Below are 461,373 nucleotides of genomic sequence, written 5' to 3' on the forward strand. Positions count from 1 at the left end.
TGATCAAAAGACGAGAACTCCCCTTCATTGTAGGCCGCGAGCCTCAAAATGCCGATGGTAAGATCAGCTTTTAGGGAAGTTTCCCGCTTTGGCTCTTCTTCCCGCCCCCTTTTCTTCATGGACAGCAAGTACATTCGCAACTTTGCGATCATCGCGCATATCGACCACGGCAAATCCACGCTCTCTGACCGGCTGCTGGAGATGACCGGCTCGCTCACCGCCCGCGAAATGCAGGCCCAGGTACTTGACGCCATGGACCTGGAGCGGGAACGCGGCATCACCATCAAGGCCCATGCCGTGCGCATGCTCTACAAGGCCAAAGACGGCGAAACCTATCAGCTCAATCTGATCGATACGCCCGGCCACGTGGACTTCTCCTACGAGGTCTCGCGCTCGCTCGCCTCGTGCGAGGGCGCGCTGCTCATCGTCGATGCCTCGCAGGGTGTTGAAGCGCAGACGCTCGCCAACGCCTATCTCGCCATCAACAACGGGCTTGAGATCATTCCCGTCATCAACAAGATTGACCTGCCCAGCGCCGACATCACCCGCACGCAGGAGATGATTGAGCAGGCCGTCGGCCTCGATGCCACCGATGCCATCCCCGTCAGCGCCAAAACCGGCGTCGGCGTGCCCGACGTACTTGAGGCCATCGTCAAGCGGCTGCCGCCGCCCACCGGCGACCCCAATGCGCCATTGCAGGCGCTCATCTTTGATTCCTGGTTCGACGCCTATCGCGGCGTCATCGTGCTCGCTCGCGTCATGAACGGCACGCTCCGCAAGGGCATGCGCATCCGGCTCATGTCCAACGGCAAGGTCTTTGATGTGGAGTCGATGGGCGTGCTCACGCCCAAGCCGATGGAGATCGGTGAACTCTCCGCCGGCGAAGTCGGATTTTTTGTCGCGACCATCAAGACTGTCTCCGACACCAAGATCGGCGACACCGTCACCGAGGACGCTCGCCCGGCCGCCGAGCCGCTCGCCGGTTTTGAAGACATCAAGTCGATGGTCTTCGCCGGCATCTACACCGTTGATTCGCACGAGCATACGCTCTTGCGCGACGCGCTCGAAAAGCTGCGCCTCAATGATTCGTCGTTCTTCTTTGAGCCGGAGAGTTCCGTGGCGCTCGGCTTCGGCTTCCGCTGCGGCTTTCTCGGCCTGCTGCACATGGAGATCATCCAGGAGCGTCTGGAGCGCGAATTCGACCTCGACCTGATCACCACTGCGCCCGGCGTGCGCTACAAGATCACCATGACCGATGGCAGCACGCTTGAGGTCGACAATCCCTCCCGCTGGCCCGACCCCAGCGAAATCGAGCAGGTCGAAGAGCCCGTGATTCGGGCTACCATCCTCACCAATGAGGAGTACGTCGGTGGCATCCTCAAGCTGGTCGAAGAGAAGCGCGGCCGCCAGCAAAACTTTGAATACGTGACGCCGACCCGCGTCATGCTCACTTACGAGCTGCCGCTCAATGAGATCGTGCTCGACTTCTATGACCGCCTCAAGTCGGTGTCGCGCGGCTATGCCTCGCTCGACTACCAGCTTGCCGGCACCTGGGTCTCGCCCATGGTCAAGATGGATATTCTCGTCTCCGGCGAGCCCGTCGATGCGCTCTCGATCATCGTGCATCGCGACTTCGCCTATGAGCGTGGCCGCGCGCTGGTCTCAAAGATGCGCGAGCTGATCCCGCGCCAGCAGTTCGAGGTGGCCATCCAGGCCGCCATCGGGTCCAAGATCATCGCGCGCGAAACCGTCGCGGCCCTGCGCAAAAACGTCATCGCCAAGTGCTATGGCGGCGACATCTCGCGCAAGCGCAAGCTGCTCGAGAAGCAGAAGGAAGGCAAGAAGCGCATGAAGCGTATCGGCAAGGTCGATATCCCGCAGGAAGCCTTCCTCGCTGTGCTGAAGGTCGGCGAAGACAGCGCCTCAAAGAACTAGCCAGAGAGCGCACGAAGCTCCCGTCTTTGCCGGGCTACTGCGCAGTCTGCCGCACCCATTCCGCCATCTCCCGGCGCGCTTCAAACGACTGCGGCAATGCGGCCACCGTCAGCGGCCACACGGCAAAGTTGTGATGCATTCTGCCGTAATGAATATGCGTCACCGCCACGCCCGCCTCGGTGAGCCGCTCTGCATAGCGAATGCCCTCGTCGCGCAGCACGTCATACTCGCCCGTCATCACCAGCGCAGGTGGCAATCCGCTCAGGTCGCTCGCCCGCACCGGCGCAAAGCGTGGATCGCCGCGCTGCTCCTCCCCGGCAAGATACTGGCCGATGTACCAGCGCATGCTCTCCGCTTCCAGCCCGTAGCCGGTCGCATTGCTCTGGTAGGAGGCATATTCTTCCGGCGCGCCATCGGTCGCAGGAAACAGCAGCAGTTGCCCGCGCAACGTGGCCTTGCCGCTCAGCAGCAGCGCAACGGCCGCCGCCAGATTGCCTCCCGCGCTGTCCCCGCTCACAAAAACGCGCTTCGCATCGCCGCCCAGCTCCGCCGCATGCTCCAGCACCCACAGAGTGGCCGCTTCGGCATCTTCCACGGCTGCCGGAAACTTATGCTCCGGCGCAAGCCGGTAATCGACCGAAACAATCACAGCCTGCGTGAGGCCGCACAGATAGCGGCAAAAGGGATCGTGTGTCTCCAGCGAACCCACCACCCAGCCGCCGCCGTGAAAGTGAACGATCACGGGCGCGGGCTCCGCTGCTCCTGCCGAATAAACGCGCGCGGGTATCGCCCCGGCGGGGCCCGCAATCTCCACATCCTGCGTGCGTACCTGCGGCAGGTCGGGAAACTTCATCCCGGCGGCCATTTTCTGAACGTTGGCGCGAAGCTGATCGGGCGTCACCTGGTCGAGTGGCGGCGCGGGCGGAAGGCTATCCAGAAGAGCGCGAAGCTTGGCATCGATAGGCATAACGGCTTAGATGAAGCGGCTCCGGTGGGGATGCAATTCTGACGCCGCACGCACAACTCAGCCCGCCGCATGCACCGTCTGCGCCAGCAGAATCACGCCAATCACCATCAGGCCCACATAAACATACTTGAGAAATCTCTCCGGATGCATGCGGCGATTCACCCATCGCCCCAGCGGAATCACAGGCAGCAGCACCGGCAGCGAAATCAGGTAGTAGTGCGTGACCGTGTGCGTCCACAGCCCGGCGCGCCAGTAGCCCAGCATGCAGAGTGCGCTGGCCGGCAAAAAATATCCCTGCAGCGTGGCGCGAAATTGCGGCGCGGGCCACCGCCGCAGCGCCCCATAAATCACCAGCGGCGGACTGTTCATGCCATAAGCGCCGCCCAGCACGCCGGCCAGCAGTCCGCAGCCCAGCAGCAGGGGGCGATGATCGCGGCGAATCTGCCAGCGCTGCAGGCCCGTCAGCGAGAACAGTGCAAACCCCATCAGTAGCAGCGCCAGCGCAATCTTGACCGCGCCCTCATGCCCGCTGGTAAGCAGCATCAATCCCAGCGGAATACCAAAACACGTCGCCACCAGCCACGACAGCGCGCTGCCGAAGTGAATCTTCTTCCAGTCCTGAATCAGAATGACCGTTGCCACCGTGATGGAGAGCAGAACCGCGAGCGGAGCGGCCGTTTGCACCGGCATGCAGAAGGCCAGCAGCGGCACTGCCAGCAGCGACTCTCCAAACCCGAAGGTCGAGCGCACGCCGGTCGCCAGCAACACAATGAGGATCACAAACAGAGAAGTGGAGAGCATGAGAGTGCGTAATCCTGCGCCGAAGCGCTCAAGAGGTGCGAGCCAGTTTCATTTGGTGTCAGGGCATGCGAAGCAGAGCGAATCAGCCCTGCCGCATCACCGGCTTGCTCTTTTCATTCAGCTTCACATGCCCAAACGGCACGTGGTGGTCATGCGTGAAGAGCACCAGCCACTGCTCCGGAATCGCCCTCTTGTAAAACCGCTTGCGCTGCTCAATGCACGTGAGCGGATCAAGGTCATACCCCATCACCCACGTGATATCCAGGTGTGCGCTCGTCGGAATCAAATCCGAGATGTAGCATCCCCGCTGCCCCGCTGAATCAATGTTCACCGCGAGCAGTTGCGAGGTGTGTCCCGGATAACACTCCACCGAAATCCCGGGCACAATCTCCGTCACTTCATTGGGCCGCGTGTCCAGCAGCGTCATCTGCCCGCTCTCCACCAGCGGATCGTAATTCGGGCTGTTGTAGCTGACCGCGTCGCGCTCCAGTTGCAGGTGCCCGTGGGCTACTTCCCCTCGGTGCGCAAAGTAGCGCGCATTCGGGAAGGTCGGCACAATGCGTCCATCCGGCAGCTTCGTCGTGTTCCAGCCGCAGTGGTCAAAGTGCAGATGCGTGTTGATCACCACATCCACTTCTTCCGGCCGCACGCCCGCGGCCTCCAGCGCGCGCGGCAACTGCTCCTTGGCTTCAAAAATGGCGCGCATCTTCTCGCTCATTTTGTTGCCGAGGCCCGTCTCAATCGCCACGGTGTGCTGGCCCGTGCGCACAATCACCGTGTTGGTGCCCAGCAGAATGCGGTTCTGCGCATCCGCGGGCGCGCGCTTCTCCCACATCGGCTTGGGGACGACTCCGAACATCGCCCCTCCGTCGAGAAAGTAGTGCCCGTCGCTCACCACCGTCAGCTCAAAGTCGCCAACGGTGGTGCGGCCGCGCACCGGCTCGTGAGTATTCGCCCGCTCTGCAGGATGGCTCAGGGCTGCAGGATGCGCCATCGGTTATTCTCCTGCTCCGCCCGGCACAGGATGTTCAGGCATCAGGTACAGCTCAAACTCCTGCAGAATGCGGTTGTAGAGTTCGGTCTGGTCCAGCGCTCCGGCAATCGAGTGCGTCTTGCGCGGGAAGACGTTGTAGTCATATGGCACACCCGCTTCAATCAGCTTCTGAATGTACTGAATCGTGTTGGCAAAGTGTACGTTGTCATCGCCCGTGCCGTGCATCAGCAGCAGATGCCCATGCAGATGCGCCACGCTGTTCTGCACGGAGTCCACCTCGTACGCATGCGCATCTTCGCTCGGCAGGCCCATGTAGCGCTCCGTATAGATGGAGTCATAATTGCGCCAGCTCGTCACCGGAGCCACGGCCACACCCACGCGGAAGCGATCCGAGTGCGACAGTGCATACAGCGTGAAGGTTCCGCCCCAGCTCCAGCCCCACCAGCCCAGCCGGTGCGGGTCAAGTTGCGGATACTTCTTCAGCACCTGATCGACCGACGCAAGCTGATCGGCCAGCTCCGGCGGACCGAAGTTGTGATAGCACGCCTGCTCAAAGGCGCGGCCACGTGCGCCCATGCCGCGGTTGTCCATCGTGAGCACGGCAAAGCCATGCTGCGCCAGCAGCTCGTTCCAGAACAGATGCCGCCCGCCCCAGCGGTCTGTGGCCTCGCCCACATCCGGGCCGCCATAAGGATTCACGATCAGCGGCACGCTATGCGCGGCCGTCTTGCCCTCGGGCAGCATCAGCGTGCCGTAGAGCGTCGTCTTGCCGTCGGCGGCCTTCAGCGTCAAAAGCACCGACTGTTGCAGATCGTGGCCGGTCACCGGCGTCGAGGTCCAGAAAGAATGGCACGCACCCTGCGGATTGCAAAAGGCCACCGCTGGCGGAGTGGTCATGTCAGAGTACTCGTCAATGTAGGACGAGCCATGCGGCGGAAACTTCGGCTCATGCACGCCGCCCGTCTGCGAAACACGGCGCTTGCCGCTGCCATCCAGATTCACGGCCCACACCTGGTGCGCGCGCGGATTGCCCTCGTTCGAAACGTAGTAGATCGTGCCCGTAGCTTTGTCCACGGAGCCGATCGACATCACCTCGTAATCGCCGTGCTCCACTTCGTTCTCCAGCTTCGCGGGCGCGGCCATCGGGTCGGCCGCGTCAAAGCTGTAGCGGTAGATGTGCGTGTGCCCATCGCGCCAGCTCAGCAGCAGAAACTGGTGATCGCCCACAAACGTTACGCCATACGTCGTGTTGAAATACTTCGGCTCGGTCTGCGCCAGCGCCAGCTTCACCTGGCCCGTGTGGGTGTCGGCAAAGTAGATGTTTTCGTGCTTCTGTGCGCGGTCCAGCGTCTCCACCCACACAATGTGGTCATTCACCCAGCCAAAGCGCGGAATATACCCATTGCCCGTATCGAGTGGAATCTTCAGCCAGCTCACCGGCCCGCCCGCGGCCTTCACCACGCCCACGCGCACGCCGGGGTTCGGGTCGCCCGGCTGCGGATACCGCTGCCACCACTGAATGCGCGCATGCACCGGCAGCCAGTCTTCAATCGGGTAGAGCGGCACGCGGTCCTCATTCATCTGCAAAAAGGCAATCTGCTTCGAGTCCGGCGACCAGAAGTAGTTGCTGCGCACATCCAGCTCTTCGAGGTACACCCAGTCAATGCCGCCATTCAGCACTGTCTTTGAGCCGGAGTTGGTCAGCGCCCGCGCCTGCGAGGCATCCTGCTCCGGCTGTACGTAAACGTTGTTGTTACGAATGTAGGAGATGTACTGCCCGTTGGGTGAAAACTTCGGGTCGTCGCCGCTCTGCATGCCGGTGTTGCCCACCTTGCGGCCCTTGCCTTTTGCCGTGCTGAAGAGCCACAGCTCGCCATTCGTATCAAACAGCAGGTGCTTTGAGTCCGGAGCCCAGATGTAGTCCGGCTCGTCATAGCGGTTGCGGTGATCGCGGTCCTGCTCGCTGATCGGCGCGTTCAGCAGCGGCTCCAGCTCTTTGCTCGCGATAATCTTGCGCGCGCTCGCGCCGCCCACCACAAACTCCCGCAGGTTGCCGCTGCCATCCAGATAGGTGACCTGCTTCGAGTCCGGAGCCCAGTAGATCTGGTCCGGCGCGTAACCGGTCAGGCTGGGTCCGCCAAAGACTTCCTTCACCGTCCAAGGCTGAGCAGCCTGCGCGTGCAGCGCGGGGGCAGGGCAAAAGGCCAGGGCAAGCGGCAGCACGGCAGATTGCAGTGCGAGGGCAAAGCTCTTTCGAGTCAAAAGGGTGTACTCCCTGAAGATGATCTTTCGCGCCCGGCGCATCTCGAACGGCGCAGCGCGAAAGAGCATTCTAGTGCATCCAAAGGCAACATGGCGCAACAGAGATGTGTCCCTGTGCTCATCAGCCTGCCCGGAACGCAGTCAAAGGGTGCCACAGGCATCCCACAAAAGCCTTGTATGTGTGTTCGAACGATAGAAGGGAGATACGGGAAATCTGTATCAGGGCACGGCTTTAGCCGTGCCAAAAGCCCTGCAAAAAAAACGGGGCTTTAGCCCCTGCAGCCCGGCTGTGTCTGCGTGACCATCGAAGACCCTCGCAGTCAGCCTACTCGTACTTGAGCGACTCGACCGGGTCCATCTGCGCGGCGCGGTTCGCCGGCAGCGTGCCAAAAACCACGCCCACCGCGACCGAGGTGCCCAGCGCCACCAGAATCGATATGCCCGAAATAGGCAGCTTATAGCTGGTAAACAGGCGCACTGAGAGCGGCAGCGAGATGCCGATCAGCGTGCCCACCAGTCCGCCGGCGAGCGAAATGAAGATGGCCTCAATCAAAAACTGCAGTTTGATCTCCCGGGCCGTCGCGCCCAGCGCCTTGCGAATGCCGATCTCGCGAATGCGCGAGCGCACCGTCGCCAGCATGATGTTCATGATGCCCACGCCGCCCACGGCCAGCGTCACGGCGGCCACCAGCAGCAGGATGATCGTTAGCGCATTGGCAATGATGCCGGCCGTCGTGATCAGTGAGGTGAGGGTTGTCGCGGTATAAACAGAGTTCGGCTGGTGCCGCGACTTCACAATCTTCACAATCTGCTGCGCGGTCTGCTCAATGTCGCTCTGGTCGCGGGTCGAAAAGAAAATATCCTGCACATAGTCCGTGCCGGTAAAGTACCGCGCCACGGAGTAGGGAATCAGGATGGTCTCATCGCGAATCTCCGATTCGCCAAAGGTGTCCACGCTCTCTTTGAAGGTGCCGATGATCGTGAACGGAATGCCGCTGATCGTGAAGGTCTTGTTGATCGCATTCTGCGGACTGCCAAACATCAGCTTCGCCAGCGGCAGGGTAATGTCGGCCACCTGCGCGTGCGTGACTTCGTCTTCATCGTCAAAGAAGCGGCCCGTCGGCACGATGAGGTTGCGAATCTTGCGGTAGGGCGGCGTCACGCCCAGCACCAGAATGTCTTTCTCCACGCCGCTGCCCACGTCAATGCGGTCATGCATCTGCAGCAGGGGGGAGGCGGCCGCAATCTCGGGCAGTTGCTCTTCCACGGCGCGCATGTCGTCGAGCCGCAGGTAGTCGGTGCGGTAGTTGCTCACCGTGCCGCCGCCGCCGCCCGCGTACTCCAGGTCGATCATGTTGGTGCCGATGCTCTGCAGTTCGTGAATGATGAAGTGCTTGCCCGTCAGGCCGATCGTCACCACCAGAATTAGCGACATCGAGCCGATCACCATGCCCAGCGCCGTCAGCGCAAAGCGCATCTTGCTCGCGCGGAAGCTGTCCACGGCGAGACGCACAATCTCGCCCAGGCCCATCGTGCTGCGGGCGCTGGCCAGAGTGCTCTCAAAACTGCGGTGGGTATCGATCGCCATCTTTACTTTGAATGCGTCACGAGGTCAGGAGGGTTCAATTTTCGTTACAGAATCTGCCGGGCAGCCATGGACGAAGTAGATTCGCTCCGCCCACGGCAACCCAGCTTCATATCCTGCATCAGGCAGTCACAAACTCGCCCTTCACCATCAGCGGCTCATGGCTGCCGTCCGCATTCACGCCGTCCACGCTCACCTCGCCCGAGCCAATCATCCAGTCCACGTGAATCAGGCTCTCATTCGCGCCCTTCGCGGCCAGCTCTTCGGGCTTCATGTTTTCGCCGTTCTTCACGCAGGTGCTGTAGGCCTGCCCCAGCGCAATGTGGCAGGCGGCATTCTCGTCAAAGAGCGTGTTCCAGAAGAGCACGCCGCTGGCCGAGATGGGCGACGAATGCGGCACCAGCGCCACCTCGCCCAGCATGCGCGCGCCCGCGTCGGTCTCAATCATGCGCTGCAGCACGGCCTCGCCGGCGGCGGCATGCGCCTCCACAATGCGGCCATTCTCAAAGCGTACTGAGATCTTCTCAATCAGCGTGCCCTGGTGCGAGAGCGGCTTGGTGCTGGTCACCGTGCCGTTCACGCGGTCTTTGTGCGGCGTCGTGAACACCTCTTCGGTCGGCAGGTTCGGAATGCAATATTGCCCGTTGTGCGCCTGTGTGCCGCCGCCCAGCCACAGATGATCGTCCGCCAGGCCCACAGTCAAATCTGTGCCCGGCCCGCGGAAGTGCAGCGCATGGTAGCGCTTCTTGTTCAGGTAATCGGCGCGCTGATGCAGCTTCGCGTCGTGCTCCTTCCATGCCGCTACGGGGTCTTCGCGGTCCACGCGCGTCGCCGCGAAAATGGCGTCCCACAGGCGCGCCAGCGCCTGGTCTGCCGGCAGATCAGGAAAGACCAGCTTCGCCCAGTCCGGCGTCGCCGCCGGCACAATCGTCCAGTTGATCGCGTGCTTGGTGATCAGCTCCAGCGCCGGCCGGTAGGCAATCGAATTCGAGCGGTTGGCGCGGCCCACCTTTTCCGGGTCTTCTTTTGACAGCAGCGCCGGATTCGCCCCGGCCACGGCCATGCGCGCCGCGCCGCTCGCGTAAGCGGCTGCCATGCCCTCGTAGAGCCAGCCCGCGGCCTTGTCAAAGCTCGCATCCTTGCCGTGGCGGTAGCGCAGCAGCGTCGATGCCTCATCGCTCAGCAGCGTCGTGACCAGCGAAGCGCCCGCCTCATATGCATGCGCGGTGATGCGGCGCACCAGCGGCAGCGTATCCACGCTCGCGGTCAGCACCAGCTCCTGGCCCTCCTTGAGGCCAAGACCCACGCGCACGGCCACATCGGCCAGACGGTCGAGTTTCTGCTCAAAGGTCAGTGTTTTCTCAGGGGTAACAGCGGCAACACTCATGCAATTCGCTCCTGCCGCCATTATTTCACCATTCAGAGCACCGCCGCCGCGCCCGGCATAGTGCCGCTTCGGGTGCGGCTTGCGCAGTTTTTATTGCGTGCAAATAGGTGCAAAGCCGCGCAAATTAACGATCTATCGCCTTCCGCGCCATCACAACCCGGGGAATCCCCTGCAGATCATCCACAAAAGCTATGTCATCCCAGCCCGCCAGCAGCTCCGCAAGCGCCGCCCGCTGCCCATGCCCTATCTCCATCAGCAGCCAGCCTCCGGGCTCCAGCACCTCGGCGGCTTCCGGAATCAGCCGCCGGTACACATCGAGTCCCTCCGCCCCGGCAAACAGCGCGGAGTGCGGCTCAAAATCGCGCACCTGCGGCTCCAGCTCTTCGCCACCCGGCACATATGGCGGATTCGACACAATCATCGCAAAGCGCTCACCGCGCACCGCCGCCAGCAGGTCTGATTGCAGAAAGCGCATTCGCTCCGCCACGCCATGCGCGGCTGCATTTTCGCGCGCAATCCGCAAAGCCGCCTCTGAAAGATCCAGCGCCGTCACCAGCGCCTGCGGCCGGCTCGCCGCCAGCGCAATCGCAATCGCGCCCGACCCCGTGCCAATGTCGGCCACGCGCACGGTCTCACCCTCGGGCAGCCGCTCCAGCGCCGCCTCCACCAGGTGCTCCGTCTCGGGGCGGGGAATCAGCACATCCGGCGTCACCCGCAGCCGCAATCCCCAGAACTCCTGCTCGCCCACAATGTATTGCACCGGCTCCTGCGCGGCCCGCCGCAATATCCAGCTCTCAAATTGCGTGACCTGCTCTGCGGTCATAGCATCGTCAGAGTGCACGATGAGCCACGCGCGATTGCGCCCCAGTACATGCTGCAGCAATAGTTCGGCATCGCGCCGCGCCGTGGGCAGCCCCGCAAGGCGTTGCGTGGCCTGGTCAAGAATGGTGCGCACACTCGGCATTGTCGAAGCCATAACCTCTGATTCAGCGTGCTGCGACCGCAGCATCAGCCGCGGGGCTTTCGGTCCTGACAGCCCTTAAGCCACCGCCTCTGACTCCGCCTTCAAACGCTCCGCGTTAAAGTGCGCCGTCAGTGCATCAATCACCGGCTGCAGCCGGCCTTCCATCACTTCGGCCAGTTGATGAATCGTCAGCCCGATGCGATGGTCCGTCAGCCGGTTCTGCGGAAAGTTATACGTGCGAATCTTCTCGCTGCGGTCGCCGGAACCCACTTGCTGCTTGCGCTCCTTGGCCAGCGCCTGCTGCTGCCGCTCCATCTCCACTTCATACAGGCGCGAACGCAGCACGCGCATCGCCTTCTCGCGATTCTTGATCTGCGACTTCTCGTCCTGGCAGCTCACCACCGTGTTGGTGGGCAGGTGCGTGATGCGCACGGCGGAGTAGGTCGTGTTCACCGACTGCCCGCCCGGCCCCGAGGAGCAGAACGTATCGATGCGAAGATCCTTCGCCTCAATCTTCACGTCCACCTCTTCGGCTTCCGGCAGCACCGCCACCGTGATGGCCGACGTATGCACGCGGCCCTGCGTCTCCGTGGCCGGAACGCGCTGCACCCGGTGCACGCCGCTCTCATACTTCATCTGTGAGTACACGTGGTCGCCTTCAATGATGGCGATCACTTCCTTCGCGCCGCCCACCGACGATTCTGACATCGACAGCACTTCCACCTTCCACCGCCGCTGCTCGGCATAGCGCGCATACATGCGAAACACCTCGGCCGCAAACAACGAGGCCTCATCGCCGCCCGTACCCGCGCGAATTTCCACCACGACGTTCTTCTCATCGTTCGGGTCCTTCGGCAGCAGCAGCAGCTTCAGGTCCGCCTCAATCTGCGGCAGCCGTTCTTCCAGCGAAGCCAGCTCTTCCTCGGCCATCGCGCGAATCTCCGCGTCGGCCTCATTCATCATGCCGCGTGCATCGGCAATGCCGTTCTGCACCTCGCGGTACTCGCGAAACTTCTCCACGACGTCTTCCAACTCGCGGTGCTGCTTGGCGGTCTTCTGGTACTTCTGCTGGTCGGCAATCAGCGCGGGATCGGCCATCTCGCGGCCCAGCTCTTCATAACGGGTTTCAATCTGCTCAAGGCGTTCAAACATGGTGTGTGGCGCTCCAGCCGCCGATTCTGATAAGGAGGGAAATGAGGAAAAACGCAGACAAGGGCGCAGGCAGCGGGAGCTGCTAACGGTGGGCGCGAAGAGGAAGCGTCTGCTGCATCTACTGTTATTTTACTGCGTTTGTGTACGAATGTTACTGCGTTTATGCCGGAGTGGAACTATCTCAATCAGAAAGCAGCCTTCTCCATGACCCGTCCGGCTCCCCAAACTTCCGCCCCATTCGATGCTTTTGCCCGCTGCAACGATGCGCTGGCCGCCACGCCCGGCAAACTCGCCAGGCGCGAAATTCTCGTCGCATATCTCCGCCCGCTCGCCGTGCCCGATGCCGCCCGCGCCGCTTCTTCCGTTCCGCCCACGCTCACTCTCGCGGATGTCGAGCAGGCCTTCGCGCAAATCGCCGCCGCACGCGGCCCCGCGCCGCGCCTCCAGCGGGTGCGGCAGTTATTGGCCTGCGCCACGCCCCTTGAGATCAAATACCTCATCAAGCTCATGCTCGGCGACCTGCGCACCGGCGTGAAGCAGGCTCTTGTCGAGGAGGCCATCGCCCAGCTCCATGAGGTGGAACTGCCCACGCTGCGCCGCGCCCTCATGCTGAACGGCAGCCTGCCCGAGGTGGTCGCCATGGCAGCCGCGCATACGCTCCCTCAGGCGCAGATGCGCCTCTTTCATCCTCTCGGCTTCATGCTCGCCAGTCCCGTGGCCGGCGTGGAAGAGGCCATGGCGCGCTTTGCGTCCAAGCCGGATGCGCGGCAAGCCTCTGAACCTCCCACTGCCATCCAGATCGAAGACAAATACGACGGCATCCGCGCGCAGCTCCATTGCGGAGATCCCGCCCAGCCCGGCCGCGTCACCCTCTTCTCACGCAACCGCGAAGACATCGGCATCAGCTTTCCTGAGCTCATCGAGGCCTTCGCCGCCATGCCTGAGCCGGTCGTCCTCGACGGTGAAATCCTCGCCTGGCAACCTGCCTCCGCCACCGGGGCTGCGCGCGCCATGCCCTTCGCCGCGCTCACCCAGCGCCTTGGCCGCAAACGCGTCACCGCGCAAATGCGCGATCAGATTCCGGTGGTCTTTATGGCCTTTGACCTGCTCGCGCGCCATGGAGAACTGCTGCTCGACCAGCCGCTCTCCTCGCGCCGGCAGCAACTCGAAGCATTCCTCGCTGCCGCCTCTCCGCTCGCCTTGCCGGCCGGCGCCGCCCAAAGTTCCCTCTTTGCTGCGGAGGAATCAGCAGACTTCTTGCGCCTCAAGCTCGCTCCCGCCACGCAACTGGAGTCTGCCGCGCAACTGGACCGCGCCTATCAGGACGCCCGAGCGCGCGGCAATGAAGGCGTCATGCTCAAAGCCCTCGCCAGCCCTTATCAGCCGGGCCGCCGCGGCCTTGCCTGGCTCAAGCTCAAGCGCGAGCTTGCCACGCTTGATGTTGTCGTCACGGGAGCCGAATTCGGTCACGGCAAACGCGCGCACGTCCTCAGCGACTACACCTTTGCGGTGCGCGATGGCGAAGAGCTGAAAAACATCGGCAAGGCCTACTCCGGCCTCACCGACGCCGAGATCGCCGCGAATACAAAGTTTCTGAAAGAGCACACGCTCGAAGACTTCGGCCACTTCCGCTCCGTCGAGCCACTGCTCGTGCTCGAGGTCGCCTTCAACAACATCCAGCGCTCTGAGCGGCACAACAGCGGCTTCGCGCTTCGCTTTCCGCGCATCGTTCGCATCCGCGACGACAAGCCGGTCGAGGAGATCGACACCCTCGCCCGCGTCGAAGAGCTTTACCAATCCCAACCGGACAAGCCCCCGGAGGCTTAGTTGCGGGTGCCCCACATCTCGATTCTGAGATGTGGGTTTTCGATGCTCCATCCTTGTTATCCGGCAGAACGCTCGTATCGGGGCATGGCGTTAGCCCCTGTCACAGGGCGGGTGCCCCACATCTCGATTCTGAGATGTGGGTTTCGCGGTCCCATCCTTGCGCATAGAGCAGAGCACTTGTATCAGGGCATGGCTTTAGCCATGCCATAATCCCTGCGAAAAGAACGGGGCTTTAGCCCCTGCCATTCCAATTACGGATTACTGGAAGCCGCAGGCGTCCCCGCCAGAATCGGCTCTCCCGCCGTGCCCATCAACTGCGGCAGCAGAAAGTGAAAGAACTTGTCCGAGTCCGAGTGCAGGCACACATTCGCGTTCGGCGTGCCGCTGCCCACATGCGTGAAGCCGCGGTTGCCAATCACAATGTCCATCGGCTGCGTGGGGCACAGCGAGGGATCCATCACATACGCCACAGCCATCGCGTCATATAGCGTTGGCGTGGGGTTCTGCATCGCCGCTGTCCATTCATTCGTGAGCGTGCTGAGCGTATCCGTCAGCGGCGTCCCTGCGCTGAAGACAATCGGCCGCATCACCTCATCCAGCTTCAGTTGCGTGGAGTCGAGCGGCATCATGTCAATCGGCACGCCCGAGGCAAAGAGCTTCTGTGCTGCCGGAATATCAGACGCAATGTTGTACTCCGCGCTCGGCGACTCACCCGGCAGATAGCCAAGATTGCCATAGCCCTGGTGGATCGAGCCGCCCATCAGCACCACGCGCTTCAGTTGCTTAAACGTCGCCGGATCGCGCGCAATCAGCGCCGCCAGATTATGAAACGGCGCCAGCGCAATCAGCGTGATCTGTCCGGGATATTTCTTGATTTCGCTCTGCAAAAACTGCACCGCATCGGGCCAGCTTCCCGGCCGTGCCTGGTAGCCCTCGGCGTAATACTCCTGCGTAAATGCAGCCGTCGGCTGCGTGTGCAGGCCAGCCGCTACCGGAATATCCGAGTGGCCCGTCGCATCGAGAAACCGCTTCACCAGCCGCGCGCGCAGCGTCGTGTCGCCCCAGTCCGTCGTGACGCCCAGCACCTGCAACTGCGGCGAAGAAACCGCCAGCCCCAGCGCATACGCGTCGTCGATATCGTCTCCAATATCGGTGTCGATAATCACCTTCTGCGGCGGAGCCGTCACGGCATTCGCTGTTCCGGGTGTCGTCTGGCTTGCCGAAGCCGCAGGCGTGTTCTGCGTGGCTGAAGTCGTGGCCGGCGTCGTGGGTGCTGTCTGCGCCATGCCCGGCAGTGCGCTCACCGCGCACAGCAAAAAAGGGGTTAGCAATTTCCGCATCATCTGCCTCTAATGGACGTGCCCATGCTCATGATCGTGAGCATGGCCGTGACTGTGGCCGTGATGATGTCCATGGCCTGCGTCGCTGACCTCGAGCGGAGAAGCGCAGCCATGCGACACCTCGCACGGCGCATTCTCAAACTGCACTGTCGTGTGCTGAATGTGAAACTTGTCGCGCAGCATGCAGCGAATGTTCTCCAGAATCAGTTGGCTCTCTGACGGCGGAATATCCGGAATCGTCACATGCGTGGCCAGCGCGTGGCTGTTCGAGCCCAGGCTCCACACATGCAGGTCGTGCACATCTTCCACGCCGTCAATGGTGCAGAGCCGCGTGCGAATCTCTTCCAGGCGCAGCCCGCGCGGCGTGCCTTCGAGCAGTATGTTCAGCGTCTCGCGCACAATGCCCAGCGAAGACCAGAAGATCATCGCCGCAATGCCCAGCGAGAGCGCCGGGTCCACCCACGTCATGCCAGTGAAAAAAATCACCACGCCGCCCACAATCACAGCGGCCGTGGAGAGCGTGTCGCCCAGCATGTGGATGTACACGCTGCGCATATTCACGTCGTGGCTCACGCGCCACAACAGCGTCGCGATGACGCCGTTCATCAGTACCCCGGCGGCGGCCACCGCCATCATGATCTTCGGATGCACACCCGCCGGATGCTGAAACCGCGCCACCGCTTCCCAGGCAATCCAGACTGAAATCACCATCAGCGCCAGCGCATTCAAAAATGCCGCCAGCACTCCCGCGCGATGATATCCAAAGGTCTTGCGAGGGTTGGCCGGGCGCATCTGAAAGTAGACGGCCACAAATGACAGCACCAGCGCCAGCGCATCCGAAGCATTATGCCCCGCCTCTGAGATCAGCGCCAGCGAGTGCGCGCGCCATCCGGCAAAGAGCGTCAGCCCGACATAGCCAAGCGTCGCCGCGACAGAAAACTGCAGCACGCGTTGCGTTTTTTTCGTGGGTGCGGCGTGTACGTGCATCTTTTATCAGTCTATCGGCAGCAGCCTGCGGCGGGGAAATGACCGCTCTCCCCCCGAAAAACTGGCTCTCCTACGCTGAGGTCGTCGTCCGGGGCGTGCGCTGCGGAGGAATCCCGCGCCGCACCGGCACGCCTGAGGCAATATCCCGCAGCCCTGACCAGGTTTCGGCTACCACAATGCTGTTGGTGGGCCGGTGCGTGTCATACCGCACCGAGCAGGGAAACCCCAGCCGCATCTGGTGAATATCGAGATATTCGCTCAGCGTCGAGACATCCTGCGAGCACTCGTACACCACCCCGGCAATCTCATATTTGTACAGAATCAGTTGCATGCCGCCCTTGCGGCCGCTCTCTTCTTCCGTCAGGTCTGAGACGTCGAGCACCGTGCCGTCAATCAGCCGCCCCATCCGCACCAGATCCTCGCGCCGCATCCGTTCCAGGTCGTCGGCGGTGGGGCGTTTGCGCAGCATCAGCCAGGCCCCGGCTCCGGCGGCAAATAACGCGAAAACGGCTGCTGTTCCATACACCTGAGGGTCGCGCAAGTTATACACCGGCAGAGCTCCGCAATCGGCAAAAAGAACCAAGGTCGTGCAACGGCAGAATACCTCAGGTCCATCCGGATTTCTCCTCCCATTCTGCCCCGCACCATGACCTTCTGTTCACAGTGGGAAAAGCCCCATCCTGCCCCGCTCGGAAATCGCCCGTGCCGCCCCGCCATCACCGCCCGCCGCCGCAGGGACGCTGTCCCGCCGCCGCTCAAATCCCCGCCACGCGGGCGATATACTCAAAAGAGCATGTCAACTCGCCGGAATTCTTCGTTAGCCGCCCCGGGCGGCGATTCTTCTTTCCACACTTCGCAGGCTGCCCGCGCGCCGCGCATCCGTTCCACCACCGTCATCTGCGTGCGCCGCGGCAACAGCGTCGTCATGGCCGCCGATGGACAGGTCACCATGGGCGACGCCGTCATCAAGCAGTCCGCCCGCAAGGTGCGCCGCCTCTATCAGGACAAGGTGCTCGCTGGCTTTGCCGGTTCCACCGCCGATGCCTTCTCCCTCTTCGGCCGCTTTGAGGGCAAGCTCGAGCAGCACGCCGGCAACCTGGGCCGCGCCGCCGTCGAGCTCGCGAAAGACTGGCGCACCGACAAAATGCTCCGCAACCTTGAAGCTCTGCTTATCGTGGCCGATCCCCATCAGATGTTCCTCATCGGCGGCGCCGGCGACGTCATCGAGCCCGACGAAGGCGTCACCGCCATCGGCAGCGGAGGCTCCTACGCCATGGCCGCCGCCCGCGCCCTGCTCGAAAACACCGATCTCTCCGCCCGCGAAATCGCCGAAAAGGCCCTCCGCATCGCCGGAGACATCTGCATCTACACCAACGGCCACATCACCCTCGAAGAACTGCAAGCCTAGCGCTCAGAAAGGAGCACGCCCTCATGGCCATCTATCTACCCGGCACGGCCGAAGATCAGGAGCTCGCGCTCGATGAGCTCACCCCCCGCGAAATCGTCGGCGAGCTCGACAAGTATGTCGTCGGCCAGAAGGCCGCCAAGCGCGCCGTCGCCATCGCCCTGCGCAACCGCATGCGCCGCCAAAAGCTCACGCCCGATCTCGCCGATGAGATCATGCCCAAAAACATCATCATGATCGGCCCCACCGGCGTGGGCAAAACCGAAATCGCCCGCCGCCTGGCCAAGCTCACCAACTCGCCCTTCCTTAAGGTCGAGGCCTCCAAGTTTACTGAGGTGGGCTACGTGGGCCGCGATGTCGAGTCCATGGTGCGCGACCTCGTCGAGATCGCCATCGACATGGTGCGCGAAGAAAAGCTCGAAGAGGTCGAAGACAAGGCCGAGCTCAACGCCGAGGAGCGACTCCTCGATCTCCTCCTGCCGCCGCCCGCCACACAGACCCCCGCCGCCGCGCCCGCAGGCGCCGGCGAAACCCCGGACGCACACGGAGCCATCATCCTCCCGCCGCCCGCCGCCTCGGCCACGCAGGAGTCACAGCAGCGCACCCGCGAAAAGCTCCGCCAGCAATTCCGCGAGGGCAAGCTCGATGACCGCATGGTCGAGCTGGACGTGCGCGAGCGCGGTGCGCCGTCCTTTGAAATCATCTCCAACCAGGGCGTCGAAGAGATGGACATCAATCTCAAGGACGTGTTGCCCAGCATCTTTGGCCAGCGCACCAAAAAGCGCAAAATGAAGGTCGCCGAGGCCTTCGAATATCTGGTGCAGGAAGAGGAAAGCCGCCTCATTGACATGGATCAGGTCACCCGCGCCGCCGTCGAGCGCGTCGAGACCTCCGGCATCGTCTTCCTCGACGAAATCGACAAGATCGCCGGTCGCGAAGGCGGCCACGGCCCCGACGTCTCGCGCGAGGGCGTGCAGCGCGACATCCTGCCCATCGTCGAAGGCACCACCGTCAACACCCGCTACGGCATGGTGCGCACCGACTACATTCTGTTCATCGCCGCCGGAGCCTTCCACGTCTCCAAGCCCAGCGACCTCATCCCTGAGCTGCAGGGCCGCTTCCCCATTCGCGTCGAGCTGCAGTCGCTCACCGTCGAGGACTTCATCCGCATCCTCACCGAGCCCAAGTCCTCCCTCGTCAAGCAGTCCACCGCGCTGCTTGAGACCGAAGGCCTCAAACTCGAATTCACGCCCGAGGCCATCGCCGAGATGGCGCAGTTTGCCTTCAGCGTCAACGAGACGACGGAGAACATCGGCGCGCGCCGCCTGCACACCATCATGGAGAAGGTGCTCGACGACATCAGCTTCCTAGCCCCTGACCTCATCAAGCACGGCAAGGGCAAGTCCGAGGCCGGAGTCGTCGATCTCGCCGCCGCCGCCAACGGCCACGCCGAGATGGCGCCCATCGCGCCCCTGCCCGTCATCGAGCGCGAAACCCCCGGCGGCACCGAGTTGGTCGCCGTCGTCGATCCCGAATACGTCAAGCAGATGGTCGCCTCGATCGTCAAAAATCAGGACCTCTCGCGCTACATCCTCTAAACCATCCCGGGTGCCTGTAGAAGGTCAAGAGGTTGTTCCTTCTTGGGATCGGCTGCTTGGCGGTTTGTAGTTGAGGCTACCATGAGGTCTTTCGTGGTTGTAGTAGTGGATCCAGGACTGCAAGTGTTGATCTCTCTGGCTGGAGTCGGTCCAGTGTTTGGCGTAAGCCCATTCGCGCATGGCTGTCTGGATGAAGCGCTCGGCCTTGCCGTTGGTTCTGGGGGTATAGGGCCGAGTGCGGCTGTGTTTGATGGCCATCTGCTGGCAAGCCTGACGGAACTGGCGAGAGCGGTAGCTGCTGCCGTTGTCGGTCAGCAGCGCGCGGATGCCGATACCATGGCTGGCGAAAAACTCAACCGCCGCGTGCAGAAAACCGATCGTGGTTTCCGCCTTCTGATCGGCCAGCATCTGGGCGAAGACCATGCGCGAGTGATCGTCGACGGCCACATGCAGAGCCAAAAAGCCCGGGTGTTCCTTCTTGCCCCGCAGCCTGCCGTCGCCGCGCAGCGAGACCTCGCCGAAGCGCGTCATGCCTTTGATGTCCAGATGCAGCAAGTCGCCTGGAGCGGCATGCTCATAGCGAACCACCGGCGGAGGCGGGTTCAGATCGCGCCATCGGCTCAGCCGCGCGCGCCGCAAAATACGGCTCACCGAAGACACGCTCACAGCGCTGCGCCGGGCGATCTGATACCCCGGCATGTAACCCCGCCGTAGCTCAATCACACTCAGCCGCAACGCCTCCGGCAAGCGCCGCGGGCTGCGATGCGGACGCGAGCTGCGGTCCCGCAAGCCATCCGAACCCTCGGCGCGATACCGGCGCACCCATTTGCCGGCCGTCTTTGCGCTCACGTTGAAGCTGGCCGCGGCCAGCTTCAACGTGCACCCGGTACAAATAACTTTTCTCGCCAACTGCTCTCGACTGTAAGGCGTTAGACGAGCATTCTGGTGAATGTCCATTCGATCTCTCCGAAGACTCTGCTTGTTCGCCACAAACAGCTTCTCCGCGAAATTTCGAATGGACAACCTCTTGAAACATCACAGGTGCCCCACGTCCATCTGCCCGGACGTGGGATTCCCTCATCCCATCGGGCAACGCCCGATGCCCCATGCAAGCCTGAATTTAGCTTGAGTGAATCGTTCCCTTCGGATCCTCCTGCCGCAGCTTCGGTTACTCTCATCTGATAGCTCATGCAGCCATCCGCACCCAACCCAAAGCCAGCCAGCACCAGCGATTATCTGGCGGCCGAGCGCACCCTGCTCGCATGGATCCGCACCAGCCTCGCTTTCATGGGCTTCGGCTTTGTCGTCGCCCGCTTCGGGCTCTTTCTGCGCGAGCTTCGCTCTCCGCTCGGCGGCCTGCCCGGCCAGTCCACCGGAGCCTCCCTCTGGTTCGGCATCGCCCTCATTGCCTCCGGCGTGCTCATCACGGTCTTCAGCGGAGCGCACCACTTGCGCCTCATCCGCGCCCTCGGCCGTGGAGACGCCGCCGTGCCGCGCTCCACCACTCTCGCCGCCGCGGTCGTGGTCCTGCTCACCCTCGTCGGAGTCGGCATCGCCCTCTACCTCTTCCACTTCAATCTCTCGCTCCACCACGGATGACAACCCACCCCGCCTGAATCTCGAACAGGCGTCGGGTCATCACGAAGCGCCGGGTGCCCTGTCCAGGCTCCGCCTCGGCGGGATCAGAAACTCTTCCCTCCGCCACGCTCCGGTCCGATCCGCCTGCCCTGCTGGAGCAAAGTACGCTATGATCTCGTACACAGAAACGGGCGAAGAATGGGGTCAGGTCACTTTGTCCACGCCCAATCGGATAGGTATCGAAAAACGCCCTTCCCGCCAGCAGCACTCGTCCGTTCGCGCATCCTCCCCATCCCACTCAAACACCCTCGACCCGTGCGGGTCGAGGGGCGCCAAAGGCGCGTGTGCCTGGACGGCCAGTCCCTTGCCGGTAATTTCCCCTCCCTTCGATAAAATGGAATTAGAAGCTCAGGAAAAGACCGCCTTCCATCCGGTCTCTTTCTGAGCTTTTTCCCTTTTCAGCAGGTTTTAGAGGGGGTTAATTCGCGTTGATTCTAAAGGACTTGCCAGCCTAATGTCCGGTAAGTCAAGCAATATCAATCGGTTACAAGGGCAACAATATAGTTGCTACACCTGATTGGTGGTAAATATTGCTAAGGAGAGATTGTAGGGAATAAGGCATTTTCTCCGTTGGTGCGCACGGCATAATCTTCAGACTTGATAGTCGAATTCAAAATCGGGGAGAAGTGAAAATGGCGGACAGTTTCCGTTGGGTAGAAGCCCGGGCGAAATGCTCGGCCCTGCATGTGTTTAGTGAGCTCCTCCTAGGCGTCGAAGAAGACGTTAAAGCGATAAACGAGACGGATGCAGTTAAGACAAAGGCGCGTCCCTCGCTGGCGGTAATGCCTAATACAGACGGGAATTACTTTGTGGTGTTTCACTCCGGAAATGCCGCAAACAAGGTGGAGTTTAGGTGCCATCAGGACTGTATTAAGGTTTCGCGGGGCGACCGGGAATTTATTGTTACCCTCACCCTCGACAATCAAGGGCAGTGCAGGCTTCGGATAGACGGCGGAGAGAATCTGGAGCAGTGGCAGGTGCGCCGGACGATGCTGGAAGATCTCTTCTTTCATGCGTAGCCTCCCACGGGGCGGTTCTAGGAAAAGTCCGCGAATCGTAGGTTTTTCGTGGCTTTGGTGTTACCGGTAATAGCGGAGGGGAGAACCCAAGATGGAATGGACAGCAGAAGCGCTGAAGGTCTATGAGGAAAAGCACCGCCGCGAAGCGATCAAAGACGAGATTTGCGTATTGCGGGGACAAATGAGGAGAGAACAGGCTCCTGGGCGCTGGATTGACCTTTCGGGGCAGTTGCGGGCGTGCGTGGTAGAACTCAACCGGAAAGCTGGGCGCACAATTATTTCGGACCAAGCGACACACACGAAGCAATACGTTTTGCGCTGCGAGGAGAGCGGTGCGACGTTGAAAATAGACTTCCACCCTGAGATGTATCGGGTAAGCATCGATGGACTTTCCCAGCCTCGCGAATTTGAACTTACCATCCGGACAAAGAACGGCAACGACACAGCCGTCTGGATAGACCGCCAGACAGGGATGGAAGAGTCAGACCGAACGATTGCCGAATCAGTCATTCTGGAATTCCTTACAGTCTCAGCCTAGACTCCCTGTAGCTTTTATACTTGACACACCACGCATATCTAAATACAGTTATTTACGCTATGAAATCCAGAGATGAAATCCAATCGCCCAAGAGTCTGTTAGAGGCTGCGCGGTATTTCGAGAATTCCGATGTGTGCATGGAGTTTGTCGCGGCGATGCGCTGGCCGAATGGCCCGGTTTGCCCTCACTGCGGGAGTGCTCGGTATTCGTTTCTGACCACCCGGCGCATCTGGAAGTGCAAGAGCTGCCGGAAGCAGTATTCCGTGAAGTCAGGCACCATTTTCGAGGATTCCCCGATTCCGTTGGACAAATGGCTGATGGCTGTCTGGCTGGTCGTCAACTGCAAGAATGGCGTTTCCAGCTACGAGATTATGCGCGCCGTGAAGGTCACTCAGAAGTCTGCATGGTTCATGCTGCACCGGATCCGGCTGGCGCTCAAGAATAGCTCATGGGAGAAGCTGGGCGGCCGCGGTCATGGCCCGATTGAGATGGATGAGACTTTCGTGGGCGGCAGAGCTCAGAACATGCACGCCTCGCGGCGGCGGCGTCTACAGGAAGGATTGAGAGGCCAGCATAAGACCGTGGTGGTGGGTATGCTGGATCGAGACGCGCGCCAGGTACGCGCAAAGGTCGTACCGAACGTGAAGCGCGAAACCCTGCTCAATGAGATTTTGGAGAACATCAACCGGAAAGCCACCATCTACACCGACAACGCCACCGCATACGACGCGCTCAAGGTCCGGGACTTCGTACACGAAACCGTAACCCATATCGAAGAGTACGTCCGGGGTGAGGTTCACACTCAGGGGATAGAGAACTTCTGGAGCCTGTTGAAGCGCGGAATCAAGGGCACTTACGTTTCCGTCGAACCCTTCCACCTTGACCGCTATGTGACTGAACAGGTCTTCCGGTTCAATAACCGGGCGACCAAAGGCAATCCGCTCGACGATGGCGACCGCTTCATGCTGGCAGTATCGCAGATTTCAGGCAAGAGACTGACTTACGCAGAACTGACCGGCAAGGTGCAGGAAACGGCCTTCTAATCCCTATCGCCGGAAGCGTGGTCCGAAGAGGAAGTCTTAGCCTCGCGGCCCCTCTCCTGCTTCTCCGCTTCTATCCGCCTTTGCATCTCTTCCTTGGACACGCCGAGGATATCCCGCATTGCCTGCGAGAACTTAGCAAACTCCGGGCTGTCAGGCGGTGTCTTCATGGCTTTATGATACTCCGCGGCGTCGCTCCACTGCTCGCACATTGCAGAAGTGCCGTAGGTCTTCAGCGCTGCATCGGCCCCATTGTCCCTGATCTAGAGCGCCTGCAACAGCGCGGAATGATTTCCTGTAGCGCGCTACCTCTTCCAAAACCTGAGCATCACCGAAATCATCAAAAGCCTTTCGCATCTCATACGCTGCCAAGTCTGCGGCCTGAAGCGGCAACAGCCCACGGATTAGACTCCCGTCCTTTGCTATTCGGTCCTTGCCGGGAAAGAAAACGGGCGCGGCGTAGCCGTCCGATTCCAGCAGCCAGCTAAGACGACCGCGCTCGTCGCCATCCTCAAAAATATGGTGGACGCCGTTCTTATCCCCTCGCTCGTCCAGCCAGTGACGGACCTGAGAAACGCAGATGCGACCACACAGCGCGTACTCGTTGCCGTAATACTCCCGAACCTGAAATTCTTCGTTCACCCTATCGAATACGTTTCGTTCGACCAGGCAAGCAAACCCCGCCATCGCGTTTCGGCTAATCGCCGCAACCAGACGCTGAATGAATTCCGCGCGTTTGCCGTTTTCCCCTTTCCACCCTTGCGAATATGCGCCAACAGAATGAGCAAATTCTTTCATGTGGAAGTAGGGAACCTGAAACTCTTCCAGTATCTGATCCCATTCGTAATCGAACTGCTCCCAGCGCTCACCGCTCGACAGCCATCCGGAAACCGCAACAGAACCGCCGGAACCCTTACCGTTATGGCTGCAATCGAAATAAGCCGTCATCATCACGAAAATTGATTCCCGCCACCGACGCAACGCCAAGGCACCAGTAATACCCCTAGAGCCAGAACAGGGTTGTTTTCCTCGCCTTGGCTCCGAAATTTTCTCCGCTCCCAGCATAACGCCGTGATTCTCTCACGGGCTGCCGGATTTACCCCGATTTACAGCTCAAAACACCGCCTTTTCGCGTCCTTTTTCACCAACCCCAACCCCAAAACCGCTTCCGCAAATACCTCAACCCGCTGATTTCAGGTGTGGCAAGTATATTTACACCGTTACAAGACGTTAATGGGAGTTTTTTTTATGGCTATGCGGTGCCGTCATATCAAGGCGAGCGGCGTTCAGTGCAACGCCTATCGCGTCTGGAAAGAGGACTACTGTTTCTTCCACCTGCACCATCGCAGACCGGCCCCGCCGGTCATCCGAAACACTGAGGCGCCCCCGCCACAGCAAGGCCCCGTGCCCATTCCTCTTCTCGAAGACATGACCTCGGTGCAGCTCACCGTCACCCATGTCCTCAGCGCTCTGGCCGCTGGCACGATCGACTCTCGCACCGCCATGGCCTACATCAGTGGCCTCCGCCTCGCCGCCCGCAACATTGCCTCCAATGCGCTCGACCCCTTAACCACCGTCGAGGCCTTCGTGCAGTATGAGAATGGCGACCTCCTCGGCCCGCTCGAAACGTCCCCTGAAGAGGCCACGGCGCCACCCCAGTACGACTCGGCCCTCCACGCCATGAGCTATCTCGTCCGCCGCCTCGAATATGAGCAGAAGCTCCGCTACTATCTTGAAACCGGCGAAGATCCCCCGGCCGATCTCGTTCCGCCCGAGCCGCCCCGAAACCCATCTCTTCTGGACATGATCAAGACCAACCTGCAGTCCAGATTGGAGAAAGGCGAACTCAAAGCACCGCGCAAAGAGCCGGAAAACCTGGTCAACGAGCTGTTTGCACAACCCGGCCGGCACGCCCGCTAAGTCTCCATAACCCTCCCCCGCACAGGCTCCTGGCGCCCCCTGTGCGGGGATGCATGATCCCTCCCGCGCCTCTCTTCTCTTTTTTCTCTCCTGCACACCCATGCCATTCCGGCCGCTACTGCGGCGGCAGCAGCCACGGGTCGTCCGGGCTTGAGGCGCTCCGCAGCCGGTTCCCATGGCCGGGGCATCCCTGCCCCCGATGCATTGCCGTCAGCCGCCCATGGCGCGAGGCGAGTGTCGCCCGGTAGCAGCTTCCCAGCGTATCCCCAAACGTCACTGATTCCCGCGCGGCCTCCCGGTAATGGAAGCGGCTCCGGTCCAGAGGCGGCGAAATCGTCTCCCCATAGGTATGGTCTTCGGTGACGAGCATCTCTCGCAGATGAGCCGCATACGGGCGCTTGCCCGCGCGCGCGGTGCGCAGCGTGATCGCGTGCCCCTGCTCGACGGCGACGCGCGCCGTGAAGTCCTGCCCCGTCGTGATCATCCTCTTGCGCGCTTCCATTGTCAGAGGGTCCTGCTGGGTCAGAGTCATCGTGCTCAGCGCATGGCCGTTCCGGGTGCGCCGCACGCTCATCGAGACTGCCGTCCTTTGCCGGATACTCTCGTGATACCGCCGTGGGCCCGGACGCGCGAACGTCTGCAGGTTCTGAAAGTCCTCACTGTATTGCACTGTCGTTACCACCGCGCCGCGCGGCGTCTCGAGCACCCCGCGCAGCGTGTATGCCTGCTGCATCCGCGTGTCGAGCGTCCCCACGGTGCGCCCCCGTGCATCGGGATGCAGCGTGCTCCGGGTGTTTAGCCCCGCAGGTTGCTGCGGCGTGAGGGTGTCTTCGAGCAGGCGGCCATGCAACTCGTCCGCATGCGCATCCCGGTAAAGAAGCAGGTTACCGGCCACGTTGAAGAAGTGGTGAGCCCCGAGCGCGCGAATGGCGACGGTGTGGGGCTGCCCGTCGTCCAGCAGACCCGCAAACGGTGTCAGGTCGACTTGAAAAGGCAGGAAGTTGGTCGTCTGCAGAGCCGGAATCGGGAGCCAGAGGTGCGGCTCGATTCCCCCGGCAAAGATCCATGGATAGACCGGCGCAAGCCCCGCCGCCCTGCCGTCCACGAGCACTTCCACGCCGCGGAAGCTGCCGCCATCGCAGGCCTCAAAGGCTTCGAGCGAGTAGTTGCGGGTCTCTGCAAGGTACTGCTTGTCCACGCAGGTGTACCAGCGCTCATCCTGCGACTGGCTCTGCGCGATGACATCGAGCCGCGCCCGCACGACGTTGCGCGGAAAGGTGAAGCGGCGTGCCAGTTGGTCCGCCGGCGTCTCAAGAGCCGCCTCCTGCCCGGCGGGATTGGCGCTCATCGAGTAGACCAGATCGGGTACGCGCGGTGCGGCCTGCCCCTGGGCCAGCGGATAAAAGAGCAGGCGAGCGGTGACGTAAATCGGCTCGTCAGTGGAGGGGCTGATCCAGTTGTTGAGGATGATCTGGCCCGATTGCGGCTTCTGAAAGATCGCGCTCAGGCGGGTGAGGTCGCGCGCCGCCTGCCAGCGCTGCGCCTGCCCTGGCTCGGGTTCCATGGTGGTGCCGAAGTAGAGATTGACCCCTCCCATCCACAAAGAGACCGTGCGGTCATACTGCCGTCCGGCGGGGATGGAGAAACCCACGGTGAGGATGACCTTCGCCCACGGCCCCGCGCACTGCGCAGGCGGCGTGAAGTGAAACCGATGGGCCCGCGCCACCATGGACGCGCCATTGCCGTGGTCGTCAAAGGCATCGTGATGCAGCAGCGTCACCGCGCATGGCGTGGTGGAGGGGCGCGGCACGGGCGGCTCCGCCGACGCGACGAGCCGGGAGCCGATCTGAAACGGTAATTTGGGAGCCGTCTGGCCGGAGGTAGCCGTAACCGGCAGGCAGGCAAGCAACACAGCAAACAGGAAGATCAGGCGAGCGGGCTTCATGGCAGATTTGTGGCCGTGGCTTCGGCAAACGGGCGGGCGAAAGAGCCACCGGCGACGGCTCAAGTGTAGCAAGCCGCTCTCGCTGCCCACGGTTTGCGCGAGGACAAGCGTTTGTGCTCGAATGGCTGCCATGAAACGGCGTGCATTTCTGCAGTCTTCTTTGATGGCGGCGGGCGCAATGGCTTTTGCCCGCGGCGGACTGGCTCAAACGGCTTCTCAAACAACTTCAAGCCCGGTGCGTGTGGGCCTGAGCGTCGATGCCTCTGCCTTGGGGCACACGATTCCACCGGACTACACCGGCCTCAGCTATGAGCAGGCCCAGATGGCGAACCCGAATTACTTCTCGGGCGCCAACACCCAGCTCGCGGGCTTTCTGCGCACGCTGGGCCGTCAGGGCGTGCTGCGCATCGGCGGCAACACGAGCGAGTACACCTTCTGGAACCGTCACGCGAAGCCCACGGCTGCCGACGAGCATCTGGCTGCCGGGCCCGACAAAGGCCACCATGCGGCGGCGCGCGAGGTCATCACGCCGGAAGCGGTGAACAACCTCAGCGAGTTCCTCGACAAGACGGGCTGGAAACTCATCTATGGCCTCAATCTGGGCAAGGGAACGCCCGAGAATGCCGCCGATGAAGCCGCTTACGTCATGGAGACGATTGGCGCGGACCGGCTGCTCGCCTTCCAGCTCGGCAACGAGCCGGACCTCTTCTACCGCAATGGCATTCGCCCGGCGAGCTATGACTTTGCCGCCTACGCCGGGGACTGGCAGCGCTTCTTCACGGCCATTCGCAAGCGCGTCCCCAACGCGCCCTTCGCCGGACCGGACACGGCCTACAACACCAAGTGGCTGGTGCCGTTTGCGGACAAGTTCAAGCACGATGTGAAGTTCATTTCCTCGCACTATTACGCCGAGGGTCCGCCGACTGACCCGAGCATGACGATCGAGCGGCTGATGAAGCCGAATCCTCGGCTGCTCGGCGAGACTGCCGGCCTCAAGCAGGTGGAGGCCGACACGGGGCTGCCCTTCCGGCTGACGGAGACGAACTCCTGCTACCAGGGCGGCAAGCAGGGCGTGAGCGACACCTTTGCCGCGGCCCTGTGGGCGGGCGACCTGATGTATCAGCAGGCTGCGGCTGGCAGCACGGGCATCAACTTTCACGGCGGTGGCTACGGCTGGTACACGCCCGTGGCCGGCACGCCGGAAGACGGCTTTATCGCGCGGCCGGAATACTACGGCATGCTGCTGTTCGCCCAGGCCGGCGCAGGGCAACTGCTGGGCGCGAAGCTGACGGACAACAGCGCGGCCCCGCTGCTGACGGCGTATGCGCTGCGCGGCACCGACGGCCGCACGCGCATCGCGCTCTTTAACAAGAATCTCGATGCGGATGTGGAAGTCGCGATCTCTGGTGTGGCCTCACCCTCCGGGACGGTGCTGCGGCTGGAGGCTCCGCGTGCGGATGACACGACGGACGTGACCTTTGGCGGCGCTCCGGTGGGCGCAAGCGGAAGCTGGTCTCCGCTAGTGCAGGAGTATGTGCCGGGGCATAGCGGCCAGTTTGTCCTGCACATGCGCAAAGCCTCCGGCGCATTGCTCGAATTCGCATAGTCCCGGCCAAATCACAAAAGGCCCGGACCGATGGCTCGGGCCTTTCTGTTTGCGGAGTCAGCCGCCTTGGACGGTGAGCACGAGCAGCCACACGTTGAGCGCGGCGATAAAGAACGCCGAGGTCCAGGCCAGGTAACGGAGCCATGGGCGGTTGACGAACTCGCCCATCCGCTTGCGGTCGCTGGTGAAGGCCACCAGCGGGAAGACGGCGAAACTCAACTGCATGCTGAGGATGACCTGGCTGAAGATGAGCAGGTTGGAGGTGCCCTTTTCGCCATAGAGGGCCGTCACAATCACGGTGGGCACGATGGCGGTGAGGCGCGTGATGAGGCGGCGCAGCCAGTCGGGGAGGCGGATGTTGAGAAAGCCTTCCATGACGATCTGGCCGGCGAGGGTGCCGGTAATGGTGGAGTTCTGCCCGGAGGCGAGCAGCGCGATGGCAAACATCAGACTGGCCGCGCCAAAGCCGACAAGCGGGCTGAGCAGCTTGTAGGCATCGCCAATTTCGGCGACCTCATAGTGGCCGGTGCGATGAAAGACGGCGGCGGCCACTATGAGAATGGCCGCATTCACAAACAGCGCAAGCGTGAGCGCGATGGCCGAGTCAACGTTGGCATAGCGGATCGCCTCGCGCTTGCCGCCCGCGGTGCGCTCATATTTGCGGGTCTGCGCGATGGAAGAGTGCAGGTAGAGGTTGTGCGGCATCACCGTCGCGCCAAGAATCGAGATGGCAATGTAGAGCATGTCTGAGTTGGTGACGATGGCCGCGTGGGGCAGCAAGAGGCTGGAGACGAGCCCGTGCCAGGTCGGGTGTGAGACCACGATTTCGATGGCGAAGATGGCCGAGATGGTTCCAATGAGCGTGATGACGAGGGCTTCAAGATAACGGAAGCCGCGATGCTGCAGCAGGAGAATGAGCAGCACATCAAAGCCGGTGATGAGCACGCCCACGATCAGGGGAATGCCGAAGAGCAATTGCAGCGCAATGGCCGAGCCGATGACCTCGGCCAGGTCGCAGGCGGCAATGGCAATCTCGGCAAAGAGCCACAGCGCATTGGAGACAGGCTTGCTGTATTGCTCGCGGCAGGCCTGCGCGAGATCGCGGCCGGTGGCGATGCCGAGTTTGAGCGCGAGGCTCTGGAGCAGAATCGCCAGCAGGTTCGAGACCATGATGACGAAGAGCAGCGTGTAGCCGTAGCGGGAGCCGGCGGCGAGATCGGTCGCCCAGTTGCCGGGGTCCATGTAGCCGACGGAGATGAGGAAGCCGGGGCCGAGGAAGCCGAGCATACGCAGCCAGAAGAAGCGCGAGCGCGAGATAGGGACCGTCGCGTTGACCTCCGGCATGGAGGGACGGAGGACGGGCGTCTCGGGCGCTTTCTGGAGGGTGGTCTGAGGCATACGCCGGCTGGAAATCTCCTTAGCGTTAGTATGCCACAGAAATTAACTATGGTTAATTAAGATGCTTTGCTATCGTCAGGAGGATTTTGAGGCCTTTTTGACCCAGACCCTCTCTGCTGCCGGGCGGCCGAGCGTGGCCGAGCCTTTCGGCGTTTGGATGACGATGGTCTGGTCGTAGTTGTGTGCGAGCACCTGGAGGGTGGTGCGCGGCCCAATGCCGAAGCCGTGCAGGAAGCGCAGCAGCTTGGGGTCGCGCTCATAGAGGCTGATCACAGAGTAGGTCGCGCCTTCTGAGGTCTCGGAGAGTGGCAGCAGGCCCTTTTTGCGGCGCTGCGCTGGGCTCTCGGGCAGCATGGAGTTGCCGTGGGGGCACGTGCCTTTTTCACCGAGCTTTTCAATCAGCTTGGCTTCAAATTCGTCAGAGACAGCATGCTCCAGGCGTTCGGCTTCGTCGTGGACCTGGTACCACTCCATGCCGAAGATCTCAGAGAGCATGCGCTCGATGAGGTGGTGACGGCGGGCGGTGCGCAGCGCGGTCTGCTTGCCGAGCGCGGTAAGGCGAATGATGCCGTCCGCCTTGACATCGACAAATCCATCGCGTTTGAGGCGTTTGAGGGCCATGGTGACGGCGGGCGGTGAGACGGAAAGCCAATGCGCAAGCGTGACGGGCTGCACGGCCTGCCCTTCGGACTCGGCCTCGAGGATAGCTTTGAGATAGTCTTCTTTTGAGACGGAGATGGTCGCGTTCATCTGGGTTTCATCGTAAGCCGATGGCCGTTTGCTGGCCAGCGGTTCCATGTAGCGGGCAAGCGAAAAGCCCGCCAAAGCGGTACGCGAAGAGGTGAGAAGGATGGGATCGACAACGAATCCCGGAGAAGTGCAGCAGGAGATGCCCGTGCCGGTCGTAGCAGCGCGCGGGCGATGGGTCATGGGCTGGAGCAGTCTGGTGTTCGCAATTCTGCAGAGCGCCTGCACGGCGGTGATGGCCGCGAGTGGATTGCGGCTGCTGATTGGCGTGGGCGCATCGATGGCCGCCAGCGGCTTGTTGCCGCTGGAAGAGCTGCATACGGACTGGCTGCGGATTCCGATGGTGTTGCTGGCAGTGGTGGGATCGCTGGTGAATCTGTACGTGATCTGGCAGATGCGCACGCTGCGCGCCCGGCCGTCGTCGCAATGGCGGATGCAGCCGGTAACCGAAAAGCAGAGGCGCAGCGAGCGGCTGCAAATTGTGCTGGCGGTGGTGACGCTGATTGTGGTGGCACTGGAAGAGTCATTCCACATTCATCTCTTTCATCACGGATAGAGATGGGCCGTCCTCAGGATGAGCCCGAATCGGCAAGGCTGAAGCGCCTTCGCGAGACGGGCGAAATTCGCTGATCCTATCTTCCAATAGGCGTCCTTGTCACGGCGAACTGGATGCCCGTATCTCTTCGTCGAGGCGTGCGTGCAGGCGTTCGCTGAAGCCGGCAGGCAGCTCAAAGACGCGATCGTCCGCTGTCAGGATGAGGATGTTGCGCGTGGAGTCGAGCACTGCCGAGCAGATGCTGCAGTGTTCCAGATGCTTCTGCACGACTTCGCGCACTTCTGGCGCCAGCGTGTTGTCGAGGTAGCCAGAGATGGCGTCCCATACGTGCTTGCAATCTATGACCACGGGAACCACCTCCTTTTTGGGTTGAGATGTTTGAGCTGCGGGGCCAGCTCTTTTTGCAGCAGCAGACGTGCGCGATGCAGACGAACCTTGGCGGCAGAGACCGAGATGTTGAGCGCGGCCGCGCACTCGTTGACGCTGAGCTCTTCGAGGTCGCGCAGCAGAAAAATCTCCCGATAAATAAGCGGCAGATGGTCAATCGCGGCGCGCAGCAGGGTGCGCACCTCGGCGCGCTCCAGCATCTCGGAGGGAATCTCACGCCAGTCGCGCAGCAGGGCGGGGGAGACGTGCGGCGTGCCGTCCTCATGGGTCTCGTCGATGGAGTCAGTGGGCGCCTGGTTTTTGCGGCGCAGCCGGCCGCGCGCCTCATTGAGCGCGATGCTGACGAGCCATGTGCCGAAGCGCGACTCGGCGCGAAAGGACGGAAGCGCGCGCCAGGCCTTGAGAAAAGCTTCTTGTGTGACCTCTTCGGCGTCGGCCTCGTTTTTGAGGATCGCGAACGTCATGACATACACATGGCGTTCGTAGGGGCGGATGAGGTCATGAAAGAGCTCTTTCTGGCCCGCGAGAATAGCGGCGATGATGCGTGCTTCGCCGTTCTCTGCGAGAGTATCTGTCATGCTTGCTGGGTCCGCTGGCGATATTGTTTCGCAATCAAGGTGTCAACAGAGATCCATCCCGCGCCGAAGATGAGTACGAGCAGAGCGGCGAAGAGGAAGGTGTAAGCAGCGTCTCCGTAGAATGTGCCCGGGTCCGAGATGACGGAGAAGAGCGCGTCGCGCGAGGCGGTCCAGTAGGCAACGAGCATATTGATGGTGAGGATGAGGCCGGTGAGCCGCGAGGCAAGGCCGAGAATGAGCAGGATGCCGCCGAAGAACTCGACGCCGGCGACAAAGTGCGCATTGAAGGCGGGGAACGGAATGCCGAGCGATTGGAAGAATCCGGTGACCTTATGGATGTGCTGCATCTTGCCCCAGCCGGCCTGCGCGAACTGCCATCCCCAATAGAGGCGGACGAGCAGCAGGAAAGGACTCTGAAGCAGCGAGGCCACGGACTGAAAGCGTTGGTAGCAGACGGCAAAGAGTTTGATCACGTTCGTATCCTTCAAAGCCGCGCGAATTTTTTAAGTGTGCTGCGGAGCTGCCCCGAATGGCAGCTCGTGTTTTATGTGCGGCAAACCTTAGAGTGCATTTTCTGCCGGAGGGTTACAGAACCAGCCCATGGTCGCGAAATATCCGAACGCGGACTGGAGCCATGCGGGCTGTTCCTCTTCAGAAAGCTGCGAGCCGTGGAAGGCAGCTTCGATGGCTTCGCCAAGAGTGCAGCCTTGCTCGATGGCGCGGAGCAACTGGTAGTCCTCACGCTCGATGCGGCGGTAATAAACCGAATCATCATACCGATGCACAGCGATGAAGATGTGCTCGCGTGGCATGGCACGCAGGCGGCGTGCGCGGCGCGCGGCATAGCCGGTGGAGGCGCTGTTGCTGGAGCCGTCGCTGCTGCCGTCCTCATTGCGGACAGCGATGAGCGCGTCGTCAATCGCGGAGTGCGCCTCGATGAGGCGCAGGTAGGGCTGCAGCGTGAGGCGTGAGTCTTCGCCCAGCGCGGCCATTTGTTCTGGAGTGAGGCCGGGCCATGCGGCGTTGTCAAAGGCTTCGATGTGCGCCCACTCGAGTGCGGCCAATTCAAGAGCGAGTTCCGTATGGGGCGCGGTGAGTTCGGGGTGCGCCTGCAGCCACTCCACGAGGCGCGAGCCGAGGTTGCGCAGGCTGAACGAAGTGGAGGGGCAGTCGGTGAGATAGCCCTGCATGATGCGCTGGAAGCGGCGGTTGCCGGTGACGGCCTGCAGGCCGGGGAAGTCCTCTTCAAAGCTGGCAAAGAGCCGGAACCAATATTGGCGATTGTAGATTTCAAGACGCTCGAAGGAACTGAGGCGGTCGTTGGGAGCAATGATGGCGCCGGCTTCGCGCTCGCTGGAGATGCCGGCGGCACTGCGGCGGCGCATGCCATGTTGCGCAGTGAGCGGCTGCATGACGCAGGCGGCCATGCGCTGTTGAATTTCACGAAGCTGGCTGCGCGGCTCGCTCATCGTGCGGCCGCCGTTTCTGCTTCCAGTGTTTCGGCATGAGCGGCGAGCTTCTGCGCGGCTTTGGCGAGATAGCGATTGGCCTTGAGAGCCTCGGCATGCACCTCGTCAAAGGTGGGAATGTTGTCGTCCCACTCGAGCAGCGTGGCGGTAGGCCCGCAGCGCTCAATGGCGCGCTCGTAGAGCTTCCAGACGGGGTCGAGAACGGGGTGGTCGTGCGTGTCGAGAATGTACTTCTCAAACTTTGAGTGCCCGGCAATGTGAATCTGCGCCACGCGCTCGGCGGGCACTGCGTCCACATAGGTGCGCGGGTTGAAGTTGTGATTCTGCGAGGAGACGTAGATATTGTTCACGTCGAGCAGGATGCCGCAGTCGGCCTGCTCGACGACTTCGTTCAGGAACTCCCACTCGGTCATCTCGGAGACGTGGAACTCGGCATAGCTGGAGACGTTTTCAACGACAACGGGAACTTCGACGAAGTCCTGCACGTGGCGGATGTTTTCGGCGGTCTTGCGAACGGCCTCCCAGGTGTAGGGCATGGGGAGCAGATCGTGCGTGTAGCGGCCATCCACCGAGCCCCAGCAGAGATGGTCAGAGAGCCATGGAGTGCCGGTGCGGCGCACGAGCGCCTTGAGGCGCTTGAGGTGCTCGCGATTGAGCGGATCGGCAGAGCCGAAGTACATGGAGACGCCATGCTGCACGACGCGGTATTGCTCAAGAATGCTGTCGAGCACGGTCAGCGGGCGGCCCGCATCGACCATGTAATTTTCCGAGATGATTTCAAACCAGTCGACGACCGGCTTGTTCTCGAGGATGTGGCGATAGTGGGGGACGCGCAGGCCGATGCCGACGCCGTAGTCGGTGAATCCATTGAAGCGATTGGCAGGCATGGTGCGGGCTCTGATTCCTGAATCTTCTTGAGGGAGGGTTGCGGGTCTGCTGCAACGGCGTTGACCGGAGACAGCAGACCCGCGGGAGATTACATGGGGTGTTCGGTGTTGCAGCCGCCCTTGCCCTTGCAGCTGTTCTTGCCCTTGCAGCCGTTGTCGCCAGACTTGCAGCCACCCTGGCCCTTACAGTCATTCTTGCCCTTACAAGAGTGCTTGCCCATGGCGGTCTTCTTGCCGTGAGCGAAGGCGCCGAGCATGGCCTGGCCGGCAACGTTCACCGTAGCGTTGGAAGAGACCGGAGCCGCATGCAGAATAACGGGGGTCGCGCCGAGCAGACCGGTGACGGCCGCGCTCAGCATCATGGCTTTGAGAGAGTGCTTCATGAGAAATCCTCCTGGGATTGCAGACCCGCCGTTGGGGAGCGGTCTGTGCATGGTTAGAGTAACTGGAGTGGATGTGGTTACAGGCCCGTGAGAAATTTTCTTCGCGAGTCCGGCGGAGACTTCTGTGTGTCGTACGAGCTAACCGGGTCGCATGGATGGATTGCGGCAGTGTTGCCGGTCCTCGGGGGCGGCCGGGTTTGATCGACGCCATGATAGCGCTTTTTTAGGTGAGCGGTCGCGGGGAGGGGCCGGGATTGGCTTAAGGGGAAGAAACAAATGGCGCGAGGCTGTCAGGCCTCGCGCCGATCAAGGAGGTTGGAACCTGAGTGAGTCAGGCTAGAAGACCAGCCGTCCGCCGATCTGGACCTGGCGGGAGCTGTTGGATTGTGCGGTGATCAGGCCGAACTTGGAGGTGGGATCGACACCGGGCGCTTTGAAGAGCGGATGATTCAAAGTGTTGAAGGTTTCAAAGCGGAGCTGGAAGTAGGTTCCTCCGTGGATGGGGAAGTCTTTGAGCACCGAGGAGTCGAGGTTGTTGATGCCATCCTGACGGATGGAGGAGAGGGTGAGCGGGAAGGTGCGGATGTGGTACGAAAACTGATCCGCGCTCGCGAGGTCGAAGGCGCTTGTGCTGATCGCAGAGCCGTTGTTCACAACCTTATTGTTGATGGTAATGGGCTGGCCGGTGGTGACCATGTCGTAGGTCCAGTAGATGGGCGCACCGGTCTGGTAGGTATAGATACCATTGATGACCCACCCGCCTACGAGTTCGTTGAGCCAGTGGGATTTGACGTCGATCCACTTGCCTTTGCCGAAGGGTAGATCGTAGGTGCCTCCGAGGACAAAGTGATTGGTGAAGTCGAAGGGCGAGATGTGCTTGTACGGTTTGGGATCGGTGTCGTTGAGGAAGACGTCCTCGTCCTCAAGCTTGGACCAACTGTAGTTGGCCACGAGCCAGAGACCGTGAGACATGCGGTGCTCAATGCGGGCGTCGAGGGCGTTGAAGAAAGATTGGCCGATCGTGGCGTTGTCTTCAAAGACGCCCTGGCTGTTCTGGGTGCCACCGACCTGGTTGCCGCCCGTTTCGCCCGTATCGTACTGAGGATAGCGCGACAGAATTTGCGCCACCGAGACCGTCTTTGCTTTTCCGATCGTAGTGCCCTTCATTTGCGAGATGTTGTAGAAGGGGTTGGAGACTGTCTGCGTAAGAGTGTTGATCGTGTTCTGGTCGCGAGTCGGTAAAGTGCTGAGGTATTGGGCAGGAATGTCGTTGTACTGAACGGTCGAAACGGGCATGTGCACCATGTGGTTGCCGACGTAGTCGATCTCCAGCATGGTATTTGCGTTCAGTGACTGCTGAATGCCGATATTCCAGCGCAAAGAATAGGGGTCTGTCGGATGAGGATCGATGAAGTTGATGACGTTCTGTCCATCGAAAGTCGCCAAACCAAGAGAAGAACCCGTGGGCTGCGAAAATCCATCCGGGTAAGGATTGCCAAGCGTGGAGGATGGACTCAGGTAGTTATTGTTCGTTGGATTAAAGGTGGTGGAGGCGCTGAAGCCCTCGGTATTGAGGATTGGGTTCGAGGACCATGTGCCATTGCCGGCCAGATTGGCGATGGTGTACTGGCTGACGAACATGCCAAATCCACCGCGAACCACCGTTTTGTTATCCAGCCACGACGGCGACCAGGAGAAGCCGATGCGCGGGCTGAACCAATGGGAGTTGGTCTGATAGTAAGCGCCGTTTTTACTGTTCGGGAAGGTAAGACCGCCCAGCACCTGGAACTGGCTGGCGGGCAGTTGCGAGATCGGGTTGGCCGCATAGGCTGCTTCTGCCTGCGCGGCGACCGGGTTTTGTGAAGTGGTGTCGAAGCCGTTCACGACCCGGCCGAATTTTTCGTAGTAAGGGGAATCGTGGTCGAAGCGCAGACCAAGATTCAGTGTCAGTGTCGGAGAGATGCGCCAGTCGTCCTGCACAAATGCGCCCACATAGTAAGTGTGGAAGGTGCTGCGCGCGTTGATGTCGTACTCGCCCTTGGTCGGCAGGCCCATCAGGAAGGAAGCGAGGTCACCGCCGAAGGTAGGCGATGCCGAGCCGGAAGATTGCTGCACCCAGTTGGTGCCGAACTGGAAGTAGCCATCAGGATATTTGTTGGCGATAGAGTCAAGCCGGTATTCGCGAGCATCGATACCAAACTTGAGGTTGTGCTTGCCGACGGTCTTAATGACGTCGCCGAATATCTGATAGGACTGCGATGGGACATGTGAATAAGACTCGCCCCCAAGGCATTGAAAGCTGGTCTGGCTGCCGCAGCTTCCGAACTCAACATAAGGAATCTGCAGGTGCTGAGAGTTTTGGGCCAGTGAATCGGGAAAGCCCAGAGTGGAAGGGCTGACGCCATCGCTCGGCTGGCCTTCAATCTGGTTGAAGTAGGTCCAGTTGAAGCGTACGTCCATAAAGGTGGAGGGGTTGAAGGTGTGCGTGCCGTCGAGCGTTGCGCCCCAGTTTTCGCGAGTGAGGCTTTCACCTGTAGCGATGTTGTTAAAGAAATTGTTCTTGGATTGTGTGCGGATGTTGTGGCGGATATCGAAGTAGAGATGCGTGGTCTCTGTGACGTTATAGTCGAGGCGGCCTAGCTCATTGTTGAAGTTGTCGATGCTGGGTGCGTTGCTGATGTAGTTGTCTTCGCCGTTTGCCTGCCCCGTCGTATTGGGCTGCGGATAGAGTTTGAGATAGTTTGCCGCAACGGAATCGATGGAGATGCCAGCGTTGGCGAAGTTGTTGCCGGGAATCGGCTGGCGCGTGATCGTCTTTCCGCTTTCTGTGGCGGTAAACGGGTTGTAGAGCTGGTAGGGGTTTGGTTTTCCATCAGAGCAGACGGCAGAGTCGCCGTTCTTGTATCCGTTAGGGCAACCAAGCGGCAACAATGCCGAGAAATCGCCAGTGCGTTCCGCCGCCGTGGGAACGGTGGCGAGGTCGGTGGAGGGCTGCGAGTCCTTCAAGCCTTCCCACGCAAAGAGCCAGAAGAGCTTGTTGCGGCCATCGTAGACGTGTGGAATCCAGACTGGACCTGAGGCCTCGACGCCGTACTGGTTGAAATGGGTGACTGCAATGGGCACACCCTTTTGGTCATTGATGTACGAGTTGGCGTCGAGCGCGGAGATCTGGCCGAACTCATAAGCAGCGCCGTGGATATGGTTGCCGCCGGATTTGAGAATCTGATTGATGACGCCGGCCTGCGTGTGGCCGAAGGAGGCGTCAGTATCAAACGCGGTGACGCTGACCTGCTGCACGGCTTCCTGCGGCGGGCTGTAGGCCAGGGTGTAGTTCCAGAGCTCGTCGGGGGAGCCGTCGAGCAGGATTTCGCTGGTCTGCGAGGGGGAGCCACCGATGCTCCAGGCTGCGGCGCCGTTGTTGTCAAAGGGGTGCACCTGCGAGGGCTGCGCCGTGTCGAGCACGCCGATGGCGAGTTGAGAGAGCATCATGGGCGTGCGGCCGTTGAGCGGGAGGTCAGCGACTTCTTTGGTCGTGATGGTCTGGCCGATGGAGCCGTTGGCGGTGTTGAGCAATGGGGCAGCCGCAGTGACGGTCACGGTCTGAGCGGTGCTGCCGATTTCCATCTGCAGATCAATGATGAGATGGGCGCTGGCATCGAGCGCTATGCCTTTGCGGACGGCCTGCTTGAAGCCCGTTTTTTGCACGGCAATGGTGTAGTGGCCGGGCAGCAGCAGCGGGATGACGTACTGGCCCGTGCCGTTGGAGACAGTCTTAGCGGTGGTTCCGCTGGAGGTTTCTGTCACCGTGACGCTGGCACCCGGGATGGCCGCGCCGGTGGAGTCAGTGACGGTGCCGGAGATGGTGCCGCGGAATTCCTGCGCGGCGGCTGGCCTTGCCTGCAATGCGAAGAAGACGGCCAGCAGGAGAATTCCGGAGACGACGGGCCTGGCCCATCCTGACGGATGGAAGCGGCGAACGATTGAGTGCGTGTTGCGCGGCAGGCAAAACGCACTGCCCCGCTGGAGATCCAGCCTCGACATAGTTACATTCCTTTTTTCAGTCCGGATGAGGCGCCGCCCGCACGGGGGAAGACGGGTGAAGCCGCTCGCGGCTGCTCAGTGGATGTGCGGTACTGTGGTACGACCACTTTTCAGTACGGCACCGAGTCTGCCCCTTCCACCTGGCGACTGTCAAGAGGGAAGAAAAGGCCGCTTCAAGACGCCGCCTTGTTTGTTGATTCGATGAGCTTTGTGCTGATATTTGAGCTGGAAGTAAAGGGGCGGAACGAGGAAAGCTCGCCGCCGCCTGGCGAGATGATAAAACGCAGAGAGGTGCGACCTCATCTCAGGCGAGATGCAACGCTATTGGACCGCAGGAAGCAAAGAAAGGAGGCGGATAAGGTCGGCTTCGGCATTCCAGGAGGGGTAGAAATGAGCCAATGTAAAACGATTTTGCTGGGATGCGGTGAGCTGGTGTGAGTATGGCTCGCGGGCGGCAGGGTAGGCTCCGGGACCGGTAGAGTGGAACTCGGCAAACCATGCGGTTGCGAGCGAGTGCGTCACGCCGGGATGCCATTCGCGCCACCCGGCGGCGGCGATTTGCGGCCCCATGAAGGTGTGGAGGAAGATGACCGTTGCGTACGGACGCCAGGGGCGGCCGAGCCAGACATTTGTTACGCCGGGCTCGGCGAGGAGGCGGCAATGATCGAAGACGAACGCGCTGTCTTGCTGGGGAGCGTCTTTGGATTGCGCAGTGATCATGCCTTCGCTATGCGGCGTACTGATGAGGGTGCAGTTCTGAAAGTATGCCTTGCTGTTGCCGAAGATGAAATCAACATTGCCGGCGATGGTGCAGTGCGAAAAGAGCTGTCGCGCGGTGGTGCAGGCGGTGTGCGCCGCGTTGCACTTGCGTGAGCCGGCGTAGAGCGTGTCCTGATTGCCGAGCAGGCGAACGTGCGTGAGGATGGCCTTGTCCGCAGTGATGGCGAGGGCGACTGCTTGTGAGCCCTGGGAAACTTGAGTGTGGGTGCGATTCCAGTCATTGGCGATGGTGAGGTTGGCAGCGAAGAATCCGTTGCCGCGCACGGTGACAGTCGCCGACTGCAGGGTTCCGCCGGAGGTACCAGCGCTTTTGTCGTCAACGATGACGGTACTCGAAGGATCAGGGCCGCCGCCGATCAGGTGGATGTTTGGCTTATCGATGACGACGGCTTCGCGATAGGTGCCGGGAGCGATGTGGATGATGGCGCCGGTAGCGGGAGCCGCGTCAATGGCCGATTGCACGGTATGGTACTCGCCGGTGCTGTCTTTGGAGACATAGAGCGCATGGTCTTGCGGGATGGTGCCTGCGGAGGGCGGAACTGAAGTGTTGAGGGGGAACGCCGGAAAGCTGTTGGCGCATGCGGGCGGCGCGCCGGGGTGAGGATGCTGAGTTTCCGCGATGGTGACTCCGGTGCCGGAGCCCGGAACAAAATTACCCAGCGCCGGACCGAGCGTGAAGTGTGCAAAGGCGGTCTGCATTCTGGAGTGTGAAAGGTCATCGGCCCAGACATTATCGAACTGTACGGCGAGCGAATGGACGGCATCCTCGCCGAGCAGCGTGTAATCTCCGTGCGTGAGAATGTGAACGTTCTGGAGCAGGATGTCGCGGTACTGCGGTACGAGATTGCCGTGTTTGCGGGCATAGTGAGGTGTGAGCAGAATGGGGTGCGGCACATCGCGCATGCAAATGTTGCGGTAGGTGACGTGATCCACGAGTCCGCCACGGCTGAGGTCAGACTTGATGCGAATGCCGTTGGTGGTTCCGTCGAGGGAGAGGTTTTCGACGAGGATGTCACGAACGCCGCCATTGGTCTCACTGCCGATGGACATGCCGTGGCCGGAGTAGAAATGATCATCAGAGATGGTCATGTGCGAAGACGAGCCGCCCGTTCCAGCCTTGATGGCAACGTCATCATCGCCGTCGCGGATATAGGAATGCGTGATGGTTACATTTTCTGAAGCCGCAGGGTCAATGCCATCGGTGTTGCGGGCTGTGGCCGGCGTGTCGATGCGGACTCCCCAGGCCGTGAATCCATTGGTGTGGTTGAGGAGTACGTGAAAGTTGGGCGAGTTGCGCAGGGTGATGCGGTAGAGGATGAAATTATTCGAGCGGTTGATGACCAGGATGCGCGGGCAGCTCTGGTTGAGATCGCGAATCTTGGCTTGGTGCGCGAGATCCCACCAGGTGACTTTCTGGCCGAGCAGCGTAGCGCCGCCGCGGCCGTCAATGACGCCGTTGCCCATGATGCCTGAGCCGGGAGCATGATCGGCAGTGATGAGGGGTTTGCATCCGTGTCCGCGCTGATTGACCACGCCGCAACTGCCGGGTGTGAGGTCGTAGTCGCGTGGATTGCGCGAGGCGTAAAGCGCTGTGCCGGAGTCAACGCGCAGGGTGATGCCACGGCGCAACTGGAGCGGGCCGCTGAGGAATATGTCGTCTTCGCCAGAGGAGCGAAGCTCGACCGCGTGGCCGAGTGTGCAATGGTTGATGGCTTGCTGGATGCGCGTGGTGTCTTCCTGCTGCTCTTCAAATGCGGTTAATTTGCCGCCCGGAGCGGAGAGATGAGCCGTAAGGGTGACGCATGCTGCGGGGAAGTGAGGTTCGACCACGTGGCGGGTATCCTGCGCATGAATCATCGCGGGACAAAGAGCTATCAAAGCTGACACAAGCGCGACACTGGCGCGGCGAAGCGGGCTTCCCGGCATGCAGAATGTCTCCTCGGCAATGGTCTTACCACTGTACCGATGACAAGTCTAATGCAGATGCGCGCGGCAGGGAATAGCGGTGGCGCCAGGCCCCCTTAAAGGTGTGGGATTAGGTGGTCTATGTTGTGGGACGGCGGGCTGCAGCCGCGGCATTTCTTTTACGCGTGCCCTCGTCTTCGGTGTTCTGGGAGACTTCGGCCAGGCGCAGATGTTGCTCCATGAGCCGTCGCGCTTCGGCTGGTTTGCGGCCACGGATGGCTTTGTAGATTTCGCGATGGAGTTCGGCGGACTCGCGCAGGTCGCGGGAGCGCTCGACGGTCTTGCGGCGCTTGTCATAGAGCGCGGAGGTGATGGTCTCCATGAGCGCAGCGAGAATGGGGTTGCCGGAGGCTCGCGCGATGGTGCGATGAAAGCTGACATCGTGAATGAGATATTCGGCGGGCTTTTCAAAGGTCGCATACATCTCGGCGACTTCTTCGGCGAGGGCGCTGTGGTGCTCTTCTTTGCCGCGCTCGGCCGCGAGCGCGGCGAGGTTGCTCTCAAGAATGAGGCGCGCCTCAAACATCTGCCAGGGCTGAAAGCCGTGCAGGGCGCCCATGAGATCGAAGGATGACTTACCGAGATCGGGCGGCCCGTCTGCCACGAAGGTTCCGACGCCGTGACGAACCTTCATCACGCCCATGGCCGCGAGGTAGCCGATGCCGGTGCGCAGGCTGGCGCGGCTGATCTTGAGCATCTGGGCAAACTCGCGCTCGGGCGGAATTTTGTCGCCGGGCTGGAGGGTGCCATCCTCAATGAGCTTGCGAATATGGTCGACCACCTGCATGGTGCGGTGAGTGTCGGGCTTGTCTTTCTTCGGTCTCGGCATAAAGGTTCTATTGATCTCCCGAAGCTGACTGGAATGAGAGAAATGCCGTGAGACTGCCATGAGTCAATGGAGGCATTCCGTCGCGGTTATCGTAGCAGGTAGCGGGGGAACAGGTCGAACCACAATTGCGGCGCAACTTGTTCCCCGCCGTGTTAGCTAGTGCAGGATCAGACGGGCTCCGCTGAGGCGGGTGATGCCCGGGCCCTTTTCGCTGTGGACTGTGAAGTGCGTGGCCGTGACTTGTGCGTTGCTGATGACCATGCCTTTCTGTGCGTCAATGGAGACGTTTTTGAGCACGACATCACGGATGGGAGCTTCCGGAAGCCCGGCGATAGCTCCGGCGTTCTTTGAGTTGGTGGCGGTTACGTTTTCGACCGTGATGTTGTGAAAGTGTGGCGTCAGGCGAGTGATGGGCGCGGGATTGTCAGGCATCGGCGGGTAAATGTGAGGGTAGAACTCGCTGATGATGAGCGCATTCTTCACATTTGTCATCTGGATGTTTTTGAAGACAAGATCACTGACGTCGTTGCCGCGATCACGGTTGGCTTTGACACGGATCCCGTTGTCGGTGCCGGTCATGGTGATGTTTTCGGCAAGAATATGCTGCGCTCCGCCCGCGATTTCACTGCCCACTGATAGGCCGTGCCCATGCAGAAAAATGCAGTCGCGAATGGTGATGTAGGTGCTCGGCGCGTCGGGCCCCGGAGAGTTGGCTTCGCCGGACTTGATGGCGATATCGTCGTCACCCACATTGGCCACGACATGCTCAATGAGCACATGAGAGGACGAGAACGGGTCAATGGCATCCGTATTGGGGGCGTGTTGCGGCGCGAGCACGTGAATGTTGCGGATGATGACATCGTCAGAGTAGTAGGGCACAATCTGCCACATGGGCGAGTTCTCTACGGTGACGCCCTCAAGCACCACATGCTTGCAGTGATTGAAGACGATGAGGCGCGGACGCGTATACTGCGATCCCATGACGCCTGTGTCCTTGTGCTCGCGTGCCATCTTCCACCAAGAGGCTCCGTTGCCGTTGATGGTGCCCGCGCCTTCGATGGTGATGTTCGAAGCATTTTGGGCGCTGATGAGGGATTGGCGGCCGGGTGCGCGAAATTCTGTGATGGCCGGGTAATCGTTGAAGTCAGGCGAGCCGAGCAGCGTTGCACCTTTCTCCAGCTTTAGCGTGATGTTGCTTTTGAGCACGATGGGCGCGCTGAGATAGGTGCCGGGCGTGAGCAAAACTGTTCCCCCGCCACGTTTGGCGCACGCATCAATGGCGTGCTGGATGGCGGCGGTGTCTTTGCTGACGCCGTCGCCTTTGGCGCCATAACTGTGTGGGTTGCATGTGGTCATACCGGGGGCGGCATGAGCGGATGGGACTGCGAGCAGTGAGGCGATGCCTGCGGCAGCCATAAAAAGAGCGAGAAGGCGGTTCTGCATCCAGGGACTCCTTGGAAATTCACCGTCCCGATGATATCGCAATGCGAGTGCTGTGGTCATACCACATAAAAAAGAAACAGGATTTCCGTGTATGGAAATCCCGGTAGGAGAAAGGAGGGTGGAAGTTTTTACTGATTGACGCCGGAGGCGAGGAAGCCGCCATCGACAACGATGGTTTCTCCGGTGACGTAGGAGCAGGCCTCGGAGGAGAGGAAGATAGCCGCGCCGACGACTTCTTCTGTTTTTCCGAAGCGGCCCATGGGGGTGCGCATCAGCAGCTCTTTGCCGCGCGGCGTGTTGTCAAGCAGGTCAGCGTTGAGTGCGGTGCGAAAGACACCGGGCGCGATGGCGTTGACGGTGATGCCATGCCGCGACCACTCCACCGCGAGCGAGCGGGTGAGTGAAACGACGGCAGCTTTGCTGGCGGCGTAGGCTGCGACCTCATTGAGCGCGACGAAGCTGTTGAGCGAGGCGATATTGATGATGCGCCCGTAGCCGCGGTCGAGCATGTGCTTGCCAAAGACCTGGCAGGCGCGCAGGGTGCCGGTGAGGTTGGTGTCAATGATGCTGTTCCACTCGGCCTCGTCCTGGGTGAGGGTGGGGGTGCGCTTGATTTTTCCGGCGCAGTTGATGAGGATGTCCACTTTGCCAAAGGCGTCGAGGGTAGCTGCAAGCAGGCCTTCGAGCGAGGCGCGGTCGCCCATGTCAGAGGTAATGCGGAGGGTCTTGCGTCCGCGCTGCTCGATGGCGTCGGCGGTTTCATCCACATTCTCTTTGCGGCGCGCGGAGGCGATGACATCGGCACCGGCGTCCGCAAGGCCAAGGCTGAGGGCCTTGCCGATGCCGGAGGTTCCGCCAATGATGACGGCGGTTTTGCCTGTGAGGTTGAAGAGCTGGCTCATGAATTCTCCTGCTTTTGGGTCTTTTCATGACCCGGCAATGTGATGGAGCGCAGGGACTAAAGCCCCTGTCTGTTCTGATGGTATTTGGCACGGCTAAAGCCGTGCCCTGATACATCCGCAATTCGGGTGGCTCTTGTTACCTGGCCGTGGCGAGGCCCAGAAAGACCGGGACGATGTGGCGGTCGTAGAGGTTTTCCGTCACGTTTTTTGCGACGACAGGTTCGTTGGCTTCGAGTAGATCAAGGTAGTGCCGGCCCTTTTTGGCCGCGATCTTGAAGCCGACATGCAGCAACTGGCGGAAGCTGGCGTTGTAGGCCGGGTTGGACTGCACGTGGCGAAGCGCGGAGGTATATTGCTCCGAGGTCCAGCCCTGCACGGCTTCCGGAGAAGGCAGCTTCGCGGGATCGATATCGATGACGGTTGCGTAAGGGCCGCAGAGCTCTTCGCGATGCGCGAAGGCATCGGCGTAGACATCTTTGGCGAGGGCGAGCGCTTTGCCACCGGCCTCGGCGAGGCCGATGATTTCTTCGAGCCAGGTGGTGCCGGCGGTCTTGAGGTGTACGCCACAATCAAACTTTTTCATCGTGCGATGAATGGCCGGGTAGATGGAAAACTTATCGCTGCCGGAGTGCACGCTGAGTTTGAGATTCGCGGGCAGTCCATAATGTTTGACGGCATAGGCGATGGCTGCGACATCGAGCTGCATTTCGCGCTCGAACTGCGCGACGTCGCCGACGTAATCGACGCCCTTGTTGAAGCGTCCGCTGAACTTGGGCGCGATGGTCTGGATGGGAATGCCTTCGTCAGCGATGGCGACGAGGATGATCAGCAGCTCGACGGGGCTTTGCGCGCGGTCGGTTTCGTCCATGGAGATTTCAGGAATGAACTGGCCTTCACCCTTGGCGGCGGCGATCTTGCGGTAGACTTCGCCAGCTTGTTTGACGGCCGCGAGAAATTTGGACGCGGTGCCGCGCAGATCTTCAGCGGTGATGGTGAAGGATTCGTCGATGCCGCTGAGTTCGATTTTGCCGAGCAGCTCAGGATGCTTGTTGACGAAGGCCTCGATGGCCTCAATGGGTGCGGCCTGACCGATCATGTCTGCAACGTCGATAGTGTAGAAATCGCAAGGCGCGAGAAAGCGATCCACCGTCTGCAGGGTAATGTGGTCGGCATCGCAGAAGTAAGGCTTACTCCAGCCAAGTTCTTTGACGGCGGCCTCGGCGGCGGCGCGCACACTGGCAGGCTCAGAGCCGATGATGGTGTGCTCGCGATTGGATTTGTTCCAGACCGGAATGATCTCGACGCCTTGCTTTGCTGCCAGAATGCAGGCCTGCAACTGTGCCTTGGCCTGATGCGCAAAGCGGTCGCCCGTGCCGAGGGAGTACTTCGGGAGTGTGAGTGTATTGCCAGCCAACTTAGGAGTCCTCGCTTTCGTGTTCCATCCATCCGCCATTGCGGGGGCCGAAGCCCTCAATCTTTTCAGTTCTGCGGGGCACGGCTGAACCCGTGCCCTGATACATGCAGGTGCTAATCTTTCAACTTCCCGCGCCAGGCCCAGAGGCCGAGGCCGGGATTTGCGATGAAGAAGACTTCTTCGCCATCGACATGGTTGTAGCCGTGCTGCAGCTTGTTGCGGTCGTAGCGCTGGCTGAGCGCGGCCAGATCTCCGTAGGAGAAGCCGACGCCTTCGACTTCTTCGCGTGTGAGATGACCGGGCGCCCAGGTGATTTTGAAGCGCCCCTCAGACGAGCCGTGAATGAGATGGGCCGCCGCGCTGAGGTCGTTGGCAAGATCAGGGTGTTTGCGAACGGCATCGAGCGTAGCCGGCGTGCCGCGATAGCCATACTTGCGAATGAGCGCGTCGATGCCTTTGTCTTCACCGAATTCGCGCACGCCGGGGGCGAGCACAATCAGCTCGGCATTATCTGCCAAGGCCATGCGCGTGCGATAGACGGCCTTGTTGCCGAGCCAGGTGCTGTGAAACTCATGGGGATCAAGATAGACGACGGCTTTCTGTATGGGTTGATCGAGAATCTCAAAATTCACTTTGAGGCTCAGTTCGGCGGCGCGCTCAAAGCACTCCACATCATCGCCAATGTAGAGGCCACGCACGGCGAGGCGGCCGTCTTCGGTGCGGCCCACGACGGTGAGCACGTAGACGATGGGCAGAGGATGCAGAAAGCGATCAGATGCGTAGTTGAGCACGCGGCGCACGGGATTGTCGGCGCGGCCCATGATGCGCTCCATGCCATAGACCGCACCGAGATAATGGCTGCGGTTGATACCTTCGCGGCCGCCGGTGCCGACGAGAATGTTTTTGTTGTAGTTAGCCATGCCGATGACTTCATGCGGAACCACCTGGCCGATGGAGAGGATGAGATCGAAGTTGCCTTCCGCGATGAGCTTGTTCACCTGTGCGGGCCAGGCGTAGTCGAGATGGCCTTCGGATTGTTCGCGAATGAATTCGGCAGGGACTTCGCCGAGAGTGACGATGTCGGTGCGCCAGTTATGGATGCGGAAGAGATCATGCGGCACATCGCCAAACATGCGCGTGATCTGCTCGGGCTGCATGGCGGCATGGGTGCCCAGCGCGGGCAGAATGGCCTGCATGCGTTCACCGTAGTGCTGCCATGCGAAGCGGGTGAGCTCGCCGGCATGCGAATGAGAGCGCGTCTGGTCCGGCGGAACGGCGAGCACGCGCTTGCGGTCGCCAAGCCTGGCGAGGCTCTCTGTGAGCAGAGATTGCAACTGCTCATGCGATAGTTCTGTGTCCGTGCTTCCGATGGCGCAGTAGAGGCTCATGCCGTGGTTCTTCCTTCATTCAGTTTGAGTTGGGCCGGCGCGAGTTCAGGAGTCATTGAGTGAATGATGACAAGTGCCAGCACGTAAGCCGCGCATGCGATGCCGAAGAGCGGGATGTAGCTGTGAGTGAAGTACACAATGTAGCCGGTCGCTAATTGAAACAGCGCGCCACCAATGGCGCCAGACATTCCGCCGATGCCGATCACGCTGCCGACCGCGGATTTCGGAAAGACGTCAGAGGGCAGAGTGAAGAGATTGGCCGACCATCCCTGATGAGCTGCTGTGGCCAGGCCGATGAGCGCGACGACGGCCCATAGATTATGAATGAACGGTGCCGCAAAGACAGGTACAACGCAAAGAGCGCAGATGAGCATGGCGGTTTTGCGCGAGACATTGAGGCTCCTGCCCGAGTTCAGCAGCAGCGATGAGATCCAGCCACCGCCCACGCTGCCCACGATGGAGATGCTGTAGACGATGACCAGTGGGAGCCGGTTGGAACTAAGGCTGAGTCCAAAAGTAGTCTGCAGATAGCGAGGCAGCCAGAAGAGATAAAACCACCAGATGGGGTCAGTGAGAAATTTGCCGATGGAGAAGGCCCAGGTTTCCTTGCAGGGCAGCACTTGCTTCCATGGAACTCTTTCAAGCTTTTCAACCGGGTCGCTGAGGATGAGCTGAAGCTCGGCCTCAGAAACGCTGCGGTGGTGTTCTGGCCGGCGATAGTAGATGAGCCAGATGATCAGCCAGACAATGCCGAGGCCGCCGGTGACCACAAATGCTCCGCGCCAGGTGACGAGGGCTACCAGTGTGGGAACGATGAGCGGCACGACGATGTTGCCGATATTCGCGCCGGAGTTGAAGATGCCCGTGGCCAGTGCCCGCTCGCGTTTGGGGAACCATTCGGCAACGGTCTTGATGCAGGCTGGGAAGTTGGCCGCCTCTCCGATGCCCAGCAGGAACATCGCAATGCCGAGAGTGATGACCGAGAATGCCGCGCCGGGCAGCATGGCGGCGATGCTCCACAGGCCGATGGCGATGGCAAAGGCTTTGCGTGTGCCGAGCTTGTCGGTGAGGCCGCCTGCCACGACCATGCCGATGGCATAAGCCACCGTGAATCCGGACAGAATATAGCCGTACTTGACGCTGTTGAGGCCCGGGATGATGCTTTGCAGGAATTTCTCAAGGTAGGCAAGAACGCCGCGATCCACGTACGCAATCACGGTGGCGAAAAAGAGCAGCGTGCAGATCACCCACCGCTGATGGGATGTCTTGTTCCCCGAGCCGAGGGTGCGAAAAAACGAATCTGACTTTGTGCCTTGCGCGGCCATTCCATCTCCAGGGCTGCGAATGGGGGAAGGTATCGGGCTCGTTTGCTAGAGCCGATACGCAGCCTTCACCAATTTATATGCAAGATCATGGGCGACTTCGGCGGCCTCTTCTTCAGAGAGGCGATGCTCGGCGACCAGGCGTGCCAGAAATGCGCAGTCGATGCGGCGGGCGACATCGTGACGTGCAGGGATCGAGAGAAAGGCGCGGGTGTCGTCATTGAATCCGACCGTGTTATAGAAGCCCGCCGTTTCTGTGACCTGCTCGCGAAAACGCATCATGCCTTCCGGACTGTCATGGAACCACCATGGCGGCCCCAGGCGCAGGCACGGATAATGACCAGCCAATGGCGCGAGCTCGCGGCTGTAGGCAGTTTCGTCAAGCGTGAAGAGGATGATGGTGAGCCCGCGCTCATTGCCGACCAGGTCGAGCATGGGCCGCAGCGCATCGACATAGTTGGTGGGCATGGGAATGTCTGCGCCTACATCGCGGCCGTAGCGCTCGTAGAGCTTGCGATTGTGATTGCGCGCGCTGCCGGGGTGAATCTGCATCACGAGGCCGTCTTCAACGCTCATGCGCGCCATCTCGGTGAGCATCTGCGCGCGGAACAACTCGCGCTGCGCCGCAGTGGCGTTGCCGGAGAGCACGGTGATGAAGAGTTGCGCGGCTTCAGGCTCTGAGAGGTTGGCAGTCTGCGCGGTGGGGTGGCCGTGATCGGTCGCGGTTGCGCCGAGAGAGCGGAAGCGCGCGCGTGCCTGGCGCAGGGCTTTCAAGTAGCCGGACCAGTGCGCGGTGTCCTCGCCAGTCTGCGCGCCGAGCGTAGCGATGTTGTCGGCGAAGCCGGTGAAGTCAGGGTCCACCACGGAGTCAGGACGGAAGGTAGCCAGGATGCGGGCCGGCCAGCCCGAGTCGCGGATGATCTGGTGATCGGCCAATGAATCCAGCGGTGAATCGGTGGTGGCAAGCACCTCAAGGTGGAAGCGCTCATAGAGCGCGCGCGGGCGGAACTCAGGCGTTTGCAGCTTCTCTGAGATGGTGTCGAAGTAGAGGTCTGACGTCTTTGCAGAGAGCGATTCGGTGAGTCCGAAGAGCGTTTCAAAGGCGAAGTCGAGCCAGAGCCGGGTCGGGGTGCCGCGGAACAGATAATAGTGGCTGGCGAAGATACGCCAGACCTTCCGCGGGTTCTGGATCTGCTCGACGCCGATTTCCAGATCTTCAAGCGTGACACCCTGGCTATAGAGCATGCGATAGATGTAATGGTCGGGCTGCACGAAGAGCTTGGCAGGATCAGGGAAAGGCTCGTTGTGCGCAAACCATGCTGCCTGGGTGTGGCCATGCGGGCTCACAATGGGCAGCGAGCGAACCTGCTCATAGAGCGAACGGGCTATGCGGCGTGTCGTGGGATCTGCGGGAAAAAGACGGTCCTCGTGCATCAACATGGCTCAGAGTCTCACCTGGAGAATCCGCAGCGTGATGGGACGGTGCCCGGTCTGCGGTCTGACCACCAGCATACACGCTTCTCTTCACAATGCGACAGTCTGGAATGTTTCTGTTCTGTTGGACGGAAGCCGGAGACGGATTGGCCGTCTTTCAGTGGAAATAAAGAGAGGCGCCTGAGAGTTTGAGCTTTCAGGCGCCTTTTGTGGAGGAACAAAAATCAGTTGGATGCTTTGGCCGTTGCGGCCATGGCCGCTTTTTCGTCTGCTTTGGAGACTTCGCCCGCGGCGGGCGAAATGTGGGGGGTGGCTTCGCGCCCGGGCATGGCGGCGCGTCCGGCATAAACGCGCCAGGTGCGCTCGACGTCGTCGGTGGCCTCCTGCAGCAGCTTTTCGGCCAGATCAGGATGAGCACGCAGCAGCATGGTGTAGCGCGTTTCGTTGTAGATGAAGTCTTTGAGCGGCAGCGATGGAGCGCGCGAGTCGAGCAGGAAGGGATTCTTGCCTTGCTGGCGCAGCGCCGGGTTGTAGCGCATGAGCGGCCAGTAGCCGGTTTCGACGGCAGCCTTTTGGTGGCTGAGCCCTTGCGCCATGTCATAGCCGTGCGCGATGCAATGGCTGTAGGCGATGAGGATGGCCGGGCCATCCCAGGCTTCCGCCTCCTGAAATGCCTTGAGGGTGTGGGTATCGTTAGCGCCCAGCGCGACACGCGCGACATATACCGAGCCGTAGGCGACGGCCTCCATGGCGAGATCTTTTTTGCTGGTGGCTTTGCCGCCGGCGGCGAACTTGGCAACGGCTGCACGCGGCGTGGACTTGGACATCTGGCCGCCGGTGTTGGAGTAGACCTCGGTATCGAGGACGAGCACCTTGACGTTCTGGCCGGAGCCGAGGACGTGATCGAGACCGCCGAAGCCGATGTCATAGGCCCAGCCGTCTCCACCGATGATCCAGACGCTCTTGCGAGCGAGCGTGTCGGCGACGGCGATGAGGTGATGAGCATCGGGCGTGTCGAGGGCGGCAAGTTTCTGTTTCAGCTCGGCAATGCGAGCGCGCTGTGCGGCGATGCCATCTTCGCCGGATTGATCGGCCGTGAGAATGGACTGGACGAGTGGCGCATCGAGTGAGGGAGCCAGCCTGGCCAGCAGCGCTTCGGCGTAGGACTTTTGCTGGTCTAGCGCGAGCCGCATGCCGAGGCCAAACTCGGCGTTGTCTTCAAAGAGTGAATTTGCCCATGCGGGGCCGCGGCCCTCTTCGTCCTGACAGTAAGGCGTGGTGGGCAGATTGCCGCCGTAGATGGAAGAGCAGCCGGTGGCATTGGCAATGAGCAGGCGGTCGCCGAAGAGTTGCGTGAGCAGCTTGATGTAGGGCGTCTCTCCGCAGCCGGCGCATGCACCGGAGAACTCGAAGAGAGGCTCCAGCAGTTGCACGTCTTTGATCAGCGTGTGCGAGACGCGGTTGCGCTGCACGGCCGGCAGATGCTCAAAGAAGTCCCAGTTCTCGCGCTCGGCGGCACGCAGCGGCTGCTGCGGCTGCATGTTGAGCGCCTTGTGCGAGGGGTCAGCTTTGCTCTTTGCCGGGCACACTTCGACGCAGAGGGTGCATCCGGTGCAGTCCTCGGGCGCAACCTGCAGCGAGTAAAGCTGGTTGTCCATGCCCCGCCATTTGGGCGTGGCATGTTTGAAGGTGGCCGGAGCATCGGCGGCGAGAGCGCTGTCATACACCTTGGCGCGAATGACCGCATGCGGGCAGACGAGCACGCACTTGCCGCACTGGATGCATAGCTCTTCGTCCCAGACGGGAATGAACTGCGCGATGTTGCGCTTCTCCCATTTGGCTGTGGCGGTCGGGAAGGTTCCGCCTGGCGGCAGGGCGCTGACCGGCAGGCTGTCGCCGTGGCCGCCGGCGATGGCGCCGAGCACATGATGCACGAAGGCTGGCGCGACGTCAGAGATGACCGGCAGAATGTCAAAGCCGGCGCTGACCGCCTCGGGTATTGTGACCTCGTGCAGATGCGCGAGCGCCGCATCGACGGCGGCGAAGTTCTGCTCCACCACGGCTTCGCCACGCTTGCTGTAGGTTTTGCGAATTGCTTTTTTGATTTGCGCGATGGCTTCTTCGCGCGGCAGCACGCCGCTGATGGCGAAGAAGCAGGTCTGCATGACCGTATTGATGCGGTTGCCCATGCCCACATTGCGAGCGACCGTGTAGCCGTCAATGACGAAGAGGCGCAGGTGCCGGTTGAGGATAGTTTGCTGCATGGTGCGGGGCAGATGCTGCCAGACTTCCTCCGGCCCCCAGGGGCTGTTGAGCAGGAAGGTCGCACCGTCCTCGGCGGCCTCAAGCACGTTGACCTTTTCCAGAAATTCAAACTGGTGGCAGGCGATGAAGTTGGCGCGTGAAATAAGGTAGGTGGAGCGGATGGGATCGGGACCGAAACGCAGATGCGAGGTGGTCAGAGAACCGGACTTTTTCGAGTCGTAGACGAAGTAGCCCTGCACGTAGTGGTCCGTCTCAGAGCCGATGATCTTGATGGAGTTTTTGTTTGCGCCCACGGTGCCGTCAGAGCCGAGACCGTAGAAGAGCGCGCGCACAGTGCGCGGGTTTTCGGTAGAAAAGGCCGGGTACCACGCGAGGCTGGTGTGCGTGACATCATCGTCAATGCCGATGGTGAAGTGGTTTTGCGGATAGGGCTTGTCGAGCTCGTCAAAGATGCCTTTCACCATGGCGGGGGTGAATTCTTTGGAAGACAATCCATAGCGGCCGCCAACGATGACAGGAAAGTCGCGCATAGGCAGGCCGTCAGTGGCAAAGGCTTCGGCGACGACGGTCACAACATCCTGATACAGCGGTTCGCCGGTAGCGCCGGGCTCCTTGGTGCGGTCGAGCACGGCAATTTTGCGCACGGTCTCGGGCAGCGCGGCCAGGAAGGCCTCGGGCGCGAAGGGGCGATAGAGGCGGACCTTGATCATCCCGACCTTTTCGCCGGTGGCGTTGAGCGCGTCGATGGCTTCTTCGGCAGCGCCGGCGGCCGAGCCCATCAGGATGAGGATGCGCTCGGCATCGGGCGCTCCGTAATAGTCGAAGAGGTGGTACTGGCGCCCGGTTTCGCGGGCGAAGCGATCCATGGCGTCCTGCACGATGGCAGGGCAGGCCAGATAAAAAGGGTTGCAGGCTTCGCGGGCCTGAAAGAAGACATCAGGATTTTGCGCGGAGCCACGCAGCACGGGATGGTCCGGCGAAAGGGCGCGTGCCCGCTGCGCCTGCACCGCTTTGTCATCGACGAGGGCGTCGAGCACTTCGTCAGGAATGGCCGTGATCTTGTTGATCTCATGCGATGTACGGAAGCCGTCAAAGAAGTGCAGGAAAGGGATGCGCGACTCGAGCGTGGAGACATGCGCTACGGCGGCGAGGTCGGCTGCCTCCTGCACGCTGTTCGACGCGAGCATGGCGTAGCCCGTGGCGCGGCAGGCCATCACGTCGGAGTGGTCGCCAAAGATGGAGAGCGCATGCGTCGCGATGGAGCGCGCGGTGACGTGCATGACCGAAGGGGTTAGCTCGCCGGCGATCTTGTACATGTTGGGAATCATGAGCAGAAGGCCCTGCGAGGCAGTGAAGGTGGTGGCAAATGCCCCGGCCTGCAGCGCGCCGTGCATGGCTCCGGCCGCGCCGCCTTCGCTTTGCAACTCGGCGATCACGGGCTGCGCGCCCCAGAGATTTTTGCGGCCCTCTTCGCGCCACTGGTCGGCAAGCTCGGCCATGGGGGACGAAGGCGTGATGGGATAGATGGCGATGACTTCTGAGAATCGATAGGCAACAGACGCGGCGGCTTCGTTGCCATCTGCGATGACCGGCTTTCCGGGTTGGCGGCTCATGGAATTTTCTCCTGCAGCAGCAGTGTGCTTGCGGCAACAGAAGAGTCACTGTGACGGAGAACACAAGAACTGGTCTGACATATAGGTTTCAGGCTTCGGCCGGCAGCATGAGCCCCGCTTCGGCGGCGGGTCTCACACTTTCCGAATCAGGCACCACACATTTATGAGACCAGTTCAAGCCCGCGCCGGTGCGAGAAAATGAAGTCATGGAATCGGTGCGCATGGACAAATGGCTGTGGGCGGCGCGCTTCTTCAAAACGCGCGCGCTGGCGTCGAAGGCCTGTGAACTGGGCCGCGTGCAGGCGAATGGCCTCGATGTCAAGGCTTCGCGCGACGTGCGTGTGGGGCAGCGGCTGACGATCCGCAACGAGGGCGGTACGTTTGAAGTGGATGTGCTGGGCGTCAGCGAGATGCGCGGCCCGGCGGCGGTGGCGCAGGAACTGTATCGCGAAACCGAAGAGAGCCGCGCCGCGCGGGCACAGGCCGCCGAGCAGCACAAGGCCATGGCGGCCTACAGCGTGGCCGATGCCGGAAGGCCGAGCAAGCGGGATCGCCGGCTTATTCAGAAGTTTCGCGGCCGAGGGTAAAGCAACATCGCTCTCCGGGGGATGGAGAGCGATTCAAAGGGTCTTGAGGCTAAGCCAGAAAGGCTGAGGAACTGAGGCCGGGGACTGCGGGTCAATGCGTTGTGCTGGTCAAGTTGCGGTTACGCGAGATCAGTGGCCGGTTTTTTCGTTGGGACCGCCGCCAGAAAACTCATCCTCTGCACCGGCTTCGATCTCAACGGAAACCTCACCGGCATCGATAGCAGAATCGGCTGTCGCGCCATCGTCCACGATGTGCTGTGTCTTTTCGTTAGGACCGCCGCCTACGGGAAATCCATTCGTGCCCATAGTTGTGTTCTCTCTTTCTGGAATCGCCCTGTTCGCTAGTTCCGGATCGCTTGCGGAGCCCTTGGATCGTGGCGCAGGGCCTCTAATTCCGGATTCGTTTTAACATACTTCGCTGAGAAACCCAATTGCAAAGCTCTATCGAGAAGCTGAAGGGCCTGCGTGCGATCATGCATGGCTTCGTATGATTCCGCGTCGCGTTCCAAAAGGTCGGGATCGTTCGGTGCCAGTACCAAAGACTTGCGGAGCAATGGCAGGGACTGTTCTGGTTGCTGCAGGTCTGCATAATACTCCGCCAGAACGGAAACTAAATAGGGATCATCAGGTGTGATTTTGAGCTGTTGCCGAGCCAGGTCCACGGCCGTTTGAAAGGTTTTGCGAATCGTGGCAGGATCGCCCTTGTTCCACTGGAGCGCCGAGGCGTAATTGCCCCAGGCATCCCAATCCTTGGGATGCTGCTGGACGATATGTGCGTAAAGCTGCACCGCCTGATTGGTGCTGCCTTCTTCCAGCAGGACACTGGCCAACGCACTGGCCGTGATCTCTGAAGGGGCAAGCTGTTGCGACTGACGGAAAGCGTTCTCCGCATCCTTCAGACCATTCTGCTTTTGGTATACAAGTCCAAGGTCATAGAGAACGCGGGAGTTTTTCGGCGTGATCGCGAGCGCGGCTTTGAGGTTGACTTCGGCGTCTTTGTAGTTGCCGTTGTCGATCTGCATGGCGCCCAGCAGATAGGGCCAGCGCCAGTCATTCGGGGCGAGCGTCATGGCCATGTTGTAGGCCTTGACTGCCTGTTGCGTCTGACCCTGCTGCCGGTAGGCCTCCCCCAGCGCTCCGTAGACGCCGGCGCTTCTGGGGGCATCCTGCCGGGCCTGCAAAAGCTCCTGCATGCCGAGGTCATACTGCCCCTGCGCCACGTGAATGGTGCCGAGGGTTCTCTGCACGTCGGCCAGATCGGCGTTCATCTGTGCGGCCTGATTGGCCGCGCCGCTGGCCTTGGCGGCCCACTGCTGATCTGAGGTGTCGAGATACATGCGCCAGTAAGCCTGGGCGAGGCCTGCCTCCGCCAGCGGAAAGTTGGGCGAGCGCTGCAGCGTTTTTTGATAAAGCGCAATCGCTTTTTGCGTGTTGCCGGGCTGATCGTAGCGGTGCAGGAGGCTTTCTGCGTTCTGGTAGTCCTGGTAGGCGGCCGGGGTGGTGCCGGCGGCTTTGGCCTGGGCGCGCCGGTGCAGCACAGGGTAGAGCGCCACGGCGGCGATAGCCAGCAAGGCGGCCGCTGTTAGCCATGTCATTCGGCGGGAACGCCGGGGAGACGTCGCCGAAGTCGCGGGCGCGTGCAGCGCGGCGATGGCCTCGGTAAGCGCCTCGCTGAACTGGCGGGCACTGCGGTAGCGATCCCCGGGAGCTTTGGCGGTCGCCTGATCGATGACTTTTTTGACCGGCGCCGGGATGGGGCGCAACTCCGCCGCCGCTTTGCTTTCGCTGCTGAGCGGGTAAGCGCCGGTGCAGAGATAGAGCAGCAGCACGCCCATGGCGTAGAGGTCGCTCTGCACCGTCGGGGCCGCGCCGTTGAGAATCTCCGGCGACATATAAGTGGGCGTGCCCGCGTAGCCGGCGGCGTACTGCAGGTCCTGGCTGAGGCCAAAGTCCATGAGCAGAATGCGGCCATTGTCATCGCGCATGGTGTTGCTGGCCTTGATGTCGCGGTGTAGCAGCCCCGCATCATGCACGGCGGTGAGCGCGTCGCAGAGTGCGTGCGTGACTTTTGCCGCTTCGTCGGGGGGCATGGGGCCAGTGGACTCGACAATGCGGCTCAGGGTGCGGCCTCGGACAAAGTCACTCCAGAAGCCGACGCGCCCTTCGTGGCGATCGACGCCATAGACGGGGACGATGTTGGCATGGCGCACGCGAGCCATGGCGCGGGCCTCGGCGACCACCTCAGCCAGTTGCTGCTCGGGATTGAGGCCGCGCGGCAGCAGCAGCTTGAGGGCGACTTCGCGTTCGAGTACGGGGTCCCAGGCGCGGTAAACCTCGCCGAAGGCTCCCTGGCCGAGCCGCTGCAGAAGTTGAAATGGCCCCCATTGGCGCATGCCTACCGGCGGGCGCTCGATGGCGATGACGGGCGAGGTTTCTTCGCTCATGGGCAGATCGACGGCGCGCATGAGCTGGGAGATTGAGGCGAAGCGCTGCTCAGGATCAGTGGCGAGGCAGCGTTCGATGGCTTCGTCCCAGTCCGGCAGTGGTTCGCCGGCTTCGCGCAAGGCCTCGCGCATCTGGGCCAGGATCTGGCCGAAGGCGTGAATGTCTCCAGAGGGGGCGGCGGGATGCGCTTGCGCGACGGTGCTGAGGATTTCGCTGGAAGAGGCCGGAGCATTGCCAGGGAAGTGCAGGATGCGCACACGGAGCTGGCCTTCCGGGGATTCCAGAAGAATGGACTCGGCACTCAGCCAGCCATGAACACGCCCGGCTGCATGCGCGGCGGCCAACTCGTTGCCGAGCTGGCTGGCGATGCGAAGAGCCGTCTCATGCGTGAGGCGGTGGGATGCGATGCGGCTGGCCAGCGTCTCTTCGGAGGGCCTGGATTCCGCCATTTTTCTGTTCCTCAAGGCAGATGGGGATGGGCGCTGCCTTGAAGGCCTGGGCAGTGCTCGCCTCATCATAGGCCACAAAGGTTGGCGTGCCTATTGGATTGTGTGACTTCTGAGAACCTGCTGGCGGTGAGGTGAAACGCGGGTCAGGCGCGATGATGCTGCGAGGCTGGCAACAGGACGTCGACGCAGGTGCCCTTGCCCGGCTGGCTGCGGATGGCGATGCTGCCGCCGCAGCTTTCCACAATGGCTTTGCAGATGGCGAGGCCGAGGCCGGTGCCGCCCGTGGCGCGAGAGCGGGAACGGTCGCCGCGATAGAAGCGCTCAAAGACATGCGGCAGGTCTTCCGGTGGAATGCCTTCGCCCTGGTCCTCGATTTGCAGGCGCACATTGCCGGGCTGCGTCTGCACGCGGATCCATACATTTCGAGCAGGTGGAGTGTGCTGCAGCGCGTTCACGACGAGGTTGGAGAGCAGCGTTGCGGCTGCTTCGGCATCGACGGGTACCCAGGCGGGATCGTCGGTTTCGGCATGAAGCTCAATCTGCCCAGACTGCGCCATCCGCTCAAACTGGGCAGCCGCAGCCAGAGCGGCCTCGGTGATGTTGCAGACAGTTTGCGCGCGCAATGCCGGCTGTTCGAGCCGAGCCAGCAGAAGCATGCTCTGCACAAGCTCTTCCATGCGGCCGCAATCGGCGAGGCAGAGGTTGAGACCGGCGTGATAGTCCTCGCTGGAGCGTGGACGCGAGGCGAGCAACTGCAGCGACGACTTCACAATGGTGACAGCCGTTTTGAGCTCGTGCGCGGCATTGTGCAGAAAGATCTGCTGCTGGCGGAAGCCCTCATCCAGACGAAGAGTCGCGGATTCCAGAGTTGCGGCCAGCGCGCCCAGCTCCTCAACGAGCGCAACATCTTCAGGGGTGCGGAAGAGCGGTTGCGAGGGCTGCACCTGCGCGGCGGCGCGATTGAGGTGGTCCAAGGGCGCGAGGCCCCGGCGCAAGAGGAAGACGAGGATCGTCCCGGTGATGAGCAGCAGAATGCCGTTGGCGAGAAGCAGAAATTGCCCGGCGCGCTGGACCTCCTCATAAACGTGGTGGACAGAGGCGGCGTAATAGATGGTCACCGGGCGCGCGATGCCGGGTCCTCCATCGTCAGCGTCGATTTGACGAACTCCGTGGAGGACGATGCCGCGATAGTGCCCATTGTGTAAGCGAAAGTTGCGGTATTGTCCGTGCAGAATGGCTTCGCGGCAGTCCGGTGTCCAACGTGCGGATTGAGCCAGAACGCGGCCATTCTGTTCGACAACCTGCCAGAGATCGCCCCGGCGCAGATCGAGCGCGTGCAAATCGACCTTGACGGTATCGGAGGCGTCTTCCGCGTCCTGCACCGCACCCAGCAGAGAATCTGCGCGGCCCCGCAGCATGAGGTCAAAGGCGCGAAACTGATCGTGGCGCGTGTAGATGAGGGTGGCGCCGCTGATGCCGAGCGCGAGCGCCACCTCCAGCAGCAGAACTGTGACGATGAGCCGGCGCCGAAGTGAGTAGGACTTTCTCATTCCGAAGTGATCTGGTTGTGGGCTACAAGCCGGTAGCCACGGCCTCGCAGCGTTTCGATCCAGGCATCGCCCTCCTGCTGGTTGAGCTTGCGGCGCAGGTTAGAGATGTGGGCTTCGATGACGTTGGAGTGATGCTCCCAGTTGTAGTCGTAGAGATGCTCGAGCAGCGTCTGCTTTGAGACCACGGAGCGGGGACGATGGCCGAGAAACTCGAGCACCCGGTATTCAGTCGGCGAGAGTTCAATGGGAATTCCGTGGCAGGTTACGGACTTCTCCACGGTATCGAGCACGAGCGCACCGATGTTGATGACTGGATGGCTGACGCCCTTGCCGCGGCGGATGAGGGCTTTGGCGCGAGCGAGCAACTCCCCGAGGTCAAAAGGCTTGGCGAGGTAATCGTCGGCGCCAGCGTTGAGCAGTTCAATGACAGAGGCCTTTTCCGCGACGGCCGTCAGCACCAGGACCGGCGTGGCAATGCCTTTGCCGCGCATGTCGCGCAGCACGCCGAGGCCATCGAGCCCCGGAAGCATGAGGTCGAGAAGGACCAGGTCGTATTCGGTCTGCAGGCAGAGGTCGCGGCCGGCGAGGCCGGAATGAGCCAGATCGACGGCCCATCCCGGGCCCTCGCGCATGGCGGCGGCGATGTTGCCGGCCAGACGTTCTTCATCTTCGACGACGAGTATCCGCATGTTGGAAGATTACGCCTGCGAAGCTTTAGTTTTGCTGAAGGCGAGGGGCGGCCGGGGCCCGGGTGGGATAAGGTATGCTTTTCGTCATGGTCAGACCACGCTCATTTCTTGCCCTGTTGTTGATCCTTTCGGCCGGAGGGATGGCCCACGCCGCGAATGTGACGGTGCTGGTGCGCCCCGGCGCGCCGATGTTTCAGCCGGGCGAGAAGCCGCATGGGATAGAGGTGTTTCCCACCATCGAGAATGCGCTCGATCATGCTCCGCTGCCGCCGCCGGGCGGCCGGGTGATCATTCGCATCATGCCGGGGGTGTATCACGAGCGGATCTGGGTTCCGCAGAACCGGAAGAATGTGACGCTGATCGGGCTGGGAAAGACTCCGGCAGAGACGGTGATCACGGCTGGCCATTATGCGAAGGAGGCTGGCGGAACATTTTTCACCGAGACGGCTGAGATTGCCGGAAACGGATTTGAGGCCGACAATCTCACCTTTGCCAACAGCGCGGGCAATGTGGGGCAGGCGGTGGCGGTTTCAGTGCTGGCTGATCGCGTGATCTTCAAGCATTGCCGCTTTCTCGGTTATCAGGACACGCTGTTTGCCAACTATGGCCGCCAATATTACGTGGATGACTTCATTGAGGGGGCTGTGGACTTTATTTTTGGCGATGCCGCGGCGGTGTTTGACCAGAGCGAGATTCATGCCGTGGCGCCGGGCTATCTGACCGCGCAGAGCCGGTTGCGTCCGGATGCGAAGACGGGATTTGTGATTCTCAACAGCAGGATCACGCTGGCCCCCGGCATTGGTGAGGGCATGGAACGGCATGGACGCGAATATGTTGCGCTGGGGCGGCCCTGGCGGCGGTATTCGCGGGTGGTTTACCTGAACACTTTGATGCCCGCCGGGATTCTGCCGCAGGGGTGGTCGCGGTGGGGGATATCGGATTCCTACAAGACTACGTTTTATGCCGAGGCGGGTTCGCATGGGCCGGGCGCGACGATGAGTGAGCGGGTGCCGTGGGAACGGAAGTTGTCTGCGGCGCAGAGCAGAGTGTTTGAGCCGCAGAATTTTCTGCGCGGCAAGGATGGATGGAACCCGGTTGCGGCGGCTGCCAGGCTGCCTTGAGGGGATTTGCCGCTGCGTGTGACCGGTGTCACTGCCGCAGCGGCCACCGATGCTTAACGTGAAGCACAGCAGTGGTTTCCAGTCTTCTGGAGCCCTCTGCGGTGAAGGAACGCATGAAGCACACGGTCATTCTCGGCGGCGGCATCACGGGGCTTACCGCCGCCTACATTTTGCGGCAGCGCGCGGGCGGGGCCATGCGAGTCACACTGCTGGAGAGTGGCCAGCGGCTGGGCGGAAAGATTGCCACGGCAGAAGAAAACGGCTTCCTGATGGAGGGCGGTCCGGATTCTTTTCTGGCGCGCAAGCGCGTCACGATGGAGATTTGCCGCGAGCTGGGGCTGGAAGAGCAATTGATGCCGACCGCTCCTGGCGAGCGCACCACGTATGTGTGGAGCGGCGGCAAGCTGCATCCTTTGCCGATGGGCGTGACGCCGATGCTGCGCTCAAAGCTGATTTCCTGGCCCGGCAAACTGCGCATGGGAGCCGAGGCGCTGATTCCGCCGCGCAGTGTGGAAGAGGATGAGAGCCTCGCCAGCTTTGTGGGGCGGCGCTTCGGCCGGGAAGCCCTGGACAAGCTGGCGGCTCCGCTGATGGCTGGAATTTATTCGGCGGACGCAACCCGGCTGAGCATGCAGAGCACCTTTGCCATGCTGCCCGCCATGGAAAAGAAGCATGGCAGCGTGCTGCGCGGATGGTTGCGGAGCAAACAAACCCATAAGAATAGCGGGGCTGGAGCGGGGACGATGTTCCTGACCCTGCGCGGCGGCATGCGGCAACTGGTGGAGGCGCTGACGGCAGAGCTGCCGCGGGAAGACGTGCGGATGGACTGTCCTGCGCTGGCCGTGCTGCCGAAGGACGGCAAGTATGAGGTTGTGCTGCGCGGCGGCGACAGCCTGCTGGCCGACGATGTGATTCTGGCGACCCCGGCCGCGGTGAGCGCGCGGCTGCTTGATCTGCTGGACCCGCAACTGGCGGCGCGGCTGCGCATGGTGCGCTATGTTTCGACCGCGACCGTGTCGCTGGGCTTTCGGGAGAGCGATCTGGCTGCGATGCCCAAGGGCTTTGGGTTTGTGGTGCCCCGGCAGGAGGGGCGGAAGATTACGGCCTGCACCTGGTCATCGATGAAGTTTGCCGGGCGCGCGCCGGAGGGGCATCTGCTGCTGCGGGTGTTTCTGGGCGGCGCGGGCGCGGAGCATGTGGCGGAGCAGGACGGTGCGGCGCTCGTGGAAGCGGCACGGCAGGAACTGCGCCGGACCATGGGGATTGCCGCGGAGCCGGTGACGGCGCGTGTCTACCGGTGGGAAAAGGGAACTCCGCAGTATGAAGTGGGTCACGCCGAGCGCGTGGCCGAGATCGAGGCGCTGGCGCATGGGCATCGGGGCCTGTTTCTGGCCGGTGCGGCCTACCATGGCGCGGGCGTGCCGGATTGCATGCAGAACGCGCTGGACATTGCCGGGAGGCTCGCCGCGCAGTATGGGATGAGCGCCGCGCTGGCTTGGAACGCGGTGCGGGAGCAAGGAACAGTTACAGAGAGGAAATAGCCATGATTACAGCCGCAGGGCCTAACGCACATCCGCACAGCGGGAAGCCGCTCGATTACACGCAGAACCCGATGATTGTGTATTGGGAGATGACGCAGGCCTGTCCGCTGGCGTGCCGGCATTGCCGTGCCGAGGCGGTGACCATGCCGCACCCCTGCGAGTTGAACTATGACGAGAGCCGCGATCTGCTGCGCCAGATTGCCGCGTTCGGCGACCCGAAGCCGCACCTGATTCTGACGGGCGGCGATCCGTTGCAGCGGCTGGACCTGTTCTCACTGATTGATGAGGCAAGGGACCTTGGGATCTCCGTGTCGATTACTCCTGCTGCCAGCAAGAACCTGACGCTCGAGAAGCAGCGCGAGTTGAAAGAGCATGGCATCGACAGCCTGGGGTTGAGCCTGGATGGCTCGACGGCGGAGCGGCATGACGCGGTGCGCTGCGTGGAGGGCTGCTTTGAGCAGACGCTGCGCGCGCTGCGGGATGCGGCGACGGCGGGGTTTCCGGTGCAGGTCAACACGCTGGTTTCAGAGGAGACGGTGGATGATCTTCCGGCAGTGTATGAACTGCTGAAGCAGCATGAGGTGATGCGGTGGAGCCTCTTCTTTCTGATTGCGGTGGGGCGCGGGCGCACATTGCAGCCGATCTCCGCGCAGCATGGGGAGAACCTGATGCGCTGGATTTATGACATTTCACGGAAAGCTCCGTTTGCGATCAAGACGACCGAAGCGCCGTCGTACCGGCGCGTGGCGCTCGAAGAGATGCGAGCCAACGGGATGCATGCGGAGGAGGTTCATCGCACTCCGGTGGCTCGGGGCTTCGGCATTCGCGATGGGCACGGCATTGTGTTTGTGTCGAATCAGGGGGACATTTACCCGGCGGGCTTTTTGCCGCTGGCGGCGGGGAATGTGCGGCGGAATCAGCTTTCGTTTGTGTACCGGCATGCGCCGGTGTTTCGCGATCTGCATGCGCCGGAGCGGTTTCGCGGCAAGTGCGGGCGGTGCGAGTACCGGGGACTGTGCGGAGGGTCGCGGGCGCGGGCGTTTGCGTACACGGGCGATCCGCTGGCGAGCGATCCCTTCTGCCCCTACCAGCCGGCGCATGAGCCGGTGGCGCTGCTGCACGCCTAGAACGTAAATCTCTGGCGCAACGGCAATGGCCGGGCGTAGGATGTGTGCGCCTCGGAGGCAGCAAGACGACGAGGCGTGAAAATGGAGTACCCTGCAATCCCCTGGAGGCTCGGACGATGAAACTCCTGTTGGTGATGTTTGCATGCATGCTGCCGGTGCTGGGCTTTGGGCCGGTGCAACAGAGTCCGGCGGCGGGCACCCAGAGCGCTCCGGCGGTGCCGGGCGCGGACGTAGTGAATCCCGTAAAGCCGACGGCGGCCTCGCAGGCCGAAGCGAAGAAGATCTATAGCTGGGACTGCGCGATGTGCCACGGCGATAACGGCAACGGGAAGGGCGACCTGGCGGTGTCAGAGAAGCTGACGCTGCCGGATTACCGCGAGGCGGCGGCGCTCAAGGGAGTGACGGATGGGCAGATGTTCTATGCGATTCGTCATGGGCTGGGGCAGATGCCGCCGGAAGACCCGCAGCGCGCCAATGATGAGACGGTGTGGAACCTGGTGATCTATCTGCGGTCGCTCTCGAAGCCACCTGCGCCGTAACGCGGCCGGAGGCGAGGATCAGACGCCCTTTTTCTGCGGTTCCCAGATGTACTTGTGAATCTGCAGGCTGAGGCGGGCCGGGAGGCCGTCTTCTAGCATCCACTCGACGAGCAGACGCGGGTCGAGGGTTGCGTTGCTGGTGCTTCGCTCAGGGGTGGGCGTTTTGGAAAAGGTGGGCGAGAGCAGAATCTGCCCGGCCTTCCGGTCGAGCGCATGGGCGCGGAGGAATTCGCGCGCAAACTCGTAGTCCGCGCGATCGGCGATGACAAACTTCACCTCGTCGCGCGGGGTGAGGAATTCCAGATTCTCCATCAGGAATTTGCCGGCTTCGCCTGAGCCGGGACACTTCACATCGACAATCTTGTGGACGGCCGCGGGCACCTCGCGTAGCGGGCGTTCGCCGCTGGTCTCGATCATCAACTCGTAGCCGGCCGCGAGCAGCCGCTCCATAAAGGGAATCAACTGCTTTGCCTGGAGGAGGGGTTCGCCGCCGGTGAACTCGACCAAACGCACCGGGGCGAGGGCCTCGATGCGCGCGAGGATTTCGTCGTCAGAGAAAGCCTCGCCACCGGTGAAGGTGTATTCGGAGTCGCACCAGGAGCAGCGCAGATTGCAGCCCGCCAGCCGCACGAAGATGCATGGCCGACCGGCGAAGGACGACTCTCCCTGGACCGATTTGTAGATCTCAATCAGACGCAAAAGCGGATTCCCGGGCTATTCGTAGTAGGTCGCGGTGGTGGTGTCGGTCTCGTAGATGGTGCAGTCTTTTACGCGGACCCGGCTGCCGGTCATCTCGGCCAGTTGCTTGTTGGTTTCGTCGTAGAAATAGCGAGCCAGATTTTCGGCCGAAGGGTTGATCTGAGTGAATGGCTCAAGATCGTTGATCATCTGGTGATCGAGCCGGTCGATGACCGGGCGCATGACGTGCTTGAGGTCTTTGAAGTCGAGCAGAAGCCCGGCCGCATCGAGTTCCTTGCCCTGCAGCGTGATCTTTACCTTGTAATTATGGCCGTGCGGGTTTTCGCACTTGCCCTTGTAGTTGCGCAGGTAGTGCCCGGAGGAAAAGCCGCGCTCAACGGTTACTTCGTACATGTGCCTGATAGCTCGTTTCGTGGGGAAATGCTTAAACCCCATTGTAAATTGCGCGCCCTCTCTTTGTTGGGCGCTGGCGGATTCCGGCGCTTGATGCTGACCGGCTGGGGCGCGTGACGCGGGAGCTTTGGGAGGGCTGTCCAGAGCAAAAAAAAAATCACCATTAACGTCCCAGAAGTGACTGATTCTATGGGGCTTGCGGGACATTAGGCTTGTAAGCCCTTTAGAATCAACGCGAATTAACCCCTCTGGAGGGCCGGTTTTGCTGATTCCGGCGGGCTCTGCCGGTCTGGAACGAGGAGATGCCCCTTATTTTCAGGATAGCGAATTTGGAGGAAATTACCGGCAACCGCGGGTAAGATTCTTTCGGGTCGCGTTGCTGCATAGGGCCGCGTGAGCAGGTGACGGGCCTCACATCGGATTTTGTGACGGGCGGCTTTGATGGAAGAGCGGCTGCGGGCCGCGTGGAGATGCGGACTTGGAGAGCTATCGACAGCGGATTCTGGTGGCGGTGCCGGCGCTGGCGATTGCGGCGGCGCTGCTGCTGCGGTATGGGTTTCATGCCCGGAGCCTGATGGTTTCGATTCCGTTGTGGATTGCGATTGTGAGCTGCGGTGTGCCGCTGATTTTTGAGCTGTTGCGGCAGGTGTGGAAGCGGCAGTTTGGCGCGGATTTTCTGGCGGGGCTCTCGATTGCCACGGCGGTGGTGATGGGAGAGCTGCTGGTTGCGGTGATCATCATTCTGATGCTGACGGGTGGCGAGGCGCTGGAGTCGTTTGCCACGCGGCGGGCCTCGTCAGTGCTGCATGCGCTGGCCAAGCGGATGCCGAACCTGGCGCACCGGGTGGTGGACGGCCGGACGGCGGATATTGCCGTGGCGGAGATTGCGGTGGGCGATCACCTGGTGGTGTATCCGCATGAGATTTGCCCGGTGGATGGGGTGGTTCTGGACGGCACGGGCAGCATGGACGAGTCGTTTTTGACGGGCGAGCCTTTTCGCATGCGCAAGACGAAGGGTTCGCAGGTGATCTCTGGCGCGTTGAATGAAGACGCGGTGCTGACGATTGTGGCGGAGAAGCCGGCGGCGGATTCGCGGTATGCGCGGATTATGCAGGTGATGCGGGAGGCGGAGGAGAATCCGCCGGCGATGCGGCGGCTGGCCGATCAACTGGGCGGGATTTATACGCCGGTGGCGCTGGGGATTGCGGCGCTGGCGTGGGGTGCGAGCGGCCACGCGGAGCGCTTTCTGGCGGTTCTGGTGATTGCGACGCCGTGCCCTCTGCTGCTGGCGATTCCGGTGGCGATTATTGGCGCGATCTCACTGGCGGCGCGGCGGGGCGTGGTGATCAGGAAGCCGGCCATTCTGGAGCAGATGAGCCGCGTGCGGGTGATGTTCTTTGACAAGACGGGAACCTTGACGCACGGCGAGCCGACGGTGACCGCAGTGAAGGGACTGAACGGATTTGAGCCGGACGAGGTGCTTGCGCTGAGCGCGGCGCTGGAGCGGTACTCGAAGCATCCGCTGGCCTCGGCGATTTTGCAGGCGGCGGAGGAGCACCATGTTGCTCCGCTGACGGTGGCCGACATCAGCGAGCGGCCGGGAGAGGGATTAAAAGGCGATGTGCAGGGGCGGCGCGTGCTGGTGACCGGACGGCGCAAGCTGCCGCCCGCGCTCAAGGCGGAACTGCCGGAGGAGAGCGCGGGCATGGAATGCGTGGTGCTGGTGGATGGGAAGGTGTGCGGCGTGATGCACTTTCATGACCGGCCGAGGAAAGACAGCCGCTCGTTTGTGCAGCATCTGGGGCCGAAGCACCACGTAGAGACACTGATGATTTTGACAGGAGACCGCGACAGCGAAGCCCGGCACCTGGCGGAGGTGGTGGGGATTGAGGATATTCGCGCGAATCTTGCGCCGGAAGAGAAGCTGGAACTGGTGCGGGAGGCGACGCGGAAGGCGACGACGCTGTTTCTGGGCGACGGGATCAATGACGCTCCGGCGATGATGGCGGCGACGGTGGGCGTGGCGCTGGGGCAGGGCAGCGATATTGTGGCCGATGCGGCGGGGGCGGTGATTCTGGAATCGTCGCTGGGCAAGGTGGACGAGCTGCTGCACATTGGGGAGCGGATGCGGCGGATTGCGCTCGAGAGCGCGGTAGGCGGAATGGCGCTGAGCGCCGTGGGGATGGTGCTGGCGGCAACGGGACATCTGTCTCCGATTGCCGGAGCGATCAGCCAGGAGGCGATTGATCTGCTGGCGGTGCTGAATGCGCTACGCACCTCACTGCCACGGGGAGCCCTGCAGGATTATTGACGGCGCGAGGTGATCGCGGTCACAGCCTGGGGAGCCTGCGCGCGCGCCATTCTGGAGGCACTATGAGAGCGGAGTGGCGACTGCATCGGTTTGTGCTGGGCATCCTGGTGGTGCTGCTGGCGACGTTTACCGGCTTTGGGTTGCACCTGCGGCCGATGCTGGCGCATCCGCGCGTGGAAGCTATTGGCGCGCTGATGATTGTGGCGGTGGCGGCTTCGCTGTTTTTCACGATGGGCATCATTGCGGCGACGGTCGCGCTGCAGTTTCAGGCCCGGCACCGGCGCGAACTGGTGACGTATGGAGTGCTGGGGCTGATGTCGATTTTTCTGGGGATCTATCTGGCGTGGTCGCGCGATGCCGGTTTGCCGGAGGTGGCGCTGGCGGCGGCTCCGCAGGCATTTTTGTTTGCGCTCGGAGAGCTGCGCCTGGCGCGGCATCTGGAACATCACAAGGCTTTGCGGCGGAGCCTGCGCGTGGGCGGCGTGGTGGAGGCTGCGATCGGGTTGGTGCTGGTCTATTTTGGGGCGTGGCCGGCAGTGTGGAGCAGCGCGGAGATTGTGAATGTGCTGATTTATGGCGCTGTGATTTCTCTGCTGCAACTGCTGCCGTTGGTGCTGTACCGGCCGGGGGATGGGCTGGTGGTTTAGGGGTTCTTGGCCGGGACGTGGGGAGACGCGAGGCAAGAAAAAGGGCGTGCGCCGCGGGGTGCGGGCACGCCCTTTGAGTTGCTGACAAAGTTGAATTGGAGCAGAACAAACATCGGGCAGGGGCTAAAGCCCAATAATTTCAGCAGGCTTGATCGGCATGACTGAAGTCATGCCCTGTTACAAAACGATTGCTGCACAGGTTTGTCACCAAACCTAAGGGCGTGCGCCGCGGGGTGCGGGCACGCCCCTTGAGTTGCATGCAAGAAATGGTTTTAGCGGCCGTGCTCTTCGAGGAACTTTTCGACTTCGAGCGCGGCCATGCAGCCGGAGCCGGCGGCGGTGATGGCCTGACGGTAACGGCGGTCCTGCACGTCGCCGCAGGCGTAGACGCCGGGGACGCGGGTGTGGACCTGGTCGTGGGTGCGGATGTAGCCGTCGTCGTCGAGATCGATCTGGCCGGCGAACATGCCGGCGTTGGGCTCGTGACCGATGCCGAGGAAGAGGCCGCTGATGGCGAGCTCGGACTCCTCGCCGGTGACGGTGTCACGCAGGCGGACTCCGCGGACATCCTTCTCTTCGACGCCGAGCACCTCTTCCACGGACACATTGGTGCGGAACTCGATCTTGGGGTGGGCCATGGCGCGCTCGAGCATGATGCGCGAGGCGCGGAAGTGGTCGCGGCGATGGAGCAGGGTGACCTTGGTGGCGAAGCGGGTGAGGAAGAGCGCTTCTTCCATGGCGGAGTCGCCGCCGCCGACCACCGCGATTTCTTTTCCGGAGAAGAAGAAGCCGTCGCAGGTGGCGCAGGAGCTGACGCCGTGGCCGATGAGCGCCTGCTCGGAGGGCAGACCGAGCCAACGGGCCGAGGCTCCGCTGGCGATGATGAGCGTGCGCGCGTGGATGACTTCGCGACCGAGGTCGAGCACGAAGGGCCGCTTGCTGAGATCGGCCTTGACGAGATGGCCGAGGCGGAACTGTGCTCCGAAGCGGGAGGCCTGCTTGCGCATGTTATCGATCAGCTCGGGGCCCTGAATGCCTTCGGGCCAGCCGGGGAAGTTTTCAACCAGCGTGGTGATGGAGAGCTGGCCGCCGGGCTCATGGCCCTCCAGCACGAGGGGGTTCAGGTTGGCGCGGGCGGTGTAGATGGCAGCGGTCAGACCGGCGCAGCCGGAACCGAGGATGACTGTATCGAAGATGGCTTCCGTCATGGGCTTATCAATTCTACCTGTTTCCATGGGTCTACCTGCTTCCATGGGATTCACCGGAGCAGCACAACGGTGCAAGCCCTTACCATGAAGACATGGCTAACCTGACGCTTGTGTATGGACTGCGGCTTTTGCCGGAAGATGAGATTGAATCGATTGGCGATGCGCCGATCCAACTGAAGAACGGGAATAGCGCGCGCGTGACGATGCATTATCTGGAAGGCTCGCGCGAGCAGATCGAAGCGCAGTTGCGGCAGAGCATCGATGCGTTTTTTGATTTTTTCCCGGAGATTTAGAGGATCGGCGGATTCCATTTTGGGAATGGGGCTGGCGGGCGGTTTCGTTCTGAAATTGCCGATGGGAATTCGCGGAGAAAAGGGCTCGCGCAAGGCTTGAAACATGGCGAAATAAAGGCGAACCAATCTGGAACCACCGGATTGTGGAGCGCTTGCCATGCGAAAGAGCATGATGGTTTTTGGCCTGCTGTGGGTGGCTGCCGTGCTGGGTGGCGGATGCCGCGCCTGGGCGGGCGGGCCGCACTGGTATGGCGGGTCGGCGTATTTTGACCCGGCGGTGATGGGCCAGCCGATTGTCTGGAAGAACGGCCAGATCACGTATTACACCGACCAGGGAAATTTGAGCGCGACGGTGAGCCAGACGCAGGCCAATTCCATGGTGGCGGCGGCGGCGGCGGTGTGGAGCGGCGTGAAGACGGCCGCGGTTTCCATCGGGCGCGGCGGCAGCCTGGCCGAGGATGTGAGCGGCACCAACGTCTACCAGGGCAGCAACGGGCTGGTGGAGCCGGCCGATATTCAGGCGAGCGATACGGCGGTTCCGGTGGCGGTGGTGTATGACGCCGACGGTTCGGTGATCAATGCGATCTATGGGCCGGGCGCGAGCGCGACGAATGATTGCCAGAACGATGGCGTGATGACGATTGTGGACGGCTTCTCAACGACGGGCTACATCACGCACGCGGTGATGCTGGTGAACGGCCTTTGCACGGCCAACAGCACGGAGATGGCGAATCTGCAGTACCAGATGATTCGCAGCTTCGGGCGGATTCTGGGGCTGGACTGGTCGGACGCAAACGAAGCGATGTTTGTGAACGACCAGATCACCTCAGATGGATTGGCGGGCTGGCCCATCCTGCATCCGGTGGAGCATTTGTGTTCGGGCACGAACGGCGCGTGCATGACAAACGAGACGACGCTGCGCTATGACGACATTGCTTCGTTGAACCGGACGTATCCGGTGACGGCGGCGAATCATGCGATGTATGCGAGCAAGACGCTGACGGCTTCGGCGACCTTCTCAGTGCAGGGGACGATTCGCTTTCGGCGCGGACAGGGGATGCAGGGCGTGAATGTGGTGCTGCGTCCGCTGGTGAGCGGGCAGCCGATTTTGCTGTACACGGTGACGGCCGTGAGCGGGGCAAGCTATGTGGGGGATGCCGGGAATCCGGTGGATGGGAATGAGGATGCGAGCGGGAATCCGCTGAACCGCTTTGGCAGCGACGACCAGACGCTGGAGGGCTATTACGATTTGAGCGGCGTGCCGCTGCCGCCGGGGATGAGCTCTTCAGATTACGAATTGAGCTTTGAGGCGATTAATCCAAACTACGTGGCGGAGTATTCGGTGGGGCCTTATGTGACGGGCCAGGTGACGCCCTCGGGCACGATGCCGGTGATTACGCTGCCGGGCGTGCAGGCGGGCATACAGCTCGAAGAGGATGTGACGATCAGTGATTCGGCCGATGAGTTGCACAGCGGGGATGATGGCACGGAGCAAGCGCCGCTGACGGTTTCTTCGACAGGACAGTGGACGGGCCGCTTGTGCTGCTACGGGCATACGTCATGGTTTCAATGGTGGGCGCGGGCGAATCGTGAGTTCACGGTAGAGGTGCAGGCTCTGGATGACGCTGGTGCGAATACGGAGAACAAGCTGCAGCCGGTGATCGGGCTTTGGAATGGCAACGCGGTACTGGGAACGTCTCCGGTGACGGGAACGCTGCAGCCGTTTAACGGTGCAGTGGCGGGGCTGACGACACTCTCGGCAGTGAGCACGGCGGGCAGCAGCATTCGGTTGGGGATTGCGGATGCGCGCGGGGATGGACGGCCTGACTATGCGTATCGCGGACGGGTGATTTATGCAGACACGGTGAGCCCGGCACGGCTGCCAGCGACGGGCGGGCCGATTGTGATTCGGGGGATGGGATTTTCGCCCAACATGACGGTCACGGTGAATGGCGTCGCCGCGCAGGTGACGGCAGTGACACCGAATGAGATTGATGCCGTGGCTCCGCCATCCAATGGCACGGTAGGCACGGTGCTGCTGGATGTGGAGGATCCGGTGACGCTGGGCGTGGCATCGATCGGGGATGGTTTGGCCTACGATGCGCAGAATGGCGATGGGCTGACGATTTTAGCTGCGCCCTCGGGCGTGGTGCCGATGAACGTGCCGGAATCATTTACGGTTCGCGCGCTGGGACCGAACCTGACGCCAGCTGCGGGAATTCCTGTAACTTTTTCAGTTACAGAAGGGAATGCCGCGCTGGGTTGCGGCGCGACATCGTGCCAGGTGACGACGGCGGCGGATGGAACGGCGACGATTGCGGTGACGGCGAATTCGACGGCGCTGGCGCAAGTGACGGCAGCTCTGGCGAGTGGAGCGGATGTGCTGGCCGAGTTTACGGGGTCGGCTCCGAATTCGATTTATGCGCTAACGCCGAATCTGTATGTGGCGATTGGCGGCACGACGACGTGGTCTCCCTCTGCGCTGGTGCTTGAGAACAGTCAGCCGGCGGCGGGCGCTGGTGTCTTGTGGCAGACGACGAGCAGCGGCGTCTCAATGACTTCGCAGGCAGTCTCAGACTCGAACAGCAACGGCGTGGCTACGGGAAAGTTGACGGTGGGGCCGTTGAATGCCGCCGCGGGCGGGACGGTGCAGGCGTGCGTGGTGGGGAACGGAAGCTGCACGGCTTTTAACATTGTGCCGGTGCATGTGGAGACGGCCGCGATGGAGCCGGTCTCGGGCACGAGCCAGAGCATCGATGAGACCGCGACCCTGGCTCCGGCGGTGCTGGAGGTTACGGATGCGATCGGGCATCCGATGGCGGGAGCGGTGGTGACGTTTCATGAGACGGAGTTTGCGTGGGCACCGACTTGTGCCGGAGACAGCGTGTGTCCGTCGCCGCACATTCTGAGCCAGCAAACGGTGCAGGCTATTTCTGCAAGCGATGGGACGGTGAGCCTGACTCCGATGCCGAACAACGGGCAGGCGGTGAAGCTGGTGGTGCAGGCGACGGTGGGGGCCAGCGCGGAGTACGACTTTGAGCTGGCGCAGAATCCGCCAGTGAATCCGTGATTCTGGAAGAATTTCGAGTAGAAATTGCTCTTATGCCAGCGCGTTTTTACGCACCTTGCGCGGACTGAAATAATCTCGCAACTTTTGGTATGCGGAGTGGGTCTCATGGGACGTGTCTCCCGTTTTGGCGGGGCTTTTCACGAAGCCCAAGCCAGGGAATTGAGGAACGAAGATGAGAACCGGTGGCTGGATGTTGCGCACGATGAAGCAAGAAGGATGGGCGGCAAAAGCGGCCAGCATGTCGCGCCGCGGAATGGCCGTGCTGCTGGTTTACACGATGATTCCGCTGGGGCTGGGTGATGTGTATGCGTTTGGGCAGGAGGCTCCGCCGCCTCCGGATCAGATGTATGACCAGGGGCCCGCACCGCAGGCATATCAGCCGCTGAGCCCGGAACAGCTCGATCAACTGGTGGCGCCGATTGCGCTGTATCCGGATGCGCTGGTGGCGCAGGTGCTGGCGGGGGCGACGTATCCCTCGCAGGTGGTGGATGCGGATCGCTGGGTGCAGTCCTATGGCGGCGCGTCGCCCGAGCAACTGGCCGAGATGGCCAACGGCATGCCGTGGGACCCGAGCGTGAAATCGCTGACGGCGTTTCCGGGTGTGTTGAATAACATGGAGCAGAACCTGGACTGGACGACGCAGCTCGGCAACGCGTACTACAACCAGCCGCAGGATGTGATGAACGCGGTGCAGTACATGCGCCAGGTTGCGTATCAGGATGGACGACTGCGCTCGACTCCACAGCTTTATGTGACCTATGAGCCAAGCTATGTCACGATTGTTCCGGCGAATCCTGATGTGGTGTATGTGCCTTATTACGATCCGTGGACGGTGTACGGGCGCGTGATAGTGGGGCATCCCTGGTATCACTACTACTATGCTCCGCCGCGCGGTGTAGTGTTTGGCGCTTTTGCGATTGGCTTTGGCGCGGGGATTGCCGTGGCGGCCTTTGGACACTGGGGCTGGGGATGCAATCACTGGCACCCGGATTGGCATAACCGCACGATTATCTATAACCGCACGACTTATGTCTCGCGCAGCGTGACGGTGGTGAACCATGGCTACTACGGGCGATTTGACCGTGACGCCAGAGCTCCGGAGTTTAACAGGACGGTTGCGATGCATGCCGCGGTGTATCGCGCTCCCGAACCTGTGCATGGGAACTTTGCGGGTCGCAATGCCATGCAGAACAACATGCGGCAGCCGTATAACCAGAACTGGGCTCGGGAGCGTGGGAATAACCTCCCTCGCTATGAGGCACCGCATGCCGTGGGACAGCCGGCGCGGAATTGGAATCGCGTGGAGACGGACCCGAATATGAACCGTCCGGCACAGAATTGGAATCATGCGCAGCCGCAGAATTGGAATCATGCGCAGCCGCAGAATTGGAATCACGCGCAGCCGCAGAACTTCAGCCGTCCGGCGCAGAGTTTTAATCGGCCTGCGCAGAACTACAATCGGCCTGCGCAGAACTTTGGGCGTCCGCAAGTGCAAGGTGCCCGGCCGCCCGCGCAGAACTGGAATCGGCCCCAACCGGGTAACCGGCCAGCACCGCAGCATCGTGCGCCGCAGGAGCACGCAGTGCATCATGACGAGCACGGCGGAGGGCACGGGCACTGGCGATAAGGCAGCGATAGAACAGATGGAGAGGTTTGGGGGCGGAGTGAATTCCGCCCCCATTTTTTTCTGCTGGTTGTTTGGGGATGACAGTGGGAACGGCTTTGCCGCATGCTGGGAAATGAATGAAGACATGGATAGTGTTGTTTTCTGTTGCGGCTGTGGGATCGTCTGCGCGGGCGCAAACGACTCCTGCGGTGTCTCCGGTTTCGACGACGGTGGTTGTGGTGGGCAGCCCTGAGCCGGTAACGATAGGTGAGACGAACCGTTCGGCGACGGTGCTGAATACGGAGAAGCATCCGTTGGCGTATCAGCAGACGGAAGACTATCTGCGCACGGATGCCTCAGTGTTTGTAGAGCAACGGGGTGCGGGCGGCAGTCAGGCCGATATCTCGATTCGAGGCACGTCGTTTGAGCAGACGCTTGTGCTGCTGAACGGGCTGCGCATCAACGACGCGGAGACCTCGCATAACAATATGGATATTCCGGTGCCGCTGGCGGCGCTGCGCAGCATTGATGTGCTGCAAGGGGCGGGCTCAACGCTGTATGGCTCGGATGCGATTGGCGGCGTGGTGGATTTTGTGACGGCGAAGCCGAAGCACGACTCACTGCTGCTGCGGGCAGGTGGTGGAAACTATGGTGAGAATGAGCAGGAGGCCGTGATGGCGGCGGTGGGCAGCAAATGGTCAGAGCTGCTCGCGGGAGAGCGGGATTTTTCTTCCGGCTTTATGTATGACCGCGATTATCGCGATGAAGAAGCCAGCTCAGAGTCTCGCTATGACAGCAGGCTGGGCGAGAGCGACATTCTGGTAGCGGGAGACGATCGCGCATTTGGCGCGAATAATTTTTATGGCAACTATCCCTCGTATGAGCGCACGAAGGGATGGTTTGCATCGATGCAGCAGGCGCTGGGCCAGCACACAGATGCGGCGTTTGGCTATCGCAGGCATACGGATGAGTATGTGTTGTTCAGGAATGATCCTGCGATTTATGAGAACAACCACATTGACACGAGCTGGCAGGCTGCTCTGCGACGCCATGATGCGGCTGGACGCGATACGCGGCTTTTTTATGGGTTGGAAGCGGATGGGGACGGGATTCACAGCAACAACCTGGGCGTGCATGCGCGCAACTGGGGCGCGGGGTATCTGGATGCCGAGGTGCAGGCAGGGCGCGCGAGCCTGAGCGCGGGGCTGCGGCAGGAGATTATCAGCGGAGGGTATTTCATCACGAGCCCGATGCTGGCGGCGGGATATTTTGTGACGCAGAAGATCAAGCTGCGCGGCAATGTCGGGTATGGGTTTCGACTGCCGACGTATCTCGATCTTTATTACAGCGATCCGGGCACGATTGGGAATCCGCACTTGAAGCCGGAGTCTGCGTGGAACTTTGAGGGCGGCGCGGACTGGTTTGCGAATGCGCGGCTTTATGTGGCATCGACAGTTTTTTATTCGCGACAGCATGATGCGATTGATTACACGCGCGCGACGGCGAGCGATCCTTACCAGGCGACGAATCTGACAGGGTTGAGCTTTGTGGGCTGGGAGAACAGTGCGGTGTGGCAGCCGGATGATGCGAACGAAATGAAAGCTTCATGGACGCTGCTCTCAGGCGCGCAGAAGGCACTGCATGGATTGCAGTCGGAGTATGTGTTCAATTATCCGGTGAACAACGCGAGCCTGGAAGGCACGCATACGTGGGCCGCGGGGTACATGGTGCATTCCCGCATTGGAGTGACGGAGCGGTATGAGAAGAGCCCGTATGCGGTGTGGGATCTGGCGGGTGCGCGCGATGTGGGCCGCTGGCGGCCGTATGTGCAACTGACGAACATTACGAATACGGGCTATCAGGAAGTTTATGGCGTGCAGATGCCGGGACGCGCGGTCGTTGCGGGGTTAGAGATTTCGCTTACACGCGGGGCTCGCCGAGCAGAGAAGCCATAGCGGCGTGCAGTTGCTCTGTGATGGATTCGGCGGATGTGGTGGGATCGAAGTGAAGTAGCTGGCCTACGCGCATTTCGATGGAGCCGGAGTGAAACCCTCGGGCTGAGCGTGGTGCGCCGTATCCGGCAAGCGCGACAGGAAGCACGGTGGCCTGTGTCTGCTGCACGAGCAGGCCGATGCCGGGACGGAAGGGCGCGAGATGGCCGCCGGTCTGGTGTCCCTCAGGGAAGAGGAGCACGTCGAAGCCTGAGTCAAGCGCGCGGCCCGCGTGTTCAAAGCTCTGCCGGAAGCCCGCGCCGCGCGGTAAGGGAAAGACATTGAAGAGCAGCGTGACAAGCCAATACACCAAGGGGCCGGTGAGTGAGGGCATCCAGAGGTCTTCTCCGCGACGCTGGCGCCAGCTGGAGAGGATGTCTGCCGCCATGGCGATGGAGATGCGGCGCCGATGCGCAGGTGGCAGGCCATAGAGCACGAGTGCGGCGTCGTAATTGTTGACGTGATTGGCGATGATGAGCAGTGGCTTTGAATTGGATGAGGCCGGAGGCCGCTGCGCGCGTGGGGCGGCGAAAAGCCAGACGAGCGGGCGGAGCACGCACTCCAGAAATGCATTGCGCAGCAGGCGGGCCGGGTGCGTCCAGGGCCAGCGCGGATAGATATCTGGCAGGGCCTGGTGCGTGGATTTGGAGAGAGCGGGTGCCTGTTCCGGCAGAGGGTGGGAATTTGTACCTTCTATGGATACGTATTGCAGGCCGAGTGCTTTGCGGAGATCGCCGAGGGTAACGGCTTGCTGCAGTGCCGCGTCCTCTAATGTGCGGCCGAGCTGGAGTTCGAGCTTTTCCTGAAGCTGGACGCGGCCCAAGCTATCGAGGCCGAAGTCTTCCTCCAGACGGGAGTGGTCGCTTAAATCTGCGGGAGTGCGCGCCGTGATGGAGACAATGGCCCGGGTGACAGGATCTTCGTTGGCGGATGGGGATTGGGCTTCGGGCTGGTTGGGCTGATTGGGCTGATTGATCCATTCGATGAGGGTGCGACGTTGAATTTTTCCTGTGGCGGTGCGGGGCAGATCGAGTTCGGGCCAGAGCTTGAAGTAGCGGATGCGCTGATGGCCAGCGAGTGCGGCGTTAGCGGCGAGGATGGCCTGCTGCGCCTCTTGAGGAGAGCCGCGGAAGACGAGCACCGCAGCGGGCTCGCTGCCGTTGGGTACGGCATGCGGCACGACGGCGCATGACGCGACGCCGGGCTGCTGCGAAAGCACGGATTCCACATCCTCCGGATGCACGTTCATGCCGGAGGGGGTGACGATGAGCTGATTTCTGCGGCCCAGAAACTGGAGGTTGCCGGAGGCGTCTTCTTTGGCGAGATCGCCGGTGGCGAGCCAGGGTGACTCATTGGAGCGCAGCGCTCCCTGCTGCCAGGTAGCACTGGAAATCATGTCGCCGCGCACGAGGATTTCTCCTTCTTCTGTGAGGCGTACATCGCGGCCGGGAAGCACCTTGCCGATGGTTCCGCGGCCGGGGCGGAAGGGATGATTGAGGGTGATGAGGGCGGAGGACTCGGTCATGCCGTAGCCCTGAATGAGCGCGAAGCCCAAGGTGATCCAGAAGGATTCGAGGTCCGGAGGCAGAGAAGCTCCGCCGCAGACAAAGGCCCAGAATTTGTAACCAATAAGAGAGTGAATACGGCGGAAGCGCCACCAGCGCTTCCAGACGCTGGAATTTTGCGCGGCCTGGAGCTGAGTGACAAGTTCAGGATCGCGGTCGAGGAGATGGCTGCGCAGGATATCGAGCACGCGTGGCACGGCAACGAGCAAAGAGATGCGCTCGTCATGGATGGTCTGGATGATATGGCTTGCCTGAAGACGTGAGTCGAAGTGAACCTCCGCGCCGAGGAGGGGCGGAATCCAGAGTCCCATGAACTGGCCGAAGACATGGCTGAGGGGCAGCGTATGCAGGAATCGCAAAGGATGCACGATGCGTTCGTAGCGCAGGTATTTCTGAATCTCGCGTTCAATGGGCGCGAGGCTCGAAACCATGTTGCGATGAGTGTGGACAATGCCTTTGGGCTCGGCGGTAGTGCCGGAGGTGAAGAGGATCTGCATTGGCGTGTCTGGGCCGACGGAGGGGTCCGTTGTGCTGCTTTGCGCGGCGGGCAACGCGGACGGGAAATCTGCGAATGCAAGCGCAGGAGCGTTTGGGGCAGGTAGACGCTGCAGGAGTTCGTGATCGCCGGCGATGAGGCGGGGATTGGTTTCGCGCAGGATGCGCTGGGTGAACTCCGTGGAGCCGGCGGCGTCGAGAGGAACGGCGAGGACGCCGCGCTGCATGCATCCGTAGAAGGCGCCGATCCATTCGGCGCTGTTTTCTCCCCAGAGGATGACACGGTCGCCGGGGCGAATTCCGCGGCGGAGAAGCTCTGCGGAGAAACGATCAGACAGAGTTACGATTTCCGCGTAGCTGGCTTTGTAACGGCGCACGCCGCGATGACTGACCACGGCTGTCTCGTTGCCGCGTTTGCGGTAATCGTCGAGCAGCGTAGTCAGCGTGTATCGCATCGGGACAAGCCCCCCTCAGGCGCGCGCGAAGTCGATGAAGCCGCGGTACAGGTCGGTGCGAATGAGTTTCACGTGGAGGCGGTCGCCGACATCAAGCCCCTTCTGGCCCTGGACCAGCATGCCATCGACATGCGGCGCGAGGGTGCGGACGAAGGTTCCATAGCTGTTGACGCCGGTGACCACAGCGTTGAACTGCTGGCCGATGCGGCTGGACATGACGACGGCAGCGATTTTTTTGTGCATGTCGCGCTCGAGCTTGCGTTCCGCATCGCCCATGAGTGTGCAGCGCGCTGCAATGGCGGCGAGCGCGGCTTCGCTGTAGGGCGACGCCTGACTTTGCAGGATGGCCTTGAGCAGGCGCTGCGTGACGAGATCGGTATAGCGGCGGTTGGGCGCGGTGGAGTGGGTGTAGTCCTCAACGGCGAGGCCGAAGTGGCCGATGGGGGGATCGTTGGGCTGCTCGGCGACGTACTCGCCGGGACCCATCAGCTTGACGACGGCCAGCGAAAGGTCGGGGAAGTGTGTGGGATCTTTGGAGCGCTGCTCGCAGAGGAATTCATTGAGTGCTTTGGCGTCCGGCTCGCCTGGAAGTTTGGTTCCAAGGGTGGCGGCGAGATCGACGATGCGATTCCAGCGTTTGGGCGTGCGGACCACGCGGCGGATGGAAGAAAATTTATGCGCCGAGAGGAAGCGGGCGACGACGCCGTTGGCCGCGATCATGAAGTCTTCAATGAGTTCGCTGGCGGGATTTTTCCTGACGGGCAAAAGATCGACGACGTGCCCATCTTCGATGACGGGCGTGCTCTCTTCCATATCGAGATTGAGCGCACCGTGGCGCGCGCGCTCGCGGCGCAGGCGCTCTGCAATCTCATGCTGCAGGCGGAGCTGCTCCTGCAGGTCAGGATTGGCGAGCTTGCCCTCGGCCTGCGCCTTGCCCTCAAGCCATGCGCCAACGGCACGGTAGGTGAGCTGGGCGCGATTGTTGACGAGGGCGGGGTAGACTTTGGACTCTTCCACGCACTCGTGCTCGTTGACGGTGAACTCGATGATGAGCGCGGAGCGGTCCTGATTTTCAAGCAGAGAGGTGAGGCCCGCGGAAAGCTGCTCGGGCAGCATCATGAAGGTGGCAACGCCGGTGTAGACCGAAGTGGTGTTGTGCTGGGCGTGACGGTCGAGCGCGGAATTCAGAGGCACGAGGCGAGTGACATCCGCGATGCCGACGCGTACCCGAACGCGGCTATCGGGCAAACGCTCGGCTTGCTCGATCTGATCGAGGTCGCGTGAGGTGTCGTTGTCAATGGAGGACCAGAGCAGGTGGCGCAGGTCCTGCGTGCCGGGAAGATCGGACTGAGGCGGCGGCGATGCCAGCTCGCTTTGCAATTCCTGCAAGGCGGGTTTGGGGTAATCGGGCTCAAAGCCCCGCGCGACCATCGCCTCACGGGCGGCGGCTACCAGATGAGAGTCTGAAAAGCTTTTAGACATAAATGCCGGCAAGTGGTTCGACATTTCACGCTATCACGCGGTGCAGGCTCGTGTTAATTGCTGTGTTTCGGGAATGCCCGAATACTCGCTTTGCGTATGGTGCATCAAAGATTCCACTCACGTGACTCTTTGGATGCGGCTCATGGAGAAGTCACGAGGGTAAGGAGAACGGTATGGCGCTTCGTGATTTGAAACTGGAGCCGGCGGCGGACAAGGGAGAGTCGCAGCAGCTTGACCTGGACCGGCCCACAGCGGTGGAGATATTTGAGCAGGTTGCGCGGAATGCCCGGCATGAGCTGAGGCGCACCAATCTCACACTGGCGCTTTCGGGTATGGTGGGCGGGCTGACGATGGGCCTGACGGCTCTGGGCGTCTCCGTGGTGAGCGCGAGGCTCGGCACGAGCGATATTGCGCAGACGATTGCGTTTCTACTTTATCCGCTGGGTTTTATTGCCGTGATTCTAGGGCGGGGTCAACTGTTCACGGAGAACACGCTGTATCCGATTGCGTTGATTCTTGCCGAGCGGCGGCATGTGATGAGCACGGCGCGGCTGTGGGCGATTGTGTTTCCTGCCAATGTTGCGGGCACGCTACTGTTTGCTCTGCTGGCGGTTCGCACGAACGCGCTGGACCCTTCAGTGGTGCATGCCTTGACGCAATTAGGGATGGAAGCGGCTGCGCCGTCGATGGGCCACATCTTCTGGAGTGGAGTGATTGGTGGCTGGATTATCGCGATGGTGGCGTGGCTGGTGAGTGGCAGTCATTCGATCACGGGATCGGTTGCGGTGATCTGGATGTTTACGTTCATTGTCGGGCTGGGACATTTTGCGCACTGCATTGCGACCAGCGGCGAGATTATTTCGGCTGTGCTGAATCACGCGCTGCCGTGGACGCAGTATTTGCGGTGGATTGTTCCGGCCACACTCGGCAATATCAGCGGCGGAGTTGTGCTGGTGACATTGTTTGAGTATGGCCAGACCAAGCTGCGTTGAGTCGTCTTTGCGGGGCGGTGAACTCTATGTGACGTTCACCGTCAGGTAGCTCTTCTGGGTGGTGGTCTGGGAGCCGGAGGTGACGGCGGTGGTGATGGTGAATTGGAGCGATCCGGCAGGTGTGACGGTGCTGGACGGGGGCAGGGAGCTGGAGATTTTTGTGGTGGAGCAGCCGAGGCCCGCGAGACCGATTCCGGCGAGCAGGAGGAGCGAAAGCATGCGGCCGCGGAGACGGCGGTTGCCGCGCCAGCCGAGCGGGGTGAGACAAAGCAGCATGCCGAGGAAGACTTCGCCACCCTTGCGTTGGAAGGGATCGCGCGTGTTGCGGGAGGTGGTGGAAGCGCCGGTGGTGGTGATGGTGAGGGTTGTGGTTCCGGCGCCGTTGACGGTGGTGGGGCTGAAGGTGCAGGTGGTGCCGGTGTTGGCCGGTGCGTCGCAGCCAAATTGCACGGCGGAGTTGAGTCCGCCAGTGGCGGCGACGGTGTAGGTGATGGTGCCGCTCTGGCCGGGCGCAAGGGTGAGGCTGGTGGCGCTGGGCGTGACGGTGTAGGACTGCACGGTGAGAGTGAGAGGGCTGGAGGTGGCGGCGCTGAAGTTTGTGTCCCCCAGGTAGGCGGCGGTGAGGCTGTGGTTGCCCCCGCCGAGATTGGTGGTGATCAACTGCGCGGTGGAGAGGCCCTGGCTGGTGGCAAGTGTGGCCGAGCCGAGGATATTGGTTCCGTCATAGAAAACCACGGTGCCAGTGGGCGCGGCGGTCGTGGTGGCCGTGGTGGTGGAGGAGCTTGCGGCTTCGTTCACGCTGGCTGTGAGGGTGACGGGGGTTCCGGCAAGGACGACGCTGGAGGAACTGGTGAGCGTGACGGCGGAGCTGGCGCTTTGCGCGGTGAGCACGAGCGGCGCGGAGGTGCTGGTGAGCCAGTTGTCGTCGCCGGAGTAAATGGCGGTGATGGTGTGGGACTTCACCGTGCTATCGAGCGTGACCTTGGAAAGTACGGCCTGATTGTTGACGAGAGCCACAGCGGCGCCGAGTGCGGTGGTGCCGTCGTAGAAGGTCACGGTTCCGGTAAAGCTCGGCGAGGTTCCGCTGGTGGGGCTCGCCGCGGAGATGACCGCAGTGAAGGTTTCAGGACTGCCTGCGGTATAGGTGGCGGGCAGCGCGGAGAGCGTGGTGACCGTGGAACCTTTGCCGGTGGTGAGCGTGATGGGGTTGGAGGTGGCCGAGGAGTAGTTGTTGTCTCCGTTATACGAGGCTGCGAGCGTGTGGGAGCCGCTGGTGGTGATGGGAATCTGAAGCGTGGCGGTGTAGCTTGGGCCCGAGCCATTGAGCGTGGCCGTGCCGGCGACCGCGCCGTCGAGCACAAAACTGATGGAGCCGGTGGGCGCGATGGTTTGCGAGGACTGGATGGTCGCCGTGGCAGTGATGGTGCTGCCGATGGCCGGCGAGAGCGTGGAAGAGCTGACGCTGAGGCTGGTGCTGAATTTGGTGGAGAGCACGGTTACGGGGCTCGAGGTGTCGGTGGTGTAGTTGCTGTCTCCGCTATAGACGCCGGTGATGCTATGGCTGCCGGCGGCGAGGGTTCCGAGCGTGGCGGAGACCTGGCCGCTGCTCAACTGCTGCGGCGAGCCCACCTGCACGGATGAGCCGGTGAAGTTGTCATAGAACGTAACGGTGCCAGTGGGCACGGGGCCGCTGCCGGTGGCGGCGGCGACAGTGGCGCTGACGGTGACCTGCGCGCCGGGCGAGACATTCTGATAAGACGGCGAGAGCGTGATGACGGATTGCTGCGTTCCTGTGGCCTGCGCGGAGGCAAAGTGCTCGACGAGGGCAGAGGCGTCGAGCGAGCCGAGTCCGGTGGCGAGGTCGTAGCCGGGACTGGCGGAATATCCGTTGCCATTGAGAGTGGTGTTGCCGGTCACGATGTCATGAAATACGCCTTGCTGGCGCCGCGCCAAGGTGTAGAGCACGGGCGCGGCATTGCCTTCGGGGCTCGCGTTGGCCTGATCGACGAGCGCCATGATTCCGGCGAAGATGGCCGCGGAAGCGGCCGTGCCGCTCTGGGCGGCGGTGCAGACCCTGCCGGAGCATGCGGCGAGATTATCGGCGGCGAGAGCGATGTCAGGCAGGTAGCGATGGCGGGTCACGGAGCCATCGGGGTCGGATGCTGGAACTCCGGCGGCAACCTGCCAGGAGGGCGCGGGGATGAGGGTGCTGGCTCCGCCACTGCCGGCGAGGCCGTTCTGGTTCCAGGCGGATTCGGCACTGGAAGAGATGAAGTTGCTGCCGCCTACGGCGACGTTGTAGGGCGTGGCGGCGATGGCGTTGACTCCGGTGCCGGATGCGGAACAGTTTGCGCCGGCGTTGCCGGTGGGGACGACGACGGTGATGCCTTCCGCAGCGGCCTGGGCGAAGAGGGACGTGTAAAAGGCTGCGTGCTGCGAGGCGATCGCGGATTCGCAGGCAGCGGCATCGACGAGCAGGATGGGCGCGAGATCATGATCGACCGCATAGGCGGCGGAGAGATCAATGCCATCGGTGCTGGCGGTGCTGGGCGAGACGATGACCTGGATGGAGGCTTGAGGAGCGATGGCTCCGGCCCATGCGGCGGCGAGCGTGGCCTGATTGCTGAAACTTGCGGGAGCAGCACCGTTGAGGACGGTGGTTGCCGGGGCGGCAGGCAGCGAGTGCGCGGCGCGAAAGGCGGCGAGGCTGGTTGCGTCCACGGGAGCGCGGGCGGCGATGGCGATGGATTCGCCTGTACCGTTGAGGCCCTTCGCATAGAGCGGCGCTAGGTTGTAGGCAGAGACCAATTGCGCGGGCGTGATAGGCGTAGTGGAAGACAGTGGAAGCGTGGCGGGGGTGGTGGCTTCGATGCCGGAGATGCTGACGAATCCCGCTATGGCCGGGGCAAGATTTGCCGGTGCGGAGAGCGGCACGGCATTGGCATAGCGGGTGTCGCCGCCGGCGCGGTAGCTCTCGATGCGAGTGCGGAAGGCCTGCTCCATGTTGGCAACGGTGCCGGAGATTTCGATCCACTGATGGCCCTGGGCGACCGCATCTACGGTCAGCCCCTGGCCGGTGAGCCATGTGGTGAGAGCCGCGACAGTGTCGCTGGAGGGACCGAACTGCTGGCCGTACTGAGCCGGGGTGAGCCAGTGATGGAACGCGGGCGATGCGGAGTTGTTGACTTCACCGAGAAAGGTCTGGAGTGCCGCGGACTGAGATGCCGAAGGCTGCAACAGGAGGAGCATGTGGTCGAGGCGCACGTTTTGCGGAGCGGCCCCGAGGGAAGTCGCCTGCGAGGCCAGCAGAGAGGTGGAGTGAGGCAGGGTCTGGTCGGCCGTGGTCTGCGCAGAGGCAAGCGAGGCCAGGAGCAGGCAGAAAAACACGGGCGGCAGCCAGTGCCGGATGGAAAGGCGTCTCATCGCGTATGGAAAACCCTCGTAAAGCATTCGACCGCAGCGTGTTGCGGTGGCTTCTGTCGATTGTGCCACCTGTTGGAAAGTGCTGTCTGTAACCCGTTCGGGCCGCAACAGGCACTTTTTGGTACTGTTTCGCCGGGGATTGCGGGGAAGGAGGAATGGGCGTTCCGAGGGTGCGTGTGATGGGCTTCACACCTTCCATGGCTGGAAAGAGGTACACTTTTCCGTTATGGCTACCGCACAGATTGCTACCAATATTCGTCCTCGTTCGCCGCAAGGCGAGTTTCGCAATGAGCCTTTTACCGACTTTTCAAAGCATGAGCACGCGCATGCCATGCGCGAGGCGCTGACGCGCGTGGGCGACCGGCTGGGTCATGAATATGACCTGATCCTTGGCGGAGAGCGGCTGCGGACGAAGGAGAAGATTTCTTCGATCAATCCGGCGCGGCCCGCGCAGGTGGTGGGAGTACACCAGAAGGCCGGTGCGGAGCATGCCGAGCAGGCGATGCAGGCGGCGCTGAAGGCGTATGAGACGTGGCAGTATGTTCCGGTGGCGGAACGGGCTTCTCTGCTGCTGGAGGCGTCTGCGCTGATTCGCGAGCGCAAGTTTGATTTTTGCGCGTGGCTGGTCTTTGAAGTCGGCAAGAACTGGGCCGAGGCCGATGCGGATGTGGCCGAGACGATCGACTTCCTGGAGTTTTATGCCCGCGAGGCGCTGCGCCTGGACGCGGCGACGACGCCGATTCAGTATCCGGGCGAGAAGAATGAACTGCTTTACATTCCGCTGGGTGTGGGCGCAGTGATTCCGCCGTGGAATTTTCCGTTTGCCATCATGGCGGGCATGACGGCGGCGGCGATTGTGACGGGGAACACGGTTGTGCTGAAGCCTTCGAGTGACTCGCCGACGATTGCGGCGCAGTTTGTGGAGGTGCTGGAGGAAGCCGGTATTCCGGCGGGCGTGGTGAACTTCTGCCCGGGCTCGGGCGCCACCTTTGGCAACGCGATTGTGGAGCATCCGAAGACGCGCTTTATCGCCTTTACGGGATCGAAGGAAGTGGGACTGGACATTCATGAGCGCGCCGCCCGCACGAAGCCGGGCCAGATCTGGATCAAGCGGACGATTCTGGAGATGGGCGGCAAGGACTCGATTATTGTGAGCGCCGATTGCGATCTGGATCAGGCGGTGCAGGGCGTGCTGGCCTCAGCCTTTGGCTTTAGCGGGCAGAAGTGCTCGGCCTGCTCGCGCGCGATTGTGGATGAGTCGATCTATGACGTCTTTCTCGACCGCCTGCGCGAAGGAGTTGAGGCCTGGAAGGTAGGCGATCCGTCGAGCAACGCGAAGATGGGCCCGGTGGTGAATCGCGGCGCGATGGAGAGCATTCTTGGCTACGTCGAGAAGGGCAAGAAGGAAGGCCGCTTGCTGGCTGGTGGAAACGCGATCGAGACGCCGGAAAAGGGCTACTATGTGGAGCCGACGATCTTTGCCGATATTCCGGCGAAGGGTGTGCTGGCGCAGGAGGAGATCTTCGGGCCGGTGCTGGCGGTGATTCGCGTGAAGAACTTTGACGAAGCGCTGGAAGTGGCCAACAACACGGAGTATGGCCTGACGGGCGCGCTCTACAGCACGGACCGCAACAAGCTGGCCATTGCGCGGCAGCGATTTCATGTGGGGAATCTTTATTTCAACCGCAAGTGCACGGGCGCGATGGTGGGGGCGCATCCTTTTGGCGGCTTCAATATGTCGGGCACGGATTCCAAGGCGGGCGGCCCGGATTACCTGTATCTCTTTACGCAGGCAAAATCGGTGGCCGAGAAGCTCGGATAGTCGGGGTATTTTCAAGTATGGAAAGCGGCTCGATCCCCAGAGATCGAGCCGCTTTTTTCCGTGCTACGGGGTCTGCATCAACAGATCGCCGATGGCATTGGCTGCGTCGGCGAGCATGCGATGGTGAATAGTGAAGAGCGCGAGTTCGAGGCGGTCGGAGACACCGGTTTTGTCGTAGATGCTGCGCAGGTAATTCTTGATGACCTGCTCGGTGGTTCCCAGACGCTGGGCGATTTCGCGATTCTTGCAGCCCTGGATGATGAGCGCGACAATCTTCATCTCTTTGGGAGTCAGACGGTCCCGGACGCGGGCCCCTACGCTGTCTTCTTCCATCTCTCCTGCTTCGCTCCCGCTGACGCGAACGTTGCGCTCTCCGCGAGCGACACGGCGTGCACAGTCAATGAGATTGGGTCCACTGATGGAGCGATGGATGACGCCATCGACGCCAGCCTGGAAGTAGGATTGGCTGGACTCTCCATTTTCAGCCACAAGCAAACAGCGGCTGGAGGCGAGGCGGGCTCTTTCTACTACCTGGGGGACCTGTAATTTGAGAGAAGTGGCGAAGATAACGGTTGCACCGCGGAAGGTTTCCATGGCGGGGAAGATTCTTTCCGGCTCTGAGCATTGAGCAATGATGCGGAAATCATCTTCCATGGCGAGTATTTTGGCAGTTCCTGCACGGAAAATAGCCTGGCTATCAGCCAAGATAACTTTATTCATCGTCAGCCCCTTGTCGCGTGACGTAGAAAATCGGCAATGGTACTACATGGTTAAGTCCTCATGCGCTTCAGCGATTGGCTGCTGCTGAAGATAAAAGCGCAAGAAGATGCCTTCTTTGGGCATTTGAGAATCTGTCTGCCTTTTTTCGGATAGCGAACTATATCCACTCAGCCGCCAGCCGTGTGCAGTTAACGAGAAAACCAAGGTGAATCGGGAACTTGTCGTATCTATACAACAAGAGTTATTGGAAAATAAGTACCCCAAAGGTGGGATGGCGTAAACGGTTTCAGGGGGAGTAGCGGCTGGTATTGTGGAATTATGGCAAAGCCAGTGATTCTTGCGGTGGATGACGATCCGAACGTGCTGGAGGCGGTGGTTCAGGATCTGCGTCGTAAATATGGGGCGGAGTACCGGGTGCTGCGGGCCGGTTCAGGACAGGCCGGGCTGGACATCAGCCGGCAGTTGCAGGAGCGGGGGGATGCGGTTGCGCTGTACCTGTCAGACCAGCGGATGCCGGGCATGTCTGGCGTGGAATTTCTGGAGCGGGCCCAGACTCTTTACCCGGAGGCGCGCCGTGCTCTGCTGACCGCTTATGCGGACACGGAGGCGGCGATCCGGGCGATCAATTCGGCGCGCATTCACTACTATCTGACGAAGCCCTGGGATCCGCCGGAGCAGCAGTTTTATCCGGTCATCGACGACTTGCTGGTTTCGTGGAAGCAGGGCTACCGGCCTCCGTTTGAAGGGCTGAAGGTGATTGGGCCGCGCTGGACGCTGATGGATCATCAGGTTCGGGATTTTCTATCGAGGAACCAGGTTCCTTATCTGTGGCTCGATCCGGAGCGGGATGAGCAGGCCACACAACTGCTGCGAAAGCATGCGCTGGACGACCGGAAGCTGCCGGTGGTGATCTTTCCGGACGGCAGCTCGATGGCGCAGCCTGACCTGCATAGCCTGGCCGAGAAGGTGGGTCTGCGAACTCAGGCCAAGGCTGAATACTACGACGTGGTAGTGGTAGGCGCGGGTCCGGCCGGGCTGGGCGCGGCGGTGTATGCCGCTTCGGAGGGGTTGAGCACGCTCATTCTGGAGCCGGAGGCTCCTGGAGGCCAGGCCGGGAGCAGCTCGCGGATTGAGAACTACCTCGGTTTCCCCTCGGGAATTACGGGGGCCGATCTGGCACGGCGCGCCCATACGCAGGCGACCCGGTTTGGCGCGGAGTTTTTAACCCAGCGCGCTTCAGGCCTGCGAGCTGAGGGGCAGTATCGTTTTATCCAGATGGCCGATGGGCGCGAGGTGAGCTGCCGGGTGTGCCTGCTGGCACTGGGGGTCCGCTACCGGAAGCTGGATGCTCCGGGGATCGAATCGCTGACCGGCAAAGGTGTCTATTACGGTGCGGCGCTGGTCGAGGCGAGGTCCTGCAGTGACGAGGACGTGTACATTGTGGGAGGAGCAAACTCCGCAGGGCAGGCGGCGATGCATTTCTCGAAGTTTGCCCGAAGAGTGACCATGTTGGTGCGCGGCGACTCTCTGGAAAGCAGCATGTCAAAATATTTGATCGATCAGATTGCTGCCACATCCAATATTGAGGTGGAGACTCACACCCGGGTGGTAGAAGCCCGCGGTGAGGAGCGGCTGACCAGCCTGCGGCTGGAGACGCCCCAGGGAGAAGAAACGCGGGAGGCTTCAGCGCTGTTTATTTTCATTGGAGCCGCTCCGCAGACCGATTGGCTGCCGCCCGCGATTTTGCGGGACATGAATGGATTTGTGCTGACCGGGCCTGATCTGCGGTTGCAGGGGAGTTTGCCTGAGTCATGGAAAGAAGACCGGGACCCGTTTCTGCTGGAAACCAGCATGTCAGGAGTTTTCGCGGCCGGGGATGTTCGGCACGGATCCGTGAAAAGAGCGGCTACCGCTGTGGGGGAAGGAGCGATCGCGGTCCAGTTTGTGCATCAATACCTGGCGCGGTACTAACGATTCATGCTCAGTCAAGGCATCGAAACCAAAATGATTCCGGGAAGCGAGCTGCTTCCTTTTCTGCAGAAGGTGAAGGGCTTTCAAGGGCTCAAGGCCGAGGACCTGCAATGCATCGACGAGGTGCAGATGATGCAGGTGGCCAAGGGGCAGAATGTTTACAACCAAGGTCCTCATGAGCTTTCTTTCTGGCTGCTGATTGAGGGTCAGCTGCAGATCTTCAAGGAAGAGGGCGACGGCTCCCGGAGCATGATTGCGACTCTCGCCAGCGGGGAATCGTTTGGTGAAGTTCCACTGCTCAGTGGCGCGCAGAGCATCATGGCCACTTGTCACGCGGTGGAAGCCAGCACGCTGATCCGGATGGAGAGCGAATCGTTCTGGCATCTGCTTGGAACGTGCCCCACCGTGCGGCGGACGATTCTGCAGAATATGTCGCACCGCTCTGGCGCCTACAACGCATTGCAACTGCAACGGGAAAAGCTGGTTTCGCTCGGTATGCTGGCAGCCGGTTTGATGCATGAGTTGAATAATCCGGGCAGCGCCGCGAAACGGGCTGCGGCGCAATTGCGGGAGTCATTGCAGACCCTGCCGGAGGTCTGCCTGCGGCTGAGCCAGATCTCTCTGAATCCGAAACAAATCGAGTGCATGCGCTATCTGCAGAATGAGGTGATGGCGCACACCAAGCCGAAGCCGGCCAGTTCTCTGGAAGAGTCAGATGCGGAAGAAGAGCTAGCCCAGTGGCTTGAGGAACTGGGTGTGCAGGATGCGTGGAAGCTGTCGTCCACTCTGATTTCGGCAGGCTGGCGGCGCAAGGACATGGAATGCACGCAGGGCACGTTTCAAGACGAGACGCTGGCCGAGACGCTGCGATGGCTGCAAGGCTTCATTGATAGCATGCAGGCTGTCTCCACCATCGAAGAGAGCCTGGCACGAGTGACCGACCTTGTGCTTGCAGTCAAACGTTACGCCTACGAAGACAAAAGCACCCTGCACGAAGTCAATGTCCACGAGGGTATCTACAGCACCCTCACCATCCTTGGACACAAGTTGCGCCACAAACAGATCCAGATCACCAAGCTCTTCGACGCGAATCTTCCCAAAGTGAAAACGTGCGGGCGTGGGCTGAACCAGGTGTGGACGAATCTACTGGACAACGCGATTGATGCGGCTCCCGAGGGTTCCACGCTGACGGTGCGTACGTGGGGTGAGCCGGGCTTTGTCTGCGTGAGCATTACGGATCAGGGGCCGGGCATCCCGGAGCAGGAACAGAAGCATATCTTCGAGCCCTTCTACACGACCAAGCCGGTGGGTGTGGGTACAGGGCTTGGTCTCGACATCGCGCATCGCATCGTAACGGGGCAATACCAGGGGAGCATCTCCTTTGCGTCGCAGCCGGGATCAACGGAGTTCACGGTGCGTCTGCCGATCGTCAGCGCGAATTAATTTTTTCTAATTCACTTTCTCTCTGTGCTGCTTTGCGCGCTGAGCGCGGAGGTGCGCGAGCATCCAGACGGCCGTCCCTTCACTCAAGAGAACTTCTCCCTCGCCGATACAGACCTTGACGCATGTTCCCCGCATGAACCCTTGCCCTTGAGGCGAGCGAGGGTATCAGTCAAAGAAAAATCTGCTGATCGGAACCCTTGGGAAGGAGTTGTATCCCACATGCTGGCCATTGTTGGAATCTTGATCGTAATTGGTGCGGTGCTGGGCGGATTTCTTATGGAGAAGGGCCCTCTGCTGGTGTTGATGCAGCCGGCCGAGCTGCTGATTATTGGCGGCGCCGCCGTGGGGACGATGCTGATTGCCAATCCTCTGCGCATTTTGAAGGCGATTGCGGGGGGCCTGAAGGGTGTGCTCGGGAAGTCTTCCTTTGGGAAAGACAATTACCTGACGACGCTGAAGATGCTGTATGAGCTTTTGAACAAGGCCCGGCGGCTGGGCATGCTGGGCATTGAGGCGGACATTGAGAATCCTGCTGAGAGCCAGTTGTTCCAGAACTACCCAAACTTTCTGAAGCACCATCATCATCGTGATTTTGTTTGCGACACGTTGCGCATGGCAATTTCGGGCAACGTGGATGCGTTTGATATGGACCAGATGATGGAGCGGGATATCGAGGTGCATCATCATGGTGCGATGCAGCCGATTACGGCGCTGACGACGATGGCCGACTCGCTGCCGGGGCTGGGAATTGTGGCGGCGGTGCTGGGCGTGGTGATCACGATGGGCGCACTCGATGGGCCTCCAGGCGAGATTGGCCACAAGGTCGCGGCGGCGCTGGTGGGCACATTTCTTGGCATTCTGATGTGCTATGGGTTTGTGGGGCCGTTGAGCTCAAGCATGAGCAAAACAGTGGATGACGAGAATGCGTATCTGTATGTGTTGCGTATTGTTTTGATCTCCTTCATCAAGGGCCAGCCGCCTGTGCTGGCGATTGAGGCGGGCCGCCGTGCGATTCCTTCCCATGTGCGGCCGGGCTTTGCCGAGGTGGAAGCAGCGTACCGGGGTGAGGCTGCCGGAGCGAATGGACAGGCTGGGGCCGAGGCGGCGGCGCAGGCATGAGTCCGCATCGGCCGATTATCGTGATTCGCAAGAAGGTGAGCCACGGAGGCCACCATGGCGGGGCCTGGAAGGTTGCTTACGCGGATTTTGTGACCGCCATGATGTCACTGTTCATCGTGCTTTGGCTGATGAACACGAGTACACCGATCAAGAAGATCATTGCCGGGTACTTTCGAGATCCCAAGAGCAACTCCGCGTTGACCGGCAACGATCACAATGGCGCGACGGATGATCTGACGTGGAAGAAGCAGGATATTCGGAATATCAAGACGCAGATATCCGAGGCCATGCATGCGCAGATTCAGCTCAAGGCGTTGCAGAATCACGTGAACATGGTGGTGACGCCGGAGGGGTTGCGGATTGAACTGTTGGAGGCGAAGGGCGGCACCTTTTTTGATTCGGGAAGCTCGAAGCTCAGCGCGGGCGGGAAAGAGATGTTGAAGCTGCTGGCGCAGCAGCTTGGAGGGGTGCCGAACCGGATCACGATTGAAGGATATACAGATGCCAAGCCCTATCCGGGCAAGGACGGGTATACGAACTGGGATCTCTCGGCGGATCGCGCCAATGCGGCACGACGCCTGATGCAGGCGAGCGGCCTGCATGCGGGGCAGGTGGCGGAGGTGCGCGGATATGGGGACCAGAATCTGCGATTGCCAAACAAGCCTTTTGATCCGACAAATCGGCGCATCACGATTGTGGTGCATTATGTGACGGCTCCATCAAGCCCGGGCAAGGCGAAGCCAGGCGCGCCCGCAGCGCCGGCAAAGGTAGCCCATCCGGTTGCATCACAAAAGCCTTTGAAGAAATAACAGCGAATTTATAGCGTGATAGCGGCGCGTTGCATGCGCGCGCCGCTATCCGGATGCCGGCAGCGGTAGACTGAAGCGTCGGGAGATGCTGGTGTCTGCTTTCTCTTCTCTGCTGCGCACGGATGTGCTGGTGATTGGCGGTGGGCCTGCCGGTCTGGCGGCTGCGATTGCGCTACGCCAGCGTGGGGTGGATGTGACCGTGGTGGAGGCTCGCCCTGCAAGCATCGACAAAGCCTGCGGAGAAGGGCTGATGCCCGAGGCTCTGACGGCGCTGGAACGTCTCGGGATTTTGCTGGACGCGCGGGATGGTGTGCCCTTTCGCGGCATTCATTTTGAAGATGTCAAAACACGTGTCGAGGCGGTGTTTCCATCGAGGCCCGGCCTGGGCGTGCGGCGGTTGCGGCTGCATGAGCGGCTGAGAGCGCGAGCGGAAGAAGTTGGCGCTCATCTGCTTTGGGAGACGCGATGCCAACTGGCGGGCCCGCAAAGCGCGCTGGTGAATGGAGAGGAGATCCGGTTTCGCGTGCTGGTGGGCGCGGATGGCCAGGCGTCGCAGGTGCGCGCGTGGGCGGGGCTGGATGCGTGCCGAGTGGATCGGGTGCGATATGGATTTCGCCGGCACTACCAAATAGAGCCGTGGACGGATCGTGTGGAGGTGCATTGGGCCGAACGGGGACAGCTCTATATCACTCCGGTAGCGGAGGATTGTGTGTGCGTGGCGTTTGTTGGGCGCGAGCCAATGCGCGAAGATGAGCCCTGGCAGCCGCATTTTCCGTGGGTGGAAGAACGCATAGGGAATGCGGCGGAGTGCTCGGTTCCAAGAGGAGCCCTCTCGGCGACCAGAGTATTGCGAGAGGTCGAGCGTGGCTCTTCAGTAGCGTTGCTGGGTGATGCGGCCGGCTCAGTGGATGCGGTGACTGGCGAAGGGCTGGCTGGGTGCTTTCAGCAGGCAGAGGCGTTGGCGGCCGCAGTTGTGAGCAATGATCTGGAAGCGTACGCGAGCACTCACCGGGCCATCAGCCGCCTGCCGCATCGCATGGCGGCGCTGCTGTTGCTGATGGATCGCTACCCGGCATTACAACAGCGCGCACTGCAGGCTTTGGCGGCGAGGCCGCACCTCTTTGAAGAACTGCTGGCTGTGCATGTGGGCGAGCGCGGACTGCCCCGCTTTGCGCTGGAGCGAGGGCCACAGCTTTGCTTGGGATTGCTGATGGCCTCGTCCTATTAGGCTTCAGCCTGTGAAGCGTACTTCGAGGATGGTGCAGTCGTCGTCGTTCTCATTGGAGCGGCAGTGCTGCTCGACTTCCGCAAATATCTCGTCGAGTCCACTGCAGCCGAGTGCGGCGCGTGCGACCCGATCCTCTCCAAAGAAGTCGCCGTCGCCGGGATGAGCTTCTGTCACTCCGTCTGTGACGACGAGAATGCGGCTTCCGGGGTTCAGAGTTGTTTCTTCCGCCTGAAACTGCGTGTTCTCAATCATGCCTACCGGGAGGTTTGCTTCAGAGAGCCGTGAGGCGCTCGTGCCTGAGCAGAGAAAGGGAGGAATGTGGCCGCAATTGATGTACTCCAGACGTCCGCTGGAGTGCAGGCGCAGGATGGACATGGTGGCATAGCGGCCGATGTCTTTTTCGCAGATGTAACGGTTGACGGCGGCGGCAATTGTGTCCAGCGGCTGGCCTGAGATGAGCTGAGCGTAAATCATTCCTTGCATGGTGCAGGCGAGGATAGCAGCAGAGATTCCTTTGCCTGCGATGTCGGCAACGGCAACGGAAAGGGAACTGTCTGTTCCGACAGCAAGAAAGAAATCGCCGCCGATTTCGCGGCAGGGCACAGAGCGAGCGGCTACGGTCGCGAACGAGAGGCTGGGCAACCGTGCTGTCATGATGTTGGTCTGAATGCGGGCAGCGATATTGAGTTCTTCGCGGTAGTGCCTGGCATGCTCTTCGGCCAGCACCAACTGGGTATTTTCAATCAGAGCGGCAGCGTCGGTGGCAATGGCGCGCAGCAGGTCATTGTCTACCTTGGAGAGAACGCCGGGCTTGAGGCGGCTGTCGAGGTAGAGCAGACCTAATATCTCGTTTTCATCGCCTCGGGGCGTGCGCCGCAGGCTGCGCAGCGGAATGCAGATGACGCTACGAATATGCTGGGCAACGATGCTCTCGGTCTGGCGCTCGGCGCTGAGCGTATCAGTGACAATAAATTCCTTGGCTGTCTTGAGAGCCTCGCGAATAGCACCATGAGAGACGGTGGCATCACTGAAGAGCTGCTCGCCATTGCTATTGCGACCCATGGCGAGCTTCCACTCCTGCTCCTGATCACGCAGAAAGACGTAGCCGCGTTCGACCTGGGTAAGCTGCAGAGTGGTTTCTAGTAGTGCAGCCAGGATCTGCTCAATGCTGCCATCGCCCGTAAACTTGCGAGCCGCTTCAAAGAACCAGCGCAGTTTTTCAAGCGCCGTGCTTGATGAGCCGACGGAAGGCAGTTGCTCGATGATTTCGCGGATGGTGGAAGTAGAGGTGGCATCACTGACGCCGAAGTGAAGCAGCGGTCCGTCTGGCGTGCCGAAGGCGAGCGTGTCGCCGGTGTGCAGAGCCTTGCGCCCGGAGACTCGCTGGCCGTTCCAGAAGGTGCCATGCCGGCTGTCACTGTCCACGATGTAATACGTACTGCCGTCGCGCACGATTTCCGCATGACGCCGGGAGACATAGGGGTGCGCGAGAACGATATCGTTCTCCGGAAGACGCCCGATGGTCAGAGGGAGCCGGGTGATGGTTCCTGAGTCGCGCGTCTGGTCTTCGACGAGCGTGTATGGGATGGCGATGAGTTCCGGCATTTGCCACGGATTCTACCGGAAAGCAGGGGGGTAATGCGTTGAAATTACTGAGGAACGGAAGGAAATTGCGGCAGGAAAAATCGGCTCCAGTTCTTGCGTGCAACACGCAGAGAACTGGAGCCGCTGGATGAAAGAGGTTAGAACTCAAGCCGCAAGGAGACCTGACCATTGCGCGCGCTGCCGAAATCGGAGCCACGGGCGGTGGTGATGGTGCCGTATTGCGGGCTGGAGATGTCGAGGTTGGGATCGTTGAGGTTGGTGTGGTTCAGCACATTGGCAAAGGTGCCTTCCGCACGCAGTTTGACCTCGCGATAGATGGTGAAGGTTTTGAAGAGACCGGCAGACCAGTTGACCGTGCCCGGGCCTTCAAGTGAGCCGACCTGCGCATTGCCAAAGCGGCCGATGGGCGCGATGCCGACTGTATTCCCTTGACTGTCAGTGGTGGTGCCGCCTACGTTGCAGGCATCGCCCCACTGCCAGTTGCCTTGCTGCCCTGGGCAGATGTAGGCCTGTTTGTTGATCCAGTCGGTGCGGTTGGCATTGCGTGCCTTGCCCTCGGCGACCTGATCCGGGTGCTGGGCGCGGCCCGGATAAGAGCCTCCCTGATAGTTGCTGCTCAGGCCCGAGCCGGTTCCGGAGGGATCGAGATTGCCGCCGGGGAAATAGGGGCTGAGATAGGGACCGCTCTGCCATAGGAAGATGCTGCTGATCTGCCATCCGCCGGCGATGGTGTCTTCGAGCCGGTTCATGTGCGTGCCGAATTGACGGCCATGGCCGAAGGGCAGGCTGTAGACGAGGGTCGTGTTCCAGCGATGCCGGCGGGTGCCGTAGACGTTGCCGAAATCAATTTCGCGATTGAAGCCATACTCGGCACGCGCGCCGCCGGTTTCACCCGCGAAGCCCGTGTTGTTTGGGCCCTGATCGTCGGAGAGATTCTTGGCATAGGTGTAGTCGGAATCAAAGGTGAGCCCGTTGCCGGTGTGATGGCTGAAGTCGAGCTGCAGCGCGTTGTAGTTGGCGTTTGCGCCTACGGCGCGCGTGTTGATGACGCCCCAGTTGGGGAAGGGACGATCGCTGAGGGGACGGAAATAAGCTGACTTGGTGGAAGAGTAGGTCGGCAAATCATTCAGGTTAGGTGCCCAGACGAGGTCGTGGGTTTCCATGCCGATGTAGGAGATGCGCGCGCCATAGCCGGCGCCGAACTCGTGATCAACCGAGAGGGTGTACTGCTCGGAGTAGGGGTCTTTCCAGTTCACGGCGTTGGCGGTGCCAAAGTAGGCTGTGCCGTATGCGCCAGCCGCGGAGCTTTGACCCTGGCCGGCGTAGATCTGCGGCCATGAGTAGGCGGGACCCGTCTGGGTTTCGCTGTTGGCGTAAATGGTGGTGGCGGCCTGCAGAGTGCCGGTCAGCGAGTAGTAGATGGAGCCGAGCGTGGTGATGTCATACATGCCGAATCCACCACGAATGGCCGTGCGGTCATCGTTGAAGGGACGGAATGCGAAGCCGAAGCGCGGCATGAAGCGCAGGTGCGGCACCTTTTTGAGATAGCTGGGGAAGCCAGCCGCCGTATTGTCGAGCACGGGTGTGCAAGGCGCGCCATTGGCTGACGGTGATCCAGTGGTCTGGCCTACGGGACATGCATTGAAGCTGGCGAGATATCCGGGAGAGAGCGTATTTTCCGCGCCATCAGGGAAGATGGCTTCACCAGAGAGCGGCACGTTGGGGTTGAAGTTGCCGATGTTGCCCGAGGGATCATGATAACCGGGCTCGAAGTCATAGCGTACGCCGTAGTCGAGGGTGAGCCGCTGCGAGACGTTCCAGTGATCCTGCGCGAAGAAGGCGTAATGGTTGGAGATGCCGTCGTTGTCTGACTGCACGACATCATATTCAGTGCCCTGAGGCACGCCGATGAGGAAGTCGCCGAATTCTTGCCCTGTGAAGTTTTTGCCAGTGTTGAAGTTGAAGGTCCCGTAATTGTCCGCGCCGAAGAAACCGAGCGGAGTGATGGCCTCAATGTGACGGATGTCAAAGCCCGCCTTGACGACATGTTGCTTGTGCGTCCAGGTGAGTGTGTCGTTGTACTCAAAGAGGCGCGATTTGCTCGTAGCGGCGATACGGTCCGCATTCAGAGAACTGAGGTAGTTGAAGTCCAATTCAGGAACGCCGTTGAAGAACAGATGCTGCAAGCCTTGCAGCCCGGAGGACTGCACAAAAGAGGGGCCGTTGAAGGCGTTGGTGGTGCCCTGCGTGTAGAGGTTGAAGCCGAAGCGGAATTCGTTCAGCAGGTGCGGATTGAAGGTGTAGTTGCCTGCTACGACCAGAGCACGGTTTTGGCCGATCTTCTGGCCCTCGGGGACGAGCAGGGGCTCCGGCTGATTCTGCGTGATGTTCTTCCAGGTGTAGCGGGCGAAGACGAGGGCGCGCTGGCCGAAGTATTGGTCACCGCGCACGTCGAACTGGTTGGATTTATAAGCAGTGTTCTGATTGACGATGTAGTTGATCTCGCCAGGTGTGTAAGACGTGGTGTCGCCGGTGTTCGGGTCGGGGAAGAACTGCAGAAACTTCTGCGACACGCTGTTGATGGGCACCGTGTAGTTGGGATAGACCGCGCCGGTGAAGGGGTTGGTCAACGGCTGCACCCCTTTGACCTGCGAGAAGTTGCCCTGCTTCATTTGCGCGGTGGGCACGCTGTACTGAGCGGCCGTGGACTTGGGCAGCCGGAAGCCTTCAAAGTCAGCAAAGAAGAAGGTGCGATTGCGGCCGTTGTAGATGTGAGGAATCCAGACAGGACCGCCACCGGAGACACCAAAGTCGTTGCCGACAATGTGGGGCTTTTGCAGGGTTCCGTAGGGAATTGCATTGAAGGCTGAGTTCTGGAAGTACCAGAAGGCGGAACCATGAAAATTGTTGGTGCCGCTCTTGGTGATGACGGTGATCTGGCCAGGCTGGCCGAACTCCGCATTGTCGAGCACGCCCTCGACGCGCAACTCTGCGATGGCTTCGCCGGAAGGAAAGGCGTCTTGAATTGGGCTGTTTCCAGTTACATTTTGAAGGCTGATGCCGTCGACCGTGAGGTCAGACTGGGAGGGGAGTCCGCCTTGCACCGAGAAGCTGACGCCGGTGCCATCCGGATTTCCGGTATCGGACTGTACGCCGGGGAGTGTCTGGATGAGGCCGAGAGGACTGGTGCCATTCTGGCTGGCGCGATAATTTGCGGGAAGATTTTCAACGTCCACGGCGTTGTAGGTCGCCTCAATCGTGGGCGACTCGGTGGTGATGGCGCCTCTTGACTGCGCATTCACTGTGACCTTCTGGCTTACATTACCCAGCTTGAGCGTGACGTCGGCACGAAGCTGCTGGCGGGCAGCAAGCGTCAGCCCACTGAGCACTTCATTTTCAAAGCCGCTGGCGCTGACCGAGATGGTGTAATGGCCCTCTGTCAGGGTGAAGAACTGGTATTGCCCGGACTGCCCTGTGACCGTGTGGTGAGTCACGCCTGTATCGGTTGCGGTGAGTGTGACACTTGCCCCGGGAATGACAGCTCCGGAAGGATCTTTGACGATGCCGAGAATTGTGCCTTGCGTCGATTGAGCCAACACTGCTGCAGGGAGCAGCAGTGCAAAAAACAGACAAAGAAATACGTAACAATTACGGCGAAAATGCATTGTCCACGCCTCCTGCGGGAACGGTAACAGCCACCGGTTACGGAGCAGTAAAATCTGGGTGCTGCGCGGTATTCATTTGTGGATTCAGAAGATGAAAAGAATGTAACTGAAAATGAGACATAAGATGGCATCCTGCTCCCGGCAGAAAGGGCTTGCCGAGAGGCTACGCTTGGCTGGATCTGAGAACGATCGAAAAAATGGTGCGGAGGGCGCTCTTGAGAGGTGGGGCGAGTCTGATGGTGGGAGCCTCGATTCAGGAGATTCTCTGCCTGGGCGCTACCCTTGTGCTCTTGCCAAGATTACAGAAAATTAACAGAGTTGGCGGAGGTCGCAAAGGTACAAAGGAGAATACGGCCTTGCGCAGGAGTGCGGCGAAAGCAGATGTTTGTGCGAGGTTATTTTGATTCGTGAAGCGGGGGGAGCGGTGAAGAAGGTGCGCGTGCAGGGCGGTTTCAAGGGATTGGCCATGCTGGCGGGGGCGATGCTCCTAAGCAGCGGAGCGACTTGTTTTGCTGGCGCAAGACCGGCTTTGCCTCAGACCGAGCAGCAGATCATCGCAAACCTGCGTGCGCACGTGCATCACGTGTTTGTGGTCTATCAGGAAAATCGCTCCTTTGACTCCTATTTCGGATCGTTTCCTGGTGTAGACAATCTGGCCACGGCGGAGGCCCGCGCACATGGCTTTCGGCAGTGGGATGCGATCGGGCATCAATGGATTACGCCGTTTCTGATGCATGCTTCCGATACTGCCGATGCGGATCACTCCCGCCTGGCGCTGCTGACCAAGACGGATCACGGCAAGATGGACAAGTACGTCAGCTTTGAAGAAGAGAACCTGGTCAACGTTTCCATGGCCAGCCCACAGTACGCCGAACAGGTAGGCATGCTGACGATGGGTCATGAAGACTGCACCACGATTCCCTTTTTGTGGATGTATGCCCATCACTTTACGATCTACGATCATATCTTTCAGGCGATGGATGGTCCTTCCACGCCGGGCAATATTGAACTGATTGCCGCGCAAACAGGCCAGACAGAAGCGGCCCGGCATCCGGAGCGGGCCTTCAAGTCGATCTTTGGCACCGGTGATCCGGTGGTGAATGATGCGAATCCGGCGTTCGGACCTTACGCATTTCCTTACCAGGCGGATGGTGCGCTGCAGATTGATCAGACCTACGCAACGTTGATGCTGACCTTAAAGGGCCGCGAAGCGACGGAAGCCAAAGTCGACAGCGACGACATCAAGGAAGATGTGAGCGAGCTGGCCCGGTTGAATCACAACGCCGTGCCTTGGGGCTGGTATCAGGAAGGATTCGGCGACGGAAAAGGAAATCATCACCCGGCTTATATTCCGCATCATAATTCGCCGCAATACTTTGGCTACATCCGCAAGAACCCGAAGATGTGGATGGGCGAACATGATCTGCTCGACTTCTTCACGGTGATTGAGAAGCATGAGCTGCCGGAGAAGAGTGTTTCGATCATCAAGGGAGGATATAAGAATCCCTTTGGCTGGAAGCCGGCGAATCCGGCGGCGGCGAATATTCTTGGAGATGACGATCACCCAGGCTATTCAGATTCGCAGCTCTCGGAGTCGCTGGTCGCAAAGGTGGTGAATGCAGTCGCGCACAGTCCTTACTGGAAGAGTTCGGCGATCATCGTTCTCTGGGATGATTCGGAGGGCTTCTATGATCATGTGCCGCCTCCGCAGTTCGAAGAATGCCCTGACAAGGAACCCTGTGGAGACGGACCGCGTGTGCCATTGATTTTGATCTCTCCCTATGCCCGCTCGGGTGGGGTGGACAGCAACTCTGGCGATCAAGGCTCGTTTGCGAAGTTTTTGGATGTGCTGTTCCGGCTGCCGGCGCTCGGTTCATTGCCGGATGAAAAGCCCTATCTTCCCGAGGGTCCGCGGGACACAAATCCGCGGCTGTCAAACCTGCTGGGCGGCTTTGATCCGGCGCGCCTTGCAGGCGAAAAGGCTCTGATTCCTCCATCAGAAGCTGAGATTCCCGCCACGGTAGTGAATCATTTTCCGCCATCAATGACCTGCAAAGATACGGGAGTGGCTCCAGTGGCGATTCCCGGTGGATCGCTTACCCCGCCGAAGGGATTTACGAATCCTATCCCGTAGAGCCGTGGTGATCGGGAGACAATCAACTTTTAGTCGCGAGATGGTGCGGAAAATGTGCCATCTCGCGGCGACGTTGCGCGGTGGCGGCCGCGGGAGTATGGGTCGGACCTGAATGGAAATGCGGGCGTAAGAGGCTTCGTGTGCCAACCTGCCTGAGCATCCCGCAGTAGCCTCAGAACATCCTACCTGTCACACCTTACGAAGTCCGAAATGCGTGCCAAGTTTTGACGGTACGGGTCCACCGAATGCATAAAATGCAGACCCTGACTTCGTGAGCTACCTGCAGGACAGGGGCAATCCAGCATGCGGCGCGTTCCACAATCCACCTATCGTTTACAACTCCATAAAGACTTCACCTTTGAGGATGCTTCTGCCGTTGCAGATTATCTGCATCGGCTGGGCGTTTCGCATGTGTACAGTTCCCCTTATCTGCAGGCTGCTCCGGGGAGTATGCACGGCTATAACGTGGTTGACCCTGGGCGTGTGAATGAGGAGCTCGGCGGTGAGGCAGGCCACAAGCGCTTTTGTGAGCGTCTGCATGAAGCCGGACTAGGGCAGATTCTCGACATCGTGCCGAATCACATGGCCACGCGGCGTCAGAATCGCTACTGGTGGGATGTTCTGGAGAATGGGCCATCGAGCCGGTATGCGACCTGGTTTGATATTGACTGGAATATGCCAGAGGTTCGGCTGCATAACAAGATCCTGATTCCTGTTCTGGGAGATCAGTACGGCAGAGTGCTGAGCCAGAATCAGATCAGAATTGAGCATGAGGCGGAGCGCTTCCGCGCACGATACATGGACAACTTCTATCCGATTGCGCCGCGTTCGTTGGCGCTGCCTCTGACGAAAGCAGCGCAGTATGCAGAGAACGCGACACTGAGCTTCATTGCAGACAGCCTTTCGCGGCTTCCTGTTCCCGATGCCTACGACACAGAGATGGTCATGTCGCGACACAGGGACAAGACCGTCATCTTCGAACTGCTGCATCGGCTTTGCAATGAGCAGCCGTCGGTGATTGCGGCGATTGATCGTGCAGTTGCCGAATTGAATGAAGATCATGATGCGCTGGATGCCTTTCTGGATCTTCAGTATTACCGTCTCGCCTATTGGCGCACCGCGGATCAGGATCTGGGCTATCGGAGATTTTTTGATGTGAATACTTTGATTGGGCTTCGTGTGGAGCGCCCACACGTTTTTCGCGCCACCCATGATCTTGTTTTGCAGTGGCTTGATCAAGGCGTGTTGGATGGAGTGCGGGTTGATCACCCGGATGGACTCAGGGATCCGAAGCAGTATTTTGAGCGGTTGCGCGAAAATGCGCCGGATGCATGGATTGTGGCCGAAAAGATTCTCGAGCCCGAGGAGGATTTGCGCGAAGACTGGCCCATCGAGGGAACCACGGGGTATGACTTTCTGAACTTTTGCAACCGCCTGCTGGTTCACGAAGAGGGCCTGAGCGAAATCACGAAGACGTATGCTGCATTCACGCAGGAGTCAGTGGACTTTGACGATATTGTTCACGAAAAGAAGATGAATGTGGAACACGAGCTGCTGGGCAGCGACGTGAATCGCCTCGCCAATCTGTTTGTGGGTATCTGCGAGGGAAATCGTGACCGTCGTGATTACACAAGGGCGGAGATCAGGCGGGCGCTACGCGAAGTGGCAGCGTGCTTTTCGGTGTATCGGACCTATGTTGTTCCGGGAAAAGATCAGGCAGGCAACAAAGATCAGAATCTGATCGATCAAGCGATAGAAGAAGCTAAGGCCAATCGGCCCGATCTTGATCCGGCGTTATTTGACTTTATGGGAGATGTGCTGGCATGGCGTTCGCGCGGAGAGTTGGAAGGCGAATTCCTGCTGCGCTTTCAACAGTTCACTTCTCCAGTGATGGCCAAAGGCGTCGAGGACACGGCGCTCTATTGTTTTAATCCCATGATTGGCCTCAACGAAGTGGGGAGTGCCCCGGAATCAGGCGGCCTCAGCCTGGAGGCATTCCATGATCATTTCGCGAAAGTGCAGACGTCACACCCATACACGTTGAATACCCTGGCCACGCACGACACGAAGCGCTCAGACGATGTGCGAGCGCGGCTGGCCGTGCTGACTGAAAATCCCGGTCTGTGGAAGAGCTCACTTCGCAAGTGGTCGCGCGCTAACGCGCAGTTTAAGACAGGGATCTATCCGGATCGGAATACGGAGTATTTCCTGTATCAGACCTTGATAGGCACTTGGCCGATTAGTGCGGAACGCCTGACCGCTTATATGGAGAAAGCGACGCGTGAAGCCAAGCAACAAACGAGCTGGACGTCACAGAACAAGGAATTTGAAGATGCTCTTCGATATTTCATTGAGCAAATATTGAGGTCGCAGGAATTTCTGGAAGATCTCGAAGGTTTTGTGAGCAGTATGCAGACGCCGGGACGAATCAATAGTCTCTCGCAAACGCTCCTCAAGCTGACCGCACCGGGGATTCCAGACACTTACCAGGGTGGGGAGATCTGGGATTTGCACCTTGTGGATCCCGACAATCGTGGTGTGGTGGATTACGATGCCAGACGCACGATGCTGTCGAGCCTAGAGCAGGGAACGAGTCCGGAGGAAATACTGCGAAACTTTGACAGCGGGCTGCCAAAACTGTGGGTGATCTACAAGGCGTTGCATCTGCGCCGCGAGCATCCAGAATGGTTTGGTGCAGATGCGGAATACTCTCCCCTGTATGCCCGTGGCAACCGGAAGGATCATCTCGTTGCTTATTTGCGAGCAGGTAAAGTGGCAGCGCTTGCGCCGCGATGGTCCCTGCGTCTGGGAGAATGGCAGGGCACAAGTGTCGAGTTGCCCGAGGGAAACTGGAAGAACATCTTTACCGGCGACAGCGTGAAGGGAGGCTCCACTCGCGTGGGAGCACTGCTCGAGCGCTTTCCGGTGGCGCTTCTGATTCATGAGACGGAGTAGGCATGCATTCTTTTGAAGTGTGGGCACCACGGGCGAAAGAAATGGCTGTTCAGGTAGATGGAATTGCCCATCCCATGACAGGCCCGGATGAGCGCGGTTATTGGCGGGCTGAGCTAGATGAGGCCGGGCCCGGTTCGGACTATGGGTTTCTGGTGGATGGAGATACGAAGGCCTATCCTGATCCCCGCTCCAAGTGGCAACCGGAGGGTGTACATGGATTGTCCCGGGTCTATGATCCAGATGCATTTGATTGGACGGACGCGGGATTTCAAGCGCCGCCGCTGGCCAGCGCCATTCTCTATGAGTTACACATAGGAACCTTCACTCCTCAGGGCACGCTCGATGCGGCGATTGAGAAGCTCGATTATCTGCGTGCGCTCGGCATCACGCATGTGGAACTGATGCCGGTGGCGGCTTTCGCCGGGGAGTATGGATGGGGATATGACGGGGTGGCTCTTTATGCGGTGCATGCACCGTATGGCGGCCCGGATGCATTGAAGCGCTTTGTGAACGCGGCGCACTCGAAAGGATTGGCGGTGCTGCTGGACGTGGTTTACAACCACTTTGGTCCGGTGGGCAATTACACCGGGAAATTCGGTCCATATGTGACCGAGTCACATCATACGCCGTGGGGTGGCGCTGTGAATCTGGAAGATGCCGGCGCGGATGAGGTGCGCCGGTTCTTCTGTGATAACGCGCAGATGTGGCTCAGGGAATTTCATATCGATGGATTGCGCCTGGATGCGGTGCATGCGTTTGTCGATAGATCAGCGATTCACTTTCTTGAACAGCTTTCGGCGGAGATAGAAGCGCTGAGCGCGCAACTGGCACGCCGGCTTGTGCTGATCGCAGAAAGTGATCTGAATGATCCACGTATCGTTACTCCTCGCGAGGCCGGCGGATATGGCATCGATGCGCAATGGAGCGATGATTTTCATCACGCGCTGTTTTCTGTTCTTGCAAATGAGACGGATGGTTACTATGCGGATTTTGGCGGGTTGCGCCAGTTGGCTAAAGCCATCGAGTCCACGTTTGTCTACGATGGACGGTATTCCCCCTATCGAAAGCGTACTCACGGGCGCGCTGCCGGGAATCTTTCGCAGCATCGTTTTCTTGGTTACATCCAGAATCACGATCAGATTGGGAATCGTGCCATCGGCGAGCGGATAGAACACATGACAGGCGCTCCGCGTGCCAAGATTGCTGCCGCGCTGGTCCTGACGAGTCCTTTTGTTCCCATGATTTTTCAAGGCGAGGAGTGGGCAGCGTCATCTCCCTTTCAATACTTTGCAAATCACGATGACCCTGAGATGGCACGGCTGGTTTCAGAGGGAAGAAAGAAGGAGTTCGCTGCGTTCGGATGGGACCCCGAGTCCATTCCTGATCCTGAGCAGCGTGAAACCTTTGAGCGCTCCAAGCTGAAGTGGCAAGAGACCACGGAGCCGCGTCATGCTGAGATGCTGGCGTGGCACTGGGAGCTTATCCGACTGCGGCGGTCAAGCGCTGACCTGAATGTTGGGGAGCCTGGGAACGCGTCGGTCAGCTTTGATGAGCAAGCGGGATGGCTGATGGTTCAGCGGGGAAGGGTCTTTGTCTATTGCAATCTGGGAGCTAAGGATTGCCGTTTTTCCATTCGCTCATGGGGCCGTGTTCTATTGGCCTCAGCAGCCGAGGTGAAGTTCGAGGATGGAGTGCTCATGCTTCCAGCGGATGCAGTTGCGGTGATCGAGATGAAGGAAGGCAGTCGGCAATGAATTGCTTTGCGGCATACTTGGGACAGGAATAAAAGTGTCAGGAGAGGAATGCCAGAATGAAGCATGTGAATCCAGCTGCGAAGCCGAGCGGCACAGGATGCCTGGAATGTGAGCAGTCGGAGGGATGGTGGTTTCATCTGCGCCGCTGCGCGGAGTGCGGTCATATCGGCTGCTGCGACTCTTCTCCTTCGCGTCATGCCAACGAGCACTACCGCAGCACAGGGCACGCGGTGATCCAGAGCTTCGAGCCGGGAGAAAGCTGGTTCTGGAATTTTGAAAGCAGCAGCGTGGCTGATGGCCCCGCGCTTGCTCCTCCCCATCATCATCCAGTCACTCAGCCGGCGCCAGGTCCTGAGGGGCGCGTGCCTGAAAACTGGCAGAGCTTGCTGCATCGATAGCCTCAGCGAGGGGAATCCTTCGCTGAGCCGCGACGCGCCTGGTGTAAGGAAGCATTTGCGGAATGCGGTGGAGGAGGCAGGCGCTTTACGACGTCCTGATCGGTCAGCGTTTTAAGAAATGCGATGACATCATCGATTTGCTGTGCATTCCACACGGGCTTTTCCCCGAGAGAGCGGTTGAGAGGAGCGTCCGTGGTGTCGACATTGGCGCGGTTTTTGATCGGCAGATCGTTAAACTTCTCTACTTTTCCATTCGGGCCGGCTGGATACCACTTGCCGGGATCCGTATCTCTTTCCACATAGAACAGCAGCGCCTGGCGCAACGTGTGAAAACGCCCATTGTGAAAGAAGACTTTCCTGATTGCGACGTTGCGCAGGGAAGGGGTGCGAAAGAGCCCGCAGTTTGCCGGATCATGAGAGGCTTTATCTTTGCGAAACGGACCGCAGAGGCCCAGGTCGTAGTAGTGCGGATTACTGTTCCAGGGAATTTCATCATTGCGCGGCACGCCCAGCGCTTCAAACTGAAAATCAGTAAAAATCGGATGCCTGCCATTTGCCCCAACTTCATCCAGATGACAGGAAGCGCAGTTGCCGCTGTTGGGGTTATCGAATAATTCTTTGCCGTGCAGTTCCTGCGGTGTAAGCGAGGCTTTTCCGTCGAGCCAACGATCATACTTGCTGCTGTAGGGATGAAAGCTCTTATCCTCCAGCTCAAACTGCTGGAGAGCCATGGCCGCATCCTGCACAGCTTTGGCAGGGCGGGAAAAGATGCGGGCTCCAAAGACGGAGCGAAATTCCGCGGCGTAGTCTGATTGACTGAGCTTGTGAGCGAGTGTGGCGGCGTTGCGATTGTCCATCTCCGCAGGGGAGAAAAGAGGTAGCAGGGCCTGGGCGTGCAGCGAGTTGTAGCGCCCGTCCCAGGTGTAACCACCGGTAGGAACATTCTCCGTCTCAGTCAGTTGCTCGATTGGATTGCTGGCTCGCACATCGGACCAATGCGGCACATAGTTGAGGACATAACGCAGGGAAGGGGCCGCACGGTAGCCGGGAGTCTTGAGGTCTGGTCCACCATATTGCACCGCACTTGCATTGGGTGGGCCGTAGGCGAAGCGCGGATCATGGCAAGTCGCGCAGGCCATTTTTCCTGATCCGGAAAGCGACTTGTCAAAGAAGATCTTTTTCCCAAGACGGGCGGCAGCGCTCATCTCGCTGTGACGGATAGCCTGAGTTGAGAGTCTGGTGCTGCCGGCAAGACATAAGGTTCCCGCTGAGAGCAAGGCGGTCAAAAACAGGGCTGAAAAAGTGAGTCGCATGGAAAAGCAATCTCTATGGATGGATCATCTGTCTGTATGAGTCGAGCTCTCACGCAGGACGGCATATAGGTGTCCTTCATCGATAGTTGGTGAACACGTCTGAACCAAATGCCGCTAATCCCTTTTGCCCCGCATAGCCAAGATAGTGATGGATACCGAAAATCTCTTCCATCGATTTCAAAAGTGAGTAATGGTTGTAGGGCACATTGGATACGGTTGAAGGACGAATGTACTTTGACAGCAGGAGCGCGCCTGTACGGTCCCCACCGTAATCGAAAGTTTTCTTGGTAATGACGTAGCCGTGTTGATGATAAGTCACGAAGTAAGGGTACTTTCTGCCGAGGTTTGGTCCTTCGAGCTCATGGCAGCAGTATTTCCCCGGCACTGTTACAGTTACCTTTTTTCCATGACGCTCAATTGTGCCACCTCCGCCTTCATCAAAAGTGATCACAATCAGACCGTCTTTTTTGTAGGCGGGAGAATTCATGATGATGGGGACCCACTTGGCTAGAAACGTGTTTATGGATTTGAGACCGCCCGGCCGTCCATCACTGCATGGCGCATTGTGGCCGTCATTGCAGAGGTTCGGCGTAATGAAGCTGAGGTTTGGCGTGGTGGCGACGGAACGAAGATCGGTCTTCAGGTGGCGAAGGTTGACAACGTCCTTCTTGCACACCGGCGAATCAATGATCGAGTGGAAGTACATGAAAGGATTATGCCGCGTAGCGTATTTGTCGCCGAGGGGGATGGCCGGGGTTGGTGCCTCTGCAACCTGGGTCAGATCGCGGGCATTGAGAGTTGGATGTCCGCAGGTTGCAGATTCACGGGCGGGATCGTTGCCCATGTCCTGCATGTAGCCCTTCCATGTAAGACCCTCGGCCATCAATTGACTGGCAATCGTTTTTACTGAAGAAGGATAGACGCATCCCTGCCCCACTGCCTGGCCGTCAGGAGCTGTGCCGGTCTGGTGAAAATCCAGATAGGTATTGCAGTCATCTGATGTTTGCGAGGTAGAGGCTTGCCCGCTGACCACAGAGATGTAATTGTCGAGGCTGTCATGGCCGGTGCCGTAGTACTGCGTGAGCAGAGCGCCTTTGGATCGTAGCGTCTTTGAAAGATAAGGGGCTGGGGAGTCTGCACCGAAGGTGCTTGAGAAGTCTTTGTTCTCAAGCATGATCACGAAGATATGCCGGATCGGTGGCAATACTTGCGAAGTTGGAGGGGCGGCAAGCGCGATCAATGAGGGGCTTGCGGCACCCAGGAAAACCAATGCCAGCGCGACGAAGAAGGAAGCCGTGAAGCGTGATGATGTCTTCAAAGAAAAACCTCGGTGCGAACCTGCAACAGAATGAAGTCAGTGACCGGGCGTCTCCATGCAACGGCGCGGTCTCTACTTGTCTTGAAATTCCAGTGTACTTCCGCGAGCGCCAGGAGCAGACAGTTATGCCATGCTTCCCATCAGCGGATCGCTGTACCCTGGGTGGCCAGTCTCGACGCGTCCAGCATAACGAGCGGATACTTCTGACTCCCCGGCATGTATGGTGAAGTCGTACCAGAGGTGGCTCGATTGCAGGGGGATGATGATTGCTGTCTGATCTCCGCCATTGATGGAGCGGTGTACAGATGGCCGTCCGTAGGATTGGTCGATCACAGACACAGCCATAGTTTTCCGGCCCTTGTTTTGCAGATGGATTTCTATGTTACCGGTCAGCCTGGAGGCGTCTTGCTCATAGGCCACGCGCACAACCACCGGCGATGGTGAGCTTATTTTCCCAACGAAGGAACGATAGAATCCGTTGGGTCCGTGTATCTCGATGTCATAGTTGCTATCCACGAAAATTTCGAGAGGAATTTTCTGCAGGAGCGTGTCGCCGGCTTTTACCGCATAAGTCGCCGCCTGCATGCTCTTGCCATTCTTGAGGTTGCGCAGGTAGACATTGAACGGAGCTCCGGCAGAGCGTGCGCCATATGCCTGATCTCCGGCGGTAAGGCGGAGTTCCCAATGCTTGCCGTCCTGCGATAAGCTGCCATCGGCGTAGAGTTCATAAGGTAGAGCGCAAGCGTGGCGAATGCCCGTCTCCTGCTTTGCAAGCAGGGCACTGTGACGGGGGGAGTGTTGCATGCTTGCCAGATCGTTTGCGCTGAGCGCCCGATAATTATTCGGGATCTCTTTATAGCGAGCTTTTTCAATGCTCACCACAAACGGATCGCGATCCACAAAGTTCAGATCGGATGAGGCGGAGTGAAAGGGCCGGAAGACTGAGGTCATGTCTCCAGTGACGGTGCGGCGCCATGTACTGATGTTTTCTTCACGTACCGATTTGCCATACTTAGCCTCGACGAAATGCTCCAGAAGCTGGAGGGTCGAAGTGTGATCGAAGACCTGTGAGTTGACCCATCCGCCGCGTGTCCATGGTGAGGCAACAATCATGGGCACGCGAAAGCCAAGTCCGATGGGGCCGCGCCGTGCCTCTTGTGGCGCAACACCTTGCGCCAGTTCATCCTCTATATAGGTGTAATCGAGAGCAGTGCTGATGCCGGAAGAAGCTCCGCCTGTCTCTGGTCTCTTGGGATCAGCGGCAACGAATGACGGAGCGTGGTCGAAGTAACCGTCGTTCTCGTCATAATTCAGAATGAAGATGGTCTTCTTCCAGACGTCTGGATTGCTGGTCAAGATATCCATTGCCTCAGAGACATACCATGCGCCAAACCACGGGGATGTGGGATGGTCAGAAAAGTTCTGAGGCGCAACGAGCCAGGAAACAGTGGGAAGCTTGCCCTCTTGCACATCTTTGCGGAACTGGTGGAAGATGTCGCCCTTGGGCACCCTCATCGTGCGCGGCTGGCCTGCCTCTTCAAATTCGAGAGAGCTGAGCGCGTGATAATCCGGGTCACCTGCATTGGTGACAAAGGCGGCATGGAACAGCGCCTTCTGCTCGTCTGTCAGTTGCTGGTAGCGCTTATTGCCGCAGTTGGAAAGCGCCGCGTCTATTTTCGCGATGTTGTCCTGCACTTGCTTGAGCCATGCCCGCATTTGAGCGGCCTGGGCGGCATCTGGAGCCGCGGATATGCCGGCTTCGAGCTTGCGGGCCTGTTCTGTCAGGTCGACTTTCCAGGACTCTGCCGCCGCAGCGAAGCCCGGATAGGCCTCTGCGTTGTATGCGTCGAAGCACTCCAGCGTGTTGTCGCCGAAGTTTGAGAGCCAGTCGCTCTCTTCTCCTGTGAGGGCAGAGCGGGTCAGATCATTCTGGTATGTCTTCCAGGTGATGCCGGCTTCCTGCAGCCGCTCCGGAAAGGTCTTCCACACGAGGCCGCCGCCATCGATCTGCTCATTCCGGATAAAGACCTTTGAGCCGGGGCTTTGGCGGTCGCGAATGGTTCCTGTCCAGAGATAGCAGCGATTTGGCGAAGTGCTGCTGAGCACTGAGCAGTAGTTTTGATCGCACACGGTGAAGGCGTCGGCCAGCGCATAGTAGAAGGGCAGGTCTTCGCGCGTGTAGTAGCCCATGGTCATGGGCACATGGCTGTACTTTTTATCGCCAGACCGCTTTGCGTCGAGCCATCCGTCATGGCGGCCCTGATTCCATGCATCGATCTGGCTCTCGCGGGAGTGCGGTAATGAGCCCATCCACGTGATGCGCGTGTCGCGGATGTCGAGACGCCAGGGAGCATAGGATTGCCCTTCCTGATCCGTTTGCACAAACACGAGGTTGCCATTCGGCAGACGCAAGGCGCGAGGATCATTGAATCCGCGCACACCACGGAGCGTGCCAAAGGTGTGATCGAAGGATCGATTCTCCTGCATGAGGATCACGATGTGTTCGGCATCGAGCCACGTGGAGCCGGGTTCGGGCTCGATGGCATAAGCCCTCTCGATCGAGGCCGGCAACATGCCTGTGAATCCAGCCCCGGAAATGAGGGCCGCAAGCTTTAAAAAGTCGCGTCGCGTCTGCATGAAAAAGTTCTCTCATATCCAGTTTATGGTTTTATAAACAAAACCCTAATTTGGCCTTATAGAGGGGTAAAAACGAGGGTGTTGCCGGGCAGCAGGACAATACTCTGCAACGGGAAGAAGCATTTGTGCCTCTAAGGTGCCATGAGGGAATCTTTTGATGCCATTGTGGTCGGGGCCGGGCAGGCCGGCCCTTCGCTGGCGCGGCGTCTTGCCAAAGCCGGACGCAAGGTTGCGGTCGTCGAACGGCATCTTTTTGGCGGAACCTGTGTGAACACAGGTTGCACGCCCACCAAGGCGATGGTGGCAAGCGCACGGGCGGCGCACATGGCTCGCCGCGGTGAGGACTTTGGCTTCAGCGCTGGCCCTGTCGCAGTGGACTGGGGCGCAGTCAAGCGCCGTAAGAACCAGATCGTAGAAAAATCCCGGACTGGCGTAGAAAAAGGATTGCGAGAGACGGAGAACTGTACGGTGTTCACCGGAACCGCCAGCTTTGAATCCTCCTCCTGCATGCGAGTGGGAGATCATCGGTTAGAGGCGTCTCAAATTTTTCTCAATGTGGGCGCGCGGCCTTTTATCCCTGACCTGCCGGGTGTGGACAAAGTACCCTTTTTGACGAGCAGCAGCATTCTGGATCTGGACGAGTTGCCGGAACACCTGGTTGTCGTGGGGGGCGGCTATGTCGGGTTAGAGTTTGCGCAGATGTTCCGCCGCTTCGGCTCTCAAGTCACCGTAGTGGATCGCGGTGGGAGACTCGCGCCACACGAAGATGAGGAGGCCTCGAAGGTCATTGACGAGATCTTTCGTGCCGAAGGTATCGCTAGCAGGACCAGCGCCGAGTGTATCCATCTCGAAGTGGATGGTAAGCAGGTGGCTGTCGGCCTGACTTGCGGAGAAGGCGAGCCGCGTATTGTTGGCTCTCATATTCTGCTGGCAGTCGGGCGCATACCCAATACGGACGATCTGAACTTGCAGGCCGCAGGCGTCGTCACGGATGAGCATGGATACATCCAGGTGGACGATCAGTTACGCACGAATGTTCCAGGGATTTTTGCGCTCGGGGACTGCAATGGCAAAGGCGCATTCACGCACACGTCCTACAATGACTTCGAAATTGTTGCGGAGAACTTGCTGGACGGAGCGTCTCGCCGGGTGAGTGATCGAATTCCCGTCCACGCTCTCTACCTTGACCCGCCACTGGCGCATGTTGGTATGACGGAGACCGAAGCGCGCCGCAGGGGGGAGCCGATCCTGGTAGGAATGCGGCCAATGTCTCACGTGAGCCGCGCAATTGAAAAGAGCGAGACTTTCGGATTCATCAAGATCCTGGTGCATGCGGAAACTCGCCAGATTGTGGGAGCGACCCTGTTCGGTCCAGGTTGTGATGAGGCCATTCACTGCATTCTTACGGCGATGTATGCGCATCAGCCTGCTTCATTGCTCACGCATTCGGTTCATATTCACCCAACTGTCGCGGAGTTGATTCCTACAACGCTTGCTGATCTGAAGCCGCTTGGAGAATAGCAGGGCAATTCTGAAGAAATTCTTATACACACACTCTCTTCATGACCTTGCTACAGTGAGAAGGAGATGAGCGTGTCAAAGGGTGAAAAGAGGATTAGCACGTTTCGGGTGCTTCCATGGGTCGAGGTTGCATGTGTCATAGCTTTGACAGGATTAGCGGCTGCATCTATTCCCGTTCGAGCTCAAGGGGCCATGCATGCGCGAACAAATGTTTCTACCGCGCGCCCAATTGTGATGTTGAGCGATATCCACTTTGATCCTTTTCACGATCCGGGCAAGTTCAAGCAGTTGCAGGCTGCGCCTGTGAGTCGTTGGGTATCGATTTTGAATGCTCCTCCTACATCCGGTCAGGCAAAGCAGTTCGCCGAAATGCAGAGCGCATGCAATGCCTCCGGTGTCGATACGGATTGGGCATTGTTGCAGTCGAGCCTGGCCGCCGCACGAGAGCGGCAGCCATCTCCCCTTTTTGTGACGCTCAGTGGTGATTTGACCGTGCACCAGTTCAGTTGCCGGTTTCATCGCATGGACCCAAACGGGAGCGATGCTGCCTCCATTGATTTTGCGGTGAAGACGGCAAGTTTTGTTGCATTGGAACTGAAGCATACGTTTCCCCAATCGCCTGTGTACATTGCTCTGGGCAACAATGATTCGAGCTGCGGGGATTACCGGGAGTCGCCAGGAAGTCAGTATTTTCACGGTATGGCGCATGCCGTTGCAGCGGAGGCCGGATCGGCGGCCCATGGCGAAATCCTGCGTGAATTTCCTTATCAAGGCGACTATGACATTCCACTGCCCGGGCCTATGCAGCACACGCGGCTGATTGTCTTGCAGGATATTTTTCAGTCTTCCAACTACAGCGCATGCAATGGTAAGCCCGATCCGTCTGCCGCACGCCAGCAGATACAGTGGTTAGCGGGCCGGCTCGCTCTCGCGCGGGCGCACGGTGAACATGTATGGGTGATGAGCCACATTCCCCCCGGAGTATTTGTTTATCAGACCATCAAGGCACACCGGAATGTTTGCGGGGGGCAGGCGCCGGAGATGTTTTACTCCAGCGAAGGACTGACAGATACGCTGCAGAAGTATGCCGGTACAGTTCGCCTGGTGATCATGGGGCACACCCACGACGATGAGTTGCGGCTGTTAAAGCCGGCCGGGGCAGTGCTTGCCGGGAGTGGTTCTCACGAAGTTCCCGTGAAGCTGGTCCCTTCCATCACGCCTCTGCACGGGAACTATCCTGCGTTTATAACAGGGAAAGTGAACCCTCAAACGGCCACACTGATGGACTACACCGTGTTCATCGCCAGCAATAAAACAGGTATCGGGACGCAGTGGAAGACGGAATACACGTGGTCGAAGGCGTATGATTTGCCCGATTTCTCCGCAGAATCCGTGGCCAAACTTGTCACGAGATTGCAAGATGATAAGCACGGCAGCAGCGCCGCAAGCCGAGACTATGAGCAGTGGTTTGCGGCCGGGGAGGGGAAGACGATGGGCACGCTCTTGCGTTTGTTCTGGCCCTCTTATGTATGCAGCCTGGGCCACATGCACGCGTCAGGATACCGCCAGTGTCTCTGCGGCGGGACGAGGACTTTAGAATCCAGCACAGGGCACTGATATTTGATCTGGTCAGCGACTGGACTTCATCGATTACGAAATGATCTGGTCCGGAACGACGCTCCTCAGATGCCTTCGCCCATCTGTACGTAGTCCTTCAGCTTGTAAAGTTCCTGGCGATAGCGAATGCGTTCCAGCTCTTCGGCGGAGAGCGGATGCTGCTGCGCAATGAGAGCCTGTTCGCCGCACAGTTCGCGCAGGCGCTGTTCCAGCTCTTCGACGCGTTGAGAAAGGGCGATGACTGCATCAGACAGCGGGTCTTTTACCTCGCGCGGATTGGTGATGAGGATTCGCTTGCCCTCGCGGTAAATGATGTGCGCAGGAACGCCCACGACTGTGGAGTTGGGCGGGACGTCCTGCAACACGACAGAGCCTGCGCCGACGCGGGAGTTTTCGCCGATGGTGATGTCGCCCAGAATGTTGGCGTTGTTGCCTACAAAGACGCCATCGCAAAGAGTGGGGTGGCGCTTGCCGCGCTCTTTCCCGGTGCCTCCAAGAGTTACGCCCTGATAGAGCGTAACGTCATTGCCGAGGATTGCCGTTTCTCCAATGACCACGCCCATGCCGTGATCGATGAAAAGACGCTCGCCTATGGTGGCGGCGGGATGAATCTCGATGCCAGTCCAGAAACGGGTGAATTGAGCAAGCAGGCGGGCAGAAAGCCGAAAGCCGGAATGCCAAAGAGAATGGGCCACGCGATGACTCCACACCGCGTGCAGGCCTGGATAGCAAAGCAATACCTCAAGCAGGGAGCGCGCGGCCGGGTCGCGATCCCTGACCGCGCGAATATCTTCTGCGATACGTCCCATGAGCCGACGATGCTCCCTTACATTTCCACCGGTTCAGTGGGCAGTGCCTGTGCTTCCTGACGGATCGCATCAAACAGTGCGGTGGAAAGATAGCGCTCGCCGAAGCTGGGCAGGATCACAACGACCAGCTTGCCTGCATTCTCAGGGCGGCGGGCCACTTCTACCGCAGCCCAGACGGCGGCCCCAGACGATATGCCGGCAAAGATTCCTTCTTCCAGCGGCAGACGGCGAGCCATAGAGATGGCGTCTTCGTTGGTGACCTGCACGACTTCATCGATCAATTGAGTATTGAGCACGCCGGGAACAAAGCCAGCGCCGATGCCCTGGATCTTGTGGGGGCCGGGCTTTCCGCCGCTGAGCACCGGGCTGTCTGCTGGTTCCACCGCAACGGTGCGAAATCCGGGCTTTCGCTCTTTGATGTAGGAGCTGATTCCGGTCAGAGTTCCACCAGTGCCGACTCCGGAGACCAGGATGTCGGCTCGTCCCTCGGTGTCATTCCATATCTCAGGTCCGGTCGTGGCATAGTGAATGGCCGGATTCGCCGGATTGTCAAACTGTTGCAGAATGTAACCATCCGGAGTGCGGGAGAGAATTTCCTGCGCCTTGGCAATTGCGCCCTTCATGCCGAGCGGCCCAGGGGTGAGCACCAGGCTGGCGCCAAAGCTCAGCAGCAGCACACGACGCTCGAGCGACATCGTCTCTGGCATGGTGAGGATCAGCTTGTAACCCTTCACGGCAGCCGCCAGCGCGAGTCCTATGCCGGTGTTGCCGCTCGTCGGTTCAATCAGCACGGTTTTTCCGGGCGCGATGCGTCCTTCCCGTTCGGCGGCTTCAACCATAGCCAGTCCTATACGATCCTTCACCGAACTCATCGGATTGGCGCTTTCCAGCTTGGCGATGACTGTAGCGTCACAACCTTTGGTGACACGGTTCAGCCTGACCAGAGGGGTTTTGCCGATCAGCTCCGTAATCTGTTCTGCAATCTGCATGGTTCAGCACACCTCGTTCGACAGAATGGCGTATGTCTCTCAACACCATAGTAGCTCCCCGGCCAACAAACGTGGTGGAGATAGCCGGAATGCCGGGTGCCTGATTGTAGCGGCTGGAAACAACATGTTGAAGCCGGAAAGCATCGGAACCATGAGCAGTACAGAGCTGAAGCCATTGCCCAGGGGATGCTCATTCGCCGGGTTCACCAATTCCAGTTTATCGAGTGCCTGCCTTGAGGCGGGCCACAGGAGTCTATGCCTGCAAACGCGGCTACAGCTAATGACGATGTAAGGCCTGAGAAGGAGCCGCCGCAAAGCCATGGCAGCGCGTGGAGAGATCGATTGCATGCGCTGCGGAATGTACCCCCGGTGTTGCGAGTCGTTTGGGATTCCGGGCCTTCTGTCGTGTTCTGGAATATTGCCACTCGCATCGTAGTCGCTTTTTTGCCGGTTGCGATCGGAATCATCGCACGCTACATCATTGACGGTGTCAACCGCATCCGGATGCACAAAGCGCTACCGCAGCACTTCTGGTGGCTGGTCATTGCGGAGATGGGCCTGGCGGTGATCGCCGGAATGCTGGCACGAACGGTCGATTACCTTGACAACCTGCTGGCCGACCGGTACACGCACCACGTGAGCGTCGAGGTGATGCGGCAGGCGGCCGCGCTGGATGTGACGGTCTATGAGGACCCGGTGTTCTATGACCGTCTGGAGCGGGCGAGGGTGCAGGCGACCGACCGGCTGGCGATGATTCAGCAGATGGGCCGCCTGATTCAGCAGACGGTAACGGCGATTGCCTTCTCCGCCATTCTGGTGAAGTATTCGCCGTTGCTGCTTTTCCTTCTCGTTGCGGGCGTGGTGCCAGCATTTCTGGGAGAAAGCCACTTTGCTTTTCTGACTTATGCGAAAAACTTTGGCCAGACGACGCGACGCCGCCAGATGGATTATCTGCGCCAGGTGGGCGGTAGTAAGGAGGCAGCCAAAGAGTTGAAGCTCTTTCGCTTGAGCGGTTATTTGACAGACCGCTTCACCCAGCTCTCACACGGAATCTACAAGGAGAATGTCGCGCTCAACCGACGCCGGCTTTTCTGGGGTGGCTTGCTTTCAGTATTGAGTGAGCTGGGCTATTACGGGGCCTATGCGCTGAGTATCTTTCGGACGATCCGCGGCCAATACACCATTGGCGATCTGACGCTGATTACTACTGCGATCATGCAGGCGATGAGCAATATTCAGCAGGCTTTTTCCACGGCATCAGGGGTGGCCGATCAGGCGCTCTTCCTGACTGACTTGCTGGCGTTTTTTGAGATGAAGCCGCGGGTAGAGTCGAAGCCCAATGCTCTTCGCGTGCCACGGCCCATTCGACGGGGATTTGAGTTTCGCAATGTCTCATTTTCCTACCCCGGAGCGGAACGGCGAGTATTGAGCAACTTTAATTTCACGCTGGCTCCCGGCGAGCGAGTGGCGCTCATTGGAGAAAACGGCCAGGGCAAAACCACAGTCGTGAAGCTGATTACTCGTCTGTATGACCCGACTGAAGGGCAGATTCTTCTCGATGGCGTAGACCTGCGCGATTACAGTCTTGAAGACTTGCATGGTGAAATCGGCGTGATCTTTCAGGACTTTATGCGCTACGAGATGACGGCCCGGGAAAACATTGCGGTGGGCCGCATCGAGATTCCCCATGGTCCTGAAGAAATTGAGTATGCCGCAAACAAAAGTCTTGCCAGCGGAGTGATTCGCAAGCTGGAGCAAGGCTATGACCAGATGCTGGGCCGCCGCTTTGAAGGCGGCGTAGACCTGTCAGGCGGGGAATGGCAAAAGATGGCATTGGCCCGGGCCTATTTGCGCGATGCTCAGTTACTTATTCTGGACGAGCCTACTGCTGCCCTCGATGCTCGTAGCGAGTTTGAGGTGTTTGAGCGCTTTTCTGAATTAACCCAGGACAAGATGGCCCTGCTCATTTCACATCGCTTCTCCACCGTTCGCATGGCTGACCGGATTGTCGTGCTTGAAGGCGGTCAACTGGTGGAAGAGGGGAACCATGATGCGCTGATGGCGTTGAATGGCCGTTATGCAGCGATGTTTGAAATGCAGGCCTCCAGCTACCGGTGAGGATATGACACAGCCAGTGAACAGGTTTGAGTATGAGTCAAGTGCAGAGGTGCAGCACTTGCGCGACGCCGTACGGATTGCGGCAGGCTGGGATGTGGTGCATCGCCCGGAAGGGCCTGAAGGCATTTCTGCGCGCATGGATGCAGTCCGCCGGCAACTTGAAGAGGTTGAAAAGCAACTGAATCGATGGAATCAGTCGCAAACGGTCAACGACGAACCGGCTGTGCCGCATCATGTTGCGCTGCTTGAAATCCTCAGAAATTCACGGCTCCTTCGTTCTGTGCTCAAGGAGATCAGGGGGCGGGTCAGGCAGATCGCTCTGTTGCCCCGAGTTGTGATGCCGGCGCAAAGAGAAGAGCCGCGCATGGCTCGTGCGGCGGAGTTATATCTTCATGCGGTGCACAGTGTTTATTCTCCAACGACGTTCTGTGTCTTTCTGGAGGAATTGCAGAAATATGACCCGCTGAATATAGATGAGTTTTGGAACACTTCGGTATTTCTGCAGTTCGTGCTGCTCGAAGCCCTACTGGATGAAGCGAGCAAGTTGCTGCGTTCGCCAGATACCGTGGAGGCGCCGAGAACGGAAACTTTCATCAAGAGTCTGCGGGAGGTCTCTCAGTCCGATTGGCCCTCTTTGCTTGAGCCCTTGATTCTCTGTGATGGCACCCTGAGACAGGACCCGGCGGAAGCTTATGCGCGGATGGATTTTGCAAGCCGGGAACGGTACCGCCAGCGCGTTGCGTATCTTTCCCGGCATTCCGACTGCACTGAGCTGCAGGTAGCCCATGCTGCAATCGAATTGAGCAGGGATGGTGCGCTTCGTGCGTCGGGCGACGCACGCATGCAGCAACGTTATCAGCATGTCGGCTTCTATCTGCTGGACAAAGGATTTCCGGATCTTGGCCGCCGCGTCGGGTTTCATCCTCCGGTCATGGAGCGGATGCGGATGTGGGTGCAGCGCAATGCTGAGGACTTCTATATCGGCGGCGTGCTCGTGCTTTCCCTGTTGCTCGTTGGCCTCCTGATTCTTCCTCTCGTGCAGCATGCATTCTGGTTTGGCGGCCTGATCATCGCGTTATTACTTTTGGCGCTGCCAGCTAGCCAGGATGGCGTGGAACTGATGAACCTGGCCGTGACCACCCTGTTTTCACCAAATCGCCTGGCGAGAATGGATTTCAGCAGCGGGATTCCAGACAGTTGCATCACGCTTGTGACTGTGCCGTCGCTCTTGCTCAACGAATCACAGGTGCGCGATTTGGTGAAGGACCTGGAAATTCGCTTTCTGGCAAATCGGGATGCCAATCTTCATTTTGCCCTTCTTACTGACTTGCCTGATTCAGTCACCGCGCCGCGAGGGAATGACAGCGACCCGCTGGTTGAACTTGCCGTGCAGTTGATCGATGGACTGAATACGCGTTATGCATCGCTCAATCGCGGCTCATTTCTGTTGCTTCATCGCCACCGGGTCTTTAATCGCCGGCAAGGAGTATGGATGGGATGGGAGCGTAAACGCGGCAAACTTCTCGAACTGAACAATCTTCTGATCGAAGGCCGGGATGCGTTTCCGGTAAAGGCCGGCCCAGTGGAAGTGTTGCAGCGGGTGCGATACATATTGACTCTCGATGCCGACACGCAGTTGCCCTTCGGAACGGCAGCGGCCCTTGTAGGCGCAATGGCTCATCCTCTGAATCAGGCAGTGATTGATCCTGACCGGCGCATTGTGACAGAAGGTTATGGGATTTTACAGCCGCGTATCGGCATTACGGTGCGTTCCGCTTCGCGTTCTCGCCTTGCAGGAATCTACTCTGGGCAGACAGGTCTTGATATTTATTCGCGCGCTGTTTCTGACGCCTATCAGGACCTCTTTGGAGAAGGAATTTTTACAGGGAAGGGCCTCTATGAGGTCGCCACTTTCCACACCGTACTCAATCATCGCTTCCCGAAGAATGCGCTGCTCAGCCACGATTTGATTGAGGGCGCATATGCGCGTGCCGGGCTGGTAAGCGACCTGGAACTGATTGACGACTACCCATCTCATTACAGCGCTTACAGCCGCAGAAAGCACCGCTGGGTACGAGGAGATTGGCAGATTGCTCCCTGGATGTTCGCGCGGGTACCCGATGAGAACGGACATTGGGTCGCAAATCCTATCTCAAGCCTTTCCGGGTGGAAGATCTTCGACAATTTGCGGCGATCATTAGTCGAGCCTTTTTTGTTCCTTCTATTTCTTGCGGGATGGCTCGGGCTTCCCGGAGACCCGTTGTACTGGACTCTTCTTCCGGCCGGGCTCCTGCTCCTGCCTTATGCCGCTCAGCTTCTGGTGGCGCTTATCCGAATTCTGCAGTCGGAGGTTAAGCGCGGTACAGGCGATGCCTGGGCTGGGTTCGCACGCGGTCTTTCCGTCGTGATCCTTACCATTGCTTTTCTGCCGCATCAGATGTTGCTTTCGATGGATGCCATCGTGCGGTCTTTTGTACGCCGCTGGATCACAGGGGAGCATCTTCTGGAATGGGAGACAGCAGCTCAGTCGGAATCCTCTTCTTTGCGGCAGACGCCAGTGGATCGCTATCTCGTATGGATGCCGCTCGTTGCGATTGGCCTGGGAGTTTTGATTTACTTTGCGGCGGCAAATCATCGGGCTATCTGGTATGCATTGCCGGTCTTGATTCTTTGGGGGCTGTCGAGTGGACTCACCTCATGGCTGAATCGCAATCCACGGGAACAGCAACAGATAAGCGATGGAGAGCGAGCATATCTGTATCTGCACGCGCTGCGGATATGGAGATACTTCCATCAATTTGGCCGGGAAAATCATAACTACCTTATTCCAGACAACGTGGAAGAGGATGGTTTGCAGGAAGCTGCCCGTGTTTCGCCGACCAATGTTGGTCTGTTGCTCAACTCCAGGCAGGCGGCTTGTGAGTTCGGCTTCATCACGGTGCCGGAGTTTGTTGCGCTGACACAACGCAGCCTGGCGACTATCGATCAGATGGAGAAATATCGAGGGCATCTTTACAACTGGTATGACACGCAGACGCTGAGTCCTCTGGAGGCGCAACCGTTTATTTCTTCTGTCGATAGCGGTAACCTGCTGGCGTCGCTTTATACTCTCCGCTCGGGCGCGGTGGAGTGTCTTCAGCGTCCGGTTCTGCGAAAAGAGCTACTCGCCTCGATAGATGCACACTGGCAGTTGATGAAGGATGAGAAGGATGCCCGTGTTGTGAATGTTTCACCTCCTCCGAGAAGCTCTGACTGGACGGATTGGCTGCATTGGCTGCCGCGAGCGGAGGCGGCTTTTGCGGAAGCGCAGAGCTCCATGGATCATTCAGCGGGAGCAAGCTGGTGGTTCACTGAAGCTTATCGGCGGGTGCTGGCGCTGAAGAGCTTGTTTACCGACTACTTCCCATGGCTTTTGCCACAATTTCAACCCATACTTGCAGATCTCTCCTGGAGTGCGTCGGAAGATGTATTTGATCTTTCGGTGGAAGGAGCGTTTCTGCTGGCGAAGGAGTTGGAGACGAAGATCGGGGAAGAGTTGAGTCAGGAAGGGGCGCAGCCGCTGCAGACTCTCGCTCCATTGCAGGACGCAGTGAAACTGGCGTGTGACAACCTGCGTTCTGTTGGAGGAGGTTTGTTGCGTATTGCTCAGGACGCGGAGCGGCTTGCGAATGCCATGGAGTTTTCATTTCTGGCCGACCCAAACCGGAAGATACTCTCCATCGGCTTTAACGTGCGCCAGAGCAAGCTTCTTGAATCCTGTTACGACATGCTTGCATCAGAAGCCAGAATTGCAACATTTCTGGCCATTGCCCGAGGGGACCTTCCTTATTCGAGTTGGTTTAAGCTGGCCCGCGATTTCGCGAGCGCAAGCGGTCGATACTTGTTGCTCTCGTGGACGGGGACCATGTTTGAGTACATGATGCCGGCGTTGTGGATGCGCAGCTATCCGAACACTCTGTTGGCCCAAACGCAGGAATCTTGCGTACGGGTGCAGCAGTCTTATGGCGCCGACCAGGGAATTCCGTGGGGCATTTCGGAGTCCGGCGCGGCGCAGCGTAATGACTCCGGTCATTATCACTACCACGCATTTGGCTTACCGAAGATTGCTCTATCGATGGAAGCGAAGTCCGGTCCCGTGGTATCTCCCTACTCAACGTTTCTTGCGCTGAGCCGCGACGTGAGTGCTGCCTTGCGCAACCTGGGGCGAATGGAGGCAGCGGGCTGGACGGGTGCTTTTGGTTTCTACGAGTCCGGTGACTTCAGCGTCTCAAAGCGCAAGCCGGAAATTGTTCGCGAGTGGATGGCTCATCATCAGGGAATGTCTCTACTCGCGACCTTGAATCTTCTTCAGCAGAATCCTGTGCAGCGCTGGTTTCATGAGAATGCGCTGATCGAATCTGCTGAACTTCTGCTGCATGAGATGGCCCCGAGTAAGACGCAAATACACGCCGAACTGGATACCTTTAACTCCGCTGCCGGATGAGCGCCATTGCTTCACGCTGCAAGAAGCACTGGCCACTGACGTGAAGGTGAAGAACACTCCCTGTGCGAGCCCGTCGTGATTACTTTTTTGCTCGTGGCCGGCTTACAGGGCAAGTTCTGTGCCGGTTGAGATGAGACAGACCAGTCTTGCTATCTCAGGCCCTTGAGATTTTTGGGGATATGGAGGGAGCCACTGTGGCTTCGCCGGCAGAAACATGAATAATTCATGAAGACTTTGTGACTTTCGCGGCATCTGTATTGGTTGTGCTCCGTCGTCTTGTAGGCGCGGCGGGGCAGTTGTTGTTTATCCAAGCAAGCCTGGCGGAAGCCGGAGTGTTTTTCTACATTCTGCTCTCTACTGACCGGCAGCTTATCTGAAATCGAAACAAGTATTGGAACAACTGCGGTCATTCGAGGCATGGAATCAATGGAATGGATGGATTACGAGCGTTTTGGACGTTCGAATGCTCCTGCTGTATCTGCCAGCCCGGCTCTCAAGCTGGCAAATCGGGAGGGGACGGCTCTTTCCGGGGCAGTTTTCGGCACCGGGAGCAGATTTTCAAGGTTTGATCGCTTTTACCCTTTCTCCGGGTGCAGCTTGTGGCAGCGGATTCTATGGCTGCTGGTATTTTCGGCCGCAGTAGCGGCATCTGCATTTGCTCAACCCATACAGGCTCCAGCGGCGCAGCCGGGGAACATCAGCGGCACGGTCACGGATGCCGAAGGGGATGTGATTGCAGATGCAACCGTGACCTTGCAAGCGCCCGGGGGGCAGGCCCCGGTTGTGGTGAAGGCAAATGACTATGGTGGTTTTGCTTTCAACAATGTGCCCGCTGGCGGACCCTATCACGTTCAAATTGCCGCGCCGGGATGTATCCCGTGGACGTCTCCAGCTTTCTCGCTGCAGCCAGGGCAGTTCCTGACGGTCAAGCAGATTGCGGTGCAAATCTCTGGCGGCACGACCTCTATCGTCGTCAAGCCAGCAGAAACGCCGCTTCAACTTGCCACCGAACAGGTCAAGCAGGAAGAAAAGCAGCGCGTGTTCGGCGTCATCCCTAATTTTTATGTGAGCTATGATCCTCATGCTGCTCCGCTGACCACCAAGCTCAAATACAAGCTGGCACTTCGTACAACGGTTGACCCGGTCACTGTGGTCGGGGCCGCTTTTCTGGCTGCGGTGCAGCAGGCGGGCGACACGCCGAACTACCAGCAGGGCTGGGATGGATATGCCCAGCGCTTTGGAGCCGATTACACCGATGGGTTCACCGATGTCATGCTGGGTGGTGCAATCCTGCCGTCGCTGCTGCACCAGGATCCCCGCTATTTCTATCAGGGGACCGGCAGTGTGCGCTCGCGCCTCTTTCACGCGCTCATGAGCCCATTCTTTTGCCGGGGTGACAACGGCAAAACGGAGTTCAACTACTCCAGCATCGGCGGCGATCTGGGCTCAGGTGCAATCTCAAATCTCTACTATCCGAAATCAAATCGCGGTGTCTCGGTGACGATCAGCAACACGCTCATCACCACTGCGGGGCGAATGGTCAGCGCCACCGTTCAGGAATTTGTGCTCAAAAAGCTGACCACCAACTCTGGCCCCAGCCACTAAAGTATTTCTGCGAAGCTGCTCGCTACTGCAGTGATGGCAGTCCCCATTGTTTTCTCGGGTGTCAGCCCGGGCGCAGACAGGCAGAGGCCGGAAAGATGACTCGCCGCGCATTTGGTGGGGCGGCGAGTCTTTTCAGCTACTATGCCATCACGGCATCCCTGGTCCAATTTCCATTGATCAGACGCCAAATATCAAGAGGGTTCCCGCTCTTCAACTCGTCGGGCAGAGCTGCTTCGGGGAAGTCCTGATAGCAGACGGGCCGGGAAAACCGATAAATAGCCTGGCTGCCTACCGAGGTCCACCGGCTGTCAGATGTCGCCGGAAACGGTCCGCCATGCACCATGGCGTGGCAGACTTCCACGCCTGTCGGAAAGCCATTGAAGACAATTCTTCCGGCCCTCTGCTGCAGTGCCTCCACGAGGTCGGCGGCGGCCATCAGGTCACTCTCGGTGCCGTGCAATGAGGCCGTGAGCTGGCCTTCCATGGCCCGTGCCAGAGCAAGCAGTTGCTCGCGGTCGGCATATCGCACCACCAGTGTGCTCGGTCCGAAAACTTCGTGAGCCAGCTCAGGACTCTTGAGCAGCGCATCGCCGGTGGTTTGAAGCAGTGCAGGCACGGCAGAGGCTCCGTTGCTGTTCGAGGGCTGCGCTGCTTCGGCCAGCACCTGAACCTGATCATGTGCTTTGTGCTGGTTGAGCCGCGTGTGAAAGCTGCCGCAGATGCCCGGTGTCAGCATGACTGCCGCAGCGCCCTCTGCCGTGCGCTTTGTAAGCTCTGCCACGAATGTGTCGGCGGAGCTGTCCGCAGGCAAGAAAACCAGTCCGGGTTTGGTGCAGAACTGTCCCACGCCCAAGGTGAAGGACTCGTACAGGCCCGCCGCAATCTGTGTTCCGCGCTCCGCAAGAGCTTCAGGCAGTACGACCAGCGGATTGCTGCTGCTCATTTCGGTAAAGCAAGGGATCGGATCGGGCCGTTCCGCTGCCAGCCGCATCAGGGCCTTGCCGGCGGCGAGCGATCCGGTGAATCCTACAGCCTTGACCCATGGATGCTGAACCAGTGCTGTTGCTACTTCCACTCCAGCGTCGAACAGCAGCGAGAAAACTCCCGCAGGCAGACCGCACGTGTGGACGCTGCCGGCGATGATGCGGCCCACAATCTCGCTGGTGCCGGGATGCGCGGGATGAGCCTTGACCAGCACTGGATTGCCGGCTGCGAAAGCGGATGCCGTGTCTCCACCGGCAACCGAAAACGCGAGTGGAAAATTGCTGGCTCCGAAAACCACCACCGGCCCCAGCGGCCGCAGCATGGAGCGGATGTCGGCGCGGGGCAGCGGCTTGCGATCAGGCTGTGCGGGATCGATGCGCGCCTGTACCCATGATCCTTCTTCAGCGACCTGCGCAAACAAACGCAACTGATTTGTGGTGCGTGCCAGTTCGCCCTGCAGGCGCTTGAGAGGGAGCGCTGATTCCAGGTGCGCGCGCGCCACCAGTTCTTCGGCGGCTCCTTCGAGGCCTTCGGCAATGGACCTCAAAAAGCGCCCCTTTTCCTTGCCTGATAGCTTTCCATAGGCGGAGGCTGCATCTGCGGCCCTTTGAACGGCTGATTCCACCTGTGAGAGCGAAGCGGAAGAATAGGCAGGCTCAAGGAAGTCGCCTGTCGCGGGGTTTACCGCCCGGAAAGAAGTGGCGGAATTTGCCGGAGAAACCGTTTCCTGCCCGATGATCGAAAGTCCTGTAAGCGTGGCCATACCTTGGATGATAGCGGACAACGTGGCGGATTGTTTACCGCATTGAATACATATGGAGCAGCCGGAATGCCCCATTTTTGATTTCCAGTCCGGCAGAGCGTCGATATCTCAGCAGGGAAATGTTCTGGATGGAATATGATGCGAGAGGACGGAAGGGGCAAGTGATCACCGTCTCCTAAGCTTATGGCGAACACATCGACTACAGCGGCGCGTAAACCTCGCGCGAAAAAAGCAGCTGCCGAACACGGCGCAGGTCTGCAAACGGCGTTTCAAAAAGTGCGCGAGATGATTGTTCACGGCAGGCTCTCGCCCGGCATGTGGATTGTGGAAGCGGATCTGGCGCAGCGCCTCGGTATGAGCCGTACGCCTGTGCGTGGCGCGCTGCAATGGTTGCAACGCGAGGGCTATGTGATCGAGCACAAGAATGTGAGCAAGTCACGCATGATTGTGGCTCCGCTCACTCTCGAAGACGCCTCTGAACTCTATGCCATCGTCGGGCATCTGGAAGGCATGGCTGGCCGTCATGTCGCCCAGTTTCCAAAAGAAAAGCGTTTGGAAATGGTGCAGCAACTGAAAACGCTCAATGCAGGGCTCAAGGCCATCAGTCGCGGCCAAAGCGGCAAGGCTGCCGACATCTTTGATCTGGATTCCACTTTTCACGACACCGTGGTGATGGCTGGAGCAGGGCCGCGTCTCACCGCGCTTTATAGCGCGATCAAGCCCCAGACAGAGCGTTACTGGCGACTCTATGCCAGCTCTATCCTCAATGATCTGTATACCAGCGTTACAGAGCATGAGGAAATCATCGAAGCAATCCGGGAAGGAAACGCCGATCGCGTAGAACGCGCCATGCAGGCGAACTGGACCAATGGCGCCGAACGCCTCGGCAAGGTCATCGAACTGTTTGGCGAGCGCGGCACCTGGTAGGTGCCGCGCTCTCTCGACGTTCTTCTCAATGCCCTGAAGAGGCCATGTGAAAGTAGCTCTCGGGAGCGCCGAGATAGCTTGACGGCGCCATCGGATTTTTTTTCTTCGGCATGCCCGGAAAATGCGGCGCATTCGGGTTCGGGAAGGCGACGACCAACTTTTCCAGCACCACGCCTGGATCAACCATTCTGAGCTTCAGCGTGTGATATCCCGGTGAGGGCACATCGAGAGTTGTGGTAATTTTCCGCACACCATCACTGACCGCCTTGGCCCATGCTTGCTGAGAAGCATCAGCGAGAGCATCCACAATCTTCGGCGGCAGGTCGTCAAACGAGATGGCATAGCGCAGTCCACGCCCCGGCACAAAATTGAGCGAAGGCGACAGAATGGCTCGCACGCTGCATTTGCCGCTATCGAAGAAGTAGACGCGATACTCAAGCGTTGGCGCCGGCTTCGGGGGCAAGATGCTCGCCGCAGTCACCGGAAAAACAGTCATGCCTGAGAGTGTCTCACCGTAATTGGGAATGTTCCTCCAGCGAACGCCACTCGCTGCGGTTCGCCGCGTGTAGTGCGCCGCATCGATTGAGACGTAGTGGTGCGTCTCAACGAACCCGTCGAGGGACGCAGGTGTGGGCGTAACAGGATCCAAAGTATCCACCCGGACCGTTACGGCTGGGCCATCTTTTTGTTGTATGACCACTACGCCAGAGCTGGCCCCTTTCGGGACTTTAGCCCAGTCGATGCTCACGCGAACTGTGGCGCTTTTGGCGACTGTGCCGCCTTTCGCACTCAGGTGAATCCACGCTTCGCTGGCCTTGGCGGTCCAGGCAAAAGGCTGATTTCCGCGATTGAAGAGCTGAATGACCCGCGTCTGCTGCTTGTAGACGTCAAAGGCGGCCAGCCGCAGCGGCGGAAACGGCCCGCCAGCCGCAAAGGGGCTGCCTTCTACGGCGACCGCCATGTGCGGTCCATCCAGCGGCTGTACCCATGAGACAGCGGGCATCGCATTCACGGGCGGCTCATTCCAGAATGTGTAGCCAATATGAGTCTGGTCCATCATGTGATTCCATTTGCCGTGTGCAAGCTCATGGTTGTACTCATAGGCGAGTGCGGCGTCTTCGGCAAAGAGCCTGCGAGCCTTTTGCGCAAGATCGTTGGTGCTGACCCGGCCCTGACGAGCATAAAGCGCATTCTCGCCCGCGGTGATATAGAGTTCGTTCACGATGGCAGAGGCCTTCAGCGGATAGAGCACCAGTTCAAAGAAGGCGTCGCGATAAGCAGGCGGAAGCTTCTGGTTTACGTGTTCTGCTTCGTCTGTGAGCGATTGCCATTCGCTATAAACGCGCTGTGCTTCGTTGTAATGCACAAGGCTGTAGGTATTCGGCGAGAGCAGCTCTGGCTTTCTGCGGCCGTTGTACTTGGTGTACGTCTCCATCAGGTGCGCAATTTGCGGGGCATACTTCGGCCCAAATTCGCGAGTGGCCCAATCCAGTGTGAACTTTTGCAAATCGTCTGGCCCCCACTGCGCAGGGTTCCAGGCATACGTAAGGAAAAACTCGATTGGAAACTCCATCGGTTTCAGGTCGCCGACATTCACCACCCATATGCGGGTGGCGCCATAGCGCCAGGCCAGGTGCATCTGTTCCCAGACCTTCGGAATCGGGTTGGTGTTGAGCCATTTGTAGGAGCGCGGAGCACCCACGTAATCAAAGTGATAGTAGATGCCGGCTCCGCCGCTGCGCTTGCGTTCGTCCGGCGTAGGCAGGCGGCGCAGGTCGCCCCAGTTGTCGTCGCTCCAAAGCAGCGTCACATCATCGGGCACTCGCATGCCCTGCTGATAGTAGGTCTGCACCTCTTTGTATAGCGCCCATAGTTGAGGAACCTTGTTGAGATCAGGATTCACCGTCTGCCGAAGAATCTGTCTCTGGTCATGCACAATCTTCTCCATGAGCGCGATATTGTCGCCTTTGGACATGGGTGTGTCATTGTGCCCGCGCATGCCGAGCGTGACAACCTCTTCATAGTTCTTGTCGCGCTCCATGCAATGACGCCAAAATGCATCGATGCGGTTTGCATTGGTGGCGTAGTTCCAGGGCCCATCGCTGGGCTTCCATTCCTTTTCGGCACACATCATCGGTTCTTCATGCGATGTGCCCATCACGATACCGTACTCGTCGGCCAGCCTGGCATTCAGCGGATCGTCGGCTGCAAAGGCACTGTTCCACATCGCGGGCCAGAGATAGTTAGCCCGCAGCCGCAGCAGCAAATCAAAAACTTTGGTGTAGAAGCGATGGTTATATCCGCCGAACTTTGCATTGACCCATCCGGTCAGCGAAGGAGCTTCATCATTCAGAAAGATGCCGCGATATTTCACTACGGGCGGACCCACTACCCACCGGCCCTGAGTGGCATAAAGCGTGTCATGATGCTTCACCGGCACATCAGCCCACCAGTACCAGGGCGAGACGCCGATGTCTTCTGAGAGATCGTAAATGCCGTAGATGGTTCCCCGCTTGTCACTGCCCACAATCACCAGCGCACGCTTCACGCCCGGCAGCGGATCGTCGACGACCTGCGTCAGCGTGCTCTCCCACTGACCGCGAATCGCGCTCACATCAATCTTGTGGTTCTGAATAAGCTGGTCGATCAGCGCGCTCTTTCCAAGGGTGCCAATCAGCACGATCTCACTGGCTTTTGTGGCGGGGCCGTGACTCAGCGCCGGCTTGAGGCCAGTTACGCGATGCAAGTCCATCTGCAGGTTTTGCGCTGCATGCTGCACGCCCCACCAGTCGCCGGAGTCGACCACCAGAGGCGCAACTTTGCCTTGCGCGGCAAGTGCAAAGCCGCGCGGCACCGCGGTGAAGTGGATGTACTGCGGTTGTCCGATGGCAAAGCTGCGAGCAGGGCTCGCGAACAGAGCGAGCACGGCAAGAAATAGCAACCAACGTCCAGAGAGGCGAGGATGGGGGGTGAAGCAATGCAACAGGCGATAGGGCATGTGGGCGCAACCAGAAATTAAAGTCGTATCCCGAACAAAGTACCACACACGCCCTGCCGCGTGACTATTCCCGCTCGTACTCTTCGTAAGCGGGCTCCCAGTGGTTTTCATCGAGCGCGCGCAGTAGTTCTGCCTCATCAGCAACCTGCGCCTGCCCTTCGCGCAGTGCCTGCCGCCCGACCGCTTCCCCAATATGCCGCGCTATCGTGCGAGCTTCAGAAATAGGTGGCAGCAGGCATGCGTTGGAATCGGAGCAGGTCGGCAGGTGGAGAATCAGTTCGGTGGTGGCCGCGAGAATCATGTCCTCGGTCACATGCCGCGCCTTGGCAGAGATGATGCCAAGCGCCAGCCCGGGGAAGATATAGGAGTTGTTGGTTTGCGCAACCTGCAAAGTCTTTCCGCGAAGAGTCATTGGCTCAAACGGGCTTCCTGTACCCACCAGTGCCCGGCCATCGGTCCATGTGAGCAGATCATGAGGATGCGCCTCGCTGCGCGACGTAGGGTTCGACAAGGGGAAGATGATCGGCCGCTCCACATGCTGCGCCATGGTGCGGACCACTTCTTCGGTGAATGCCCCTGCCTGGCCTGACACACCGATGAGAGCCGTCGGCCTCACTTGCCGTATCACTTCCTCAATGCGAATAGCTCCATTTTCCTGCTTCCAACCCTTTACACTCTCCGCAGTTCGTGCGTACATCTTTTGCTCGTCTTTGATGTTGGCGCGTCCCTCCACCAATAGTCCATCCACGTCGATGGCGTGGATGCGTTCCTGCGCCTTCTCCGGTGTGCATCCCTTTTGCTGCATCAGGCGAACGAGCAGATTCGCGATGCCTAATCCTGCACTGCCAAAGCCGAAGAGCACGATACGCTGCTCGGTAAGCGGAACGCCGGTGATGTGAATAGCAGAAATCAACGTGGCTGCGGCGATGGCTGCCGTGCCCTGAATATCGTCATTGAAGGTGCAAAGCTGATGCCGGTAGCGAGCCAGCAATCGCGAGGCATTCGCTCCCGCGAAGTCTTCCCATTGCAGCAACACATGGGGCCAGCGCTCTTTCACGCATTGCACAAAAGCGTCGACAAAGTCGTCATATTCCAGGCCCCGGATGCGCGCATGCCTCCAACCCATATAGATCGGGTTTGCAAGCCGCTCTTCGTTGTCGGTGCCCACGTCCAGCAGCACTGGCAGGCATTGCTCGGGAGGGATGCCGCCTAGCGCGGTGTAAAGCGCCATCTTGCCTATGGGGATACCCATTCCGCCCGCACCCTGATCGCCAAGCCCAAGGATGCGCTCGCCATCGCTGACCACAATGCAGCGAACCTTGTCATAGCGGGGATGGCTCAATATCTGCCGCATGCGATCTTTGTTGGGATAGCTCAGGAAGACGCCGCGGGGCTTGCGCCAGATTTCACTGAAGCGCATGCACCCCTCGCCGACCGTCGGCGTATAGACAATCGGCAGCAACTTCTCGATGTTCCGCACCAGCAACGCGTAAAAAAGCGTTTCGTTCAGGTCCTGCAGGTCGCGCAAAAAGGCGTATTGATGAAAGGCGGTGCGCTGATCATCAAAGGCGCGCATGCGGCGATCCACCTGCTCTTCGAGCGTGCCCACATGCGGGGGCAACAGCCCGTGGAGTGAGAAGAGATCACGCTCGCGATTAGTAAAGGCCGTGCCTTTATTGAGCCGGGGAGAATTGATCAGATTGAAGCCGGCCACGTTCACTTTGCGCGTACGCGGATGATTCTCAGAAGAAGTACTCATCAGGAAATTCGCTCTCTCCAGAGAGATAACTTCCTAGTGAATCATGTTTTTCATAAACGCGCGATGAGCGATGAGCCAGAAATAGCTGCATTGCTCTGACGCTGCTATCGTGCTCTTGCAAGTTCCGCGGAGCCAGGTGCCGCGATTCTAGATGCGACCGCGGCCAGCCGCTGGTAAGATTCCAGCCGGTCGGCGTGGTCCCAGGTATCCGTCACCGCGATGACCTCGTCGGCTTCCGTGGCGCGTATCAAGCGTCTCAGGCCTTCTTCCACGGTTGCCTCTGAGCCGACGAGTGCCGCGCGCAGCTTGTTCTCCACCGTGATTTTCTCCCACTCGTTCCAGATGCCATTAAACGAGTCCACGGGAGGCAGCAATTCCACCGGCTGGTTGCGAATCAGCCGCAGAAAGCGCTGTTGCGGAGTCGTGAAGAGCCGGCGTGCGGCAGGGTCTGTCTCCGCCACCATGACGGGCACGCCAATCATCAGCCAGGGACGTTGCAAACCCTCACTGGGTTGGAACTGCGAGCGGTAGAGATAGGCCGAGTGTTCCAGCATGTCTGGCGCGAAATGCGCCGCGAATGCAAAGGGCAGGCCCAGGTTGGCCGCCAGGCGGGCGCTGTAATCGCTGGAGCCCAGGAGCGTGACCGGCACATGACTGTTCTGCCCGGGATAGGCCTTCACCACCTGCCCTGGCTGTTCGGGGCCAAGATAGGTCCGCAACTCCCGCAGCAACTCAGGAAATTCATCTCCGCTCTGGCGCAGATCGCGTCGCAGCGCACGCATCGTCTGCATGTCGCCGCCCGGCGCGCGGCCGAGCCCGAGATCAATGCGGCCAGGGTAGAGTGCCTCCAGCGTGCCAAACTGCTCGGCCACGACGAGTGGAGCGTGATTGGGCAGCATCACTCCACCGCTACCCACGCGAATCGTATGAGTCGCACCCGCAACATGGCCAATGAGCACCGAGGTTGCCGAGCACGCCAGGCCGTCAATGGAGTGGTGCTCCGCCAGCCAGTAGCGCCGGTATCCCCACTGCTCCACATGCCGTGCCAAATCCACCGAGCGCGCAATGGCGCTGGCAGCGGATTCCTCCGGGCGCCTGCTCACCAGATCCAGAACCGAGACAGAAAATGCCATGCCTTATTGGATGAATCGGCTCGCGCGGAGATACATTCGTCTTGCCGGATGGCCGGGGCTCATTTTGCCGCCGAAATGAGAAGTTTAACGCTTTAGTTTGACGCTTTATCTACGGCACGCGTAGGATTCGTGCGCGAAAACCTTTACCGTTTGGAGATACGCAGATGCCTTTTCGTCCGCGCGCCGTTCTGCTGCTGTCGATGCTCACCACGTTATTTCTCAGTCTGCCCGCATCTGGAGCAGACCTGCACCTGAAGGTCACCAGCAACGGCTACCTGAGGGGACGCGGTGTGAGCGTTATGCTCTACAACGACACCTATAGCCCGATCTTCTTTGATCAGAAAGATTCTGCCATGCAGATCATTCTGCATGGCCACCGGGTTGCGACCAACGGCAGCGTGCGCCTCTCGCCGACGCCCGAGCAGTGGAGCCTGATTCCGCATGTGGACGCGCATCAGGCCGATGCGGCCAATGACCGTCTCACCGCGCGCATGTCTTACCCGGCCTATCACCTCAGCTATCAGGTGGTGGTTACGGCAGAGCCCGGTGGATTTCGCGTGAGCGTCAATCTCGACAAGCCGCTGCCGGCCAACCTCGTGGGCCGTGCGGGCTTCAATCTTGAGTTTCTGCCGTCGATCTACGAAAACAAGTCCTACGTGGTCGACAACAGTAGCTATGGTGTGATGCCGCAGTATCCCGAGAGCCAGATGACCGCTTATCCGCCGAAGCCTGGTGACCCCAAGCCTGTCTGGTACATCGCGCAGTGGCGCAAGGCGCGCAACTACATGGTCCCGCTGCCCTTTGCCAGCGGCCACAGCATCACGCTGGCTGCCGGTGATCCCCTCAATCGCGTCAGCGTGACGTCTGATTCTGGAAAGATCGCTCTCTATGACGGGCGCAATCAGGGGCTGAATGGATGGTTTGTCATGCGCACCATGATCCCGGCAGGCAAAACGAAAGATGCGGTCGTGTGGCATGTGCGGCCCAGCTATCTTCCGAACTGGACGCGTCAGCCGATGATCGCGCACAGCCAGGCCGGCTATGCGACAGACTTTTCCAAGGTCGCCATCATTGAGCTTGATCCGAATTTTGACGCGCCCAGGACTGCCGAACTGCTCCGGCTTGCAAGCGACGGAAGCTACAAGAAAGTTTATGAGGCGCAAGTGTCGGCGCCGATGCCATGGCTGCGCTACCACTACGTGAAGTTCGATTTTTCCAGCGTCAAGCAGCCCGGTCTCTACAAGATCGAATACGCGGGCGAGAAGACCGCCGTCTTTCCCATCGCAAAGAACATCTACGACAACACCTGGCAGACCAGCCTCGACTGCTTCATGGCCGAGCAGATGGACCACATCCGAGTGCGCGATGTTTATCACGTCTGGCATGGTCTGGCTCACATGGATGATGCGGAGCAGGCTCAGCCGAATATCAAGGAGTTTGATGGTTACTTCACCGGGCCGAATCTCTACTCCCCTTACAAGCCCGGTCAGCACATCCCCGGACTGAACATCGGCGGATGGTTCGATGCCGGAGACTATGACAGCGACGTCTTCGATCAGTTGGGCACCGTCAGAACGATGGCGCTCATCGAGATCACCTTTCATCCCAAGTGGGATGAGCTAAGCGTGAATGAGACGACCCGCAATGTCGTGATGCATCAGCCCGATGGAATTCCGGATGTTGTCGAGCAGGTGGAGCACGGTGTGCTGCAAACGCTGGCGCAGGTGCATGCCGTGGGCCACCCGTTGATGGGCATCCATTCTTCGAACCTGAAGGAGTACACCTTTGTGGGCGATGGCGCGTCCCAGACCGACGGACGCATCTACGATCCCAAGCTGGGACCGAATCAAATCAAGGGGGATTACTCCGGCAAGAACGACGACCGCTGGGCGTGGACCAACGACAATATGGCTGCGGACTACTCCGCGGTGGCGTCTCTGGCCGCGGCTTCTGAGGCGCTGAAGGGGTGGAATGATGCGCTATCGAAGCAAAGCCTCGACGCCGCGATCAAACTCTGGAAGAGTCAGCAAGGGCGTCCCATGCCACCGATGCCCGCGCGCTTCCGGCGCTTTATGGGCGCAATGGATTGGCCGGCCGATCTTGAGTTGCTGATTGCCACCAACGGCGCGCAGCCCTACAAACAGCGGGTCGAGAAGCTCTTTCCACAGATGTTGCAGCAAATCGGTTTCCAGGGCTGGACGGCCGTGCGCGCACTGCCCTATCTCGATGCAAGCTACAAGGCAGAGTTCCGCAAGGCACTGGAGGCTTATATGCCGCAGATGAACCGCCAAATGGCAGCCACGCCCTTTGGCGTGCCGCCTTCGCGCGGCGCATGGGGAGGCTCCGGCCAGGTGGCGGAGTTCGGCATCCAGATGTACTTCCTGCACGAGGCGTTTCCTGATCTGGTGGGGCCGCAGTACACGCTGCGCGCCGCCAACTATCTGCTCGGCACACATCCGGCGTCGAATGTCTCTTACATCGCAGGCATCGGCACTCAGTCGAAGCCCAAGACTTACTCCAACAATCGTGGCGATAACAGCTACATCCCCGGCGGCATGATTCCCGGCTACATCGTCATCAATCCAGACTTCCCGGAGTGCATCACCAACTTCGGCATGCTCTGGTACGAAGATGAAACCACCATTGGAGCAGCAACCGATTGGATCATGGAAGCCAACGCCGCGGAAGCCATCGTCAAGCAGCAGATGGCGCAAGGCGCCAGTCAGAAAGCTGGCGAATAGTCCAAAGGCTTCACTTGATGGCTGCAGATGCGCCGGATCGCTAAGCTTCGCTCCGGCGCATCTTTCTTCGCGTTCCTCTGCTCCTTCATTGCTCTGAACTCAGCTCACCAGGAGGCTCAACTTGCCGCGTTTTAGAAATCACCTGCTCACCGCTGTCATCCTGAGTCTTTCGGCTGCGCCAGGCTGCAGTCTCTTTGCTCAGACTGCACCGCAGCCCGCGCCCAAAAACTCAGCAGCCAAGTCTGTATCACTGGATAACTCGATCTTCGGCAATAGCACAGGGTCTGAGAAGTCGCTGCCATTCGTCAGCACGATCTTCGGCGACAACATGGTGCTGCAGCGCGGCAAGCCGGATGCCATCTGGGGCTGGTCAAAGCCAGGCGACACCGTGCAGGTGCAGATTGACGGCAAGCATGCCACCGGGGTGGCGGCTGCGAATGGCCGCTGGCAGGTGCAGATTGCACCGCCGCCCACCGGTGGTCCCTACACCATGAAGATCAGCGATGGCCATCAGACCGCGACATTTCAGAATGTGATGGTCGGCGACGTCTGGATCTGCGGTGGGCAGTCAAACATGGAGCTGCCGTTGCGCTTTACCGACAACGCTGCCAAGGTGGCCGCGCAGGCAAATTATCCCAACATTCGTTACTTCACCGTGGGCGATCACACGGCCTATCACCCGGCGTACACGCTCAAGGGAAGCTGGAAGGTGGTCACTCCCAAGACGGCGGATTGGCTTTCAGCGGTGGGCTTTTACTTTGGCCTGAAGCTGGAGCAGCAACTGCACATCCCCATCGGTCTGGTGGTGGACTCGGTGGGCGGTTCGGCTGGAGAAAGCTGGGCCAGCGCGGCGGCCCTTCGTCCGCTGGGCGACTACGATATCCCGCTCAAAAAAATGGCAGAGTGGACGGCGGAGGGTGGGCAGCCCTACGGCAACTACATCATGCCCTGGTATGACGACTACGATACGGGGCTCAAGCAGAAGTGGTATTCGCCGGCTTATCATCCATCCGGCTGGAAGACCGTTCCGCTTCCCGGCGGATTTGCGGCGCTGGGTGTCCCGGATACTCCAGCGGTCGCCTGGTTTCGCAAAGAGGTCACGCTGCCCAGTCCTGTGCCCAGCGGCCTTTCATTGATTTTTCTCGGCGAAATTCAACGCATGGATACGGTCTATGTGAATGGAACCTCTGTCGGCGGCAGCGCATGGGTCGAGCATCCTCGCATTTACCGTATCCCTCCCGGCCTGCTGAAGCCCGGCAAAAATCTCATTGCGATTCGCATCTTCAAAACCGAGCCTCACGGCGGCTTCCTCGACAAGGCTTCTGAGTTTCATCTCCTGCTGGGGAATCACACTACGATTCCGCTGGCTGGCGAGTGGCAAGGCAAAATCAGTGTCGATGCCCGGCCGCCGCATCCCATGCCGATTCACTTTGCCAACTGGCCCGTGATGCCCGCCGTGCTCTACAACGGCATGCTGGTGCCGATCGCGCCGCTTTCCATTTCAGGAGCCGTCTGGTATCAGGGAGAACAGAACTCGCCGCGCGGTTATGAATATCGCAAGCTGCTGCCTGCCATCATCGAGAGCTGGCGCAATCTCTTTGATCAGGGAGACTTCCCCTTCTACATCGTGCAGTTGCCCGGGTTCGGACCTCACAGCGCCAAGCCTACCGACGATGCATGGGCTGACATTCGTGAGTCCCAGGCCATCGTCGCCGCGACGGTGCCGCACTCCTGCCTCGCGGTCACCATTGATACGGGCGATCCCGTTAGCCTGCATCCGGGCGACAAGAAGCCGGTTGGCGATCGCCTGGCTGATTGCGCGCTGGCGCAGCATTATGGCAAGCATGTTGTGGACTCCGGCCCGGTGCTGGCCTCCGTCAAGCGCCTGCATCATGCAATCCGGCTGCGCTTCAAGCATGCGAATGGCGGTCTTGTGGCCAAGGGCGGGGAATTGAAGGGCTTTTCGATTGCCGGTGCCGATCATCAATGGCATTGGGCCCAGGCGCGCATTCAGGGCAAAAGCGTGATCCTGTCTTCGCCCGCGGTGCCGCACCCTACGCAGGTGCGTTATGCCTGGCAGTCTGACCCGGTCGCCACGTTGTTCAACGGAGCCGGTCAGCCGGCCGGTCCGTTCCGCACCGATCATTGGCCGCTCATCACGCAGAATGTGCGGCCCTACTGAGTTGTTTGACCATAAGCGTGGGCTGGCTTTCCGCGAGAGCCGGCCCACGTGCTCACATCGTCAGCGCGCGAATGCGGAGCGTCTGTCATGCTGAGACAAAGCGCTTTACAACGGGTGCAAATGCAAGATAATCTCCCATGCGGGAAACGTTTCCTCATTTCGTAGCTCTGAAATGCGCAGCGGGATGCAGAAAGCCCTCTGTCCATCGCATTTCAACGAGGGAGCCCGGATACCTTAGGCAGTGGAAATTTCAGTGGGGCTAATTTGCCCCGGTTCTTGCGGCTCCGGATGCCGCAATGGTTCACCGCCGGAATGCGTGCGGCAATCAGACAGGATAAGAGTGCATGAAGATCAAATATTTACGAATGTTCACTGTTGTATTCGCCTTGGCCGCTGCCACTCTGGCAGGAGCCGCCACCAGACCGGCTTCGCATCGCCCCAAGGGGCCCTGTGATGTTTACGCTGCCGCTGGAGATCCCTGTGTGGCCGCCTACAGCACCACCCGCGCCATGTATGCCTCTTATGATGGGCCGCTCTATCAGGTACGCCGCCAGTCTGACGGCAAATTTCTGAACATTGGCGTCGTGCAGCCGTCGGCATCTTCAGGTTCTGGTTCCGGCTATGCTGATGCCGTCGCTCAGGACCAGTTCTGCGCCAATACCTTTTGCTGGATCAGCAGAATTTACGACCAATCCCCCAAGCACAACGACCTCACGCAGGCCCCTCGCGGCGGATGGAGCGGTCCCGCTCTCGGCGGAATGGACAATCTGCCGCTTGCGAACATGGCTCCCGTGATGGTGATGGGGCACAAGGTCTACGGCGTCTTCATCGAGCCGGGAATGGGGATGCGCGATGACGATCCTCGGGGCACGGCAGTCGACGATCAAGCCGAGGGTGAGTACTGGGTCGTGAACGGCAAGCACTTCAACTCCGGCTGCTGCTATGACTTCGGCAATGCGGAAATCGACAGCCGTGACGACGACGCCGGCACCATGGAAACTGCCTATTTCGGTGACGCGCCTTACTGGTATCACGGCAATCCTCCGGGTCCTTGGGTCATGACCGATCAGGAGAATAACCTCGTCGGCTGCGTGAATGCCGATGGCTCCAATCACTGCCCGCAGCTCCCCAACATTCAGTGGCGCTTCGTCACCGCCATTGCCAAGGGAGAGCCACATCACTGGACGTCCATGGGCGGCGATGCGCAGCATGGTCCGCTGCAAGTCATGTTCAGCGGCCCGCGCGTCGATTGGCAGTACGACCCCATGCGCAAGCAGGGAGCCATCCTGCTCGGCAACGGCGGAGACAACAGCAACGGCTCGCAAGGCACCTTCTATGAGGGAGCCATGACGGCCGCCGGCACCTTCCCGAGCAATGCCACCGATCAGCAATTGCAGGCCAACATTGTTTCTGCACACTACCGCGCGCTGCCCGTCAGCATTGCACCCAGCTCGGCCACGGCCGCTCCCACCGGACTGCAAACCTTCTCGCCCCATTCGTCGCAGAGCACCACGGTGACCTTCACCAACACCAGCGATGTGCCAGCCACGAAAGTCACTCTAAGCCTCGCGCTGCCAGACCGGCAGTGGAGCGCCGTAGTTGCGGGCAGCTCCCGGCATAGCGCCGTCTTTGCGGGGCCTGTTGCGCACGGCGCCAGCGTCAGCGCTACGTTCAAGGTCACGTCAGGATCAAAGCTGCTGAACGCCGATCTGACCGGTACGGCGCGCTGGACCGACGCCGCCAGTCACCGCCAGCACACCGTGTCGCGGGTGGAAAAGGTGCGCAATGTTCTCCCCGTTCGAATCAATGAATTCCGCATCGGTTCCAACTCGCCCGCGAACGATACGAATTCCTTCATCGAGCTTTACAACGCCAGTTCCCGCAGCATCGATCTTTCTCACTGGACTCTGACCGCGCATCCCAGTCAGCAGGCGATCTTCTCGTCGGTGAAAATTCCTGCAGGAACCACCCTGGCTGCCGGGCACTATTACCTCATTGGTCTCGCAAACTCGGGTCTCGCCGCTCCGGCACGCGCTGGCAGCCGCACGCTTTACGTGAGAAGCATCACCGGCATGAAGGCCGGCGATCACATCGAGATCGGCGCCGGCGATCACAGCGAAACCCGCACCATTGCGCAGCTTGGCACGGCAGCGGGGATTCCCACCCGGCTCTGGCAGCCTCTGCCGGATGGCCCAAGTATCACGATTCCAGCCGGCGCTACCAACGTGCCTGTGCAGAGGACGGATGGCTTTGTGGTCGGCCAGAAGATCGCACTCGGCTACGGCTCAACTTATCCAAGCGCGCCCATGGGCCGCGAGCGCTATGAAGTCGCCACGGTAACCGCAGTGGGCAAGCCCGGCACTCAGGCCTATCTGGCCACGGATGCGGCCGCCGGCTCAACCCACCTCAAGGTCACCTCGGTGCAGAACATTACCGCCGGTGACAAGATCCGGCTCGACATCGACAGCTCCGGCCACGGAATTGAAACCGTCACCGTTACAAAAGTAGGCACCGCTGCCATCCGTGCCCGGCTGATGAAGGCCGCCAATGCTGGAGCCACGCAAATCAATACTTTCGGTGCAAAGGGAATTGCCGCCGGCCATCAGTTGATCATTGCTACTCCTGCTCATCAGCAAACCGTAACCGTGACGGCGGTGGATGATTCCACTCCCATGGCCGCTCACATCACCTTTCATCCTGCTTTGCGCCAGACTTTCCCTAAGGGAGCGCAAGTCATTGATCCCGGCACCGGTCTCGAGTTGGCGGCACCGCTCAAGTTCAATCACGCTGCGAATCTGCCCTTCAGTGATCGCGGCACCGGCATCAGCTTTGAGCCCGCCACCACTGTGGCGCACATCAGCAACGATCCCATTCAGGCGTTGGGCACGGGCATCATTTTGAATCAGCCGCTGGCAAGCAATCATGCCATCCACGCTGTAGTTCGCGACGCGGCAGATACCACTGCCGGTTATCAAGGTGCTCCCGCTCCCGATCAGTGGTTTGGCGGCCCTGCATTGACGACGCAATCACCCTTGTTCGGCCGCATCATCACTGTCCGTCAAGGCAGCCTGGTGCTCAGAGACGCGCAAGGCCTGGTAGCCGATAGCCTCAACTACGGTGGTCTGGTTGATCCGTGGGCCGCCGAGGGCTATCAGGGCGCTTCCGGTCTCGGCAAAGATGGTTGCTATGCTCCCACGCCGGATTCTGGCGTGAGCACGGGCCGTTACCCCAACGGCGTAGACACCGATAGCAACTGTACAGATTTTGTAACAGCGCCGGTGACAATCATGCCGATGGCTACTCCTGCGGGCGCCAGGACGATCAAGATTACCAGCACGGACGGATTTGCTCCCGGCCAGACAGTCCACATCGGTACTGGAGCAAATCTTGAGAATGCGGTGATCGCAAAGATAGGGACGCCCGGAGCCACCACCGTGCGCACAGCGGTCTCTTCCGGCGCAACCATTGTTCCCGTGGCAAATGTGCAAGCCTTCCATCAGGGCCAGACGATCTCAATCGGCAGCGGAGCCAATCAGGAATCGGCCGTGATCGCGGGGGCCTATGGATTCGGCCCTCCCATCCTCCGCCTCAAATCGCCTCTGACTCACGCGCATGCAGCGGGAGCGCCGGTTACCGGCTCAGGCATCACGCTGACGGCACCCTTGGCGCAGCAGCACGCACCCGGAACGCAGATGGCCGGCAGCTCCCCCACACCCGGCGCTGCGAACCACTACACACGGCCCATTCACTAGACATGCCCTAAGCAGTGAGGGTCGATCAGCCGCTCGGACGATGTGCTCCGAGCGGCTGATTTTTTGCAGGCTCGATTGCGCTCGGGCAAGGACAATTGTCTGTAGCCAGATGAAATCATCCAGACTCTGAAAAGAAAAAGACCAGCCGGCGAAGGCTGGTCCTGGTGAGATTTCACTTGAGGCGCGTCTGGTTCTCCGCGCCGCGTTTCTTCTGAATGGATGCAGTCTGCCTAGATGTCCAGATTCTTGACATCCAGCGCATTGTCTTCGATAAACTTGCGGCGCGCTTCTACATCCTCGCCCATCAGCGTGGTGAAGATGGTTTCCGTTTCCGCAATATCCTCGAGCTTTACTGACAGCAGTGTGCGCCGTTCGGGGTCCATCGTGGTCTCCCAAAGCTGGGATGAGGTCATTTCGCCCAGCCCCTTGTAGCGCTGCACCTGATAGTCACGCTTGCCTTGCTCCACCACATAGTCAAAGAGCTCTTGGGGCGTTTGCTTGGTGACCGGTTCGGCTGCCGAGCGCGCGCCCCGTTTCTGCGCCGGCTTGCTTGCCTCCGCCTCGTCGCTCGCCTCGGCTTCGCTCTCTTCCGCTTCCGTTTGCGCAGCAGTCGCCTTGCTTGCATACTCCACGACAAAGGGTGGCTCAAGCTGCTCGCGAATCAGTGCGAACTTCGACAGCATCTGCCGTGTTTCCGGCGAGGAGGCCAGCGTCCAGTCAATGCGGCGTTCTGAGCCCTGCGCATCCACAAAGCTCAGCGACCAGGTCTGGTGCTCCTCGTCAAAGGCCGGCTGGTGCAATGCTTTGAACTGATAGTTGCGCTGAATCTTCTCCAGCTCCGCGTGCAATTCCACCAGCTTTGCGGGAGCCGCATCGGCAGGCCCTTCAAAGTCTGCGCGCTTGGCTGGTTCCTTGCCTTCATGGGCAAAGAGACGCGCAAACATGCCGGTGACTTCATCATTGCGCAGGCGCTTGTTCACCTTGTCAAAGAAGCCAAGATACTCATTGAGCTGCCCCATGAACTTGGTCAGCGCCGCGCCTTCGAGCGTTGCGCTCGTCGCGCCATAACGCACCACCATGCCGTCAGAGGCGCGCTTTACCATCACGCGGACAAACTCGCGCTCGTCCTTGATGTACTGCTCAAACTTGCCCTTCTTGATCTTGAACAATGGCGGCTGCGCAATATAAACGTGACCACGCTTGATCAGCTCCGTCATGTGGCGGAAGAAGAAGGTCAGCAAAAGCGTGCGGATGTGCGACCCGTCCACGTCGGCGTCGGTCATCAGAATGATGCGGCCATACCGTAGCTTGGCAGGGTCGAAGTCCTCCTTGCCAATGCCGCAACCCAGCGCCGTAATCATGGCGCGGATTTCTTCATGGCCCAGCATCTTGTCGTAGCGGGCCTTTTCCACGTTGAGAATCTTGCCCTTCAGCGGCAAAATCGCCTGAAAGCGCCGGTCGCGGCCCTGCTTCGCGGTTCCGCCTGCGGACTCACCCTCGACCAGGTAGAGCTCGCAGCGATCCGGCTGGCGTTCGCTGCAATCGGCCAGCTTGCCCGGCAGTCCGCCGCCGTCGAGCGCGCCCTTGCGGCGCGTCAGGTCGCGAGCCTTGCGGGCCGCCTCACGCGCGCGGGCAGCTTCAATTGCCTTATTGATGATGCGCTTGGCTACCGGAGGATTCTGCTCCAGGAACATGCCGAGCTTCTCATTCACCAGTGCCTGCACCGTGCCGGCAATGTCAGAGTTCAGCTTGCCCTTGGTCTGGCCTTCAAACTGTGGCTGCGGCAGCTTTACGCTGATCACGGCCACCAGCCCCTCGCGCACATCGTCGCCGGAGAGGTTCTCCTTTACATCCTTGAACAGGCCAAGCTGCTGCCCGGCGGAGTTGATGGTGCGCGTCAGGGCCGTCTTGAAGCCGGAAAGATGCGTGCCGCCATCGGCCGTGTTGATGTTGTTTGCAAAGCAGAACACCGTCTCGGAGTAGCTGTCGTTGTACTGCAGCGCGATCTCCATATCCACGTTGTCACGCAGCCCCTCCATCACGATCGGCTTGTCATGCAGTATCTGCTTGCCTTTGTTGATGTGCTTAATGAACTCCGCAATGCCACCGGCATACTTGAAGTCGTTCCGCTTGGGCTGCCCCGTCTTGGGATCGGCAGTGCGTTCGTCCACCAGCACAATCTCCAGGCCCTTATTCAAGAACGCCAGCTCGCGCAGCCGCTGTGCCAGAGTGTCGTAGTTGTACTCGGTGACCGTAAAGATGGACTTGTCCGGCAAAAAGTGAACCTTGGTGCCGCGCTTCTTTGAGGTCCCCGCCTGCCGCAGCTTGCTTATGGGAATGCCGCGCGCATAGTCCTGCTCCCAGGTGTGGCCGTCGCGCCAGATCTCCACATCAAACTCTTCGCTCAGCGCATTGACGCAGGAGACGCCCACGCCGTGCAGGCCGCCCGAAACCTTATAGGTAGAGGAGTCGAATTTGCCCCCGGCATGCAGCTTGGTCAGCACCACCTGCACGGCCGGCATCTTCTCGCCGTTGTCCAGGGTCTTCTCGTCTACCGGAATGCCGCGTCCGTCATCCACCACCGTGATGGAGTTGTCGACATGAATCGTGACTTCAATGCGCGTCGCATAGCCGGCCAGTGCTTCATCCACTGAGTTGTCGACCACCTCATAGACCAGGTGATGCAGTCCCATCTCGCCCGTCGAGCCGATGTACATGGCAGGACGCAGGCGCACAGCCTCAAGACCTTCCAGCACCTTGATGTTGTCACTGGTGTAGGTAGTTTTCTGAGCTTGCGAGGAGGGAAGCGGCTGAGTGTCGGGAGCCAATTCTTTAGTGGACATGCAACTCCGGGAGGCAAGGGCTCTGGAGTCTCGATCCGAAGGAATAAATGATTGAAAGGAAAGAGTTTTACGGCCCTTGGACTGTATCTGATTATAGCACGGATGCCGCACCTCCGGCACGCGGTACCGGCCATCCCGGCAGTATCCCCAGCTCCAAGGCGGCCAGGAATCTGCCAATCTCCGCGCGGCCTCCGGGAGGCCTGTCGGCATCTTGCTGTACGCGCACCATTCGGGGCCAGATGTCCTCAAGGGATATCGAGCGGATCGGGAGAGGCCCCCGGCAAGTTCTTCAGAGGGGAAGGCGCGCTGTGGGCTGCCAGGATTACGAGTTCGTCAATAAGTGACTTCTGTAATCATTTCAGTAGATACTTGATAAAGTCATTGCAAATGCTAGACTTACGATCCCTCTAGGATAGACTCAAACGTGTTGAAAGTCACCTCAAAAGTTCTAAGAAGTCTTCAAGGAGTTACCAAAATGAAACTGATCGTTCGCGCCCTCGTACTCGGAATTGCCGTCTCCGGCCTCGCTGCCTCCGCTCTCTCGGCCCATATGGGCGTCTCTTCCGCCAAGGTCAATGCCAACGAGGCCAAGCTGGCTGGTAACCAGGTTGTGGGTTTCATGCCGGCACCAGTATGTTTACCGGGTACTTGTGGGCTGAGTTCCAGCCGCTAACAGGCGACCTTTCCCGGAAAGTTGTAGTAAATCCGCTCGTCCATGTACATTCTTGCGTTGAGATTGCGATGGAAGTGGGCTATCCTCGATATGCTGCGTGAGGTGGCCCTAAATGATCTTGGCCGAGAAGATTCTCGTATACCTTGAACCTCTGTTCATTCTTATTGTCCTGCTCGCATTCTCAAGAGGTCGGTATTGGAAGCAGCTTCGCGCGACCAAGGCATATTTTATTTTCCATTTCGCATCCACCTGTGTGCTTTCGTTTCTCCTGACGCTCCCTAAGCTCGTGAGAATCAGCGAAATGCACATTGACTATACGTATTTTTATGCGTACTGGGGTACATACCTGATTTCCGCTGTGCTCATCTTCTTTGTGCTGCGGGAAATTTATGGCGAGTTAATGAAACCACTTCCCGAGATTCGAAGGCTCGGCATGTTGGCTTTTCGCTGGATCATGGTGATTTCAGGGGTGATTGGTTTTGTGATTGCTTTTAGCTCGGTCCTGATTTCTTCACACTCGTTTGCTTCGATGTTGATTTATCTATCCCAGCTCTGTGTCCGGTCGGTTTCGATACTTGAGTTATGCCTGCTGGCATTTATCGCACTTACTATCAGAAATCTTGGGCGCTCGTTCCGCAGTCCTTTGTTTGGACTAGCTCTAGGGTTCGGTATCGACGCTGCCTCGGAATTTGTGATGACCGCAATTGGGCAGCTGCGCAATGCGCAAATATGGTCTGCGCCCGAGTTTATCCTCCAGATCTTGACCACATGCGTGCTTGTCACCTGGATTACCTACTTCTTGCTGCCGGAGCGGCAGGAAGAGCGTGAGATTGCGATCATTCCGGTGCAGTCGCCGCTCATTCGCTGGAACGATGTGGCGCAGGCGCTTGGCCACAGCACGCCGCGGGTCGCCATGGGAGCATCGAGCGGGTTCTTTCTGCAGGATGTCGAGCGCGTAGTGGACCGGGTGCTGGCCCGCAACAGCCAACTGGACGCCGCAAATTCAGGCACCAAAGCTGGTTGATCTTCGGTGGCTTCCTCCGGCCTGGAGGAAGCCGTCTGCAGTACTCCTGCTGTAAAGCCATTCTGAAATAACGCCTGCAGCCCCTTGGCTTGCACTGAGGTCCAGAGCAATGCTGGAGAACCCCAATCTCCTCAACATGGTCTGCACTCTGGAGCCGATTCTTTGGTTTGTAGTCTTCTACAGCTACATCCGCTCCACCGTTGATTCCCGTTCCAAATCCTTCCGGATATACCTTGCCATTCAGATGGCTTCCGCCGCTCTGCTGGCCCCTCTCGCGCTCTTGATGCTCGGCGCCGACGGACGCGAAGCCATCTGGCTGGACGTGCTGCATTCTCAGATCGTCTGGTGGAGTTCCATTGTCGCCAGCCTGTTTGCGATTGGGACGCTTCGCGATATTCTTGCGCGGATTCTCGCCACGCTGGTTGGGCTGCAGCGTCTGGCGCTGCTGAGCCTGCAGTGGATTCTGGTGGTTGCATTTCTGGTGATTCTCAACCGGATTCTGGCCAATTGGGGCAGCGTTCCGTACAGTGGCCAGCTTGCGGTTGTGGCTTATGGGCTCAACCTGACGCAGATGGTTGCTCTACTCTTCGTCGTCCCATTCACCTTTCTGGTGCGCCGCTCCTCGCGCTCGCGCTTTCAAGACGTGGCACTGGGCCTGGCGGTGTTGGCGACTTCTCACGCCATTTTGGACTGGGGCTGCTGGAAGCCTAAACCTCTCTCGACTGCCGAGATTGTCGCTCAGTGCCTGGTGGTGCTGACGACCCTGGTCTTCTGGACTTTCTGCTTCGCGGGAGAAGAAGAGGCTGCCGCGCCGCGCCTGCTTCCTCTGAATTCAAGGCTGGTGCGCTGGAGCGAGAAGTTTCGCGTATTGAAGCGCCAATCCGTGCCCGTGGAGCGGAATCGTTAGGACGCCGGCCGCAAATCTCAAGCAAAAGGCCAGCCTCCGATGGAGGCTGGCCTTTGCATTTGGGTTGAAATCTGGTCTACTGCGCGGCTTCGACCGGCTCGACAGCCACAAAACGGCCCATGCGGCCGCGGTCCACAAACTTGACCTTGCCGTCGATGAGGGCGAAGAGCGTGTCATCGCTGCCACGGCCCACATTCTGGCCGGGCTTGAGGCGGGTGCCGCGCTGACGCACGATGATGGAGCCGCCCGTGACCACCTGGCCTCCGAAGGCCTTCACGCCCAGTCGCTGCGCGTTAGAGTCGCGGCCGTTTTTCGAACTGCCTAATCCTTTTTTATGTGCCATTTCCGATTCCTTGTGCCGGACTGTGCCGGCGAAAATTACTGTGCCCGGTACGAGTTGCCGTCGATCTGGATCTCCTGGATCCGGATCTGGGTGAAATTCTGGCGGTGACCCTGCAGCTTCTTGTACTGCTTCTTCCGCTTGTAGTGGAAGACCAGGATTTTGTCGCCGCGGCCTTCACCTTCGACGGAAGCCAGCACCTTGGCTGCGCCGGGCTTCACCACGGAGCCGGTCTCGCCGGAGAACGCCAGGACTTCGCTGAACTCGATCTGCCCGTCCTGATTCGCGGCAGCGGTCTCAATCTTCAGCACGTCGCCCGGGGCGACGCGATACTGTTTGCCGCCGGTGCGGATGACAGCGTACATAGAATCCTCCCACGCTCCCGCGGAGCGCGCATTGAAATTGACAGATGGCATGCTGGCGCCGGACCAGGCGGGAACTCAGCCGGCCGGCATGCTCCGTGACAGGACGGAGACTTCCGGGCAGAACTGCCAAACTATTCAAGTGTAATCGGGAGCCGGGTAGCGGTCAATACAGGAAGCGGGGAAGATGGGCGAAATTGCAGGTTCTGGCTCCATTTTATAGCTGTTCAGCTCTGGCCAGGCGGCGGAAAATCAAGAAGCGGGTAGCTGCATGTAAACTCGACGCCCGGAAGCCCGTCTATCTCCCTGTAACGAGCAAGGCCAAGGACGACGGCGAGAAGAGACGTATGGAAGGAACCGTACCGGTGGATTATCCCGCAGCGGCCTGGAGTGCAGCAACGGCCGAGATTGGCGACTTCGATGAGGTCGTGCGGCTTTATCGTCCGCGCATCTTTCGATACCTGATCGCGACGCTTGGCGACCGCGATGCGGCGGAGTCGCTGACGCAGGACTGCTTTTTGAAGGCCTGGAGCGCGCGGCACCAGTTTCGGGGTGAGAGCAGCCTGATGACCTGGCTGACGCGGATTGCGGTGAACCTGGCCCGGGACCACATTCGCAGCAAGCGCATGCGCTTCTGGCAGAAGACGCGCGCCGAAGATATGGACGCGCTCGACGTGAGCGAGTGGCTGGCCGATGAGCGCAGCACGCCGGAGCGGTCTTTATTGGCCCGCGAGCAGGTCGACCGGGTGTGGAGCGCGGTGCGGGGATTGTCTCCTCACCAGAAGACGGTTTTTCTGCTGCGCTTTGTTGAGGAATTGGAATTGCCGCAGATCGCGGAAGCGACCGGCATGAATGAGAACACGGTGAAATCGCACCTGTACCGCGCCCTGCGCGCTGTGCGGGAAAAGGCAGGAAACGCAGCATGAGCATGCAAAACCAAAATCGCGATCACGGTGACCGCAAACTCAAGGCCATTGAGCAGATGGAGCGCGAGCTGGCCGAGCCGCTGGGCCACTTTCGCGCGGCCCTGACGGCGATGGCCGAGCACGAGACGGAGCGGATGCAGAGCCGCCGGTGGGCCGCTTCGACAGCTCACGCCGCCGGGGTGCGCCGCCGGCTGGTGATGGGGCTCGTTCCCGCGCTGCTGCTGTTGCTGCTGACGGCCGGACTGGTGATGGCCAACAGGAATGACAAGCATGCTGTTGTGCCGGCGCAGAATCCGGTAACGGCAGAGAATGATCCGGTCGCGACTCCGAAGCAGGTGAGCGATTCGGCCCTGTTCACAGAAATTGACGAGGACCTGAACGAGAATGTGCCGCAGTCGATGGCGCCGCTCGAAGGGGCCACGGCAAGCACGACCACCCACGAGAAAACAAAAACAGTGGAGGAAACCAATGGAGTGGAGAAGTAAGAAACTGTGGCTGCTGGCCTTGCTGGCTGCCTTTCTGATGCCGGGTCTGGCACCTGCCCGGGCGCAGATGAGGCCGCCGCACCGTCCCCCGATGCAGGATGCGTTTCATATGCGGATGATGCGCTGGTGGGATGACCCCCACATGGTGCACAAGCTGGGCCTGAGCCAGGAGCAGCAGAAGAAGATGGACCAGATCTATCTGGACCATAAGCTGAAGCTGATTGACCTGCATGCGGCGCTGGAGAAGCAGGAAGCGCTGCTGGGGCCCATGCTGGGAGCCGATCAGCCGAACGAAGGCAAGATTCTCTCGCAGATCGATGCCATCGCCCAGGCGCGGGCCAACCTGGAGAAGGAGTTCTGGCGGATGCTGCTGGGCATTCGGCGGCAGCTCACGCCGGAGCAGTGGCAGAAGCTGAAGGCGATCTATCACGCGCACATGGAACGCATGCACCATCATGGCCATCACCCGCACGGTCCTCACGGTCCGCAGGATGGGGAGCCGATGCCGCCTCCGCCGCCGGGCGGCAGCCAGCCGCCGGCTCCGCAGATGTAAGAGCAGACAACGCAGTTTTCCCCGAGGGAGCCGGTCAGAGCGGCTCCCTTTTTTGTGCTCCGGAGAAATGTGAATGTGATTTCACATTTTTGGCGGGATGTGTTGGGCGTGGGCTCGCGATGTGAGTTTAAGTTGTTTTTATCAGTAGGATGCTGCCGGGATGGGGAAATGTGAATCCGGAATCACATTCGGGGGATATTTTTCCGCAGGCGTTGGAGTGGGCGGGGTGAATTTTTGTAAGCTTAATAGAATGAGTGGTTTGATGCGGATTGAAAATGTGATTTTGAATTCACATTTCTTCCGGGGCGGAGAGGGCGTGCTTGTATCTATCGCCTTATCTATAGGATAGCGCAATCGGGGGATATTTCCGGCGTGCGATTTGAGGATGCGCGCGGGGGATTTGGGGGTGGGAAGATCTCCTTCCGGGGTGGCATGGGTATGGGATTACATTTGTTCCCCACTCAAGCAAAAGAGGCTTGAGTGGGCCACCCGCCGGCGATGCCAGCAGGCAAACGTGATGAAATGCGAATGTCCTGAATGATGAAATCGCAGAAGCCGGGTTGGCATGGGGATCAGATTACTCCTGTTCCCCACTCAAGCAAAAGAGGCTTGAGTGGGGAACCCGACGCTGGGGATCGAAGGTGGGAGTACTTTTGTTCCCCGCTCAAGCAAAAGAGGCTTGAGTGGGCCACCCGATGCTGGGGATCGGAGGTGGGAGTACTTTTGTTCCCCACTCAAGCAAAAGAGGCTTGAGTGGGTCACCCGATGCTGGGGATCGGAGGTGGGAGTACTTTTGTTCCCCACTCAAGCAAAAGAGGCTTGAGTGGGCCACCTGTGATGTTTCAAGAGGTTGTCCATTCGAAATTTCGCGGAGAAGCTGTTTGTGGCGAACAAGCAGAGTCTTCGGAGAGATCGAATGGACATTCACCAGAATGCTCGTCTAACGCCTTACAGTCGAGAGCAGTTGGCGAGAAAAGTTATTTGTACCGGGTGCACGTTGAAGCTGGCCGCGGCCAGCTTCAACGTGAGCGCAAAGACGGCCGGCAAATGGGTGCGCCGGTATCGCGCCGAGGGTTCGGATGGCTTGCGGGACCGCAGCTCGCGTCCGCATCGCAGCCCGCGGCGCTTGCCGGAGGCGTTGCGGCTGAGTGTGATTGAGCTACGGCGGGGTTACATGCCGGGGTATCAGATCGCCCGGCGCAGCGCTGTGAGCGTGTCTTCGGTGAGCCGTATTTTGCGGCGCGCGCGGCTGAGCCGATGGCGCGATCTGAACCCGCCTCCGCCGGTGGTTCGCTATGAGCATGCCGCTCCAGGCGACTTGCTGCATCTGGACATCAAAGGCATGACGCGCTTCGGCGAGGTCTCGCTGCGCGGCGACGGCAGGCTGCGGGGCAAGAAGGAACACCCGGGCTTTTTGGCTCTGCATGTGGCCGTCGACGATCACTCGCGCATGGTCTTCGCCCAGATGCTGGCCGATCAGAAGGCGGAAACCACGATCGGTTTTCTGCACGCGGCGGTTGAGTTTTTCGCCAGCCATGGTATCGGCATCCGCGCGCTGCTGACCGACAACGGCAGCAGCTACCGCTCTCGCCAGTTCCGTCAGGCTTGCCAGCAGATGGCCATCAAACACAGCCGCACTCGGCCCTATACCCCCAGAACCAACGGCAAGGCCGAGCGCTTCATCCAGACAGCCATGCGCGAATGGGCTTACGCCAAACACTGGACCGACTCCAGCCAGAGAGATCAACACTTGCAGTCCTGGATCCACTACTACAACCACGAAAGACCTCATGGTAGCCTCAACTACAAACCGCCAAGCAGCCGATCCCAAGAAGGAACAACCTCTTGACCTTCTACAGCCACCCGATGCATAGCCCTTTACACCTCCGCGCTCGCTCTCGCTCGCGCGGAAGTGTAAAGCATGTCTCGAAACACAATGGAAAGAATGTCATGAAACTGAACACAAAAGAGGCTTGAGTGGGTCACCCGACGCTGGAATGGGGCGCCCGCTTGTGTGGGGCATCCGCATGTCTCTGCGAGACCTGGGGCATCCAGTTCCGGATGACAAGTTGCAGGATATTTATCGGGCGAGGAAGGTTTTGATGGCGATGCTGTTGGGGTTGCGGCCGGCGGGGAGGATGGTGAACATCTGTCCGGCAATGGGTGCGCCGTTGGGGGTGTAGGCCAGGGTGCGGACGACGGTGACGTCGCCGGAACTGGCGTCGACGGCGAAGAGCCAGAAGTCGTCGGAGGAGAAGGCCAGGGCCGTGGGTCCGTTGCCGACCTGGACGGTGTGGACCAGCTTGCCGTCGTCAATGGAGTAGACGCCGATGGTGTCGGCGTTGAAGTTGCTGACCCAGAGGGTGGAATCGTCATTGCCGACGATGCCGTAGGCCGGGTGTGCGCCGACCAGATAGGCTCCGCCGACCTCGTTGGTGCTGGTGTCGATCTCGGAGATGGTGTCGCTGCCGAAGTTGGAGACGAAGATTTCGCCGCCGTCGGGCTTGAGCGCGAGGTGGGTGGGAGTCTGGCCGACCTCGAGCATGGCCAGTTCGCGGTCAGGCTCGGTCTGGCGGTGGGGATGATTTTTGGTGGGGCGTTGGGCGAGCGCTATGGCCAGGACGTAGCGGCTGCCGGTGCAGGCGATGAAGGCCTTGGAGGAGTCCGGAAGGATGGCGGTGTCGCTGGCCTGGGGGCAACCGCTGAAGGTGCTTCTGACCTGGAGGCTGTGCGGATCAATGAGGGTGACGGTGCCGCTCTTGCGGTTGGTGACGACGAGGGTGTCCCCGTCGGGCGAGATGCGGGCCTCTTCAGGGCCGGAGCCGACGGGGACGACGCCGAGGAGCAAGCGGTGCTGAAGATCGAGCACCGAGACGGTGTTGGAGCCACTGTTGGTGACGTAAGCGCGCTGGCCCGAGGGGCCGACGTCAATGGAGCGCGGCGACCGCTGGAGCGGAAGGGTGGCGTTGACGCGGTTGGTTTCCGCATCGATGACCGAGAGCGAGCCGTTGGAGCCGGGAGCGCCCGCGTTGACGACGTAGACCTCGTTGCGGGTGGGGCTGGCGGTGACATCGACGGGGTCCTGGCCGACGGCGATGACGCGGTCCTGGCGCAGGTTTTTGACGTCAAGCACGGTGACGGTGTTGCTGCCGCCATTGGTGACGTAGGCGTATTCGCGGAAGTTCGTCGCGTAGTGGGGAAAGCCCTTTTTGGCGCAGCCGGTGACGAGCAGCGGCACGAGCAGGAGCGCGGCCCGGGACGAGGCCAGACAGAGGCGGCGTGCAGGAAACCGCTCCGGCGACGAAGACCCGCTGCCGGGGACCCCGGAATGCCGCCCCTCTGGCGCCGAATGGGCTGGCGTCAAAGGGGCCGGGTGATTTGGATTAGTGAGCCGCAGGGTGCGCTGCTCCCGCGTCTTCGGTGATGGAGACGCCGCGGGGGATGTTGCGGTGCAGGATTTCGGCAATCTGGGAGCACTCGTGGAAGAGCTGCTCGTACTGCTCGGGATAGATGGACTGCATGCCGTCGGAGAGCGCCTTGTCGGGCTGGTGGTGGACTTCGACGATGAGTCCGTCAGCGCCGACGGCGACAGCCGCGCGGGCGAGCGGAGTGACCTTGTTGCGCTTGCCGGTGCCGTGGCTGGGATCGACGATGATGGGCAGGTGGCTGAGCCGCTGCACGGCGGGCACGATGCTGAGGTCGAGGGTGTTGCGCGTGTGGTCAGTGAAGGTGCGGATGCCGCGCTCGCAGAGGATGACCTCGTAGTTGCCCTCGCTCATGATGTACTCGGCGGCCATGAGGAATTCTTCAAGGGTGGCCGAGAGGCCGCGCTTGAGCAGCACGGGCTTGCGCTTGCGGCCGGCGGCGCGCAGCAGGGAGTAGTTCTGCATGTTGCGCGCGCCGATCTGGATGACGTCGGCGTATTCGGCGACGAGCTCGAGGGCTTCGGCATCGATGGCCTCGGTGACGATCCGGAGGCCGAAGCGGTCGCGAATCTCGGCCATGATTTTGAGGGCTTCTTCGCCGAGGCCCTGGAAGGCGTAGGGCGAGGTGCGGGGCTTGTAGGCTCCGCCACGGAAGAACTGCGCGCCAGCTTTGGCGACGGCTTCGGCACAGGCGAAGCCCTGTTCGCGGGACTCGATGGAGCAGGGGCCGGCGATCATGGCGAGGTCGCGTCCGCCGATGGTGATGTTGGTGCCGGGGAAGCGGATGATGGTGTCCTCTTCCTTGATGTCGCGGCTGACGAGCTTATAAGGCTTGGAGACGCGGATGACTTCGGCGACGCCGGAGAGCTCCTCTATGTTGCCCTGATCGATCTGGCCCTGGTTGCCGGTGATGCCGATGGCGGTGCGCTGCGCGCCGGGCAGGGGGTGTGGACGAAAGCCGAGTTGTTGGATATGGTCGCAGACGGCCTGGATTTCTTCCGGTGTGGCCTGCGGCTTCATGACGACCAGCATGGGGTTCAACCTTCCTTATTCCATGAGTGTAGCGTAATCAGCCAACCGCCAGAGGCGGGATATGCGTAGAGAAAGCAGAGGATAGAGGCGAATAAAACCGGCAGGAAGGGAAACTTAAATGGGAGGCACGGGTTTGTTCTATCGTGAACAGCCCTTCCGGGCAGTCACGGTCAAACCATAGCAACCCCCTCCTCGGACAACGAGGCTGATGGCAGTCGGCCTCGTTGCTTTTTCTCGTTTACCTGAAGTGAAAGATGGCAGCGCCGGTGGCAGTCGGCCGGACTCGCCGCTCAATGGCGTCTTAGGCGCGGCCGGGCCGGGCATCCGGATATATGATTTTTGCAATCTGAAATATGCAAGGTGAGTTCTTCGATCCAATGAATGAAGTGGAAGAAGCACGTAAAGCCGACACATTGATTGCCGGGTCGAGCGAGATGGCCGCGCGCATCCGCGAGCATGACTGGCGCGGCACGGCGCTGGGCCCTCTGGACCATTGGTCTGAGACGCTGTTGGCCACGGTGAATCTGATGCTGAACTCGCCGTTTCCCACGATGCTGATGTGGGGTGCGGAGCTGGCGCTGTTGTATAACGACGCCGCCATCGCGACGCTGAGCGACAAGCATCCTGAGGCGTTGGGGCGCGGATACCGCGAGGTTTTTGCCGAGGCCTGGGAGCTGGTGGGCGAGGACATGGAGGCGTGCCTGTACAAGGGCAAGACAGCGGTGCGGGACAACATGCTGATTCCGATTTTGCGCGATGGGGTGATGGAGGATCACTTCTGGAGCTACTCGCTGAGCCCGGTGTATGAGAATGGCCAGGTTTGCGGCGTGTTTGACGCCTTTCGCAATATGACCGAGTCGGTGATAGCGACGCGGAAGCTGCGCGAGAGCGAGGCAAGGCTGAAGATTGCGACCGAGGCGGCGCAGCTTGGGGTTTTTGTATGGGACCCGGGCGTCGATCATCCGGTGTGGGAGAACGACCGGCTGTATGAAATTTTCGGGCGCGATCCTGAGCAGGGGGCGGTGACGGGCGAGGAATTTCTGGAGCGATATCTGCATCCGGACTTTCATGAGGATTTTCAGAAGGCTGTGGCGCGGACGGTGATCGAAGGCACGCCGCTGCATTTTGAGGGGCTGATGACGCGCGCCGATGGGGCGGTGCGGCGGATCGAGGTGCGGGGGAATTCGCACTCGGACCCGACGGGCAGCCAGGCGAAGGTTCTGGGGACAGTGCGGGATATTACGGAGCTTCGCGAGGCCGAGCAGGTGGTGCGCGACCGGGTCAAGCACCAGGATGAGCTGGCGGCGATTGTGTCCTCGTCGGATGACGTGATTTTGAGCAAGGACCTGAATGGAATCATCGTCACGTGGAATGAGGCGGCGACGCGGGTGTTCGGCTATACGGCGGAGGAGATGATCGGGACATCGATTCTGCGGCTGATTCCCGAGGACCTGCACCACGACGAGGAGATGATTCTGAGCAACATCCGTGCGGGCAAGCGGATGAAGCATTTTGAGACGGTGCGCAAGACGCGGGATGGGCGGCTGATCGACGTGTCGATCTCGATTTCGCCGCTGCGGGATGCGAGCGGGCGGGTGATTGGCGCGTCGAAGATTCTGCGCGATATCTCAGACCGGCGGCGGATGGAGCAGTCTCTGCTGCAGGCGGAGAAGATTGCGGCGACGGGGCGGATGGCGGCGACGATTGCGCATGAGATCAACAATCCTCTGGAAGCGGTGATGAACCTGCTGTATCTGCTGCGGCCGAAGGTCACCGATGCGGAAGGACGGGCATATCTGGCCAATGCGGAGAGCGAGCTGAACCGGGTTTCGCACATTGCCAAGCAGACGCTCGGCTATTACCGCGAGGTGGCTTCGGCGGTTCCTGTATGCCTGACGGCGATTGCCGAGCAGGCGGTGGCGATCTATGAGCCGCGCTGCATGGCGGCGGGCATTCGGGTGGAGCGCCGGTTTGCGTCAGAACGGAAGGTTGTGCTGCGGCGCGGGGAGATGATGCAGGTGATCTCAAACCTGATTACGAACGCGATTTATGCCATGTCCGACGGAGGGCAGCTCTCGGTGTCGGTGCGGGATACGGCAGAGGGGGTGGAGCTGGTGGTCGGCGACACCGGCATCGGGATTGCGCCGGAGGTGCTGCCGAAGGTGTTCGAGGCGTTTTTCACGATGCGGCCATCGGTGGGGACGGGGATTGGCCTGTTTGTGGCGAAGCAGTTTGTGGAGGGGCATGGCGGGCGGATCGAGATCATGAGCCGACGGGAGGGGGAAGGACGCGGGACAGAGGTTCGCGTCTTTTTGCCGGAGCATACGCCTTATGAAGAGGCTGGGGCGGATTCCCTCAAGGGTTGAAGGGTGTGTTGCGAAGGGATGGCGAGATGTCCCTCAGGGGCTAAAGCCCCTTTTCTCATTGTGGCGTTGATGTACGGGCTAAAGCCCGTACCCTTCATGCAGGAAGTGTGAGGGCTGGCCGGGTGGGAGAAACTCCGGACGTCATTTGGCGGCCGCAGCATTGCAGGGATTCTTCCCGCCCCGGGAACGAAGTGCCGTTCCTGGGGCCCCATCTCAGAATGACGCATCGTAAGGGGGCGGAGGGTGGAGATCCCACGTCCGAACGGACGGACGTGGGGCACCCGGATTGTGTGGGGAGATTGCTTTGTTCCCCACTCAACAGAAGAAGCTTGAGTGGGGCACCTGTGATGTTTCAAGAGGTTGTCCATTCGAAATTTCGCGGAGAAGCTGTTTGTGGCGAACAAGCAGAGTCTTCGGAGAGATCGAATGGACATTCACCAGAATGCTCGTCTAACGCCTTACAGTCGAGAGCAGTTGGCGAGAAAAGTTATTTGTACCGGGTGCACGTTGAAGCTGGCCGCGGCCAGCTTCAACGTGAGCGCAAAGACGGCCGGCAAATGGGTGCGCCGGTATCGCGCCGAGGGTTCGGATGGCTTGCGGGACCGCAGCTCGCGTCCGCATCGCAGCCCGCGGCGCTTGCCGGAGGCGTTGCGGCTGAGTGTGATTGAGCTACGGCGGGGTTACATGCCGGGGTATCAGATCGCCCGGCGCAGCGCTGTGAGCGTGTCTTCGGTGAGCCGTATTTTGCGGCGCGCGCGGCTGAGCCGATGGCGCGATCTGAACCCGCCTCCGCCGGTGGTTCGCTATGAGCATGCCGCTCCAGGCGACTTGCTGCATCTGGACATCAAAGGCATGACGCGCTTCGGCGAGGTCTCGCTGCGCGGCGACGGCAGGCTGCGGGGCAAGAAGGAACACCCGGGCTTTTTGGCTCTGCATGTGGCCGTCGACGATCACTCGCGCATGGTCTTCGCCCAGATGCTGGCCGATCAGAAGGCGGAAACCACGATCGGTTTTCTGCACGCGGCGGTTGAGTTTTTCGCCAGCCATGGTATCGGCATCCGCGCGCTGCTGACCGACAACGGCAGCAGCTACCGCTCTCGCCAGTTCCGTCAGGCTTGCCAGCAGATGGCCATCAAACACAGCCGCACTCGGCCCTATACCCCCAGAACCAACGGCAAGGCCGAGCGCTTCATCCAGACAGCCATGCGCGAATGGGCTTACGCCAAACACTGGACCGACTCCAGCCAGAGAGATCAACACTTGCAGTCCTGGATCCACTACTACAACCACGAAAGACCTCATGGTAGCCTCAACTACAAACCGCCAAGCAGCCGATCCCAAGAAGGAACAACCTCTTGACCTTCTACAGGCACCCGAGATGTGGGAATTTCGGCAGGGGCTGAAGCCCGCTTGTTTATTGCTGGTTACGGCACGACTGAAGTCGTGCCCTGATACGTTTTGTTGCGCAGGAAACCCTTCAAATAGCGGCTTCGTCAGACCTTCCCTGGTGTTATCAGGCGCTCCCATCGTAGGCGGGTGGAGGGTGGAGATCCCACGTCCGAACGGACGGACGTGGGGCACCCGGGTTGTCGGGCAGATTGCTTTGTTCTCCACTCAACAGAAGAAGCTTGAGTGGGCCACCCGAGATGTGGGAATTTCGGCAGGGCTGAAGCCCCGGACTTAGAGTGGGCGTTGATGTACGGGCTGAAGCCCGTACCCTTCATGCATGACTGAATCGGGCGTTCCCGAGATCGAGCGTTCCCGAGGCTACCGGACGTCTTCTAGAGGCTCTTGCTTTTGCTCTTGCGCAAGCGGAAGAGCACGTAGCCCAGATAGATCAACTGGATGACCCAGGTGAGTTCATAGGCCAGGTGGAGGTGGCTGCGTTCCATCGGGGTCATGGTCATCATCGTGCGGCCTCCAGGGATTGCCGGGCGGCTTCTTCCTCGGCGAGTTGTTCGTTGTGGATGCTCTGATAGCGCAGCGAGGCGACCCAGATGCCCCACATGAGCCATCCGGCCATGTTCCACCAGACGGCGGGCATCATGCTGGAGGCGATGCCGGAGTTGGGGCCTCCAAAGAAGACAGGCTGCGGATGCTGGGTGCGCCACCAGCGGGTGGACATGTAGACGATGGGCACATCGACATAGCCGAAGATGGCCATGACGGCGGCGAGGGTGCGCATCTGCGGGCCGGCGGCGAGGCGGCGCAGCAGCAGATAGGCGATGTAGATGAGCCAGAGCACGAAGGTCGAGGTGAGGCGCGGGTCCCACGTCCACCAGATGCCCCAGACGGCGCGGCCCCAGAGGGAGCCGGTGACCAGGCCGATGGTGCAGAAGACGACGCCTATCTCCGCGGAGGTGACGGCGAGCGAGTCGGCTTTGAGGGCCGTGGCGGGCTTGCTGTTGCGCCAGGCCAGATAGGCGACCGAACCGAGCAGATTGATGAGATAGAAGAGGCCCATTCCGCACCAGGATGCGAAGTGGTAGTAGAAGATGCGCTGCACATCGCCCTGCGCGGCATCGGGCGGGACGACAAACATGGCGACGCGGAAGCCCTCGGCCAGAACGCCCAGGGTCACCAGCAGCCAGAGCCATCGAAGGTTCTTCATGGGGAGCATTCCCTTTATGAGACGAGTTTCCCACCAGTATAGGAGCGCGGCGGGGAAGTTTCAGTGACGTGGCTCACCGGACGGCGCGGAATGTTGCTCGTCCACAGGAGCCTGATTGTAGAGAAAGTTGAACTGCAGCATGATCCGCTTCCCATGGAATCGCCGTGGAAGGCGGTGAAATGGAGCCGCATGCTGAAGCGCATGCCACGCGGCGGCATCCATGGCTTTGTCGCCGCTTGAGTGGAAGACCGTCATATCGGTGATTTTGCCATTGGGTAGCAGGGTAAACCGGATATCCACCTCTCCCTTGCGGTCTTCCGGAGCTCGTGCTTCTTCGGGAACCAGCCGATACCAGTTCTTCTTTGTGCGAGCGAGGATCTTCGGCAGGCGACCTTCAAGAATTGTCAGGTCCTGGGGGGAAATGGGGTTCAGGATCTCAACATCGCCGCTGGTGTTCGTTGCTGCTGCGGACTTTGAGGATTCATGGATTGGTAGCTTCGCCGTGCTCGGAGGCGTAGATTGCGCCCGTATGGCCGGGCATGGCATAAAGATGGCAAAAAAGCAGAAGAAGAGTAGCGTCTTCGATCGCATATAAACCCGGCACCATATTCTCATGGAGGCGCAAGCACGCGACTATTTTGTGCAGCGAGACGTGGGCCGCTTCATCCCTCGGCGTGCAGCACGGTGTCAAAGAGCAGCAGGCAGACCGTGGTGAAGATGATGTCGTAGACGGCGAGCATCTTGATCCAGATGCCGGGGTCGGATGCGCCGGTGATGACGGCGCTGGTGGAGACCACCATGGCCAGCAGCGCCGGAATGAAGATGGGCAGCAGGATGAGCGGCAGCAGCAGCTCGCGGCTGCGGGTGCGGATGGAGAGCGCGGCGAAGAAGACTCCGTTGACCACCAGCGCCCAGGTGCCGAGGGGGATGATGACGGCGAGCGTCCAGGCATTGCCGACCACGCGCAGGTTGTAAAAGATGACGAAAAAGGGCGCGAGGATGATCTCAACGATGGTGAGGAAGAGGAAATTGGCCAGCACCTTGCCGATGAACAGATCATTGGCGCCGGCGTTGGTCATGCGCTGTGCGTCGAGCACCTGATTTTGCAGCTCGCGCGCCCAGACCTGGTTGAGCGAGCTGACGGCGGCAAACATGATGGCCACGCAGAGGATGGCTCCGGTGAACTTGTGCAGGCCGGGATCGGTGGGGTCAAAGGCCAGGCTGAAGATGGCGACGACCAGCAGCGCGAAGAAGAGCATGGCGTTGGCGGCGTCTTTGGATCGCCACTCGATGCGGAGATCCTTGGCCAGATGCACGAGCACGTAGGGGCGCTTCATCGGGCAGCCTCGGGCAGAACATCCTTAGTGAGCGGAACGGCGGAGGCCTCGGCGGCGCGGAGATAGTCCGTGGGCGAGAGCAGCATTTGAATGCCGCGCGCCCCGGCGGAGACGGAGATGGTGTCAAAGAGCTCGATGGTCTCGTCCACAAAGACGGGGAAGCTCTTTTTTGCGCCGAAGACGGTGACGCCGCCGCGCACGTAGCCGGTGAGGGGCTGCACGTCTTTAACGGCGACCATCTCGGCCTTGCGGGTGCTGGCGGCCTGGGCGAGCTTTTTGAAGTCGAGCTCTTCGTTGCCGGGGACGACGGCGAAGACGTGATCGCGCTCGTGCGTGACGCAGAGCAGGGTTTTGAAGACCTGCTCGGGCGGCATGCCGATTTTTTCGGCGACGGCGATGGCGGAGAATTCCTCGGGCGCGACATGGTATTCGCGCAGCTCGTAGGGAATTTTGAGGGTGTCGAGAAAGCGCGCTGCGTTGGTTCTCATGCGGAGGCTCCCGAGCGGCGGGCGGGGCCATCGAGCACTTGGGACACGGCGCCGGCCTGCATGATGAGCAGCGAGTCGGCGAGCGGCTCGGCCAGCTCGCGCTGGTGGGTGGTGAGCACGATGGTGCGTCCGGCGGCGCGGATGGTGTGGAGCAGGTCGAGCATCTGGTGGGCGCTGGCGACGTCCATGTTGGAGAATGGCTCGTCGAGCAGCAGTAATTCAGGCTGCGAAATGAGTACGCGGGCGAGCGAGGCGCGCTGGCGCATGCCCTGCGAGTACTGCGAGATGGGGCGTGTGAGCGCGGGGTCAAGGCCCACGGCAGTGAGCGCCTCGGCGGGCGTAAGGCAGTGGCGGTCGCGGTAGAGGCCGGCGAAGTAGGCGAGGTTCTCCTGCCCGGTCATCTGGTCATAGAGCATGGGCGCGTGGCTCATGTAGCCGATGCGTCCGCGCGCCTGGCCGGGAGCGATGCCCTCAAAGACGCGCACGGTGCCATAGCTGGGCTGGATGAGCCCGGCGAGCACGCGCAGCAGAGTGGACTTGCCCGCGCCGTTTTCGCCCAGCAGGACATAGCAGCGGGCGGTTTCGATTTCGAGGGTGATTTTGCGCAGCGCGGCAAAGGTGCCGTAGAGCTTGGAGACGGTCTCGAGCCGCACGGCAGGGGGCGCTGCGGGGGCCGGCGCCGAGGGGGCGGAATTGCGCATCTCTGCTGTGGGGCTGCCGGCCACGGTCATGATTTCGTTAACGGGCCACGGGGTGTGAGGCAAGCGGGTGGGCGGCGGCCATGGCCGTGGTGTCGTCCTGAGTCGATGCGGTGGCCGTGGACGCCGTGGCGGGCTGCATGCCCGGCTTTGCTCCCTGCTTGCCGGGAGCGTAGTGCGAGGCGCACTTGGCCTGCAGTTCAGTGGCGTGAAAGACGCCGTCGCGGCCAAAGGTGCCAACGGCCAGCGCGGGAGCGTTGCCCTTGAAGGTGTCGGGCGGGGGCTCTTCGCCGACGTACTCGACGCGGAGCTTGCGGTTCTGCTCGTAGAGGGTGAAGTTTGCATTCGGACCCTGACGCTCGATGCTGCCGGGCACTACCTGCCCGGAGACGCGAAGATGGCGCGTGTAGGCCTTGTTGCCCATCGTCTGGAGTTCCTGGATGGTCACGTAATAGCTCTTGTTGGACTGCTCGGCGCTGACGGCCAGGTAGCCGATGGAGCCGAGGATGACCAGGATGGCGAGGGCGACCTTGTACGTCTGTCCTTTGGTGTTCATAGCAATCTCATTTTACGCCCGCCTTTGGGGCTGGGTACTGTGATTGGTGTCACAGGGGCGGAGGAATTCAGGGATTTTGAGAAGAAAAGGAATGCAGACGATTCCGCGCTGACCGCATCGAAAAGACAAAGCCCCTCGGGCGAGCGAGCCGGGCGGGGGCGTTTATAATCCAGCAAAGATTTGCCTGAAGAGAGACGCAAGAGACTCCGCTCCCTTCGAGAAGAGGTGACATGGCTTCCAATCCGACACTTGAGATTCTGAAACCCCGCGCTGAATGGATCGTAAAGCGCAAAGCCGAAGCCCTGCGCACGGGCGACACCAACATGTCGCAGATGCACTTTGCCCGCAAAGGGCTGATCACCGAGGAGATGGCCTACGTGGCCAAGCGCGAGCAGATTTCGGTGGAACTGGTGCGCGACGAGATCGCGGCCGGGCGGCTGATTATTCCGGCGAACATCAATCACCCGGAGCTGGAGCCGATGGCGATTGGCATCGCCTCAAAGTGCAAGGTGAATGCGAATATCGGCAACTCGGCCGTGACGTCGAATATCGATGAAGAGCTGCGCAAGCTGCATATGGCCGTGCAGTTTGGCGCCGATACGGTGATGGATTTATCGACGGGCGGGAATATTCCGGAGATTCGCGACGCCATTTTGCGGCACTCGCCGGTGCCGATTGGCACGGTGCCGATTTATGAGGCGCTGAACCGCGTGAAGCGGCTCGAAGACCTGAACATCGACGTGTACCTGGAAGTGATTGAAGAGCAGGCCGAGCAGGGCGTGGATTATTTCACGGTGCATGCGGGACTGCTGATTCAGTATGTGCCGATGGTGGCCAAGCGCATCACGGGCATTGTGAGCCGCGGCGGCGCGATTCTGGCGCAGTGGATGACGCACCACCACAAGCAGAACTTCCTGTATGAGCACTTTGACCGCATTGTGAAGGTGATGGCCAAGCACGATGTGAGCTTCTCGCTGGGCGATGGCCTGCGGCCGGGCAGTGTGGCCGATGCCGCCGACGAGGCGCAGTATGCCGAGCTGAAGACGCTGGGCGAGCTGACGGCGAAGGCCTGGCAGAGCGACGTGCAGGTGATGATCGAAGGGCCGGGGCATGTGCCGCTGGACAAGATCAAGGAGCAGGTGGACAAGGAAGTGGAGTACTGCTTTGGCGCGCCCTTCTACACGCTGGGGCCGCTGGTGACCGACATTGCTCCCGGTTATGACCACATCACGTCGGCGATTGGCGCGGCGCTGATCGGCTGGCATGGCGCCTCGATGCTCTGCTATGTGACGCCCAAGGAGCACCTGGGCCTGCCGAACGAGAAGGATGTGAAGGACGGCATGATTGCCTACAAGATTGCGGCGCATGCGGCCGACATTGCACGGCACCGGCCGGGCGCGCGCGACCGCGACGACGCTATCAGCTATGCCCGTTACACCTTCGATTGGGAGAAGCAGTTCGCTCTCTCGATCGATCCGGAAACGGCGCGCAGCATGCACGATGAGACGCTGCCGGATGACTACTACAAGGACGCGGCCTTCTGCTCGATGTGCGGGCCGAAGTTCTGCTCGATGAACTGGTCGAGCAAGGTGGACGAGTTCAACAAGGAAGTCCACGGGCTCGAGAAGAAAGATCTCTCCGAACTGGTGACGCTGCAGGCGCAGCAGTTGCAGACGAAGAGCTAGCAGGATCAGAAGTGAAAAGGGCCGCTGCGGAGGGTGCTCCGGGGCGGCCTTTTTTATTTGGCAACCTCGGAGGCAGCGGGTGTATCTGAATAGAGGAAAAAATCCGTGGTTGCGGGGCTGACTGCAGTTTGCCTCCGCGGCCGATGCAAGCCAAGGAGAAGACTATGAACAGCGTGAAGGTCTGGACAGCATTTTCCGTGGGAGTGGTTGCCGGCGCATGCGTGGCGCTGCTGTATGCACCGCAGAGCGGCGAGCGGACGCGGCGTCAGATTCGCCGCAACGTGGAAGACGCGGGCGATTATCTGCGTGAGACCGCGGAAGAAGTGCAGGAGCGCGCGCAGGAGTATGTGAAGCGCGGCCGCGATGTGGTGGATGATCTGGTGGAGTCGGCTCGCAAGACGGTGAAGGCGTAGCGCGGCAAGGTCAGTTCGCAGAATAAGAAAAAGGCCCGGCGGTTGCCGGGCCTTTTTGCGTGCTCAGAAGGCGGTTAGCTGTAGAGCAGGACGCCTTCGGGTTTGGTGTCTTCGCCCTCGCGCGCGACGGGGCGGTAGAAGAGCTGGTTGTTGTCGAGGTAGACCTCAAGGAAGGCCGGACGGTCACTGATGTGGCCGGCGATGAGGGCCTCGGAGAGCGGGTCTTCGACGTAGCGCTGCAGTGCGCGGCGCAGGGGGCGCGCTCCGTAGCTGCGGTCGATGAGCGTCTTCTCGAGGATCCACTTCTTGGCCTCTTCGTTGACCGAGATGGTGATGGCCTTCTGCGCCAGATTGGCATTGAGCTGCTGCACGAGCAGTTCAAGAATCTGGATGAGGTCGGCGTCGGTGAGCGACTGGAAGATGATGATCTCGTCGATGCGGTTGAGGAACTCGGGATTGAAGGTGCGCTTGACCTCGTTGCGCACGAGATCTTCGACCTTGTCCATGACGAGCTCTTCGCGGTCGCTCTGGAAGCCGAGGCCCTGCTTGCGCTGCAGGTGCCGCGCGCCGATGTTGGAGGTCATGATGATGATGGTGTTCTTGAAGTCGACCGTGTTGCCGAGGCCGTCGGTCAACTGGCCATCCTCAAAGACCTGCAACAGGATGTTGAAGACATCCGGGTGCGCCTTTTCGATTTCGTCGAGCAGCACGACCGAGTAGGGCGAACGTTTGACGCGCTCGGTGAGCTGGCCGCCTTCCTCATAGCCGACGTAGCCCGGAGGCGAACCGATGAGCTTCGAGACGGAGTGCTTTTCCATGAACTCCGACATATCGAAGCGGATGATCGACTTCTCGCTGCCGAAAAGGAATTGCGCGAGGGTGCGCGCGACCTCGGTTTTGCCAACGCCGGTGGGGCCGAGGAAGAGGAACGAGCCGATGGGCCGGTGCGGCGACTTGAGGCCCGCACGGGAGCGGCGGATGGCGCGGGCGAGGGCCGAGATGGCCTTCTCCTGCGAGATGACGCGCTTGTGCAGCTCGCCTTCGACGCGCAGCAGCTTCTGGGTCTCTTCTTCCTTGATCGAAGTGATGGGCACGCCGGTCCAGCGGCTGACCACGTCTTCGATGTCTTCGCGGCTTACGATGCCGGCGGTGGAGTCATCGAGGTGATATTTCTCGCGGAGGGCGCGCAGGTTTTCGCGCTCCTTGCGTTCCTCGTCGGAGTAGAAGCGCGCCTTTTCGAACTCGTGGTTCGCGATGGCGTTCTCCATGCGGTGGACGATGAACTTGATGCGCTTCTGTACCTCGGTGATCTCCTCAGGCAGCGAGGTCTGGCGCAGCTTGACGCGCGCGCCGGCCTCGTCGATGAGGTCGATGGCCTTGTCGGGCAGGAAGCGGTCGGGAATGTAGCGATTGGAGTGCGAGACGGCGAACTCGATGGAATCATCGGTGTAGCTGACCGCGTGGAACTTCTCATAGCGGTCTTTGATGCCCATGATGATCTTGATGGCATCCTCTTCATTGGGCGGCGGCACCTTGACGGCCTGGAAGCGCCGCTCGAGGGAGCGGTCTTTCTCGATGGACTTGCGGTACTCGCCGGGCGTGGTGGCGCCGATGCACTGGATTTCACCGCGCGAGAGGGCGGGCTTGAGGATGTTGGCCGCGTCGAGCGAGCCCTCGGCCGAGCCTGCGCCGACCAGCGTGTGCAGCTCATCGATGAAGATGATGGAGTTCTGATTTTCCATCAGCTCTTTCATGATGGTCTTGAGGCGCTCTTCAAACTGGCCGCGGTATTTCGTTCCCGCGACGATCAATGAGAGGTCGAGCGCGAGCACGCGCTTGTCGGCGAGGAAGCTGGGCACGTCGCCGTCGGCGATGCGCTGGGCCAGCCCCTCAACGATGGCGGTTTTGCCGACGCCTGGCTCGCCGATGAGCACCGGATTGTTTTTGGTGCGGCGGCAGAGAATCTGGACGACGCGTTCGAGCTCCTGATCGCGGCCGATGAGCGGGTCGAGTGTGTTGTCAGCCGCGGCCTGGGTGAGGTCGCGCGAAAACTCGGCCAGCAGGCTGGATTCCCGGTTGCGCTGCGCGGGCGGCGCTTTCTCCTGCGTGGCGCGCGCCAGCTCTTCGCGAATGGCGACGAGCTTGAGGCCGCGCTCCTGGAGGATTTCAGCGGCGAAGCACTTTTCTTCACGCAGCAGGCCGAGCAGCAGGTGCTCGGTGCCGATGTGCTTGTGCGAGAGCCGCTCGGCTTCTTCGGCGGCGTAGGCGAGCACGCGCTTGCATTCGTTGGAGAGCGGCAGGTCGACGGAGGTCGAGACCTTTTCGCGAATGGTGGTGTGGCCTTCAATCTGCTTGCGAATCGACTCCACTGACGCGTGGGAGCGAAGGAAGCGATTGGTCAACGCTTTGTCCTCGCGCAGCAGACCCAGCAGCAGGTGCTCGGTCTCGATATAGGGCGAGCCGAACTGGCTGGCCTCATACCGTGCGAAAAAGATCACGCGCCGTGCTTTTTCTGTATAGCGTTCGAACATGTTCCCCCTAGGGAAGAAGCCCGCCGGACCCATGGGCTGCGAGTCGTGGTTCGCAGCTTCGGAATTCGCGAGACTCTTCGTGACTGCTCGTCGTCCCGGGCCTAAAAAGTTGGCCAAAGTGTTGGACGACCGGAAGGTTGAATGATCAACCCATTACAACGAAGGCATTGCCTCTATTGTCCGCCTTCGGCGCTGCTCTGTCAGGTCAGACTATCGGCTGGTTGGCCGAGTCTGGTGAGAATTCGGTCAGGCGGCCCGAATTGAGCCGCAGGGTCCTGGTACAGCGGGCGGCCAGCATCATGTTATGCGTGACCAGCACCGAGGTCAGGCGGTGCACGCGATGCAGCCGCTCAATGAGTGCAAACACCACATCCGAGGTTTTGGCATCGAGGTCTCCGGTGGGTTCGTCGGCGAGCAGGATGCGTGGCTCGGTGACCAAAGCCCTTGCGAGCGAGATGCGCTGCTGTTCGCCGCCGGAAAGCTCGCCGGCGCGATGGGTGGCGCGGTCTGCTAACTCCACCTCGTTGAGCCATTTAGAGGCTTTTTCGAGCGCGACGGCCTTGGTTTCTCCGCGTGCCAGCAGCGGCATGGCGATGTTCTCAATCGCCGTAAACTCGGGCAGCAGGTAGTGAAACTGCCAAACGTAGCCGATCTGGCGGTTGCGGAAGCGGGCGGCCTCTTTGCCGCTGAGCCGCTGCACCTCGACTCCTGAGCAGAAGACCTCGCCGCTTGAGGGCGCGTCGAGCGCTCCCATCATATGCAGCAGGGTGCTCTTGCCTGCTCCGGACTGGCCGACGATTGCGAGCATTTCGCCCTCGGCAACCTCCAGATCGAGGTTGTCAAACAGCACCAGTTCTCCGCGCCCGGTGGTGTAGGCCTTGCGCAGGTTAATCAACTGGATAATAGATGGATGCGCGAGGGGGGCCTTCGGACGCAGACTGCCAGCCGGGACGGCGGGGCCGGGCGGCGTCGCAAAGGAGGAAGAGTTCACCGAATCCATAACTACGTCTAGCACTCCGGGGCGGAAAAAGGGAAGCGTGATGAGAGCAGTTCAGGAAATACGGTGAACATTTCTGCATTTTTTTAGTGCCGCCGCTCCCTGCTGGTCGCGTCGGCTTGTGGCTGTGGCTCCGGCTCCGGCTCCGGGCTGCACCCTTTCCTGAACTGCTCTATTGCGTGAGAGTGGAAGGCTCTGAAAAAGCGGGACCGGTTTTGTTCCGGGACGGGCTTTGCGCCGAAAGATTGCGGATATAGGCCAAGTGAGCGGGCAGAGCGGGCTTCTGACGAAGCAGGGCGAGGTCGGCCTGGACGCGACGCCACTCCCGGCGGTGCTTTTTGAGCGTGTCGGGCGCGTTGGGGTTGGCGTAGTAGGCCAGCACGCTGTCTTTGAGAGCCTCGGGCACGTGGGGCGCGACTCCGGGCCGGGTGATGCGGTCGAGGAGTTTGGCGTAGGTCTTGTCGGTGAGGGCGTAGCTGCCGGGAAAAGATGGGAAGCCGGTGTCGAGGTCGAGATTGGGCAGCGAGAAGTTGCGGACTCCGACGCGGCCGATGGTGCCGATGAGGAAATCGTATTCGTCGACCGCGTCGTTGACGCTGTAGATGTAGCGCTGCTCGGTGGCCTGATTGGGGCCGCGAATGGAGAGGTCAGAGAGCGAGCCGACCTTGGGCACAATCAGGATGAGGAAGGCGTAGAAGCGGGTGCTGAAGCCGATGTGGTGTGTGCGGAAGCGCTGCCAGTGATTCTGCTGACCGGCGGTTTGGAGGCGTGCCTGGAACTCGCGGAACTGGGGCGTGTTCACGTCAGGCGGCATGCGCTTGCGGTGGAGCAGCACCTCAGCGTAAGCCACACGCGTGAGGAACTGGCGCACGGAGCTGCGATATCCACGGAAGGCAACGCGCTCGTTGCCGAGGACGCTGCGCAGGCTGAGGCCGTAGGTCTCGTAAAACGCCTGATTCATGAGCCGGCGTGGCACGTACATGCCCACGCTGCGCAGGTAGGCGGTGGGGGCGAAGCGGTCTTTGGAGAGCTGGTCAATGTCAAAAGCAAACTCGGTGCGGACGTGGCTGTGCGGGCTGTCTTCGTAGGTGATGATCTTGCCGTATTGGCGGTGCAGGCCCGGGAACTCGATGGCCACGGCGGGATTGACGGCGTAGCTGTGGCCGATGGCGTCGCCCACGTAATGGGAGAGTGCGCCAAGGGCGAAGGCAAACTCGTCCACGTTGCGGGAGTCGCGCAGGAGCGCGGTGACGAAGGCTCCGGTGCGGACGTAATGGGTGAGATCGCTGAAGAAATCTTTGCCGAAGGGGTAGTAGCCGGCGTCCTGAATGGTGGAGCCGCCGTAGGCATAACCGTGTGCGATGCGGAGGCCAGTCGCCGTGGTGTGTGGGTAGCGCTTAAGGAGCAGGGGCTTGATGGCGGGGTCCCAGGCGAGATCAATGATGCTTTCGTGCGTGAGAAATGAGTAGGCGCGGCTCGGGTGCGGCGCAAAGAAGAACAGCAGCGCGCAGAGGACGGACAGATTTCTGAAACGGCGGCGGAACGTTCGATTATTCATAGCGCAGCGCTTCGGCTGGCAGAACACGCGCCGCCGAACTGGATGGGTACAGTGTGGCGATGAGCGAAACTCCCAGCGAAAGGGCTGCGACCGCCACTCCGTCTAGGATGCGCGGAGCGAACGGAAGGTAGTCAATTGAATAGACTTGCGCGTTCAGATGAATGAAGTGGTAGTGCTGGCCGAGCAGCGAGATGGCGTAGCCAAGAATGAGGCCGAAGAAGGTTCCAATGACGCTGATAAGCAGGCCCTGCAGCAGAAAGATGCGGCGCACCTGGCCGGGCTCGACGCCCATGGACATGAGCACGGCGATGTCTTTGGTTTTTTCCATGACCATCATGGTGAGCGCAATGAGGATATTGAGCGCGGCCACGCAGACGATGAGGCCGATGATGATGAAGGTGACGACCTGCTCTTCCTGGAGCGCGGCGAAGAGCTGGCGGTTCTGCTCCATCCAGTTGGTGGTGGAGAAGCCTTTGCCGGCGGCCTTTTCAATTTGTTGGCCGATGGCCGGGGCCTGGTAGAGATTGTCGATTTTGAAGGAGATGATGGAGATCACGTCCGGCTCGCCGAAGAGCGCCTGGGCGTCTTTGAGGCGGATGAAGCCGAAGCTGGAGTCGTACTGATAGAAGCCGGAGTGAAAGATGCCGGCGACCTGAAAGCGCTGGTAGCGCGGCACGAGTCCGTAGGGCGTGAGGTCGCCTTGAGGGCTGGTGACGAGCACGGTGTCGCCGACGCTGGCGCCGATGGTGTCGGCCAGGTCAGAGCCGAGCACGATGGGCGGCGTGGCGCTGCTCTCAGGGTCAGAGAGCGCGACGCCGCTGCCGTGGGTGAAGTCAGAGAGCAGGTTGCTGACGGTACGCTCGTCTTTGGGCACGATGCCTTTGAGCATGGCTCCGGTGCCGCGCACGCCGTGGGAGATGAGCACGGGATCGTAGAGGCCGGGTGCGGCGGCGGTGACGTGCGGCAGCTCGCGCAGGCGTGCGAGCAACGGCTCCCAGTTCTGGATGCCGTCGCTCATGGTGCGGGTGAGGTCCACATCGGCTGTGGAGCTGAGCAGGCTGCCCTGCAGGTCGCGGCGCATGCCGGTGGTGATGGAGAGCGCGATGATGAGCGAGGCCACGCCCACGGCGACGCCCACGACCGAGATGGCCGTGATGACGCCGACGACCGCCTGACGGCGCTTGGCGCGCAGGTAGCGGGCGGCGATGAAGAGCTCAAAGCGCATGACGGCGGTCTCTCGTTCTCACAGGCAGACTAGTGCGCCAGCGTGCTGGCGGTGGCGGCGTTGCCGTTGCGGTCATGAACGCGCACGGTGATGAGATGCTCGTTCGGGTCAGCGACTTCGGGCGAGACAGCGGGCGGATTTTTGGCCAGCGGCACGTAGAAGTCGTAGTGCTCGGTGAGATTGTCGGAGATGTGTCCGACGGGCTCGATGTATTGCCAGCGGCCGGCGTCGAGTGAGAAGACGGCCCTGGCGACGGGAGAAACCGGATCGGTCGCGGTGAAGGTGACGTGCAGGCGGTTGCCGTCGCGCTGGGCGCGCAGCGCGGTGATGGCGGGGGGCGCGGTGTCCACAAGGAACTGGTCGCTGACGCGCGAGCTGGTGAGGGCCTCACCGGGATTGTGCGAAGGTGCGTCGCTGGCGACGACCATGACGCGGTAGCGGCCATTGGGCAGCAGCGATGCCGGGAAGGTGAACCAGGTGCGGCGGGTGCGGCGCTTGAGAGGCATCCAGTTCTGCTCGCCGGGCGCGCGGTAGTAGAGCGAGTAGACGAGCGTGTCGCCGTTGTCGTCATGGGCGCGCCAGCGGACGGTGATGTCCGCGCGGTCAAGGAAGCCGGCGAGCGGGCCGTTGGTGGAGTCGCCGCCGGAGCTTGCGTCGTTCTGCTCCTGCGAGGGGAAGTTGACGGTGACCTGCTGCGGGCCTTGCTGTTCCAGAGCTGCCGCGTTGACGCGTACGCCGGGGGCGATGACCACTTCATCGACGACCGGGGCAACGTTGACGGGCAGATAGTTGATGCCGACGGAGCTGACGCTGGCTCCGGGCTGCAGGACGAGCTTCCATTGGAGGAAGCGGGAATTCTCAACGCCGAGGTTGCCGCTTGCATGGCCGAGGGCGACCGGGTGCCAGTCGCTCCAGGCGCGGGCGGGATTTTCTACATTGCCGGTGCGCGCGTACAACTGGACGAGCGATGGGGTGGTGGTCTCGACCTCGGCGCGGCCCCACTGGGCAAAGACGCCCGCGTCGAAGACATCGCTGACATAGCTGCTGTGCGGCGCGGCACCGTTGCTCAGGCGGTAGAGCTTGCCGGCGTTGGCGGTGGCGACGTAGAGGCCATCCTTCGTGGCGGCGAGGCTGGTGGCCTGCGAGGCGTCAAGGTGCGCGATGTCTTCAAACTGGCCGCTCTCGTGAATGCGATAGATGTGGCCACTGTTGCCGCTGGCGGCGATGAGGCCGTCTTTGCTCCAATGCAGAGCGTAGACGATGTCGTTGTGGCCGCTCCAGAGCACGCGGGGCGCGCCGCTGGGGGCGATCTCATAAATCTGCGTGCCGTCAGGGATGAGCGTGTTGCTGCTGGCAGCCTGCACGGAGCCTGCCGTGACAATGGTGATGGTCGCGGTGACGGTGCTGCCGGAGCCGCTGCTGGCCGGCAGCGGGGGAAGCGTATTTTTGCCCTTGCCGCCGACGCCTGCCGCGTAGATGGTGCCGTTGGGCGCGACCGCGAGGGAGGTGATTTCCTTTTTGGGCGCGTCGTAGATCACATATGCCTTGCCGCTCTTGCTGATGCGATAGACGAGGCCGGAGCCGTCAGAGCCTGCGATGAGGTCGCCGTTGGGCGCGAAGGCGAGGGCGCGGATGTGCGGCTCGTCGCTCTGGTAGAAGAGCGTGGGCTGGCCGCCGGGCGCGACCTTGTAAATGGCAGCGGGAGCGCCGGTCGCGATGTAAAGGTCACCATCCGGGCCGAACAGGAGTGCCCAGATGTACTTGGGATTTCCCTTGATTTTGGAGGAGTCGAAGACCACCGTGGCTTTGGCCGCGGATTGGTTGGGTGTATCGGGCGCGAGCTTGTAGACCTTGCCGGAGGGCATGGTGGCCGCGTAGACGCTGCCATGCGGGCCGACGGTAATGGCCTGCACGCTGAGATCCTTGGTGGTGAAGAGCGTGGTGGATTTGCCGTCAGGCGTGACGCGGAGCACGCTAGCGGGCGAGCCGGTGGCGAGATAGGCGTTGCCCTGTTTGCCGGCCGCGACGCCCCAGACGTAGGTGGAGGGCGTCGTGTCGATCAGCTTGCTGGCGGGGCCGGGCAGCAGGCGTCCGTCGCTGGCGATGGCCGCGCCGTGGGGCGTGCCCCCTTCGAGTCCCTGGTAGCTGGACTCGGTCCAGAGTTGCGTGCCCTGGGCGTGGAGGGTGGCAGCAAGCGAGACGAGCGCGAAGCCAAGGAGGGATAGGCGAGCCAGACGGCGAATCATGCTGCGGCTAGTTTACAGGAGCAGCGCTAACTCCATCCCCGTCAGCAACCTGCTACCGGTTAGAGCCACCAGCCTGGAAGGACTCGCCGGGCCACGGCACGAATGCCGCTTTTGACGATCTGAGAGGGATGCTGATAGCCCTTCGCGCGATGTGCGGGATGACCCACCGGATCGACGTTGAGTGGAAACCGGAACACAATCCGATGATTCTCTTTGAGAGCATCCAGCTTCTTGTAGTAGATGCCTTCCATGTGAGTTTCCGATCCGGTTTCCAGATCCTTGTAGCACTCCTGCAGATAGGCACGGTAAAAGTCGTGCTTGAAGAGGATGATCTGGGTCGTCACATTGGGGTGGCTGTGACGCTTGGTCAGGGAGCGCCAGGCGCGGGTGTCCGCAGCCGCGTCAAAATTATCCGGCAAGCGATCGAGCAGCTTTTTCAAAGCGGGAAAAGTAAACCGGCCGGAGATTTTAATCATGTGCGTGGTTTGATCGCGCAAACGGCTCTGGTTCAGACCAAGGTCAAGCATGCGCAGTTCCGCATATCCGTAATGGCCGCCCGGCGGATACCAGTTGCAGTCGAGGCTGATGAACTCCACGTCTTTATTGAGCGGATTTTCGTCCCGGGCAATCTGCTCCAGTTCATTCAACGGGTAATTTGAGTTTTCAATGAACAGGATCTTTTGCAGTCTCTTATCCGGATGCTTCAACCAGTAGCGGAGCGCTGATTTGTAGTCCTCCAGACGAACCGACGGCTGGTTGCGCTGCAGCGGGTAGTGGCCCGCGCTCGGGTCGATGCAAGCAGTCATGACGAGCAGATATCTGTTCATAGACGGAGATGGCCCTTCTGTGTGCGGACGGAATATTTGGCGCGCTGCGGCTGCGGAATCAGGGTTAGTTTACACAGCTTCGTTTCATCCACCACCTGCTAATCCACTACCTGCAGCGTGATGACCTGTTTGCCGCTGAGCATCGCGTGAACTGGCAGAGAAGTGACCGGGATGGCCGACTCGCCGTGGAGGGTGAGGGCGTGGTCCTGTCGGAGCGGGTCAAGCACGTTAGCCATGGAGATGGGCAGCGCGGGCAGGGTGCGGCCGTCGAGCGCGGCCTGTGTCTGCGGCGCGAGCAGCGTGACGTAGAGGCGGTCGCTGGGGTGGTCGCTGTTGAGCTGCGCAATGGTGGCGGCGACGCTGAGGGGCTGCTTGTTTGCGGCGGTGGGTTGCAGCAGTTGATCGAGTGAAGGGCCATCGCTGAGGAAGAGGCGCACCGGGCCGGGCGGCAGTGACGTGGGCAGCGTGACCGGGATGCGGAGGTTGCGAATCTCTCCGTGCCAGGGCAGCAATGAGGCCTCAAGTGTGACGGTGTCGCCGGCGTGCACGATGGACTTGTCAGCATGCGCGGCGATGAGCGAGGCGGTGAGGCGCTCGGGAATCTGCTCGATGTTCAGATCGACCTTCTGGATGGGTGTGCGGCGGCTGGCGTTGTCGTAAATCTGCGTGAAGCGTGCGCCGACGGTGAGGGCGGCGAGCAGATTGGCGGCAAAGCCGCTGGTGGGCGCGACCAGATTGTCGAGATGCAAGGCCGGATAGCCGGCGAGTTGGACGGTTCCGGTGACGTGGTAGCTGGCCTGCGAGGTGTAGCTGTTCTGCTGCATCAGGCCCTGATAGACAGAGACCATGACGGCAAGGGGCGTGAGCTGGGGCTGGTCGATGACATGCAAATGCAGCGTTTGCGGCGTGGCCGTGCCGGGACCATCGATATGGAGCGTGACCGGGATGGTGCGAGCCTGCTGGCCGAAGACGCCGAGAATGGCTGAGGCGCGGTCCTGGGTGATGGCTCCAATGGTCTGGGTGGTGTTGATGATCTTGAAGGAATTCATGGGCGAGGGCAGCGTCGCGAGGACCTCTGCCCGGGTCATGGGAATGGAGACGGAGCCGTACTGCGAGATGGGGTGGCCGCAGGCGAGCATGTGATGCGCGTCCACATAAGTGACGGTGCAGGTGGCGGAAATCTGCAGGTCGCCGCTGACCATCACAGCGCTGACGGCGTCGCCGGGGCGCAGCGGGCCGGGATCGCTTGCATGGCTGTCAGAGCCGCCGCCGAGCGCGGAGACATCGGTCATGCCGAGGCCGCGGGCATGCTGCTTCCAGAACTGGAGCGCGGCCGGGCTGAAGCCGCTGAAGTTGAGGGGCGTCTCGATAGGCTCAAGCGTGCCGCCGCCGGCCGCAGTGGGTGTGAGACCTGTGGTGCTTTCGGTGGCATCGCCGGGCAGGTTGTCACTTGCCAGTTGCATGTCGGCGACGGGCGAGGCGGGCTTGAGGTCGCGGACCTCGAGCATTTGCTGGATGGGGGTGACGCCGCCGATGGGCTCCTTGCTGAACTGGCCGATGCGGTAGGAGAGCGCGCCGACGAGCTTGCCGTGCACATAGACGGGGCTGCCGCTCATGCCGGCCACGACGCCGGTGTAGTCGGGCTGCTTGCCTTCGAGGCGCACGAGAATCATGTCCTGATGCGGGCCGAGGGCATCGTGCAGCAGGCCGAGAATCTCCACGCCCATGGGCTGCGGCCGGGTGCCCTGAAAGACCGTGTAGGCGACGCCCTGCAGGCCGGCGTGAATCTGGCTCAAGGGAAAGAACGTGGTGGTGGCCGGCGGTTGGGGCGGCAGCGCGGGGCTTTCGGCGGGGCTTTGGGCGGCGCGGGCCGGAATCACGGAAAGGAGCGAAAGGCCGAAGAGGGCGAGGGCCGCGCGGTGAGCGAATCTGGTGAAATACTGCGTCACAACAACAGAGTAGCCGGTTGTACTCTTGCCGGGAAGCGGTGGCCCGTCTGAGAATGCGTGCGAGGAGTTTTCCGATGCTGCGCCGGGAGCGATTTTTGCCGGGGATGGTGACTGTGCTGGCGGGTTTGCTGCTCACCGCAATGCCGTTGCATGCCCAGTACGACCAAACGGCGACCTCGCCCGGCACTCCGCCGGTGATGGCTCCTAAAGCGAAGCCGGAGACGAAGCCCCGGCCGCCCGAGGCGAAGGCAGCGAAAGCTCCTGCCGCCGCAGCGCCCGGGTATCCGCCGGCACCGGAACTGGGCGGTCCGGAGGCGGACAGTGGAGCGATTGCGATTCCGCGCAGGGTGACGCCGCCCGCGCCGCCGGGGAGCGCGCCGGAGGAGATGGTGAAGAATCCGCCGGGCCTGCAGCACCTGGCGCTGCGGGTGAACGCTTCGCTGGTGAATGTGGATGTTGGCGTGGTGCTTGCGAAGACGCATCATTTTGTAGCGGATCTGCGGAAACAGAATTTCGAGGTTTTTGAGAACGGCGTTCCGCAGCAGATTGCGCATTTCCGGCAGGTGCAGGCACCGATCACGGCGGTGCTGCTGCTGGAGTTTGCGGCGACAAACTACAACTTCATTTATGACATGCAGAATGCGGCCTATGCCTTTGCCAGAGACCTGGGGCCCGACGACGAGATTGCCGTGGAGACCTTTGACATGCACACGCATCTGCTCACCGACTTCACGCAAAACAAGGCACGGGTGATGGATGCGCTCGATACCCTGACGATGCCGACATGGACGGAGGCGAATCTATATGACGCGCTCTACACCACGCTTGACCGGCTCGCGCGCGTCCAGGGGCGCAAGTACATCATTCTGGTGGCGTCGGGGATCGACAGCTTTTCGAAGATCAACTATGACCAGGTGCTCGACAAGATCCGGCAGACGCCGGATGTGACGATCTTCGCGATCAGCACGGGGCATTATGCGCGGCTGATGGCCGATGGTTTTGGGGGGATGAGTCCGCTGCTTGAGTCAAAATTTCTGATTGCGGATAACCAGATGCAGGCGTTTGCGCGGATGACCGGCGGACAATACTTTGCGCCGCGTTTTGAGGCGGCGATGCCGGATATATTCGCCGAGATCAACGGCCAGATTCGGAATCAGTACGAGATCAGTTACATTCCCACGGATCGCAAGATGGATGGCACTTACCGGCGTATTCAGGTGCGCCTGGTGAATAGCAAGGGGCGGCCGCTCATGATTGTGAATCAGAAGCACCGGCCGCTGCGGTATGCAGTGGTTGCGAAAGAAGGGTATCGCGCGCCCATGCCGGTGCAGTGACAAAGACAGTTCTCAGTTGTCAGTCCGCAGTTGTCAGTGGGCGAATTGCCGAGTCCACGAAGGGTTGTCTGGCCGGAAGCAGACGTTTTGCGCCGGGCCGAGGGTGCGGCCCGGCGCAAATGGAAGTGCTCAGGCGTGGATGTTTTTGAGCGCTGGATAAACGGCGCGGAAGGCCTTGTAGGCGCGCTCATAGCGCTCGACGGCGGCCGGTTGCGGCGGAATCTGCTGGGCGACGTGAATGCCGGCCTTGCAGGCTTCGTCGAGATTGGCCCAGGCGCCGGCGCCGACACCTGCGAGCAGCGCGGCCCCAAAGGCTCCGCCCTCTTCAGCAGTGAGCACATCGACGGTGTGGTTGTAGATGTCGGCCTGGATCTGACGCCATAGCTTGCCGCGCGCTCCGCCGCCGCCGAGGCGCACGCCTTTGACGGGGATGCCGAGTTCGGCAAAGAGGGTGAAGGTGTCGCGCAGCGAGTAGGCGACGCCTTCCATCACAGCGCGCACGAAGTGGTCGCGAGTGTGGTTGGCGTGAATGCCGACGAAGGCCGCGCGCGCTTCCGGGTCGAGATGCGGCGTGCGTTCTCCGAGCAGGTAGGGCGTCCAGAGCAGGCCCTCGCTGCCGGCGGGAATGTTGGCCGCGCCGGTGGTGAAGTCATTGTAGTCCACGCAGGGCGAGAAGGTATCGCGGAACCAGCGCAGGGAGAGCCCGGCCGCCTGCGTGACGCCCATGACGTGCCAGCGGCCGGGGACGGCATGGCAGAAGGTGTGGAGGCGTCCGCGGGGGTCGCGCGTGGGGGCCGCGGTGGCGGCGAAGACGACGCCGGAGGTGCCGATGGTGGCCGAGACGGAGCCGGGCTCGAGGATGCCCATGCCAACCGCGCCCGCGCCCTGGTCGCCGGCTCCGGCGACGACGGGCGTGCCCTGCGGAATGCCGAGAAGCTGCGCCGCTTCGGCGGAGATATGGGCGCAGACCTCGGGGGACTCGAAGACCTCAGGCAGCCAGGACTCGGGAATACCGGCCACGCGCGCGACCTCGCTCGACCAGCGGCGATGGGCGACGTCGAGCAGCAGCGTGCCGGAGGCCTCCTGCACGTCGATGGCGTAGGTGCCGGTCATGCGGAAGCGGACGTAGTCCTTGGGACAGAGCACGTGCGCGATGCGGGCAAAGATCTCGGGCTCGTGGTCGCGCACCCAGAGCAGCTTGGTGAGCGTGAAGTTGGGCAGCGCGGGATTGGCGGTGAGCTCGATGAGTTTTTCACGGCCTGCTTCGCCGCCGCCGAACTGCTCATGCAGCCAGTCGCACTGCGGCTGCGTGCGCTGGTCGCACCAGATGAGCGAGGGGCGCAGCACGCTGCCATCCTTGCTGAGCATGACGGCGCCGTGCATCTGGCCAGTGAGGCCGACGGCATCAATTTTTACGCCGGGCACCTGGGCGAGCGTCTCGCGAATGGCCTGCTGCGCGGCGCGCCACCAGTCGTGGGGGTCCTGCTCGGCCCAGCCGGGCTCAGGGGAGCGGAAGCTCTCGTGTTCGGCCGAGGCCGAGGCGACCAGCTCGCCGGCGGGGCTGACGAGAACGGCGCGTGTGCCGCCCGTACCAATATCAAGACCTAGAAACACTGCGGAACCTCCAACCTAGTAAATCGATGTAGTGGACAGGCACTAGATTACCGATTCCGGAGGAGAAACGGGAAGCGAAGAAGTGACCGGGAAGTAAATTTGAGGGAAGGAAGTTCAAAGATCCTTGATGAGGCGCATGAGTGCTGCCGCTAGGATGGGAGCATGAGCACGGAAAAGAGCATTCGGACGCTGGAGAGCCGGGAAGTGTACCGCAACCACTGGATGCGGCTGCGCGAGGACCGCATTGAGCGCAGCAATGGCGTGGAAGGTATTTACTCCGTAGTTGATAAAGACGATTGCGCGGTCATTATTCCGATCGACGGCGACGATGTGTACCTGATCGAGCAGTTCCGGTACACGATTCAAGAGCGCTGCATGGAGTTTCCGCAAGGCGGGTGGGAGACCCCGGACGTAGATGCCGAGGAACTGGCCCGGGGCGAATTGCGCGAAGAGACCGGGCTGGTGGCCGAGACGATGATCAGGCTGGGGATGATCTGGATTGCCTACGGCTTTACGAAGCAGCGGCAGTTTGTCTATCTCGCGACGGGGCTCAGGTTTGAGCAGACTGATCCTGACCCGGAGGAGCATGACCTGGAGCTCAAGAAGGTCAAGATCGCCGATCTCGAACAGATGCTGCTCGACGGCACGATTGAGGACTGCTCCACCATGGCGGCGTGGGGACTCTACCGGCTCTGGAAAGAGCGGCAGGCGTAGGCTTACTGGAGGAGTCAGAAGAAAAAGCCCGCAGTAGATGCGGGCTTTTCTTATGTGGCGCGAAGGCGATGCCCTAAACCGCTGCGATGGCGCGGATGGCCAGAAACAGGCCCACACCGAGGAAGAAGACCAGCGCCATGCGAGGGCTGGGGTCGCGATTGACTTCCGGGATCAGGTCAGAGGCCGCGACATAAATGGCGACGCCGGCCGAAAGCGGGAGTCCGGCATAGACCCAGTGCGGCACGAGAGCGATGACCAGCACTCCGGCGATGGTGGACAGGGCGAGAGAGAGGGCCGCGCCCATGGCGGCTCCGCGCGTGCGCCCCGAGGCCAGCATGACGGATGCGACCGTGAAGCCCTCCGGCATCTTGTGCAGGATGACGGCGCCAAAGATGAGCCAGCCGAGGGTGTTGGAGATGACAAATCCCGAGGCGATGGCCACTCCATCAAAAAAGGCGTGCGCCGAGAGGCCAACCAGCACGGAGATGCCGGTGTGAGAGTGGACGGCGTGGGTTTCCTCGCCGAGATGAAAGTGAGACGTGATGGTGTGCTCGACCAGGTGAATGATGCAATAGCCGGCGAGCACGAGCAGTGGGGCCCAGCGCGCGGAGAATTTCAGACTCTCCGGCAGCATGTCGAGCAGCGCCACCGACATCATGAAGCCCGCGCCGAGGGCGATGAAGTAGCGCAGCATGCGGTCTTCCCACCGGCGATGCACCAGAATGATGCCGCCGAGCAGGTTGGCCGAGGCCGCGAGGGTGCCGAGAATCAGGGATTGAAGCATAACGTTCCAACGTTAGTTCTCAAGCGCGGCGATGCAGAAGCCATCGCGACGCATTGAAAGACAATCCTCCATCCTAGCAGGAGGAGATGCCGCCAGAGTGGCTCAGGCTGCGGGAGATTTACTGCCCGAGGCCCAGGCGACCGCAGCGGCCGAGATGAGACCGGCGACGAGCACGCCGCTAAAGACATTGACAGAGAGCGCGTGCAGGCGGTCGAAGTCCTTGCGGTAGGGATTGGCCGGGGATGCCGTCTCGATGGCTCCGCCCGCGCTGATGCGGTCGGTTTCCATATGAGGAATGATGACGAACTGGGAGTAGGCGGTGAGGCCGATCATGACGGCCACCAGCACCATGGGCGCGACGACGTTGCGCGCAAAGGCCCGCAAGCGCTGCGCGGCAGCCAGCAGAATGAGCAGCAGCACGCCGGAGATCAGCCCTTCGTTATGCAGAATGCGCAGGCACTTGCCCACCACGGTGCCGGCCAGATGGGTGTCTGGCAGGGAGCCGAAGGCGGTGGCCGCGACGATGGGAAAGAAGAGCATTCCGCCGACCCAGAGGATCAGAAGCAGGAAGATGAGAGCGCGCAGAAGAGTTCGCATGGGTCACCGGCCAGGGAAAATCGAGGTCTTTAGGAACACAGGGGAGGCAGATGGGCCGGAACCTATACGAAAGCCGCAATGCGTTGCCGGAACCCTCAGCACTCCACGAGGTTGATTGTAAAGGGGAGCGGATTCTGGCCGGCAAGACAGGACGGTATTTCAGAAAACAGTAGGGCGGAAGCCTGAAAAATATGGAAATCGGGATTTTGTGCTGGAAATTGTACCTGCTCCAGATCTTTAAGAACTTTTAACTTAATGGAAATACAGGAGTTGCTGGCATGTGGTTGAGGTTTACCGATTTGGAACCTGCATTGCATGCAGAGGTATCAGTATTGAAGTACTCCCCACGGGTGTGTCTACAGACAAGAGATGCGGGAGATCTGGAGGTAGTTGGATGAATCGGAAGTTGCTCAGAGGGGCAACCCTGGCGCTGGGGCTGATGGTTGGAGCCGCGCCAATCCTGTTTGTAGGTGGAGCGACGCCTGCATTCGCGCAGAATGCCACCACGGGCGCGTTGACCGGTGTTGTGACCGATACGACCGGCGCTGTGGTTCCAAACGCCAAGGTGACGCTGACGGATATAGCGACCGGCGCAAAGATTAAAGTTTCGACGAACGCCGAGGGCCGCTTCACGGCCGCGCTGCTCAAGCCGGACACCTACAACGTGGTGGCTTCGGCACAGGGGCTGGCTTCGACCCCGCAGGCGGTGAGCGTGCTGGTGGGCCAGACGCCGACCGTGACTCTGCAGGTGACGCCCAATGCGGGATCGACGACGGTGACGGTCTCCGCACAGGCTGCGCAGCTTACCGATACGCAGTCTCCGGCATTGATCACGACCTTTACGGAAAAGCAGATTCAGAATCTGCCTGCACCGGGCGGCGACATCACGACGGTGGCCTTCACGGTTCCGGGCGTGGTGGTGAATGCCGGCGGTTCGTATGGCAACTTCAGCGCGGATGGTATTCCGGGCACCTCGAACCTTTATGTACTGAATGGTTTTGACGATGAGGATCCCTTCCTGAACCTGAACAACTCGGGATCGAGCAACCTGACGCTGGGCCAGGGCGAAATCGCCGAGGCCTCGGTGGTGCTGAACGGCTACAGCTCGCAGTATGGCCGCGCAGCCGGCGCCATCATCAACTACACGACCAAGTCGGGCAGCAACCAGTTTCATGGCGAAGCCAACTACTACTACAACGGCGACGTGCTGAACGCGAACGACTGGTTCCGTAACAATGCCGGCCAGGGACGGCCGCGCGCGGTTTCGAATGAATGGGCAGCCAACATTGGCGGACCGATTCTGCACAACAAGCTGTTCTTCTTTGCTGATTATGAAGGGCTGCGCTATGCGCTGCCGGCTTCGGGCGATGCGGTTTTCCCCACGCAGGCGTTCCAGAACTACATGCTGTCGCATGTGCCGAATGATTCGGTCTCGCTCTATAAGCAGGCTTTCAACCTCTACAACGCGTCACCCTCGCTGGCCTCGGCATCGCCGGTGACCACGGGCAACGGTCCGCTGCAGGATTCGTCTGGAACCTTGGGCTGCGGCAATTTTGCCGGCACCACCTACAATGGGCAGACCTTTGGCGTGGATACGCCGTGCGAACTGGCAGCGCAGGGAACGGCCTCGTCGATTAACAAAGAATGGCTCTTCACCGGCCGCGTGGACTGGAACATCAGCAGCAAGCAAAAGCTGTTTGGCCGCTACAAGATGGATCGCGGCACACAGCCGACGTACACCAGCTTTGTGAATCCGGCGTTCAACACCATTTCGAGCCAGCCGGCGTATGAGGGCCAGTTAAACGATACTTATTCGTTCACGCCAAACCTCACGAATCAGTTTGTGTTTGCCGCCAACTGGTACACGGCGTATTTTGGACCGGCGAATCAGCAGCAGGCGCTGCAGACCTTCCCGACCTACTGGGCTGTCTCGGACGGCGCCATCAACGCTGGAGCTGCCAATGGTGGCACCTTGGGCGCACTGGGCACTCCTTACTATTTCCCCCAGGGCCGCAACGTCACCCAGTACCAGTTTGTGGATGACCTGACCTGGGTGAAGGGTCGCAACACTTTCCAATTCGGCTACAACTTCCGCCGGAATGATATTTCAGATTACGACTCGCAGCAGATCGAGAATGGTTTTTACGATTTTCTCGACATGCGGAACGTAGCCAATGGCGTATTGTCCTACCCGATTCCGGGCACGACCAACACCGCGCAATCGCTCTATTTGCAGAATTTCTCGACGAAGCCGACCGCTTATCTGGCTGTCTACAACCTGGGAGCCTATCTGCAGGACCAGTACCAACCGACCTCGCGGCTGCACCTGACGCTGGGCGCACGCTTTGACCGCACGGGCAATCCGCTGTGCAACAACAACTGTTTTGCCCGCTACAACGGAACCTTTCCGCAGAGTGATACCACGGCAGCCTATAATGCGGCGATCTCGGACAACCTGGCGCATCCGTACCCGAATATCGAGTCGGTGATCTTTCAGCCACGGTTGGGCTTCAATTACGACGTGACAGGAGACGGCCACACGGTAGTGCGCGGCGGCATTGGCTTGTTCGCGGATCTTCCGCCGGACCTCATTCTGGATAGCCTTATTCAGAACTTCCCGAATGTGTACGCAGCCACGGTGCAGACGGGCGATGTAGCGGACGCCAGCTCGCCGACCAGCGCCGGCTACTATGCGACGCAGTCGGACATCCTGCTGGAGAATGGCTTCGCCAATGGTGCGACCGCCACGCAACTTACCAATGAACTGGGCGCGATCAATGTGCCGTTCACGCCTCCGAGCATGGTGCTGACGCAGAATCGCTGGCGCGCGCCCAAGTACCTGGAGTGGAACCTGCAGGTGCAGCACCAGTTCAACCGCAGCAATGCGCTGATTGTGGGCTATGCGGGCAACGAAGGCTATGACGAAATCATTCAGAATCCCTTCCTGAATGCCTACGGTTTTGGCAGCCTGCCGAGCACGGCACCGGACAGCCGCTTTGGCGCAGTGGCCAAGGTGGAGAATGAAGCGAATTCCAACTACAACGGCCTCTCGGTGACGTGGAAGCATGTGGACAACCATGGGCTCACGGCCGACGTGACCTACACCTTTAGTCACGCACTCGACGATGTGTCTAATCAAGTCGGCGAGAATTACAACAGCAGCTCGATCTATGGTCAGCTCTCTCCCCAAGGAATCGGCACGCTGAACTATTCGAATGCCGACTTCGACATTCGCCACAGCCTGGTTGCGGACTATACCTACCAGGAGCCGGAGTTCCACAACCATGGCTGGCTCTTCAATGAGGTTGCGGGCGGGTGGCTGTTTGCTGGCAAGACGTACTGGCGCAGCGGCCAGCCGTTCTCGATCATTGACAGCGGTCTGGTGCAGGGCTCGTTCTATCCATTAAACGGACAGGCTCAGGTACTGGCAGCGCTCATTCCGGGCCAGACGTTGCCGCACTCCTGCACGGGTAATGGTATCGACAAGCCCTGCCTCTCGACGTCTCAGTTTGAGTCGGCGAGCACGCAAACCACATTTGGCAACATTCGCCGCAACTCGATCTATGGCCCGCACTATGCGGATTCGGATTGGGCCTTGAGCAAGCAGTTTGTGACCTACAAGGACTTCAACTTCAAGCTCGGCGCGTATGCCTTCAACGTCTTCAACCACCCGAACTTCGGGCTGCCTTCCAATGACGTGGCGGGCGGTTCGATCGGCAGCAGCGGCAATATTCTTGCACCGCCGACCAGCCCCTATGGCTCGTTCCAGCAGGCTGGCGTGGGTGGACGCGTGCTGCAGGTCTTCGGCAAGATCACCTTCTAACGCTGAAGAAAATCGTTTTTTGATTGCGGGACGGCTTGCAAGCCGTCCCGTTTTTTTGTATAGATTCTGGGGAACGGTTTCCGCCTGAGGTGCCGATATAAGCGGCAGCGGTGTCTTATGGAAGCCATTCTTAGGGACAGGCGGCAAGGCCCAAAGAGAGATGCAACGCCCAGCAGTAGCAGAACAGGCAACCCGCCGGGCGCAAAGCACATCGACCATAGAGATAGATTGCAAGGGCCCGTGTACACCGCGAATTTCCCAGGATGCTTTTGAGGCCATGACAAACATACTGCTGGTAGATGACAACGACATTCAGGCAATGACCCGCAAAGCGGTTCTCAGTCGATCAGGAAAACAAGTGATGGTGGCCAACAGCGCACCGGTGGCGCTGGAGATGCTGGGAGACCCAGGGTTTTCCTCCCAGTTGAGCCTGGTGATCACGGACCACATCATGCCCGGTATGCACGGCCCGGAATTTGTGCAGAACCTGCGTGCTGTGCTTCCCACGGTTCCTGTACTGGTGCTGAGCGGGCTGCCCGATGCCATGGATGCCTATGAGGGGCTGGATATCGTTTTTCGGCTGAAACCGCTGGCTCCTGAGGAATTAATTCGGCTTGCCAACGAGTTGCCCCAAACCGCGATGGGCCGCACGGCGTAAGCGGTCAATCTCAGCCTTCTCAACCTTTGAGTGGATGCCGCCGGCGTGCTTGCGCGTGCATAATAGGTGGGTTCTTCCATTCTGCAGACCGGGTTGCATGAGTCCGGAAAGTTGGCCGGTTCTGTGCGGTGCGTCACATTGCGCGTTTGAAGCCCGACGCTACACTCTGCAAGAATGTCATTTGAGTCCACCATGCCCACATTTGGCAGTTTCGCGCTCCTACTCGCTCTCGCGCTGAGCGCCTACAACCTGCTTGCAGGTGGTATTGCGCTTCGGCAACTTGCCACTGGACGACGTGGCAGGATATCCCCTGAAAAACTGGCAGAGACGGCCCGCCGCGCCGGCATTGCCAGCTTTGTGGCCGTGAGCTGCGCCGCCTTTGCGCTGGTGTGGGCGGCCTTCACCAACGATTTCTCGGTGTCCTACATCCTGCACCACTCCAACCGCGCGCTGGCGGCCCCCTACAAGTTTGCCGCGCTGTGGTCAGGGCAGGAGGGCTCGCTGCTGTTGTGGGCCTGGCTGCTGGCCGGCTACGGCTTTGTGGTGCGCCTGCGGCACAAGGTGGATGTGAAGCTCTCGGCCTACGCCTCGACGATTCTGGCGGCGGTGCAGGTCTTCTTCCTGATGGTGGTGAATTTTGCCGCGCCTCCGTTTGCGCTGGTGCAGGGTGCGGTTCCCGCGGATGGGTTCGGGCTGAATCCGCTGCTGCAGTATCCGGAGATGGTGATTCATCCGCCGATGCTGTACCTGGGTTATGTGGGCTTCAGCGTGCCCTTTGCGTTTGCGCTGGGCGCGCTGATGATGCGGTATCCGGGCGAGAAGTGGATTCACATCACGCGCCGCTGGACGATGGTGACGTGGCTGTTTTTGACCTGCGGCATCTTTCTGGGCATGCACTGGGCCTATGAGGTGCTGGGCTGGGGCGGCTACTGGGGCTGGGACCCGGTGGAAAATGCTTCGCTGATGCCATGGATCGCAGGTACGGCCTTTCTGCACTCGGTGATGATGCAGGAGAAGCGCGGCATGATGAAGAGCTGGAATGTGTGGCTGATCTTCTCCACCTTCATGCTCTCGATTCTGGGCACGCTGCTGACGCGCAGCGGACTGGTGAGCTCGGTGCATGCCTTTGCGCAGTCCTCGATCGGCACATGGTTCTGGGTATTCCTGGTGATCGTGATGGCGGTGTGCCTGTTCACCTACATCCTGCAGCGCGATCACCTCAAGAGTGACCACAAGCTGGAAGCGCTGGTATCGCGCGAGTCGAGCTTTCTCTTTAACAACGTCGTTCTGCTGGCCGCCTGCTTTACGGTGCTGTGGGGCACGCTGTTTCCGGTGCTGTCAGAGTTTGTGCAGGGCAACAAGGTGACGGTGAGCGCGCCTTTCTATGACCGGGTGGCCGTGCCGATCGGGCTGTTTCTGCTGTTCTTGACCGGCATTGGCCCGCTGCTGGCCTGGCGCAGCACGTCGCTGCGAAGCATTCGCAAGAACTTCATTGTGCCGGCGGCGGTAGGCGCGGCATTTGGTGTGGCGGTGATGTTCGTGGGCGTGCATCCCTGGGTGATCTTTCAGGGAGATACGGGGCCGTTTTATTCGTGGGTGACATTTGTGCTCGCGGCCGCGGTGACCACGGCGATTGCGTCGGAATTTTTTCGCGGCGCGCGGGTCATTCAGCGGCACACTGGCAAAAATCTGTTTGCGGCTGTGGTGCAACTGACGCGCCGCAACACGCGCCGCTACGGCGGCTACCTGGTTCACTTTGGCGTGGTGGTGATCTTTATAGGGTTTGCCGGATCGGCGTTTAACCAGAGCAAAGAAGCCGAATTGAACTTCAAGCAGAGCATGACGGTCGGGCCGTACCGGCTCCAGTGCCTGGACTACTCCGAAGACACGAACCCGAACTATGACACCGAGTACGCGCTGCTGAATGTGTACCGGGACGGCAAGTTCATCACGCAGCTTGATCCCTCGAAGCGCTTTTATGAGGCGAGCCAGCAGGTGTCGACCATTGTGGCCAATCGCTCGACACCGCTGTGGGACCTGTATGTGATTTATGCGGGCAAGGACGATCAGACGGGCCAGCCGATCATTCGCGCGTTTCTGAATCCGCTGGTGATGTGGATATGGATTGGAGTGATCATCGTGGCGCTCGGCACGCTGCTGGCTCTGGTGCCGAATTCGCAGCCCGCCAGCGCCGTGGAGCGCGGATCGCGGCAATCGGAGCGCGAGCTGGCACCCGCGAGAAAGGCCGGCGTATGAAGAAGCGCATGATGCGTGCCATGCAGTTCCTGGTGGCTCCGGCTATTGCGGCGGTCATGATGATCTCGATGGGCGCCTCGACGGACGCGAGCCGCGTGAGCAACCTGAGCCAGCAACTGATGTGCGTTTGCGGATGCAACGAGATTCTGGGCAACTGCAATCATGAGAGCTGCCCTGACTCGCCGGTGATGCTTGCCGAATTGCGTAAGGATGTGGCCAAGGGGATGAGCGATCAGGCCGTCTTCAAGGCTTTTCAGGCCGAGTACGGAGCCACGGTGCTGGCTGCTCCCATGCTGACGCGGTTCAACGTGGTGGCGTGGGTGATGCCGCCGCTGTTGCTGGTGCTGGGAATATTTGGCGTCATGGCGCTGGTGCGCAAGTGGCGTCTGCGGTCTGCTCCGGTGCCCGCGCCCGCAAATGTGCAGCACTTTGATCAACTGCGTGACCGTATTCGGAAGGAGACCGACCTATGAGCCTTGTTGCCTGCGTATTGTTGCTGGTGGCCAGCATGGTATTCGTCTTTTATCCTGAGCGCCGTGTGGCCGCGCAGCGCCAGAAGACGCGCCTCGAATATCTGCGCGAGCACCAGACCGTGCTGTATGACAACCTGCGCGATCTGAATTTTGAGAACCGCGCCGGAAAGTACTCCGAAGAGGATTACTCGGCGCAGCGCGCACAACTGGAAAACGAAGCCGCCGAAGTGCTGGCGGAGATCGATCTGCTGGAAGCGCGTCTTGCCTCGCGCCCTAGCTAGCCCCTGACCGCCTTGCCATCTCACCGATAGGAAGACTCCCATTGATCGCGACACGCACTTCACTTCAGGCTTCGCGCTGGCTTGTGCTGGCTGCCCTGGCGCTTCCTCTGGCGGCGCAGGCTGTGAATGTAACCGGAACTGTAACGAATAAGACTAGCGGACGCCCGGACGCCGGGGATACGGTCACACTGTTGTCGCTGGCGAACGGAATGCAGGAGGTCGGCTCGACGAAGACCGATGCTCAAGGGCATTACACCCTGCAAGTGCCCGACAGCGACATGCATCTGGTACGCGTGGACCACGAGAAGGCCGAGTATTATGCCGCGGTGCCGCCGGGCAGCACGCACGTGGATGTGAGCGTGTATGACGTGGCCGCGAAGGTGAAGGGCATCAAGACCGAAGACGATGTGTATCAAATGCAGACCGATGCGCAAGGCCTGCACGTGATCGAGAGCTTTTTTGTCGATAACAGTTCCACGCCGCCTCGCACGCAGTACAGCGACCATGCTTACGTGTTCACGCTGCCGCCGGGTGCGCAGATTGATGGCGGACAGGCAGCGGGCCCGCAGGGTATGCCGATTTCGTCCACACCGGTGCCGACGGGAGAAAAGGGGCATTATGCCTTCGTGTTTCCGTTGCGCCCGGGCCAGACGCGCTTTGCGGTGAGCTATTCGCTGCCCTATTCGGGCAAGCTGACCTTTATGCCGCAGGAGTCGCTACCAACCGACAATGTGGCCGTGATGCTGCCGAACAGCATGACCTTTACGCCGGATGCAGGCGGGCTCTTCCAGCCGGTGCACGATCAGTCGGTGCCGGCGCAGACCTTTGTGGCGAAGAATCTTGCACCGGGGCAGAAGATTTCGTTCACGGTTTCAGGAACAGGCGCGATGCCGCGCAGCATGCAGGACCAGTCCGGCGGGCAGCAGAGCGGGGCGGCGGCGCAGAGCGCGCAAGGAGCTCAGGGCGGCCAGGGAATGCCCGATACAGCCACCTCGCAGGGCGACCGTCCCGGGGGCGGCCTGGGGACGCCGATTGATACGCCGGGTCCGCTGCATAAATACCGCTGGTGGATTCTGAGCGCGATTGGCCTGCTGCTGGTGGTGGCTGCGGCGTTCATGCTGCGCGGGCAGCCTGCCGGAACCGCGGCCGTGCCGGTGGAGCCGGAGCCTTCTCCGCTGACGCCGACGGTGGTGACCGCTGAAGATACGGTGCGGGCCGCGCAGCCTGCCACGCCGGCTGCGAAGCCGGCAGCCGGGTACACCGCTGCGCCCGCTGGCACGACAGGGCTGCTGCAGGCTTTGAAAGAAGAGCTCTTTGCGTTGGAGACCGAACGCGTGGAAGGAAAACTGACCGAGGCGCAGTACGCCGAAGTCAAGGCTGCCGTGGAAGTGGTGCTGCGACGCGCGCTGAGCCGTCGCTCCTGAGGCGCGATGGAAGAACAGCAAAGGGGCAGGCCGTGAGGCCTGCCCCTTTGTGTATTTTGAGAGCGGATTACTTTTTGAAAGCAGCGTCGATGAAGTTCACGATGCGCTGACGCCCGTCAAAGCCGTGCCACGGTTCGGGGCTGGGCATGCCGAAGATGGCGCGCGCGAGCGAGCCGTGGTTGTCGCGAGGATACTCGACCAGATCGACGGGTACGCCCATTTGCCGCAGTGCGCGATACATTTCTTCGCTCTGGCCCTTGGGGTCAGTGGTGTCAGCCATGCCCTGCAGCAGCAGCATGGGCGTATGAGCATGCGCCGCAAAGGAGAGCGGGCTCTGACGCCATGCGGCGTCGGAGCGCTCCCAGGGCAGGCCGTAAAACCAGCGGTCGTACCAGGAGCCGTCCTCGGTTCCGTATTCACTCTCCTGATCGATGACGGGAGCGCCGGCAATGATGGCTTTGAAGCGGGTGGTTTTGCCCTCGACAAAGCCGGCCATTTCGCCGCCATAGCTGTAACCCATCAGCACGAGTTTTTGGGCATCGATGGGATCGTGCGCAATCACGGCATCGACGCCGGTCATTATGTCGCGATAGTCGCCGCCGCCCAGGTCATTGTGATTGGCCGCGACGAAGGATGCGCCGTAGCCGGTGCTGCCGCGCGGGTTGGGCTCAAAGACGGCCCATCCGTGGCCGAGCAGGAACTCGTTGAAGGCGAAGTAATCGTCTTGCCATGCGCCGGTGGGGCCGCCGTGAACATCGACGATGAGCGGAACCCTGTGCGCGGAGCTGGCCTGCGGCGGCAGGTAGAGCAGGCCCTGCAGGGTGAGGCCGTCGTTCTTCCACGTGACGACGTGCGCGGGCACCTGCGGCCATGCGGCGGGCAGAATGGCAGGCGCGTGCAGGGCCTCTGGTGTGTCATTGAGCTTGGCCGCGTAGTAGAGTGTCGTGGGCGTGGTGCTGCCGGAACCGAGCCAGACCCAGCCCGTGTTCTTTGCATTGGTGTTGAGCTGCGTGACGGAGGGCGTGGGGAAGCGCAGCAGGTGATTGCTCTGTGCGCTGACGGCGAGCACCGTAGTCTGCACGCCGCTTTGCACCGTTTGCAGCGCTCCTGCGGGCGATGCGATGGGGTTGCCGTAGCCGATGGAGCCCTGGAAGGACGCGGTGAGATCTTTCACCGCATGGGTGGCAAAGTGGAGCACGTAGAGGTCGCTGTAGCCCGGCGGCGTGTTGGCCTGCGATTGCGCGAGGAAGTAGAAGCGCCGGTCATGCCACGACCACGCGCCTCCGCTCACGGTGGCGGGAACGGCGCTGAGCTTCTCAGGATGAGCTGGGTCGGAGATATTGAGGCGCCATGCGCTACCGGCGGGATGCAACTCCCCGAGGCCGTTCATGCCGGAGCAGAAGGCGACGAGCTGGCTGCCCGAGTGGCTCCATGCGACGCCGCGCACGTTGGGCGGAACAGCGGTGGCGGTAAGCTTGCCGCTCACGGGGTCGAGCAGATAGAGGCGCGTGCCGTGCGGATTGTGATCCACCCAGACGGCGTCTGCCTTCTCCTGCTTCTGCTTTTTCTCTCCGGGCGTTTGCGGGTCGAGGGCGGTGATGGCGATGAGTTTGCCATCGGGAGATACGGAAAAGCTGGAGACGCCGATGGGCAGCGGAGTGGGCTTCTGCGCTTTGGAGTGGAGGCCGGGCGGAATGGCGTCCGGCTCCTGCGATGCATCGACAGCGGGCAGCACCTTGAGGTCGAAGGCATGCGCCTCGCCGCCATTCATGGGCAGGCGAAAGAGCTGCGTGGTGTCTCCGCGATGCGCGAGGAAGAGCACGCTGCGGCCATCGGGCATCCAGGCGGCGTCGAACTCTCCGCGCGTGTCCTTCGCATCGTTGGCGGGTGATTGGGTGAGTTGCCGCGCGGTGTTGGTAGCAATGTCGATGAGCCAGAGGTGGCTCTTGCCGCCCTTGGCCGTGGTGTCATTGACGGCGACGAGCACCTGTTTGCCGTCAGGCGAAAGCAGGGGGTGGCTGAGCGCGCGCACCTGGCGCATGTCTTCATTGGTGGGGAAGCGCGGTTGCGCGGCGCGGGCCGTGGCCGTGAGGCAGAGAGCCGCGCCGAGCAGCGCGCTGAGCGCAGGCAGAGAGGCAAATTTTGGCATGGCCGAAGCATATCTCAAGCGAAGCGGGAATGGGCGGGTGGCGGGCCGCGCAGTTTTGCGGGCTGCCGCTACACTGGAGATATGCTCTCTGTGCTTCGCCCGCTGCCTGTGGAACAGATTCGTCTGGTGGTCTTTGACCTGGACGGAACGCTGATTGATTCGCGTAAGGACCTCTGCAATGCCGTGAACGCCATGCTGGCGGAGTTTCACCGGCAGCCGCTGCCTGAGGAGATTATCGCAAGCTACATCGGCGACGGCGCGGGCATGCTGGTGCGGCGCGCGCTGGGCGATCCGCACGATGAGCCGCTGGTGGATGACGCACTGCAGCACTTTCTGGCGTACTACCGCGAGCACAAGCTGGATCACACCTATGTGTATGAGGGTGTGATGGAGTCGCTGGCGAAGCTGCGCGCGTTGCCGAATGGTGCGGGGTCGCGCGCGATGGCCGTGCTGACCAACAAGCCGATTGGCCCGTCGCTGGCTATTTGTGCGGCGCTTGGCTTGAGCGAGCACTTCTTTCGCATTTATGGCGGAGACAGCTTTGAGACGAAAAAGCCTGATCCTGTAGGGCTGCTGGCGTTGATGCAGGAGGCGGGCGCAAAGCCGGAGGAGACGCTGATGGTAGGTGACTCTGATGTGGACCTGCTGACGGCGCAGCGCGCGGGTGCGTGGTCATTGGGATGCCGCTATGGGCTTTCGCCGCACACGATCGAGAACATTCCGGCCGATGTGCTGGTGGACACTCCGATGGAGTGGATGGATGCCTTCGCGGCAGGAGAGTGAAGACGGTTTATGAGCATGGAGTTTCAGCTAGTCAGCGAATATCAGCCGAAGGGCGACCAGGTGCGCGCGATTCGCGAGCTGGTGGGCGGCGTGGCCTCAGGCGAGCAACACCAGGTGCTGCTTGGGGTGACCGGCTCGGGCAAGACCTTTACGATGGCCAAGGTGATTGAAGAGCTGAACCGGCCGGCGCTGATTCTAGCGCATAACAAGACGCTGGCCGCGCAGCTCTTTCACGAGTTCAAGCAGTTCTTCCCCAACAACGCGGTCGAGTACTTTGTGTCGTACTACGACTACTATCAGCCGGAAGCGTATATTCCCGCGGGCGATCTCTACATTGAGAAGGAAGCGACGATCAATGAAGAGCTCGATAAGCTGCGGCTTTCAGCGACGCGCTCGCTCTTTGAGCGGCGGGACTGCATCATTGTGGCGTCGGTTTCGTGCATCTATGGCCTCGGCTCGCCGGAAGCCTATTACGGCATGCTGCTGCTGCTTGAGAAGGGGCAGAAGATTCGCCGTGAAGACATCACGCGGCGGCTGGTGGAGATATTGTATGAGCGCAACGATGCCGACTTCCGGCGTGGCACCTTCCGGGTGCGCGGCGATGTGATCGAGGTGTATCCCACCTATGACGAGAATGCATTTCGCATCGAGCTGTTTGGGGATGAGATTGATTCGCTGGCGCAGATTGATCCGCTGTTTGGAACGGTGAAGCAGAAGTATTCGCGGCTGCCGATTTACCCCAAGAGCCACTATGTGGTGATGCCCGAGCGCAAGAAGTCGGCGATGGATTCGATTCTGGAAGAGCTGGGCACGTGGGAGAAAGAGCTGGAGGCGCAGGGCCGCATGGTCGAGGCGCAGCGCGTGCATCAGCGCACGCGCTTTGATCTGGAGATGATCAAGTCGATGGGCTATTGCCACGGCATTGAGAACTATTCGCGGCACTTCTCTGGCCGGCTGCCGGGTGAGCCTCCGCCGACGCTGCTGGATTATTTTCCACGTGACTTTCTGCTGTTTATCGATGAGTCGCATGTCACAGTGCCGCAGTTGCACGGCATGTGGCACGGCGACCGCTCGCGCAAGCAGAACCTCGTGGATTATGGCTTCCGGCTGCCGTCGGCGATGGACAATCGTCCGCTGAAGTTTGAAGAGTTTGAGGCGCGCACGCACCAGCTTGTATATGTGTCGGCGACGCCCGGCGCTTATGAGCTGACAAAATCCGCCGGTGTGGTGGTGGAGCAGATTATCCGGCCGACGGGACTGATCGATCCCGAGGTGGAGATTCGCCCGATTCGCGGGCAGATCGACGATCTGCTGGCGGAGATTCGCGATCGTGTGGCCAAGGGCGAGCGCGTGCTGGTCACGACGCTCACCAAGCGCATGGCCGAGGACCTGTCGGGCTACTACAGCGAGGTGGGCGTGCGCTGCCGCTACATGCACTCGGAGATTGAGACGCTGGAGCGTGTGAAGCTGCTGCGCGATTTGCGCAAAGGCGAGTATGACGTGCTGGTGGGCATCAATCTGCTGCGCGAAGGGCTCGATCTGCCGGAGGTTTCGCTGGTGGCGATTCTCGACGCGGATAAGGAAGGTTTTTTGCGTTCGGCCGGTTCACTGATTCAGACGATTGGCCGCGCGGCTCGCAATGTGAATGGCCGCGCGATTCTGTATGCCGATCGCATCACCGATTCGATGCGGCAGGCGATGGATGAGACGGATCGCCGCCGCACCGTGCAGCGCGCGTATAACGAAGAGCACGGCATCACGCCGACGTCGATCATTCGCTCGGCGGATATGTCGCTTGCGAAGATTCTCAAGGCCGAATATGCCGACCTCGAAGAAGAGTCAGAAGAGATGCCCGAGTTCAGTTCACAGGAGCAACTGGACACGTACATCCTGAAGCTTGAAACCGAGATGCGCGAGGCGGCGAAGAAGTTTGAGTTTGAGAAAGCCGCCAAGCTGCGCGATACGATCAAGGATCTGCGCAGCAAGGAGTTTTTGTTCAGCTAAGAAGCACGCATGGAGAAAGCCCCGCACGCGAGAGCGAATGCGGGGCTTTTTTGTGTGCGCAGAGAGGTCAGCCGACCTGCTCCTTTGCAATCTGGCGCAGCGCGGGCAGCACGTCGCCAATGGCTGCGGGCGCCGCGTCGGGCGAGCCAAGCGCGAAGTAGAGCTTGCGGTAGAGCGCGAAGAGCCGGTTGTAGACGCCGTGGGCGTTGGCATTGGGCGTGAAGGTTTTGAAGGGCAGACAGATGGACTGCTGCGCTTGCTCAATGCTGGCGAAGGTTCCGGCGGCGAGGAAGGCGAAGATACCCGAGCCAAGGCTGGTGGGAACACCGTCCGGCACCAGCACGGGCTTGCCTAGCACGTCGGCGTAGATCTGGTTGAGCGTGGCGTTGTTTTGCGGAATGCCGCCGGCGTTGATGACGCGCTCGACCGGCACGCCGTGTTCGGCCATGCGATCGAGAATGATGCGCGTGTGCATGGCCGTGCCTTCAATGGCAGCGAAGAGCTCGTCCTGCGCGGTGTGGATGAGGTTCCAACCGAGTGTCACGCCGCCGAGTTCAGGGTTGACGAGCACGGTACGGTCGCCATTGTCCCAACTCAGGCGCAGCAGGCCGGTCTGGCCGGCGCGGTAGGTTTCGAGTCCACGCGAAAGCTCAGAGACCTTGACGCCCGCGCGTTTGGCAATGGCTTCAAAGATGTCGCCGGTGGCGGAGAGTCCGGCTTCGACGCCCGTGTAAGCAGGATGCACGCTGCCCGGCACGACGCCGCAGACGCCCGGCACCAGGGTGGTCTTGCTTTGCATGGCGATGATGCAGGTGGAGGTGCCGACCACATTGACGACGTCGCCTTCCTTGCATCCAGCGCCGATGGCGTCCCAGTGCGCGTCAAAGGCTCCTACGGGCACGGGAATGCCGGCGCGGAGGCCCATCTCCGCGGCCCACTCGGCAGAGAGATGCCCGGCCAGATGATCTGAGGTGAGGTATTCGCCATCGAGCTTGGCGCGCACACCGTTGAAGAGCGGGTCAAGCTTTGAGAGAAATTCCTGCGGGGGCAGTCCACCCCATTTGGGGTTCCAGAGCCACTTGTGGCCCATGGCGCAAATGCTGCGCTTGACGGCGTGCGCATCGCGCACTCCGCAGAGCGTGGCGGCGACCATGTCGCAGTTTTCGAGCGCGGTGGCAAAGCGTTCGCGCTTGGCGGGGTTGTGGCGCATCCAGTGCAGGAGCTTTGCAAAGCCCCACTCGTGCGAGTAGACGCCGCCACACCACTCAATGGCTTCGAGCTTTTGCTGGTGCGCCAGCTCCGTGATTTCACGCGCCTCTTTGTGGGCGCGATGATCGCACCAGAGATAGTAGTCATCGAGCGGCTGCAGCGCGGCGTCCACAGGGATGACGCTGGAGCCGGTGGTGTCGATGGCGATGGCCTCGACGGCCTGGCCATCGACACCGGCCTGCTGGCAGACGCGGCGCGTAGCCTCAGCCAGCGCGCGCATCTGGTCAGCATGGGACTGCGTGGCGTAGTCGGGGTCTTCCCGGCGTCGCGCCAATGGGTATTCCACGGATGCGGTGCCGAGGCGTCCGCGTGTGCTGTCGACCAGCGTCACGCGAACGCTCAGCGTTCCGAAATCAACTCCGGCAACTATCGCCACTTATTTACTCTTTCTACAGTTACATTCAGGGGGTTACGTTTAGGTGGTGCGAATGCTCACGCGGTCATGCTCGCCGGGCTCGTGGTAGAACATCTCCCATCCGAGATACTTCTTCGCCGCCTCATACACGGGGTCAGCCACGGTGGAGAAGTTGGCGGCCACGTGATGCTCAAAGCCGTTTTCGCAGATGAAGTTGAGCAGCTTCTGCATGCGCGGAATGCGGCAGACGCCCGCGCCGCCGAAGGTTTCGAGCGGATCCTTGGTGAATTCGCCCTGGCCGATGTAGCCGCGAATGGCTCCGGTGTAATCGTCGGTGGAGAAGCGCAGGTAGGTCATGTCGCCGGCCTTCACGCGTCCCACGCAGGTGCCGTAGGTGTTTTCCTTGCCCACGGTGCCGGCGATGATCTCCTGGAAGTCCATGATGACGTCGGCAAAGAAGTGCTTTGGCAGGTTAGAGCAGTGGAAGCAGACGGCCTTGTCCGGATCGTCGCCGTAGTTGTTGTTCCAGTCGAGCAATGCGCTGGGCGTCTGGCTGGCGAGCGCGAGCGCATACATCGAGAGCGTGCCGACCACGTCGGTTTCGCAGGCAGAGGGCAGCAGGCTGTCGCTCATCATGCTCATGATGGTGCAGGGCACGACGCCGAAGTTTTCTTCGAGCGAGGTCCAGCACTGGATGGCGCTGACGGTGCAGTGCTGATCGGCCATGAACTTCTCGATGGCAACGCCGAGCTTGGTCATCTTGAGCAGGGCTTCGCTGGGGATGTTCTGCGTCGGCACGTAGGCCTTGATGGCGGCCAGCTTTTGCTGCACGGTGTCGTCATTGTCTTTGAGGCGGCTGACCGCGCCAAAGATGTCAGAGAGATCGAGCGTGATCACCGAGATGCCGGAGCGCTCCAGAAGCCGCTCGCTGTAACGCACGGTGTTGAAGGCCTGCGGACGCGCGCCAATGGCGGCGATGCGCAGATTGCGGAAACCGTCGACTACGCGGCAGACCTTCGCGAACCAGTCGAGATCCTTACGGAACTCATCGGAGTCAGGCTGCACGGTGTGCTTTGCCGTGATGGAGTAGGGAATGCCGTACTGCATGAGGTTGTTGCAGGCTGACATCTTGCCGCAGAAGCTGTCGCGGCGATGGGAGATCTTCATCTTGTCGCTGCGGTCAGGCGTGGCCTGCACCAGCACCGGCACCTTGAGCGTGGAAAGGCGGATGGAGTCGGCAACGCCGCGCTCGTCGCCAAAGTTGGGCAGCGTGACAATGATGCCGTCGATTTCATCGCGATGCTTGCGGAAGAGCTCGGCGCAGCGAATGGCGTCGTCGTGCGTTTCGACCGAGCCGAACTTTGACTGCTCTGGCGACAGGGCGATGACGCGATGGCCGGCCTTCTCGAGCACCGCGAGCATTTCATCGCGGCCCTCTTTGGCCAGGTGGTCCGGAAAGAATCCGCGGTTGCCGACGATTAAGCCGAAGGTGAGTTGCTCTTTCATAAGTGACTATCCTTGTTGTCTGTGGTGACGAGTGCTTTCGAGGGGGGCGAAAGCGGAGAGTGTGAGTGAAGCCGCTATGCCCATGAAACCTCTGCTCCGGCTGTGGGAGTGGAGGCTGAAGTGAAACGGAGAAGTGAAAAAGTGCGCTATCAGATGGCCTCCTGGCTGGCCTCGATCTGCTCGAGCGTGAGGCCACGCGTTTCCGGAACCCAGATGCGGATAAAGAGAACACCGACCAGGCAGACGGCGCCGAAGATGGCGAAGACGGAATACTCCGACATCGCCGCGGCCATCACCGGGAAGAGCAGCCCTACCAGGAAGGATCCAATCCAGTTGAAAGAGGATGCCAGGCCCGTGCCCGAACCGCGAATGGCCAGGGGAAAGATTTCGCCTACGACCACCCACGTCAGTGGCGCCCAGGTGAAGGAGTACAGCGCGACGTAGATGCTCAGGAATATGACGACGGTGTTGCCGCCGAGCGAGGGCATCAGCAGATGAAGCACTGCCGGCGAAATGAACGAAAGCGCCATAATGATGCCGCCCATCGTGAGCAGGGCGCGGCGGTTGATGCGGTCGGCCACCAGCAGAAAGAACAGTGAGCCGAGCACGAGAATGGCGCCCTCAAGCATGGGCCACATCAGCGCCGAGTGGGTCGAGGCTCCGCTGAGCCGCTGCACAATGAGCGGCAGGTAGTAGAAGATGGCGTTCGCGCCCTGAAATTGCTGCAGCGCCGCGACACCGAGGCCGGCCAGCACGAGCGGGCGGTACTGCGGCTGCAGAAACGCCTTGTAGTGCCCCTGTGCCTGGCCTTTCTCGTGCTCATGGCGCACGGTGCGCTGAATCTCCTGCAACTCATCCTCAATGCGCCAGCGCTCGGGCCGGATGGTCTGCAGGACCTCTCTCGCCGTCTCCACCAGGCCGTGGCTGGCCAGAAAACGGGGCGACTCGGGCAGCCGCAGCGTGCCGAGGAAGAGAACCACCGCCGGAAGGACGGCCGCGCCCAGCATGAGACGCCAGCTCAAGGGGCCGGAGATGTTGTCGAGGAAGTAGTCCGCGACATAGGAGAGCAGCATACCGGAGACGATCATGACCTGATTGAGGCCCGACAAGCGGCCGCGGATATCGGCCGGGGCCATCTCAGAGAGGTAGGCCGGCACCAGGGCCGAGGCCGCGCCGACCGCCCAGCCGAGAATGATGCGGGCGGCGACCAGAAAGCCCACGCCGTTGGCGGGTGCAATGGCCGAAAGCGCCGCTCCGATGATGAAGACGATGGAGGAGATGAGGATCAGACGGCGGCGGCCATAGCGGTCGGCCAGGCGGCCGGCCAGCGCTCCGCCAAGAATGGCCCCCAGCATCACCGATGAAGTGATCAGGCCCAGATCGAACGGGCTGTTTTGCAGGTTCCAGCGCTGTTGCAGAATCGGCAGGGCGCCCGTCATCACGCCGATGTCGTAGCCGAACAGAATGCCGCCGAAGGCGCCAAAAAAGTAGATGAACCGCAGGTTTTGTCTTCTTTTTCTGCTCAGGGCCAGGTCGTTGGCCGGCGAGTTAGTGGGCGGATGCATACGTTCTGAGGTCCTCAAATAGAAGCGAAGTGGAAGCGCGCCGGGAACAGCTGTCTTGAATGGTTCGGTTCGTTCATGGTCTCAGCGCCGTGTGGATTCAGATTGGGAAGCCTTCTCCTGCCGCCTGCTCAGCCTGCGCAACGGAAACAAAATCACGCTCCCAAAAGGTATCAGAGATGAGTGACGTTTGCCCCCCTAGTAAAGGGATTTTCTATTGACCATAGGTGGCCTTGGCTCCATGTTTGCGGAAATAGTGGCGGTCGAGCAGCGCCTGGGAGACTCCCCGGCACTCGGGGTTCAGCGTCATGGTGTGCCAGGCCATGCGAGCCACGGCTTCGAGCAGGGCGGCGTGGTGCGCGGCCTCCAGGGCGTTTTTGCCCCAGGCAAAGGGCGCGTGCCCGGCCACCAGAACGGCCGGAACGGCCAGCGGATCGAGCCCCTGGAAACGGCGCACAATGGCCACGCCGGTGTTGTGGACGTATTCGCCGCCGATCTCCTTATCGGTCAGCTCGTCTGTAACGGGCACCTCGCCATAGAAATAGTCGGCATGGGTGGTGCCGAGGGCGGGAATCGCGCGGCCGGCCTGCGCCCAGACGGTGGCGTACATGGAATGGGTGTGGGCGACGCCGCCGATGGCAGGGAACTCGCGGTAGAGGAGCAGATGGGTGTCCAGATCAGAGGATGGCTTCAGCTTGCCTTCGACGATTTTTCCTGAGAGATCGGTGACCACCATGTCTTCGGGGCGCAGTTTGTCATAGGGCACTCCGCTGGGCTTGATGGCGACGAGTCCGGTGGCGCGGTCAATGCCGCTGGCGTTGCCAAAGGTGAACTGGACGAGGCCCTCGCGCACGAGATCGAGATTGGCTTCGAGCACTTGTTCTTTGAGCTGCTGTGTCAAACTGTACCTTCCTGGGTCGGTTCGGGAATTCGGGTAAACATTTTCTTGCAGGCGATGCGAGGTTAAACGCCTCTCCTGGCCCTGTCAACCATCGCCGCATTCTGAGTAGAAAGTAGACGAGGGAGTTTTGGGAACAGTCTAGCAGTCCTGTGGCTGTTCCCGGGTAGAAGAGGAGCGTTTGACAGGCATTTGCCGGGGTTGGTAAACATTTACCCAAACTGAGCCGGGGAATGGCTCCGGACGCCTGCGTTTGCCCGCTCCAGAAACAGCAAATACCGGGCCGCGTGGGGCGGCGGGTGTAATTCATCCGAAGAGAATCCCAAGAGAATCGAGGTGCCGGGTGAGCGAGAATCTGTCGCGACGCACATTTTTGAAGAGCAGCGCGGCGGTGGCCGCGGCCGGAGTGGTGGCTCCGCGGACATTTGGGCTGTCAGCAGCCGCATCCCATGGCGGCGCGACGCGGCTGGGGCAGTTGGGCTACGGCGAGGTGGAGTTGCTGGAAGGGCCGATGCTGGCGCAGTTCCAGGCCAATCATGCCTTTTTTCTGGCGCTCGATGAAGATGCGCTGCTCAAGCCCTTTCGTGAACGCGCGGGGCTGCCGGCTCCCGGGCCACAGATGGGCGGCTGGTACAACTTCTCAAAGGAATTTGACCCGCCGAACAATATGACCGGCTATATTCCGGGGCACTCGTTTGGGCAATATCTGTCTGGACTGGCGCGAGCCTATGCCGCGACCGGCGACCAGCCCACCAAAGCCAAGGTGCACCGGCTGGTGCGCGGATTTGCCGAGGCCGTTTCGCCGAAGTTTTACGATGACTATCCGTTGCCCTGCTACACCTTTGACAAGAGCAATTGCGGGCTGATCGATGCGCATCAGTTTGCGGGCGACCCGAATGCGCTGCACGCGCTCTCTCGCGCTCTCGATGCCGTGATGCCGTATTTGCCTTCGCATGCGCTGACGCGGCCTGAGATGGCGGCGCGGCCGCATCCGAATATTGCATTCACGTGGGATGAGAGCTACACGCTGCCGGAGAATTTCTTTCTTGCCTACAAGCGTTCGGGAGACGAGAAATACCTGGTCATGGCGCAGCGCTTTCTGCAGGATAAGAGCTACTTTGATCCGCTCGCGGAAGGCGACAATGTGCTGCCGCATCAGCATGCCTACAGCCATGTGAATGCGTTGAACTCGGCCTCGCAGGCCTACCTGGTGCTGGGCAGCGAAAAGCATCTGCGCGCGGCGCGCAACGGATTTCAGTTTGTGCTGGACCAGAGCTTTGCCACCGGCGGCTGGGGGCCGAACGAGACCTTTGTGGAGCCGGGCAGCGGCGGCCTCTACAAGAGCCTGACGGAGACGCATGCCAGCTTTGAGACGCCCTGTGGCGCTTATGGGCACTTCAAGGTCACGCGCTATCTGATGCGCATCACCGGCGACAGCCGCTATGGCGACAGCATGGAGCAGGTGCTCTACAACACGATTCTGGGCGCGATGCCGCTGGAGCAGGGCGGCTTCAGCTTCTACTACTCTGACTACAACAACTATGCGGCAAAAAACTACTATCCCGAGCAATGGCCCTGCTGCTCGGGGACCTTTCCGCAGGTCACCGCCGATTACGGCATCAGCTCCTACTTCCATTCGCCCGAGGGCCTCTACGTCAACCTGTTTGTGCCGTCACGCGCCAAGTTTCAGATCGGCGGCGCGCGCTTCTCGCTCGAGCAGCGGACGCACTATCCCTATGAGAACGACATCGCGATGCAGGTGCGCGGAGACAATCCGCAAACCTTTAGCATTGCGCTACGCGTGCCGGCCTGGGCTGGCAAGGGAACGTCCATTACGGTGAATGGCCGCAAGGCCGAGGCTGAAGTGAAGCCGGGCACCTTTGTGCGCCTGCATCGCGAATGGAAGGATGGCGACCGGATCGAGTACTCCATCGACCGGCCCTTGAGTCTGCAGCCAGTAGACGCGCAGCATCCGGATACAGTGGCGCTGCGCAGCGGTCCGCTGGCTCTGATGGCGATCAACAGCCCGCGCAGCCGGTTCACGCGCGCGCAACTGCTGGCGGCGGCGCAGCAAGGGCGCGCCTGGCGGGTGGAGTCGGCGGTAGCGCCGGTCACTTTTAAGTCGTTCCCGCGGATTCGGCACGAGAACTACCGGCTCTACCATGACGTCATGGCTTGAGCGGGCGGGGATTTCCGGCGTCCGTCACAGGGCGCTTGCAATACACTTTTGCGCAGTGCATTTTTTGAGGTGAGTCACGCATGAAATTTCGTCATAGTCTTTCGCTGGCTGCAATTCCGCTGGCGCTTACGTTGCTGCCTTCGCTGGCTGCGGCTCAGTCGCCGCAGGCCGAGCTCACCGTGCACTACAACCAGCCGGTGCATGCCATCAGCCCCTCGCTGTATGGCCTCATGACGGAGGAGATCAACCACTCCTACGACGGCGGCCTGTATGCCGAACTGGTGAAAGACCGCGTCTTTCATGCCAATGCCACCAACAGCTTCATCAAGACGTGGCAGCTTGAGCAGAATGCCGAGCAGGGCATTGCCGCCACCGTGGACCACACAACCGGACCAAGCCAGGCGCTGCCTTACAGCATGAAGCTGACGGCGAGCCAGGCGTCAGCGAGTGATCCGGGCGGTCTGGATAATCCCGGTTATTGGGGCGTGCCTGTGTGGCCCGACACAACGTATCACGCGTCGATTTACCTCAAGGGCGAAGCCGGCGCAGCGGTGCCGGTGACAATCAGCATCGTCAACAAGGCCACGGGCAAAACGCTGGCCAGCGCAACCTTTCCCGCGCCCACGGCGGAGTGGAAGCAGTACACAGCGACCCTGCACACCGGCAATGTGCCGGAGTCAGAGAATAACTTCATCCGCATCTCTGTCGCGCACCCCGGTACGGTCTGGATGAATCTGGTTTCGCTGTTTCCGCCCACCTATCTGAACCAGAAGAACGGCGACCGTGTTGACCTGATGAAGAAGCTGGCGGCGCTGCATCCTGCGTTCCTGCGCTTCCCCGGCGGCAACTACCTTGAAGGCAACGAGATCAAGGACTGGTACGACTGGAAGAAGACGATTGGCCCGCTGGTGGATCGTCCCACACACCCGAGTCCGTGGGGCTACCAGTCGAGCGACGGCATGGGTCTGCTCGAGTTTCTGGAGTGGTGCCAGGACCTGCACATGCAGCCGTTGCTGGCCGTTTATGCGGGCTATTCCCTGCATGGGCAGCATGTGGACCCGGGCAAGGCGCTCGCGCCTTACGTGCAGGATGCCATCGAAGAGATTCAGTACGTCACGGGCGGCACGGATACCAAGTGGGGCGCCGAGCGAGCCCGCGACGGGCATCCCGCGCCGTTTCCGCTGAAGTACATCGAGATCGGCAACGAGGATTTCTTTGATCACTCGGGCAGCTACAGCGCGCGCTTCGCGCAATTTGCCACGGCGATTCGCAAGGCCTATCCCGATCTGCAACTGATTGCGACCACGCCGGTGAAGGGCGATGTGCAGCCGGATGTGATTGACGATCACTTCTACCGCTCGCCGCATGGCTTCTTCACTGACACGAACCACTACGACAAGGTGAGCCGCAAGGGGCCGAAGATCTTTGTGGGCGAGTGGGCCACGATTGAAGGGACTCCCACGCCTGACTTTGACGCGGCGCTGAGCGATGCAGCCTGGATGACGGGGCTGGAGCGCAACAGCGACCTGGTCATCATGGCCAGCTATGCGCCGCTTTTGGTGAATGTGAATCCCATGGCCGCGCAGTGGGGCACCAACCTGATTGGATATGACGCGCTGCACAGCTTTGCTTCGCCGAGCTATTACGCGCAGGTGCTCTTCGGCAAATACCGCGGCGATGAAGTGGTGAAGGGCAGCATGGAAGGAGCCGGCCCGCTCTGCTTCTATTCCGCCACGCGCGCGGGAGATCACCTCTACCTCAAGATCGTGAATGCCGCTCCCAAGCCGCAGCCGTTGACGCTGCACCTGGATGCGGACGGCAAGATCGATCCGCAGGCAACGCTGGTGACGCTCTCGGCTCTGAGTCCGCATGACAGCAATTCGCTTGAGCATCCGGATCACATTGTGCCCGAGACACATGTGCTGAAGGGGATTGGCGGGACCGTGCAACATACCTTTGCGCCTTACTCGATCAACATCCTGGTGATGAAGGTCAAGTAAGACGGCAAATGAAATGAGCAATGTGCCCGGAGCGTTCCCGGATGGACTCGGGAGGGTTCCGGGCATAGTTTTCAGATTTACGGGACATGATTTCTAGTAATCGTTACCGATACTTATATTTGCGGGCAGCAGCCCTTGCTTGTGCCGGAAAAGGTTGTCACGCATGGGTAGAAGTGGCAGCATGATAGGGAATAGAAAACATTTCCTGGGCACGGCGGTACGGCACACGAAGGCCGGCATTATGTTCGCAGCATGTTTTTTCATGCCGGCTTTCGAGACTCGCTTCTGACTTGGGACGACAGAGGTCTATGCCGAGAAAGTCAACCAGGGCTACAACGGAAGCGGACCAGCAGAACAAGCGGATGGATATTCGCACCATCGCGCGGGTTGCCAACGTCTCCATCGCCACGGTTTCCCGCACGATCAATCATGTGCCCACGGTCAACCCCAAGATCGCCAAGCGCGTCTGGGAAGTGATCGAGGAGCTGAATTACTTTCCAAACACGCAGGCGCGGGCGCTGGTCTCAGGCCGCAGCAAAATCTTTGGCCTCATCATCTCTGAGATCACCAATCCCTTCTTCCCTGAGCTGATTCAGGGCTTTGAAGATGTCGCTATCGAGAGCGGTTACGAGATTCTGGTCAGCTCGACCAACTATGACCCCAAGCGCATGGCGCAGTGCATTCGCCGCATGCTGGAGCGCAAGGTCGAGGGCGTGGCCGTGATGACCTTCGGCATTGAAGAGCCGCTGCTCGATCAACTGGCGCAGCGCAACATTCCGCTGGTGTTCATTGATGTGGGTCCGCCCAGCCCGGGAGTCTCGCTGCTGAAGGTGGATTATCAGCACGGCATCCGGCAGGGTGTGCAGCATCTGGCGGCGCTGGGGCACCGCAAAATCTCGTTCATCACGGGCCCGTTGCGCCTGCACTCGGCGCAGTCGCGCCTCGCGGCCTTTACCAAATCGCTCAAAGAGTGCGGCATCACGCCGCATCCGGAGTGGATTGTGGAAGGCGACCACACGCTTGAGGGCGGCGTCGCGGCGGCTGAAAAGCTGCTGGCCTTTGACGAGAGCCCCACGGCGATCATGTGCTCGAACGATATGACGGCGATCGGCGTGCTGCATCACATGTACCGCGCCAATCTGCGCGTGCCCGACGATATGTCGGTGATGGGCTTTGACAACATTCACATCGCCGAGGTCACCACGCCTCCGTTGACGACCATTCAGATGTCGCGCTTTGAACTGGCGCGCGCGGCCGTCACTGCGCTGCGAGCGCAGGTGGAGAGCGCCTCGTCGCTTGCTCCGCAAAGAGAGTACAAGATTGCGACCGAGCTGGTGGTGCGCGAGTCCACCGGCTTTCCTAAGGGCACACTGCCGCAGGTGCCGAAGCGTCCGCGAAAGAGCAAGGCCTGAGCGTACCGCCGTTCGTTTGACAGCCTGATAGGCGGAAATCTATAACCGGTGTCTGGGGAAAACGATTACCGCAAGCACTGAGAGGTGAAGATGTCCCGTTCCTACCGCCTGCTGTCTCTGGCCGCGGCCGCGCTGATTGCCGTCACCGGCTGCCAGAAAAAGTCCTCCACTGCAGCTTCCGCGAGTCCTTCGGCGAAGCCTGCCACGGCTTCCACGGCACAACCGACCGAAGTCAATGGCGAACCGGTCGTACATCTCAAGCGACAGCAGAGTGGCGACCAGCCGCAGTTTCTTGGCGCCACCATTCTTCCCGGCCACGGAATGAATGTCTTCCAGATCAAGGCTTACTTTCCGGGACTGGGTGTCTTTCATGTGCTGCATGCGCCGTCTTTGGCCGTAGCGAACACGCAGTACTACGGCACAGCAAGCGATGCTTATGGGGATGACAGCTTTGCGTTCGGCGGCGCCTTCCTGGTGCCTTATCCGAACCGCATTCTTGGGCCGCTCTCGCCCGACGGCAAGACCATCACCACCTACTGGCGCGGCCACAAGCTGGTGCTGCCGGCCAACTGGCACAACAGCGCTCATCCTGACCAGGACAAGCATGCGATGCACGGCCTCATTCTCAAAGAGCAGGCCCGCAACGTGCAGGTGCAGAAGACCGCCAATGGCGAAACGCTGACTGCGGACATGAAGGATGCTTTTGGCGGCCAGTGGCTCTCAAAGACCGATCTGCACTTTCAGATTGCTTTGACCGCCGATGCCGTCGATGCGCAGATCACGGCGAAAAATGTTGGCAAGCAAGACGAGCCCATCTCGATGGCCTGGCACCCGTATCTGAACATTCCCAGCGGGCAGCATGCGCAAACGCGGCTCTATGTGCCGGCGGACATGCACACCGAGGTGAACAACTATCAGGATGTCTTCCCGACCGGAAAGAGCACGCCGGTGAAGGGAACTCGTTTTGACTTCAATGTGCCGGGCGGACGCCCGCTCGACGAGGGCTATCTCGACGACAACTGGTCCAACATTCATCGCAAGGATGGCAAGGTGGTGGTTTCCATCATGGACCCGGCCTCGAACTACGGCATCAGCGAGATTGGCTTCTCGCCGCAGATTCGCACCATCCAGGTCTATTCGCCGCCGAAGGCGAAGTTTGCCGTCGTCGAAGAGCAGTTCAACTTTGCCGATCCCTTTGGCAAGGAGTGGCATGGCCGGAACACCGGCATGGTGACGCTCAAGCCGGGGCAGTCCGTCACCTGGCATGTGCAGCTCAAGATGTTTGAGCTGAACGCAAAGAAGAAATAGCCACGCGCCTGCTGCCTCTCTAGTGAAGCGCAATGAGCCGGAGCGAGCCTCCGGCTCTTTGCTTTGGCGGCAGAGGCATGCACAATCGCGCGGCATGTCGTACGCTAATAAGTTCTGCTCTGAGGGAGAGACCATGCGAGCGTTAGTCAAGAGCCGCGCCGAGCGCGGATTGTGGCTGGAAGATGTGCCGGTTCCTGAGATTGGCATCAACGATGTGCTCATCCGCGTGCATCGCACCGGCATCTGCGGCACCGATGTACATATTTATAACTGGGATGAGTGGGCGCAGCAGACCATCCCCGTGCCCATGGCGATCGGCCATGAGTTCGTGGGCGAGATTGCGGCCATTGGCTCGAACGTCAACGACTTCAAGGTAGGGGACCTGGTCTCGGGTGAGGGGCATGTGGTGTGTGGGCGCTGCCGCAACTGCCTGGCGGGCCGCCGTCATCTCTGCGCCGCGACGCTGGGCGTAGGCGTCAACCGGCCGGGCGCGTTTGCAGAATATATTTCGCTGCCCATGACCAACATCTGGCGGCACAATCCCGGCATGTCGGAAGAGATTGCTGCCATTTTTGATCCCTTTGGCAATGCTGTGCATACGGCGCTCACGTTTCCTGTGCTGGGCGAAGACGTGCTCATCACCGGCGCCGGGCCGATCGGCCTGATGACGATCCCCATCGTGCGCCATGCCGGAGCACGGCATGTGGTCGTGACCGATCTGAATCCCTTCCGGCTGGAACTGGCGCGCTCCATGGGCGCCACGCTGGCCATTGATCCCACGAAGACGCCGGTGGCCGAGGCGCAAAAGCAACTCGGCATGCAGGAGGGCTTCGACGTGGGGCTTGAGATGTCGGGCAGCCGCGCCGGCTTTGTGGAGATGATTGAGAACATGTGCCATGGCGGCAAGATTGCCATGCTCGGCATTCCGGCCAAGCCCATGGAGATTGACTGGCGCAAGGTGATCTTCAACATGATCACCATCAAGGGCATCTATGGTCGCGAGATGTATGAGACCTGGTACAAGATGTCAGTGCTGGTGGACTCGGGCGTCGATATTTCGCCCGTGATCACGCACCGCTATTCGCACAAGGAGTTTGAGAAGGGATTTGCCGCGATGATGAGCGGCGAGACCGGCAAGGTCATTCTCGACTGGACTGACGTGTAACGAAAAACTCCCCGGGCTTTATTTAAGACCCGGGGAGTTCTGTTTCTAGAAGTGGAAGTTGTAGCGGACTTCTCCATAGACCTCAGGTGGCGCGTTGTAGTGGAAGCCGCCAAAGGTCAGACTGTTGTCGAGCAGCACGCGGCTATCGTCAACATTCAGCGCCGTGATGCTTGCTTCATACTTGCTGCCGAAGTGCTTGCCGGCCGCCAGGTCGATGGTCGTGTGCTGCGGCAGATAGTTTCCCGGATACTGTGCAGTCTGCACGCCATTTGAAAAACCTGATCCGTAATACACATTGATCGACGCGTAGCTCTGGCTGGGCAGGTGCGCATTGTAGCCAGCGTTGAGCGTGTTGCGCTGGTCGTGGTCAAGCGGCGTGTAGGCCTGCGACGCAGCACAATCGGGCGAGTTGGGCGGATAGCAGATCAGCCCTCCGGTGATGGCCCCCCGTTGCTGCGCAAGCTGATTGGAGTAGGCCAGATGCACCTGCCCGTACTTCCACATTTGCGGCGAGCGCAACGTTAGCTCCCACGCCTGCACTAGTGCGCCGTCGATGGTGACGGGAATGAAGATGCTCGATTCGCCAATGTTGCTGTGATCCAGAAAGTTGTTGGCGCGCGTCTCAAAGGTGTCTGCTGAGAGCGTCCATCCCCGCAAGGGAATTGTCACACCAAACTGATGCTCTTCGTCGCGCTCACCATGCAGAGGCACAAAGCTGGTGTTGCTGGCCTGCGCGTACTGAAGCAGCGGGCCAGAGACGCTGGTGAGCGGCGGCGGCTGGTAAAAGCGCCCGTAGAATGCGCGGAATATCCAGTGCAGGCGAGGGATTTCGACGGCCAAGCCCACGCGGGGATACACATAGTTCTCTGTGACGTCCGCACTGAAATAAGACTCGCGCACTCCGCCGAAGAAGGTGACCCATTGCGAGGGTTTGTAACTGTCTTCGGCATAAAACTCCGCAATGCCGCCGGTGACGCGGTTGCGTTGTGCCACAGCCGGTGTGCCGTCGGCGAAAGTGGAGCCGAAGAAGTCATTCTCATGCTGTACATAGCTGTAGAGCCCGGCCTTGAGCGAGTTCTTTGCAATCACCGTGGCGATGGATGCCTGCAGTCCAGCATAGTTGCCGGTCTGGTCAGAGCTTGTAGCGGCGGGGGCATCGTTCTTTCCCGGTTGATAGTTGGCGCGGTTGTAGTGGTAGAAGGGCGACACGTTCAGAGTGGTCAGCGAATCGAAGCTATGTGCCCAGGTGAGCGCAATGAGGCCGTCGGTCTCATGCTCACCATCGCGAAGCTGGCTGGTCGGGTCTAACTGATTCTCGTAGTCACTAGGGTTGGGATCGTAGGGAATCTGATAATAGTCGGTACGAAGTTGAGAGACGACGCGAAGCTGATTCTTTGGGTTCGGGTTGTAGATGATCGAGTTGAATCCTCCGTAGCCGTTTTCAGCATCATGGTAGGGGTGAGCGACAGGCGGCATGAGTCCGTAACTGCTGCGGTTGCCATTGACACTCAGATACCAGGCAAAACGTTCGGTATGGTTGCCCAGGCTGATCTGATCGTTCGTCTGGCCATAATTGCCGGCGCTCAACACGAGTTGCCCCGCGCGGTTGTACTCGAAGCCAGTGCGCGGCACGATGTCCATCATGCCGTAGGTGCGGTCACCCAGATCGGCCTCATAGCTGCCTCTTTCTACATCGAGGTAGTCAATGTCTTTCGGATCGATGGCGGGCCCAATGTTGCTGGCAATGTTGGTATTGGGAATCTCCACGCCGTCGATGAGCCAGCTCAATTGATGGCCACCGCGCATGTGCAGCATGTCATGCACCACATAGGCGCCGGGCACGTAGTCTGTGATCATGGCCAGGCTGTTGGTGCGGCTTGCACCGGGCGTTTGCGCAATGGTCTTGCGGCTGATGAGCGTGGTGGGCGTCATCGAGTCCGGACTCAACGCCGAGGCCTCAGCATGCACGGTGGTGGATTGCTGGACAGTGGCAACAGTCAGGGCAAAGTGCAGGACGGGCTGACTGTTTGCAGTGACTGTGACCTCTTGCTGCCGCGTGGCAAAGCCCGATGCCTTCACCGTGATGATGTAAACGCCCACCGGCACGCTGGCAAAGTGAAAGATGCCATCCGCTCCTGTTGCTTGGGCGAATTGCAGCGCCGAGTTCGCTGCTTTCAATGTGACGCGCGCCCCACGGATGGGCCGATGTGAGGGATCATGCACGACCCCATGGACAGGAGTGAGTATCGAGGCCTGAGCTGAGAGCGTTGCTGCCACCATGAGAATCAGAACAACGAGAAAACGTAACAGTAGGTTGCGCATATTAGGTTGCTTCAATGAGTAATGCATGGTTTAGCGCCAGTATAGGTTGGATGGAGGCTGTTCCTGCTGCGTCATAATGACGCAGCGGATACGCGGTGCGCCGGGGATTGCCTCGCTTTTCGGGCTGCTATTCGTCGCCGAGCCAGTAGCCTTCTGTCATTTGTATCGTCACGTCTTTTTGTTTCGGCTTGAGCCGGATGTGATGAAAGCCCGGCTCCGTGGCTGTCTGCGTGCGCGTGTATTGCAGCATGTCTGCCTCATTCAGTTGCTGCATCACTCTTGCGAAAATGCGCGGCAAGCCTTGCCTGCGGCTATCAAACATTTCACCGCCGGTGCGATTGCAAATATCCTCGAGCATTTTTCTGCCGTCGACGCGCCGCTCGCCAGATGGCGCAGGCATCGGATTGTCTGTGCCACCCCCTGGATATCCACCGGGATAGGTGCCCGGATATCCTCCCGGATAATTCCCGGAATAGCCGCCGCGATTGCCGTTTGTTCTGTTCGATGGACGGAACTCCACCGGCGGGCGGCCGCCTTTGAAGTAGATGGCGTAGACGGCCACGCCTGCCCTTTGTGCGGCTTCCACTGCGCCATTCAGCGTGGTCTTGCTGCCCTGGTCAATGCCGTCGCTCAGCACCACGATGACTTTTCTTCCGGCTGTGGTATTGAGGACGTTGTGGGTTGCGAGATAAATCGCATCATAGAGCGCAGCGCCTGAGGCTTTGGCGTGACGCCCCTTGTTCGCGGTCGAGTCTGCGTTACTGTCGCCATGGAACTGTGCCACACCCACCTGCGAAAGCGCCTGCTGCGCCTTGCTCGCGCTGGCAGATGGGTCTTCGAGCAGATCAACGTCGCGGTTGAATTGAACTACAAACACCCTAGGTGCGCTGCCGGATGCATGCGCGCTCAGCAGGCTATTTAGAAATTGTTTGCTCGCATGCACTTTTTCATGAAGTGCGCTGCTCTGCCCGGGGCCTGTCTCGAACAGGAGGCCAACCGTGAGCGGCAGGCTGGTGTCAGGCGCGAAGGATTGAATGGTCTGGGGATGCGTATTGTCGGTCAGCGTGAAGTCCTCTGCTGTCAGCAGTGGCAGCAGTTCTCCATGCTTGCCATGCACCACCACGGGCACAGTAATGACAGCATTTTGAGGCTCCTCCCGCACTCCGGTCTGCGCTCGCAAGGGCAATAGAAGTCCCAGTGCGGCGAGCGTGATCCACAGCGTATATCGCAGAGAAGGAAACATAGGTTCAGAGAATTGCTACGAAAGTAGTATCCGCCATTTTTCAACGCGGCGGAGCGGTTGAGATCCCCAAGCCGCCCAGGGTTGCCTGCTCCTCGGTACTTCGACATGTGTTTTATGAATAGAATTCTGGTCTTTCTGTTCGTGACATCGACCCATGATGGGATGAAACTCTTTTTCTCGTAAGACTCCATCCGTTCGGCATCCGCCCCGCGTATTGCAACCGTGAGCCCGGGAGAAAGTGCCGGGGCATCATTCTTCTGGAGGTCAGAATCGTGAAGAAGCTCGATGAGCTGCTTGAGCGAAGGAGCGTTTCGCGCCGCAAATTTCTAGCGGGAATCGGCGTGAGCGCAGGGGTTGCCGCAGCAGGAATTGCTGGCTGCAGCAGCGGAAACAGCATGGCCAACAATATGACCAATAACACGACGAACAGCGGTGGCGGAGGCGGCACCAGTTCATCGATCACGGATGCTGATATCTTCAACTTTGCGTTGAACCTTGAATATCTCGAAGCAGAGTTTTATCTGCGCGCGGCCTATGGCATGGGGCTTTCTTCCTCTGACATCGGCGCAAATCCGGGCAACGTGACAGGCGGCTCACAAGTGAACTTCCAGTCGTCCGCGGTGAAGGCCTACGCGCTTGAAATCGCCAATGACGAGCAGACGCACGTGCAGTTTCTGCGGAAGCAGTTGGGCTCGGCGGCGGTGGATCGTCCAGCCATCGACTTCACGAATGCGTTCAATGCGGCGGCTTCGGCTGCGGGCATTGGCTCGACCTTTGATCCGTTCTCGAGCGATGACAACTTTCTGCTGGGCGCGTTTGTTTTCGAAGACGTAGGTGTCACCGCCTACCACGGCGCGGCAACGCTCCTGAGCAGCTCGGCCAACCTGGCGGCCGCGGCCGGCATTCTGGGGACTGAGGCTTATCACGCGGGCGAGATCCGCACGCTGATTGCGCAGGTCGGCGGCTCGGTGCTTACAGCGGCCACGCAGATTCAGGCCTTGCGCGCCACGGCTGGTGGCGGAGCGGAGACCACGCTCTCAGCGAGCACCATCGTGAATGCAGACTCCAGCTCTATCTCCTATGACCGCACGACCGATCAGGTGATGCACATCGTATACCTGAGTCCTTCGGCGGGAGTGGTCAGCAAGGGTGGATTCTTCCCGAATGGCCTCAACGGCACTATTTCAGCCACGGCTTCCTAAGGAGAGATCAATGGAAAACATCGATCAGATCGATCAGAAAGAGCTCATGCAGGCGGTCGAAGAAAGGCGCGCCTCGCGACGCAAGGCCATGCTGCTGGGCGGCGCCGCACTCGCCGGAATGGCATTGACCCGCAGCGCCTTTGCCCAGACCATCACCGACGCAGACATTCTCAATTTTGCGTTGAACCTCGAATTTCTCGAAGCGCAGTACTACACGCTGGCCACCACCGGAACGACCATTGACGTGGCGGCTGGCATCTCCACCAAGGGCGGTGATGGCTCGGCCGGCGGAAGCGTCACGGTGAAGGCAAATCCAAAAGTAACTTTCTCTGATACCTTTACGCAGGACTTCGCGATGGAAGTGGCGATGGATGAGCAGAACCACGTGAAGTTTTTGCAGACCAACCTCAGCACCTCCGCTGTCGCTATGCCCAACATCGATCTGATGAACAGCTTCAATGCGCTGGCACAGGCTGCGGGGCTGGGATCGAGCTTTGATCCCTTCGCGAGCCAGACTAACTTCCTGCTGGGTGCGTTCATCTTTGAAGACGTCGGCGTCACGGCCTATCAGGGCGCGGCTCCGGCAATCTCAAACAAGACTTATCTCGACAAGGCCGTGGGCATTCACAATGTGGAGGCCTATCACGCGGCCAGCATCCGCACGCGCATCTTCCAGGCTGGCTCGAGTGCGATGCAGGCTTCGCAGATGATCGCGATGACGCGCGCCAAACTCGACGGTTCCAACAACGACGACATGGGCGTCAGCGTGGACAGCAACGGTGCGGCGACGATTGTCGATGCCGATGCGACCGCGCGTACCTATGCACGCACCACCTCGCAGGTGCTCTCCATCGTGTACGGCGGGGGAGCGGCCGGCAAGGGCGGAGCATTTTTCCCCAGTGCGCTGAATGGCACCATCAAGTAAGAACACATTTCGTTTGCAATTCAAAAGGCCGGAGAAGATTTCTCCGGCCTTTGTTTCTTTTGATAATGGCGTTTTGCTCAGTCTTCGCGAATGCCCTCAAAGAGCCCCGCATCGTCGGCGATGTGGAGCAGGCCCGGCGCGGCGGCGAGCAGATAGCGCTCCCGCTCGAAATGTTCGCGAATACTATCGCCCACCCTTGCAATCACGCCGCGCTGTGTCTCATGCTGCAGAAATGCCTGGAACTTGCGCTCTCCGAGCGGGCCCAGTTCCATGGACAACGACCACGGCACGGTGGGCGAGCCATTCAGCTCAGGGCGTGCGCGCACGGAAACAAACGGGGTGCTGCTGTAGTAGAGCTTTTGCGGCGTATAAGGCGTTAACCGCTCGCCGGCGAAGGCGACTCCAATCTGCTCGGGAAAAAACTCAGGCCGTCCAGCCCAGTGAAAAGCCGCCGTTGTGGCCATGGAGACCACGATGTGGTCGCGATGCAGGTTGACGCCGCCATCGCCGCCAAAGGTGAGCACCACCTGCGGCCGCCAGCGCCGGATGCGCGCCACCACATCGCCCACCAGCTCGTAGAACTTTTCATGCGCCAGTTGGCCGTCAGGATAGTCGAGCACCTCGTAGCGCGTGATGTCGAGCACCTCGCAGGCAGCCTTCAACTCGGCGCGGCGCTTTTGTCCGAGCGCCCCATTGTCCTCTGCGCCTTCGCGAAAATGCGCGGCCTGGCCATCGGTGAGGCAGACGAGCGTGGTTTCAAATCCCTGTTGGCTGGCCAGCATGAGGGCGCCGCCAAAGGCGCCGCTTTCGTCGTCGGGGTGGGCCGTCATGCAAAGCAGGCGGCGAGCGGCAGTGGTCAAATCATGGACTCCTGGGCAGAAGATTCTTCGTTCAAAAACAGTTCCGACTGGGTGACGGGAGCAAAGCTCTTCCGGTGCAGCGGAGTGGGGCCATACTGCAGTAGCGCGGCCTTGTGCCGGGGCGTGCCGTAGCCTTTGTGCGCGTCCAGTCCATACTCGGGATAGAGCGCGTGCAGCTCGCATACCAGCCGATCGCGGTAGACTTTTGCGACCACCGAGGCCGCGGCGATCGACAGCGAGAGGGAATCGCCATAAATGATGCTGGTTTGCGCGCAGGGGTGATCAATGCGCATGGCATCGATGAGCAGGTGATCCGGCTCGGGTTGCAGCAGCTCCACTGCGCGCAGCATGGCCAGCCGCGTGGCCTGGTAGATGTTGATGCGGTCGATGGTCTCCACATCTACTTCTGCAATCGCCACGGCGATGGCGCAGGCATGCACCTCGGTGGCCAGCCGCTCGCGATCAGAGACACGCAGTTGTTTGGAGTCGCGCAAGCCCTCGAGCCGAATGCGGGACGGCAGAATAACTGCGGCGGCGACGACGGGACCAAAGAGCGCGCCCCGTCCGACTTCATCTACGCCTGCGATGGCGGTTGCGCCCTGCTGCCGCGCCTGGCGCTCATAGCGGTCGCCGCAGACCAGTTGGCGCAGCATGCGTTGCTTGAGCGTCGCGGGCGAAACAGATCTGGAGGCGGAACGCGGAGGCACGTCTTCAGTTTAGTGCTTTGCCGCGCTCCCAGCGACCGGGCAGACAAACGCCCCGGCTGGAGGCCGAGGCGTTGGGTGAAAACATGAGCCGGAGACAAGCGTCCCGCAGGCGGCACAGGCCGCTGAGGGGCTAGCTGCGCTCGACTTCCTTGAGGCGGGCTGCTTTGCCCCGGAGTCCGCGCAGGTAGAACAGCTTGGCGCGGCGCACCTTGGACGAGCGAACCTTGACCACGCTGTCGATGACCTTTGAGTTAAAGGGGAAAATACGCTCCACGCCCTGGCCAAAGCTGATCTTGCGGACGGTAAAGCTTCCCTGCGCGCCATTCTTGCGGGCAATCACAACGCCCTCAAAGGCCTGAAGGCGTTCTTTTTCGCCTTCCTTGATCTTGACTTGCACGCGCACCGTATCGCCCGGCACAAAAGCGGGCAGGTCGGTACGATTGATTTTCTCGGCAAGCCGTTGCATGACTGGATGAATAGACATAGTTCTTCCCTGACAATTGACTCAGAATTTTTAGTTTACAAGAAAATGGACGGTTTGCGGGGTCCCTAGCGCCGTTTCTTCTGTCCCGCCGCCACTTTTCGCCAGTATGGGAACTCTTCGGCGTACAGTTCTCCGGTCAAATCGGCCGCTCTCTGCTGCATTCTGGTCTGGGCGTCGGCGATGGCGCGGTTGTAGATGGCCGGCCCAATCTCTTCCAGAATGAAATTCAGCAGCAGCCCGGCCCCCAGCTCCGCCAGCGGCTCAGAGAAGTTAGCCTCAGAGTACCTCCGAATCGACGCAATCGCCTCGGCGCGTGTTGCCTTGTCGAGTTCCATGACCACAATGTCATCCTTTCCGCTGCGAATTCATAGCCCTGTAATATTTATCGTGAATTTGTTGGCACTTTATCCCGACTGGAGATTCATCCCCCTGCGTCCCTCGTTCAAGTTCCGTCTTCTGCTGGCCTTGTGCTGCGGCACTCTGCTCTGCAGTTCCGCTGCTCTGGCGGCCAGCGCTCCTGGCCTTCCTTCGCTGCCCGATGCTCCTGCCAGCCATCTTGACCAGCATTCGGCGGTCACCATCCGGAATGCCCCTGTTCAGGTGCTGCATCAACAGGCGGCTATCTGGACCAGTCCGGCGCGCATGACCCGCCGCGATCTGCTGTGGCTGGGGCCGCTGGCCGTGGCCACCGGTGTGGGCATTGCCACGGACCACCACACCATGAGTTCGGTGGTCAGCCGTGATCCCACGTTCAATCAGGACAACGTCAACGTCTCAAACGCGCTCATCGGCGGCATGATCGCGGCTCCTGTCGCATTCTACGGCTGGGGGCATTTCGAGGGCGACACGCATGCGCGCGAAACCGGCATTCTCGGCGCGGAAGCGCTCGTGGACGGCGTGGTCGTCGAGCAGGGCATGAAGCTGGTCTTCTGGCGCGAGCGCCCGGCTCTGCACAATGCGCGCGGCCATTTCTTTGAGGGCGATGCTGGTGTCGATGGCTCCTTCCCGTCGTCGCATGCTGTGCTGGCGTGGTCCTCGGCGGCGGTGATTGCGGGCGAGTATCACAACCCCTGGGCGCAGGTGGGCGTGTATTCCGCGGCATCCGCCATCAGCCTGACGCGTGTGCTCGGGCAGCAGCATTTCCCCACGGATGTGCTGGTGGGCAGCTCAGTGGGATGGCTGATTGGCCATTACGTCTACAAGCATTTTCACCGCTACAACTCGCCGCGGCTTCGCTAGCGGAAGCGCAACGCAAAAGGGCTGATCTTAGCCCTTTTGCAGTTGTCGCAAAAAGCGCCGGTCCTCGTCGCTGAGTTCCGCCGCTTCGAGCAGATCGGGGCGGTTGCGCAACGTCTTCTCGAGCGCCCGTTCGCGGCGCCAGCGGCGAATCTGATCATGATTGCCGCCTGCGAGTACATCGGGCACGGCCAGGCCGCGAAACTCCGCCGGGCGCGTGTAATGCGGGTAGTCGAGCAACCCTCCCGCGCCGTGCATCGAGAGCGGCGGCGCGCCCGCCTCCTGTGAAAACTGCCCATGCAGCTCTTCATGCGTAGGGCCAAAGCTCTCAAAGGCGCTGGAGGCCTCGTTGCCGAGCACCCCGGGCAGCAGCCGCATGGTGGCATCGACGATCACCGCCGCGCCTAGTTCGCCGCCCGAGAGCACGTAGTCGCCAATGGAGAGTTCCAGATCGCAGTGCAGCTCGTTGACGCGCTCATCCACGCCCTCATAGCGTCCGCAGATCAGTACCAGGCGCTCCATGCGGGCCAGATCGCGCGCCACGCGCTGGGTGAACTTCATGCCCTGAGCCGAGAGCAGCACGACGGCCTCGGGCTGCGGATCGCGGCTTCCCTTTGCCGCGAGGCCGAGGGATTCGAGCGCTTCGGTGATCGGTTCCGGCTTCAGTACCATGCCTTCGCCGCCGCCGAAGGGGCGGTCGTCCACGGTGCGATGACGGTCATGGGTAAAGTCGCGCAAGTCGTGGCAGGCGACGGACACTTGCCCCTGCGCGATGGCGCGCCGCAGCACGCCATGGCTGAAGACCGAGGTGAAGAAGTCAGGAAAGATGGTGAGAATGTCGAAGCGCATGCCAGGGCTCACTGGGAATCCGGCGGAGTGGCGTCCGCGCCGGTTATTGGCTTGCGAAGGCCGCGCTTGCGTGTCCTTCGCGCTCGCGGCTCGCGCGCGGTAGCGGTGCTGGCGTTAATCTCGAGCAGCCCTTCGGGCAGCCGCATCGTAATGCGCTTGCCCGTCGTATCGAGTTTGACCAGAAAGGCTTTCACAAAGGGAATCTCCGCTCGCTGCCCATTCTCACAATCGACGACGAGCAAATCCACATGCGAGGCCTGGCGGTCCACGTCCTGAACGATTCCTACTCGCTGGCCCGCAGCCTCATCCCACACATCGCAGCCGATCAGGTCGCTGATATACGCGGCGTCCTGATCGAGTGGTGCTCGCTCTGATTCTGGAATGACGACATCGAGCCCGCGCAGCATTTCGGCGGCATCAATGGAATCAATTCCGGCAAAGTGCAGCACGACACGATTCTGAGCCAGCCGGTAGCCGGCCAGTTCCATCTCGCGCGGCGCGGCGTCTGAGGCGGCATCGCGCGTGAGGAAGACGTGACGCCGCTCGGCAAACTTCTCGGGGAAGTCTGTGAGCAACTCGGCAATGACTTCTCCCCGGCGGCCCTGCGGGCGAACGATGTGCGCAAGCGTGACCCACGGGGAAGTCGGCATGGTGCTCACTCCGCGCCCGGCCGGTCCTCTTCGATGATGTCGAGGGTATAGCGGTGGTGGTGCTTCATGCTGACGGCACTAAGAATCGTTCGCATGGAGCGGGCTGTGCGGCCCTGTTTGCCGATCACCTTGCCGACATCCGAGGGGGCTACGCGCAGCCGCAGAACGGTGCTTTCGTCGTCCTCCTGGGCTTCCACTACCACAGCGGCAGGGTCGTCGACCAGGGCTTTCGCAATTTCTGTCACAAGCTGCTGCATGTTGTCGGGCCGGTCCTGATCCGTCATACACAGCCTCCCTTAATATGGCTGCCAAAAGCGCATGCCATGCCTAGGCGAATATTCGCAGAGGCATCGGCAGGCTGGCAAAACAAATTTCCAGATTTTTTGTGATTCAGGAAGGCTGTGCGGACCTGAAGCGATCAGGCGGCTGCGGGAGCCGGGTTCTGCTGCACCAGCTTGGCCACACGGTCTGACATCTGGGCGCCCTTGCCGGTCCAGTAGTCGATGCGGTCGCGCTTCAACTCTACTGAGGCCGGGTTGGTGCGGGGGTTGTAGGTGCCCACGACTTCCAGTGAACGGCCGTTGCGCGCGCTGCGCTTCTCAATCACAACAATGCGGTAGTAAGGCTGCTTGCGCGCACCCATGCGCGCCAGGCGAATCATAACCACGATGGAAAATCCTTTCAGGTGCAACTGTAACGGTGGAAGGGGGCGCACTTTGCCAGCCAGCCGCAGGGGCGGCCCGGCGCACGCATCTCCCAAACATTCAATATACCAGCATGTGCTGGATTTTTCCGCCGATTTTGCGAGCATGGCGTACGGAGTGAGGGCGGTGCGCCGCTGAGCCCGGCAGGCTTCAGTCAGAATGGCAGGAGCCTGACCCGGGCTGCAAGTCTCTCTCGATTTTCATGAGCTGAATGCTCCTGGAACGTAGCTCGAAGCAGGCAGCCGCCACTCATCGAACGATTACCAACGCCTGTAAAAACAGTTACTTACTCGGCACAAAAGCTGCTAGACTCCTCCCACCAATGGGGCAGGGAGCTGAAGGGCTGGTTCTGCAACAATAGCAATTGCCGGAAACTACAAAAGACCGATGATCTCCACCCTGAGCGCGATGGGACACGATGAGGCCGAACGCCTCAAATTGTTGCTCCAGCACGAAATTCTGGATACGCCACCCGATCCGGCCTTCGATGAGCTGCTGGATCTGGCCACCCAGTTCACGCGCGCGCCCTATGGCTATATCGGTTTCATGGATGCTAACCGCATCTGGTTCAAATCGCATCACGGCTTTGATGGAACCGAACTGCGGCGCTACTCCACCGCCTGCGAGCTGGTGCTGGCGCAGCGGCAATCCATTCTGGTGCCGGATACCGGGCGCGACCCACGCTTCACCGATGGCTTCGTCGCGCTGACTCCTTCGATTGCCTGCCGCTCCTATCTGGGCGCGCCACTGGTGGATTCTCACGGCGCTGTGCTGGGCACTCTTGCTTTGCTTTCGGACGAGACAGACTTCTTCCGCCCCGATCATCTGCGGATCGCGGAAACGCTGAGCCGCCAGGTGGTCACGCGGCTGGAATACTACAACCGCATGCGCATTCAGGACCGTTCCGCGCGTGCTCGCCAACGCGTCGAGCGGGCTCTGACCGTCGAGCGGAACTTTGTTTCCGCCGTGCTCGACACCATGAGCGCTCTGGTGCTGGTGCTTGATACCTCAGGCCGCATTGTGCGCTTCAATCGCTCGTGCGAAGAGATCTCCGGCTACTCCTTTGCGGAACTCGTCGGCCGCTCCTTCATTCGCGAAATGTTTTCCCCAGAGGACCGCGAGCGCGCGCAGCAGCTCTTTGAGCAGGCGCGGCAGGGAGCCTTGCAGGAAACATGGGAAATGCGCTGGAGGACGCGCGGCGGTGGTGTGCGCCGCATTGCCTGGGCCAGCACTACGCTCGCCGACCCCGCCGGCGAGGTCAACTTTGTGATTCTCACCGGCATGGATGTGACCCTGCAGGTGGAAGCGCAGAATGCCTTGCGCCTGAGCGAGACCCGCTACCGCCAGTTGGTCGAGGGCTCCCTGGGTATGGTCTGCACGCACGATGTGGAAGGCCGCCTGCTCTCCATCAATGCGCACGCTGCCGAGTCGTTGGGCTACACATCAGAAGAGATGGCCGGCCGCAAGCTGGTGGAATTCATTCCTCCGCAGCACCGGCCCGGATGGGCCGAGTATCTCAAGGCCATCAATGAAACCGGCGAGCATCAGGGCATGCTCAGCCTGCGGCGCAAGGATGGCGGCGTCTGCGTCATCACCTACCGCAACAAGCTCGTGCATTTTCCTGATATGGAGCCGTTCGTGCTCGGCCACGGCGTCGATGTGACGGAGAAAAACGAAGCCGAGCACCGCCTGCGCAACCTCACCCGCCAGCGAGAGTCAATTCTCGGCTCGGTCGGTGACGGCATCTTCGGCATGGACATGGAAGGCCGCATCACCTTTGTGAATCGCGCGGCTCTCGACATGGTCGGCTATGAGGAAGAGGAGGTCAGCGGCCGCGACATGCACGCGCTGCTCCATCACAGCCGCGCCGACGGCACTCCCTATCCGGTGGATTTATGCCCGATCTACAAAGCGCGCCAACTCGATTCGCCCATGCGCGTGGACGACGAAGTCTTCTGGCACAAGGATGGAACCTGCTTTCCCGTGGAGTATGTCGCTTGCCCGCTGGTCGATAACGGGCGCGTCAGCGGTATCGTGATCGCCTTCCAGGACATCACGGAGCGCCAGCGTCTGGACCGCATGAAGGATGAGTTCATCTCCACCGTGAGCCATGAGCTGCGCACGCCGCTGACCTCTTTGCGCGCGGCCCTGGGCCTCATTGCCGGGGGAGCGTTGCAGCGCCGTCCTGAGAAGGTGCAGCAGATGTTTGACGTGGCCATCGGCAACTGCGACCGCCTGGTGCGCCTGGTGAATGACATTCTCGACTTTGAGCGGCTGGGCAGCGGCAAAATGCAACTGCAATATGTGCAGATGCCGGCACGCGATCTGCTGCAGCGCGCCGTTGATCTGCAGCACTCCAGCGCGCAGAAGGCCAACATCACTTTGCGCGTCGAGGCCGAGCCCATGGACCTGTGGGTGGACGCTGACCGCATTCTGCAAACACTCGGCAATCTGATCAGCAATGCCATCAAGTTTTCTCCGGCCGGAGCCGACGTGCTGGTGCGAGCCAGCGTGCGTGGCAAGGCCGAGGCGGTCATCGAGGTGCGCGACCATGGCCGCGGCATTCCGCCCGAGAAGATCAGCCTGATCTTTGAGCGCTTCCAGCAGGTCGATGCCTCAGACTCGCGCGCCATGGGAGGCACCGGGCTTGGCCTCGCCATCTGCCGCCGCATCGTGCGCCAGCATGGCGGGCAAATCTGGGTCGAGAGCGAAGTGGGCAAGGGCAGCAGCTTCTTCTTCACCGTCGCTCGCAATGTCGCGGTGCTGCCCACGGCTTCTACCGCTTAGAACGCTCTATTTTCAGACAGCAAAAAAGCCCAGGCGCAAGCCCGGGCTTTTTTACGTACACAGCGTAGTGGCTACTCATCCTGCTCGCGCAGCTTGGCCAGCACGGTGAAGTCTTCGAGCGTGGTGGTGTCGCCCTTGAACTCGCCATGCGTTGCCAGCTCGCGCAGCAGACGCCGCATGATCTTGCCGGAGCGGGTCTTCGGCAGCGAATCGGTAAAGCGCATATCGTCGGGCCGGGCCAGCGCGCCAATCTCCTTGGCGACCCAGGCACGCAGCTCTTCCTTGAGTTCCGAGGAGGGCTCGTGGCCCTCTTCGAGCGTCACAAAGGCGGAGATCGCCTGCCCCTTCAGATCATGCGGCCGCCCCACGACAGCCGCCTCGGCCACCTTGGGGTGCGCGACCAGCGCGGACTCGATTTCCATCGTCCCCAGCCGGTGGCCGCTGACGTTGATGACGTCATCGACGCGGCCCATCAGCCAGTAGTAGCCGTCCGCATCCATACGCGCGCCGTCGCCGGTGAAGTAGGAGCCGGGAATATCGGACCAGTACGTCTTCACGTAGCGCTCAGGATCATTGAAGATGGTGCGGGCCATCGAGGGCCACGGCTTGCGAATCACCAGCAGGCCGCCCTGCCCCGCGGGAACAGGTTTGCCTTCTTTTGTAACCACTTCCGGCACAATTCCAGGAAAAGGCCGCGTGGCCGAACCCGGCTTGGTGGGGATAGCGCCCGGCAAGGGCGAGAGCATGATGGCGCCGGTCTCGGTCTGCCACCACGTATCCACAATCGGGCAGCGGTCGCGGCCGATCACCTTGCGGTACCACATCCACGCTTCCGGATTGATCGGCTCGCCGACGGTGCCCAGCAGCCGCAGGCTGTCGAGCTTGTGCCGCATGGGGTGCTCGTCGCCCTGCTTCATGAAGGCGCGAATCGCCGTGGGGGCGGTGTAAAAGATCGTGACCTTGTGGTCGTCGATCATCTTCCAGAAGCGGTCGGGCTGCGGATAAGTCGGCGCACCCTCATACATCACCGTCGTCACGCCATTCTGCAGTGCCCCATAGAGCACGTAGGAGTGGCCCGTCACCCAGCCGATATCGGCCGTGCACCAGAACACATCATCCGGACGCAGATCAAAGATCAGCTTGCTGGTCAGGTAGGTCTGCACGGCATAGCCGCCGGTCGTATGCACCAGACCCTTGGGTTTGCCCGTGGTGCCCGAGGTGTAAAGAATGTAGAGCGGATCTTCTGAGTCCTGATGCTCGGCCGGGCATTGTGCCGGCACGTCCTTCACCAGGTCATGCCACCAGTGATCGCGCCCGCCCTGCATGGTGACAGGGCTGCCCGTGCGCCGGCATACCACCACATTGCGCACAGTGGGGCAGTGGGGCAGCGCTTCATCCACGGCGGCCTTTAGCTTGACTTCGCCCCCGCGCCGCCATGCCGTGTCCTGCGTGATCACGGCGACGGCATGCGCGTCGTTGACGCGATCCACGATGGCGTTCGAGGCAAATCCGCCAAAGATGACCGAATGCACCGCGCCAATGCGGGCGCAGGCCAGCACCGCAACCGCCAGCTCGGGCGTCATGCCCATGTAGATGGCAACGCAGTCTCCCTTGCGAATGCCCAGGGATTTGAGCGCGTTGGCAAAGCGCTGCACCTCCAGGTGCAGATCGCTGAATGTGAGCTTGCGCACATCGCCCGGCTCGCCTTCCCACAGAATGGCGACCTTATCGCCCCTGCCCTCATGCACATGCCGGTCCACGCAGTTGTAGCAGAGATTCAGCTTGCCGCCGGCAAACCACTTCACCCACGGCACTTCGCCTTCGAGCACGTTGTTCCAGCGGGAAAACCAGTGCAGATCGGCGGCCACGTCTCCCCAGAATCCCTCGGGATCTTCCACCGAACGCTGGTAAAGCGCTTCATATTCCGCGAGGCTCTTGACGTAGGCCGCGCGGGAAAATTCCTCCGGCGGTGGAAAGATGCGGTCTTCGCGCAGAGTGGAATCGAGCGATTCATCGGAAGTGTCGATGCTCACGAACACCCTCTCTCATAGCGGCAGCAGCCGCTCGAACCACGTTACTTTCTGCGGTGCACCTCTGGCAACCGTAGGCCGATTTTCCTGGGATTCGGCGCGGTTGCGTTCGCCATTTACACTGCCATTTGGAGAGTCATCCATCGTGTCTTCCCTGAATGTTCTCGGTGTCATTCCGGCCCGCATCGGGTCCACCCGCCTGCCGCGCAAGGTGCTGCGCGAGATTGCCGGCGAGCCCATGCTCGCCTGGGTCTATCGTGCCGCGCGCGCCAGCGGCCAGTTGCGGCAGGTGCTCATCGCTACCGATGCCGAAGAAGTCATGGAGTTTGCACGGCAAAAAGGCCTGCCGGCCATCTTCACGCCCGAGGACTGCGCTAGCGGAACCGATCGCGTCTTTGTGGTGGCGCAGTCGATCGATGCCGATATTTACGTGAACATTCAGGGCGATGAACCCATGCTGACCCCGGCGCACTTCACGGCGCTGCTAGCTCCCTTTGAGCAGCCTCACGTGCAGGTGACCACGCTGTCGGTGCCTTGCTCCGAAGATGAGATCGCAAACCCCAACGCCGTCAAGGTGGTCACTGCCGCCGATGGCCGCGCCTTGTACTTTTCCCGCGCCACCATCCCCTATGATCGCGATGCCGCTGGCTTCATCGGCTACCGCAAGCATCTGGGGCTGTATGCCTATCGCAAGGCAGCGTTGCGGCGCTTTGCCACTCTGCCGCCCTCGCGCCTGGAAGAGATTGAGCGGCTCGAACAGTTGCGCCTGCTTGAAAACGGCATCGACATTCATGTGGCCGAGGCCCCGGGCAGCACCATCGGCGTTGATACCGAGGAGGATCTGCGGGCCGTCGAGCAACTGCTGCTGGAGCGCAAAAAGTAGCCTGTCAGACGCGCAGTTCCACGCCCCGCGACTCGCGCCCAAACGCCGTCACCGTGGCGAGAAAGAGGGCGACAATCACCACCGTCGCGGCCAGCATGCCGCCATAGCTATGCAGTCGTTCGGCGATGCGCGCCTGCAAAAAAATATTCCATGACATCAGCAGATTGCCCAACTGGTAGGCCAGTCCCGGAAAGGTGGCCCGCACCGGCCCGGGCGAGAGTTCGCTGAGATAGGCCGGAACCACGCCCCACGCGCCCTGCACCAGAAACTGCATGGCAAACGCTCCGGCGGCCAGGGTGTAAGGCGAGTGCGAGAGCGCCCATAGAGGAATCGCCGGCAACGTCAGCAGCGCGGCCAGCAGGATGGTCTTCTTGCGGCCGAGCTTTTCTGACAGCGAACCGAAGAGGATGCCGCCCAGAATCGCGCCGATGTTATAGACAATGCCGATATTGCCCGTCACCCGCGGCGAGAAGTGCATCTGCTTCTGCAGAAAGGTGGGATAGAGATCCTGCGTGCCGTGTGACAGCGCATTGAAGCCGGCCATGAGCAGAATCAGAAAAAGAAAGGTCGGCGCATATGCCCGCAGGCCCTCGCGCCAGTGCATGCTTTCGCGGCCGGTGACGCCGCGCACGCGGCTCTCGGCCCAGGCCGGTGACTCCTCCACGCGAAACCCGATGTAGAACACCAGCAGCCCCGGCAGCGCGCCCAGCAGAAACAGCCCACGCCAGCCCACCACCTGGCCATGCCAGTGCAGATGCGTCAGCCATGGGTAAACGGTGGCAAAAGCCAGCGAAGCCAGCAGGTATCCGGCCGAGTAGCCCTCCTGCAGCACGCCAGAGAAAAAGCCGCGGCCCTCCCTGGGCAGAGTTTCGAGTGCGAGGGCAGCGCCCACGCCCCACTCCCCACCCATTGCAATGCCAAAGAGCGCGCGCAGAATCAGCAGCGTATGCAGCGATCCGGCAAAGGCGCAGGCAATCTCAAATACCGAGTAGCACGCGATGTTGAGCATCAGCGTGGGGCGGCGTCCGAAGCGGTCGGCGAGGTAGCCGAAAAGAATCGCCCCCACCGGCCGAAAGGCCAGCGTCAGTGTGACGGCCAGGCCGACCTCTGGAATGCGGGCATGAAACCCGGCCGCCAAAGCCGGAATGCAAAAGACCAGCAGAAAGAAATCAAAGGCGTCGAGCGACCAGCCCAGAAAGCAGGCAAAAAAGGCATGTCGCTGAGGGGCGGTGAGATTCTGGAGTGTCTTGAGCATGTGCGGCTGCGGCTTCTGACCGAGAGTATCAGAGCCACAGCCTGGAGCGCAGAGCGCAAGGACTACTTGGGAGGGATCGGCATCTCGATGGGCTGGCCATCCTCGCCGCCGGCGCGCTTGTGCAACTGGTGGTGCAGGCAATAAAGCGCCAGCTCAAGGCGGTCTGAAACGCCGAGCTTGTCATAAATCTTGCGCAGGTAATTTTTTACCACCTGCTCGGTGGTGCCGAGCTGATAGGCAATCTCTTTGTTGCGTTTGCCCTGCGTGATGCAGCTGATAATGGCCAGCTCTTTTTGCGAAAGCCGGGGCTGCGAACGCGGATTGGTCAAAGCCGAGGCCTGCGAGCGGTAAGCCTCGATCACCCAGTTCACCGACTGGTTGTCGATCCAGGTTTCACCGGCGGCAATTTTGCGCACGCAGCGCACCAGCAGGTCCGGCGAAATCGAGCGGGGAATGATGCCGCGCACGCCGCGCCGGTACAGCTCGACCGTGTGCGCTTCGTCGGTGGCCGCCGTCTGCACAATAATCTTGAGTTCGGGCGCCATCTTCACAATTTCAGGGATCGCGTTGGTCGTGCCCGCGAGCAGGCTGCCTTCCAGCAGTAGCACATCGGCCGGATGCTTCTCAATGCTGGAGAGCAGATGCGCGATGCTGTCCACCTGGGCCACGACGCGCAGGTCGTCTTCCAGGGCAAAGACCTTCCTCATACCAACGCGGTAGATGGCCTGGGAGTCCGCCAGAATAATCCGGATAGCATCCTTCTCGGGGCTCTGTACGTTCAGGTTTTCTGTGTTTTCTTTCCCGTCCACCATGATCTAGTCCATGTCTGCAAGTTACTGGAACCGGTATTCGTCTATCACCACTGCGCAATAAGACACGCCATCTTTCTCATAGGCGCGCAAGGCTCTACCTGTGCAGTGAATGGCTGCTGTGCTCTGCATTCCCAGAACGCCAGCCGGTATCTCCACAAGAAACTCCACCGTTGTTCCAGGTTCAATCCCTCTATCCAGGCGAAGCAAGACTCCGCCCGATGAGAAGTTTTCTGATTCTCCTGAATATTCCTCGCCATTGGCAATCACACGAATGGGCAAGTGCAGCGGAAAACGGACTGCGCTGCGCACTCCTTCAGAGAGTTCAAGATTGATCTGCTGCTCGTGAAGAGACTGCTCTCGCATTGCAAAGCTCATGACGGAGTCTCCGTGCTGGTCTTGCCCATTCTTCACCAGCCATTCATGCATTACCTTGGAGGATTACTGAAGTGTACCGAAACATTGATGCTCTGGCTACTAAAACCATTCTCGTGAACTTGCCCAGCCACTGGCAAAAATCAGATCTGGGCACTTTTCGGGAAAGCCCGGAAGCATGCAAGTGGCTCAGCAGACGGGGGCAGTTATCGCTGGGCTCGCGCCGCGGTTTATTACTTAGGTAATGGGAGGAAATCCAGTTCAGCACCCGGATTCGTATTCATGGCAGAAGGAAGCTTGAGACCTCGATTCGGGCACGTGCCTGAAAAGGCTCTCAGACCGATGCGATTTTTCGTCTTATGGCCGCAAGTGTGAGCTAATATATCGGGAGATACGACAGCACCCATTTGAGCGGTGCCTGGCACTTGACTCCGCAGTTAGTATTCCTTTCTTTCCCCTATCTCCAGCATCTGGCGAAGTTGTCTGTTCTGACCGCGCAAATATAGCGCGAGGAGATTCTGGAATGCCTGTACCTTTGCTGCTCGTTTTAGTCCTGGCCACCATGCTGGTGTATTACACCTACTGGAAGCGCAAACAGGACCGTGTGCGTTCTTCAAGCTGGGACTGGATTGCATCGCAGCTCCGTTCCAACAACGAATTTAACTTTGACAGGGTCTCCCACCGGTATCTCTATGAGGACGGCATCACGGCCACGCCTTCCAACGTATGGGAGAAAATCAACGGCGTCGCCGGACTCTGGGCGATGTTTCGCAACGCCGGCCTCTTCCTTCGCCTGGCTGATTACGCGACCGACCACGGCGCAGAGGCTCCGGAAGAACTGCTCGAAAGCCTGCGGGCCGATGCCATCCAGATTCGTGTCGCGGTCCTGCTAGCCACCGCGAAATATCTCTCCACCTATTCCCAGGTCGCGGCCAGCGTCAATGCGCACCGTGCCGCGACGGCTTACAGTTCCATGCTGGCGCACATGACGCGGCTTTTTCAGGATCACTCCACTTTGCTCTTTCCGCGTTTTCTGGAGTGCATGTAATCCGCGCTGCCTCTTGATCCTTCCTGAGACAGAAAAGGCGTCCCGCTTCGAGCAGGACGCCTTTTGTCTTTAGCCGTGAGTGGCTTACGGATGCTCGGCGAGAAAGCCATCGATGCGGCGCGCTTCCTCATCACTCAACCGGAAGTGCAGGGCCGGAATAATGCCATCCACCTGGTCGGGGCGCCGCGCACCTACAATGGCCGCCGTCACCGCGGGGTTCCGCAGCGTCCAGGCAATGGCCACGACGCCCGGTTCCACTCCGTGTCCGCTCCCGATTTCGCGCAGCAATTCGGCGAGCTTCAGGTTGCGGGAGAGCTTCGGCTCCTGGAAGTTCGGGTTGCGCCGCCGCCAGTCATCGTCCGGCATCTGCTCAACGCGCTCGGCCGTCATCTTTCCGGTGAGCAGCCCCGAGGCCATGGGGGAATAGTTGATCACGCCAATTTTATGCTGCTGGCAATAGGGCAAAATCTCTTTCTCCACCGCCGGATTCACGAGTGAATAAGGCGGCTGCAGCGAGGTGACGGGCGCGATCTTTTGCGCGCGCCTGATCTGGTCCACGTTGAAGTTGGAGACGCCGATGTAGCGCACCTTGCCCTGCTGCTGAAACTTCGCCAGCGTCTCCCAGCCTTCTTCAATCTCCTCGTCCGGGTTGGGCCAGTGAATCTGGTAGAGATCAATGGTCTCCACCTGCAGGCGGCGCAGCGAATTCTCCAGCTCTTCCTGTAGCGAAGCCGCCTTCAGGCTCCGGTAGATTTCGCGCTTGTCATCCCATCGCATCGAGCACTTGGTGAAGATATACGGGCGCTTGCCGCTGTTCTTGAGCGCACGTGCCACCACTTCTTCTGATCGGCCCAGCCCGTATACCGCGGCGGTGTCAATCCAGTTGATGCCAAGGTCGAGGGCGCGCTCAATCGTGCGCACCGAATCATCATCGTCTTGCGAACCCCAGCCGAACTGCCAGTTGCCGCCACCAATCGCCCAGGCGCCAAAGCCGATGGGCGTCAGGTGCAGGTCAGAGTTGCCGAGAGTCCGCGTCTGCGGAGGAGTAGTTGTGGATGCCATACCTTCAATGGATGCCACACCGGAGGCTTTTGCTGCAAGAGGTGCACTGTCAGTGCTTTTGACGCAGCTTCAGAGAAGGCAACGCTCGCACAAGGTCCGTCTTCCGGCTCGTGAGCCATTCGAATTCCACCCGCCGGGCCAGCTTCGGCATAGCGCCGCGTTCACTTTTCCTGCGCTCCCGGAAGAATCGCTGCGTCTCTTCTATGTCACAACAAAGAACATAAGACAGGGTTGATATACTAAGGGCTGGACGGAGGCCGTCCGGGAGATCCTATAGACCCCTTCCGGGGTCTTTTTTGATGCTCCATGTCATCTATATAAAGTCCGGAGCTCAATTCGCACCGGGGTCTCCGAGGAACGCATGGGTAATCTTCTCAACTCGATTCACTCGCCTGCCGACATCAAGCATTTCAGTGTGCCTCAGCTCGAAGCTCTCGCGCAGGAGATTCGCGACCGTCTCATTCAGAGCGTGGCCCGCACCGGCGGCCACATCGGTCCCAACCTCGGCGTGGTTGAGTTGACTATCGCAATGCACTATGTGTTTGACACGCCGCAGGACCGCTTCGTTTTTGACGTCAGCCATCAGGCGTATGTGCACAAGCTGCTGACGGGCCGCGCCAATCGCTTTGATACGCTGCGCCAGCCCGGCGGTCTGAATGGCTTCATGCTGCGCAGCGAGAGCCAGCACGACTCCTACGGAGCGGGGCACGCCGGCACGGCGCTCTCGGCGGCATTGGGCATGGCTGTGGCGCGTGACATCGCCGGCGGCCATGAGCATGTCGTCGCCCTGGCCGGAGACGCCGCCTTCACCAACGGCATCTCGTTTGAAGCACTCAACAACATTGCCGACCAGACCCGCCGCCTCATCGTGGTCCTCAATGACAACGAGTGGTCCATTGACCGCAACGTGGGCGCCATCGCACGCTACCTGCACAAGATTGTCACCAACGAGCATGTTTCGCAGTTCCATGATTCGGCGGCCCGCCTGCTCAAGCGCATCGGCGGTCCGGCTGCGGCCAACATGGTGCGCCGCGCCGAGGAAGCTGCGAAAGGCATGCTGTGGCCTTCGGTGCTCTTTGAAGAGTTCGGCCTCACCTACTACGGCCCCATCGACGGCCATAACCTCAGCCTGCTCATTGACACCTTCAAGTTTCTCAAGCAGCAGGACCGCCCCGTGCTGCTGCACGCCATCACCCAGAAGGGGCGCGGCTTTGAGCCCGCGCTCGCGGGGCAGAAAAAGTTCCACGGCCTCGGGCCCTTTGACCCAGAGACAGGCGAAACCAGCTCTTCCGGGCAGCCCACTTACTCCGAGGTGTTCGCGCGCTCTCTCGTCAAACTCGCTGACCAGAATGACAAGGTCGTCGCCATCACGGCAGCCATGCCCAACGGCACCGGGCTCGACCACTTCCGCCCGCACCATCCTGCGCGCTATTTTGACGTGGGCATCGCCGAGGAGCACGCGGTCATCTTTGCCGCGGGCATGGCCACGCGCGGTTTCAAGCCCTATTGCGCCATCTATTCCACATTTCTGCAGCGCGCCTTTGACCCCATCGTGCATGATGTCTGCCTGCAAAATCTGCCCGTCGTCTTCTGCATGGATCGCGGCGGCCTCAGCGGCGATGACGGCCCCACACATCACGGCCTCTTCGACATCAGCTATCTGCGCGGCATTCCCAACATCGTGCACATGGTGCCCGCCGATGAAGACGAGCTCGCCGACATGATGTACACCGCCATGCTGCACGATGGCCCGTCTGCCATCCGCTATCCGCGCGGCACCGGCCCGGGCCATGCCGTAAAGCAGCAGCCCGAGGCGCTGCCCATCGGCAAGGCAAAGGTGCTGCATGAGGGCGAGGACATCGCCATTCTGGGCCTCGGCGCACTATTGCCCATGGCGGAACAGATTCGCGAAGAGCTGGCGCGCCAGGGCTATCGCGCCGCCGTCATCAATCCGCGTTTTGTAAAGCCGGTCGATACCGAACTGCTGGCGCATTACGCAGACCGCGTGACGGCTTTTCTCACGCTCGAAGATCATGTACTCATGGGCGGCTTCGGCAGCGCCGTCATGGAAGAGCTGAACGCCCTTGGCAAGAGCACGCCCGTGGTTCGCATCGGCTGGCCTGACCGCTTCATCGAGCACGGCAAGGTCGATCAACTGCGCGCCCGTTACGGCATCAGCGTCGAGGCCGCGATGGAAAAGCTCGCGCCCTACCTCACCCGCAGCGCACCACTTTCGGTTCGTTGAGCGTGCGCCTGCTGGCAGCTTCGTTGCTCCGCGCGCGCTCAGAGTGATAGCGTCAGAGGGCGACAGGGGGTTCTATGCCAGAAGCTGTCATCGTCAGCGCCGTCCGTACTCCAGCCGGCAAGGCTCCACGCGGCCGGCTCGCCGCGGTGCGGCCCGATGACCTGGCTGCCATCGCCATCCAGGGTGCTCTGGCGCGTGTGCCCGCGCTGGATTCTCGCGAGATAGAAGACATCATCGTCGGTTGCGCCATGCCTGAGGCAGAGCAGGGCATGAACGTCGCTCGCATTGCGGCCCTGCGCGCCGGACTGCCGGTCGAGACTGCGGCCATGACCGTCAACCGCTTCTGCTCCTCGGGCCTGCAGACCATCGCCCTCGCCGCGCAGCAGATTCTCACCGGCCAGTCGCGCGTGGTGCTGGCGGGTGGCACCGAGTCGATGAGCATGGTGCCGATGGGCGGCAACAAGGTCAGCGCCAATCCCTGGCTCATCGATCACCATCCCGATGTTTATCTCTCCATGGGCCTCACTGCCGAAAATCTGGCGCGAAAGTTCGGCATCACCCGCGAAGACGCCGACACGTTTGCCCTCGCGAGCCACCAGAAAGCACTGGCCGCGATCGAGCAGGGCATCTTCGCCGGAGAAATTGTGCCCGTTACGGTGACAAATACTTCGCCCGGCGCCAGCCCGGCGCATGTGGCGCAAGCATCGGCTCTTTTTGATACCGATGAAGGCCCCCGCGCCGATACTTCGTTGGAAGCGCTGGCTAAACTCAAGCCGGCCTTTCACGCGCAGGGCACGGTCACACCAGGCAACTCCTCGCAGACCTCAGACGGCGCGGCCATGGCAGTCGTGATGGAGGCCGCACGTGCGCGTGAGCTCGGCCTCGCTCCCTTGGCACGCTTTGTCAGCTTTGCCACCGCCGGTTGCGCGCCAGAGGAGATGGGCCTCGGCCCCGTCTTCGCCATTCCCAAAGCTCTGCGGCAGGCTGGACTCACGCTCGAACAGATCGACCGCATCGAGTTGAACGAAGCCTTTGCCGCGCAGTCGCTCGCCGTGATCCGCGAGGCCCATCTCGACCCCGGCAAGGTCAACGTGCACGGCGGCGCCATCGCGCTCGGCCATCCGCTCGGCTGCACCGGAGCCAAGCTGACGGCCACACTCCTGCACTCCATGCGCCGCGACCGTCTCCGCTACGGACTCGTCACCATGTGCGTCGGCGGCGGCATGGGCGCGGCCGGCATCTTTGAGAATCTTGCGTAATGCCCGCCTCTTGCGCGTTACGATAGCCTATTGGCACGGGAGGTTCGCTTATGGCCCAGCTCAGCACTCCGGCAATCTCCGCCCCCGCTGGCGGTGGTTTTCTCCTCGAAGACGCCAGCCCTGAAAGCATCTTTATCCCCGAAGACTTTTCGCCCGAGCAGCGGCAGATCGCCGCCACCACCGCAGCCTTTGCGGAAAGGGAAGTGCTGCCCGTCGCCGTTGCCCTCGAGAGCAAGGACTTCGACCTGCTGCGCAAACTCATGCGCAAGGCTGGCGACCTTGGTCTGCTGGGCGTCGATGTGCCCGAGGACTGCGGCGGCCTCGCGCTCGATAAGGTCACCTCGGCCATCGTCGCCGAGAATATCTCGCGGCTGGCCAGCTTCTCGGTCGCCTTCAGCGCCCACGTCGGCATTGGAACGCTGCCGCTCGTCTGGTACGGCACGGAAGAGCAGCAGCAGAAATATCTGCCGCGCCTCGCCAGCGGCGAGTGGATCGCCGCCTACGCGCTCTCCGAGGCCTCGTCCGGCTCCGATGCCATGAACATTCGCACCCGCGCCACGCTCTCGCCTGACGGGCAGCACTATGTGCTCAACGGCGAAAAAATGTGGATCACCAATGCCGGCGTCGCGAACCTCTTCACCCTCTTCGCCCGCATCGTCGATCCCGCTGATCCGGATCCCGCGCACACACAGTTCTCCGCTTTTCTCATCGAGCGCGACACTCCGGGCCTGACCGTCGGGCCTGAGGAGCACAAGCTCGGCATTCGCGGCTCCTCCACCTGCCCGCTCATTCTCTCCGATTGCAGGGTGCCCGTGGCCAACCTGCTGGGCGAGGCGGGCAAAGGCCACCACATCGCCTTCAACATTCTCAACATTGGCCGCTTCAAGCTCGGCGCGGCCTGTCTCGGCGGCGCCAAGCACTCTCTCGCGGACTCGATCGCCTACGCCCGCGACCGCAAGGCCTTCGGCAAAAGCATCACCGAGTTCGGCCTCATCCAGCAGAAGATCGCCGATGCGGCGGCCCGCATCTTCATGGGCGAATCGATGACCTACCGTGCCATCGGGGCCATTGACGCCGCGCTGGCCGCCATACCGCCAGAGCAGGCCGCCGGCTCCCGCGAGATTCAAAAGCGCATCGAGGCCTATGCCATCGAGTGCTCCATCCTCAAGGTGTGGGCCTCAGAGATGCTGGGCATTGTGACCGACCACGGCGTGCAGATTCACGCCGGCTACGGCTATGTCGAGGACTACCCGGCGGAGCGCGCCTGGCGTGATGCCCGCATCAACCGCATATTTGAGGGCACCAATGAGATCAACCGCCTCATCATCTCCGGCTTTCTGATGAAGCGCGCCGTCTCGGGCCAGCTCCCGCTGCTGCCTGCGATTCAAAAGCTGATGGAAGAGGTGCTTGCCCCGCCATCCCTCTCCGCCGCTCCAGATACATCGGACCCGCTCGCGCGCGAGGCAGGCCTGCTCGCGGCAGCAAAAAAAATCACGCTCTTCGCGGCCGGCGTCGCCAGTCAAAAATATGGCTCGGCGCTCATCAATCAGCAGGAGATCATGGCCGCCCTCGCCGATCTCACCACCGAGGTCTACGCGCTCCAGTCCGCGCTGCTGCGCGCCCGCAAGCTGCGGCAATCAGGGGAGCGGGCCGATCGCATCTCGCTCGCCGAATCCATGACCGCGCTCTACGCCATCTCCGCCTTTGAAAAGGTCACCGCCGCCGCCGAGCTCGTCGCCGCCGCCGTGGCGGAGGGCGACACCCTGCGCACGCATCTCGCCATCCTGCGCCGCTTTGCCCGCCATGAGCCGGCCAACGCCGTCGCCCTGAGCCGTCAGATCGCGGCGGCGGCGGTCGAAAAGAGCCGTTATCCGCTCACGATGGCCTGAGTACGGCAAAATCTTTTTCTTGAGGACAACCTTTTGCCCCGCGTTGGTGTCTATGACAGCGCGCCGCGAGAGGCAACCCGCGACCGGCGTTTTTATCCTGTCAGGGGCCTGCGCTTGACAGCCTATTTTGCTTCGCATAAACCTTAGCCATCTGCAGGTTACTCATCAGGAGCCCGCAAATGCGCCTGGCCGTGCTGTGCCGGCTCACCGGCCGCCATGGAGACACTTGAACCGCACGCATCATTGCAATGCGTGCCTGCCGCCGCGCCAATGCCGGCCATAACCAGTACGATTTCATTTTTCAAGGATGGGCCATGACCTTCCGTCGCCTCCGCAATCTCACAGCCAACGTGGCAGCCTCCGCTTTGGCGGCCTGCCTGTTGCCCGCCGCCCTGCATGCGCAGAGCGTCGGTGCGTCTTCACAGATTCCCAGCCGCATCTCCGGTCCCATCAGTGAGAGTTCGCTGGTGACGCTCAAGGGCAATGTCTCTCCGCTGGCCACCACCGCCAATGATCGTGGCGCCGCGCCGGCGAGCCTGCAGCTCAGCCAGATGCATCTGGTGCTCAAGCGCACCGCCGCGCAGCAGACCGCCCTCACGCAGCTCATTCAGGCGCAGCATGATCCGTCAAGCCCTCAGTATCACAAGTGGCTCACCCCCGCCGAGTTCGGCGCAAAGTTTGGCCCCTCCCAGCAGGACGTGCAGAGAATCGAATCCTGGCTGAGCTCGCAGGGCTTCAGCAACGTCAAGGCCGATCCCGGCAATCTGACCATCCGCTTCGACGGCAGCGTCTCGCAGCTTCAGAACACCTTCCACACTACCTATCACCAGTACGCCATCAACGGCCAGATGCACTACGCCGCGGCGACTGAGCCGATGATCCCCTCCGCGCTCGCGCCCGTCGTGAAGGGCTTCGTCTCCCTCAACGATTTTCCTGTCCGCTCCTACAGCCGCAAGCTGGGCCTGGCTACCTACAACCCCGAGACGCACAAGGCCACGCCGCAGTGGACGTACCCTGAGGGTAACGGCGAATCTTTCGTCCTCAGCCCGCAGGATTTTGGCGTGGAATACGACCTGCCCAATCCGGCTCTGAACTCGAGCTACAGCGGCACCACTTACGACGGCACCGGGCAGACCATCGCCATCATCAATGACTCGAACATCAACGTGTCGCTCGTCAACAGCTTCCGCTCGCTCTTTAATCTGCCCGCCAATCCGCCGCAGGTCATCATTGATGGCAATGATCCCGGCATCGACGGCGTCAACAATCCTGACGGCTCCAATGGTGACTCCAGCGAGGCCTATCTCGATGTGGAATGGGCCGGAGCCGTCGCTCCCAAGGCGACCGTGGATCTCGTCATTGCTGCCGATACGGCGAGCGAATCAGGCCTGATTCTCGCCGCCGAGCATGCTGTTTACAGTGACCTCGCGCCCGTCATGAGCGTCAGCTTCGGCAATTGCGAGGCGAGCCTGGGTGCTTCGAGCAACGAGTTTCTCAGCAACCTTTGGGAGCAGGCCGCGGCCGAAGGCATCACGGTCATTGTCTCCTCAGGCGACAGCGGCTCGGCTGGATGCGACAATCCCAACACCGAGACCTATGCCACCAAGGGCACCGGCGTGAACGGCTTCGCGTCCACCCCCTACAACGTCGCCGTGGGCGGTACCGACTTCTACTACAGCAGTTGGAATCAGGGCACGAACGCCATCGATACGCAACTCGGCACCTACTGGAGCGGTCAGACCTCCACCACGCCCACCGAGTCGCTCAAGCAGTACATCCCCGAGCAGGCCTGGAATGACAGCCAGTTTGGCGACGACATTCTCAACTACTACAACCTGACCGGCAGCTCCACCATTGTGGGTGGCGGCGGCGGAGCCAGCAGCGACGCCTACTGCTCCGGCACTATCAGTTCCTCCACCGGAAGCTGCTCCGTCAACCTGACCGGCTACCCCAAGCCCGCGTGGCAGTCCGGCACCGGCGTGCCGTCTGACAAGGTGCGTGACGTCCCTGACGTCTCGCTCTTCGCGGCCGACGGAATCAACGCCAGCTACTATCCCATCTGCGCTTCTGACGGAGACTGCCAGAGCGCCTCGGGCAGCAATCCGGTGCAGATCACGGGCATCGGCGGCACCTCCGCTGCCGCTCCCGCCTTCGCGGGCATCATGGCGCTGGTCAACCAGGCCACCAACAACCGCCAGGGCCAGGCGGACATGGTGCTCTACCCGCTCGCCGCGCAGTATCCCGCGGCCTTCCATGATGTTGTCAACGGCTCCAACAGTGTGCCTTGCCAGTACTCCGCGACTTCCACCTCGAACTCGCCCAACTGCATCGCGGCTTCCAACGCCATCACCGTCAACAACGTCACCGAAGGCCAGCTCGGCACCGGCACCACGCCCGCATACAACGCGGGCACCGGCTACGATCAGGCCAGCGGCCTCGGCTCCGTCGATGCAGCCAAGCTGATCGCGGACTGGAGCAACGTCAAGTTCGCCTCCACCACAGTAACGCTCACTCCGTCATCCACCTCTTTCACGCACGGCAGTGCGATCACCATTCAGGGCAGCGTGACCGGCGGATCGACCACCCCCACCGGTACAGTGGCGCTTGTCACCAGCAGTTCGGAACCCGTACAGGGCGGCGTGACCAACTTCACGTTGTCCAATGGCAGCTACTCCGCCAGCATCAATTTTCTGCCCGGTGGTACCTATCAGATCTGGGGGCAGTACAGCGGCGACAGCGCCAACGCTGCTAACACGTCCAGCAAGACCAGCATCACCGTCAATCCTGAAAGCAGCACTCTTGAGCTGAGCATTCCCAATGTCGGCTCGTCCTCCACCGGAACGCAGGCAATCTCTTCCGGCGGCAGTGTTCCTTACGGAACTCAGTTGCTTCTGGACGGCCGCCCCGAACCTTCCTCTTGCGCATCGAATGGTTGCAGTTCCACCGGCTACGGCGTTCCCACCGGCACCGTAGCTTTCGCTGACAATGGTGCCACCCTCAACACCGCAACCATCAACAGCGAAGGCGTTGCGGAATACAACGCCCCCTTCGCGGTCGGATCGCACTCCGTCACGGCCACCTACTCGGGAGACAACAGCTACAACACTTCCAGCGCTTCGGCGATCAACTTCACCATCACCAAAGACACGCCCTCGGTTTCGCTCACCGGCTCCGGATACCTGGGAGCCAGCACCGCTGGAGCCGATCAATACTTGCAGGGCCAGGCCAATTCCCTCAACGTGCTGGTCGAAAACTCCGCGAATGCCGCTCTTGAGTCAAGCTTTAACAATCAGTTGCTGGCAGCGGTTCCCGTGGCGGCGCCTACCGGTAACGTAACAATTACGGTTACAGGACCGCAGGCTTACACCTTCACGCAAGCGCTTTCCGCTGGAACCGATAGATCGACCGCGAGTGTGTACGGCGTAGCCTCCTTCACCTTGCCTTCCAGCGCACCTGCCGGCACCTACTCAGTGCAGGTGACCTATCCGGGCGATGGGAACTATGCGCCAGTCACGCAGACCTCCTCGCTGGTGCTGGAGACTGCTTCGGCTGCCGGGCTCAACACCGGCTCCATGGCCTCCACTACCAGCGCCACTGCCACCGGTGGAGACAACAACGGCGGCACCTCCTCCACGGCGGCCATTACGGTGAGCATTTCCGTCACCGGCATCAGCGGCAGTGCGGCACCCACCGGCACCGTGGTGCTCGACGCCAGCGGCCAGCAGGTCGGCTCGGCCACGCTGGCTGCACCCAGCAGCGGAGTCACCAGCACGGCGACGGTTACTCTGAGCAGCGCAAGCCTGCTGCAGGGCAGCAACCAAATCCAGGTGCAATACGTCGGAGATTCCAATTACCAGCCATCTTCGAATACGCTGATCCTCAACAACTCGCTCTCCGACTTCTCCATGGTTCCGTCCACCAGCTTCGTCGGTATCTCGGCTGGCGGCAATGCGACTGTTCCCATCACGCTTTCTTCGGTGAATGGATTCAACGGAGCCATCAACATCACCTGCAATGCGGGCACCGGCATTACATGCGCGCTCGACCACTCCTCTTACACCATTGCCGCTGGCGGAACAGCAACAGCGCAACTGACGCTCACCGCAAGCAGCAGCGCCTCCAACGCAACCAACCCGTTCAACGGCTGGCTCGGTGGCGGAGCGGCGTTGGCCTGTGCCTTCCTGCTCGCGATTCCGGCTCGCAAGCGTAGCTGGCGCGGCATGCTCGGCGTGCTTCTTCTCATCGTCGTGCTGGGCTTCGGCATCGGTTGCGGCAGCAGCAGCAGCAGCAGCGGCTCCGGCAGTGGCGGCTCTGGAGGAAGCGGTGGCTCGGGTGGCAGCGGCGGCTCCGGCGGCGGCAGCACCAGCAACAACAACTTTGGAGCTTCGTGCCCCAACTGCATCAACGTGAGCGTGACAGCCACTTCCGGCAATACGACCCACACGCTCTCCATCGCGGCAGACGTTCAATAACTCGTCTTCACCTCTCCACCCTCAGGCCGCATCCTCGCGATGCGGCCTTTTTCTTTTTGAGCGAATACAATGAGGCCACGCATTCTCCCCGGAGGCCTCACCTCGCATGCTGCTGCGCCCCGCTGCTCTTCCGCTGGCCCTCGCTCTTCTGCTCACTCTTCCGGTCACCCTCCCGGCTCACGCTCAACAGCAGCCCGTCGCGCCTCGCATCCATCAATCAGCGTCAGCGCTCGAACGTTTTGTGGGTCAATACAGCTTCACCCGAGAGCCGGAGATTATCTGGTCGGTCTTCCGCCACGGCGATCACCTCACCGTGGAAGCACGCCGCATGGCCGCCGCGTCGCTGGCCGCCGCTGGTCCCTTGCGCTTCCGCAGCCCCGCCGATGGTTTCTCTCTTGTGTTCACCACCGATGCTGCGGGCCGCGTCACCGGCTTTGAGCGTCATCAGGGAAACAACGCCGCATCCGCCAGCAAGATCAGCAGCCATCCGGAGCCGAACCACTTCCGACCTTACTCGCGGCAAGAGGTCATGATTCCCATGCGCGATGGCATCAAGCTGCACGCGATCATTCTGCGCCCCACGGACACAAACCAGCCGCTGCCGTTCCTCATGCAGCGCACGCCTTACGGTGTGGACGAGTACGACTCCGACACCATCAATGAGCGCTACACCACGCTCGCGCAGAGCGGCTACATCTTCGTCATGGAAGATATCCGTGGCCGTTACGAATCGCAGGGCCACTTCGTCATGATGCGCCCGCTGGCCAATCACAAAGACGCGCACGCCGTGGATGAAAGCACCGACGCCTACGACACCGTCGCCTGGCTGCTCCGGAACGTTCCCGATAACAACGGCCGAGTAGGCGTCATGGGCATCTCTTATCCCGGCTTCCTCGCCATGGAGGCCGGCATCGATCCCAACCCGGCCGTGAAGGCCATCTCCCCGCAGGCCCCCATGACCGATGTCTGGATGGGCGACGACTTTTTTCACTACGGCGCATTTCGTCAGAGTTACGGTTACGATTACGCCCTCGGCATGGAAAGCAGCAAGGTCAATGCCTTTGGCTCGCTCAACGAAGACGCCTATAACTACTTTCTCTCCGCCGGCAACTTTGCCGGAGCCGTCAGCAAATCCGGCGCCGGCCTGCTGCCCACCTGGAAGGCCTTCCTCAAGCATCCCGCCTACGACGCTTTCTGGCAGAAGCGCGCCGTCCAGCCGCACCTCACCCGCGTGACGGTGCCCACCCTTGAGGTCAGCGGCTGGTGGGACCAGGAAGACATGTGGGGCCCGCAGGCCGAGTACGCCGCGCTCGAAAAGCATAACCAGCCCAACGACCCCGCGCACCGCGTCTACCTGGCCATCGGCCCCTGGAATCACGGCGGCTGGGCCAGCACCACGCGCTACCTCGGAGCCGTCGATTTCGGCTCGGCCACCGGCGACTATTTTCGAGAACACGTCGAAGCGCCCTTCTTCGCTTACTACCTGAAAGGCCAGCCCGGCTTCAACCTCGAGAACACCATCACCTTTCGCACCGGCACCGATCAGTGGGAGCGCTACGCCCAATGGCCGCCCCGCGCCTCGCACCTCGAAAACCTCTACCTCGCATCGAACGGCGGCCTCACTTTCGAGTCACCCGCTCAGCCCACAAGCTTCACAGCCTACACGTCGAATCCTGCTGATCCCGTGCCTTATCGCAAGCGCCCCATCCAGGCCACCTACGCGCCCGGCTCGCACTGGTACACATGGCTCGCGCAGGATCAGCGTTTCGTGGGCCACCGCAAAGACATCGCCCGCTGGGAGACGCCGCCGCTCACGCACGCTCTGACCATCAGCGGAGATGTGTACGCCGATCTTCTGGCTTCTACCTCCGGCTCTGACGGCGATTGGGTGGTCAAGCTCATCGACGTGTATCCTGACACGCCAAACGCCGGTGCGCCGCCCACCTCACCCAATGAGGACACGCATCTGGCCGGCTACCAGTTGATGATCGCCGGGCAAATCTTCCGCGGCCGTTACCGCACCAGCTTTGAGCACCCGCGCCCCACGCCGCCCAACCAGACGGAGCGCTATCACTTCAGCCTGCGCGGTGTCGATCACGTCTTCCTCCCCGGCCATCGCATTCTGGTGGAAGTGCAAAGCTCATGGTTCCCGCTCTACGACCGCAACCCGCAGACATTTGTGCCCAACATCATGAAGGCCAAACCAAAGGACTACCAGCGCGCCACCATTCACATCTACGCCGCCTCTCATCTCGAACTGCCAGTGATGCCGGGCGCGTAGGCCAAACCACCGGCCGGCACGAAGCTGCGGCTATTCCTCCGCAAAGTCTGCGAACTGTTTGCGCGCAGCAAAAAGCGCCGCATCGCTGCGGCGCTTTCCTGTCTTCCTGCAAACGGAACTAGCCGTTCACATCGACCTTGTCGTGCCACGAGTGCGCGGCTTCGAGGGCCTTGTTCACGTTGTTGATGTTTTCCACGCCGGTCGAGAGCAGCCACTCTTCAAAGGCCTTGGCGCCCTGCTTGGCATAGACGGCAATGCCGTCCTTCCAGGTGGCGCGGCCGCACAGCACGCCGTTGAAGCTCGTGCCCGACTCCGCCGCCAGCTCCAGCGTTTCAATGAAGACCGGGTTTGAAACACCCGCCGACAGATAGATGAACGGCTTGTGCGTCGAAGAGGCCGATGTGCGGAAGTGCTCCAGAGCCTCGGCGCGGGTATACGCTTTGGTGCCCTTGAAGGCCTTCGTGCCTTCCACAAACTCCATCTGGATCGGCACTTCCACCTTCAGCACGTCCACGCCGTAGCGCTCCTTGCCAAACTCTTCCATCGAGCCGGTCACCACATCGGGCTTGCGCTTGGCGTACTCGAGGCCCTTTTCGTCTTCGCCATGCACCGCATAGCCCACCGTCTCCAGGAAGAACGGGATGTCATGGGCGCGGCACTCATCGCCAATGCGCTCCACCCAGGCATGCTTGTGGTCGTTGATGGCGGTCTTCTCATAGGGCGTGTAGTAGAGCAGAATCTTGATGCAGTCCGCGCCCGCTTCCTTCAGGCGGCGCACGCTCCACACGTCGAGCAGATCGGGCAGGCGGCCCGGCAGGGCAGCGTCATAGCCCGTCTTCTCATAGGCCAGCAGCAGGCCCTTGCCGTGGCGCTTCTTTGAGGCAGGCAGGCCAAACTCCGGGTCCAGCAGAATCGCCGAGGCATGCTGCGTCAGCACGTCGGTGACGAGTTCCTTGAACTCAATCAAAGCCTCGTCGGGCAGATCGGCCACGCCCTTTTCCTTGGCGAGCGACTTCTTGAGTGAACCGCGCTGATCCATCGCGGCGGCGGCAATCACGCCCTTCGGCGTCGAAACTGATTTCAGTCCGGCCAGTTTGCCGGGCGTCAACTTCATAGACATGGGGTAAATCCTCCTGATCGATTTCCTGCAAAAGTGGAACAACCGCCGTCCGCGGCATCCCGCAGCCGTTCGCTGCCGGGAAAGACCTCTTGAAGACGTTTCGCCAATTTTAGAGCATCTCAGCCCTCTGCGCGGCGCGCCGTGACCGCCGCCACAGAGGAAATGCGCCTGCCGCGCCTATCCTGCGCTCTCCATCGCCGCCCGCTGCAGCGCCAGCAGCTCGCGAATGCCCTTCTCCGCATAATCCATCATCTCCATCATGCGCGCGCGCGGAAACGCCTGCCGCTCGGCCGTCGCCTGCACTTCCACCAGGCCGCCGTCTTCGGTCATCACCAGGTTCATGTCCACCTCGGCCTGCGAATCCTCTTCATAGGCCAGGTCCAGCAGCGTCGTGCCTTCCACAATGCCCACGCTCGTCGCGGCCACCAGTTGCCTGAGCGGAGAAGCCTTCAGCGTCCCGGCCTTCACCAGCCGCTGGCAGGCAATCGCCAGCGCCGTGCAGGCTCCCGTGATCGCCGCCGTGCGCGTCCCGCCGTCGGCCTGCAGCACATCGCAGTCCAGAATCACCGTGCGCTCGCCCAGCGCCTGCATGTCCACCACCGCGCGCAACGAGCGGCCAATCAGCCGCTGAATCTCATGCGTCCGCCCGCCCACCTTGCCGCGCTCTGACTCGCGCGCCGTGCGCGTCAGCGTGGCCCTCGGCAGCATGCCATATTCGGCCGTCACCCAGCCGCGTCCGCTGTTGCGCATCCAGCCCGGCACGCCCTGCTCCACGGTGGCCGCGCACAGCACGCGGGTATGGCCCACCTCAATCAGCACCGAACCCTCCGGCATCGACGTGTAGCCAGCGGTCAGTTTCACCGGGCGCATCTCATCCGGACGCCGTCCCGAAGCACGAAAAAACTCTTTCTCTGTCATGGCTTTCATCCTACGGGGCCGGGCTTGTGGAGGAAAGCGAGCCGTATCCCGCAGCTTTTCCACATCCCGCTCCCCGCACAGGAGCGCAGTTCCTCCGTGCCCAGCCCAAATCGGGAAAGCCGCACCGCGTTCCAGATCGGGAAATTCTGACAACACCCTATGCTTTCAGCAAGTTGCGGCACACTGGCGCTGAAATTTCCCATTGTGGAACCCGAAGCCCGCTTCAGCTGCCTCGCCGGATCATCTTCCGTTCGAGAGCAAGTCTTTTATTTTCTTTCATTTGCAATTCGCGTCCATATTTGGCACTCCATCTGCACTAACAGTTGCCAAACAGGAACCTTATCCGAAGAACAAGGAGGGAATCATGGGGGGCATTCTTACTTTTCCCGCCAGACCGGCGCGCTGGGCGCCCCGGCTGGCGGCCGACTTCAGTGGATTGGCGCACGACCTGCGCAACGTGATGGCTTCGCTCGAACTCTGCGCCGAAGTCCTGGCCCAACCCGGGGTGCTGGTCCCCGAGCACGCCTATCTGGCCGGGGAAATTCGCTCCGTGGCCGATGCCAGCATCGGCCTGCTGCGGCAGATGGGCCGGCTCGCGGAGCGGGAAATCGGAGCCGACACAGCGCTTCCACCGGCTGCGGCCCAGCGGCTCGAGCCCGGCCGCAGCCGCGTCGCCACCGTGCTCACCCGCATGGAGCGCCTGCTCGCCGCTGTCGCCGGTCCGCGCGTGCATCTGCAGATCGCCTGCGCGCCCTGCTGGGGCCGTCTGGCCATGCCCGCCGCCGATCTCGAACGCGTGCTGGTCAACCTGGTGCGCAACGCCAGCGAGGCCATGCCCGAGGGCGGCCGCATCCGCATCGCCGCGCAGATGGCCGGGGGCCAAAGCTTTGCCGCCGGAGCGGCCGGCCTGCCGCTGCGCACCGCAGACTCGGTGATGATCACCGTGCAGGACGACGGCCCCGGCATCCCGTCGAGCCTCGCCACTCGCATCTTTGAGCCAGGCTTCAGCACCCGCAATCCCGAGGCGGACAGCTCGCAGAGCACCCGCCGCCGCGCTTCCTCGGTCGGTGCCGGCCACCAGCCGGAGGCCGGGTCCGAGCTCCGGCGTGGCCTTGGCCTTGCCATCGCCCGCGATCTGGTCGAGTCCTGCGGCGGCGTCCTCAAACTCGTGCGCAGCACGCGCGGCGCACGCTTTGAGATGGAGCTGCCGCTTACGAACGTAACCGATTCCCCGGCCTCTTCCGGGCGAATCCCCGTGAAAGGTGGCCGTGCATGATGCGAGGATGGGAAACAAATCTTATGGCGGATGCAATCCAACACCTACCCTTACCGGGAGCGTCCATCGCCCGGCTGCATGTTCTGGTCGTCGAAGAAGACCCCATGGTGCGAGCCTCCTGCTGTGAGATCGCGCAAAGCCACGGCTTCGCCGCCCATGGCGTCGAGCACCTGCAGGCCGCTCGCGGCTTGCTCGAAAGCAATGGCGTCGATATCGTGCTGGTCGATCAGCGCGCAGCCATGGGGCCGGGCTTTGAGCTGCTCGACCGTCTTCGCGCCCTGCATCCTGAGACGGCCATCGTCGTCATGGCTGCGGTCTCCAGCGTCTCGGCGGCTGTCGAGGCCATGCGGGCGGGCGCGCACGACTACCTCATCAAGCCATTTTCCCTCGAAGAGCTCACCTCCGTGCTCGACCGCCTCGCCCGTCATCGCACCATGGATACGGCCAGCCGCGGATTGCGCGAGAAGCTGCGCCTGCAAGGGGGCTTCGGCAACATCGTCGGCCAAAGTCCCGAGATGGAGAAGCTCTACCGCATTCTCTCCAAGGTGGCGCAGACCACGCACCCGGTCCTGATCCTCGGCGAGAGCGGCACCGGCAAGGAGCTGGTGGCGCGCGCCATCCACGTCCACGGTCACTATGCCAGCAAGCCCTTTCTTCCCGTCGATTGCAGCTCCATCGTGCCCACTCTGATGGAAAGCGAGCTCTTCGGGCACGTGAAGGGCGCTTTCACCGGAGCCACTCGCGCCCGCGACGGCCTGCTGGTGGCCGCCGAGGGCGGCACCGTCTTCCTCGATGAAATCGGCGAGATGCCGCTCGACCTGCAGGCCAAGCTGCTGCGCGCCCTTCAGGAGAAAGAGGTGCGCCCGGTCGGCGCCACGCATCGCGTCAAAATCAACGTCCGCATTCTGGCCGCCACCAACCGCAACCTGGCGGAGATGGTCGAGCAGGGCCGCTTCCGCCGCGACCTCTATTACCGCCTCAACGTGGTCAAGCTGGTGCTGCCGCCCCTGCGCGAGCGCCGCGAAGATATCCCGCTGCTCGCCGCTCACTTTCTCGACCGTATCGGCCGCGAATACGGCAAGAAGTTCCGCCTGAGCGCCGAGGCCCTGGCCATGATCAGCGAATACCCCTGGCCCGGCAATGTGCGCGAGCTCTCGAACGCCCTCGACCGCGCCTGCTCCTTCTGCTCCGGCGAGCAGGTGCAGGCCGGCGACCTCACCAGTCCCGTCAAGGACTTCTACCTGCAACACGCGGCTATGCAGCGCAAGCGCCCTCGCACCCGCGCCGAACTGCCCGAGGCCGAGGCCGAAGTGCTCTCGCTCGCCGAGATTGAAAAGCGCGCCATTCTCTCCACGCTCGCTCAGGTCAAGGGAGACAAGCTGCTCGCCGCGCGGCTGCTCGACATCGGCAAGACCACGCTCTACCGCAAGCTCAAGGAGTACGGTGTCGCCGAAGAAGGGAAGGGAGGCCTCGCATGAGTCTCGCCGCATTGATCATGACTTCCGCCGAAGCACTGGAGCCCTGCCTCACTGAACTGCGCGAGCGGCTGGGCGTCGAAGCCGAAGTGGCCTCCTCGCGCCGCGCAGCCCTGCAGGCATTGACCCGCCGCGAGTACGCCGTGCTGCTGCTCGATCAGGCTATGGTCGAGGCCGACGTCGAGGGCGCCGAACTGCTCTGGAAGCAGGCCGGTCTTGCCATCCCCGTGCAGGTGAACCTCGCCTTGTCGAGCCCGGCCCGCATCGTCCGCGAGGTGCGCGCCGCTCTGGTCCGCCGCGAGCAGGAGATGTCGCTCTCGCTCCGCGCCGCGGCTGCCGCCGTCGATACCGAAATCAAAAACGCCGTTACCGCGCTGTTGCTGCAGTCGCAGCTCGCGCTCAGCGTCGAGGGCCTTGCCCCCGCCGCCCGCGAAAAGGTCGCGCAGGTCGTGCAACTGGCCGAAGGTCTGCGCGGCAAGCTCGAAACTGCCCAGGCCTGAGAGTGTTGCTCTCAAACCTTCCCCCGTCCGTGGCAGCCGAAGCACACGGATGGGGGATCGTTCCCGCCCCGCTCTTCTCTTACGCTCATTGCAAATGAGAGTGCGGATCGAGCGCCCTCGTCCTGCTCGCGCCGCAAGCCGTGCGGGTGAAACTCCCAACCTCCCCTAACCTTCACCACAGGAGTTCTCATGTTGTCTTCTCTGCGGCGCTCCGCCGTTGCGCTCGGAGTGTCTCTGCTGCTCGCCCTATCTTTGGCCGCCATTCCGGCCTGGGCTCAACCCGCTGCCGCTCCCTGGGCCTTCCGTGCCCTCGCCGCACCCGGGACGCACCGCTATCCCGTCGCTCCGGCCGCCGAAAGCGTTCGCCCCTTTTCGCAACTCGCCGTGGGCGTCAAGTTCAGCACGCTCGGCGCAGGCGTTGAAGTCGCGACTCCGCTCAGCGGGCATTTCAATCTGCGCGTGGGCGGCAATTTCTTTCAGTACACTGACCACCTCACCACCAATGGCATTCATTACGCCGCCGCGCTCAACTTCTCTTCGGCCCAGGCCAGCATCGACTGGTTTCCCTGGGGACGCAGCTTTCACGTCAGCCCCGGCGCGCTGGTCTACAGCGGCAACCGCATCATCGCCAACGGCTCGGTCCCCGGCGGCACCAGCTTTACCATCAACGGCAATGACTATGTCAGCGACCTCGCCGATCCCGTTGGCGGAAGTGCCCGCATTGACCTCGCGCATGCCGCTCCCATGCTCACCTTCGGATGGGGCAATCTGATTCCGCGCAAGCCCGGCCATTTCATCATTCCCTTTGAAATGGGCTTCGCCTACATCGGAGATCCCAAGGTCGGCCTCAACTTCGGCGGCTCGGTGTGCGATGCGCAGCAGTTGGGCTGCCGGCCCGTCCAGTCTGACCCCACCTTTCAGTCCGACGTCGCCGCCGAAAAGACGAAAATCCAGAACAACGCGAACTACGCGCGCTTCTACCCCATTCTGTCGCTCGGCTTCGCCTACCGCTTTTAGCTTTGGCCCTCCGCACGCGGGGAGCTCTCGCGCTCTCCGCGCTTTTTTCTCTCCGGCGGCTCCCATGCGTGTTCCTTCCGTCCATGCATTAGCCTGAAAGGTGGCCATCCGTCGCGTTGCGCTGGCTCTTTGGAGAGAAAAATCTCATGACTTCCGAGCCCGATCTTTCCCGCGCTGCCGAGCCCGGGTTCGCTTTTCTCAATCCCATCTGGCACTCGCTTCAAACGCATCATGCAGCTCTGGCCATCCGCCGTCCCGGCCATGGCGGCGCTCTGCGCTACCCGCCGGAGGTGCTGCGCTTTGCTGCCGTTCGCGACAACACGTCCCAAGCCATGCGAGATCTGCACGCACTGCTCGATCCCGGAGAATCGGTCTATCTTTTCAGTACCACTCCGAGTCGCGAGTCTACAGAAGACTCCGGCGCATACACGCCGCCCGCGACCGTCCCCGGTCTCGTGCACGAGTACAGCTTCGGCGGTTTGCAGATGATCCTTCCGGCTCAAGCTCCGTTGCCGTCACTCGATCCCGGCATTTCCATCGCGCCCCTCTCGGTCGAAGATGTTCCAGCCATGCTGGCGCTGATTGCGGTGGCTTTTCCCGGATATTTCTTCCGCCGCACCCTTGAGCTGGGCGCCTATTATGGCGTCTGGCAGGGCGGGGAACTGGTGTCGATGGGCGGAGAGCGGCTGGCCTTCGGGCCTTATGTGGAGATCAGCGCCGTCTGCACCCATCCGGCCCACACTGGCCGCGGATACGCCGCCGCCATCATCGCCCGGCTTCTACACGAGCATCGCGCTGAGGGCCGCCAGTCGTTTCTGCATCTGGCCGCTGCCAACGCTCGCGCCCGCGCGCTTTACGAGCGTCTGGGCTTCCGCTTCTATCGCACACTCGACTTCCAGCGCTTCATCCGCAGGGATTGAGTTGCCTCTCCCCGGCCTGTTTTCCCAGGCCGGGAGCCTAATCCTGCGGCTGATCCTGATTGCTGTTGTTCTGCGGCTTCTGCTGCGGATTGTTGTTATTGTTGTGCGATCCGAAGAGGCGCGACCAGAAGCCCCGTTTCTTTTTCTTCTTCGGCTCCTGCTGCGGCTGCTGTTCCGTTTGCTGCGGCTGCGGGGTGGCCTGCGGTGTCGGTACCGTCACCGCCTGCGGAGTCTGTGGCTGCGTGGGCTGCCCGTTCTGCGGCTGCGGCTGGGCCGGCTTCTGCCCGATCCCGAAGATGCGCTGGAAGATGTTCCGCTGGTTGCCGTTCACATGGTCGCAGGTGTCGGTCGGCTGCGTGCCGTCCAGAAACCACGCCGTGTAATCCTCCGGGCAACTGGAGTCGGCCACCAGGTTCGTCGCCTTGTCGAGCGTCTCCTCCACCACGCCCTGCGGCGGCGTGAAGTCCTTCACGTCGGAGTACTGCGGCAGCGTGACGGCCTTCTTCATGAACTCGGACCAGATCGGCAGCGCGGCGGTCGCGCCCTCCATATGCAGCACCGAGTAGTCGTCATTGCCCACCCACACCACGCACAGCAGGTTGCTCGTGAAGCCCGCAAACCAGGAGTCATTCTCCGTGCCTGTCTTGCCCGCCGCCGGGGCAGTGAAGCCATACTGGCTGCGCGCGCCCGCGCCCGTGCCGTGGTTGATTACGGCTTCCATCAGCGCCGTCGTCAAAAACGCCACGCGCGGATCGAGCAGCGGCTTGCTCTGGTTGCTGTAGTCGGCAATCACATTGCCGTTCGAGGTGCGCACCGAGGCCAGCATCCAGGGCTGCTCCCAGATGCCGTTGTTGTCAAACATCGTGTAGGCGCCGGCCAGTTGCAGCGGCGTCGCTTCATAGGTACCGATGGCGGCCGAGAGCGTCGGCTGGAAGGCCGTCAGCCCTGCCTGGTGCGCCAGCGCAATGATGTTGTTCAGCCCCACCATCTGCGCAAGCTGAATGGTCGCGTTGTTCAGCGACTCCATCAGCGTGAAGCGCGCCGTCACTTCGCCAAAATACTTGTTCTCAAAGTCATGAGGCGAATACGTCTTGCCGTCGGCAGTCGTGAAGGTCGTCGGCTCATCATTCAGCATCGTGACCGGCGAAAACACGGCGCTGGTGCCGTTGAAGTTGGTCAGCGGAGTCCCGGCCAGCGACGTATTGAAGGCCGATGCGTAGACGATCGGCTTGAAGGTGGACCCCGTCGGCCGGTGCGCCATTGCGTGATTCAACTGGCTGTACTCGTAGTTCTTGCCGCCCACCAGCGCCAGCACCTGCCCCGTGTGTGGATCGAGCGCCACCAGCGCCACCTGCGGCAGCACCAGCGGCTTCACCTTCAGGTGGTGCCGCTCCTCATAGCGCACCGCGCGCTCATGCTGCTTGCGCACCACATCGTCCACATGCTGCATGCCTTCGGTGACGGCCTCGGTCGCCGCCTGCTGCAGTTGCGGGTCGAGCGAGGTGTAGATGCGCAGTCCCTGATCGTTGTAGGCGTCATTGCCCAGCCGCTGCGAGAGCTGGTCGCGCACCAGGTCCACAAAATACGGTGCCTCTCCGGCATCGACCGCGCTGGGAATCAGGTGAATTGGTTCCGCCTTGGCCGCCGCGGCCTGATCTTGAGTGATGGCGCCGGTCTCCACCATTGCGTCCAGCACTTCATTGCGGCGCACGGTCGCCCGATGCGGATGCCGCATCGGATTCAGCCAGCTCGGGCTCTGAATCAGGCCCGCCAGCAGCGCGCACTCGTCCAGGTTCAACTGACCCACGTTCTTGCCAAAGAAAGCCTGCGCGGCCTCTCCAAAACCGTTGATCGAGAAGCTGCCTCGCTGTCCTAGGGGCACCTCGTTCGCATAGAGCTGGAAGATCTGCTTCTTGTCCAGCTTGTTCTCCAGCTCCATCGTGACCACCACCTGCAAAAACTTGCGGCGCCAGGTGCGGTCCGGAGTCAGAAAGAACATCTTCGCCACCTGCATGTCGATGGTGGAAGCGCCTTCATACATCTTGTGCCCGGGCAGCAGGTAGTCATTCACAAAGGAGCGGGCAATGCCCGTGTAAGAGAGGCCCCCGTGCTGAAAGAAGCGGCGGTCTTCAATCGCGGTGACGGCCGGGACGAGGTACTTCGGCAGCTCATCATAGGTCACCAGCCGGCGCTTGACGCGGTGCGCGTCCGAGAGGCCGGTGATCAGCAGCGGCTCCAGTTGATAGGCGGCAAGCTGCTCGCCATTCTGTCCACTGATCTGCGAGACCACCCCACCGGCAAAGCTGATCGTCGCGCTATCGGGTGCGTGATAAGAGTTCGGGCCGGGATGCACGATGACCGAATCCGCGCCCAGCGAGTAGGTGCCCATCTGCGAGACGGGGTCGCGTCCCGTCCGCGTGTAACCGGCCTGCTGCAACTCGTGCGCCACAAACGACGCGTCAATCTTCTGCCCGGGGCGCACTTCAAACGGCGCGGCATAAATCTTCGCCGTGTCGGCAAACAGCGGCTTCGACAGCCGCGCATCGACGATCTTCTGGTATTTGAAGTAGTAAAAGCCAAAGATGGCGGCAAATACCACGGCCACGCTGGCCAGCAGCAGCACCGCGATCGTCACAAACTTGTGCTTCAACACGTTGCCGAGCCGCCCGGCCACCTTTACTTTGACTGCCAATTCAATACCCTGCCTTTTCTGCTTGTTTCGACGTTGGGATGCGGAAATTCGCTCAGGCGGTGAGTGCCTTCAGCGCTTCCACCGCCGCATCCAGCGCAACATCCTGGCTGCTCGCCGTCGCGCGCGTCACCAGTTCCGTCTTGCCTTCGAGGGTCTTCTTGCCCACGTTGAACCGGTAGGGAATCCCCACCAGGTCGGCGTCCTTGAACTTTACGCCGGCCCGCTCCTCGCGGTCATCCAGCAGCACGTCATAGCCTGCGGCCTCCAGTTGCGCGGCCAGCGCTTCGCCCGCCTGCCGCAGCGTCTCATCGGCCATGTTGGTGATGGTGACCACCACATCAAACGGAGCAATCGAGCGCGGCAGCCAGAAGCCGTTCGCATCATTGTTCTGCTCAATCGAGGCGGTCAGAATGCGCTCGATGCCAATGCCATAGCAGCCCATGACCGGCATCACTTCCTTGCCGTTTTCATCGAGCACGCGCGCGCCCATGCTCTCGGTGTATTTGGTGCCCAGCTTGAAGATGTGCCCAATCTCCACCGCCTTGGCCACCTTCAGCGGCTCGCCGCACACCGGGCATCCCTCGCCCTCGGCCGCATTGCGAATATCGGCAGCGACCGTCCACGTAAAGTCGCGCCCCGGCGTCACATTGCGATAGTGATAGTCGAGCTTGTTCGCGCCCGCCACCAGATTCCTGCGGCCTTCGAGTCCAAGATCCAGAACCACATTCAGGCTGCCATCCCGCAGCTTCTTGGCCGGAGTCAGCCCCACCGGCCCCAGATAGCCCGCCGGGCCGTGCATCCATTTTTCCAGCTCCTCGGCCTGCATCGGACGCAGCTCCGTCGCGCCCACCACTGCCAGCAGCTTGGTCTCATTCACAAAATGGTCGCCACGCAAAAACGCCGCCACTGGCTCCCATGTGCTTGTCTTGCCGTCCTCGCTCGGAACCTCGGCCATGTACGCCACGCACTTGATGTCTGAGTGCGGCTGCATGCCCAGAAACTTGCAGATGTCGGCAATCGCCGCCTGGCCCGGCGTCGAGATCAGCTCCGGCTGGCCATCGCCCGTCGCCGCTAGTTCCTCGACCGGAGCCAGCTTCGACGTCGCCTTCTCCATGTTGGCCGCATAGCCGCACTTGGCGCAGCTCGCAATCAGGTCCTCACCGGCATCGGTGTACACCATGAACTCCTGCGAGCCCGAACCGCCCATCGCGCCCGAGTCGGCTTCGACGACGACGAAATTCAACCCGCAGCGCGTAAAGATTGCGCGGTACGCGGCGTCATGCAGGTCATAGCTCTTGTCGAGCCCGGCCTGATTCAGGTCAAACGAGTAGCTGTCCTTCATCAGGAACTGGCGCACGCGCAGCAGCCCCGAGCGCGGACGCGGCTCATCGCGAAACTTGTTCTGAATCTGGTACCAGATCTGCGGCAACTGCTTGTAGCTGCGCAGCTCATTGCGGGCAATATCGGTCATGACCTCTTCATGCGTCATGCCCAGGCACAGCTCCGCGCCCTTGCGGTCCTTCAGCCGGAACATGTTGTCGCCCATCACCGTCCAGCGGCCGCTTTCGCGCCACAAATCCGCGGGATGAATCGCCGGCAGCAGAAACTCCTGCCCGATCTTGTCCATCTCCTCGCGCACAATGCCCACGATCTTGTTGATGGAGCGTTGCCCGAAAAGCAGGTACGAATAAATGCCCGCTCCAAGCTGCCGGATGTATCCGGAGCGCAGCAGAAACTTGTGGCTGGCAACTTCAGCGTCAGAGGGAGCTTCGCGCAGGGTGGGAACAAACAGCCGGGACCAACGATGCATGCAGGGTTGTCTACCTTTTCGGGCTCAGCCGGCCCGGGGAAATTTCACTCGGAAATACCCTGATTTTACCTGCTACGCGGGTCAGCCCACAGCGCCAGGGCGGCGCAATGCGTGGGCTGACCCGGAAATGAAGCAAAAACAGATCACCCGCAGGAAGACCCTATTCGCTCTGCGGCCAGTTCGGCTGCTGCATCAGAGTCTTTGCCGCGTCTTCCAGCGACTGATTCTCAGGGGCCGGCTGGAAGTCCGTATCGACCTCGTCTTCGTTCTGGCTGATCGTCTTGAAGAAGAGAATGTGCCCGTTGATGTGAACGTGCGTCGCCACGATCTCCCACACATGCGGCTGCAGTTCCTTGCGCTCCACGTCAAAGGTACCGCCCTGGTTCATGTGCCCGAGGATGCCCCAGCCAAAATTCACGGCGTGAATCAGCTTGCCCTTGAAGGTCTTGATGCGGTACTGGTGCCGGTCCACCACCATTTCGCCGGCCATCGCGGCAAATACTCGCGACTCCATCGTTGGCGGATTGAAGTTGGGATTCGGCTTGTAGGTCAGCGTAATGTCCTGGTCATTCTCGCTGGCAATCTTCCAGATAAAGGCATTCGGCAGCATGCGCAGCATCTGTTCGGTCTGCTTGGCATCGTGCTCGTCGGCCTTGCGCTTTTTGTCCTGCAGGCTCGGGCTGTTGACGTAGGTATTTACCTTGGCCTGCTGCTGCGCGATGGGGATGGCATTGCCATTCAGCTTGGTCACGCGCGATACCGAGCCATGCGACGTGGTTTGAATCACAATGCTGTACTTGTTCTTCTGCGGCGTGACGTCATGATCGCGATAAATGAACACGGAGTGGTCATTTTTGTCGGCCGCCAGTTCGGTCTTGATGGCCGTCCACACCAGATCGTTGATCTGCTTCTGGCTCTCCTGCGGGTTCTGCGCCAGAGCCGCGCGAGGGAAGAGCGAAACCGATGCAATCACAACGCAGAGAAAAAGGCCGGATAGTTTCATAAGTTTTGTTTTCGATGCTCCTGAAATTGCGTGCACAGCTTCTAGGATGCCGAATCAGTCTGGATGGCCCCAGGCAACCTTTCTGATGCTATCTCCTTCATTGCGCGGCAGAAAACCCCTCTCTCGCTACAGATTTTGATTCCGTTGCGCGCCTATCCCCGCCGTTACACTGGTCTTATGAGCGTCCCTTCCACCACAACGCTGCGCGTCCGTTATGCGGAAACCGATCAGATGGGTGTTGTCTACTACGCCAATTACCTCATCTGGTGCGAGCTGGGCCGCGTCGAGTTTCTGCGCCAGCTCGGCTTCGACTACAAGTCCATGGAGGCCGAAGACGGCTGCATGCTCCCCGTCGTGGAGGCGAATTGCCGCTACAAGTCGCCTGCCCGCTACGACGACCTTATCCGCATCGAGACGCGTGTGACCGGCCTGCGCCAGCATGTCATCAAGTTTGGCTACCGCATTCTGCGCGCCGAATCCGGCGAGTTGCTTGCCGAGGCCGAAACCGTCCACGTCGTCGTGGACGCAGCCATGCGCAAGCAGCCCATGCCCGAGAAATATGCTCAGGCCATCCGTGCCACCATGACGCAGGTTGTGCCTCAATCCGCACTCTCGTAAGATTCGGATTTCTACGAAAGGCAGACGATCCAGGAGTGCTTTTGTAATGCTGGAGGCAGCAGAGAGCCCAGGCCGCGGTCGAAGGTAAGCAGCCTGCCTTGATGGTGGTGGGCCAATCCAATCAGATAGGCGTCTGTGACCTGTTTGTGGCCGATCAATCTGTCATGAGTGAATGAGGCGGCTTCGTTCACGCCCACAGAATCTGCCCAGAAGACATGGCTGCGATGCTTCAGATTCTCTTGGAGTACATGGATCGCGTCCCGCGCGGTAACGGCGCTTTTGGAGAAAGCTGGATTCGAGACGATGCGGACAAAACCTGTCTGGGTCAGCGGACAGGTCGCCCATCCATGCCTGGAGTGTTCGCTGAACCATTGTTGCGCTCGCACATGATGAACATGTGACGGCCAGAACATAGCAACCAGCACGTTGACATCAAGTAATGTGACGCTCAAATCTCAGATTCCAGATCGCGAACCATCTCGTCCGTGACGGGTGAACTATCTGCGGGCAGATCAAAAACCAGAAGCCCATTCACACGGCGCGTAGGTGCCGGTTGCACCATCGCGCGGCGCAAAAGCTCTGTGACGGCGCGCCCCAACGGAAGATCGCGAGCTTCGGCGTAGCTGCGAACTTCCTCAAAAACATCATCATCCAAGGCAAGCGTCGTACGCATGCCATGATGATGATGCTTTTCGATTATGATGTCAAGCAAAGAAATAAGGCATCAATGGTTCCATCGTGATGCGAGCCCTAAGCCATCAGGCTGCGAGGCTTCACGTTCTCGCGAATAAACTGCACTGTCGTATCCAGCGGAGTGCCCGGACCAAAGATCGCTGCCACGCCCTTCGACTTCAGGAATTCCACATCCTGTTCGGGAATCGTCCCGCCGACCACCACCAGGATGTCCCCGGCCTCGCGCTCGGCCAGCAGCGCCGTCACGCGCGGCACAATCGCATTGTGCGCGCCAGACAGAATGCTCAGCCCGATGCAGTCCACGTCTTCCTGCACGGCGGCATTCACAATCATCTCCGGCGTCTGGCGCAGCCCGGTGTAGATGACCTCCATCCCGGCATCGCGCAGGGCGCGGGCAATCACTTTGGCTCCACGGTCATGGCCATCCAGGCCCGGCTTGGCGACCAGGACACGAATCGGGGCAGTGCGTTGGGGTGTGCTCATAGCGGACAGGTGAGATTATCACAGCGCCGGTTCGCCCAGCGACTCCAGCAGCGTCTGCCGCTCGGCTTCGCGCAGGTGGCTCGCGAGCTCCAGTGCCTGCCGGCGTAATTCCGTGGCTTCGTCCGGCGCATGCCTCTGCCCGGCCCGGCGGGCTGCGGCCAGCAGCGCTTCCACGGCCGGTCTCCACTCTCCGGCGGCCTCAAAGTGCAGGGCGATCTCCCGCGCCACATCTGCCTCGCGTCCGGCAAACAGATCTCCCAGCCGCCGCGCGATGCGTCCATGCCGCCGGCCCCGCCGGGCAGCCGCCTGGCGGTCATAGAGCACCTCGCGGTACAGCCCATGCACAAATACAAAAAAGGCCGACCGCGAGCCATCCGGCAGCTCATCCACACCGCCCCGGTGAATGAAGTGCACCCGCCGCGCCATATCTTCGCAGGCTTCTTCCGCTGCCGCCGCATCTCTTTCGAGCGCCGCCGCCACCGCCCATGCCGGAAACGCAACCCCCATCAGGCTGCCGGCCTCCAGCAGCGTCTGTTCCTCGGCGCTCAGTTGCTCCATCTCCAGCGCAATCATCTGGGCCAGCCCCGCCGGCACGCGCGGCTCCACTGTCTCAAAGGCGGCACGCTGCTTCCATGCCCCGGTTTCGCCCTCCTGCCCCAGAATTCGCTGCGCCGTCAGGTGTTCCAGCAGAGCCACGGCAAACAGAGGATTCCCCTCCGAGTGCCGGTGTACAAAGCCGGCCAGCCCCGCCGGCAGTTCGTTCTGCCCAAGCTTCGCCGCCAGCAGTCCCTGCATCGCGCGCAGGGTAAGCGGCTGCAGGCAAAGCTCGCTGCTGAGCTGCCGCGTCACCAGATCCTGCATCAGCCGCTGCTGGCTCTGCGCCGCGTCGCCCTGCGTGCGCACAGTGGCCACAATCAGCAGCCTGGCTGGCCCCCGCCGCCGCGCGAGCGCCGACAGCAGATCGAGCGTAAAAGCATCGGCCCACTGTACATCTTCAAAAACCAGCACCAGCGGAATCTCCGCCGCGATTGCCTCCAGTGCGGCCATCACATTGCCCGGCAACCGCTCCTGCGGAGCCACCATGCGCTCCCCGGCATCGCCGCGCCCCAGCGCTGACAGCCACACGGGCGCCAGCCGGGCCAGCGCCGCGCAAGCTGCCTGCGCTGAGGCGCAGAGTTCCCGCAAGGCCTCCGTCACCGGATAGTAGGCTTCCCGCGCCGCCAGCCCTTCCACGCACTGCCCCCGCGCCACCGTCGTGCTTCCAGATGCTTCCAGTTCGCTCAAAAACGCATCGACCAGCGTGGTCTTGCCGATGCCCGTTTCCCCGGTCACCCACACCACGCGCCGCTGACCGCCGCTCGCGCTGCGAAACTCTGCCCGCAGCCGGGCCAGCTCCGCTTCGCGGCCAGCCAGAGCGGCACTCGAAAGAGATGCACCGGTTTCTGCAGCCGAGTCCGCCGCTTTCACGGCAGACGGCGAATACGTGCTCACCGCTGCGACAAATTGATACCCGCGTTTCGGCAGCGTTTCAATGTACTTCGGCTCCGCCGCGTCATCGCCCAGCACCTTGCGCAGGTCGAGCATGTAAGTGCGCAGAATCTGCGGCTGCACAAAAGTCTCGGGCCACAGCGCATCCAGAATCTCGTCATGCGAAATCAGCCGCCCGGGATGCTCCACCAGATATTCGAGCACCGCAAACGGCCGCGGCCGCACGGCAATGCGCTTCGAGCCGCGCCACAGGCACTGATTTTCGGCGTCGAGCCGGAACGCGCCAAACTGCTTCATCGAGCCGGGGCACTCCGTGCAAAAAATAGGGAAGTCATGCTCATCAAGACTCTGCCGTGCAGCGTAGTATGCCGATCATACTGTGAGATTGTGCCCCGGAAGAATGGGCTTCTGATCGTTACGCGGAGAAGGGCTGCGAAGTTCCGCCGTAAGCAGCCGGTCGGGCAGGCGCGCTACTTTTCGCGCGCCACCACATAGTCCGGCACCCAGAGCAGGGCGCGCTTGTAGTCGGACTCAGGCAGAAAGCTCAGCGCCTGCCGCGCGGCTTCCGCATATTCAAAGGCGGTGTTCATGGCGTACTCCACCGAGCCATTGCGCTTGAGCGCCGCCAGAATCTGGTCATGGCTCACACGCTCAAAGTTCTGGTCTTCGAGCACCGTCAAAATGGCCGCGCGCTCTTCCGCGCCGCCGTTTTCGAGCGCATGAATCACGGCCATCGTGGCCTTGCCCTCGCGCAGGTCGCTCGCGACCGGCTTGCCCAGCACCTCTTCAGTGGCTGTCAGGTCGAGCACATCGTCCACAATCTGAAACGCCAGTCCCAGGTTGCGCCCGTACTCGCCCATGCACTCTTCCTCGGCGTCGGTCGCCTTGGCCAGCACCGCGCCCAGCCGCATCGACACCTCGAAGAGGCACGCCGTCTTGCGGTAGATCAGGTCGTAGTACTCCTGTGAATTCACCTGGCGGCCCAGCGTCTCCAACTGCATCAGCTCGCCTTCGACCATCTGCTGCGTCAGCCCGATCAGCAGGTCCAGCACCCTGAAGTTGCGCTCATCGAGCGCCACGCGAAAGGCCTGCATGTAGAGCCAGTCGCCGGCCAGCACGCACTTGGCGTTGCCCCACGTGGTGTTGGGGGAGGGCCGTCCCCGGCGCATATCCGCCGCATCGATGATGTCGTCGTGCACCAGGGTGGCCGTATGCACCATCTCCACCACCGCGCCCAGACGGGTCGCGCCCGCGCCACGGTAGCTCTGGCTGCGTGCGGAAAGCAACAGCAGCAGCGGACGGATTCGCTTGCCGCCGCCCTCGCGCAGGTATTCGGCAATCTCGGTGATCACCTGCACCCGTGAGACAGCAGCGGTCTCGAACTCGCGTTCGATTTCGAGGAGATCGTCGTGCAGCAGGTCGAAGATCTCTTTGGCCGTGGCTATCGTGGGTGTGCTCACTCGTGCTCCGTTAAATAAATACGTTTGCTGCTAGTTTGACCGGTAGTTCGTGAACTGCATGTCGATGCCGAAGTCGTGGCCCTTCAACAGCGCAATCACTTCCTGCAGAGTATCGCGATCCTTGCTCGAAACCCGCACCGTATCCCCTTGTATGGATGCCTGTGCCTTCTTCTTCGAGTCTTTAATCAGTTTCACAATATCCTTGGCCTTCTCGGTCGGAATGCCCTGCTGCAGCGTCACCTTCTGCCGCACGCTTGAGCCCGTGGCCGGTTCCAGCTTGCCCCAGGTGAGCGCCTTGAGCGAGATGCCGCGCTTGACCATCTTCTGCTGCAGAATCTCTTTCACCGCTTCCAGCTTGTACTCATCCGCCGAGGCAAGCTGCACCGCTTCCTCGCCCTCGATCGAGATGTCCGACTTCGAATCCTTCAAATCAAAGCGCGTCTTGATCTCTTTCATCGCCTGATCGACGGCGTTCCGCAATTCCTGCAGGTCGAGCTTGCTCACAATATCAAATGAATTATCGCTGGCCATAATGAAATATCTCTTCCATAGATTAAATGCACAAAGCCCCGTCCGGGATACTGCCGGGCTTTCAGATGCTCACTGCCGTGCCGAAAAACGCGCCAAAGTTTTGGGTGGTGCGCAAAGCGGCCTCTTCCGGAGCGATTTGCCTGAGGCTGCCCACCGTCACCGCCACCTCTTTCACCCACGCCGGCTCATTGCGCTTGCCCCGGTTCGGCACCGGAGCCAGAAACGGGCAATCCGTCTCGATCAGCATGCGGTCGAGTGGCACCTGCAGGGCCGCGTCGCGAATCGCCTGCGCCTTGGGGAAAGTGATGTTGCCGGCAAACGAAATCAGAAAGCCCATATCCATCGCCCGACGGGCGTGCTCCCACTCGCCGGTGAAGCAGTGCAGAATGCCCCCCAGCCCGGTCGGCTTCCACTCCGCCTCCAGTTGCGCCAGCGTATCGTCCCACGCGTTGGTGCTGTTGTCTGACGGGCGGCAGTGAATGATGATGGGCCGCTTGTGCTTCGCCGCCAGCGCCATCTGCCGCGAAAACGCATCCTTCTGCACCTCGCGCGGCGAATGGTCATAGTAGTAGTCCAGGCCAATCTCGCCGCAGGCAATCACTTCGGGCCGGGCGAGCAACTCATCCAGCCGGGCCAGCGCTTCGCCGGTTGCATACTGCGCTTCGTGGGGATGAATCCCCGCGCTCGCCCATATCTTTGGCAGGCCCGGCTTTCCGGCATACTCGCGGCTCAATTCGGCCGCGCGATGCATCGTCTCGGGCCCGTCGCCGATGCCGATGGAGAGAATCCCCCGCACGCCCGCCTGCCACGCCCGCGCGAGCATCGCCTCGCGGTCGTCGTCGTACCGTGCGCTATCCAGATGTGCGTGCGAATCAATCATCGGCAATCTCTGTCCTGCGTTTGGAAGGCTTCCCTCGGGCGCCGTTTCTGACCACTGGGGCTGACTACTGAGAACTCTCCCTGATACCCCACATCCCGCTTCGGAGATGTGGGCCTTGCGCCGAAGGCGCGTGCGCCTGGACGGTGAGTCCTACTTGAGCTTTGCCCCGTTCTCAATCGGCTCATGAAAGCCTGCCAGCACAGCCTTGCCGCCCTCGACCGAGGCCGCCAGCAGCATGCCGTTCGACTCCAGCCCGCGCATCTTGCGCGGAGCCAGATTGGCCACGATCACGATCTGACGCCCAATCAACTGCTCGGGTTCATAGGATTCGGCAATCCCGGCCAGAATCTGCCGCGTCTCCCCGCCCAGGTCCACTTCCAGTCGCAGCAGTTTGTCGGCCTTGGGAACGCGCTCGGCCACCTTCACCTGTGCGACGCGCAGCTCGACCTTCAGGAAGTCGTCGATGCTGATCTTGCCCTCGGGCAGCTCCGGCGCAGGCTTGGCAGTGGGTGCGGCGGCCGGCTTTTTAGCCACCAGCTCCTGCACCATGCCGGCAATCGCCGTCTCAAAGGCCGCCGCCGCCGAGGCCTCGCTGGTGGTCTCCGCCAGCGCCACGGCAAGCCCATCCATCGCCGCGCGCAGCTTCGAGGAGTGCGCCACTGGAGCCGCCGCACCAGCCGCTGAGACTGCGGGTGTCTCAAGCTTTTGCGTTGCAAGAGGCTGGGATGCGGGTGGCCCATTCAAGCCGGCTGTTGGCTGGAGTGGGGTCGTTTCTGCCCCGTTCGTGCTTTCTCCGCGTTCCGTTTCCTTCTCCGTCTCAGCTTTCACCACGTTGTTCGCTTCCATTTCCTGCATTCTTGCCACCGCTTCCTTTTCCGCGCGCGGAAAGACCGGTCCCAGCACGCCGAGCTTCGTGCCCGGCTGTAGACCGCCCCACGCTAAATTCTTCAGTTCGCCGCGCTTGGCCGCAGCCTCAATGTCGCCCAGCCCAAGCTGCGCCCAAACCTGCGCCGCCGCCCACGGCATCACCGGATACACCAGCGTCGTGATCACGCGAATCGCCTCCGCTGCTGTGTACAGTGAGCGTGCCCGCAACGCCGCCTGCGCGTCATCGGTGACGCCTTCCTTCTGCTTCCACGGAGCCTGCGCCGTCAGGTAGCCATCCACCGCGCCCACCAGAGTCCAGACGGTTTCGAGCGCGCGGGAGAAATCCAGCCCTGCCATGTGCTCGTCAAAGGCGGTCAACGTCCGCGCCGCGGCCTCGCCAATCTCTGCCGAAGCTCCGTCGTTCGCCGGCACCACCCCGTCGAAGTACTTCTGAATCATCGATAGCGTGCGGCTCACCAGGTTCCCATAGCCATTCGCCAGATCGGCGTTGTACCGCTGGACTAAAGCATCGAAGGAAAAGCTCCCGTCCTGCCCGAAGACCACTTCCCTGAGCAGAAAATACCGCAGCACGTCCGCGCCAAACCGGTCCTGCCCGGCCTTCGGCAGATCAGGCTTCATCGCGCCGAACACATCCAGAATCGTCTCCGCGCGCACAATGTTCCCGCGCGATTTTGACATCTTGTTCTGCTCAAACAGCAGCCATCCATGCGCCACAATGCTCTTCGGTAAGGGCAGCCCGGCGGCCATCAGAAACGCCGGCCAGTACACGCAATGAAAGCGGCTGATCTCCTTGCCGATAATGTGCAGGTCCGCCGGCCAGAACTTCGCAAACCGCGCCCGCGCCGCCGCATCCTCGCTCTCCCACCCGAGCGAAGTGATGTAGTTGGCCAGCGCGTCCATCCACACGTAAATCACGTGCTTCTCATCGCCCGGCACCGGAATGCCCCAGTTGAAGCTCGTGCGGCTGATGGAGAGGTCTTTGAGGCCGCTGCGCACAAACGACAGCACCTCGTTGCGCCGTGTCTCCGGCTGAATGAACTCCGGATGCGCCTCGTAATACTCCAGCAGCGTGCGCTCAAAGGCTGACAGCTTGAAGAAGTAGTTCTCCTCGCTCACCGTTTCGGTGATGCGTCCGCAGTCGGGGCAGGCAATCCCCGGCGGCCCGTCCACATAGGCCTCGTCTGACACGCAATACTGCCCTGTGTAGGTGCCCTTGTAGATGTACCCGCGCTCCTTCAGCAGCGCAAACAGCTTCTGCACGCCGCGCTTGTGCCGCGGCTCGGTCGTGCGAATGTAGTCGTCATATTCGAGGCCCATACGGTCCCACAGCCCGCGAAACTGCGCCGATACCTCGTCGGTAAACTCCTGCGGAGAGCAGCCGGCCTTCTCTGCCGAGCGCTCAATCTTCTGCCCATGCTCATCGGTGCCGGTCAAGAACCAGGTTTCGATGCCCAGGGCGCGCTTGCGCCGCGCAATCGTGTCGGCGACCAGCGTCGTGTACGAGGTGCCGATGTGCGGACGCGCGTTGACGTAATAAATCGGAGTCGTGAGGTAAAACTTCTTGGATTCAGGCATGAGGAAAGCGCTTGCGAGCCAGGCCCGCGATCGAGAGAAACTCACTCTATCTTAAGGCATTCCCTCCACGAGCATCGGGTGCCCCGGGTCCGTGTTTCCAGACCTGGGATTCTCCACTCTCGATCTTCAGGGCTTCCGCTGCTGAGCGACGCACTTCCGCATCCTGCATGTCCCCCATCGCCCTTGAGAGCAGGGAAACGATAAAATCACAGAGAAATCAGAGAAAAAATCCAGCAACATCCCCGGTGACCGACCTGTGTATCTGACCCAGCAAAGCCTTCTGCGCGAGCGCCTTCACGCCCGGCTGCTCGAACTCTACCCGCAACTCGACCCCTCCACCTTCGCCGCCATCCTGAAGGTCGAGCAGCCCCCTGAGAGCAAGTTCGGCGATTACGCCCTGCCGCTCGCCTTCGAGCTGGCCCGCGCCCTGCGCAAAGCGCCCCGCAAAATCGCCGAGGAGATTGTCGCCGCCCTCGCCGTCCACCCCATCCCCGGCTTCGCTGCGTTTGAGGTCGCCGGGGCCGGATACATCAACGCCCGCCTCGACCGCGCCGCATTCGTTCGCGATTTCGTGAAGAGAAGAATGTATTGGAAGCAAGGTCTGGCTTACATTTTGGTCGAGCACACCAGCATTAATCCGAATAAGGCGGCCCATGTTGGACATCTTCGCAATGCGATCCTCGGGGATACCTTTGTCCGGCTGCTAGAAGCCCAAGGCTTTTTAGTGGGTGTGCAGAACTACATCGACAACACCGGCGTTCAGGTGGCGGACATCGTCGTTGCCCTCCAGCATCTTGAGGGCCTCAATCTCGCCGCCGTCCAGTCGCTCATGCAGCGCCTCGCCGCCGAAGGCCAGCGCATCGACTTCTACTGCTGGGACCTCTACGCCCGCGTCTCGCAGTGGTACGAGGCCGACCCCGAACAGAAAACCGCTCGCAGGCAGCTCCGCCTCGACACCCTCCACGCCATCGAGCACGGCGGCAACGACTCCGCGGCCATCGGCGACCTCATCGCCACCGCCGTCCTGCGCCGTCATCTCGAAACCATGCTGCGCCTCGGCATCGAGTACGACTTTCTGCCCCGCGAGAGCGAAATCCTCCACCTCCACTTCTGGGAGGAGGCTTTCGAACTGATGAAGGCCAAAGGCGTTCTCTACTTCGAGACCGAGGGCAAAAACAAGGGCTGCTGGGTCATGACCCGCCCGGGTACTAGCCGTACGGGCGAACCGCTTCGCGCAACGGACGATACATCCCCGGCTACCGAATCAGCAGCACCCGATGAAGACGCCAAGGTCATCGTGCGCTCCAACGGCACCGTCACCTACGTGGGCAAAGATATTGCCTACCACCTCTGGAAGTTCGGGCTTCTAGAAAAGGACTTTAAGTATAAGAAGTTCTTCCAATATCCTCCGTCTACAAAATTCGAGGACGGGCGGGAATGCTGGATATCTGCCGTTGAAAGCAGTGAGTTCCGCCCGCGATTCGGCAAAGCGGAGGCCATCTACAACGTCATCGACGCCCGCCAGTCGGACCCGCAGGCCAACGTCATTGAGGCCCTGCGCGGCATGGGCTACACCGAGCAGGCCGCCCGCTACACCCATTTCTCCTATGAGATGGTCGCCCTCACCCCGCGCTGCGCTCTCGACCTCGGCTACCAGGTGCCCGAAGAAGACCTCACCCGGCCCTACATCGAGGTCTCCGGCCGCAAGGGCTTCGGCGTCAAGGCCGACGACCTCATCGACAAGCTCATCGACGCCACCCAATCTGAGGTTGCCAGCCGCCATCCCGAACTGCCCGAAGAGGAGCAGGCGCAGACCGCCCGCCAGATCGCCGTTGGAGCGCTGCGCTACTTCATGCTCAAGTACACGCGCAACACCGTCATCGCCTTCGACTTCAAAGATGCGCTCAGCTTCGAGGGCGAGACCGGCCCCTATCTCCAGTACGCCGCCGTCCGCACCCGCAGCATCTTCCGCAAGGCCGATATGACTCCGGACGAGGCCCTTTCCGCGCTCGCCGCTCTGCCCGCCGACCGCATCGCGCCTTTCCTCTCCGGCGAAGACGCCGAAGCCATCTGGGCCGTCTGGCTCCGCGCCGGCAAAACCGCTTTGCTGCTGGAGCAGTGCATTCAGACCGCCGAGCCGGCCTATCTCGCCAAGCACGCCTTCCAACTCGCGCAGGACTTCAGCAACTTCTACCGCCGCCACCACATCCTCACCGAAGAGGACGCGGCCAAGAAGACTCTCCTGCTCGCCACCGCCGCCGTCGCCCAGCGCGAACTCATCCGCTCGCTCGCCTGGCTGGGCATCGACGCCCCCGAAGTCATGTAGGCGCTTTCATCTCCCGGGCGGACGGGTGGCCAATTCAAGCCGAAGGCTTGAGTGGGGCTGCCTGTTTCCCCTTAGCGGGTGCTCCGGGTTCGTATTTTCGGACCCGGGATGCAGCCAACATCCCAGTGCCAATCAGTCCCGCCGAATCGTCATGGGGTGTTCATCCCTCAACACGTATCATTCAGATGAAATCGTCCCTGAGGCACGCCGATCCTACCCTTCGGAATCACCATTCTCGATCTCAGCGCTTACATCGGCCTGGCCGCCGTCGGGCTCATTGCCGTCAACCTGCTGCTGGGCATGCTCATCTCCATGCGCTACAGTCCCATGCGGCACTGGCCCCACCGCCATTGGAACCACTTCGCGCTCCATCGCTGGACCGCCTATCTGTCTCTGGTCACGCTGTTTCTGCACCCGGCCGTCCTGCTGCTGGCCGCCCGCCCGCACTTCCGCCTCTTCGACCTTCTGGTGCCCATCCACTCGCCCCTGCAGCCCACCATCAACGTGCTGGGAGCCATCGCCCTCTACCTGCTCCTTGTGGTGATCGGCACGTCCATGCTGCGCCACCGCATGCCCCGCCGCCTGTGGCGCGGCCTGCACTATCTGGTTTATCCGGCTGCCGTGCTGCTGCTGCTTCACAGCCTGCTGACGGACCCCAACCTCATCAATGGCCACCCGGACTACACCGATGGCGGCAAAGTCTTCGTCGAGATCACCATCCTCGTGGTGGCCGCAGCCTCTTACGTTCGCTACCGGCTTCGCGGCAAAGGCCTCCGCCCGCTCCAATAGCTCCATTCCTGCCATCTCCCACCACGCACAGTTGCCGGTCCACAGTTCACCGTGGCCAAAGCCTGGGATGGGACTGGGGATGGGGCTTGGGATGGCGTTTGGGGGGCGGAGTAACGTTACTCGGACGCGCAAAAAAAAACACACATTAACGTCCTGGAAGTGATTGAAAACATTTGACTTACGGGAGGTTAGGCTGGTAAGTCCTTTGTTTTCAATGCGAATTGCGCCTCGCTTTGGACCTTAAGGTCGCCGAAACTGCACAGGTCTTAGTGCAGGAGTCGAATTTCAGGCGGAAATTCGCAGGGGAACCAGTCTGGAAGTGTGTGGTTGAGGGTCTTTTCACAGGCCCTATTTCAAGGGTAGCAATTCAGGGGGAAATTACCGGCAGGAAAACGGGTTTTAGTTGTCAGTTGCCAGTTGTCAGTTGCCAGTTGCCAGTTGCCAGTCCCCAGTCCCCAGTTCCCAGTTCCCAGTTGTCAGAGAGCTGATAACCGCCAACTGGGGACTGGTTGTTCCTCCCAAACAAAAGCAGGCGTTCCCGAAGGAGCGCCTGCTGGCGGGCAAAGCCCGCGTATGCCGGAACGGCCAGTTCAGTCGCGGCTTTGGAACTTCGACATCAGCCGCAGAATCTCCAGATACAGCCACACAAGCGTGACCATCAGCCCAAAGGCGCCGTACCACTCCATGTATTTCGGAGCGCCCGACCGCGCGCCCCACTCGATGAAGTTGAAGTCCAGCACCAGGTTGAGCGCCGCAATGCCCACAATCACCAGGCTGATGCCGATGCTCAGCGGGCTTGAGCTGTACATCAGCCCCTGGCCGATGTGGAAGAAGCCCAGCACCATCTCCACGATATAGAAGAGGAAGATTGCGCCTGTAGCCGCCATCACGCCCATCTGAAACTTGCGCGTGACCTTGATGACGCCCGATTTGTAGAGCATCAGCAGCACCAGCATCGTGCCAAAGGTGAGGCTCACCGACTCGATGGCGATTCCTGGAAACCGCAGCTCAAACATCGCCGAAATGCCGCCCAGCGCCAGCCCTTCGAACAGTGCGTAGATTGGGGCCGTCACCGGCGACCACTCCGCCTTGAACGAGGTGACCAGCGCAAAGATCAGCCCGCCGATCAGGCCCAGAATCATCAGGCCGTTCACCGCCGCCGGTCCGGCGGAGAAGAACACATGCCATGAGAAGGCCGCCGTCGCCATGGCGCACAGCAGCAGAATGCCCGTTTTGTTTACCGTGCCCTGCAGCGTCATCGTCTCGCCAAAGGCCATCGGCTGGCCGCGGAAGACGCGCTCGTTCAAGGCCGGATTGGAAGTACGCATCAGTTGTGCCACAAACTTTCTCCTGAATCCCTTACCTGATCTTTAGATATAGGACGTGCCCCGCGGGATTCGGTGAGAGCCACTCCCGCCGCCGCAAACCCCGGCAGGGCTTTCACGGCGGCAAAAGGCATCTCCCCACGCGGGCGGTGTCCTCAGCGCGCCAGCGCCTCGGCGTCCTCGCGCAGCCAGCCGTACAGCGGAAACTGGTTGGCCATCTCGGTCACTTCGCCATGAATGCGCTCGAGCATGCTCTCGTTGTTGCGATGCTCCAGCGCGCTCACAATCCACTGGGCAATCTGCTTCATCTCGGCTTCCTTCATGCCGCGCGTGGTCAGCGCGGGCGTGCCGATGCGAATGCCCGAGGGCTTCAGCGGCGGATTGGTGTCGTAAGGAATCGCGTTCTTGTTCACCGTGATGCCCGCCTTGCCCAGAGCGGCCTCGGCTTCGCTGCCCAGAATGCCCTTGGCAAAGACGTCGATGAGCATCAGGTGCGTGTCTGTGCCGCCGGAGATGATGCGGTATCCATGCCCGGCCAGCGCCGCGGCCAGCGCGCGCGCGTTGTCCACAATCTGCTGGGCATACTTTGAGAAATCCGGCTGCAGCGCCTCGCGAAAGGCGACGGCCTTGGCCGCCATGATATGTACCAGAGGACCACCCTGCTGGCCCGGGAAGACGGACTTGTCCACTGCCGCCGCATGCTCCTGCCGGCACAGAATCAGCCCCGAGCGCGGCCCGCGCAGCGTCTTGTGCGTGGTCGTCGTCACAATGTGCGCGTGTGGCACCGGCGAGGGATGCGCGCCGCCGGCCACCAGCCCGGCAAAGTGCGCCATGTCCACCAGCAGGAACGCGCCCACCTTGTCGGCAATCTGCCGCATGCGGGCAAAATCAAAAATGCGGGGATACGCGCTGCCGCCGCCGATGATCATCTTCGGCTGCTCGCGGACGGCGATTGCTTCCAGCTCGTCGTAGTCGATGGTCTCGGTGTCTTTGCGCACGCCGTAGGAGGCCACGCGGTAGAGCTTGCCCGAGAAGTTGAGCTTGTGCCCGTGCGTGAGGTGGCCGCCGTGCGCGAGGTCAAGGCCCAGAATGGTGTCGCCCGGCTGAATGATCGACATATAGGCCGCGGCATTGGCCTGCGAGCCGGAGTGCGGCTGCACATTCGCGTGCTCCGCGCCAAAAAGCTGCTTTGCGCGGTCGCGCGCCAGATTCTCCACCACGTCGGCGAACTCGCAGCCGCCATAGTAGCGGCGTCCGGGATATCCCTCGGCGTACTTGTTGGTGAAGACCGAGCCGGCGGCTTCGAGCACGGCGCGGCTCACAAAGTTCTCCGAGGCAATCATTTCGAGACCCTCATGCTGGCGGAGCACTTCGTGGTCAATGGCGGCAGCGACATCAGGGTCGCTCTGGGCGAGGGACAGGCTCATGCGGTCGGACATGCTGCGATTGTAGCGTTCCCCGGGCGGGATTGGCATCCGCAATGCGCGCCCGGGTGTTTTCCCCGCGCCCTTGCCTGCCGATGTACCTGCACCGCCGATGGGGCAAAATTTATGCGAATTGTCACCGCCTGTTGACGTGGAATTCGCCGCTTTCGCCGATGCTTTGAGGTGAGGGAACCCATGCGAATGCGCGGCATGCTGTATCTCTTCACCCATTGGAACTGGAAGGCCGCCCTGGTCGTCGGCCTGATTCGCGGCGGAGCCTGCGTGGCCGCCCTCACGGGCCTCACGATGCACGCCCGGCAGACCTTCGGACTGGTCGAGTTCGCCTACGTGCTCGCGACGTCGGGCTTCGCCTCAGCCCTGCAACAGCAGTCGCTCGGCGTCAAAGACCGCCGCATGGGCTGGGTGCTCTGCGTGGTCCTGATCCCCTTTGCCTCGCTCGGCCTCGATGCCCTGTGCCATCTCTGGATCAACGGCGTCGGCGGCAAACAGATCGGCCTGATCGCGTGTATCTTCACGCTGGTCTCGGCGATGTTCCACTGGTTCATCATGAGCAAGGGAGCCATGCTGGTCGGCGAGGACTCCCGCCCGCTAATCGATGACATGCTGCGCATGCCGAAGCTGACCATCCTCTTCGTGGCCGAGCCGGTCATGGCAGGGTGGAAGCTCGCGAAGAGCGTGATGAGGCCGGTCGCGCAGGTCAGCGAAGAGCCGGTCGAAGAGCTGGTGGCCTGATTCTTCGTTGACTGGATGCGTCATTCTGAGGCCCAGGCCGAAGAATCCCGGCGATGCATAAGGTGCGGCTTCTGCCCGGAGTTTCTCCCGGGATTCAGGTGCCCCACGTCTCGACTCTGAGACGTGGGATCAGAGTCGACGGACCGATTTACGCGTCCAGCTTCTTTACCACCAGCTCATTCACCAGTCCGGGATTTGCCTGTCCCTTCGACAGCCGCATCACCTGGCCCACGAAGAATGCGGCCACCGTCTTCTTGCCGGCGCGGTACTGCTCCACCTGCTTGGGATTGGCGGCAATCGCCTCTTCCACAAACTTCTCGATGGCGCTGGTGTCGCTGATCTGCTCGGGCTTCTCGCGTTCATAGACCACGCCGAAGTCCTCGCCCTTCTCAAAGCTGATGTCAAAGAGCTGCTTGAGCTGCTTGGACGATAGCTTGCCCTCTTCGGCCAGATCGGCGGCCTGGGCAATGCCGGCCATTGAAATGGGCGACTGCTCCAGCTCCAGTCCGGCGGCCTTGAGGCGGCTGGTCAGCTCGCTCTGAATCAGGTTGGCCACGCGCTTCGGGCTCTTCGCCGTCTTGGCGGCGGCCTCAAACTGGTCGGCAAAGGCGCGGGTTGCGGTCAGCGTCTGCGCGTCCTGCTCGCTGATTTCATACTGGGCCACCATGCGGGCGCGGCGCGCCTCGGGCAGCTCGGGCAGCTCGTCGGCACGCTGCTGGCGAAACGCCGCGCTCACGACGAGCGGCGGCAGATCCGGCTCAGGGAAGTAGCGGTAGTCGTGCGCCTGCTCCTTCGAGCGCATGGAGTAGGTGCGGCCCTCTCCGGCATTCCAGAGGCGGGTCTCCTGCACGACGCGCTGGCCGCTCTCAATGACCTCAATCTGGCGCTCGATTTCGTACTCCAGCGCCGCGCGAATGTAGCGGAAGCTGTTGACGTTCTTCACCTCGGCCTTGGTGCCAAACTTCTCCGCGCCGCGCAGCCGCACGCTCACGTTGGCGTCGCAGCGCAGCGAGCCTTCTTCCATGTTGCAGTCGGAGACACCGGTGTAGAACAGAATCTCCTTGAGCCGCGTGAGGTACTCGTAGGCCTCGTCGGGCGTGCGAATGTCAGGCTCGCTCACAATCTCAATCAGCGGCGTGCCGCAGCGGTTCAGGTCGACCGAGGTGAACTTCGCCGAATCCGGCAGCCCGTCATGCAGGCTCTTGCCCGCATCCTCTTCCATGTGCAGGCGGGTGATGCCGATGCGCTTCATGCCGTTCGGTGTAGGGACGTCGATGTACCCATGCTCGGCGAGCGGCTTGTCAAACTGCGAGATCTGGTAGCCCTTGGGCAGGTCGGGGTAAAAGTAGTTCTTGCGGGCAAAGATCGAGGTCTCATTCACCGTGCAGTGCAGCGCCAGCGCGGCGGAGGTGGCAAACTCCACGGCCTTCTCATTCAGCACCGGCAGCGCGCCGGGCAGGCCCAGGCAAACAGGGCAGATGTTGGTGTTGGGGGGCGCGCCAAACTTGTTTACGCAGCCGCAAAAGGCCTTGGTCGCCGTCAAAAGCTGAACGTGAACTTCCAGGCCGATCACCGGCTCATACTTGGCCAGAATCTCAGGAGAAACAATTGCTGCCGTCGCCATAGAAGAAGTGTAGCAAGGGGACGCGTTCAAGACCCTTCTGGGAGTTGTTCGGGAGAATCTGTCGCAACCGCATCGAGAAACGACACTGACTGGATTCCCGCGGCTTTGGTCAGCAGAATGCCCGGCCCTTGGATGGGTTGCTGCTCCCCGTCTCTATCAAGCCATGCCGCGTCCTCCAGTAGCAGGGAGGCATCTTCCTGCTCATCGGAGTAGTAACGAAGGTATCCGATCACAGATCGTCCGTCTTCCAGCCCAACCAGGACATAGGTGTTCTTGATGTCCTGAAAGGCGTCATTCCATATCGAGCTGCGCGCTGTCTTCTCAGTGATTTTGCACTTCCTGAGCAGCTTGAGCAGCCAATCGTGGTTGACGTTGGCGCCATAAAGAAGAGCGAGAAGTACAGCACCCAGAAAGAGCCAGAAAATATAGGGCCAACTGAGTTGGAACTCGTAGGTGGTGAAATGCTGTTGTGTCGTCGCAGTCCAGCGTAACGGTAGCGAGTAATGGAAGAACGGGGAAGTGACCAGATAGAGGATGAAGCTGAGCAGCAAAGCCTCAACCACTTTGTCCAGTTCTGTCTGCTTAGGACGTACGACAATATGCTGCACAAGGAAAGCGCAACTGAAGCCCGGGAGCAAAACTAAGAATATGCCGATGGCCTCAATGTGTCCCGGCATTCAGTTGATCCTTACTTGGAGCGAGAAACCATAGGCAGCGGAGGGGGCTTAATTCCCTGCGGCCGGGAAATGTTGGTAGGCTTCGCCGGCTTAAAATTGCTGGAGGAACCGGACGACAGACTTCTTTCGATCTTGCTGTCGCAAGCGATAGAACGGTTCGCTGAGTTATCTGGTCTCTGATTTGCCATACTGCCCTCGCTTCTATTCTAACGCCGGCCTGCTCACTCGCTACCTTTTCGTCTGTTCCTAAAGTACCTCGGCTTCTTGCCCGGTGCCCATGGGTTGTAGTGCGCGGCAAAGGTTGCGCGAAACTCCACCGGCGGGTGGCTCGCCGTCCAGAAGGTCACAAACCCGTTCGGGTGCGGATTCTCAAGCCACACCTCGCCCAGCCGCTGGAAGGCATGCACGGCAGTCGCCTGCGGATCAGGCACCAGCCCATGAATCGCCTCCTGCCCGTAGACATCGGCCTGGTGTTCCTGCCACCGGCTGAAGGCGTTGCCGATGGGCGCGGCCACAAAGCCCAGCACCGTCACGATCAGCAGCAGCACGCCGACGCTGGCCCAGTCATCGGGGCCGCGAATGTGCATGGGCCGGCCAAAGGCCGCGATCACGCCATTCATGAGCAGATGCACCAGCAGGTAGCCGAAGAAGAGCATGCCAAAGGTGAACAGCAGCCCCTTCAAAATATGGTGCAGCGCATAGTGGCCCATCTCGTGGCCGCAGATGAAGAGAATCTGGTTGGGCGGCACTTCTTTGATCGTGTTGTCCCACACCACGATGCGCTTCGACGCGCCAAAGCCGGTCACGTAGGCGTCAATGCCGGTGGAGCGCGCGCTTGCGTTCATCACAAACATGCGGCTGGGCGGAATGTGCTGCCCGGCATGCGCGGCCAGTTGCTCCAGCCGCTGGACCAGCGCGGGGTCAGCCTTCTGCAGCGGCTGGAAGTGATCAAAGATGGGGTCCAGCACCACGGGGGCGAGAAAGACCACGGCAATCTCGACCGGCAGCGTGACAATCCAGAACCACAGCCACCAGCGGCGAGGCGAGCGCCGCAGCAGAAAATAGACACCACTCAACACCACCGTGCCGACCAGCAGGGAGACGCCGGTGGACTTGAGGAAGTCCATCAGCCAGCTTGCGCCGCCACGCACCCACGGCTGCACCGAGAGGCCGTAGTGCAGCGAAACCCAGTGGCCAAGCAGCCCAAACGGCAACCCGATCACGGTCAGGATCAGCACCCATGCGGGTGCAATCATCAGCCCCTGCAGCCACTCGCTGGAGGTGATCCATTCGGCGGCGTCGCGCAGCCACGGGCCCAGGCGCAGGCTGAACCAGAGCGCGAGAACGCTCCAGAGCGTGCCGCCGAAGTAGAGAAAGGTCTCCCAATGGCTCAGCGCAATGGCTTTGGCCAGCCGGGCGGGCGGCAACGTGTAAACGGGATCGGGAAATGTCATGCGTATGCCATCGTGAGATGCGCCTTGGGCAACGTAGGTCAGCCGAGCCGGTGCGAGGCCTCTCCGGGAGAAAGCGCCGGCTTAATCGAGCCTGACCAGGTAGGCTTCGCCTTCTGAGGGTCGCAGATTGCGGGCAATCTCCACAGCCTGCGCGCGGTTGCCGTTTTCCGGCCGAATGCGCACCCAGTCTCCCGTGGGCCCCTTGAACTCAATGACGCTGGCGGTGCGGTAGCGGCGCTGCAGCTTGTCTTCGAGCCGCGTGGCGGCACGGCGATGGCGAAAGGCGCCGATCTGAACGGCCCAGCGTCCGCCATCGGTTACGGATGCGGGCGTGTAGTACACATCGATGCGAACCTTGCCGACGCCCTCGCGCCAGATGCCTACCTGCTTGGCGGCCGCTTCTGAGAGGTCGAGAATGCGCCCCGGCACAAACGGGCCGCGGTCGGTCACACGCATCACGGACGTCTGGCCGGTGCTCATGTTGGTGACTTTGATGATCGAGCCCAGTGGCAGCGTGCGGTGCGCGGCAGAGATGCTGTCCTGGTCATAAACCTGCCCGTCGGCGGCGCGATGGTGGTTGTACTGCGGGCCATACCAACTGGCCATGCCTATCTGGTAGTAAAGGGGGCGGTGCGTCTGCACGTAGTGCCAGTCCGCGCGTTCGGCCCGCGAGTACGAAGGCTGGGCACCGCCATTCGGCCCTATGGCCGGGGGCGGAGCATAGGAGACGCGCGCGCGGTGCGAACAGCCTGTGACGGCCACGAGCGACGCGGTCAGCAGCAAAAGAGGAAGAAGCGAGCGGAAAGATGGGGGATTCAGTCGCATGGGCAGCTCAGGGCTTCGGGCGCTTTTCCAGTTCATCGGCCAGACGTGTGAGTTGTTCACCCGCACGCCGCAAGGCAGTAAATGACTGCGAGCGAACGGCGGGCACCACCTCATCGTTGAGATAGGCAATCACGCGGCGAATTTCGGCCTCGGCCTTGCCGCCCATCGTTCCCAGGCGGCGGGCCAGGTCTTCCAGCGGGTTGTCGTCCGGGCGAGGATTCTGTGCATTCATCGCGGCCAACCTCCTGAAAAGGCTCCGCCTCAATCTTCTTGCGCGTGTCCGGGCAGGTCAATGCGCAAGCGGCGCAGGGTGCCGCTGCGGTTACCCCATAAGCAGCCGGGGGTGCGTCGTCTGCTCGGCTTGTCTGTATGCTCGTCATACATCCTTATGGGCAAACAGCCCCTCTAAGTGCTTGAAAAGCCAATGCGAATCTTCCATATCCGCCCGGGATGCATGATCGGGCCCCTATCCCGGGTAAAAACCATGGGCCTGCTTTGCCTGGTCACGGCAGTGCTGTTTTTTCTCTGCGTGCCAGCCCTATGGGCGCAAACTGTCGCTTTGCCGCAGACCTCCTCTGCCCCGCGGAGGCATCTGCCCAACGCGCCTCGCCCCAACAATGTCTATCCCGTGCGAGGGGTGCAGAAGGCGTGGGTTGTTCCACTCGCGCCTCCGCTGCTCGTCAGCCCCTGTACCACGGGGGCCTGCGAAATCAAGGCCCGGCAGACACATGTCTGCTGCGAGGAAAGCGCCAATCGCTTCCACGAATACCTGCAGGATCAAGCCACACATATCTACACACCGCGCGAACTGGCCGAGATGGCCGCGCGGGATGTGGTCGATCCCTTTAACCTGCTCACGATTGAGAGTCTGGCCGCCATTGATACGGCGGCGAGTCCCCATTCGATTTTTGGACCCGGATTCAAGGGCTTTGCCAAGCTGAGCGGCGTTTCGATGACCGAAGACATGACGGACGAGTTTGTCGGCACCTTCCTCATTCCGTCCATCGATCACCAGGACCCGCATTATCACCGCATGCCCAACAAATCGATTCCCAAGCGGGTGCTGCACACCATCACGCAGGTCTTCTGGACGCGCAGCGACACGGACCGGCCGATGTTCAATTATTCGAATGTCGTCGGCTCCATGGCCGAAGAGGCGGTCGCCACCACCTATGTGCCCTATCAGCAGACGGGATGGGGCGCGGCCGCTGAGCGGGTGAGCCTCAACTATGCGTTTGATCCGGTCGGCAATATGGTGACCGAGTTCTTGCCCGACGTCGCGAAGCACGTGAATTTCCACGTGGTCTTTGTGCAGCAGATTATTTACCGGGCCGCTCTGAGCGAGATACAGTAGCGGCGTTCGTTCCGCAGAGCAGCCGCAGCCTCGCAGGGAGAGGGCGCTATTCCGAAACCCATCGAAATGAAGATCTCTCCGCTTTTGCCGTTCCCATTCACGGGCCTGATTCGCCACCGAATGCAAATTCTCGCCATTTGAGCGGATGAGGCTTCCTGCAGGGCTGCCATGCATCCTATCTTTAGAGTGATAAATACCCGTCCGGCAAAGGGTTATCCCTATTTTCACTTTGCGCGGAGGGAGTGGGCCACGTAAGCTGTGTGAGTCTGCAGCCTGTTGCACAACGAGGCAACCGGCAAACCAAGCATCAGGAGATCAAAAACGCATGTCGAAAGCTGTGAAATACGCAGAGCGCGCTGTCACCATCGCTGCCCAGGGCGCGTGGTTTGTGTTCGATAAGCTGAACAGCATCAACCCGAACCCTTCCTTCACGCCGAAGTGGTCAGACAAGCCGCTGCTGAAGTCGTACCAGAAGGAAAAGCCGCCCCTTGGCTGGCCCCGTACGACCGACTCGCTCTGCCCGAAGTGCGTGCCCGAGATTCGCCAGCAGATTCTGGATGGCAAGCTGCCCCATGAGGTCCTTCTGAATGAGAAGGTGGGCGAAATCAAGGCCCAGATCATCGAGCGCGACGGCAAGATTCTGATGGTCAAGGACTGCCCCAAGCATGGGCACTTTGAAGACGTGATGTCGATTGATACCGAGTTCTTCCGTCACCTTGAGGAAGTCTTCCCGGGCCGCGACATTCGTGCCCACAATGACGAGAAGCTGCACAACCACGGCACCTCGACCGTGACCCATGGCCGCGGCTCGGTGCTGACAATCGACCTGACCAACCGTTGCAACATGATGTGCGATCCCTGCTTCATGGACGCCAACCAGGTGGGTTTTGTGCATGAGCTGACCTGGGACGAGATCAAGACCATGCTGGACAACGCGATCACCATCAAGCCGCGCCGCCAGATGTCGGTCCAGTTCTCGGGCGGTGAGCCGACGCTCTCGCCTTACTTCCTCGATGCGATCGCCTATGCCCGCAAGGTGGGCTACAACTCAGTGCAGGCCGCGACCAACGGCATTGAGTTTGCCAAGTCCAAGGAGCTTTGCCGCGCCGCCGCTGAAGCGGGTCTGCGCTATGCCTACCTGCAGTTTGACGGCATCGGCAACTCCGCCAACTCGCACCGCAAGGTCGGCAACCTGTTTGACGTGAAGCTGCAGGCTATCCATAATCTGCACGAGGCCGGCGTGGACATCGTTCCGGTGACCACGATCATCAACGGCATCAACAACGAGCAGGTCGGCCACATCATCCAGTTCGCGCTGGATAACCCCAAGAAGATCAACTTCCTCAGCTTCCAGCCGGTGTCCTTCACTGGCCGCGACGAGGAGGTGACGGATGAGCGCCGCGCCGCCCAGCGTTACACGCTGAGCCACATGGCCCATGACGTCAAGAATCAGACCGGTCTTGGCGAGCCTGTCCGCGACTGGTTCCCGATCAGCTTCATGAGCACCTTCAGCGACTGGGCTGATCTGGTGCATGGCCCGAACCATGATTGGGGCCAGTTGAGCTGCGGCTGCCACCCGAACTGCGGCATCGGCATGGCGCTGATGATCGACAAGGAAACCAAGGAAGCGGTTCCGGTCACGGCCTTCCTGAACGCTGACCGCCTGGCCAAGGACATGGCCAAGATCAACGACGGTGCCCGCAGCAAGACGGTCTCCATCATTGGTGCGGCTCTGGCGCTGCTGCGCAACTACGATCCCACGAAGTCGCCCACGCACTTCAAGATCGTTGACCTGCTGCAGAAGTTTGACAAGTGCTTTGGCGCCACCGGCCGCAACTACGGCAAGGTGACCGGCGACCGCACGATGGAAGACATCGAGAAGCGCCGCGCCGACCGCTGGAACTTCCTGTTCATCGCCGGCATGTGGTTCCAGGATCTGTTCAACTACGACTTCCGCCGTACCGAGCAGTGCATTATTCCTTATGCGACGCAGGAAGGCGAAATCAGCTTCTGCGCGTACAACACGGGCATCGGCTGGCGCAACATCATCGAGAAGATGCACATGACGGCAACCCTCACCAAGTGGTACGAGGAGCATGGCCGCCACGAGATCTTCGCCGGTGGCAAGAACGTCGGCATGAATGAAGGCAGCCACACGCTCGTCCTGAACGACGAGCACGTGAATGCGGCCGCCAACGACACCTTTGAGAAGCTGGGCATCGCCAAGAACTCGCGTGAAGAAAAGATTCGCGCGCGTGATGCCAAGCTCAAGCAGGATGCCGAGAACGCCCGCATGGCCGCCCTCTACCGCCAGCACGTGCTGGGTGAGAAGCCGGTCGAAGGTATTGTCTCGATCGACTCCATCAAGCCTGCTGCTCCGGCCAAGCCGGCTGCCGCTCCTCAGAGCGAAGAGCCGGTCATGGGTGACTAAGCACGCACTGTGATAGCGGCCTCGCCGCGATCTTCCAAAGGCCATCCCTATGGGGATGGCCTTTGGTTTTGTGCGGCGCACGCAACCCGCACCGAAGCGATTGCCTTCTCACCCGCAGATGCATTGAGCTTCCATGCGTCACGGGAGAATTTCATGGCAACGAAGAACAGTCCAGGCAAAAAGTCCGGCAGCGGCCGCCGTTACGGCAAAAAGGCGCAGGAAAAGGTGCAGGAAGAACTGCACGAAATGAAGGAAGGGAAGCTGCGCAGCGGCCGCAGCGGCAAAAAGGTCACGAATCCGAAGCAGGCGATTGCCATTGGACTGTCTGAGGCACGCGCGGAAGGCGACAAGGTTCCACCGGCGCCAAAGAAATCGAGCAGCTCTAAAAAGTCGTCGGCCAAGAAGTCCTCAGTCAAAAAGAGCACTGGCAAAAGGAGCACAAAAAGCTCCTCCGGTAAGAAGTCGTCGGGCGGCGGGAGCAAGAAGAAATCCTCCTGATCGTTTTGCCGCCGGCCTCCTTTTGAAGCTTTCCGCGCCCGCACATGGCCTGCGTGGGCTGGCGCTGCGCAGTCTGCGATTCACTCGCGAAGACGGATGTCTCGGCGGGCTTGCATCTTTCTGCGTTCCAGTTCATCCGTAAGGGAAGCACTGCGTACAATAGAGTGTTTGGGTTTTCCCACTATACCCGGCAGAAACGGAGCAAGTCCTTGGCAGAAACGATCTACGATGTAGCGATTATCGGAGGTGGTCCGGCTGGATACACCGCAGCCATTCGCGCGGGCCAGCTTGGCCTGAAAGCGGCCTTGATTGAGAAAGAAGCGAAGCTGGGCGGCACGTGCCTGCACTGGGGCTGCATCCCGACCAAGTCGCTGCTCTTCAACGCGGAAATTTATGATTATCTGAAAGACGCCAAGGAATATGGCCTGGAAGGTCTGGGCGAGGCGAAGATCAACTGGAAGACGATTCTGGACCGCAAGAATCAGATCATCGCCAAGCATGCCAAGGGCCTCGACTTCCTCATGCGGAAGAACAAGGTCACCGTGATTCCGGGTTACGGCAAGCTGACCGGCGCCGCCAAAGACGGGATTCATTCCGTGGAAGTGACGGGCGAAGGCAAGGGCAAGGCTGAGACGGTGAAGGCGAAGAATGTGATTGTCGCGACCGGCTCTGATGCCAAGCTCCTGCCCGGCCTCAAGACCAGCGACAAGATTCTCACCAACATGGAGATTCTGACCATCAACGGCATTCCCAAGTCGCTGGTGGTGATTGGCGCGGGAGCCGTGGGTGTGGAGTTCGGCTCCATCTTCCGCAGCTTCGGTTCTGAAATCACGATTGTCGAGTACCTGCCGCGCCTCGTTCCCAACGAAGACGAGGATGTCAGCAAGGAACTGGCGCGCGTCTTCCGCAAGCGCGGCATTGAGTCGCATGTGGGCGCAAAGGTGGAGAAGGTGGAGGAAACCAAGACCGGCGTGAAGGTCACCTTTACCGCTGCCGATGGCAAGCAGGTAGTGAAGGAGGCCGACAAGGTTCTGGTAGCCGTGGGCCGTGCGCCGCGCACCGAGAATATTGGTCTGGAAAAGACAAAGATCAAGCCCGAGCGCGGCTTTATCAAGGTCAACGAGTTCATGCAGACCGAGGAGCCTGGTGTTTACGCGATTGGCGACATCGTTGCGGGTCTGCCGCAGTTGGCGCACGTGGGCGCGATGGCCGGTGTGGTGGTCGCTGCGAAGATTGCGGGCAAGTATGCGCGTCCGGTCAAGCGTGAGCGCATTCCGGGCTGCACTTATACCGAACCGCAGATCGGCAGCGTGGGTCTCACCGAGGCGCAGGCCAAGGAGAAGGGCCTGCAGATCAAGGTGGGCAAGTTCCCGTTCTCGGCCAACTCCAAGGCATCGATTGTGGGCCAGCACGAGGGCTTCATCAAAGTGGTTGCGGATGCCAAGTACGGCGAGATTCTCGGCGTACACATCATCGGTCCGCAGGCGACCGAACTGATCGCCGAAGCAGTGACGGCGATTGAGCTGGAGGCGACGGTGGATGACATGATGTTCACCATCCACGCGCACCCGACGCTCGCCGAGGCTATGCTGGATGGGTTTGGCAGCGTTGAGGGCATGGCGATCAACATGTAGCAGTATTGGTTGCAAAAAGCAGAAAGCCCGGCGCGAGCCGGGCTTTTCTGCTTTTATGCAATGGATCTATTTGGAGCTTCCGAGGTTATAGATCACGTGAATCTCAGTCTCAACCGTGACCGGCTGGCCATTGAGCAGGTAAGGCTTGTAGCGCCAGGTGCGGACTGCTTTCAAGGCGGATGCCGCCAGAATGGGCGGGCCGGAGACAGTATGCAACTTCTCGATGCTGCCTTCCTTTGAGATGACCGCCTTCAAAATCACATCGCCCTCAATGTGCTTCTTCTTGGCTTCCGCAGGATAGACAGGCTCCTTGCCGCTGATGCGCTGACCTGACATCACTCCTGGGGATATATGCACAGGATTCGCCTCGCTCAGCATGGCATGCGTGATTGGGGTTGTGTTCAGGTGAAGCGCCATAGCGGAGCCGCAGGTTATCAAGCCCATTGCGGCGCATGCTGTCAGCGTGAGGAGCCGGTGAGTGAGTGAGCTTTTGAGTTGTATCTGTGTTAGTTTCATAATTCTCCTTTCGAGAGCATGAGACTCAAAGAGGCCGAGCGCATGAATGGAGACCGGCCTCTGGTTGGATTGCACAACGGCCAGACGGAGCAGGGAATGCGCGTACTGTTGCGGTCCTCCGGTGGCGCGGGCTGCCATGGCGTCGCACACCAGTTCGCGCGATTCCGCCAGGCGGGAGCGGGTGAGCCAAAGGGCGGGGTGCCATGCACATGGCAAAGCCAGAACCTGGTAGATGAGGTTCCTGGCGAAATCGTGCCGTCGAACATGAGCGAATTCATGGTGCAGGATTGCCTCCCGCTCCACCGCCGTGAGGGATTCAAGAAAGGCCGGCGGGACAAGAACCATGTGCCGCCGGATGCCTGCCGTGACCGGGCCTGGAATCGAAGACGAGGTACGCAAGCAGATATTCTGGTGCGTTAAGCCAGCCTCCTCTCTACAGCGCAGGAAGGTCTCCTGGATTTGATCCACGGCGACAAAGTCTGTACTTGCGCGTAGCAACCGGAAGGTTCCACGCAAGTGCCATGCGAAACGCGCAAAAGCGAAAAGCAGAGCCGCCCCGTAGATCAGTTCGAGAGCTGCCATGAGCGAAAACGGCAGATGCAGTAATCCGGGCTGCGCCGGATTTGCCGGGCCAACAAAAACCCGGATGGAGCCTTTCGCGGACTGGTGCGAGGTGGGCCAGAAGATCAGCTCGCGAAGCTGCTGCCAGCGAACCGGAGAGATGTTCACGAACGGCAGCAGTATCTGGGCGCAAAGTGCGATCACCCATGTGCGGTGCTCCCATGCCGGGCTTTGCCTGCTGGCCAGGCGAGCTGCCAGCCAGGCTGCGGCCAAGAGCAGCGGTGCCTGCCACAGAGAGTTCAATAGATAGCCGAAGATGAACGAGGTGACGTGCGTCATTGATCCTCCTCTTCGCCTTTTCCTGCTTCGAGTTTGCGGGTGAGTTCCGCTAGCTTGTCAGCATCAATCTGGCGATTCTTGATGAGGCTCATCACTAACGCTTCGGTCGAGCCTCCAAACACGCGGTCGATAAGGTCACGCACAGCATGTCCGGTAGCTTTGGATTCGCTGACCGCTGCGCGGTAGACATACGAGCGGCCCTCAAGCTTGCGGCGCAGCTTGCCCTTGCGATGCAGGATGTTCAACATGGTCTGCACGGTGGTATAGGCCAGCGGATGTTCCAGGGCGGCCTGCACGGCCGTGACATTGGCAGAGCCCAGCTTCCAGATCACCTGCATGATCTGCAGCTCCAGTCGTGTGAGTGTTTCCGCCTCGCGTTTCGGCATGTGTCAATCTCCTAATTGCTTAGGAGTCTGCGCCTGCCATGGGCCGCTTGTCAACTAAGAATTTAGGAGATGTGGTTGCGTCAAGAAATGCGGGATTCAATGAGATCGGCAAATGCCCTGTAAAATAAAGGGTTAGCGATGGTTCTCAATCTTCTCCATCTCGGCCGCATTGGCTATGCTCAGGGGCTGGAACTGCAGCGGCAGCTCGTCGAGGCGCGGCACTCCGGGCGCATCGGCAACACGCTGCTGTTGCTGGAGCATCCGCCGGTGCTCACGCTCGGCCGCAACTCCGAGCGCAAAAACGTGCTGGCGAGTGATGAATTTCTGGCTTATCGCGGCGTGGAGATTCACGAGGTCAATCGCGGCGGCGACGTTACCTATCACGGTCCCGGGCAGTTGGTGGGTTATCCCATTCTTGACCTGCGCAGCTTTGCCGAGAGTGGAGAGCGCGGCCGCCTGGGCGCGGTGGAGTATGTGCGCTGGGTGGAAGAAGCATTGATTCGCACCTGTGCAGATTTTGGGGTGCAGACGCAGCGCGTGGCGGGCCGCACAGGCGTCTGGACGCTGCCGGGTGGTTCTGTAGAAGAGAAAAAGATTGCGGCGATTGGGGTGCATATCTCGCGCGGCATCACGTCGCACGGATTTGCGTTGAATGTCACGACCGACCTGCGTGACTTTGACCTGATCGTGCCGTGCGGTATCAGCGACCGCAAGGTGACCAGCCTGGAGCTGGAAGTGATCGATGAGCCGGCGCTGACCATGGAAAAAGTGATTCACTCCGCGGCGCGTCAGTTTGGCCGGGTCTTTGGCCATCAGGTGCTTTGGCTCGAAAGCCCGGGCGACCTGCTGCCGGAACTCGCAACTCTCACTCAATCCTGAACGGTGGCGCTGACCGCGGCCGCTTCCGTGGCTGACTGCAAGCTGTGGCTTTCTCCTTCCCGCAATACGACAAAGGGCGTCGCTAGAGGCGAAGTGGCCAGTTCGGCATGCAGCCGGTGCAGTGGAGCGAACTCCCCGTCATCTGCAAGTGAGAAGGTGCCAAAGTGCGTCGCGATGCTCGTGTGAGGGTTCAGAATGCGATGCGCCTCGACGGCCTGTTCCGGCGTCATGTGAATGGGGCCCATAAACCACTCCGGCTCATAGGCGCCAATGGGCAGCAGGGCCAGACGGATATTACGAAAGTCCGCGGCAATCTCCTTAAAAAAGCCGCCGAACCCGGTGTCGCCCGCAAAGTAAATCTCTCCGCTGCTGGATCGCGTCATCCATCCGCACCAGAGCGTGCGATTGCGGTCAAAGGGGCCGCGCGCGGAAAAATGCTGCGCCGGTACGCAGTGCATCTGCATGCCGTTCCATTCCGTTGCCTGCCACCAATCGAGTTCGTGAATCTGCTGGAAGCCGAGGTTGCGCAGCGGTTCCCGCAGGCCGAGAGGGCAGAAGATGGCTGGATCAAAGCGCCGGGCTAGCTGGCGCAGAGTGGCGTAATCGCAGTGATCATAATGGTTGTGCGAGAGCAGAATGGCGTCAATCGGCGGCAGATCCTCGAAGTCCAGGCCGGGAGCGCGATGGCGTCGCGGCCCGGCAAAAGAAACCGGGCTGACGCGCTCGGACCACACCGGATCGGTCAGCAGATTGAGTCCCATGGTTTGCAGCAGAAAAGTCGAATGGTTCACAAATGTGACGTGTAGCGTCTCGCCTTCCACCCGCTCGGCCGGCCGGGGGCCAGGAGTCGAAGGCGTGAACTTCTCCCACGCGCCGGGCTTGCGCTGCGTGACCCAGCGCAGAAACGAGGAGAAGTCCTGCTTGGGGGTATCCGGATTGAAGAAGCGGCCCCGGCGCACATGCGGGCCTCGCCAGGGGGAGAGATTTGAGGTTTGGAGCGTCATTGTCAGTTGTTAGGTAGATGCGGCCGGGTGTGAACAAGGTGCGGGCAGACAGGTCTTATTCGTTTATGCGGCCCTGTATGTCGAGTGGGGTCAGTTCAATCGCAAGGCGAAATTTGGATTGCGCACATGACATTTTCTTCATTAGCCTATGAATCCATTGACCTGTTCGGCTCTGCGTCGTCAGATGGTGGCAGGGTCCCGTGGCCGGCTGGCGTTGTCTGTCGCCACTCGCGTAGGCTGGTTGCACCGGGCACAAGGTGAGATGAACTTATGAAGTTGCTTGTCGTCGAAGACGATGTGGCGAATGCCCAGTTTCTTGAGCGCGCTTTAGCAGAGAACGGCTACAACATTGATCTTGCTCACAATGCCGCGGCGGCCGAGCGGCTGGCGCTGGAGGGTGGGCACGCCGTCATCATTCTGGATCTCGGATTGCCGGACGAGGATGGCCTTTCCCTGATCACTCGCCTCAAGGCGGGCGGAGTGAAGGCTCCGGTGCTTATCTTGTCTGCCCGTCGCGCGGTTGATGACCGGGTGCGCGGTCTGGAACAGGGGGGCGATGACTATCTCACCAAGCCCTATGCCTTGCCCGAGTTGCTGGCTCGCGTGCGCAATCTGCTGCGCCGCAATAGCAGTGCGCCCGATACTTCGACCGTGCTGCGCGTGCTTGATCTTGAAATGAACCTGCTGCGCCGCGAGGCCACGCGCGCCGGGGAATTATTGCAGTTGACCACGCAGGAGTTTGCGTTGCTGGAGTTTCTCTGCCGCCACGCGGGGCGCGTCGTGACGCGATCCATGATTCTGCAGCAGGTTTGGGGCATGCGCATTCAGCCGGATACTAACGTGGTCGATGTGCATATCTACAGGCTGCGCAGCAAGGTTGAGCGGCCAGATCTGCCGCAGTTGATTCGTACCATTCGAGGAGTGGGGTATGTCCTCCGCGATAAATAAGACGCGCGGTCAGACGGCTGCCTGGCGCATCTCCTTATGGGGCACGGCGGCCTTTGCATTGGGCACAGTGATTCTCTTTGTCTTCCTGCACCATTTTGTTGCGCAAGAGATTCAGCTTCGCAGCGACTCATGGCTGAGCGGAGAAGTGGAGACGCTGGGAGACGTGGCCCGGCACACCCCGAGAGGTGTGCTCTACGATCGCATTGTGAGCGAGGTGGCAGAGCTGGCCACCAAGGAAGTACCCCACGGCCGTGAGCCGGAAGCCGATCCGAATCGTTCTGTCTTCTTTATGCAGACTACCGCCGGCGGCGCGCTGAAGCTGTGGGTAGGCGAGCAGAACAGGAATGAAGCCCTGAAGTCGATTCAGCGAGCGAACATTCAACCGGGGCATCCAGTCAATGTTCACATCGCGGGCATCTCCAAGGATTTTCGTGTTGCCGATACGCGCATGGATAACGGGGATCTGATCTATCTCGGCCTTTCCAGCCGGCAGGAAGATCAGACTCTCGACACGCTCCGGCTCTACTTCTTTCTGATTTGTGTGGGCATCGTTCTTCTCGGATTTTTGATCATCTTCTTTACGACGCGTCGCATGCTCGGCCATGTGCAGCGCATCACTGAGACGGCTGCCAAGATTGGCCATGACGATTTGCGCAGCCGGGTGCCCGAAGTCAAAGGCGAAGACGAGGTGGCGCGCCTGGCGACCACGCTCAACCGCATGCTTGACCGCATTGAGAACTCGGTGCGGCAACTGCATACCATGACGGACGCGCTGGCCCATGACATGCGGAGCCCCATCACGGCAATCCGTGGCCGATTAGAGGCCGCGCTTCTGCGCACTGAGGATGGGGGCTGGGTCGAGCCTGTTGCTTCCTCCATTGAGGATCTTGACCGGCTCTGCGAAGTACTTACCAAATCACTGGATGTGGCGGAAGCCAGTGCCGACGCGTTGCGGCTGCACAAGGAGCCGGTCAACCTGGACGAAATGCTGCAGACGATGGTGCATCTCTATGAGCCGAGCATGGCGGAGAGTGGTCTGAGCGTGACTCTGCGAGGCTTTTCGCCGGTGTTCGTTTCTGCTGATCCCGGCCTGCTGCAGCGCATGATCATGAATCTTTTTGACAATGAGATCAAGCACCTGCCGCCGGGTTGCTCGGTTCATGTTCAGCTTCGCGCCGAAGAGGATTCCGGCTGGATTGTGCTGGAGGATGATGGCCCTGGTTTTCCTGCTGAAGTGCAGCCACGTCTCTTTGAGAAGTATGCAAAAGGGCCGCAATCGGGAGGCTCCGGACTGGGACTTGCGTTCGTCGAGGCGGTGGTGCGTGCGCATAACGGCCACATCCGCGCCACGAATCTACCGTCGCGGGGAATTCACATGGAAATCGGATTGCCGCTTGCACCAGCTTCGCAAACCGCGAAAGCCGCCACGGCCAGTACTGCCTGAATACAGCCCGCCAGCCACGCGCCAAGAGCAGGCTTCGTGTTTTGATCGCATGCGAACGGTGTTATCTAAAGCGCCATAGCGCTGCGGGTCGTTCGCATCTAAATTGAGAGTCATGGCCGAAGAGCAAGCTGAAGTAAAGGGCCGCGATGCTTATGAGAAGTCCTTTCCTGAAGGTTCTTCGAAGTCGCGTGACCGCATGTCTGCCGCGCTTGCGCTGGCAGTGCTGGGTGTCGTTTATGGTGACATCGGCACCAGTCCCATTTATGCACTGCAACAGTGCTTCATCGGGGATCACCCGTTGCCTGTTTCACAGGGCAACGTTCTCGGCATTCTGTCGCTTGTCTTCTGGACGCTGGTGATGGTGATCTCCATCAAGTACATGGTCTATGTGCTGTGCAATGACAACAAAGGCGAGGGCGGCATCTTTGCCCTGCTCGCGTTGTTGCGGCCCAATAAGGGGCAGAGCCGCTGGTCGAGAAGAATGCTCATCCTGATCGGGGTGGTGGGCGCGGCCACACTCTACGGCGACTCGATGATTACGCCGGCAATATCAGTGCTGAGCGCGGTGGAAGGGCTGCATGTCGCCACTCCCTCTCTGAGCGCCTTTGTCGATCCCATTACCGTACTCATCCTTCTCGTCCTTTTTGCCGTGCAGAAGTTTGGCTCAGGCAAAATAGGTATCGCTTTTGGTCCGGTCATGGTGGTGTGGTTTTTCTCCCTGGCGGTACTGGGCATACACGGCATTCTGCACGCGCCGGTAGTTTTGTTCGCCTTGCTGCCAACTTACGCCGTGAACTTCTTTCTTCACAACGGAGTCACCGGCTTTCTGGTTCTGAGTGCTGTCTTTCTGGTCACCACAGGTGGCGAGGCCCTCTACGCGGATCTCGGTCACTTTGGCCGCACGCCGATACGCCGCGTCTGGTACGGATTTGTGCTGCCTGCCCTCTTGCTCGACTACTTTGGGCAGGGAGCCCTCTTACTTGCTCATCCGAAAGCAGTGAAAAACCCGTTCTTCCTGCTTGCACCTCACTGGGCGCTCGTACCCCTTGTTCTGCTGGCCACGGCCGCTACGGTGATTGCGTCCCAGGCAGCGATCACCGGGGCATTTTCGCTGACACGCCAGGCCATTCAGCTCAACTATCTTCCCCAGTTCCAGGTCTTGCAGACCTCGGCTGAATCCTCCGGGCAGATTTATGTGCCCCTGGTGAATTGGCTGCTGATGGTTGCGGCCATTGGTCTCGTGCTGGCTTTTCACAGCTCCACCAATCTGGCTTCGGCTTATGGCGTGGCGGTGAATATGTCCATGGCTATCACCACGCTCTTGGTCTTTCATGTGCATCTGGAGCGCAATGGCTGGAAGCTGCGTTCCGCGTTGCTTTTCCTGATTGTCTTTTTGGCCATTGACCTGAGCTTTCTTGGTTCCAACATGCTCAAGATTCCTGATGGCGGATGGATATCGCTTGCCATTGGCGCTGCCATGCTCGTTGTGATGACCAGTTGGCGTCAGGGATCGCGGCTGCTCGCCGAGCAAATGGCCGAAAATGCTGAGCCGTTCGATCAATTTGTGCAGCGTATTCGCAAGCAGAAGGTGCCCCGGCTTGCTGGAACAGCAGTTTTTCTCACGGGACGTCTGCATCAGACTCCGCCTGCGCTGCAGCAGGTGGTGCGCCATATTGGCGTGCTGCAGGAGCGGGTCATTTTGCTCACCGTGCTCATTGAGAAGGTTTCGCGCGTCAATCTGGAAGATCGGCTCGAGGTCGATGTGCTGGAGGATGGCTTTGTCCGGGTCGTACTCCATTACGGCTATATGCAGGGGCCGAATATTCCCTCGGATTTACAGCGCTTGAATGAGCATGGTATCCAGTTGGACCTCGCGAGTATCTCTTACTTCATCGGCCAGGTCGATATGCTGGCAGGACGCAAGCGGAGCGGAATGATGGTGCTGCGTGACCGGCTCTTCGTCTGGATGGCGCGCAATACCCGCGACATGACTTCGTCCTATCACATCCCGGCGGGGCAGGTGATGTCGGTTGGCTTGCAGGTAGGTATTTGATCGGCAGGCAATAGAAAAGGCTGGCGAGTCTCGCCAGCCTTTTGCTGTTTCATGAGCTGTCGGCTACTGCAACTTTGCCAGTTCACGCTGGGCAATCTGACCCGCGAAGTTGGCCTTGTTCTGATCCTGCACCTTGGCCAGAATCTGCTTGGCCTGGTCCGGATCGGTGTTCTCGTAGTACTGCGCCAGAGCCAGCTGAGCAGAACTTGCCGGAACAGTCGCTGACGGATGCTTCGCCACGTCTTTGTAGAGTTCCACGGCCTGCGAACCACGATTGGTCTGAATGTAGAGGCTGGCGAGCGCCATTTTGGCCAGCGCGGCCACGTTCTTGTCGCGGGCATCGGCAGCTTGCTTCAACTCTTTTTCCGCAGCCGTGTTGTCGCTCATCTGCAGATCGGTGAGGCCGGCGAAGTAGCGGGCATCCTGACCTGCATACAGCCAGCCATAATTGTCTGCCGCCTTCTCAAAGAGCGGATGTGCAGCCTTGGCGCGGGCAGCAGCGGTCGGGTAGCTGCCTTGCTGCAGGTCAGCTGGCTCGCCGGGCTGCGTCAGGGGTGCCGTATAAACGTTCAGCGCCTTGTTCAGGGCGGCCTGGGCGTGCTGCTGGCGAGTGGTGTAAGTCACAGCGGCAGCAACGATGATTGCAATCACGACGACAGCCACCACGCTGTAGCGGATGACAAGGCTGCGGTTCTCCTGAACCCAGTCCAGGGCTGAATTGGTCGAATCGACAAAGCGGTCGTGCTTCAGTGCGTGACGTGTCTGTGTATCCACGGGTCCTTCAGGAATCCTTCAAAGGCGGGGTGGCAGTCGCAGGCGCTGACTCTCCATGAGAGGGCCGCGCTTTGGCTGCTGGAATACTGGAAGTCTACCAGAGCAGCCGTTATTCCGTCTGCCAGGACGCACGAACCGGCGTGTCCTGGCAGAACCGGAGGCAACGAAGGGCCGGTGGCTCAGGCGGCGCGAGAGCCGCCCTCAAACCCGCCATTTTCCACTTTTTCCTGGCAGGAGATGCAGTAGGGGGTCCAGGGAACTGCTTCCAGCCGCCGAGGGCTGATGTCCTCTCCACATTCCGCGCACTCGCCATAGGAGCCGTCTTCCAGCCGCTCCAGCGCCAGCCGCACCAGAGAAAGCTGCGTATGCTTGTTGGTCCCCTGGCTGAAGATCAGCTCCTGCTGGTAAGACATTACAGCCTGATCGGCAGGATCGATACGGTTTTCCATTTCGGGTTCGCGGCCCTGCCGCACAGTGGCCAGAACGGAACGTTCCAGTTCCGTCTTCTGCTCCACCAGTTTCTGCTGCAGTGTCTTCCGGGCTACATTCCCCGCTTTTCTCTGCACTTTGCGAGAGGGGATCTCAAGTTTCTTCATCATCGTTTGCACTCCTTCTTTTGATCCTTCAAGAGAGAATGCGTCTGGCCGTAATAGGTGTCGTTCTGTCGTGTGTGCGTGTCTTCGAATTACTTGAGTTGGACGCAGGAATTCCACAAAACGATCGCGTTTTTGTGTGGAAGTTTCGATTCTTTGAAAATCATTGCGCTATGTTTCAGAAAATAGTCAGTCCGCATGCTCTTGCTGTGAAGCCGGAGGGCATTTAGGCTGATAGCAGCCATGTACGAGAACTTCCAAGCCACAGACCGCTGGACTCAGGAGACCCTCCATTGCCGCTGGAGGGCGAATATTGTTGCCATTGCCACGCGCCATGCCGACGCCGTCGATATCCGCTTTGACGTCAGCGGCCGCCCGGTCTGGATTGCCATGCCGCTGCTCGCCTGGGTCGAGCAGAAGAAGCGTACTGGCCACATCATTACGGATCAGTTGGCCGCGCAGGCTGCCGGCCGCTATCTCAAGCAGATCATCCAGAACGGCTACGACAATGGCCGCGAGATGTACACGATGACGGTGGATGAGGTTCTGGAACACGTGGATGCCGTGCTGCATGAGGCTGGCCACACCAGCAAGCTGCCGCCCCTGGTGCCGACCGGCGATGATGAACAACATCCCGTTTAACCGCGAAATCCAATGAAAAAACGCAAATGCGCCTGTCTCGGGCGCATTTCTGCTTTTTGCCACATCGCCGTTCTGAATGGCACAATACTCAGTCCGCCTGCTGTCGCACGGCCGCGGGTGCGCGCATCTTAAGGAGCATTGTGTTTATGGGAGCGACCACGGTCACGCGGGATCTGAAGCAACTCATTGAGGGTCCATACGTTCACCGCAATTTATCGACGCCGCAACTGGTGGAAACAGCCGTGGCGCGTGGCGAGGGCCGTCTGGCCTTGAATGGCGCGCTGGTGGCGCGCACAGGTGCCCGCACCGGCCGCTCTCCCCGCGACAAGTTCGCGGTGGAGGATGAGCTCACGCAGGAGCGCGTCCACTGGGGCAAGGTCAACCAGCCGTTTCCTAAAGACAAGTTTCATGCGCTGCTCGACCGCGTGCTGGCGCATATGGCCGAGCGCGACCTCTACGTGATGGATCTGGCAGCGGGCGCGGACCGGAAGTACCAGCTTCCGATTCAGGTGATTTGCGAGTACGCCTGGCATGCGCTTTTTGTGAAGCAGCTTTTCATTCGCCCTACCCTGGCCGAACTGGAAACGCACATGCCCGAATTCACCGTGATCGCCGCGCCGGAATTTGAGGCCATCCCCGAGCGGGATGGAACCAAGTCGGGCACGTTCATTGTGGCCGATTTTTCCGAGCGCATCATTCTCATCGGCGGCACCAAGTACGCCGGCGAAATGAAGAAATCCATCTTCGGCGTCATGAATTTTCTGCTGCCCGAGCGCAATGTCTTCCCCATGCACTGCTCGGCCAACATTGGCCAGCAAGGCGACACGGCGCTCTTCTTCGGGCTTTCCGGCACCGGTAAAACAACTCTCTCGGCCGACCCTCAGCGCTTTCTCATCGGCGACGACGAGCATGGCTGGAGCGCCGACGGCGTCTTTAACTTTGAGGGCGGCTGCTATGCCAAGTGCGTTGATCTGTCAGAGGAAAAAGAGCCGCAGATTTTCCGCGCCATTCGCTTCGGTTCGGTGCTCGAAAACGTGGTGATTGACCGCCGGACCGGCGTGCCGGACTACACCGATGTGCGCTATACCGAAAACACGCGCGCGGCCTACCCTATCGATTACATCGACAACGCCGTCATCCCCGGCGTGGGTGGCCACCCGAAGAATGTGCTGTTTCTCGCCGCCGATGCCTTCGGCGTGCTGCCTCCGGTTGCCAAGCTCGATCCGGACCAGGCGATGTATCACTTTCTTTCCGGCTACACGGCGAAGCTGGCCGGCACCGAGGCTGGCCTCGGCAGCGAGCCGGTACCGGAGTTCTCCACCTGCTTTGGCTCACCGTTTCTGCCGCTTGCGCCACGTGTTTATGCCGAGATGCTGGGCCGCCGTCTGCGCGAGCATGGCGCGCAGTGCTGGCTGGTCAACACGGGCTGGAGCGGAGGCGGCTTCGGCGTGGGCCAGCGCATGAGCCTCAAGATCACACGCGCCATTGTGGATGCGATCCTCAACGGCACACTCGCCAACGCCGAATACGCGACGGAGCACGCCTTCGGGCTCAGCATTCCCACCTCATGCCCCCACGTTCCGGCGGATATTCTCAACCCGCGCAATATGTGGGCCGAGAAGACGGCTTATGACGCGCAGGCGCAGATGCTGGCTGCGAAGTTTGAAGAGAACTTCAAGAAGTTCGACGTGCCTGCCAATGTTCGCGCGGCCGGGCCACACGCAAGAAAGTAGGCCGGGAGAAAGCTCATGTTTTTACGCAAGCTCAAAGTGGACTATCTGCGGAATGGGGAAGCGGCAGCGAGCGCCTGCCCGATTCACTGGATCGATAATTTTGCCATGCGCAACTTCACCAACGACGCCATTTTTGATGACACGCTGCCGATTGGCGACGGTCTCATTGAGGTGGGCCTGCGCGTGCCCGAAGAGCGCCTGCAGACGGCGATGGATGACTGGTTTCGCCGCAAAGGCTACCTGAAGGCCGGCGACCGCTTGCTGGTGCAGGAGGCTCGCCCGGAGTAAGAACCGCGATCCCAGCCAGCCCCAGACCCACCGCTATGCATCTTAGGGACTGTTGTTCAGGAGAAGAAAGACTATGTTCCTGTTACTCGCGCTGTTGCTGGTGATTGTCTGGGTCGTTTCGTTCGTGACATTTCACGTGGCCGGATTCCTCATTCACATCCTGCTGATTCTGGCTGTGATTTCGCTGATCCTGCACTTCTTCCGAGGGAAGAAGTCGGCCTGACGAAGAGCCAAGCCGCAAAAAAATAAGAGGGCCGGATTGCTCCGGCCCTTTGTGCTGCAGGCTATCGCTGCTACTCGCTGTAGTGCAGCAGACTGAAGACGTCCAGGTCAGGGAAGCGCTCGCGGCCCTTCAGGAAGTCGAGCTCCACGGCGAAGGCCAACCCGGCAATCTCGCCGCCCAACTGGCGCACCAGCTTTACCGTGGCTTCCATGGTGCCGCCGGTGGCGAGCAGATCATCGACCAGCACAATGCGCTGGCCCGGCTCGATGGCGTCCTCGTGGATTTCAAGCGTATCGCTGCCGTACTCGAGATCATAGGTCACGCGTACGGTGCGTGCGGGCAGCTTGCGCGGCTTGCGCACCGGCACAAAGCCGGCATTGAGGCGATAGGCCAATGCCGGGCCAAAGATGAAGCCGCGTGCCTCGATGCCCAGCACCAGGTCAATGTTTTTGCCGATGTAGTGCTCGGCCAGCGCATCAATCAGCTTGGCAAAGCCCTGGCGGTCTTTGAGCAGAGTCGTGATGTCATAAAACAGGATGCCGGGCTTCGGAAAATCAGGCACCGTGCGCACCAGAGACTTGAGCGGTTCGCAGTTAACGGAGTGAGTGGGTTGCATAGCCGTCTTACCAGGCTCCTTCAATGTGAAATGATCCAAGACCTTCGCCTTCCTTCTCGTCGAGCTCATGCTCCAGAACGTGATCGACGCGGCTGCCGCGCGATCCTCGGTGCAGGGCCGTGGTCAGCGCGTCCAGTCTGGCGGGCTCTCCGGCGGCTTTCACCTCGACGTGACCGTCTTCGGTGTTGCGCACCCAGCCCCGCAGCCCCAGCGGCTCAGCCTCGCGATGCACAAACCAGCGAAACCCGACTCCCTGCACGCGTCCTTTGACGAGGTAATGACGAACCATAAGTTTTTGGATGCGAGGCCAGTGTTGCAGATAAGGCAAACAGGCGCAAGTTGCAGCGCAGACACCAACGGCCCGACCGAAGCCGCGCCGTTGTATTGAATGCTCATGGACTCATCGTCACGCAATCTTGTATGCGTAGGCATCCTCGATGAAGCGGTCGCCCCATGTCTGGCCGCCGAGTCGCATGCCTGCTACGCTCGCTGTCTTTCCGAAGAGCTTGCGCAGAGCACGAATGAAGGGGTCGGTCGTTTTCATCAGGTGAATCGTTGGTGATTCCCATACCGTGATGCCTGCCTCTTCGGTGATGCGATTGATTTTCAGATAGGCATCGCGAAGATCGAGGTTATCCAGTTCTTTGGAGGCCAGCACAAAACGCCAGTCTTCGTATTCCGGGAAAACGACCCAGAGCGCCGCCGCCACTGAAACTCCCTGCCCCTCCAGTGCGGAGACAATCCGTTCACTCTTCTTTAAGTCGACTTCTACCAGCGTTGCTTTACCCATGGCATGACTCCGGAATTTGAATCCATTATGGCACTGATGAGTTCCCTGGTTTTGGCCCTGTCGGCAAGCTCGTAACGGCTTTTCTCCGACCATTGCGTGACGAGGTCCCAATTTGCTCGAAATGTTCTATCTGCGACGCACCGATCTCCGAGTGCCTGATTCAGACTGCTTAAAACTAAAAGGTCTTTCAGATTGTGGGTGTACGAGTCATTCACCCGCTTCTTGTCCGGAAACTCGTAACGCTTGATCTGCTTCGCGATGCACGCCTTCAGCGCACATTCCACGGCATAGCCGGCCAGATAATAGGCCCCGCTGTACTTTCTGGCCTTGAGCAGAGCCTGCGCCTCGCTGAGCCGCGTTTCGGCCAGAATCTGTAGATCCTTGCGATTCATTTTCAGAATTCTAGCCGCAGACACGAGCGGCGCAGCCGAAGCTGCGCCGCTGAGCCATGCCCAAAGTAATTCTTATGCGCGGCTCAAATACGCGCCTTCGGCCGTGTCCACGCGAATCTTCTCGCCTTCGTTGATGAACGGAGGCACCTGCACCACGAGTCCCGTCTCAAGCGTCGCGGGCTTGGTCACCGAAGAGGCCGTGGCGGACTTCAGGCCCGGCTCGGTCTCGACCACCGTCAGCTCGACGGTCTGCGGCAGCTCGATGCCCACGGCCACGCCGTCAAAGAACGAAACCGTGATCTGCAGATTGGCCGTCAGGTACTCGACCGCGTCACCCAGCGTGTCGCGCTTGAGGTGGGTCTGCTCAAAGTTCTCGGTGTTCATGAAGTAGTAGTCGTCGCCGTCGTTGTAGAGAAACTCCATGGGGATTTCATCGACGATCACGCGCTCAATGGGGTCGGGCGAGCGGAAGCGGTGCTCAAACATCGCGCCCGAGCGCAGGTTGCGCAGCTTGGCCTGAATGAAGGCGCGCAGGTTGCCCGGGGTGCGGTGCTCCACGCTGAAGACGGCATGCAGTTCGCCGTTGTGCTTGATGATCATGCCGGGGCGCATCTGTGTGGCGGGAATCGCCATAAAAACTGACTCCTTACGTGTCTCTGACAGGGATTACGTTGACTGCAACCCTTCAATTTTACCGCAGACGCGCGGCTGCCCTGGTTTTGCAGGTTCGCCGGAGCTACTTGTGCCCGAATAAATGCGCAAAGAAGTGCCCGATGCTGCCGAAGAAGCCGCGATGCCGGTGCGGCGTCTGTACTGTTGCTTCATCACCGGGAGAACTGCTGCCCGCGCCGCGAGCCGGCTTTGCCGCAGACGTTACGGGCACCGGCTGCGCGCTGTTGTAAGTGATGGGCGCTTCCACCTCCGCGTGTACCTGGCCGATTGGGACGGCTGGCGTGCTGGAGGGCGCGGGTGGAGGCTTCAGCCCTTCGCTCTCGGCCAGCGGAAAGGGATTCTCCTTCTCCGCCTTTGTCTGGGGAGTGCCTTTGTGCCGGTGGTTGCCGTGGTGCAGCCCGGCAGCCAGTTCGGTGGGCGCTGCCGGGCATCCGCATGGCTCCGGCTCGTTGTCGACCACGCGGCTCGTGTCGCCGCTCTCGAGCAGCACGCGCTGGTTGGGCTGCACGCGGTAGACGCCTCCGCTGAAGAGATTGGTCACGGTGACATAAGGGGCGTGCGCGCCGTGATTATCAATGCAAGTGTCGCCGTTCATGCCCACGCGCAGGCTCAGGTCGGCTTTGCCCGGGCCGGAGACAAGAATGCGCAGATCCGGCGTCAGAATCACATCAGAGTACTTGCCCGGCTTGCCGTGCTCCTCCATCGCGCCGTGGTCCAGCGCCAGCATGATGGCGTCATCGCCCGGCCGCTGGCTCTTGCCCAGAGTGCTGTCCGTCGAAATCTGCACCGTGGTGGAGCGGCAGACGTTAATTTGCCCGCCTCGCGCCAGCGTGACCGGAACCGTCGCATCGCCCGCGGTGAGGGTGGCGTGGCTGCCGATGGCCGCGCGGCCATTCTTCACTTCCAGCGATCCGGAGACCGTCGCGTTCTCTGTCGGGGCATAGGCCACGGGCTTCTGCTGCGCACCCGCCACACAGGCAAGCGGAAACAACACCAAGGCCACGGCCACTCCGGGCAGGGAAGCGGCGAATCGGCGCGGCAGGAGGCAGGTCACAGAGCTACAACTCCAGAAAGTTCCGGATGAGCTTCTTTCCATCGGCCGTGAGCGCGCTCTCGGGGTGAAATTGCACGCCCTCTACGGGGAACTCACGATGGCGCAGGCCCATGATGGTGCCGTCGGCAGTTCGCGCCGAGACCTCAAGACTCTTCGGCAGGCCCTTTTCCGCCACAATCAGGGAGTGATAGCGGGTGCAGGTCATGGGGCTGGCAATGCCTGAGAAGATGGTTTTGCCGTCGTGCTCCACTTCGCTGGTTTTGCCGTGCATCAGCTTGGGAGCGCGCACCACATTGCCGCCAAAGGCCGCGCCAATGGCCTGATGGCCCAAGCAGACGCCCAGCACTGGAACCTTGCCTGCGAAGCGCTGAATCAGCCCGATGCTGATGCCCGCCTCCTGCGGCGTGCATGGGCCGGGAGAGATCAGAATGCGCTCAGGCGCGAGCGCCTCGGCCTCATCCACGGTGATCTCGTCGTTGCGGCGAATCACCATCTCCGCGCCCAGCTCGCCCATGTATTGCACGAGGTTGTAGGTGAACGAATCGTAGTTGTCGAGGACGAGAATCATGGGTTTCTCTAGTGTAATGCGGTTACGCCTCGGCTCTCGTCAAAGAAGACGGCCCGTCTGGCTTTAATCAAATATAATCAAAGCTGTGAAGAAGCAATCAAAGGTCGCATCTGCAGCGGAAACCAGGGTGATGACTGCGCATGTGCCCACGGCTCTGGCTCAGCGGGTCGATCAGCTTGCCGCGCAACTGGAACGTCCTCGCGGCTGGGTTGTGAAGCAGGCACTGCTTGCATGGGTGGAAGAAGAAGAACTTCGCCACCGGATGACGCTGGAGGGACTGGCTGCGGCTGATGCAGGCGAATTGGTTGCGCATGAGGAAGTGGAGAAGTGGGTCCGCAGCCTGAAAACGAATAAGCCGCTTCCACCGCCTCTCGCATGAAGCTCTTCTGGGCCAGGCCGGCGTTGAAAGACGCTGCCCGGCTGTACGAATTCATCGCTGCCGATAACCCCGTGATTGCGGCTAATGTGCTCGAAGGCATTCGAGCAGGCGTGACGCGTCTGGTGCAGTTTCCTCAGTTGAGGGAACGCGTCGATGGGTATGAGCCTCGCGAAGTGAGACGAATTTATATCGGGCCATACGAAGTGCGCTACGAGATTGCAGAAGATGCGGTACGCATCCTTCGTCTGTGGCACGCCCGGGAGCGGCGCTAGAGCATTTTCACCGAAGAAGTTCATGAAGAAGACGGGCTCAACGTGGCCATTCGATCAAAGAACGGCCACTTCCGATCCATGCAAAACACTCCACAGTATCGGTGAAAATGCTTTAACTCCGCGCCCGCTCAATCGCGCGCACCACGGCCTTGGCCTTGTTTACGCTCTCCTCGTATTCCTTCTCCGGTACGGAGTCCGCAACAATGCCCGCGCCCGCCTGAATGTAGCCCTTGCGGCCTTTCATCAGCAGCGTGCGAATCGCGATGCACGAGGTCAGGTTGCCTGAGAAGTCCGCATAGAGCACGCAGCCGCCGTAGATGCCGCGCCGCGCGGGCTCCATCTCTTCAATGATCTCCATGGCGCGAATCTTCGGCGCGCCGCTCAGCGTCCCGGCCGGGAAGCAGGCCCGCAGCGCATCCACCGCGTTCAGCCCCTTGCGCAGCGTACCCGTGATGTCGCTGACCAGGTGCATCACGTGGGAGTAGCGTTCCACGCGCATCAGTTCGCCTACCTGCACCGAGCCGTACTCGCTGACCCGGCCCACGTCGTTGCGGCCCAGGTCCACCAGCATGACGTGCTCGGCGCGTTCCTTCTCGTCGTGCAGCATGTCCTGCTCATAGGCGAGGTCGGTGGCTTCGTCTTCGCCGCGCGCACGCGTCCCGGCAATGGGCCGGTACTCCACGCGGCCATTCTGCACGCGGACCAACAGCTCGGGCGATGAACCCACAATGTGCGTCGTTTCCGTCTTTGTGCCGCGCCCTGCCGGCAATGCGCTGCGCAGGAAGTAGAGGAACGGCGACGGATTCACGATGCGCAGCGCGCGGTAGATCGAGAAGGGATCAACCTCCGGCTCGACGTCGAAGCGCTGCGACAGCACCACCTGGAAGATATCGCCCGCGGCAATGTACTCCTTCGAGCGTTCGACGGCCTTGATGAAGTCCTTCTTCTTCGTCCGGTTGGCGAGCTTTAGTTTGCTGCTGAACGATTTCTTCTTCTGCTTCGGCAGGGGAGCGAGCAGCCGCTTCTCAAAGCGGTCCAATCTCCAGATCGCCTCGGCATAGGCCTGCTTGGGATTGCGCTTCTGCAGATCGGCGGTGACGATCAGCAGCATCTCTTTGCGAACGTGATCAAAGGCCAACACCTCGTCAAAAAAGAGCAGGCAGGCATCCGGCATCTCAAGTTCGTCCGCGGCCTCTTCGGGCAGCTTCTCAATCTGCCGCACTACGTCATAGGTGAAATAGCCTACCGCGCCGCAGGTGAAGGGCGGCAACTCCGGCAGCACAGCGGGGGAGTGCCCGTCCAGCGACTCCTTCAGCACCTCGAAGATATCGCCATCAATCTCTCGCGTTTCGCCTTCTTCGGTGATGCTGATCGAGCGTCCGCGGGAGACGATGCGCCGGTAGGGGCGAATGCCGATATAGGTGTAGCGCCCGATTTTTTCGCCACCTTCGACCGATTCCAATAGAAAACACTCCGGCTCATGTGCGGCCAGGCGCAGAAAAGCGCTGACCGGCGTCTCAAGGTCGGCCGTGAGTGTTCGATAAAGCGGAATGAGGGTATGCTTGCGAGCAAGGCGCAGAAACTCGGGGCTGGCGGGCAATGAGGTCGTCTTGGATGGCATAAGAGCTCGGGAAAATCGTTCTGCTGCGAGGATTACCTTCGGTTCGTTCTCCTCATGGTACAGCCCGCTTCCGGGGCGCCTCAATGGCCAGTTCGGTTGGCTCTGGCATCCCGCGCAAGGCCGTCCGGCATCTGTGGGGTGAGGCTCTTGCCGGGCTTGATACGCGGGCCTATACTCATGGGTTTGGCCGGAGGTAGGCTTTGAGGAGCAACAGGCCTTGCCGGAAAATCGTGGGGCGCGCCGGACCGGGGTGCTTCTGCGAACGTCTAAGGAACAGTGGTTCCCTGGCGGAATGGAAAGCCGGTCCATCACGGAGAGTCTTTCAATGGCTACGATCACGCTCGAGCAGGAGATCAATCCCTGGGAAGCCCAGGCTGCTCGATTTGACTTTGCGGCGCGCAAGCTCAACCTCGATGAGGGCCTTTGGCGCGTGCTGCGTTACCCTTCCCGCGAAATTATTGTTCACTTCCCGGTCGCCATGGATGATGGCCGCATCGAGATGTTCACCGGCTTCCGCGTGCAGCACTCCTTTGCGCGTGGACCTGCCAAGGGCGGCATCCGCTATGCCCCCGATGTTTCCCTTGATGAGGTTCGCGCACTCGCCAGTTGGATGACCTGGAAGTGCGCCGTCGTCAACATCCCCTTCGGCGGCGGCAAGGGCGGCGTTATTTGTGACCCGAAGAAGATGTCGATCGGGGAACTCGAACGCATGACCCGCCGTTATACCGCCGAAATTGTGGAATTCCTCGGGCCCGAAAAAGACGTGCCCGCGCCCGACGTGGGCACCAACGAGCAGGTGATGGCATGGATCATGGATACCTTCTCCATGCATATGCGGCAAACCGTGACCAGCGTGGTCACCGGCAAGCCCATCACCATTGGCGGCTCGCGCGGACGCAAGGAGGCCACCGGCCGTGGCGTGAGCGTGGTCTGCGATGAGGCGCTCAAGCATCTCAATATGCAGCGCGATGGTTGCCGCGTGATCATTCAAGGTTTCGGCAATGTAGGCTCGAACGCCGCGAACCTGATGATGCAGAAGGGGTACAAGATCATCGGCATTGCTGAGTACGATGGTGGCCTCTACCATCCCAATGGCATCGATATTCCTTCGCTGATCGAGTACCGCCAGCGCAACGGCTCCATTCTTGGCTTCCGCGATGCCGAGCCCGCTGATCCGGCTGAGCTGCTCTGCACCGATTGCGACATTCTGATTCCGGCCGCGACCGAGAACGTCATCACCAGCCGCAATGCTGACCGCATCCAGGCCCGCATTGTCTGCGAGGGTGCCAACGGTCCCACCACGGCTGTCGCCGATGAAATCCTCGCCGAGAAGAAGGTCTTCATCATCCCCGACATTCTGGCCAATGCCGGCGGAGTCACGGCCTCCTACTTTGAGTGGGTGCAGGATCGCCAGGGCCACTTCTGGAAGGAAGCGGTCGTCAACGAGCAGCTCGACAGCATTCTGGCCGAGAGCTTTGATGACGTGGTGCGCTACTCCGAGGCCCACGGCGTCAACAACCGCATCGCGGCTTACATGCTGGCCATTGATCGTGTGGCTGTCACCATCAAGCAGCGCGGCATCTACGCTTAAACGTCGCAAAATCCAGAACCACAAGGGACCGCCTTCGGGCGGTCTTTTGTGCTTCATAGCCGTGCGTTAGGGGGACGTGGCGCGATAGACGCAATGTGCGATTTATGTCACATTCTATATGGGCATAATATGAGCACACAGCGAGCACACATTCTTCTTCCGGAAGACCTCATCAGTGAGATCGACGCTCTCGTCGGCCCTCGGCGCCGCAGTGCTTTTCTCGTGGAGACCGCGCGCACTGAACTGCGCCGCAGAAAGCTGCTTCAGTATCTGAACGACCCGGAGCCTGCCTGGAGGGAAGAAGATCATCCTGAGATAGGCAGAGACGCTTCCGCCTGGGTGGCCTCACTGCGAGCAGGAAGCGATGCAAGAATCGCATCTCCGAAAAAGCGGGGAAAGCATTGAGGATTCTGGCCGACACCAGCATCTTGATTGATCTCTTGCGGGGTCGTGGCCATCGCCGCGACCTGTTTAAGAGGCTCACCCTGGAAGGTCACACTTTTGCCGTCACCGCCATCAACGTATCCGAAATTTACGCTGGAATGCGGCCTCAGGAGCGCGAGGCCACCCGGAAGTTGCTGGCTGCCTTTGAGTGTCTGCCCATTCATTGCGAAATTGCGGAGCTTGCTGGTGAACTGCGCGGCGCGTGGGCTCGCAAAGGAGTAACACTCCATCTCGCCGACACGCTGATCGCCGCATCCGCCATGCATCATCGCCTCGTGCTGATGACGGACAATCGGAAAGACTTTCCTATGCCCGAATTGCAGCTCTGGCCGGAAGCCTAGTCCGGCTCTCCGAGAGCTTCATATTTCCGGCACCCCGAAGACGCGCCCCCATGCCTCGCGGTAGCATTATGGCTAGAGAAAGAAAGCGGGCCGAAACCCTCCAGTGAATCTTCCCAATTCCATTACGATGAGCCGGATCATCTGCATTCCGGTCTTCCTGTGGATGCTCTCACCCTTCTTCCCGCATACTTCCTGGTACGGTGGGCAGGAGATTATTGCCTCGCTCTTCTTCATCGTGCTGTCTATCTCTGACGGTGTGGATGGCTATCTCGCGCGCAGCCGCGGCCAGATCACCACCATGGGCATGCTGCTCGATCCGCTGGCAGACAAACTGCTGGTGACCGCCGCCTACATCACCCTGGTTGCGTATAACCCCCACATCGTCAAGCCCTGGATCGCCGTCATCGTCATCGGCCGCGAATTTCTCGTCAACGGCCTGCGCTCCATCGCCTCCACCCAGGGCTTTACCATTCAGGCCAGCGATCTGGGCAAGCTCAAGACGCTCATCCAGATCATCTCAGTGGTGGCTGCGATTCTCGACCACGGCTGGCATGCCTGGCACTTCGGCTGGTTCCTGATGCCGGTGGATCTGATCGCCGTGGCCGGCATCTACTGGATGGCCGCCGTCTCCGTCATCTCGGCCATCGATTACTTCGTGGCTTTCTGGCGCAAGATCGACAAGGCCTCGACCCACCAGCGCAGCAAAGACAACGCCTTTGTCCTGAGCCGGAAGAAGTCCGCGCGGCAGGGCTCCTGACCTGCCGCGCGAATTTGCTTGCCTCTTGGCACACCAGCCACATTTGTCACGGGCCGCGCCTATAATGAATCATGGCGACCATCCACCCCACCACCAGCCCTTCTGAGAGCAATCCGCCGGACATTCTCGCGGAAAAATTCTCTGAGCTGCTGACGCGGGTGAACGACAATCGCCCCAGCGACGATCTCGACATCATCCGCCGCGCCTGGGACTTCTGCCTCGAACATCATCAGGGACAATTCCGCGCCTCGGGCGAGCCTTTTGTGCTGCATCCGCTGGAGGTGGCGCTGGTGCTCGCGGAGATGAAGCTCGACTCCACGGCCATCGCCGCGGGCCTGCTCCACGATGCGGTTGAAGACACTCCGGTCACCGCCGCCGACATCGCCAATCAGTTCGGCGAGCAGGTCGCTCATATCGTTGAAGGCGTCACCAAGATCGACAAAATCCAGTTTGCCAATCGCGAAGACCGCCAGGCCGAGAACGTCCGTAAGATGCTGCTGGCCATGGTTACGGACGTGCGCGTGGTGCTCATCAAACTGGCTGACCGCCTGCACAACATGCGCACTCTGGAGCATCTCTCGGCCGAGCGCCAGCAGGCCATCGCGCGCGAAACGCTCGACATTTATGCCCCGCTCGCGCACCGGCTCGGCATGGGCAAACTGCGCGGCGAGCTGGAAGATCTGTCGTTCCGCTACGTGGACCCCTACAGCTACGACCAGTTGCAGCTTGCCGTCGAGGAGCGCCGCTCTGAGGGCGAGCAGTTTCTGGCCGGAGTGGAAGCGCTGCTGCTTGAAAAGCTCAAGGAAAACAAGATCACGGCGCGCGTGCAGTGGCGCATCAAGCGCCTCTTCAGCATTCACAGTAAGCTGCAGAAGTCGCGCAGCTCGGTCGATCAGCTCTATGACCTGCTGGCGCTGCGTGTCATCACCAACAGCGTGCCTGACTGCTACGCGGTGCTCGGCCTCATTCACAGCATCTGGCGGCCCGTGCCCGGGCGCATCAAGGACTTCATTGCCATGCCCCGGCCTAATATGTATCAGTCACTGCACACTACGGTGATGGGTGAGGGTGGCCATCAGTTCGAGGTGCAGATTCGCACTGAAGAGATGCATCGCGTCGCCGAAGAAGGCATTGCGGCGCACTGGAAGTACAAAGCCGGCAACTCGCCCATCAGCGCGCGCGACGAGCAGCGCCTGGCCTGGGTGCGGCAACTGGTCGAGTGGCAGCGGGAGATGACCGATCCCAACGAGTTTCTCTCGACGCTCAAGATCGATCTTTATCCTGAAGAGGTTTACACCTTCACGCCCAAAGGCAAGGTGGTCGTGCTGCCCAAGGATGCAAGCCCGCTCGACTTCGCCTACTCCATTCACACCGAGGTGGGCCACTCCTGCACCGGCGCCAAAGTCAATGGACGCATGGTTCCGCTGCGCTCCAAGCTGCGCAACGGAGACGTGGTGGAGGTCATCACGCAAAATGGCCACACCCCCAGCCGCGACTGGCTCAGCATCGTCAAGAGCTCCCGCGCCCGCAACAAGATCAAGCACTGGCTCAACGAGCACCAGCGTGAGCGCGCCATTGACATTGGCCGCAAGCTGCTCGAACGCGAAGCCCGCAAGTACAAGGTGTCGCTGCACAAGTTTGAAGATGCCGACTATGCCCGCGTCGCCAGCGACTACAGCGTAGCCACGCCCAACGATCTGCTGGCGGCCATCGGCTTCGGCAAATATTCCGCGCGCCAGGTGCTCAACCGCCTCGCGCCCGGCACCACGCACCAGCAGCCCGCCGAAGCGGAGACCGCAGCCAGCATCAAGGCCGGCCTGCAGGACGCGGCGCGCAAGTCCACCAGCAGCGACTCTCTGCAGGTCGAGGGGCAAAATGAGCTGCTCGTCTATCGCGCCCGGTGCTGCAATCCGATTCGCGGCGAAGAGATTGTCGGCTACGTCACGCGCGGCAAGGGCGTCGCGGTGCATGCGCGCAACTGCCCCAACGTGCAGAATCTGCTCTATGAGTCCGACCGCCGCATTGCCGTCGAATGGGCGCACGACGCCGGCGCAAGCACAGGCCCGTCGAAGACTTACCCGGTGCGCCTGACCGTCTACTGTGATGACCGCGCGGGCATGCTCAAGGAGATGACCTCCATCATCAGCGACGACAACACCAATATCCGTACTGTCGATACGCGGCCCGGCCCCAACGGCGAAGCTATCGTTGAGTTTGTGATTGAGGCCGAAGACGTCCGCCACCTCAACCGCCTGGTGCTCGGCCTGCGCCGCCTGCCCGGCGTGCGCGACGTGCAGCGCTCCCAGCGGCTGTAATTAAATCTTCGGCAAACACAAAAACGGCGCGATTCACTCGCGCCGTTCCTGTTTTTTTACTGGCCGTTTCTGACCTGACCGCTTGATCCCTGACCGCCTCTAATACTTCGGCACCTTGGGATCAATCTCGGTTGCCCAGGCCGTGATGCCGCCGGCCACATTCACCACGTTCGCAAAGCCCTGCTGCTTCAGGAACTCCGCCGCGCGCTGGCTGCGTCCACCGCTCTTGCAGTGCACCACGATCTCCTGACCCGCCTGCCGCGCCTGTTCCAGCTCGTTCACGCGGTTCGGCAGGTCGTTGACCGGAATCAGGTGCCCGTTCAGGTGCGCGATCTGAAATTCGTGCGGCTCGCGCACATCGAGCAGGAAGAAGTTCTCGCCCGCGTCGCGCTTGCGCTTCAGGTCGTGCACCGTGATCTGCGGTACGCCGTTCTGCACCGCGGCCGGCGGCGCTTCGGGCACAATGCCGCAGAACTGCTGATAATCGATCAGCTTGGTCACGGTTGGATTCTCGCCGCACACCGGGCAGTTCGGGTTCTTGCGCAGCTTCAGCTCGCGGAACTTCATGTTCAGCGCATCCACCAGCAGCAGGCGGCCAATCAGCGGCTCGCCATTGCCCAGAATCAGCTTGATGACTTCGGTCGCCTGCACCACGCCCAGCAGCCCGGGCAGAATGCCCAGCACGCCGCCTTCCGCGCACGAGGGCACCAGGCCCGGCGGTGGCGGCTCAGGATACAGGCAGCGGTAGCAGGGGCCTTCCTCGGTCGCGAAGACGCTGGCCTGGCCCTCAAAGCGGAAGATGGACGCATACGAGTTCGGCTTGCCTGTCAGCACACACGCGTCGTTGACCAGGTAGCGCGTCGGAAAGTTATCCGTGCCATCGGCGACGATGTCGTACTGCTGGATGATCTCAAGCGCATTCTGGCTGTTCAGCATCGTCTCGTGCTTCACCAGGTTCAGCGCCGGATTCAGCGCCAGCAGCTTCTCGGCCGCCGATTCAATCTTCGGCCGGCCCACGTCTTTGGTGCTGTGAATGATCTGCCGCTGCAGATTGCTCTCATCCACCACATCAAAGTCCACCAGCCCCAGCGTGCCGATGCCAGCCGCCGCCAGGTAGAGTGCCAGCGGAGAGCCCAGCCCGCCCGTGCCCACGCACAGCACCTTGGCGGCCTTCAGCTTCTGCTGGCCCTCCATGCCCACCTCGGGCAAAATCAGGTGCCGCGAGTAGCGGGCAATGTCTTGGTTCGTCAATTGCGGCAACGCAGCCGCCGTTTGTGTCGTCGTGGCCATAATGCCTCGTCTGCTTTCTTAAAAGCTTTTCTATATTGTAGGGAAATTTGCCGTGAGGCATGCAGCGGAAGAGCTCCGCCCGGGGTCGCAGGCTAGCGACAACAACAACAGGAACAGGCGCAATCAGCCATGCGGCCAGAACCGCCGGCAATCGAGGGGATGATCGAAAGGCTGTCTTCTTCCTTCACAGGCGTCTTCTCGCCTTCAGGAAGGTAACGAACGTCCTCGTCATTGAGATAGACGTTCACAAACGAGCGCAATTTGCCCTCGCCGGTGTACAGATGCTTCTGAAAGTCAGGGAATTGAGTGGTCAGCGACGTGAGCGCCTCTTCCACCGTCTTGCCTGAAACCTCCACCGCATCCTGCTTCGCGGTATAAACCCGAAGCGGTGTGGGAATGAAAATCTTCATCGTTTCGGTTCCTGTTTCGTTGGGTTGATGGTGTACGAACTGCATGCAAAAGCTGTTTGGTTAGATTACCGGGTTGTGCTTCCGGCTTCCAGGTTTTCCGGCCCGAGGCCCGGAATGTTTTGTCCGGTCACATCAATGGGCTCATGGTGGAACTGCTTGTCTTCCTCCGTCTGGCCGGTCAGCCGGAAGGAATTCGTCACCCTCGCCGCGCCCTTTTCGACGGCCGTAATGACGTAGCTGCATCCCAGCCAGTGGGCCTCGGCAAAGTCGGTCTGCGACCACTGCGCCGGGTGGTCCGGGTGCGAATGGTAAAAGCCCACAATGTCCAGGCCGCGCTCGCGCCCCTGCCTCTGAATGCGCACCAGTTCCGCCGGTGCGATGTGGTAGCGGTTGTGGGCCGAGTCCGTGCGCGTGTTGCCGGCGCGGATCGCCTCCACCACCTCGTTTACCTCATCGCCGCAATGGCCCAGCAGCACGCCGCAGCACTCATGCGGATAGGTCTCTTCGCCATGCTGGCGCAGGGCCTCGTATATGGGATCGCTCAGTCGCAGCATCTACTCTTCCTCCCAGAAGCGCTCGCTCAGATACTTGTCCGCCGAGTCACACAGGATGGTCACAATCACGCCTTCCCGCCCCTCGCTGGCCAGTTCCTCGGCAATCCGGGCCGCGGCGGCGACATTGCCCGCTGACGAAACACCCACCAGCAGACCTTCGGTGCGCGCCAGCCGCTTGGCCATGGCATAGGCGGCTTCGGTTTCCATTTCAATGTTGCGGTTCGCCAGCCCGGCGTCGTAAATATCGGGCACAATCGCCGTGGGCATGTGCTTGAGCCCTTCCAGGCCATGGAAAGGCGAGTCCGGCTGCATGGAAATGCAGGTAATCTCAGGATTCAGCTCGCGCAGACGACGCGTGGTGCCCATGAACGTGCCGCTGGTGCCGAGCCCGGTCACGAAATGCGTGATGCGGCCCTCGGTCTGCTGCCATATCTCATTGGCCGTGGTGCGATAGTGCGCCTGCCAGTTGTTCTGGTTGCTGTACTGGTCGGCATAGAAATACTTTTCCGGCTCCTGCGCGGCCAGCTCGCGCGCCTTCACAATCGCGCCATCGGAGCCGTCATTCGGGTCAGTCCAGACAATTTCCGCGCCGTAGGCCAGCAGAATGCGCTTGCGCTCGGGCGACACATTGCTCGGCATGCACAGCGTGACTTTGAAGCCCATGGCCGCGCCCAGCATGGCATAGGCAATGCCGGTGTTGCCGCTGGTTGCGTCCAGCAGGTGCTTGCCGGCCGTCAGCCGGCCCTCACGCTGGGCCGCCAGCACAATGGACGAGGCCGGGCGGTCCTTCACCGATCCGCCGGGATTGGCCCATTCCGCCTTGCCCAGAATCTGAATGCCGGGCCATTGCGCGCTCAGGCGCTCCAGTCGCACGAGCGGCGTATTCCCAATGCGATCGAGCAGCGCGCTGCCCAGCAGGGTGGTCGAAAGTGTCTGCGAGTTAGTCAACGTGGACATCGGCAAATTGCAGTCCGGGCCTTTCGTATGCGAGATTGGAACTAGCCGGCCGGTGTTCTGCTACCAGTGTAGCCGCCTGCTGGCGAAGCCCATAATTCCCAAGTCAGGTTGAACGCCACCATGCCCAAAGCACCCAAGCAGCGCACCTACAGCGAAGTTCTCGAAGGGCTTCGCAGTCTTCAGTTTGATGTCCGTGACGTGCCGGGAGTCGCAAATCAGGTGCGGGTTTCAAAATACGGCTGCGCCGCCGTCATCACGCCGGGCCGCAAGGAGTCGGCCGTGGCCTATGCCGTGCGCCCCGGGGTGCTCTTCGGCGAAGAGATTGCTCACCTCATCGACCATGGCTTTCAGAAGTTCTTCAAGACCTCGCGCGGCGAGTTTCCGGCCACCGCCGACCATCTGCGCGCCATGCATCGTTTTACCGAGGAAGTGCGCGAAATCTCCGGCGGCGTCAGCCTCTACAACGAAGCGCTCGGTACCGTCAGCGCAGAGTATATGTACGACCGCGTGAAGGGCCGCGATCTGCCCGCCTCCGAGCGCCCCAAGCGCGCCTGGGAAGTTGCCGCCGGCCACTGAGATTGCCGGCTCCGGTCGCACACTCCTATGCAAAGAACCCCTTCGCGCAGATCCTGAAATCAGGCCCTGCAGGAAGGGGTTCTTTGCGTGATTCCTGAAAACTCAGCTTCCCATCAGCTTGTTCAGGTGCTGAAAGCCGCTGGTCTGGTAGACCACCCCGGCGAAGAGTGTGAAGTTGTACGCCGCATGCACCACCGCGCCGCAGGCCACCGACTTCATCGAGAGCCTTACCACGCACAGCACCACGCTCACCACGCCAATCAGCACCAGTGGTCCCCAGGAGTCGGAGACCTGCTCGGCATGCAGCAGCGTGAAAGGGATCGTCGTCAGCAGAATGGACACGGGAATCCCGATCCAGCGTGTGACCTGGGCATTCGAGACGCCGCGCCGCTCCAGCCATTTGAAGATATTCAGGAGCGAGGGCAGCAGAAATCCCCTGAAAGCCAGTTCCTCCGTCATGGGAGCCGCCGTGATGCCGAAGACCAGCAGAAACCATGCGCCCAGCGTCGAGGTGGACATCTCGTGCAGAATGGGCGGATTCTTCGGCATGGGCATCGGCAGTGAGTTGCCCAGCGCGCCGATGGCAACGCCTGTCAGCAGGCCCACCAGCAGCAGAGGGAAGAAGAAACGCCGCGCCCGGGATGCCCGCCACTCCAGTGTCTCCCAGAAGGGGCTGAGCCATAGCCCGCTGAAAACAATCACCGCCAGCATAACCAGCGCGCCATAAATTGCCGCCTGCGTGGGAATGCTCAGACGCGGGTCGCTGGCCGTAATTTGATAGGCCGCGCTCAGGCTCAAATGCGCTTGAGTCCCCAGCGTAAGGAGCTGATAGACCACCGCCGCAATCAGTTGCCCCAGCAACAGCATCACAAACGCGATAAAGAAAAACAGCAGCGTATGCAGCAGGTTGGGCCGCAGGGGCGGAAGCTTGGGAGCCGGAGCTATTTCCGATTCGTCCGGCGGGGTCGTTGAAGCCTGCGAAGCCATAACTGCCGCGAGGGGGGAGCCTGTTATAACTCTTGCTGTCTCAACATCGGGTCCTGGTTCTTGACCAGGCGCCGGATCCACTGCCGGCTGTCCGTCCTGCTCTCGTGCGTTGTCTTCCGGCAAAAAATCGCTCATCCGCGGTCCGTCTTCCCTTTGGACTGGCGGCCACGCGCATTTGTTGGCTTTTTCGGGGCACTCTTCGCAGCCTTTTTGGCGCGAGCAGTCTTTTTCTCTTTGATTACGTATCCAGATGCGTTCTTGTTGCCTTCGGGTTCGCTGGCTCCTGAGTTTGCGTCGTTGGCGACACTGCCCCGAGCCGCCTCGCTGCGTTCTTCCGGATGCTCTTCGTAATAGCGCCGCAAAAAGTCGCCGGTGTGGGAGCCCGCAATGCGGGAGATGGCCTCCGGGGTGCCCTCGCCCATCAACTGGCCGCCGTCCTCGCCGCCCTCCGGGCCAAGGTCGATGATCCAGTCGGCGTTGCGCACCACGTCCAGATTGTGCTCGATGATGATGATCGTGTTGCCCAGGTCGGTCAGGCGGTGCAGTACTTCGAGCAGCTTGCGCACATCGTCAAAATGCAGGCCGGTCGTCGGCTCGTCCAGCAGATAGAGCGTGCGGCCGGTCTGGCGCTTCGACAGTTCGCGCGCCAGCTTCATGCGCTGCGCCTCGCCGCCAGAGAGCGTCGTCGCCGCCTGCCCGAGGTGAATGTACCCCAGCCCCACGTCCACCAGCGTTTGCAGCTTCTGCTTCACCTGCGGAATGTCGGCCAGCACGCCCAGAGCGTCTTCGATGGTCAGCTCCAGCACATCGGCGATCGAGTAGCCGTTGAACTTCACCGCCAGCGTTTCCTGGTTGTAACGGCGTCCGTTACAGACCTCGCACTGCACGTAGACATCGGGCAAAAAGTTCATCTCAATGCGCCGCTGCCCGTCTCCCTGGCAGGCTTCGCAGCGGCCTCCGGCCACGTTGAAGGAGAACCGTCCCGGCTTGTATCCGCGCTCGCGAGCCTCCGGCAGCATCGCAAACAGGTCGCGAATCGCTGTGAAAACGCCGGTATACGTAGCCGGATTCGACCTCGGCGTTCTGCCAATCGGCGACTGATCAATGCGAATGGCCTTGTCGAGATGCTCAAAGCCGCTGATCTTCTTGTGCTCGCCCGGGTCCTCCCGCGATCCATACAACTGCTGGGCCAGCGCACGGTACAGAATGTCGTTGACCAGCGTACTCTTGCCCGAGCCCGAAACGCCGGTCACCACCGTCATCACGCCCAGCGGAAACTTCACCGTCAGATCGCGCAGATTGTGGCTCCGCGCACCCTCTACCGTGATCCATTTCCCGGTCAGCGCGCGCGGCGCCATGCGATGCAGAATGCTCGCCGCGCCGGAGAGATATCGCCCGGTGAGCGAATCGGGCGCGGCCATGATCTGCTCGGGAGTTCCCTCGGCCACGACCCGGCCGCCGAGCCGTCCCGCGCCCGGGCCCAGATCCAGCACATAGTCGGCACGGCGAATCGTGTCTTCGTCGTGCTCCACCACCAGCACCGTGTTGCCCAGGTTGCGCAGCGATTCGAGCGCCTCGATTAATCGTTGGTTGTCGCGCTGGTGCAGGCCGATCGAAGGCTCATCGAGCACGTACAGCACGCCGCGCAGCCGTGAGCCGATCTGCGTCGCCAGACGGATGCGCTGCCCCTCGCCGCCCGAGAGAGTTGCCGCATTGCGCTCCAGCGAAAGATAGCCGAGTCCTACGGCATTCAGAAACTCCAGCCGCTCCACCACCTCGCGCTTGAGACGGTCGGCAATCAGCGCTTCGCGCGTGGAGAACTTCAGCTCTCGCGCCGCCGTCAGCGAGCGCCGCAGCGGCAGCGAAGTGAAGTCGGCAATCGACAGCCCGTTCACCTTCACCGCCAGCGACTCCGGCCGCAGCCGCTTGCCGTGACAGGCCGGGCACGGTGAGGCGGACATGTAGTTCATCAGCCACTCGCGATAGGTGTCCGACTTCGATTCGTCGAGCGAATCCCGCAGAAACGCGAGCACCCCGTGAAAGCCTGTGCGCGGAGCCTCTGTGCGGCCCGGCCCGTAGAGCAGCAGTTCCTGCTGCTTCTGCGGCAGTTGCTCAAAGGGCGTCTTCAGCGGAATCTTGTACTTCTGCGCCGCCAGCGTCACCAGCCGCGCCAGGTATTGCGAGCCGGAGCCCGGCCCCAGAGCGCCATCCAGCAGCGGCTTGCTCCAGTCCACAATCACCTTGGCCGGGTCAAAGTCATAAATGCTGCCCAGGCCGTGGCATTCCGGGCACGCTCCGTAGGCGCTGTTGAAAGAAAAACTGCGCGGCTCCAGTTTGGGAACATCCAGGCCACAATCGGGACAAGCCATCGACGAGGAGTACAGAGTCTCCTGCTGCGTGGTCGCCACCAGCACCAGCCCGTTGGCCATTTTGAGCGCGCTCTCGACTGAGGCCGCCAGCGTCTTTTCGATGCCCGGCTTCAGCACGGTGCGGTAAATCACCGCTTCGATGGTGTGATTTTTGCGCTTTTCCAGCTCGACCGGCTCTGACAGATCGCGCAGTTCGCCGTCTACGCGCGCGCGAAAACCCTGCTGATCCAGCTTGTCGAGCAGGTCTTTGAACTCGCCCTTGCGCCCGCGCACAATCGGCGCGTAGATGGTCACCCGCTCGCCAGCCGCGAGCGCCAGAATGCGCTCCACAATCTGCTCGGCGCTCTGCCGCGAGATAGGCCGCCCGCAGTTGGGGCAATGCGGCGTGCCAACCGAGGCCCACAGCAGGCGCAGGTAATCGTAAATTTCGGTGATGGTGCCGACCGTGGAGCGCGGGCTGCGGCTGGTGGTTTTCTGCTCAATGGAGATGGCCGGGCTGAGTCCCTCGATTGAATCCACATCGGGCCGTTCAATTTGATCTAAGAACTGGCGCGCGTAGGCCGATAAGGTCTCCACATAACGCCGCTGGCCCTCGGCATAGATGGTGTCAAAGGCGAGCGACGACTTGCCCGAGCCGGAAAGGCCCGTGACAACGGTGAGCGTGTTGCGCGGAATCTGGACGTCTACATCGCGCAGGTTATGCTGGCGCGCTCCGCGAACAGTGATGTGTGTGATCGGCATGTGCTGGATGAAAAGATGAAGAAAACGGGGCCCGCGGCAGATTAATTCTGCAGTTGCGGCAGTACAACCTGGGTAGAGGCAAGCGGGCAGCGTCCTTGCGAGTATCTTAGTGGGCAACAGGAAGAGGGGTCAACGGACAGCCTTTTCCTGCGAGAATGGCATCTGTAGGGAGCAATAGCAGTCGTTCCCGAATAGAACAGCAAGAGATTTCATACCTTTCTTTACAAGAGAAGCCAAGTGATGCAGGAACTCATGAGCACTCTACTTCTGGTTTGCGCGGCCCTGGCCTCGCTCGCGCTGGGCGTCATGCTGGCCTACGGCCTCTGCCGCAGCGCGTTCGCGGTCTTCCGCATTCATGCCAAGTCGGTCGCTGCCGAAGCCGGAAGCAAAGCTACCGTCGTCGCCCGCGCCTGAAATCGACTCTGCCGGGTGGCGTCATGCTTGACCCGGCACCCGGCTCTCGCGCTTATGTTGGCCGCGCGCCTGGCCTGTTCCCATTCCAGAAATCAATCCATCCCAATCAAACTTCAGGATTGACCTTTCCTTCCGAGGGCAAAGCAGCCCTGCTGGGTTCGCGAAAATGGGAAAAAGCATCTCACCGCCCATCACTGCGGCTGATTCTGCTGCTGCTGTTGCTGCTGGTGCATCCGTTCCAGCTCCTGCAAAATCTGCTGCGGCGTGCGCACTCCATTGCCCGGAGCGCCCGGTCTGGCTCCATTCGGCGGCTGGGGCGCGTGGTGCGGTGGAGCATCGTGATACACCGTTCGTGGCGGCGGATGATAAGACTCTTCGGGGTCCTGCGGATTGGGCGGCGTCACCGGAGCATCGCCCCGCGCCGTCAGCAGCAGTTGCTGCGGCGTGCCGTCCGCAGTCTTGCCGAGCATCACAATGTTGAAGCCCGAATCGGAAAGCAGCTCTGACAATACCTCGCGTGGATTGGCCGGGCCATATTGCCCAAAGACGCGGTAATCCCGGTCAAGACCCTCGATCTTCATGCCGCTCTTCGCGGCGACTGCGTGCAAAATGTCGTCCAGTCCGGAGTTGTCGGCGTGAATGCTCAGTTGACCATTCTTCAGGTCAATCGTGGCTGGTTGTGCGGGTTTGTCCTGCAATGAGGGCGCCTGGGACGAGCTTGCGGGTGCGGGCTGTGAGGATTGCGCCGGAGCCGCTAGCGGCTTTTGCGCTTTAGCTGTAGCGGATTCGCTCGCGGCTGCCACGGGAACATGCATGCTGCCCGGCATAGTTCCCACCGGGGCCATCACCTGTGCTCGCGCCAGCGTGGCCGTCAGCAGGGCCAGCGTGGCCGCCAGCAGAATCGCCCGGGTTCCGCGGAATCTTTCGCGCCGTCCAGTCTGTGTGGTGCTGCGTTCTGTCATGGCCGCCTCACTGTACTAGACTAGCAGTGGCTCGCATTCGCTCATGCGTGCCGCTGCTCAACATGCGATGGACACCGCTCAATTCGCAGCTTCGCCCTCATCCGGGTCGATTGGTCGGCCTGTTGGCATTGCTGCTTTTGCTGGTCTTTGCGCCTCTGGGCGCGCGGGCGGATGTCTCCTGCACGACCCAATCGCAGATGACGCCGGCAGAGCGCGATGCCCTCGCGGCGGCAGCCCGCTCCATGGCCGTGGAAGTGCAGCACGGCGACGCGCAGGCGCTGCGGCAGCAGACCATTCCGCCTGTCGCGCAGGATTTCTCCGGCATCGCGTCCTCCATCCAGTCTCTGCAGCCGCTCATCGCCAAGGCGGCACTCACCGTCGATAATCTCTATCTGCTCGACGCCTCGCAGCAGCCGGCGCACGCCGCTCAGACCACCTTCACCTGTGGCCTGCCCGATTCGTTGATGAGCGTGAACTTCCGCTTTCACGATCTGCCCCCCGCGCACTATGCGCTGGCCATTCTGCACGCGACCGGAGTCTCGCAGCCTCAGCAGATCACGCTGGTGCTGCAGCAGTCCGCGCTGCCCCGCTGGATGCTGGCGGGCTTTTTTGTGCGCCCCATGACCATGGCCGGGCACGATGGCCTCTGGTTTTGGACCGAGGCCCGCGCCTACGCGCAACGCAAAATGGACTGGGATGCCTGGCTCTACTATCAGGCGGCGCGCTATCTGCTCAGTCCCGTCGATTTTCTGGATAGTCCCAATCTTGAAAAGCTCAATCACGAAGCGTCGGCCATTCGTCCCGAGGGGACGCCCGGCAGGCAGCCCATGATGCTGCATGCCGGTGCGAGCACTTATACGGTGATCGCGCTGCGGCCCACGGATGCGCTTGGCCCGCTTGATCTTTCTGTGCATTATCAGCCCAGTGCTGCCCAGTCCGCCGCGCTCAACGATCCTGTCGCAGCGCGCCAGCAGGTGCTCGCAGCCGCGCAGGCTCTACTCGCCGCTCACCCGGAGCTGCAGACAGCCTTTCAGGGCTTCTGGATGCACGCCGATCAGGGCGGTTCCTCGCTCTACGCTTTGGAACTTCCCATGACCCAGGTGGCTCCGGTGTCTGCTCCGGCCGCGGCTCCCTCCAAACCCGCGGCTCGCTGACGCTCCGCGGCCGACGTAGGAAAGACGAGACGCATGGCCCACGTAATCGAAAGAGCGCTCTCCCAGGCAATCGAAGAGCGGCGCGCCACGCCCAGCTTTGACGGGCGTCCCATTCCCGCAGATGATCTCAGAAAGATTCTGGAAGCAGGGCTCGAAGCTCCCAGCGGCTATAACCTGCAGCCCTGGCGCTTCGTGGTCGTGCGCACACCGGAGCAGCGCCGCCGCCTGCGCGCCGCCTGCTTCAATCAGGCCAAGGTCGAGGAGGCATCCGCCGTTGTTGTGGCCTGCGGCGACGCGGATGGCTGGCGCAACGGCGACCTCGAAGAGATGCTGCGCATGGGCCGCGCCAACGGCATGCCTGAGGCTTATGCCGCGCAGGCTGCGTCCACCATTCCCGGCTATCTTGCCAATCACCCCAATCTGCCCGCATGGCTCAACCGCCAGGTGATGCTCGCCTTCACCACCATGATGTGGATGGCCGAAGTGATGGGCTATGACACCGCCCCCATGGAAGGCTTTGAGCCGGAGAAGGTCTGCGAGGTGCTCCGCCTGCCGCTCAGCTACCAGGTGGTGGCGCTGCTCGCCATCGGCCATCGCTGTGGCGACGACAAGTTCTACGGCGGCCGTTTTTCGCTTTCGCGCATGGTCTTTGATGAGGAGTACGGCAAGCCCCTCAAGTTGGATTAAAGGGCCATGCTTCTACGCTGAAAATCATGCAACGCGAATATCCCAGCGCACCCATTACCGGCGTCGGTGCGGTCATCATTGACCGCGGCCGTGTGCTGCTCATTCAGCGCGGGCAGGAGCCGCTCAAGGGTGAGTGGTCGCTGCCCGGCGGCGCGCTTGAGCTGGGCGAAAGCCTCACTGAGGGCATCATGCGCGAGGTGCGCGAAGAGACCGGCTTGCTGGTCGAGCCCCTCAAAGTGGTGGAAGTCTTCGACCGCATTGTGCGCGATGAGCAGGGCCGCGTTCGCTACCACTATGTGCTGGTGGACTTTCTCTGCCGCGTCACGGGCGGCACCCTCGCCTGCGCCAGCGATGCCGCCGGGGCACGCTGGGCCACGCTCGACGAGCTGGCTCCCATTCAGGAGTTCACCGCCCGCGTGATTCGCAAAGCCTGGGACCTTCAGGCGCCATCCGGCATCTGAATTACGCAGGGGAGCGACTTTACCGCTCGCCTCGTCTATGCTGACAGCCATGCGCGCGCCAAACCATGCCCGATCACTTGCCAGATCACTTGCCTGCGGCCTGCTGCTCGCCGTCGTTGCCGTGCAGCCTTGGCCGGTTCTGGCGGCGGCGCGCCATGCCCAGATCTCCGCTGCCTCGGCCGAAGAGATTCCCTCGCAGCTTGCGGACGATTCCTATGCCATCTATTCGCTGCTGACGCCCGGGCCGCTGCTCCAGCGGCAGTCTGGTTCCGGCAGCCGCTGGGCCATCGCCGCCGAGACGGTGAACTTCAGCGATATGAACCCGCGCATCGACCCGCGCGGCGCGCTCAAGCCTCCTCCGGGTGGAGAAAAGCAGTTTCACGAGGCGGTCGCGACCTTTCTCGCAGCCAAATACGAGCGCTACCGGCTGCAGCCCAGGCTGCATCTTGACCACGCCTACGAACTGCTCAACCCCGAGCAGGTGCGCGAGCTGCGCGCCGCCAAATCCTCGGTCGCGCCCGACTCGCGCACGCGCAGCCGTTACGCGGCCTATGCGGGCGTCACCTTTTTCAGCGGAGTCTACTTTGACGCTCATCGCGACACCGCGCTCGTCTATCGCAACGACTGGTGCGGAAAGCTCTGCGGGCAGGCGCAGTGGATTTATCTGGAAAAGCAGAATGGCCACTGGAAGCAGATTTCAGGCATTACCCGGCCCGGAGCCTGAGCGGACTTTAGCGCTTTGCCCGCTCGCGCTGCAGCTCGCGATAGACCTCGCTCTTTGACTGGCCACGCTCGCGGGCGATGCGCTTGAGAGCATCCTTTTCATCGAGACCCTCTTCGCGCTCCAGCGCGGCCACGCGATCTTTGATGGAAATGGACGGCGCGCTCACGGTTGCGGGCTGCGCGTCGAGCAGCAGCACCATCTCGCCACGCATGCGGTCGCGCTCATTCAGAGCCGCGCGCACCTCGGCCACGGTGCCGCGCAAAAACTCCTCATGCAGCTTGGTTAGCTCGCGCGCCAGCACCACGCGCGCCTCCGCGCCCCAGATCGACTCCAGATCGCCCAGCGTCTCCAGAATGCGGTGCGGAGCCTCATAGAAAATCACCGTCATCGGGTCGGCCATCTGCTCGCGTAAGTTCTCGAGCGCGGTGCGCCGCTCTCCGGCTTTTGCGGGCAGAAATCCCGCGAATAGAAAGCGCTCCGCAGAGAGCCCCGAGGCCACCAGAGCGCTCAACGCGGCATTCGCGCCCGGCACCGGAAACACCGGCACGCCCGCCGCAATGGCCGCCGCCGCCAGGTGCATGCCCGGGTCAGAGATGCCCGGCATGCCGGCGTCAGAGACTACGGCCACGCGCTCCCCGGCGGCAAGAGCCGCCAGCATCTCGGGCGTGCGCGCCGCCTCGTTGTGCTCATGCAGGCTGGTCGCGGGCGTTTCGATGCCAAAGTGGTTCAGCAGCTTCTGCGTCTGCCGTGTGTCTTCGCAGGCGATGCGGTCGGCGGTGCGCAGCACGCGCAGCGCACGCAGCGTGATGTCTTCGAGGTTTCCAATCGGAGTCGCCACCAGGTACAGCCCCGGCGCGAGCGGTGTATCGGCGGCCACGCTTTACTGCTCCCGCTGCAGACGCCGGTACTCGGCCAGCAGCATCATGCTGCTGCGCAGGTTCTGCAGGCTCACAATGCCCACGATGCGGCCATGCTCGGCCACCGGAACCAGCGGCATGCGCCCGCTGTCGATGCGGCGAATCACCAGGCCGAGCGAGTCCTCGGGCTGCGCCAGTTGAAAGCCGCGCGACATGATGGATTGCACATAGCCGTCCCCCTCCTGGCGGAGCGCCTGCACAATGCTTTGCTTCGAGACCACGCCGATCAGGTTCAGCCCGCGCGCTACGGGGAAGTCATCCTGCAGCGAGTGAATGGCCTTCTTCAGCGCGTCTGAGAGTGTGTCTGAGGGCGACAGCGTGCGGAAGTCCGTGAGCATCACGTCCTTCATGCGCACCGTGTCCACAACGGACTGCACCATCACGCCCTGGTCTTCCAGTTGCGCGCCGATGAAGATGAAAAATCCGCCCATCAGCAGCCAGGGGCTCAGCTCCGCAGTCAGCGAAGTGTTCGGCACCGCCAGCAGAATCAGCCCCAGCACCATCGCCGTGGCGCCAATCACCTGGCTCAGTTGCGAGGCGGACTTGGTGGCCTGCGCCGCGTCCTGCTTGCGCAGGTAATAGGCGCGCATCAGCCGCCCCATGTCGAGCGGGTAGGCCGGCAGCAGATGCACCGCAAACAGTCCGAAGTTGAGCCATACCAGCGAGCGCATCAGCGCCACCGGCGTGACCCAGGGCCGCGCAAACACCGGCACCAGCGGCGATGCGCCCACGATCAGCGCGAGAAAAATTCCGGTAAAGAGCAGATTGGCCGCCGGGCCGGCAATGGCGATGATGGTCTGCGCGCGCGGGCTCTGGGCTCGGTCCGCGCTGTCAGGGTTCGCATAGGAGACGAGTCCGCCGATCGGCAGCAGCAGAATGCTGCGCATCTGCACGCCAAAGTAGCTCGCCGTGATGAGCCGCGCAATCTCGCGAATGGAAACGCCCAGAAAAATCGCGGCGCACAGCATCAGCCCGCGCCACAGCGGCAGCCCCGGAATGTTCGTGGACACCACGCAGATCACCAGTAGCAGCACAAATAGCATGTGCACGCGAATATGCACGCCAAACCAGCGACCCAGGGGAAACGACCAACCGCGCATGACTGCTCCTCGTTCAGCAACTCATTGTAGATGGTGGGGTTCGCTGCATTGAAATTTCCGCGCAAGGGATCGGGCATGTTTCGCAAAATCCGAAAGGCGCGATGAGGCGCGGTCGAGCCCCGCCGCCAAAGCGGGGCGCGGAATCTGGGGCAGAACAGATAGCCTGTGGGGGAAAGACGCTCTAGCATGAAGAACATGCGCGTCATCGCAGGCCAGTACCGATCCCGACCGCTCACGGCGCCACCAGGGCAGGGCACCCGGCCCACCAGCGACCGCCTGCGCGAAACACTTTTCAACGTGCTCGCGCCACGCATTGAGGGCGCAATCTTTCTCGATCTCTACGCAGGCTCCGGCGCTGTTGGCATTGAGGCGCTGAGCCGGGGCGCACGTGAAGCCATCTTCGTCGATCAGGCCGCCCCGGCGCAGAAGGCCATTCGCGCTAATCTCTCGGCTTTGCAGATTCGCAGCCACTACGCGCTCGAGGCGCGCAGCGCTGCCGCCGTGGTCGGGCGTCTGGCCGGGCAGGGAAGCCCGGTGGATATCGTCTTCCTCGATCCGCCTTATGACCGCGTGGACGAGTACGAAAAAGTTCTCACCCTGCTCGGCGGGGAGTGCGCCCCGCTGCTTGCGGCCGACGCTATCGTGGTAGCCGAGCACGCCAAGCGGCAATCCCTCGCGGAGCAGTACGGCAAGCTCATCTGCTACCGCACGCTCGTGCAAGGCGATGCCGCGCTGAGCTTTTATCGGTTGGAGTGATGCTTTCTCGCGAAAGAGCTATCTCCGCTCTCGCTTTCCAAGACTGAAAACCACATGAATCGTCGTTCTTACATTCACGGGTCTTCCGTTATGCCAGTAAGGCTTGTAGTGCCACTCATGTACAGCGCGAAGCGCAGCCTCGTTGAAAATGGGGTTCGTTGAGGACACCACGTGCAAGTTGGACACCGTTCCCGTGCGTGTAATCAAGCACTTAAGAACAACAGTCCCCTCAAGTCCCTTCGCCTTTGCCTCTTTGGGATAGAGAGGTGGGACGAAGGTGTGCAGGTTGCGCTGGGCCACGTCCGGAGAAATGCGCGGTATGGGCTGATTTTCTGTGGTTGCTGGAGGGGACGGAACAGAACCAGTAACAGGCTTTTGAGGGCATCCCGTAAGCGAGAGAAATCCAGCCACGAGTATTCCCACGGTGAGGCACTTTCTTGCGAGCACGAACATGACCTCCGACCGGAAGCGTCAAAAAATAATCCCAACTCTACCATGCATTGTTCTGGCGGTTAACATGAGGCAGCCAAGGAGTCGAACAACACAAGAAACGCATCTTGTCCCCCGGATAAACATTAAGCTATGCATATGCGCAGGGTCGTCATGCAGGTATTCCAATGGGGCAAGAGCCTCGCCGTTCGACTGCCCAAGACCGCAGTCGAAGATCTCGACCAGAGGGAGGGCGATCAGATCGAAATCAGCACCTCTGCCACGCGCGCCTTTGATGTGAGCCGCGACCGCGCAACCGCCATACAGCGTCTCCGCGAACTGCGCCGTCCCTTCCCCGACGGATTCACCTTCGAGCGGCCATTGCGGTAGGCCCGCCTACTCCGCCAGAAACTTCTCCACGCGCTCGCGTACGCTCAATACGCGCACGGGCAGATCGAGACCGCTGCCTTCCTCAAATAGCGGAATCAGCTTGTCGAACTCCGGCCCGGAGTGTGCGCCGGTGAGCAGAATGCGCACCGGATGGAAGAGATCCTTGCCCTTGGCTCCGGTCTCGGCCTTCACCTCGTTCATCCAGATCTTGAAAAGCTCCGGCGTGACGGTGCCGGTATGCGCGCGCACCTTCGCCGCAAACGCTGCCAGCACCTTCTGGGCGCTCTCGGTGTTCAGAAGGGCGGCGTTCTCTTCGTTGGCGCGCGCCTGCGCGGGGTCAAACTCAAACACAAAGCGTGCCTTCCCCGGCAACTGGTCGAGCAGGTCCACCGAAGGCACAAAGATCGCCAGCAGCTTCTCAAACCACGTCTGCGCGGCCTCGCTGCTCTCGCTGTGCGGCGCGAGCCATCCGGCCTGCGCAAAGTAGGGCCACGCGAGTTCGGCCACGCGCGCCGGCTCGGCCAGCTTCAGGTAATGCCGGTTCATCCAGTGCAGCTTTTCAAAGTCGAAGACCGCCGGCGAGGCCGTCACGCGCTCCAGCTTGAAGGCCTCCACCAGTTCGGGCATGGTGAAGGTTTCGCGCGTGCCGCCCTCCGCGCCCCAGCCCAGCAGCGCGAGATAGTTGGTGAGCGCCTCGGGCAGAATGCCCATCTCGCGGAAGCTCGCAATCGAGGTTGCGCCGTGCCGCTTGGAGAGCCGCTCACGGTCGCTGCCCAGAATGGTCGAGAGGTGCGCAAACTGCGGCACCGGCCATCCAAAGGCCTCGTAGATTGCGACCTGCTTGGGCGTGTTCGAGATGTGGTCGTCGCCGCGAATGACGTGCGTGATCTCCATCAGCGCGTCATCGACGGTGACCACGTAGTTGTAGACGGGCATGCCGCTTGAACGGACCAGAATCGGGTCGCTGACGGTCTCCTGCGGAAACTCCACCTCGCCGCGCACGAGGTCGTGAAAGCGCAGCGGATGGTCGGGAATTCTGAGCCGCACGGCAAAGGGCTCGCCCGCCGCGGCCCGCTGCGCCGAGGTCTCGGCGCTGAGTGCGCGGCAGCGCCCGGAGTACACCTGTGGACGATGCTCGGCCACAGCTCTGGCGCGCTCGGCCTCCAGATCCTCCTGCGTGCAGAAGCAGCGGTACGCCTTGCCCTCGGCCAGCAGGCGTTCGGTGTGCTCGCGATAGATGCCCAGCCGCTCCGACTGCCGGTAGGGCGCGTGCGGACCCTCCACGCCCGGGCCTTCGTCCCATTCGAGGCCCATCCAGCGCAGGTCTTCCATCAGTTGCGTTTCGTGGCGCACCTCGCTGCGGTCAAGGTCAGTGTCTTCAATACGCAGCAGGAACTGGCCGCCATGATGGCGGGCATAGAGCCAGTTGTAGAGAGCGGTGCGGGCATTGCCCACATGCAGCAGCCCCGTCGGTGAGGGCGCAAAACGAACGCGAACCTGATTGGCGGACATACATCCTGATCGTAACAAGCAGCGTCGCCCCGCGCCTCAACGCGGCCTGAAGTGCTCCCATCCACCCGGAGCCAGCGCTTCGGAGCTTCCGCCGGCCGAGCGCAACTGCATGCGCGGTTGCCTGCGCGCAGGAGCCTGCATGGCGCCAATGCAGGTGACCGGCACGCCCGCAATCTGGCGGGGCACGCGAGCGGCTGGAGCAGCGGTGAACAGCAGCTCGTAGTCTTCGCCGCCATGCAGCGCCAGACCCTGTGCGGAGGCTGCCCAGCCGCGCTCCGCCGCCATGACCGCGAGCGGATGCACCGGCAGGGCCGCCGCGTCGATGACCGCCGCGAGGCCAGACTCTTCGCAGAGGTGGTCGAGATCGGTCGAGAGGCCGTCGCTGATGTCGATGGCCGCCGTCGCCAGCCGGGCGCCGAGCAGCCGCTGGCCCACCGCGAGCCGTGGCTGCGGAAACAACTGCGGATGCGCCGTCGCGCCCTTCAGGCGGAGCGACTGCCCATGCCCAAGGGCCAGCAGTTCCGCGGCCGCGCCGCCGAGGGCTCCGGTCACGTAGAGGCGGTCTCCTGCTCTTGCTCCCGAGCGCAGCAGTGCCCGGCCGCGCGGCGTCTGGCCGAGCAATACGATGTCCGCAATGACGCCGCCCATCGGCGATTGCGCAGTGTCGCCCCCGGCGAGCGAGACGCCGTGCGCGTCTGCCAGCGCCAGCAGGCCGTCGAGAAAGCGGTCAAGCCATGATTTCTTCGCGCGGCCCTGGGGGCGCATCCGTTCCGGCGGCGCGGCGAGCGAGAGAAACGCGGCCAGCGGAGAGGCGCCCATGGCCGCGAGGTCGCTGAGTCCACGCGCCAGGCAGCGGTGCCCGGCGGACTCGGGCGAGTGCCAGTCGCGGCGAAAATGCGTGCCCTCGAGCAGCAGGTCGGTCGTCACCACAATCTCGTGGCCGGCGCGGGGGCGCAGCACGGCGCAATCGTCCCCAATGCCCACGCGCACCCCGGCCCCATACTTTGGTAACCGGGCGGCCAGGGCCGCGATCCATTGCCGTTCTGCTGTCATGTTGTGGCTCTTTCGCAAGCACTCAGCATAGCGCGTTGGCGGGCGCACGGCGGCTGATTCGACGTCTGTGCCCGGTTGGGATGCTCTGCCAGAACTTTTCCCATTTGGAAACGTGCCGGCGGAGGTACAGAGTTTGCACGATTCCACCGTTGACCCGGTGCCTTCCGGCTGTTACGGTCAAAAAGGAGATGCGATGCCCGAAAGGTTGTCTGCGTCTCGTAAATTTTTTTCAGGCCAGGCAGTCTTGTTCAAAAAGCGCTATTACATCATCTTCGTGGCACGAGAAGAGGATGGGAGACTTCGCAAGATTCCCATTCCGATGCGCTACGCCTACATCTTTGTGGCGGCAGCCGTGGTAGGCGCGTTCACCATCACTGGCATGGCGGGCTCTTACACCCGCATGCTGCTCAAGACGGCCCGCTTCAACCAGGTGCGCTCGCAGCAGGTGGCGCTCCAGAAGGACTACCAGAACCTGCAGGTGGTGGCGCACGAGAAGGAAGTGCAGGCGGCCACGCTGGGCTCTCTGGCCAGCGAGGTGGCTGCGCTTTATGGTCTCAGCCACGGGCATATCTCTCGCGACTCCGCGGTGACGGCCACTTCGCCGCTTTCCGATGCCTCCAACGTGAACTTTACGGAGCAGGCTTACGAGCGCTCGCTCAATGAGCTTTCGTCGCTGCGCAGCACGGCTCTGGCCGGCGGCATCTCGAACTCGATGGAGATGAACCTGCTCAACACCAAGGATGGCGGCGGCTGGGCAGACTTTGCCAGCGCTCCCGCACTCTGGCCGATTACGGGCCGGGTGACGAGCGCCTTTGGCGAGCGTCAGGACCCCGTTCGCACCGGCGAAACGGAGTTTCATACCGGCATCGACATTGCCGCCAGCTACGGGCAGCCCGTGCATGCCACGGCCAACGGCGTGGTGGAGCTTGCCGGGGAAGAAACCGGCTATGGCCGGATGGTCATCCTGAACAACGGCCACGGCATTCAGACCTACTATGCTCACCTCTCCGGCTTTGCCGTGACTGAGGGCGAGCGGGTGCATATCGGCGAGGTGATCGGGTATGTCGGCGAGAGCGGCCGCGTGACCGGCCCGAACCTGCACTATGAGGTTCGCATTCACAATACGCCGGTCAATCCGCACCCCTTCATGCATGAGACGATGCGCCAGCTTGCCGCCTCCGGCGGGGTGGTTTCTGCCGCCGCGGGAAGCTGATTCCTGTTCCGGATGGAAGTGCAAAGGCCGCCCGCGGGCGGCCTTTGTTGTTGCCCCGGGGGCATCACAGCGGGATCAGGGTCGGGAGCGGGTTCGATTGCGCCGCGGTGCTGATCGCCTATAAGTCTAGAGTAATGTGTGAGTTGCGGCGGGATGAGCGAAATATGTGAATTCAGATTCACATATTTTCGCGTCGAAGTGCTTCATTCGCATTTTAGGCAAAGGTAAGTCTTTTTGAATCTTGAGGATGCTGAATTCTGCCGAAAATGTGAATCTGGATTCACTTTTGGCTTTTTTTGCCGGGAAGTTGACCGGAGGGCGGGGGCAAGTATTTGAGTATTAAGATATCTGTTTGAAAAATATGGAGATATGGCCACTTTTTGGATTTCGAAAATGTGAATTCGGATTCACATTGATTGCTGGAGGGGCGCTCTTTTGGGCGCCCTGTTTTTATGGTACCCGGTGAGGGGGATATTTCCGGCAATCTGGCTCGAGTGCGGCCCGTTCGAACCCACCATCGGCAAGAGGCGCGGGCTTCGATCCGGAGGGCGTCTGGAGGACATTCTGAGGCGCGGACAGGGGTACCGGGGGCGAGGCGGCAAAGGATTCAGCGCCCCGCATCCCCGCTGGCAGCGCCTATTTTGCGGGGGCTGCCGGGGAGGCTTGCGGGGCTGGAGATGCGGGCGGGGCCGGAGCGGCGGCGGGTGCCGGGGACGCCGGAGGCGCAGGCTTGAGCATGGTTTTGAGCAATGCGTCGGGGATGGACGCGGTCAGGATGACACGGTTTTTCTTCTGCCGCACACGGGCGCTGTCGATGACCTGTTTGATGTTGGGGTCCACGTGGCCGCCGGTGGGCACGCTTTCGAGCACATGCGCCGCGCCCAGGATGGTCTTGAGGCCATCGGCGGAGGACTTTGCCTCACGCATGCTCTGGGCGATCTCCTCGATGCGCAGGCGCAGCGCGCCGGTCCAGCGGAGCGAGGCCACGAAGGTGGCGTCCGGCGAGATGGGCAGGGCCATGCCAAACAACTGGATTGGCTGCTGCCCGTCGCCGCTGAGGGGCAGGCCAATCTTGCCGATGCCCCAGGCGAGCGAGAGCAGGGGTACGTCCTTGTAGTGCGCGGCCAGCAGAGAGGAGCCGGTGAAGGGCATGGCGGCGGTGCGATAGCGGTCCACGATGGAGTGAATCTGCTCGGCGGTGGGGGTATTGCTGACGGCGACCATGTCATAGCCGAGCAGCGTCACACGATCGGTGCGGCCCTGGTTGGGGATGTCGTAGATGGTGTGGCCGGCGTAGTTCTCCTGAGCGGTCGCGATGCCGGCCAGATATTTCGTGAGCTTGCGGCCGTCGAAGTGACCTTCAAAGACCTCGGAGTAGGCGACCGGCCCATTGGGTCCGTTGGGCGAGGGCATGCGCTGGAGGGCGAAGGCCACCTGATCGAGATCGCGCTCGAGGACGATGCCGGTGGCCTGGATGAATTTCTGGTACTCCGGGCCGGGCGTGACCGGATTGCGGTCAAAGTGCGTGGCGGCGCGCAGGGGCGCGAGGTTGATGTAGACGATGCCGTCGGATTCCGGCAGCAGCCGCGCGACCTCTGGCGGGGCTTTGGCTCGAAGGTAAACCGCTCCGGCGAGCAGGAGCAGAATGGCGGCCACAATGGCAATGGTGATCCGGGTGCGCCGTCGTCTCATGGCAACCATCATCTCATTCAGAGCGGCCCTCGCGAACGTCAAAAGCATGGCCGGAGAGCCAGCCAGCAAGTGCGGCGGGAGGGCCGGGTTGCGTGCTGTGACTCCCGCGCTTGCGTTTGCACCGCGGGCGGCCCTACAACGGTAGGGGTGAAAGAGTCAGCGGCATGAGAGGGCGCAAGTTGCGGACAGCGCTTTTAAGGGGAGTTCTTCTGGCGGCGATTGCGGCCTGTGCCGCCGCGCCGGTGTGGGCTGCCGCTGCCGCTCCGTCGCCGGGCATTATGATTACGGCGGTCTCGCGCAACGAGTCGGTGCTGGCCGGCGGCATCAGCACGGGGCAGTGGACCCCGGACGGACTCGCCGTGGTGGAGCCGATGGCCTGGCTCTCGCCCAGCGGGCAATGGACGGACCTGCCCTGCAACTATCGCTGGGTGACGGATGCCGATCTCGGACTCTGCAAGGCATTTGCGCAGAGCTATCTGGCGGCTCCGCATGCGTACACGATGGTGAGCGCGGCGGGGTTTGGCGGCACGCTGCTGGCGCCGCCGATGGAGCTGGGCAACTGCGACTCGTTCGGTACCACGGCTGCCTATACCGGAGTCGTGGTGGAGGATGGCGCCGTGGCGGCGAGCGACCCGGGGCAGTTTCTGTCGCCGCCTGCGCTGGTGCCGGAGACGAATGCCGGTTATGGCGCGCTCTTTCGCGCCTTTGCAGTTGCCGTGCCGATGCCTGCCACGCGCCTGCTGGGGGTGCGGTTCTTTCATCTCACGCTCGATGGCCAGGCCCTGGTGGTGGCGCAGCGCTCGTTTCTTGACTTTGCGAATGCAGGCCCTTCGGATGCCTCGACGGTGCGACTGATTTTTGCCATTGGAGAGATGCAGGGGCGTCACTTTCATCTGCTCTTCTGGAAGCAGAATGAGACCGAGGAAAATGAGCAGGTGCTGGGCACGGTGCGGCTCAGGAACGGCGCGCAGTTTTTGCTGACCTCAGTGAACACGCCGGAAGCGCAGTTTTTTCGCGCCTACACGGTGCGGGATGGGCAGTTGCGGCTGGTGTTTCAGGGCGGCGGATATAGCTGCTGAAGGGGGTGGCGGGGTTAAGGTTCGCGGGCGCGGAGAGGGTTGCGGCGCTTTGTGGCAAAGCTCGATTGCTCCCGGTCTCTGCGTGTGCTACTGTTCTGTTTATAGCCCTCTGATGCTGACGCGGTCTCGCGCCCAGGTCTGAGGGCTGGGAACTGTTCGGGCTGGCGTAGCTCAGCTGGTAGAGCATCTGATTTGTAATCAGACGGTCGGGGGTTCAAATCCCTTCGCCAGCTCCAGACTCTCCTGCACGAATCAGTACGGGCCGGAGTACCCTTCCGCAGCAGACTCCCATTGCCAGCCAATGTTTTTTGCCGGAGCTTTGCGCCGGGAGGCTGGGTGGTGTCGTGCGGAGGAGTGAAAGCAGTTCCGGCTGAGAAGTTCTTTGGGAATTCGCCAGCCACGGCGCAGCAAGCGCGCGGGGCAGCGGGGAAGAGTGAAAGCTCTGAACCGGGCAATGGGCACAGGTGGCCGAGTGGTTAATGGCAGCAGACTGTAAATCTGCCGCTCCTTGGAGCTACGGAGGTTCGAATCCTCCCCTGTGCACCACGAATTGACGCGCCGGAGTGGTGGCGTGGGACGGGTTGGAAGAGCAGCATGCGATTTGAGGGCGCTCAGCGGAAGGTGGTTGCGCTCCTCGGTCTGGGGCTGCTGGCAGGGTTGGCGTGGTTCACCCTGGATGCGGGCAAGGTGCGGGATATTGTCTGCATCATTCTCGGAAGTTTTGCCTTCCGGATTCTGTTGACGAGGAAGCCTCGGACAGAGTCTTCGGAAGAGGTTTTGTAAGGGCTGATGTAGCTCAGTTGGTAGAGCACTCCCTTGGTAAGGGAGAGGTCACCGGTTCAATCCCGGTCATCAGCTCCAGAGATTCAGCTTTTAGCTCTTAGCTTCTAGCTGTCAGCCTGGCCTGCGCGATGTGGAGCTTCTTCGGCGCTGGTTCAGAGCTAAAAGCTAAAAGCTGAGGGCTAACGGCTTTGTTGCAGGGCGGGAGTAACTCAGTGGTAGAGTCACAGCCTTCCAAGCTGTTGGTCGCGGGTTCGATTCCCGTCTCCCGCTCCAAACGTTAGAAGGCGCAGGTAAGGGCAAGAGAACGATGTTCGAGCAAGCAGTACTTCCCGTTCAGAATGAGCAGATCTTCTCGAAGGTTGCCGGGGCGATCGATGTTGCCTTCTCGCCGGCCAAGGTGGAAGGCTTTATCCGCAGCGTGAAGCGGTCGGGCCTGCGGATTCGCCAGTATGAGGCTGTGTTGGCTCATGGGCTGCTTGGCAAGGAAACGCCGTCACTCTATGCCTCGCTCGGCGACTCGGATCGCGGCCAGGTGCGCGAGCATTATCTTCGCAGTCTGGAGCAGGTGGCTCCTGATCTGCGGCAGAAGTATCTGAAGGTTTACGCCTACTACTGAGGCGAAAAAGTTGGCGGGGTTTTGCACGGTGGAAGCCCCGGAATCAAGTTCAAGCATTGCAATCCAGGAGATTGAGCAGACATGGCGAAGGAGAAATTTGATCGTTCGAAGCCTCACGTGAATGTGGGGACGATTGGTCACATCGATCACGGGAAGACGACGTTGACGGCAGCGATCACGAAGGTGTTGTCGAAGCACAACCCGAACATCGCGTTCCGTTCGTTCGACACGATTGACAACGCGCCGGAAGAGCGTGAGCGCGGTATCACGATTGCGACGGCGCACGTGGAGTATGAGACGTCGAACCGTCACTATGCTCACGTGGACTGCCCGGGCCACGCCGATTACATCAAGAACATGATCACGGGCGCGGCGCAGATGGATGGCGCGATCCTGGTGGTGGCAGCGACCGACGGTCCGATGCCGCAGACCAAGGAGCACGTTCTGTTGGCCCGCCAGGTGGGTGTGCCTTACATCGTGGTGTTCCTGAACAAGTGCGATGCTGTGGAAGACCCCGAGCTGATCGACCTGGTGGAGATGGAAGTGCGTGAGCTTCTGTCGAAGTACAACTTCCCAGGCGACGATGTGCCGGTGATTCGCGGTTCGGCCCTGGGCGGTCTGAACGGCGAGGCGCAGTGGGAAGCGAAGATCGACGAGCTGATGCAGGCCGTGGACGACAACGTGCCGTTGCCGGCGCGTGCGGTGGACCAGCCGTTCCTGATGCCGATTGAGGATATCTTCTCGATCTCTGGCCGCGGCACGGTAGTGACGGGCCGCATCGAGCGCGGCAAGGTGAAGGTGGGCGAGGAAGCCGAGATTGTGGGCTTCCGTGACACGCGCAAGACGGTGGTGACCGGCGTCGAGATGTTCAAGAAGCAGCTCGATGAGGGCATGGCCGGCGACAATGCGGGTCTGCTGCTGCGCGGTGTGGCGAAGGAAGATGTGGAGCGCGGCATGGTTCTGGCGAAGCCGGGATCGATCACGCCTCACACGAAGTTCAAGGGCGAGGTTTACGTGCTGTCGAAGGAAGAAGGCGGGCGTCACACTCCGTTCTTCAATGGCTACCGTCCTCAGTTCTACTTCCGCACGACGGACGTGACGGGCACGGCGAAGCTTCCGGAAGGCACGGAGATGGTGATGCCGGGCGACAACATCGCGCTGGAGATCGAGCTGCACACTCCGGTGGCGATGGAGAAGGGCCTGCGCTTCGCGATTCGCGAAGGCGGCCGCACGGTCGGCGCCGGTACGATCAGCGAAATCCTGCAGTAAGCGCAGGGTGGAACGAGACAGGGCAAGGCCCGGAGCTCCAAGGAGCTCCGGGCAGAGTTGCGAATGGCGGCTAAGGATATCCCGGAGACGGGATTCATTAGGAAAAAGCCGCCGATTCAGTTAGGATTAAAAAATGCGTGAAATTGTGACATTGCAGTGTGGGGAGTGCAAGGAGCGCAACTACACGACGACGAAGAACAAGAAGACGACCACGGGCCGTCTTGAGTTCTCGAAGTTCTGTAAGCGTTGCCGCAAGCACACCGACCATAAGGAAACGAAGTAGAGAAGCAGCTTTTAGCTGCCAGCTATTAGCTTTTAGCGGAACCTGCCGCAGCCTTCGTGCTTTATGCTTGCGCGGTCGAGGCCTGAGGCTAAAAGCTAGCGGCTAACAGCTATCACACAGGGGCGTAAGCTCAACGGTTAAACTGTCGGTCTCCAAAACCGAACTTGGGGGTTCGAATCCCTCCGCCCCTGCCAGTGTTTTTTCGAAGCAGTAGTTTTAGACAACAGGATTGCAGCGCCGCACGCCAGGCGTTGCGGGAGCAGGGCAGATGCCCGTAGCAGAGAAAGAGAAGAAGTCCATGGCCAAGGCAGCGGCGACCGTCAATGATGCAGCGCAGGTGGTGAAAACGGGAAATCCGTGGACGCGCAGCATGGAGTTTTTCAAAGACGTGCGCTCGGAGATGCGCAAGGTGGTGACGCCTTCGCGGGCTGAGGTGCAGTCGACGACGCTGGTGGTGATTTTCTCGGTATTTCTGTTTTCGGCGTTTTTCTACGTGGTCGATTCCATTGTCGGGCGCGGGCTGCAGGCCCTGTTGCATGCGCTGGGCGGGCAGTAGAGAGGGATTTCATGACAGAAGAGCTTCAGCCAAATACCGCCGCCGAGGACGAGGTTCCTGCCGCAGGCGGTCAGCTCGAGCCTCCCGCGAACGAGCAGTTCAAGTGGTATATCATCCACGCGTACTCGGGTTTTGAGCGCAAGGTCAAGGAATCGATCGAAGGGCGCGTGCAGGCGTTTGGTCTGCAGAACAAGATTGGCCGCGTGATGATTCCGACCGAGCCTGTGACGGAGATCGTCAACGGCAAGAAGCGCACCATTGAGCGGGTTTTTCTGCCGGGTTATGTGCTGGTCGAGATGGACCTCGACAATGACCTGTGGCACATCATCAAGGACACGCCGCGCGTCACGGGCTTTCTGGGTACCGGCGATAAGCCGGTGGCGCTCAGCGAGGCCGAGGTCAGCTCGATTCTCTTCCGGACAGATGTCTCGAAGGAGAAGCCGCGGCTCAAGATCAAGTTTGAGAAGAACGAGTCGGTGCGGATCACCGAAGGGCCCTTTGCGAACTTCAATGGTGTTGTGGACGACATCAATGAGGACCGCGAGACACTCAAGGTTATGGTAACGATCTTCGGCCGGTCCACTCCGGTGGAACTGGAGTTCGCGAAAGTGGAGAAGATCGAAGAGTAGGTTTTTAGCTGCCAGCTTCTAGCTATTAGCTTTCAGCTGCAGTCGTTAGGATTCAAGGGCCTCTCAGCCCAGCCCGAATTGGAAATTGCGGCCTGTGAGGCGAAAGCAGTAGAAGCACCAGAAATTCAAGCTAAAGGCTAATAGCTAAAAGCTAGTAGCTGCATTTAAGGAAAAGCGATGCCTCCGACAAAGAAGGTACAGACGTACGTCAAGCTCCAGATTGAAGCCGGCAAGGCCAACCCTGCGCCGCCGGTCGGCCCCGCGCTCGGTCAGGCGCAGGTCAACATCATGGAGTTCTGCAAGCAGTTCAATGCCCGCACGCAGAACAAGGAGATGGCCGGCCTGATCATTCCGGTCGTCATCACTGTGTATGTGGACCGCAGCTTCACCTTTATCACCAAGACGCCTCCGGCTGCGGTGCTGCTCAAGAAGGCAGCCGCTGTGGCGAAGGGTTCGGGTACGCCGAACAAGGCCAAGGTGGGCACGGTGACCGAAGCCCAGGTGCGTGAGATTGCGACCCAGAAGATGCCCGATCTGAACGCGGCCTCAGTGGAGACCGCGATCAAGAGCATCAAGGGCACCGCCCGCTCCATGGGCATCGACATCGTAGCGTAAATGCATCCAGATGGCCTTCCGGCTTGCCGGGAGGCCTTTTTCTGTGGATAATCAGGAGACGTGCCCGTGAGATGATTGCGGGCCGAGAGACCACGGCCGGCAGGCAGCAGCGCCCGAGCGGTGGAAGACGAGAAGGTATATGTCGAAAAAAGTCAGCAAGAACGTCGCAAAGGCGCGCGCGGCTGTGGAGCCCCGCCCTTATACGTTGCAGGATGCAGTTCCTCTTCTGCAGCAGGTCAAGTTTGCCAAGTTTGATGAGACCGTCGATCTGACCATGCGTCTGGGCGTCGATCCTCGCCATGCGGACCAGATGGTGCGCGGCACGGTCGTTCTGCCCCACGGCCTCGGTAAGACCAAGAAGGTTGCCGTCATCACGACGGGCGACCGCCAGAAGGAAGCCGAAGCGGCTGGCGCCGAGATTGTGGGCGGCGAAGAGCTGGTTGAGAAGATTCAGAAGGAAAGCTGGACGGATTTTGATGCCCTGATCGCGACCCCGGACATGATGCGTTCGGTGGGCCGTCTAGGTAAGGTCCTCGGTCCCCGTGGCCTGATGCCGAATCCGAAGACCGGCACGGTGACCAACGATGTCGCCGCCGCGGTCAAGGAAATCAAGGCCGGTAAGATCGAGTACCGCACCGATAAGACCGCGCTCGTGCACGTTCCGGTGGGCAAGCTGTCGTTCCCGGCTGAGAAGCTGATCGACAACGCGATGACGGTCATCACGAGCGTCGTTCGCGCGAAACCTTCGGCGGCCAAGGGCAAGTACATCAAGGGCATTACGCTCAGCTCGACGATGGGCCCTGGCATTCCGCTCGATGGTTCGGTGGCGGACGCAGCGGCCAAGGCGTAAGGGCAGCCCTTAGCTATTAGCTATTAGCTTTTAGCTGACGCGGCGGCGACTCAAAGATTGAACCGGCTCAGGCTAAAACCCGGGAGCTGAGAGCTAGAGGCTTATTATGGCATTGACGAAAGCACGTAAGGCGGAACGGATCGAGACGCTCGCGAAAGAGCTGGAGCACTCGACGAGCGCCATTATCGGTACCTTTGCAAAACTCACCGTGTCGCAGGACTTTGAGCTGCGCCAGAAGGTGCGGGCCGCCGGCGGCCGCTACCGCGTGGTGAAGAACAAGCTCGCGGCGCGCGCGTCGAAGGGCACGCAGATTGAGGCTGCCCTGCAGGGGCTCAAGGGAGTTTCCTCGGTGGCCTATACCAGCGGCGATCCGGTCGCGCTGGCGAAGGCGATGGCCGACTGGGTGAAGGAGAACGCCGAGTTCACCTTCAAGCTGGGCATTGTCGACGGCAAGGTCATCACGGTTGAGGAAGTCGACCAGCTGGCCAAGATGCCGGGCAAGGAAGAGATTTTCTCGAAGCTGCTGTATCTCATCAACGCGCCGGCGCAGCGCCTGGCGACGGTGATGGCCGCCACGGGCCGCGATCTGGCTGTGGTGATCAATCAGGGCGTCGAGAAGGGCAAGTTTTCGGGCGAGCAGGCTTCGGCCTAGCGCTTAGAAGGTATCCGCCGCGAAGGGCGAATTTGAGGGGTGCTGGTCTGGGCACATCGGAAACCTCAAAGGAGCGAAGCGGCGACCGGGGTGGTCATCCTCCTCGGGCGGGACAACAAAATTTCGAAGTATTTGGAGAACATCATGGCGGATTTGCAGCAGTTGGAAGATCAGATTGTCAGCCTGAGCCTGCTCGATGCGGCAGCTCTGGTTAAGAAGCTCGAAGAGCGCCTGGGCGTCTCGGCCGCGGCAGCAGCCCCGGTTGTGGTCGCGGGTGGCGCGGCGGGCGCGGGTGCTGCTGAGGCAGCAGCCGAGCAGACCGAGTTCACCGTCATCCTGAAGGATGCCGGCGCGAACAAGATCAACACCATCAAGGCCGTGCGCGAAGTCACCGCGCTGGGTCTGAAGGAAGCCAAGGATCTCGTCGACGGCGCTCCCAAGCCGCTGAAGGAGAACATCAGCAAGGAAGATGCCGAAGCCATCAAGAAGAAGTTCGATGGCGTGGCGACGATCGAGATCAAGTAATTCGCCTTTGGTCAAGAAGGCAACTTGCATGCCAAAGCGGAGGGCGCTATACTGTTTTAGTGCGCGCACTCCGCTTTGCATCTTTTTATGAGCAGATGTTCGGGAGTGCGGCTATCTGCCCTCAACCTCTTTTAGTTCGCAGCCTTCTTTTGCCGGCATTTTCAGGGCCGGCACTTGCAGTCTGCGCTGGATAGGCGAAAGAGCGGGGCAATCAAGAGTCTCCGGCGCAGGCGGCCGGCGTAGGGTCAGATTTGGCGGCGAATCTGGTCATGCGAGCAAAAGATCAGCTGTGAGACGTTTAGGCGCGCAGTATTGAATCGGCGGGAATCAGACATTCTGACTTTTTTTCGTGCACAAAGCGGTTGTGGCGCTCGCGGGAGCTATTGTCTCCGCGGGCCTTTTGCCGTTGTGCCGTCCTTCTTGTCCACCGGTTCGTCCTTTCCGTCTCTTCATTCCCACCGCTCCCAGTGGAAGATGCAGGGCTATCCGGCTTTGCGTTCCTTCCTCGCTTGCTCCCTCTGACGTCATCGGCGTCGGGGCGAGTTGTCTGAAGGATTTTTTCGGGGAGGGCGGTTTTCCTCTCCATCTGGCGATTGCATAGCGCCAGCGGTCACCAAAGCGGGGCAGTCCGTCGGCGAGGCGGGACGGCTCACGCGGAACAGTTGAGAAACAGGGGAAGCCCGCGAGACTCGGGTGGTGCTTCCTTCGCTCTCGCAATTACGAGTCTTGAGGAGTGTGCATGCCGAACGAGAATCGCGCCATTCGTAGCCGTCTCGATTTTTCCAAGATTCCAACCTCTATCAAGATCCCGAACCTGATCGAGGTCCAGCGGCGCTCCTACGAGCGTTTTCTGCAGATGGACAAGCTCCCCACCGAGCGTGAGGACAACGGTCTGCAGTCGGTCTTCACTTCGGTCTTCCCGATTGCCGACTTCCGCAATATATCGCAGCTTGACTTTGTGGATTACTCGATCGGCAACTGGGAGTGCAAGTGCGGCCACCTCAAGGGCCTGCATCACCTGCGCACCGCCTGTACGCATTGCGGCAACATGGTCATTACCGACCCGTTCCATCCGGGCGATGTGCTGTGCCAGAAGTGCGGCACGTACAACAAGAACACCCCTGACTTCTGTAACAAGTGCGGAGACCCCGTGGGTCTGCAGCTCAAGTATGACCAGGCGGAGTGCGAAGAGCGCGGCATGACCTTCTCCGCGCCGCTCAAGGTGACGGTGCGCCTCACCATTTATGACAAGGACCCGGAGACGGGCGCCAAGACCATCCGCGACATCAAGGAGCAGGAAGTCTTCTTTGGCGACATTCCGCTGATGACGCAGAATGGCACCTTCATCGTGAATGGCACCGAGCGCGTCATTGTGTCGCAGTTGCACCGCTCGCCGGGCGTCTTCTTTGAGACGGCCAACAACCGCACCTACTTCCTCGGCAAGATCATTCCGTACCGCGGCTCGTGGGTGGAATTTGAGTACGACCAGAAGAACACGCTCTACGTGCGCATTGACCGCAAGCGCAAGTTCCTGGGCACGATCTTTCTGCGCGCGCTCGGCCTGAAGTCCGACGAGGAGATTCTCAAGACCTTCTACACGGTCGATCGCATTCAGGTGAAGGACGGCAAGCTCTACTGGACCGTGGCCGAAGCCGGCACGCCGACCCACCTGCTGGGCGCCAAGCCCGCGCACGCCGTCGTACACAATGGGCAGGAAATTGTTCACTCCGGCCGCAAGATCACGGCCTCGGTGCTGAAGGCGATTCGCGAGGCCAAGCTCGAGCAGATCGAGATTGACACGACCGACCTCGACGGCGCGATGACCGCGGCGGACGTAATCGACACCGAGACAGGCGAAGTGCTGCTCGAGGCCAACCACGAGCTCACGCCCGACAAGCTGCACAAGATTGTCGAGGCCGGCATTCCGACGGTTGAGGTCTTCTTCCCTGAGCGCGACGACGTGGGCAACATTATCACGAACACACTGCGGCGCGACTCGGTGCGCAAGCCTGAAGAGGCGCTCATCGAGATCTACCGCAAGCTGCGTCCGGGTGACCCGCCGACGCTCGATACCGCGACAGCGCTGTTTGAGGGCATGTTCTTTGACCCGCGCAAGTATGACTTCTCGCGCGTGGGCCGCCTCAAGTTCAACATCAAGCTCTATGAGAATGCCGAAGAGACGCCGCTCGATCACCGCACGCTGACGGCGGGCGACTTCTATTCGACCATTCGCTACCTGCTCAAACTGCGCAAGAACATCGGCGTGGTGGACGATATCGATCACCTGGGCAACCGCCGCGTGCGCGCGGTCGGCGAGCTGATGGAGAATCAGTTCCGCATCGGCCTCGTGCGCATGGAGCGCGCCATCAAGGAAAAGATGAGCGTTTACCAGGAGATGTCGACGGCCATGCCGCACGACCTCATCAACGCGAAGCCCGTCATGGCGGCCATCCGCGAGTTCTTCGGCTCTTCGCAGCTCTCGCAGTTCATGGACCAGACCAACCCGCTCTCTGAGATCACGCACAAGCGCCGTCTCTCAGCGCTTGGGCCGGGTGGTCTCTCGCGTGAGCGCGCCGGCTTTGAGGTGCGCGACGTTCACCCGACGCACTACGGCCGCATCTGCCCGATTGAGACGCCGGAAGGTCCGAACATCGGTCTGATCAGCTCGCTTTCCTGCTTTGCCCGCATCAACGAGTACGGCTTCATCGAGTCGCCTTACCGCCGCGTGCGCGACGGGCAGGTGCTCGACTTTGTGGCTGTCACCAATGCGGGTGAGAGCGGCCTGCGCGTGGGCGATTACCTTGAAAAGGCTGAAGCGCTCAAGCTCAACGACAAGCTGCGCGCGGAAAAGAAGCGCATCATCGAGTTCGAGCCGTTCTCGTTCTACCTGTCGGCATGGGAAGAGGATCGTCACACCATCGCGCAGGCCAACGTCAAGCTTGACGAGAACAAGCACATCGTCGAAGACCTGGTCAATGCGCGCCGGCAGGGCAACTTTGTCCTCGTCAACCGCGAAGAAGTGGACTATGTGGACGTGAGCCCGAAGCAGTTGGTTTCGGTCGCCGCATCGCTGGTGCCCTTCCTGGAGCATGACGACGCGAACCGCGCACTGATGGGCGCGAACATGCAACGCCAGTCCGTGCCTCTGCTCGTTTCCGAGGCTCCGCTGGTCGGCACCGGCATGGAAGGCGTGACCGCCCGCGACTCGGGCGCCGTCATTCTGGCGCGCCGCAACGGCGTGGTGGACTCGGTCGACTCCGAGCGCATCATCGTGCGCGTCGAAGGCGAGCACCACCCCACGCAGTTGTCGCGTGAGGTGGGTTCTGACATCTACCAGCTCATCAAGTTCAAGCGCTCGAACCAGAACACCTGCATCAACCAGAAGCCGATCGTTCGCAAGGGCGACCGCGTGCTGAAGGGACAGGTCATCGCCGACGGACCCTGCACCGAGCAGGGCGAGCTGGGCCTCGGCCGCAACGTGCTGGTGGCCTTCATGCCGTGGCGCGGTTACAACTTCGAGGACGCGATCCTGATCTCAGAGAAGCTCGTCAAGGAGGACTACTACACGTCGGTCCATATTGAAGAGTTTGAGATCGAAGCCCGCGACACCAAGCTCGGGCCCGAAGAGATCACTCGCGATATCCCCAACGTGAGCGAGCATGCGCTGCGCGATCTGGACGAGAGCGGCATCATCCGCATCGGCGCCAAGGTCAAGCACAATGACATCCTCGTGGGCAAGGTGACGCCGAAGGGCGAAACCCAGCTCACGCCGGAAGAGAAGCTGCTGCGCGCCATCTTCGGTGAAAAGGCCGGCGATGTGCGCGATGCCTCGCTGACGTGCCCTCCGGGCATTGAAGGCACGGTGGTGGACGTCCGCATCTTCTCCCGCAAGGGCCAGGAGAAGGACGAGCGCGCCAAGCAGATTGAGGCCGAGCAGGTGGCCAAGCTCGAGAAGAACCTTGAGGACGAAATCCGCATCCTCACCGACGAGCGGCTCAAGCGCCTGGAAGCGATTCTGGGCGGCAAGGTGGTGCTGGCCGACCTGCACGACGAGCGCACCAACAAGCGCCTGCTCGTGAAGGACGCCGTGCTCGACCGCGACGCCATTGAGCGCATCTCCACCCGTAACCTCAAGCGCATTCGCTACGCTGACAAGGACCCCCGCGTCAACGAGCAGATCGACGAGATCGAGGAGATGACCTCGCGCCAGATTGACGTGCTGCGCAAGATCACCAACGAGCGCATCGCCAAGCTGCAAAAGGGCGATGAGCTGTCGCCGGGCGTCATCAAGATGGTCAAGATCTACATCGCCATGAAGCGCAAGCTCTCGGTGGGTGACAAGATGGCCGGCCGTCACGGCAACAAGGGTGTGATCGCGCGCATTCTTCCCGAGGAAGACATGCCGTATCTGCCCGATGGCACTCCGGTGGAGATTGTGCTGAATCCGCTTGGTGTTCCTTCGCGTATGAACGTCGGTCAGATTCTGGAGACGCATCTCGGCTGGGCCGCCCATGACCTGGGCGTGCAGGTGGCCGCGATCGTCAAGCAGCACCAGGATGCCAACGTGATTCGCGAGGTCATCAAGGAGCGCTTCAAGGGCACGGCGGTCATCAACCAGCTCATCGAGCTGGAGGATGAGCAGCTTCTCCGGGTGGGCGCGGGCATGGCTCGCGGCATCTGGTTTGGCACGGCGGTCTTTGACGGCGCCAAGGAAGAAGAGATCAAGGCGCTGCTGGAGTCGGCCGGTCTGCCGACCTCGGGCAAGACGAAGCTCTTTGACGGCATGACGGGCGAGGCCTTTGAGCAGCCGGTCACAGTGGGCTTCATCTACATGCTCAAGCTGTCGCACCTGGTCGATGACAAGATTCACGCGCGCTCCATCGGGCCGTACTCGCTCATCACCCAGCAGCCGCTGGGCGGCAAGGCGCAGTTCGGTGGCCAGCGCTTCGGCGAAATGGAAGTCTGGGCGCTCGAAGCCTACGGCGCGGCTTACATTCTGCAGGAACTGCTCACCGCCAAGTCCGACGACGTTTATGGCCGCACCAAGATCTACGAGGCCATCGTCAAGGGCGAGGCAGCCATCGAGCCGGGCGTGCCGGAGTCGTTCAACGTTCTCATCCGCGAGCTGCAGTCGCTCTGCCTCGATGTGGAGTTGATCAAGCAGGCTCCCGGCGCCGGTCCTGAGGCAGAGGACGAGAACACCGTACCTCAGTTGGCGGCAGCGGATTAAAAGCAGCTTTTAGCTGTCAGCTCTTAGCCTTTAGCTCGGAGCTGGCAGCAATAGCAGCGTGAATGAGTTTACGAGCGCGGCAGATGGATCGCCCGCTGCAATGAAACAAGTAGCAACCGCGGCTAAGAGCTAAAAGCTAATAGCTAACAGCTAGCCGCAAGGAGGAACACCTTGTACCGTTCCAGCCCATTTGAAATGACGAGCCCCATCGCGGACTTCGACGCGATCCGCATCCAGCTTGCGTCGCCTGAAAAGATTCGCAGCTGGTCTCACGGTGAAGTCACCAAGCCGGAAACGATCAACTACCGCACCTTCAAGCCGGAGCGCGACGGCCTCTTCTGCGCCCGCATCTTTGGCCCCGTCACCGACTGGGAGTGCCTCTGCGGCAAGTACAAGCGCATGAAGCACCGCGGCGTCATCTGCGACAAGTGCGGCGTCGAAGTCACGGTGTCGAAGGTTCGCCGCGAGCGCCTCGGCCACATCGAGCTGGCCTCGCCCTGCTCGCACGTCTGGTTCTTCAAGGGCCTGCCGTCGCGCATCGGCCACCTGCTCGACATCTCGCTGCGTGAGCTGGAGAGCGTGCTCTACTTTGAGTCCTACGTGGTCGTCGATCCGGGCGACTCGCCGCTGCGCGAGCGCGAGATCATCAAGGACGAGACGAAGTATCGCGAGCTCGATCAGCAGTACCGCCCCTCCGGCTTCAAGGCCATGATGGGCGCCGAGGCCATCAAGGAACTGCTCAAGCGCGTGAACGTCGACGAGCTTTCGGTCGAGCTGCGCGAGCGCATGAAGGCCGAGACCTCGCTGCAGAAGCGCCTCAAGTATTCCAAGCGCCTCAAGGTCGTCGAGGCGTTCCGCCGCTCGGGCAACAAGCCGCAGTGGATGATCCTCGATGTGATCCCGGTCATTCCGCCGGAGCTGCGCCCGCTGGTGCCGCTCGATGGCGGCCGCTTTGCCACGTCGGATCTGAACGATCTGTACCGCCGCGTCATCAACCGCAACAACCGCCTCAAGAAGCTCATGGACCTGCATGCGCCCGAAGTCATCGTGCGCAATGAGAAGCGCATGCTGCAGGAGGCGGTGGACGCGCTGTTTGACAACGGCCGCCGCGGCCGCGTGCTGCGCGGAGCCAACAACCGTCCGCTCAAGTCGCTCTCTGACACGCTCAAGGGCAAGCAAGGGCGCTTCCGCCAGAACCTGCTCGGCAAGCGCGTGGACTACTCCGGCCGTTCGGTCATCGTCGTAGGCCCTGAGCTCAAGCTGCACCAGTGCGGCCTGCCCAAGAAGATGGCCCTCGAGCTCTTCAAGCCGTTCATCTATCACCGGCTTGAGCAGACCGGCCACTGCACCACCATCAAGCAGGCCAAGGAGATGGTCGAGCTGCAGGACCCCATCGTGTGGGACATCCTCGAAGAGGTCATCAAAGACCATCCGGTGCTGCTGAACCGCGCCCCAACGCTGCACCGCCTGGGTATCCAGGCCTTTGAGCCGGTGCTGGTCGAGGGCAAGGCCATCAAGATTCATCCGCTGGTCTGCACCGCCTTCAACGCCGACTTTGACGGCGACCAGATGGCCGTACATATTCCGCTGTCGCCTGAGGCGCAGGTGGAAGCCAGCGTCCTCATGCTGGCCTCGCACAACATTCTGTCGCCGGCCTCTGGCCACCCGATCACCGTGCCCACGCAGGACATGGTGCTTGGCCTCTACTACCTGACCAAGGAGAAGCAGGGCGCGCAGGGCGAAGGCCGTGCCTTCTCCAACATTGAAGAAGTGCTGATGGCGCTCGAGTTCAAGGAAGTCGAGACGCTGACGCCGATTCGTCTGCGCTACTCCGGCCCGGTGCTCGACATGACCGTCGCCTATGACGATCAGGACCTCACGCACACCGAGCCGGTCATCTATGACCGCGAGTTCCTCAAGACCACCGTGGGCCGCGCCATCCTGAACGATGCGCTGCCCAAGGACATGCCCTACGTCAACGGCCTTCTCAAGAAGAAGGGCATCGGCCAGTTGGTGAACTATTGCTACCTGAACCTCGGCCTTGAAATCACGGTGAAGATGCTCGACCGCATCAAGGAGCTGGGCTTCCAGTTCGCGACGCGCTCGGGTCTCTCGGTGGGCCTCGATGACATGGTCATCCCGGCCACCAAGTACCCCGTGGTCAGCGACGCCGAGAAGCAGGCCATCGCCGTGCAGCAGCAGTACCTGGACGGCGCCATCACCAACGGCGAGCGCAACAACAAGGTCATCTCCATCTGGTCGTCGGTCACCGAAAAGGTTGCCGACGAGATGTTCGACAACATGAAGAAGGCCGACAAGGCCGGCGCCATGAACCCGATCTACATCATGGCCGACTCCGGCGCCCGCGGTTCGAAGCAGCAGATTCGCCAGCTCTCGGGCATGCGCGGACTGATGGCCAAGCCGTCGGGTGAAATCATCGAAACGCCCATCACGGCAAACTTCCGTGAAGGACTCACGGTGCTGGAGTACTTCATCTCGACGCATGGCGCCCGTAAGGGACTGGCCGACACGGCGCTCAAGACGGCTGACTCGGGCTACCTGACCCGCCGCCTGGTCGACGTGGCGCAGGACGTCATCGTCAGCGAGCATGACTGCGGCACGCAGGAAGGCATCTACGTCGGTCCCATCATCGAGTCCGGTGAGATCATCGAGCCGCTGCGCGACCGCATCATTGGCCGCGTCACGCTCGAGAAGCTCAAGGACTTCGAGGGCAACGTCATTACCGACGTCAACCAGGAGATCAACGAAGACATGGCCAGCGCCATTCAGGCAGCGGGCATTGAGCGCGTCAAGATTCGCTCGGTGCTCACCTGCGAATCGCGCCGCGGCATCTGCGTTCTCTGCTATGGCCGCAACCTCGGTTCGGGCCGCCTGGTGGAACTGGGCGAAGCCTGCGGCGTCGTCGCGGCTCAGTCGATCGGCGAACCAGGCACGCAGCTCACGATGCGTACCTTCCACATCGGTGGTACGGCATCGCGCGTCAGCGACCAGTCGCGCGTCGAAGCCAAAAATAATGGTATGGTTCGCTTCATCAACCTCACCACGGTTCGCTCCAAACAGGGCGACCTGGTGGCGATGAACCGCTCCGGCTCCATTGCCGTGCTCGATGATCGCGGCCGCGAAAAGGAACGCTACCAGGTCGTCTACGGCGCCAAGCTGAAGGTGCAGGATGGCCAGACGGTCAAGCTGGGCGACAGCATGGTCGAGTGGGATCCGTATACCTTCGCGATTCTCACCGAGATCGGCGGCACCATCCAGTTCAAGGATCTGCAGGAAGGCATCACCCTGCATGAGGAAGTCGATGAGGTCACGGGTCTCTCGCGTCTGGTCGTCGGCGAATCTGCCGATGAAAAGCGCCAGCCGGCCATCCTCGTCAAGGGCTCCAAGGGCAACAAGCGTTACATCATGCCCAGCCGCGCCCACCTCATGATCCAGGACGGCGATGAGGTCTCGCCCGGCGACATCCTTGCGAAGATTCCGCGCGAAACCACGCGCACCAAGGACATCACCGGCGGTCTGCCCCGCGTCGTTGAACTCTTTGAAGCCCGCAAACCCCGCGAGACCGCTCTCATCAGCGAGATCGACGGCGTGGTGCGCTTCGGCGAAATCAGCAAGGGCCAGCGCAAGATCTACGTCACGGGCGACAATGGCGAAGAGCGCGAATACTCCCTGCCGCGTGGCATTCACGTCAACGTGCAGGAAGGTGAGCGCCTCCGCGCCGGCGAGCCTCTGATGGATGGTCCGCTGAACCCGCATGACATTCTGGCCGTGCTTGGCGAGAAGGAGCTGCAAGCCTATCTCGTCAATGAGATCCAGGAAGTCTACCGTCTGCAGGGCGTGGCCATCTCTGACAAGCACATCGAAGTCATCGTGCGTCAGATGCTGCGCTGGGTGAAGATCGAGGAAGTCGGCGACACCTCGTTCCTGCTTGAACAGCAGGTCGACAAGTTCCGCTTCCGCGAAGAGAACGACCGCACCATCGCCAAGGGTGGCCGCCCGGCCGTGGGCCGTCCGCTGCTGCTCGGCATCACCAAGGCGTCGCTCTCGACCGAGAGCTTCATCTCGGCCGCCAGCTTCCAGGAGACCACGCGCGTACTCACCGAGGCGTCCATCAACGGCGCCATCGATGGCCTGCGCGGCCTCAAGGAGAACGTCATCGTCGGCCGCCTGATCCCCGCTGGCACGGGCATGGAGTACTACCGCAACATTCAGCTCTCACCCGAGCTCGAAGAAGCGGCCGCCCGCGTGCAGCAGGAAGTCATTGCGCAGCATGAAGCCGAAGAGCGCGAGCTTGAAATGATGCGCGCCGAAGGCGAAGCCGAAGAAATGGCCGCGTCCGAATAAGGACTCGCCGTCCACGCAATCGCGCCTCACGGCGCAATTTGAAAAAGCCCAGCTTCGGCTGGGCTTTTCTTTTCCCGTTGCTGACGGTAATTTCCCCTCGAATTGCTATGCCGGAAGCCTGGTGCCCCCTTACCGGCAAAGGCGATAGAGATCCCGATTATCTCTCAGCCAAACGAAGCCGGGAGTTCCCAGGTCCGTCTGTTCGGACCTGGGAACCCGCACTGCTTATGCTTTCACACCCTTCCGCATCCGCTCCGCTACAGCGCACAACTTGCCTGGAGACTGTCTGCTGCACTCCCGTGTACTCCGCAGTGTTCCCGTTCCTCTGGCATGATAGGAATGACCAGTCGCGTGGAGGCTTCATCCGCTTGCATCGCTCTTTGCTACGCCGTGTTGGGCTGCCGGCCGGTACGGCGCTCTTGATGGTTGCATCCCTTTTGCCCGGCGAGATATGCCGGGCGCAAAGTCCACGCTCCATTTCGTCTCACGAGACGGGGGGCGCGTTCCCCAAAGACCGGCCGCCGTCATCGCAGGCGGCTCCTGTGGCCCCTGTTCCGGTCCCTCTCGATCCTTCCATTGCGAGCCCGCTCCTGCGCGATCCGGCAGCTCGAAATCAGGAGATATTGCGTCATCTGAATGCGGTGCTGCGTTACTGGCGGCAGGCAGAATCGCCCATGCAGAAAGTGGGCGAGCCGAGCGATCTGATCTATCGCAATCAGGTTGTGGATGACGCCGCCAATATTGCAATGGGTGCATTTCAATCGGCGCAGGCCGAGGCTCTCCTGTTGCAGCCGTATGAGCAGCAAAGCGCTTCGAGCGCGGAACCCTCCCGGATGCAGCGCATTCAGGCGCTCAGAATGGAAGTCGCGCAGCGCGTTACCAGTCTCAAGCTGCAAGAGAGTATTCTCCTGCGCCAGTCCGCGGTAGCCCGAGGCCCTCAGGTACAGAAGATTCAGCAGGCGTTGCAGCAGGTCCAGGGCGAAATGGAACTGAACAATGCGATTGCCGATGCATTGGTTCGCCTGACAAAGGACTCCCGAACAAAAGGAGTGACTGCGCTGGAGAGCCAGGTGAAACAAGTAGAAGCTACTGCACCGGATCTGACGAATCTCAAAATTCGTCTTGCCGCTCCCACGCTGGAGAGCCTCTCAAGTGCCCGGGATGGCGGTGTGATCACAAAAGCGCAGGTGCTCTTCTCGCTACTGAATACACGCAGCTCTCTCGACCGGCTTCTGGATACCACTGGCGATCTGCGCCAGCAGGTTACGGAACTTCGCCAGCCTTTGATTCTTACCCTGCGGGCAACGGTGGCGCGAGGCGAGCAGATGGTGAAAACGCCGTCGCCGTCCGAGGCGGCAGCTGCGGCGAAACCATCCAGGGCGAAGAGCGGATCGCTCAATGATACTGCGAATGTGCGCAAGCAATACGATGATCTGACGCATAACTTCCAGTCGATCGTTGCGGCCTCGGTGCCTTTGAGCAATGAGTTGCTGGAGCTGGACCAGATGCAGGCGGCACTGCAGTCATGGCGTGCCTCTGTGGATGAGGAGTATCGCGAGATACTTACCTCGCTACTGACCCGGGTAGCCGTTATAGCTGCGGCTCTGATTCTGATTTTTGTGCTTGGCACGATCTGGCGTCGCATAACGGCCCGCTATGTGACAGACCTGCGCCGCCGGCGTCAGTGGACCGTGCTGCGGCGGCTCATCATGGGCTTCTTGACAGGCATCATTCTGATCTTTGGCTTTGTGACTCAATTCAGTTCGCTGGCGACGTTTGCCGGCTTCATTACCGCGGGCCTCGCCGTCGGACTGCAGACCATTCTGCTCTCTCTTGCTGCCTACTTTTTCATCATCGGGCGCTACGGTGTTCGTGTGGGCGACCGCATCACGATTGCCAATGTGACCGGAGATGTCATTGAGGTAGGGCTGCTGCGCTTCTACGTGCTCGAAGTCGCGTCCAATGGCAGCTTGTCGGAAGCTACCGGACGGATCGCTATCTTTTCCAACGCAATTCTCTTCCAGGCGCTCACTCCTCTTTACAAGCAATTGCCGGGCACGGAATATACATGGCATCAGGTCATCGTGAAGCTGGCCTCAGACAAGGACTATCGCACGGCCGCGCAGCGCATGATCGAGTGTGTGCAGCAGATTTACGAAACCTATCGCACTCATGTGGAACATCAACATCGCGCGATGGAAAATTGGATGGACATGCCACTAGATCCTCCGCATGTGCAATCGAGCATTCAGCTACTGGATGGTGGACTTCAGCTCTGGATTCGCTATCCGGCGGCACTGCGGAGAGCGGCTGCCGAGGATCAGAAGCTATCAGAAGCCCTTCTGCAGTTGATTGCTTCTGACGAAACCGTGCGTGCCGCGGTCGTGAATCCTCCCGTGATTCAAGCTTCTACAAAATAGATTGCTCCAACCAGACATGGCAGCAGGACGAGTGCCTGCTGCCATGTGGTCTTTACGCGCCGGCTTCCTCTCGCAGCCGCTCCGCCGCCGCGCACAAGTTGGTGAGCGCGGCTATGGTCTCCGGCCACTTGCGTGTCTTCAACCCGCAGTCCGGATTCACCCAGAGCTGCCCGGGCTTGAGCACCCGCGCGGCGAGCCGCAGCAATTCGTGCATCTCTTCCACGCTGGGTACGCGCGGCGAGTGAATGTCATACACGCCGGGCCCGATCTCATTCGGGTATCCATGCTCGCGAAACGCGTCGAGCAGTTCCATGCGCGACCGCGCCGCCTCCATGGAGATTACGTCCGCATCCAGCGCCGCAATCGACGGCAGCACATCCTCAAATTCGCAGTAGCACATGTGCGTATGAATCTGCGTTTCGTCGCGCACGCCGCTTGTGGCCAGCCGGAAGGCCTGCACGGCCCACTCCAGATAGGCCGCCCAGTCGGCGCGGCGCAGCGGAAGCCCCTCGCGCAAGGCCGGTTCATCCACCTGAATGATGCGAATGCCGGCGGCCTCCAGATCCTGCACCTCGTCGCGCAATGCCAGGGCGATTTGCCAGGCGATCTGCTGCCGGGGAATGTCATTGCGCGGAAACGACCACTGCAAAATCGTGATGGGCCCCGTCAGCATGCCTTTCACCGGGCGCTCGGTCAGGGACTGCGCATAGCGGCTCCACTCCACCGTCATCGCGCGCGGCCGCGACACATCGCCAAAGATCACCGGCGGCTTCACGCAGCGCGAGCCATAGCTCTGCACCCAGCCGTTTTGAGTGAATGCGAAGCCCTCTAGAAATTCGGCGAAGTACTCCACCATGTCATTGCGCTCGAACTCGCCATGCACCAGCACATCGAGCCCGATGGCCTCCTGCTGCCGGATGCACTGCGCGGTTGCCTCGCGCAAAAACGTCTCATATTGCCCGGCCGTCTCATGCCCGTGCTTGTGCGCCGCGCGATGCTTGCGCACCTCCGATGTTTGCGGAAACGAGCCAATGGTCGTCGTCGGAAAAAGCGGCAGTCGGAGCTGGTCCCGCTGCACGCGCGCCCGCTCGGGATAGGCTGACGACCTCGTGAAGTCGCTTGCCTTCAGCGCGTGCAACTGCGCCCGCACGGCGGCGTTGGTTGAGGATTCGGCCGCGGCGCGGTCCTGGATCGCTGCCGCATTTTCTGCAGCAGCGGCTGGGTCGCCCGTGGCCAGCGCTGTCAGTTCAGCCAACTTTTCTTCGGCAAAGCGTAGCCAGCCGCGCATCCGTGCGGGCAATTGCGTTTCGCCGCGCAGAGTATGCGGCACGTGCAGCAGCGAGCAAGACGGAGCAGCGATCACTCGCGCCTGCCCGAGTTTGCGGGCGGCCTGCCGCAGCATGGCGTCAGCAGCGGAGAAATCAGTCAGCCAGATGTTGCGGCCATCCACACAGCCCACGCTCAAAACCTGATCCGGGTGCAGGGCGTCGATCACTTCCTCTATCTGCTCGGGAGCGCGCACCGCATCCACATGCAGCCCTGCCGTATGGGCGGCAATCGCCAGTGGAAGATTGTCGCCCAGCCGCTCAAAGTAGGTGGTGAGCATCAGCTTCACCGGGCTCAGGGCGAATGCGGCATAGGCTTTCCGGAAGATCTCCGCTGCGCCTTCCGGCAAATCCGTGGCGAGAATGGGCTCATCCATCTGCACCCACTCCACGTTTTCTGCGGCAAGCTCGGCCAGAACCGCCTGATAGGCGGGGATCAAGCGATCTGTAACTGTGAATGGGTCAAATGCGTCTACACCCTTGCCCAGAAGTAAAAGTGTCAGAGGGCCAATCAATACCGGGCGGGTTTCAATTCCGAGCGCACGTGCCTCCCGCACCTCGCCGAGCAGTTTGGCGCTGTTGATTTTGAAGGAGAGTCCTTCGCTCCACTCCGGCACCAGGTAGTGGTAGTTGGTGTCAAACCATTTCGTCATTTCCATCGCGGTTTGCTCGCGGCTGTTGCGAGCCATGGCGAAGTAGCGTGGAAGTGTAACCGTGTCTGTGCCGAATCTTTCCGGTGTCGCCCCCAGCAGCACCAGCATGTCGAGCACCTGGTCGTAGAGCGAGAAGTCGTTGGAGGGAATGAAGTCGATGCCGGCGGTCTTTTGCAACTCCCAGTGGCTCTGACGTAGTTGCCCCGCGACATTTTGTAACTGTTCTTCAGTGCATTTACCGGTCCAGTAATCTTCGAGTGCAAACTTCAGCTCGCGCTGCTGGCCCATGCGGGGAAACCCAAGATTGGCGGTCTTGAGCGAAAGGGAAGTCGATGCTTCATCGGTGGCCATTTGGTTCTCTCCTTGTTACATGAAAGAACCACCCATGCGCAGGCACACCCCTGGGGCATGCATGAATCACCGTTCCAATCCACGAGAGCGGCATTCTCGGCGCACCCATGGTCAGCGTCCAGCGCTTCCATGGTGGTGGCGGCAGGCCGGTATTCGGACTCTGGGCAATCTACCGGATGGCCGCTTCCCATCTCCTGAGGAGACAGTGCTTGGCTTGCGCCGTGCCACCTTTCGTTCCCATCACCGCTGCGGGACAGCGCCGGATTTACACCGGCTTCCCGTTTAACAGATCGCCCGTGAGCGATCTGACCTGCACGCTCCCAGTCTACTGAAAAGCATGCCCGGGTGCGCGATTCCCGTGCATCCGGGCGGGCTTGGTGAGGGTTGTTAGTGCGCAGCTTGCGCAGGAGTGGCAATGGCGTTGAGCCGCGCCAGCACTTCGGGGGCCAGCACAAGATCGGCAGCCGCCAGGTTCTCACGCAGGTGTGCGAGCGATGACGTGCCGGGAATCAATAGAATGTTGTCTGCACGATGCAGCAGCCATGCGAGCGCGACCTGCATGAGGCTCGCGCCCAGCTCTGCCGCTACGGCCGAGAGTTCGTCCGACTGCAGGGGCGTGAATCCGCCGAGCGGGAAGTAGGGCACATAGGCGATGCCGTCTTTGCCCAGAGCGTCGATCCACGCATCTTCGGTGCGATGCGCGAGATTGTAATGGTTCTGCACGCAGACGACGGGAGCGATCTTGCGGGCCTCTTCCACCTGCGAGGGCGTAGCGTGGCTCAGCCCGAGGTGCCGGATGAGCCCCTTGCGCTGCAGTTCCGCCAGTGCGGTGAAGCGTTCTTCTATCGACTCCTCTTTGGGGACGAAGCGGTCGCCCATCAGGCGGAGGTTCACGACGTCGAGCACGTCCACGCCCAGGTTGCGCAGGTTGTCGTGCACGCCCTGCTGCAGATCTTCGACGCTTTGCGCGGGATTCCAGGAGCCGTCTTCGCCGCGCCTGGCGCCCAGTTTGGTCACGATGGTCAGCTCTTTGGGATAAGGATGCAGCGCCTCGCGAATGATCTGGTTGGTCACATGCGGGCCATAGAAATCACTTGTGTCGATGTGGTTCACACCCGCGTTTACTGCCTCGCGCAGCACGGCCACGGCCTGATCCCGATCCTTTGGCGGGCCGAAGATGTGCGGCCCTGAAAGCTGCATGGCGCCATAGCCCATGCGATGCATCGTCACGTCGGTGCCGGATAGTGTGAAGGTACCGCCCAGCTTCTTTGCCTCAGTCATACATGCTCTCCAAGCCCTCGCAGAGGGCGGTTGATTGCAGAAACTTTCTGCTTCCTGTGTTTAGATGAAGCTATCTTCAGGTTTGGAGTTCGCATTTGCCCCGCGCCACAAAAGCTACACTGCAACCGCGTAAACAGCCCGCTCAACAGCGCTCGTCGGAAACAGTAGAGGCGATTTTGCAGGCGACCATTCAGGTTTTGGTCGCCGTGGGCAAAGAGCGTCTCACCACGACGCGCGTGGCACATCGCGCTGGAGTTTCCGTCGGCACGCTGTATCAGTACTTCCCAAACAAGAGCGCGCTGCTGCAGGCCACGTTGCGACGTCACATTCAAGGCGTGCAAACGGCTGTAGAGCACGTGTGCCGTCTAGAGCGGTCGCGGCCGTTGCCGGACATGACCACTGCGCTGGTGGACGCCTATCTCGGTGCCAAGATGCGCAACGTGAAGGAGAGTGCGGTGCTCTACTCGGTCAGTTCGGATGTGGATGGCATGGCTATTGCTCAAGCTGCGGGGAAGCGGGTGCGGCATGCATTGGCTGAAATGTTCGCGACCGCACCGGAAGGCCTGACGAAAGAGCCGGAACTTGTGGCTTCGGTGGTTTCGGCCGCGCTGAATGGTATCTCGCGCCGCCTGCTTGAGTCGAAGTCTCCGGAGCGGCATCTGCCTGTGCTGCGCGAGGAGCTGCTGACGCTGCTGCATGCGTATCTCAGAACGTGCGTGGGCTGAGGGCAGACATCGGACGAAACGGTGTAAGGAGTGCCGGAGATGGTGCCCGGGGCGCTGGGAAATGGAGGTGTTTCCTGCGAGATGCCCGGGCCTGGCGGCGTGCTGAGATTGTTTCTTGACAATCCCCTGGGCGGGAAGATATTGTTCGTCCCATTAAAACAGACCCTTTGAAATCGTTTACATATGGTTCGCTAGGGCGCGATGCATTTGAGAAAACGTTTGCGAGTGAATGCAAGCGTTTACATAAAAGTCCGGAAATTATCACTAACTATTGAGGTCAGAAATTGCGAAAGATCATACAAATTCTCTTGCTTCTCATGAGCCTGGGCACTGCGGCTGCCTTCGGGCAGGAGTTCACGGGACTGGTGACCGACCAGAGCGGTGCGGTAATTCCGCACGCAAAAATCACCGTTCATAACCAGGACACGGGCGTTGATCTGCAGACCATCACAACTGCGGCTGGGAATTATACGGTTCCTTACCTGACGCCGGGGCACTATTCCGTTTCGGCCGAGGCGCAGGGCTTCAAGATAGAAAACAAAATCGACATTAATCTGCAGGTTGGCAAAACGGCGGTGATCAACTTTTCGCTGGCGGTTGGCGCGACCCAGCAAACGGTTACCGTAAACGCGGACCAGGCCCTGCTGGATAAGGGACGGGCCGATCAGGGGGAAGTTGTTGGACAGGAACGGGTGACGCAGTTGCCACTCAATGGCGGCGATCCCGGAATGCTGTCGACATTGATGGCCGGCGCTATCTGGACTGGTTCCGCGCAATGGCAGCGGCCCTTTGACGATACGCAGGCGAATCTATCCGTGAATGGCGGGGGAGGCGGAAATACCGCCTTGATGCTGGATGGTGTGACCAATTCAGCCGCGAGCACGAACAATTCAGGCCAGGCGAAGATCGCCTATGTGCCCCCAACGGATGCGGTGAAGGAATTCAAGATCATCACCAATCCCTATGACGCGAAGTACGGGTTGTTTGCCGGCGGTGTGGAAGACGTGGTGCTGAAGTCAGGAACAAACGACTTTCACGGCGACGTGTATGAGTTTGCCCGGCGGACCTGGCTGGATGCCAATACATGGCAGAACGACTATGACATTCACACCGCGCTGCCAGGCACGGATACGAGGCCTTACGCGACCCCCGATATGAAGTGGGATCAGTGGGGAGGATCTTTTGGTGGCCCGGTGCTGATTCCCAAACTCTATAACGGAAGAAACAAGTCTTTCTTCACGATCGTGTATCAGAATTTCAACGAGGTGGAACCCAATACCATCACCGAGTCGGTCCCGAGTCCTCAGTGGAAGACAGGCGACTTTTCCAATCTCGTGTATTGGAACGGGTCGGGATATTCGCCGATCACTATTTATGACCCTCTCTCGATTCATCAGAATGCGAACGGGCAGTGGGTACGCGACGCGTTTGGACCCAGCGACCCTGTGAATCCGAGTGCGCGCAACGTGATCCCAATGTCGCGTATCAATCCGATGGCGGAGAAGATTATCTCCCTTTATCCCAGTCCGAACACGGCTCCTCCTGGAGGTTCCAATCCATTCGCCAACAACTACACGGTGCCGGGCAATGACACTGACATCTACCGGAATGTGCTGGCGCGGTGGGATGAGGTGATCTCACCGAATGACCGCTTCAGTATTTTGTACGGCTATTGGGAGCGCGAGGAGCATCGCAGCTTTGATGGCTTCACCGGGCCGGAGCAGGAGGGTCAACTGCCGCATGGCGAGCGCAGCAACACCTTCACCTTTGAAGAGACACACGTATTTACTCCGAATCTGGTCTTCAATTTCCGGGCGAATGTAGGTGTGCGCGCGGACTACACTTTCAACGGCCCGCAGTATGACCCCACCAATCTTGGGTACAGCGCACAGCAGCTTGCCGAGATGGGGCCGGCGGCACAGAAGGAGTTCCCCTATCTCGACATCAGTGAGTTCGCGAGCATGGGAACGGACAGCAATGGCCAGACGATCAGCAACCAGCTATCCCTCCTGCCCTCTCTTACATGGGTCAAGAATACGCAGACCATCAACATGGGCCTCGACGTGCGATTCATGCAGAGTGCGGACAACATCGTTCCGGGCGGTAATAACTTCTGGATTGACCGAACCTGGACGCAGTTCAATTGCGGCAGTTGCGGATCATGGGATCCTGCAAGCGGCAATTCCATCGCGTCGTTGCTGCTTGGCAATCCCACCTCGGGCAGTGATGCGATCAACGTGCCTACCTTCTGGTCATCGCATTACTGGGCTCCTTTTGTGCAGGATGACTGGAAGGTGAGCCGCAAGCTGACGCTCAATCTCGGGATACGGTGGGACTTTTTGCCCGCTGAGACCGAGCGGCACAATCGTGGCAACTACGCGTTTGACACCACTGCGGTGAACCCCATCAACAGCGAGGTTTCCGTCCCCGGATATAACCGGATTCTGGGTGGCGTCACCTATCTGGGCGTGAATGGAGCGCCGCGCGCACCTTACAAACTGGATCTCACCAATATCCAGCCGCGCGTCGGCTTTGCTTACGCCATTCATGACAAGACGGTGATTCGCGGAGGCTTTGGAGAGTCGATGCGCGCTCCGCAGAATGCGCCTTCCACCTTCGGCTTCAGCGCCAGTACGAGCTACATTGCGTGTGATCCGGATCATCCGGGATGCACGTATCCCAATCTTGCCAATCCGATATCCAATCCCTACTCGTCGGTGGTGCAGCCGGCGGGCGCTTCGGCCGGGATGCGGGAGATGCTGGGCCAGGGGCCGTGGTTCCTGAACCCGCACTACAGAACCCCGAGCTTCTGGAATTACTCACTCGGAATTCAACATCAATTTCTCAGAAATAACATCGTCAATATTGCCTACGTGGGATCACAGCTTTTCAACGGCGACAGCAGCGATAACATCAACCATCAAAATGCGGCGGCCTATGTCACGTGCAATCCGCAACAAGGCGGCCGCATTGAGAATTGCAGCAATAACAACGTCAGCAATCCGTTCAAGGGCGTGAATGGCTTTCAGGGGTCGAGCGACTACAGCGCCTCGACCATCAGCGCTTTGGATCTGACCCGTCCGTTTCCTGAGTTTGGAGATGTGATTGAGTATCAGTTGAATGACTCGCACACCTGGTACAACGCACTGCAGTTGACGGCCATGCATACCTGGAGCGGCGGATTTGTGCTGCATGGTACCTGGACGTGGTCCAAGACCATGGACTCCGGCGGCTGGACGGATGAGACGTATCGTGTTCCCTACCGGAGCATCGATGCGAACGATTTCACTCACCGCGTCACGCTCTCAGGTGTTTATACGTTGCCGGTGGGCCGTGGCCGCGAGTTTCTCGGCAACGAGAACCGCGTGGCAGACGTGTTTCTTGGCGGCTGGGAGCTGGCTGGGTTGTACATCTATCAGTCCGGGGCTCCCTGGATGATTCCCGGCAATCCCAACGAGGTGTATCTGCACAATGCGTGGGTGCCGCGGCACATACAGCAAGGCACCGGGTTCATCCGTGTCGTCGCGGCGTGTGCCGAGCAGTACCAGGAGAACAGCAACGGGCAATATGTCTTGCAGCAACTGCCGTTTTCCTACAGTGGCACCTGTCCGCAGGGCGCGGATTTTCAGCAGGTACCCAATTACGGAAAGACGCCGAACACGGTCTTCTCCGGCATCCGTATTCCGGGCTCGCAGGAGTTTGACGCCAATATGTCGAAAAACTTTGCGCTGGTCAGAAATCTCAAGCTGCAGATTCGTGTGGATGCCTTCAATGTGTTGAATCATCCCGACTGGGCGGAGAATCCGGACGGCAGCACGAACGATTCGACGTTCGGCCTGATTCTGCGCGGTGTATGGGGGCAAAGTAATTTGCCAAGACAGACTCAGCTCTCTGCCAAGCTCACCTGGTAGCTAGCCGTTCTTACAAAGCGCGATGCCGTGCCGTTGGATGAGATGTTTCATTCGGCGGCGCGACATCGATTTTTTGCGGCGTGAGTGCGCGGAGGTTGCAGACGGATTGAGCGCAGGCATCGGGGCCGGGCTAGCCGCCGATGTGTACCATGCTGCGGGAGGGCTTGAGGAAGCCGGGTTCGCCGATGTGGTGGCGGGCTTCTTTGTGCAGGATGGTGCGCTGAATGAACTCGGCTATGTCTTCGTCGCTGCCGCCGCGCTCCATCACGCCGTAGACGTCATGATCGGACTGGGAGAAGAGGCAGGTGCGGATCTTTCCGTCTGAGGTCAGGCGCACGCGGCTGCAGTGGCCGCAGAAGGCTTGCGAGACCGGGGCGATGATGCCGATTTCGCCAAGTCCATCGTCGAAGGTGTAGCGCACGGCGGTCTCGCTGGCGGCGTTGGGGACGAGGCGCTGCACGGGGCGGAAGGTTTGCAGGCGATCGACAATCTCGCGCAGGGAGACGACGACGCCGGGTGTCCAGAGCCGGTCCTCTTCGAGCGGCATGAACTCGATGAAGCGCACGATGACGCCTTCTTCGCGGGAGAATTTTGCGAAGGGCACAACCTGGTCATCGTTGAAGCCGCGCAGCAGCACACAGTTGACCTTGACGGGCTCAAGCCCTGCGGCCTTTGCGGCGCGAATGCCCGCCAGCACCTGCTCAAAGCTGCCCGGCACGCGCGTGATGCGATGAAAAGTATCAGGATCGACGGCATCCATGCTGACCGTGACGCGCTGCAGGCCGGCCTCGCGCAGCGGCTCCGCCATGGAGGCGAGCAGATGCCCGTTGGTGGTGAGTGCGAGGTCGAGCGGCGCGCCGTCGAGGGTGCGCAGGGGCTTCAGTTCCCGCAGCAGGTCGAGCAGCCCGTGCCGCAGCAGCGGCTCGCCGCCGGTGAGGCGCACCTTTTCGATGCCGAGGCTTACGAAGATGCGAATCAGGCGGAGGTAGTCCGCAATGGGCAGCTCGGCAAACTGCGCGCCCTCGGTGCCGGTGCGGCAATAGACGCACTTATAGTTGCAGCGGTCGGTGATGGAGACGCGCAGATCGGTGATGGCGCGGCCGTGTGTGTCCCGGAGCCGGGTGGCCGTGTTCGCCGAAATGGGGGCAGTAGGAAGCATGCGTGAATTAACGTTACTCCATTCGATGCACGGGCTGCCGCACGGCTTCTGGCGATGCGAGATTTAGCGGCCGCCGGAGGGGTCGGGCGAGGCGCTGGTATTCAGATCGATGGCGGTCAACAGGGAGTGAGGCAGTTGTGGCGCGTAGCAGTTGCCGTCGCGGGCATAAGTTTGGGCGCAGGCCGAGGTGAATTGCCGGCGGCGCGGCGATTGCGCGAATTGCCAGACGAGTGCCGAGGCAAATCCACTTTGCGAGGGGGGCAGAGCGCGGGCCACGCAGCCGGGCGCGGGCGGGCAGGCGTCATTGGCGACCCATAAAGGGGTGGCGGGGAAGTGTTCGGCGAGATCACGTGCGGTCGAGATGGTTTTGCCGGGGCCGTCGGGTACTTCGATGCCCGAGCAATAGATTCCGGCTCGCAGGCCCTGGGCGCGCACGCCCTGAAGCCACGCGCCGATATAGGCCAGTTGCTCAGGCAGCATGCGGCCGCCTTCTTCCATATCGAGAAAGATGAGCGCATGGGGCGGGAAACCCTCGTGCCGTGCGGCGCGGACGGCCTTGGCTGCGTCCTTTGCGCCGAGTGTGGCGGCGTCTGACTGGCGCAACTCGTGGTCGAGCCGGCCATTGAAGAGAATCAGGAAGCCGAAGCCAGCCTGCCGCAGCGTGGCGCGTTTGCCGGTCCAGGGGTTTGACTTCATCCCCGGTGGAGGGTTGAGCCAGTAGCCGGTGTAGGAGAAGTCGTGACGCAGGATGGGGAGCGCGGCATCGCCGGGGTAGAGGTTCTGGTCAAAGCCAAGGTAGCTTTTGGCCGCGTGGGCCTGGGCTGGCGCTCCGGCGAAGAGCGCCAGCAGCAGGGCGATGGCGAGCGTTCCCTTGCCTCTGCGCGTGGGCAGGCGTGGCATCCTCAGGCCGACTGCAGGAAGGCGACCGACTGGATGCCGGCGACCTCAAACCGTTTGCGGCAGCGGACGTTCTGGCAGGCCACCATGTCGTCGCGGCGCACCATATAGGACTGCGCCTTGGCAAAGCGCGCGCGGTCGCGTTCATCGGCGTGCCGGGGCAGAGAGTTTTTCTTGCGGCGCACCAGCCAGCCAAGCTGGTACTCGCCCGGTTGGCCGCAGTGGGGGCAGGTCAGGGTGTGGGTGCGCTGCTCCTGTTTCTCGTCGAAGAAATCGCGCTCTTCCATGGCTGGACTCCAGAATTTGTAAGACTCAGGCTTACGCCTCTCCTCAAGTATTTCACGCGAACGCACCGGGAACGGTGCTAAGGTGAGACCTGTTATGGCGAAGAAAGGGAAAAAGCAGGTCTTCTCAAAGGTGGCTGCGGTGAAGGCAAATGCGCGAGAGCGCGTGGGCCAGCCGAAGCCGGAGCGCGTGCTCGATGCCGAGCCGCGCGGCAGCCGCCAGGAGCGCAAGCACAAGCCCACGCTCAAGGAGATTCTGAACCAGCAGGATTAGGCCAGCAGCGCGGCCACGGCTGCATGGCCCCGCTCGCGCGCATATTCGGCGGGCAGTTTGCCTTCGTCACTGCGCGCTGTCTTGGAAGCGCCCGAGACCAGTAGTATCCGCACGGCTTCTTCGTCGCCATTGGCCGCCGCCAGATGCAGGGCCGTCACGCCGCCCTGCTGGGTGGCATTTCCGTCCGCACCGCTATTGAGCAGCGCCCGCAGGGCATCGGGGCCGCCGCCTATGGCGACACAGGCATGCAGCGGCTGATTCGCGAGTGTGTTGTGAGAGCAGGCGTGTACGTCCGCGCCGTGATCGAGCAGCCACTCGACGGCAGCCGCGCCGCCAAAGGCTGCAGCGAGATGCAGGGGTGTCCATCCGTCGCCGGAGTATGCGGCGAGCAGCGAGGGGTCCTGCGCGAAGAGCTGGTCCATGCGGGCGGTGTCGCCCAGGCTGGCGGCGTCGAAGATGTCCGGCTCAGGAAAGTAGGGCAGCAGCAGGTCGCGCATGGTGGGCTGCCTGAGATAGATGGCCATGCGCAGCAGGGAAGCGCCCTGCTCGTTGCGGGCTTCGGCGATTTGGGCGTGATCGGCAAGGGCGGCGGCGAGGGCCTCGGCATTGCCGCGCTGCATCATTTCAAAGACTGCCACCGGATGGGTCATGGTTCGCCTCCGGAGAGACATGGTAGCACTGGTGGTTGTTGTACGGCTGTGGTGCGCGTTGCCGGCGTTGTGTTGCGGCGGTGCGATCAGCTATGGCGGGCCAGGGTCTCTTCGAGCCGGGTGAGGAAGAGCGCCTGTGCGGGCAGAATCTTCTCCTGCGCCTGGGGCATGGTGAACCATGCGCCGCGATCGACCTCGGGGATGGTGAGCTTCCGGCCGGAGCGGGGCGGATACTCCACCTCGGTGAGATTGCTCTGGAGCGCTGCGGGGTCGCAGTTGCCTTCAGCCGCCCATCCATGGACGAGCTTGCCGCTCAACTGGCGGATGGTGCCGAGGGGCAGGTAGTCGTCCGGGCTGCGGGAGGGAAGCGCGAAGCCGGTTTCTTCCTGAAACTCGCGCTGCGCCGTCGCCAGCGGATTTTCGCCTGGGAGCAGTTCGCCCTTGGGCAGGGTCCAGGCACCGGCGTCGCGGTGCGTCCAGAAGGGGCCGCCCGGATGCACGAGAAAGACCTCAAGCGCGCTGTGGCGGCGGTAGAGCAGCAGGCCTGCGCTGCGCTTCTGGGAGCGCGGTGGTCGTGAAGTTTGAGATGGTCTGGCCATACGAGAGAGAGAGTCGTTCCTTACTCTACGTCAAAGAGCTTTTCTGCCCGGCCTGCGTGTAGCCGGAAGACGCATGCGCTGGCTGCTGGGAGAATCGCCAGTTTTTTGGTAGCGCGTGGGCTGCGCCCGCAGCGTGTTCAACAGTGTCTCGAGTGAGCGCTGCGCATCGCGCAAAGGCTCTCGGGACTTTTCGATGCGGCTGAGCATCAGCGCTCCCTCGAGCGTGCCGATGATGGTGTTTGCCATCTGCCGGGCGCTGACCTCGTGGTCGATCTCTCCGGCGGCGATGCCCTGTTCCAAAATGCCAGTCAACCGCTTTCTCCAGTCCTGAAAGGCCTGCCGCACCTGCTTCCTCAACACTGGATTTCCATCATCGGCATCCACGGCGGTATTCAGAAGCGGGCATCCGCCCGGCAGCGGGGAAGGCTCGTCCACAAATTTGCTGATGAGGTAGCGGAGCTTGTCCGTTGCGCCGGCTATATTTTCAACGCCATCGCTGCGCAGCTTGACGGCCTGCGCCAGGCAGTACTCAAAGACCTCGGCGGCCAGTTCTTCCTTGCTGGCAAAGTGCCGGTAAATGCCGCCCTTTTCGAGTCCTGTTGCCTCCATTACGTCCTGCATGGAGCAGCCGGCGAATCCCCGCTGATTGAACAATGGCGCGGCCGTGGCCACGATCCGTTGACGCGTCAGCTCGCCCTTGTTCATGCGGTTCTCCTCGCCCAACAGCATAGCGCACTCAAAAAAAGACGCATCGGTCTCTTCTTTATTGAATCTGATGCTAAAAGAGACTGATCGGTCTCTTTATCGAGACCGGAGAGTTCATGGCCGCCACCGCAACGCTTTTACCTGAGACTCTGGCGCCCAAGAAGCTGGCGGCCCGTGCGGCGATTAATCCCTGGGTGATCGCATTGACCGTGACGCTGGCGACGTTCATGGAGCTGCTGGATACCTCCATCGCCAACGTATCGCTGCCCTATATTGCGGGTGGCCTGGGGCGCTCTTACGACGAGGTGACCTGGATATTGACGACCTATCTGGTGGCCAACGCCGTGGTACTGCCCATGTCGGCGTGGCTGTCACGGGTCTTTGGCCGCAAGACTTACTACATGGCCTGTGTGGCGCTCTTCACGGTGACGTCGTTCTTCTGCGGCATTGCTCCCAGCCTCAACGTCATCCTGATTGCCCGCATTCTTCAAGGCATCGGCGGCGGCGGGCTTGCGCCTGTGGAGCAGGCCATTCTGGTCGATACCTTTCCGGCGAACAAGCGAGCTTCCGCGTTCGCGCTTTATACCGTCGCGATTGTGACCGCGCCGGCGATTGGGCCGGTTCTGGGCGGTTGGATCACGGACAACTTCAGTTGGCGCTGGGTCTTCTTCATCAACATCCCGATCGGCTTGCTCTCACTCTTTCTTACCAACCGCTTTGTGCATGACCCTCCGCAGTTTCAGGAGGAACGCCGCTCGGCCCGTATCGCGGGAAAGCTGCGGATCGATGGGGTTGGCATTGCGCTGATCGGGATAGGGTCTGCCGCGCTCGAAGTCACGCTGGATCGCGGCCAGATCGACGACTGGTTCGGGTCCACGTTCATCTGCTGGGCCTTGAGCATCGCCATAACGTGCCTGGTGGCGGCGATTGTGTGGGAGCTGCGGCAGAAAGATCCCATCATTGATCTGCACCTGCTTCGAAGCCGCAATTTTGCCATCGCATCCTTTCTGTACTTTCTTTTCGGCTTTGGGCTCTTCGGCTCGACGACCATGATTCCGCAACTGCTGCAGTCGCTTTATGGCTACCGCGCCACCGATGCTGGACTGGTGCTGGGTCCGGGAGCCTTTGTCATCACCATGCTCGCTCCCGTAGGTGCGCAACTGGTGCAGCGCGGCATCGTCGCGGCCCGTACGCTGCTCTTCTTCGCGCTGATTACGGTTGGTCTCTCGTTTCTGTATTACAGCCACTTCAACCTGGCGACGGATTACGACCACTATGCCTGGGCGCGCGCCCTGCAGGGGCTGGGATATGCCTTTTTCTTCGTTCCGCTCTCGGTGATCACGTATTCGCAGTTGCGCCCGGATCAGAACAATCGCGCCTCCTCCATCACCAATTTCTTTCGAAACTGGGGCGGCAGCTTCGGCGTGGCCTTCATCACGACCATGACCGAGCGCCGCCAGAACTTCCATCAAGCCGTGCTGGGGGCGAGCCTGACGGGCCCTTCGCTCTGGCTGCAGCAGGCGGTTCACCGCATGGCCGGGTATCTCGCAGCACGTGGATTGAGCCCCGGGGATGCTCTGCATTACGCAAATGCCATTTATTATCAGAGGCTTGAGGATCAAGCACGCCTTCTGGCTTTTATGGACTGTTTTCATGTCATGGGGATACTGACCCTGATTGCGGCCCCGCTGGTGCTCTTGACCCGGTCGTTCCGGGCGGGAGGAAAAGCTCCGGAAGGGCATTGAGCGGCGGCCTGTGTGCCTTGCTGGTCAGGGATGCCTCTTTTTCCGGGAGGCGCGATTTCGTTGACTCTCCATAAAAATTCTCGTATTCTAAAGTCCTTGCGCAGACTTCCGTCTGCCCGCCTGTGTTGTTGTTCGCAGGCTGGGAAAAGTGGAATCCCAAGCGCTCTGGGAAAAGTTGGCCCCAACCGGCCAAGACGGTTTCTGGAGAAGGCTGCGCCTACCGACGCGATGAGCAGGGCAATGCCGTGATGCGAAGGCCTCACGGGGCCATCTGGCGTGGGTTCAACAGTGGTTCAGGCCCGGGCAACGGGCGTGGTTTTACACGGATTTGCTCTAGAAAGGCAGCCCGTGCCGAGGAGAGATCGAACGATGTCGACGTATTTTCCGAGCTCGCATGACATTAGCCGGAAGTGGTTTGTAGTAGACGCCAGCGGCAAGACGCTGGGCCGTCTCGCCACCGAAGCGGCCCGCGTGCTGAGCGGCAAGAACAGCCCGAAGTACACGCCCTTCATGGACATGGGCGATCACGTGATCGTGATTAACGCGGAGAAGATTCGCCTGACCGGCCTGAAGAGCCAGCAGAAGGTCTATCGCCGTTACACGGGCTTCCCCGGCGGCCTGCGCGAAGAGTCGTTCACGCGCCTGCTGCAGCGCAAGCCGGAAAAGATTGTGGAAGAGGCGATCAAGGGCATGCTGCCCAAGACCAAACTGGGCCGCAAGATGGCGTCGAAGCTGAACGTGTACAAGGGCGATCAGCATCCGCATGCCGCGCAGCAGCCCCAGCCGCTTGAGATCAACGCGTAAGTTTTAGAGAGACCGAGGATTCATGGCAGATTTGATTCAGTATTACGGAACGGGACGCCGCAAGTCGGCGATCGCCCGCGTCTTCCTGCGCCCCGGCAGCGGGGAATTCGTCGTCAACGGCAAGCCCTTTGAGACCTACTTCGTCACCGAGCAGCAGCGCGCGGCCGCCAAGAAGTCCCTGGCCGTGGCCGAGATGCTCTCGACCTTCGACGTGGTCACCACGGTTTCCGGCGGCGGCGTGGCCGCGCAGGCCGATGCCGTCAAGATGGGCTCCGCCCGCGCTCTGATCGAGTTCAACGCCGAATTGCGCAAGGCGCTCAAGGCGGAAGGCCTGCTCTCGCGCGATGCCCGCGCCAAGGAACGCAAGAAGTACGGCCAGAAGGGCGCACGCAAGCGGTTCCAGTTCAGCAAGCGCTAATGCGCTTGCGGTTGTCTGTCGCAGTTGGCCAGTCCTCAGTTTTGCTGGGGACTGACCAACTGATCACTGGCAACTTCAAGATGTTCAGGACGTAAATCTTCCCTGATCGGGGAATCAATTCCGGCGACCCCGGAATGCAGATCAAAAAGGAGGCTGTTTGGCCAACATCACCATGAAGGAGCTGCTCGAAGCAGGTGTTCACTTCGGGCATCAGACCAAGCGTTGGGATCCGCGGATGAAGGAGTACATCTTCGGCGAGCGCAACGGCATTTACATCATCGACCTGCAGAAGACGCTCAAGATGTTCAAGGACGCGAGCAAGTACGTCACGGACATGTGCGCGCAGGGCAAAGTGATTCTGTTTGTCGGCACCAAGCGCCAGGCGCAGGACGCCATCGCCGAAGAGGCGAACCGCTGCGGGATGTATTACATCAACAACCGCTGGCTGGGTGGTCTGCTGACCAACTGGGTGACCGTGCAGAAGTCGGTGAAGCGCCTTCAGGAACTCGATGAGATGGCCACGGACGGCCGTTACGATCTGCTGACCAAGAAGGAAGTGATTCGCCTCGAGCGCGAGCGCAAGCATCTGCAGGCCAACCTGGCCGGCATCAAGAACATGCGCCGCCTGCCCGATGCCATCTTCGTGGTGGACTCGAACAACGAAGCGATTGCCGTCAAGGAAGCCCGCAAGCTGGGCATTCCCGTGGTCGCCGTGGTCGATACCAACTGCGATCCGACGGTGGTGGATTACGTGATTCCGGGCAACGATGACGCGCTGCGCGCCATCCGCCTCTTCACCTCGAAGATTGCCGATTCGGTGATCGAGGGCGTGCAGATGGTCGGCGACAAGCAGTTCGCCGCCGAGATGGAGGGCGTCAACACGGATGTGCAGGCTGTGGCCGAGGGCGAGGAAGCTCCTGCCGCGGAAGTTGCTGCCCCCGTAGCCGAAGCTGCCGCCGAGACCGAGGATGTCGATCTGGAGGCCGCTCTGGGTGGCGGCATTCGCAAGTCGCCCGCCGTGGTCAACGCGCTGGATGAGGCCGAGGCCGCCGAGAGCCTTTAAGTAGCTGCGGGTGGCCGCCGGCGGCTGCCCGCAAGCCCCATGCAATGGGGTCATCTTCGGGAAGCGTGGCTGCAGTTTTTACAGGCCACGCTTTCTGTGTGTCAGGGCAATTGTTAGTCTGAGATCGCGAGATTTTTCCCGCGGGCCGAAGGCGGCGGGAGAAGCTAAAAGCGTCCAAAGGGATGGAGATGTCGACAGTGAGTGAGAAGATTGATGCAAAGCTCGTCAAGGAGCTGAGGGACAATTCAGGCGCGCCCATGGGCGACTGCCTGAAGGCGCTGCAGGAGTCAAAGGGCAACATGGAAGAGGCCTTTGTGATTCTGCGCAAGCGCGGCATGGCCTCGGCGCAAAAGAAGGCTTCGCGCACCACGAACGAGGGCGCGGTGGGCACCTACATTCATGCCGGTGGCAAGATTGGCGTGCTGCTTGAAGTGAACTGCGAGAGCGATTTTGTCGCCCGCACCGAAGACTTTCAGGAACTGCTCAAGGACATCGCGATGCACATCGCGGCGACCGATCCGCGCTACATCCGTCCGGAAGATGTGACGGCCGAAGATCTGGAACGGGAGAAGGAAATCTTCCGCGCGCAGGCGGCGGCCACCGGCAAGCCGGCTCCGGTTGTGGAGAAGATTGTCGAAGGCAAGATGAGCAAGTTCTACGAGGAGGTTTGCCTGCTGGAGCAGCCCTTCATCAAGGAGCAGAGCCTCTCGATCAAGGACCTCATCGCGCAGAAGGTCGGCAAGCTCGGCGAGAACATCACCGTGCGCCGCTTCGCGCGCTTCAAGGTCGGCGACCCCAACTGGACGGTCGCGCAGGTCAAGGTGAGCGAAGAAGCCGCCAGCGAAGAGTAATCGCGGTACAACGTGATGCAGGGCCCGGCCATGTGCCGGGCCTTGTTGCGTTTGGCGGATCCCCGTCTGGCCCGATGGCGTGATGTATGGAATCAGGGACGCGCACAACCGCCCGCGGTACCTCCCGCATTATCCGATGGTGCTACATCGCGGCGGGTATCCGGATGGCAGCCATGGCGACGCTGCTCGTAATTTGATGGCATGCCACGGTGGCGCGGGTGCTAATGCAAATCACACCGGTTACTGTGCTACAAATAACCATCCCTGCAGTGCCACAACTTGTTGTCCGGAGTGTGATTCCGTTGAAGTCCCGGAACGTCTTTGCCTTTGCCGCTACGCTTTTTGCCTCGTCCGTGCTTTGGGCCGCTGCCGCGCCCGTTCAGCCCAAGCCCTCGCTGACGCAGCCTGCGCTCTCGCCCGATGGGCAGGAGATTGCCTTTGCCTCGGGCGGCGATATCTGGACGGTCCCGGCCAAGGGCGGCGACGCGCATCTGCTCATCAGCAATCCGGCGACGGAGTCGCGCCCGCTGTATTCGCCTGACGGCTCGAAGATCGCCTTTATCTCCACGCGCACCGGCGGCGGAGACATCTATGTGCTCACCCTGGCCACGGGCCAGTTGCAGCGCATCACCTACGGCGACACGCTGGAGCAACTGGATGCCTGGTCGGCCGACGGCAAGTGGATCTACTTCACCAATGGCGCGAGCGACATCGACTACAACACGGATGTGTACCGCGTGAGCGCCGAGGGTGGAACACCGATGCCGGTGAGCGCCGAGAGCTACCTGGCCGAGTTTGAGAGTGCTCCTTCGCCGGATGGGAAGTCCGTTGTGATGATGGCCAAGGGCATCAGCGACCAGCAGTGGTGGCGCGACGGCCATGCCCACATTGACGACACGGAGCTGTGGTGGAAGTCGCTGGCGCCAGGTGGCGCTTATCGCGTGCTGGTGCCGGATGACGCCAAGCATGCGTGGCCGATGTGGTCGGCCAGTGGCAAGACGATTTACTACATGTCAGACAAGACAGGCCCGGAGAATCTCTGGTCTGTGTCCTCAAATGGCGGCGCGGAGAAGCAGCTCACGCACTTCACGAATGGCCGAGTGCTGTGGCCCTCCATCGGCGACCACGGCAAGACGATTGTTTTTGAGCGCGAGCTCACGATCTGGAAGATGAACACCGCGACCGGCAAAGCGGAGCAGGTGCCCGTGGAACTGCGCGGCAGCCCTTCAGGACTGGGTGTGGAGCATGAGGCGGTGTCGCATTTCTCTGAGATGGCACTCTCGCCCGATGGCAAAAAGCTGGCTGTGATTGCGCACGGCGATGTTTACGTTACGACGGAGAAGGATGGCGGAGAGGCAATCCGCATCACGCGCACGCCGCAGATGGAGGCCAGCCTGCACTGGTCGCCGGACAGCACCAAGCTCATCTACACGTCGATGCGCGACGGAAATAGTGACATTTACGAGTACAATTTCGACGGCAGCAAAGAAACCCAGCTTACGCACGGCACGGCGCAGTGCGAGCATCCACGCTGGAACCCCGATGGCAAAGCCATTGCGTATATCCGGGACCGCAAGCAGGTGCATCTGCTGACGCTGGCCAGCGGCAAGGATGAGGTGCTGGCGACAGACAAAATGTGGTCGCCTGATCTTGAGTTTTCGCCCGCCGGAGACTGGCTGGCCTACACGATTTACGGCTACGACGGCTTCCGCAACATCAAGGTGGTGCCCACCAAGGGCGGCGCGGCGCGGTCCATCACTTTCCTGGCCAACGGAGAGACTGCGGATCAGATGGCCTGGTCGCCGGACGGCAAGTATCTGCTGTTTGCCACGGCGCAGCGCAGCGAGAACTTTGATATGGCGCGCGTCGATCTGACGCTGCATGTGCCGCAGTATCAGGAAAATCAGTTCTACGATCTCTTCAAATCTCCTACTGAGCCGAAGAACCCAAAATCTCCGGCCGAGTCCACGACCAGCGGCAAGGACGCCGCCGCGAAGACCAAGGACAAGAAGCCTGCGAGCAAGGCCAAGCCCGTCAACATCGTTTTTGATGGCATTCGCGACCGGCTCTCGCTGCTGCCGCTCGGGCTCAGCGCGACGCAGCCGGTGATCAGTCCTGATGGCAAGACACTGATCTTTCAGGCCGAGGTGGCCGGCGAAGACAACCTGTATAGCTGGTCGCTCAAAGAGAATCCCAAGACGCCGCCCGTGGCCCGGCAATTGACGGCCAGCCATGGAGACAAGTCGAACGTGCAGTTTATGCCGGACTCGAAGACGATTGTTTTTCTCGAGAACGGGCATGTGATGAAGCTTGCGGTGGACGGGGGACATGCGACGCCGATTCCGGTGACTGCCGATTACACGGTCAACTTCAACGTCGAAAAGAACGTCGTTTTCAATGAAGCCTGGAGCGACCTGGAGCGCCGCTACTATAACCCGTCGATGAACGGCCAGAACTGGAAGGCAATTCATGCCGAGTTCGCGCCGTTTATTGCTGGAGTGGCCACTCCGGATGAGTTGCGCAGCGACATCAATTTGATGATCGGGCGGTTGAACTCTTCGCACTCCGGCATCTACGGCGGAGGCCATCATGCGCCGGAAGTCGGACGTCTCGGTCTGCGCTTTGATCGCGCGGATTATGACGCGGGCAAAGGGCTCGTCGTTTCCGAGGTCATACCGCTCGGTCCGGCGAATGTGGGCGGCATCCAGGTGGGCGACAAGCTGGTCTCGGTCAATGGCCAGACGATTGGCGCGGATACTGATTTCAACGCGCTGATGGAGAACACCATTGGCCGCCGCACGGTGCTGGAAGTTGCGACTGGATCGGCGGCTCCGCGAAAGGTGATCGTCAAGCCGATCAATCTGGGTGCGGAGAAGAATCTGCTCTACCGCGCCTGGGTGGAAAAAGAGCGCGCTTACGTCAACAAGATCAGCGGCGGCAAGCTCGGTTATGTACACATGGCCGCGATGGAAGGCGATTCACTCAAGCAGCTCTACCTCGATCTCGATGCGCAGAATGAGTCGAAGGAGGGTGTGATTGTCGATGTGCGCAACAACGATGGCGGATTTGTGAATGGCTATGCCATCGACGTGTTTGCCCGCAAGAACTACATCATGCTCACGCCGCGCGGGTTGCCCACCTCCCCGGCGCGTCAGTTGCTGGGCCAGCGCGCACTGGGCAAGCCCACGGTGCTGGTGACGAACCAGTCCACGCTGTCAGACGGCGAGGACTTTACCGAGGGCTATGAGGCGCTGCATCTGGGCAAGGTGGTGGGCGTGCCGACTGCCGGCTGGATCATTTATACCGGCGGCACCAACCTCATCGACGGCTCGTATCTGCGCCTGCCGATGATCGAGGTGCAGACCATGGGGGGCCAGAACATGGAACTGCATCCGCGGCCAGTGAATGTGGAAGCCGTGCGCAAGCCGGGCGAGACCGAAGATGGCACCGACTCGCAACTGGCGACAGCAGTGAAGGTGCTGCTGGCGCAGATCGAACAAGGCAAAGCCGGGGCGAAAAAGTAGTCTTCCGAATCGGTTATCGTTTACCGCGCCCGGCTTTTGGCCGGGCGCTTTCTTATGAAGCGGCAGGGTTTATTCCTCAGGCAAAAAGCGCTCTGCCGCAACCCCCCTGCGCTATGCGATACTCCAATTAAATGTACAAACGCGTCGTCCTCAAGCTCTCTGGCGAAGCGCTGGCCGCAGGCCGCGGTTTCGGTGTCGATGTGGATCGAATTCATGAGGTCGCCCATGAGGTGGCCGAGGTTCGCTCCCTGGGTGTGGAAGTAACCATCGTGGTCGGGGGCGGCAACTTCTTTCGCGGGGTTGCCGAGCAGGCCAAGGACATGGATCGTGTCTCCGCCGATCACATGGGCATGCTCGCCACCGTGATTAATGCGCTGGCCATTCAAGATGCCATTGAGAAGCAGGGCGTGCAGTGCCGCGTGATGAGCGCGATTGAGATGAATCAGGTCTGCGAGCCATACATCCGGCGGCGGGCCATTCGGCATCTGGAAAAGGGACGGGTGGTTATCTTTGCTGCGGGAACGGGAAATCCGTATTTTTCAACGGATACGGCCGCCTCGCTGCGCGCCATGGAGATCAAGGCCGACGTGCTGTTGAAGGCGACCAAGGTCGAAGGCATCTATGACGCCGATCCTGTGCTGATCAAGGATGCGGTGAAGTTTGAGCAGATCACGTATATGGAGATTTTGCGGCTCGGGCTGAAGGTGATGGATACGACGGCTGTGAGCCTGTGCAAGGACAACAATCTGCCGATGGTGATTTTCAATATGAATGAGCCCGGCAACATTCGCCGCGTGGTGATGGGCGAGCGTGTCGGCTCCCTGGTGACTTCCTGAGTTCTACGGCCCAATTCTTCCCTAGACTGGTCTCTGCCGTGATGGATAAGCCGCGCAATGACGCGGAGGCCCAGTCACGCGCGAAGGTCAAGAAGGACCGTCTGCCGGCGCTGAGCGGCCTGCGCTGCTTTGCGGCGCTGAATATTGTCTTTTTTCACTTCTCCAATCCGAAGTGGTTCGGGCCGTTCGCGCCCATTGTGGCCAACGGGTATACGTCGGTCAGCTTTTTTTTGCTGATGTCGGGCTTCATTCTGGCCTACAACTATGACGAGCGGGCCCGCGCCGGGCGTCTCAAGGCCAGGAACTTCTGGATTGCCCGCTTCTCGCGGCTTTATCCGGTCTACGTGCTGGCGCTGCTTGTTTCGCTGGGCATGCTGGTGGATGAGTGGCATGTCCGGACGCATGCGCAGTTCTTCTGGGGCATTACGCTGACCCCGCTGCTGCTGCAGGGCTGGAGCCCGTCGCTCTCGACCTTCTGGAACACTCCGGCATGGACGATGTGTACGGAAGCGTTCTTTTATCTGATCTTTCCGGCGGTGATTCTCTTCAAACGGCCCAAGCGGCTGGGTTCGCTGCTGCTCTGGATGCTGTTTTTGTGGGGCTGCGGCATGATTCTGCCGTCGCTCTATATGTATTTCAAGCCGGACGGCATTCAGCACGTCACCCGTTACAGTGACGGCTTCTGGATTCGGGCGCTCAAATTTACGCCCCCGCCGCACCTTCCGTCCTTCTTCTTTGGCATCGCGCTCGCTGACCTGGACCGCCGCCTGCCGCGCTCCTCGCGCTTGCGCCTCTGGATGGGGCTGGTGGGTATTGCGGCCATTTACACCATCCTTTACTACGGCGACTATATGCCGTTCCCCATGATGCATGATGGCCTGATGATGCCGCTCTTCGGTCTCGCGATCCTGGGTCTGGCAGGACAGAACTTCATTGCCAGCTTCTTCGGCTTTTATCCGTTCGTTGCTATCGGACAGGCCACCTACTGCCTCTACATCCTGCACTTCAATCTCTGGAACATCATTCACCACACCCATGTGCTGAACCGGCTGGGCCTTGCTCGCTTCGATCCCTGGCTCAGCTATGGGATTCTGATTGGTATCGCCGTGCTGGTGATGAAGTTCTTTGAGAAGCCCATGCAGAGGATCATCCGCGAGCGCTATATCAAGAGCTACGGCCGCTAAGCGCGGACGGTTACCTCCTGCCGAATATTTCGCGCGCTGCATGGCTGTTGGCTCCGTCAGGCCGTCTCTGGTGTGATAGCCATGGCCGGTGTCATCGGCCCTCCAGAAGCGTGCTGCGGTGCCATTGGTGGCCATTTGCTGCTATGAAGCTGCTTCGGCCTGGGCTCCGCCTGAAAGCTGCGCCGGAAATGAGATGGGGCGGCCGTTCTGCGCGCTGATCTTCCAGCAGGGGGGCGGTGTGGGCCCCTCAGGTCGCGCCCGGCTTCATGGGGGGAATCCAGTAAGAGGAAAAGGCCCACCGAAGCGGGCCTTTCAGGCTGCTGACAAAGTTGAATTGGAGCAGAACAAACATCGCGCAGGGGCTAAAGCCCGCTGATTTCATCGGGCTTGATCGGCATGACTGAAGTCATGCCCTGTTACAAAGCGATTGCTGCATAGGTTTGTCGCCGACCTGAGAAAAAGGCCCGCCGTAGCGGGCCTTTTGTGGCACTTCTGCCGGTTGATTAGCTGTTGCCGGTCGGAATCACCGTAACCGTCTGCTGTGAGTGGTTGCCGTGCGGCACAGCCACTACGCAGGTCGGCTGCGCTGCCGAGGGGTACGGCGAGTTCTGGTCCGTCGTGAGGCTGCCGGTGTTGGTGTTCAACTCCGCGCTGCTGACTTCGTTCTGCAGGAAGTTGGAGGTGAAGACGAAGCGATCAAGGGCAGGCTCAATCGTCACGCAGGTGGAACCTGGGCCGGTCGGCAGCGTCGGTGTTGCATTGGAGCTGAGCGCGCCGTTGCCCTGGTTGATGTTGTAGGAGGAGATTGAGCCGCTGGTGTAGTTCGTCACGTAGACAAACAGGTCACGAGGATCAACCGTGATGCCGACCGGGAAGGTCTCCGTAGCCGTCGTGCCGGGATTGAGGGGCACCAGTATGCCACCATTCTGAATCGAGTACTCAATGATCTGATTCTGGGCAGCGTCTGTCGCGTAGAGGAAGCGGCTGGTTGGATCAACGGCGATGCCCAAGGGAGCCGTGCCGGCCTCAAAGGGGCTGCCGCTCAATGCCGTGAGCGCTCCGTTGCTGCCGATGGAGAAGCCGGAGATCGTGCCTGCGCCGGAAGTTGGGGCCACGACCGGTACACCCGCCGTGGGAGGCGTGGTGGTGGTCACGATCGAGCCGGTATTCACTACGTAGACATAGCTGTCATTGGCAGCCACGGCTACGCCACCCGGATAGTTGCCCAACGGCCAATAGCTCTGGCTGCCATTGGCGACCGGGGTGCAGCTTGAGAACTGCTGGCTGCTGCTGTCGAGCGGGAACTCGACCAGTGCGCCTGGGCCGGGATTCGTCTCAGAGTACGCTGCCTGCCCGCTGGGAGCCGGAGCATACGTGTCGACCACGTAGAGCTGGGTGCCAGCCGTATTCACGGCAATGGACACGGGCTCAGTGCCGGGGGTGTTGCAGGTCTTCTGAGGATATAGCTTGGCGTCGGTGCCAATGGCGAAGTCCACGATGGTGTTGTCATCGCGATTCACCACGAAGAGGTTCTTCCCGTTGGGCGTGGCGACTTCGGCGACCGGATTCTCGCCGCCGGAGGGATAGGGCGAGTCGGGAATCTGGCTGATCGCGCCAGATTCCTGGTCGACCCAGTAGACGCTGATCTGTCCGGTCGTGTTCTTATTCGCCGTGACATACAGAAAGTCGATGGTATTGCTCTGACCGCACGACGTAAGGCCGAGTCCTACGATGGCGGATACAGCGGTAGCCAGCAGAATCTGGCCCGGTTTGCTGAACTTCATGCGCTTCCTTCATCCTCTCCATTGCCGGGAACGGCGAGGGTCTTTTGTGTGGGGTGTCCCGGATTGCATTGTAAAGGTTTGTGCGGTGTCCTCGCTAGATAAGGAATACCGGACAAAGCCAACGGAGCGAAGACGGCCTCCCGCAGGAGGCCGTCTCGGGGCCGATTAGTCTGTGTGCGAGTCCACTGCGCACCAGGTGGGATTGCCCACAGTGCTGAACTGGGGTGACGTACCGTGTAGCGGAGCCAGATTGCCAGCCTGCGGATTATAGAGGTTGCCGACAATCGTGCCGCCCACGTAATTCGAGGTGTATATGAACTGGTTGGTCGGATCGACCACGATGCAGTCGGGTGCCGAGCCAGTTCCATACGGGGAGCCGGGAGTCTCAGAGAGCGCCTGGCTGGTCGGGTTGATGTTGAAGAACGTGATGGCGCCGTTGCCGGAGTTGATAGTTCCGTTCGATTGCGCATTGGCCACGTAAAGGAAAGCGTCCTTTGAGTCGACCAGCAGGGCATCGGGGTCAGAGACCGCTGAGTCATTGGCAAACGGGCTGCCGCTGATGTTGGTCAAGGAGCCGTTGGTTCCCGGCGTATACATGTAGATCTTGTTGGTGCCGGCATCGAGCAGGAAGACGTACTTGCCTGCGCTGTCGCCATCAATCACCGTGACGTTGGTCGCGCCGGTCACGAATGGACCGTTAGTGGTCACAGTCAGCGCGCCGGTGCTGGTGTTCACCAGATAGGGGAAGACGGTCTCGACGTCGCTGTTGGAGGCGCTGCCGGCATCCATGACATAAACGTAGCCGCCGGCGATGTGCATATCCACCGGGAAGCAGCCCACAGGGAAGTAGGTGATGCCGTTCTGCTGCTGGTTCTGGATCAGCGTCAGAATGCCGGTCTGCGAGTTCACGCTGAAGGCCGTGACCGCGCCCACCGGGTGATAGACGCCGTTCGAGTCTCTGCAGGGAAAGGCTGAGCTGTAGCTCGAGGATGCATTTGCGATGGTCTGCGTTCCGGGCAGGTAAGCCGGGGCGTACTCGTCGAGCACGTACAGGTACTGGCCTGCGAACTCGGCCAGTCGCTGGGAATCATAACCCGTGCTTTGATAGGTCTGCTGCGGCGCGATGGAACCATCGCCGCCGACGCTGAAGACCGTGAGGCCGTTGCCGGTGAAGGAGGCATTGCCGGTGCTATCCGTACTCTTGACGCCCTGGTTAAGCACAAAGACGAAGCGTCCGGTGTCGTCTACCAGTGCGCGGATCGGATTGCTACCGCCAGAGGGGAAGGGCTGGCCTGGAACCGTGAACAGAGCACCATTGGTGCTGTTGATTTTGAAGGCGCCAATCTGTCCGGCCTGGGTGTTTTGCTGTGTACCCGTGACGTACATATAGCCGGTGGTGTAGTTCTGCTTGCACGCGGAAACCCCGATGGTGGCCGCAAGGGTCGCCAGAATAGCCAGTGACGCCTGGCCGAAATTCCTAAACTTCATGCGCTTCCTTTCCTGGCCAATCCCGGGAGGTGGCGCAGGCAAACTGTAGGGATCGCTCCCGTCTGCATTGTAAAGCAGGCGTTTCACCTTCGGCATCTGCAATCTCTACAGAATTCTCGGTGGGGAGCGATTCCCAGCTTCTTCGATCCTCCCACAAAAACAAGGGTCACCGCGAACGGTGACCCTGATAAAGCGCAGAATCCGGTAGAAAAGCAGCTACCAGACGCGGCAGGCGTTCTCTGGCATCATGGGATCGCCGACTTTGCAGCCGAACGCCTTGCCAAAGGCCGGGAAGTTGCGGACCGTGCCATTGGTGCGGAAGCGGCCCGGCGAGTGCGGATCGGTCTTGGCTGAAAGCGCCGCCACCTGTGGGGTGCGGTTTTCGCACCAGATTTGGGCAAATGCGATGAAGTAGCGCTGCGCCTCAGTGTAGCCGCCGACCTTTTCGTTCAGGGTCTTGCCCTGTTTGGCCAACGTGGTCTTGAGCGCCTGATAGGCGATGCGCAGGCCGCCGTTGTCGGCCGTGTTTTCACCGAGCGTCAGCCGTCCGTTGAGGTGCACACCGGGAATCGGCTGGAAGCCGCCGTATTCCTTCACTTCGCAGTCCGTGCGCTGGTCAAAGGCCTTGCGGTCCTGCGGAGTCCACCAGTTGCGCACGTTGCCGTGGCCGTCATACTGGCTGCCCTCGTCATCAAAGCCGTGCGTCATTTCGTGGCCAATCACGACGCCGATGCCGCCAAAGTTCACCGCCGGGTCCATTCCATAGGAGTAGAACGGCGGCTGCAGAATGCCGGCCGGGAAGTTGATGTCATTCTGCGGGGGATTGTAGTAGGCATTCACCGTGGGTGGAGTCATGCCCCACTCTTTCTCATTGACCGGCTTGCCAATCTTGTTTAACTGGCGATTCAGCTCAAAGTGCGAGGCGTGGTGCAGATCGAGAATGAAGTTGTTGCGGCTCACGGTCAGCTTGGAATAGTCACGCCAGTGCTCGGGATAGCCGATCTTCTGCCGGAACTCGGACAACTTGATGAGGGCCTGCTTCTTCGTGGCTTCGGTCATCCACGGCAGGTTCTGGATGTCGCTGCCGAGCGAGGTCTTGAGCGAGGCCACCAACTGCTCCATGTTCTGCTTGGCCTGGGGCGGGAAGTGCTGCTTGACCCAATCCTGGCCCACGGCGAAGCCGAGCACGCGGTCGGTGAGCATGGTGCAGCGCTTCCAGCGGGCGGACTGCTCGGCCTGGCCGGCCAGAGTGTGCTGGAAGAACTCAAAGCTCGCCTGCTCGTAGGGCTGCGACAGCCAGGGCGCCACGCTGTTGATGGCGTGGAAGCGCAGGTAGCTCTTGATGGCCGCGAGATCCTGCTGCTGAACGACTGTGTCCATCGCCTTGAAGAAGTCAGGCATGCCGACATTGACCATCGGAATCGGAGGGGCATTGATGCCGGCGAGGAATTCCTTCCACTGGAAGCCCGGGGTCAGTGCGTCCAGGCCCGAGACGGGCATGGGGTGGTACACCTTCTTGGGGTCGCGCAGTTCCACGCGCGGCAGCGAGGCCTTGGCCAGTGCGGTCTCGATGGTGAGAACGTTTGCGGCTTCCTTCTGGGCCTGCGCCTCGGAGTCGCCAGTCAGCTTGAAAAGGGTGACCACGTAATCGTGATAGCGGGCACGAATCTTTGTGGTGCGGGGCGTGTTCTCAAGATAGTAGGAGCGATCAGGCATGGTCAGGCCGCCCTGCCAGACGACCGCGATCTGCTGAGAAGAATTCTTCTCATCCTGATCGACGCCGAAGCCGAAGAAGGAAGACACTCCATCCCTGGCGCGGAGCTTTGCGAGCAGCGCCGGGAGTTGCTTCTTATTCTTAAGACCGGCGATTTCGCCGAGCACGGGAGCCAGCGGCTTGCTGCCCTCGTTGTTGGCGCGATCGGTGTCCATGCAGGCGGCGTAGAAATCGCCGTACTTCTTTTGGAGCGGCGTCTTTGGATCGTCAGCCGCCTGCTTGAGGTCAAGATAGAGCAGGTACTGGTTGCGCTCATGCAACTGGTTGAAGCGGCCCCAGCGAGACTGGTCAGCGGGGATGGGGTTGTTCTTGATCCAGTTGCCGCAGGCGAACTCGTAGAAGTCGTCGCAGGGGTTGACGCTGGTGTCGAGCGCCTTGAGATCGAAGCTGTGCAGGGCTTTGGGTTCTGTGGGTACGGAGGAGTTATCCGTGGGGAGCGCCTGTTGCGCCATGGCCATTCCGGTGCCGAGCAACAGCACAGAGAGAACGCGAGTGACGTGCATACTTTCCTCATGCAGCCTGCAGCCGTATTGAGCAGCCGCGTAGCCGTGAATTGTGGTGGAAAAACAGTACCACGGCCATAACAAAAGCCGAAGGAAAGATTGCAGGATTGGTTACCGCCGGATGGAAACAGGGCGGATGTTTCTTGATGTCCGGCGCAAGCAAAAGGGGATGAGCCATTTGCCCATCCCCGCCTGCCGCTGCGAATCGTCCGCTTTTAGAAGATCTTCAGGTGGATCACCAGATATTTCTTCGGGTTCTTGCGGATTGCGGTGACCAGCGTATTGGAACTGGCCGCCACCTGATCGAGGTGGTTATAGAGGGACGGATTCTTGATCAACTGCCCCACGGTGCCCTTGCCCGCGTTGGCCTGTTGCAGGATTGAATCCAATTGCGTGACCGTGTCATTGAGCTTGTTGGCAAAGGCCTTGTTGTTGACCATCATGCCGAGCGCACCCTGGCCGCTGTTGACCTGCGTCAGCAGATGATTCAGCTTGTCCACGCTCTGGTTCAGGTTGTTATACAGGGTGGGGTCCTGGATGAGCTTGCCGAGCGTTCCCTGACTGGTATCGATCTTGTTGGCCACGTCGTCAATCCTGGTGGCGGTGTCGTTCAGGTGGTTGTACAGGCTCGGGTCTTTGAGCAGCTTGCCGATGGTGCCCTGGCCGCTGTTGAGCTGTGTGGCCACCTTGTTCAGCTTGGTTACGCTCGCATTCAGGTTATTGAAGAGGCTGGGGTCGCTGATCAGCTTGCCGATGGTGCCCTGGCCGCTGCTGATCTGGTTGATCAGCGCATTCACATTGCCCAGAATGACATTGAGCTGCTGGATGGTGCCCTGGCTGGCCTGAATGACGTCTTGCAGGTTCGGAGTCTCATTGGTGGGCAATTGCGCGCCATTCTGAATCGGCCCGCCCGTGGCTGTGCGGTTGTCGATGTCCACGATGGTATCGCCCAGCACGCCCACCGTGGAAAGACTGGCTTTGGAGTCGGAGTGGAGCTGGCTCTGATACTTCTTGCTCACGCTCATGAAGACTTCGACTGGCGTCAGCCGTGGCTGGGTGACGATCTTGATGGACTTCACGTTGCCGATCGTTACTCCGTCGAGATTGACGGGAGCCCCGACCTTGAGCCCTGCCGAGTTTTCAAAGTAGGAATGGAGCCGGATCTTGCCGGTGAAGAATCCACCTGTATTGCCCGACATGAGAAAGATCAACGCCATCAGCGCCGACAGGGCCACGATGATCAGAACGCCGACTTTCAGTTGAGACCATTGGACTTCCTGTTGACTTGGCACGGACCCCCTCGAAATGCAGCAGTTTGTTGCGTGAACTGCGGAGCTCTTTCTACTGATTCTAATGGCTGCAAAGACCAGCTATTAATTCTGGTTGGATGAGTGAAAGCCCAAACCCGTTGCAGAAGAATCGGATAGGGGGCGTTAAGTAATTCCTGCTCAAGACCATAGCTCTTTTGCCGAAGCTGTGGAAATGCCATCTCCACCTCTTTGTGCGTAATCTACCACCCAATTTCGTCCGATCAAGAGGTTGTGCTGGGATTCGAGAGCCAATCCATTCCTGAACTGCGGCTGATCGGAAGATCTGACGGCGCGCCTGAGCGCATGGTCTATTACCTGACCGGCGCCATACTCGCCTGCGGAGGGCAGATGCTCAGCCGGCGGTTTCACTCTGACGGCTCAGCCGCCATTGAGTGCGAGTTTTTGCGTGCGCATTGTGTCGATATTTACGGTGTGCTGCTGGCTGCCGGGCTGCATCTGAGCCGCAGCTCGCACCTCAAGCTGGCGGAACTCTGCCGTTGCACCCACGCGATGCCGGGAGGCTTTGAAGATCAGCGAGTGATTCTCGAACTGGAAGTGATGGATCAGAGCAGCGAGTTTCCTGCCGTCTCCCGCCGCCGCTCGGTTTGAGGCTATTGGGCAAAACAAAAAGCCCGCCGAGTGTTCACTCTGGCGGGCCGTTTGCTGTGTATTGCGATTATTTCACTTCAAATGAGCCCTTCAGCGGCAGGTTTTCCGACGAGTCCCCGGCAAAGACCGTGAACTTGCCCGGATCGACCTCCCAGCCATGCTTTGCTTCACTCCAGTAGGCCAGTGCGCGATGGTCCAGCGTTACCACGACGTGCTGGGTCTGGCCCGGCTCCAGGCGAACCTTTTCAAAGCCTTTCAGCTCTTCGACGGGCCGCTTGATTTTGGCCGAGGGGTCGCCCACGTATACCTGTGCCACGTCCGCACCGGCCCGGTCGCCGGTGTTGGTTACGTCAAACGCGACCTGAATGCCGCCTGCCGGGGTCGCTGTCTCTGGCGAAACTTGCAGGTGGCTGTACTGGAAGCTCGTGTAGGACATTCCAAAGCCGAAGGGGAAGAGCGGCTTCTTGTCGTAGGTGGTGTAGTAGCGGTAGCCGAGGAAGACGCCCTCGCCATACTTCACCGGCTCGACCTGACCCCATGGCACCTTGGGGCCATAGTAGTAGTGGTAGGTCGGGTTGTCCTTCCATGCCCGCGCCCAGCTCATGGGCAGATGACCTTCGGGATCGTGCTCGCCAAAGAGAATCTGCGCCAGGGCTACGCCGCCTTCCTGTCCGGGGTACCAGGTCTGCAGCAGTGCCGGAACGTTGTCGAGCCAGCCCTGCGTGGCCACCGCTCCGCCGGCGACCAGCGCCACGATGGTGTGCTTGTTGGCCTTGGCGACGGAGTTGATCAGCTCCTGCTGGCCCCACGGCAGCGCATAGCTGCGATCGAAGCCTTCGCTTTCGGTCGCGTGGTCAAAGCCCACGGCCACCACGGCGGCATCGGCCTGGGCGGCGATTTTGGCTGCTTCGGGGTCCACGACTTTGTCCGCGGCCACAATGCCCATGCCAAAGCGCGGGTATGAGGCGTCGGGCCAGTACTTCACTTCGATTTGGGCGGTCTGCCCGGCGGTCAGCGGAATCTCCGCCGAGAGGGGTGCCTGGCCCTCGTGCTCGGTCTCTTCCAGCACCTGCTTGCCGTTGACCATGACCTGGTAGCGGTCGGAGCCGCCGGCACCGGCCACCACGATGTATTGCCCTGTGGTCTTCGGCAGGAACTCCGCCGTCATGCGCATGCTCTTGCGCACCTTGGCTGCGGGAGTCCACTCCTGCGCCACATAGGCATCCATCGCCGGCTGAGTGTGCACTTCAGGTGTGCCGGTGAAGTTGGGATTGTCAAAGGTCTCTACCTTGACGGCGTTCCATTTGCTGCCGTTGGCCGGAACCACCCACTTCGTCTGCTGGAACAGCTCCCTGGTGGTGGGCAGGCCCTGCAGATAGAGCACCTTGATCTTTTCGCCGCCGAAGCGCATCAGGCCGGTCAAAAAGCTGGTGGAGTTATACGGGGTAACGTTTGAGCTGCCGCCAGCTTCAGGCATGGGCCATGCGTCGGGGCCGATGATGGCGAGTGTCCGCACCCGCGCGGGGTTGAGCGGTAGCAGGTGCCCGTCATTCTTGAGCAGAGTGGTGCTCTCAAGCGCCTCTCGGAGCGCGACCTGCGTGTTTTGGAAGCTGTCGCGCGGCATGCTCGTGTCGAGCTGGTCGTGGTTCAGGAAGCCCCACCGCACGGCATCGCGCAGAATGTTGCGCACTTTGCCGTTGATGGTCGCGACGGAGACCTGGCCGCTCTGAATGGCAGCCGACAGCTTCTTGGGGCTCATGTACTCCGCAAAAGGCATCTCCAGATCAAGGCCGCCGTTGGCCGCGCCCACCGTGCTGTAGGTGGCCACCCAGTCGGACATGAGAATGCCCTTGAAGCCCCAGCGCTTGCGCAGAATATCGATGTTCAGTTCCTTGTTCTGCGTCGAGTGCTCGCCGTTCACGAGGTTGTAGGAGTCCATGACCGCGCCGACATGGCCCTGCTCCACTGCCGCACGGAAGGCTGGCAAATAGATCTCATGCAACGCCTGCTCGCTGATGATGGCGTTGATGTTGTGGCGGTCATATTCGGCGTTGTTGGCGGCGTAATGCTTCACGGTGGCGATGACGTCCTGGCTTTGTACGCCCTTGATCCAGGGCACCACCATGCGGCTCGCCAGATAGGGGTCTTCGCCCATGAACTCGAAGTTGCGGCCATCCATGGGCGCGCGATAGATGTTCACGCCGGGGCCGAGGATGAAGTTGACGCCGCGTGCCCGCGCGTCGCGGCCCAAAGCTGAGCCGATTTCGCCGGCCAGGCTTGGATCCCAGGAGGCCGCCAGAGCGATGTTGGCGGCGTATGAGGTGTCCGGGCCCCAGGTACGTACGCCGAGAGAGTCGTCTGACATCTTGAGCCGCGGCAACCCGATCGAGGGCTCGGCATGCGTGTACATGCTGTCCACGCCGCCCAGCAGCTCCAGTTTTTGTTGCAGGGTCAGCTTCGCGAGCAGGGCGTTCACCTGCTGCTCCACGGCCGGGCTGTCGGGAATGGGGCCTTGTGCCTGGAGCGCGACGGGTGCGCCCACGGCAAGCATCAAGGCAAGAAAAGCCGAATGAAACCTTTTATTCCTCACAGGTAAAACTCCTTATTTGACGGCGCAAACAATCTACCAGAGCGGAATAGCGGTTGGACAGCCGGGAACAATCGTTTGTCTGGTTGCGGCGCCGGCTTACGCAACGTCTTCAGGCGCAAGCCTATGCAGGCCACCCTGTGCGAGGCAATGCCACTGCGCATTTACCTCCTTTTGAGAGGGTGCCCGTTGGCAGTCATGGTGGCGAGCTGCTGCTCGTCATACTGGAGCAGCGAGGGCGTCAATCGTGCAAAGTGCAACTCGGCGGAGATGTCCTGACCATTGTGCAGCACGAACTCCGCGAACTGCCGAAGCGCCCGCTGCTTCGCGGGGGTAGCACCGTCACGAGGCAGGATCAGGTAGTTGAGGCCGACGATGGGATAGGCTGACGCCGCAGTCGCGGGGGGATTGACCACGGCCGTGTTCACGTTTGCTGCCAGCTTGTTTTGAAATGCATCCAGAGCGGCTGTCGCGCTTGTGCCGGTGGGCGTGATGAAGCGCCCGGCTGCATTCTCGAGCGCCGCCGTGTGCAGGTAGTTTTCCTGTGCGTAGGTCAACTCCACATAGCCCAGGCTGTAGGGGGAATCGCGCACTTCTGAGGCGAGGTCTTCGCTGCCTTCGCTGCCGGTGCCCGCCGGCCAGCTCACGGTGGACCCGGCGCCGGCCTTCTGTTGCCAGGCGGGGCTGGCCGCGGCCAGATACTGGGTCAGCAGGGCAGTCGAGCCGCTGCCATCGGTGCGGTGAAAGACAGCGATGGCGTGATCGGGCAGCGGGAGGCCTGGGTTGTCCTTTTGAATGGCCGGATCGTTCCACTTCGTGGTCTTGCCGAGAAAGATGCTTGCCAGCGTCTCACCGCTGAGGCGCAGCGTCTGCCGGATGCCCGGCAGATGGTAGATGATGCACACCGGCCCCGCCGTCTCCGGTAATTCCAGCAGATGCTTCGCGGCCAGTTCCGCCGGGGGCAGCGGTTCATCGACGGCCGCGAAGGCCGCCTTGCCGCTCTCAAGCAGGGACAAGCCGGCCGCATCACCGGTGGAGGCATAACTCATGGCCACGTTGGTGTGAATCTGGGAGAAGTCCTTCGTCCAGCGCTGCATCACGGGGAACACGAACATGCTGCCCGCGCCCACCACCGGCAGCGGAGGCTGGCTCACCTTTGAATTGCAGGCGGTCAAGCCGGTAAGGGCAAGCGCCAGTCCACTGGCGAGAAGAGTACGGCGATTCAACAAAACTCCTCCTTCGTCTGAGTACGGATGCGCACCGGGAATGGCCGCCTGTTGTGGCGCATCGCAGGCTCACCGCCATTAGACGCACCAGGCTGCCCGGCGGCACCAAAAGACTGGGGCCTAAAGACTGCGAGCCGGGAAGGCACCTTCCCGGCTCGTAACTGCATTTTGTGGAGAGTCTATCGGGCGAAGCTGCGCACCCACTCCACAATGCTGGGCATGGCGATGCCGCTTGGTCCGCTCGACATCCAGGGCTTGGCCTCGTCCATCCAGGCCGTGCCCGCGATATCGAGATGCACCCAGGGCGTGTCGCCGACAAACTCTTTCAGGAACATTGCCGCCGTGCTGGCGCCGCCATAACGGCCGCCGACGTTCTTGATGTCGGCGATGGGGGAGCGCAGCATCTCGCGGTATTCCTCGTCGAGGGGCAGACGCCAGAACTTTTCGCCCGACTGGCCGAGTGCTGCCTCGAAGTGTTGCCAGGCCTCTTCGTCGTTGCAGAACACGCCCGCATTCACGCCACCCAGCGCCACCATCACCGCGCCGGTGAGCGTGGCCGCGTCAATGAGGTGGGTTGCGCCGAGCTGCTTAGCGTATGCGAGGCCGTCGGCCAGCACCAGGCGGCCTTCGGCATCGGTGTTGAGTACCTCGATGGACTTGCCGATCATCGAAATCTGTACGTCGCCGGGCTTCTGCGCCTTGCCGGAGGGCATGTTCTCAGCCGAGCAGATGACGCTGATGACTTTGATACGGGGCTTGAGCAGAGCGATGGCGCGCATGGCGCCGATCATGGCCGCCGCGCCCGCCATGTCATATTTCATCTTCTCCATGCTGTCGGCGGGCTTGAGCGAGAGGCCGCCCGAGTCAAAGGTGATGCCCTTGCCCACCAGCCCGAGCACGGGGCCTTCGGCCGCGCCCTCCGGCGTGTACTCCATCACGATCAGCGCGGGCGGCTCGTCGGAGCCCTGCGTCACGCTCCAGAAAGAGCCCATCTTCAGCTCATGCAGCTTCTCGCTGCTGTAGACCTGGCAGCGCAGGCCTTGCTCGGCACACATCTTCTTCGCCTGCTCGCCGAGGAGGGTGGGCGTCAGGCGATTGCCCGGCTCATTGACCAGCGTGCGGGTGAGGTTTTGCGACTCGCCCAGCGCGATGCCTTCGCGCAGTCCGGCTTCGGCGGCGTTCGCGTCTGTGGCTTCCGGCAGCGCCAGCGTCAGCGATTGCAGGCTCTTGTCCTTGCGGTCAGAGCGGTAGAAGTCCGGATCAAAATCGGCGACGGCCGCGCCATGGCCCAGCGCGCGTGCCGTGGCCGTCACGTCCAATCCCTGGGACTGAGGGATAGCGAGCGTGGCCTCACGAATGTTCTTTGCCCGGGCGGCGCGAACGGCGCTGCCTGCGGCCTTGCGCAATGCATGCACGGTGAACCGGGCCTGTTTGCCGGCACCCACCAGCAGCAGACGCCGCGCAGCCATCCCTTGCGGCGCATGGATCAGCAGGGTCTCGTTGGCCTCAGCTTTGAAGTCGCCGCTGGCCAGAATGGTTTTCACTGCGGCATCGAGCGCAGCGTCGCGGGTCAGCAGTTGGACTTGAGGCGAGGCCTGCGTTCCGTTGGCCATGTCTGCGGCAGGGGCCGTATCGGTGGCAAAGACAGCCAGAAGTTCGGTCTCAAGTTGAGCGAGAGGAGTCGAAACGAGGGTGGTTTTCATGGTCACTCCCATCTTATGACGGCAGCAGCCCGGCCACTGGGGACTGATGACTGGGGACTGACAACTTCCCCGGCTCAGGCCTTCTTGCTGCGGTCGATGGCGGCGCGGGCTTCGCGGTCGGCCTCGCGTTTGCGCTCGGTTTCCCGCTTGTCCCAGTCCTGTTTGCCCTTGGCCACGGCCAACTCGCACTTCACGCGCCCGTTACGGAAATAAAGCCGCGTCGGGATGAGCGTGAATCCCTTCTGCTGCGTCTTTCCCCATAGTTTCTTGAGTTCTGTCTGGTTCAGCAGCAGCTTGCGGGTGCGCAGAGCTTCGTGATTCGTGTAGTTTCCGTGGGAGTATGGCCCGATATGAGCATTGAGCAGAAAGGCTTCGCCATCCTTGATAAGACCGTAAGCGTCTTTGAGGTTGGCCTTGCCCTCGCGGATCGACTTCACCTCGGTTCCGCGCAGCGCCACGCCGGCTTCGTACTTTTCGAGCAGGAAGTAATTGTGGCTCGCCGCCCGGTTCTGAGCCGCGTCCCGCTCGCCGGCCGCGACGGGGTCGCGGGGCTTCGGCTTGGCGCTGGGAGCCGGTTGTGTCTGGATGGTCGTATGCTTTGCCATGGCTCTGGGTGCAATTTCTCATGCTAGCATGCAGGGGCTTTGCATCTTCTCGCAGTGCCGGGGCTGCAGCAGGAGCGGGAATTGCCTTCAGTGGATGCGGCCGCGAGCAGCCAGGATGCAATACTAAGAACAATCGTCAGCCGGCCGCGGAACAGGAGCCGCGGAAGTCTTATCGAATCTGGAGTTTCATGAAGCGCAGCACGCTCGCATTTGCCCTTGCTCTCAGCCTGGTCCTGATTTTTGCGGCCGCCCCACGCGCGCAGGCTCAGTCCGCGCACCGTTTGTACAAGCAAGGCCAGAAGGCCGAAAATCGTGGCGACCTGCAGGCGGCCTACGACGACTACTCCCAGGCCTATAAGAAAAAGCCCTCGGACGAACGCTATCGCGTGGCGTATGAGCGCGTGCTGTTTCCGGTAGCGGCCCAGCATGTGCAGCATGGCGAGCAACTGGAGAAGCTGGGCGACAACTCCGGCGCGCTGGCTGAGTTCATGCAGGCGCTCACCATCGACCCGAGCAACGAGCTGGCCACGCAGGACATTGCCGCGCTGCGGAACAAGATCAATGCGGTTGCGAATCACAGCAACAGTGAATCTCCGCGCACGGCTGGAGAGGCCTTTGCCCAGCTCGCGCCGCCGCTGCAGCTCAAGCCGATTGCCAATGAGCCGCTGACGCTGCACATGGTGCAGGACAGCAAGGTTATTTACGAGACGGTAGGCAAGGCTGCCGGCATCAATGTGCTCTTTGATCCGGATTACGTTTCGAAGCGCATTCAGGTGGACCTGGCCAATACCACGCTGCAGCAGGCGTTGCGCATTATCTCGACCGTTTCGAATACCTTCTACCGCGTCATCACGCCCAACACAATTTTTGTCGCTGCAGACACGCGCGCCAAGCGCATGCAGTTGGAAGACCAGGCCGTGCAGACCTTTTACCTGCACAACGTGACGCAGCAGAGCGACTTCACGGATATTCAGACTGCGCTGCGCAACGTCTTCCAGACCGCGCACATCTTTGGGGTGGCCAGCCAGAATGCGATTGTGATGCGCGCCACGCCGGATGAGCTGTTGCTCGCGCGCCAGTTGATCGGCCAGCTCGATCAGCCTAAGCCCGAGGTACTGGTGGATGTGGCGGTGCTGGAAGTGAGCCGCAACTTCGAGCGCAAGATCGGTCTGCAGTTGCCTCAGACCGCGACGGTGAACCTGCAGGCATCGACGTCGAGCAGCAGTTCCAGTTCGTCTTCGAGCAGCAGTTCCAGCTCAAGTTCCAGTTCGACTTCGAGCAGCCTGACGCTCAACAATCTTGCTCACCTGAACTCGAATAACTTTGCCGTCACCATCGGTCAGGCGGAGGCCGATCTGCTGCTGACCAATACCGATACGCAGATCATCCAGGAGCCGCGCATTCGCGCCTCGGACGGTCAGGACGCGCAGTTGAAGATCGGCGAGAAGCTGCCCGTCGCCACTGGCTCTTACCAGACCGGCGCGGCCACGGCCATCGTCAGCTCGCTTGTCAACACGCAGTTCCAGTACCTTGACGTGGGCGTGAACATTGACGTGAAACCCACCGTGCTCTCTGACCGCGATGTGTCGATGAAGGTGAAGATTGACGTCTCCTCGACCAACGGCACCGAGAATCTGGGAGGCGTCGATGAGCCGATCATCACGCAGCGCGTGGCCGACGAAACGATTCGCCTCAAGAACGGCGAAGCCAATCTGATTGGCGGCATCCGGCAGGTACAGACCAGCAATTCGCTGAGCGGCACGCCGGGGCTGTCAGAACTGCCGCTGCTCAAATACATCTTTGGCGTGCATGATCATACCGTCTCGAAAGATGACCTGGTCATTCTGCTGATTCCGCATGTGGTGAGCGCGCCGACGACGAATCCCAATGATCTGCAGCCGATTGATACCGGCACCAGTGACGCCTTCCAGGTGCGCACAGTCAGCCAGGGGGAACCCGCTCCACAGCCTGCCCCCGCGGCGCAGACCCCGGCCGCGGGAACACAAGCTGCACAGGCGCAATCTTCCGTGACCCAGCCTGCACAGCCACAGACGTCGCCCCAGGCCGTTGCGCATCAGGCGATGCAGCAGATGACCCAGGAGGCGAGCAGCGGTCCGCCGGCCTTGTTGCAGCTCATGCCGAGCCAGACGACGGTGAAGCCGGGCAGCACCTTTCAGCTTGCGGTGCATATGGAAGGCGGCCGGGATGTGTACTCCGTGCCGATGAAGCTCAAGTACGACGCCTCACGTCTAAGCCTGGTCAACGTCAATCTGCAAGGGGCCGGGCGAGCGCAGATGAGCTTCCTCGGCAAAGACGGGCAGGCGGTCGCGCTGGTGCATCGCGATGACGGCGGCGGCAATGTGGAGATCTCCGCCTCGCGGCCACCCGGTGTCAAGGGCGTGAGCGGCAGCGGCAATCTCTGCGTCCTTACTTTCAAGGCAAAGGCTCCGGGCGCGGCGACCGTGCAGATTACGCGGCCCGTGATTCGCAACAGCCAGCAGCAGACCATGCCCGCCGTGGGCTCGCTCGCTGTGGTGCAGGTGCAGTAACAGGTGGTTTCTCCGTTCCAGTCCGGACAAGAGCGCAAGCCAGCAGGCTGCGGGAGCGCGGCTAGCCGCGGCGAGACCGGGCTGACGCTGGTTGAGCTGATCGTGACCGTCACGATCATCTCGATTCTGGCTGCGGCGGCGCTGCCGATGATGCGCTTTCAGGCCAAGCGGCAAAAAGAGCAGATGCTGCGCCACGATCTATGGGAGATGCGCGCGGCCATTGATGCGTATCATGACGCCGCCGACAAGGGCGCCTTTCAGACCAAGGTGGATAGCATGAACTATCCGCCCAGCCTGCATAAGCTGGTGGATGGAGTGGACATTCAGGGCAAGACGGTGCGGTTCCTGCGCAAGATTCCTGTCGACCCGATGACAGGTCACGCCAAGTGGGGCATGCGCTCGATGCAGGACGACCCGGACAGTACCTCTTGGGGTGGCCAGAATGTCTTTGATGTGTACTCATTGTCAGACGGAACAGCGCTGGACGGGACAAAATACTCGACGTGGTAAATGTGCAGAAACATCTTCGCAGGCGGGAGCAGGGCTTCACGCTGATTGAGCTGATTGTCGTGATGATGATCATCGCGATTCTGACGGCGATTGCCGTGCCGCGCTTTACGGCGGCGATTCAGAATGCCCGCGAGGCCGCGCTCAAAGAGGACCTGCACGTCATGCGCGATGCTATCGATGCCTACACCATGGACAAGGGCAAGGCGCCGCAGTCGCTCGACGACCTGGTGCAGGCGGGTTATCTGCGCGCGATTCCGACGGACCCGATGACTCACTCCAGCCAGACGTGGGTGACAGACTCGAGCGACACTTTGATGGATGTAAACGAAGAGCAGAGCGGTATTGATGACGTCCACAGCGGCTCGGATGCTACGGGGTCCAATGGGAAGCCGTACTCCAGTTGGTAGCCGAAGACTGTCCAGTTGTGTCTCGCATCCCCTAAAATCAAGGCGATGAATCTCGCCTGTCCCCTGGATATTGCCCTGCCTGCCGTTGCGGAGGCTTACGATGCCTGCGCGGACGTGATGCGTGTCTCACAATCGCAATGGAAGGGTCAGGCAGGCGGACGCCTGATGGCCGTCTTTGGCCTCGATCCGCAAGGCATCGCCAGCGTGGTGGCCGGATGTGTGGCCGGAGCAGCGGTGCTGGCTGTCGATGCGGATCGCGAGCGCGCCAAGCAGATGCTGCGCTTCGGCATCTGCGATTTCGTGGTGAATGATCTCGATGAGGCGCTGCGCATTCTGAAAAATGAAGTGCGCAAGAAGCAGCCGGTCTCCGTCTGCATGGCGGCTGACCTTGAGGCTTGCGCGCAGCAGATGGTGGAGCGAGGCCTGCAGCCCGATTTGCTGGCGGGCGCCATGGAGGGAGCGGCCGCAGTCCTTCAGGAGCGCGGCGCGGCGGTGCTGGGTGCGGATCAGGATGCACCGGCTGGGCAGCGCGTCCTGTGGCGTTTTCGCAGCGCCGGAGCCTTTGTGCCGCTGCACGTTCTCACACAGGTGGATCATCTGGCGGCGGATGCGCTCGATCCGCGCATGGCAGAGACGCCCATGCGCCGCTTGTGGCTGGAGCGCGCCCCGCGCTACCTGGGACGCAAGCTGGCGGCAGAGCGCAGTGTGCGCATGCATCCGGAAGAGCTTGAGCGCTTTCAGGCCGCGCTGGCTGAGGATGTGGCGCTGGCCGCGCAGATCGAAGTGCGGGCGGAAGCTTAGGCCGACGGCGGGCGCTGGTTCTGCTTCATGGCCTCGGTTGCTTCGGCGGCCACGCGATGAATTTCACCCCAGAGTTCTTTCATTCCCAGGCCGGTCTTCGCCGAGCACAGCAGCAGATTTTCTGCTTCGAGCGCGCGGCTCAGGGTTTGTTTGGCCTTGGTGCGTCCATTGCCTGAGAGGCGGTCGGCCTTGGTGGCCACGACGAGATAGGGCCGTCCGATGCTGCGCAGGAACTCCGTCAGTTGCGCGTCGCTGGGCTGCGGCGGAATGTTGCTGTCCACCAGGCACAGGCACAGCGCAAGGCTGGGCCGTTCGGCGAGGTAAGGCTCGATGAACTTGGGCCACTCGGCGGAGATGGATTTCGAAATCTTGGCGTAACCGTAGCCCGGCAGATCGGCAAAGAGGAAGTTCGGCTGCTGCCGCTCCGGCGAGGTGGTGAGGCTGAAGAAGTTGATGGCGCGCGTGCGCCCCGGCGTGGACGAGACCTTGGCCTGTTTTGAGCCGAGCAGCGCGTTGATGAGGCTCGATTTGCCCACGTTGGAGCGGCCCAGGAAGGCGAACTCCGGCGCGGTGACTGGCGGGAAATGCTCGGTAGCCATCGCCGAGCGCATAAATTTGGGATAAACCTGCATGTGTCCTATCAGTATAGAGTTCGCGGCTTCACGATACCCTGAAGCGGTGAAACGCAAACGAGTCTGGTTGAGCTGGAGCAGCGGAAAAGACAGCGCGTGGGCTCTGCATATGCTGCGGCAACAGGGCGATGTAGAGGTGGTGGGACTGCTCACCACGTTGAACGGCCACTTTGATCGCGTGGCCATGCACAGCACGCGCCGGGCGCTGGTGGAGGCGCAGGCCGCCTCCGCGGGACTGCCTCTGGTGACGGTTCCGCTGCCATGGCCTTGCAGCAATGAGCAATACGAGGCGGCCATGGCCGGGGCCTGTGCGCAGGCGCGTGACGAGGGCGTGGAGGCGATGGCCTTCGGCGACCTTTTTCTCGAGGACGTGCGCCAATACCGCATCGATAAGCTGGCTGGAACAGGGCTGGAGCCGGTCTTTCCGCTGTGGGGACTGGATACGCGCGCGCTGGCTGAAGAGATGATCGCGGCGGGTGTGAAGACTCGGCTGGTCTGCGTCGATCCGCGCAAGCTGGGCAAGGAATTTGCCGGGCGCGATCTGGATGCGGCGCTGCTCGCCGAGTTGCCGCCGGAGGTGGACCCATGCGGCGAGCGCGGCGAATTTCACAGCTTTGTGTATGCCGGGCCGATGTTTCGCGAGGAGATTCTGATAGAGAGCGGGGAAGTGGTGGAGCGCGACGGCTTTGTGTTTGCGGATGTGAAACTGCGCGGCGCTTGAGGGTGGCCTCGCGCACCTGGCTCCCTCACTGATACACTCACCTGTTTTGACGAGTCTGAACCGGGCCGTCTGAGAACATTTGCGACAAGGAGCAATCGCGTGAGCGAAGTGAAACGGGTGGGGGTGCTGGGCGCCGGTACCATGGGCAATGGCATTGCGCATGTCTTTGCCAGAAGCGGATTTGACGTGCGGCTGTGCGAGGTGGAGCAGCGCTTTCTGGATCGCGGGACCGAGACCATCCGCAAGAACCTCGGCCGCGAAGTGAGCAAGGGCAAGCTCTCGCAGCAGGATGCCGACGCGGCGCTGGCGCGCATTGCCGGGACGCTCGACCGGGGAGCGCTTGCCGACTGCGATCTGATTGTGGAAGCCGCGACGGAGCGTCTGGAGGTGAAGCGGCAGATCTTTGAAGATCTTGACCGCATCGCGCCGGCCGGGGTGATTCTGGCGAGCAATACCTCGTCCATCTCGATCACGAAGCTCGCTGCCTTCACCGGCCGGCCGGAGCAGGTGATCGGGATGCACTTCTTCAATCCCGTGCCGGTGATGAAGCTGGTGGAGGTGATTCGCGGACTGGCAACCTCTCAGGCGACGTTCGATACGGTGAAGGCTCTCTCGGAAAAGCTCGGCAAGACGCCGGTCGAGGTGAATGATGCCGCGGGCTTCGTCTCCAACCGGGTGCTGATGCCGCTACTCAACGAGGCCATGTATGCCGTGATGGAGGGCGTCGCTACACCCGAGGCCGTGGACCAGGTATTTCAGCTTGGCATGGCGCATCCGATGGGGCCGCTGACGCTGGCGGATTTCATCGGGCTCGATGTGTGTCTCGACATCATGCGCGTGCTGCTCGAAGGGCTCGGCGACCCGAAATACCGCCCATGCCCGCTGCTGATTCGCATGGTGGATGCCGGATGGATGGGGCGCAAGAGCGGGCGCGGATTCTTCCGCTACGAGTGAGGTGGCCGCCGGGATGCGGGGCCGGAATTCGGCGGCTGGATTCACACCGAACAGGCGTATCCTCAAAGCTATGGTTCGGATGACAGTACTCGCCAGCGGTTCCAAGGGCAACAGCACCCTGGTGGCGAGCAGCCGCACCCGTCTGCTGGTGGATGCAGGGCTGTCGTGCCGCGAGATTTTCAAGCGCATGCGGGCGATGGGCGAGAGCATTGAAGATCTCGACGCCATCCTCATCACGCATGAGCATCAGGATCACGTGCAGGGCCTCGCCGTCACGGCGCGCAAGCTGGGCATCCCTGTTTATTTCACTGAGGCCACGCATCGCGCCTGGATGCGCTGGATGACTCCCCGGAAACGGCTCACCTATGCCGAGTGGCTGGAGCAGCAGAAGGCAATGACCGCTGCCGGCAAGGAGCCGGCCAGCGACGGCGACGAGGCGCAAGACGCGGCGCAGGAAGAGCGCGAGGAACTGACCCTCGACCTGGCAGCAGCAGCCCAGAGCAAGGCCGAGCTGGAAGCCCCCGAGCCTAGCAAGCCGGAGAAAGACCCCTGCGAGCTGCCGGGCGTCGAGTACTTTCGGGCGGGCGCGGACTTCTGCATCGGCGATATTGCGGTTCGGCCTTTTACCATTCCGCACGATGCGGTCGATCCGGTGGGGTTCGTTTTTGAGGTTGAGGGAGTGCGATTAGGTTTCGCGACCGACCTTGGGTACATCCCGCCCAACGTGCATGCTCATCTCAAAAAGTGTGATGTGCTGCTGCTCGAAGCCAATCATGACGTGGATATGCTGCGTGACGGCCCCTATCCATGGTCGGTGAAGCAGCGTGTCATGTCCCGGGTGGGGCATCTCTCGAATGCCGCTGCGGCGGACTTTCTGGAGAACTCCTATGACGGCCAGGCGGCTTATGTGGTGCTGGCGCATTTGTCAGAGAGCAACAACATGCCGGAACTGGCCAGGGTGGCGGCGGAACAGGCCCTTCGAAACCACATGAGCCTGTTGGCAAACAAGTTACTTCTGGCGGAGCAGCATGCGCCGCTGGACCCTATTGTTTTGTGATCAAAAATGGTAGTCTTATCCATGCCCCTCCTGAAACTTCCCGGCGTTTTTTCACGCCGTGCAGAGCAGGTTGAGCTTGCAAGGAGGGTGATATGGCAATGAAGACTTGTAACGATCCCGTAGTTGGCGACATTCTTTCCAGTTGGCGCTATGACATCTCCGGAATTGTGCCCGAGATGCGGACCGATTACGAAGAGCATCTTGCCACCTGCCAATTTTGCCGGTCGCGGCAACGCCTGCATCGCGCCATTGACGTGGTGCTGATTGGCGTCACCACGCTGTCGAGTGTGTTGTTTGTGCTGGCTTTGGCGATCATCCACAAGGTCGAGCCGCTCAGGACCTTTGCCCTCTTCATCTTTCACATTCAGCACATAGCTGTGGTGCTCACGCTGCAGGTGGTGGCGTTGGCAGGGCTGCTGGTTTCGCTGCTGGCATGGCTGCTGGTGGCCGTGGCAACGCCGGCCCCCATGTACCTGACCGGAGTGGCGCTGGCGCAGGCCCGGGTGCTGCAGGCACGCCTGCCGGAAGAGTGGCGCAGCCGCTTTCAGCGCGGCGCTTTCTAAGTCAAGATTTCGATGAAATGAAAAGGGCCGGGACTGATCCCGGACTTTTTGCGCTTTTGCGCTTGTCTCACTGCTCACTTTGTGGGCAGTTCCATCGCTCCGGTCAACTCTGAGACCCGGGCAATGTGCCGCCGGGCGCACCAGTGCGCGAGCGAGTGGCTGATATTCTCAATCGCGCGTGGATCGGCATAGCTGGCCGTGCCGACCTGCACGGCGGTGGCCCCGGCCAGCAGGAATTCGACGGCATCTTCTGCCGTGGCGATGCCGCCCATGCCGATGACCGGAATTTTGACGGCCTGCGCCGCCTCCCAGACCATGCGAACGGCAATGGGCTTGATGGCCGGGCCGGAGAGCCCTCCAGTGATGTTGCGGATGCGGGGCTGGCGGGTCTCGACGTCGATCGCGAGTGAGACGAAGGTGTTTACCAGCGAAATGGCGTCTGCGCCCGAGGATTCCGCACAGCGCGCCATGGCCGCGATGGAAGTGACGTTGGGCGAGAGCTTCACAATGACCGGCCGCCGGGAGTAGTGGCGGCAATGTGCGACCAGTTCGGCCAGCGCGCCGTGGTCCGCGCCAAATGCCATGCCGCCGTGCTTTGTGTTGGGGCAGGAGGCATTGATCTCGTAGGCCGCAATGCCCTCGGCCTCGTTCAGCTTGCGGATGACAGCGACATAATCCTCGACCTGATAGCCGAAGACGTTCACGATGACGGCGCATTTATAGCGGGCGAGCGGAGGCAGTTTGTCGCGCAGAAAGGCCTCGACACCGATATTTTGCAGGCCGATGGCATTGATCATTCCGGCGGAGGTCTCAATGAGCCGGGGCGCGGCGTTGCCGGCCATGGGTTCGCGCGAGATGCCTTTGGTGACGAAGCCGCCGATGCGATCCAGCGAAACAATGTCTTCAAACTCGATGCCGTAGGCAAAGGTTCCGCTGGCGGCGATGACCGGATTGGCGAACTCAATGCCGGCGACCGTCACACGCATGTCCACTGTGTGGGAATGAGCGTGTGTGCCGGGTTGCGAGCTTTTTTCGGCGGTCATGCGCGAGCTTCCTGTGAGGGCGGTTTCGGTGGACCGGCTACGGCGTGAATCGATGCGCGAAAATGGGTGGGAGACAAATTCATTGCTAATTGAGTGTAAATCCGCGGGAGTTTTTGCCCGCCTGAGGGGAATGGTTGCCTCATTTATTGCATCCAAGTAAAGAAATGACGACAAAATTGAGTTGCCACACCTTGCCTGCCGGCTGGGAAGGAGCCCCCGCGCAGGCGAAATTCTGGGAAATGCTGCAACAGAGCCGCCGTTGGCTGTTGCTGCTGGATTATGACGGCACGCTGGCTCCCTTTCATCAGGACCGTATGCAGGCCGTGCCGTATGCGGGAGTTTCCGAGCGGCTGGAGGCGCTGGCCGATCGCTCCCAGGGACGGGTGGTGATCATCAGCGGCCGACAGATTGAAGACCTCAAGCAACTGCTGCCGCTGCGGCAGCCGGTGGAAATGTGGGGATCGCATGGCCGCGAGCACCTGGATCACGACGGCAGTTATCGCGTGGTGGATCTGAATCCTGCGGAGCGGCAGGTGGTGGATGGACTCGCGAAGGAGATGGCGGCGCGCGGCTGGGGACACCAGTTGGAGCATAAGCCGACGGCGCTGGCAGTTCACTGGCGCGGTCTGCCGGAAGAGGCGCAGCGGTCGATCCGGAACGCCGCCGAGGCCTATTTTGCGAGCGTGCAGGCCCCGGCCACGCTCGAGATGATGCCCTTTGAGTCCGGCATTGAGCTGCGGTCGCGCTCGCGCACCAAGGGGCAGGTGGTGGCGGAGATTCTGGCCGAGGAGCCGGACGACGCACCGGCTGCGTTTCTGGGCGATGACTGGACCGATGAAGACGGGTTTGCCGTGCTCGGGGAGCGCGGACTGGGCATCCTGGTGCGGCCGGAAGCACGCGAGAGTTGCGCGAAGTTTCATCTGACGCCGCCCGGCGAGCTGATTCGCTTCCTTGACCGCTGGCTGGAACATACGAAAGAGAGCATCGCATGAAAGAACGCGAAGTGGTGATTGTTTCGAATCGCCTGCCGCTGTCGATCAAGCACGATCAGGGCGTGGCGAAGGCCCGGCGCAGCAGCGGCGGGCTGGTGACGGCGTTGCTGCCGATTCTCAGGGACAAGGGCGGCGTGTGGATCGGCAATGCCGGCACGCATGAAGACGAGCACGCGACGGAACTGCTCCAGCAGGAAGCGCGCAATGAGGGATTCGCCTGCGTGCCGATCTATGTGACCGAGCAGGAAGACCGCAACTTCTACGAGGGTTTTTCCAACCAGGTGCTCTGGCCGCTCTTCCATGATTTCATTGGCGAGTGCCGCTTTGAGCCGGCCTACTGGGAGTTTTACCGCAAGGTCAACGCCAAGTTTGCCGATGCGGTGATGAGCGTCTATCGCGGCGATCAGACGCTATGGGTGCATGATTACCAGTTGATGCACGTGGCCGCTGCGCTGCGTGAGCGCGGCTGCAAGGGCCGGGTCGCCTTCTTTCTGCATACGCCGTTTCCTTCCTATGACGTATTTGCCAAGCTGCCGTGGCGGCGCGATCTGCTGCTTTCGCTGTTGCAGTATGACCTGATCGGCTTGCAGACCGAGCGGGACACGCGCAACCTGGTAAGCTGCCTTCGTCGGCTGGTTCCCGAGGCCGTGATGACCTCGACGCACACGGCGCATCACGTGATGTTTCAGGGGCGCCGGATTGTCATTCAGGACTTTCCCATCTCGATCGACTTTGAGGAGTTTGCGCAGGCCGCCCGGGAGCCGGAGGTGGAAGAGCGCACGCGGTCGATCATTGCGCGCATGGGCATGGGGCAGATGATCTTTGGCGTGGACCGGCAGGATTACACCAAGGGCATTCCGCACCGGCTGCGCGCTTATGGGGCACTGCTGCGCCGGCGGCCGGATCTGGTGGGCCGCGTGCGGCTGGTGCAGATCGTGGTGCCGAGCCGGCAGAATATTCCCGGCTATGAGGCGCTCAAGGCGCGCATTGAGCACCTGGTGGCGAGCATCAACGGCGAATTCACGCAGCCGGGCTGGGTGCCGATTCACTACATTCACCGCTCCATTCCCCGCGAGGAGCTGCTGGCGCTCTATCGCGCTGCCAATGTGGCGCTGGTGACGCCTCTCAAAGACGGCATGAACCTTGTGGCGAAAGAATTCTGCGCCACGCGCATCGATGACCATGGCGTGCTGGTGCTGAGCGAGTTTGCCGGGGCCGCGGCCGAGATGTATCGCGGAGCGCTGCTGGTGAATCCGTTTGACCTGGAAGGCGTGGCCGGGGCGCTTGAACAGGCGCTGGAGATGCCCCTGAATCAGCAGCAGGAGCGCATGCGCAAGTTGCGGCGTTTTCTCAAGCATGCCAACGTGCATCGCTGGGTGAATGAATTCATGCAGGTCATTGAGCACGTGAACCATCACGGCTCGACGCGCTCGAATCACGGCTCTGCACGCTCGAAGTAAAAGCGCCTGGAAAGAGCGAAAGGCTGCCGGTTGCGGCAGCCCTTCGCTGGAAACAGGAATCAGTGAAGACTAGCGGGCGAAAGAGGCGATGGCGCTGGCTTCGTCGTCCTTGATGTCGAAGACGGTGTAGAGCTTGGTGATCTGCAGCAGGTCGTGGACCTTCTTGGTCAGATTCAGCAGCTTCAGGTCGCCGCCCTGGTTGTGCACGGTGGTAAAGGCGCTCACCAACTCGCCAATGCCCGAGCTATCGATGTAGTTCACATCGCCCAGGTTCAACAGAATCTGCTTCTGTCCCTTGGCCAGCAGATCGCGAACGGCATCGCGAAGCTGCACACTGCCTTCCCCCAGGGTGATGCGGCCGCTAAGGTCGAGAATCGTAACTCCATCCACCTGACGGGTGGTCACTTTCATGCTCACAGAAAAAATCCTCCGTTAAAGAGTTGGTTTGGCAGTCCCCAGATGCTTGATGAGGGTGAGCTCAGTTCCCGGATGCAATTGCCTGAAGTGTACTTCATCCATGAACGAGCGGATCAGAAAGATGCCTCGACCGGAGCCGCGCAGCAGATTCTCAGGCGCGAGGGGGTCGGGTAAGGTTGCCGGATCGAGTCCGACGCCCTGATCTGTGATGCGGATGATCAGATCTGCGCCGGTGTTCTCAAAGCTTGCGGTGATGCGTTTGTCCGGATCGTATGCATTGCCGTGCAGCACGGCATTGACGGCAGCCTCCCGCACGGCCATGGAGATGCGGAAGGTTTCGTCGTCATCGATGCCGGCCTGACGCGCCATCTGTTCGGCGGTCTGTTCTACCTTGTCGACACTGTCGAGCGAGGATGCGAGCGTGTAGGTGATACGCGTTTCCTCTTTTCCCTTCAAGTAGCTTTCCTCGCCTTTTTGCGAACAGCCTGCCTGTGAGGGCAGTTTGCTTGCTCAGCCACGGGATGTCAAGCGGAACGGTTTTCAGCCCTGGACCCGGGATGCGTCGAACGGTAAATTCCCGCAGGAAAACGGCATCAACCGGCCGCAACTTTCTATAGAGGGGATGGGTTCAAAGAGGCATGCAGTTGGCAGTAGGCAGTACCTGGGAGAAAGCAAATGAAGCCGCGTAACTGGAAACTATTTGGTATAGCCCTATTCGCTTTGAGCACCAGCATGGCCCTTGCGCAGGAGTCGGGCCGGACCGCTCAGAACCGTAAGTATGAGCAGCAGCATCGCATTGCGCAGGGCGTGCGCAGCGGTCAGCTCACTGGGCGCGAAACGCGGCATTTGGAAGGCCGTGAAGTGCGCATCAACCATGAAGAGCGCCACATGCGTGCAAACCATGACGGGCATCTCACGCCGGCCAATCGCGCTCGCATTCAACGGCAGCAGAACCGCACCTCGCGAGCTATCTACAACAAGAAGCACAACGCCGCGCACCGCCCCTACTAGAGGCGTTTGCCCTTCCTCAGGTCGCCCCGTCTGGAGGGGAGAAAAACTCCTCCTGACGAGGCGCGATTTCCCTCTGGCTGGCCTGTTACCATCGACCCGATGGCCGCCCCGCACAGCCGTACGACCCTGACTATGTTGCTTGGCACTCCGGTGGCCGAGGCGAGCGGGCACCTGTGCGGCAAGGTGAAAGATGTGGCCGTGGCGACTGGCGCCGAGGCCGGCAAGGTGGTCGGCCTAGTAGTCAAGGGCCGCGATGGGCTGCAGGTGGTCTCCGCCATAGACTTGCGGCGCACGCCCAGCGGCGCGCTCGAACTGCGCCCGGCAGCCATGCTGCGGCCCCTGACGCAGGAAGAAAGCTTCATCTTATTGCGGCAGGATCTGCTCGACCGGCAGATCATCGATGTGCATGGCCGCAAGGTGGTGCGCGTCAACGACGTGGATCTGCAGTGGGCGAGCCATGAGCACCTGCACGCGCATCCTGATCATCAACTGGAGCAACTGCGTGTCACCGAAGTGGAGATTGGCCTGCGCGGCGCCGCGCGTCGGCTGCTGCTGGGGCTGATGCCGGCCGAGACACTGGACCGCCTGGTGCGGCGCATCCCGACCAGCGCGATTCCGTGGGACTTCGTGGACATGATCGAAGTGGACCCGGCGCGGCGCGTGAAGCTGAAGATTGAGCACGACCGGCTGGCGCAACTGCATCCCTCCGACATTGCAGACATTCTGGAAGAACTGGCTCCGGCCGAGCGCGAGGCGCTGCTGACCAGCCTCGACGAGGAGGTAGCGGCCGAGGCCCTCGAAGAGGTCGATCCCAAGCTGCAGAAGTCGCTGATGCAGTCGCTTGATACCGAGACAGCCGCAGCCATTGTGGAGGAGATGGACCCCTCGGCGGCGGCCGACCTGCTCGCCGACCTGAGCGAAGAGCAATCCGAAGCCATTCTGGAGGAGATGGACCCGGAAGAGCGGCAGGAAGTGGAAGAGCTGCTGGAATTCCGGGAGGATTCCGCCGCGGGCCGCATGACGACGGAGTATGTCTCGGCGTCTCACGAAGCAACGGTGGCCGATTGCATCGAGGCGCTGCGCGAGTTTGAGGGCGATCTTGAGACGATCACCGAGATTTACCTGCTCGACGAGGAGCGCGTATTGCAGGCCGTGGTGCCGCTGGCCCGGCTGATGCTTGCCCGGCCCGAGACCCGGGTGCGCGTGCTGAGCGAGCCGCGCCTGATTACCTGCGATCTCGACGCGCACCAGAATCACGTGGCGGAACTCTTCGACAAGTACAATCTGCGGGCTCTGCCCGTGCTGGACAAGGAGCGGCGGCTGGCCGGGGTGGTGGAGGCCGATCACGTGATCGCATTTTTGCGCGAAAGGCTTTGATTCGCCTTCCGGCATCCGCGTTCTTCCTCATGCGCGCGTGATATGTTCGCCAAGGAAGCTGATGCTTTCCTAACCCATGTAGACCGAGAGCACAACGCGCCGCGATGCTGAAACGCTGGAGAACCCGGATCCTGTTGTTCCTGATGGTCCTCGGACCGGGATTTATTACTGCGAATATCGACAATGACCCGAACGGGATTTTTGTTTATTCGCAGGCAGGCGCGCAATACGGCTACTCGCTGCTCTGGACCATTCTGCCCGTTACGCTGGCCCTGATTGTGGTGCAGGAGATGTGCGCCCGCATGGGGGTGGTCACCGGCAAGGGGCTGAGCGACCTCATCCGCGAAGAATTTGGCCTGCGCATCACCTTCATCATGATGGTGCTGCTGGTGATTGTGAACTACAGCAACGTCATCGGCGAGTTTGCGGGCATCGCGGGCAGCCTGGAGCTTTTTCATCTCACCAAATATGTCTCCGTGCCGGTGTGTGCGCTGCTGGTGTGGCTGCTCGCCGTCCGGGGCGATTACAAGAGCGTCGAGAAGATTCTGCTGACCGGCTCGCTCTTCTACCTGGCCTACATCGCGACCGGTATTCTAGCCGAGCCAAACTGGCACCTTTCCTGGATGAAGACTGTCCAGTTGCCGCACAAGACCGAATGGAAGCAGAACGGCTACCTGCTGATGGTGGTGAGCATCATCGGCACGACCATCGCACCGTGGATGCAGTTTTACCTGCAGTCCTCGATTGTGGAGAAGGGCATTCGCGTGCAGGACTACGCGGCCTCGCGGGCGGACGTGATTGTGGGATCGATCTTCACGGATGTGGTGGCCTGGTTCATCATCGTGGCCTGCGCCGGCACGCTGTGGGTGCATGGGCTGGGACAGATCAATGTGCCCTCGGACGCGGCCATTGCCATGAAGCCCCTGGCCGGCAATTATGCGTTTTTGCTCTTCGCCTTCGGACTCTTCAACGCAAGCTTTTTCGCCGCCTCGGTGCTGCCCATTTCCACGGCCTACACCGTTTGCGAGGGGCTGGGCTTTGAGTCGGGCGTGGATAAGAAGTTCAAGGAAGCGCCGCTCTTCTACTGGCTCTACACGATTCTGATCGTGGGCGGCGCGGCGGTGGTGCTGATTCCGCACTTCCCGATTGTGCAGTTCTCGATCTTTTCGCAAGCGCTGAACGGATTGCTGCTGCCTGTGGTAGTGATCTTCATGCTGATGCTCATCAACCGGAAAGACCTGATGGGAGAGCATACAAACTCGCACTGGTTCAACGTGGTGGCATGGGTCACGGCGATTGTGGTGATCGCGCTGTCGCTGGTGCTGGTGGTGCAGACGCTTTAGCTACAGCAGCTTGCCCGCCGCGAGGTCGCGCACCAGGTCGCGGTCGGCGGCTAGAAAGTCGAAGCTGGGCAGCGTATGCAGGGGCGTCCAGCGCAGATCGTGGAAGATCCGGTTGGTCAGCTCGCCCTCGAACTGGTGCACGGCGAAGAACTGCAGATCGACCGCGCCGCCGTTGCGGTAGGTGTGGCGCGTGTGCGCCACCTGCTGGCCGATAGTGGCCTCGATGCCCAGCTCTTCATTCAGCTCGCGGCGCAGAGCCTCTTCGGGGGTTTCGCCCGGCTCGATCTTGCCGCCGGGGAACTCCCATTTGAGTCCCATGGGCTGGTCCGGGCGCCGCTGGCACACAAGCACTTCCTCTCCGCGCAGAATGAGCGCGGCCACCACGTAGCGAACCGTGCGATGGGGAGCGGGTTGTGTGTCCTGAGCGGTCAACGCTTCTCCGGAATGAAATCTCTCAATGTCTTTTTACAGGAATTTGATGCGCCGTAAGTCTCCAGGAGGCAAAAGGGAATCAAATTGCTCAGGGTGCAGGACCTGCGCGATGGCCGCGAGCCCACGCAAAAGAGTGGGCGCGGGCGTGTTGAGCCATTCGTCACGAATGCAGTAGACGCGGCCTTCACGCACGGCGCGCAGACGTTGCCAGCCGCGCTGCTCCACGATGCGCTCCAGCGGCACGCGATCTCCGGCACCGCACCAAGCCGCCAGAATTACGTCCGGATCGGCGGCAGCGACGGCTTCTGCCGTGGTGTGCGAGCCGGGCTCGCCGAGGAATTCTGCTCCGGCGGCTTCTACCAGCTCTTTGACCCAGCCCTGGGAGTGAATGAGCGGCTTGCCCCACTCCTCGCAATAGACGCGCAGGCGCGGCAGGCTGGCGCTCTCGTGGCGCACGGACTCGATCTGTGCCTGCATTCTGGCGATGAGCGCTTCGGCCTCAGACGCGGCGGCGGAGACGGAGCCGATCAGCCGGATGTCCTGATAAATATCTGCGAGCGAGTGAGGGGCCAGCAATAGCACCGGCACGCCGGCCTTGAGAATGGCGGTGAGTGATTCCTGGCGGTAGGGGACTGAGGCCAGCACGAGATCGGGCCGCAGGGGCAGCAGCTCTTCGGTGCGGGCCGACCAGGAATCCTGCACGACCGGAAGGCCGCGCCCGGCGAGCGCGGGCACGACCACAAGGCAATATTTGGTGCAGGCGGCAAGATGGTCGAGGCGGCCCAGCGCGTCGAGCGTGACGCTGATGCTGGGCTGCAGCGAGAGCAGGCGCACCGGTCCTCTGGCCCTTCAGCCCTTGTGGTCCGTCATGACGGCTTCCGGGTAGTAGACCGTCCAGCCGCGCTCGCAAGAGAGGTCGCGCAGCGCCGGGGTAGGGTTGACCGGAAAAGCCCGCCTGGCGATGGCCAGCATGGCGGCATCGTGCACGGAGTTGCCAAAGACCGCATCGGGCTCGGGAAGGCCCGTGCGGCGCAGGGCGACCGCCTTGCCTTCATCCGTGGGTACGTCGATGATCTGGCTGGTGATGATGCCGTCCTCGACCTCGACACAGGCCGCCAGTACGCGGCTGGCCGGAATATTGAAGCGGCGCACGCCCTCTTCAATGACCCAGTTGTTGGTGGAGCTGACAGCCCATATCTCGGTGCCGCGCGCCTGCAGCAGCGCGACGAGCGAGCGCAGTTCAGGAAAGATCTGCGGCTCAATGTGATGCTGGAAATATTCGGCGGCGGCGCGGCGCAGCTCGTCCTCATGCAGGCCTGCGTAAACCTGCACCATTTCGCCGCAAATCTGCAGCTCAGAGACCTCGCCATGGCGATAGAGCCGATGGCGGGAGTCGATCCAGTCGCTGGCGTTGCGCGAGAGCAGGCCCACGTCCATGGACCATGTCATGAAGCCGTAGCCGGCATCTCCGCTCCAGAGGGTGCCGTCGCAGTCAAAAACGGCCACGCGCGGAGCGAGATTCAGGACTTCGTGCTCAAACTCCTGCAGCGTGTAGCGTGAGGCGGTCGTTGAAGTCGTCAAAGTGCAAACTCCTCAAAGATTATTGTGCGGGATGGGCGTGGAAAATGCACCTGAGCAGGGACGTGCAGGGAAGAGCTGGTGACGGAAGTGATTCTCATGTTGGTTCCCTTATGCATCGCGTGTGGCGAGCGGCTCGGCATCTCCCGAATAATGAAGTGGTGACTGCGACCCGCACGACCGACCTGCTACGCGACTACCAGAGCTACCTGCGCGTCGAAAAAGGTCTGCGGCCCCTGAGCTGCCAGGCTTACCAGAGCGATCTGCTGCTGTTCGCAGAGTATCTGGAGAGCATGAATACAGCTTTACTGGATGCACGCAGCGAGCATGTGGCCGGTTTTCTGGAGCATTTGAATACGCATGGGGTGGTTTCGCGCTCGGTGGCGCGCAAGCTGTCGTGCCTGCGGGGCTTCTATAAGTGGCTGATTCTGGACAAGCGTATCCATCGGGACCCGACAATCAACATGGATTCGCCCTCGGCGTGGAAGATTCTGCCGAAATCTCTAGCCCAGGAGGACATGACGGCCATGCTTGACCGGGCCCGGCTGCTGGCCGAGCACCCCGAAGCGGACGGAATCGCGCTGCGGAATTACGCCATTCTGGAGCTGCTCTATGCCGGAGGATTGCGCGTCTCCGAGCTGACCGGGCTGCGCGTGGCCGATCTCTCGCTCGATGCCGGGCGCGTGCTGGTACGCGGCAAAGGCGACAAGGAGCGGCTGGTTCCGCTGGGACAGCCGGCTGTGGCGGCGCTGCGGCAATATCTTGACCGGGGGCGCGCCGAACTGGCCCGTAAGGCGCGCGGGGCGCAAGGCGCACTGTTTCTTTCGGCCCGAGGCAAGCCGCTTACCCGCGAATATGTGTGGAAGCTGGTGCGCCAGTATGGGGCCAGCCCGCACATGCTGCGGCACAGCGCGGCCACGCACATGGTAGAGCACGGCGCGGACCTGAGAACGGTGCAGACTTTTCTGGGGCATGCCGATATTGCCACCACGCAGGTCTACACGCATGTGGCGCTGGGGCACCTGAAGGCCGTGGTGCGGCAGCATCATCCGCGAGGGAAGCGCTCATGAGCGAGCCCGACGGCGTGATGAACCAGCGCGTGGAGGCCTATCTGGCCGCCCTGCGGAACGAGCGTGGCTCGTCCCCGCACACGCTGCGCGCTTACACGCGCGAGCTGCGGGATTTCGCCGCCTATGCCGAGCGGCTGCTGGGCAAGGATGTCGGGGTCAAAGCGATGGAGCACACGCACATTCGTGCCTATCTCGGCGAGCTGTATGAGCGCGGCTTGTCGAAGGCCTCGGCGGCGCGGGCGTTGGCGGCGATTCGCTCATGGTGCAAGTGGCTGGCGCGTCACGGTGAACTGGAGCAGAGCCCGGCCGCGCTGGTGGCAACGCCCAAGCTGCCCAAGCATCTGCCGCGCGTGCCCACCATTGAGGATATGAACCGGCTGGTGGATGCTTCGAGCGAGGAAGTGGCGGCCTGGCCGGCGCGGGACCGCCTGATTCTGGAATTGCTGTATGGCTGCGGCATCCGGAATGCGGAGCTGGTGGGCATCAACCTGGAAGACATTCAATGGACGAACGAAGCCATCCTGGTGCGCGGCAAGGGCCGCAAGGAGCGTTACGTGCCGATTGGCGACGCCGCGGCGCAGGCGCTGCGGGCTTATCTGCCGGAGCGCAACCAAAAATTGGCCACCGCCGGGAAGGATTCTGCTGCGCTGCTGCTGAACGCGCGCCTGCGCGGTCAGGGAAGGCTCACGACGCGCAGTGTGGGGCGCATTGTGAAGCAGATGGCGCTTGCCCAGGGATTGCCGGCCGACGTGCATCCGCACACGCTGCGGCATGCCTTTGGCACGCATCTGTTGGAGGAAGGCGCCGATCTGCGGGCCATTCAGGAGCTGCTGGGCCACGAGCGCCTCTCGACGACGCAGCGCTACACGCAGCTCACCGTTGGGCAGGTGGAGGCTGTGTACGACCGCACCCATCCTCGGGCGAAGTAACGGGGCGAAGCAGCGGCCATTCATGTGAAATCAAGGGGAATCTCTCTCACCGTTTACACTAGTGGGTGAGGGAAATTCATCTTGATCGGTAGTGTTCTAACCAAAGTTTTCGGAACCAGCAATGAGCGCGTGGTGAAGCGCCTGTTGCCCATCGTGGAACAGATTGGCGCCCTGGAGCCGGAGATCGAAAAGCTCTCTGATGAGCAGTTGCGTGCCAAGACGGCGGAGTTTCGCGCCTATATCGCCAAGGCAGTTGAAGGCGTGGACGATGAGGATGAGCAGCATAAGGCCATACAGCGCGCTCTGGACGATCTGATGCCCGAGGCCTTTGCCGTGGTTCGCGAGGCCGGCCGGCGCGTGCTGCATATGCGGCATTTTGACGTTCAGTTGATTGGCGGCATGGTGCTGCACCAGGGCAAGATCGCCGAAATGAAGACCGGCGAAGGTAAAACGCTGGTCGCGACGCTGCCGTGCTATCTGAATGCCCTGGCCGGACGCGGCGTTCACGTGGTGACCGTCAATGATTATCTGGCCAAGCGCGATGCCGAGTGGATGGGCAAGATCTATGAGTTCCTGGGTCTGACCGTCGGCGTGATCGTGCACGACCTGGACGACGAACAGCGCCGCCAGGCATACGCCGCCGATATCACCTACGGTACCAACAACGAGTTCGGCTTCGATTATCTGCGCGACAACATGAAGTTTGACCTCAAGGACTGCGTGCAGAGGAAGCACTTCTACTGCATCGTGGACGAAGTCGATTCAATTCTGATCGACGAGGCGCGTACGCCTCTCATCATCTCCGGCCCCACCGATCAGACCACGGACAAGTATGTGCGTGTGAATCGCATCATTCCGGCACTCGAACAGGGCGAGGAGATTGAAAAGGGTGAGGAGAAGATTCTCACCGGCGATTTTGTCGTCGATGAGAAGCACAAGACCATCTCGGTTACGGACGAAGGCTGGGAGAAGATCGAGCAGTTGCTCGGCATCGGCAACATTGCCGACCCGGAGAACTGGGACCTCAAGCATCACGTGGAGACGGCCATCAAGGCCCACTCGCTTTACAAGCGCGATGTGCAGTACGTGGTGAAGGATGGCGAAGTCATCATCGTGGATGAGTTCACAGGGCGCCTGATGCCGGGCCGCCGCTGGTCCGATGGCCTGCATCAGTCGGTCGAGGCCAAGGAGGGCGTGAACATCCGCCGCGAAGACCAGACGCTGGCGACCATCACCTTCCAGAACTATTTCCGCCTGTATAAGAAGCTTTCCGGCATGACCGGTACGGCGGAGACCGAAGCTGCGGAATTCGACAAGATCTACAAGCTGGAAATAGTTGTGATTCCGACGAACCGCCCGCTGCTGCGCGTGGAAAATCCTGACGTCGTCTTTCGCACCACGCAAGAGAAGTACTTCGCCGTGGCCGATCAGATTGCCGAGCTGAACAAGAACAATCAGCCTGTGCTGGTGGGTACCACTTCGATTGAGAAGTCGGAGCTGCTGTCGCAAATTCTGGTGCGCAAGGGCGTCAAGCACGTCGTGCTGAACGCGAAATACCACGAGCGCGAGGCCGAGATTGTGGCCCAGGCCGGACGTCTCGGCATGGTGACTATTGCCACCAACATGGCGGGCCGCGGTACCGACATTCTGCTGGGTGGCAATGCCGATTTCATGGCCAAGCAGGAGCTGCTCAAGAAGGGCATGGCCCGCTCGATCAGCCCCGCGGAGGGCGCGATCAATCCGATGGCGGCGCAGGGCATGCTGCGCTTCTACTATCAAGGCCAGGAATTTGAAACGACCCAGGAGAACTGGGATCGCGTCTTTGCGCAGCACAGCGCGAGCGTCGCCCAGGAGCGCGAACAGGTGCTGGCCGCCGGCGGCCTGTACATCATCGGCACCGAGCGCCACGAATCACGGCGCGTGGACAATCAGTTGCGCGGCCGCGCGGGACGCCAGGGCGATCCGGGCGCTTCGCGCTTCTATCTATCGCTCGAAGATGACCTGATGCGCATCTTTGCGCGCGAGTGGGTCTCCACGCTGCTGCAGCGGCTGGGTATGGAAGAGGGCGTGCCGATTGAGTCACGCATGATCTCCAACCGGATTGAGAAAGCCCAGATGGCCGTGGAAGGGCAGAACTTTGAAGCCCGCAAGCATCTGCTGGAATACGACGACGTCATGAACAAGCAGCGCGAGGCTGTGTATGGCCTGCGCAACCAGTTGCTGGCAGGGCTGGATCAGAAAGAGCTCATCGTCGAGGATTACGTTCCAAATATCCTGAGCGGCATCTTTGACGAATACGCGCCGGAGAAGCAGCATGCCGACCAGTGGAACTGGGAAGAGATCCGCAAGAAGCTGATCGATCACTTCGGCTTTGATTATCAGGTGGACGGACTCGACGTTGCAGACCTGACGCGGCATGAGCTGGGTGAGGAAGTCTTCTCGCGGCTCAAGGAGCGCTATCTCGCCAAGGAGCAGTTCATTGGCGAGGAGCCGATGCGCTACCACGAGCGCATGATCATGCTGAGCGTGCTCGACGGCCTCTGGAAAGACCACCTGCTCAACATGGACCACCTCAAGGAGGGCATCGGCCTGCGCGGCTATGGCCAGCAGGATCCTCTGATTGAGTACAAACGCGAGTCCTTCGATATGTTTGAGGCGATGATGAACCGCTTCCAGGAAGACACGGTTCGTTATCTGTACCTGATGCAGATTGTGGGGCCCGACGGCCAGCCGATGCAGGTGCCCACGCGGCTGCGCCCCGCGGATGCTTCGCCGAACGGCGTCGTGCATGCGGAGCCGGCACCGTTGAACGGCAGCGCGCCGATTCCCGAACAGGCCGCTCCTCCTCCGCCGCCTGCGATTCCAACCCGGCAGCCTTCGACGACCATTGATGCCATTGAGCGCGAGTTCGAGAAGAAGAAGCAGCAGGAATTGAGCCACGCGCGCATGGCCGGTGGGGGCGACGGCAGCGATGCGGTCAATACGCGGCGCGTCGGTGAAAAGGTAGGGCGCAACGATCCTTGCCCCTGCGGTTCGGGCAAGAAGTACAAGAAGTGCCACGGCGCGGAAGCGTAGTCCGGCCTTCGCCTGTGAAATAACAAAGGCAGAGCGCGAGCGCTCTGCCTTTTGGTTCCCGGGGGATAGAACCCCATGGGGTTGGCAACGCCCCGCAACAAGGGGATGCGAGGCGGCACCTCAGAGTTTATCGGAGACCTGCGCGAAGGCTTGAGTCCATTTGTAACCTGGCAGGTTACGAGCGGATTTCAGCAAAGGTAAGATTCTGTGCTTCACTGCCGGTCTGCTGTCTCCATTCATCAAAGAGCCGCCCATAGCTCAGCGTCATGAGATTGTCCTGTGTGAGGCCTAACGCTCCGGCGGTGGTATCGATCCATTCGCTGGGGCCTTCGAGCTCGGCAAAGAGTCCAATAGGTGTTTCATCAATCACGCAATGGCCCGTGTGGTCGGCATATTCGGTGCGCCACTTTTCATAGGTAAAGGCGGGAGCATATCCCAGGGCAGTGAAGATGGCTCCCATGGCATCGCCATCCGCAACCTCCGTCTCTGTCTCGATGCGGTGCTTGTGGCGGTCCTCGGCCGATGCGCCGGGCGGCACCGCTTTATGAGTGACCACCCACCGGTCTCCGTAACGGCGCACACGCAGAATGGATTGCCGCGCGCGCAGTGAGCGATCCGGAGTGTCAAAGAGCAAGTTGTGCTCAAAGGTGCGGGGCGTTACCTGGTGAAATCCGGCAGCAGCTAACTGCTGCTCCAGGTGGGCCAGATCGTGCACCCGGAACTTGACCTCAGTCTCAACAGCCATCATGCAGTGAAGTATATGCGCGGCAAGGCGGATAGAGAACTGTCTTACATCACCGGTTCAAGTTCAAGCCGCATGATAACTTTGATGTGAACCAGGCATGAAGCTCACCTTACGTTTACCTGTGGATCTCATGGCGCCGGAGAGTGCGAACTTTCACGCCTCGATTGCGCGCGCGGCTGAGATTCTGCGCGCCGGGGGAACGGTGGCCTTCCCGACCGAGACTGTCTACGGGCTGGGAGCCAATGCACTCGATGCCGCGGCAGTGGCGGGCATTTTTGAGGCAAAGCAGCGCCCAGCCTGGGACCCGCTGATTGTGCACGTCTCGAGTCTTGAAATGCTGAGCCAGGTAGCTGACGAACTCTGCGATAACGCAAAGCGGCTGGCAGAGGTTTTCTGGCCCGGTCCCCTGACGATGCTGTTGCCTCGCAGCGCCAACGTTCCTGACGCGGTGACCGCGGGCAGGCCACTGGTGGGCGTGCGCATGCCTTCACACCCTATCGCGCAGGCGCTGATCGAAGCAGCCGGAGTTCCGGTGGCCGCGCCAAGCGCCAACTCCTTTGGCCGCATCAGTCCTACGACTGCGCAGCATGTGGCCGAGGACCTGGAAGGGCGCATCGACGCAATTCTGGATGGCGGCGAGACCATCCATGGGCTGGAGTCTACAGTCATTGAGCCCCGCGCTGATCATTCGATCATCTATCGGCCGGGAGTGGTGACAGCACAGCAGCTGCGCGCGGTTTGCGCCGGCAGTGTCGAGTATTATGAGCCAGCGCATGAGAAGAGCGCGCCGGAGTCTCTGCCTTCGCCAGGTGTCGGGTTGCGCCACTATGCGCCGCGTGCACGGCTGCAATTGGTAGAAGGTGCGGGCGAAGCGCAGATGACTGCCTTGCGTGAGACAGTTCTGGATGCCGAACGGATCGGCGAGCGAGTAGGCGTGATGCTGCCTGAAAGCTTTCAGACCGCGCTCATTGGCTGTGCCGCGCATGTGTACCGGTGGGGCCGCTGGGAAGACAAGGAAGAACTGGCCCAGCGCCTGTTTGCCGGGCTGCGTCAACTGGATGCCGAAGGTCTGACGCTGATCGTATGTCCTTTGCCTGAGGCAAAAGGAATTGGGCGGGCAATCTGCGACCGCCTGGGCAAGGCCGCCCGCACGCACGACTGAGGAGCCAGCTTCATCGGTCAGAGGCCGGCGGCGGTCTCTGCTGCCTTGTAGATGTATTTGATCGATGATTTGTAGATCAATACACGCCGCCGCGCATGACGCACCTTGACGGCATAGCGGTCATACCATTCGATGCAGCCCTCAATCTTTTCTCCGCTATCGAGCATAAACACCATGGGTGTCTGGCTCTGCATCTGCTTCTGAAAGTAAAACGCCTCGGCATGAGAACCCTCTGAGGAGGCATTCTGCATGACGCTCCATTCCTGATGCGACAGGATGGGTGGTTGAGCGCGTTCCAACCGGCTTCGGGGTGCCTTTGCTCCCGCAGGCGCCACAGGGCGGATGAGTTTGCGCGGCCCCGAGTGGTTCGCATCAATATCTTCGACTTTGCGGGTCTTGGGCGCAGCGGATGTTGGCGGGTTTACGCGCGCCGGAGTTTGAGCCTGGGTGGAAAGTGTCGCAGGTTTATCTGGGCTGGATTTAGCCGTGCGCTCCGGGCTTGATGAGCCGGAAGAAGCGCCGAGTGGACGCGCAAGAGTATGAGGCAAGTTCGCCATAGTATCGCAGATATGCACGGTGGTGCTTTCCGATTGTGATGCTGCCGACGTTCATAAAGCCGTACCGCAACGGCTTTTATTTCGTTTGCTGCGGATAGAGAAACCGTATTGGGAAGAGTGTTGCCAAAAAGGGAAGCGAGAGGGATAAATCCCGGCTGGAACGAGCCTAGTGCTGTATGGAAGCAGCCAGATCTGTGGCAAAGGCATCGAGTGAAATCGAACGCAACAGATTGCGGCGCATTCCCGATTCCACGGACTGCAATCCGCGCGCGGCCCGCTCAATCCACTCCACATCAATTTGCTGCGCCATGGCGGACAGCTCTCGCTGCAGATCGATATTGCGCACCAGCCCGCTGGCGCCGGAGAGATGCAGCAGAAGATCTTCGAGCAGAGACCGCAAGGTGCGAATCAGCCCCACTGTCTTTTCCTGCCCCTCAGCCCCTGCACGGTAGCCCTCTGTCATGCGGAAGAGCGTGCTGTGGTCATTCTGTTGCAGCGTGAAGCGCAGCATTTGCAGTGCTTCATTGCGATAGGTTAGATAAGCCGGCAGGTCAAAGCTCAGCGCCCGCCCCACCGCGCCCTCGGCCAGCCGCGCCACCAGCGCCCGCTCCGCGGGTTTGAGGTCGCCGCGCCTTGAGGCCAGCAGCGGCTCAATCTGTTCGGTAGCAATCGCTCCCAGACGAATCAGGCTGGTGCGCGAGCGAATGGTCGGCAGCAGCTCTCCCGGATTCTCTGCCAGCAAAATAATCAGGGCATGGCTGGGAGGCTCTTCGAGCACCTTCAGTAGAGAGTTCGCCGCCTCTTTCATGAACGACGCGCTGGTGAAGATGTAAACCGAGCGGCGCGCTTCCGAGGGCGTGCGGTAGACCTCACGGATCAGGGTACGCACCTGGCCTAGTTTGATGAGCAGTTGCGGAGGGTCCGGCGGAATCACCAGCACGCTGGGGTGAGTCTGGACGAGAATGCGTGTTTCTTTTTTGTCGGTCTCGCGCAGGTCCTCGCGGGCCGCAATGGCCTCGTCGACGCGGGCCGTCAGATCCATTGCCTGGCCGATGCGTTCGCAATTGGCGCATTCGCCGCAGAAGTCAGGAAGTCCATCGGTGACCGGCTGCCGCAGGCAATTGATGGCCTGTGCCAGCATGAGTGCGAGCGTATATTTGCCTGCCCCGCGCGGACCAGCCATGAGCAACGAGTGCGGCACGCGTCCTGCCGCGACCGCCTCCCGCAAGTGCCGTACCGCCGATTCATTGCCGATGAAGTCGCTGAAACCCACGGCTACAGGGTAGCATCCATGCGCGACGGCTTTACACGGCCGGAGCGCCGCTCACCTTAACTCAAGGAGCATGCGAATCTCCGGCTTGGGCCGGAGGGTGATCTTGGGCTGCAACTCGACCTGCTGGCCGGGAATCAGCCGCAGACGCCACTTCTGCGCGATGGTGGCCAGCACCAGCACGCCTTCCATCCACGCAAAGGACTCGCCGATGCACTGCCGGCTGCCCGCGCCAAAGGGGAAGTAGATAAAGCGCGAGCGCGCTGCTTTCTGATCGACGGAGAAACGCTCGGGGCGGAATTCCAGTGGATCGGGCCAGTACTCCGGATTGCGCTGAATGATGTATTGGCTGAAGAAGACATAGCTGCCGGCGGGCAGGCGATAGGGGCCCAGTTCAACGTCTGCCGTTGCCTGGCGGCCCATGGCCCAGGCCGGCGGATACAGCCGCATCGACTCGGCGAAGACCATCTCAACATACTTGAGCTGGGGCAGGTCTTCGAGTGTGGGTGTGCGGCCCTGCAGCACGGTGTCGATCTCCTCATGCATGCGCGCTTCGGCTTCAGGGTTCTGTGCCAGCAGATACCACGTCCACGTGAGCGCCGTGGCCACGGTTTCATATCCGGCGAGGAAGATGGTTAGAATCTCATCGCGCACCTGCTCGTCGGTCATGCCGGAGTGATCGGCCTCATCATCGCGTGAGCGCAGCAGCATCGAGAGCAAGTCGCCGCCGTCGGTCTTCTCCTGCCGGTGCTCCGCAATGATGCGGTAGACAACCGCATCGAGCCGCTTGCGTGCGCGGCGAAAGCGCATCAGCCCCGGAATGGGCCAGTGCAGATAAGCCTCGGCGCGCGGCAGGGCCACCAGGAAGTTGTAGAGATCCATGATGGCGTTCACTTCGTCATTGATCTGCTGCACTTCGGCTGTCACGTCAGTGTTGAGCAGCGTGCGCGCCACAATCTGCAGTGTCACCCGCATCATCTCGGCGAGCGCGCCAATCTCCTTGCCGGGCTGCCATTCTTCGCGCATGGCCAGCGCACGATCTGTCATGACGGCACCGTAGGCCTGAATGCGCTGACGGTGAAAGGCCGGCGCGGCAATGCGGCGCTGGCGCTTGTGAAACTCGCCATCGCTGGTGATGAGCCCGTTGCCCAGCAGAATCTTCATGCGCTTCTGTGTGCGCTCTTTGATGAACTTGTCGGCCTGGTTGACGAGAATTTCGCGAATGAACTCCGGCTCATGCACCACGAAGACATCGCTGTTCGCGATGCGATAGTGGGACATGGAGCCGTATGTCTCTTGCAGATACTCGAAGAGCTTGATGGGATCGCCCGGTTTGAAAAACTTCCGGGTGAGGTAAAAGGGCAGGTTGAGCTTGAGCCCCGGCGGCAGGCGATACTCGCCCCGGCGGACGATGGGGAATTCTTTGCGGGTTTGAACTGCTGTGGCCATGCAGACTCCTGGGGCACGGCCCGAGGGTTCACCCCCGACGCGCCAAACGCTCTTCTACTATGTGTACGATGTGCTGGTGGATGCTCTCAATGCCCTCGTCGCTCTCGATTGCGACCACACGCAAAGGCTCCCGGCGCGCAATTTCACCGTATTGATCAAAGACGCGGCGGTAGAAGATTTCATTCTCCTGCTCAAAGCGGCCTTCGTCCTTGCCTTCGCGAGCGGCCACGCGGCCGTTGCGGCGGCGCGCCCGCTCCAGGGAGCGCGCGAAGTCCGGCAGCAGCAGCAGCGTGAGGTCAGGATCAAGCCCGCCGCACATCACCTGATGCAGGTTGCGCACCAACTCGCTGCCGAGCTGGCGTCCGCCGCCCTGATAGGCCTCAGTCGAGTCAGTGTAGCGGTCACACAGCACGATCTTGCCTGCGTCGAGCGCGGGGCGAATCACCTCGGCGATCGACTGCGCACGGTCAGAAAACATGAAGCCCAACTCGGCCATGGGGGAGATACTTTCTGTGCGCGAATCAAGCAGCAACGCACGGATGCCGTCACCAATGCGCGTGCCTCCCGGCTGGCGCGTGACGACAACGGATTCCCCGCGCGCCTCAAGCCATTGCGCGAGCCTGCGAAGCTGGGTTGATTTGCCTGATCCATCCAGGCCCTCAAAGGTAAGAAAAAAGCCCTGCCGCATGGCCGGAGTGTAGCAGACCGCAAGCGGGAAGCGCTGCGGTCTGCTCGCAAAGAAGAGTTGTCAGCCAGCAATGCGCACGAGGTGCTCGGCTTCCATGCGCGGGCCAAGGATCGAGACGCGAGGCACGTCGCCGCGTGCCATCGCGACCTCATCGCAGCGATAGAGGCGCGGGCAATTCTGGCAGTCCTTGAATATCTTGTCGGGCAGCGCGGCCCGGTTCTCGACGGTGCGAAAGCCATAGCGGTAGAAAAAGTCAGGAATGCGTGTGAAGAGGCACACGCAGCCGACGCCGTGCTGCTCGGCCTCATCGATGAGTGAGAACAGCAGGCGGCCGCCCACGCCCTGGCCTTTGGCCTCGGGCTGCACAACAATGGAGCGCACCTCTGCCAGATGCGGGCCATAGAGATGCAGTGCGCCGCAGCCGAGAAAGATGCCTGCATCGCTCTCCGCTACCGTAAAGTCGCGGATGTTTTCGCAAATCTCAGCGAAGGCGCGCCGCAGCAGCGTGCCGTCTCCCGAGAGGCTGTTCACAATCTCATAGATGTTGGTGGCGTCCTGCAGGCGCGCTTTACGAATCTGCATGGCTGACCTCCGCAACGGTGGAGAGTCCCAGGTCGATGCGGCCGCGTGCGTTCACCAGGTCCCCGGTGCGGCGCTGCATGGCTTCGAGCGAAGCCTGCACCTGCGCGCGCGCTGTTCCACCCAGCACATCATGGCAATCCAGCGTGGACTCCAGCGTGACGGCGTCGTAGAAGTCCGCGCCAAACTCAGGACTGAGGCTGCGCAACTCATCGAGCGAAAGCCCCGCAAGCTCGCAGCCCTTATCGAGGCCCAGGCGCACGGCGTGACCGACAATCTCATGCGCCTTGCGGAAGGGAATGCCCTTGTGAACCAGATAGGTGGCCGCGGCCATGGCGTTCAGGAATCCGGACTCGCATGCAGCCTGCATGTGGTCTGTGCGGAACTGCAGCGCATGCGTGAACTTCGCCAGCAGGTGCAGCATCTGGTGCGTGGCAATCGTCGCTTGAAAGAGCGGCTCCTGGGTTTCCTGCATGTCCTTGTTGTAGGCCAGCGGCAAGCCCTTGAGCAGCAGCGTCACGGCCTGCGCCGCGCCGTTGATGCGGCCTACCTTGGCGCGCACCAGCTCCGTCAGGTCGGGATTCTTCTTCTGCGGCATGGCGCTTGAGCCCGTGGAGTAGGCCTCAGGCAAATCCACGAAGCCGAACTCGGCCGTGGCATACAGCGTGATCTCTTCCGCAAAGCGGCTCGCGTGCAGCGCGATGCCGGTGAGCGCCTGCAGAAACTCCAGCACAAAGTCACGGTCGCTGGTGGCGTCCATGCTGTTAGCTGTGGGCGCTGCAAAGTTCAAGGCCTGCGACGCGATGCCGCGGTCGAGCGCCAGCGTCGCTCCGGCCACGGCGCCGGAGCCGAGCGGGCAATAGTTGAGGCGGCGCACGCAGTCTTCCAGACGCGAGGCGTCGCGCAGCAGCATCTCGGCATAGGCCAGCAGCCAGTGCGCTACCAGCACAGGCTCGGCACGTTGCAGATGCGTGTAGGCCGGCATGGCCGCGTTGCCCATCTGTTGAGCGCGGGCCACCAGAATCTCAGCCCATGTGCCGAGATAGGCTTGCAGCATCTGCGCGCGCGAGCGCACGAAAAGGCGCAGATCCGTCGCAATCTGCTCGTTGCGGCTGCGGCCGGTGTGCAGCTTGAGGCCCAGGTCGCCCACCGTGGCCACAAGCTGCAGTTCCACAAAGTGATGAATATCCTCCGCTTCCTGATTGGACATCACCCACGATGGGCCGGAGCCGTCCGGCGCGTGGAAACGGCTCGTGACCAGATCAAGCGCATTGTGCAGCGCCTCGCGCTCGCCGGCAGTGAGTACGCCGGCGGCTTCCAGAGCCAGCGCATGTGCCTTGCTGGCCGCGACCTCTTCGGGCAGAAGCTGCCAGTCAAACTGCAGCGAGCGCTGCCAGTGATCAAACGCGGGATCGAGTGGCTCGCGAAAGCGGCCAGACCACATCTTCACTTCAAAACCTCTTTCTCTTCTTCCTGCTTTCAGCGGGCGGCAGTGCCGGTGGCTGACTTTTTATTCTGGTTCGAAAGACCGCCGAGCAACAGCAGCATCAACGCCTTCTGCGCATGCATGCGATTCTCTGCCTGGTCAAACACCACAGATTGCGGACCATCGAAGACCGCATCCGTAACCTCAGCATTGCGATGCGCGGGCAGGCAATGCATAAAGATCGCGTGCGGCGCGGCTTGCGACATGAGCGTCTCGTTCACCTGGTAGGGCTTGAAGATCGGCGCACGCTTGGTCGCCTCATGCTCAAATCCCATACTGGTGCATACGTCGGTGTAAACGGCGTCGGTGCCGGTCACGGCGGCTATCGGATCGTTGATGACCGAGATATTCGCGCCCGTCACATTGCCGATGCTGCGCGCCAGCGCTACCAGGTCGGCCTTGGGCGCATAGTTGCGCGGCGTGGCCACGGTGAAGTGCATGCCCGTTTGCGCGGCCATCAGCATGAGCGAGTGGCACACGTTGTTGCCATCGCCCACATACGTGAGATGGCGTCCATTCAGCGGCCCGAGGCGCTCCTGCAGTGTCATGAAGTCGGCCAGCGCCTGACAGGGATGCTCGAGATCGCTGAGTGCATTGATCACTGGCACCGAGGCGTACTGCGCCATCTCCGTGATGGTTTCATGCGCATAGGTGCGCAATACCAGCACTGAGGCCCACCGCTCCAGGTTGCGCGCCATGTCAAAGAGCGACTCGCGCTCGCCGAGCGGCGACTGTGTCTGGTCCACAAAAATAGCCGAGCCGCCGAGCGTATTGATCGCGGTCTCAAAGGTGAGACGCGTGCGCAGCGAGGCCTTCTCAAAAAACATCACAAGCTGTTTGGCGTCGAGCGCCCAGCGGTAATCCTGCGGGCGCGCTTTCACGGCATGCGCCAGATCAAGCACCGCGGCAATTTCAGCGGCCGTGAAGTCTGCAGTGGAGCACAGGTCGCGGCCGGCCAATGATTCAATCGCGGACGACGGCACGGGGGCAACGAATTCGTCCTGGTAGATGGCAGCTTTGCTAGCCAACATGACCTCCTGTATGAGCGCGCACGTGCTCTGCCGCCTGCTCGGTAAAAATCTCGTCAAGTGCCTGAACCGCCGTATCGATTTCGGCCTGGTTCAGAAGGAATGGGGGCAAAAACCGCAGCACGGTCTCATGCGTGCGGTTGATGAGAATGCGCCGCTGCAGCATGGCGCTCAGCGCATCCTTGGCCTGCTCGGCGGATGCCAGTTCAATGGCCAGCATCAGGCCCAGACCGCGCACATCCACAATGCATTCATGCTTTGCGGCCAGCGCGCTCAACTGCTCGCGGAAATACGTACCAGTTTCAGTTACATGAGCCAGCAGGTGTTCGCTGTCAATGGTTTCCATCACGGCATTGGCCACGGCGCAGGCCAGCGGACCTCCGCCAAAGGTAGTGCCGTGCATGCCGGGGTGAATGGCGCTGGCCGCGGCTTCGGTGCAGAGCATTGCGCCCAGAGGCAGGCCCCCCGCGAGTGGCTTGGCCACGGTCGTCACATCCGGCTGCACGCCGTAGTGCTGATAGGCAAACCACTTACCGGTGCGTCCCAGGCCGGCCTGAATCTCATCCACCACCAGCAACGCGCCGGTGGAACGGGTGAGCTCCCGTGCCGCATTCATAAACTCCTGCGAGACGGGGCGAATGCCGCCCTCGCCCTGCACGGCCTCGATCAGAATGGCGCAGACCTCGGTGGAGAATTTCGCTTTGAGGTCCTCGACATCGTTGAAGCGCACAAACTCCACCCCCGGCATGACCGGAGCGAAGGGCTCGCGATACTTCGCCTTGTGTGTAGTGGCCACAGAGCCGATGGTGCGGCCGTGAAAGCTGTTTTCGAGCGCCAGGAACCTGGTTCCGAGCGGCTTACCGCCTTCGCGTTGCGCGCCAGCATAAGCGCGCGAGAGCTTCAGCGCGGCCTCCCATGCTTCGGTGCCGCTGTTGCAGAAGAAGGCGCGATCCATGCCGCTGGCCTTTGTCAGGCGCAGCGCCAACTCGGCCTGCCCCTCATGAAAGAACAGGTTCGAGATGTGCAGCAGTTTGCGGCTCTGCTCGGCAATCGCCTTCTCAATGGCGGGGTGCGCATATCCGAGCGCGCTCACTCCGATACCGCTCAGCAGATCGAGGTAGCGTTCGCCGTTTTCGTCGATCAGATAGACGCCTTCGCCGCTCACAAAGTGAATGGGATAGCGCTCATATGTGGGCAACAGCAGCCGGGCTTCGGCTGCCTTGATTTCCTGTAGGTTCATTTCAAAAATTCTCCTTCAGCTCGCCATGACTTCAGTGCCATCGGTGACACGGGCACTGCACAGGTCGGGCAGCACATGAGCTGCCTCGGCAGGAAGAATACGCACGCGCTTGACGCCATTCAGCAGAGCCTCGCGGCAGGCGCCGAGCTTGGGCAGCATGCCTCCGCTGATCACTTCTGTCTGGCTCAGCACCGGAATTTGATCGACCGTGAGCCAGCGCATGATCGTGCCATCGGCACCGCGCACGCCCGGCACATCGGTCAAAAAGACCAGCGCGTCGGCACGGCAGGCCGCGGCGCAGGCTGCAGCCATCTCATCGGCGTTCACGTTGTAGTACTCGCCATCGAAGCCGAGCGCAATGCTTGAAATCACAGGCACGGCGTTCATCTTCCAGATGGCTTCCAGCCAGCGCGGGTCCGAGGCCACTATTTCTCCTACAAATCCGAGATCCGGGACGGTGCGCTTTTTGCGTGCGCGAAAGATGAGTCCATCGCCGCCAGAGAGTCCCATCGCTGCTTGCCCCAGCGAGCCCAGCGCCGCTACCAGCGATTTATTCACGCGGCCGCTCAGCACCATCAGCGCGGCGTCGCGCGTTTCGGCATCGGTCACGCGCAGGCCCGCGATGAACTCGCTCTGCTTGCCCAGCTGCTTGAGCGTGCGCGTGAGCTGCACGCCGCCGCCATGCACCAGCGCGACCTGATGACCGTCTTTGACAAGATCGGCCACGGCACGCGCACACGCCATGAAAATCTCAGGATTTTCAAGCGCCGCTCCACCGAGTTTGACGACGTATTTCATTTGAGTCCCTCCGCTTCCTTCCAGCCGCACATCAGATTCAGGTTCTGCACCGCCTGGCTGGCGGCGCCTTTCAGCAGGTTGTCCAGGCAAGAAACGATGATGCATCGTCGTCCTCCCTGGTCCAGCTGGAACCCGATGTCGCAGTAGCTGGTGCGGACCGAGTATTGAATCTGCGGCAGTTGCCCGGCGCCATAAATGCGCACCATGGGACTGGCGGCGAAGAATGCGCGATAGCAGCTCTCCACTTCTTCAGCCTCTCTGGGCTCTGTGAAGTGAACGTAGATCGTCGACAAGATGCCGCGTGGAATGGGCAGCAGATGCGGAGTGAACACGATCTGCTCCCGCGTGAGTTGCAACTGCTCCAGCAGCTCGCCCGTGTGCCGGTGGCCAAAAAGGCCATAGGCAGAGAGGTTGTCGGCCGCATACATGAAGTGCGTTTTGGCCGTGGGTGCTTTGCCCGCACCCGAGACGCCCGACTTTGAATCGCTGACAATGCCGCGATTCAAGTCCAGCCAACCAGCTTGCGCCAGCGGTTTGAGCGCCAGAATCACCGACGTCGCATAGCAGCCGGGATTGGCGACAATCTCAGCGCTGGGGATTTCTTCGCGATGCAGTTCCGGCATGCCGTAGACGGCTTTGGCTTGTACGGCCTGTGCCGTGGCGCTGCCCTCATCTTCAAAGGCATAGACGGCGCGATTTTCCACCGCCTGCAGCCGCCACGCGCCGCTCAGGTCCACCACGCGAATGCCGCGCGCGAGCGCTTCCGGCACCATGGCCCGCGACTGCTCATGCGGCGTGGCAAGCAGCAGCACCTGTACGCCTTCGTCCTGAAGGCGCCGCCAATCGAGCGGCTCAACACGCAGGTTGCGCGAGCCATTGTTGTCGAGCAGGTGCGGATGCAGATTCACCAGCGGCTCGGGCGTGCTGCCGGCGCGGCCCAGAAACAGGGGCGCATGCTCTCTGAATGCAGGGTGGTGCAACAGCAGGCGCGCCAGCTCCATGCCGGCGTAGCCGCTGACTCCCATCACCGCAACTTTAGCTGTCTGACTCAATTTCTCTCTGCCTTCTACGTGGATGGCATCAGCCGATAATCTTTTCCAGCCGTTCGGCCAGAACGGTGGCGCGCTTCTGGTCAGGACAAATAATCAATACCGTGTCGTCGCCGGCCAGCGTGCCGACCACTTCCGGCCAGTCTTCGTGATCAATGGCCAGCGCCACGGGCTGCGCGCTGCCGGCCGTGGTCACCAGTACGAGCTGGTTCTGCGCCTGCTTTACCTTCAGGCCAAAGCTGCTCATGACTTCATCCACGTCGGGCAGATCGTCCTGCTCGTCGTGGCCGTTGCCGTTGGGCAGCGCATAACCGCCGGGGCCCTTGTAAATGCGCAGCTCGTGGATATCGCGCGAGAGCGTTGCCTGCGTTACGTCAAAGCCGCGGCGCACCAGCTTGCGACGAAGCTCGTCCTGGCTGGCAATGGGCCGCTGCGCGATCAATTCTCGAATTGCGTTGTGCCGCTCGTGTTTACTCAAGCAAAGAAATCGCGGCCTTATTTCGCAAGGCCGCGCCTCTCGAATGCATAAAAATACATTTCCATGTATAAATATGCATGAGGGGCTTGTCAAGTTGCCCAGCCGGCTTTGTTTTCTCTGGCCGGCGTCCACGGGAAACGGCCAGCCATCGGTGAACTCCAGACGAAAGAAAGCGCTTCGCCCCAAAGGCGAACGCCGTTATAGTGGATTATGGAACAGCGCAGCTCCACCGCTCCGGCCTCGTTGTCCGGAGGGTCCCATTTCTCTCTTCTAGACGCCCGGTTCGACCATGAATCCTGCGGCGTTGGTTTCATCGCGGCGCTTCGGAACACCCCGACCCACGATGTTTTGGCTATGGCCCTGACCGCGCTCTCGCGCCTGGCCCATCGTGGCGCAGTGGCCGCGGATGGTCTTTCAAGCGACGGCATTGGCATTACTACGGGCATTCCCCGCGATTTTCTGCTGACGGAAACCGGCCTCACGCTGGCAGCGGGGCGTCCGCTGGGCGTCGGCATGCTCTTTCTGCCCGCGGATTTTGCTGAGGCCGAGCGCGAGCTGGTGGCCGCTCTGGCCGAGCAACAACTGGAAGTGCTGGGCTGGCGCGATGTTCCCACGCGTCCCGAGGTGCTGGGCCGCATTGCGTTGTCGAGCATGCCGGTGATCCGCCAGGTGCTGATTACCCCGAAGTATGCGTCCACGCCCCTCGATGAGCTGGACCGCCGCGCCTACCTGGCGCGCAAGCAGTTCGAGCGCAGCCATGCGAAGGGATATGTCTGCTCGCTCGGCTTTTCCACGCTGATTTATAAATCCATGTGCGCGGGCCGCCTGCTGCCGGAGTTCTTTCCCGATCTCGCAGACGAGCGCTACACCACGGCCTTCGCGGTCTTTCATCAGCGCTTTGCCACCAACGTTGCGCCCTCGTGGGATCGCGCGCAGCCTTTCCGAATGATTGGCCACAATGGCGAAATCAACACCATCTGGGGCAATCGCGCCCGTATGGATGCGCGTGCCGCGACGCTGCCCGATGAATTGAAGCCAATTTATACCGCCGATGGCTCTGACTCGACGAGTCTGGATGAGACCATCGAGCTGCTGACGCGCAATGGCCGCACGGTTGCGGAGTCAGTGCGCATGGTGCTGCCGCCCGCGGTGACGCCCAAGGACTCGGCCTTTCTGCAATACAACGGCGACTGCATGGAGCCGTGGGATGGTCCGGCCGCGGTGGTGTTTACGGATGGGCGCCTGGTGGGCGCCGCGCTAGATCGCAATGGCCTGCGCCCCTGCCGATTCTTTTTGACTGATGACGAATTGGTGATCGTCGGCTCTGAGGCGGGACTGGTCGATCTTGATCCCGAGCACGTCGTGCATAGCGGCCGTCTTGGCCCTGGCCAGATGCTGCTGGCCGACCTGGTGCGCCACGCTCTCTATGAGGATGAGCAGGTGCAGGCGCTGTTTGACGGCGTGGCTCCTTTGTATGAGGAACTGCTTGAAGACGCGACGCTCGAAGACGATGTTCCTGTGACGCATCTTGAGGCCTCAGAGGTCAGCCGCCTGCAGCTCGGCTTTGGCTACACGCGCGAAGACGTCAACATGGTGCTCAAGCCCATGGTGGTGGACGCCAAGGATGCCGTTTGGTCGATGGGCGACGACACGCCGCTGGCTCCGCTGGCCCGCGCGCCGCGACCGGTATATGCATTCTTCCGGCAGCGGTTTGCGCAGGTGACGAATCCGCCGATTGATTCGCTGCGCGAGTCCTGCGTGATTCGTCTGCATACGCGTCTGGGTCCGTGGCCTCACATTCTGGACAAGACCGAGCCGTTGCCCGGCTTGTCGCTGGCATCGCCGATCCTGTCACTGGGCCAGATGGAAGCGCTGCGCCAGCGCCGCCATGTGCTGGCCGATGAGATGCCGCTGGCGGTGCTCGACTGTGTCTTTCATCCGGAGTGCAACCTGGTGACGGCGCTCGACGACCTGTGTGCCAAGGCGCATGAGCTGGTGCGGGGCGGAGCTGCGATTCTGTTGCTAAGCGACCGGAGCTGCGGCGTGAACGCAATGCCGCTGCCCATGGCCATGGCGCTGGGCGCGGTGCACCATTCGCTGATTCGCAGCGGACTGCGCACCAACGTGGGCCTGGCGGTGGAAGCGGGCGATTGCCGCGATCTGCATCATGTGGCCGTCCTGCTGGGCATGGGCGCGGGCGCGGTGTGCCCGTGGCTGGCGCTGGAGTCGGCGCGGCAACTGCAGCCGGAGAGCGGTGAAGCGAACCTGCTGCACGCGATGGATGCGGGTCTGGCGAAGGTGATGTCGAAGATGGGCATTTCGGTGGTGGACAGCTACCGCAGCGCGCATCTCTTTGATTGTCTTGGCCTGAGCCACGACGTGGTGGAGAAGTGCTTCGCCGGGACGCCGGCTCCGATTGGCGGCGTGGGCTTCCAGCAGATTGAGAGCAACTTGCGCGAGCTGTGGCTGGGCGGTTATCACGATGGCGGGCAGGCGGAGGAAGGGAAGAAGACCGATCTGCCGGATTATGGCTGGGTCCGCTTCCGCAAGGCCGAGCGCGCGGAGCCGCACTCCTGGCAGCCGCAGACGGTGCGTCTGCTGCAGTCGGTGGTGGGCACGGCGAAGTCCTCGACCGTGGCCGTGCTGGAGCCGGAGGCGCGCGCGCAGGCGTGGGCGGCCTTCCGCACGCAGACGGTGGAGCAGACGCCGACGGTGTTGCGCGAGCTGCTGCAGATTCGCGCTGCCGCGTCGCCGCTGCCGATGGAGCAGATTGAGCCGGTGCCGCAGATTACGCATCGCTTCATTGCGAGCGCCATGTCGCTGGGTTCGCTGAGCCCTGAGGCGCACCAGACCATTACGGCAGCCATGAACATGCTGGGCGCGCGCTCGAACACGGGCGAGGGCGGCGAAGACCCTGAGGTCTACCAGCCGAAGGCCGAGCTGCCGCTGCTGAATGAGAAGGTTCCGGCAACGCTGCTGAACAACCGCATCAAGCAGGTGGCTTCGGCCCGCTTTGGCGTGACGGCGGAGTATCTGGCGCATGCCGAAGAGATCGAGATCAAGATTGCGCAGGGCGCCAAGCCCGGCGAGGGCGGCCAGTTGCCCGGCCACAAGGTGACCGAGCTGATTGCGCGCCTGCGTCATGCGCAGCCGGGCGTTCAGCTGATCAGCCCGCCGCCGCATCATGACATCTACTCGATTGAAGACCTGGCGCAGCTTATTTTTGACCTGCGGCGGGTGAGCCCGAAGGCTTCGATTGGCGTGAAGCTGGTGGCCGAGTGCGGCGTGGGCACGGTCGCGGCCGGTGTGGCGAAGGCGTATGCCGACTACATTGTGATTGCGGGCCATGCGGGCGGCACGGGCGCATCGCCGCTGACGAGCATCAAGTATGCCGGCGATCCGTGGGAGCTGGGCCTGGCCGAGACGCAGCAGGTGCTGCTGGCGACAGGGCTGCGCGGCCGCGTGCGGCTGCGCGCGGACGGCGGACTGCGCACGGCGCGGGATGTGGTTATTGCGGCGATGCTGGGCGCGGACGAGTTTGCCTTTGGCACAGCAGTGCTGGTGGCCCTGGGCTGCGATATGGCGCGGCAGTGCCACCTGAACACCTGCCCCACGGGCATTGCCACGCAGCGGCCTGAGTTGCGAGCGAAGTTCCGCGGACGGCCCGAGCACCTGGTGCGGCTGTTTGAGGAGCTGGCGCGGGATATTCAGCAGTTGCTGGCCGAGCTGGGCCTGCCCTCACTCGATGCGGCGATTGGCCGCACCGACCTGCTGGAGCAGGTACACTTTGACGGCTGCCTCGATCTGCGGGCGATGCTGGCGGCGAAGCCGGAAGGCGAGATTCGCTGGCAGGGCAAGGGCAATGCGCGGCCCGAGGAGCATGCCGCGCTGGACGATGCCTGGCTTGAACCGGGGCTGGCCGCATACCGTGCGGGCGAAGGGCTGCGTATCGACACGCGCGTGAGCAACGAAGACCGCACGCTCGGCGCGCGCCTCGCGGGCCAGATTGCGGCGTTGCGCACGGCGGGCGTCGAGTCCGATGGCCTGCTCGACTTCCGGCTGAAGGGCATTGCGGGCCAGTCGTTCGGCGCGTTTGCTGTTGCTCCCATGCAGCTCACGCTCGAAGGCATGGCCAATGATTTTGTGGGCAAGGGGCTTTCGGGCGGCGAGATCATTTTGCGCGGGCAGGGCCGGGCGGCGCTGCACAGCGAGCTGCACACGATTCTTGGCAACGTGGCGCTCTATGGCGCGACCAGCGGCGCACTCTTTGCCGCGGGCTGCGCGGGCGAGCGCTTTGGGGTGCGCAACTCGGGCGCGCTGGCGGTGGTGGAAGGCGTGGGTGACCACGGCTGCGAGTACATGACGGGCGGCCTGGTGGTGGTGCTGGGGTCTACCGGCACCAACTTTGGCGCGGGCATGACGGGCGGCCTCGCATGGATCTATGACGAAGACGGTGCTTTCGTCGAGAAGCAGCGCTTCCATACGAGCTTCCTGCATCCGGAGCCGTTTGCCACGCTGGACGCCGAGGCACAGGCGAGCATTCACAACCTGGTCTCACTGCATGCGGAGAAGACCGGCAGCACGCGGGCCTATCGCCTGCTGGCGAGCTGGGACGAGCTGGCTCCGCGCTTTGTGCGGATGACGCCGAAGCCGCAGTAGGGCGCACCTTCGGTGCGTCTTCAGCGGCCAGTCCCCAGTTGTCAGAGTCCGGCGGCTTCTTTTCTGCCGGTGCCGACTGGGAAAAGGACGATCCCACGCAAGCCAGGCTCTGGTTTGCGTGGGTGCGTGGCTTCCGCCGGGATGCGATGAGCGCGGGTAACGTTACTCGGAAGGCAAAAAAAACATCTATTAACGTCCTGCAAGCTGTTGATATTGCTGGACTTGCGGGACATTAGGCTGGCAAGTCCTTTAGAATCAACGCGAATTACCCCCCCTTGAAGACCTGCAGGAAAAGGGAAAAGCTCAGAAAGAGACCGGCTTGGCGGTCTTTTTCTGAGCTTCTATTTCCATGATAGCGGATAGAGGGGAAATTACCGGCAGGGGCTGGCCGGGACTGGCCGTCCAGCCGGGCGCGCCTTTGGCGCATGCGTACTTGGGGGGAATTGCAGAGTCGCGGCTTCGGATTGGTCGTTATAAGCCGACATATGAGAAGCGATCACAGCCCTCTTGCTAGGGAGGTAGACGCTTGCTAGACGAAGTGTATTTTCAGCTTGAAATGCGGAGAGTCGAGGTCGACTGCCTTTTGCCAACGCGCAATCAGCATTGCATCGAAAGCAATCATTCTAGATGTTTTCTCGCTCAAGAAGGCCATATGTCCCGCGGCTCGCATTAAATCCATCAACTCACTTGGATCGAGTATGTGTAAGTACGCTCCGTGCTGCCTCAAGAACTCCTTCAAAAGGTCTCCCCCAAGCGCATCCTCAGACGTCAAAAGCGATAGCTCTGGCACGAGCACAATACAATGCGGCGGCATCTCTTTATTTATGGTGACGGCTTCCCCAGAGGCACTAGTCACCTTCAACCCAACTCGGATGTTGCGGCTCGCGCCCGGTAGTTGCGCAAGGGCTTTCTTTATATTCTTAAGGACGTTCTTTCGAAGTCTAGACCTAGGCGGAAGCTCATCGCGCTCCAATACAGCTAGGGTCTTTGACTCGATGAGGAAGCAACCGCCTGGATAGTTGATCAAAACGTCTGTGAGTTCACGATCCTGCTTTTCTTCCTTGACCACTGGCCCTCTATAGGCACCAGAAGGAGACAAATTATCAAGAAGCCATGTGCATAGCTCTTCCTGTTGATCTCCTTCATTCTCAGTCAATATCCCAATAGGGCTAGCCACAAGTTGATTTGTGATGTAGTGGCTCGTTATCGCATTCCATTTGAGTGGCTCTTTCGTGCGCAGAGCGATTGAGAAGGTAGATCCTGATAATGCTGCATCTATGGCGGCCTCTGCCAGTCTCGAGTCTTCTTGGGTCTTAACGCGTGAAGAGAAAACAATAGGCGCTCGGATGATCGAATCCAGCGGAGAGAGAAGTTCAAAATGGACATTCGCCCAGCAGACATTTACGGCCGCTTCATTAAAGAGAAATAACGGGAACGATCGAATCTTGGCTAAATCGATCAACGCAGAGAACTCATCCTCCGTTTCGACTAGCGACCAAATAGCCGCGGGCTTGTTGTCGTATTCATCGATCAACACCGCATACAAGAGTTCACCGGACGAGAGTTGTTCGATCAGAATGCTTAGATGTGCCCGTCTGATCAGATACTTGAGGGTTAGAGTCGCACCTTTGAAGATGAGAGTCGTTTCTGAGCCGCTGCTGCCGACCGACTTCACGAAACGCGCAAACGCCGGGGCTGACAAAAGCTCTTGGCGAAGCTCTGCGGACGGTAGATGCATTTGCTCGATTCTAACGAAAGTAAAATGCCAACGCTCTTTCGCAGTGAAACAGTGACGGAACTGATCTCGCGGTCCTGGTAAACGCCGTTATCGCCTGCGATCTCCTGATGGTAGGTCTTGGGCTATTTATCGTCGATTCGCTCCTTATGAGGCAGCCTTTGCCGATGCGTCGTGCTAGGGCGGGAGCTGTGCCCTGACATGAGGCTTCTTTGGGTATGGCGGGGGCTTCGAGTGCGTTGGTTGTGGATGGTGGGAGAAAAATGGGGCGGCGTCTGGGCGCGGGGCGTTGCCGGGATTCTTCGGCCTATGGCCTCAGAATGACGATTTTTGCGATGTTGTTGGAACTGCTCCACTCAGACTTCGGGCTTGTATGGGGAATCGAGGTCTTTCCCTCAGGGGCTGAAGCCCAATCTTTTGCGCGCGGCGAAATGGCATGGCTAAAGCCATGCCCTGATACAAGTGTGCGCGGTGGTGACCTGGGGAATGCGTGTCCCTCCACTCACTTCGTTCGGCCGGGATGACAAATCAAGTGGAAAGACCCGGCTCAAGCAAAAGATGTTTGCGTCGGGGTACTGGTTGACCTGTCCGATGATGATCGAGAACCCACATCTCTTCGAGATGTGGGGCACCCGTCGACACAGGGCTTGCATGGAACACCGGTTGGGTGGCCTAGAGAGAGACGATGCCGAGTTCGCGGAGGAGGAAGGCGTAGTCGAAGGCGATTTCCTTGAGGTAGTCGTAGCGGCCGGAGGCTCCGCCGTGGCCGGCGCTCATGTTGGTGTGGAGCAGGAGCAGGTGGTTGTCCTGCTTGAGGGTGCGGAGTTTTGCGACGTACTTGGCGGGCTCCCAGTACATGACCTGGCTGTCATTGAGCGAGGTTTTGACGAGGATGGCCGGGTAGCTGGCGGCCTTGAGGTTGTCATAAGGCGAGTAGCTGAGCATGTACTCGAAGGCCTCGGGCTCGTTGGGATTGCCCCACTCCTCGTACTCGGGCACGGTGAGCGGCAGGGAGGCGTCGAGCATGGTGTTCATGACGTCGACGAAGGGAACGTGGGAGACGATGGCGCGGTAGAGATCGGGGCGCAGATTGACGATGGCGCCCATGAGGAGTCCGCCGGCGCTGCCACCCTCGGCGGCGATGCGGGCCGGGTCGCCGTAACCGTGGGCGGCGAGGTGTTCGGTGACGGCGATGAAATCAGTGAAGGTGTTGCGCTTGTGTATGAGGCGGCCGGCATCGTGCCAGGGCTTGCCCATGTCTCCGCCGCCGCGAATGTGGGCGTAGGCGAGCACGAAGCCGCGGTCAAGCAGGCTGAGGCGGTTGCTGTTGAAGCCCATGGGCAGCGGGTATCCATAGGAACCGTAGCCGTAGACCCAGAGGGGATTTTTGCCGCGCTCGAAGGAGTCTTTGCGGTAGACGAGGGAGATGGGCACCTCGACGCCGTCGGAGGCCTGGGCGAAGATGCGCTCGGAGGTGTAGAGGGTGCGGTCGAATCCGCCGGGGACTTCAAGCTGCTTGAGCAGGGTGGTCTGGCCGGTGGCCGTGTCGTACTCGTAGACGGAGCTGGGTGTGACGAGCGACTGATAGGCGTAGCGGTAGCGCGTGGTGTCAAAGACGCGATTGATGTGCGGGTGCGTGGTGTAGGCGGGCTCAGGGAAGGCGATTTCATTGCTTTGGCCGAAGGCCGGGCCTTCGCCGGGGAAGTGGATGACGCGCAGGTGTTCGAGCCCCTGGCGGCGCTCAAAGGCGACGCAGAAGCCGGCGAAGAGATCGACTTCTTCGAGCATGACGTCGTCGCGGTGCGGGATGATCTCGGTCCAGTGCTGGCGCGAGGGTGTGGCCTCTGGCGCGGAGACGAGGCGGAAATTGCGCCCGGTGTCATTGGCGCGGATGTACCAGTGGCCGTGGCGGTGGTTGACGTAGTACTCGATGTTGTCGCGGCGCGGCTCGATGAGCGTCCAGGCGGCGGTGGGCGAGCCGGCGCGCAGGAACTGCTCTTCGCTGGTGGTGTGGCTGGAGCTTTGCAGGATGAGGAATTCGCCGTCGCGGGTGCGTCCGGCGCCGATGTTGAAGCGCTCGTCCTTCTCTTCAAAGACCAGCTCGTCTTCAGTGTGCGGAGTGCCGAGCACATGGCGGAAGAACTGGAACTGGCGCTTTTGCTCGGGGTCTTCGACGGTGTAGAAGAGGGTGCGATTGTCGGCGGCCCAGACGACGGAGCCGACGCGCTCGGCGCGCTCGGAGAGGATTTCGCCGGTGCGGAGGTCTTTGACGTGGAGGGTGTACTGGCGGAAGCCGGTCGTGTCCGTGGAGAAGGCGAGCAGGTGGCCATCGTCAGAGATGGTCATGGCACCAATGGCGAAGTAGCTTTCCTTTTCGGCGAGGGCGTTGATGTCGAGCAGGATTTCTTCGGTGGCGGTGTCGTCGAAGACAGGGCCGTGGGCGGGCTTGCGGCAGTAGATGGGGTACTGGCGGCCCTGCTCGGTACGGGAGTAGTACCAGAACGCGCCGTCAAGAAAGGGAACGGAGACATCGGTCTCTTTGATGTGGCTGACCATCTCGTCGTAGAGCTGCTTCTGCAACTCGGCGGTGGGAGCCATGACGGCCTCGGTGTAGGCGTTTTCGGCCTGCAGCCAGGCGATGGTTTCGGGGGAATCCTTCTGGCGCAGCCAGGCGTAGTCATCGGCCAGCACGTGGCCGTGGATGCGGTGTTCGGTGCGTTCGGCGCGGGCGTGGGGCGGGGTCAGGGCGGCTGCGGGGGTAGCGGGTTCCGTGCTCATGATTTCAAGGGTAGCTGATGCGGGGGCAGGCGTGATTGTTCCAAGGGGGAGCATCGGTCCCCTAAAACTAAAAACCCCACTCAAGCCAACTGCAGGCTTGCATCCACCCCACGGACGTGGACCTGTCCGTGGGGTGGATGGGGCACCTATTATTCGGAATTTGCTTTGCGGCTAGCGGCCCTTGTTGCCGACTTCAGCTTCGGCCTGGTCGAGCATGGTGTAGAGGTCGTTGAAGTTGGTGACCTGTACGTAGTTTTTGCCGTGGCTGTAGTTGTTGGTGACAATCCAGAGGGTCGGCGTGTATTGCACGCCCATGCGGTCGCCGAGCGCCACGTCTGTCTTGACCCGGGCTGCGTATATGCCCTGGGGATCAATCACAAAGGGCAGCGCGATATTGTGCATCCTGGCGAACTTTTCGGTCCAGTTGCGGAGGTCGCTCTTGGTCTCGATCTGCATCTGGTTCGCATAGATGAAGTTGCGATACTGATTGCCGAGATCATAGGACTTGGCCTGGAACCACTGTGCGTAGACGGCTCCGTCAAAGCTCCAGTTGTGCTGCGGGAGCGGGAAGTCATAGTGAATCCACGGGACGTGGTATTTGGCCACGGCGTCTTTGATGATGGGATTGTCGTGACCGCAGACGGGGCATTCGAGGTCCATGAACTCGATGAGAGCGATCTTTGCTCCCGGCGGTGGCTTCAGGACGGAAGCGTCGCGTACCTGAATCGGAGTTTCTTGCCCAAAGGCCATGGCGGCCACTAAAAAGACAGGAAGCAGAAGCGCCCAGCGAAAGCGGATGTTCACCATGCTGTTTATCGTAACCCGGAGTGCTGGCAAACTGGAATGCGGGGAAGATTTTCGGGGGGATTGGCAGCCCGGGAGCAAAACCCCTGAGAGGGAAAGATATGCGATATGTGCTCATGGTTCTGGCGCTGGCCGGAATCGTTGTTTCATCGCTGGCGCTGCATGCTCATTACTCCACCCGTTATCTGGAGCTGCCGTGCGACATTAACTCGGTATGGAGCTGCGGGCTGGTGAACCATAGCCGCTATGCGGTGGTGTTCGGGATTCCGGTGGCGCTGATCGGGATTCTGGGCTATGTGGTGCTGGCGGCGGTGGCGTGGCTGCGGCAGCGGCAGATGCTGCTGGGGCTGGCGCTGATTGCGCTGGGGTTTGCGCTTTATCTCACGAACATTGAGTGGCATGTACTGCAGGAGTGGTGCATTTACTGCGTTTCTTCGCAGATCATCATTCTGATCTTTACGATTCTGGCGGCGGTGTGGTGGTTTACGTGCCGGTGCCCGAAGCCAGCGAAGGCGCGCTAGAACGATTGGCGGTTCAGGCTCGCAGGGTCAGTTGATCCTGCGGGCTGAAGACGCGGCGCAGAACGAGGCGGCTGGTGACCAGGCAGGTGAGGGCCGAGGCCGAAAAGATGGTGGAGATGACCACGAACTGGTAGAGCGCGGCGTAGAGAGGCGAAGCGCCGGAGAGCACCATGCCGGCCATGATGCCGGGGATCCAGACAATGCCGAGCGAGCGGATGTTGTTGAGGGCCGGAATGAGGCTGGCGCGAAAGGCCGCGGCGCGGAAGGCGGCGAAGGCGGCTTCGGCGGAGGCTCCTAACGCGAGGGCGGCTTCGATTTCGCCGGTGTGAGCGCTGATTTCACCGTGCAGGCGGTCGAGGAAGAGGGCCTGCGTGTTCATGGTATTGGCGATGATCATGCTGCCGACGGGAATGAGAATGGCGATCTGGACGGGAATGACGCCGGTGAGCGCCATGAGGCAGAGGATGGTGCCTGCTCCGGCGGCGATGCCGGTGAGCGCGAGCGAAAAGGGCCGGGGAAATTTGCGGGCGCGCTGACGCACGATGCTGGCGGCGGCGAGCAACATGCCGCCGAGCACGAGCAGGCTGGTCCAGCGGGGGCCGTGCAGCAGCACGGCGAGAATCAGTCCGACGATGACAATCTGAAGGAGGCCGCGCAGCTCGGCCCAGGGAATTTCGCGGAGCAGGCCGGGGGCCTGTTTGCGCGCGAGGAACATTACGGTGAGCGCGGCGAGTACGGCCACGGCGCATTGCAGCAGGCCTTTTTGAAGCTCGGGCGAAAACGTGAGAGCGGGGAGCGTCATGGCTGGAGCTCCCCGAGGACTTGAGCTGGTGTGCCGAGGGCAGTGAGCTGGCCGGCCTCAAGGCGCAGGACACGGTTGGCGAGGCGCGCCTGTTCGAGGCTGTGCGTGACCCACAGGCAGGTAAGCTGGCGCTCTTGAATGAGGCGTGCGATGAGCTCTTCGACGGAGCGGCGGTTTTCCTCATCGAGGGCAGCGGTGGGCTCGTCGAGCAGCAGGACTTCGGGCTGGTTGGCGAGCGCGCGCAGCAGGGCCACGCGCTGGGCCTCGCCGCCGGAGAGGGTTTGGGCGTCGCGCTCGCCGTAGCCGGGCAGGCCGACGTCGCTGAGCCAGGCGTCGATTTCGGCGTCGGAGATTTGCTGATTCTGCTGCGCGGGGCCGTAGGCGATGTTTTGCCGAACTGAGCCGGAGAAGAGGTAAGCCCTCTGCATCATGAGGCCAATGCGGCGGCGCAGGGCTTGCGGCGGAAGAGCGCGGGTGTCTTCGCCGTCGAGCAGGATGGCGCCGGAGGTGGGCTCGTCGAGGCGGTTGATGAGGCGCAGCAGGGTGCTCTTGCCGGCTCCGCTGGGGCCGACGATGGCGATGCGCTCGCCGGAGTAGAGCGCGAAGCTGATGTTGCGCAGCAGAAAGCGGCCCGGGTCGCCGGGCAGCGCGCGGGAGAGGTTGCGGCATTCGAGAATGGGCCGGGGGATGGGCGGGTTAGCGTGCATCGGCTGCCGTTCCAGTGTAGGGCAAATGGCTGAGGCGGGCGTGAAGGCAGACGAGGCCGGGAAGTTCGAGAACATTTGGGAACCGGGCGGCCGCGTTTTGCGTTCGATAGAATGGAGGGCAGATGATCCGGTATAGCTTTTGGCGCGGATGGTGGCTGGTTCTGGCAATGTGTTGCCTTACCGGGGGATTGTTTGCCCATGCGCAGGCGGTGAAAGACCTGCCGAAGCCGACCGATTATGTGAGCGATTTTGCGCATGTGATGTCTCCGGCGACCGTTGAGAAGCTCGACAAGGTGTGCGGCGAGGTGGACCACGAGGCGCATGCCCAGATTGCGGTGGTGACCATCAACACCACAAACGGCATACCCATTCAGCAGTATGCGGTCGAGCTGGAAGATGCATGGAAGGTTGGGCCCAAGGCGACCGACCGGGGCCTGATCATTCTGATTGCCGTGCAGGACCGCAAGCGCTGGATTGAGACCGGCTACGGACTCGAAGCGGTGCTGCCGGATGCGCTGGTCGGGCAGATTGGGCGGCAGATGGTGCCGTATCTGCGCGAGAACGACTTTGACAGCGCGCTGACCCTGGCCGTGGATGAGACCTCGCAGGTGATTGCGAAGGATGCCGGCGTGAAGCTGAAGCCGCTGACCCGCCAGGGCGCGGAGATGGCGCAGCCGCCACGGCACCTGAGCTTTTTGCAGGTGGTGGGCGTCTTTCTCTTTATTCTGATGGTCATTGCCCTGCTGATCTGGGCCGGTTCGTCGGGAATCCTGGGCTTTCTGCTGGGCATGTTTTTCAGCGGATGGTGGGGCGGCGGTGGTGGCGGCTTCGGCGGCGGTGGTGGTTTTGGCGGCGGCGGCGGAGGCGGTAACAGTGATGGATTTGGCGGTTTCGGCGGCGGTAGCACGGGCGGCGGCGGAGCCGGTGGCAGTTGGTGATTCAGCAGCGGTTTTGAGGAGAGTACGCGCATGATGCGTCGTGGTTTGTGGATTGCAATGGGAGTCATCGTCGTCATAGTGATGGCGGGACTGCTGGTGTTTGGCAGCTACGTCTCGGCCAAGAACCAGATGGTGGCCTTGCAGGAGAATGTGCATGAGCACTGGTCGCAGGTGGATGTGGTGCTCGAGCGGCGCGCCGATCTGATTCCGAACCTGGTGGCCACGGTGAAGGGCTATGCCCAGCACGAAGAGAAGATCTTTGACGATGTGGCTAATGCACGCGCGGCGCTCTTGAATGCGCACACGCCAGCGGGCAAGATTCAGGCCAACCAACAACTGGATGGCGCGTTGGGGCGGCTGCTGGCCATCAGCGAAAGCTACCCGAATCTGAAGGCGAATCAGAATTTTCTGGCGCTGCAGGACCAGTTGGAGGGCACGGAGAACCGCATCGCCGTGGAGCGGCATCGATACAACGAGTCAGTGCGCGCCTATAACACCTATATCCGGCAGTTCCCGAACAGCATCTGGGCCGGAGTTGCGGGCTTCCAGCCGGATGAGAACTACTTTGCGGCCAGCGCGGCGGCGCGGCAGGTGCCGCAGGTGAAGTTCTAAGGGGGATCTCCCCGCGCGGGCCAAGTTCTTTCCGCTTCCTGAGGATCCCACGTCCGAACGGACGGACGTGGGGCACCTGTGATGTTTCAAGAGGTTGTCCATTCGAAATTTCGCGGAGAAGCTGTTTGTGGCGAACAAGCAGAGTCTTCGGAGAGATCGAATGGACATTCACCAGAATGCTCGTCTAACGCCTTACAGTCGAGAGCAGTTGGCGAGAAAAGTTATTTGTACCGGGTGCACGTTGAAGCTGGCCGCGGCCAGCTTCAACGTGAGCGCAAAGACGGCCGGCAAATGGGTGCGCCGGTATCGCGCCGAGGGTTCGGATGGCTTGCGGGACCGCAGCTCGCGTCCGCATCGCAGCCCGCGGCGCTTGCCGGAGGCGTTGCGGCTGAGTGTGATTGAGCTACGGCGGGGTTACATGCCGGGGTATCAGATCGCCCGGCGCAGCGCTGTGAGCGTGTCTTCGGTGAGCCGTATTTTGCGGCGCGCGCGGCTGAGCCGATGGCGCGATCTGAACCCGCCTCCGCCGGTGGTTCGCTATGAGCATGCCGCTCCAGGCGACTTGCTGCATCTGGACATCAAAGGCATGACGCGCTTCGGCGAGGTCTCGCTGCGCGGCGACGGCAGGCTGCGGGGCAAGAAGGAACACCCGGGCTTTTTGGCTCTGCATGTGGCCGTCGACGATCACTCGCGCATGGTCTTCGCCCAGATGCTGGCCGATCAGAAGGCGGAAACCACGATCGGTTTTCTGCACGCGGCGGTTGAGTTTTTCGCCAGCCATGGTATCGGCATCCGCGCGCTGCTGACCGACAACGGCAGCAGCTACCGCTCTCGCCAGTTCCGTCAGGCTTGCCAGCAGATGGCCATCAAACACAGCCGCACTCGGCCCTATACCCCCAGAACCAACGGCAAGGCCGAGCGCTTCATCCAGACAGCCATGCGCGAATGGGCTTACGCCAAACACTGGACCGACTCCAGCCAGAGAGATCAACACTTGCAGTCCTGGATCCACTACTACAACCACGAAAGACCTCATGGTAGCCTCAACTACAAACCGCCAAGCAGCCGATCCCAAGAAGGAACAACCTCTTGACCTTCTACAGGCACCCGGTTTGTTTCGTTTGCGGAGATCCCACGTCTGGACTGACGGACGTGTGGCACCCGACTGATCTGACAGGGGACGCGGCCACACCGTGTCCCCGGTTGCTCTAGTAAGCTAATGACATGCTCGATTTAGCATTTGTCCGCGCCAATCTTGAACTGGTGGAAGCCAGACTGCGCGCGCGCGGCCAGAACCCCGCCGAACTGCTGGGCGACTTTGCCGCCGTTGACCAGCACCGCCGTGAACGCATCACCGAGGCCGAACAGCTCAAGGCCACCCGCAACAAGCTGAGCGAAGAAGTGGCCCGCCTGCGCAAGGCGAAGGAAGATGCTTCGGCCGTGATGGAAGAGACGCGGCAGCTCAAGACAAAGATTGAAGATCTGGAACGCGCGGCTACCGAGGCCGAGGAGCAGCTTCGCGAGCGGATGGCGCGCATCCCGAACCTGCCGTATGAAGACGTGCCCACGGGCGCGAGCGCCGAAGACAATGTAGAGGTGAAGCGCTGGGGCACTCCGCGGGAGTTTGACTTTGCGCCGAAGCCGCACTGGGAGCTGGGCGAGCAGCTTGGCATTCTGGACTTTGAGCGCGCGGCCAAGCTCTCAGGCGCGCGATTTGCCGTTTACTGGGCTGAGGGTGCGAGGCTGGAGCGCGCGCTGGCGGCCTTTATGCTCGACCTGCACACGCGCGAGCACGGTTACACCGAAGTGCTGCCGCCGTTGATGGTGAACAGCCGCTCGCTCTTTGGCACGGGGCAGTTGCCCAAGTTTGCCGAAGACCTCTTTCGCTGCGAGGACGGCGAGCCGTACCAGGCGGGCAAGTACCGGGAGAATGACCACTGGCTGATTCCTACCGCGGAAGTGCCGCTGACGAATCTGTTTCGCGATGAGACGCTGGACGATAGCCAACTGAGCACCTCTCTGGTGGCGCATACCTCATGCTTCCGTTCCGAGGCCGGGTCTTATGGCAAGGATGTTCGGGGTATTATCCGGCAGCATCAATTTCAGAAGGTGGAATTGGTGAAGTTCACGCGGCCCGAGGACAGTGCCGCCGAGCACGAGGCGCTGACACGCCATGCCGAGACGGTGCTGGAGCGGCTGGGGCTGCCGTACCGCCGCATGCTGCTGTGCACGGGAGATATGGGCTTCAGCTCGGCCAAGACCTATGACCTTGAGGTGTGGCTGCCGGGGCAGCAGGTGTACCGGGAGATTTCTTCCTGCTCGAACTTTGACGCGTTTCAGGCGCGGCGGGCGGGCATTCGCTACCGGCCGCGCGGGCAGGGCAAGTCGGCCCATGTGCATACGCTGAATGGCAGCGGTCTTGCGATTGGGCGCACGTGGCTGGCGATTCTGGAGAACTATCAGCAGGCCGACGGCTCGGTTCGTATTCCCGAAGCGTTGATTCCTTACATGGGGACGGAAGTGATCGAGTCCCGCAACGTAGCGCAAGGAGCGAAGTAACGTGAGCGCAGGACGCACGCTGAAGGGCTACCTTTTCTGGACGTATGAACGCGGCAGCTTTCACTATGACGTGATGGTGACGCTGATTCTGGCGTTTATCTTTGTTACGCCTCATCTGTGGAACTACGGAGATCATCCGCAGCTCGCCAAGGAGGTGCGGCAGCGCATTCTGGTGCAGACCGAGCCCCAGGGGATGCTGATTTATGACATTCCCGCATCTCAAGTAACGCCGGGAGCAGAGACGACGCTGCAAACACGGCTGGTGAGCGCGGTGGCGCCCATCTCGGGCACCGTGGTGGCCGATCACTTTGTGGTGGTGAAGGATTCGGCCGGGCACGTGGCCGCCTACCGGCTGTGGGCGCATCGCTGAGGGCGCGGCGCGCGTCCAATGACTGAGGGAAAAGGCAGATGAAACGAAACTGGATGGGTTACGTATTGGCGGCCAGCATGCTGGCTCCTGCGCCGCTGGTGGCACAGGCCCCCGCGCAGAACCAGGCGCAGTTGAAGCAGATTTTGTCTGAGATGGATGCCGCGTCGGCGCATTTTCGCAGCGCCTCGGCGAGCTTCAATGCTGATCTCTACACGGCGATTGTGCAGCAGCATGAGCCGCAGACGGGCACGATTGCCTTTCGCCGCGAGCATGGCGGCACGGAGATGATGGTGCACATCACCAGCGAAGGCGGACAGCCGGCGAACCGCCAACTGGTTTTCAAGCACGGCCAACTGGACTACTACGAGCCGAACCTGAAGCAGGAGACCATTTACTCGGCCGGAAATAATTACGAGAGCTTTTTGACGATCGGCTTTGGCGGCAGCGGGCGGGACTTAGCCGCGCACTGGCAGATCACGCTCGAAGGCACCGGGATGATGAACGGCGTGAAGGTGGCGAAGCTTGACCTGGTATCGAAGGATGCGAAGGTCAGAAACAACTTCAGCCACATCACGATCTGGATCGATCCGCAGAAGTCACTCGCCTATAAGCAGGAGCTTTTTATGCCCTCGGGCGACACGCGTACGGTGAACTACACGGATGTGCGCTATAACAAGCCGCTGCCGTCTTCGATGTTCACGATTCATGCCGCGCCGGGGACGAAGAAGATCGTGAAGTAGGGCAGCGCGCGAAGGCCATGCCGGCGAGCGCGAGCAGCAGGGGAAAACACTCGAGCGTGTAGCGAGGCTCGGGCGTTTCCAGCGTGAGGAGCAGCGCGCAGCGTGCGGCGATAAAGGCCACGATAATCCAGAAATAAGGTGGCTTTTTGACGAGACCGACGATTGCGGCGATGAGCAGCGCGAGATTGAGCCCGGCGTAGGCCCAGTCGAAGATGGTCTCCTGCGGATGGTCGCTGTAGCGCCACCAGCGGTTGGAGACGGGCAGCATTTCTGTCCTCGGGCGCAACCACATATCGGCGAGACGCAGCAGCGGGAGTTCGACACGGTACCGCCAGGGGTGGTCGTGGAAGCGCTGAGCTGCAAGCTGGCCGAAGCGGGCATCGAGCGCAGGGGAGAGGAATTCGGTGCGGTTGTAGTCCTCAAAGAGCTGCCGGGTGGCCTGCTTTTGCGCGGGCGAATCGAAGGCGCGGGCCGGGAGCTGGTCAAAGTCGAGCGGCGTGCCGTTCAGATTCCAATAGATGTCATAGGTGCAGGTGAAGTCGGCGCAGACGGTGGAGATCCAGCGCTGCCAGCCGGGGTCAGAGCTTTGCCAGGGTTCATTGGCGTAGCGCGGCGCGAGCGGCTGGAAGACGTGGAAGGTGCGCCAGTTGCGGATTGTCCAGAGTGAAAAGGGGATGGCCGTGATGACCAGGCAGACGGCGAGCAGCCGGATGGATTGGCCACGATGGAGGCCGGTAGAAGGGGGCCGGTTCCGCAGACCGTAGAGCAGCAGGGCCGGGTAGAGCACGACGCCGGCCAGCGGACCATCGGGCCGCAGCAGAGCGGCGTAGGTTGCGCTGAGGGCGAGCAGCAGCGTCCAGCCCCACATGCGGGCGGAGATGCCGGGATCAGCGGGAGGTTTTTCTTCGACCAGGCGCATGAAGGCATAAAAAGAGAGCGCGATGGTGAGGAGTTCGAGGGTCTCGGTGAGTCCTGCGGCGGCATAGCTGGCCGTGAACGGGCAGAGAATGGCGAGCCACAAGGCCCAGCGCGCGGCTCGCGCACCGCAGAGACGCCGTGCAAGGGCGGCGATGAGCAGGCAGGTGCCAAGATCGGCGAGCACCTGCACCAGCAGGGCCCCGGTGTATTTCCCCTTACCAAAGAGGATGAAACAGAGTCCAAGGAAGAAGGGATAGCCGGGCAGCCGAATCAAGGTGGCGTGGGTGTGACCATTGGCGGTGATGCCGTATATGCCGTGGAAGAACCAGTTGCGGGCAATGCTACCGTAGATTTGCGGGTCGCCATCCAGGTCAGGGAATGCGGCGACCATCCACAGGCGCAGCGCCAGACCGGTGGCGAGCGCCAGCCAGGTGTGGAGTGTGTTTGTCCCGGGCCGTGAGATGACAGCACGCATGGCTTGCATCATACCGCGTGGCTCGTAAGATAGACGGGGAACGATACGCAGGGCGACCGGGGCCATACCAAGACGATGAAACAGATTTTTTACGATCCGCAGCGCAAACGATGGAAGCGTCTCAGGCGATTTCTGGACGTGAGCGCTTTGCTGCTGACGGTGATTCTGATCATTTTTGTGATCAGTGCCGTGAATAGCGCGTCTCTGCCCGGCTTGCTGCTGCCCACGCTCAAACGGAATTACCGGGCGTTGCCCACCGCTGAGCGGCAGGCGGATCTGCGCCGCGCATTGCAGAAAACTGCGCATCAGCGACGCCGGCACCTGAAGCGGAGACCGTCGGACGTGGTGCTGAACCAGGACCAGAGCGTGCGGGCCGCTTTCTATGAGAATGACCAGGAGAGCTATTCCTCACTGAAGGCGCACATTCATCAGATCGACCTGCTGTTTCCTGACTGGCTGCATGTGACGGGGGCGAATGGGAATCTGCGCGGGGCGACCAGTGAATATCCGGTGCAGTTTTTCAGGGTAGTTGACTCTTCGGGGGTGCATCCGGTCGATCCGCAGCAGAAGGTGCAGCACGTCATTGCGGCGGCGAAGGAGAATACCGAGATCTTCCCCATGCTGAACGACTATGACGGCCAGCATCAGGCATGGGATGGGGAAGATGCCGCAAAGATGCTGCAAAGCCCCTCGGCGCGGCACCGGCTGCAGGTACAGCTGGACAAGTTCCTTGCGGCGAATCCGAATTATCACGGACTGTGTCTGGATCTGGAGGCTCTGCCGGATCAGGATCAAAAGCTTTACGCCGACTGGATAGCCGACATCTATCACGATCTGCATGCAAAGAATCTGCGCGTTTATGTGACGGTGGCAGTGGGCATGCCCTCTGCGCTCTTGAGGCAGATTTCCCGCAACAGCGACGGCGTGATTCTCATGAACTATGACGAGCATGAGACAGAGAGCGGGCCGGGACCGATTGCGGGGCAGAACTGGTTTGAGAACAACCTTGCACGGATGGTCCGGATTGTTCCGTTGCAGAAGATCATCTGCGCAATCGGCAATTATGGATATGACTGGTCGTTGCCGCTTTCTCAGAATGGCAAGAAGGCTTCGAACAAGGTACTGAACGTCGAAGATTTGTCAGTGCAGGATGCCTGGCAGCGAGCCGATGATGCGGGGGCAGATGTACATCTGCAGGGCGATGAGCTGAATCCGCATTTTGCATATGACGATGAAGATGCGAATGTGCGGCATGAGGTGTGGTTTCTGGATGGTGTGACGGCGCTGAATGAAATGCGCGCGGCGCGCGATCTTGGCATTCGCACTTTTGCCCTGTGGCGGCTCGGCATCGAAGATCCTTCGCTGTGGGCGGTCTGGGATAATCCCTTTGCCGCGAATGCTCCGCAAAAGCTGGAGACGGTGCAGCCGGGTGCGGATGTGGACACCGAAGGCGAAGGCGACATCATGCGGATTACGCAGACGCCGCGCGCCGGACAGCGCAGCATTATGCTGTCGGCGGACCACTCCACCATCATTGACGAGCACATGACGACGCTGCCGCGCTCTTATGTGGTGGAGTATTACGGTTATCACCCGAAGGAAGTAGCGCTCAGCTTTGACGATGGGCCTGATCCGACGTGGACTCCGAAGATTCTTCACGTATTGAACCAGTATCACGTGAAGGCAACCTTCATGGTGATCGGCGAAGAGGCCGTCAATAATGTCGGGGTGCTCAAGCGTGAGTGGCGTGACGGCATGGAGATTGGCAACCATACCTACACGCATCCGGATATCAGCCTGATCTCGCGGCGGCAGGTGGCGCTGCAACTGAATTTAACCGAGCGTCTATTTGCCGCCGAGTTGGGCGTGGATCCGCTGTACTTCCGGCCGCCGTACTCGATTGATCAGAATCCTGACACGAACGATGAAGCCGCGCCTGCGTATTTTGTGCAGAAGATGGGCTACATCATCGTTGGGGACCAGATTGATACCAATGACTGGAATGAGCACCCGCGCAAGACTCCGCAGGAGATTGCGGACAGCGTTCTAAGCCAACTGCAGCAGATGAAGACCACGCCCTGGATGCGGGGCAGCATCATTCTGATGCACGATGGCGGCGGCAACCGCTCAGCCACGGTGGCGGCGCTGCCGCTGCTGATCAACACACTGCGTGCGCGGGGCTACAAGTTTGTGCAGGTCTCTGACCTGATGGGCAAGACGCGCGCGGAGGTGATGCCGCCCATCAAGTCCTCGCAGCGCTGGCAGGCGCGCATTGATGCGGTTGCATTCTTCTTCATCGCATTCTTTTACCGCTTCCTGATCTTTGTCTTCTTTGTGGGCGACGTGCTGATGAGCGGACGTCTGCTCATCATCGGCCTCTTTGCGCTGATCGAGCGTTTCCGCACGCGCAGAATTCCTCCGGGAGTTTATGAGCCGGCGGTGGCGATTCTGATTCCGGCCTACAACGAAGAGAAGGTGATTGTGCGCACGATTCGCTCGGCGCTCAATTCGGACTATCCGCATCTGCATGTGGTGGTGATCGATGATGGATCGACCGATCGCACGCTGGAAGTGGCTCGCGAGGCTTATGCGCAGGAGATTGCGGACGGCAAATTAACGGTGCTCACCAAACCGAACGCAGGCAAGGCTGAGGCGCTGAATTTTGGGCTGAGGCAGATTCGCGAAGAGGTCTATGTCGGCATCGATGCCGATACGGTGATCGCCGTGGATGCTGTGTCCAAGCTCGTGCGGCACTTTGCTGATCCTAAGGTTGGCGCGGTGGCAGGCAATGCCAAGGTGGGCAACAAGGTCAATCTGTGGACGCGCTGGCAGGCTCTGGAATACATCACGGGGCAAAATTTTGAGCGGCGCGCTCTCGATCTTTTCAACGTAGTGACGGTGGTGCCGGGTGCGATTGGAGCCTGGCGCACGGCGGCGGTGCTTGCGGGCGGATGCTATCCCCTGAACACGGTGGCCGAAGACGCTGATCTCACGATGAACCTGGTGGAGCAGGGCTACAAGGTCATCTATGAAGATCACGCGCTGGCCTTTACCGAAGCGCCCATCAATGCGAATGGGCTCATGCGGCAGCGCTTCCGCTGGTCTTTTGGTACGCTGCAGGCGGTCTTCAAGCACCGGCAGGCGTTCCGGACGAACCGCGCGATGGGCTTCTTTGCGTTGCCGAATATTGTTGTCTTCCAGATTCTGCTTCCGCTGGCATCGCCTTTTATTGATCTGCTGTTTGCCGTTAGCTTGATTCAGTTTCTGATCAACAAGCACTATCATCCGGAGACGGCTAGTGCGGCCAGCTTTGACAAGCTGCTGATCTACTTTCTGGCCTTTATCGTGATCGACTTCTTCACGTCGCTGCTGGCCTTCAGCCTGGAGCCGAGGCATCCGGCCAACAAGGGGGATGGTTGGCTGCTGTTTCATATCTGGCTGCAACGCTTCAGTTACCGGCAGATTTTCTCGATTGTGCTCTTTCGCACGCTCAAGCGCGCGATTGATGGCCGCCCGTTCAACTGGGACAAATTGGAGCGCACGGCCAAAATGTCACGTCAAACGGAGAAAATTGCCGCCGGAGAATAGTTTGTTTTCTTCTGCCGGTAATTTCATGCAAATTCAGTAATCTGGATATAGAGGTAAGAACGAACGAAGGGCGCAGCCATGCCGGTTGCGCCCTTTTTCTTTTTTTCTGCCTTGTGTCTGGACACCTGAAAGAAGGAAACCATGTCGAACGTGTTTGCAAAAATTGGAATTGGTCTGGCCGATGCGGCCAAGTGGGTCGCCACCGCGGTGAAGGACATCGTAGGCCTTGCAGCGAAAGTGGAGAAGGTACTGAGCGCGGCCAAGCCGCTGGAGAAGCCTTTCATTGCCGGGCTCTCGACGGTGGTGGCTGATGTGGAAGCGCTGCTGACCGATGCCAGCAATGCCGTGACCGCGGAGGGCTTGAACATTGCCGCAGACAGCAAAACATATCAGGACCTGATCAAGCTGATCGATGACTTCAAGGTGCTGGCTCCGGTGGTGGAAGAGGCTCTGGCCATTCTTGAAGGCAAGCCTGCGACTACCGCTACTGCTACGGCCGCAAGCTAGTAATCCAGCTCCCGGTGAATTCCTCCTCTCACCGGGAGCAGCTTTCGTCCCATACAGCGAATTGCTCCTCTCGCGCATCCATCTATACGGATACCTCAAAACATCTTTTGTTTTCAGCGGTTCATGGGAGGAGATCACATGCGTCTGGAGGGGAAAGTCGCGATTGTTACAGGTGGCGGCTCTGGCATCGGCCAGGTCATCGCCGAGCAGTTGGCGAGTGAAGGGGCCAGTGTTGTCATTGACTATGTAGGCAGCGCGGATGGCGCCGAAAAGACGGCGGAAACGATTAACAAGCAGCATGGCAAGGGCGAGATTTATCTTGCTGATGTAACCAGCGTGGAGCAGACGAAGCGGCTGGTAGAAGAGGCCTGGAGCCGGTATGGTTCGGCCGACATATTGGTGAACAACGCCGGCATTGAGATTCGCGCCGACTTTTGGGACACGACCGAAGAAGACTATGACAAGGTGCTGGGCGTGAATCTGCGCGGGCCGTTTTTCCTGACGCAGGCTTTCGTGCGCCGCCTGCGCGCGGAGAAGAAGCCGGGCCGCATTATTAACATCAGCTCAGTGCATGAGGACATGGCGTTTCCTGGATTCAGCACCTATTGCTGCAGCAAGGGCGGCATGCGCATGCTGATGCGCGATCTTGCGGTGGAGTTGGGACCTCTCGGCATTACGTGCAACAACGTAGCTCCGGGTGCGATCATTACGCCCATCAATAAGTCATTGCTTGAGAACAAGCCCAAGTTGAATGCATTGCTCCAGAATATTCCGCTGAATAGACTGGGCGAGCCCAAGGATGTGGCCTCGCTGGTCGCATTTCTGGCTTCAGATGAGGCCGGCTACATTAACGGCGCCACCCTCACTGTGGATGGCGGACTTATGCGGAATTATCACGAGCAATAAATTATGGGATTAAAGATAGAAGACTACGCACTGATTGGTGACTGCGAGACGGCTGCCCTGGTTGGTAATAACGGTTCCATTGACTGGCTCTGCTGGCCCGACTTTTCGTCCAACGCATGCTTTGCCGCGCTGCTGGGCGATAAAAGCAACGGCTACTGGTGCATTCAGCCAGAAGGTAAGTGGAAGAGCAAGCGGCAGTATCGCGATCACACCTTGATTCTGGAAACCACGTTTGAGTGCAAAGAGGGCGCCGTGAAGCTGATCGACTTCATGCCCACCCGCGATGACAACTCCGACGTAGTGCGCATTGTGGAAGGCTTGCGCGGCAATGTGCGCATGAGGATGGAGTTATCTCTGCGCTTTGATTACGGGCATACGGTTCCGTGGGTCACGTCCACGAAGGACGGCGTGCGCGCAGTGGGCGGCCCGAGCCTGACCGTTCTGCGCAGCTCAGAGGAGACCCACGGCGAGAAGCTGATGACGGTGAGCGAGTTCACGGTCAGCAAGGGAGAACGCAAATGGTTCACGCTGACCTATGGAAAATCGCATAAGGGCGACCCTCCTTCTCCCAAGCCGGAAGCGGCGTTGCGAAGCACAGAGAAATTCTGGCTGGACTGGACATCACGTAACCGTCGCGATGGCAAATATGCGGACATGATTGAGCGCTCTCTCATTACGCTCAAGGCGCTCACCTATCAGCCAACAGGCGGTGTCGTGGCGGCTCCGACGACTTCGCTGCCGGAGTCGCTCGGAGGCGCGCGCAATTGGGATTATCGCTATTGCTGGCTGCGGGACACGACCTTTACGCTGGTGGCGCTGATGAGCGCCGGCTACTTTGAAGAAGCGCAAGCCTGGCAGGACTGGCTGCTGCGCGCACTGGCTGGCTCGCCAGATCAGGTGCAGATCATGTACGGCATTGGTGGCGAGCGCTCTCTCGTGGAGTGGGAGGTGGACTGGCTTCCCGGTTATGAGAAGTCAAAGCCGGTTCGCATTGGCAATGCCGCGGCAAAGCAAATGCAGCTAGATATTTATGGCGAGGTGATGGACTCGTTCTATCACGCCGAGATGGGCCTGAACACGCTGCGCGAAGAGGACTTTCATATTTGGAAAGCGCTGGTGGAGCATCTGCGTAAGGTGTGGATGCTGCCGGACCAGGGGATATGGGAGATGCGCGGAGGGCCGCAGCACTTTACTTACTCCAAGGTGATGGCGTGGGTGGCCTTTGACCGCGCGATTCAACTGGCAGAGCATCATGATCTGGACGTAGCTCTGGACGCGTGGAAGCGCACGCGCGACGAGATTCATGCGGAAGTGTGCGAGAAGGCGTGGGACAAGCGGAAGAACAGCTTTGTGCAGTCGTACGAGTCCAGAGTTATGGATGCGTCTCTGCTGCTGATTCCTCTGGTGGGCTTTCTTCCGGTGGATGATCCCCGGGTGATCGGCACCGTCGAAGCCGTACAAAAAGAGCTGATGCAGGACGGATTTTTGCTGCGCTATAAGACCAAGGGCGGCAAGGATGGGCTCTCTGGAAGCGAGGGCGCATTTCTTGCCTGTAGCTTCTGGCTGGTGAGTGCGCTGAATGCCATTGGCCGCAAGAGCGAGGCGAAGCGCTTCTTTGAGCGATTGCTCAAGCTTTCCAACGACGTGGGGTTGCTTGCGGAAGAGTATGACACCAAGCACAAGCGGCAGGTCGGGAACTTTCCGCAGGCGTTCTCGCACATTACGCTGCTGGTGGCCGCTCTGCACCTGGAGGGGAACGGCATGTCCGACTCCATGCAGGGATGGAACTCAAAGAAGGGCAAGAAGCCGCTCAAGGAGCGAGCCGTCAAGCGCGGCAGCAAATCAAAGAAGACGAAAGCGCCGGGCCGCAAGAAAGCGGTCTATTGAGGCATCGCGCTCAACGAGACGCCCGCAGAGTTGCCGGCTGAGGATGTTCCATCATCTTCAGCCGGTTTTGGCGCTTTGAGATGTGATTGCCCGTCCAGGGTGCATATCGGGTAGGATTACAGGTTGCTCTCATACCGGAGAGCATGAATGGGGCGGATGCATCTGCTATTTGACAGCTTGAGGTTGCAAAAGCACGCCGGGCATCATACACATAGAGACGATGGGCACAATCGCGCTTTCTGGATGGCTGTTGTTGAGTTCCCTGCTGGCGGGAATGCTGGGAGCATTGACAGGATTGGGCGGCGGGGTTGTGATCGTCCCGGTGCTGACGCTGATTTTTCACGTGGATATTCATTACGCCATTGGGGCATCGCTGATTTCAGTGATCGCGACCTCTTCCGGTGCGGCCGCTTCTTATGTGCGAGATGGCTTCTCCAATGTGCGCATCGGCATGTTTCTTGAGGTAGCGACTACGCTGGGCGCGCTGTTTGGCGCATATCTGACGACGCGGGTGCCGTCTTCGGCCATCGGCGTTGTTTTTGGCGTGGTACTGCTTTATTCGGCGTGGTCGTCCTTCCGCACCAAGCATGACGTTCATACCGACGCGCATGATCCGCTGGCGACAAAGCTCAAGCTGCAGGGCAGTTTTCCGGGTCCGGAGGGTGCGGAGGCTTACACGGCGCAACGCGTACCTGCGGGCTTCGGGCTGATGTATCTGGCTGGAACGCTTTCAGGACTGCTGGGCATCGGGTCGGGTGCCGTGAAGGTGCTGGCAATGGATCAGGCCATGCGCCTGCCCTTCAAAGTTTCAACGACCACCAGCAACTTCATGATTGGCGTTACGGCGGCGGCCAGCGCTGGAATTTATCTCAGTCGCGGTTACATTTCTCCGGAGCTGGCCATGCCCGTGATGCTGGGTGTGCTGGCGGGTTCCATGATCGGGGCGCGCATGCTGGTACACGCGCCGGTGCGGACGCTGCGCACGGTGTTTGCGTTTGTGATTGTCGCGCTCGGGTTTGAGATGATCTACAACAGCCTGGCGGGGAGGCTCTGATGCGCTGGACCGATCAGCAGATGGACAACATCATTGCCAACATGCTGCGCGCCGGGGTCATGACGGCGGCGGCCATTGTGCTGCTGGGCGGCGTGATGTATCTCTTTCAGCATCCGGGCGCTGCGCCGGACTATGGGGTGTTTCACGGGGAAGTAGCGCAACTGCGCGACCCTGTGGGCATTGTGAAGACGGCACTGCAGGGGCATGCCCGCAGCATTATCCAGTTTGGCCTGCTGCTGCTGATCGCCACGCCGATTGTGCGTGTCTTTCTGTGCGTGGTGGGCTTCTTTTCGCAGCGCGACCGGCTCTACGTGGCTGTGAGCTTGATGGTGCTGTGCGTGCTGCTCTACAGCGTCATCTTTGGCCATTGAGAGCAGCGGGCTGGTCTTCAATAGCAGGACGCGCGGCGAAAGCTAATTTGCGCGAAGGGCAGTGCTCTGAGCCGCAGACCTCGCGATGGGCCAGGGTGTGCAGCAGCCGCTTGCGGTCATCTCCGGCGGGATAGAGTTGCAGCACTTCGCGCCGTAACTGGCCCAGATCTTTGAGCCACGGGCCGAGATCGAGGGGCAGCAAGGCGTCGATTTCGCGGCGCAACCGCTGCGCCAGCGCGGGACTTTCTCCGTTCGTGGAAATCACCACCTGCAGGTCGCCGCGGCGCACGATGGACCCGAAATAGAAATCACAATTTGGCGGATCGTCGACCGCATTGCAGAGAATATTGCGCTCTTCGGCGTCGCGATACACAGAGGCATTCACTGCCATCTCGTCGGTAGCTGCAATGACGAGGAAGTTTCCCGCCACATCGTCGGGACGATATGCGCGCAGTTCGAGGTGAATGCGGCCCTGTGCGGCGAGCACATGGACTTCGTCACGCGCTTCCGTTGCGATGACATGCACAGCGGCCTCGGCGTCGAGCAGGGAGGTGATCTTTGACCATGCGATTTCGCCGGCGCCGACCACGAGGCAGCGCCGCTTTTTGAGCTTGAGAAAAGCAGGGAAGAGGCTCATCCCGCCACCCCTTGAGGAACGCGGCCGGTGGGCAGATCGCGCTCGACGGGAGCGACTGTTTCGCCAGCCAGCAGCGCGCGCAGCGTGGAGTCCTCATGACGGCTGAACCACGCGCGCAGATTCTCTTGCGGCTCGCGGTGCTGCACGTAGTGGCTCAGCAGGCGTTCGAGCGCGGCCGGTACTTCGGTCGCGGGGGCGCGATAGCCTACGGGGCGCGAGACTCCAGCATATTTGCCGACTGAGCCGCCGACGCAAAAGTAATAGGCGTCCACCAGTTGGCCGTTGTGCTTGATCTTTTTGCCTTCGAGCCCGATGTCGGCGATCCAATGCTGCCCGCAACTGTTGGGGCAGCCGGTCACATGCAGCTTGAGCTGCTGGTCAAAGGCCGGCAGACGCTCTTCGAGTTCATCGACCAGCCAGCGCAGAAAGCCCTTGGTCTCGGTGATGGCGAGCTTGCAGAACTCGGTGCCGGTGCAGGCAACGCCTCCGCGCCAGAATTGGCTGCCCTCCACACGCATGCCGATGCGTTCGATTTCACGGGCGAGCTCGGCGGCGCGCCCGGTGGGCACATTGACGAAGATGAGGTTCTGCATGGTGGTCGCGCGCAGTTCGCCATTGCCGAAGCGGTCAGCAAGATCGGCGGCCTGATGAAGCTGGAGTCCGGTGAGGCGGCCACGAAGCACCGATGCGCCTACGTAAGAAAGGCCCGGCTGTTTTTGTGCGTGAATGCCGACGTGGTCGCGATGCACTTCGTCCGGTACTTGTTCTTCGACACCGGCCGCGAGCTGGTATCCGAGGCGCGCATGCAGTTCGGCGAGAAAGCTCTCGGCGGTCCATCCTTCTTTGAGGAAGAGGTACTTGATGCGGGCGCGGTCGCGGCTCTCGCGCAGCGCCTGCTGGTCGCGGAAGATCTCGGTGATGACTCGCGCGACGTCGAGCACCTGGCCTGGCTCAACCCATGCGTCCAGTTTCACGGCGAGGTGAGGTTCGTTCGAGAGTCCTCCGCCGACACGCACGCTGTAGCCGATTTGATCGCCGCGGCGCGTTGCGGTGAAAGCAATGTCGTTGATCTCGGGATAGCAGCACCACGAGGAGCAGCCGGTGGCGCAGATTTTGAACTTGCGCGGCAGGTTATAGAACTCCGAGTTGCCGATGAGCGCAGTGGCCAGATCAATGGCGAGCGGGGAAGCGTCGGTGAGTTCATCCGCCGCGAGGCCGGCGAGCGGGCAGCCGGTGACGTTGCGCACGACGTCGCCGCAGGCGCCTCGCGGAGAGAGTCCCACGCGCTCGAGAGCATCGACTACCTCGGGCAGCGACTCAATGGTGAGCCAATGCAACTGAATATTCTGGCGAACGGTGATGTCGGCCAGGTCGCGGGCATAGCGCTGGGTGAGATCGGCAATCACGCGCAACTGGTCAGAGCGAAGAATGCCGTTGGGCAGCCCGATGCGCATCATGAAGTATTGCGTGGCAAGCCCTTCGCCGCCTTTGCCGCCGGTGACGCCCACACCGTCGCCCTGCGTATAGACTCCCCACCATTTGAAATAGGCCGAGGCCCACTCGGGCACCACGCTGTCGCGGCCTTCGCGAGCAAACTGCCGTACTTCGTCGAAATAATCCCACGGATTTTTCTCGCGCTTGAGGCGTTCCATTTTCTGCGCTTTGGTTTCTTTGACTACGGCAGTCTCTGCCATGAGGCTCCTATGTCTCGATGCTGTTTGTGGGTAGAAAGAGAAATCCCGCACTTGCGTGAGCTGAGTGCGGGATTCGGAAGGGGATGAACTCTGGGTAGTGCTATGCCATCGCCTTCGCGGTCCGCGAACAGCAACAACACATACAGACCGGCATGAAGGCAAAGTTCATGCTTTCAGCGTACCGGCGATGGCCTGTCACGTCAACGTTTGTTTTGCGGCAGGCACGCGCCTGAAGCGCATCCGGCTTAAAAGTTCACATGCGCTTCGAGGAAGATGGTGCGGTTGCCGGCGCTGGCGTGGTTGAAGAATCCACCCGCCAGGCTTTGCGATTTCAGAAAGAACTGCTGGGCGCAATAACCATTTGACGTGGTGTAGGCGCTGTTCGAGCAGGCCGTGGGATCACTCGTCGTGGGCGCGGTGAGGTTGATGGAGCCATTGGGCGATGCCAGGTTGGTGTGATTGAAGATGTTGGTGGCAAAGGCATCGAGCGTGAGCGAGTATTTGCGGGCGACCGAGGCGTTGAACTTGCCGATGGGGCCCGAATTGCCGCTCAAGCCTCGTCCGCCGAGGCCGCGGCCATGCGGGCCGCCATGCGGACCACCGAAGCCGCCGCCTTTCACCTTGGGGCCAAAGCCGATGACTTTGCTGACGCGCATATTCATCTGCCAGGTCGTGGGGCCGGTTCCGAGGTTATAGGGAGCGATTTTTTCATTGAATGCGCCGTTGGCAATGGGGTTGGCGTCGAGGCACCCATAGGGTGTCTGCACCGTATAGGCCTCAGCACAGTTGGCGGCAAAGGTCGGCCGCGCGCTGTAACTGTTGTTGCCGGTGAGGTCATTGCCGGTGGTGATGTTGAAGGGGCTGCCCGAGGTCGCGTTGAACATCGGCGCGAAGGTCAGCTTCCAGGGGGCCTGGATGGTCATGAGCGCGAAGAAACGGTTGTGAACGTCGAAGCTGGCGCGGCCATAATCGAGCGCTGGATCACTGGCGACCGAGGGCACATGGCCGGTTCCGCTGGTGTCTGATTTCGCGTTGCTGTAGGTGTAGAAGGTGCTCAGCATTACGTTTTTGTAGAAGGCATGCACGGTGGCGATGATCTGGCTCTCTTTGTAGATGCCTTCGGACTGGTACTGCATGATGTTCTGCGAGGTTTTTGCAGTGTTGCCCGTGTAGGTATTGGTGCTGGCATCCACGTTGTTCAGGTCGAGCGCGCCAATGTTGTTGGTCAGATACTGGTGGTTGCCCTGCGTATACAGGTAGGTGACGTTGCCCGTCATCCGCTTGTTGATCTGGCGATCGATGCCGACGGCCAACTCCATGTCATTGGCGGCTTTGAAGTGCGGGTCTATGTTGTAGTAAGTGGGCGCGATGCCGCTGACATTTGGCGTGTTCTGATCGATGGGCGTGACTGCGTCAGGGTTATAGAAGCCGGGATTGGTGGCGACAAACTGCTCTTCATTCGGCACGCCATTCACGCCGAAGTTCTGGTGAATGGTCTGAATGACATTGGAGAGATCAAAGCGGTTGTAGAACCATCCATAGCCGGCGCGCAGCACGGTCTTGGCCGGTTTTTTGCCGTTGCCATCGAGTGCGTAAGCCAGTGAGACACGCGGCGCCCAGTCAAACTTGTCGTGAATGCGGTTCTGCGTCTCCCAGCGCAGGCCATAGCTGAAGGTCAGGCGGGGGCTGACCTTCCAGTCGTCCTGATAGAAGAGCGAAGCCTCAAACAGAATAGCCTTGGCGGTGCCGTTGTTGATCTTGGTATAGCTGTACTGCGCCGGCGCTTTGCGGTTGTATTCGTCGAGCGTCGTGAAGATATAAGAGCCGTTCGAGCCTGCATCGGTGAAGTTATTCTGCGCGTCAGAACGCAGCCGCGATCCAAAGGTCAGCGCATGTGCGCCGATGGAGGTGGTGAAGTAATTCTGCAGTTCCATGGCGTCGTCGGTGGAGGTGCTGGTCTGCGCGCTGTTGCCGCCCGTGGTGAACTGCGAGGAGAGCGTGACGCTGGGCAGAAGGCTGTCCGGAGTCTGCGTGCTGGTGACGTGGCGATAGCGGAAGCGGATGTCATCGACAATGTTGGGCGTGACGATGAGGCTGTCGCTCGCCTGAATGCTATTGTCGGTATTCACTGACTTATAGGCTTGCGAGGGCAGCGTGGTTCCGCCGACATTGCTGGCCTTGTCTGTTCCGCGAAAGTAGACGTAGCGAAGCGTGATGGTGTTTTTGGGGCCGGCCTGAAAATCCACGCGCGGGCTGATGAAGAGCCGCGAGCTGGGATTGGCAAAGGCTTCGTTGAGTGTCGCGCTGGTGTTGTTGGGGTCCGTCGCATCGATGATGTTCTGGTTCTGCACGTTGCGGCCGAAGATATCGAGGTTGAAGCTGGAGTGTTTGGTCAGCGGCCCGCTGAGATTGCCGAACATGTCATAGGAGTAGTAGCTCGGCTCCTGCAGCAGAGTGGTCTGGCCGGGCTGCAGGTTGGCGTTGATGATCGGGTTCTGCCCGTTGAAGGCCGAGTAATTGCCGCGCACGTTGTAGCCGCCGTGCCAGTGATCGGTGCCCGGCTTGGTGAAGATCTCAATGCGGCCGTAGCCCAGGCGGTCGTATTCGGCAGAGAACGGATTCTGGTTGATGCGGATTTCGCGAATGTCGGACTTGGGCGGCATCTGGCCGCCGGTGAAGCCGTCAATGTAAATCTGTCCGCCATTGGGGCCGGCCGAGGGTCCGGCGAGCGCCTGAAGCTCATCCTGCAACTGGTCAGGGTCGTCGGAGAGCGCATCGAGCGCCTTGCCCTTCAGGATGATGGCGTTGGCGTTGTTCTCGGGGCTCGTGTCCACGTGCTCCTGCTCGGCGTGGACCTCGACCTTCTGCTGATCGACCGCGATCGAGAGAGCTGCGTCAATCGTCTTGGCAGCGCCCCTGGATACGATCACATCCTGCGCGTGATACGAGGCAAAGCCCTGCATGGTGACGTCGACGTCATAGCGGCCGGGGGCGAGACCGTGGACGGCGTAGGTTCCACCGGCAGAGGTGGTCGCTGAGCCTGCAACTTTGCCCGAGGGCGTGCTCACCGTGACGGCCGCGCCGGGAATGACCGCGCCGGAAGGGTCAGTCACCTGACCATGAATGCTCGATGAGCCCGATTGCGCGCTGCCGGGTACGGCTCCCACAACAAGCACAACAAGAAAAGCAAAGGCAAAAATTGAGAAAAAACGACTCCTGCGATTCATAGCTCTCCTGCGGATCAATCAGTGGTTCCAGTGAAAAGGTCAATGTCTAGTGCTGCTGCGGGGTGGAATCTCCAGCACCGCCCCCAGCGCCGCCGCTGGCCTGGCCGCCACCGAGGCTCCAGGAAGAAGAGAACATGCTGCTGCTGGCCTTGGCAGAGGCGCGCAGCATCGGCTCGACGCCCGCCAGAAGGGTGACTGCGGTTCCGGGCTGGCTGCCGCTGCCGGGGGTTGCGACTACGAGCACGGCATCGCCCTTGTGCAGATCAGTCAGAGGAATGACGGAGGCGCGCTCAAGCACACGGTTGAAGCGGCCGCCTGCGCGGGCGCCGTTGCCGGCCGCACCGCCGGGCTGGTGGCCGTGTGCGCCGTGGGGTTCATGCTTCATGGCCTGCATGCGCATGCCCACCATTTTTGCGACCTGCTCGGGTAGCTTGCGAAGCTGTGTCCAGTTCTGGATGGTGAGCGTTACGGGCTTCTTCGTGGCGAGGTCTTTGACGGTCAGCGTCTGGGCTGAGGGGTTCACGTCCATGACCATGCCGGCGATGTTCTGAAAGTCGCCAAAGATGATGGCATTGGCGGTCAGAGTGCCATCGGCCGGCGGCTGATCGCCCTTGGCGCGCAATTGCGCACCGGGCTTGATGGCCGCCAGGGTTGAAGGCTGCGCATCGCGAAAGGCCACGGAGTTGCTCGCATATTGGCGAATCTTTGTGGACGGGGTGGTCTTGATGGTCACGCTTTGCGCGGCCTCGGCCAGCACAATGGTTCCGTTGGAGGGATCGACGGACTTGACGATGCCGCCCACGCCATCCTGCTGCCATGCCTGTTCTTCTGCCTGTTGCCGCTGGGCGATGTCAGACTTCTTCATGGCGACGACGAGACGGGCGTCGATGCCGCTTCCGGAGGCCGCGGTGCCCGAGGCCAGCACGCGATCGCCCACGGAGATTTCATTCATGGGAATGGGTGTGGCCGCAGAGAGTGTCTTCTGGCCGGGCTCCAGCCGCAGGACGCGCGCTCCGTCAGGCACGGAGACCGTGACAGCGCTGCCGTGAGCGGGTTGAACCGTGAGGGAGTTGCCCGAGGCCGCGGTGACGGTGCCCATGACACGGGTGGTCGCGGAGGCCTGGTCTTGCCACGCGGCAGGAAGCAGAGAGGCCGGAGCCGCCAGCAGAGAAGCGGGTGTCATGCACAGAAGCGTGCATATTGCTGCTGCCATTGCCGTCTTTGAGATACTCTGCATTCCTGTCTTCCTCCGCAAATGTGGTTCGACCGCTGTATGAATTTTTGTGCCGTTGTAAAAAGGACGGAATCTCCAGATAGAAGTTGCAGAATTGTCGCGAATTTGACGTGAGTGAGTCTCGCGTACCGGAATTCAAACAGGAGGCGCGGAGCCCCGGGATACTCGCGGGCCAGGCGTGTAGGGGGCCGGCCACAGAGGCCGGGTAGCGGCGGCATCGGCCCTCCGAAGGGGCTCAGCATCGAATTTGCGGGGAAAATGAGCTATTTTGCCGCGTGAGCCGTTATGATCGGCAAAGTGAGGAGCCAATCCCTCCGGCCGCGCCCCGCACGGGCGCAGGCCAGGCACAAGCCACAAAAATCAGAGGATACGCGCAGGAACCATGGCATTTTCCGGCTCGACCAGCACGGTCAACTTCCGATCCAGCTCCGGCAGCAGCAACGCGGCGGCGCTGTCGATTGTCACGACGCTGTTTTTTATCTGGGGCTTCATCACGTCGCTCAATGACATTCTGATTCCCCATTTGCGGTCTATTTTTTCGCTGAATTACGCCGAAGCCATGCTGGTGCAGTTCGCCTTTTTCTCGGCGTATGCGGTGTTTGGTCTGCCGGCGGGTTCGCTGGTGGAGCGGATCGGCTACAAGCGCTCGATGGTGGCCGGCCTGTTGGCGATGTGCCTCGGCGCGATTCTGTTTGTTCCGGCCGCCGCCGCCCCCTCGTTTCCGTTGTTTCTTGTGGCGCTGATCGTGCTGGCGGCGGGCATCACGACGCTGCAGGTGGCGGCGAATCCCTATGTGGCCATTCTCGGGCCGCCTCACACGGCGTCGAGCCGGCTGAACCTGACGCAGGCCTTCAATTCGCTGGGCACGGTGCTGGCGCCGCTCTTTGGCGCGTGGCTCATTCTGGGGGATGCGCCCAAGGTGATCAAGGACCTGAAGGCGCTCACTCCGGCGGCTCTGCACCGGTACCATGTGGCGCAGGCGGCGACGGTGAAGATTCCTTACGTCGGCATCGCTCTGGTGCTGCTGCTGCTGGGTCTGCTGATTGCGTTCTACAAGTTCCCAAGGCTCGACATTACGCGCGACTTCCGGCCCGTGAATCCGGGGCAGGCGGACAGCATCTGGAATTACCGGCACCTCGTGCTGGGGGCCATCGGGATTTTTGTTTACGTAGGCGCCGAGGTTTCGATCGGCAGCTTTCTGACCAACTACTTCAATCAGCCCAATATCGGCGGATATTCGATTGAGGCCGCAGCCAAGCTGGTTCCTTACTACTGGGGCGGCGCGATGATTGGCCGCTTCATTGGCGCGGGCGCGCTGCAGCGTCTCAAGACCGGGCCGGTGGTGGGCATCTGCGCCATTGTGGCCGCGGTGCTTGTGATCTCCTCCATGCTGAGCTTCGGCCTGGTGGCGGTCTGGACGATTCTGCTGGTCGGCCTCTTCAATTCAATCCTGTTCCCGAGCATCTTCACGCTGGCTATCGCCGAGCTGGGGCCGCTCACGGGCAAGGCCTCGGGTCTGCTGTGCGTGGCGATTGTGGGCGGCGCCATTGTTCCGGAGATTCAGGGCGTTCTGGCCGATCACATCGGCATTCATCACGCCTTTATTCTGCCGGTGCTTTGCTACGCCTTCATCGCGTACTACGGCTTCCGTGGTTCGAGAATCGTCATTCCCGGCTGACCTTTCGGGCTAAATAGTGGCAAAGGGACGGCTTGCGGGCCGTCCCTCTGCTTTTCCGGCTGCTTTTCGCACAGGTGGCCGGTGGGGTACGATCAGGGGTTATGTCTGAAGCGCTTGTGTTGACGGGCCAGCCGCTCACGCTGGAAGAGATTGGGGACGTGGCGCTGCGCCAGCGTCCGGTGGTGCTGGGCGAAGAGGCCCGTGCCCGTGTGCTGGCCTCGCGCCGCCTGGTGGATGCGCTGGTGGAGCGCAATGAGACGGCCTACGGCATCAACACCGGCTTCGGCAAGCTCTCGGACGTGCGCATTCCGCCGGATCAGCTTCAAGCCTTGCAGCGCAACCTGGTGCGCAGCCATGCCTGCGGCATCGGCGAACCGCTGCCTGAGGCCACCGTGCGGGCCATGCTGCTGCTGCGTGCCAATGTGCTGGCCAAGGGCCATAGCGGTGTGCGTCCGGTGGTGATTGAGATGCTGCTCGGGATGCTCGCGCACGGTCTGCACCCGGTGGTGCCGTCGCGCGGATCGGTGGGCGCGAGCGGTGATCTGGCTCCTTTGGCGCATCTGGCGCTGGGGTTGATCGGGGAAGGCTTTGTCTTTGCAAAGGGCCAGCGGATGGCTGCGCGTGAGGCGCTGACGCAGGCCGGTCTGGAGCCGCTCGCGCTCGAGGCCAAGGAGGGGTTGGCTCTGCTCAACGGCACGCAGGCCATGACGGCGGTGGGCGCGCTGGCGCTGGAACGCGCTCTCAGGGTGACTCAGCTCTTTGACCTGGCCGGAGGCATGTCTCTGGATGCGCTGCGCGGCACGCCCGCCGCGTTTGATGAGCGCATTCATCTGGCCCGGCCTCATCCGGGGCAACTGGCGGCGGCGCGGCATCTGCGCGCACTGCTCGAAGACAGCGAAATTCGTGAGTCGCACCGCACCGGCGACCCGCGCGTGCAGGATGCCTATTGCCTGCGCTGCATGCCGCAGGTGCATGGCGCGGCGCGCGGCGCACTGGCGCACGTGCGCGAAGTGATCGAGATTGAGAGCGGATCGGCGACGGACAATCCGCTGGTTTTTTCTGCAGACAGCAGGTCTGCCGACAGCGTGGCAGCCGGCAGCGGGCACGAGGCGGCCGAGATTCTCTCTGGCGGCAACTTTCATGGCGCGCCGCTGGCGATGGCCTTTGATTATGCAGCGATTGCGCTGACCGACCTGATGAGCATCAGCGAGCGCCGCGTGGACCGGCTCGTAAATCCTGACATCAACGAGGGGCTGCCGCCGTTTCTTTCCACCTCGCCCGGTGTTTCGTCCGGGCTGATGATCGCGCATGTCGCGGCAGCCGCTTTGCTCAATGAATCCAAGGTGTTATCGCACCCGGCCAGCGTGGACAGCGTGCCGACCTCGGGCGGTAAGGAAGATCATGTTTCGATGGGCATGACGGCGGCCCTGAAGCTGGAACAAATCGTTGGAAACGCCGAGCACCTGCTGGCCATCGAATTGATGTCGGCTGCGCAGGGGCTCGATTATCGTCAACCGCTGCGTCCGGCCCGGGCGCTCGAAGCCGCGCAGGCAGTGGTGCGGGAGTTTGTCGCTCCGCTCACGTCTGACCGGGAGCTTTCGAGTGACATTGCCGCGCTGGCCGCAGCCATTCGTGCCGGCAGTTTTGACCGCTGGCGCTCCTGAGCCCTGATAAAAGGCTCCGGGCAGTACGGCAGATTTGAGGAAAGAGTGAAATCAGCAGTGGAAGCAGGCGGTCACGGCGAGGAAGCCATCAGCCGGACAGACCTTAACCCCCACGAACGCACGCTCGACCCCGAGGACTGGGAGGCGTTTCGCGCCCTGGCTCATCGCATGGTCGATGACATGATCGAGCAGACCCGCGCCCTGCGCACGCAGCCGGCGTGGCAATCTCCACCGGCGGACGTGAAAAGGGCGATTCTCGAAGAGCCTCTGCCTCGTGAAGGGCAGTCTGCCGGGCAGGCTTATGCCGATTATCTACACCTGGTGCAGCCCTACACCAACGGCAACCGGCACCCGCGCGCGTGGGGATGGGTGCGTGGCAATGGCACACCGATAGGCGCGATGGCCGAGATGCTGGCCGCCGCGATCAATCCTCACCTGGGCGGCGGCGACCAGTCGCCCACTTATGTAGAAGAACGCTGCCTGCAGTGGCTGGCGCAGGTGATGGGCATGCCGGCAACGGCCACCGGCATTTTGACCAGTGGCGGCACCATGGCCAATCTGCTGGGGCTCGCCGTGGCGCGCCATGCCAAGGCCGGCTTTGATGTGCGCGCCGAAGGGCTGGCAGCTCATACGCCGCTCACGGTGTATGCGTCGAGCGAGGCGCATATGTGGGCCGGCAACGCCATGGACCTGCTGGGTCTCGGCTCAAGCCGGTTGCGCAGCATTCCGGTGGATGAGAACTTTCGCATCGATCTGGCCGCGCTGCGCCTCAAGATTCGCGAAGATCGCGCAGCCGGGTTGCAGCCCATTGCGGTGATTGGCAACGCGGGCACGGTCAACACCGGCGCGGTGGATGATCTGGAAGCGCTGGCCGCGCTTTGCCGCGAAGAGGAGCTGTGGTTTCACGTGGATGGCGCCTTTGGCGCGCTGCTTAAGCTCTCGCCTCGGCATGCCTCGCTGGTACGCGGCCTCGAGCAGGCGGATTCGCTGGCCTTTGACCTGCACAAGTGGATGTACCTGCCCTTTGAGATTGGCTGCGTGCTGGTCGCGAACGGCGAGGAGCATCGCGCGGCCTTTGCTTCGTCGGCCAGTTATCTGGAGGGCGCGAAGCGGGGCATTCTGGCCACAGGGCTGATCTTTGCCGATCGCGGCCTCGAGCTGACGCGCGGCTTCAAGGCGCTCAAGCTCTGGATGGCGCTGAAGGCGCATGGGCTCAATGCCTTCAGCGAGATGATTGAGCAGAATATGGCGCAGGCGCGGTATCTGGAGCGCCGCGTTCTGGAAGAGCCGGAACTGGAGCTGCTCGCGCCGCGCAGCATGAACATTGTCTGCTTCCGCTATCGCGGTAGGGGGGCGGCGGGTGACGAGTTACTGAATGCGCTCAATCGCGAGCTGGTGTTGCGCCTGCAGGAGTCAGGGGAGTTTGTGGTCTCGGGCACCATGCTCAAAGGCCGCTACGCCCTGCGCATTGCCAACACCAACCATCGCAGCCGCTTGCAGGACTTTGAGGATCTGGTGCAGTGGAGTTTGAAGCTGGGGTGCGAGATTGAGGCAGAGAGTCAGGCTGCCCGCACTTAGTGAGCGAGCAGCGCGACTCCGATACAGACGAAGACCGCGGCCAGCCAGCGCCGCCGGTCCACATTTTCGCCAAGGAAGAACTTTGCGGCGACCGCATTGGTCACAAAGGTGAGCGAGGCTGCGGCGGGCCCGATCAGCGTGAGGTCGCCGTGGCTCAGCGCAAAGAGCAGCGAAAAGAAGCTCAGCGCCATGCAGACCACTCCGAACGCAAAGCGCGGGCTGCCCAGCACGGCCATTGCTGCGCCGGGTATGCCGCTGACGGCCCGAATGCGGTCGAGATCGCCGATTTTGCGCAGGGCGGAGGCGATCAGTACGTCGCCGGCCGTTGCCCACAGCACAATTGCGCCGATCATGAGGGTGTCCCACAGCAGGGAATGAGTATGGCTCATGCCTGCGGCACCTCTTCCACTTCTTCGGCGGGGCTGGCGGTCTCGGTGTAAGAGGGGCCGCGCGCCACAAAGCCGACTCCCGCGGTGATGAACACGATGCCGAGCCAGCGCCACGTCGAGACGTACTCATGCAGCCAGAAGTGCCCGAGCAGCGCCATGATGACATAGCCGATGGAGGTGGCCGGGAGGACGTAGGTGAGGTCGGCCCAGGAGAGCGCCGTGAGGTAGGAGGCGAAGAAGCCGATCAGCACCACGATGCCCGCACCCACCCAGGGCGTGAGAATGGCATGCAGCAGCTCGCCCAGATGGTGAATCGAGACCGGCCCCAGAGACTTCATGCCGCGCGCCAGCAGGGTATCGCCCAGCGATGCCGTCACCGTGACGACCGCAAGATTGAGCAATTGGCTTGCGGTCAATTTGGAATGGCTCACAACTACTCCTGAAGGGGCCGGAAAGCAGAAGCGGCCAGCACGAGGCTGGCCGCTTGCAGCAGAGAGGGTTAGACTTCGGCGTTGGCGGGCTTGGTGCCTTCGTGCGACTTCTTGGCCTTGGTGGCCTGCACGATTTTGTTCCGCTCAGAACGCAGTTTCATGAACGACTTGGCCTCGCCATACAGGCGCTTCAGGTCGCGGTTCACGATGGCCTTGCTGACCACGCGCCATGCCGCCTTGGGCCGGAAGTAGTACTCGTCATAGAAGCGGTGCACCATCTCCAGCACGTACTCGGTCGGCAGACCGGGGTACTCAATGTGCGCGAGCTGGTGGCCCTGGTCATCGACCATCTGGCCGTTGTTGATGATGAAGCCGTGCTGCTTGGCAAAGTCGTAAAACTCGGTGCCGGGGTAAGCGTGTGCGATGGAGACCTGAATGGTTTCCACGTCGAGGCTCTTGGCGAAGTTGATCGTGTTGCGAATCGATTCCTTCGTCTCGCCGGGCAGGCCGAGGATAAAGTCGCCATGAATGGTCAGCCCGAGGTCATGGCAGTCGCGCGTGAAGTCACGTGCGCGCTCGACCGTGGCGCCCTTCTTGATGTTCTTGAGAATCTGCGGGTCGCCGGACTCGTAGCCGACGATCAGCAGGCGGCAGCCGGCTTCGCGCATGGCCTTGAGCGTTTCGCGGTCAGTGGTCACGCGCGAGGTGCAGGACCATGTGAGGCCAAGCGGCTTCAGCTTGGCGCAAAGCTCGATGGTGCGCGCCTTCTGAATGTTGAAGGTGTCGTCGTCGAAGAAGAACTCCTTCACGTGCGGGAAGAGCTCCTTCGCATGGGCCATTTCAGCCGCCACGTCGTCGGTGGAGCGCTTGCGCCATGCATGGCCGCTGAGCGTCTGGGGCCAGAGGCAGAAGGTGCACTGCGCCGGGCATCCGCGCGTGGAGTAGAGCGAGACATAGGGATGCAGCAGGAAGGGCACGTTGTAGCGCGTCACATCCATGTCGCGCTTGTAGATGTCCGTGACCCACGGCAGCGCATCGAGGTCCTCGACCTGCGGGCGGTCGGGATTGTGAACGATCTGGCCGTTCTTGCGATAGCTGATGCCAAGAATCTCGTCGAGCGGCTTGCCGTTGGCAAACTCAACCACTGAGAAATCAAACTCGCGGCGGCACACGAAATCGATGACCGGGCACTCGGTGAGAGCGCGGTCGGGCGAAGTGGTGACCGGCGGGCCAACAAAGGCGATCCGCAGCTTCGGATTGACGGCCTTGATGGCTTCGGCCAGCTTCTGGTCGCCGGTCCAGCCGGGCGTGCTGGTGAAGAGCACGAGGAACTCGTAGTCCTTCGCGATTTCGATGGTCTCTTCGGCGCTGACGTGGTGCGGTGGCGCATCGAGCAACCGCGAACCCTCGAGCATGCCGGCAGGGTATGCCAGCCACACGGGGTACCAGTAGGATTCGATTTCGCGCGTGGCCGGCCAGCGCGAGCTCGCGCCGCCGTCAAAGTTCTCGAACGAGGGGGGATTCAGAAATAGTGTCTTGAGAGGCATCGGTTTAGTCTGCTTCAGTTTACCATTCGGAGTGGCCGGAAGGTGTCCGGCGGCCAGGTCGGGCGCCTCGTGACGGGGAGGCGCAGGAACTCAATGCTGTGTCGCGGAGTGAATCCAGCCGTCAATGCTGCCCGTCAACTGCATCAGGCTGAGCTGGGCCCGCACCAGTTTCAGGCTCGCATCCAGTTGATCGATATAGCGGGCGCGCTCCTGAATATGGGCCTGCTCGCCCTGTTGCGGCGTGATGGGCTGGCCTCCCGGCTGGCCTGAGCCGTTCTGCAGCTCCTGCTCGACGGTCTGCAACTGCGCCTGTGTTATTTCCGATTGTAGCCGCGCCACGCGCTGCTCGGCATTCAGCTCCAGCACGCTGCCGCGCAACTGAGACATATTCTCTTCCATCAGTTGCTGGGTCTGCTCGGCGAGGGCTTTGGCGTGCATGGCCTCGGCCGCGGACTCACGGGCCTGCGCGCGCGCCGTGGCATCAAAGAGGGGAATCGTAATACCGACGCCGATGTCGAAGTTATTCGACTGAAAGTGCTGATAATACTCGGCGTAATTGTTGAACCGCGCATAGCGGCTGTACTGCGCGCCAAAACTCAGCAGCGGGCGCAGGTTCTTCCGATGGTCCCCAAGCGACTTGTAGAGCTTCGATTGCGCATCGGCTCTGGCTGCATCGACGTCGGCATTGGCGGCGCTCAGTTGCGCGTCCATGGCGGTGCTGCTGGAGAACTCGGGCATGGGCGGAATGCTGCTGGAAACGGTCTGAAAATTGACCGCGGGCAGCCCGGTCAGGTTGGCCAGTTGCGTGCGCATCTGGGCTGCGTCCTGCTCGGTGTGAATGCGATTGAGGTCAATCTGTGCCGAGGTCAGCTCAGCCTGCAGCAGGTTGAGGCGCGGGTCCACGCCGGCCTTCACTCGGTCCTGCTCAATGCCGACCAGGGCCTGCGTGTAGGATTTTTCTTCCTGCAGCGCGGCAATCTTCTCGGTGTCGATGTTTAGTTCCACGTAGTCTGTGGCGGCTTCATTCAGCACCTTGTCGCGCTTGGACTTCAATGCCTCTTCGGCGCTGAGCAGCCCCTGGTGGGCCGAACGAATATAGTCCCGCTGGGAAAACGAGAGCACAAGCGACTGCGTGCTGACGCTGTAAATCGAGGGTTGGCCCACCGGAAACCCGTAGGAGTATCCAAGGTTGGAGCCAAACACAAAGCTGGGGATGTAGGCGTCTTTGCTCTCGCTGACCGAGGCGGCGGCGCGTTGCACATCTGCCACGCCGATGCGGACCTCGGGGCTGTTGCGCAGCGCAAGATCGGTTGCGGTGTAGAGCGAGATCTGGGCATGAGCGGCCGCGCCTGCGGCGAGCAGCGGC

At 60.9% G+C, this 461,373-nt stretch carries 366 protein-coding genes, 5 tRNA genes, 1 pseudogene and 1 riboswitch (2 of these 373 cut by a window edge); of the genes and pseudogenes, 180 read left to right on the forward strand and 192 right to left on the reverse strand.

Annotation, left to right across the window (positions count from 1 at the left end; translation table 11 throughout):
* Position 1, reverse strand: partial view of a LysM peptidoglycan-binding domain-containing protein gene (locus tag ACP_RS12580; protein WP_169305978.1) — a 1-nt sliver only. The gene continues 2,057 nt to the left of window position 1, outside the view; a 1-nt sliver of its 2,058-nt coding sequence is all that appears in the window; its start codon straddles the left edge of the window (only 1 of its three bases is visible, at position 1); the stop codon falls past the left edge of the window.
* 116 nt (positions 2-117) lie between these two features.
* Here ACP_RS12580 and lepA point away from each other — a divergent pair, with 116 nt between their 5' ends.
* A complete protein-coding gene (gene lepA / locus ACP_RS12585; protein WP_015897708.1) occupies positions 118-1,935 on the forward strand; it encodes a translation elongation factor 4 in 1,818 nt (605 codons plus the stop codon).
* Positions 1,936-1,969: 34 nt separating this feature from the next.
* On the opposite strand, the gene ACP_RS12590 is transcribed toward lepA, so the two are convergent.
* The 8 genes from ACP_RS12590 to prfA all read right to left on the reverse strand — a co-directional run bounded on the left by ACP_RS12590 (position 1,970) and on the right by prfA (position 12,047).
* Positions 1,970-2,902, reverse strand: a complete 933-nt coding sequence (locus ACP_RS12590) for an alpha/beta hydrolase (protein ID WP_015897709.1) — start codon at positions 2,900-2,902, stop codon at positions 1,970-1,972.
* Between the two features lie 57 nt (positions 2,903-2,959).
* Positions 2,960-3,703 (reverse strand): sulfite exporter TauE/SafE family protein, encoded by a 744-nt coding sequence (locus tag ACP_RS12595; RefSeq protein WP_015897710.1) that lies wholly within the window; start codon positions 3,701-3,703, stop codon positions 2,960-2,962.
* Between the two features lie 82 nt (positions 3,704-3,785).
* Complete coding sequence (locus ACP_RS12600) at positions 3,786-4,697, reverse strand: MBL fold metallo-hydrolase (protein ID WP_015897711.1); 912 nt, start codon at positions 4,695-4,697, stop codon at positions 3,786-3,788.
* A gap of 3 nt (positions 4,698-4,700) precedes the next feature.
* The gene (locus tag ACP_RS12605; RefSeq protein WP_015897712.1) at positions 4,701-6,959 is read right to left on the reverse strand and encodes a S9 family peptidase; all 2,259 of its coding nucleotides are present in this window, start codon (positions 6,957-6,959) and stop codon (positions 4,701-4,703) included.
* Positions 6,960-7,284: 325 nt separating this feature from the next.
* A complete protein-coding gene (locus tag ACP_RS12610) occupies positions 7,285-8,547 on the reverse strand; it encodes an ABC transporter permease (protein ID WP_015897713.1) in 1,263 nt (420 codons plus the stop codon).
* A 118-nt stretch (positions 8,548-8,665) separates the two neighbouring features.
* Entirely contained in the window at positions 8,666-9,931 is a 1,266-nt protein-coding gene (locus ACP_RS12615) for an aminopeptidase (RefSeq protein WP_015897714.1), read from the reverse strand.
* Between the two features lie 124 nt (positions 9,932-10,055).
* The gene (gene prmC / locus ACP_RS12620; protein WP_041839557.1) at positions 10,056-10,907 is read right to left on the reverse strand and encodes a peptide chain release factor N(5)-glutamine methyltransferase; all 852 of its coding nucleotides are present in this window, start codon (positions 10,905-10,907) and stop codon (positions 10,056-10,058) included.
* A gap of 63 nt (positions 10,908-10,970) precedes the next feature.
* Positions 10,971-12,047, reverse strand: coding sequence for a peptide chain release factor 1 (gene prfA / locus ACP_RS12625; protein ID WP_015897716.1), 1,077 nt, complete (start codon positions 12,045-12,047; stop codon positions 10,971-10,973).
* A 162-nt stretch (positions 12,048-12,209) separates the two neighbouring features.
* Between prfA and ACP_RS12630 the strand changes: the two genes are divergently transcribed.
* On the forward strand, positions 12,210-13,874 hold the full coding sequence (locus ACP_RS12630; protein ID WP_148215149.1) for an ATP-dependent DNA ligase: 1,665 nt from the start codon (positions 12,210-12,212) through the stop codon (positions 13,872-13,874).
* Between the two features lie 251 nt (positions 13,875-14,125).
* Here ACP_RS12630 and ACP_RS12635 read toward each other — a convergent pair whose 3' ends face one another.
* The 3 genes from ACP_RS12635 to ACP_RS12645 all read right to left on the reverse strand — a co-directional run bounded on the left by ACP_RS12635 (position 14,126) and on the right by ACP_RS12645 (position 16,751).
* Entirely contained in the window at positions 14,126-15,160 is a 1,035-nt protein-coding gene (locus tag ACP_RS12635) for a nucleoside hydrolase (RefSeq protein ID WP_015897718.1), read from the reverse strand.
* 63 nt (positions 15,161-15,223) lie between these two features.
* Positions 15,224-16,201, reverse strand: a complete 978-nt coding sequence (locus ACP_RS12640) for a cation diffusion facilitator family transporter (protein ID WP_015897719.1) — start codon at positions 16,199-16,201, stop codon at positions 15,224-15,226.
* Between the two features lie 70 nt (positions 16,202-16,271).
* Complete coding sequence (locus tag ACP_RS12645) at positions 16,272-16,751, reverse strand: hypothetical protein (RefSeq protein WP_015897720.1); 480 nt, start codon at positions 16,749-16,751, stop codon at positions 16,272-16,274.
* Positions 16,752-16,994: 243 nt separating this feature from the next.
* Between ACP_RS12645 and hslV the strand changes: the two genes are divergently transcribed.
* Together hslV and hslU are read left to right on the forward strand one after the other, a co-directional pair.
* Positions 16,995-17,609 (forward strand): ATP-dependent protease subunit HslV, encoded by a 615-nt coding sequence (hslV, locus tag ACP_RS12650; protein ID WP_015897721.1) that lies wholly within the window; start codon positions 16,995-16,997, stop codon positions 17,607-17,609.
* 23 nt (positions 17,610-17,632) lie between these two features.
* Positions 17,633-19,204, forward strand: a complete 1,572-nt coding sequence (gene hslU, locus ACP_RS12655; protein ID WP_015897722.1) for an ATP-dependent protease ATPase subunit HslU — start codon at positions 17,633-17,635, stop codon at positions 19,202-19,204.
* A 24-nt stretch (positions 19,205-19,228) separates the two neighbouring features.
* Here hslU and ACP_RS12660 read toward each other — a convergent pair whose 3' ends face one another.
* Positions 19,229-20,161 (reverse strand): IS481-like element ISAcp2 family transposase, encoded by a 933-nt coding sequence (locus tag ACP_RS12660; protein ID WP_012680514.1) that lies wholly within the window; start codon positions 20,159-20,161, stop codon positions 19,229-19,231.
* Between the two features lie 231 nt (positions 20,162-20,392).
* Here ACP_RS12660 and ACP_RS12665 point away from each other — a divergent pair, with 231 nt between their 5' ends.
* The 4 genes from ACP_RS12665 (at position 20,393) to ACP_RS12680 (ending at position 23,442) form a co-directional block, all read left to right on the forward strand.
* Positions 20,393-20,803 carry a YidH family protein gene (locus ACP_RS12665; RefSeq protein ID WP_015897723.1) on the forward strand — a complete coding sequence of 137 codons (411 nt, stop codon included), beginning with the start codon at positions 20,393-20,395 and terminating at the stop codon, positions 20,801-20,803.
* 671 nt (positions 20,804-21,474) lie between these two features.
* Positions 21,475-21,861: a hypothetical protein gene (locus ACP_RS12670; protein ID WP_041839558.1), complete on the forward strand. Its 387-nt coding sequence runs from the start codon at positions 21,475-21,477 to the stop codon at positions 21,859-21,861.
* Positions 21,862-21,952: 91 nt separating this feature from the next.
* Positions 21,953-22,399 carry a hypothetical protein gene (locus ACP_RS12675; RefSeq protein ID WP_015897724.1) on the forward strand — a complete coding sequence of 149 codons (447 nt, stop codon included), beginning with the start codon at positions 21,953-21,955 and terminating at the stop codon, positions 22,397-22,399.
* A gap of 59 nt (positions 22,400-22,458) precedes the next feature.
* On the forward strand, positions 22,459-23,442 hold the full coding sequence (locus tag ACP_RS12680; RefSeq protein ID WP_015897725.1) for an IS1595 family transposase: 984 nt from the start codon (positions 22,459-22,461) through the stop codon (positions 23,440-23,442).
* 171 nt (positions 23,443-23,613) lie between these two features.
* Here ACP_RS12680 and ACP_RS12685 read toward each other — a convergent pair whose 3' ends face one another.
* Positions 23,614-24,390, reverse strand: coding sequence for a DUF3800 domain-containing protein (locus ACP_RS12685; RefSeq protein WP_041839559.1), 777 nt, complete (start codon positions 24,388-24,390; stop codon positions 23,614-23,616).
* Between the two features lie 453 nt (positions 24,391-24,843).
* Here ACP_RS12685 and ACP_RS12690 point away from each other — a divergent pair, with 453 nt between their 5' ends.
* Complete coding sequence (locus ACP_RS12690; RefSeq protein WP_148215151.1) at positions 24,844-25,359, forward strand: hypothetical protein; 516 nt, start codon at positions 24,844-24,846, stop codon at positions 25,357-25,359.
* Between the two features lie 115 nt (positions 25,360-25,474).
* Here ACP_RS12690 and ACP_RS12695 read toward each other — a convergent pair whose 3' ends face one another.
* Entirely contained in the window at positions 25,475-27,304 is a 1,830-nt protein-coding gene (locus ACP_RS12695; RefSeq protein WP_015897728.1) for a peptide-N4-asparagine amidase, read from the reverse strand.
* A 130-nt stretch (positions 27,305-27,434) separates the two neighbouring features.
* On the opposite strand from ACP_RS12695, the gene ACP_RS12700 reads away from it, so the two are divergent.
* Complete coding sequence (locus ACP_RS12700; protein ID WP_238525557.1) at positions 27,435-28,910, forward strand: glycosyl hydrolase family 79 C-terminal domain-containing protein; 1,476 nt, start codon at positions 27,435-27,437, stop codon at positions 28,908-28,910.
* 57 nt (positions 28,911-28,967) lie between these two features.
* Here the strand turns inward: ACP_RS12700 and ACP_RS12705 are convergent, their stop codons facing one another.
* Both ACP_RS12705 and ACP_RS12710 read right to left on the reverse strand, forming a co-directional pair.
* On the reverse strand, positions 28,968-30,308 hold the full coding sequence (locus ACP_RS12705; RefSeq protein WP_015897730.1) for an Nramp family divalent metal transporter: 1,341 nt from the start codon (positions 30,306-30,308) through the stop codon (positions 28,968-28,970).
* A gap of 75 nt (positions 30,309-30,383) precedes the next feature.
* Complete coding sequence (locus ACP_RS12710; protein WP_148215153.1) at positions 30,384-31,058, reverse strand: metal-dependent transcriptional regulator; 675 nt, start codon at positions 31,056-31,058, stop codon at positions 30,384-30,386.
* Between the two features lie 100 nt (positions 31,059-31,158).
* Here ACP_RS12710 and ACP_RS12715 point away from each other — a divergent pair, with 100 nt between their 5' ends.
* The gene (locus ACP_RS12715) at positions 31,159-31,611 is read left to right on the forward strand and encodes a hypothetical protein (RefSeq protein WP_238525558.1); all 453 of its coding nucleotides are present in this window, start codon (positions 31,159-31,161) and stop codon (positions 31,609-31,611) included.
* 99 nt (positions 31,612-31,710) lie between these two features.
* Here ACP_RS12715 and ACP_RS12720 read toward each other — a convergent pair whose 3' ends face one another.
* From ACP_RS12720 to nifJ, 16 genes are all read right to left on the reverse strand, one after another.
* Positions 31,711-31,959 (reverse strand): anti-sigma factor family protein, encoded by a 249-nt coding sequence (locus ACP_RS12720; RefSeq protein WP_015897734.1) that lies wholly within the window; start codon positions 31,957-31,959, stop codon positions 31,711-31,713.
* Positions 31,950-32,576, reverse strand: a complete 627-nt coding sequence (locus ACP_RS12725) for a sigma-70 family RNA polymerase sigma factor (protein WP_015897735.1) — start codon at positions 32,574-32,576, stop codon at positions 31,950-31,952. Before ACP_RS12725 ends, ACP_RS12720 begins: the two co-directional genes overlap by 10 nt.
* Positions 32,573-33,049, reverse strand: coding sequence for a DoxX family protein (locus tag ACP_RS12730; protein ID WP_015897736.1), 477 nt, complete (start codon positions 33,047-33,049; stop codon positions 32,573-32,575). The genes ACP_RS12725 and ACP_RS12730 overlap by 4 nt, the downstream gene beginning before the upstream one ends.
* A gap of 87 nt (positions 33,050-33,136) precedes the next feature.
* Positions 33,137-34,045, reverse strand: coding sequence for an HvfC/BufC family peptide modification chaperone (locus tag ACP_RS12735; protein WP_015897737.1), 909 nt, complete (start codon positions 34,043-34,045; stop codon positions 33,137-33,139).
* On the reverse strand, positions 34,042-34,932 hold the full coding sequence (bufB, locus tag ACP_RS12740; RefSeq protein WP_015897738.1) for an MNIO family bufferin maturase: 891 nt from the start codon (positions 34,930-34,932) through the stop codon (positions 34,042-34,044). The genes ACP_RS12735 and bufB overlap by 4 nt, the downstream gene beginning before the upstream one ends.
* Positions 34,933-35,021: 89 nt before the next feature.
* Positions 35,022-35,315 (reverse strand): hypothetical protein, encoded by a 294-nt coding sequence (locus ACP_RS12745; RefSeq protein ID WP_015897739.1) that lies wholly within the window; start codon positions 35,313-35,315, stop codon positions 35,022-35,024.
* Positions 35,316-35,651: 336 nt separating this feature from the next.
* Positions 35,652-39,356 carry a TonB-dependent receptor gene (locus ACP_RS12750; RefSeq protein WP_015897740.1) on the reverse strand — a complete coding sequence of 1,235 codons (3,705 nt, stop codon included), beginning with the start codon at positions 39,354-39,356 and terminating at the stop codon, positions 35,652-35,654.
* 321 nt (positions 39,357-39,677) lie between these two features.
* The gene (locus ACP_RS17440; protein WP_015897741.1) at positions 39,678-42,062 is read right to left on the reverse strand and encodes a pectinesterase family protein; all 2,385 of its coding nucleotides are present in this window, start codon (positions 42,060-42,062) and stop codon (positions 39,678-39,680) included.
* A gap of 118 nt (positions 42,063-42,180) precedes the next feature.
* On the reverse strand, positions 42,181-42,930 hold the full coding sequence (locus ACP_RS12760; protein WP_015897742.1) for a FadR/GntR family transcriptional regulator: 750 nt from the start codon (positions 42,928-42,930) through the stop codon (positions 42,181-42,183).
* Between the two features lie 156 nt (positions 42,931-43,086).
* Complete coding sequence (locus ACP_RS12765; protein WP_015897743.1) at positions 43,087-44,373, reverse strand: glycoside hydrolase family 28 protein; 1,287 nt, start codon at positions 44,371-44,373, stop codon at positions 43,087-43,089.
* 128 nt (positions 44,374-44,501) lie between these two features.
* Complete coding sequence (locus tag ACP_RS12770; RefSeq protein ID WP_015897744.1) at positions 44,502-45,275, reverse strand: SDR family NAD(P)-dependent oxidoreductase; 774 nt, start codon at positions 45,273-45,275, stop codon at positions 44,502-44,504.
* A gap of 136 nt (positions 45,276-45,411) precedes the next feature.
* Positions 45,412-46,689, reverse strand: coding sequence for a tagaturonate epimerase family protein (locus tag ACP_RS12775; RefSeq protein ID WP_015897745.1), 1,278 nt, complete (start codon positions 46,687-46,689; stop codon positions 45,412-45,414).
* Positions 46,690-46,802: 113 nt separating this feature from the next.
* Positions 46,803-48,077, reverse strand: coding sequence for a nickel-dependent putative hexonate epimerase (locus tag ACP_RS12780; RefSeq protein WP_015897747.1), 1,275 nt, complete (start codon positions 48,075-48,077; stop codon positions 46,803-46,805).
* The gene (locus ACP_RS12785) at positions 48,074-49,402 is read right to left on the reverse strand and encodes an MFS transporter (RefSeq protein ID WP_015897748.1); all 1,329 of its coding nucleotides are present in this window, start codon (positions 49,400-49,402) and stop codon (positions 48,074-48,076) included. The genes ACP_RS12780 and ACP_RS12785 overlap by 4 nt, the downstream gene beginning before the upstream one ends.
* A 45-nt stretch (positions 49,403-49,447) precedes the next feature.
* Positions 49,448-50,839: a glucuronate isomerase gene (uxaC, locus tag ACP_RS12790; RefSeq protein WP_015897749.1), complete on the reverse strand. Its 1,392-nt coding sequence runs from the start codon at positions 50,837-50,839 to the stop codon at positions 49,448-49,450.
* A gap of 218 nt (positions 50,840-51,057) precedes the next feature.
* On the reverse strand, positions 51,058-54,711 hold the full coding sequence (gene nifJ / locus ACP_RS12795) for a pyruvate:ferredoxin (flavodoxin) oxidoreductase (RefSeq protein WP_015897750.1): 3,654 nt from the start codon (positions 54,709-54,711) through the stop codon (positions 51,058-51,060).
* Positions 54,712-54,917: 206 nt separating this feature from the next.
* Here nifJ and ACP_RS12800 point away from each other — a divergent pair, with 206 nt between their 5' ends.
* A complete protein-coding gene (locus ACP_RS12800) occupies positions 54,918-55,298 on the forward strand; it encodes an RNA-binding S4 domain-containing protein (protein WP_015897751.1) in 381 nt (126 codons plus the stop codon).
* Positions 55,299-55,427: 129 nt separating this feature from the next.
* On the opposite strand, the gene ACP_RS18355 is transcribed toward ACP_RS12800, so the two are convergent.
* From ACP_RS18355 to ACP_RS12815, 4 genes are all read right to left on the reverse strand, one after another.
* Entirely contained in the window at positions 55,428-55,604 is a 177-nt protein-coding gene (locus ACP_RS18355; protein WP_015897752.1) for a hypothetical protein, read from the reverse strand.
* 35 nt (positions 55,605-55,639) lie between these two features.
* Complete coding sequence (locus tag ACP_RS12805) at positions 55,640-58,192, reverse strand: protein kinase domain-containing protein (RefSeq protein ID WP_015897753.1); 2,553 nt, start codon at positions 58,190-58,192, stop codon at positions 55,640-55,642.
* 143 nt (positions 58,193-58,335) lie between these two features.
* Entirely contained in the window at positions 58,336-59,742 is a 1,407-nt protein-coding gene (locus tag ACP_RS12810; RefSeq protein WP_015897754.1) for a sensor histidine kinase, read from the reverse strand.
* A complete protein-coding gene (locus tag ACP_RS12815; protein WP_015897755.1) occupies positions 59,739-60,431 on the reverse strand; it encodes a response regulator transcription factor in 693 nt (230 codons plus the stop codon). Before ACP_RS12815 ends, ACP_RS12810 begins: the two co-directional genes overlap by 4 nt.
* 140 nt (positions 60,432-60,571) lie before the next feature.
* On the opposite strand from ACP_RS12815, the gene ACP_RS12820 reads away from it, so the two are divergent.
* The 4 genes from ACP_RS12820 (at position 60,572) to ACP_RS12835 (ending at position 64,759) form a co-directional block, all read left to right on the forward strand.
* Positions 60,572-61,552, forward strand: a complete 981-nt coding sequence (locus tag ACP_RS12820) for a pectinesterase family protein (protein WP_238525559.1) — start codon at positions 60,572-60,574, stop codon at positions 61,550-61,552.
* 113 nt (positions 61,553-61,665) lie between these two features.
* Positions 61,666-63,093, forward strand: a complete 1,428-nt coding sequence (hemG, locus tag ACP_RS12825; protein ID WP_015897757.1) for a protoporphyrinogen oxidase — start codon at positions 61,666-61,668, stop codon at positions 63,091-63,093.
* A gap of 2 nt (positions 63,094-63,095) precedes the next feature.
* Positions 63,096-64,220, forward strand: a complete 1,125-nt coding sequence (locus ACP_RS12830) for a TIGR04053 family radical SAM/SPASM domain-containing protein (protein ID WP_015897758.1) — start codon at positions 63,096-63,098, stop codon at positions 64,218-64,220.
* 116 nt (positions 64,221-64,336) lie between these two features.
* On the forward strand, positions 64,337-64,759 hold the full coding sequence (locus ACP_RS12835; protein WP_015897759.1) for a c-type cytochrome: 423 nt from the start codon (positions 64,337-64,339) through the stop codon (positions 64,757-64,759).
* Between the two features lie 18 nt (positions 64,760-64,777).
* On the opposite strand, the gene ACP_RS12840 is transcribed toward ACP_RS12835, so the two are convergent.
* Together ACP_RS12840 and queD are read right to left on the reverse strand one after the other, a co-directional pair.
* The gene (locus ACP_RS12840; protein ID WP_015897760.1) at positions 64,778-65,458 is read right to left on the reverse strand and encodes a radical SAM protein; all 681 of its coding nucleotides are present in this window, start codon (positions 65,456-65,458) and stop codon (positions 64,778-64,780) included.
* 15 nt (positions 65,459-65,473) lie between these two features.
* The gene (gene queD, locus ACP_RS12845; protein ID WP_015897761.1) at positions 65,474-65,851 is read right to left on the reverse strand and encodes a 6-carboxytetrahydropterin synthase QueD; all 378 of its coding nucleotides are present in this window, start codon (positions 65,849-65,851) and stop codon (positions 65,474-65,476) included.
* 478 nt (positions 65,852-66,329) lie between these two features.
* On the opposite strand from queD, the gene ACP_RS12850 reads away from it, so the two are divergent.
* Together ACP_RS12850 and ACP_RS12855 are read left to right on the forward strand one after the other, a co-directional pair.
* On the forward strand, positions 66,330-68,162 hold the full coding sequence (locus ACP_RS12850) for a heavy metal translocating P-type ATPase (protein ID WP_238525560.1): 1,833 nt from the start codon (positions 66,330-66,332) through the stop codon (positions 68,160-68,162).
* A gap of 62 nt (positions 68,163-68,224) precedes the next feature.
* Positions 68,225-68,809 (forward strand): hypothetical protein, encoded by a 585-nt coding sequence (locus ACP_RS12855; RefSeq protein ID WP_041839563.1) that lies wholly within the window; start codon positions 68,225-68,227, stop codon positions 68,807-68,809.
* Between the two features lie 272 nt (positions 68,810-69,081).
* Here the strand turns inward: ACP_RS12855 and trxB are convergent, their stop codons facing one another.
* Positions 69,082-70,044, reverse strand: coding sequence for a thioredoxin-disulfide reductase (gene trxB, locus ACP_RS12860; protein ID WP_420794748.1), 963 nt, complete (start codon positions 70,042-70,044; stop codon positions 69,082-69,084).
* Positions 70,045-70,109: 65 nt separating this feature from the next.
* Between trxB and ACP_RS12865 the strand changes: the two genes are divergently transcribed.
* From ACP_RS12865 to ACP_RS12880, 4 genes are all read left to right on the forward strand, one after another.
* The gene (locus tag ACP_RS12865) at positions 70,110-70,310 is read left to right on the forward strand and encodes an allantoinase (protein ID WP_041839564.1); all 201 of its coding nucleotides are present in this window, start codon (positions 70,110-70,112) and stop codon (positions 70,308-70,310) included.
* Positions 70,311-70,467: 157 nt separating this feature from the next.
* On the forward strand, positions 70,468-73,380 hold the full coding sequence (locus ACP_RS12870; RefSeq protein WP_015897766.1) for an IPT/TIG domain-containing protein: 2,913 nt from the start codon (positions 70,468-70,470) through the stop codon (positions 73,378-73,380).
* A 202-nt stretch (positions 73,381-73,582) separates the two neighbouring features.
* Positions 73,583-75,007, forward strand: coding sequence for a DUF3300 domain-containing protein (locus tag ACP_RS17445; RefSeq protein WP_015897767.1), 1,425 nt, complete (start codon positions 73,583-73,585; stop codon positions 75,005-75,007).
* A gap of 116 nt (positions 75,008-75,123) precedes the next feature.
* A complete protein-coding gene (locus ACP_RS12880) occupies positions 75,124-76,941 on the forward strand; it encodes a TonB-dependent receptor plug domain-containing protein (RefSeq protein ID WP_015897768.1) in 1,818 nt (605 codons plus the stop codon).
* Here the strand turns inward: ACP_RS12880 and ACP_RS12885 are convergent.
* The gene (locus ACP_RS12885; RefSeq protein WP_015897769.1) at positions 76,907-79,492 is read right to left on the reverse strand and encodes an AMP-binding protein; all 2,586 of its coding nucleotides are present in this window, start codon (positions 79,490-79,492) and stop codon (positions 76,907-76,909) included. The two genes, ACP_RS12880 and ACP_RS12885, sit on opposite strands and share 35 nt — an antisense overlap.
* Positions 79,493-79,507: 15 nt before the next feature.
* Complete coding sequence (locus ACP_RS12890; protein ID WP_041839565.1) at positions 79,508-80,974, reverse strand: RNB domain-containing ribonuclease; 1,467 nt, start codon at positions 80,972-80,974, stop codon at positions 79,508-79,510.
* A gap of 173 nt (positions 80,975-81,147) precedes the next feature.
* On the opposite strand from ACP_RS12890, the gene ACP_RS12895 reads away from it, so the two are divergent.
* Positions 81,148-81,966, forward strand: coding sequence for a formate/nitrite transporter family protein (locus tag ACP_RS12895; RefSeq protein ID WP_015897771.1), 819 nt, complete (start codon positions 81,148-81,150; stop codon positions 81,964-81,966).
* A gap of 24 nt (positions 81,967-81,990) precedes the next feature.
* Here the strand turns inward: ACP_RS12895 and ACP_RS12900 are convergent, their stop codons facing one another.
* Positions 81,991-85,389 carry an Ig-like domain repeat protein gene (locus ACP_RS12900; protein ID WP_169305979.1) on the reverse strand — a complete coding sequence of 1,133 codons (3,399 nt, stop codon included), beginning with the start codon at positions 85,387-85,389 and terminating at the stop codon, positions 81,991-81,993.
* Between the two features lie 226 nt (positions 85,390-85,615).
* Between ACP_RS12900 and pruA the strand changes: the two genes are divergently transcribed.
* The gene (gene pruA / locus ACP_RS12905; RefSeq protein ID WP_015897772.1) at positions 85,616-87,211 is read left to right on the forward strand and encodes an L-glutamate gamma-semialdehyde dehydrogenase; all 1,596 of its coding nucleotides are present in this window, start codon (positions 85,616-85,618) and stop codon (positions 87,209-87,211) included.
* Positions 87,212-87,274: 63 nt separating this feature from the next.
* Here the strand turns inward: pruA and ACP_RS12910 are convergent, their stop codons facing one another.
* On the reverse strand, positions 87,275-87,931 hold the full coding sequence (locus ACP_RS12910) for a response regulator transcription factor (RefSeq protein WP_015897773.1): 657 nt from the start codon (positions 87,929-87,931) through the stop codon (positions 87,275-87,277).
* Positions 87,932-88,249: 318 nt separating this feature from the next.
* Here ACP_RS12910 and ACP_RS12915 point away from each other — a divergent pair, with 318 nt between their 5' ends.
* From ACP_RS12915 to ACP_RS12935, 5 genes are all read left to right on the forward strand, one after another.
* The gene (locus ACP_RS12915) at positions 88,250-89,902 is read left to right on the forward strand and encodes a response regulator (RefSeq protein ID WP_015897774.1); all 1,653 of its coding nucleotides are present in this window, start codon (positions 88,250-88,252) and stop codon (positions 89,900-89,902) included.
* Between the two features lie 6 nt (positions 89,903-89,908).
* Positions 89,909-91,345, forward strand: a complete 1,437-nt coding sequence (locus ACP_RS12920) for an ATP-binding protein (RefSeq protein ID WP_015897775.1) — start codon at positions 89,909-89,911, stop codon at positions 91,343-91,345.
* 219 nt (positions 91,346-91,564) lie between these two features.
* Positions 91,565-92,464: a flagellar motor stator protein MotA gene (gene motA / locus ACP_RS12925; protein ID WP_015897776.1), complete on the forward strand. Its 900-nt coding sequence runs from the start codon at positions 91,565-91,567 to the stop codon at positions 92,462-92,464.
* The gene (locus tag ACP_RS12930) at positions 92,461-93,273 is read left to right on the forward strand and encodes a flagellar motor protein MotB (RefSeq protein WP_015897777.1); all 813 of its coding nucleotides are present in this window, start codon (positions 92,461-92,463) and stop codon (positions 93,271-93,273) included. Before motA ends, ACP_RS12930 begins: the two co-directional genes overlap by 4 nt.
* A gap of 91 nt (positions 93,274-93,364) precedes the next feature.
* Positions 93,365-94,501: an NAD(P)/FAD-dependent oxidoreductase gene (locus tag ACP_RS12935; protein ID WP_015897778.1), complete on the forward strand. Its 1,137-nt coding sequence runs from the start codon at positions 93,365-93,367 to the stop codon at positions 94,499-94,501.
* Between the two features lie 3 nt (positions 94,502-94,504).
* Here ACP_RS12935 and ACP_RS12940 read toward each other — a convergent pair whose 3' ends face one another.
* Positions 94,505-96,106 (reverse strand): SpoIIE family protein phosphatase, encoded by a 1,602-nt coding sequence (locus ACP_RS12940; RefSeq protein ID WP_015897779.1) that lies wholly within the window; start codon positions 96,104-96,106, stop codon positions 94,505-94,507.
* Between the two features lie 137 nt (positions 96,107-96,243).
* Positions 96,244-99,705 carry a TonB-dependent receptor gene (locus tag ACP_RS12945; protein ID WP_238525561.1) on the reverse strand — a complete coding sequence of 1,154 codons (3,462 nt, stop codon included), beginning with the start codon at positions 99,703-99,705 and terminating at the stop codon, positions 96,244-96,246.
* A gap of 466 nt (positions 99,706-100,171) precedes the next feature.
* Here ACP_RS12945 and ACP_RS12955 point away from each other — a divergent pair, with 466 nt between their 5' ends.
* From ACP_RS12955 to ACP_RS12970, 4 genes are all read left to right on the forward strand, one after another.
* Positions 100,172-101,905 carry a phospholipase C gene (locus ACP_RS12955; protein ID WP_052294809.1) on the forward strand — a complete coding sequence of 578 codons (1,734 nt, stop codon included), beginning with the start codon at positions 100,172-100,174 and terminating at the stop codon, positions 101,903-101,905.
* 303 nt (positions 101,906-102,208) lie between these two features.
* Complete coding sequence (treY, locus tag ACP_RS12960; RefSeq protein ID WP_015897782.1) at positions 102,209-104,860, forward strand: malto-oligosyltrehalose synthase; 2,652 nt, start codon at positions 102,209-102,211, stop codon at positions 104,858-104,860.
* A 2-nt stretch (positions 104,861-104,862) separates the two neighbouring features.
* Entirely contained in the window at positions 104,863-106,614 is a 1,752-nt protein-coding gene (treZ, locus tag ACP_RS12965; protein WP_015897783.1) for a malto-oligosyltrehalose trehalohydrolase, read from the forward strand.
* Positions 106,615-106,670: 56 nt separating this feature from the next.
* Positions 106,671-107,012 carry a UBP-type zinc finger domain-containing protein gene (locus tag ACP_RS12970; RefSeq protein ID WP_015897784.1) on the forward strand — a complete coding sequence of 114 codons (342 nt, stop codon included), beginning with the start codon at positions 106,671-106,673 and terminating at the stop codon, positions 107,010-107,012.
* Between the two features lie 2 nt (positions 107,013-107,014).
* On the opposite strand, the gene ACP_RS12975 is transcribed toward ACP_RS12970, so the two are convergent.
* The 3 genes from ACP_RS12975 to ACP_RS12985 all read right to left on the reverse strand — a co-directional run bounded on the left by ACP_RS12975 (position 107,015) and on the right by ACP_RS12985 (position 112,280).
* Entirely contained in the window at positions 107,015-108,217 is a 1,203-nt protein-coding gene (locus ACP_RS12975) for a cytochrome-c peroxidase (protein ID WP_202944468.1), read from the reverse strand.
* A 184-nt stretch (positions 108,218-108,401) separates the two neighbouring features.
* The gene (locus ACP_RS12980) at positions 108,402-109,643 is read right to left on the reverse strand and encodes an alkaline phosphatase family protein (protein ID WP_202944469.1); all 1,242 of its coding nucleotides are present in this window, start codon (positions 109,641-109,643) and stop codon (positions 108,402-108,404) included.
* Positions 109,644-109,766: 123 nt separating this feature from the next.
* On the reverse strand, positions 109,767-112,280 hold the full coding sequence (locus ACP_RS12985; protein ID WP_015897788.1) for a phosphocholine-specific phospholipase C: 2,514 nt from the start codon (positions 112,278-112,280) through the stop codon (positions 109,767-109,769).
* 141 nt (positions 112,281-112,421) lie between these two features.
* Here ACP_RS12985 and ACP_RS12990 point away from each other — a divergent pair, with 141 nt between their 5' ends.
* Both ACP_RS12990 and ACP_RS12995 read left to right on the forward strand, forming a co-directional pair.
* Positions 112,422-113,801, forward strand: coding sequence for an FAD-containing oxidoreductase (locus ACP_RS12990; RefSeq protein ID WP_015897789.1), 1,380 nt, complete (start codon positions 112,422-112,424; stop codon positions 113,799-113,801).
* 66 nt (positions 113,802-113,867) lie between these two features.
* Positions 113,868-115,418 carry a metallophosphoesterase gene (locus ACP_RS12995; protein ID WP_015897790.1) on the forward strand — a complete coding sequence of 517 codons (1,551 nt, stop codon included), beginning with the start codon at positions 113,868-113,870 and terminating at the stop codon, positions 115,416-115,418.
* A gap of 65 nt (positions 115,419-115,483) precedes the next feature.
* Here the strand turns inward: ACP_RS12995 and cysE are convergent.
* Both cysE and cysK read right to left on the reverse strand, forming a co-directional pair.
* Positions 115,484-116,233 (reverse strand): annotated as a pseudogene (cysE, locus tag ACP_RS13000) (serine O-acetyltransferase); the annotation flags it as partial.
* Between the two features lie 11 nt (positions 116,234-116,244).
* Positions 116,245-117,216, reverse strand: a complete 972-nt coding sequence (cysK, locus tag ACP_RS13005) for a cysteine synthase A (protein ID WP_015897792.1) — start codon at positions 117,214-117,216, stop codon at positions 116,245-116,247.
* A 405-nt stretch (positions 117,217-117,621) separates the two neighbouring features.
* On the opposite strand from cysK, the gene ACP_RS13010 reads away from it, so the two are divergent.
* The 3 genes from ACP_RS13010 to ACP_RS13020 all read left to right on the forward strand — a co-directional run bounded on the left by ACP_RS13010 (position 117,622) and on the right by ACP_RS13020 (position 125,422).
* On the forward strand, positions 117,622-119,334 hold the full coding sequence (locus ACP_RS13010) for an ABC transporter ATP-binding protein (protein ID WP_238525562.1): 1,713 nt from the start codon (positions 117,622-117,624) through the stop codon (positions 119,332-119,334).
* A gap of 58 nt (positions 119,335-119,392) precedes the next feature.
* Entirely contained in the window at positions 119,393-123,817 is a 4,425-nt protein-coding gene (locus tag ACP_RS13015; RefSeq protein ID WP_169305980.1) for a glucoamylase family protein, read from the forward strand.
* A gap of 597 nt (positions 123,818-124,414) precedes the next feature.
* Positions 124,415-125,422 carry a carboxypeptidase-like regulatory domain-containing protein gene (locus ACP_RS13020; protein ID WP_041839569.1) on the forward strand — a complete coding sequence of 336 codons (1,008 nt, stop codon included), beginning with the start codon at positions 124,415-124,417 and terminating at the stop codon, positions 125,420-125,422.
* A gap of 139 nt (positions 125,423-125,561) precedes the next feature.
* Here the strand turns inward: ACP_RS13020 and ACP_RS13025 are convergent, their stop codons facing one another.
* Positions 125,562-127,169 (reverse strand): aldehyde dehydrogenase (NADP(+)), encoded by a 1,608-nt coding sequence (locus ACP_RS13025; RefSeq protein WP_015897796.1) that lies wholly within the window; start codon positions 127,167-127,169, stop codon positions 125,562-125,564.
* A gap of 183 nt (positions 127,170-127,352) precedes the next feature.
* Here ACP_RS13025 and ACP_RS13030 point away from each other — a divergent pair, with 183 nt between their 5' ends.
* Positions 127,353-128,096: a GntR family transcriptional regulator gene (locus tag ACP_RS13030; RefSeq protein WP_015897797.1), complete on the forward strand. Its 744-nt coding sequence runs from the start codon at positions 127,353-127,355 to the stop codon at positions 128,094-128,096.
* A 25-nt stretch (positions 128,097-128,121) separates the two neighbouring features.
* On the opposite strand, the gene ACP_RS13035 is transcribed toward ACP_RS13030, so the two are convergent.
* The 3 genes from ACP_RS13035 to ACP_RS13045 all read right to left on the reverse strand — a co-directional run bounded on the left by ACP_RS13035 (position 128,122) and on the right by ACP_RS13045 (position 133,986).
* Complete coding sequence (locus ACP_RS13035) at positions 128,122-131,037, reverse strand: glycosyl hydrolase 115 family protein (RefSeq protein WP_202944470.1); 2,916 nt, start codon at positions 131,035-131,037, stop codon at positions 128,122-128,124.
* Between the two features lie 121 nt (positions 131,038-131,158).
* Positions 131,159-132,853 carry an NAD-dependent malic enzyme gene (locus tag ACP_RS13040; RefSeq protein ID WP_015897799.1) on the reverse strand — a complete coding sequence of 565 codons (1,695 nt, stop codon included), beginning with the start codon at positions 132,851-132,853 and terminating at the stop codon, positions 131,159-131,161.
* A gap of 104 nt (positions 132,854-132,957) precedes the next feature.
* Entirely contained in the window at positions 132,958-133,986 is a 1,029-nt protein-coding gene (locus ACP_RS13045; RefSeq protein WP_015897800.1) for an LLM class flavin-dependent oxidoreductase, read from the reverse strand.
* Between the two features lie 164 nt (positions 133,987-134,150).
* Here ACP_RS13045 and ACP_RS13050 point away from each other — a divergent pair, with 164 nt between their 5' ends.
* The 3 genes from ACP_RS13050 (at position 134,151) to ACP_RS13060 (ending at position 142,661) form a co-directional block, all read left to right on the forward strand.
* A complete protein-coding gene (locus ACP_RS13050) occupies positions 134,151-136,727 on the forward strand; it encodes a glycoside hydrolase family 9 protein (RefSeq protein ID WP_015897801.1) in 2,577 nt (858 codons plus the stop codon).
* Positions 136,728-136,848: 121 nt separating this feature from the next.
* Complete coding sequence (locus ACP_RS13055; protein WP_015897802.1) at positions 136,849-138,909, forward strand: sialate O-acetylesterase family protein; 2,061 nt, start codon at positions 136,849-136,851, stop codon at positions 138,907-138,909.
* Between the two features lie 365 nt (positions 138,910-139,274).
* A complete protein-coding gene (locus ACP_RS13060; RefSeq protein WP_085947574.1) occupies positions 139,275-142,661 on the forward strand; it encodes an arabinofuranosidase catalytic domain-containing protein in 3,387 nt (1,128 codons plus the stop codon).
* A gap of 230 nt (positions 142,662-142,891) precedes the next feature.
* Here the strand turns inward: ACP_RS13060 and gyrB are convergent, their stop codons facing one another.
* Positions 142,892-145,504, reverse strand: coding sequence for a DNA topoisomerase (ATP-hydrolyzing) subunit B (gyrB, locus tag ACP_RS13065; protein WP_015897805.1), 2,613 nt, complete (start codon positions 145,502-145,504; stop codon positions 142,892-142,894).
* 475 nt (positions 145,505-145,979) lie between these two features.
* Between gyrB and ACP_RS18130 the strand changes: the two genes are divergently transcribed.
* The 3 genes from ACP_RS18130 to ACP_RS13075 all read left to right on the forward strand — a co-directional run bounded on the left by ACP_RS18130 (position 145,980) and on the right by ACP_RS13075 (position 148,108).
* Positions 145,980-146,177 (forward strand): hypothetical protein, encoded by a 198-nt coding sequence (locus tag ACP_RS18130; RefSeq protein ID WP_148215156.1) that lies wholly within the window; start codon positions 145,980-145,982, stop codon positions 146,175-146,177.
* Positions 146,178-146,289: 112 nt separating this feature from the next.
* Entirely contained in the window at positions 146,290-147,201 is a 912-nt protein-coding gene (locus ACP_RS13070) for a hypothetical protein (protein ID WP_015897807.1), read from the forward strand.
* Between the two features lie 109 nt (positions 147,202-147,310).
* Entirely contained in the window at positions 147,311-148,108 is a 798-nt protein-coding gene (locus ACP_RS13075) for a hypothetical protein (RefSeq protein WP_041839571.1), read from the forward strand.
* A gap of 76 nt (positions 148,109-148,184) precedes the next feature.
* Here the strand turns inward: ACP_RS13075 and rpmA are convergent, their stop codons facing one another.
* Both rpmA and rplU read right to left on the reverse strand, forming a co-directional pair.
* Entirely contained in the window at positions 148,185-148,451 is a 267-nt protein-coding gene (rpmA, locus tag ACP_RS13080; RefSeq protein WP_015897809.1) for a 50S ribosomal protein L27, read from the reverse strand.
* A 35-nt stretch (positions 148,452-148,486) separates the two neighbouring features.
* Positions 148,487-148,813: a 50S ribosomal protein L21 gene (rplU, locus tag ACP_RS13085; RefSeq protein ID WP_015897810.1), complete on the reverse strand. Its 327-nt coding sequence runs from the start codon at positions 148,811-148,813 to the stop codon at positions 148,487-148,489.
* Between the two features lie 344 nt (positions 148,814-149,157).
* Between rplU and ACP_RS13090 the strand changes: the two genes are divergently transcribed.
* The 4 genes from ACP_RS13090 to ACP_RS13105 all read left to right on the forward strand — a co-directional run bounded on the left by ACP_RS13090 (position 149,158) and on the right by ACP_RS13105 (position 152,623).
* Positions 149,158-149,736: an RNA polymerase sigma factor gene (locus ACP_RS13090; protein ID WP_015897811.1), complete on the forward strand. Its 579-nt coding sequence runs from the start codon at positions 149,158-149,160 to the stop codon at positions 149,734-149,736.
* Positions 149,733-150,221, forward strand: coding sequence for a hypothetical protein (locus ACP_RS13095; RefSeq protein ID WP_041839572.1), 489 nt, complete (start codon positions 149,733-149,735; stop codon positions 150,219-150,221). Before ACP_RS13090 ends, ACP_RS13095 begins: the two co-directional genes overlap by 4 nt.
* Positions 150,205-150,774 carry a periplasmic heavy metal sensor gene (locus ACP_RS13100; RefSeq protein ID WP_015897812.1) on the forward strand — a complete coding sequence of 190 codons (570 nt, stop codon included), beginning with the start codon at positions 150,205-150,207 and terminating at the stop codon, positions 150,772-150,774. The genes ACP_RS13095 and ACP_RS13100 overlap by 17 nt, the downstream gene beginning before the upstream one ends.
* 916 nt (positions 150,775-151,690) lie before the next feature.
* Positions 151,691-152,623: an IS481-like element ISAcp2 family transposase gene (locus tag ACP_RS13105; protein WP_012680514.1), complete on the forward strand. Its 933-nt coding sequence runs from the start codon at positions 151,691-151,693 to the stop codon at positions 152,621-152,623.
* Between the two features lie 231 nt (positions 152,624-152,854).
* On the opposite strand, the gene ACP_RS13110 is transcribed toward ACP_RS13105, so the two are convergent.
* On the reverse strand, positions 152,855-154,138 hold the full coding sequence (locus ACP_RS13110) for a YncE family protein (RefSeq protein WP_238525563.1): 1,284 nt from the start codon (positions 154,136-154,138) through the stop codon (positions 152,855-152,857).
* Positions 154,139-154,157: 19 nt separating this feature from the next.
* Positions 154,158-155,231, reverse strand: a complete 1,074-nt coding sequence (gene aroF / locus ACP_RS13115) for a 3-deoxy-7-phosphoheptulonate synthase (RefSeq protein ID WP_015897815.1) — start codon at positions 155,229-155,231, stop codon at positions 154,158-154,160.
* 377 nt (positions 155,232-155,608) lie between these two features.
* Between aroF and ACP_RS13120 the strand changes: the two genes are divergently transcribed.
* Together ACP_RS13120 and ACP_RS13125 are read left to right on the forward strand one after the other, a co-directional pair.
* Positions 155,609-157,597, forward strand: a complete 1,989-nt coding sequence (locus ACP_RS13120; RefSeq protein ID WP_148215157.1) for a PAS domain S-box protein — start codon at positions 155,609-155,611, stop codon at positions 157,595-157,597.
* 426 nt (positions 157,598-158,023) lie between these two features.
* Complete coding sequence (locus ACP_RS13125) at positions 158,024-158,956, forward strand: IS481-like element ISAcp2 family transposase (protein ID WP_012680514.1); 933 nt, start codon at positions 158,024-158,026, stop codon at positions 158,954-158,956.
* 422 nt (positions 158,957-159,378) lie between these two features.
* Here ACP_RS13125 and ACP_RS18700 read toward each other — a convergent pair whose 3' ends face one another.
* The 7 genes from ACP_RS18700 to ACP_RS13155 all read right to left on the reverse strand — a co-directional run bounded on the left by ACP_RS18700 (position 159,379) and on the right by ACP_RS13155 (position 163,287).
* Positions 159,379-159,507 carry a hypothetical protein gene (locus ACP_RS18700; RefSeq protein WP_274425368.1) on the reverse strand — a complete coding sequence of 43 codons (129 nt, stop codon included), beginning with the start codon at positions 159,505-159,507 and terminating at the stop codon, positions 159,379-159,381.
* Entirely contained in the window at positions 159,504-160,208 is a 705-nt protein-coding gene (ccsA, locus tag ACP_RS13130) for a cytochrome c biogenesis protein CcsA (protein ID WP_148215158.1), read from the reverse strand. The genes ACP_RS18700 and ccsA overlap by 4 nt, the downstream gene beginning before the upstream one ends.
* A gap of 60 nt (positions 160,209-160,268) precedes the next feature.
* Positions 160,269-160,799, reverse strand: a complete 531-nt coding sequence (locus ACP_RS13135) for a TonB family protein (protein WP_041839573.1) — start codon at positions 160,797-160,799, stop codon at positions 160,269-160,271.
* Between the two features lie 71 nt (positions 160,800-160,870).
* A complete protein-coding gene (locus ACP_RS13140) occupies positions 160,871-161,545 on the reverse strand; it encodes a heme exporter protein CcmB (protein ID WP_015897820.1) in 675 nt (224 codons plus the stop codon).
* Complete coding sequence (gene ybaK / locus ACP_RS13145; RefSeq protein WP_015897821.1) at positions 161,542-162,033, reverse strand: Cys-tRNA(Pro) deacylase; 492 nt, start codon at positions 162,031-162,033, stop codon at positions 161,542-161,544. Before ybaK ends, ACP_RS13140 begins: the two co-directional genes overlap by 4 nt.
* Positions 162,030-162,734: an ABC transporter ATP-binding protein gene (locus tag ACP_RS13150; RefSeq protein WP_041840300.1), complete on the reverse strand. Its 705-nt coding sequence runs from the start codon at positions 162,732-162,734 to the stop codon at positions 162,030-162,032. The genes ybaK and ACP_RS13150 overlap by 4 nt, the downstream gene beginning before the upstream one ends.
* Positions 162,735-162,771: 37 nt before the next feature.
* The gene (locus tag ACP_RS13155) at positions 162,772-163,287 is read right to left on the reverse strand and encodes a cytochrome c maturation protein CcmE (RefSeq protein WP_015897823.1); all 516 of its coding nucleotides are present in this window, start codon (positions 163,285-163,287) and stop codon (positions 162,772-162,774) included.
* Positions 163,288-163,517: 230 nt separating this feature from the next.
* Between ACP_RS13155 and thiC the strand changes: the two genes are divergently transcribed.
* Together thiC and ACP_RS13165 are read left to right on the forward strand one after the other, a co-directional pair.
* Entirely contained in the window at positions 163,518-164,972 is a 1,455-nt protein-coding gene (gene thiC, locus ACP_RS13160; RefSeq protein WP_015897824.1) for a phosphomethylpyrimidine synthase ThiC, read from the forward strand.
* 164 nt (positions 164,973-165,136) lie between these two features.
* Positions 165,137-165,385: a YtxH domain-containing protein gene (locus tag ACP_RS13165; protein WP_015897825.1), complete on the forward strand. Its 249-nt coding sequence runs from the start codon at positions 165,137-165,139 to the stop codon at positions 165,383-165,385.
* Between the two features lie 74 nt (positions 165,386-165,459).
* On the opposite strand, the gene ACP_RS13170 is transcribed toward ACP_RS13165, so the two are convergent.
* The 7 genes from ACP_RS13170 to ACP_RS13200 all read right to left on the reverse strand — a co-directional run bounded on the left by ACP_RS13170 (position 165,460) and on the right by ACP_RS13200 (position 176,718).
* Positions 165,460-167,916, reverse strand: coding sequence for an ATP-dependent Clp protease ATP-binding subunit (locus ACP_RS13170; RefSeq protein ID WP_015897826.1), 2,457 nt, complete (start codon positions 167,914-167,916; stop codon positions 165,460-165,462).
* 205 nt (positions 167,917-168,121) lie between these two features.
* Complete coding sequence (locus tag ACP_RS13175) at positions 168,122-168,916, reverse strand: ABC transporter ATP-binding protein (RefSeq protein WP_015897827.1); 795 nt, start codon at positions 168,914-168,916, stop codon at positions 168,122-168,124.
* A 169-nt stretch (positions 168,917-169,085) separates the two neighbouring features.
* Positions 169,086-170,471, reverse strand: a complete 1,386-nt coding sequence (locus ACP_RS13180; protein ID WP_052294812.1) for a zinc dependent phospholipase C family protein — start codon at positions 170,469-170,471, stop codon at positions 169,086-169,088.
* Positions 170,464-171,696 (reverse strand): ABC transporter permease, encoded by a 1,233-nt coding sequence (locus tag ACP_RS13185; RefSeq protein WP_015897829.1) that lies wholly within the window; start codon positions 171,694-171,696, stop codon positions 170,464-170,466. The genes ACP_RS13180 and ACP_RS13185 overlap by 8 nt, the downstream gene beginning before the upstream one ends.
* A 29-nt stretch (positions 171,697-171,725) precedes the next feature.
* A complete protein-coding gene (locus ACP_RS13190; RefSeq protein ID WP_015897830.1) occupies positions 171,726-173,942 on the reverse strand; it encodes a hypothetical protein in 2,217 nt (738 codons plus the stop codon).
* 59 nt (positions 173,943-174,001) lie between these two features.
* Entirely contained in the window at positions 174,002-174,769 is a 768-nt protein-coding gene (locus ACP_RS13195) for a hypothetical protein (RefSeq protein WP_015897831.1), read from the reverse strand.
* A 98-nt stretch (positions 174,770-174,867) separates the two neighbouring features.
* On the reverse strand, positions 174,868-176,718 hold the full coding sequence (locus tag ACP_RS13200; RefSeq protein WP_015897832.1) for a hypothetical protein: 1,851 nt from the start codon (positions 176,716-176,718) through the stop codon (positions 174,868-174,870).
* 74 nt (positions 176,719-176,792) lie between these two features.
* Here ACP_RS13200 and ACP_RS13205 point away from each other — a divergent pair, with 74 nt between their 5' ends.
* A complete protein-coding gene (locus ACP_RS13205) occupies positions 176,793-178,052 on the forward strand; it encodes a VWA domain-containing protein (RefSeq protein ID WP_015897833.1) in 1,260 nt (419 codons plus the stop codon).
* Between the two features lie 129 nt (positions 178,053-178,181).
* On the opposite strand, the gene xylB is transcribed toward ACP_RS13205, so the two are convergent.
* Positions 178,182-179,666: a xylulokinase gene (gene xylB / locus ACP_RS13210; RefSeq protein WP_015897834.1), complete on the reverse strand. Its 1,485-nt coding sequence runs from the start codon at positions 179,664-179,666 to the stop codon at positions 178,182-178,184.
* 162 nt (positions 179,667-179,828) lie between these two features.
* Here xylB and ACP_RS13215 point away from each other — a divergent pair, with 162 nt between their 5' ends.
* Entirely contained in the window at positions 179,829-180,380 is a 552-nt protein-coding gene (locus ACP_RS13215) for an NUDIX domain-containing protein (RefSeq protein WP_015897835.1), read from the forward strand.
* A 73-nt stretch (positions 180,381-180,453) separates the two neighbouring features.
* On the opposite strand, the gene ACP_RS13220 is transcribed toward ACP_RS13215, so the two are convergent.
* Positions 180,454-181,164, reverse strand: coding sequence for a ZIP family metal transporter (locus tag ACP_RS13220; RefSeq protein ID WP_015897836.1), 711 nt, complete (start codon positions 181,162-181,164; stop codon positions 180,454-180,456).
* Between the two features lie 102 nt (positions 181,165-181,266).
* The gene (locus ACP_RS13225; RefSeq protein WP_052294813.1) at positions 181,267-181,761 is read right to left on the reverse strand and encodes a DUF4149 domain-containing protein; all 495 of its coding nucleotides are present in this window, start codon (positions 181,759-181,761) and stop codon (positions 181,267-181,269) included.
* A gap of 394 nt (positions 181,762-182,155) precedes the next feature.
* Between ACP_RS13225 and ACP_RS13230 the strand changes: the two genes are divergently transcribed.
* The 6 genes from ACP_RS13230 to ACP_RS13255 all read left to right on the forward strand — a co-directional run bounded on the left by ACP_RS13230 (position 182,156) and on the right by ACP_RS13255 (position 190,676).
* A complete protein-coding gene (locus ACP_RS13230) occupies positions 182,156-185,584 on the forward strand; it encodes a TonB-dependent receptor (RefSeq protein ID WP_015897838.1) in 3,429 nt (1,142 codons plus the stop codon).
* Positions 185,585-185,744: 160 nt separating this feature from the next.
* Positions 185,745-186,242: a response regulator gene (locus ACP_RS13235; RefSeq protein WP_015897839.1), complete on the forward strand. Its 498-nt coding sequence runs from the start codon at positions 185,745-185,747 to the stop codon at positions 186,240-186,242.
* A 192-nt stretch (positions 186,243-186,434) separates the two neighbouring features.
* Complete coding sequence (locus ACP_RS13240) at positions 186,435-188,498, forward strand: heme lyase CcmF/NrfE family subunit (protein ID WP_015897840.1); 2,064 nt, start codon at positions 186,435-186,437, stop codon at positions 188,496-188,498.
* The gene (locus tag ACP_RS13245; RefSeq protein WP_052294815.1) at positions 188,495-188,971 is read left to right on the forward strand and encodes a cytochrome c-type biogenesis protein; all 477 of its coding nucleotides are present in this window, start codon (positions 188,495-188,497) and stop codon (positions 188,969-188,971) included. Before ACP_RS13240 ends, ACP_RS13245 begins: the two co-directional genes overlap by 4 nt.
* On the forward strand, positions 188,968-189,252 hold the full coding sequence (locus ACP_RS13250; RefSeq protein ID WP_041839574.1) for a hypothetical protein: 285 nt from the start codon (positions 188,968-188,970) through the stop codon (positions 189,250-189,252). The genes ACP_RS13245 and ACP_RS13250 overlap by 4 nt, the downstream gene beginning before the upstream one ends.
* A 41-nt stretch (positions 189,253-189,293) precedes the next feature.
* Positions 189,294-190,676, forward strand: a complete 1,383-nt coding sequence (locus ACP_RS13255) for a peptidase associated/transthyretin-like domain-containing protein (RefSeq protein ID WP_052294816.1) — start codon at positions 189,294-189,296, stop codon at positions 190,674-190,676.
* Between the two features lie 67 nt (positions 190,677-190,743).
* On the opposite strand, the gene ACP_RS13260 is transcribed toward ACP_RS13255, so the two are convergent.
* A complete protein-coding gene (locus ACP_RS13260) occupies positions 190,744-192,825 on the reverse strand; it encodes a S9 family peptidase (protein ID WP_041839575.1) in 2,082 nt (693 codons plus the stop codon).
* A gap of 81 nt (positions 192,826-192,906) precedes the next feature.
* Between ACP_RS13260 and ACP_RS13265 the strand changes: the two genes are divergently transcribed.
* Both ACP_RS13265 and uvrB read left to right on the forward strand, forming a co-directional pair.
* On the forward strand, positions 192,907-193,608 hold the full coding sequence (locus ACP_RS13265; protein ID WP_015897844.1) for an HAD-IA family hydrolase: 702 nt from the start codon (positions 192,907-192,909) through the stop codon (positions 193,606-193,608).
* 15 nt (positions 193,609-193,623) lie between these two features.
* Positions 193,624-195,612, forward strand: a complete 1,989-nt coding sequence (gene uvrB, locus ACP_RS13270) for an excinuclease ABC subunit UvrB (protein ID WP_041840312.1) — start codon at positions 193,624-193,626, stop codon at positions 195,610-195,612.
* A 67-nt stretch (positions 195,613-195,679) separates the two neighbouring features.
* Here the strand turns inward: uvrB and ACP_RS13275 are convergent, their stop codons facing one another.
* The 4 genes from ACP_RS13275 to ACP_RS13290 form a co-directional block, all read right to left on the reverse strand.
* Positions 195,680-197,257, reverse strand: coding sequence for a ribulokinase (locus tag ACP_RS13275; RefSeq protein ID WP_015897846.1), 1,578 nt, complete (start codon positions 197,255-197,257; stop codon positions 195,680-195,682).
* A 39-nt stretch (positions 197,258-197,296) separates the two neighbouring features.
* Entirely contained in the window at positions 197,297-198,742 is a 1,446-nt protein-coding gene (locus ACP_RS13280; RefSeq protein ID WP_015897847.1) for an L-fucose/L-arabinose isomerase family protein, read from the reverse strand.
* Between the two features lie 149 nt (positions 198,743-198,891).
* On the reverse strand, positions 198,892-200,307 hold the full coding sequence (locus tag ACP_RS13285; RefSeq protein WP_052294817.1) for a sugar porter family MFS transporter: 1,416 nt from the start codon (positions 200,305-200,307) through the stop codon (positions 198,892-198,894).
* A gap of 211 nt (positions 200,308-200,518) precedes the next feature.
* Positions 200,519-201,205 (reverse strand): L-ribulose-5-phosphate 4-epimerase, encoded by a 687-nt coding sequence (locus ACP_RS13290; protein WP_015897850.1) that lies wholly within the window; start codon positions 201,203-201,205, stop codon positions 200,519-200,521.
* 340 nt (positions 201,206-201,545) lie between these two features.
* Between ACP_RS13290 and ACP_RS13295 the strand changes: the two genes are divergently transcribed.
* The 5 genes from ACP_RS13295 to tdh all read left to right on the forward strand — a co-directional run bounded on the left by ACP_RS13295 (position 201,546) and on the right by tdh (position 209,266).
* Positions 201,546-203,381 (forward strand): beta-L-arabinofuranosidase domain-containing protein, encoded by a 1,836-nt coding sequence (locus ACP_RS13295; protein WP_015897851.1) that lies wholly within the window; start codon positions 201,546-201,548, stop codon positions 203,379-203,381.
* 80 nt (positions 203,382-203,461) lie between these two features.
* Positions 203,462-205,381: an alpha-L-arabinofuranosidase C-terminal domain-containing protein gene (locus ACP_RS13300; protein WP_015897852.1), complete on the forward strand. Its 1,920-nt coding sequence runs from the start codon at positions 203,462-203,464 to the stop codon at positions 205,379-205,381.
* Between the two features lie 308 nt (positions 205,382-205,689).
* Positions 205,690-206,793, forward strand: coding sequence for a LacI family DNA-binding transcriptional regulator (locus ACP_RS13305; RefSeq protein ID WP_238525564.1), 1,104 nt, complete (start codon positions 205,690-205,692; stop codon positions 206,791-206,793).
* Between the two features lie 90 nt (positions 206,794-206,883).
* Positions 206,884-208,101, forward strand: a complete 1,218-nt coding sequence (locus ACP_RS13310; protein ID WP_015897854.1) for an aldose 1-epimerase — start codon at positions 206,884-206,886, stop codon at positions 208,099-208,101.
* A 133-nt stretch (positions 208,102-208,234) separates the two neighbouring features.
* A complete protein-coding gene (tdh, locus tag ACP_RS13315; RefSeq protein WP_015897855.1) occupies positions 208,235-209,266 on the forward strand; it encodes an L-threonine 3-dehydrogenase in 1,032 nt (343 codons plus the stop codon).
* A gap of 45 nt (positions 209,267-209,311) precedes the next feature.
* Here the strand turns inward: tdh and ACP_RS13320 are convergent, their stop codons facing one another.
* Both ACP_RS13320 and ACP_RS13325 read right to left on the reverse strand, forming a co-directional pair.
* Entirely contained in the window at positions 209,312-211,588 is a 2,277-nt protein-coding gene (locus ACP_RS13320; RefSeq protein WP_052294818.1) for a TonB-dependent receptor, read from the reverse strand.
* Positions 211,589-211,715: 127 nt separating this feature from the next.
* The gene (locus tag ACP_RS13325) at positions 211,716-212,831 is read right to left on the reverse strand and encodes a VWA domain-containing protein (protein ID WP_041839576.1); all 1,116 of its coding nucleotides are present in this window, start codon (positions 212,829-212,831) and stop codon (positions 211,716-211,718) included.
* 272 nt (positions 212,832-213,103) lie between these two features.
* On the opposite strand from ACP_RS13325, the gene ACP_RS13330 reads away from it, so the two are divergent.
* Together ACP_RS13330 and ACP_RS13335 are read left to right on the forward strand one after the other, a co-directional pair.
* Positions 213,104-214,033: a ferritin-like domain-containing protein gene (locus ACP_RS13330; RefSeq protein WP_202944471.1), complete on the forward strand. Its 930-nt coding sequence runs from the start codon at positions 213,104-213,106 to the stop codon at positions 214,031-214,033.
* Positions 214,034-214,043: 10 nt separating this feature from the next.
* A complete protein-coding gene (locus ACP_RS13335) occupies positions 214,044-214,958 on the forward strand; it encodes a ferritin-like domain-containing protein (RefSeq protein ID WP_015897859.1) in 915 nt (304 codons plus the stop codon).
* Between the two features lie 77 nt (positions 214,959-215,035).
* On the opposite strand, the gene ACP_RS17450 is transcribed toward ACP_RS13335, so the two are convergent.
* From ACP_RS17450 to ACP_RS13355, 4 genes are all read right to left on the reverse strand, one after another.
* A complete protein-coding gene (locus ACP_RS17450) occupies positions 215,036-215,818 on the reverse strand; it encodes a PIG-L deacetylase family protein (RefSeq protein WP_015897860.1) in 783 nt (260 codons plus the stop codon).
* Positions 215,815-216,525, reverse strand: a complete 711-nt coding sequence (locus tag ACP_RS13345; RefSeq protein ID WP_015897861.1) for a ribonuclease HII — start codon at positions 216,523-216,525, stop codon at positions 215,815-215,817. The genes ACP_RS17450 and ACP_RS13345 overlap by 4 nt, the downstream gene beginning before the upstream one ends.
* A 130-nt stretch (positions 216,526-216,655) precedes the next feature.
* On the reverse strand, positions 216,656-217,009 hold the full coding sequence (gene rplS / locus ACP_RS13350; RefSeq protein ID WP_015897862.1) for a 50S ribosomal protein L19: 354 nt from the start codon (positions 217,007-217,009) through the stop codon (positions 216,656-216,658).
* Positions 217,010-217,074: 65 nt separating this feature from the next.
* A complete protein-coding gene (locus ACP_RS13355) occupies positions 217,075-217,344 on the reverse strand; it encodes a DUF2164 domain-containing protein (protein WP_202944472.1) in 270 nt (89 codons plus the stop codon).
* A 52-nt stretch (positions 217,345-217,396) separates the two neighbouring features.
* Between ACP_RS13355 and ACP_RS13360 the strand changes: the two genes are divergently transcribed.
* A complete protein-coding gene (locus ACP_RS13360) occupies positions 217,397-218,248 on the forward strand; it encodes a phosphatase PAP2 family protein (RefSeq protein WP_169305981.1) in 852 nt (283 codons plus the stop codon).
* Between the two features lie 27 nt (positions 218,249-218,275).
* Here ACP_RS13360 and trmD read toward each other — a convergent pair whose 3' ends face one another.
* The 4 genes from trmD to rpsP all read right to left on the reverse strand — a co-directional run bounded on the left by trmD (position 218,276) and on the right by rpsP (position 220,405).
* Positions 218,276-219,094 (reverse strand): tRNA (guanosine(37)-N1)-methyltransferase TrmD, encoded by an 819-nt coding sequence (gene trmD, locus ACP_RS13365; RefSeq protein ID WP_015897865.1) that lies wholly within the window; start codon positions 219,092-219,094, stop codon positions 218,276-218,278.
* 8 nt (positions 219,095-219,102) lie between these two features.
* Positions 219,103-219,744 carry a ribosome maturation factor RimM gene (gene rimM / locus ACP_RS13370; protein WP_015897866.1) on the reverse strand — a complete coding sequence of 214 codons (642 nt, stop codon included), beginning with the start codon at positions 219,742-219,744 and terminating at the stop codon, positions 219,103-219,105.
* Between the two features lie 5 nt (positions 219,745-219,749).
* Entirely contained in the window at positions 219,750-220,028 is a 279-nt protein-coding gene (locus ACP_RS13375) for a KH domain-containing protein (RefSeq protein WP_015897867.1), read from the reverse strand.
* A 134-nt stretch (positions 220,029-220,162) separates the two neighbouring features.
* Positions 220,163-220,405, reverse strand: a complete 243-nt coding sequence (gene rpsP / locus ACP_RS13380; RefSeq protein ID WP_041839579.1) for a 30S ribosomal protein S16 — start codon at positions 220,403-220,405, stop codon at positions 220,163-220,165.
* Positions 220,406-220,835: 430 nt separating this feature from the next.
* Here rpsP and ACP_RS13385 point away from each other — a divergent pair, with 430 nt between their 5' ends.
* A complete protein-coding gene (locus ACP_RS13385) occupies positions 220,836-223,235 on the forward strand; it encodes a PAS domain S-box protein (protein WP_015897869.1) in 2,400 nt (799 codons plus the stop codon).
* 71 nt (positions 223,236-223,306) lie between these two features.
* Here ACP_RS13385 and acs read toward each other — a convergent pair whose 3' ends face one another.
* Entirely contained in the window at positions 223,307-225,268 is a 1,962-nt protein-coding gene (gene acs / locus ACP_RS13390; RefSeq protein WP_015897870.1) for an acetate--CoA ligase, read from the reverse strand.
* A 142-nt stretch (positions 225,269-225,410) separates the two neighbouring features.
* Here acs and kdsB point away from each other — a divergent pair, with 142 nt between their 5' ends.
* On the forward strand, positions 225,411-226,148 hold the full coding sequence (gene kdsB, locus ACP_RS13395; protein WP_015897871.1) for a 3-deoxy-manno-octulosonate cytidylyltransferase: 738 nt from the start codon (positions 225,411-225,413) through the stop codon (positions 226,146-226,148).
* 4 nt (positions 226,149-226,152) lie between these two features.
* On the opposite strand, the gene ACP_RS13400 is transcribed toward kdsB, so the two are convergent.
* From ACP_RS13400 to ACP_RS13410, 3 genes are all read right to left on the reverse strand, one after another.
* Complete coding sequence (locus ACP_RS13400) at positions 226,153-227,403, reverse strand: MFS transporter (protein WP_015897872.1); 1,251 nt, start codon at positions 227,401-227,403, stop codon at positions 226,153-226,155.
* A gap of 62 nt (positions 227,404-227,465) precedes the next feature.
* Complete coding sequence (locus tag ACP_RS13405) at positions 227,466-228,215, reverse strand: response regulator transcription factor (protein ID WP_015897873.1); 750 nt, start codon at positions 228,213-228,215, stop codon at positions 227,466-227,468.
* Positions 228,216-228,236: 21 nt separating this feature from the next.
* Complete coding sequence (locus tag ACP_RS13410; RefSeq protein ID WP_015897874.1) at positions 228,237-228,590, reverse strand: PilZ domain-containing protein; 354 nt, start codon at positions 228,588-228,590, stop codon at positions 228,237-228,239.
* 520 nt (positions 228,591-229,110) lie between these two features.
* On the opposite strand from ACP_RS13410, the gene ACP_RS13415 reads away from it, so the two are divergent.
* Positions 229,111-229,635, forward strand: coding sequence for a hypothetical protein (locus ACP_RS13415; protein WP_015897875.1), 525 nt, complete (start codon positions 229,111-229,113; stop codon positions 229,633-229,635).
* A gap of 84 nt (positions 229,636-229,719) precedes the next feature.
* Here the strand turns inward: ACP_RS13415 and ACP_RS13420 are convergent, their stop codons facing one another.
* A complete protein-coding gene (locus ACP_RS13420; RefSeq protein WP_041839581.1) occupies positions 229,720-230,697 on the reverse strand; it encodes an aldo/keto reductase in 978 nt (325 codons plus the stop codon).
* Positions 230,698-231,058: 361 nt separating this feature from the next.
* On the opposite strand from ACP_RS13420, the gene dxs reads away from it, so the two are divergent.
* From dxs to ACP_RS13445, 5 genes are all read left to right on the forward strand, one after another.
* The gene (gene dxs, locus ACP_RS13425; RefSeq protein ID WP_015897877.1) at positions 231,059-232,942 is read left to right on the forward strand and encodes a 1-deoxy-D-xylulose-5-phosphate synthase; all 1,884 of its coding nucleotides are present in this window, start codon (positions 231,059-231,061) and stop codon (positions 232,940-232,942) included.
* Between the two features lie 74 nt (positions 232,943-233,016).
* Positions 233,017-234,201, forward strand: coding sequence for an acetyl-CoA C-acyltransferase (locus ACP_RS13430; protein ID WP_015897878.1), 1,185 nt, complete (start codon positions 233,017-233,019; stop codon positions 234,199-234,201).
* A gap of 50 nt (positions 234,202-234,251) precedes the next feature.
* Positions 234,252-236,090 (forward strand): acyl-CoA dehydrogenase family protein, encoded by a 1,839-nt coding sequence (locus ACP_RS13435; protein WP_015897879.1) that lies wholly within the window; start codon positions 234,252-234,254, stop codon positions 236,088-236,090.
* A 314-nt stretch (positions 236,091-236,404) separates the two neighbouring features.
* On the forward strand, positions 236,405-240,562 hold the full coding sequence (locus ACP_RS13440; protein WP_015897881.1) for an Ig-like domain repeat protein: 4,158 nt from the start codon (positions 236,405-236,407) through the stop codon (positions 240,560-240,562).
* Between the two features lie 106 nt (positions 240,563-240,668).
* A complete protein-coding gene (locus ACP_RS13445) occupies positions 240,669-242,843 on the forward strand; it encodes a CocE/NonD family hydrolase (protein ID WP_083770616.1) in 2,175 nt (724 codons plus the stop codon).
* A 118-nt stretch (positions 242,844-242,961) separates the two neighbouring features.
* Here ACP_RS13445 and ACP_RS13450 read toward each other — a convergent pair whose 3' ends face one another.
* Both ACP_RS13450 and rph read right to left on the reverse strand, forming a co-directional pair.
* Positions 242,962-243,957, reverse strand: coding sequence for a tagatose 1,6-diphosphate aldolase (locus tag ACP_RS13450; protein WP_041839583.1), 996 nt, complete (start codon positions 243,955-243,957; stop codon positions 242,962-242,964).
* A gap of 183 nt (positions 243,958-244,140) precedes the next feature.
* Positions 244,141-244,881, reverse strand: coding sequence for a ribonuclease PH (rph, locus tag ACP_RS13455; RefSeq protein ID WP_015897884.1), 741 nt, complete (start codon positions 244,879-244,881; stop codon positions 244,141-244,143).
* 364 nt (positions 244,882-245,245) lie between these two features.
* Here rph and ACP_RS13460 point away from each other — a divergent pair, with 364 nt between their 5' ends.
* The 5 genes from ACP_RS13460 to ACP_RS13480 all read left to right on the forward strand — a co-directional run bounded on the left by ACP_RS13460 (position 245,246) and on the right by ACP_RS13480 (position 250,069).
* Positions 245,246-246,157, forward strand: a complete 912-nt coding sequence (locus ACP_RS13460) for a sensor histidine kinase (RefSeq protein ID WP_148215161.1) — start codon at positions 245,246-245,248, stop codon at positions 246,155-246,157.
* Between the two features lie 23 nt (positions 246,158-246,180).
* On the forward strand, positions 246,181-247,635 hold the full coding sequence (locus ACP_RS13465; RefSeq protein ID WP_015897885.1) for a sigma-54-dependent transcriptional regulator: 1,455 nt from the start codon (positions 246,181-246,183) through the stop codon (positions 247,633-247,635).
* Positions 247,632-248,132 (forward strand): hypothetical protein, encoded by a 501-nt coding sequence (locus ACP_RS13470; protein ID WP_041839585.1) that lies wholly within the window; start codon positions 247,632-247,634, stop codon positions 248,130-248,132. Before ACP_RS13465 ends, ACP_RS13470 begins: the two co-directional genes overlap by 4 nt.
* A 189-nt stretch (positions 248,133-248,321) precedes the next feature.
* Positions 248,322-249,149 (forward strand): hypothetical protein, encoded by an 828-nt coding sequence (locus tag ACP_RS13475; RefSeq protein WP_015897886.1) that lies wholly within the window; start codon positions 248,322-248,324, stop codon positions 249,147-249,149.
* Positions 249,150-249,295: 146 nt separating this feature from the next.
* Positions 249,296-250,069 (forward strand): GNAT family N-acetyltransferase, encoded by a 774-nt coding sequence (locus ACP_RS13480; protein WP_015897887.1) that lies wholly within the window; start codon positions 249,296-249,298, stop codon positions 250,067-250,069.
* Between the two features lie 37 nt (positions 250,070-250,106).
* Here ACP_RS13480 and ACP_RS13485 read toward each other — a convergent pair whose 3' ends face one another.
* The 3 genes from ACP_RS13485 to ACP_RS13495 all read right to left on the reverse strand — a co-directional run bounded on the left by ACP_RS13485 (position 250,107) and on the right by ACP_RS13495 (position 255,574).
* Positions 250,107-252,761, reverse strand: coding sequence for a transglycosylase domain-containing protein (locus ACP_RS13485; protein WP_148215162.1), 2,655 nt, complete (start codon positions 252,759-252,761; stop codon positions 250,107-250,109).
* A 52-nt stretch (positions 252,762-252,813) separates the two neighbouring features.
* The gene (locus ACP_RS13490; RefSeq protein WP_015897889.1) at positions 252,814-254,571 is read right to left on the reverse strand and encodes a proline--tRNA ligase; all 1,758 of its coding nucleotides are present in this window, start codon (positions 254,569-254,571) and stop codon (positions 252,814-252,816) included.
* A gap of 160 nt (positions 254,572-254,731) precedes the next feature.
* On the reverse strand, positions 254,732-255,574 hold the full coding sequence (locus ACP_RS13495; RefSeq protein ID WP_015897890.1) for a hypothetical protein: 843 nt from the start codon (positions 255,572-255,574) through the stop codon (positions 254,732-254,734).
* A gap of 177 nt (positions 255,575-255,751) precedes the next feature.
* On the opposite strand from ACP_RS13495, the gene ACP_RS13500 reads away from it, so the two are divergent.
* Positions 255,752-256,192 (forward strand): acyl-CoA thioesterase, encoded by a 441-nt coding sequence (locus tag ACP_RS13500; protein WP_041840322.1) that lies wholly within the window; start codon positions 255,752-255,754, stop codon positions 256,190-256,192.
* Positions 256,193-256,203: 11 nt separating this feature from the next.
* Here ACP_RS13500 and ACP_RS13505 read toward each other — a convergent pair whose 3' ends face one another.
* The 8 genes from ACP_RS13505 to metG all read right to left on the reverse strand — a co-directional run bounded on the left by ACP_RS13505 (position 256,204) and on the right by metG (position 264,190).
* Positions 256,204-256,644 carry a TA system VapC family ribonuclease toxin gene (locus ACP_RS13505; protein WP_015897892.1) on the reverse strand — a complete coding sequence of 147 codons (441 nt, stop codon included), beginning with the start codon at positions 256,642-256,644 and terminating at the stop codon, positions 256,204-256,206.
* Positions 256,641-256,865, reverse strand: coding sequence for a hypothetical protein (locus ACP_RS13510; protein WP_015897893.1), 225 nt, complete (start codon positions 256,863-256,865; stop codon positions 256,641-256,643). Before ACP_RS13510 ends, ACP_RS13505 begins: the two co-directional genes overlap by 4 nt.
* Before the next feature lie 77 nt (positions 256,866-256,942).
* Positions 256,943-257,368 (reverse strand): cobalamin B12-binding domain-containing protein, encoded by a 426-nt coding sequence (locus tag ACP_RS13515; protein WP_015897894.1) that lies wholly within the window; start codon positions 257,366-257,368, stop codon positions 256,943-256,945.
* A gap of 18 nt (positions 257,369-257,386) precedes the next feature.
* Positions 257,387-259,153 carry an AAA family ATPase gene (locus tag ACP_RS13520; RefSeq protein WP_015897895.1) on the reverse strand — a complete coding sequence of 589 codons (1,767 nt, stop codon included), beginning with the start codon at positions 259,151-259,153 and terminating at the stop codon, positions 257,387-257,389.
* Between the two features lie 173 nt (positions 259,154-259,326).
* Positions 259,327-260,316 (reverse strand): polyprenyl synthetase family protein, encoded by a 990-nt coding sequence (locus ACP_RS13525; protein WP_015897896.1) that lies wholly within the window; start codon positions 260,314-260,316, stop codon positions 259,327-259,329.
* 30 nt (positions 260,317-260,346) lie between these two features.
* A complete protein-coding gene (locus ACP_RS13530; protein WP_015897897.1) occupies positions 260,347-260,847 on the reverse strand; it encodes a YajQ family cyclic di-GMP-binding protein in 501 nt (166 codons plus the stop codon).
* Between the two features lie 61 nt (positions 260,848-260,908).
* On the reverse strand, positions 260,909-261,727 hold the full coding sequence (locus ACP_RS13535) for a TatD family hydrolase (protein ID WP_015897898.1): 819 nt from the start codon (positions 261,725-261,727) through the stop codon (positions 260,909-260,911).
* 150 nt (positions 261,728-261,877) lie between these two features.
* A complete protein-coding gene (metG, locus tag ACP_RS13540; protein ID WP_015897899.1) occupies positions 261,878-264,190 on the reverse strand; it encodes a methionine--tRNA ligase in 2,313 nt (770 codons plus the stop codon).
* A 256-nt stretch (positions 264,191-264,446) separates the two neighbouring features.
* Between metG and ACP_RS13545 the strand changes: the two genes are divergently transcribed.
* Complete coding sequence (locus ACP_RS13545) at positions 264,447-266,516, forward strand: arginine--tRNA ligase (RefSeq protein ID WP_015897900.1); 2,070 nt, start codon at positions 264,447-264,449, stop codon at positions 266,514-266,516.
* Between the two features lie 291 nt (positions 266,517-266,807).
* Complete coding sequence (locus tag ACP_RS17455; RefSeq protein WP_337998462.1) at positions 266,808-267,305, forward strand: ferric reductase-like transmembrane domain-containing protein; 498 nt, start codon at positions 266,808-266,810, stop codon at positions 267,303-267,305.
* 590 nt (positions 267,306-267,895) lie between these two features.
* On the opposite strand, the gene ACP_RS13555 is transcribed toward ACP_RS17455, so the two are convergent.
* Together ACP_RS13555 and ACP_RS13560 are read right to left on the reverse strand one after the other, a co-directional pair.
* A complete protein-coding gene (locus tag ACP_RS13555; RefSeq protein ID WP_202944473.1) occupies positions 267,896-268,645 on the reverse strand; it encodes a Bax inhibitor-1/YccA family protein in 750 nt (249 codons plus the stop codon).
* Positions 268,646-268,785: 140 nt separating this feature from the next.
* Positions 268,786-270,069, reverse strand: a complete 1,284-nt coding sequence (locus ACP_RS13560) for a serine hydroxymethyltransferase (protein WP_015897903.1) — start codon at positions 270,067-270,069, stop codon at positions 268,786-268,788.
* A 180-nt stretch (positions 270,070-270,249) separates the two neighbouring features.
* Here ACP_RS13560 and ACP_RS13565 point away from each other — a divergent pair, with 180 nt between their 5' ends.
* Positions 270,250-270,807, forward strand: a complete 558-nt coding sequence (locus ACP_RS13565; protein ID WP_015897904.1) for a hypothetical protein — start codon at positions 270,250-270,252, stop codon at positions 270,805-270,807.
* Between the two features lie 148 nt (positions 270,808-270,955).
* On the opposite strand, the gene gatB is transcribed toward ACP_RS13565, so the two are convergent.
* The 5 genes from gatB to ACP_RS13590 form a co-directional block, all read right to left on the reverse strand.
* Positions 270,956-272,431, reverse strand: a complete 1,476-nt coding sequence (gene gatB / locus ACP_RS13570) for an Asp-tRNA(Asn)/Glu-tRNA(Gln) amidotransferase subunit GatB (RefSeq protein ID WP_015897906.1) — start codon at positions 272,429-272,431, stop codon at positions 270,956-270,958.
* Positions 272,432-272,457: 26 nt separating this feature from the next.
* Positions 272,458-273,108, reverse strand: a complete 651-nt coding sequence (locus tag ACP_RS13575; protein WP_015897907.1) for a DUF6338 family protein — start codon at positions 273,106-273,108, stop codon at positions 272,458-272,460.
* 221 nt (positions 273,109-273,329) lie between these two features.
* Positions 273,330-274,562 carry a M48 family metallopeptidase gene (locus ACP_RS13580; RefSeq protein WP_015897908.1) on the reverse strand — a complete coding sequence of 411 codons (1,233 nt, stop codon included), beginning with the start codon at positions 274,560-274,562 and terminating at the stop codon, positions 273,330-273,332.
* 81 nt (positions 274,563-274,643) lie between these two features.
* Complete coding sequence (locus ACP_RS13585; protein WP_169305983.1) at positions 274,644-275,387, reverse strand: septal ring lytic transglycosylase RlpA family protein; 744 nt, start codon at positions 275,385-275,387, stop codon at positions 274,644-274,646.
* A 7-nt stretch (positions 275,388-275,394) separates the two neighbouring features.
* The gene (locus tag ACP_RS13590; RefSeq protein ID WP_015897910.1) at positions 275,395-275,619 is read right to left on the reverse strand and encodes a hypothetical protein; all 225 of its coding nucleotides are present in this window, start codon (positions 275,617-275,619) and stop codon (positions 275,395-275,397) included.
* A gap of 252 nt (positions 275,620-275,871) precedes the next feature.
* On the opposite strand from ACP_RS13590, the gene ACP_RS13595 reads away from it, so the two are divergent.
* The 4 genes from ACP_RS13595 (at position 275,872) to lpdA (ending at position 281,304) form a co-directional block, all read left to right on the forward strand.
* Positions 275,872-276,741, forward strand: coding sequence for a hypothetical protein (locus ACP_RS13595; RefSeq protein ID WP_041839588.1), 870 nt, complete (start codon positions 275,872-275,874; stop codon positions 276,739-276,741).
* Positions 276,742-277,066: 325 nt separating this feature from the next.
* Positions 277,067-279,172, forward strand: coding sequence for a radical SAM protein (locus ACP_RS13600; protein WP_015897912.1), 2,106 nt, complete (start codon positions 277,067-277,069; stop codon positions 279,170-279,172).
* Positions 279,173-279,325: 153 nt separating this feature from the next.
* Positions 279,326-279,670, forward strand: a complete 345-nt coding sequence (locus ACP_RS13605) for a DUF6496 domain-containing protein (protein WP_015897913.1) — start codon at positions 279,326-279,328, stop codon at positions 279,668-279,670.
* 209 nt (positions 279,671-279,879) lie between these two features.
* A complete protein-coding gene (gene lpdA, locus ACP_RS13610; RefSeq protein WP_015897914.1) occupies positions 279,880-281,304 on the forward strand; it encodes a dihydrolipoyl dehydrogenase in 1,425 nt (474 codons plus the stop codon).
* 66 nt (positions 281,305-281,370) lie between these two features.
* On the opposite strand, the gene ACP_RS17460 is transcribed toward lpdA, so the two are convergent.
* Together ACP_RS17460 and ACP_RS13620 are read right to left on the reverse strand one after the other, a co-directional pair.
* Positions 281,371-282,720, reverse strand: coding sequence for a M56 family metallopeptidase (locus ACP_RS17460; protein ID WP_015897915.1), 1,350 nt, complete (start codon positions 282,718-282,720; stop codon positions 281,371-281,373).
* Positions 282,717-283,106: a BlaI/MecI/CopY family transcriptional regulator gene (locus ACP_RS13620; RefSeq protein WP_015897916.1), complete on the reverse strand. Its 390-nt coding sequence runs from the start codon at positions 283,104-283,106 to the stop codon at positions 282,717-282,719. Before ACP_RS13620 ends, ACP_RS17460 begins: the two co-directional genes overlap by 4 nt.
* A 138-nt stretch (positions 283,107-283,244) precedes the next feature.
* Here ACP_RS13620 and lipB point away from each other — a divergent pair, with 138 nt between their 5' ends.
* Complete coding sequence (lipB, locus tag ACP_RS13625) at positions 283,245-283,985, forward strand: lipoyl(octanoyl) transferase LipB (RefSeq protein ID WP_015897917.1); 741 nt, start codon at positions 283,245-283,247, stop codon at positions 283,983-283,985.
* Here the strand turns inward: lipB and ACP_RS13630 are convergent.
* Positions 283,976-284,989, reverse strand: coding sequence for an MBL fold metallo-hydrolase (locus ACP_RS13630; RefSeq protein WP_083770617.1), 1,014 nt, complete (start codon positions 284,987-284,989; stop codon positions 283,976-283,978). The genes lipB and ACP_RS13630 overlap by 10 nt on opposite strands.
* A 270-nt stretch (positions 284,990-285,259) precedes the next feature.
* Between ACP_RS13630 and ACP_RS13635 the strand changes: the two genes are divergently transcribed.
* The 3 genes from ACP_RS13635 (at position 285,260) to ACP_RS13645 (ending at position 289,434) form a co-directional block, all read left to right on the forward strand.
* Entirely contained in the window at positions 285,260-285,937 is a 678-nt protein-coding gene (locus ACP_RS13635) for a winged helix-turn-helix domain-containing protein (protein ID WP_015897919.1), read from the forward strand.
* Entirely contained in the window at positions 285,918-287,381 is a 1,464-nt protein-coding gene (locus tag ACP_RS13640) for a sensor histidine kinase (RefSeq protein WP_015897920.1), read from the forward strand. The genes ACP_RS13635 and ACP_RS13640 overlap by 20 nt, the downstream gene beginning before the upstream one ends.
* Before the next feature lie 112 nt (positions 287,382-287,493).
* The gene (locus ACP_RS13645) at positions 287,494-289,434 is read left to right on the forward strand and encodes a potassium transporter Kup (RefSeq protein ID WP_041839589.1); all 1,941 of its coding nucleotides are present in this window, start codon (positions 287,494-287,496) and stop codon (positions 289,432-289,434) included.
* Positions 289,435-289,497: 63 nt separating this feature from the next.
* Here the strand turns inward: ACP_RS13645 and ACP_RS13650 are convergent, their stop codons facing one another.
* Together ACP_RS13650 and ACP_RS18485 are read right to left on the reverse strand one after the other, a co-directional pair.
* A complete protein-coding gene (locus tag ACP_RS13650; RefSeq protein ID WP_041839590.1) occupies positions 289,498-290,208 on the reverse strand; it encodes a hypothetical protein in 711 nt (236 codons plus the stop codon).
* Between the two features lie 179 nt (positions 290,209-290,387).
* On the reverse strand, positions 290,388-290,807 hold the full coding sequence (locus ACP_RS18485; protein WP_015897923.1) for a TraR/DksA family transcriptional regulator: 420 nt from the start codon (positions 290,805-290,807) through the stop codon (positions 290,388-290,390).
* A gap of 237 nt (positions 290,808-291,044) precedes the next feature.
* Between ACP_RS18485 and ACP_RS13660 the strand changes: the two genes are divergently transcribed.
* From ACP_RS13660 to ACP_RS18140, 4 genes are all read left to right on the forward strand, one after another.
* The gene (locus tag ACP_RS13660; RefSeq protein WP_041839591.1) at positions 291,045-291,443 is read left to right on the forward strand and encodes a hypothetical protein; all 399 of its coding nucleotides are present in this window, start codon (positions 291,045-291,047) and stop codon (positions 291,441-291,443) included.
* 146 nt (positions 291,444-291,589) lie between these two features.
* On the forward strand, positions 291,590-293,176 hold the full coding sequence (pckA, locus tag ACP_RS13665; protein ID WP_015897925.1) for a phosphoenolpyruvate carboxykinase (ATP): 1,587 nt from the start codon (positions 291,590-291,592) through the stop codon (positions 293,174-293,176).
* 15 nt (positions 293,177-293,191) lie between these two features.
* On the forward strand, positions 293,192-293,464 hold the full coding sequence (locus ACP_RS13670; protein WP_015897926.1) for a hypothetical protein: 273 nt from the start codon (positions 293,192-293,194) through the stop codon (positions 293,462-293,464).
* 73 nt (positions 293,465-293,537) lie between these two features.
* Positions 293,538-293,687 (forward strand): lmo0937 family membrane protein, encoded by a 150-nt coding sequence (locus ACP_RS18140; protein WP_015897927.1) that lies wholly within the window; start codon positions 293,538-293,540, stop codon positions 293,685-293,687.
* 70 nt (positions 293,688-293,757) lie between these two features.
* Here the strand turns inward: ACP_RS18140 and ACP_RS13675 are convergent, their stop codons facing one another.
* The 7 genes from ACP_RS13675 to ACP_RS13705 all read right to left on the reverse strand — a co-directional run bounded on the left by ACP_RS13675 (position 293,758) and on the right by ACP_RS13705 (position 297,779).
* On the reverse strand, positions 293,758-294,303 hold the full coding sequence (locus ACP_RS13675; RefSeq protein ID WP_015897928.1) for an adenine phosphoribosyltransferase: 546 nt from the start codon (positions 294,301-294,303) through the stop codon (positions 293,758-293,760).
* A gap of 7 nt (positions 294,304-294,310) precedes the next feature.
* A complete protein-coding gene (locus tag ACP_RS13680) occupies positions 294,311-294,592 on the reverse strand; it encodes an acylphosphatase (RefSeq protein WP_041839592.1) in 282 nt (93 codons plus the stop codon).
* Between the two features lie 117 nt (positions 294,593-294,709).
* The gene (locus tag ACP_RS13685; RefSeq protein WP_015897931.1) at positions 294,710-295,093 is read right to left on the reverse strand and encodes a hypothetical protein; all 384 of its coding nucleotides are present in this window, start codon (positions 295,091-295,093) and stop codon (positions 294,710-294,712) included.
* Positions 295,072-295,485: a HEPN domain-containing protein gene (locus tag ACP_RS13690; RefSeq protein WP_041839594.1), complete on the reverse strand. Its 414-nt coding sequence runs from the start codon at positions 295,483-295,485 to the stop codon at positions 295,072-295,074. Before ACP_RS13690 ends, ACP_RS13685 begins: the two co-directional genes overlap by 22 nt.
* A gap of 72 nt (positions 295,486-295,557) precedes the next feature.
* Positions 295,558-296,118, reverse strand: coding sequence for an elongation factor P (gene efp / locus ACP_RS13695; RefSeq protein ID WP_015897933.1), 561 nt, complete (start codon positions 296,116-296,118; stop codon positions 295,558-295,560).
* A gap of 103 nt (positions 296,119-296,221) precedes the next feature.
* Positions 296,222-297,211: a hypothetical protein gene (locus ACP_RS13700; RefSeq protein ID WP_052294822.1), complete on the reverse strand. Its 990-nt coding sequence runs from the start codon at positions 297,209-297,211 to the stop codon at positions 296,222-296,224.
* Positions 297,212-297,215: 4 nt separating this feature from the next.
* Positions 297,216-297,779: an anthranilate synthase component II gene (locus ACP_RS13705; RefSeq protein WP_015897936.1), complete on the reverse strand. Its 564-nt coding sequence runs from the start codon at positions 297,777-297,779 to the stop codon at positions 297,216-297,218.
* 130 nt (positions 297,780-297,909) lie between these two features.
* Here ACP_RS13705 and ACP_RS13710 point away from each other — a divergent pair, with 130 nt between their 5' ends.
* Together ACP_RS13710 and ACP_RS13715 are read left to right on the forward strand one after the other, a co-directional pair.
* Positions 297,910-298,158, forward strand: a complete 249-nt coding sequence (locus ACP_RS13710; protein ID WP_041839595.1) for a CopG family ribbon-helix-helix protein — start codon at positions 297,910-297,912, stop codon at positions 298,156-298,158.
* Positions 298,155-298,430, forward strand: coding sequence for a type II toxin-antitoxin system RelE/ParE family toxin (locus ACP_RS13715; RefSeq protein WP_015897938.1), 276 nt, complete (start codon positions 298,155-298,157; stop codon positions 298,428-298,430). The genes ACP_RS13710 and ACP_RS13715 overlap by 4 nt, the downstream gene beginning before the upstream one ends.
* A 112-nt stretch (positions 298,431-298,542) precedes the next feature.
* Here the strand turns inward: ACP_RS13715 and trpE are convergent, their stop codons facing one another.
* The gene (gene trpE / locus ACP_RS13720) at positions 298,543-300,051 is read right to left on the reverse strand and encodes an anthranilate synthase component I (RefSeq protein WP_015897939.1); all 1,509 of its coding nucleotides are present in this window, start codon (positions 300,049-300,051) and stop codon (positions 298,543-298,545) included.
* A gap of 325 nt (positions 300,052-300,376) precedes the next feature.
* Between trpE and ACP_RS13725 the strand changes: the two genes are divergently transcribed.
* The 4 genes from ACP_RS13725 to ACP_RS13745 all read left to right on the forward strand — a co-directional run bounded on the left by ACP_RS13725 (position 300,377) and on the right by ACP_RS13745 (position 305,499).
* Complete coding sequence (locus tag ACP_RS13725; protein ID WP_015897940.1) at positions 300,377-301,642, forward strand: Glu/Leu/Phe/Val family dehydrogenase; 1,266 nt, start codon at positions 300,377-300,379, stop codon at positions 301,640-301,642.
* A 401-nt stretch (positions 301,643-302,043) separates the two neighbouring features.
* Complete coding sequence (locus tag ACP_RS13735) at positions 302,044-302,427, forward strand: type II toxin-antitoxin system VapC family toxin (protein ID WP_052294823.1); 384 nt, start codon at positions 302,044-302,046, stop codon at positions 302,425-302,427.
* A gap of 103 nt (positions 302,428-302,530) precedes the next feature.
* Complete coding sequence (gene pgsA, locus ACP_RS13740) at positions 302,531-303,184, forward strand: CDP-diacylglycerol--glycerol-3-phosphate 3-phosphatidyltransferase (protein WP_015897944.1); 654 nt, start codon at positions 302,531-302,533, stop codon at positions 303,182-303,184.
* Between the two features lie 71 nt (positions 303,185-303,255).
* A complete protein-coding gene (locus ACP_RS13745; RefSeq protein WP_015897945.1) occupies positions 303,256-305,499 on the forward strand; it encodes a RelA/SpoT family protein in 2,244 nt (747 codons plus the stop codon).
* A gap of 99 nt (positions 305,500-305,598) precedes the next feature.
* Here the strand turns inward: ACP_RS13745 and moeB are convergent, their stop codons facing one another.
* From moeB to ACP_RS13765, 4 genes are all read right to left on the reverse strand, one after another.
* Positions 305,599-306,789, reverse strand: a complete 1,191-nt coding sequence (moeB, locus tag ACP_RS13750) for a molybdopterin-synthase adenylyltransferase MoeB (protein WP_015897946.1) — start codon at positions 306,787-306,789, stop codon at positions 305,599-305,601.
* Between the two features lie 92 nt (positions 306,790-306,881).
* Positions 306,882-307,199, reverse strand: coding sequence for a MoaD/ThiS family protein (locus tag ACP_RS13755; RefSeq protein ID WP_015897947.1), 318 nt, complete (start codon positions 307,197-307,199; stop codon positions 306,882-306,884).
* 65 nt (positions 307,200-307,264) lie between these two features.
* Complete coding sequence (locus ACP_RS13760; protein ID WP_015897948.1) at positions 307,265-307,753, reverse strand: M67 family metallopeptidase; 489 nt, start codon at positions 307,751-307,753, stop codon at positions 307,265-307,267.
* On the reverse strand, positions 307,754-308,710 hold the full coding sequence (locus ACP_RS13765) for a PLP-dependent cysteine synthase family protein (RefSeq protein ID WP_041839598.1): 957 nt from the start codon (positions 308,708-308,710) through the stop codon (positions 307,754-307,756).
* A 120-nt stretch (positions 308,711-308,830) separates the two neighbouring features.
* On the opposite strand from ACP_RS13765, the gene ACP_RS13770 reads away from it, so the two are divergent.
* Positions 308,831-309,286: a hypothetical protein gene (locus tag ACP_RS13770; RefSeq protein WP_041840333.1), complete on the forward strand. Its 456-nt coding sequence runs from the start codon at positions 308,831-308,833 to the stop codon at positions 309,284-309,286.
* Between the two features lie 102 nt (positions 309,287-309,388).
* Here the strand turns inward: ACP_RS13770 and ACP_RS13775 are convergent, their stop codons facing one another.
* Entirely contained in the window at positions 309,389-310,273 is an 885-nt protein-coding gene (locus ACP_RS13775; RefSeq protein WP_041839599.1) for a CPBP family intramembrane glutamic endopeptidase, read from the reverse strand.
* Positions 310,274-310,404: 131 nt separating this feature from the next.
* Complete coding sequence (uvrA, locus tag ACP_RS13780; RefSeq protein ID WP_015897953.1) at positions 310,405-313,383, reverse strand: excinuclease ABC subunit UvrA; 2,979 nt, start codon at positions 313,381-313,383, stop codon at positions 310,405-310,407.
* A 252-nt stretch (positions 313,384-313,635) separates the two neighbouring features.
* On the opposite strand from uvrA, the gene ACP_RS18360 reads away from it, so the two are divergent.
* Positions 313,636-313,797, forward strand: coding sequence for a hypothetical protein (locus ACP_RS18360; RefSeq protein WP_169305871.1), 162 nt, complete (start codon positions 313,636-313,638; stop codon positions 313,795-313,797).
* 191 nt (positions 313,798-313,988) lie between these two features.
* Here ACP_RS18360 and ACP_RS13785 read toward each other — a convergent pair whose 3' ends face one another.
* A complete protein-coding gene (locus ACP_RS13785) occupies positions 313,989-314,759 on the reverse strand; it encodes a hypothetical protein (protein WP_015897955.1) in 771 nt (256 codons plus the stop codon).
* Positions 314,760-314,821: 62 nt separating this feature from the next.
* Between ACP_RS13785 and ACP_RS13790 the strand changes: the two genes are divergently transcribed.
* The 4 genes from ACP_RS13790 to ACP_RS13805 are packed head-to-tail and all read left to right on the forward strand — an operon-like array spanning position 314,822 to position 317,785.
* The gene (locus ACP_RS13790) at positions 314,822-315,913 is read left to right on the forward strand and encodes a hypothetical protein (RefSeq protein WP_169305984.1); all 1,092 of its coding nucleotides are present in this window, start codon (positions 314,822-314,824) and stop codon (positions 315,911-315,913) included.
* Positions 315,914-315,946: 33 nt separating this feature from the next.
* Entirely contained in the window at positions 315,947-316,600 is a 654-nt protein-coding gene (locus ACP_RS13795; protein ID WP_015897957.1) for a nitroreductase family protein, read from the forward strand.
* 26 nt (positions 316,601-316,626) lie between these two features.
* The gene (locus ACP_RS13800; RefSeq protein ID WP_015897958.1) at positions 316,627-317,061 is read left to right on the forward strand and encodes an NUDIX hydrolase; all 435 of its coding nucleotides are present in this window, start codon (positions 316,627-316,629) and stop codon (positions 317,059-317,061) included.
* A 49-nt stretch (positions 317,062-317,110) separates the two neighbouring features.
* Entirely contained in the window at positions 317,111-317,785 is a 675-nt protein-coding gene (locus ACP_RS13805; RefSeq protein WP_015897959.1) for a hypothetical protein, read from the forward strand.
* A gap of 7 nt (positions 317,786-317,792) precedes the next feature.
* Here ACP_RS13805 and rsmI read toward each other — a convergent pair whose 3' ends face one another.
* Both rsmI and ACP_RS13815 read right to left on the reverse strand, forming a co-directional pair.
* Positions 317,793-318,662, reverse strand: a complete 870-nt coding sequence (rsmI, locus tag ACP_RS13810; protein ID WP_015897960.1) for a 16S rRNA (cytidine(1402)-2'-O)-methyltransferase — start codon at positions 318,660-318,662, stop codon at positions 317,793-317,795.
* A 3-nt stretch (positions 318,663-318,665) separates the two neighbouring features.
* Entirely contained in the window at positions 318,666-319,802 is a 1,137-nt protein-coding gene (locus tag ACP_RS13815) for a CBS domain-containing protein (protein WP_015897961.1), read from the reverse strand.
* 186 nt (positions 319,803-319,988) lie between these two features.
* Between ACP_RS13815 and rsmD the strand changes: the two genes are divergently transcribed.
* The gene (gene rsmD / locus ACP_RS13820; RefSeq protein ID WP_238525565.1) at positions 319,989-320,558 is read left to right on the forward strand and encodes a 16S rRNA (guanine(966)-N(2))-methyltransferase RsmD; all 570 of its coding nucleotides are present in this window, start codon (positions 319,989-319,991) and stop codon (positions 320,556-320,558) included.
* An 18-nt stretch (positions 320,559-320,576) separates the two neighbouring features.
* Here rsmD and ACP_RS18840 read toward each other — a convergent pair whose 3' ends face one another.
* The gene (locus ACP_RS18840; protein ID WP_083770619.1) at positions 320,577-321,011 is read right to left on the reverse strand and encodes an energy transducer TonB; all 435 of its coding nucleotides are present in this window, start codon (positions 321,009-321,011) and stop codon (positions 320,577-320,579) included.
* A gap of 150 nt (positions 321,012-321,161) precedes the next feature.
* Here ACP_RS18840 and ACP_RS13825 point away from each other — a divergent pair, with 150 nt between their 5' ends.
* Positions 321,162-321,377, forward strand: a complete 216-nt coding sequence (locus ACP_RS13825; protein ID WP_015897963.1) for an AbrB/MazE/SpoVT family DNA-binding domain-containing protein — start codon at positions 321,162-321,164, stop codon at positions 321,375-321,377.
* Between the two features lie 6 nt (positions 321,378-321,383).
* On the opposite strand, the gene gltX is transcribed toward ACP_RS13825, so the two are convergent.
* Together gltX and thiL are read right to left on the reverse strand one after the other, a co-directional pair.
* Positions 321,384-322,889 (reverse strand): glutamate--tRNA ligase, encoded by a 1,506-nt coding sequence (gltX, locus tag ACP_RS13830; protein WP_015897964.1) that lies wholly within the window; start codon positions 322,887-322,889, stop codon positions 321,384-321,386.
* Between the two features lie 36 nt (positions 322,890-322,925).
* Positions 322,926-323,942, reverse strand: coding sequence for a thiamine-phosphate kinase (gene thiL / locus ACP_RS13835; protein ID WP_015897965.1), 1,017 nt, complete (start codon positions 323,940-323,942; stop codon positions 322,926-322,928).
* A 244-nt stretch (positions 323,943-324,186) separates the two neighbouring features.
* Between thiL and ACP_RS13840 the strand changes: the two genes are divergently transcribed.
* Positions 324,187-325,155, forward strand: a complete 969-nt coding sequence (locus ACP_RS13840) for a M23 family metallopeptidase (RefSeq protein WP_238525566.1) — start codon at positions 324,187-324,189, stop codon at positions 325,153-325,155.
* Between the two features lie 636 nt (positions 325,156-325,791).
* Here the strand turns inward: ACP_RS13840 and ACP_RS13845 are convergent.
* The gene (locus ACP_RS13845) at positions 325,792-326,847 is read right to left on the reverse strand and encodes a hypothetical protein (protein WP_238525567.1); all 1,056 of its coding nucleotides are present in this window, start codon (positions 326,845-326,847) and stop codon (positions 325,792-325,794) included.
* A gap of 164 nt (positions 326,848-327,011) precedes the next feature.
* Here ACP_RS13845 and ACP_RS13850 point away from each other — a divergent pair, with 164 nt between their 5' ends.
* From ACP_RS13850 to ACP_RS13940, 19 genes are all read left to right on the forward strand, one after another.
* Positions 327,012-327,926: a hypothetical protein gene (locus ACP_RS13850; RefSeq protein WP_015897968.1), complete on the forward strand. Its 915-nt coding sequence runs from the start codon at positions 327,012-327,014 to the stop codon at positions 327,924-327,926.
* Positions 327,927-328,086: 160 nt separating this feature from the next.
* A tRNA-Thr gene (locus ACP_RS13855) sits at positions 328,087-328,162 on the forward strand.
* Positions 328,163-328,384: 222 nt separating this feature from the next.
* Positions 328,385-328,472, forward strand: a tRNA-Tyr gene (locus ACP_RS13860).
* 48 nt (positions 328,473-328,520) lie between these two features.
* Positions 328,521-328,709 carry a hypothetical protein gene (locus tag ACP_RS13865; protein ID WP_015897969.1) on the forward strand — a complete coding sequence of 63 codons (189 nt, stop codon included), beginning with the start codon at positions 328,521-328,523 and terminating at the stop codon, positions 328,707-328,709.
* Between the two features lie 2 nt (positions 328,710-328,711).
* A tRNA-Thr gene (locus ACP_RS13870) sits at positions 328,712-328,787 on the forward strand.
* 120 nt (positions 328,788-328,907) lie between these two features.
* Positions 328,908-328,982 (forward strand) — tRNA-Gly (locus ACP_RS13875).
* A 34-nt stretch (positions 328,983-329,016) separates the two neighbouring features.
* Positions 329,017-329,325 carry a hypothetical protein gene (locus ACP_RS13880; protein ID WP_015897970.1) on the forward strand — a complete coding sequence of 103 codons (309 nt, stop codon included), beginning with the start codon at positions 329,017-329,019 and terminating at the stop codon, positions 329,323-329,325.
* A gap of 81 nt (positions 329,326-329,406) precedes the next feature.
* On the forward strand, positions 329,407-330,594 hold the full coding sequence (tuf, locus tag ACP_RS13885) for an elongation factor Tu (RefSeq protein WP_015896586.1): 1,188 nt from the start codon (positions 329,407-329,409) through the stop codon (positions 330,592-330,594).
* Positions 330,595-330,727: 133 nt separating this feature from the next.
* Positions 330,728-330,877: a 50S ribosomal protein L33 gene (gene rpmG, locus ACP_RS13890; protein ID WP_015897971.1), complete on the forward strand. Its 150-nt coding sequence runs from the start codon at positions 330,728-330,730 to the stop codon at positions 330,875-330,877.
* Between the two features lie 118 nt (positions 330,878-330,995).
* Positions 330,996-331,071: transfer RNA gene (locus ACP_RS13895), tRNA-Trp, on the forward strand.
* A gap of 74 nt (positions 331,072-331,145) precedes the next feature.
* Positions 331,146-331,433: a preprotein translocase subunit SecE gene (gene secE / locus ACP_RS13900; RefSeq protein ID WP_238525568.1), complete on the forward strand. Its 288-nt coding sequence runs from the start codon at positions 331,146-331,148 to the stop codon at positions 331,431-331,433.
* A gap of 11 nt (positions 331,434-331,444) precedes the next feature.
* A complete protein-coding gene (gene nusG / locus ACP_RS13905; RefSeq protein ID WP_015897973.1) occupies positions 331,445-332,062 on the forward strand; it encodes a transcription termination/antitermination protein NusG in 618 nt (205 codons plus the stop codon).
* 177 nt (positions 332,063-332,239) lie between these two features.
* On the forward strand, positions 332,240-332,677 hold the full coding sequence (gene rplK, locus ACP_RS13910) for a 50S ribosomal protein L11 (protein ID WP_015897974.1): 438 nt from the start codon (positions 332,240-332,242) through the stop codon (positions 332,675-332,677).
* Positions 332,678-332,816: 139 nt separating this feature from the next.
* Positions 332,817-333,527 (forward strand): 50S ribosomal protein L1, encoded by a 711-nt coding sequence (gene rplA / locus ACP_RS13915; RefSeq protein WP_015897975.1) that lies wholly within the window; start codon positions 332,817-332,819, stop codon positions 333,525-333,527.
* 106 nt (positions 333,528-333,633) lie between these two features.
* Complete coding sequence (gene rplJ / locus ACP_RS13920) at positions 333,634-334,179, forward strand: 50S ribosomal protein L10 (protein ID WP_015897976.1); 546 nt, start codon at positions 333,634-333,636, stop codon at positions 334,177-334,179.
* A gap of 144 nt (positions 334,180-334,323) precedes the next feature.
* Complete coding sequence (gene rplL / locus ACP_RS13925; protein WP_015897977.1) at positions 334,324-334,704, forward strand: 50S ribosomal protein L7/L12; 381 nt, start codon at positions 334,324-334,326, stop codon at positions 334,702-334,704.
* A 739-nt stretch (positions 334,705-335,443) separates the two neighbouring features.
* Positions 335,444-339,934: a DNA-directed RNA polymerase subunit beta gene (rpoB, locus tag ACP_RS18845; protein ID WP_015897978.1), complete on the forward strand. Its 4,491-nt coding sequence runs from the start codon at positions 335,444-335,446 to the stop codon at positions 339,932-339,934.
* A gap of 171 nt (positions 339,935-340,105) precedes the next feature.
* Positions 340,106-344,299 (forward strand): DNA-directed RNA polymerase subunit beta', encoded by a 4,194-nt coding sequence (gene rpoC / locus ACP_RS13935; RefSeq protein ID WP_041839602.1) that lies wholly within the window; start codon positions 340,106-340,108, stop codon positions 344,297-344,299.
* A gap of 542 nt (positions 344,300-344,841) precedes the next feature.
* Entirely contained in the window at positions 344,842-346,719 is a 1,878-nt protein-coding gene (locus ACP_RS13940; protein WP_169305985.1) for a mechanosensitive ion channel family protein, read from the forward strand.
* Positions 346,720-346,771: 52 nt separating this feature from the next.
* On the opposite strand, the gene metE is transcribed toward ACP_RS13940, so the two are convergent.
* Together metE and ACP_RS13950 are read right to left on the reverse strand one after the other, a co-directional pair.
* On the reverse strand, positions 346,772-349,048 hold the full coding sequence (gene metE / locus ACP_RS13945; protein WP_015897981.1) for a 5-methyltetrahydropteroyltriglutamate--homocysteine S-methyltransferase: 2,277 nt from the start codon (positions 349,046-349,048) through the stop codon (positions 346,772-346,774).
* A 127-nt stretch (positions 349,049-349,175) separates the two neighbouring features.
* A riboswitch (cobalamin riboswitch) is annotated at positions 349,176-349,377 on the reverse strand.
* A 58-nt stretch (positions 349,378-349,435) separates the two neighbouring features.
* The gene (locus ACP_RS13950) at positions 349,436-350,329 is read right to left on the reverse strand and encodes an aldo/keto reductase family oxidoreductase (RefSeq protein ID WP_015897982.1); all 894 of its coding nucleotides are present in this window, start codon (positions 350,327-350,329) and stop codon (positions 349,436-349,438) included.
* 95 nt (positions 350,330-350,424) lie between these two features.
* Here ACP_RS13950 and ACP_RS13955 point away from each other — a divergent pair, with 95 nt between their 5' ends.
* Positions 350,425-351,054, forward strand: coding sequence for a TetR/AcrR family transcriptional regulator (locus ACP_RS13955; protein ID WP_015897983.1), 630 nt, complete (start codon positions 350,425-350,427; stop codon positions 351,052-351,054).
* 317 nt (positions 351,055-351,371) lie between these two features.
* Complete coding sequence (locus ACP_RS13960; protein WP_148215168.1) at positions 351,372-354,965, forward strand: TonB-dependent receptor domain-containing protein; 3,594 nt, start codon at positions 351,372-351,374, stop codon at positions 354,963-354,965.
* 130 nt (positions 354,966-355,095) lie between these two features.
* Here ACP_RS13960 and moaA read toward each other — a convergent pair whose 3' ends face one another.
* From moaA to ACP_RS13975, 3 genes are all read right to left on the reverse strand, one after another.
* Positions 355,096-356,124 carry a GTP 3',8-cyclase MoaA gene (moaA, locus tag ACP_RS13965; protein WP_015897986.1) on the reverse strand — a complete coding sequence of 343 codons (1,029 nt, stop codon included), beginning with the start codon at positions 356,122-356,124 and terminating at the stop codon, positions 355,096-355,098.
* A 63-nt stretch (positions 356,125-356,187) separates the two neighbouring features.
* Entirely contained in the window at positions 356,188-357,024 is an 837-nt protein-coding gene (locus ACP_RS13970; protein ID WP_015897987.1) for a glycoside hydrolase domain-containing protein, read from the reverse strand.
* Between the two features lie 2 nt (positions 357,025-357,026).
* A complete protein-coding gene (locus ACP_RS13975) occupies positions 357,027-357,308 on the reverse strand; it encodes a hypothetical protein (protein ID WP_015897988.1) in 282 nt (93 codons plus the stop codon).
* 94 nt (positions 357,309-357,402) lie between these two features.
* Here ACP_RS13975 and ACP_RS18365 point away from each other — a divergent pair, with 94 nt between their 5' ends.
* The gene (locus tag ACP_RS18365) at positions 357,403-357,579 is read left to right on the forward strand and encodes a hypothetical protein (protein WP_015897989.1); all 177 of its coding nucleotides are present in this window, start codon (positions 357,403-357,405) and stop codon (positions 357,577-357,579) included.
* On the opposite strand, the gene ACP_RS13980 is transcribed toward ACP_RS18365, so the two are convergent.
* From ACP_RS13980 to ACP_RS13990, 3 genes are all read right to left on the reverse strand, one after another.
* On the reverse strand, positions 357,576-358,229 hold the full coding sequence (locus tag ACP_RS13980) for an ankyrin repeat domain-containing protein (RefSeq protein ID WP_015897990.1): 654 nt from the start codon (positions 358,227-358,229) through the stop codon (positions 357,576-357,578). The two genes, ACP_RS18365 and ACP_RS13980, sit on opposite strands and share 4 nt — an antisense overlap.
* Before the next feature lie 86 nt (positions 358,230-358,315).
* Complete coding sequence (locus ACP_RS13985) at positions 358,316-358,828, reverse strand: NUDIX hydrolase (RefSeq protein ID WP_015897991.1); 513 nt, start codon at positions 358,826-358,828, stop codon at positions 358,316-358,318.
* A gap of 30 nt (positions 358,829-358,858) precedes the next feature.
* Positions 358,859-359,533, reverse strand: a complete 675-nt coding sequence (locus ACP_RS13990; RefSeq protein ID WP_015897992.1) for a TetR/AcrR family transcriptional regulator — start codon at positions 359,531-359,533, stop codon at positions 358,859-358,861.
* Positions 359,534-359,649: 116 nt separating this feature from the next.
* On the opposite strand from ACP_RS13990, the gene ACP_RS13995 reads away from it, so the two are divergent.
* The 8 genes from ACP_RS13995 to ACP_RS14030 all read left to right on the forward strand — a co-directional run bounded on the left by ACP_RS13995 (position 359,650) and on the right by ACP_RS14030 (position 369,958).
* Complete coding sequence (locus ACP_RS13995) at positions 359,650-361,278, forward strand: DHA2 family efflux MFS transporter permease subunit (protein ID WP_015897993.1); 1,629 nt, start codon at positions 359,650-359,652, stop codon at positions 361,276-361,278.
* A gap of 369 nt (positions 361,279-361,647) precedes the next feature.
* Positions 361,648-362,082 (forward strand): 50S ribosomal protein L13, encoded by a 435-nt coding sequence (gene rplM / locus ACP_RS14000; protein WP_015897994.1) that lies wholly within the window; start codon positions 361,648-361,650, stop codon positions 362,080-362,082.
* A 22-nt stretch (positions 362,083-362,104) separates the two neighbouring features.
* On the forward strand, positions 362,105-362,500 hold the full coding sequence (rpsI, locus tag ACP_RS14005) for a 30S ribosomal protein S9 (RefSeq protein WP_015897995.1): 396 nt from the start codon (positions 362,105-362,107) through the stop codon (positions 362,498-362,500).
* A 157-nt stretch (positions 362,501-362,657) separates the two neighbouring features.
* Positions 362,658-363,563: a 30S ribosomal protein S2 gene (rpsB, locus tag ACP_RS14010; RefSeq protein WP_015897996.1), complete on the forward strand. Its 906-nt coding sequence runs from the start codon at positions 362,658-362,660 to the stop codon at positions 363,561-363,563.
* A gap of 188 nt (positions 363,564-363,751) precedes the next feature.
* Positions 363,752-364,414, forward strand: coding sequence for a translation elongation factor Ts (gene tsf / locus ACP_RS14015; RefSeq protein ID WP_041840347.1), 663 nt, complete (start codon positions 363,752-363,754; stop codon positions 364,412-364,414).
* 293 nt (positions 364,415-364,707) lie between these two features.
* Entirely contained in the window at positions 364,708-367,938 is a 3,231-nt protein-coding gene (locus ACP_RS14020) for a S41 family peptidase (protein WP_420794755.1), read from the forward strand.
* 131 nt (positions 367,939-368,069) lie between these two features.
* The gene (pyrH, locus tag ACP_RS14025) at positions 368,070-368,774 is read left to right on the forward strand and encodes a UMP kinase (RefSeq protein WP_015897999.1); all 705 of its coding nucleotides are present in this window, start codon (positions 368,070-368,072) and stop codon (positions 368,772-368,774) included.
* 41 nt (positions 368,775-368,815) lie between these two features.
* On the forward strand, positions 368,816-369,958 hold the full coding sequence (locus tag ACP_RS14030; protein WP_015898000.1) for an acyltransferase family protein: 1,143 nt from the start codon (positions 368,816-368,818) through the stop codon (positions 369,956-369,958).
* 503 nt (positions 369,959-370,461) lie between these two features.
* On the opposite strand, the gene ACP_RS14035 is transcribed toward ACP_RS14030, so the two are convergent.
* The 4 genes from ACP_RS14035 to ACP_RS14050 all read right to left on the reverse strand — a co-directional run bounded on the left by ACP_RS14035 (position 370,462) and on the right by ACP_RS14050 (position 376,799).
* Positions 370,462-371,742 carry a lactonase family protein gene (locus tag ACP_RS14035; RefSeq protein WP_015898001.1) on the reverse strand — a complete coding sequence of 427 codons (1,281 nt, stop codon included), beginning with the start codon at positions 371,740-371,742 and terminating at the stop codon, positions 370,462-370,464.
* Between the two features lie 165 nt (positions 371,743-371,907).
* Positions 371,908-373,230, reverse strand: coding sequence for a beta-propeller fold lactonase family protein (locus ACP_RS14040; protein ID WP_041839605.1), 1,323 nt, complete (start codon positions 373,228-373,230; stop codon positions 371,908-371,910).
* Positions 373,231-373,446: 216 nt separating this feature from the next.
* The gene (locus ACP_RS14045) at positions 373,447-375,507 is read right to left on the reverse strand and encodes a M13 family metallopeptidase (protein WP_015898003.1); all 2,061 of its coding nucleotides are present in this window, start codon (positions 375,505-375,507) and stop codon (positions 373,447-373,449) included.
* Positions 375,508-375,722: 215 nt separating this feature from the next.
* Entirely contained in the window at positions 375,723-376,799 is a 1,077-nt protein-coding gene (locus ACP_RS14050) for an MlaD family protein (protein ID WP_015898004.1), read from the reverse strand.
* Positions 376,800-377,048: 249 nt separating this feature from the next.
* Between ACP_RS14050 and ACP_RS14055 the strand changes: the two genes are divergently transcribed.
* Positions 377,049-377,426: a hypothetical protein gene (locus tag ACP_RS14055; protein ID WP_041839606.1), complete on the forward strand. Its 378-nt coding sequence runs from the start codon at positions 377,049-377,051 to the stop codon at positions 377,424-377,426.
* A gap of 67 nt (positions 377,427-377,493) precedes the next feature.
* On the opposite strand, the gene ACP_RS14060 is transcribed toward ACP_RS14055, so the two are convergent.
* The 4 genes from ACP_RS14060 to smpB form a co-directional block, all read right to left on the reverse strand.
* The gene (locus tag ACP_RS14060) at positions 377,494-380,016 is read right to left on the reverse strand and encodes a beta-glucosidase (RefSeq protein WP_015898007.1); all 2,523 of its coding nucleotides are present in this window, start codon (positions 380,014-380,016) and stop codon (positions 377,494-377,496) included.
* 161 nt (positions 380,017-380,177) lie between these two features.
* Positions 380,178-381,239, reverse strand: a complete 1,062-nt coding sequence (gene pstS / locus ACP_RS14065) for a phosphate ABC transporter substrate-binding protein PstS (RefSeq protein ID WP_015898008.1) — start codon at positions 381,237-381,239, stop codon at positions 380,178-380,180.
* 179 nt (positions 381,240-381,418) lie between these two features.
* A complete protein-coding gene (locus ACP_RS14070; protein WP_015898009.1) occupies positions 381,419-382,942 on the reverse strand; it encodes a leucyl aminopeptidase in 1,524 nt (507 codons plus the stop codon).
* A gap of 74 nt (positions 382,943-383,016) precedes the next feature.
* Positions 383,017-383,547, reverse strand: a complete 531-nt coding sequence (gene smpB, locus ACP_RS14075; protein ID WP_015898010.1) for an SsrA-binding protein SmpB — start codon at positions 383,545-383,547, stop codon at positions 383,017-383,019.
* Between the two features lie 188 nt (positions 383,548-383,735).
* Between smpB and ACP_RS14080 the strand changes: the two genes are divergently transcribed.
* From ACP_RS14080 to ACP_RS17465, 4 genes are read left to right on the forward strand one after another with little or no spacing between them, the layout of a single operon-like run.
* Positions 383,736-386,096, forward strand: a complete 2,361-nt coding sequence (locus tag ACP_RS14080; protein ID WP_015898011.1) for a secretin N-terminal domain-containing protein — start codon at positions 383,736-383,738, stop codon at positions 386,094-386,096.
* A 3-nt stretch (positions 386,097-386,099) separates the two neighbouring features.
* Entirely contained in the window at positions 386,100-386,606 is a 507-nt protein-coding gene (locus tag ACP_RS14085; protein ID WP_015898012.1) for a type II secretion system protein, read from the forward strand.
* A 2-nt stretch (positions 386,607-386,608) separates the two neighbouring features.
* Positions 386,609-387,013: a type II secretion system protein gene (locus ACP_RS14090; RefSeq protein WP_015898013.1), complete on the forward strand. Its 405-nt coding sequence runs from the start codon at positions 386,609-386,611 to the stop codon at positions 387,011-387,013.
* A 45-nt stretch (positions 387,014-387,058) separates the two neighbouring features.
* Positions 387,059-387,814 carry a urocanate hydratase family protein gene (locus tag ACP_RS17465; protein WP_052294828.1) on the forward strand — a complete coding sequence of 252 codons (756 nt, stop codon included), beginning with the start codon at positions 387,059-387,061 and terminating at the stop codon, positions 387,812-387,814.
* Here the strand turns inward: ACP_RS17465 and yihA are convergent.
* Entirely contained in the window at positions 387,811-388,446 is a 636-nt protein-coding gene (gene yihA / locus ACP_RS14105; protein ID WP_015898015.1) for a ribosome biogenesis GTP-binding protein YihA/YsxC, read from the reverse strand. The two genes, ACP_RS17465 and yihA, sit on opposite strands and share 4 nt — an antisense overlap.
* 46 nt (positions 388,447-388,492) lie before the next feature.
* Between yihA and ACP_RS14110 the strand changes: the two genes are divergently transcribed.
* From ACP_RS14110 to ACP_RS14125, 4 genes are all read left to right on the forward strand, one after another.
* Positions 388,493-389,167: a Dph6-related ATP pyrophosphatase gene (locus tag ACP_RS14110; RefSeq protein ID WP_041839610.1), complete on the forward strand. Its 675-nt coding sequence runs from the start codon at positions 388,493-388,495 to the stop codon at positions 389,165-389,167.
* Between the two features lie 99 nt (positions 389,168-389,266).
* Entirely contained in the window at positions 389,267-390,121 is an 855-nt protein-coding gene (locus ACP_RS14115) for a 3-hydroxybutyryl-CoA dehydrogenase (RefSeq protein WP_015898017.1), read from the forward strand.
* A 70-nt stretch (positions 390,122-390,191) separates the two neighbouring features.
* A complete protein-coding gene (locus tag ACP_RS14120) occupies positions 390,192-391,178 on the forward strand; it encodes an MBL fold metallo-hydrolase (protein ID WP_015898018.1) in 987 nt (328 codons plus the stop codon).
* Between the two features lie 92 nt (positions 391,179-391,270).
* Entirely contained in the window at positions 391,271-391,741 is a 471-nt protein-coding gene (locus ACP_RS14125) for a hypothetical protein (RefSeq protein ID WP_015898019.1), read from the forward strand.
* A gap of 74 nt (positions 391,742-391,815) precedes the next feature.
* On the opposite strand, the gene ACP_RS14130 is transcribed toward ACP_RS14125, so the two are convergent.
* A complete protein-coding gene (locus ACP_RS14130) occupies positions 391,816-392,784 on the reverse strand; it encodes a dihydroorotate dehydrogenase (RefSeq protein ID WP_238525569.1) in 969 nt (322 codons plus the stop codon).
* A gap of 164 nt (positions 392,785-392,948) precedes the next feature.
* Between ACP_RS14130 and otsB the strand changes: the two genes are divergently transcribed.
* On the forward strand, positions 392,949-393,776 hold the full coding sequence (gene otsB / locus ACP_RS14135) for a trehalose-phosphatase (RefSeq protein ID WP_083770622.1): 828 nt from the start codon (positions 392,949-392,951) through the stop codon (positions 393,774-393,776).
* Positions 393,773-395,236 (forward strand): alpha,alpha-trehalose-phosphate synthase (UDP-forming), encoded by a 1,464-nt coding sequence (locus tag ACP_RS14140; protein WP_015898022.1) that lies wholly within the window; start codon positions 393,773-393,775, stop codon positions 395,234-395,236. The genes otsB and ACP_RS14140 overlap by 4 nt, the downstream gene beginning before the upstream one ends.
* A 69-nt stretch (positions 395,237-395,305) precedes the next feature.
* On the opposite strand, the gene ACP_RS14145 is transcribed toward ACP_RS14140, so the two are convergent.
* On the reverse strand, positions 395,306-395,653 hold the full coding sequence (locus tag ACP_RS14145; RefSeq protein WP_041839611.1) for an STAS domain-containing protein: 348 nt from the start codon (positions 395,651-395,653) through the stop codon (positions 395,306-395,308).
* 15 nt (positions 395,654-395,668) lie between these two features.
* Positions 395,669-396,109 (reverse strand): ATP-binding protein, encoded by a 441-nt coding sequence (locus ACP_RS14150; protein ID WP_015898024.1) that lies wholly within the window; start codon positions 396,107-396,109, stop codon positions 395,669-395,671.
* Positions 396,110-396,385: 276 nt separating this feature from the next.
* Here ACP_RS14150 and ACP_RS14155 point away from each other — a divergent pair, with 276 nt between their 5' ends.
* The 3 genes from ACP_RS14155 to ACP_RS14165 all read left to right on the forward strand — a co-directional run bounded on the left by ACP_RS14155 (position 396,386) and on the right by ACP_RS14165 (position 399,384).
* A complete protein-coding gene (locus ACP_RS14155; protein ID WP_238525570.1) occupies positions 396,386-396,664 on the forward strand; it encodes a hypothetical protein in 279 nt (92 codons plus the stop codon).
* A 132-nt stretch (positions 396,665-396,796) separates the two neighbouring features.
* The gene (locus tag ACP_RS14160; RefSeq protein WP_238525571.1) at positions 396,797-398,041 is read left to right on the forward strand and encodes a magnesium transporter MgtE N-terminal domain-containing protein; all 1,245 of its coding nucleotides are present in this window, start codon (positions 396,797-396,799) and stop codon (positions 398,039-398,041) included.
* A gap of 104 nt (positions 398,042-398,145) precedes the next feature.
* Complete coding sequence (locus ACP_RS14165; RefSeq protein ID WP_015898027.1) at positions 398,146-399,384, forward strand: NRAMP family divalent metal transporter; 1,239 nt, start codon at positions 398,146-398,148, stop codon at positions 399,382-399,384.
* Here ACP_RS14165 and ACP_RS14170 read toward each other — a convergent pair whose 3' ends face one another.
* The 3 genes from ACP_RS14170 to ACP_RS14180 are packed head-to-tail and all read right to left on the reverse strand — an operon-like array spanning position 399,385 to position 401,397.
* A complete protein-coding gene (locus ACP_RS14170) occupies positions 399,385-399,816 on the reverse strand; it encodes a (deoxy)nucleoside triphosphate pyrophosphohydrolase (RefSeq protein ID WP_052294829.1) in 432 nt (143 codons plus the stop codon).
* A gap of 33 nt (positions 399,817-399,849) precedes the next feature.
* Positions 399,850-400,650 (reverse strand): ABC transporter substrate-binding protein, encoded by an 801-nt coding sequence (locus ACP_RS14175; protein ID WP_015898029.1) that lies wholly within the window; start codon positions 400,648-400,650, stop codon positions 399,850-399,852.
* Positions 400,651-400,665: 15 nt separating this feature from the next.
* On the reverse strand, positions 400,666-401,397 hold the full coding sequence (locus tag ACP_RS14180) for an HAD family hydrolase (RefSeq protein WP_041839612.1): 732 nt from the start codon (positions 401,395-401,397) through the stop codon (positions 400,666-400,668).
* Positions 401,398-401,555: 158 nt separating this feature from the next.
* Here ACP_RS14180 and ACP_RS14185 point away from each other — a divergent pair, with 158 nt between their 5' ends.
* The 3 genes from ACP_RS14185 to secA all read left to right on the forward strand — a co-directional run bounded on the left by ACP_RS14185 (position 401,556) and on the right by secA (position 406,468).
* A complete protein-coding gene (locus tag ACP_RS14185; protein ID WP_015898031.1) occupies positions 401,556-402,464 on the forward strand; it encodes a tyrosine recombinase in 909 nt (302 codons plus the stop codon).
* Complete coding sequence (locus tag ACP_RS14190) at positions 402,461-403,393, forward strand: tyrosine recombinase XerC (protein WP_015898032.1); 933 nt, start codon at positions 402,461-402,463, stop codon at positions 403,391-403,393. Before ACP_RS14185 ends, ACP_RS14190 begins: the two co-directional genes overlap by 4 nt.
* A gap of 81 nt (positions 403,394-403,474) precedes the next feature.
* Complete coding sequence (gene secA / locus ACP_RS14195; protein ID WP_015898033.1) at positions 403,475-406,468, forward strand: preprotein translocase subunit SecA; 2,994 nt, start codon at positions 403,475-403,477, stop codon at positions 406,466-406,468.
* Between the two features lie 175 nt (positions 406,469-406,643).
* Here secA and ACP_RS14200 read toward each other — a convergent pair whose 3' ends face one another.
* On the reverse strand, positions 406,644-407,216 hold the full coding sequence (locus tag ACP_RS14200) for a class IV adenylate cyclase (protein ID WP_015898034.1): 573 nt from the start codon (positions 407,214-407,216) through the stop codon (positions 406,644-406,646).
* A 94-nt stretch (positions 407,217-407,310) separates the two neighbouring features.
* Between ACP_RS14200 and ACP_RS14205 the strand changes: the two genes are divergently transcribed.
* On the forward strand, positions 407,311-408,375 hold the full coding sequence (locus ACP_RS14205; protein ID WP_238525572.1) for an L-threonylcarbamoyladenylate synthase: 1,065 nt from the start codon (positions 407,311-407,313) through the stop codon (positions 408,373-408,375).
* A gap of 17 nt (positions 408,376-408,392) precedes the next feature.
* Here the strand turns inward: ACP_RS14205 and ACP_RS18370 are convergent, their stop codons facing one another.
* The 11 genes from ACP_RS18370 to ACP_RS14260 all read right to left on the reverse strand — a co-directional run bounded on the left by ACP_RS18370 (position 408,393) and on the right by ACP_RS14260 (position 418,997).
* A complete protein-coding gene (locus ACP_RS18370; protein WP_052294830.1) occupies positions 408,393-408,626 on the reverse strand; it encodes an RNA chaperone Hfq in 234 nt (77 codons plus the stop codon).
* 472 nt (positions 408,627-409,098) lie between these two features.
* Positions 409,099-410,205 carry a DNA polymerase III subunit gene (locus ACP_RS14215; RefSeq protein WP_015898037.1) on the reverse strand — a complete coding sequence of 369 codons (1,107 nt, stop codon included), beginning with the start codon at positions 410,203-410,205 and terminating at the stop codon, positions 409,099-409,101.
* Between the two features lie 51 nt (positions 410,206-410,256).
* Positions 410,257-411,651 (reverse strand): cytochrome P450, encoded by a 1,395-nt coding sequence (locus tag ACP_RS14220; protein WP_015898038.1) that lies wholly within the window; start codon positions 411,649-411,651, stop codon positions 410,257-410,259.
* Positions 411,652-411,679: 28 nt separating this feature from the next.
* On the reverse strand, positions 411,680-412,339 hold the full coding sequence (gene tmk / locus ACP_RS14225) for a dTMP kinase (protein WP_015898039.1): 660 nt from the start codon (positions 412,337-412,339) through the stop codon (positions 411,680-411,682).
* 60 nt (positions 412,340-412,399) lie between these two features.
* The gene (locus ACP_RS14230; protein WP_041839613.1) at positions 412,400-412,921 is read right to left on the reverse strand and encodes a GNAT family N-acetyltransferase; all 522 of its coding nucleotides are present in this window, start codon (positions 412,919-412,921) and stop codon (positions 412,400-412,402) included.
* The gene (gene argH, locus ACP_RS14235) at positions 412,908-414,368 is read right to left on the reverse strand and encodes an argininosuccinate lyase (RefSeq protein ID WP_015898040.1); all 1,461 of its coding nucleotides are present in this window, start codon (positions 414,366-414,368) and stop codon (positions 412,908-412,910) included. Before argH ends, ACP_RS14230 begins: the two co-directional genes overlap by 14 nt.
* 29 nt (positions 414,369-414,397) lie before the next feature.
* Positions 414,398-415,435, reverse strand: coding sequence for an ornithine carbamoyltransferase (argF, locus tag ACP_RS14240; RefSeq protein WP_083770624.1), 1,038 nt, complete (start codon positions 415,433-415,435; stop codon positions 414,398-414,400).
* Complete coding sequence (locus ACP_RS14245; RefSeq protein ID WP_015898042.1) at positions 415,425-416,672, reverse strand: aspartate aminotransferase family protein; 1,248 nt, start codon at positions 416,670-416,672, stop codon at positions 415,425-415,427. Before ACP_RS14245 ends, argF begins: the two co-directional genes overlap by 11 nt.
* A gap of 15 nt (positions 416,673-416,687) precedes the next feature.
* On the reverse strand, positions 416,688-417,470 hold the full coding sequence (gene argB, locus ACP_RS14250) for an acetylglutamate kinase (protein WP_015898043.1): 783 nt from the start codon (positions 417,468-417,470) through the stop codon (positions 416,688-416,690).
* Positions 417,467-418,522, reverse strand: a complete 1,056-nt coding sequence (gene argC, locus ACP_RS14255) for an N-acetyl-gamma-glutamyl-phosphate reductase (protein ID WP_015898044.1) — start codon at positions 418,520-418,522, stop codon at positions 417,467-417,469. The genes argB and argC overlap by 4 nt, the downstream gene beginning before the upstream one ends.
* 28 nt (positions 418,523-418,550) lie before the next feature.
* On the reverse strand, positions 418,551-418,997 hold the full coding sequence (locus ACP_RS14260) for an arginine repressor (protein ID WP_015898045.1): 447 nt from the start codon (positions 418,995-418,997) through the stop codon (positions 418,551-418,553).
* 210 nt (positions 418,998-419,207) lie between these two features.
* Here ACP_RS14260 and gltB point away from each other — a divergent pair, with 210 nt between their 5' ends.
* Complete coding sequence (gene gltB / locus ACP_RS14265) at positions 419,208-423,656, forward strand: glutamate synthase large subunit (protein ID WP_015898046.1); 4,449 nt, start codon at positions 419,208-419,210, stop codon at positions 423,654-423,656.
* A 529-nt stretch (positions 423,657-424,185) separates the two neighbouring features.
* Here gltB and ACP_RS14270 read toward each other — a convergent pair.
* From ACP_RS14270 to ACP_RS14280, 3 genes are all read right to left on the reverse strand, one after another.
* Complete coding sequence (locus tag ACP_RS14270; RefSeq protein WP_015898048.1) at positions 424,186-425,394, reverse strand: hypothetical protein; 1,209 nt, start codon at positions 425,392-425,394, stop codon at positions 424,186-424,188.
* Positions 425,395-426,063: 669 nt separating this feature from the next.
* Positions 426,064-428,169, reverse strand: a complete 2,106-nt coding sequence (locus ACP_RS14275; RefSeq protein ID WP_041839614.1) for a S9 family peptidase — start codon at positions 428,167-428,169, stop codon at positions 426,064-426,066.
* A gap of 171 nt (positions 428,170-428,340) precedes the next feature.
* Positions 428,341-428,976, reverse strand: a complete 636-nt coding sequence (locus tag ACP_RS14280) for a DsbA family protein (protein WP_041839615.1) — start codon at positions 428,974-428,976, stop codon at positions 428,341-428,343.
* Between the two features lie 98 nt (positions 428,977-429,074).
* On the opposite strand from ACP_RS14280, the gene ACP_RS14285 reads away from it, so the two are divergent.
* Entirely contained in the window at positions 429,075-429,494 is a 420-nt protein-coding gene (locus tag ACP_RS14285) for a vitamin K epoxide reductase family protein (RefSeq protein WP_052294831.1), read from the forward strand.
* 13 nt (positions 429,495-429,507) lie between these two features.
* Here the strand turns inward: ACP_RS14285 and ACP_RS14290 are convergent, their stop codons facing one another.
* Together ACP_RS14290 and ACP_RS14295 are read right to left on the reverse strand one after the other, a co-directional pair.
* The gene (locus tag ACP_RS14290) at positions 429,508-430,296 is read right to left on the reverse strand and encodes an ABC transporter permease (protein ID WP_015898052.1); all 789 of its coding nucleotides are present in this window, start codon (positions 430,294-430,296) and stop codon (positions 429,508-429,510) included.
* Complete coding sequence (locus tag ACP_RS14295; RefSeq protein ID WP_169305986.1) at positions 430,293-431,003, reverse strand: ABC transporter ATP-binding protein; 711 nt, start codon at positions 431,001-431,003, stop codon at positions 430,293-430,295. The genes ACP_RS14290 and ACP_RS14295 overlap by 4 nt, the downstream gene beginning before the upstream one ends.
* A gap of 122 nt (positions 431,004-431,125) precedes the next feature.
* On the opposite strand from ACP_RS14295, the gene ACP_RS18150 reads away from it, so the two are divergent.
* The 6 genes from ACP_RS18150 to ACP_RS14325 all read left to right on the forward strand — a co-directional run bounded on the left by ACP_RS18150 (position 431,126) and on the right by ACP_RS14325 (position 436,222).
* The gene (locus tag ACP_RS18150; protein WP_015898054.1) at positions 431,126-431,941 is read left to right on the forward strand and encodes a TPM domain-containing protein; all 816 of its coding nucleotides are present in this window, start codon (positions 431,126-431,128) and stop codon (positions 431,939-431,941) included.
* Between the two features lie 30 nt (positions 431,942-431,971).
* The gene (locus ACP_RS14305; protein WP_238525573.1) at positions 431,972-432,553 is read left to right on the forward strand and encodes a LemA family protein; all 582 of its coding nucleotides are present in this window, start codon (positions 431,972-431,974) and stop codon (positions 432,551-432,553) included.
* A gap of 160 nt (positions 432,554-432,713) precedes the next feature.
* On the forward strand, positions 432,714-433,646 hold the full coding sequence (locus ACP_RS14310; protein ID WP_012680514.1) for an IS481-like element ISAcp2 family transposase: 933 nt from the start codon (positions 432,714-432,716) through the stop codon (positions 433,644-433,646).
* 131 nt (positions 433,647-433,777) lie between these two features.
* Positions 433,778-435,112 (forward strand): serine--tRNA ligase, encoded by a 1,335-nt coding sequence (serS, locus tag ACP_RS14315; RefSeq protein WP_015898056.1) that lies wholly within the window; start codon positions 433,778-433,780, stop codon positions 435,110-435,112.
* Position 435,113: 1 nt separating this feature from the next.
* Positions 435,114-435,482, forward strand: a complete 369-nt coding sequence (locus tag ACP_RS14320; RefSeq protein ID WP_015898057.1) for an SH2 domain-containing protein — start codon at positions 435,114-435,116, stop codon at positions 435,480-435,482.
* A gap of 38 nt (positions 435,483-435,520) precedes the next feature.
* A complete protein-coding gene (locus tag ACP_RS14325) occupies positions 435,521-436,222 on the forward strand; it encodes a LolA family protein (RefSeq protein WP_015898058.1) in 702 nt (233 codons plus the stop codon).
* On the opposite strand, the gene ACP_RS14330 is transcribed toward ACP_RS14325, so the two are convergent.
* Entirely contained in the window at positions 436,179-437,615 is a 1,437-nt protein-coding gene (locus ACP_RS14330) for an ArnT family glycosyltransferase (RefSeq protein WP_169305987.1), read from the reverse strand. The two genes, ACP_RS14325 and ACP_RS14330, sit on opposite strands and share 44 nt — an antisense overlap.
* Positions 437,616-437,690: 75 nt before the next feature.
* Here ACP_RS14330 and ACP_RS14335 point away from each other — a divergent pair, with 75 nt between their 5' ends.
* The 6 genes from ACP_RS14335 (at position 437,691) to ACP_RS14360 (ending at position 445,928) form a co-directional block, all read left to right on the forward strand.
* Positions 437,691-441,203, forward strand: coding sequence for a trifunctional glycoside hydrolase family 18/polysaccharide deacetylase/glycosyltransferase family 2 protein (locus ACP_RS14335; protein ID WP_015898060.1), 3,513 nt, complete (start codon positions 437,691-437,693; stop codon positions 441,201-441,203).
* 141 nt (positions 441,204-441,344) lie between these two features.
* Entirely contained in the window at positions 441,345-441,710 is a 366-nt protein-coding gene (locus tag ACP_RS14340) for a hypothetical protein (protein WP_015898062.1), read from the forward strand.
* Between the two features lie 138 nt (positions 441,711-441,848).
* Positions 441,849-442,616, forward strand: a complete 768-nt coding sequence (locus ACP_RS14345) for an SDR family NAD(P)-dependent oxidoreductase (protein ID WP_015898063.1) — start codon at positions 441,849-441,851, stop codon at positions 442,614-442,616.
* Between the two features lie 3 nt (positions 442,617-442,619).
* Positions 442,620-444,503: a glycoside hydrolase family 15 protein gene (locus ACP_RS14350; RefSeq protein ID WP_015898064.1), complete on the forward strand. Its 1,884-nt coding sequence runs from the start codon at positions 442,620-442,622 to the stop codon at positions 444,501-444,503.
* Between the two features lie 220 nt (positions 444,504-444,723).
* Positions 444,724-445,557 carry a sulfite exporter TauE/SafE family protein gene (locus tag ACP_RS14355; protein ID WP_015898065.1) on the forward strand — a complete coding sequence of 278 codons (834 nt, stop codon included), beginning with the start codon at positions 444,724-444,726 and terminating at the stop codon, positions 445,555-445,557.
* Positions 445,557-445,928: a DUF1634 domain-containing protein gene (locus tag ACP_RS14360; RefSeq protein ID WP_015898066.1), complete on the forward strand. Its 372-nt coding sequence runs from the start codon at positions 445,557-445,559 to the stop codon at positions 445,926-445,928. The genes ACP_RS14355 and ACP_RS14360 overlap by 1 nt, the downstream gene beginning before the upstream one ends.
* Here ACP_RS14360 and ACP_RS14365 read toward each other — a convergent pair.
* The 4 genes from ACP_RS14365 to ACP_RS14380 form a co-directional block, all read right to left on the reverse strand.
* Positions 445,912-446,565 carry a precorrin-2 dehydrogenase/sirohydrochlorin ferrochelatase family protein gene (locus ACP_RS14365; protein WP_015898067.1) on the reverse strand — a complete coding sequence of 218 codons (654 nt, stop codon included), beginning with the start codon at positions 446,563-446,565 and terminating at the stop codon, positions 445,912-445,914. The two genes, ACP_RS14360 and ACP_RS14365, sit on opposite strands and share 17 nt — an antisense overlap.
* A complete protein-coding gene (locus tag ACP_RS14370; RefSeq protein ID WP_015898068.1) occupies positions 446,562-448,259 on the reverse strand; it encodes a nitrite/sulfite reductase in 1,698 nt (565 codons plus the stop codon). Before ACP_RS14370 ends, ACP_RS14365 begins: the two co-directional genes overlap by 4 nt.
* A 245-nt stretch (positions 448,260-448,504) precedes the next feature.
* Positions 448,505-451,486 (reverse strand): TonB-dependent receptor, encoded by a 2,982-nt coding sequence (locus ACP_RS14375; RefSeq protein ID WP_015898069.1) that lies wholly within the window; start codon positions 451,484-451,486, stop codon positions 448,505-448,507.
* A 46-nt stretch (positions 451,487-451,532) separates the two neighbouring features.
* Positions 451,533-452,669: a DUF5666 domain-containing protein gene (locus tag ACP_RS14380; protein WP_052294834.1), complete on the reverse strand. Its 1,137-nt coding sequence runs from the start codon at positions 452,667-452,669 to the stop codon at positions 451,533-451,535.
* 433 nt (positions 452,670-453,102) lie between these two features.
* On the opposite strand from ACP_RS14380, the gene ACP_RS14385 reads away from it, so the two are divergent.
* The 3 genes from ACP_RS14385 to ACP_RS14395 all read left to right on the forward strand — a co-directional run bounded on the left by ACP_RS14385 (position 453,103) and on the right by ACP_RS14395 (position 457,640).
* Positions 453,103-454,398, forward strand: a complete 1,296-nt coding sequence (locus ACP_RS14385) for a sugar MFS transporter (protein ID WP_015898073.1) — start codon at positions 453,103-453,105, stop codon at positions 454,396-454,398.
* A gap of 101 nt (positions 454,399-454,499) precedes the next feature.
* Positions 454,500-456,062 carry a histidine ammonia-lyase gene (gene hutH, locus ACP_RS14390; protein WP_015898074.1) on the forward strand — a complete coding sequence of 521 codons (1,563 nt, stop codon included), beginning with the start codon at positions 454,500-454,502 and terminating at the stop codon, positions 456,060-456,062.
* 45 nt (positions 456,063-456,107) lie between these two features.
* Entirely contained in the window at positions 456,108-457,640 is a 1,533-nt protein-coding gene (locus ACP_RS14395) for a pyridoxal phosphate-dependent decarboxylase family protein (protein WP_238525574.1), read from the forward strand.
* Here ACP_RS14395 and ACP_RS14400 read toward each other — a convergent pair.
* From ACP_RS14400 to ACP_RS14415, 4 genes are all read right to left on the reverse strand, one after another.
* Positions 457,637-458,029 (reverse strand): hypothetical protein, encoded by a 393-nt coding sequence (locus tag ACP_RS14400; RefSeq protein ID WP_015898076.1) that lies wholly within the window; start codon positions 458,027-458,029, stop codon positions 457,637-457,639. The genes ACP_RS14395 and ACP_RS14400 overlap by 4 nt on opposite strands.
* Complete coding sequence (locus tag ACP_RS14405) at positions 458,026-458,460, reverse strand: EamA family transporter (protein WP_041839616.1); 435 nt, start codon at positions 458,458-458,460, stop codon at positions 458,026-458,028. The genes ACP_RS14400 and ACP_RS14405 overlap by 4 nt, the downstream gene beginning before the upstream one ends.
* Before the next feature lie 68 nt (positions 458,461-458,528).
* On the reverse strand, positions 458,529-460,007 hold the full coding sequence (gene hpnJ, locus ACP_RS14410) for a hopanoid biosynthesis associated radical SAM protein HpnJ (RefSeq protein WP_015898078.1): 1,479 nt from the start codon (positions 460,005-460,007) through the stop codon (positions 458,529-458,531).
* A gap of 90 nt (positions 460,008-460,097) precedes the next feature.
* On the reverse strand, positions 460,098-461,373 hold the 3' portion of the coding sequence (locus ACP_RS14415) for a TolC family protein (RefSeq protein WP_041839617.1). Its footprint extends 17 nt past the window's final position; 1,276 of the gene's 1,293 nt are visible here — the last part of the coding sequence; its start codon lies beyond the right edge, outside the window; its stop codon occupies positions 460,098-460,100.

Source organism: Acidobacterium capsulatum ATCC 51196 (assembly GCF_000022565.1).
Classification (GTDB): Bacteria; Acidobacteriota; Terriglobia; order Terriglobales; family Acidobacteriaceae; genus Acidobacterium; species Acidobacterium capsulatum.

What these genes read in the sequence shown, in the direction of transcription:
- lepA (WP_015897708.1), top strand. Translation starts at nt 118, where the DNA reads ATGGACAGCAAGTACATTCGCAACTTTGCGATCATCGCGCATATCGAC.
- ACP_RS12590 (WP_015897709.1), bottom strand. Translation starts at nt 2,902, where the DNA reads ATGCCTATCGATGCCAAGCTTCGCGCTCTTCTGGATAGCCTTCCGCCC.
- ACP_RS12595 (WP_015897710.1), bottom strand. Translation starts at nt 3,703, where the DNA reads ATGCTCTCCACTTCTCTGTTTGTGATCCTCATTGTGTTGCTGGCGACC.
- ACP_RS12600 (WP_015897711.1), bottom strand. Translation starts at nt 4,697, where the DNA reads ATGGCGCATCCTGCAGCCCTGAGCCATCCTGCAGAGCGGGCGAATACT.
- ACP_RS12610 (WP_015897713.1), bottom strand. Translation starts at nt 8,547, where the DNA reads ATGGCGATCGATACCCACCGCAGTTTTGAGAGCACTCTGGCCAGCGCC.
- ACP_RS12615 (WP_015897714.1), bottom strand. Translation starts at nt 9,931, where the DNA reads ATGAGTGTTGCCGCTGTTACCCCTGAGAAAACACTGACCTTTGAGCAG.
- prmC (WP_041839557.1), bottom strand. Translation starts at nt 10,907, where the DNA reads ATGGCTTCGACAATGCCGAGTGTGCGCACCATTCTTGACCAGGCCACG.
- prfA (WP_015897716.1), bottom strand. Translation starts at nt 12,047, where the DNA reads ATGTTTGAACGCCTTGAGCAGATTGAAACCCGTTATGAAGAGCTGGGC.
- ACP_RS12630 (WP_148215149.1), top strand. Translation starts at nt 12,210, where the DNA reads ATGCCGGAGTGGAACTATCTCAATCAGAAAGCAGCCTTCTCCATGACC.
- ACP_RS12635 (WP_015897718.1), bottom strand. Translation starts at nt 15,160, where the DNA reads ATGGCGCAGACAGCACCCACGACGCCGGCCACGACTTCAGCCACGCAG.
- ACP_RS12640 (WP_015897719.1), bottom strand. Translation starts at nt 16,201, where the DNA reads ATGCACGTACACGCCGCACCCACGAAAAAAACGCAACGCGTGCTGCAG.
- hslV (WP_015897721.1), top strand. Translation starts at nt 16,995, where the DNA reads ATGTCAACTCGCCGGAATTCTTCGTTAGCCGCCCCGGGCGGCGATTCT.
- hslU (WP_015897722.1), top strand. Translation starts at nt 17,633, where the DNA reads ATGGCCATCTATCTACCCGGCACGGCCGAAGATCAGGAGCTCGCGCTC.
- ACP_RS12660 (WP_012680514.1), bottom strand. Translation starts at nt 20,161, where the DNA reads ATGGACATTCACCAGAATGCTCGTCTAACGCCTTACAGTCGAGAGCAG.
- ACP_RS12665 (WP_015897723.1), top strand. Translation starts at nt 20,393, where the DNA reads ATGCAGCCATCCGCACCCAACCCAAAGCCAGCCAGCACCAGCGATTAT.
- ACP_RS12670 (WP_041839558.1), top strand. Translation starts at nt 21,475, where the DNA reads ATGGCGGACAGTTTCCGTTGGGTAGAAGCCCGGGCGAAATGCTCGGCC.
- ACP_RS12675 (WP_015897724.1), top strand. Translation starts at nt 21,953, where the DNA reads ATGGAATGGACAGCAGAAGCGCTGAAGGTCTATGAGGAAAAGCACCGC.
- ACP_RS12680 (WP_015897725.1), top strand. Translation starts at nt 22,459, where the DNA reads ATGAAATCCAGAGATGAAATCCAATCGCCCAAGAGTCTGTTAGAGGCT.
- ACP_RS12685 (WP_041839559.1), bottom strand. Translation starts at nt 24,390, where the DNA reads ATGATGACGGCTTATTTCGATTGCAGCCATAACGGTAAGGGTTCCGGC.
- ACP_RS12695 (WP_015897728.1), bottom strand. Translation starts at nt 27,304, where the DNA reads ATGAAGCCCGCTCGCCTGATCTTCCTGTTTGCTGTGTTGCTTGCCTGC.
- ACP_RS12700 (WP_238525557.1), top strand. Translation starts at nt 27,435, where the DNA reads ATGAAACGGCGTGCATTTCTGCAGTCTTCTTTGATGGCGGCGGGCGCA.
- ACP_RS12705 (WP_015897730.1), bottom strand. Translation starts at nt 30,308, where the DNA reads ATGCCTCAGACCACCCTCCAGAAAGCGCCCGAGACGCCCGTCCTCCGT.
- ACP_RS12710 (WP_148215153.1), bottom strand. Translation starts at nt 31,058, where the DNA reads ATGAACGCGACCATCTCCGTCTCAAAAGAAGACTATCTCAAAGCTATC.
- ACP_RS12715 (WP_238525558.1), top strand. Translation starts at nt 31,159, where the DNA reads ATGGGATCGACAACGAATCCCGGAGAAGTGCAGCAGGAGATGCCCGTG.
- ACP_RS12725 (WP_015897735.1), bottom strand. Translation starts at nt 32,576, where the DNA reads ATGACAGATACTCTCGCAGAGAACGGCGAAGCACGCATCATCGCCGCT.
- ACP_RS12735 (WP_015897737.1), bottom strand. Translation starts at nt 34,045, where the DNA reads ATGAGCGAGCCGCGCAGCCAGCTTCGTGAAATTCAACAGCGCATGGCC.
- bufB (WP_015897738.1), bottom strand. Translation starts at nt 34,932, where the DNA reads ATGCCTGCCAATCGCTTCAATGGATTCACCGACTACGGCGTCGGCATC.
- ACP_RS12745 (WP_015897739.1), bottom strand. Translation starts at nt 35,315, where the DNA reads ATGAAGCACTCTCTCAAAGCCATGATGCTGAGCGCGGCCGTCACCGGT.
- ACP_RS12750 (WP_015897740.1), bottom strand. Translation starts at nt 39,356, where the DNA reads ATGTCGAGGCTGGATCTCCAGCGGGGCAGTGCGTTTTGCCTGCCGCGC.
- ACP_RS17440 (WP_015897741.1), bottom strand. Translation starts at nt 42,062, where the DNA reads ATGCCGGGAAGCCCGCTTCGCCGCGCCAGTGTCGCGCTTGTGTCAGCT.
- ACP_RS12760 (WP_015897742.1), bottom strand. Translation starts at nt 42,930, where the DNA reads ATGCCGAGACCGAAGAAAGACAAGCCCGACACTCACCGCACCATGCAG.
- ACP_RS12765 (WP_015897743.1), bottom strand. Translation starts at nt 44,373, where the DNA reads ATGCAGAACCGCCTTCTCGCTCTTTTTATGGCTGCCGCAGGCATCGCC.
- ACP_RS12770 (WP_015897744.1), bottom strand. Translation starts at nt 45,275, where the DNA reads ATGAGCCAGCTCTTCAACCTCACAGGCAAAACCGCCGTCATCATTGGC.
- ACP_RS12780 (WP_015897747.1), bottom strand. Translation starts at nt 48,077, where the DNA reads ATGAGCCTCTACTGCGCCATCGGAAGCACGGACACAGAACTATCGCAT.
- ACP_RS12785 (WP_015897748.1), bottom strand. Translation starts at nt 49,402, where the DNA reads ATGGCCGCGCAAGGCACAAAGTCAGATTCGTTTTTTCGCACCCTCGGC.
- uxaC (WP_015897749.1), bottom strand. Translation starts at nt 50,839, where the DNA reads ATGTTGATGCACGAGGACCGTCTTTTTCCCGCAGATCCCACGACACGC.
- nifJ (WP_015897750.1), bottom strand. Translation starts at nt 54,711, where the DNA reads ATGAGCCGCCAACCCGGAAAGCCGGTCATCGCAGATGGCAACGAAGCC.
- ACP_RS12800 (WP_015897751.1), top strand. Translation starts at nt 54,918, where the DNA reads ATGGAATCGGTGCGCATGGACAAATGGCTGTGGGCGGCGCGCTTCTTC.
- ACP_RS18355 (WP_015897752.1), bottom strand. Translation starts at nt 55,604, where the DNA reads ATGGGCACGAATGGATTTCCCGTAGGCGGCGGTCCTAACGAAAAGACA.
- ACP_RS12805 (WP_015897753.1), bottom strand. Translation starts at nt 58,192, where the DNA reads ATGGCGGAATCCAGGCCCTCCGAAGAGACGCTGGCCAGCCGCATCGCA.
- ACP_RS12810 (WP_015897754.1), bottom strand. Translation starts at nt 59,742, where the DNA reads ATGAGAAAGTCCTACTCACTTCGGCGCCGGCTCATCGTCACAGTTCTG.
- ACP_RS12815 (WP_015897755.1), bottom strand. Translation starts at nt 60,431, where the DNA reads ATGCGGATACTCGTCGTCGAAGATGAAGAACGTCTGGCCGGCAACATC.
- ACP_RS12820 (WP_238525559.1), top strand. Translation starts at nt 60,572, where the DNA reads ATGGCCCACGCCGCGAATGTGACGGTGCTGGTGCGCCCCGGCGCGCCG.
- hemG (WP_015897757.1), top strand. Translation starts at nt 61,666, where the DNA reads ATGAAGCACACGGTCATTCTCGGCGGCGGCATCACGGGGCTTACCGCC.
- ACP_RS12830 (WP_015897758.1), top strand. Translation starts at nt 63,096, where the DNA reads ATGATTACAGCCGCAGGGCCTAACGCACATCCGCACAGCGGGAAGCCG.
- ACP_RS12835 (WP_015897759.1), top strand. Translation starts at nt 64,337, where the DNA reads ATGAAACTCCTGTTGGTGATGTTTGCATGCATGCTGCCGGTGCTGGGC.
- queD (WP_015897761.1), bottom strand. Translation starts at nt 65,851, where the DNA reads ATGTACGAAGTAACCGTTGAGCGCGGCTTTTCCTCCGGGCACTACCTG.
- ACP_RS12855 (WP_041839563.1), top strand. Translation starts at nt 68,225, where the DNA reads ATGAGAGCGGAGTGGCGACTGCATCGGTTTGTGCTGGGCATCCTGGTG.
- trxB (WP_420794748.1), bottom strand. Translation starts at nt 70,044, where the DNA reads ATGGAAACAGGTAGAATTGATAAGCCCATGACGGAAGCCATCTTCGAT.
- ACP_RS12865 (WP_041839564.1), top strand. Translation starts at nt 70,110, where the DNA reads ATGGCTAACCTGACGCTTGTGTATGGACTGCGGCTTTTGCCGGAAGAT.
- ACP_RS12870 (WP_015897766.1), top strand. Translation starts at nt 70,468, where the DNA reads ATGCGAAAGAGCATGATGGTTTTTGGCCTGCTGTGGGTGGCTGCCGTG.
- ACP_RS17445 (WP_015897767.1), top strand. Translation starts at nt 73,583, where the DNA reads ATGAAGCAAGAAGGATGGGCGGCAAAAGCGGCCAGCATGTCGCGCCGC.
- ACP_RS12880 (WP_015897768.1), top strand. Translation starts at nt 75,124, where the DNA reads ATGAAGACATGGATAGTGTTGTTTTCTGTTGCGGCTGTGGGATCGTCT.
- ACP_RS12885 (WP_015897769.1), bottom strand. Translation starts at nt 79,492, where the DNA reads ATGCGATACACGCTGACTACGCTGCTCGACGATTACCGCAAACGCGGC.
- ACP_RS12890 (WP_041839565.1), bottom strand. Translation starts at nt 80,974, where the DNA reads ATGTCTAAAAGCTTTTCAGACTCTCATCTGGTAGCCGCCGCCCGTGAG.
- ACP_RS12895 (WP_015897771.1), top strand. Translation starts at nt 81,148, where the DNA reads ATGGCGCTTCGTGATTTGAAACTGGAGCCGGCGGCGGACAAGGGAGAG.
- ACP_RS12900 (WP_169305979.1), bottom strand. Translation starts at nt 85,389, where the DNA reads ATGAGACGCCTTTCCATCCGGCACTGGCTGCCGCCCGTGTTTTTCTGC.
- pruA (WP_015897772.1), top strand. Translation starts at nt 85,616, where the DNA reads ATGGCTACCGCACAGATTGCTACCAATATTCGTCCTCGTTCGCCGCAA.
- ACP_RS12910 (WP_015897773.1), bottom strand. Translation starts at nt 87,931, where the DNA reads ATGAATAAAGTTATCTTGGCTGATAGCCAGGCTATTTTCCGTGCAGGA.
- ACP_RS12915 (WP_015897774.1), top strand. Translation starts at nt 88,250, where the DNA reads ATGGCAAAGCCAGTGATTCTTGCGGTGGATGACGATCCGAACGTGCTG.
- ACP_RS12920 (WP_015897775.1), top strand. Translation starts at nt 89,909, where the DNA reads ATGCTCAGTCAAGGCATCGAAACCAAAATGATTCCGGGAAGCGAGCTG.
- motA (WP_015897776.1), top strand. Translation starts at nt 91,565, where the DNA reads ATGCTGGCCATTGTTGGAATCTTGATCGTAATTGGTGCGGTGCTGGGC.
- ACP_RS12930 (WP_015897777.1), top strand. Translation starts at nt 92,461, where the DNA reads ATGAGTCCGCATCGGCCGATTATCGTGATTCGCAAGAAGGTGAGCCAC.
- ACP_RS12940 (WP_015897779.1), bottom strand. Translation starts at nt 96,106, where the DNA reads ATGCCGGAACTCATCGCCATCCCATACACGCTCGTCGAAGACCAGACG.
- treY (WP_015897782.1), top strand. Translation starts at nt 102,209, where the DNA reads ATGCGGCGCGTTCCACAATCCACCTATCGTTTACAACTCCATAAAGAC.
- treZ (WP_015897783.1), top strand. Translation starts at nt 104,863, where the DNA reads ATGCATTCTTTTGAAGTGTGGGCACCACGGGCGAAAGAAATGGCTGTT.
- ACP_RS12970 (WP_015897784.1), top strand. Translation starts at nt 106,671, where the DNA reads ATGAAGCATGTGAATCCAGCTGCGAAGCCGAGCGGCACAGGATGCCTG.
- ACP_RS12975 (WP_202944468.1), bottom strand. Translation starts at nt 108,217, where the DNA reads ATGAGCGCTGCCGCCCGTCTTGGGAAAAAGATCTTCTTTGACAAGTCG.
- ACP_RS12985 (WP_015897788.1), bottom strand. Translation starts at nt 112,280, where the DNA reads ATGCAGACGCGACGCGACTTTTTAAAGCTTGCGGCCCTCATTTCCGGG.
- ACP_RS12990 (WP_015897789.1), top strand. Translation starts at nt 112,422, where the DNA reads ATGAGGGAATCTTTTGATGCCATTGTGGTCGGGGCCGGGCAGGCCGGC.
- ACP_RS12995 (WP_015897790.1), top strand. Translation starts at nt 113,868, where the DNA reads ATGAGCGTGTCAAAGGGTGAAAAGAGGATTAGCACGTTTCGGGTGCTT.
- cysK (WP_015897792.1), bottom strand. Translation starts at nt 117,216, where the DNA reads ATGCAGATTGCAGAACAGATTACGGAGCTGATCGGCAAAACCCCTCTG.
- ACP_RS13025 (WP_015897796.1), bottom strand. Translation starts at nt 127,169, where the DNA reads ATGGCCACGCTTACAGGACTTTCGATCATCGGGCAGGAAACGGTTTCT.
- ACP_RS13030 (WP_015897797.1), top strand. Translation starts at nt 127,353, where the DNA reads ATGGCGAACACATCGACTACAGCGGCGCGTAAACCTCGCGCGAAAAAA.
- ACP_RS13040 (WP_015897799.1), bottom strand. Translation starts at nt 132,853, where the DNA reads ATGAGTACTTCTTCTGAGAATCATCCGCGTACGCGCAAAGTGAACGTG.
- ACP_RS13045 (WP_015897800.1), bottom strand. Translation starts at nt 133,986, where the DNA reads ATGGCATTTTCTGTCTCGGTTCTGGATCTGGTGAGCAGGCGCCCGGAG.
- ACP_RS13050 (WP_015897801.1), top strand. Translation starts at nt 134,151, where the DNA reads ATGCCTTTTCGTCCGCGCGCCGTTCTGCTGCTGTCGATGCTCACCACG.
- ACP_RS13060 (WP_085947574.1), top strand. Translation starts at nt 139,275, where the DNA reads ATGTTCACTGTTGTATTCGCCTTGGCCGCTGCCACTCTGGCAGGAGCC.
- gyrB (WP_015897805.1), bottom strand. Translation starts at nt 145,504, where the DNA reads ATGTCCACTAAAGAATTGGCTCCCGACACTCAGCCGCTTCCCTCCTCG.
- ACP_RS18130 (WP_148215156.1), top strand. Translation starts at nt 145,980, where the DNA reads ATGAAACTGATCGTTCGCGCCCTCGTACTCGGAATTGCCGTCTCCGGC.
- ACP_RS13070 (WP_015897807.1), top strand. Translation starts at nt 146,290, where the DNA reads ATGATCTTGGCCGAGAAGATTCTCGTATACCTTGAACCTCTGTTCATT.
- ACP_RS13075 (WP_041839571.1), top strand. Translation starts at nt 147,311, where the DNA reads ATGCTGGAGAACCCCAATCTCCTCAACATGGTCTGCACTCTGGAGCCG.
- rpmA (WP_015897809.1), bottom strand. Translation starts at nt 148,451, where the DNA reads ATGGCACATAAAAAAGGATTAGGCAGTTCGAAAAACGGCCGCGACTCT.
- rplU (WP_015897810.1), bottom strand. Translation starts at nt 148,813, where the DNA reads ATGTACGCTGTCATCCGCACCGGCGGCAAACAGTATCGCGTCGCCCCG.
- ACP_RS13090 (WP_015897811.1), top strand. Translation starts at nt 149,158, where the DNA reads ATGGAAGGAACCGTACCGGTGGATTATCCCGCAGCGGCCTGGAGTGCA.
- ACP_RS13095 (WP_041839572.1), top strand. Translation starts at nt 149,733, where the DNA reads ATGAGCATGCAAAACCAAAATCGCGATCACGGTGACCGCAAACTCAAG.
- ACP_RS13100 (WP_015897812.1), top strand. Translation starts at nt 150,205, where the DNA reads ATGGAGTGGAGAAGTAAGAAACTGTGGCTGCTGGCCTTGCTGGCTGCC.
- ACP_RS13105 (WP_012680514.1), top strand. Translation starts at nt 151,691, where the DNA reads ATGGACATTCACCAGAATGCTCGTCTAACGCCTTACAGTCGAGAGCAG.
- aroF (WP_015897815.1), bottom strand. Translation starts at nt 155,231, where the DNA reads ATGCTGGTCGTCATGAAGCCGCAGGCCACACCGGAAGAAATCCAGGCC.
- ACP_RS13120 (WP_148215157.1), top strand. Translation starts at nt 155,609, where the DNA reads ATGAATGAAGTGGAAGAAGCACGTAAAGCCGACACATTGATTGCCGGG.
- ACP_RS13125 (WP_012680514.1), top strand. Translation starts at nt 158,024, where the DNA reads ATGGACATTCACCAGAATGCTCGTCTAACGCCTTACAGTCGAGAGCAG.
- ACP_RS18700 (WP_274425368.1), bottom strand. Translation starts at nt 159,507, where the DNA reads ATGATGACCATGACCCCGATGGAACGCAGCCACCTCCACCTGGCCTAT.
- ccsA (WP_148215158.1), bottom strand. Translation starts at nt 160,208, where the DNA reads ATGAAGAACCTTCGATGGCTCTGGCTGCTGGTGACCCTGGGCGTTCTG.
- ACP_RS13135 (WP_041839573.1), bottom strand. Translation starts at nt 160,799, where the DNA reads ATGCGATCGAAGACGCTACTCTTCTTCTGCTTTTTTGCCATCTTTATG.
- ACP_RS13140 (WP_015897820.1), bottom strand. Translation starts at nt 161,545, where the DNA reads ATGAAGCGCCCCTACGTGCTCGTGCATCTGGCCAAGGATCTCCGCATC.
- ybaK (WP_015897821.1), bottom strand. Translation starts at nt 162,033, where the DNA reads ATGAGAACCAACGCAGCGCGCTTTCTCGACACCCTCAAAATTCCCTAC.
- ACP_RS13150 (WP_041840300.1), bottom strand. Translation starts at nt 162,734, where the DNA reads ATGCGCAATTCCGCCCCCTCGGCGCCGGCCCCCGCAGCGCCCCCTGCC.
- ACP_RS13155 (WP_015897823.1), bottom strand. Translation starts at nt 163,287, where the DNA reads ATGAACACCAAAGGACAGACGTACAAGGTCGCCCTCGCCATCCTGGTC.
- thiC (WP_015897824.1), top strand. Translation starts at nt 163,518, where the DNA reads ATGGCTTCCAATCCGACACTTGAGATTCTGAAACCCCGCGCTGAATGG.
- ACP_RS13165 (WP_015897825.1), top strand. Translation starts at nt 165,137, where the DNA reads ATGAACAGCGTGAAGGTCTGGACAGCATTTTCCGTGGGAGTGGTTGCC.
- ACP_RS13170 (WP_015897826.1), bottom strand. Translation starts at nt 167,916, where the DNA reads ATGTTCGAACGCTATACAGAAAAAGCACGGCGCGTGATCTTTTTCGCA.
- ACP_RS13175 (WP_015897827.1), bottom strand. Translation starts at nt 168,916, where the DNA reads ATGGATTCGGTGAACTCTTCCTCCTTTGCGACGCCGCCCGGCCCCGCC.
- ACP_RS13180 (WP_052294812.1), bottom strand. Translation starts at nt 170,471, where the DNA reads ATGAATAATCGAACGTTCCGCCGCCGTTTCAGAAATCTGTCCGTCCTC.
- ACP_RS13185 (WP_015897829.1), bottom strand. Translation starts at nt 171,696, where the DNA reads ATGCGCTTTGAGCTCTTCATCGCCGCCCGCTACCTGCGCGCCAAGCGC.
- ACP_RS13190 (WP_015897830.1), bottom strand. Translation starts at nt 173,942, where the DNA reads ATGATTCGCCGTCTGGCTCGCCTATCCCTCCTTGGCTTCGCGCTCGTC.
- ACP_RS13195 (WP_015897831.1), bottom strand. Translation starts at nt 174,769, where the DNA reads ATGAACAGATATCTGCTCGTCATGACTGCTTGCATCGACCCGAGCGCG.
- ACP_RS13205 (WP_015897833.1), top strand. Translation starts at nt 176,793, where the DNA reads ATGCTGCGCCGGGAGCGATTTTTGCCGGGGATGGTGACTGTGCTGGCG.
- ACP_RS13215 (WP_015897835.1), top strand. Translation starts at nt 179,829, where the DNA reads ATGAGCACGGAAAAGAGCATTCGGACGCTGGAGAGCCGGGAAGTGTAC.
- ACP_RS13220 (WP_015897836.1), bottom strand. Translation starts at nt 181,164, where the DNA reads ATGCTTCAATCCCTGATTCTCGGCACCCTCGCGGCCTCGGCCAACCTG.
- ACP_RS13225 (WP_052294813.1), bottom strand. Translation starts at nt 181,761, where the DNA reads ATGCGAACTCTTCTGCGCGCTCTCATCTTCCTGCTTCTGATCCTCTGG.
- ACP_RS13230 (WP_015897838.1), top strand. Translation starts at nt 182,156, where the DNA reads ATGAATCGGAAGTTGCTCAGAGGGGCAACCCTGGCGCTGGGGCTGATG.
- ACP_RS13235 (WP_015897839.1), top strand. Translation starts at nt 185,745, where the DNA reads ATGCAACGCCCAGCAGTAGCAGAACAGGCAACCCGCCGGGCGCAAAGC.
- ACP_RS13240 (WP_015897840.1), top strand. Translation starts at nt 186,435, where the DNA reads ATGCCCACATTTGGCAGTTTCGCGCTCCTACTCGCTCTCGCGCTGAGC.
- ACP_RS13245 (WP_052294815.1), top strand. Translation starts at nt 188,495, where the DNA reads ATGAAGAAGCGCATGATGCGTGCCATGCAGTTCCTGGTGGCTCCGGCT.
- ACP_RS13250 (WP_041839574.1), top strand. Translation starts at nt 188,968, where the DNA reads ATGAGCCTTGTTGCCTGCGTATTGTTGCTGGTGGCCAGCATGGTATTC.
- ACP_RS13260 (WP_041839575.1), bottom strand. Translation starts at nt 192,825, where the DNA reads ATGCCAAAATTTGCCTCTCTGCCTGCGCTCAGCGCGCTGCTCGGCGCG.
- ACP_RS13265 (WP_015897844.1), top strand. Translation starts at nt 192,907, where the DNA reads ATGCTCTCTGTGCTTCGCCCGCTGCCTGTGGAACAGATTCGTCTGGTG.
- uvrB (WP_041840312.1), top strand. Translation starts at nt 193,624, where the DNA reads ATGGAGTTTCAGCTAGTCAGCGAATATCAGCCGAAGGGCGACCAGGTG.
- ACP_RS13280 (WP_015897847.1), bottom strand. Translation starts at nt 198,742, where the DNA reads ATGAAAGAGCAACTCACCTTCGGCTTAATCGTCGGCAACCGCGGATTC.
- ACP_RS13285 (WP_052294817.1), bottom strand. Translation starts at nt 200,307, where the DNA reads ATGCATCCGCCCACTAACTCGCCGGCCAACGACCTGGCCCTGAGCAGA.
- ACP_RS13300 (WP_015897852.1), top strand. Translation starts at nt 203,462, where the DNA reads ATGAAATTTCGTCATAGTCTTTCGCTGGCTGCAATTCCGCTGGCGCTT.
- ACP_RS13305 (WP_238525564.1), top strand. Translation starts at nt 205,690, where the DNA reads ATGCCGAGAAAGTCAACCAGGGCTACAACGGAAGCGGACCAGCAGAAC.
- ACP_RS13310 (WP_015897854.1), top strand. Translation starts at nt 206,884, where the DNA reads ATGTCCCGTTCCTACCGCCTGCTGTCTCTGGCCGCGGCCGCGCTGATT.
- tdh (WP_015897855.1), top strand. Translation starts at nt 208,235, where the DNA reads ATGCGAGCGTTAGTCAAGAGCCGCGCCGAGCGCGGATTGTGGCTGGAA.
- ACP_RS13320 (WP_052294818.1), bottom strand. Translation starts at nt 211,588, where the DNA reads ATGCGCAACCTACTGTTACGTTTTCTCGTTGTTCTGATTCTCATGGTG.
- ACP_RS13325 (WP_041839576.1), bottom strand. Translation starts at nt 212,831, where the DNA reads ATGTTTCCTTCTCTGCGATATACGCTGTGGATCACGCTCGCCGCACTG.
- ACP_RS13335 (WP_015897859.1), top strand. Translation starts at nt 214,044, where the DNA reads ATGGAAAACATCGATCAGATCGATCAGAAAGAGCTCATGCAGGCGGTC.
- rplS (WP_015897862.1), bottom strand. Translation starts at nt 217,009, where the DNA reads ATGTCTATTCATCCAGTCATGCAACGGCTTGCCGAGAAAATCAATCGT.
- ACP_RS13355 (WP_202944472.1), bottom strand. Translation starts at nt 217,344, where the DNA reads ATGGAACTCGACAAGGCAACACGCGCCGAGGCGATTGCGTCGATTCGG.
- trmD (WP_015897865.1), bottom strand. Translation starts at nt 219,094, where the DNA reads ATGCGCTTCGACATTCTCACCATCTTTCCTGACTTCTTCACCTCGGTC.
- rimM (WP_015897866.1), bottom strand. Translation starts at nt 219,744, where the DNA reads ATGCCGACTTCCCCGTGGGTCACGCTTGCGCACATCGTTCGCCCGCAG.
- ACP_RS13375 (WP_015897867.1), bottom strand. Translation starts at nt 220,028, where the DNA reads ATGACGGATCAGGACCGGCCCGACAACATGCAGCAGCTTGTGACAGAA.
- rpsP (WP_041839579.1), bottom strand. Translation starts at nt 220,405, where the DNA reads ATGATTCGCCTGGCGCGCATGGGTGCGCGCAAGCAGCCTTACTACCGC.
- ACP_RS13385 (WP_015897869.1), top strand. Translation starts at nt 220,836, where the DNA reads ATGATCTCCACCCTGAGCGCGATGGGACACGATGAGGCCGAACGCCTC.
- ACP_RS13400 (WP_015897872.1), bottom strand. Translation starts at nt 227,403, where the DNA reads ATGCTCAAGACACTCCAGAATCTCACCGCCCCTCAGCGACATGCCTTT.
- ACP_RS13405 (WP_015897873.1), bottom strand. Translation starts at nt 228,215, where the DNA reads ATGGTGGACGGGAAAGAAAACACAGAAAACCTGAACGTACAGAGCCCC.
- ACP_RS13410 (WP_015897874.1), bottom strand. Translation starts at nt 228,590, where the DNA reads ATGAGCTTTGCAATGCGAGAGCAGTCTCTTCACGAGCAGCAGATCAAT.
- ACP_RS13415 (WP_015897875.1), top strand. Translation starts at nt 229,111, where the DNA reads ATGCCTGTACCTTTGCTGCTCGTTTTAGTCCTGGCCACCATGCTGGTG.
- ACP_RS13420 (WP_041839581.1), bottom strand. Translation starts at nt 230,697, where the DNA reads ATGGCATCCACAACTACTCCTCCGCAGACGCGGACTCTCGGCAACTCT.
- dxs (WP_015897877.1), top strand. Translation starts at nt 231,059, where the DNA reads ATGGGTAATCTTCTCAACTCGATTCACTCGCCTGCCGACATCAAGCAT.
- ACP_RS13430 (WP_015897878.1), top strand. Translation starts at nt 233,017, where the DNA reads ATGCCAGAAGCTGTCATCGTCAGCGCCGTCCGTACTCCAGCCGGCAAG.
- ACP_RS13435 (WP_015897879.1), top strand. Translation starts at nt 234,252, where the DNA reads ATGGCCCAGCTCAGCACTCCGGCAATCTCCGCCCCCGCTGGCGGTGGT.
- ACP_RS13440 (WP_015897881.1), top strand. Translation starts at nt 236,405, where the DNA reads ATGACCTTCCGTCGCCTCCGCAATCTCACAGCCAACGTGGCAGCCTCC.
- ACP_RS13445 (WP_083770616.1), top strand. Translation starts at nt 240,669, where the DNA reads ATGCTGCTGCGCCCCGCTGCTCTTCCGCTGGCCCTCGCTCTTCTGCTC.
- ACP_RS13450 (WP_041839583.1), bottom strand. Translation starts at nt 243,957, where the DNA reads ATGAAGTTGACGCCCGGCAAACTGGCCGGACTGAAATCAGTTTCGACG.
- rph (WP_015897884.1), bottom strand. Translation starts at nt 244,881, where the DNA reads ATGACAGAGAAAGAGTTTTTTCGTGCTTCGGGACGGCGTCCGGATGAG.
- ACP_RS13460 (WP_148215161.1), top strand. Translation starts at nt 245,246, where the DNA reads ATGGGGGGCATTCTTACTTTTCCCGCCAGACCGGCGCGCTGGGCGCCC.
- ACP_RS13465 (WP_015897885.1), top strand. Translation starts at nt 246,181, where the DNA reads ATGGCGGATGCAATCCAACACCTACCCTTACCGGGAGCGTCCATCGCC.
- ACP_RS13470 (WP_041839585.1), top strand. Translation starts at nt 247,632, where the DNA reads ATGAGTCTCGCCGCATTGATCATGACTTCCGCCGAAGCACTGGAGCCC.
- ACP_RS13475 (WP_015897886.1), top strand. Translation starts at nt 248,322, where the DNA reads ATGTTGTCTTCTCTGCGGCGCTCCGCCGTTGCGCTCGGAGTGTCTCTG.
- ACP_RS13480 (WP_015897887.1), top strand. Translation starts at nt 249,296, where the DNA reads ATGACTTCCGAGCCCGATCTTTCCCGCGCTGCCGAGCCCGGGTTCGCT.
- ACP_RS13490 (WP_015897889.1), bottom strand. Translation starts at nt 254,571, where the DNA reads ATGCATCGTTGGTCCCGGCTGTTTGTTCCCACCCTGCGCGAAGCTCCC.
- ACP_RS13495 (WP_015897890.1), bottom strand. Translation starts at nt 255,574, where the DNA reads ATGAAACTATCCGGCCTTTTTCTCTGCGTTGTGATTGCATCGGTTTCG.
- ACP_RS13500 (WP_041840322.1), top strand. Translation starts at nt 255,752, where the DNA reads ATGAGCGTCCCTTCCACCACAACGCTGCGCGTCCGTTATGCGGAAACC.
- ACP_RS13510 (WP_015897893.1), bottom strand. Translation starts at nt 256,865, where the DNA reads ATGCGTACGACGCTTGCCTTGGATGATGATGTTTTTGAGGAAGTTCGC.
- ACP_RS13515 (WP_015897894.1), bottom strand. Translation starts at nt 257,368, where the DNA reads ATGAGCACACCCCAACGCACTGCCCCGATTCGTGTCCTGGTCGCCAAG.
- ACP_RS13520 (WP_015897895.1), bottom strand. Translation starts at nt 259,153, where the DNA reads ATGAAGCAGTTTGGCGCGTTCCGGCTCGACGCCGAAAATCAGTGCCTG.
- ACP_RS13530 (WP_015897897.1), bottom strand. Translation starts at nt 260,847, where the DNA reads ATGGCCAGCGATAATTCATTTGATATTGTGAGCAAGCTCGACCTGCAG.
- ACP_RS13535 (WP_015897898.1), bottom strand. Translation starts at nt 261,727, where the DNA reads ATGATTGATTCGCACGCACATCTGGATAGCGCACGGTACGACGACGAC.
- metG (WP_015897899.1), bottom strand. Translation starts at nt 264,190, where the DNA reads ATGCCTGAATCCAAGAAGTTTTACCTCACGACTCCGATTTATTACGTC.
- ACP_RS13560 (WP_015897903.1), bottom strand. Translation starts at nt 270,069, where the DNA reads ATGTCCGACCGCATGAGCCTGTCCCTCGCCCAGAGCGACCCTGATGTC.
- ACP_RS13565 (WP_015897904.1), top strand. Translation starts at nt 270,250, where the DNA reads ATGCGAATGCGCGGCATGCTGTATCTCTTCACCCATTGGAACTGGAAG.
- gatB (WP_015897906.1), bottom strand. Translation starts at nt 272,431, where the DNA reads ATGGCGACGGCAGCAATTGTTTCTCCTGAGATTCTGGCCAAGTATGAG.
- ACP_RS13575 (WP_015897907.1), bottom strand. Translation starts at nt 273,108, where the DNA reads ATGCCGGGACACATTGAGGCCATCGGCATATTCTTAGTTTTGCTCCCG.
- ACP_RS13580 (WP_015897908.1), bottom strand. Translation starts at nt 274,562, where the DNA reads ATGACATTTCCCGATCCCGTTTACACGTTGCCGCCCGCCCGGCTGGCC.
- ACP_RS13585 (WP_169305983.1), bottom strand. Translation starts at nt 275,387, where the DNA reads ATGCGACTGAATCCCCCATCTTTCCGCTCGCTTCTTCCTCTTTTGCTG.
- ACP_RS13590 (WP_015897910.1), bottom strand. Translation starts at nt 275,619, where the DNA reads ATGAATGCACAGAATCCTCGCCCGGACGACAACCCGCTGGAAGACCTG.
- ACP_RS13595 (WP_041839588.1), top strand. Translation starts at nt 275,872, where the DNA reads ATGGGCCTGCTTTGCCTGGTCACGGCAGTGCTGTTTTTTCTCTGCGTG.
- ACP_RS13600 (WP_015897912.1), top strand. Translation starts at nt 277,067, where the DNA reads ATGTCGAAAGCTGTGAAATACGCAGAGCGCGCTGTCACCATCGCTGCC.
- ACP_RS13605 (WP_015897913.1), top strand. Translation starts at nt 279,326, where the DNA reads ATGGCAACGAAGAACAGTCCAGGCAAAAAGTCCGGCAGCGGCCGCCGT.
- ACP_RS17460 (WP_015897915.1), bottom strand. Translation starts at nt 282,720, where the DNA reads ATGACGCACGTCACCTCGTTCATCTTCGGCTATCTATTGAACTCTCTG.
- ACP_RS13620 (WP_015897916.1), bottom strand. Translation starts at nt 283,106, where the DNA reads ATGCCGAAACGCGAGGCGGAAACACTCACACGACTGGAGCTGCAGATC.
- lipB (WP_015897917.1), top strand. Translation starts at nt 283,245, where the DNA reads ATGGTTCTCAATCTTCTCCATCTCGGCCGCATTGGCTATGCTCAGGGG.
- ACP_RS13630 (WP_083770617.1), bottom strand. Translation starts at nt 284,989, where the DNA reads ATGACGCTCCAAACCTCAAATCTCTCCCCCTGGCGAGGCCCGCATGTG.
- ACP_RS13635 (WP_015897919.1), top strand. Translation starts at nt 285,260, where the DNA reads ATGAAGTTGCTTGTCGTCGAAGACGATGTGGCGAATGCCCAGTTTCTT.
- ACP_RS13640 (WP_015897920.1), top strand. Translation starts at nt 285,918, where the DNA reads ATGTCCTCCGCGATAAATAAGACGCGCGGTCAGACGGCTGCCTGGCGC.
- ACP_RS13645 (WP_041839589.1), top strand. Translation starts at nt 287,494, where the DNA reads ATGGCCGAAGAGCAAGCTGAAGTAAAGGGCCGCGATGCTTATGAGAAG.
- ACP_RS18485 (WP_015897923.1), bottom strand. Translation starts at nt 290,807, where the DNA reads ATGATGAAGAAACTTGAGATCCCCTCTCGCAAAGTGCAGAGAAAAGCG.
- ACP_RS13660 (WP_041839591.1), top strand. Translation starts at nt 291,045, where the DNA reads ATGTACGAGAACTTCCAAGCCACAGACCGCTGGACTCAGGAGACCCTC.
- pckA (WP_015897925.1), top strand. Translation starts at nt 291,590, where the DNA reads ATGGGAGCGACCACGGTCACGCGGGATCTGAAGCAACTCATTGAGGGT.
- ACP_RS13670 (WP_015897926.1), top strand. Translation starts at nt 293,192, where the DNA reads ATGTTTTTACGCAAGCTCAAAGTGGACTATCTGCGGAATGGGGAAGCG.
- ACP_RS18140 (WP_015897927.1), top strand. Translation starts at nt 293,538, where the DNA reads ATGTTCCTGTTACTCGCGCTGTTGCTGGTGATTGTCTGGGTCGTTTCG.
- ACP_RS13675 (WP_015897928.1), bottom strand. Translation starts at nt 294,303, where the DNA reads ATGCAACCCACTCACTCCGTTAACTGCGAACCGCTCAAGTCTCTGGTG.
- ACP_RS13680 (WP_041839592.1), bottom strand. Translation starts at nt 294,592, where the DNA reads ATGGTTCGTCATTACCTCGTCAAAGGACGCGTGCAGGGAGTCGGGTTT.
- ACP_RS13685 (WP_015897931.1), bottom strand. Translation starts at nt 295,093, where the DNA reads ATGGGTAAAGCAACGCTGGTAGAAGTCGACTTAAAGAAGAGTGAACGG.
- ACP_RS13690 (WP_041839594.1), bottom strand. Translation starts at nt 295,485, where the DNA reads ATGAATCGCAAGGATCTACAGATTCTGGCCGAAACGCGGCTCAGCGAG.
- efp (WP_015897933.1), bottom strand. Translation starts at nt 296,118, where the DNA reads ATGGCGATTCCCGCCACACAGATGCGCCCCGGCATGATCATCAAGCAC.
- ACP_RS13705 (WP_015897936.1), bottom strand. Translation starts at nt 297,779, where the DNA reads ATGATTCTCGTCCTCGACAACTACGATTCGTTCACCTACAACCTCGTG.
- ACP_RS13710 (WP_041839595.1), top strand. Translation starts at nt 297,910, where the DNA reads ATGACTGCGCATGTGCCCACGGCTCTGGCTCAGCGGGTCGATCAGCTT.
- ACP_RS13715 (WP_015897938.1), top strand. Translation starts at nt 298,155, where the DNA reads ATGAAGCTCTTCTGGGCCAGGCCGGCGTTGAAAGACGCTGCCCGGCTG.
- trpE (WP_015897939.1), bottom strand. Translation starts at nt 300,051, where the DNA reads ATGCCATCCAAGACGACCTCATTGCCCGCCAGCCCCGAGTTTCTGCGC.
- ACP_RS13725 (WP_015897940.1), top strand. Translation starts at nt 300,377, where the DNA reads ATGGCTACGATCACGCTCGAGCAGGAGATCAATCCCTGGGAAGCCCAG.
- ACP_RS13745 (WP_015897945.1), top strand. Translation starts at nt 303,256, where the DNA reads ATGGCGACCATCCACCCCACCACCAGCCCTTCTGAGAGCAATCCGCCG.
- moeB (WP_015897946.1), bottom strand. Translation starts at nt 306,789, where the DNA reads ATGGCCACGACGACACAAACGGCGGCTGCGTTGCCGCAATTGACGAAC.
- ACP_RS13755 (WP_015897947.1), bottom strand. Translation starts at nt 307,199, where the DNA reads ATGAAGATTTTCATTCCCACACCGCTTCGGGTTTATACCGCGAAGCAG.
- ACP_RS13760 (WP_015897948.1), bottom strand. Translation starts at nt 307,753, where the DNA reads ATGCTGCGACTGAGCGATCCCATATACGAGGCCCTGCGCCAGCATGGC.
- ACP_RS13765 (WP_041839598.1), bottom strand. Translation starts at nt 308,710, where the DNA reads ATGTCCACGTTGACTAACTCGCAGACACTTTCGACCACCCTGCTGGGC.
- ACP_RS13770 (WP_041840333.1), top strand. Translation starts at nt 308,831, where the DNA reads ATGCCCAAAGCACCCAAGCAGCGCACCTACAGCGAAGTTCTCGAAGGG.
- ACP_RS13775 (WP_041839599.1), bottom strand. Translation starts at nt 310,273, where the DNA reads ATGGCTTCGCAGGCTTCAACGACCCCGCCGGACGAATCGGAAATAGCT.
- uvrA (WP_015897953.1), bottom strand. Translation starts at nt 313,383, where the DNA reads ATGCCGATCACACACATCACTGTTCGCGGAGCGCGCCAGCATAACCTG.
- ACP_RS18360 (WP_169305871.1), top strand. Translation starts at nt 313,636, where the DNA reads ATGAGCACTCTACTTCTGGTTTGCGCGGCCCTGGCCTCGCTCGCGCTG.
- ACP_RS13785 (WP_015897955.1), bottom strand. Translation starts at nt 314,759, where the DNA reads ATGACAGAACGCAGCACCACACAGACTGGACGGCGCGAAAGATTCCGC.
- ACP_RS13790 (WP_169305984.1), top strand. Translation starts at nt 314,822, where the DNA reads ATGCGATGGACACCGCTCAATTCGCAGCTTCGCCCTCATCCGGGTCGA.
- ACP_RS13795 (WP_015897957.1), top strand. Translation starts at nt 315,947, where the DNA reads ATGGCCCACGTAATCGAAAGAGCGCTCTCCCAGGCAATCGAAGAGCGG.
- ACP_RS13800 (WP_015897958.1), top strand. Translation starts at nt 316,627, where the DNA reads ATGCAACGCGAATATCCCAGCGCACCCATTACCGGCGTCGGTGCGGTC.
- ACP_RS13805 (WP_015897959.1), top strand. Translation starts at nt 317,111, where the DNA reads ATGCGCGCGCCAAACCATGCCCGATCACTTGCCAGATCACTTGCCTGC.
- ACP_RS13815 (WP_015897961.1), bottom strand. Translation starts at nt 319,802, where the DNA reads ATGCGCGGTTGGTCGTTTCCCCTGGGTCGCTGGTTTGGCGTGCATATT.
- rsmD (WP_238525565.1), top strand. Translation starts at nt 319,989, where the DNA reads ATGAAGAACATGCGCGTCATCGCAGGCCAGTACCGATCCCGACCGCTC.
- ACP_RS18840 (WP_083770619.1), bottom strand. Translation starts at nt 321,011, where the DNA reads ATGTTCGTGCTCGCAAGAAAGTGCCTCACCGTGGGAATACTCGTGGCT.
- ACP_RS13825 (WP_015897963.1), top strand. Translation starts at nt 321,162, where the DNA reads ATGCAGGTATTCCAATGGGGCAAGAGCCTCGCCGTTCGACTGCCCAAG.
- gltX (WP_015897964.1), bottom strand. Translation starts at nt 322,889, where the DNA reads ATGTCCGCCAATCAGGTTCGCGTTCGTTTTGCGCCCTCACCGACGGGG.
- thiL (WP_015897965.1), bottom strand. Translation starts at nt 323,942, where the DNA reads ATGACAGCAGAACGGCAATGGATCGCGGCCCTGGCCGCCCGGTTACCA.
- ACP_RS13845 (WP_238525567.1), bottom strand. Translation starts at nt 326,847, where the DNA reads ATGAGACGACGGCGCACCCGGATCACCATTGCCATTGTGGCCGCCATT.
- ACP_RS13850 (WP_015897968.1), top strand. Translation starts at nt 327,012, where the DNA reads ATGAGAGGGCGCAAGTTGCGGACAGCGCTTTTAAGGGGAGTTCTTCTG.
- ACP_RS13865 (WP_015897969.1), top strand. Translation starts at nt 328,521, where the DNA reads ATGCGATTTGAGGGCGCTCAGCGGAAGGTGGTTGCGCTCCTCGGTCTG.
- ACP_RS13880 (WP_015897970.1), top strand. Translation starts at nt 329,017, where the DNA reads ATGTTCGAGCAAGCAGTACTTCCCGTTCAGAATGAGCAGATCTTCTCG.
- tuf (WP_015896586.1), top strand. Translation starts at nt 329,407, where the DNA reads ATGGCGAAGGAGAAATTTGATCGTTCGAAGCCTCACGTGAATGTGGGG.
- rpmG (WP_015897971.1), top strand. Translation starts at nt 330,728, where the DNA reads ATGCGTGAAATTGTGACATTGCAGTGTGGGGAGTGCAAGGAGCGCAAC.
- secE (WP_238525568.1), top strand. Translation starts at nt 331,146, where the DNA reads ATGCCCGTAGCAGAGAAAGAGAAGAAGTCCATGGCCAAGGCAGCGGCG.
- nusG (WP_015897973.1), top strand. Translation starts at nt 331,445, where the DNA reads ATGACAGAAGAGCTTCAGCCAAATACCGCCGCCGAGGACGAGGTTCCT.
- rplK (WP_015897974.1), top strand. Translation starts at nt 332,240, where the DNA reads ATGCCTCCGACAAAGAAGGTACAGACGTACGTCAAGCTCCAGATTGAA.
- rplA (WP_015897975.1), top strand. Translation starts at nt 332,817, where the DNA reads ATGTCGAAAAAAGTCAGCAAGAACGTCGCAAAGGCGCGCGCGGCTGTG.
- rplJ (WP_015897976.1), top strand. Translation starts at nt 333,634, where the DNA reads ATGGCATTGACGAAAGCACGTAAGGCGGAACGGATCGAGACGCTCGCG.
- rplL (WP_015897977.1), top strand. Translation starts at nt 334,324, where the DNA reads ATGGCGGATTTGCAGCAGTTGGAAGATCAGATTGTCAGCCTGAGCCTG.
- rpoB (WP_015897978.1), top strand. Translation starts at nt 335,444, where the DNA reads ATGCCGAACGAGAATCGCGCCATTCGTAGCCGTCTCGATTTTTCCAAG.
- metE (WP_015897981.1), bottom strand. Translation starts at nt 349,048, where the DNA reads ATGGCCACCGATGAAGCATCGACTTCCCTTTCGCTCAAGACCGCCAAT.
- ACP_RS13950 (WP_015897982.1), bottom strand. Translation starts at nt 350,329, where the DNA reads ATGACTGAGGCAAAGAAGCTGGGCGGTACCTTCACACTATCCGGCACC.
- ACP_RS13960 (WP_148215168.1), top strand. Translation starts at nt 351,372, where the DNA reads ATGAGCCTGGGCACTGCGGCTGCCTTCGGGCAGGAGTTCACGGGACTG.
- moaA (WP_015897986.1), bottom strand. Translation starts at nt 356,124, where the DNA reads ATGCTTCCTACTGCCCCCATTTCGGCGAACACGGCCACCCGGCTCCGG.
- ACP_RS13970 (WP_015897987.1), bottom strand. Translation starts at nt 357,024, where the DNA reads ATGCCACGCCTGCCCACGCGCAGAGGCAAGGGAACGCTCGCCATCGCC.
- ACP_RS13975 (WP_015897988.1), bottom strand. Translation starts at nt 357,308, where the DNA reads ATGGAAGAGCGCGATTTCTTCGACGAGAAACAGGAGCAGCGCACCCAC.
- ACP_RS18365 (WP_015897989.1), top strand. Translation starts at nt 357,403, where the DNA reads ATGGCGAAGAAAGGGAAAAAGCAGGTCTTCTCAAAGGTGGCTGCGGTG.
- ACP_RS13980 (WP_015897990.1), bottom strand. Translation starts at nt 358,229, where the DNA reads ATGACCCATCCGGTGGCAGTCTTTGAAATGATGCAGCGCGGCAATGCC.
- ACP_RS13985 (WP_015897991.1), bottom strand. Translation starts at nt 358,828, where the DNA reads ATGGCCAGACCATCTCAAACTTCACGACCACCGCGCTCCCAGAAGCGC.
- ACP_RS13990 (WP_015897992.1), bottom strand. Translation starts at nt 359,533, where the DNA reads ATGAACAAGGGCGAGCTGACGCGTCAACGGATCGTGGCCACGGCCGCG.
- ACP_RS13995 (WP_015897993.1), top strand. Translation starts at nt 359,650, where the DNA reads ATGGCCGCCACCGCAACGCTTTTACCTGAGACTCTGGCGCCCAAGAAG.
- rplM (WP_015897994.1), top strand. Translation starts at nt 361,648, where the DNA reads ATGTCGACGTATTTTCCGAGCTCGCATGACATTAGCCGGAAGTGGTTT.
- rpsI (WP_015897995.1), top strand. Translation starts at nt 362,105, where the DNA reads ATGGCAGATTTGATTCAGTATTACGGAACGGGACGCCGCAAGTCGGCG.
- tsf (WP_041840347.1), top strand. Translation starts at nt 363,752, where the DNA reads ATGTCGACAGTGAGTGAGAAGATTGATGCAAAGCTCGTCAAGGAGCTG.
- pyrH (WP_015897999.1), top strand. Translation starts at nt 368,070, where the DNA reads ATGTACAAACGCGTCGTCCTCAAGCTCTCTGGCGAAGCGCTGGCCGCA.
- ACP_RS14030 (WP_015898000.1), top strand. Translation starts at nt 368,816, where the DNA reads ATGGATAAGCCGCGCAATGACGCGGAGGCCCAGTCACGCGCGAAGGTC.
- ACP_RS14035 (WP_015898001.1), bottom strand. Translation starts at nt 371,742, where the DNA reads ATGAAGTTCAGCAAACCGGGCCAGATTCTGCTGGCTACCGCTGTATCC.
- ACP_RS14040 (WP_041839605.1), bottom strand. Translation starts at nt 373,230, where the DNA reads ATGAAGTTTAGGAATTTCGGCCAGGCGTCACTGGCTATTCTGGCGACC.
- ACP_RS14045 (WP_015898003.1), bottom strand. Translation starts at nt 375,507, where the DNA reads ATGCACGTCACTCGCGTTCTCTCTGTGCTGTTGCTCGGCACCGGAATG.
- ACP_RS14070 (WP_015898009.1), bottom strand. Translation starts at nt 382,942, where the DNA reads ATGAAAACCACCCTCGTTTCGACTCCTCTCGCTCAACTTGAGACCGAA.
- smpB (WP_015898010.1), bottom strand. Translation starts at nt 383,547, where the DNA reads ATGGCAAAGCATACGACCATCCAGACACAACCGGCTCCCAGCGCCAAG.
- ACP_RS14080 (WP_015898011.1), top strand. Translation starts at nt 383,736, where the DNA reads ATGAAGCGCAGCACGCTCGCATTTGCCCTTGCTCTCAGCCTGGTCCTG.
- ACP_RS17465 (WP_052294828.1), top strand. Translation starts at nt 387,059, where the DNA reads ATGAATCTCGCCTGTCCCCTGGATATTGCCCTGCCTGCCGTTGCGGAG.
- yihA (WP_015898015.1), bottom strand. Translation starts at nt 388,446, where the DNA reads ATGCAGGTTTATCCCAAATTTATGCGCTCGGCGATGGCTACCGAGCAT.
- ACP_RS14120 (WP_015898018.1), top strand. Translation starts at nt 390,192, where the DNA reads ATGGTTCGGATGACAGTACTCGCCAGCGGTTCCAAGGGCAACAGCACC.
- ACP_RS14125 (WP_015898019.1), top strand. Translation starts at nt 391,271, where the DNA reads ATGGCAATGAAGACTTGTAACGATCCCGTAGTTGGCGACATTCTTTCC.
- ACP_RS14130 (WP_238525569.1), bottom strand. Translation starts at nt 392,784, where the DNA reads ATGACCGCCGAAAAAAGCTCGCAACCCGGCACACACGCTCATTCCCAC.
- otsB (WP_083770622.1), top strand. Translation starts at nt 392,949, where the DNA reads ATGACGACAAAATTGAGTTGCCACACCTTGCCTGCCGGCTGGGAAGGA.
- ACP_RS14140 (WP_015898022.1), top strand. Translation starts at nt 393,773, where the DNA reads ATGAAAGAACGCGAAGTGGTGATTGTTTCGAATCGCCTGCCGCTGTCG.
- ACP_RS14155 (WP_238525570.1), top strand. Translation starts at nt 396,386, where the DNA reads ATGGCCCTTGCGCAGGAGTCGGGCCGGACCGCTCAGAACCGTAAGTAT.
- ACP_RS14160 (WP_238525571.1), top strand. Translation starts at nt 396,797, where the DNA reads ATGTTGCTTGGCACTCCGGTGGCCGAGGCGAGCGGGCACCTGTGCGGC.
- ACP_RS14165 (WP_015898027.1), top strand. Translation starts at nt 398,146, where the DNA reads ATGCTGAAACGCTGGAGAACCCGGATCCTGTTGTTCCTGATGGTCCTC.
- ACP_RS14190 (WP_015898032.1), top strand. Translation starts at nt 402,461, where the DNA reads ATGAGCGAGCCCGACGGCGTGATGAACCAGCGCGTGGAGGCCTATCTG.
- ACP_RS14200 (WP_015898034.1), bottom strand. Translation starts at nt 407,216, where the DNA reads ATGATGGCTGTTGAGACTGAGGTCAAGTTCCGGGTGCACGATCTGGCC.
- ACP_RS14205 (WP_238525572.1), top strand. Translation starts at nt 407,311, where the DNA reads ATGAAGCTCACCTTACGTTTACCTGTGGATCTCATGGCGCCGGAGAGT.
- ACP_RS18370 (WP_052294830.1), bottom strand. Translation starts at nt 408,626, where the DNA reads ATGCAGAATGCCTCCTCAGAGGGTTCTCATGCCGAGGCGTTTTACTTT.
- ACP_RS14220 (WP_015898038.1), bottom strand. Translation starts at nt 411,651, where the DNA reads ATGGCCACAGCAGTTCAAACCCGCAAAGAATTCCCCATCGTCCGCCGG.
- tmk (WP_015898039.1), bottom strand. Translation starts at nt 412,339, where the DNA reads ATGCGGCAGGGCTTTTTTCTTACCTTTGAGGGCCTGGATGGATCAGGC.
- ACP_RS14230 (WP_041839613.1), bottom strand. Translation starts at nt 412,921, where the DNA reads ATGCAGATTCGTAAAGCGCGCCTGCAGGACGCCACCAACATCTATGAG.
- argF (WP_083770624.1), bottom strand. Translation starts at nt 415,435, where the DNA reads ATGTTGGCTAGCAAAGCTGCCATCTACCAGGACGAATTCGTTGCCCCC.
- ACP_RS14245 (WP_015898042.1), bottom strand. Translation starts at nt 416,672, where the DNA reads ATGAACCTACAGGAAATCAAGGCAGCCGAAGCCCGGCTGCTGTTGCCC.
- argB (WP_015898043.1), bottom strand. Translation starts at nt 417,470, where the DNA reads ATGAAATACGTCGTCAAACTCGGTGGAGCGGCGCTTGAAAATCCTGAG.
- gltB (WP_015898046.1), top strand. Translation starts at nt 419,208, where the DNA reads ATGGAACAGCGCAGCTCCACCGCTCCGGCCTCGTTGTCCGGAGGGTCC.
- ACP_RS14270 (WP_015898048.1), bottom strand. Translation starts at nt 425,394, where the DNA reads ATGCATCTACCGTCCGCAGAGCTTCGCCAAGAGCTTTTGTCAGCCCCG.
- ACP_RS14275 (WP_041839614.1), bottom strand. Translation starts at nt 428,169, where the DNA reads ATGAGCACGGAACCCGCTACCCCCGCAGCCGCCCTGACCCCGCCCCAC.
- ACP_RS14280 (WP_041839615.1), bottom strand. Translation starts at nt 428,976, where the DNA reads ATGGTGAACATCCGCTTTCGCTGGGCGCTTCTGCTTCCTGTCTTTTTA.
- ACP_RS14285 (WP_052294831.1), top strand. Translation starts at nt 429,075, where the DNA reads ATGCGATATGTGCTCATGGTTCTGGCGCTGGCCGGAATCGTTGTTTCA.
- ACP_RS14290 (WP_015898052.1), bottom strand. Translation starts at nt 430,296, where the DNA reads ATGACGCTCCCCGCTCTCACGTTTTCGCCCGAGCTTCAAAAAGGCCTG.
- ACP_RS14295 (WP_169305986.1), bottom strand. Translation starts at nt 431,003, where the DNA reads ATGCACGCTAACCCGCCCATCCCCCGGCCCATTCTCGAATGCCGCAAC.
- ACP_RS18150 (WP_015898054.1), top strand. Translation starts at nt 431,126, where the DNA reads ATGATCCGGTATAGCTTTTGGCGCGGATGGTGGCTGGTTCTGGCAATG.
- ACP_RS14305 (WP_238525573.1), top strand. Translation starts at nt 431,972, where the DNA reads ATGATGCGTCGTGGTTTGTGGATTGCAATGGGAGTCATCGTCGTCATA.
- ACP_RS14310 (WP_012680514.1), top strand. Translation starts at nt 432,714, where the DNA reads ATGGACATTCACCAGAATGCTCGTCTAACGCCTTACAGTCGAGAGCAG.
- serS (WP_015898056.1), top strand. Translation starts at nt 433,778, where the DNA reads ATGCTCGATTTAGCATTTGTCCGCGCCAATCTTGAACTGGTGGAAGCC.
- ACP_RS14325 (WP_015898058.1), top strand. Translation starts at nt 435,521, where the DNA reads ATGAAACGAAACTGGATGGGTTACGTATTGGCGGCCAGCATGCTGGCT.
- ACP_RS14330 (WP_169305987.1), bottom strand. Translation starts at nt 437,615, where the DNA reads ATGCGTGCTGTCATCTCACGGCCCGGGACAAACACACTCCACACCTGG.
- ACP_RS14335 (WP_015898060.1), top strand. Translation starts at nt 437,691, where the DNA reads ATGAAACAGATTTTTTACGATCCGCAGCGCAAACGATGGAAGCGTCTC.
- ACP_RS14340 (WP_015898062.1), top strand. Translation starts at nt 441,345, where the DNA reads ATGTCGAACGTGTTTGCAAAAATTGGAATTGGTCTGGCCGATGCGGCC.
- ACP_RS14345 (WP_015898063.1), top strand. Translation starts at nt 441,849, where the DNA reads ATGCGTCTGGAGGGGAAAGTCGCGATTGTTACAGGTGGCGGCTCTGGC.
- ACP_RS14350 (WP_015898064.1), top strand. Translation starts at nt 442,620, where the DNA reads ATGGGATTAAAGATAGAAGACTACGCACTGATTGGTGACTGCGAGACG.
- ACP_RS14355 (WP_015898065.1), top strand. Translation starts at nt 444,724, where the DNA reads ATGGGCACAATCGCGCTTTCTGGATGGCTGTTGTTGAGTTCCCTGCTG.
- ACP_RS14360 (WP_015898066.1), top strand. Translation starts at nt 445,557, where the DNA reads ATGCGCTGGACCGATCAGCAGATGGACAACATCATTGCCAACATGCTG.
- ACP_RS14365 (WP_015898067.1), bottom strand. Translation starts at nt 446,565, where the DNA reads ATGAGCCTCTTCCCTGCTTTTCTCAAGCTCAAAAAGCGGCGCTGCCTC.
- ACP_RS14370 (WP_015898068.1), bottom strand. Translation starts at nt 448,259, where the DNA reads ATGGCAGAGACTGCCGTAGTCAAAGAAACCAAAGCGCAGAAAATGGAA.
- ACP_RS14375 (WP_015898069.1), bottom strand. Translation starts at nt 451,486, where the DNA reads ATGAATCGCAGGAGTCGTTTTTTCTCAATTTTTGCCTTTGCTTTTCTT.
- ACP_RS14380 (WP_052294834.1), bottom strand. Translation starts at nt 452,669, where the DNA reads ATGACACCCGCTTCTCTGCTGGCGGCTCCGGCCTCTCTGCTTCCTGCC.
- ACP_RS14385 (WP_015898073.1), top strand. Translation starts at nt 453,103, where the DNA reads ATGGCATTTTCCGGCTCGACCAGCACGGTCAACTTCCGATCCAGCTCC.
- hutH (WP_015898074.1), top strand. Translation starts at nt 454,500, where the DNA reads ATGTCTGAAGCGCTTGTGTTGACGGGCCAGCCGCTCACGCTGGAAGAG.
- ACP_RS14400 (WP_015898076.1), bottom strand. Translation starts at nt 458,029, where the DNA reads ATGAGCCATACTCATTCCCTGCTGTGGGACACCCTCATGATCGGCGCA.
- hpnJ (WP_015898078.1), bottom strand. Translation starts at nt 460,007, where the DNA reads ATGCCTCTCAAGACACTATTTCTGAATCCCCCCTCGTTCGAGAACTTT.